Origin of the sequence: Brevibacillus choshinensis (assembly GCF_001420695.1) — a bacterium.
GTDB classification, from domain to species: Bacteria; Bacillota; Bacilli; order Brevibacillales; family Brevibacillaceae; genus Brevibacillus; species Brevibacillus choshinensis.
Genome location: NZ_LJJB01000013.1, coordinates 114118 through 575490 on the forward strand (window position 1 = coordinate 114118; position 461373 = coordinate 575490).

Annotated in this window: 441 protein-coding genes, 5 tRNA genes, 1 other RNA gene, 19 pseudogenes, 5 riboswitches and 1 other annotated feature (1 of these 472 only partly in view); of the genes and pseudogenes, 350 read left to right on the forward strand and 116 right to left on the reverse strand. The window is 47.5% G+C overall.

Annotation, left to right across the window (positions count from 1 at the left end; genetic code table 11):
* Positions 1 to 33 precede the first annotated feature (33 nt).
* Positions 34 to 558 carry a 2,4'-dihydroxyacetophenone dioxygenase family protein gene (locus tag AN963_RS20765; protein ID WP_055746477.1) on the reverse strand — a complete coding sequence of 175 codons (525 nt, stop codon included), beginning with the start codon at positions 556 to 558 and terminating at the stop codon, positions 34 to 36.
* Positions 559 to 762: 204 nt separating this feature from the next.
* On the opposite strand from AN963_RS20765, the gene AN963_RS20770 reads away from it, so the two are divergent.
* From AN963_RS20770 to AN963_RS20790, 5 genes are all read left to right on the forward strand, one after another.
* Positions 763 to 3510 (forward strand): BTAD domain-containing putative transcriptional regulator, encoded by a 2748-nt coding sequence (locus AN963_RS20770; RefSeq protein WP_055746478.1) that lies wholly within the window; start codon positions 763 to 765, stop codon positions 3508 to 3510.
* Between the two features lie 78 nt (positions 3511 to 3588).
* On the forward strand, positions 3589 to 4377 hold the full coding sequence (locus tag AN963_RS20775) for an SDR family NAD(P)-dependent oxidoreductase (RefSeq protein ID WP_055746479.1): 789 nt from the start codon (positions 3589 to 3591) through the stop codon (positions 4375 to 4377).
* Positions 4378 to 4847: 470 nt separating this feature from the next.
* Complete coding sequence (locus tag AN963_RS20780; RefSeq protein WP_055746480.1) at positions 4848 to 5813, forward strand: DUF4268 domain-containing protein; 966 nt, start codon at positions 4848 to 4850, stop codon at positions 5811 to 5813.
* 28 nt (positions 5814 to 5841) lie between these two features.
* The gene (locus tag AN963_RS20785) at positions 5842 to 6126 is read left to right on the forward strand and encodes a hypothetical protein (RefSeq protein ID WP_055746481.1); all 285 of its coding nucleotides are present in this window, start codon (positions 5842 to 5844) and stop codon (positions 6124 to 6126) included.
* A 97-nt stretch (positions 6127 to 6223) separates the two neighbouring features.
* Positions 6224 to 6523 carry a (deoxy)nucleoside triphosphate pyrophosphohydrolase gene (locus tag AN963_RS20790; protein ID WP_152985707.1) on the forward strand — a complete coding sequence of 100 codons (300 nt, stop codon included), beginning with the start codon at positions 6224 to 6226 and terminating at the stop codon, positions 6521 to 6523.
* A gap of 251 nt (positions 6524 to 6774) precedes the next feature.
* On the opposite strand, the gene AN963_RS20795 is transcribed toward AN963_RS20790, so the two are convergent.
* The gene (locus tag AN963_RS20795) at positions 6775 to 7077 is read right to left on the reverse strand and encodes a hypothetical protein (RefSeq protein ID WP_055746482.1); all 303 of its coding nucleotides are present in this window, start codon (positions 7075 to 7077) and stop codon (positions 6775 to 6777) included.
* Between the two features lie 560 nt (positions 7078 to 7637).
* On the opposite strand from AN963_RS20795, the gene AN963_RS20800 reads away from it, so the two are divergent.
* Positions 7638 to 8135: a zinc ribbon domain-containing protein gene (locus AN963_RS20800; protein ID WP_055746483.1), complete on the forward strand. Its 498-nt coding sequence runs from the start codon at positions 7638 to 7640 to the stop codon at positions 8133 to 8135.
* Positions 8136 to 8539: 404 nt separating this feature from the next.
* Here AN963_RS20800 and AN963_RS20810 read toward each other — a convergent pair whose 3' ends face one another.
* Positions 8540 to 9070 carry an ImmA/IrrE family metallo-endopeptidase gene (locus tag AN963_RS20810; RefSeq protein WP_055746485.1) on the reverse strand — a complete coding sequence of 177 codons (531 nt, stop codon included), beginning with the start codon at positions 9068 to 9070 and terminating at the stop codon, positions 8540 to 8542.
* 274 nt (positions 9071 to 9344) lie between these two features.
* The gene (locus AN963_RS32040; protein ID WP_407922559.1) at positions 9345 to 9779 is read right to left on the reverse strand and encodes a helix-turn-helix domain-containing protein; all 435 of its coding nucleotides are present in this window, start codon (positions 9777 to 9779) and stop codon (positions 9345 to 9347) included.
* A gap of 164 nt (positions 9780 to 9943) precedes the next feature.
* Here AN963_RS32040 and AN963_RS20820 point away from each other — a divergent pair, with 164 nt between their 5' ends.
* Together AN963_RS20820 and AN963_RS20825 are read left to right on the forward strand one after the other, a co-directional pair.
* A complete protein-coding gene (locus tag AN963_RS20820; protein WP_055746486.1) occupies positions 9944 to 10159 on the forward strand; it encodes a helix-turn-helix transcriptional regulator in 216 nt (71 codons plus the stop codon).
* 74 nt (positions 10160 to 10233) lie between these two features.
* A complete protein-coding gene (locus tag AN963_RS20825; RefSeq protein ID WP_055746487.1) occupies positions 10234 to 10533 on the forward strand; it encodes a hypothetical protein in 300 nt (99 codons plus the stop codon).
* Positions 10534 to 10699: 166 nt separating this feature from the next.
* Here the strand turns inward: AN963_RS20825 and AN963_RS20830 are convergent, their stop codons facing one another.
* On the reverse strand, positions 10700 to 12175 hold the full coding sequence (locus AN963_RS20830) for a protein adenylyltransferase SelO (protein WP_055746488.1): 1476 nt from the start codon (positions 12173 to 12175) through the stop codon (positions 10700 to 10702).
* A 383-nt stretch (positions 12176 to 12558) separates the two neighbouring features.
* Between AN963_RS20830 and AN963_RS20835 the strand changes: the two genes are divergently transcribed.
* The 13 genes from AN963_RS20835 to AN963_RS20895 all read left to right on the forward strand — a co-directional run bounded on the left by AN963_RS20835 (position 12559) and on the right by AN963_RS20895 (position 27106).
* On the forward strand, positions 12559 to 14028 hold the full coding sequence (locus AN963_RS20835) for a M81 family metallopeptidase (protein WP_055746489.1): 1470 nt from the start codon (positions 12559 to 12561) through the stop codon (positions 14026 to 14028).
* Between the two features lie 76 nt (positions 14029 to 14104).
* Positions 14105 to 14971: a MurR/RpiR family transcriptional regulator gene (locus tag AN963_RS20840; RefSeq protein WP_055747810.1), complete on the forward strand. Its 867-nt coding sequence runs from the start codon at positions 14105 to 14107 to the stop codon at positions 14969 to 14971.
* A 26-nt stretch (positions 14972 to 14997) separates the two neighbouring features.
* Positions 14998 to 16635 (forward strand): ABC transporter substrate-binding protein, encoded by a 1638-nt coding sequence (locus AN963_RS20845; RefSeq protein ID WP_055746490.1) that lies wholly within the window; start codon positions 14998 to 15000, stop codon positions 16633 to 16635.
* 20 nt (positions 16636 to 16655) lie between these two features.
* Positions 16656 to 17576 carry an ABC transporter permease gene (locus AN963_RS20850; protein ID WP_055746491.1) on the forward strand — a complete coding sequence of 307 codons (921 nt, stop codon included), beginning with the start codon at positions 16656 to 16658 and terminating at the stop codon, positions 17574 to 17576.
* A gap of 67 nt (positions 17577 to 17643) precedes the next feature.
* Entirely contained in the window at positions 17644 to 18504 is an 861-nt protein-coding gene (locus AN963_RS20855) for an ABC transporter permease (protein WP_407922566.1), read from the forward strand.
* A 31-nt stretch (positions 18505 to 18535) separates the two neighbouring features.
* Positions 18536 to 19429 carry a serine hydrolase gene (locus AN963_RS20860; protein ID WP_055746492.1) on the forward strand — a complete coding sequence of 298 codons (894 nt, stop codon included), beginning with the start codon at positions 18536 to 18538 and terminating at the stop codon, positions 19427 to 19429.
* 27 nt (positions 19430 to 19456) lie between these two features.
* Positions 19457 to 20443 carry an ABC transporter ATP-binding protein gene (locus AN963_RS20865; protein ID WP_055746493.1) on the forward strand — a complete coding sequence of 329 codons (987 nt, stop codon included), beginning with the start codon at positions 19457 to 19459 and terminating at the stop codon, positions 20441 to 20443.
* A complete protein-coding gene (locus tag AN963_RS20870; protein ID WP_055746494.1) occupies positions 20440 to 21429 on the forward strand; it encodes an ABC transporter ATP-binding protein in 990 nt (329 codons plus the stop codon). The genes AN963_RS20865 and AN963_RS20870 overlap by 4 nt, the downstream gene beginning before the upstream one ends.
* Positions 21430 to 21431: 2 nt before the next feature.
* A complete protein-coding gene (menC, locus tag AN963_RS20875) occupies positions 21432 to 22559 on the forward strand; it encodes an o-succinylbenzoate synthase (protein WP_055746495.1) in 1128 nt (375 codons plus the stop codon).
* A gap of 18 nt (positions 22560 to 22577) precedes the next feature.
* Entirely contained in the window at positions 22578 to 23405 is an 828-nt protein-coding gene (locus AN963_RS20880) for a GNAT family N-acetyltransferase (RefSeq protein ID WP_055746496.1), read from the forward strand.
* A gap of 1 nt (position 23406) precedes the next feature.
* Positions 23407 to 24819 (forward strand): serine hydrolase, encoded by a 1413-nt coding sequence (locus tag AN963_RS20885; RefSeq protein WP_055746497.1) that lies wholly within the window; start codon positions 23407 to 23409, stop codon positions 24817 to 24819.
* 1 nt (position 24820) lies between these two features.
* The gene (locus AN963_RS20890; RefSeq protein WP_055746498.1) at positions 24821 to 26245 is read left to right on the forward strand and encodes a serine hydrolase domain-containing protein; all 1425 of its coding nucleotides are present in this window, start codon (positions 24821 to 24823) and stop codon (positions 26243 to 26245) included.
* 24 nt (positions 26246 to 26269) lie between these two features.
* The gene (locus AN963_RS20895; RefSeq protein ID WP_055746499.1) at positions 26270 to 27106 is read left to right on the forward strand and encodes a M55 family metallopeptidase; all 837 of its coding nucleotides are present in this window, start codon (positions 26270 to 26272) and stop codon (positions 27104 to 27106) included.
* 342 nt (positions 27107 to 27448) lie between these two features.
* On the opposite strand, the gene AN963_RS20900 is transcribed toward AN963_RS20895, so the two are convergent.
* Positions 27449 to 27649, reverse strand: a complete 201-nt coding sequence (locus AN963_RS20900) for a cold-shock protein (protein ID WP_055746500.1) — start codon at positions 27647 to 27649, stop codon at positions 27449 to 27451.
* 347 nt (positions 27650 to 27996) lie between these two features.
* On the opposite strand from AN963_RS20900, the gene AN963_RS20905 reads away from it, so the two are divergent.
* The 4 genes from AN963_RS20905 to AN963_RS20925 all read left to right on the forward strand — a co-directional run bounded on the left by AN963_RS20905 (position 27997) and on the right by AN963_RS20925 (position 32854).
* Positions 27997 to 29331 carry a sensor histidine kinase gene (locus AN963_RS20905; RefSeq protein WP_161827298.1) on the forward strand — a complete coding sequence of 445 codons (1335 nt, stop codon included), beginning with the start codon at positions 27997 to 27999 and terminating at the stop codon, positions 29329 to 29331.
* A 42-nt stretch (positions 29332 to 29373) separates the two neighbouring features.
* Entirely contained in the window at positions 29374 to 30111 is a 738-nt protein-coding gene (locus AN963_RS20910; RefSeq protein WP_055746502.1) for a LytR/AlgR family response regulator transcription factor, read from the forward strand.
* A 617-nt stretch (positions 30112 to 30728) separates the two neighbouring features.
* On the forward strand, positions 30729 to 32078 hold the full coding sequence (locus tag AN963_RS20920) for an APC family permease (RefSeq protein WP_236708045.1): 1350 nt from the start codon (positions 30729 to 30731) through the stop codon (positions 32076 to 32078).
* 17 nt (positions 32079 to 32095) lie between these two features.
* The gene (locus tag AN963_RS20925; RefSeq protein ID WP_055746505.1) at positions 32096 to 32854 is read left to right on the forward strand and encodes an SDR family NAD(P)-dependent oxidoreductase; all 759 of its coding nucleotides are present in this window, start codon (positions 32096 to 32098) and stop codon (positions 32852 to 32854) included.
* 126 nt (positions 32855 to 32980) lie between these two features.
* Here the strand turns inward: AN963_RS20925 and AN963_RS20930 are convergent, their stop codons facing one another.
* Positions 32981 to 34687: a sigma-54 interaction domain-containing protein gene (locus AN963_RS20930; protein WP_083497015.1), complete on the reverse strand. Its 1707-nt coding sequence runs from the start codon at positions 34685 to 34687 to the stop codon at positions 32981 to 32983.
* Between the two features lie 405 nt (positions 34688 to 35092).
* Here AN963_RS20930 and AN963_RS20935 point away from each other — a divergent pair, with 405 nt between their 5' ends.
* From AN963_RS20935 to hutH, 4 genes are all read left to right on the forward strand, one after another.
* Positions 35093 to 36820: a urocanate hydratase gene (locus AN963_RS20935; RefSeq protein ID WP_055746506.1), complete on the forward strand. Its 1728-nt coding sequence runs from the start codon at positions 35093 to 35095 to the stop codon at positions 36818 to 36820.
* An 89-nt stretch (positions 36821 to 36909) separates the two neighbouring features.
* Positions 36910 to 38175: an imidazolonepropionase gene (gene hutI / locus AN963_RS20940; protein WP_055746507.1), complete on the forward strand. Its 1266-nt coding sequence runs from the start codon at positions 36910 to 36912 to the stop codon at positions 38173 to 38175.
* 6 nt (positions 38176 to 38181) lie between these two features.
* Positions 38182 to 39387 (forward strand): branched-chain amino acid ABC transporter substrate-binding protein, encoded by a 1206-nt coding sequence (locus AN963_RS20945; RefSeq protein ID WP_055746508.1) that lies wholly within the window; start codon positions 38182 to 38184, stop codon positions 39385 to 39387.
* 35 nt (positions 39388 to 39422) lie between these two features.
* Positions 39423 to 40934, forward strand: a complete 1512-nt coding sequence (hutH, locus tag AN963_RS20950; protein ID WP_236708046.1) for a histidine ammonia-lyase — start codon at positions 39423 to 39425, stop codon at positions 40932 to 40934.
* A gap of 43 nt (positions 40935 to 40977) precedes the next feature.
* Here hutH and AN963_RS20955 read toward each other — a convergent pair whose 3' ends face one another.
* Entirely contained in the window at positions 40978 to 42852 is a 1875-nt protein-coding gene (locus tag AN963_RS20955) for a helix-turn-helix domain-containing protein (RefSeq protein ID WP_055746509.1), read from the reverse strand.
* Between the two features lie 222 nt (positions 42853 to 43074).
* On the opposite strand from AN963_RS20955, the gene AN963_RS20960 reads away from it, so the two are divergent.
* From AN963_RS20960 to AN963_RS21030, 15 genes and pseudogenes are all read left to right on the forward strand, one after another.
* Positions 43075 to 44658: an ABC transporter substrate-binding protein gene (locus AN963_RS20960; protein WP_055746510.1), complete on the forward strand. Its 1584-nt coding sequence runs from the start codon at positions 43075 to 43077 to the stop codon at positions 44656 to 44658.
* Positions 44659 to 44692: 34 nt separating this feature from the next.
* The gene (locus AN963_RS20965) at positions 44693 to 45610 is read left to right on the forward strand and encodes an ABC transporter permease (protein ID WP_055746511.1); all 918 of its coding nucleotides are present in this window, start codon (positions 44693 to 44695) and stop codon (positions 45608 to 45610) included.
* Between the two features lie 11 nt (positions 45611 to 45621).
* Entirely contained in the window at positions 45622 to 46533 is a 912-nt protein-coding gene (locus AN963_RS20970) for an ABC transporter permease (protein WP_055746512.1), read from the forward strand.
* A 13-nt stretch (positions 46534 to 46546) separates the two neighbouring features.
* Positions 46547 to 47548, forward strand: coding sequence for an ABC transporter ATP-binding protein (locus AN963_RS20975; protein ID WP_055746513.1), 1002 nt, complete (start codon positions 46547 to 46549; stop codon positions 47546 to 47548).
* Positions 47538 to 48506 carry an ABC transporter ATP-binding protein gene (locus tag AN963_RS20980; RefSeq protein WP_055746514.1) on the forward strand — a complete coding sequence of 323 codons (969 nt, stop codon included), beginning with the start codon at positions 47538 to 47540 and terminating at the stop codon, positions 48504 to 48506. Before AN963_RS20975 ends, AN963_RS20980 begins: the two co-directional genes overlap by 11 nt.
* Positions 48507 to 48530: 24 nt before the next feature.
* Positions 48531 to 49712 carry a M24 family metallopeptidase gene (locus AN963_RS20985; protein WP_055746515.1) on the forward strand — a complete coding sequence of 394 codons (1182 nt, stop codon included), beginning with the start codon at positions 48531 to 48533 and terminating at the stop codon, positions 49710 to 49712.
* A gap of 198 nt (positions 49713 to 49910) precedes the next feature.
* Positions 49911 to 52769, forward strand: a complete 2859-nt coding sequence (locus AN963_RS20990) for a PD-(D/E)XK nuclease family protein (protein ID WP_055746516.1) — start codon at positions 49911 to 49913, stop codon at positions 52767 to 52769.
* Positions 52762 to 55977, forward strand: a complete 3216-nt coding sequence (locus tag AN963_RS20995) for a UvrD-helicase domain-containing protein (protein ID WP_055746517.1) — start codon at positions 52762 to 52764, stop codon at positions 55975 to 55977. Before AN963_RS20990 ends, AN963_RS20995 begins: the two co-directional genes overlap by 8 nt.
* Positions 55978 to 56218: 241 nt before the next feature.
* On the forward strand, positions 56219 to 57433 hold the full coding sequence (locus tag AN963_RS21000) for an MFS transporter (protein WP_055746518.1): 1215 nt from the start codon (positions 56219 to 56221) through the stop codon (positions 57431 to 57433).
* 168 nt (positions 57434 to 57601) lie between these two features.
* A pseudogene (locus AN963_RS21005) lies at positions 57602 to 57875 on the forward strand (SDR family NAD(P)-dependent oxidoreductase); the annotation flags it as partial.
* 336 nt (positions 57876 to 58211) lie between these two features.
* On the forward strand, positions 58212 to 58865 hold the full coding sequence (locus AN963_RS21010; RefSeq protein ID WP_055746520.1) for an SMI1/KNR4 family protein: 654 nt from the start codon (positions 58212 to 58214) through the stop codon (positions 58863 to 58865).
* A gap of 411 nt (positions 58866 to 59276) precedes the next feature.
* Positions 59277 to 60239: an NAD(P)-dependent alcohol dehydrogenase gene (locus AN963_RS21015; protein WP_055746521.1), complete on the forward strand. Its 963-nt coding sequence runs from the start codon at positions 59277 to 59279 to the stop codon at positions 60237 to 60239.
* A gap of 360 nt (positions 60240 to 60599) precedes the next feature.
* Positions 60600 to 61748 carry a stalk domain-containing protein gene (locus tag AN963_RS21020; protein ID WP_055746522.1) on the forward strand — a complete coding sequence of 383 codons (1149 nt, stop codon included), beginning with the start codon at positions 60600 to 60602 and terminating at the stop codon, positions 61746 to 61748.
* 51 nt (positions 61749 to 61799) lie between these two features.
* A complete protein-coding gene (locus tag AN963_RS21025) occupies positions 61800 to 62669 on the forward strand; it encodes a hypothetical protein (RefSeq protein WP_055746523.1) in 870 nt (289 codons plus the stop codon).
* A 201-nt stretch (positions 62670 to 62870) separates the two neighbouring features.
* A complete protein-coding gene (locus AN963_RS21030; RefSeq protein WP_055746524.1) occupies positions 62871 to 63101 on the forward strand; it encodes a glycine zipper domain-containing protein in 231 nt (76 codons plus the stop codon).
* A gap of 402 nt (positions 63102 to 63503) precedes the next feature.
* On the opposite strand, the gene AN963_RS21035 is transcribed toward AN963_RS21030, so the two are convergent.
* Complete coding sequence (locus AN963_RS21035) at positions 63504 to 63995, reverse strand: hypothetical protein (protein WP_055746525.1); 492 nt, start codon at positions 63993 to 63995, stop codon at positions 63504 to 63506.
* A gap of 465 nt (positions 63996 to 64460) precedes the next feature.
* Between AN963_RS21035 and AN963_RS21040 the strand changes: the two genes are divergently transcribed.
* Positions 64461 to 65741: an MFS transporter gene (locus AN963_RS21040; protein ID WP_055746526.1), complete on the forward strand. Its 1281-nt coding sequence runs from the start codon at positions 64461 to 64463 to the stop codon at positions 65739 to 65741.
* Positions 65742 to 66014: 273 nt separating this feature from the next.
* Here the strand turns inward: AN963_RS21040 and AN963_RS21045 are convergent, their stop codons facing one another.
* The 4 genes from AN963_RS21045 to AN963_RS21060 all read right to left on the reverse strand — a co-directional run bounded on the left by AN963_RS21045 (position 66015) and on the right by AN963_RS21060 (position 69928).
* Entirely contained in the window at positions 66015 to 67025 is a 1011-nt protein-coding gene (locus AN963_RS21045; RefSeq protein ID WP_055746527.1) for a vWA domain-containing protein, read from the reverse strand.
* 74 nt (positions 67026 to 67099) lie between these two features.
* The gene (locus tag AN963_RS21050) at positions 67100 to 68218 is read right to left on the reverse strand and encodes an AAA family ATPase (protein ID WP_055746528.1); all 1119 of its coding nucleotides are present in this window, start codon (positions 68216 to 68218) and stop codon (positions 67100 to 67102) included.
* Positions 68219 to 68238: 20 nt separating this feature from the next.
* A complete protein-coding gene (locus AN963_RS21055; RefSeq protein ID WP_055746529.1) occupies positions 68239 to 69447 on the reverse strand; it encodes an MFS transporter in 1209 nt (402 codons plus the stop codon).
* A gap of 1 nt (position 69448) precedes the next feature.
* On the reverse strand, positions 69449 to 69928 hold the full coding sequence (locus AN963_RS21060; RefSeq protein WP_055746530.1) for a DUF6530 family protein: 480 nt from the start codon (positions 69926 to 69928) through the stop codon (positions 69449 to 69451).
* 181 nt (positions 69929 to 70109) lie between these two features.
* Here AN963_RS21060 and AN963_RS21065 point away from each other — a divergent pair, with 181 nt between their 5' ends.
* From AN963_RS21065 to AN963_RS32050, 3 genes and pseudogenes are all read left to right on the forward strand, one after another.
* On the forward strand, positions 70110 to 70448 hold the full coding sequence (locus AN963_RS21065) for a GIY-YIG nuclease family protein (protein WP_055746531.1): 339 nt from the start codon (positions 70110 to 70112) through the stop codon (positions 70446 to 70448).
* 6 nt (positions 70449 to 70454) lie between these two features.
* Positions 70455 to 70557, forward strand: a pseudogene (locus AN963_RS32045) (acetyltransferase); the annotation flags it as partial.
* A gap of 560 nt (positions 70558 to 71117) precedes the next feature.
* Complete coding sequence (locus AN963_RS32050) at positions 71118 to 71180, forward strand: hypothetical protein (protein WP_236708119.1); 63 nt, start codon at positions 71118 to 71120, stop codon at positions 71178 to 71180.
* A 215-nt stretch (positions 71181 to 71395) separates the two neighbouring features.
* On the opposite strand, the pseudogene AN963_RS32055 reads toward AN963_RS32050, so the two are convergent.
* Together AN963_RS32055 and AN963_RS32675 are read right to left on the reverse strand one after the other, a co-directional pair.
* Positions 71396 to 71497: pseudogene (locus AN963_RS32055) on the reverse strand (FMN-dependent NADH-azoreductase); the annotation flags it as partial.
* Positions 71497 to 71619 (reverse strand): annotated as a pseudogene (locus AN963_RS32675) (IS110 family transposase); the annotation flags it as partial. The pseudogenes AN963_RS32675 and AN963_RS32055, both read right to left, overlap by 1 nt.
* Before the next feature lie 234 nt (positions 71620 to 71853).
* Between AN963_RS32675 and AN963_RS21070 the strand changes: the two are divergent.
* The 6 genes from AN963_RS21070 to AN963_RS21095 all read left to right on the forward strand — a co-directional run bounded on the left by AN963_RS21070 (position 71854) and on the right by AN963_RS21095 (position 77456).
* The gene (locus AN963_RS21070) at positions 71854 to 73056 is read left to right on the forward strand and encodes a macrolide family glycosyltransferase (protein WP_055746532.1); all 1203 of its coding nucleotides are present in this window, start codon (positions 71854 to 71856) and stop codon (positions 73054 to 73056) included.
* Positions 73057 to 73434: 378 nt separating this feature from the next.
* Positions 73435 to 74385: a heme-dependent oxidative N-demethylase family protein gene (locus tag AN963_RS21075; protein WP_055746533.1), complete on the forward strand. Its 951-nt coding sequence runs from the start codon at positions 73435 to 73437 to the stop codon at positions 74383 to 74385.
* Positions 74382 to 74846, forward strand: a complete 465-nt coding sequence (locus AN963_RS21080; protein ID WP_055746534.1) for a dimethylamine monooxygenase subunit DmmA family protein — start codon at positions 74382 to 74384, stop codon at positions 74844 to 74846. The genes AN963_RS21075 and AN963_RS21080 overlap by 4 nt, the downstream gene beginning before the upstream one ends.
* 24 nt (positions 74847 to 74870) lie before the next feature.
* A complete protein-coding gene (locus tag AN963_RS21085; protein WP_055746535.1) occupies positions 74871 to 75833 on the forward strand; it encodes a PDR/VanB family oxidoreductase in 963 nt (320 codons plus the stop codon).
* A 118-nt stretch (positions 75834 to 75951) separates the two neighbouring features.
* Positions 75952 to 76425, forward strand: a complete 474-nt coding sequence (locus tag AN963_RS21090; RefSeq protein WP_055746536.1) for an SRPBCC family protein — start codon at positions 75952 to 75954, stop codon at positions 76423 to 76425.
* A gap of 302 nt (positions 76426 to 76727) precedes the next feature.
* Positions 76728 to 77456, forward strand: coding sequence for an inositol monophosphatase family protein (locus AN963_RS21095; RefSeq protein WP_055746537.1), 729 nt, complete (start codon positions 76728 to 76730; stop codon positions 77454 to 77456).
* A gap of 113 nt (positions 77457 to 77569) precedes the next feature.
* Here the strand turns inward: AN963_RS21095 and AN963_RS21100 are convergent, their stop codons facing one another.
* From AN963_RS21100 to AN963_RS21110, 3 genes are all read right to left on the reverse strand, one after another.
* Positions 77570 to 77824: a hypothetical protein gene (locus AN963_RS21100; RefSeq protein ID WP_055746538.1), complete on the reverse strand. Its 255-nt coding sequence runs from the start codon at positions 77822 to 77824 to the stop codon at positions 77570 to 77572.
* A gap of 280 nt (positions 77825 to 78104) precedes the next feature.
* Positions 78105 to 79367, reverse strand: a complete 1263-nt coding sequence (locus tag AN963_RS21105) for an MFS transporter (RefSeq protein ID WP_269084405.1) — start codon at positions 79365 to 79367, stop codon at positions 78105 to 78107.
* Between the two features lie 22 nt (positions 79368 to 79389).
* Positions 79390 to 80289 (reverse strand): ArsR/SmtB family transcription factor, encoded by a 900-nt coding sequence (locus AN963_RS21110; protein WP_055746540.1) that lies wholly within the window; start codon positions 80287 to 80289, stop codon positions 79390 to 79392.
* Between the two features lie 363 nt (positions 80290 to 80652).
* Here AN963_RS21110 and AN963_RS21115 point away from each other — a divergent pair, with 363 nt between their 5' ends.
* From AN963_RS21115 to AN963_RS21135, 6 genes and pseudogenes are all read left to right on the forward strand, one after another.
* Positions 80653 to 81372, forward strand: a complete 720-nt coding sequence (locus AN963_RS21115) for a response regulator transcription factor (protein ID WP_055746541.1) — start codon at positions 80653 to 80655, stop codon at positions 81370 to 81372.
* A gap of 14 nt (positions 81373 to 81386) precedes the next feature.
* On the forward strand, positions 81387 to 82490 hold the full coding sequence (locus AN963_RS21120) for a sensor histidine kinase (RefSeq protein WP_055746542.1): 1104 nt from the start codon (positions 81387 to 81389) through the stop codon (positions 82488 to 82490).
* Between the two features lie 118 nt (positions 82491 to 82608).
* On the forward strand, positions 82609 to 83385 hold the full coding sequence (locus AN963_RS21125) for an ABC transporter ATP-binding protein (RefSeq protein WP_055746543.1): 777 nt from the start codon (positions 82609 to 82611) through the stop codon (positions 83383 to 83385).
* Positions 83360 to 84424, forward strand: coding sequence for an FtsX-like permease family protein (locus tag AN963_RS21130; RefSeq protein ID WP_236708047.1), 1065 nt, complete (start codon positions 83360 to 83362; stop codon positions 84422 to 84424). The genes AN963_RS21125 and AN963_RS21130 overlap by 26 nt, the downstream gene beginning before the upstream one ends.
* Positions 84425 to 84439: 15 nt before the next feature.
* Positions 84440 to 84700, forward strand: a pseudogene (locus tag AN963_RS32060) (FtsX-like permease family protein); the annotation flags it as partial.
* A 213-nt stretch (positions 84701 to 84913) separates the two neighbouring features.
* Positions 84914 to 86269: pseudogene (locus tag AN963_RS21135) on the forward strand (serine hydrolase domain-containing protein).
* A 471-nt stretch (positions 86270 to 86740) separates the two neighbouring features.
* On the opposite strand, the gene AN963_RS21140 reads toward AN963_RS21135, so the two are convergent.
* Positions 86741 to 88396 carry a peptide ABC transporter substrate-binding protein gene (locus tag AN963_RS21140; RefSeq protein ID WP_055746544.1) on the reverse strand — a complete coding sequence of 552 codons (1656 nt, stop codon included), beginning with the start codon at positions 88394 to 88396 and terminating at the stop codon, positions 86741 to 86743.
* A 485-nt stretch (positions 88397 to 88881) separates the two neighbouring features.
* Between AN963_RS21140 and AN963_RS21145 the strand changes: the two genes are divergently transcribed.
* From AN963_RS21145 to AN963_RS21155, 3 genes are all read left to right on the forward strand, one after another.
* Positions 88882 to 89739: a MurR/RpiR family transcriptional regulator gene (locus AN963_RS21145; protein ID WP_055746545.1), complete on the forward strand. Its 858-nt coding sequence runs from the start codon at positions 88882 to 88884 to the stop codon at positions 89737 to 89739.
* Positions 89740 to 90062: 323 nt separating this feature from the next.
* Positions 90063 to 90743, forward strand: coding sequence for a M15 family metallopeptidase (locus AN963_RS21150; protein WP_055746546.1), 681 nt, complete (start codon positions 90063 to 90065; stop codon positions 90741 to 90743).
* 41 nt (positions 90744 to 90784) lie between these two features.
* Entirely contained in the window at positions 90785 to 91867 is a 1083-nt protein-coding gene (locus tag AN963_RS21155) for a serine hydrolase domain-containing protein (protein WP_055746547.1), read from the forward strand.
* 1048 nt (positions 91868 to 92915) lie between these two features.
* On the opposite strand, the gene AN963_RS30465 is transcribed toward AN963_RS21155, so the two are convergent.
* The 5 genes and pseudogenes from AN963_RS30465 to AN963_RS21185 form a co-directional block, all read right to left on the reverse strand.
* A complete protein-coding gene (locus tag AN963_RS30465; protein WP_083497019.1) occupies positions 92916 to 92999 on the reverse strand; it encodes a YjcZ family sporulation protein in 84 nt (27 codons plus the stop codon).
* Positions 93000 to 93172: 173 nt separating this feature from the next.
* Positions 93173 to 93583, reverse strand: coding sequence for a GNAT family N-acetyltransferase (locus AN963_RS21170; protein ID WP_055746550.1), 411 nt, complete (start codon positions 93581 to 93583; stop codon positions 93173 to 93175).
* A 213-nt stretch (positions 93584 to 93796) separates the two neighbouring features.
* A complete protein-coding gene (locus AN963_RS32065) occupies positions 93797 to 94090 on the reverse strand; it encodes a GNAT family N-acetyltransferase (protein WP_083497020.1) in 294 nt (97 codons plus the stop codon).
* A gap of 126 nt (positions 94091 to 94216) precedes the next feature.
* A pseudogene (locus AN963_RS32680) lies at positions 94217 to 94535 on the reverse strand (HIT family protein); the annotation flags it as partial.
* Positions 94536 to 94594: 59 nt separating this feature from the next.
* A complete protein-coding gene (locus tag AN963_RS21185) occupies positions 94595 to 94954 on the reverse strand; it encodes a hypothetical protein (RefSeq protein ID WP_055746553.1) in 360 nt (119 codons plus the stop codon).
* Between the two features lie 463 nt (positions 94955 to 95417).
* On the opposite strand from AN963_RS21185, the gene AN963_RS21190 reads away from it, so the two are divergent.
* The 7 genes and pseudogenes from AN963_RS21190 to AN963_RS21225 all read left to right on the forward strand — a co-directional run bounded on the left by AN963_RS21190 (position 95418) and on the right by AN963_RS21225 (position 105287).
* Positions 95418 to 96242 carry a hypothetical protein gene (locus AN963_RS21190; RefSeq protein ID WP_055746554.1) on the forward strand — a complete coding sequence of 275 codons (825 nt, stop codon included), beginning with the start codon at positions 95418 to 95420 and terminating at the stop codon, positions 96240 to 96242.
* 2 nt (positions 96243 to 96244) lie between these two features.
* Entirely contained in the window at positions 96245 to 96925 is a 681-nt protein-coding gene (locus AN963_RS21195; RefSeq protein WP_055746555.1) for a response regulator transcription factor, read from the forward strand.
* A 43-nt stretch (positions 96926 to 96968) separates the two neighbouring features.
* A complete protein-coding gene (locus AN963_RS21200; RefSeq protein ID WP_055747814.1) occupies positions 96969 to 98276 on the forward strand; it encodes a sensor histidine kinase in 1308 nt (435 codons plus the stop codon).
* A gap of 316 nt (positions 98277 to 98592) precedes the next feature.
* Complete coding sequence (locus AN963_RS21205) at positions 98593 to 99840, forward strand: efflux RND transporter periplasmic adaptor subunit (RefSeq protein ID WP_055746556.1); 1248 nt, start codon at positions 98593 to 98595, stop codon at positions 99838 to 99840.
* Positions 99833 to 102937 (forward strand): annotated as a pseudogene (locus tag AN963_RS21215) (efflux RND transporter permease subunit). Before AN963_RS21205 ends, AN963_RS21215 begins: the two are co-directional and overlap by 8 nt.
* Positions 102938 to 103216: 279 nt before the next feature.
* Positions 103217 to 104593 carry a DJ-1/PfpI family protein gene (locus tag AN963_RS21220; protein WP_055746559.1) on the forward strand — a complete coding sequence of 459 codons (1377 nt, stop codon included), beginning with the start codon at positions 103217 to 103219 and terminating at the stop codon, positions 104591 to 104593.
* Between the two features lie 286 nt (positions 104594 to 104879).
* A complete protein-coding gene (locus tag AN963_RS21225; RefSeq protein ID WP_055746560.1) occupies positions 104880 to 105287 on the forward strand; it encodes a ribbon-helix-helix domain-containing protein in 408 nt (135 codons plus the stop codon).
* 409 nt (positions 105288 to 105696) lie between these two features.
* Here AN963_RS21225 and AN963_RS21230 read toward each other — a convergent pair whose 3' ends face one another.
* On the reverse strand, positions 105697 to 106077 hold the full coding sequence (locus tag AN963_RS21230; RefSeq protein ID WP_055746561.1) for a DoxX family protein: 381 nt from the start codon (positions 106075 to 106077) through the stop codon (positions 105697 to 105699).
* A 416-nt stretch (positions 106078 to 106493) separates the two neighbouring features.
* On the opposite strand from AN963_RS21230, the gene AN963_RS21235 reads away from it, so the two are divergent.
* On the forward strand, positions 106494 to 106946 hold the full coding sequence (locus tag AN963_RS21235; protein ID WP_055746562.1) for a hypothetical protein: 453 nt from the start codon (positions 106494 to 106496) through the stop codon (positions 106944 to 106946).
* Positions 106947 to 107238: 292 nt separating this feature from the next.
* On the opposite strand, the gene AN963_RS21240 is transcribed toward AN963_RS21235, so the two are convergent.
* The gene (locus AN963_RS21240) at positions 107239 to 108159 is read right to left on the reverse strand and encodes a VanZ family protein (RefSeq protein WP_236708049.1); all 921 of its coding nucleotides are present in this window, start codon (positions 108157 to 108159) and stop codon (positions 107239 to 107241) included.
* A 173-nt stretch (positions 108160 to 108332) separates the two neighbouring features.
* Entirely contained in the window at positions 108333 to 108863 is a 531-nt protein-coding gene (locus AN963_RS21245; RefSeq protein WP_055746563.1) for a cysteine hydrolase family protein, read from the reverse strand.
* Positions 108864 to 108977: 114 nt separating this feature from the next.
* On the opposite strand from AN963_RS21245, the pseudogene AN963_RS32295 reads away from it, so the two are divergent.
* From AN963_RS32295 to ppsA, 5 genes and pseudogenes are all read left to right on the forward strand, one after another.
* Positions 108978 to 109106: pseudogene (locus AN963_RS32295) on the forward strand (hypothetical protein); the annotation flags it as partial.
* 9 nt (positions 109107 to 109115) lie between these two features.
* Positions 109116 to 109205: pseudogene (locus AN963_RS32080) on the forward strand (SDR family oxidoreductase); the annotation flags it as partial.
* 120 nt (positions 109206 to 109325) lie between these two features.
* Positions 109326 to 110081, forward strand: a complete 756-nt coding sequence (locus AN963_RS21255; protein WP_055746565.1) for a MerR family transcriptional regulator — start codon at positions 109326 to 109328, stop codon at positions 110079 to 110081.
* 133 nt (positions 110082 to 110214) lie between these two features.
* A complete protein-coding gene (locus tag AN963_RS21260; protein ID WP_055746566.1) occupies positions 110215 to 110754 on the forward strand; it encodes a GNAT family N-acetyltransferase in 540 nt (179 codons plus the stop codon).
* Between the two features lie 511 nt (positions 110755 to 111265).
* Positions 111266 to 113866 carry a phosphoenolpyruvate synthase gene (ppsA, locus tag AN963_RS21265; RefSeq protein WP_055746567.1) on the forward strand — a complete coding sequence of 867 codons (2601 nt, stop codon included), beginning with the start codon at positions 111266 to 111268 and terminating at the stop codon, positions 113864 to 113866.
* Positions 113867 to 114149: 283 nt separating this feature from the next.
* Here the strand turns inward: ppsA and AN963_RS21270 are convergent, their stop codons facing one another.
* From AN963_RS21270 to AN963_RS21290, 6 genes are all read right to left on the reverse strand, one after another.
* Entirely contained in the window at positions 114150 to 114698 is a 549-nt protein-coding gene (locus AN963_RS21270; protein WP_055746568.1) for an NADPH-dependent FMN reductase, read from the reverse strand.
* 312 nt (positions 114699 to 115010) lie between these two features.
* Complete coding sequence (locus tag AN963_RS21275; protein ID WP_055746569.1) at positions 115011 to 115520, reverse strand: tetratricopeptide repeat protein; 510 nt, start codon at positions 115518 to 115520, stop codon at positions 115011 to 115013.
* A gap of 121 nt (positions 115521 to 115641) precedes the next feature.
* Positions 115642 to 116349 carry a DNA alkylation repair protein gene (locus AN963_RS21280; protein ID WP_055746570.1) on the reverse strand — a complete coding sequence of 236 codons (708 nt, stop codon included), beginning with the start codon at positions 116347 to 116349 and terminating at the stop codon, positions 115642 to 115644.
* 438 nt (positions 116350 to 116787) lie between these two features.
* Positions 116788 to 117033, reverse strand: coding sequence for an EamA family transporter (locus AN963_RS30480; RefSeq protein ID WP_083497023.1), 246 nt, complete (start codon positions 117031 to 117033; stop codon positions 116788 to 116790).
* A gap of 75 nt (positions 117034 to 117108) precedes the next feature.
* Complete coding sequence (locus tag AN963_RS21285; RefSeq protein ID WP_055746571.1) at positions 117109 to 117912, reverse strand: carbon-nitrogen hydrolase family protein; 804 nt, start codon at positions 117910 to 117912, stop codon at positions 117109 to 117111.
* Between the two features lie 15 nt (positions 117913 to 117927).
* Complete coding sequence (locus AN963_RS21290) at positions 117928 to 119169, reverse strand: sigma-54 interaction domain-containing protein (RefSeq protein ID WP_055746572.1); 1242 nt, start codon at positions 119167 to 119169, stop codon at positions 117928 to 117930.
* Between the two features lie 243 nt (positions 119170 to 119412).
* Here AN963_RS21290 and AN963_RS21295 point away from each other — a divergent pair, with 243 nt between their 5' ends.
* From AN963_RS21295 to AN963_RS21365, 16 genes are all read left to right on the forward strand, one after another.
* A complete protein-coding gene (locus AN963_RS21295) occupies positions 119413 to 119628 on the forward strand; it encodes a DUF3311 domain-containing protein (RefSeq protein WP_055746573.1) in 216 nt (71 codons plus the stop codon).
* Positions 119629 to 121125: a sodium:solute symporter family protein gene (locus AN963_RS21300; protein WP_055746574.1), complete on the forward strand. Its 1497-nt coding sequence runs from the start codon at positions 119629 to 119631 to the stop codon at positions 121123 to 121125.
* 25 nt (positions 121126 to 121150) lie between these two features.
* On the forward strand, positions 121151 to 122278 hold the full coding sequence (locus AN963_RS21305) for a class II histone deacetylase (RefSeq protein WP_055746575.1): 1128 nt from the start codon (positions 121151 to 121153) through the stop codon (positions 122276 to 122278).
* A 270-nt stretch (positions 122279 to 122548) separates the two neighbouring features.
* A complete protein-coding gene (locus AN963_RS21310) occupies positions 122549 to 123091 on the forward strand; it encodes an AAA family ATPase (RefSeq protein ID WP_236708120.1) in 543 nt (180 codons plus the stop codon).
* 185 nt (positions 123092 to 123276) lie between these two features.
* The gene (locus AN963_RS21315) at positions 123277 to 123813 is read left to right on the forward strand and encodes a DUF1572 family protein (RefSeq protein WP_055746577.1); all 537 of its coding nucleotides are present in this window, start codon (positions 123277 to 123279) and stop codon (positions 123811 to 123813) included.
* A gap of 222 nt (positions 123814 to 124035) precedes the next feature.
* The gene (locus AN963_RS21320) at positions 124036 to 125058 is read left to right on the forward strand and encodes a hypothetical protein (protein WP_055746578.1); all 1023 of its coding nucleotides are present in this window, start codon (positions 124036 to 124038) and stop codon (positions 125056 to 125058) included.
* A gap of 54 nt (positions 125059 to 125112) precedes the next feature.
* Complete coding sequence (locus AN963_RS21325) at positions 125113 to 125595, forward strand: MarR family winged helix-turn-helix transcriptional regulator (protein WP_055746579.1); 483 nt, start codon at positions 125113 to 125115, stop codon at positions 125593 to 125595.
* Between the two features lie 52 nt (positions 125596 to 125647).
* The gene (locus tag AN963_RS21330; protein ID WP_055746580.1) at positions 125648 to 126409 is read left to right on the forward strand and encodes an SDR family NAD(P)-dependent oxidoreductase; all 762 of its coding nucleotides are present in this window, start codon (positions 125648 to 125650) and stop codon (positions 126407 to 126409) included.
* Between the two features lie 470 nt (positions 126410 to 126879).
* Positions 126880 to 127005, forward strand: coding sequence for a hypothetical protein (locus AN963_RS32085; protein WP_236708050.1), 126 nt, complete (start codon positions 126880 to 126882; stop codon positions 127003 to 127005).
* The gene (locus AN963_RS21335; protein ID WP_055746581.1) at positions 127002 to 127337 is read left to right on the forward strand and encodes a sunset domain-containing protein; all 336 of its coding nucleotides are present in this window, start codon (positions 127002 to 127004) and stop codon (positions 127335 to 127337) included. The genes AN963_RS32085 and AN963_RS21335 overlap by 4 nt, the downstream gene beginning before the upstream one ends.
* A gap of 679 nt (positions 127338 to 128016) precedes the next feature.
* On the forward strand, positions 128017 to 128277 hold the full coding sequence (locus AN963_RS21340; protein ID WP_055746582.1) for a hypothetical protein: 261 nt from the start codon (positions 128017 to 128019) through the stop codon (positions 128275 to 128277).
* 221 nt (positions 128278 to 128498) lie between these two features.
* Positions 128499 to 129398, forward strand: coding sequence for a LysR family transcriptional regulator (locus AN963_RS21345; protein ID WP_055746583.1), 900 nt, complete (start codon positions 128499 to 128501; stop codon positions 129396 to 129398).
* Complete coding sequence (locus tag AN963_RS21350) at positions 129383 to 130243, forward strand: LysR family transcriptional regulator (protein WP_055746584.1); 861 nt, start codon at positions 129383 to 129385, stop codon at positions 130241 to 130243. The genes AN963_RS21345 and AN963_RS21350 overlap by 16 nt, the downstream gene beginning before the upstream one ends.
* 485 nt (positions 130244 to 130728) lie before the next feature.
* Entirely contained in the window at positions 130729 to 132429 is a 1701-nt protein-coding gene (locus tag AN963_RS21355; protein ID WP_055746585.1) for an extracellular solute-binding protein, read from the forward strand.
* 35 nt (positions 132430 to 132464) lie between these two features.
* A complete protein-coding gene (locus AN963_RS21360) occupies positions 132465 to 134366 on the forward strand; it encodes a sensor histidine kinase (RefSeq protein ID WP_055747816.1) in 1902 nt (633 codons plus the stop codon).
* Positions 134359 to 135921: a response regulator gene (locus AN963_RS21365; protein WP_055746586.1), complete on the forward strand. Its 1563-nt coding sequence runs from the start codon at positions 134359 to 134361 to the stop codon at positions 135919 to 135921. Before AN963_RS21360 ends, AN963_RS21365 begins: the two co-directional genes overlap by 8 nt.
* 218 nt (positions 135922 to 136139) lie before the next feature.
* Here the strand turns inward: AN963_RS21365 and AN963_RS21370 are convergent, their stop codons facing one another.
* From AN963_RS21370 to AN963_RS21380, 3 genes are all read right to left on the reverse strand, one after another.
* The gene (locus AN963_RS21370; protein WP_055746587.1) at positions 136140 to 136979 is read right to left on the reverse strand and encodes an alpha/beta fold hydrolase; all 840 of its coding nucleotides are present in this window, start codon (positions 136977 to 136979) and stop codon (positions 136140 to 136142) included.
* Between the two features lie 104 nt (positions 136980 to 137083).
* The gene (locus AN963_RS21375) at positions 137084 to 137722 is read right to left on the reverse strand and encodes a hydrolase (RefSeq protein ID WP_055746588.1); all 639 of its coding nucleotides are present in this window, start codon (positions 137720 to 137722) and stop codon (positions 137084 to 137086) included.
* A 237-nt stretch (positions 137723 to 137959) separates the two neighbouring features.
* On the reverse strand, positions 137960 to 138424 hold the full coding sequence (locus tag AN963_RS21380; RefSeq protein ID WP_055746589.1) for a Dps family protein: 465 nt from the start codon (positions 138422 to 138424) through the stop codon (positions 137960 to 137962).
* Positions 138425 to 138705: 281 nt separating this feature from the next.
* Here AN963_RS21380 and AN963_RS30485 point away from each other — a divergent pair, with 281 nt between their 5' ends.
* From AN963_RS30485 to AN963_RS21420, 9 genes are all read left to right on the forward strand, one after another.
* Positions 138706 to 138873, forward strand: a complete 168-nt coding sequence (locus AN963_RS30485) for a XapX domain-containing protein (protein ID WP_083497024.1) — start codon at positions 138706 to 138708, stop codon at positions 138871 to 138873.
* Between the two features lie 36 nt (positions 138874 to 138909).
* Positions 138910 to 140745 carry an amidohydrolase gene (locus AN963_RS21385; protein WP_055746590.1) on the forward strand — a complete coding sequence of 612 codons (1836 nt, stop codon included), beginning with the start codon at positions 138910 to 138912 and terminating at the stop codon, positions 140743 to 140745.
* 61 nt (positions 140746 to 140806) lie between these two features.
* Positions 140807 to 141001, forward strand: coding sequence for a CDGSH iron-sulfur domain-containing protein (locus AN963_RS21390; RefSeq protein ID WP_055746591.1), 195 nt, complete (start codon positions 140807 to 140809; stop codon positions 140999 to 141001).
* A 127-nt stretch (positions 141002 to 141128) separates the two neighbouring features.
* The gene (locus AN963_RS21395; protein ID WP_055746592.1) at positions 141129 to 141566 is read left to right on the forward strand and encodes a hypothetical protein; all 438 of its coding nucleotides are present in this window, start codon (positions 141129 to 141131) and stop codon (positions 141564 to 141566) included.
* Complete coding sequence (locus AN963_RS21400; RefSeq protein WP_055746593.1) at positions 141559 to 142764, forward strand: MFS transporter; 1206 nt, start codon at positions 141559 to 141561, stop codon at positions 142762 to 142764. Before AN963_RS21395 ends, AN963_RS21400 begins: the two co-directional genes overlap by 8 nt.
* A 137-nt stretch (positions 142765 to 142901) precedes the next feature.
* Positions 142902 to 143852: a ring-cleaving dioxygenase gene (locus tag AN963_RS21405; protein WP_055746594.1), complete on the forward strand. Its 951-nt coding sequence runs from the start codon at positions 142902 to 142904 to the stop codon at positions 143850 to 143852.
* Positions 143849 to 144514, forward strand: coding sequence for an alpha/beta hydrolase (locus AN963_RS21410; RefSeq protein WP_055746595.1), 666 nt, complete (start codon positions 143849 to 143851; stop codon positions 144512 to 144514). Before AN963_RS21405 ends, AN963_RS21410 begins: the two co-directional genes overlap by 4 nt.
* Positions 144511 to 145629, forward strand: a complete 1119-nt coding sequence (locus AN963_RS21415) for a low temperature requirement protein A (RefSeq protein ID WP_055746596.1) — start codon at positions 144511 to 144513, stop codon at positions 145627 to 145629. The genes AN963_RS21410 and AN963_RS21415 overlap by 4 nt, the downstream gene beginning before the upstream one ends.
* A 25-nt stretch (positions 145630 to 145654) precedes the next feature.
* A complete protein-coding gene (locus AN963_RS21420; protein ID WP_055746597.1) occupies positions 145655 to 146167 on the forward strand; it encodes an N-acetyltransferase in 513 nt (170 codons plus the stop codon).
* 82 nt (positions 146168 to 146249) lie between these two features.
* Here the strand turns inward: AN963_RS21420 and AN963_RS21425 are convergent, their stop codons facing one another.
* The gene (locus AN963_RS21425) at positions 146250 to 147143 is read right to left on the reverse strand and encodes a LysR family transcriptional regulator (protein WP_055746598.1); all 894 of its coding nucleotides are present in this window, start codon (positions 147141 to 147143) and stop codon (positions 146250 to 146252) included.
* A gap of 107 nt (positions 147144 to 147250) precedes the next feature.
* Between AN963_RS21425 and ileS (AN963_RS21430) the strand changes: the two genes are divergently transcribed.
* From ileS (AN963_RS21430) to AN963_RS21460, 8 genes are all read left to right on the forward strand, one after another.
* A complete protein-coding gene (ileS, locus tag AN963_RS21430) occupies positions 147251 to 150331 on the forward strand; it encodes an isoleucine--tRNA ligase (RefSeq protein ID WP_055747817.1) in 3081 nt (1026 codons plus the stop codon).
* A gap of 39 nt (positions 150332 to 150370) precedes the next feature.
* Positions 150371 to 151309 (forward strand): ring-cleaving dioxygenase, encoded by a 939-nt coding sequence (locus AN963_RS21435; protein WP_055746599.1) that lies wholly within the window; start codon positions 150371 to 150373, stop codon positions 151307 to 151309.
* Between the two features lie 109 nt (positions 151310 to 151418).
* Positions 151419 to 152036 carry an NAD(P)H:quinone oxidoreductase gene (gene wrbA / locus AN963_RS21440; RefSeq protein WP_055746600.1) on the forward strand — a complete coding sequence of 206 codons (618 nt, stop codon included), beginning with the start codon at positions 151419 to 151421 and terminating at the stop codon, positions 152034 to 152036.
* Positions 152037 to 152134: 98 nt separating this feature from the next.
* The gene (gene rpiA, locus AN963_RS21445; protein WP_055746601.1) at positions 152135 to 152809 is read left to right on the forward strand and encodes a ribose-5-phosphate isomerase RpiA; all 675 of its coding nucleotides are present in this window, start codon (positions 152135 to 152137) and stop codon (positions 152807 to 152809) included.
* A 539-nt stretch (positions 152810 to 153348) separates the two neighbouring features.
* The gene (locus AN963_RS21450) at positions 153349 to 154146 is read left to right on the forward strand and encodes a fumarylacetoacetate hydrolase family protein (protein ID WP_055746602.1); all 798 of its coding nucleotides are present in this window, start codon (positions 153349 to 153351) and stop codon (positions 154144 to 154146) included.
* 434 nt (positions 154147 to 154580) lie between these two features.
* Positions 154581 to 154787, forward strand: coding sequence for a DUF4926 domain-containing protein (locus tag AN963_RS21455; protein ID WP_055747818.1), 207 nt, complete (start codon positions 154581 to 154583; stop codon positions 154785 to 154787).
* Positions 154784 to 155092: a hypothetical protein gene (locus AN963_RS30950; protein ID WP_152985710.1), complete on the forward strand. Its 309-nt coding sequence runs from the start codon at positions 154784 to 154786 to the stop codon at positions 155090 to 155092. Before AN963_RS21455 ends, AN963_RS30950 begins: the two co-directional genes overlap by 4 nt.
* 192 nt (positions 155093 to 155284) lie before the next feature.
* Positions 155285 to 156055 carry a UPF0489 family protein gene (locus tag AN963_RS21460; RefSeq protein WP_055746603.1) on the forward strand — a complete coding sequence of 257 codons (771 nt, stop codon included), beginning with the start codon at positions 155285 to 155287 and terminating at the stop codon, positions 156053 to 156055.
* A 115-nt stretch (positions 156056 to 156170) separates the two neighbouring features.
* Here AN963_RS21460 and AN963_RS21465 read toward each other — a convergent pair whose 3' ends face one another.
* Positions 156171 to 156668, reverse strand: coding sequence for a DinB family protein (locus AN963_RS21465; protein ID WP_055746604.1), 498 nt, complete (start codon positions 156666 to 156668; stop codon positions 156171 to 156173).
* Between the two features lie 266 nt (positions 156669 to 156934).
* Here AN963_RS21465 and AN963_RS21470 point away from each other — a divergent pair, with 266 nt between their 5' ends.
* Together AN963_RS21470 and AN963_RS21475 are read left to right on the forward strand one after the other, a co-directional pair.
* Positions 156935 to 157138, forward strand: coding sequence for a hypothetical protein (locus tag AN963_RS21470; protein ID WP_055746605.1), 204 nt, complete (start codon positions 156935 to 156937; stop codon positions 157136 to 157138).
* 296 nt (positions 157139 to 157434) lie between these two features.
* Positions 157435 to 157935 (forward strand): hypothetical protein, encoded by a 501-nt coding sequence (locus tag AN963_RS21475; protein ID WP_083497095.1) that lies wholly within the window; start codon positions 157435 to 157437, stop codon positions 157933 to 157935.
* Positions 157936 to 158044: 109 nt separating this feature from the next.
* Here AN963_RS21475 and AN963_RS21480 read toward each other — a convergent pair whose 3' ends face one another.
* Positions 158045 to 158740: a DUF3102 domain-containing protein gene (locus AN963_RS21480; RefSeq protein ID WP_055746607.1), complete on the reverse strand. Its 696-nt coding sequence runs from the start codon at positions 158738 to 158740 to the stop codon at positions 158045 to 158047.
* Positions 158741 to 158886: 146 nt separating this feature from the next.
* Here AN963_RS21480 and AN963_RS31235 point away from each other — a divergent pair, with 146 nt between their 5' ends.
* From AN963_RS31235 to AN963_RS21520, 8 genes and pseudogenes are all read left to right on the forward strand, one after another.
* Positions 158887 to 159033, forward strand: coding sequence for a VOC family protein (locus AN963_RS31235; protein WP_161827299.1), 147 nt, complete (start codon positions 158887 to 158889; stop codon positions 159031 to 159033).
* Positions 159034 to 159059: 26 nt separating this feature from the next.
* Entirely contained in the window at positions 159060 to 159854 is a 795-nt protein-coding gene (locus AN963_RS21485; protein WP_055746608.1) for an alpha/beta fold hydrolase, read from the forward strand.
* A gap of 19 nt (positions 159855 to 159873) precedes the next feature.
* Positions 159874 to 160458 carry a dihydrofolate reductase family protein gene (locus tag AN963_RS21490; RefSeq protein WP_055746609.1) on the forward strand — a complete coding sequence of 195 codons (585 nt, stop codon included), beginning with the start codon at positions 159874 to 159876 and terminating at the stop codon, positions 160456 to 160458.
* The gene (locus AN963_RS21495) at positions 160459 to 160863 is read left to right on the forward strand and encodes a DoxX family protein (protein ID WP_055746610.1); all 405 of its coding nucleotides are present in this window, start codon (positions 160459 to 160461) and stop codon (positions 160861 to 160863) included.
* Positions 160859 to 161101, forward strand: a pseudogene (locus AN963_RS32090) (DinB family protein); the annotation flags it as partial. The gene AN963_RS21495 and the pseudogene AN963_RS32090, both read left to right, overlap by 5 nt.
* A 141-nt stretch (positions 161102 to 161242) precedes the next feature.
* Complete coding sequence (locus AN963_RS21505; protein ID WP_055746612.1) at positions 161243 to 161857, forward strand: class I SAM-dependent methyltransferase; 615 nt, start codon at positions 161243 to 161245, stop codon at positions 161855 to 161857.
* A 364-nt stretch (positions 161858 to 162221) separates the two neighbouring features.
* Positions 162222 to 163154, forward strand: a complete 933-nt coding sequence (locus AN963_RS21510) for a manganese-dependent inorganic pyrophosphatase (RefSeq protein ID WP_055746613.1) — start codon at positions 162222 to 162224, stop codon at positions 163152 to 163154.
* Between the two features lie 652 nt (positions 163155 to 163806).
* Complete coding sequence (locus AN963_RS21520; protein ID WP_055746615.1) at positions 163807 to 164688, forward strand: hypothetical protein; 882 nt, start codon at positions 163807 to 163809, stop codon at positions 164686 to 164688.
* A 185-nt stretch (positions 164689 to 164873) separates the two neighbouring features.
* Here the strand turns inward: AN963_RS21520 and AN963_RS21525 are convergent, their stop codons facing one another.
* Positions 164874 to 165215, reverse strand: a complete 342-nt coding sequence (locus AN963_RS21525; RefSeq protein ID WP_055746616.1) for a nuclear transport factor 2 family protein — start codon at positions 165213 to 165215, stop codon at positions 164874 to 164876.
* A gap of 169 nt (positions 165216 to 165384) precedes the next feature.
* On the opposite strand from AN963_RS21525, the gene AN963_RS30495 reads away from it, so the two are divergent.
* From AN963_RS30495 to AN963_RS21535, 3 genes are all read left to right on the forward strand, one after another.
* Positions 165385 to 165570, forward strand: a complete 186-nt coding sequence (locus tag AN963_RS30495) for a DUF1272 domain-containing protein (protein WP_083497026.1) — start codon at positions 165385 to 165387, stop codon at positions 165568 to 165570.
* A 23-nt stretch (positions 165571 to 165593) separates the two neighbouring features.
* On the forward strand, positions 165594 to 166880 hold the full coding sequence (locus AN963_RS21530; RefSeq protein WP_055746617.1) for an APC family permease: 1287 nt from the start codon (positions 165594 to 165596) through the stop codon (positions 166878 to 166880).
* 178 nt (positions 166881 to 167058) lie between these two features.
* Positions 167059 to 167820: a MerR family transcriptional regulator gene (locus AN963_RS21535; protein WP_055746618.1), complete on the forward strand. Its 762-nt coding sequence runs from the start codon at positions 167059 to 167061 to the stop codon at positions 167818 to 167820.
* A 102-nt stretch (positions 167821 to 167922) separates the two neighbouring features.
* On the opposite strand, the gene AN963_RS31245 is transcribed toward AN963_RS21535, so the two are convergent.
* Together AN963_RS31245 and AN963_RS21540 are read right to left on the reverse strand one after the other, a co-directional pair.
* Positions 167923 to 168081: a hypothetical protein gene (locus AN963_RS31245; RefSeq protein ID WP_161827300.1), complete on the reverse strand. Its 159-nt coding sequence runs from the start codon at positions 168079 to 168081 to the stop codon at positions 167923 to 167925.
* A 19-nt stretch (positions 168082 to 168100) separates the two neighbouring features.
* A complete protein-coding gene (locus AN963_RS21540; protein WP_055746619.1) occupies positions 168101 to 169237 on the reverse strand; it encodes a DUF3626 domain-containing protein in 1137 nt (378 codons plus the stop codon).
* Positions 169238 to 169388: 151 nt separating this feature from the next.
* Between AN963_RS21540 and AN963_RS21545 the strand changes: the two genes are divergently transcribed.
* Positions 169389 to 170144 (forward strand): SDR family oxidoreductase, encoded by a 756-nt coding sequence (locus AN963_RS21545; RefSeq protein WP_055746620.1) that lies wholly within the window; start codon positions 169389 to 169391, stop codon positions 170142 to 170144.
* A 196-nt stretch (positions 170145 to 170340) separates the two neighbouring features.
* On the opposite strand, the gene AN963_RS21550 is transcribed toward AN963_RS21545, so the two are convergent.
* A complete protein-coding gene (locus AN963_RS21550) occupies positions 170341 to 170919 on the reverse strand; it encodes a pyridoxamine 5'-phosphate oxidase family protein (protein ID WP_055746621.1) in 579 nt (192 codons plus the stop codon).
* A 98-nt stretch (positions 170920 to 171017) separates the two neighbouring features.
* Here AN963_RS21550 and AN963_RS32095 point away from each other — a divergent pair, with 98 nt between their 5' ends.
* The 11 genes and pseudogenes from AN963_RS32095 (at position 171018) to thiM (ending at position 180109) form a co-directional block, all read left to right on the forward strand.
* Positions 171018 to 171212 (forward strand): hypothetical protein, encoded by a 195-nt coding sequence (locus AN963_RS32095; RefSeq protein WP_236708052.1) that lies wholly within the window; start codon positions 171018 to 171020, stop codon positions 171210 to 171212.
* A gap of 24 nt (positions 171213 to 171236) precedes the next feature.
* Positions 171237 to 171947: pseudogene (locus AN963_RS32105) on the forward strand (phosphotransferase family protein).
* A 131-nt stretch (positions 171948 to 172078) separates the two neighbouring features.
* Positions 172079 to 173038, forward strand: a complete 960-nt coding sequence (locus tag AN963_RS21560; RefSeq protein ID WP_055746622.1) for an MBL fold metallo-hydrolase — start codon at positions 172079 to 172081, stop codon at positions 173036 to 173038.
* Positions 173039 to 173159: 121 nt separating this feature from the next.
* Positions 173160 to 173319: riboswitch (cobalamin riboswitch) on the forward strand.
* Between the two features lie 163 nt (positions 173320 to 173482).
* Entirely contained in the window at positions 173483 to 174469 is a 987-nt protein-coding gene (locus AN963_RS21565) for an ABC transporter substrate-binding protein (RefSeq protein ID WP_055747819.1), read from the forward strand.
* A gap of 1 nt (position 174470) precedes the next feature.
* Positions 174471 to 175508 (forward strand): FecCD family ABC transporter permease, encoded by a 1038-nt coding sequence (locus AN963_RS21570; RefSeq protein ID WP_055746623.1) that lies wholly within the window; start codon positions 174471 to 174473, stop codon positions 175506 to 175508.
* Positions 175509 to 175512: 4 nt separating this feature from the next.
* The gene (locus AN963_RS21575; RefSeq protein WP_055746624.1) at positions 175513 to 176289 is read left to right on the forward strand and encodes an ABC transporter ATP-binding protein; all 777 of its coding nucleotides are present in this window, start codon (positions 175513 to 175515) and stop codon (positions 176287 to 176289) included.
* 19 nt (positions 176290 to 176308) lie between these two features.
* Complete coding sequence (gene cobU / locus AN963_RS21580; RefSeq protein ID WP_055746625.1) at positions 176309 to 176875, forward strand: bifunctional adenosylcobinamide kinase/adenosylcobinamide-phosphate guanylyltransferase; 567 nt, start codon at positions 176309 to 176311, stop codon at positions 176873 to 176875.
* 279 nt (positions 176876 to 177154) lie between these two features.
* Positions 177155 to 177811: a YitT family protein gene (locus tag AN963_RS21585; RefSeq protein WP_055746626.1), complete on the forward strand. Its 657-nt coding sequence runs from the start codon at positions 177155 to 177157 to the stop codon at positions 177809 to 177811.
* Between the two features lie 190 nt (positions 177812 to 178001).
* Entirely contained in the window at positions 178002 to 178496 is a 495-nt protein-coding gene (locus tag AN963_RS21590; protein WP_055746627.1) for a hypothetical protein, read from the forward strand.
* A gap of 294 nt (positions 178497 to 178790) precedes the next feature.
* A complete protein-coding gene (locus AN963_RS21595) occupies positions 178791 to 179273 on the forward strand; it encodes a hypothetical protein (RefSeq protein ID WP_236708054.1) in 483 nt (160 codons plus the stop codon).
* 26 nt (positions 179274 to 179299) lie between these two features.
* Positions 179300 to 180109 carry a hydroxyethylthiazole kinase gene (gene thiM, locus AN963_RS21600; RefSeq protein ID WP_055746628.1) on the forward strand — a complete coding sequence of 270 codons (810 nt, stop codon included), beginning with the start codon at positions 179300 to 179302 and terminating at the stop codon, positions 180107 to 180109.
* 597 nt (positions 180110 to 180706) lie between these two features.
* On the opposite strand, the pseudogene AN963_RS32110 reads toward thiM, so the two are convergent.
* Positions 180707 to 180802: pseudogene (locus AN963_RS32110) on the reverse strand (phospholipase A2 family protein); the annotation flags it as partial.
* 349 nt (positions 180803 to 181151) lie between these two features.
* On the opposite strand from AN963_RS32110, the gene AN963_RS21610 reads away from it, so the two are divergent.
* The 5 genes from AN963_RS21610 to AN963_RS21630 all read left to right on the forward strand — a co-directional run bounded on the left by AN963_RS21610 (position 181152) and on the right by AN963_RS21630 (position 181733).
* A tRNA-Ser gene (locus AN963_RS21610) sits at positions 181152 to 181244 on the forward strand.
* A gap of 4 nt (positions 181245 to 181248) precedes the next feature.
* A tRNA-Glu gene (locus tag AN963_RS21615) sits at positions 181249 to 181322 on the forward strand.
* An 88-nt stretch (positions 181323 to 181410) separates the two neighbouring features.
* A tRNA-Val gene (locus AN963_RS21620) sits at positions 181411 to 181486 on the forward strand.
* Between the two features lie 71 nt (positions 181487 to 181557).
* Positions 181558 to 181634 (forward strand) — tRNA-Met (locus AN963_RS21625).
* A 23-nt stretch (positions 181635 to 181657) separates the two neighbouring features.
* A tRNA-His gene (locus tag AN963_RS21630) sits at positions 181658 to 181733 on the forward strand.
* A gap of 126 nt (positions 181734 to 181859) precedes the next feature.
* On the opposite strand, the gene AN963_RS21635 is transcribed toward AN963_RS21630, so the two are convergent.
* Complete coding sequence (locus tag AN963_RS21635; protein ID WP_055746630.1) at positions 181860 to 182912, reverse strand: NAD(P)/FAD-dependent oxidoreductase; 1053 nt, start codon at positions 182910 to 182912, stop codon at positions 181860 to 181862.
* Between the two features lie 193 nt (positions 182913 to 183105).
* Here AN963_RS21635 and AN963_RS21640 point away from each other — a divergent pair, with 193 nt between their 5' ends.
* The 4 genes from AN963_RS21640 (at position 183106) to AN963_RS21655 (ending at position 186955) form a co-directional block, all read left to right on the forward strand.
* Positions 183106 to 183897, forward strand: a complete 792-nt coding sequence (locus AN963_RS21640) for an ABC transporter ATP-binding protein (protein ID WP_055746631.1) — start codon at positions 183106 to 183108, stop codon at positions 183895 to 183897.
* A 5-nt stretch (positions 183898 to 183902) separates the two neighbouring features.
* Positions 183903 to 184865 (forward strand): iron-hydroxamate ABC transporter substrate-binding protein, encoded by a 963-nt coding sequence (locus AN963_RS21645; RefSeq protein ID WP_055746632.1) that lies wholly within the window; start codon positions 183903 to 183905, stop codon positions 184863 to 184865.
* Between the two features lie 72 nt (positions 184866 to 184937).
* Positions 184938 to 185948: a FecCD family ABC transporter permease gene (locus AN963_RS21650; RefSeq protein ID WP_055746633.1), complete on the forward strand. Its 1011-nt coding sequence runs from the start codon at positions 184938 to 184940 to the stop codon at positions 185946 to 185948.
* A complete protein-coding gene (locus tag AN963_RS21655) occupies positions 185945 to 186955 on the forward strand; it encodes a FecCD family ABC transporter permease (protein WP_055746634.1) in 1011 nt (336 codons plus the stop codon). Before AN963_RS21650 ends, AN963_RS21655 begins: the two co-directional genes overlap by 4 nt.
* A gap of 137 nt (positions 186956 to 187092) precedes the next feature.
* Here AN963_RS21655 and AN963_RS21660 read toward each other — a convergent pair whose 3' ends face one another.
* Entirely contained in the window at positions 187093 to 188001 is a 909-nt protein-coding gene (locus AN963_RS21660) for an EamA family transporter (protein WP_055746635.1), read from the reverse strand.
* Positions 188002 to 188263: 262 nt separating this feature from the next.
* Between AN963_RS21660 and rarD the strand changes: the two genes are divergently transcribed.
* Positions 188264 to 189172, forward strand: coding sequence for an EamA family transporter RarD (gene rarD, locus AN963_RS21665; RefSeq protein WP_055746636.1), 909 nt, complete (start codon positions 188264 to 188266; stop codon positions 189170 to 189172).
* An 84-nt stretch (positions 189173 to 189256) separates the two neighbouring features.
* Here rarD and pdxK read toward each other — a convergent pair whose 3' ends face one another.
* Both pdxK and AN963_RS31590 read right to left on the reverse strand, forming a co-directional pair.
* A complete protein-coding gene (pdxK, locus tag AN963_RS21670; RefSeq protein ID WP_055746637.1) occupies positions 189257 to 190072 on the reverse strand; it encodes a pyridoxine/pyridoxal/pyridoxamine kinase in 816 nt (271 codons plus the stop codon).
* A gap of 193 nt (positions 190073 to 190265) precedes the next feature.
* Positions 190266 to 190436, reverse strand: coding sequence for a hypothetical protein (locus AN963_RS31590; protein ID WP_169791938.1), 171 nt, complete (start codon positions 190434 to 190436; stop codon positions 190266 to 190268).
* A gap of 331 nt (positions 190437 to 190767) precedes the next feature.
* Between AN963_RS31590 and AN963_RS21675 the strand changes: the two genes are divergently transcribed.
* The 3 genes from AN963_RS21675 to AN963_RS21685 are packed head-to-tail and all read left to right on the forward strand — an operon-like array spanning position 190768 to position 194479.
* Positions 190768 to 191469 (forward strand): ABC transporter ATP-binding protein, encoded by a 702-nt coding sequence (locus AN963_RS21675; RefSeq protein WP_055746638.1) that lies wholly within the window; start codon positions 190768 to 190770, stop codon positions 191467 to 191469.
* Positions 191470 to 191492: 23 nt separating this feature from the next.
* Complete coding sequence (locus tag AN963_RS21680; RefSeq protein ID WP_055746639.1) at positions 191493 to 192944, forward strand: ABC transporter permease; 1452 nt, start codon at positions 191493 to 191495, stop codon at positions 192942 to 192944.
* 20 nt (positions 192945 to 192964) lie between these two features.
* Complete coding sequence (locus AN963_RS21685; protein ID WP_055746640.1) at positions 192965 to 194479, forward strand: efflux RND transporter periplasmic adaptor subunit; 1515 nt, start codon at positions 192965 to 192967, stop codon at positions 194477 to 194479.
* 93 nt (positions 194480 to 194572) lie between these two features.
* On the opposite strand, the gene AN963_RS21690 is transcribed toward AN963_RS21685, so the two are convergent.
* Positions 194573 to 195244 carry a hypothetical protein gene (locus AN963_RS21690; protein WP_055746641.1) on the reverse strand — a complete coding sequence of 224 codons (672 nt, stop codon included), beginning with the start codon at positions 195242 to 195244 and terminating at the stop codon, positions 194573 to 194575.
* A complete protein-coding gene (locus tag AN963_RS21695) occupies positions 195241 to 196035 on the reverse strand; it encodes a methyltransferase domain-containing protein (RefSeq protein WP_055746642.1) in 795 nt (264 codons plus the stop codon). Before AN963_RS21695 ends, AN963_RS21690 begins: the two co-directional genes overlap by 4 nt.
* Before the next feature lie 224 nt (positions 196036 to 196259).
* On the opposite strand from AN963_RS21695, the gene AN963_RS21700 reads away from it, so the two are divergent.
* From AN963_RS21700 to AN963_RS21710, 3 genes are read left to right on the forward strand one after another with little or no spacing between them, the layout of a single operon-like run.
* Positions 196260 to 198317 carry a hypothetical protein gene (locus tag AN963_RS21700; RefSeq protein WP_055747820.1) on the forward strand — a complete coding sequence of 686 codons (2058 nt, stop codon included), beginning with the start codon at positions 196260 to 196262 and terminating at the stop codon, positions 198315 to 198317.
* A 51-nt stretch (positions 198318 to 198368) separates the two neighbouring features.
* On the forward strand, positions 198369 to 198563 hold the full coding sequence (locus AN963_RS21705; RefSeq protein WP_055746643.1) for a hypothetical protein: 195 nt from the start codon (positions 198369 to 198371) through the stop codon (positions 198561 to 198563).
* Between the two features lie 32 nt (positions 198564 to 198595).
* Positions 198596 to 199438 (forward strand): EcsC family protein, encoded by an 843-nt coding sequence (locus AN963_RS21710; RefSeq protein ID WP_055746644.1) that lies wholly within the window; start codon positions 198596 to 198598, stop codon positions 199436 to 199438.
* Here AN963_RS21710 and AN963_RS21715 read toward each other — a convergent pair.
* Positions 199413 to 199961, reverse strand: a complete 549-nt coding sequence (locus AN963_RS21715; RefSeq protein WP_055746645.1) for a GNAT family N-acetyltransferase — start codon at positions 199959 to 199961, stop codon at positions 199413 to 199415. The genes AN963_RS21710 and AN963_RS21715 overlap by 26 nt on opposite strands.
* Positions 199962 to 200045: 84 nt before the next feature.
* A complete protein-coding gene (locus AN963_RS21720; RefSeq protein ID WP_055747821.1) occupies positions 200046 to 200489 on the reverse strand; it encodes a flavodoxin in 444 nt (147 codons plus the stop codon).
* A 153-nt stretch (positions 200490 to 200642) separates the two neighbouring features.
* Positions 200643 to 200829: riboswitch (Lysine riboswitch) on the forward strand.
* Positions 200830 to 200924: 95 nt separating this feature from the next.
* Here AN963_RS21720 and dapD point away from each other — a divergent pair.
* The 6 genes from dapD to AN963_RS30505 all read left to right on the forward strand — a co-directional run bounded on the left by dapD (position 200925) and on the right by AN963_RS30505 (position 206850).
* Positions 200925 to 201635 (forward strand): 2,3,4,5-tetrahydropyridine-2,6-dicarboxylate N-acetyltransferase, encoded by a 711-nt coding sequence (gene dapD, locus AN963_RS21725; protein ID WP_055746646.1) that lies wholly within the window; start codon positions 200925 to 200927, stop codon positions 201633 to 201635.
* A 13-nt stretch (positions 201636 to 201648) separates the two neighbouring features.
* Positions 201649 to 202860 (forward strand): aspartate aminotransferase family protein, encoded by a 1212-nt coding sequence (locus tag AN963_RS21730; protein WP_055746647.1) that lies wholly within the window; start codon positions 201649 to 201651, stop codon positions 202858 to 202860.
* Between the two features lie 3 nt (positions 202861 to 202863).
* Positions 202864 to 203994: an N-acetyldiaminopimelate deacetylase gene (locus AN963_RS21735; RefSeq protein WP_055746648.1), complete on the forward strand. Its 1131-nt coding sequence runs from the start codon at positions 202864 to 202866 to the stop codon at positions 203992 to 203994.
* Between the two features lie 270 nt (positions 203995 to 204264).
* On the forward strand, positions 204265 to 204861 hold the full coding sequence (locus AN963_RS21740) for a hypothetical protein (RefSeq protein WP_055746649.1): 597 nt from the start codon (positions 204265 to 204267) through the stop codon (positions 204859 to 204861).
* A gap of 111 nt (positions 204862 to 204972) precedes the next feature.
* Positions 204973 to 205335 (forward strand): DUF4912 domain-containing protein, encoded by a 363-nt coding sequence (locus AN963_RS21745; protein ID WP_055746650.1) that lies wholly within the window; start codon positions 204973 to 204975, stop codon positions 205333 to 205335.
* Positions 205336 to 205501: 166 nt separating this feature from the next.
* A protein-coding gene (locus AN963_RS30505) for an IS3 family transposase (RefSeq protein WP_152985712.1) occupies positions 205502 to 206850 on the forward strand; the annotation gives its coding sequence in 2 pieces (ribosomal slippage) (positions 205502 to 205946 and positions 205946 to 206850; 1350 coding nt in all).
* 70 nt (positions 206851 to 206920) lie between these two features.
* Here the strand turns inward: AN963_RS30505 and AN963_RS21760 are convergent.
* Complete coding sequence (locus AN963_RS21760) at positions 206921 to 207349, reverse strand: DUF1885 family protein (RefSeq protein WP_055746651.1); 429 nt, start codon at positions 207347 to 207349, stop codon at positions 206921 to 206923.
* Between the two features lie 181 nt (positions 207350 to 207530).
* Between AN963_RS21760 and AN963_RS21765 the strand changes: the two genes are divergently transcribed.
* From AN963_RS21765 to AN963_RS21780, 5 genes are all read left to right on the forward strand, one after another.
* Positions 207531 to 208055: a MarR family winged helix-turn-helix transcriptional regulator gene (locus AN963_RS21765; protein ID WP_055746652.1), complete on the forward strand. Its 525-nt coding sequence runs from the start codon at positions 207531 to 207533 to the stop codon at positions 208053 to 208055.
* A gap of 106 nt (positions 208056 to 208161) precedes the next feature.
* Complete coding sequence (locus tag AN963_RS21770; RefSeq protein ID WP_055746653.1) at positions 208162 to 208461, forward strand: DUF3055 domain-containing protein; 300 nt, start codon at positions 208162 to 208164, stop codon at positions 208459 to 208461.
* 108 nt (positions 208462 to 208569) lie between these two features.
* The gene (locus AN963_RS21775) at positions 208570 to 209373 is read left to right on the forward strand and encodes an alpha/beta hydrolase (protein WP_055746654.1); all 804 of its coding nucleotides are present in this window, start codon (positions 208570 to 208572) and stop codon (positions 209371 to 209373) included.
* Between the two features lie 144 nt (positions 209374 to 209517).
* On the forward strand, positions 209518 to 209643 hold the full coding sequence (locus AN963_RS30510) for a GapA-binding peptide SR1P (RefSeq protein WP_083497027.1): 126 nt from the start codon (positions 209518 to 209520) through the stop codon (positions 209641 to 209643).
* A 108-nt stretch (positions 209644 to 209751) separates the two neighbouring features.
* Entirely contained in the window at positions 209752 to 211902 is a 2151-nt protein-coding gene (locus AN963_RS21780) for a hypothetical protein (RefSeq protein ID WP_055746655.1), read from the forward strand.
* 54 nt (positions 211903 to 211956) lie between these two features.
* On the opposite strand, the gene AN963_RS21785 is transcribed toward AN963_RS21780, so the two are convergent.
* Both AN963_RS21785 and AN963_RS21790 read right to left on the reverse strand, forming a co-directional pair.
* Entirely contained in the window at positions 211957 to 213918 is a 1962-nt protein-coding gene (locus AN963_RS21785) for a dihydroorotate dehydrogenase (protein WP_055746656.1), read from the reverse strand.
* 138 nt (positions 213919 to 214056) lie between these two features.
* Positions 214057 to 215529, reverse strand: coding sequence for an aminotransferase class I/II-fold pyridoxal phosphate-dependent enzyme (locus AN963_RS21790; protein WP_055746657.1), 1473 nt, complete (start codon positions 215527 to 215529; stop codon positions 214057 to 214059).
* Between the two features lie 164 nt (positions 215530 to 215693).
* Between AN963_RS21790 and AN963_RS21795 the strand changes: the two genes are divergently transcribed.
* On the forward strand, positions 215694 to 216659 hold the full coding sequence (locus tag AN963_RS21795) for an NAD(P)H-dependent flavin oxidoreductase (protein WP_055746658.1): 966 nt from the start codon (positions 215694 to 215696) through the stop codon (positions 216657 to 216659).
* A 121-nt stretch (positions 216660 to 216780) separates the two neighbouring features.
* Here AN963_RS21795 and AN963_RS21800 read toward each other — a convergent pair whose 3' ends face one another.
* Positions 216781 to 217416: a YktB family protein gene (locus tag AN963_RS21800; protein WP_055746659.1), complete on the reverse strand. Its 636-nt coding sequence runs from the start codon at positions 217414 to 217416 to the stop codon at positions 216781 to 216783.
* Between the two features lie 226 nt (positions 217417 to 217642).
* Here AN963_RS21800 and AN963_RS21805 point away from each other — a divergent pair, with 226 nt between their 5' ends.
* From AN963_RS21805 to speD, 4 genes are all read left to right on the forward strand, one after another.
* Entirely contained in the window at positions 217643 to 218242 is a 600-nt protein-coding gene (locus AN963_RS21805) for a hypothetical protein (RefSeq protein ID WP_055746660.1), read from the forward strand.
* A gap of 258 nt (positions 218243 to 218500) precedes the next feature.
* On the forward strand, positions 218501 to 219007 hold the full coding sequence (locus AN963_RS21810; protein WP_055746661.1) for a DUF4446 family protein: 507 nt from the start codon (positions 218501 to 218503) through the stop codon (positions 219005 to 219007).
* Positions 219008 to 219355: 348 nt separating this feature from the next.
* Positions 219356 to 219952 (forward strand): hypothetical protein, encoded by a 597-nt coding sequence (locus AN963_RS21815; protein ID WP_055746662.1) that lies wholly within the window; start codon positions 219356 to 219358, stop codon positions 219950 to 219952.
* 244 nt (positions 219953 to 220196) lie between these two features.
* On the forward strand, positions 220197 to 220601 hold the full coding sequence (speD, locus tag AN963_RS21820) for an adenosylmethionine decarboxylase (protein WP_055746663.1): 405 nt from the start codon (positions 220197 to 220199) through the stop codon (positions 220599 to 220601).
* A gap of 72 nt (positions 220602 to 220673) precedes the next feature.
* Here speD and AN963_RS21825 read toward each other — a convergent pair whose 3' ends face one another.
* Positions 220674 to 221288 (reverse strand): YhcN/YlaJ family sporulation lipoprotein, encoded by a 615-nt coding sequence (locus tag AN963_RS21825; protein ID WP_055746664.1) that lies wholly within the window; start codon positions 221286 to 221288, stop codon positions 220674 to 220676.
* 137 nt (positions 221289 to 221425) lie between these two features.
* Here AN963_RS21825 and typA point away from each other — a divergent pair, with 137 nt between their 5' ends.
* Positions 221426 to 223267, forward strand: coding sequence for a translational GTPase TypA (typA, locus tag AN963_RS21830; protein WP_055746665.1), 1842 nt, complete (start codon positions 221426 to 221428; stop codon positions 223265 to 223267).
* A gap of 149 nt (positions 223268 to 223416) precedes the next feature.
* Here the strand turns inward: typA and AN963_RS21835 are convergent, their stop codons facing one another.
* Complete coding sequence (locus AN963_RS21835) at positions 223417 to 223896, reverse strand: glutathione peroxidase (protein ID WP_055746666.1); 480 nt, start codon at positions 223894 to 223896, stop codon at positions 223417 to 223419.
* 269 nt (positions 223897 to 224165) lie between these two features.
* On the opposite strand from AN963_RS21835, the gene AN963_RS21840 reads away from it, so the two are divergent.
* The 3 genes from AN963_RS21840 (at position 224166) to AN963_RS21850 (ending at position 226410) form a co-directional block, all read left to right on the forward strand.
* Positions 224166 to 224492 (forward strand): YlaH-like family protein, encoded by a 327-nt coding sequence (locus tag AN963_RS21840; RefSeq protein ID WP_055746667.1) that lies wholly within the window; start codon positions 224166 to 224168, stop codon positions 224490 to 224492.
* A 10-nt stretch (positions 224493 to 224502) separates the two neighbouring features.
* On the forward strand, positions 224503 to 224775 hold the full coding sequence (locus AN963_RS21845) for a hypothetical protein (protein ID WP_055746668.1): 273 nt from the start codon (positions 224503 to 224505) through the stop codon (positions 224773 to 224775).
* Between the two features lie 186 nt (positions 224776 to 224961).
* Positions 224962 to 226410 carry a hypothetical protein gene (locus AN963_RS21850; protein WP_055746669.1) on the forward strand — a complete coding sequence of 483 codons (1449 nt, stop codon included), beginning with the start codon at positions 224962 to 224964 and terminating at the stop codon, positions 226408 to 226410.
* 5 nt (positions 226411 to 226415) lie between these two features.
* Here the strand turns inward: AN963_RS21850 and AN963_RS21855 are convergent, their stop codons facing one another.
* Positions 226416 to 226745, reverse strand: coding sequence for a DUF5665 domain-containing protein (locus AN963_RS21855; RefSeq protein WP_055746670.1), 330 nt, complete (start codon positions 226743 to 226745; stop codon positions 226416 to 226418).
* Between the two features lie 147 nt (positions 226746 to 226892).
* Here AN963_RS21855 and AN963_RS21860 point away from each other — a divergent pair, with 147 nt between their 5' ends.
* The 3 genes from AN963_RS21860 (at position 226893) to AN963_RS21870 (ending at position 230009) form a co-directional block, all read left to right on the forward strand.
* Complete coding sequence (locus tag AN963_RS21860) at positions 226893 to 227351, forward strand: pyridoxamine 5'-phosphate oxidase family protein (protein ID WP_055746671.1); 459 nt, start codon at positions 226893 to 226895, stop codon at positions 227349 to 227351.
* 86 nt (positions 227352 to 227437) lie between these two features.
* Positions 227438 to 227563, forward strand: a riboswitch (SAM riboswitch).
* A gap of 95 nt (positions 227564 to 227658) precedes the next feature.
* Entirely contained in the window at positions 227659 to 228822 is a 1164-nt protein-coding gene (locus AN963_RS21865) for an aminotransferase class I/II-fold pyridoxal phosphate-dependent enzyme (protein WP_055746672.1), read from the forward strand.
* The gene (locus AN963_RS21870) at positions 228819 to 230009 is read left to right on the forward strand and encodes a trans-sulfuration enzyme family protein (protein WP_055746673.1); all 1191 of its coding nucleotides are present in this window, start codon (positions 228819 to 228821) and stop codon (positions 230007 to 230009) included. Before AN963_RS21865 ends, AN963_RS21870 begins: the two co-directional genes overlap by 4 nt.
* 44 nt (positions 230010 to 230053) lie before the next feature.
* On the opposite strand, the gene AN963_RS21875 is transcribed toward AN963_RS21870, so the two are convergent.
* On the reverse strand, positions 230054 to 230674 hold the full coding sequence (locus tag AN963_RS21875) for a YhcN/YlaJ family sporulation lipoprotein (RefSeq protein ID WP_055746674.1): 621 nt from the start codon (positions 230672 to 230674) through the stop codon (positions 230054 to 230056).
* A gap of 175 nt (positions 230675 to 230849) precedes the next feature.
* Here AN963_RS21875 and AN963_RS21880 point away from each other — a divergent pair, with 175 nt between their 5' ends.
* Positions 230850 to 232184, forward strand: a complete 1335-nt coding sequence (locus AN963_RS21880) for a PhoH family protein (protein WP_055746675.1) — start codon at positions 230850 to 230852, stop codon at positions 232182 to 232184.
* 325 nt (positions 232185 to 232509) lie between these two features.
* Here AN963_RS21880 and AN963_RS21885 read toward each other — a convergent pair whose 3' ends face one another.
* Positions 232510 to 232986 (reverse strand): DinB family protein, encoded by a 477-nt coding sequence (locus tag AN963_RS21885; protein ID WP_055746676.1) that lies wholly within the window; start codon positions 232984 to 232986, stop codon positions 232510 to 232512.
* Between the two features lie 137 nt (positions 232987 to 233123).
* Between AN963_RS21885 and AN963_RS21890 the strand changes: the two genes are divergently transcribed.
* Together AN963_RS21890 and AN963_RS21895 are read left to right on the forward strand one after the other, a co-directional pair.
* Positions 233124 to 233570: a hypothetical protein gene (locus AN963_RS21890; protein WP_055746677.1), complete on the forward strand. Its 447-nt coding sequence runs from the start codon at positions 233124 to 233126 to the stop codon at positions 233568 to 233570.
* A 72-nt stretch (positions 233571 to 233642) separates the two neighbouring features.
* Entirely contained in the window at positions 233643 to 234164 is a 522-nt protein-coding gene (locus AN963_RS21895) for a hypothetical protein (RefSeq protein WP_055746678.1), read from the forward strand.
* Positions 234165 to 234281: 117 nt separating this feature from the next.
* Here the strand turns inward: AN963_RS21895 and AN963_RS21900 are convergent, their stop codons facing one another.
* A complete protein-coding gene (locus AN963_RS21900) occupies positions 234282 to 234776 on the reverse strand; it encodes a hypothetical protein (protein WP_055746679.1) in 495 nt (164 codons plus the stop codon).
* Positions 234777 to 234836: 60 nt separating this feature from the next.
* Between AN963_RS21900 and AN963_RS21905 the strand changes: the two genes are divergently transcribed.
* A complete protein-coding gene (locus tag AN963_RS21905) occupies positions 234837 to 235484 on the forward strand; it encodes an MBL fold metallo-hydrolase (protein ID WP_055746680.1) in 648 nt (215 codons plus the stop codon).
* A 93-nt stretch (positions 235485 to 235577) separates the two neighbouring features.
* Positions 235578 to 236867, forward strand: coding sequence for a CapA family protein (locus tag AN963_RS21910; RefSeq protein WP_055746681.1), 1290 nt, complete (start codon positions 235578 to 235580; stop codon positions 236865 to 236867).
* 11 nt (positions 236868 to 236878) lie between these two features.
* Here AN963_RS21910 and AN963_RS21915 read toward each other — a convergent pair whose 3' ends face one another.
* Positions 236879 to 237952 carry a coiled-coil domain-containing protein gene (locus AN963_RS21915; protein WP_055746682.1) on the reverse strand — a complete coding sequence of 358 codons (1074 nt, stop codon included), beginning with the start codon at positions 237950 to 237952 and terminating at the stop codon, positions 236879 to 236881.
* Positions 237953 to 238080: 128 nt separating this feature from the next.
* Between AN963_RS21915 and AN963_RS21920 the strand changes: the two genes are divergently transcribed.
* On the forward strand, positions 238081 to 239217 hold the full coding sequence (locus AN963_RS21920; RefSeq protein ID WP_055746683.1) for a class I SAM-dependent methyltransferase: 1137 nt from the start codon (positions 238081 to 238083) through the stop codon (positions 239215 to 239217).
* A 54-nt stretch (positions 239218 to 239271) separates the two neighbouring features.
* Here the strand turns inward: AN963_RS21920 and AN963_RS21925 are convergent, their stop codons facing one another.
* Positions 239272 to 239538, reverse strand: a complete 267-nt coding sequence (locus AN963_RS21925) for a DUF2626 family protein (RefSeq protein ID WP_055746684.1) — start codon at positions 239536 to 239538, stop codon at positions 239272 to 239274.
* A gap of 232 nt (positions 239539 to 239770) precedes the next feature.
* Positions 239771 to 240469, reverse strand: coding sequence for a helix-turn-helix transcriptional regulator (locus AN963_RS21930; RefSeq protein ID WP_055746685.1), 699 nt, complete (start codon positions 240467 to 240469; stop codon positions 239771 to 239773).
* Positions 240470 to 240749: 280 nt separating this feature from the next.
* Between AN963_RS21930 and AN963_RS21935 the strand changes: the two genes are divergently transcribed.
* The 3 genes from AN963_RS21935 (at position 240750) to AN963_RS21945 (ending at position 242800) form a co-directional block, all read left to right on the forward strand.
* The gene (locus tag AN963_RS21935; protein WP_055746686.1) at positions 240750 to 241127 is read left to right on the forward strand and encodes a Spx/MgsR family RNA polymerase-binding regulatory protein; all 378 of its coding nucleotides are present in this window, start codon (positions 240750 to 240752) and stop codon (positions 241125 to 241127) included.
* A 125-nt stretch (positions 241128 to 241252) separates the two neighbouring features.
* On the forward strand, positions 241253 to 242011 hold the full coding sequence (locus tag AN963_RS21940) for an enoyl-CoA hydratase/isomerase family protein (RefSeq protein ID WP_055746687.1): 759 nt from the start codon (positions 241253 to 241255) through the stop codon (positions 242009 to 242011).
* 150 nt (positions 242012 to 242161) lie between these two features.
* Entirely contained in the window at positions 242162 to 242800 is a 639-nt protein-coding gene (locus AN963_RS21945) for an RsfA family transcriptional regulator (protein WP_055746688.1), read from the forward strand.
* A 167-nt stretch (positions 242801 to 242967) separates the two neighbouring features.
* On the opposite strand, the gene AN963_RS21950 is transcribed toward AN963_RS21945, so the two are convergent.
* Positions 242968 to 243435: an N-acetyltransferase gene (locus AN963_RS21950; protein WP_055746689.1), complete on the reverse strand. Its 468-nt coding sequence runs from the start codon at positions 243433 to 243435 to the stop codon at positions 242968 to 242970.
* Between the two features lie 274 nt (positions 243436 to 243709).
* Between AN963_RS21950 and AN963_RS21955 the strand changes: the two genes are divergently transcribed.
* The 10 genes from AN963_RS21955 to AN963_RS22000 all read left to right on the forward strand — a co-directional run bounded on the left by AN963_RS21955 (position 243710) and on the right by AN963_RS22000 (position 253715).
* Positions 243710 to 245056, forward strand: coding sequence for an acetyl-CoA carboxylase biotin carboxylase subunit (locus tag AN963_RS21955; protein ID WP_055746690.1), 1347 nt, complete (start codon positions 243710 to 243712; stop codon positions 245054 to 245056).
* A gap of 15 nt (positions 245057 to 245071) precedes the next feature.
* Positions 245072 to 245284, forward strand: coding sequence for a biotin/lipoyl-containing protein (locus tag AN963_RS21960; protein WP_055746691.1), 213 nt, complete (start codon positions 245072 to 245074; stop codon positions 245282 to 245284).
* A gap of 52 nt (positions 245285 to 245336) precedes the next feature.
* On the forward strand, positions 245337 to 246236 hold the full coding sequence (locus AN963_RS21965; protein ID WP_055746692.1) for a hydroxymethylglutaryl-CoA lyase: 900 nt from the start codon (positions 245337 to 245339) through the stop codon (positions 246234 to 246236).
* A gap of 24 nt (positions 246237 to 246260) precedes the next feature.
* Positions 246261 to 247034 (forward strand): enoyl-CoA hydratase-related protein, encoded by a 774-nt coding sequence (locus AN963_RS21970; protein ID WP_055746693.1) that lies wholly within the window; start codon positions 246261 to 246263, stop codon positions 247032 to 247034.
* Positions 247035 to 247048: 14 nt separating this feature from the next.
* The gene (locus tag AN963_RS21975; protein WP_055746694.1) at positions 247049 to 248587 is read left to right on the forward strand and encodes an acyl-CoA carboxylase subunit beta; all 1539 of its coding nucleotides are present in this window, start codon (positions 247049 to 247051) and stop codon (positions 248585 to 248587) included.
* Between the two features lie 172 nt (positions 248588 to 248759).
* Entirely contained in the window at positions 248760 to 249725 is a 966-nt protein-coding gene (locus AN963_RS21980) for a ketopantoate reductase family protein (protein WP_055746695.1), read from the forward strand.
* The gene (locus AN963_RS21985; protein WP_055746696.1) at positions 249722 to 250120 is read left to right on the forward strand and encodes a DUF3397 domain-containing protein; all 399 of its coding nucleotides are present in this window, start codon (positions 249722 to 249724) and stop codon (positions 250118 to 250120) included. The genes AN963_RS21980 and AN963_RS21985 overlap by 4 nt, the downstream gene beginning before the upstream one ends.
* Before the next feature lie 52 nt (positions 250121 to 250172).
* Complete coding sequence (locus AN963_RS21990; RefSeq protein ID WP_055746697.1) at positions 250173 to 250730, forward strand: helix-turn-helix domain-containing protein; 558 nt, start codon at positions 250173 to 250175, stop codon at positions 250728 to 250730.
* Positions 250731 to 250844: 114 nt separating this feature from the next.
* Entirely contained in the window at positions 250845 to 252467 is a 1623-nt protein-coding gene (bshC, locus tag AN963_RS21995) for a bacillithiol biosynthesis cysteine-adding enzyme BshC (RefSeq protein WP_055746698.1), read from the forward strand.
* A 189-nt stretch (positions 252468 to 252656) separates the two neighbouring features.
* Positions 252657 to 253715, forward strand: a complete 1059-nt coding sequence (locus AN963_RS22000) for an S-layer homology domain-containing protein (protein WP_055746699.1) — start codon at positions 252657 to 252659, stop codon at positions 253713 to 253715.
* Between the two features lie 68 nt (positions 253716 to 253783).
* Here AN963_RS22000 and AN963_RS22005 read toward each other — a convergent pair whose 3' ends face one another.
* The 3 genes from AN963_RS22005 to AN963_RS22015 form a co-directional block, all read right to left on the reverse strand.
* Entirely contained in the window at positions 253784 to 254995 is a 1212-nt protein-coding gene (locus AN963_RS22005; protein ID WP_055746700.1) for a CynX/NimT family MFS transporter, read from the reverse strand.
* Positions 254995 to 255693 (reverse strand): FadR/GntR family transcriptional regulator, encoded by a 699-nt coding sequence (locus AN963_RS22010; protein ID WP_055746701.1) that lies wholly within the window; start codon positions 255691 to 255693, stop codon positions 254995 to 254997. The genes AN963_RS22005 and AN963_RS22010 overlap by 1 nt, the downstream gene beginning before the upstream one ends.
* A 155-nt stretch (positions 255694 to 255848) precedes the next feature.
* The gene (locus tag AN963_RS22015) at positions 255849 to 257132 is read right to left on the reverse strand and encodes an APC family permease (RefSeq protein ID WP_055746702.1); all 1284 of its coding nucleotides are present in this window, start codon (positions 257130 to 257132) and stop codon (positions 255849 to 255851) included.
* A 129-nt stretch (positions 257133 to 257261) separates the two neighbouring features.
* Here AN963_RS22015 and AN963_RS22020 point away from each other — a divergent pair, with 129 nt between their 5' ends.
* The 34 genes from AN963_RS22020 to AN963_RS22185 all read left to right on the forward strand — a co-directional run bounded on the left by AN963_RS22020 (position 257262) and on the right by AN963_RS22185 (position 294034).
* Positions 257262 to 258191 (forward strand): LysR family transcriptional regulator, encoded by a 930-nt coding sequence (locus AN963_RS22020; protein ID WP_055746703.1) that lies wholly within the window; start codon positions 257262 to 257264, stop codon positions 258189 to 258191.
* Positions 258192 to 258276: 85 nt separating this feature from the next.
* Entirely contained in the window at positions 258277 to 259536 is a 1260-nt protein-coding gene (locus AN963_RS22025) for an adenosylhomocysteinase (RefSeq protein ID WP_055747823.1), read from the forward strand.
* Between the two features lie 151 nt (positions 259537 to 259687).
* A complete protein-coding gene (mraZ, locus tag AN963_RS22030) occupies positions 259688 to 260119 on the forward strand; it encodes a division/cell wall cluster transcriptional repressor MraZ (protein WP_055746704.1) in 432 nt (143 codons plus the stop codon).
* Between the two features lie 17 nt (positions 260120 to 260136).
* Positions 260137 to 261081 carry a 16S rRNA (cytosine(1402)-N(4))-methyltransferase RsmH gene (gene rsmH / locus AN963_RS22035; protein WP_055746705.1) on the forward strand — a complete coding sequence of 315 codons (945 nt, stop codon included), beginning with the start codon at positions 260137 to 260139 and terminating at the stop codon, positions 261079 to 261081.
* A gap of 35 nt (positions 261082 to 261116) precedes the next feature.
* Entirely contained in the window at positions 261117 to 261539 is a 423-nt protein-coding gene (locus AN963_RS22040; protein ID WP_055746706.1) for a hypothetical protein, read from the forward strand.
* A gap of 159 nt (positions 261540 to 261698) precedes the next feature.
* Entirely contained in the window at positions 261699 to 264134 is a 2436-nt protein-coding gene (locus AN963_RS22045) for a penicillin-binding protein (RefSeq protein ID WP_055746707.1), read from the forward strand.
* A 62-nt stretch (positions 264135 to 264196) separates the two neighbouring features.
* Positions 264197 to 266125 (forward strand): stage V sporulation protein D, encoded by a 1929-nt coding sequence (locus AN963_RS22050; protein WP_055746708.1) that lies wholly within the window; start codon positions 264197 to 264199, stop codon positions 266123 to 266125.
* A 119-nt stretch (positions 266126 to 266244) separates the two neighbouring features.
* On the forward strand, positions 266245 to 267723 hold the full coding sequence (locus AN963_RS22055) for a UDP-N-acetylmuramoyl-L-alanyl-D-glutamate--2,6-diaminopimelate ligase (protein WP_055746709.1): 1479 nt from the start codon (positions 266245 to 266247) through the stop codon (positions 267721 to 267723).
* A gap of 43 nt (positions 267724 to 267766) precedes the next feature.
* Positions 267767 to 268738: a phospho-N-acetylmuramoyl-pentapeptide-transferase gene (gene mraY / locus AN963_RS22060; RefSeq protein ID WP_055746710.1), complete on the forward strand. Its 972-nt coding sequence runs from the start codon at positions 267767 to 267769 to the stop codon at positions 268736 to 268738.
* Positions 268735 to 270084 carry a UDP-N-acetylmuramoyl-L-alanine--D-glutamate ligase gene (gene murD, locus AN963_RS22065; protein WP_055746711.1) on the forward strand — a complete coding sequence of 450 codons (1350 nt, stop codon included), beginning with the start codon at positions 268735 to 268737 and terminating at the stop codon, positions 270082 to 270084. Before mraY ends, murD begins: the two co-directional genes overlap by 4 nt.
* A 79-nt stretch (positions 270085 to 270163) precedes the next feature.
* Complete coding sequence (gene spoVE / locus AN963_RS22070) at positions 270164 to 271258, forward strand: stage V sporulation protein E (RefSeq protein ID WP_055746712.1); 1095 nt, start codon at positions 270164 to 270166, stop codon at positions 271256 to 271258.
* A gap of 14 nt (positions 271259 to 271272) precedes the next feature.
* Positions 271273 to 272376 (forward strand): undecaprenyldiphospho-muramoylpentapeptide beta-N-acetylglucosaminyltransferase, encoded by a 1104-nt coding sequence (murG, locus tag AN963_RS22075; protein ID WP_055746713.1) that lies wholly within the window; start codon positions 271273 to 271275, stop codon positions 272374 to 272376.
* Positions 272377 to 272479: 103 nt separating this feature from the next.
* Positions 272480 to 273385, forward strand: a complete 906-nt coding sequence (gene murB / locus AN963_RS22080; protein WP_055746714.1) for a UDP-N-acetylmuramate dehydrogenase — start codon at positions 272480 to 272482, stop codon at positions 273383 to 273385.
* A 15-nt stretch (positions 273386 to 273400) separates the two neighbouring features.
* A complete protein-coding gene (murA, locus tag AN963_RS22085) occupies positions 273401 to 274657 on the forward strand; it encodes a UDP-N-acetylglucosamine 1-carboxyvinyltransferase (RefSeq protein ID WP_055746715.1) in 1257 nt (418 codons plus the stop codon).
* Positions 274658 to 274799: 142 nt separating this feature from the next.
* Positions 274800 to 275594, forward strand: a complete 795-nt coding sequence (locus AN963_RS22090; RefSeq protein ID WP_055746716.1) for a cell division protein FtsQ/DivIB — start codon at positions 274800 to 274802, stop codon at positions 275592 to 275594.
* 22 nt (positions 275595 to 275616) lie between these two features.
* Complete coding sequence (locus AN963_RS22095) at positions 275617 to 276327, forward strand: DUF881 domain-containing protein (protein WP_055746717.1); 711 nt, start codon at positions 275617 to 275619, stop codon at positions 276325 to 276327.
* Between the two features lie 19 nt (positions 276328 to 276346).
* Entirely contained in the window at positions 276347 to 277093 is a 747-nt protein-coding gene (locus AN963_RS22100) for a DUF881 domain-containing protein (RefSeq protein ID WP_055746718.1), read from the forward strand.
* Position 277094: 1 nt separating this feature from the next.
* Positions 277095 to 277442, forward strand: coding sequence for a small basic family protein (locus AN963_RS22105; RefSeq protein WP_055746719.1), 348 nt, complete (start codon positions 277095 to 277097; stop codon positions 277440 to 277442).
* 139 nt (positions 277443 to 277581) lie between these two features.
* On the forward strand, positions 277582 to 278832 hold the full coding sequence (gene ftsA, locus AN963_RS22110) for a cell division protein FtsA (RefSeq protein WP_055746720.1): 1251 nt from the start codon (positions 277582 to 277584) through the stop codon (positions 278830 to 278832).
* Positions 278833 to 279131: 299 nt separating this feature from the next.
* Positions 279132 to 280280 carry a cell division protein FtsZ gene (gene ftsZ / locus AN963_RS22115; RefSeq protein ID WP_055746721.1) on the forward strand — a complete coding sequence of 383 codons (1149 nt, stop codon included), beginning with the start codon at positions 279132 to 279134 and terminating at the stop codon, positions 280278 to 280280.
* Positions 280281 to 280578: 298 nt separating this feature from the next.
* Positions 280579 to 281541, forward strand: coding sequence for a sigma-E processing peptidase SpoIIGA (gene spoIIGA / locus AN963_RS22120; RefSeq protein WP_055746722.1), 963 nt, complete (start codon positions 280579 to 280581; stop codon positions 281539 to 281541).
* A gap of 2 nt (positions 281542 to 281543) precedes the next feature.
* On the forward strand, positions 281544 to 282266 hold the full coding sequence (sigE, locus tag AN963_RS22125; protein ID WP_055746723.1) for an RNA polymerase sporulation sigma factor SigE: 723 nt from the start codon (positions 281544 to 281546) through the stop codon (positions 282264 to 282266).
* A 147-nt stretch (positions 282267 to 282413) separates the two neighbouring features.
* On the forward strand, positions 282414 to 283193 hold the full coding sequence (gene sigG / locus AN963_RS22130; protein WP_055746724.1) for an RNA polymerase sporulation sigma factor SigG: 780 nt from the start codon (positions 282414 to 282416) through the stop codon (positions 283191 to 283193).
* Positions 283194 to 283340: 147 nt separating this feature from the next.
* The gene (locus tag AN963_RS22135) at positions 283341 to 283625 is read left to right on the forward strand and encodes a YlmC/YmxH family sporulation protein (protein ID WP_055746725.1); all 285 of its coding nucleotides are present in this window, start codon (positions 283341 to 283343) and stop codon (positions 283623 to 283625) included.
* A gap of 100 nt (positions 283626 to 283725) precedes the next feature.
* Positions 283726 to 284574 (forward strand): peptidoglycan editing factor PgeF, encoded by an 849-nt coding sequence (gene pgeF / locus AN963_RS22140; protein ID WP_055746726.1) that lies wholly within the window; start codon positions 283726 to 283728, stop codon positions 284572 to 284574.
* Positions 284571 to 285266 (forward strand): YggS family pyridoxal phosphate-dependent enzyme, encoded by a 696-nt coding sequence (locus AN963_RS22145; protein ID WP_055746727.1) that lies wholly within the window; start codon positions 284571 to 284573, stop codon positions 285264 to 285266. Before pgeF ends, AN963_RS22145 begins: the two co-directional genes overlap by 4 nt.
* Before the next feature lie 53 nt (positions 285267 to 285319).
* Positions 285320 to 285739 (forward strand): cell division protein SepF, encoded by a 420-nt coding sequence (locus tag AN963_RS22150; protein ID WP_055746728.1) that lies wholly within the window; start codon positions 285320 to 285322, stop codon positions 285737 to 285739.
* A 30-nt stretch (positions 285740 to 285769) separates the two neighbouring features.
* The gene (locus AN963_RS22155) at positions 285770 to 286033 is read left to right on the forward strand and encodes a YggT family protein (RefSeq protein ID WP_055746729.1); all 264 of its coding nucleotides are present in this window, start codon (positions 285770 to 285772) and stop codon (positions 286031 to 286033) included.
* A 12-nt stretch (positions 286034 to 286045) separates the two neighbouring features.
* The gene (locus AN963_RS22160) at positions 286046 to 286819 is read left to right on the forward strand and encodes a YlmH family RNA-binding protein (protein ID WP_055746730.1); all 774 of its coding nucleotides are present in this window, start codon (positions 286046 to 286048) and stop codon (positions 286817 to 286819) included.
* A gap of 100 nt (positions 286820 to 286919) precedes the next feature.
* Entirely contained in the window at positions 286920 to 287405 is a 486-nt protein-coding gene (locus AN963_RS22165) for a DivIVA domain-containing protein (protein WP_055746731.1), read from the forward strand.
* A gap of 67 nt (positions 287406 to 287472) precedes the next feature.
* Positions 287473 to 287739 (forward strand) — a binding site (T-box leader).
* A 45-nt stretch (positions 287740 to 287784) separates the two neighbouring features.
* A complete protein-coding gene (gene ileS / locus AN963_RS22170; protein ID WP_055746732.1) occupies positions 287785 to 290568 on the forward strand; it encodes an isoleucine--tRNA ligase in 2784 nt (927 codons plus the stop codon).
* 162 nt (positions 290569 to 290730) lie between these two features.
* On the forward strand, positions 290731 to 291492 hold the full coding sequence (locus AN963_RS22175; RefSeq protein ID WP_236708055.1) for a TraR/DksA C4-type zinc finger protein: 762 nt from the start codon (positions 290731 to 290733) through the stop codon (positions 291490 to 291492).
* Positions 291493 to 291511: 19 nt separating this feature from the next.
* Positions 291512 to 292630: a mandelate racemase/muconate lactonizing enzyme family protein gene (locus AN963_RS22180; RefSeq protein ID WP_055746734.1), complete on the forward strand. Its 1119-nt coding sequence runs from the start codon at positions 291512 to 291514 to the stop codon at positions 292628 to 292630.
* Positions 292631 to 292645: 15 nt separating this feature from the next.
* On the forward strand, positions 292646 to 294034 hold the full coding sequence (locus AN963_RS22185; protein WP_055746735.1) for an MFS transporter: 1389 nt from the start codon (positions 292646 to 292648) through the stop codon (positions 294032 to 294034).
* 77 nt (positions 294035 to 294111) lie between these two features.
* Here the strand turns inward: AN963_RS22185 and AN963_RS22190 are convergent, their stop codons facing one another.
* Both AN963_RS22190 and AN963_RS22195 read right to left on the reverse strand, forming a co-directional pair.
* Positions 294112 to 294588, reverse strand: a complete 477-nt coding sequence (locus AN963_RS22190; RefSeq protein WP_055746736.1) for an NUDIX domain-containing protein — start codon at positions 294586 to 294588, stop codon at positions 294112 to 294114.
* 31 nt (positions 294589 to 294619) lie between these two features.
* Positions 294620 to 295534 carry an NAD(P)/FAD-dependent oxidoreductase gene (locus AN963_RS22195; protein ID WP_055746737.1) on the reverse strand — a complete coding sequence of 305 codons (915 nt, stop codon included), beginning with the start codon at positions 295532 to 295534 and terminating at the stop codon, positions 294620 to 294622.
* Positions 295535 to 295759: 225 nt separating this feature from the next.
* On the opposite strand from AN963_RS22195, the gene AN963_RS22200 reads away from it, so the two are divergent.
* Both AN963_RS22200 and AN963_RS22205 read left to right on the forward strand, forming a co-directional pair.
* Positions 295760 to 297136 carry an LCP family glycopolymer transferase gene (locus tag AN963_RS22200; RefSeq protein WP_055746738.1) on the forward strand — a complete coding sequence of 459 codons (1377 nt, stop codon included), beginning with the start codon at positions 295760 to 295762 and terminating at the stop codon, positions 297134 to 297136.
* 91 nt (positions 297137 to 297227) lie between these two features.
* A complete protein-coding gene (locus tag AN963_RS22205) occupies positions 297228 to 297824 on the forward strand; it encodes an Hsp20/alpha crystallin family protein (RefSeq protein ID WP_055746739.1) in 597 nt (198 codons plus the stop codon).
* Positions 297825 to 297919: 95 nt separating this feature from the next.
* Here AN963_RS22205 and AN963_RS22210 read toward each other — a convergent pair whose 3' ends face one another.
* From AN963_RS22210 to AN963_RS22230, 6 genes are read right to left on the reverse strand one after another with little or no spacing between them, the layout of a single operon-like run.
* Positions 297920 to 298135: a spore germination protein gene (locus AN963_RS22210; RefSeq protein WP_055746740.1), complete on the reverse strand. Its 216-nt coding sequence runs from the start codon at positions 298133 to 298135 to the stop codon at positions 297920 to 297922.
* A gap of 35 nt (positions 298136 to 298170) precedes the next feature.
* Positions 298171 to 298545 carry a spore germination protein GerPE gene (locus AN963_RS22215; protein WP_055746741.1) on the reverse strand — a complete coding sequence of 125 codons (375 nt, stop codon included), beginning with the start codon at positions 298543 to 298545 and terminating at the stop codon, positions 298171 to 298173.
* A gap of 31 nt (positions 298546 to 298576) precedes the next feature.
* The gene (locus AN963_RS30955; RefSeq protein ID WP_152985713.1) at positions 298577 to 298753 is read right to left on the reverse strand and encodes a spore gernimation protein; all 177 of its coding nucleotides are present in this window, start codon (positions 298751 to 298753) and stop codon (positions 298577 to 298579) included.
* Entirely contained in the window at positions 298743 to 299366 is a 624-nt protein-coding gene (gerPC, locus tag AN963_RS22220) for a spore germination protein GerPC (RefSeq protein WP_236708056.1), read from the reverse strand. Before gerPC ends, AN963_RS30955 begins: the two co-directional genes overlap by 11 nt.
* Positions 299367 to 299414: 48 nt before the next feature.
* On the reverse strand, positions 299415 to 299633 hold the full coding sequence (locus AN963_RS22225; protein WP_055746743.1) for a spore germination protein GerPB: 219 nt from the start codon (positions 299631 to 299633) through the stop codon (positions 299415 to 299417).
* A gap of 2 nt (positions 299634 to 299635) precedes the next feature.
* Entirely contained in the window at positions 299636 to 299881 is a 246-nt protein-coding gene (locus AN963_RS22230; RefSeq protein WP_055746744.1) for a spore germination protein, read from the reverse strand.
* A gap of 163 nt (positions 299882 to 300044) precedes the next feature.
* Here AN963_RS22230 and AN963_RS22235 point away from each other — a divergent pair, with 163 nt between their 5' ends.
* On the forward strand, positions 300045 to 300233 hold the full coding sequence (locus AN963_RS22235) for a hypothetical protein (RefSeq protein WP_236708057.1): 189 nt from the start codon (positions 300045 to 300047) through the stop codon (positions 300231 to 300233).
* A gap of 8 nt (positions 300234 to 300241) precedes the next feature.
* On the opposite strand, the gene shc is transcribed toward AN963_RS22235, so the two are convergent.
* Entirely contained in the window at positions 300242 to 302134 is a 1893-nt protein-coding gene (gene shc, locus AN963_RS22240) for a squalene--hopene cyclase (protein WP_201783775.1), read from the reverse strand.
* A gap of 50 nt (positions 302135 to 302184) precedes the next feature.
* Here shc and AN963_RS22245 point away from each other — a divergent pair, with 50 nt between their 5' ends.
* The 6 genes from AN963_RS22245 to AN963_RS22270 all read left to right on the forward strand — a co-directional run bounded on the left by AN963_RS22245 (position 302185) and on the right by AN963_RS22270 (position 308239).
* The gene (locus AN963_RS22245; protein WP_236708058.1) at positions 302185 to 303321 is read left to right on the forward strand and encodes a DUF2515 family protein; all 1137 of its coding nucleotides are present in this window, start codon (positions 302185 to 302187) and stop codon (positions 303319 to 303321) included.
* Between the two features lie 123 nt (positions 303322 to 303444).
* Positions 303445 to 305595, forward strand: coding sequence for a DNA topoisomerase III (locus tag AN963_RS22250; protein ID WP_055746745.1), 2151 nt, complete (start codon positions 303445 to 303447; stop codon positions 305593 to 305595).
* Between the two features lie 150 nt (positions 305596 to 305745).
* Entirely contained in the window at positions 305746 to 306411 is a 666-nt protein-coding gene (locus AN963_RS22255) for a PspA/IM30 family protein (protein WP_055746746.1), read from the forward strand.
* Between the two features lie 93 nt (positions 306412 to 306504).
* Positions 306505 to 306909 (forward strand): DUF350 domain-containing protein, encoded by a 405-nt coding sequence (locus tag AN963_RS22260; protein WP_055746747.1) that lies wholly within the window; start codon positions 306505 to 306507, stop codon positions 306907 to 306909.
* Between the two features lie 25 nt (positions 306910 to 306934).
* On the forward strand, positions 306935 to 307441 hold the full coding sequence (locus AN963_RS22265; protein WP_055746748.1) for a DUF4178 domain-containing protein: 507 nt from the start codon (positions 306935 to 306937) through the stop codon (positions 307439 to 307441).
* Between the two features lie 12 nt (positions 307442 to 307453).
* On the forward strand, positions 307454 to 308239 hold the full coding sequence (locus AN963_RS22270) for a DUF4247 domain-containing protein (RefSeq protein ID WP_055746749.1): 786 nt from the start codon (positions 307454 to 307456) through the stop codon (positions 308237 to 308239).
* Between the two features lie 134 nt (positions 308240 to 308373).
* Here the strand turns inward: AN963_RS22270 and AN963_RS30960 are convergent.
* Positions 308374 to 308448, reverse strand: a pseudogene (locus tag AN963_RS30960) (recombinase family protein); the annotation flags it as partial.
* A gap of 378 nt (positions 308449 to 308826) precedes the next feature.
* Here AN963_RS30960 and AN963_RS22275 point away from each other — a divergent pair.
* Positions 308827 to 309120: a hypothetical protein gene (locus AN963_RS22275; RefSeq protein WP_055746750.1), complete on the forward strand. Its 294-nt coding sequence runs from the start codon at positions 308827 to 308829 to the stop codon at positions 309118 to 309120.
* A gap of 22 nt (positions 309121 to 309142) precedes the next feature.
* On the forward strand, positions 309143 to 310129 hold the full coding sequence (locus tag AN963_RS22280; protein WP_055746751.1) for an LLM class flavin-dependent oxidoreductase: 987 nt from the start codon (positions 309143 to 309145) through the stop codon (positions 310127 to 310129).
* A gap of 163 nt (positions 310130 to 310292) precedes the next feature.
* Here AN963_RS22280 and AN963_RS22285 read toward each other — a convergent pair whose 3' ends face one another.
* Entirely contained in the window at positions 310293 to 311426 is a 1134-nt protein-coding gene (locus tag AN963_RS22285; protein WP_055746752.1) for a serine hydrolase domain-containing protein, read from the reverse strand.
* Positions 311427 to 311618: 192 nt separating this feature from the next.
* Here AN963_RS22285 and AN963_RS22290 point away from each other — a divergent pair, with 192 nt between their 5' ends.
* The 31 genes from AN963_RS22290 (at position 311619) to AN963_RS22440 (ending at position 352186) form a co-directional block, all read left to right on the forward strand.
* Entirely contained in the window at positions 311619 to 312209 is a 591-nt protein-coding gene (locus AN963_RS22290; protein WP_055746753.1) for a TetR/AcrR family transcriptional regulator, read from the forward strand.
* Positions 312210 to 312430: 221 nt separating this feature from the next.
* Entirely contained in the window at positions 312431 to 313756 is a 1326-nt protein-coding gene (locus AN963_RS22295; protein WP_055747827.1) for an MFS transporter, read from the forward strand.
* Positions 313757 to 313784: 28 nt separating this feature from the next.
* Positions 313785 to 314405 carry an FMN-dependent NADH-azoreductase gene (locus AN963_RS22300; protein ID WP_055746754.1) on the forward strand — a complete coding sequence of 207 codons (621 nt, stop codon included), beginning with the start codon at positions 313785 to 313787 and terminating at the stop codon, positions 314403 to 314405.
* Positions 314406 to 314521: 116 nt separating this feature from the next.
* Positions 314522 to 316114, forward strand: coding sequence for a long-chain-fatty-acid--CoA ligase (locus AN963_RS22305; RefSeq protein WP_055746755.1), 1593 nt, complete (start codon positions 314522 to 314524; stop codon positions 316112 to 316114).
* Positions 316115 to 316519: 405 nt separating this feature from the next.
* On the forward strand, positions 316520 to 317164 hold the full coding sequence (locus AN963_RS22310; RefSeq protein ID WP_055746756.1) for a DUF4912 domain-containing protein: 645 nt from the start codon (positions 316520 to 316522) through the stop codon (positions 317162 to 317164).
* 14 nt (positions 317165 to 317178) lie between these two features.
* On the forward strand, positions 317179 to 320028 hold the full coding sequence (locus tag AN963_RS22315; RefSeq protein ID WP_055746757.1) for a 1,4-alpha-glucan branching protein domain-containing protein: 2850 nt from the start codon (positions 317179 to 317181) through the stop codon (positions 320026 to 320028).
* A 28-nt stretch (positions 320029 to 320056) separates the two neighbouring features.
* Complete coding sequence (locus AN963_RS22320; protein WP_055746758.1) at positions 320057 to 322432, forward strand: sugar phosphate nucleotidyltransferase; 2376 nt, start codon at positions 320057 to 320059, stop codon at positions 322430 to 322432.
* 13 nt (positions 322433 to 322445) lie between these two features.
* Positions 322446 to 324407: a glycoside hydrolase family 15 protein gene (locus AN963_RS22325; protein ID WP_055746759.1), complete on the forward strand. Its 1962-nt coding sequence runs from the start codon at positions 322446 to 322448 to the stop codon at positions 324405 to 324407.
* Between the two features lie 17 nt (positions 324408 to 324424).
* Positions 324425 to 325849, forward strand: coding sequence for a phosphoglucomutase/phosphomannomutase family protein (locus tag AN963_RS22330; protein WP_055746760.1), 1425 nt, complete (start codon positions 324425 to 324427; stop codon positions 325847 to 325849).
* 109 nt (positions 325850 to 325958) lie between these two features.
* Positions 325959 to 326600 (forward strand): serine/threonine protein kinase, encoded by a 642-nt coding sequence (locus AN963_RS22335; protein ID WP_055746761.1) that lies wholly within the window; start codon positions 325959 to 325961, stop codon positions 326598 to 326600.
* Between the two features lie 67 nt (positions 326601 to 326667).
* Positions 326668 to 327123, forward strand: coding sequence for a signal peptidase II (gene lspA, locus AN963_RS22340; RefSeq protein ID WP_152985714.1), 456 nt, complete (start codon positions 326668 to 326670; stop codon positions 327121 to 327123).
* Positions 327124 to 327187: 64 nt separating this feature from the next.
* Positions 327188 to 328117, forward strand: coding sequence for an RluA family pseudouridine synthase (locus tag AN963_RS22345; protein ID WP_055746763.1), 930 nt, complete (start codon positions 327188 to 327190; stop codon positions 328115 to 328117).
* Between the two features lie 15 nt (positions 328118 to 328132).
* On the forward strand, positions 328133 to 328537 hold the full coding sequence (locus AN963_RS22350; RefSeq protein WP_055746764.1) for a VOC family protein: 405 nt from the start codon (positions 328133 to 328135) through the stop codon (positions 328535 to 328537).
* A 120-nt stretch (positions 328538 to 328657) separates the two neighbouring features.
* Positions 328658 to 330025 (forward strand): PD40 domain-containing protein, encoded by a 1368-nt coding sequence (locus AN963_RS22355; protein ID WP_055746765.1) that lies wholly within the window; start codon positions 328658 to 328660, stop codon positions 330023 to 330025.
* Between the two features lie 308 nt (positions 330026 to 330333).
* On the forward strand, positions 330334 to 330873 hold the full coding sequence (pyrR, locus tag AN963_RS22360) for a bifunctional pyr operon transcriptional regulator/uracil phosphoribosyltransferase PyrR (RefSeq protein WP_055746766.1): 540 nt from the start codon (positions 330334 to 330336) through the stop codon (positions 330871 to 330873).
* Between the two features lie 175 nt (positions 330874 to 331048).
* The gene (locus AN963_RS22365; RefSeq protein ID WP_055746767.1) at positions 331049 to 332401 is read left to right on the forward strand and encodes a solute carrier family 23 protein; all 1353 of its coding nucleotides are present in this window, start codon (positions 331049 to 331051) and stop codon (positions 332399 to 332401) included.
* Positions 332402 to 332580: 179 nt separating this feature from the next.
* Positions 332581 to 333528, forward strand: a complete 948-nt coding sequence (locus AN963_RS22370; RefSeq protein WP_055746768.1) for an aspartate carbamoyltransferase catalytic subunit — start codon at positions 332581 to 332583, stop codon at positions 333526 to 333528.
* Positions 333495 to 334775 carry a dihydroorotase gene (locus AN963_RS22375; protein ID WP_055746769.1) on the forward strand — a complete coding sequence of 427 codons (1281 nt, stop codon included), beginning with the start codon at positions 333495 to 333497 and terminating at the stop codon, positions 334773 to 334775. The genes AN963_RS22370 and AN963_RS22375 overlap by 34 nt, the downstream gene beginning before the upstream one ends.
* Before the next feature lie 63 nt (positions 334776 to 334838).
* Positions 334839 to 335936 (forward strand): carbamoyl phosphate synthase small subunit, encoded by a 1098-nt coding sequence (locus AN963_RS22380; protein ID WP_055746770.1) that lies wholly within the window; start codon positions 334839 to 334841, stop codon positions 335934 to 335936.
* Positions 335920 to 339132 carry a carbamoyl-phosphate synthase large subunit gene (carB, locus tag AN963_RS22385; protein WP_055746771.1) on the forward strand — a complete coding sequence of 1071 codons (3213 nt, stop codon included), beginning with the start codon at positions 335920 to 335922 and terminating at the stop codon, positions 339130 to 339132. Before AN963_RS22380 ends, carB begins: the two co-directional genes overlap by 17 nt.
* 46 nt (positions 339133 to 339178) lie before the next feature.
* Positions 339179 to 339916 (forward strand): orotidine-5'-phosphate decarboxylase, encoded by a 738-nt coding sequence (pyrF, locus tag AN963_RS22390; RefSeq protein WP_055746772.1) that lies wholly within the window; start codon positions 339179 to 339181, stop codon positions 339914 to 339916.
* A gap of 24 nt (positions 339917 to 339940) precedes the next feature.
* Entirely contained in the window at positions 339941 to 340579 is a 639-nt protein-coding gene (gene pyrE / locus AN963_RS22395) for an orotate phosphoribosyltransferase (protein ID WP_055746773.1), read from the forward strand.
* Between the two features lie 271 nt (positions 340580 to 340850).
* Positions 340851 to 342149: an MFS transporter gene (locus tag AN963_RS22400; RefSeq protein WP_055746774.1), complete on the forward strand. Its 1299-nt coding sequence runs from the start codon at positions 340851 to 340853 to the stop codon at positions 342147 to 342149.
* A gap of 123 nt (positions 342150 to 342272) precedes the next feature.
* Positions 342273 to 343886 carry a PucR family transcriptional regulator gene (locus AN963_RS22405; protein WP_161827301.1) on the forward strand — a complete coding sequence of 538 codons (1614 nt, stop codon included), beginning with the start codon at positions 342273 to 342275 and terminating at the stop codon, positions 343884 to 343886.
* Between the two features lie 104 nt (positions 343887 to 343990).
* Complete coding sequence (locus AN963_RS22410; protein WP_055746776.1) at positions 343991 to 345292, forward strand: Zn-dependent hydrolase; 1302 nt, start codon at positions 343991 to 343993, stop codon at positions 345290 to 345292.
* Positions 345289 to 346074 carry a dihydroorotate dehydrogenase electron transfer subunit gene (locus AN963_RS22415; protein WP_055746777.1) on the forward strand — a complete coding sequence of 262 codons (786 nt, stop codon included), beginning with the start codon at positions 345289 to 345291 and terminating at the stop codon, positions 346072 to 346074. The genes AN963_RS22410 and AN963_RS22415 overlap by 4 nt, the downstream gene beginning before the upstream one ends.
* Positions 346071 to 347009, forward strand: a complete 939-nt coding sequence (locus tag AN963_RS22420) for a dihydroorotate dehydrogenase (protein WP_055746778.1) — start codon at positions 346071 to 346073, stop codon at positions 347007 to 347009. The genes AN963_RS22415 and AN963_RS22420 overlap by 4 nt, the downstream gene beginning before the upstream one ends.
* Positions 347010 to 348431 (forward strand): allantoinase AllB, encoded by a 1422-nt coding sequence (gene allB / locus AN963_RS22425; RefSeq protein WP_055746779.1) that lies wholly within the window; start codon positions 347010 to 347012, stop codon positions 348429 to 348431.
* 27 nt (positions 348432 to 348458) lie between these two features.
* Positions 348459 to 349199, forward strand: a complete 741-nt coding sequence (gene nfsA, locus AN963_RS22430) for an oxygen-insensitive NADPH nitroreductase (protein WP_055746780.1) — start codon at positions 348459 to 348461, stop codon at positions 349197 to 349199.
* Positions 349200 to 349239: 40 nt separating this feature from the next.
* Complete coding sequence (locus tag AN963_RS22435; protein WP_055746781.1) at positions 349240 to 350544, forward strand: CapA family protein; 1305 nt, start codon at positions 349240 to 349242, stop codon at positions 350542 to 350544.
* A gap of 439 nt (positions 350545 to 350983) precedes the next feature.
* Positions 350984 to 352186 (forward strand): AAA family ATPase, encoded by a 1203-nt coding sequence (locus tag AN963_RS22440; RefSeq protein ID WP_055747828.1) that lies wholly within the window; start codon positions 350984 to 350986, stop codon positions 352184 to 352186.
* Between the two features lie 129 nt (positions 352187 to 352315).
* Here AN963_RS22440 and AN963_RS22445 read toward each other — a convergent pair whose 3' ends face one another.
* Both AN963_RS22445 and AN963_RS32305 read right to left on the reverse strand, forming a co-directional pair.
* Entirely contained in the window at positions 352316 to 353518 is a 1203-nt protein-coding gene (locus AN963_RS22445; RefSeq protein WP_055746782.1) for a saccharopine dehydrogenase family protein, read from the reverse strand.
* A gap of 12 nt (positions 353519 to 353530) precedes the next feature.
* The gene (locus AN963_RS32305; RefSeq protein WP_269084406.1) at positions 353531 to 353659 is read right to left on the reverse strand and encodes a hypothetical protein; all 129 of its coding nucleotides are present in this window, start codon (positions 353657 to 353659) and stop codon (positions 353531 to 353533) included.
* Positions 353660 to 353983: 324 nt separating this feature from the next.
* Here AN963_RS32305 and AN963_RS30520 point away from each other — a divergent pair.
* The 8 genes and pseudogenes from AN963_RS30520 to AN963_RS22475 all read left to right on the forward strand — a co-directional run.
* Positions 353984 to 354148 (forward strand): annotated as a pseudogene (locus tag AN963_RS30520) (HxlR family transcriptional regulator); the annotation flags it as partial.
* Between the two features lie 135 nt (positions 354149 to 354283).
* Entirely contained in the window at positions 354284 to 355783 is a 1500-nt protein-coding gene (gene zwf, locus AN963_RS22450; protein WP_055746783.1) for a glucose-6-phosphate dehydrogenase, read from the forward strand.
* Positions 355784 to 355800: 17 nt separating this feature from the next.
* Positions 355801 to 355904: pseudogene (locus AN963_RS30965) on the forward strand (phosphogluconate dehydrogenase (NAD(+)-dependent, decarboxylating)); the annotation flags it as partial.
* A gap of 67 nt (positions 355905 to 355971) precedes the next feature.
* The gene (locus AN963_RS22455) at positions 355972 to 356967 is read left to right on the forward strand and encodes a Gfo/Idh/MocA family protein (RefSeq protein ID WP_055746784.1); all 996 of its coding nucleotides are present in this window, start codon (positions 355972 to 355974) and stop codon (positions 356965 to 356967) included.
* Positions 356952 to 357200 (forward strand): annotated as a pseudogene (locus AN963_RS30525) (glucose-6-phosphate isomerase); the annotation flags it as partial. The gene AN963_RS22455 and the pseudogene AN963_RS30525, both read left to right, overlap by 16 nt.
* A 170-nt stretch (positions 357201 to 357370) precedes the next feature.
* Entirely contained in the window at positions 357371 to 357997 is a 627-nt protein-coding gene (locus AN963_RS22465) for a cyclase family protein (protein WP_055746786.1), read from the forward strand.
* A 220-nt stretch (positions 357998 to 358217) separates the two neighbouring features.
* Positions 358218 to 359501: a sensor histidine kinase gene (locus tag AN963_RS22470; RefSeq protein WP_055747829.1), complete on the forward strand. Its 1284-nt coding sequence runs from the start codon at positions 358218 to 358220 to the stop codon at positions 359499 to 359501.
* A 39-nt stretch (positions 359502 to 359540) separates the two neighbouring features.
* Positions 359541 to 360056 (forward strand): DinB family protein, encoded by a 516-nt coding sequence (locus AN963_RS22475; RefSeq protein ID WP_055746787.1) that lies wholly within the window; start codon positions 359541 to 359543, stop codon positions 360054 to 360056.
* A gap of 63 nt (positions 360057 to 360119) precedes the next feature.
* Here the strand turns inward: AN963_RS22475 and AN963_RS32115 are convergent.
* Positions 360120 to 360290, reverse strand: a pseudogene (locus tag AN963_RS32115) (6-phospho-3-hexuloisomerase); the annotation flags it as partial.
* Between the two features lie 114 nt (positions 360291 to 360404).
* On the opposite strand from AN963_RS32115, the gene AN963_RS22480 reads away from it, so the two are divergent.
* From AN963_RS22480 to AN963_RS22490, 3 genes are all read left to right on the forward strand, one after another.
* A complete protein-coding gene (locus AN963_RS22480) occupies positions 360405 to 360773 on the forward strand; it encodes a hypothetical protein (protein ID WP_055746788.1) in 369 nt (122 codons plus the stop codon).
* Between the two features lie 375 nt (positions 360774 to 361148).
* Entirely contained in the window at positions 361149 to 362036 is an 888-nt protein-coding gene (locus AN963_RS22485; RefSeq protein ID WP_055746789.1) for a YitT family protein, read from the forward strand.
* 584 nt (positions 362037 to 362620) lie between these two features.
* Positions 362621 to 362729, forward strand: a riboswitch (SAM riboswitch).
* 88 nt (positions 362730 to 362817) lie between these two features.
* Positions 362818 to 362927, forward strand: a riboswitch (SAM riboswitch).
* Positions 362928 to 363011: 84 nt separating this feature from the next.
* Entirely contained in the window at positions 363012 to 364277 is a 1266-nt protein-coding gene (locus AN963_RS22490; RefSeq protein WP_055746790.1) for a homoserine dehydrogenase, read from the forward strand.
* Positions 364278 to 364332: 55 nt separating this feature from the next.
* On the opposite strand, the gene AN963_RS22495 is transcribed toward AN963_RS22490, so the two are convergent.
* Positions 364333 to 365457 carry an aminotransferase gene (locus AN963_RS22495; protein ID WP_055746791.1) on the reverse strand — a complete coding sequence of 375 codons (1125 nt, stop codon included), beginning with the start codon at positions 365455 to 365457 and terminating at the stop codon, positions 364333 to 364335.
* Between the two features lie 30 nt (positions 365458 to 365487).
* Positions 365488 to 366543, reverse strand: coding sequence for an ornithine cyclodeaminase family protein (locus AN963_RS22500; RefSeq protein WP_055746792.1), 1056 nt, complete (start codon positions 366541 to 366543; stop codon positions 365488 to 365490).
* 134 nt (positions 366544 to 366677) lie between these two features.
* Here AN963_RS22500 and AN963_RS22505 point away from each other — a divergent pair, with 134 nt between their 5' ends.
* The 4 genes from AN963_RS22505 to AN963_RS22520 all read left to right on the forward strand — a co-directional run bounded on the left by AN963_RS22505 (position 366678) and on the right by AN963_RS22520 (position 371338).
* Entirely contained in the window at positions 366678 to 367562 is an 885-nt protein-coding gene (locus AN963_RS22505) for a LysR family transcriptional regulator (protein WP_055746793.1), read from the forward strand.
* 190 nt (positions 367563 to 367752) lie between these two features.
* Entirely contained in the window at positions 367753 to 369159 is a 1407-nt protein-coding gene (locus tag AN963_RS22510) for a YfcC family protein (protein WP_055746794.1), read from the forward strand.
* A 15-nt stretch (positions 369160 to 369174) separates the two neighbouring features.
* Positions 369175 to 370347, forward strand: a complete 1173-nt coding sequence (locus tag AN963_RS22515) for a M20 metallopeptidase family protein (RefSeq protein WP_055746795.1) — start codon at positions 369175 to 369177, stop codon at positions 370345 to 370347.
* A gap of 25 nt (positions 370348 to 370372) precedes the next feature.
* Complete coding sequence (locus tag AN963_RS22520; RefSeq protein ID WP_083497030.1) at positions 370373 to 371338, forward strand: threonine ammonia-lyase; 966 nt, start codon at positions 370373 to 370375, stop codon at positions 371336 to 371338.
* 70 nt (positions 371339 to 371408) lie between these two features.
* Here the strand turns inward: AN963_RS22520 and AN963_RS32310 are convergent, their stop codons facing one another.
* Together AN963_RS32310 and AN963_RS22525 are read right to left on the reverse strand one after the other, a co-directional pair.
* Complete coding sequence (locus AN963_RS32310; protein WP_269084407.1) at positions 371409 to 371540, reverse strand: hypothetical protein; 132 nt, start codon at positions 371538 to 371540, stop codon at positions 371409 to 371411.
* A 61-nt stretch (positions 371541 to 371601) separates the two neighbouring features.
* Positions 371602 to 372753 carry a CapA family protein gene (locus tag AN963_RS22525; protein ID WP_055746797.1) on the reverse strand — a complete coding sequence of 384 codons (1152 nt, stop codon included), beginning with the start codon at positions 372751 to 372753 and terminating at the stop codon, positions 371602 to 371604.
* A 160-nt stretch (positions 372754 to 372913) separates the two neighbouring features.
* On the opposite strand from AN963_RS22525, the gene AN963_RS22530 reads away from it, so the two are divergent.
* Positions 372914 to 373723, forward strand: a complete 810-nt coding sequence (locus AN963_RS22530) for a VOC family protein (protein ID WP_055746798.1) — start codon at positions 372914 to 372916, stop codon at positions 373721 to 373723.
* 248 nt (positions 373724 to 373971) lie between these two features.
* On the opposite strand, the gene AN963_RS22535 is transcribed toward AN963_RS22530, so the two are convergent.
* A complete protein-coding gene (locus tag AN963_RS22535; RefSeq protein ID WP_055746799.1) occupies positions 373972 to 374451 on the reverse strand; it encodes a CcdC family protein in 480 nt (159 codons plus the stop codon).
* Positions 374452 to 374544: 93 nt separating this feature from the next.
* Positions 374545 to 375744: an MFS transporter gene (locus AN963_RS22540; RefSeq protein WP_055746800.1), complete on the reverse strand. Its 1200-nt coding sequence runs from the start codon at positions 375742 to 375744 to the stop codon at positions 374545 to 374547.
* A gap of 197 nt (positions 375745 to 375941) precedes the next feature.
* On the opposite strand from AN963_RS22540, the gene AN963_RS22545 reads away from it, so the two are divergent.
* Positions 375942 to 376622, forward strand: a complete 681-nt coding sequence (locus AN963_RS22545) for a CPBP family intramembrane glutamic endopeptidase (RefSeq protein WP_055746801.1) — start codon at positions 375942 to 375944, stop codon at positions 376620 to 376622.
* Positions 376623 to 376652: 30 nt separating this feature from the next.
* A complete protein-coding gene (locus tag AN963_RS22550) occupies positions 376653 to 377216 on the forward strand; it encodes an RNA 2'-phosphotransferase (RefSeq protein ID WP_055746802.1) in 564 nt (187 codons plus the stop codon).
* Between the two features lie 3 nt (positions 377217 to 377219).
* On the opposite strand, the gene AN963_RS22555 is transcribed toward AN963_RS22550, so the two are convergent.
* Complete coding sequence (locus AN963_RS22555; RefSeq protein WP_055746803.1) at positions 377220 to 377756, reverse strand: DUF309 domain-containing protein; 537 nt, start codon at positions 377754 to 377756, stop codon at positions 377220 to 377222.
* A gap of 89 nt (positions 377757 to 377845) precedes the next feature.
* Here AN963_RS22555 and AN963_RS22560 point away from each other — a divergent pair, with 89 nt between their 5' ends.
* A complete protein-coding gene (locus AN963_RS22560) occupies positions 377846 to 378097 on the forward strand; it encodes a hypothetical protein (RefSeq protein WP_055746804.1) in 252 nt (83 codons plus the stop codon).
* 161 nt (positions 378098 to 378258) lie between these two features.
* Here the strand turns inward: AN963_RS22560 and AN963_RS30535 are convergent, their stop codons facing one another.
* The gene (locus AN963_RS30535) at positions 378259 to 378429 is read right to left on the reverse strand and encodes a YjzC family protein (RefSeq protein ID WP_083497031.1); all 171 of its coding nucleotides are present in this window, start codon (positions 378427 to 378429) and stop codon (positions 378259 to 378261) included.
* Between the two features lie 139 nt (positions 378430 to 378568).
* Here AN963_RS30535 and AN963_RS22565 point away from each other — a divergent pair, with 139 nt between their 5' ends.
* From AN963_RS22565 to ssrS, 6 genes are all read left to right on the forward strand, one after another.
* Positions 378569 to 379516: a GntR family transcriptional regulator gene (locus tag AN963_RS22565; RefSeq protein WP_055746805.1), complete on the forward strand. Its 948-nt coding sequence runs from the start codon at positions 378569 to 378571 to the stop codon at positions 379514 to 379516.
* A 65-nt stretch (positions 379517 to 379581) separates the two neighbouring features.
* Positions 379582 to 380490, forward strand: coding sequence for a DMT family transporter (locus AN963_RS22570; RefSeq protein ID WP_083497032.1), 909 nt, complete (start codon positions 379582 to 379584; stop codon positions 380488 to 380490).
* Between the two features lie 488 nt (positions 380491 to 380978).
* The gene (locus AN963_RS22575; protein ID WP_236708059.1) at positions 380979 to 381332 is read left to right on the forward strand and encodes a DUF4870 domain-containing protein; all 354 of its coding nucleotides are present in this window, start codon (positions 380979 to 380981) and stop codon (positions 381330 to 381332) included.
* A gap of 145 nt (positions 381333 to 381477) precedes the next feature.
* Positions 381478 to 382614 carry a CaiB/BaiF CoA transferase family protein gene (locus tag AN963_RS22580; protein ID WP_055746807.1) on the forward strand — a complete coding sequence of 379 codons (1137 nt, stop codon included), beginning with the start codon at positions 381478 to 381480 and terminating at the stop codon, positions 382612 to 382614.
* A 19-nt stretch (positions 382615 to 382633) separates the two neighbouring features.
* Entirely contained in the window at positions 382634 to 383407 is a 774-nt protein-coding gene (locus AN963_RS22585) for an enoyl-CoA hydratase/isomerase family protein (RefSeq protein WP_055746808.1), read from the forward strand.
* Between the two features lie 77 nt (positions 383408 to 383484).
* Positions 383485 to 383676: non-coding RNA, 6S RNA (gene ssrS, locus AN963_RS30540), on the forward strand.
* 128 nt (positions 383677 to 383804) lie between these two features.
* On the opposite strand, the gene AN963_RS22590 is transcribed toward ssrS, so the two are convergent.
* The 3 genes from AN963_RS22590 to AN963_RS22600 are packed head-to-tail and all read right to left on the reverse strand — an operon-like array spanning position 383805 to position 386474.
* Positions 383805 to 384317, reverse strand: a complete 513-nt coding sequence (locus AN963_RS22590; RefSeq protein WP_055746809.1) for a hypothetical protein — start codon at positions 384315 to 384317, stop codon at positions 383805 to 383807.
* Between the two features lie 32 nt (positions 384318 to 384349).
* Complete coding sequence (locus AN963_RS22595; RefSeq protein ID WP_055746810.1) at positions 384350 to 384694, reverse strand: DUF2512 family protein; 345 nt, start codon at positions 384692 to 384694, stop codon at positions 384350 to 384352.
* A gap of 49 nt (positions 384695 to 384743) precedes the next feature.
* Positions 384744 to 386474 carry an Rqc2 family fibronectin-binding protein gene (locus AN963_RS22600; protein WP_055746811.1) on the reverse strand — a complete coding sequence of 577 codons (1731 nt, stop codon included), beginning with the start codon at positions 386472 to 386474 and terminating at the stop codon, positions 384744 to 384746.
* 209 nt (positions 386475 to 386683) lie between these two features.
* On the opposite strand from AN963_RS22600, the gene AN963_RS22605 reads away from it, so the two are divergent.
* From AN963_RS22605 to rpe, 14 genes are all read left to right on the forward strand, one after another.
* On the forward strand, positions 386684 to 387571 hold the full coding sequence (locus AN963_RS22605; RefSeq protein WP_055746812.1) for a YicC/YloC family endoribonuclease: 888 nt from the start codon (positions 386684 to 386686) through the stop codon (positions 387569 to 387571).
* A 24-nt stretch (positions 387572 to 387595) separates the two neighbouring features.
* A complete protein-coding gene (gene remA, locus AN963_RS22610) occupies positions 387596 to 387856 on the forward strand; it encodes an extracellular matrix/biofilm regulator RemA (protein WP_015891999.1) in 261 nt (86 codons plus the stop codon).
* 15 nt (positions 387857 to 387871) lie between these two features.
* The gene (gene gmk / locus AN963_RS22615) at positions 387872 to 388492 is read left to right on the forward strand and encodes a guanylate kinase (protein ID WP_055746813.1); all 621 of its coding nucleotides are present in this window, start codon (positions 387872 to 387874) and stop codon (positions 388490 to 388492) included.
* Positions 388493 to 388495: 3 nt separating this feature from the next.
* Positions 388496 to 388702 (forward strand): DNA-directed RNA polymerase subunit omega, encoded by a 207-nt coding sequence (gene rpoZ / locus AN963_RS22620; protein ID WP_055746814.1) that lies wholly within the window; start codon positions 388496 to 388498, stop codon positions 388700 to 388702.
* A 69-nt stretch (positions 388703 to 388771) separates the two neighbouring features.
* A complete protein-coding gene (coaBC, locus tag AN963_RS22625; RefSeq protein WP_055746815.1) occupies positions 388772 to 390016 on the forward strand; it encodes a bifunctional phosphopantothenoylcysteine decarboxylase/phosphopantothenate--cysteine ligase CoaBC in 1245 nt (414 codons plus the stop codon).
* Entirely contained in the window at positions 390013 to 392448 is a 2436-nt protein-coding gene (priA, locus tag AN963_RS22630) for a primosomal protein N' (RefSeq protein ID WP_055746816.1), read from the forward strand. Before coaBC ends, priA begins: the two co-directional genes overlap by 4 nt.
* A gap of 16 nt (positions 392449 to 392464) precedes the next feature.
* Complete coding sequence (gene def / locus AN963_RS22635; RefSeq protein WP_055746817.1) at positions 392465 to 392941, forward strand: peptide deformylase; 477 nt, start codon at positions 392465 to 392467, stop codon at positions 392939 to 392941.
* Positions 392942 to 392947: 6 nt separating this feature from the next.
* Positions 392948 to 393898 (forward strand): methionyl-tRNA formyltransferase, encoded by a 951-nt coding sequence (gene fmt / locus AN963_RS22640; RefSeq protein ID WP_055746818.1) that lies wholly within the window; start codon positions 392948 to 392950, stop codon positions 393896 to 393898.
* Between the two features lie 3 nt (positions 393899 to 393901).
* Positions 393902 to 395248, forward strand: coding sequence for a 16S rRNA (cytosine(967)-C(5))-methyltransferase RsmB (gene rsmB, locus AN963_RS22645; protein WP_055746819.1), 1347 nt, complete (start codon positions 393902 to 393904; stop codon positions 395246 to 395248).
* Positions 395249 to 395445: 197 nt separating this feature from the next.
* Positions 395446 to 396516, forward strand: a complete 1071-nt coding sequence (gene rlmN, locus AN963_RS22650; RefSeq protein WP_055746820.1) for a 23S rRNA (adenine(2503)-C(2))-methyltransferase RlmN — start codon at positions 395446 to 395448, stop codon at positions 396514 to 396516.
* A gap of 4 nt (positions 396517 to 396520) precedes the next feature.
* The gene (locus AN963_RS22655) at positions 396521 to 397276 is read left to right on the forward strand and encodes a Stp1/IreP family PP2C-type Ser/Thr phosphatase (protein ID WP_055746821.1); all 756 of its coding nucleotides are present in this window, start codon (positions 396521 to 396523) and stop codon (positions 397274 to 397276) included.
* A 5-nt stretch (positions 397277 to 397281) separates the two neighbouring features.
* Positions 397282 to 399264 carry a Stk1 family PASTA domain-containing Ser/Thr kinase gene (pknB, locus tag AN963_RS22660; RefSeq protein ID WP_055746822.1) on the forward strand — a complete coding sequence of 661 codons (1983 nt, stop codon included), beginning with the start codon at positions 397282 to 397284 and terminating at the stop codon, positions 399262 to 399264.
* Positions 399265 to 399282: 18 nt separating this feature from the next.
* Positions 399283 to 400173, forward strand: a complete 891-nt coding sequence (gene rsgA / locus AN963_RS22665) for a ribosome small subunit-dependent GTPase A (protein ID WP_055746823.1) — start codon at positions 399283 to 399285, stop codon at positions 400171 to 400173.
* Positions 400167 to 400814, forward strand: coding sequence for a ribulose-phosphate 3-epimerase (rpe, locus tag AN963_RS22670; protein ID WP_055746824.1), 648 nt, complete (start codon positions 400167 to 400169; stop codon positions 400812 to 400814). The genes rsgA and rpe overlap by 7 nt, the downstream gene beginning before the upstream one ends.
* A gap of 97 nt (positions 400815 to 400911) precedes the next feature.
* On the opposite strand, the gene AN963_RS22675 is transcribed toward rpe, so the two are convergent.
* Both AN963_RS22675 and AN963_RS22680 read right to left on the reverse strand, forming a co-directional pair.
* Positions 400912 to 401349: an RDD family protein gene (locus tag AN963_RS22675; RefSeq protein ID WP_055746825.1), complete on the reverse strand. Its 438-nt coding sequence runs from the start codon at positions 401347 to 401349 to the stop codon at positions 400912 to 400914.
* 116 nt (positions 401350 to 401465) lie between these two features.
* Positions 401466 to 402596 carry a M20 family metallopeptidase gene (locus tag AN963_RS22680; RefSeq protein WP_055746826.1) on the reverse strand — a complete coding sequence of 377 codons (1131 nt, stop codon included), beginning with the start codon at positions 402594 to 402596 and terminating at the stop codon, positions 401466 to 401468.
* Positions 402597 to 402937: 341 nt separating this feature from the next.
* Between AN963_RS22680 and AN963_RS22685 the strand changes: the two genes are divergently transcribed.
* The 6 genes from AN963_RS22685 to spoVM all read left to right on the forward strand — a co-directional run bounded on the left by AN963_RS22685 (position 402938) and on the right by spoVM (position 406392).
* The gene (locus tag AN963_RS22685; RefSeq protein ID WP_055746827.1) at positions 402938 to 403765 is read left to right on the forward strand and encodes a transporter substrate-binding domain-containing protein; all 828 of its coding nucleotides are present in this window, start codon (positions 402938 to 402940) and stop codon (positions 403763 to 403765) included.
* Positions 403766 to 403825: 60 nt separating this feature from the next.
* Positions 403826 to 404485, forward strand: a complete 660-nt coding sequence (locus AN963_RS22690) for an amino acid ABC transporter permease (RefSeq protein ID WP_055746828.1) — start codon at positions 403826 to 403828, stop codon at positions 404483 to 404485.
* Positions 404478 to 405200, forward strand: a complete 723-nt coding sequence (locus AN963_RS22695) for an amino acid ABC transporter ATP-binding protein (RefSeq protein WP_055746829.1) — start codon at positions 404478 to 404480, stop codon at positions 405198 to 405200. The genes AN963_RS22690 and AN963_RS22695 overlap by 8 nt, the downstream gene beginning before the upstream one ends.
* A gap of 137 nt (positions 405201 to 405337) precedes the next feature.
* A complete protein-coding gene (gene thiT / locus AN963_RS22700; protein ID WP_055746830.1) occupies positions 405338 to 405898 on the forward strand; it encodes an energy-coupled thiamine transporter ThiT in 561 nt (186 codons plus the stop codon).
* A 213-nt stretch (positions 405899 to 406111) separates the two neighbouring features.
* Positions 406112 to 406288, forward strand: coding sequence for a hypothetical protein (locus AN963_RS31595; RefSeq protein ID WP_169791939.1), 177 nt, complete (start codon positions 406112 to 406114; stop codon positions 406286 to 406288).
* A 20-nt stretch (positions 406289 to 406308) separates the two neighbouring features.
* Positions 406309 to 406392: a stage V sporulation protein SpoVM gene (gene spoVM / locus AN963_RS22705; RefSeq protein ID WP_055746831.1), complete on the forward strand. Its 84-nt coding sequence runs from the start codon at positions 406309 to 406311 to the stop codon at positions 406390 to 406392.
* A gap of 92 nt (positions 406393 to 406484) precedes the next feature.
* On the opposite strand, the gene rpmB is transcribed toward spoVM, so the two are convergent.
* Positions 406485 to 406673, reverse strand: coding sequence for a 50S ribosomal protein L28 (rpmB, locus tag AN963_RS22710; protein WP_005831020.1), 189 nt, complete (start codon positions 406671 to 406673; stop codon positions 406485 to 406487).
* Between the two features lie 353 nt (positions 406674 to 407026).
* Here rpmB and AN963_RS22715 point away from each other — a divergent pair, with 353 nt between their 5' ends.
* The 3 genes from AN963_RS22715 to AN963_RS22725 are packed head-to-tail and all read left to right on the forward strand — an operon-like array spanning position 407027 to position 409982.
* Positions 407027 to 407392, forward strand: a complete 366-nt coding sequence (locus AN963_RS22715) for an Asp23/Gls24 family envelope stress response protein (protein WP_055746832.1) — start codon at positions 407027 to 407029, stop codon at positions 407390 to 407392.
* A gap of 16 nt (positions 407393 to 407408) precedes the next feature.
* Entirely contained in the window at positions 407409 to 409106 is a 1698-nt protein-coding gene (locus AN963_RS22720) for a DAK2 domain-containing protein (RefSeq protein ID WP_055746833.1), read from the forward strand.
* Between the two features lie 21 nt (positions 409107 to 409127).
* The gene (locus AN963_RS22725; protein ID WP_055746834.1) at positions 409128 to 409982 is read left to right on the forward strand and encodes a DegV family protein; all 855 of its coding nucleotides are present in this window, start codon (positions 409128 to 409130) and stop codon (positions 409980 to 409982) included.
* Between the two features lie 55 nt (positions 409983 to 410037).
* Here AN963_RS22725 and AN963_RS22730 read toward each other — a convergent pair whose 3' ends face one another.
* The gene (locus tag AN963_RS22730; protein ID WP_055746835.1) at positions 410038 to 410586 is read right to left on the reverse strand and encodes a GNAT family N-acetyltransferase; all 549 of its coding nucleotides are present in this window, start codon (positions 410584 to 410586) and stop codon (positions 410038 to 410040) included.
* 237 nt (positions 410587 to 410823) lie between these two features.
* Here AN963_RS22730 and sdaAB point away from each other — a divergent pair, with 237 nt between their 5' ends.
* From sdaAB to AN963_RS22750, 4 genes are all read left to right on the forward strand, one after another.
* Positions 410824 to 411489, forward strand: a complete 666-nt coding sequence (gene sdaAB, locus AN963_RS22735) for an L-serine ammonia-lyase, iron-sulfur-dependent subunit beta (RefSeq protein ID WP_055746836.1) — start codon at positions 410824 to 410826, stop codon at positions 411487 to 411489.
* A gap of 57 nt (positions 411490 to 411546) precedes the next feature.
* Positions 411547 to 412431 (forward strand): L-serine ammonia-lyase, iron-sulfur-dependent, subunit alpha, encoded by an 885-nt coding sequence (sdaAA, locus tag AN963_RS22740; protein ID WP_055746837.1) that lies wholly within the window; start codon positions 411547 to 411549, stop codon positions 412429 to 412431.
* On the forward strand, positions 412431 to 414485 hold the full coding sequence (gene recG, locus AN963_RS22745) for an ATP-dependent DNA helicase RecG (protein WP_055746838.1): 2055 nt from the start codon (positions 412431 to 412433) through the stop codon (positions 414483 to 414485). Before sdaAA ends, recG begins: the two co-directional genes overlap by 1 nt.
* 146 nt (positions 414486 to 414631) lie before the next feature.
* Complete coding sequence (locus AN963_RS22750) at positions 414632 to 416206, forward strand: hypothetical protein (protein ID WP_152985717.1); 1575 nt, start codon at positions 414632 to 414634, stop codon at positions 416204 to 416206.
* Here the strand turns inward: AN963_RS22750 and AN963_RS32120 are convergent.
* The 3 genes from AN963_RS32120 to AN963_RS22760 are packed head-to-tail and all read right to left on the reverse strand — an operon-like array spanning position 416203 to position 417082.
* Positions 416203 to 416514, reverse strand: a complete 312-nt coding sequence (locus tag AN963_RS32120; protein WP_330218860.1) for a GNAT family N-acetyltransferase — start codon at positions 416512 to 416514, stop codon at positions 416203 to 416205. The two genes, AN963_RS22750 and AN963_RS32120, sit on opposite strands and share 4 nt — an antisense overlap.
* Positions 416466 to 416690 carry a hypothetical protein gene (locus tag AN963_RS32125; RefSeq protein ID WP_236708060.1) on the reverse strand — a complete coding sequence of 75 codons (225 nt, stop codon included), beginning with the start codon at positions 416688 to 416690 and terminating at the stop codon, positions 416466 to 416468. Before AN963_RS32125 ends, AN963_RS32120 begins: the two co-directional genes overlap by 49 nt.
* Positions 416687 to 417082 (reverse strand): VOC family protein, encoded by a 396-nt coding sequence (locus tag AN963_RS22760; RefSeq protein WP_055746840.1) that lies wholly within the window; start codon positions 417080 to 417082, stop codon positions 416687 to 416689. The genes AN963_RS32125 and AN963_RS22760 overlap by 4 nt, the downstream gene beginning before the upstream one ends.
* A 254-nt stretch (positions 417083 to 417336) precedes the next feature.
* On the opposite strand from AN963_RS22760, the gene dinB reads away from it, so the two are divergent.
* The 11 genes from dinB (at position 417337) to AN963_RS22815 (ending at position 425112) form a co-directional block, all read left to right on the forward strand.
* Entirely contained in the window at positions 417337 to 418578 is a 1242-nt protein-coding gene (gene dinB / locus AN963_RS22765) for a DNA polymerase IV (RefSeq protein WP_055746841.1), read from the forward strand.
* Positions 418575 to 418967, forward strand: a complete 393-nt coding sequence (locus tag AN963_RS22770; RefSeq protein WP_236708061.1) for a hypothetical protein — start codon at positions 418575 to 418577, stop codon at positions 418965 to 418967. The genes dinB and AN963_RS22770 overlap by 4 nt, the downstream gene beginning before the upstream one ends.
* Positions 418964 to 419314 (forward strand): YolD-like family protein, encoded by a 351-nt coding sequence (locus tag AN963_RS22775; RefSeq protein ID WP_055746842.1) that lies wholly within the window; start codon positions 418964 to 418966, stop codon positions 419312 to 419314. Before AN963_RS22770 ends, AN963_RS22775 begins: the two co-directional genes overlap by 4 nt.
* 418 nt (positions 419315 to 419732) lie before the next feature.
* Entirely contained in the window at positions 419733 to 420014 is a 282-nt protein-coding gene (locus AN963_RS22780) for a hypothetical protein (RefSeq protein ID WP_055746843.1), read from the forward strand.
* Between the two features lie 146 nt (positions 420015 to 420160).
* Positions 420161 to 420445 carry a spore coat protein CotJB gene (locus AN963_RS22785; protein ID WP_327977405.1) on the forward strand — a complete coding sequence of 95 codons (285 nt, stop codon included), beginning with the start codon at positions 420161 to 420163 and terminating at the stop codon, positions 420443 to 420445.
* 17 nt (positions 420446 to 420462) lie between these two features.
* Positions 420463 to 421050, forward strand: a complete 588-nt coding sequence (locus tag AN963_RS22790) for a manganese catalase family protein (RefSeq protein ID WP_055746845.1) — start codon at positions 420463 to 420465, stop codon at positions 421048 to 421050.
* On the forward strand, positions 421047 to 421418 hold the full coding sequence (locus AN963_RS22795) for a hypothetical protein (RefSeq protein ID WP_055746846.1): 372 nt from the start codon (positions 421047 to 421049) through the stop codon (positions 421416 to 421418). The genes AN963_RS22790 and AN963_RS22795 overlap by 4 nt, the downstream gene beginning before the upstream one ends.
* A gap of 297 nt (positions 421419 to 421715) precedes the next feature.
* Positions 421716 to 422237, forward strand: coding sequence for a TetR/AcrR family transcriptional regulator (locus AN963_RS22800; RefSeq protein WP_055746847.1), 522 nt, complete (start codon positions 421716 to 421718; stop codon positions 422235 to 422237).
* 122 nt (positions 422238 to 422359) lie between these two features.
* The gene (locus AN963_RS22805) at positions 422360 to 423328 is read left to right on the forward strand and encodes an SDR family NAD(P)-dependent oxidoreductase (protein ID WP_407922560.1); all 969 of its coding nucleotides are present in this window, start codon (positions 422360 to 422362) and stop codon (positions 423326 to 423328) included.
* Between the two features lie 220 nt (positions 423329 to 423548).
* On the forward strand, positions 423549 to 424532 hold the full coding sequence (locus AN963_RS22810) for a phosphotransferase enzyme family protein (RefSeq protein ID WP_055746848.1): 984 nt from the start codon (positions 423549 to 423551) through the stop codon (positions 424530 to 424532).
* Between the two features lie 85 nt (positions 424533 to 424617).
* A complete protein-coding gene (locus tag AN963_RS22815) occupies positions 424618 to 425112 on the forward strand; it encodes a GNAT family N-acetyltransferase (RefSeq protein WP_055746849.1) in 495 nt (164 codons plus the stop codon).
* Positions 425113 to 425229: 117 nt separating this feature from the next.
* Here the strand turns inward: AN963_RS22815 and AN963_RS22820 are convergent, their stop codons facing one another.
* The 3 genes from AN963_RS22820 to AN963_RS22830 form a co-directional block, all read right to left on the reverse strand.
* Complete coding sequence (locus AN963_RS22820) at positions 425230 to 425754, reverse strand: YhcN/YlaJ family sporulation lipoprotein (protein WP_055746850.1); 525 nt, start codon at positions 425752 to 425754, stop codon at positions 425230 to 425232.
* A gap of 828 nt (positions 425755 to 426582) precedes the next feature.
* Positions 426583 to 428082 carry an oligosaccharide flippase family protein gene (locus tag AN963_RS22825; protein ID WP_055746851.1) on the reverse strand — a complete coding sequence of 500 codons (1500 nt, stop codon included), beginning with the start codon at positions 428080 to 428082 and terminating at the stop codon, positions 426583 to 426585.
* 72 nt (positions 428083 to 428154) lie between these two features.
* Positions 428155 to 429261 (reverse strand): amidase domain-containing protein, encoded by a 1107-nt coding sequence (locus tag AN963_RS22830; protein WP_236708063.1) that lies wholly within the window; start codon positions 429259 to 429261, stop codon positions 428155 to 428157.
* 138 nt (positions 429262 to 429399) lie between these two features.
* Here AN963_RS22830 and AN963_RS22835 point away from each other — a divergent pair, with 138 nt between their 5' ends.
* Positions 429400 to 430173: a polysaccharide deacetylase family protein gene (locus AN963_RS22835; RefSeq protein ID WP_055746852.1), complete on the forward strand. Its 774-nt coding sequence runs from the start codon at positions 429400 to 429402 to the stop codon at positions 430171 to 430173.
* A gap of 297 nt (positions 430174 to 430470) precedes the next feature.
* Here AN963_RS22835 and lgt read toward each other — a convergent pair whose 3' ends face one another.
* From lgt to AN963_RS22860, 5 genes are all read right to left on the reverse strand, one after another.
* Complete coding sequence (gene lgt, locus AN963_RS22840; RefSeq protein ID WP_055746853.1) at positions 430471 to 431262, reverse strand: prolipoprotein diacylglyceryl transferase; 792 nt, start codon at positions 431260 to 431262, stop codon at positions 430471 to 430473.
* Between the two features lie 262 nt (positions 431263 to 431524).
* Positions 431525 to 432928 carry an MDR family MFS transporter gene (locus tag AN963_RS22845; RefSeq protein WP_055746854.1) on the reverse strand — a complete coding sequence of 468 codons (1404 nt, stop codon included), beginning with the start codon at positions 432926 to 432928 and terminating at the stop codon, positions 431525 to 431527.
* A gap of 6 nt (positions 432929 to 432934) precedes the next feature.
* Complete coding sequence (locus AN963_RS22850) at positions 432935 to 433378, reverse strand: MarR family winged helix-turn-helix transcriptional regulator (protein WP_055746855.1); 444 nt, start codon at positions 433376 to 433378, stop codon at positions 432935 to 432937.
* A 156-nt stretch (positions 433379 to 433534) separates the two neighbouring features.
* The gene (locus AN963_RS22855) at positions 433535 to 434254 is read right to left on the reverse strand and encodes a 3-ketoacyl-ACP reductase (protein ID WP_055746856.1); all 720 of its coding nucleotides are present in this window, start codon (positions 434252 to 434254) and stop codon (positions 433535 to 433537) included.
* Between the two features lie 82 nt (positions 434255 to 434336).
* Positions 434337 to 436064: a sigma-54 interaction domain-containing protein gene (locus AN963_RS22860; protein WP_055746857.1), complete on the reverse strand. Its 1728-nt coding sequence runs from the start codon at positions 436062 to 436064 to the stop codon at positions 434337 to 434339.
* 397 nt (positions 436065 to 436461) lie between these two features.
* On the opposite strand from AN963_RS22860, the gene AN963_RS22865 reads away from it, so the two are divergent.
* The 11 genes from AN963_RS22865 to AN963_RS22915 all read left to right on the forward strand — a co-directional run bounded on the left by AN963_RS22865 (position 436462) and on the right by AN963_RS22915 (position 447148).
* Positions 436462 to 436983, forward strand: a complete 522-nt coding sequence (locus AN963_RS22865; protein ID WP_055746858.1) for a flavin reductase family protein — start codon at positions 436462 to 436464, stop codon at positions 436981 to 436983.
* A 43-nt stretch (positions 436984 to 437026) separates the two neighbouring features.
* On the forward strand, positions 437027 to 438496 hold the full coding sequence (locus tag AN963_RS22870) for a 4-hydroxyphenylacetate 3-hydroxylase family protein (protein ID WP_055746859.1): 1470 nt from the start codon (positions 437027 to 437029) through the stop codon (positions 438494 to 438496).
* Between the two features lie 118 nt (positions 438497 to 438614).
* Positions 438615 to 439160 carry an FAD synthetase family protein gene (locus tag AN963_RS22875; protein ID WP_055746860.1) on the forward strand — a complete coding sequence of 182 codons (546 nt, stop codon included), beginning with the start codon at positions 438615 to 438617 and terminating at the stop codon, positions 439158 to 439160.
* Positions 439161 to 439219: 59 nt separating this feature from the next.
* Positions 439220 to 440500, forward strand: coding sequence for an imidazolonepropionase (gene hutI / locus AN963_RS22880; RefSeq protein WP_083497034.1), 1281 nt, complete (start codon positions 439220 to 439222; stop codon positions 440498 to 440500).
* Positions 440501 to 440587: 87 nt separating this feature from the next.
* Positions 440588 to 441757, forward strand: coding sequence for a M20/M25/M40 family metallo-hydrolase (locus AN963_RS22885; RefSeq protein ID WP_055746861.1), 1170 nt, complete (start codon positions 440588 to 440590; stop codon positions 441755 to 441757).
* Positions 441758 to 441781: 24 nt separating this feature from the next.
* Positions 441782 to 442927, forward strand: a complete 1146-nt coding sequence (locus AN963_RS22890; protein ID WP_055746862.1) for an ABC transporter substrate-binding protein — start codon at positions 441782 to 441784, stop codon at positions 442925 to 442927.
* A gap of 83 nt (positions 442928 to 443010) precedes the next feature.
* Entirely contained in the window at positions 443011 to 443904 is an 894-nt protein-coding gene (locus tag AN963_RS22895; protein ID WP_236708064.1) for a branched-chain amino acid ABC transporter permease, read from the forward strand.
* A gap of 3 nt (positions 443905 to 443907) precedes the next feature.
* Complete coding sequence (locus AN963_RS22900; protein WP_055746863.1) at positions 443908 to 444858, forward strand: branched-chain amino acid ABC transporter permease; 951 nt, start codon at positions 443908 to 443910, stop codon at positions 444856 to 444858.
* Positions 444851 to 445639 carry an ABC transporter ATP-binding protein gene (locus AN963_RS22905; RefSeq protein ID WP_083497035.1) on the forward strand — a complete coding sequence of 263 codons (789 nt, stop codon included), beginning with the start codon at positions 444851 to 444853 and terminating at the stop codon, positions 445637 to 445639. The genes AN963_RS22900 and AN963_RS22905 overlap by 8 nt, the downstream gene beginning before the upstream one ends.
* Entirely contained in the window at positions 445626 to 446330 is a 705-nt protein-coding gene (locus AN963_RS22910; protein WP_055746865.1) for an ABC transporter ATP-binding protein, read from the forward strand. Before AN963_RS22905 ends, AN963_RS22910 begins: the two co-directional genes overlap by 14 nt.
* A gap of 218 nt (positions 446331 to 446548) precedes the next feature.
* The gene (locus tag AN963_RS22915) at positions 446549 to 447148 is read left to right on the forward strand and encodes a TetR/AcrR family transcriptional regulator (RefSeq protein ID WP_161827302.1); all 600 of its coding nucleotides are present in this window, start codon (positions 446549 to 446551) and stop codon (positions 447146 to 447148) included.
* Between the two features lie 153 nt (positions 447149 to 447301).
* Here the strand turns inward: AN963_RS22915 and AN963_RS22920 are convergent, their stop codons facing one another.
* Positions 447302 to 447727 (reverse strand): NucA/NucB deoxyribonuclease domain-containing protein, encoded by a 426-nt coding sequence (locus tag AN963_RS22920; RefSeq protein ID WP_330218850.1) that lies wholly within the window; start codon positions 447725 to 447727, stop codon positions 447302 to 447304.
* 537 nt (positions 447728 to 448264) lie between these two features.
* Positions 448265 to 449581: an MFS transporter gene (locus tag AN963_RS22930; RefSeq protein ID WP_055746869.1), complete on the reverse strand. Its 1317-nt coding sequence runs from the start codon at positions 449579 to 449581 to the stop codon at positions 448265 to 448267.
* A gap of 200 nt (positions 449582 to 449781) precedes the next feature.
* Here AN963_RS22930 and AN963_RS22935 point away from each other — a divergent pair, with 200 nt between their 5' ends.
* On the forward strand, positions 449782 to 451380 hold the full coding sequence (locus AN963_RS22935) for an amidohydrolase (RefSeq protein ID WP_055746870.1): 1599 nt from the start codon (positions 449782 to 449784) through the stop codon (positions 451378 to 451380).
* Between the two features lie 311 nt (positions 451381 to 451691).
* On the opposite strand, the gene AN963_RS22940 is transcribed toward AN963_RS22935, so the two are convergent.
* Positions 451692 to 452597, reverse strand: coding sequence for a DMT family transporter (locus AN963_RS22940; RefSeq protein WP_055746871.1), 906 nt, complete (start codon positions 452595 to 452597; stop codon positions 451692 to 451694).
* 147 nt (positions 452598 to 452744) lie between these two features.
* On the opposite strand from AN963_RS22940, the gene AN963_RS22945 reads away from it, so the two are divergent.
* Positions 452745 to 453629, forward strand: a complete 885-nt coding sequence (locus tag AN963_RS22945; protein ID WP_055746872.1) for a LysR family transcriptional regulator — start codon at positions 452745 to 452747, stop codon at positions 453627 to 453629.
* Positions 453630 to 453649: 20 nt separating this feature from the next.
* On the opposite strand, the pseudogene AN963_RS22950 reads toward AN963_RS22945, so the two are convergent.
* Together AN963_RS22950 and AN963_RS22955 are read right to left on the reverse strand one after the other, a co-directional pair.
* A pseudogene (locus AN963_RS22950) lies at positions 453650 to 454442 on the reverse strand (SDR family oxidoreductase); the annotation flags it as partial.
* An 82-nt stretch (positions 454443 to 454524) separates the two neighbouring features.
* Positions 454525 to 455280, reverse strand: coding sequence for a YwaF family protein (locus AN963_RS22955; RefSeq protein ID WP_330218852.1), 756 nt, complete (start codon positions 455278 to 455280; stop codon positions 454525 to 454527).
* A 121-nt stretch (positions 455281 to 455401) separates the two neighbouring features.
* Between AN963_RS22955 and AN963_RS32315 the strand changes: the two genes are divergently transcribed.
* Together AN963_RS32315 and AN963_RS22960 are read left to right on the forward strand one after the other, a co-directional pair.
* Positions 455402 to 455527: a hypothetical protein gene (locus tag AN963_RS32315; RefSeq protein ID WP_269084408.1), complete on the forward strand. Its 126-nt coding sequence runs from the start codon at positions 455402 to 455404 to the stop codon at positions 455525 to 455527.
* Positions 455528 to 455831: 304 nt separating this feature from the next.
* Positions 455832 to 457418, forward strand: a complete 1587-nt coding sequence (locus AN963_RS22960; protein ID WP_055746874.1) for a hypothetical protein — start codon at positions 455832 to 455834, stop codon at positions 457416 to 457418.
* 54 nt (positions 457419 to 457472) lie between these two features.
* Here AN963_RS22960 and AN963_RS22965 read toward each other — a convergent pair whose 3' ends face one another.
* Positions 457473 to 457997, reverse strand: coding sequence for a Gmad2 immunoglobulin-like domain-containing protein (locus AN963_RS22965; RefSeq protein ID WP_055746875.1), 525 nt, complete (start codon positions 457995 to 457997; stop codon positions 457473 to 457475).
* A 157-nt stretch (positions 457998 to 458154) separates the two neighbouring features.
* On the opposite strand from AN963_RS22965, the gene aspA reads away from it, so the two are divergent.
* Positions 458155 to 459579 (forward strand): aspartate ammonia-lyase, encoded by a 1425-nt coding sequence (gene aspA / locus AN963_RS22970; protein ID WP_055746876.1) that lies wholly within the window; start codon positions 458155 to 458157, stop codon positions 459577 to 459579.
* 70 nt (positions 459580 to 459649) lie between these two features.
* Here the strand turns inward: aspA and pdaA are convergent, their stop codons facing one another.
* A complete protein-coding gene (gene pdaA / locus AN963_RS22975) occupies positions 459650 to 460399 on the reverse strand; it encodes a delta-lactam-biosynthetic de-N-acetylase (RefSeq protein ID WP_055747836.1) in 750 nt (249 codons plus the stop codon).
* Between the two features lie 308 nt (positions 460400 to 460707).
* Here pdaA and AN963_RS22980 point away from each other — a divergent pair, with 308 nt between their 5' ends.
* A complete protein-coding gene (locus AN963_RS22980; RefSeq protein WP_055746877.1) occupies positions 460708 to 460926 on the forward strand; it encodes a hypothetical protein in 219 nt (72 codons plus the stop codon).
* A gap of 146 nt (positions 460927 to 461072) precedes the next feature.
* Positions 461073 to 461373, forward strand: the 5' portion of a protein-coding gene (locus AN963_RS22985; protein WP_055746878.1) for a DEAD/DEAH box helicase. Its footprint extends 2960 nt past the window's final position; 301 of the gene's 3261 nt are visible here — the first part of the coding sequence; its start codon is at positions 461073 to 461075; its stop codon lies off the right edge, out of view.

Sequence of the window (461373 nt, forward strand, 5' to 3'; positions counted from 1 at the left end):
AGGCCGCAAAGATCGTCACAAGTATTGCTAGAATTAGAGGGAACCGTGGGTATAATCAACCAGGGTCGTAAATTTTACAGCTTCGTTTTCGCGCGCCATAAGATAATGCAGACGGGCATCCGCCATGAGAGCAAGCTGGCCGTCGTCTGTGTAACCGCCGATGGGGCCGTGTGAGATCGCAAGCATCGTTACACCCTCCGGTGAAGTGAAGGGTTCATGGATGGCTCCAGCCGATTCACAGGTATAATAACCGGCATAGCCTTTATCATCACCATCGTCATAATAAAACCCACCTTCGATGATGTACGCTTCGGTATTGTGAAGATGCCAGTGGACGGCTGCTTTCGTGTTTGGATCTACTTTGAGTAACAGGGTAAAATTTCCTGAAACCAGATCGCAGAACAGCAGCTTGAAATAGGTGCCGGGCATGAGCCAATCCGTCCACGGAATCCAGTCGGGATTGACAAAGTCTTTTCTGGTTCCTTTTGGTGTGGTTCCGGGGTTTTTCATCCAGTACAAAGGATGAAACGACGTGGGTTTCAATTGGTTTTCAGACATGCAGATGCTCCCTCCCAAATGTAAAGGTTGTAATCCTTCCCAAAATCGTAATCTAACGATCTTACCTATTTCTTACGGTTCATCACTGTTTTCTTACAGTATCGGGAACGTCTAGATAAGGGTTTTCTTACTGATCTTTCTTATTTGTGGACTGCGTTGTATAATTTTCTGTATTATCAAAAAGTTTTGGGAGGGGAAATCACAATGAAGATTTTCGAGTCCAAGCTGAGTCCCCCAGAGCTGACAAAATGTTTTCCGCGAGAACGACTGTTTCTATTCCTCGACCAACATCTACATAAAACGCTTCTCTCGATTACTTGCGAGGGCGGGTATGGCAAAACAACCCTTATTTCAAGTTATCTAAAGGCTAGGAGCATTTCAGCGGTATGGTACCGTTTGGAAACCTCAGATCGCAATCCTCATACGTTTCTGGCATATCTGACGGCAGGCCTGGGGAAGCATGTGGGCCGAGAGAAGATGCCGGATGCAAATGAAAATAGGACTGCTGCACAGGCGATTGATCAGCTTGTGGCGATGATGGCTGCATGTGAGGAACGCATACTGATCGTTCTTGATGATTATCATTTGTTAAAGGATCAAGAAGAGATCAAGCAGATCATGGTGCATTTGTTTCATTCGTCCCCCCCACTTATCACATTTATCGTCACTGGGCGCATGAAGCCTGACCTCCCTTTGGTCCAGATGAAGCTGCGGCAGCAGCTGGCAGAATTGTCTACGCAAGATATGGCATTCAATTTGGAAGAAACCGAGAGCCTGTTTAGAGAACTTTTTCACTTGGACATTTCGTTGGAAGAAATGCAATTGATATTGCGCAAAACAGAGGGCTGGGCTGCCAGTCTGGTATTGCTATGGGATGTGTTGAAGAATCTGAATGATACACAACGTAAGCACTTCATCACCCACATGGGAATCACAGAAGACATTTACAGCTATTTGGTTACGGAAGTATTGGGACAACAGAACGAAGAACTCCAGGATTTTTTGCTTCATACTAGTTTGCTTGAGGAACTGGAACCAGCTATCATCAATCGCTGGTTGGACATCAGTCATGCGCAAAAAATGGTGGATCACCTGCACACGCATCATTTGTTTATCTACCGGGATCACCGGAGAGCGTATCGCTACCATCAGTTGTTCAAGGTATTTCTCTATCAACGCTTGAAGAGTGAAGTGAGTCAGGCAGAAATAAACCAGAAGCATGTCCAATTGGGAGGCATTTACGAGCAAAACCAGCAGCTTTTGAGAGCTTTTGTCCACTATACATGGGGCAATGAGTATCTGGAGGCAGCGAGGCTGATGAGAATCATGGTGAATCGCTATCGTCCAGAATGGTTCTTGCACGTTGTAGATGGAGCGCTGGAAGCTTTATCACCGGATCATTCTCTGGCAACGACCAGCTTGTTTTTGTTTCGCTGTGTACCCCTCGCTATTATGGAGGAGCTCATCCCCGTTCTAGAAGAGAGTATCAAGCGAAAACAGGAGAAGAACGGCCTGGCAGCCGAGTTGCAGCATCGGTTAGCGAATATCTATTTTTACCGCGGAGATATCAAACGTTCGCAGGCGTTATTTCTCGCTTCAGCGGAGGGGGCCGAACAGGCGCAAGATTTTGCGTTGGTTGCATTGAACCTGTCAATGTTATCGCAGAATTGTCGATTACAAGACAAGCCTGCGGACGCGATTCGCTATGCTCGCCAATCTTTGTCTTACTCTGAGCATCACGGAATACCCCCTCATGTGCTGATGCATGGATTGTGGAATTTGGCGGAGGTCTTGCTGATGCAGAAGGAGCTCGACTCTGCCGAGACCTTCATCCAGGAAACCATCGCGGTATCCGACCTCTGTGATGAGGCATCCAAAGCCTTCCCTTACAGTTCCATGAACAAACTATACCGACTGCGACGCGAGTATGAAAAGGCAATTGAATGGGGGCGAAAAGCTGTCAGCCACGCTTCCCGATTCCGGATCGATACCGATATTGGCTGGGCAAACATGGAGTTGGGGATTACTTATATCCATGCTCAAGAACCAGAGTTGGCAGAAGAATGCTTATGTGAAGCGCAGCGATACTTTCAGAAGTACACCCATTTTTATCGGCTCAGCGAGAGGGTGCTAGCGGAACTGAAAGCCTCCCAGACATATGAGGGTATATCCGTTAAAAGTCGACCATTGGCTTTAGAAGCTAAGCACCTTTGCATCAACATACTGGGGCAGTTCATCATCCAATGTGGTCAGGAGAATATCAATATCACGAGAAAAACAAGTTTATACTTATTCCTGCTTTTGCTGACCAATCGAGGAAGAAGGTTGACGAAGGACTACATCATGGAAGAGCTGTTTCCGGATGATGGCATGGAGACGGCCTTAAACAAGTTTTACGTCTCCTTGTCTATATTACGCAAGAATCTAGAACCTGAGCTGGATAATGGTCGCAATTCAGCGTATGTCAAGCAAGATGGCGACAACTACTTTTTGTCGATGGAAAATATCCGAGTGGATGCAGATGACTTTCTTCAATGGACGTCAGGGAAAGAGTGGAGAGTAACTCCCTTGACGATTGATCAGTTTTTAAAAGCGGAATCCTGTTATCGCGGTGATTATGCTAGAGATTTTCCCTATCAATCCTTTCTTGTAGCAGAGAGAGAAATGCTTCGTTCGTGCTACATGAGGGTGTTGGAGGGGGTAGCTAGCTATTATTGGGATCAAAAGCATATCGAGCGTAGTATACACTACTACGATAAAATTCTGGAGGAAGACCCCTATAGCGAGCATATCTACCAGGAATACGTAGCACGATTGCTGGAAGCAAAGCTCGTTGTCAAAGCGAGACGAGTCTATGCCCGGGGGAAAAGGTATCTGGAGGAGGAACTGGGCATCCCGATGCAATTGGATCTTATTTTGGATGAAAAAGAAAACATCGTAAGGAAAAAATGAATTCCCGTAAGATTTCTGTAAAAAGGATTCAGTACTTTTGGAAGCATTAACAAATGCTGAAAGAAGGGACTGAAGAAGATGGGTTCATTAAACGGACAAATTGCGGTAGTTACAGGCGGAGGTAGCGGCATTGGCAGAGCAATTGCCCATCAGCTGAGCAAGCAGGGAGCGCATGTATGGGTTGCAGACCTGCAAGAAGATAGCGCATCACGAGTCGTATCAGAAATCAAGGAAAACGGAAATCAGGCTACCTCTTATCGTTTGGATGTGTCCGATTCGGAGGAGGTCGCACGTTTTTTTGAAAATGTGGATCAAACATGTGGGCGAGTAGATATTCTCATTAATAACGCAGGAATTGCGGGCAATCCGTCGCTGCTCACGCAGATGGTTGACGAAGAATGGAAGCGGATGTTCAATGTTCATGTGCACGGCTCGTTCTATTGTCTCCGAGAGGCAGCTAAGCTGATGATGAGAAATCGGTATGGTAGAGTAGTCAACATGTCATCCTTGGCCGCAGAGACTTCACTGGCCGGTTTTTCCCACTACGGGGCTGCCAAGTATGCGATCGTCGGTTTGACAGAAGCAGCGGCGAAAGAACTTGCTGGCTATCAGATCACCGTCAATGCAATCAAGCCTGGCGTCATCCGCTCAGCTCTCACCCAGGGAATTTTGGGCATGGCAGAGGATCGGCTCGCCGAAACCACACCGTTAAAACGAATCGGGGAACCTGAGGATATCGCCAAAGTGGTGTCGATGCTGGTACAGCCTGAAACGAGTTTTGTAACTGGTAGCTCTGTCGTGGTGGATGGAGGTTTTCGTCTTATGAATGAGATGGATCGTGTGATGCTTGAGGCGTTGGGAAAGTAAGATGCATTGAAAAGGATGTCCTAATGAGAATGGACCGGAGCCTTTGCTCTGGTTTTTTTCTATTTTCACTGGAAAAGCAAACAAATAAACGGTGATTGCCATCCCTTGATCTGAAGACAAAAGACAATGGCATGCAATTTTGCAGAGAAATACGCTCCTAACAACTGGGAATCGTAGAGTTGAATAAGAAGATTCTCGAGCTTATATCTTTGTTCGACGCCGCAAGTCGTATTCATTGTTTTGAAAACGCTATTGGCAGTAAGCATCTCTATGAATAGATTAAGCGTGGTTACAGAGCTTGCAGCTCATCGCACCAACTGATACAAATCCAAAACATACGTTCCTGACAAGATGTGTCACTCTACTTGTTATCCTGAACACACAGACAAAATTCCCACGACAAAGCAGGTATTACGCAGAAAAGAATCGAAGGGAACCAAACAAGCATAGAAAAAAGAGGAGGGTTACTCTTGAACACCGTTCAATTGGGAAAGATCAAGATCATTGATCCGCGTGAGCTTTGGAGCAACGAGGAACGAGATTTCACGCCGTGGCTGGCTGAAAATATAGAGGCACTTTCTGAGGCAATCGGGTTTCCAATCGAGGTAGAGCAGACGGAGAAGGCTGTAGGGAAATACGAGCTGGATGTAGTAGGAAAGGTCGTAGGGACGGACAAGGTCGTCGTTATCGAAAATCAGCTGGAAAAGAGTGACCACAAGCACTTGGGGCAGTTGGTCACGTATGCAGCGGGCCTGAATGCTTCCGTCATTATATGGGTGACGCCGTATGTGGAAGATGAGCATCGCAGAGCGGTAGAGTGGTTGAACGAAATTACGGACGAGCAGGTGAACTTTTTTCTGGTCAGACCAGAAGCTTTTCGGATCAATGAGTCATTGCCAGCAGTAAAGTTTTACGTCGAAACGGCACCGAGCCATTTTGTTCGCAATCTGCGTGAGGCATACAAACGAGAGGATGCTCCCCGCCATACCTTTCGCAGGATGTTTTGGCAAGAAATGTTCGATTATCTCGCCGCTGACAATCATCCAAATGCAAAGGGCCGTCAAACTTCCGCGGATTCTTGGGTAGGTTTTTCCGTCGGGAAGTCCGGTGTGAGCGTGAATGTCTGTATGGGGCAGGGATCTAAGCTGCGAATTGAGCTTTTGTTAAGTGCTTCAACGAGGGAACAAAATGAAAAAGCTTATGAAATGCTGAAAAGAAAGCAGATTGAGATTGAAAAGATCATGGATGGGGAAACAGTCCTATGGGACGAGATGGGTTCGGCCAAGTCTTGCAGAATTGCCGTGAACTATGCTTATGACAAAGCGCGAGCGGAGGACGATGCCTCCTACAGAAAGGAACTGTTCAAGTGGATTGCCCCCAATCTGTCGCGGCTGCGAAGAGTGGGAGCCGAATATCTAGCGAAAGGCAATGAGTAGGAAAACGAGGGAGGAGAATGAAATCAAGATGCTGACGAAAATCAAAAGAGTTAAGTTTGAACCGGAATACAAGAATCCCAAATATACCGTATATCTAGAATGTCCAAAAGGGAACGAACTGTTTGTCGCATTTGATTATACCTACACTTTAAAGACTTACATGCCGCTAGAAGTGGAATATAACGGAGTTGCCAAAGGAGCAAAATTGGCCTGGTACACGAATGAGGTTGAAAACATGACCGTAGATGCATTCTTGGCGGGTATCGCACAGAAAATAAATAAGAAGTACAATTTCAAAATGGAAACGAAATAATTTTTAGGAGCCCCCAAAGTAGCCGCAGCCATAATCCAAAATACTCAAGGTCAACTTTTAATCGCAAGACGCAAAAAAAGGCAAATCCCAAGAAGGAATGTGGGAATTCCCAGGCGGTAAGATTGAGCAGGGAGAAACGGTAGAAGCTTGCCTGCAAAGAGAACTGCGGGAAGAGATGAACATCTCAATCACGCCGTATGAGCCGTTCGGAGTAAACGATCATTTCTATGGGTCTACTCATAATCGTTTATTCGCACACATGGCAAAGTACATTAGCGGTGAAATATCGCTAGTAGACCACGATGAGTACCGATGGGTCGAGCGTGATCAGCTGCAAGAATATCTGTTTGTTCCGGCTGATATAAAGTTTGTGGAGATGCTACAAAAGGAAGCATAAGTATCTGAAACTTGTTTCTATGAATATGCTTAGACCTCTTGGGTGCAAAAACAGTATATTGAATTGTTTCAAAAGATTGGGGGGCGCGTTATGCGTTCACCATACATATCCATACAATAATTCACTTTGTCACAAACTATATGTGTTTCATCCTACAAGCACTAACCAGTTTATGCGTATTTGCCAGCTTTCTAGCTTTGCTACGATCATCCAAAAGGGAGAGCTTGCGCTCTCCCTTTATGTCATGCTGTTCAAATGTTTTTAAAAATACTTTTTCCCCGTATATCGCGATAGGCATTGAATAATTCTTTAGCTATTTGCACATTCCCCACCACTGTACCCAAGTCCATGTTATTTAGGCTGGGTATCATCTGAAGCAATGAGGGGCGTTTCGGCCTATGCTTCCTTCTCGTCTTCGTCCATTCCTGATGATACAGATCCAATGCCGCTGGATCTTTTCTCAATTGCCGCCTGGTGACATTTTTCAGTTTGAGCCATTCCATAAATTCTGGTGTCATACGATCCTGGCTCCCGTTTGGCTGCTGTCTTCTCAAGGACGTTCCTCCTTTCATTTACTGATAGTAATGAGCAGAGGACACATTGCTCTTCCCCTTTACTTGTCGAAACTAGAATTACTGTATGAAAATCTGACTAGTTTTGCTTGTACGAACGCCTAGTGAGGCGAGGGAGGATGGGCATAACCACGATGAATCAAGGCCTTTCTTTTACGGGGTGCTAAACTCGCAGAGGCGTAAGAAGCAGGGAGAGTTGTACGAGTCTTGGGACAAGCCTTGAAAAATGTTTACTTGTTCCCATACCTACTAAAAGGGTTTGCAAGAAGCTACTCCTACATGTTAGAAAAGCAAGGCATCTCCGCTGGCGAAGCTTTAGAGTGAGCTTGCTGGGAGTACAACGACAAGGGAGCGTCAGATCGACACCTGCACAAGATGGAGTTCTGGCGTTTTTAACGTGTGGAGACAAACGAAAATACACGCAAAGGACAAAGGCCAACAGAAAATGCTGCTTGTATCTCCTCGCCAAACAGAATACATGGTTAAGGATGTGAGTAATGTAGTGTAGATACATCACATCCATGATAAGGAGGAGCAGTTCGATGAGTTTTTTTGACAAGATGAAAAAAGGCGTTACCGATGCTGGCTCTAAAGCGAAAACATTGGTCGAAGTCAATAAATTCCGCCTGAATATTCAATCCCTAGAGGCAGAAATTCAAGAACGATTTAAAAAGATTGGCCAATCTGTTTTCGAATCAAGCTCAGACGAAATCGGTTCGGAACCAACATTGGATCAAAAGGCAAAGGGGAATATCGTACAGTTCTGCCAAGAAATTCGCTCCAGGCAACAGGAAATTGTTGAATTGAACAAGAAAATACTTGAGTTGAATCACCAAAAGAACTGCGACAAGTGTGGCAGACTGAATCAGGCGGAGGTCAAATACTGCTCGGAGTGCGGCCATGAGTTTACACAGGTGGTCACGATTGACGTGGTAGCTGCACAAACCACCACGGAAAGTACAATGATTACGTGCTGGAAATGCCACGAGCCCTTAAGTCAAAATGACCGATTTTGTGGAAAATGCGGAACTTCAAGGTAGTAGTCAAGCGGTGCCGGTGTTCATTATAACAGTCTATCTTGTGTGTTAATTCTAGCCTGCCACAGAATTCAGAGGCGGGTTATTTCTTGTGCAAAAAAAGATAGAACTAGAAACGTACCTTCCTGACAAGATGTGTCATTCTCCCTGGAATCCTAGACAAAGGAAAAGTTCCCGTGCTCCAGCAAGTTTTGCTGGGAAGAAAGTAATAGGAATCAAAAGATGCTGCAAACAGAATGGGAAGTACAGTTTGTCTGGAGGAGCAGTACCTGAGGAACGCGAAATCAAGCAAGTGTATTTCCGGGACTATTTTGGAGGTTTCTACAAATTTCTCGCCCCTTTTGAAGTTTTCTTTGTGCTTAGCCAAACGGAACAGCTTTTTTGTTTCATCTGACCAGTTGCCTTGTTCAGCTTTGTTTTTGACCGGAAATGCTCTTTGCAATTTCCTGATGCACTCGACCATGCGAGATCCTTCGCTGGATTTGCTCCAATCGCTTCTTCGCAAATCGGTGTGTTACTCCGAATTCTCTGGCAAGCAGCTCGATCATTTCATTTTCATGCTCCGGTATTCTGATCTTACGGATCATGAAGAAGGGGATGGCAGCATAGAACTGAAATGCATTTGCCTCCATTTCCTGCAGTTTTCGAAATTCATTCGGAAGGTTGCCCTGATTCCCCATATGTCTGAGAGGATGGCATAGCTCATGGCAGAACACTTCCCAACGATGCTCTGGGGAATAATGTGAATTGATGAAGATATGTGTATATTCTTCATCAAACATGACTTCGTCGCTGACTCCAGGGGCGAATGTCACACCAATTCCTAATAAAGCAGAAATGTTTTCGATGGATAAGTCCGAAGGGGTTCTGATGTTATTCATGATGTAAAATTTCTCGACCCATTCTTCCAGGATGGTTCGTTCGTAATAATGGAGCATCTGGATCCCCCGCTGAGGAGTGCATGGGCTCGTGTTAACGGGCAAGAAAATGAGCCGACTGGCACATTATTTGTTCGGCTCAACGCTAAAACGAGACTACTCAGTATTCGCCATAAGTTTTTCCGTAGTAAGATTCCATTGCGATATTCTTGAATTGAATTATATTCATAAATAGAGCAGGGAACAAATGTTCTTTATGTTGGATGTCTTGTGATGAAAAAAAACAGACACGCTCCTAGGAGTTCGTGCCTGTAAAAGCTGCAAGGTATTCCCATTAGTTATGATTTTTCCTGCCCTGCTCCAATATCCGCGCCTTATGCTTCCTGAATTCCTCTAGTTTCCATTTAACCGTCTCAGGTAATTCCTCGAATAAAAATTGCTTTTCATCTTCGGGTAATGCATCAAAATCATGAAAGGCACGGCTAATACTTGTCGCCAAATTTAGTAAGTCGTCTTTTCTTGTAGTTGGGGTAGGGTTATTCGTTTTTCCATACAGGTAATCTGTAGAGATCGCAAAGAGGTTTGCGATCTTATTGACCGTTTCCATTGGCGGCTGTTTTGTTCCATTTTCATATGCTGTATAGGTAGGGCGTGCAACACCAATTAATTGTGCAACGTATCCCTGAGTCCATTTAGGATCCAGGTTTTTCTTTTTTTCTCTCTCATTTTTCAGTTTTTTAGCAAAATTATTCATATCAAATTCATCCATAAAAAAACCACCGATCCAAGAGAATACCTCAATTATAATGTTACTCTCAGAAACAACAAATAAATGTTACTATAAGTGTAAAAACCCTATTAACATGTTACCTAAAGGAACATATAATAAAGCTAGGTATATAATCCTAATAAGATTGAGGGGGGGGATTACATATGCGCGAATGGCTAAAAGACAGGCGTGAGCGAAAATGTCTTACGCAGGAACAGGCTTCAGAATTGTGCGGGATCTCGCGAAGTTATTACACCCATATCGAAAACGATGTAAAAACACCTACTGTTAAGGTAGCCAAAGTGATTGCTGAGGTCCTTGATTTCGATTGGACGAGCTTTTTTAAAGAAGAAGGTTCCTTAAAGGAACATTTTCCGTGAAATCGTACTTGAATAGACATAGGATAACCAAAACTTTAATTGGAAATTAACAACGGAAAGGAGTGAATGATTGGATGGAAGCAGATGTTTTCGGTCGCCAAGTAGCCAACATGACACAGATGAATGAATGCAGCTACACTAGCGGCACGCAGATTTCTAAAATAGGTCGCAGGGGGAGGGTGGCTGAAATGAAAGAATTCCATGACTGGAATCGGCGGGTGCTAGAAGCCTTAGAGCAGACCTTTACATATGACGCAAAGCTGATGACTTTGTTTGTACAGGAGGGGGAGAGGCAAAATCAACTGTATGCAGAGAGGTTGGCTGAATTTCGAAAAAAAGTCGATGAGGAAAAGATTGAATACTCAAGTATTTGAGGGGCGCATTGCGTTAATCTCTTTACTTAAGAAAAAGACAGGGGAGCTGGGAAAAGAAAAAGGGCGCCTACATTCTCGAGGCGTCCTTTTTGTTATTGTCAGTTGAATACATTCTTCGATGAGCAAAACGTTCATCGGTAAACTTCGGGTTTACCAATCCCCAATATCAAGTCCCACAATAAGTCTGATAACGCCCACAAGATGAATCAGGCAACGCAGCGTACTCCTCCTGCTCTGGCAAATGCGCATACGGCCTCGACAAAGCCCCAAGCAGCCGCTCCAACACACTATAATCGCCTTGGCTTACCGCAGCCTCCAGCGCTTCCTCCACCCGATGATTCCGAGGAATCACCGCCGGATTATTCTCCCGCATCAATTCATGAGAGGTCTCTGCCGTTTCCTGCTGCCTCCCCAATCTCGCCTGCCACTTCTCTTGCCACTCGGCAAACTCCAGAGTACCAAACAAGACCGGCTCCTCGATCTTCTCAAACGTCAATGCCCGAAAAGTATTCGTATAATCCGCTCCAACCTTCTGCATGGCATTAAGCAGCTCAATAACGAGTGCTTCATCCTCAGCCTCTTCGTTAAAAATCCCCAGCTTCGCCCTCATTCCATCAAGCCAATTCCGATGATACAGCTTTGGAAATTCGGCAATCGCTTCCTCGGCCAGTTTGACAGACTGCTCCTGGTCGTCATGCAGCAGAGGCAACAGAGTCTCGGCAAATCTCGCGAGATTCCACGCCGCAATATACGGCTGGTTGCCATAGGCATAGCGGCCTTGAGCGTCGATGGAGCTGAATACCGTCGCGGGGTCATAGGCATCCATGAAGGCGCAAGGACCATAGTCAATGGTTTCTCCACTAATGGCCATGTTGTCGGTGTTCATGACGCCGTGAATGAAGCCGACGAGCTGCCATTTGGCAATGAGCGAGGCTTGGCGCTTGATCACTTCCTGAAGGAACGAAAGATAGCGGTTGTCATCGTCAGCCACATCCGGATAATGCCGTTGCAAGGTGTAATCCGCCAGGGCACGTAGCTCCTCGATCGTGCACCCTTTCGCAGCGTATTGAAAAGTGCCGACGCGAATATGACTGGCAGCCACGCGGGTCAGAATGGCACCTGGTAGCTCGGTCTCGCGATAGATGGATTCACCGGTAGTGACGACCGCCAAGCTGCGCGTGGTCGGGATGCCGAGGGCGTGCATGGCTTCGCTGATGATGTACTCGCGCAACATTGGGCCGAGAGCTGCTCGACCATCTCCTCGACGGGAGTAGGGCGTTCTGCCTGAGCCCTTTAGCTGAATATCTACTCGCTCACCTTGGGGAGTGATCTGCTCACCCAGCAGCAGAGCTCGGCCATCTCCTAGCATGGTAAAATGCCCGAATTGATGGCCGGCGTAGGCTTGGGCGAGGGGCTCGGCGCCTTCTGGAATCCGATTGCCAGCCAGCGAAGCGACGCCTTCCTCGCTTTCTAACGCTTGGATATTTAGACTTAGGGAGGTTGCCAGCGGTCCATTTAATATAGCCAGCTTCGGCGCACGCACAGGCGGTGAGTTTAGCCTGCTAAAAAATGCTTTCGGCAGTCGGGCATAGCTGTTGTCAAAGTTCCATCCCGTTTCTATTACTCCGTTTTTCTCTATCATTGGATCTCCTTTATCTTTTGACCTTATGGTAGGTATGATCGTTCTTTTGCTATGAGACAATCTTTGTTTATTGTTTACTTCTGCCAATTAATTATAACCCTTTACACACACTACGATGACTCCTTTTTATGTACCCGAGCACACTGGATTCTATCACTGCCACCACGATCTGGAGAACAGGTAGAAGAAGTGCAAAAATGACAAAAATCTTTTACCGACAAAAAACCACAATAGTAATTATTTTCAGAATTTGATATTGAGCTTTTCCGAAGCAACGCTTATAATGCAACTAGAGTTACAACTTCATTCATGTATTCGTTTTAAAGTGTAAACTTCAATTGCCGCAATCGTGAAAATTCCATACAAATTGGAGGCTAAGAGAGATGAGAATCGTAATTGCAGAGGTCATGCACGAAACGAACACGTTCTCAAATGTCCCTACAACCCGCGAGTTATTTGAGCTCTGGGAGTGGGCACGGGGCGAGCAAATCTTGACCAATCACAGAGGAGTGCGGGATTTCCTGGGCGGAATGATTGATGGTGCCGAGCAGCGTGGTATTGAAGTGGTAGGTGCATTTTCTGCAAGCGCTTACCCGGCGGGCACGATTACGAAAGAAACCTTCAATTCCCTGCAGGATGAATTGCTCACAGGAATTGCAGCAGCGGGAAAAGTAGATGCGATTTGCTTGTCTCTGCATGGTGCAGGTGTCGCTGAGGGCATTGACGATCTAGAAGGAGCTCTGCTAAAAGCAGTTCGCCAACAAGTCGGTTACGACATTCCACTGATTGTCACCCTCGATCTTCACGGAAACATCACGGACGAGATGATAACGGAGGCAGATATTTTGCTTGGTGTCCATCTCTATCCACACGTCGATTGCTACGAACGCGGTCTGGAAGCAGTCGAGCTGGCGGAAAAGATGGTCAATGGTGAACTTGTACCACGCATGTACCGTGCGACGCTGCCACTGATTGTTCCGACCTCTACGACGAATCTATCTCCAGCAAAAGATATTAACGAAGCGTGCTATAAATGGGAGCGGGAGCCGGGAATGGTAGACTGTGCGTTCTTCCACGGCTTTCCGTACACGGACATTCCAGAACTGGGTGTGACGGTTGTCACGGTGGCAAACAACGATGAAGCGCTGGCAAAGCGAGCGGCAGAGGACATCGCGAACCTGATCTGGGAAAAGCGCGAGGAATTCGAGCCGCAGGTACTAACTCCGCAAGAGGGACTCGAATTAGCCAAAGCGGCAACAGCGTTCCCCGTGGTGCTAAATGAAACATCCGATAATCCGGGTGGCGGTACACCAGGGGATGGTACGTACCTGCTGAGAGCGATGCTGGAGGCAGACTTGCAAGATGCCTGCTTTGGATTTATCTACGATCCAGAGGTAGCTGCACTGGCTCATGAAAAAGGTGTCGGCGCGACGATTGAGGTGCAGCTAGGTGGCAAAACAGACAACCTGCACGGGGAGCCGATTGCACTTACAGCGTATGTCAAATCGTTGACGGATGGCTGCTTCATTACTTCGTCTCCGATGGGGAAAGGGCAGCCAGTCAATCTCGGCAAATCGGTCCGACTCCAAGCAAATGGGGTAGACATTCTCGTCTGCTCGGTCAAGACACAGGTGCTGGATGAGCAGATCTATCTTCTGCACGGTATCGATGTCACGCAATTCAAAATCGTTTCTTTGAAATCCAGCCAGCACTTCCGGGCGAGCTTTGAGCCGATCAGTGCGCAGATCATTACGGTAGATTCGCCAGGGCTGACTACACTGCGGTTCCAGTCGTTTGACTACAAACGCTTGAACAGACCGGTATATCCACTCGATCCTGTCAATCGTTCCTAGCAGGTAGAGGGTAGGTCAGCAAAAGGCAGACGTGTAGGAAAACGGGTGAATCAGCCAGAGGGGGATAAGGAATTTGGTGGAGAGCGTGCACGAGAGAATTCGTAAATCATATGAGCAGTTGACGAACCAGCAAAAATTAGTAGCAAAATATATTCTCGATGAACCGAATCAGGTGGCTCTCCATCCAGCGAAAGTGATAGGTGCTAACAGTGGGACAAGTGAAACAACAGTGATTCGCCTTTGTTACTCTCTGGGTTATTCCGGCTTTAGCGAGCTTCAAAATGAACTTCGTCAAATGCTGTTGTTTCCGGTCATTCGAGAGAGCGTCGTGCAATCCTTCCATGATACGGCCTATGAGTTTAACGATAGCGACGACGTGATTTCCTTTACCATGGAACAGGATGTCTCCTTTATCCAAAAAACATTGAATGGACTCGACCGTCACTTGTTTGATCAAGCCACCCAGAGCATTGTCAAAGCGAAAAAAATCATTATCGTGGGCGGTCGTTCTAGCTTTGCACCTGCCTACTGGCTATCATTCGCGCTAAATATTATCAAAGGTGATACACACCTCTACCGAGGACAGATCGACGATGCCAATCAATTAATCTCAGAAATAACCGAAGACTGGCTCATGATTGCACTCGTCTTTCCCCGTTACTTGCAGGATACGTTGTCTTTTGCCAAGGCGGCCAAAGAAAAGGGGAGCAAGATTTTAGTGATTACGGATCATGAGCTTTGTCCGCTCGGGCCTGTGGCTGACGTCCTGCTCAAGGTAACGACGCCACCTCCCGCCACTTTAAGAGGGATGTCTTCGATTTTTACCTTGTTAAATGCGCTGGTGAGCGGCGTGTCCCAGATCGATCAGGAACGGGTAAAAAATAGGATTCAACGGTACGACAAATCGAGCGAGCAGTTTTATCCGTTCGTCCAAGAAAGCTAGTCAAACATACAAAGGGGGAAATGTTCATGAAGAAGAGGCGTTATACCAGCTTGGCGACGATCGGACTCAGTGTTACCTTGCTGCTTGCTGCTTGCTCATCGGGAACCAGTACTACTGGCACAGGTACTAGCTCCGCAGGCACGAATTCAAATCCAACAACGGCTCCACAGGCAGCAACGAGTGGAGGCACTCTCGTCGTGGCGGCACCAATCGAGCCCGACACGCTGGACCCACAAATAACAACATGGCTGGACAATTCCAATAACCAGCCGTACGATTCCATCTTGAGCCGCGATTTGCAGGGGAAATTGGTACCTCATCTGGCTGAATCCTGGCAGGTCTCCGATGACGGGAAAGTATGGACGCTGGTGATGCGTAAAGACGTCAAGTTCCAATCGGGTGCGCCAATGACAGCAGAATCCGTCAAAGCATCGATCGAGCGGTTCGCTGCTATTTCGCCGGTCAAAGATCTCGCAGGTCCGATTGACAAGATCGAGGCGACGGACGCACAAACGGTGAAGGTGTATTTCAAAGAACCGTTTGCTCCATTCGCCAACATGCTCGTAGGTACCTTCCTCGCTCCTTTTGATCCAGAACGGCTCAAGGAAAAAGGGGAGAAATTCGGAGAGGCACCTCTCGCTACAGGGCCGTTCATGAACCCGGAAGTAAAACGGGGAGCGTCCGTGACGTACGTCAAAAACCCGGATTACAAATGGGCGTTGCCTTTCGCTGATAACCAAGGGGCAGCACACGTCGACAAGCTCGTCTTCCGCTTCCTAAAAGATGATGACACGCGCATCCTCGAATTTAAAAAAGGGACGGTTAACATCTTGCAAGAGGTTCCGAGCACGTATGTAGAAGAACTAAAAGCGATTCCTGGCACCAAAATCGAAACCTCCATGGAACAAGGCATGAAGTATCTTGGCTTTAACAACCAGAAAGAGATCTTCAAGGACGTACGTATCAAGCAAGCAATCGCGATGGCTGTAGATCGGGAGCCAATCGTGCAGTATGCCCTGTCTGGATTTGCCAAACCAATCTATGGCCCACTGCCTCCGACCATCCCTGGCTACAGTGAGAAGATCGAGAACATGGCAAAGGAAATGTACGGCCACAATGTGGACAAAGCGAAGCAGCTTCTGGCTGAGGCAGGCTATACCGACAGCAACGGAGATGGCATCGCGGATAAAGGTGGCAAACCGCTCTCCTTTGAATTGCTCCTGTCCGATGATCCAGCGCTGCAGCGTGTTGCGCAAATCTTGCAAAGTCAGCTGAAAGAGATTGGCGTGGACATCAAAATCGCGGTGACGGATATAGCGACCGTAAAAGATCGTTCAACAAAAGGGAATCACGAGCTCTTCCTGCTGTTTTTCGGGCTGAATGACCCAGATATTCTGTACCTGCTGATGCAGACCAATAATTCGAAGCGCGTCCACTATTCGAATCCAAAAGTAGATGAGCTGCTCGCCAAAGGTCGCACGACGATGAAAGAAGAAGACCGGATGAAAGTCTACGAAGAAGCGGAAGAAATCCTGGTGAAGGATCCACCGTGGGTACCTCTGTACGTGAGCGAGTCCGTAACAGCGACGCGCAATATTGAGGGCTACAAGATGAACCCATTCACTGGTGACATTCCGTTTGCAGACATCAGCATTACGAAATAACGAAAGGGAGGTGGGGCGTTTTGCAACGATACCTGTTTCGAAGAATATTGTCGCTCTTGGGGACGCTACTCGGCGTCACCATCCTCATCTTTCTGTTGGTGCATTTGATTCCAGGGGACCCCGTGCAGTATCTGCTCGGGGATTACCCCACGGATGAGGCGATAGCCGCACTCAATGCACAGCTGGGGCTCGATAAGCCTTGGGTTGTCCAGTATTTCAGCTTTCTCGGGAGGCTTTTGCAAGGCGATCTGGGCACGTCATACATCACGGGTTATACCGTTTGGCAAGAAATTGTGGATCGATTCCCGATCACTTTCCAACTGGCCTTGTACAGCGTGGTGCTTGCGACGGTCATAGGGGTGATCGTCGGCGTCGTCTCCGCGGTGAAGCAGAACACATGGGTCGATCGAGTCGTAGTCTTTTTCTCTTTGATCGGGATTTCGGCGCCAGGCTTTTGGATCGCTCTGTTTCTCATCTGGATCTTTGCCTACCGATTCCCGATCTTTCCGATTTCGGGATACGATGGATTCTTTTCACTCGTCTTGCCGGCTGTCACGCTTGCTTTGGGAGAAGCGGGGATGATTGCCCGGATGACACGCTCCAGCATGCTGGATGTGATCAAACAGGATTACATGCGTACCGCTCAGGCAAAGGGAGCCCCTCATCAGTGGGTCATTCTCAAGCACGGGCTGCAAAATGCGATCATTCCGGTCATTACGCTGATTGGTCTGGAATTTGGGGCACTCTTGGCAGGTGCGGTCGTGGTAGAGACGATCTTTTCCTTGCAGGGCTTGGGCAGTCTGGCGATTGAGGCAATCGGGAAGCGGGATTTACCGACGATTCAAGGGCTTGTCTTCTTTATCGCATTTTTGTTTGCCCTAACCAATCTGATCGTCGATTTGTTGTACAGCTGGTTTGATCCACGGATTAAATACGACTAGGAAGGAGTGAGGAAACGTGAGTGGAAACTTGAGCCAACTAGAAGTGGGACATGAGACGCACCCACCGATTCGAGCAGCGGAATCTCCGGTGACTCCATCACCATCCTACTGGTCGCAGGTGGCCAAACGACTGTTTCGGAACAAGACGGCGATGGCCGGTGCCATCATTTTGGTTCTGTTTACCATCGGCTGTGTCTGTGCGCCGTGGCTAGCGCCTTATCCGATTGATCAGATGAACTTCAAGGACCGCATGATGGAACCCGGTGCCAAGCATTTGCTCGGGACGGACGACTTTGGGCGCGATATTTTTTCTCGCCTTCTGTATGGCGGTAGAATTTCGCTTTTGACAGGCTTGATTACCGTCACCATCGCGTCGGCTATCGGCGTGACGCTGGGGATCATCGCAGGCTACTATCGGCGTCTGGAAATCTACATCATGCAGGTGATGGATATCTTGCTCGCTTTGCCAGCATTGCTGTTGGCTATCGCGATCATCGCCGTGTTGGGGCCAGGCTTGACCAATGCCATGATCGCCATCGTCATCGCTGTGATTCCCTCCTACGTCAGGGTCGTACGTGCTTCTGTCCTCACGATTCGGGAAAAGGAGTACATCGAAGCAGTGCGGGCGTTGGGGATCAAGGATGCTGTGATTTTAGCCAAGCACATTTTGCCCAATATATTATCCCCGATCATCGTCTTGATGACCTTGCAATTCGGTAGCAGTATTCTCGCCGCAGCGGCTCTCAGCTTTCTCGGTCTGGGTGCGCAGCCGCCCATGCCGGAATGGGGTGCCATGGTGTATGTGGGCAAGGCATTTTTGGGGCAGGCTTGGTGGATGTCCATGTTCCCTGGTATGGCAATCATGCTGGTGGTTCTAGGCTTTAACTTGTTGGGCGACGGTTTGCGCGATGCGCTTGATCCAAAATAAATCGGCTGATCATAGCGAAAGGGGCATGTACATGAGTTTGCAGGAAAAGCTGGAGGCAGTACTATCGGAATCTTCCGCGACTTTTGGGGTAGTAGTGAAACACTTGGAGACACAGGAAGAGGCGCAAATCAATAGCAATGACTATTTCCAAATGGCGAGCACGTTCAAGGTGCCGATCCTAGCTACCCTTTTTCGTGATGTAAGCGAAGGAAGGCTAAGTCTGGAGCAACGCATTCGTCTGACGGAAGATGATTTGGTTCCCGGGTCAGGGGTGCTCCAAGAGTTTTTGCCAGGAGCAGAAGTAGCCGTCAAGGATCTGGCGATGTTGATGATTATCGTCAGCGACAATCTTGGGACCGACAAAGTGCTAGAGCTGGTAGGAACGGAACGTGTGGAAGCGTTTATGAAAGAACTGGGGCTTGCCCATATTTCCATTCGAAATAGCTGCTGGGAACTACTTAGTATCGGCGGAGGGTTGGGTGGAGAGAAAAAAGGGCTGGAAGGCTTTCATAAGCTGAAGCAAAAATTCCAGACTTCTGGTATCGACGCGGATAGCGTGATCTTTCAACCGATCCCGGAAAACAACGTCGCTACACCGGCTGACATGGGCAAATTGCTGGAGCTGATCGCTACCGGACAATTGGTGTCGCAGGAAGCCTGCGACAGTATTCTCGACATCATGAAGCGGCAGCAGCTGCGCAACCGTATTCCGTATCTTTTGCCAGACAAGACCATCATTGCCTGCAAATCCGGAACAATCGGCAGCGTTGTGAATGATGTGGGCATCGTCTACCTCCCAGAAGGCAAAGGCGCGTTTACGATCGCTGCCTTTTCGCACGGGAACCATTCGACAAAAGAGGGCGAGCGCATGATTGCTCGGTTGACGCTTACCGCCTATGAACATTTTGCCCACAGCGAGGAGTAATGCGATCGAAGGGAGGGGGGCTAGACGATGAAACAGAACGAGACCGTGTTGGATATCGAACGGCTCTCTCTGAAATTGAAAACAGAGCGAGGAACGTTTACGGCAGTGAATCAAGTCAGCTTTCAGATCGGAGCGGGAGAAACGGTAGCGCTGGTGGGAGAATCAGGCTGCGGCAAAAGCGTGACCTCGCTGTCGATCATGGGACTTATTTCGAAAAAAACGGGGGCGCTCGACGGCAGCATCCGGTTTAAAGAAAAGGTCTTGAATCAGTTGACAGAGCATGAAATGCGTCAGATTCGCGGTCGCGATATCTCCATGATATTCCAGGAGCCGATGACTTCACTGAATCCGGTGCATACGATCGGGAAGCAGATCGATGAGGTGTACCGGCTGCATACGAGCCTCACCAAACAAGAACGGCGTGCCAAGACTATCGACATGCTGCGGAAGGTAGGGATTCCTCGGGCGGAGAGTATCGTCAATGACTTTCCCCATCAGCTCTCGGGTGGGATGAAGCAGCGGGTCATGATTGCGATGGCGATGGCTTGCGAGCCTGACCTACTCATTGCGGATGAGCCGACAACGGCATTGGATGTAACGATTCAGGCCCAGATTCTCGACTTAATGAACGATTTGAAACAGACGGCGCAGACGGCTATTTTGCTGATCACCCATGACTTGGGTGTCGTGGCGGAAATGGCTGACCGCGTGATGGTCATGTACTACGGCGAAATTGTAGAAGAAGCAGATGTGCGGACAATTTTCTCCAATCCCAAGCATCCATACACCGTAGGACTCTTGCAGTCGATCCCGAGTCTGGAGACACAGAGCAACAGGCTGACGCCAATTGACGGGAATGTGCCGATTTTGGGAGAAGTGCAGGAAGGCTGTCCATTTAGCTCTCGCTGCATGCATGCGGTAGAAAAGTGCAGGAAGGAAAAACCACCTGTCATCAGTACGGGGAAGCACTCCGTCCGCTGCTGGGTCTATCAGGATAAGGAGGTGGCGATATGAGCGAAAATCTGCTGGTGGTAGATAACCTCAAAACGTACTTCCCTATGAAAAAGGGGCTATTCGGGCAGACTTCCGGTCATATCAAGGCGGTAGATGGCGTCTCTTTTCAGTTAAAAAAAGGGGAGACGTTGGGAATCGTCGGGGAGAGTGGCTGTGGAAAGTCAACGACAGGCCGCAGTATTTTGCAGTTGGTAAAGCCTAGCGATGGCTCCGTCCGTTTTGATGGGGAAGAGCTGATTTCCATGCCGGAAGCCAAGCTGAGAAATATGCGCAGCCAAATGCAGATCATCTTTCAGGATCCCTACTCATCGCTGAATCCACGATTAACTGTCTCTACCATATTAGCCGAAGCATTGTCTGCGGGTGCTACCCAAACAGACCCACGTCCGATGCGCGAGAGAGTACTAGAGCTGTTGAGTCTGGTTGGCTTGAATCCACAGCATGCAGATCGTTACCCGCATGAATTCAGTGGCGGACAGCGGCAACGCATCGGAATTGCACGTGCTATTGCAGTAAAGCCCAAGCTGATTGTAGCGGATGAACCGGTTTCTGCTCTGGATGTATCTATTCAGGCGCAAATTTTGAATTTATTGGATGAATTGCAGGATGACATGGGATTGACCTACTTGTTCATCTCCCATGATTTAGGAGTGATTCGCCACATTAGTGATCGCATTGCGGTCATGTACTTGGGGCGGATTGTAGAGATCGCGGATAAAAAGAGCCTCTTTGAAAGGCCTCTGCACCCTTATACACAAGCATTGATTTCAGCAGTACCTGTCCCAAATCCCGAAAAAAAGAAGGAACGGATCGTTCTCGGTGGAGATGTCCCTAGCCCGGCGAATCCACCTGTCGGCTGCGCCTTTCACCCTCGCTGCCGGCATGCGATGGACATTTGCAGAACCGTTCGACCAACCGAACTCGAAATGAATCAAGATCATGTCGTGGCCTGCCATTTATACGGGGACGACGAGAGGAGCAAATGACTATGAAAATCGAGAAAGTGGAGATAAAAAGATTGCATCTGCCGCTAAAAGAAGCGTTTGAAGCAAGCATTGGACAGCAGACCAAGAGGGACTTCTTGCTGGTCAGTGTGCACAGTGAAGGGGAAGTAGGCTATGGGGAGAGCGTAGCCATGCCGACACCTTTTTATAATGAAGAAACGACAGAAACGGTTCTCTACATGCTGGAGACGTTCCTGATTCCGATCCTGTTAAACAATCCGATTGAGTCGCCTGAGGACGTGGCCCGTCTCTTTGCCCCGATCCGTCGCAATCAAATGGCGAAAGCGGCTCTGGAGGGCGCAGTCTGGGATCTGTATGCAAAGCAAAAAGGAATCTCACTGGCTCACGCGTTGGGCGGCACTCGCAAAGAAATTGAAGTGGGAGTCAGTGTCGGCATCGAGAAGTCCGTCGAAGAAGTCGTTCATAAGGTAGAAGGCTTTGTCGCGGATGGCTACAAGAAAATCAAGGTGAAGATTAAACCGGGCTTTGATATTGCTCTAATTGAGGGATTGCGTAAGCGCTTTGGAGATTCCTTGCCATTGATGGCGGATGCCAACTCCGCCTATTCCCTCGATCAGCTCGATCTCATCAAAGAACTGGATAACTACAACCTGATCATGATCGAGCAGCCACTTGCCCATGATGATATCGTCGACCACGCTCGACTCCAGCACCAAATGAAGACGCCGATCTGCCTCGATGAGAGCATCCATACGTATGAAGATGCCAGACGAGCGATTGAACTGGGCAGCTGCAAAATTATCAACATCAAAGTAGGCCGTGTCGGTGGACTTACGGAATCCAAGAAGCTTCATGACCTCTGTCTGGCCCATGATGTCCCGGTATGGTGCGGAGGCATGTTTGAGAGCGGTGTAGGTCGGGCACACAACATTGCGATTACCTCTCTCGCCAACTTTACCATTCCGGGCGATACCGCGACATCCAGCCGTTACTGGGAACAGGACATCGTCACGCCAGGGGTCGAATTCGCCAAGCCTGGTATACTCGCAGTCCCAGTAGGTCCAGGGATTGGTTACGAGATTAACTGGGATGTAGTGAAGTCCTTGCAAGTAATGGAAAAAAGCTACGAGCAGACAAACGTGTCGATATGATTCCGAGGTGAATAAAAGATGCGGCCAGAATTGGAATACCGCACGATGACCACTGCCCTTCAGATGGTGGAAATGGAAGACCTGCAACGGAGGATTTGGGGACCGAGTAGCATCTCACCCGTTCCGCAGTTGATGGCCGCGATCCACAACGGTGGGGTCGTTATAGCCGCCTTCCACGATGAGAAGCCGGTCGGATTTTGTTATGGCTTTGCTGGTTTCAAACAGGGCAAGTCGCATTTGTGCTCCCATATGTTGGGGATCTTACCCGAATATCGCGACTGGGGAATAGGCAAGCAGCTCAAGCTCAGCCAGAGAGACTGGGCAATCGAAAATGGATATGACAAAATGACGTGGACGTATGATCCGCTCGAATCACGGAATGCCTACCTGAATCTGTGCAAGCTGGGTGGAACAGTAAGCACCTACCTGGATTCGTACTATGGGGACATGGGCGACGGCATTAATAAAGGCATGCCGACCGATCGGTTTTTACTGGAGTGGGAACTGACATCAGAGCGTGTCGTCCATTGTATAGAAGGTTCCCCCGTTGATAGTGATGATTGGTGTGAGTATCCTTATGTGCTTGATTGGGAGCTGAGGAATGAACAACCGTTCCCAGTAGTGCGGCAGGGGCTAGGGGAATACGAGGGAATCTTGCTCGCGGTACCAGCAGCGATCCAAAAGCTGAAACAAGAGCATCTCGCCACAGCTATGGAGTGGCGTCTTGCTTTGCGCAACCTTTGCAAGGAAGCTTTTTCACAAGGCTATGTAGTAGTCGGCTTGCTGAAGAATGACGAGCCAGTGCATGCGTATGTGCTGGAGCGAAATGTAAAGGGGGAAAAGTGACATGGAACAGTTGAAAGCGTATGCAGAAAAGTTGATGGAAACTGCCAAGCTCCCAGGTACCTTTATCGGGATTGCCAAAGAGGGGGAGCTCGTCTATACGAAAGGCATCGGCTATCGGGATGCTGAGCAACAAGCAGGAGTGACACTGGATACAGTATTTGGCATTGGCTCCATTACGAAGTCGTTTACCTGCGTAGCAATCATGCAGCTGCAGGAAGCAGGGAAGCTATCTGTCGATGATCCGGTGGTCAAGTATTTGCCGGAGTTTCGGACAAAGGATGAGGAGCTGACCAAAAAAATCACCATTGGGCATTTCATGTCGCATACGTCCGGGCTGCCTTCGCTACCATCCCTTTACTATGCGATGCGGCGCAGCATGGAGATCGACCCTGCGTTAAAGGAAACAGGAAGCAAATTTGATCTTACGGCACATGAGCCGATTGATACGTATGAGCAGCTGATGGCTTTTATCGATGAATTAGATGTTGAGTTGCTGGGAGAGCCGGGTACGGAATTCAGCTATAGCAATGATGGTTACGCGTTGCTTGGGGCCATTATCGAGCGTGTCAGCGGGCAAACCTACGAAAGCTTTCTAAAAGAGCATTTGCTCGATCCGGCGAACATGAAACACACCGCGTTTTTTACAGAGGATTTGGGTGATTACGACAACATTACGACCCTCTACACCAGCAAAAAAACCGAGGAAGGAAAAGAAGTATTCGCTGCGCCACTTTGGTGGGATGCGCCGTCGATGCGAGCTGCTGGTTTTTTGAAATCGACCGGTCGCGATATGCTCTCTTACGCCGAAATCTTCCGGACAGGTGGAACAGTCGGAGAGAACCGAATCCTTTCTAAAGAGAGCGTCCAGCAAATGATCGGCAACTATGCTGGACTGGAGCCGTCTCGTCATTATGGGTACGGATTTATGGTCACACCTGAGTTTCGTGGAGGAACATTGATTGAACACGGTGGAGCGCTAAAAGGGATCGCTGCCCAGCTGTGCATTGTGCCTGAGGAGAACATCACCTGCGTCGTCTTGACCAATCTGGACGGTGCCCCTTCGGCAGAACTACTGGCTGCAACCATTAACACAGCGCAGTCACTTCCAGTTGAAGAATCGATCGTCAGTTATTCCGATTATCCTGTTTCGTCCGACGAGCTAGAAGCTTTTACAGGTGTGTATAAATCAGGCGAAGGCGAGCAGGTGCAGGTTTCTTTCGGAGATGGCGGTGGGCTCGTACTAACCATGCAAGGGACGGATTATTCGTTGAGACCGGTTGGCGAAGATAGCTTTGCCTTTGAGATGAGCACAGGTTTGGTAAAATGGATCCGCTTTATCCGTGACGATTCTGGCAGCGTCATCCGAGTTTCCTTCCATTTCCGCCAGCTGATCAAAGAAATCAAGGAGGCGTGACATGAAGACGCATGAGTGGGCACCTTCTTATGAGGCATACGTTCAAAAGCTAATCGATGAGTTTCAAGTACCAGGAGCCATCATTGCTGTGGCAAAAGATGGCGAACTTTTCTACGAGAAGACGTTTGGCCATCGGGATCGGGAAGAGCAGACACCTGTCAATCTCGATACGGTATTTGGGATCGGTTCGATCACGAAGTCGTTTACCTGCTTGGCGATTATGCTGCTTCAGGAGGAAGGGAAGCTCTCGGTGAATGATCCGGTCGTGACTTATTTGCCGGAGTTTCGCACGCCTGATGAAGCCCACACAAAAGCGACCACTATACATCACTTCATGACGCATACACTCGGCCTGCCACCCCTGCCTTCGCTCATTCCGGCTATGCAGCGCAGCTTGGAAGCAGATCCGACAGCAGCTGAGCTATTAAAGCATTTTGAGACATACGGAAATCAACCGATCGATACGTTTGAAGAGCTGATGGCCTATATCGGGGAGCTGAAGTTTGAGCTCCTTGGTCCTCCGGGAACAGAGTTCAGCTACTCGAATGATGCTTTTGGGTTGCTCGGAACGATTGTGGAACGCGTCAGTGGCCAGACTTACGAATCGTATGTCCAGGAACATATTCTACAGCCGCTTGGCATGGGGCGTTCCGTCTTTCATGTAGAGGAATTGGGCGAAGACGACAACATTGCCATGCTGTACACTCCCAAGGTGATGGAGGGTATTCGTAAGGTGTTACGCGCTCCAGTCGCGTGGGATTCTCCATCGATGCGCGCAGCAGGTTTTCTCAAAGCCTCCGCTCGTGACATGCTTCGGTATGCAGAGCTGTATCGTACGGGAGGAAACTCACACGGGGCAACGATCATTTCCGGCGAAAGCGTTGCGCAAATGGTATCCCCTCACGCGAAAATCGACCCGGTCCGCAGCTATGGGTACGGGCTAGGGGTTCTTCCGCTTACGGAGCAACATACGTTGATTCAGCACACGGGAGGAATAAAAGGGGTTACCGCGCAAATGCTCATTGTTCCAGAAGCGGGAATCACGGCCATCCTGTTGACCAACGTGGATGATGCGCCGATTACGGATCTGACCTTGGGTCTACTGAACAGCCTGCTCGGTCGCCCTCTTGATACACAGTATGCGACCTTTGCCGATTGCGAGGTGCCGCTTGCACGCTTGGAGCAAAGCCAAGGCACGTATAAGTCTGGGGAAGGGGACGAGGTGAACATCCGTTTTGATGAAGCAGATGGGCAACTGGTTCTCGTCATGGAGAATACGGAGCTACCTTTGCGACCAATCGGTGAGGATGCTTTTCTGTTCACTCGACGCGGTATCGATACACACGTCCGCTTTGTACGTAATCCAGAGGGAGAGATTAAACGATTCGCCATGGGTTCACGCCAACTGCCAAAAGTAGAAGCATAATCCGGATTCGGGAGGCATGTACGGATGAAAGTGTTTATTTCCTTGGATATGGAAGGGATTTCTGGCATCACGGAGTGGGAGGATACGATCCCAGGTCGACGACATTATGAGGCTGGACGACGGTTGTTGACGCAGGATGTCAATGCGGCGATTGAAGGTGCGCTGGAAGCGGGTGCTACACAGATCATCGTCAATGAGTCGCATGGTCCGATGAACAATCTGATTCTGGAAGAGCTGCATCCGCAGGCAGATGTGATCCGCGGGTTTTTCAAGCCTCTGTGCATGATGCAGGGAATCGACAGCAGCTGCGACGCCGCCTTTTTCATCGGGTATCATGGAAAGGCAGGTACGGGTGATGCCGTGCTCAATCATACGCTGTCCGGCTTAGCTATTCATCGGCTTGTCTTGAATGGAAAAGAGGTGGGCGAGGCAGGACTGAACGCAGCGATCGCGGGTGTCTTTGGCGTGCCTGTCGTGCTGGTAACTGGTGACTCGCAAACCGCACAGGAAGTAGAAGAGGATATTCCAGGAGTTTTTACTGTGGCTGTGAAAACGGGCATTACCGGACTCTCTTCCCAAGCGATTCATCCCGTGCGCGCACGCGAGCTCATCCGCAATCAGGCAAAAGAGGCACTCATCCATCGCAGCAAGGTGCAGCCGCTCGAACCAAAAGCACAGAATACGATTGAAGTGGAGTTTACCAAATCCCAGTTTGCCACGGCAGTCAGCTGGATGCCCGGCGTGGAGCTGATCGAAGGGCGTACGGTTCGCTTTCATTCTCAGGATGTGGTGAGCATGATGCCTGTGCTGCAAGCGATGCTGATGATTACCGGGCAAGTGAATCGGATGGTTACAGGATGATAGAGGAGCATCACAAACCGTTTTAATTTGGAAAACACAAAATAATAGGGATTCCATCCGTACTATGTTATACTGAGTTCACCATTTACTGTTCCTGTTATACAAAAACCCTACTCGTCTGTCTTGAGTAGGGTTTTTCTTTTGTACAGATAAGAATTTATAAGATTTGTATCCAGAATAAGTGCAACATAGCAAGACTTCGAACGAAGTAAGAAAGCGAGACTTGTGCCCTTTGGGTACTAAGACTCCGCCACAGGCTAGGCGGAGCCAAGTTTTCTAATGATTCCCGAGTATAAAAAAAACAGACTCTACGAATAGAGTCTGCTTGTTTGTAGTCTAAAATTAAACTTTTTGAACGTTAGTAGCTTGTGGGCCACGTTGGCCTTTTTCTACGTCAAAAGTTACTTTTTGACCTTCGTCAAGGGATTTGAAACCTTCGCCTTGAATAGCGGAGAAGTGAACGAATACGTCTTCTGCGCCTTCACGTTCGATGAATCCAAAACCTTTTTCTGCGTTAAACCATTTCACTGTACCTTGTTCCATTGTTGTTGCCTCCTAGTGCGCTAACCACACATTTGTTACTATCCTTGCTCTCAGGATTCTCAAGATGAAAAATGGTTTCCCACGTTATCCTCTGCTTCGAACAAAAATAATTCTCTATAACCATAACAGGAAAACGAAAGAATAGCAAATTTTTCGGGTGAAAATGTTTGGGAGGAAGATAATTCCAATGTGCTTGAGCGCGAAAAAGGAAGCGGAAATGCCGTCACACCAGTATAAACGGGCGAAGTGCCTCAAAAAATCCACGAGGAGCTTCTTCACCCGTTTTCATGATAAAATGAGGAAAAATGATCCAGGCTACGACTTTGATGAAAGGTAATGTAAGCTCTATGAAAGAAATTTCTGCTCGTACCAATAAAAATGTCCGAATGATTCTCATCGTGGCGATCATGTTGAGCTTGTGCTTCATGTTTGCCAATATTTTACTTACCTATGACAGTACCATTCGGACCGTAGAGATATCCATTTCCACTCAAAGCATGAAGACAGCCGCCGATATCGCACGGGAAGTGGATGCAGCGAGCTTCGAACGTTTTTTGCAAAAGCCGACGGAAGAGAGTACAGACTATATCGAATTGAATCACTTCCTCAATGATTATCGAAAAAAAATCGGCGCCAAGCATGTGTATATCGTCATCATGGATGCACAGGGGAACAGCCGGGTCATGATTAATGGACTGCCGCCGGGAGACAGTGCCCAGACCTATATTGGGGAGCTCTGTACCCTTACGCAGGACGAGGTTCAGCCCGCTTATCAAGGCGCTACGTTTCATACGGGAATCATTCATGATCCCAAATACGGTGTCTATATGACCGCAGGTGCGCCAGTGGTCAATGCAGCGGGTCAGTTGGTCGGGATTGTTGGGATTGATATCGGTGTAGAGCTTCTGGAGCAAATCGAAAATAACGCGTTGAAAAATAGCATTTTTCACTTTACAGCCAATCTGGTCGTTCTGATTTTGATCGTAGTCAGCTACACGCTGATCCGCAGGTGGTATCAAAGAGAGACACTGCGGGCTGTCGGTGATTCCGAGAAAACCTTTCAACGGGAGTTTCGCTCCATTCTTGCTTCCATTCAATCGATCAGGCACGATTTTGCCAATCACCTGCAAGTGATTTTTGGACTGCTGGAACTAAAAAAGGTGGAGCGCGCCCAAGAGTATCTGCGTGGGCTGCAGGCCGATGTAAAAGCCGTAACGCTCTCAGAGCAGGTGGCCAATCCAGCCATGCTGGTACTGCTGCATTCGAAAGCCGAGAAGGCCCGGACGAATCAAATCGAGATGGATTTTCACATTCCGCCAGAAGAGACTTTTGATGGCGTCCTTTCCTCCGATTTGATCAAAATTCTCTCCAATCTTTTGGATAATGCGATAGAGGCTACGGATGTAGATCAATCCGGAGAAAAAAGAATATCGATTACGATGAGAAAAGTGGGCAATTCCTATCAATTCATGGTTGAAAACACAGGGGCGACACTACAGCCGCTACAATTGAGCAGGCTCACACAGGATGGTTACACCACGAAAGAAACGGAAACGGGAAAAGTGCGGGGGTATGGACTCAGCATCGTCAGAGAAGTTATCCATAAATATGCGGGGGAGATGCACATCACTTCTGCAAAAGGAAAAACATGCTTTTCCATTCTTTTATCGATAGCTAACTAGGGTAGAGAATTGCAGATTATGAAGGAGGAAGTGGGGGGGCACATGCATAAGCAGCAGATCAACGTGTTGATAGCTGAAGATGATGAGCTGCAACAGGAGTTGTTGGAGGGGTACCTAGCCCCCTATGAGCATGTACGGATTGTTGCCAAAGCTAGCACGGGGGATGAGCTGATAGCCCAGGCGACGCTAGCGCCCAACTTAACAGCGATGATCATTGACATCAATCTGGGTGCCGGGCGAGGCGGTCTGGAAAGCTATTCGATTTTGAAAATGAGGGGAGTGAATATCCCTACCATTCTCATTACGGGAATGGCTCCTCATGCTAGTGTCACCTATGATTTGGGAATCGTAGATATTGTGGAGAAGCCATATACGGAAAGACGCTTCAGACAAGCGATGGAAAAACTGCAAAACCATATCAACTACCAGAGTTTTATGGAGTCAGGCGGTCTCTTTGTACCTATTTTTGCGGAGGAGATCTTCCAAAAGACACCCGCCGATATATTGTACATCGAGTCGATCAACCGGACCATCCTGGTGCACACACCAAGTGAAGCTTATGAATCAAAAATACCGATCAAGGTGTACGAGAGCTATTTGCAGGACAGTTATTTTTACCTGACGCATCGATCCTTTCTCGTGAATTTGAAAAAGATTAGCCATATCGAAGGAAGTGCCATCTATTTTCAAGAGGGCAAGGAAGGCAAGCAAGCCCTGATTGCGGAGGAAAAGACACAGGACATCGTCTCTTACTGGAACAATCTGAAGAAATGGATGTAGATTCTGTTGCCTCGGGATTCTTGGCTTCGCTGTGAGGGACTCCGCAAGTCGCTCCGCCTGGAAACATGCTTCTCTTGCAAGCTGATTCAACTCAACGGTCTTTATTTCCAAAAAAGAACACCCTAAAAGCAGGCGGGGTCTTGGCAGTGAGTCTTTAGGACGCACTGTTTTTTTATGGCAGATAAGAATTTATTCGTTGTTTTGTTGGACAAACAAGGCTGGCTGAGGAAAAAGGAGAAAAAGCGAAGCTCTTTGGGGTAACAGCCGAGGCGGAACGGAAAAAAGAAACACGGTCTTAAGCGTCCACCTCTGAGAAACGTCACGAATCGGCTACTTTGGACGCGGTTTCGCTTTTTCCATGGAGCTGTACAGGGATGACCTTCAGCAGGGGACCCAAGAAGCTGGAGCATTTTCTCCTTTTTCCTCTCCTCCACCGCAGCCTCACCGACCATGTGCCAAAGGGCGCGGGAGCACTTCTCGCGTTTTTTTTGTCAAGAACGGCTGGTAAGGACAAAAGGGCTCCCGTTTCGACCGAAAACCTTTCGAAATTTTCTGATAGAGAGCTACTATGAACAAAGTACTATTTCTTATTTCATAGCATTAAGGAGGAGTTCGGCTTGGACGGTATTCAGTACAAACAAGAATTGAGACGAACGCTTACGTTTAAGGATCTAGTCATCTACGGCATGGTCTTCATGGCGCCGCTCGCTCCGATGCAAGTATATGGGGCCGTGGCTCAGCAGAGCTTTGGGATGGTGCCACTGGTCTACTGCATCGGGGTCATTGCCTTGATGTTCACGGCATTCAGCTACAGCCACATGAGCAAGGAATTCCCGTATGCAGGCTCAGTCTATTCGTATGTGAGCCGTGGGATGAATCCACATGTCGGCTTTATCGCAGGATGGCTGATCTTGGCCGATTACATTTTGTGTCCGGCGTTATTGTATGCCTTTGCAGGTGTATGGATGGCGGGGATCTTGCCACAGGTCCCGGCTTTCGTCTGGACGCTCATTTTCGTCGTCTGCAACACGTTGATTAATGTCAGAGGGATCACGATGACAGCCCGTGCCAATCTGATCATGTTCTGGATGCAGATCATCACACTGATTGTATTCTTGGGAATTGCCGTCAAGTTTGTTTTGATTGATGGGCATGGAATGGGTGGCTTTAGTCTGGCGCCACTGTATCAGGCCGACCATGTTGACTTTGGCTTTATTGCGACAGCGACATCCATTGCCGTGCTGGGCTTCCTGGGATTTGATGGCATCAGCACCTTGGCCGAAGAAGCGCGTGACCCGGTGAAAACCGTCGGCAAGGCGACTGTTCTTTCTATTTTGTTTAGCGGCTCGCTGTTTTTAATCCAGGTGTACATGGCAGCGCTGATTCATCCGCAGTATGAGACGCTCAACCCGGACATGGGCTTTTTTGAAATTGCCTTAGAAGCAGGCGGACCTGTGTTCTACACGATTTTGATTTTGATCAATGTCATTGCGGTAGGGATTGCCGTCACACTGAATGTTCAATCGGCCACAGCCCGAGTGCTCTATTCGATGAGCCGGGAAAATCTGCTGCCCTTTGCACAAGTACTGGCCAAAATCCATCCAAAATATCAAACACCAGTTAATGCGACGATCTTTTGCGCTCTGCTCTCTATCGTGGTCACGTTTTGCCTATCGATTGAGACGTTGTACAAGTTCGTTACATTCGGGGCAATCACGGCCTTCATGATGTTGAATGTGACGATTATCGTCTATTTCTACGGGAAGCAGAAAAGGCGTGGAGTGAAGGGGTTCCTGACCTATGCGCTTACCCCGTTCATCGGGCTTCTCATCACAGGGTATGTCTGGTCAGGCTTTGACTGGATGACGTTCACAGTCGGATTTGCGTGGGTACTAATTGGTTTCATCGTCGGCTACGTGAAATCCAATGGCTATCGAAAAGTAGCACCCGTTCTTAAAGACATGTAAAACGAGGAGGAAAAACAATGCGTTTACAAAATAAGATTGCGATCGTAACAGGGGCAGCACGGGGAATAGGAGCTGCGATTGCGCACAGATATGCGGAAGAGGGAGCGCGTGTAGTAGCGACCGACATCAGCACAGTAGGGGAAGAAGTGGTAGCAGAGATCGTCAGCAAAGGCGGTACTGCTGTGTTCTTTCAGGCGGACGTCTCCAAAACGGCTGATGTTCAGGCACTCATTGCTTTTACCAAGGAAACGTATGGGGTTCCATCGGTCCTGTGTAATAACGCTGCGATCAACATCCCCGGCTCGGTGATCGAGCTCGAGGAAGAGGTATGGGATCGTACGATGGAAGTCAATGTGAAGTCGATGTTTCTCACCTCCAAATACTGTTTGCCAGAGATGATCGCAGCAGGAGGAGGCTCGGTTGTAAACATGGCCTCAGCGAACAGCTTTGCTGCAGAGCCGAGACTGTCTGCCTACGTGACCTCCAAAGGAGCCATCCACATGCTGACCAAGCAGATGGCACTAGATTTCGCGGCAGACAATGTGCGTGTAAACTGCATTTGTCCAGGATGGGTAGACACGACATTTAATGATGCCCATGCAGATTTGTTTGGCGGACGTGACAACGTGTTGAAAAGCATTAGTGACTTCCAACCGATTGGGCGCACGATTCAACCAGTCGAAATCGCCAATGTAGCTGTTTTCTTGGCTGCAGATGAGTCATCAGCCATGACAGGTAGTGCTGTCGTAGTAGATGGCGGATTAACTGCCAAATAAGGAGCAGCTCCAAGCGAATAACTGTATTCCCAGATCGTTTTCCCCTCCGGATCAACAAGAAAAAGGACATCTGATTCGATGACCTTGACTTGTTGAACGGAGGGGATTTTTCTATTCTCTCATGTCCTACTGGCGAATCTTTAATTTTTTGATATGGTACTGCAAGCTCTGACGGGTCAGCCCCATACTTTTCGCCGCTTGGGTAATGTTCCAATCTGATGCTTCCAGCTGGCTTCGTATGTACTCGCGTTCGTAGGAGGAAGTAGCGGATTTGATGGCCCGTTTCATCCCAGTTGGTTTTGGTGGTTCGGCATTTTTTTCGTTTACGATCGTTTGACGTAAATAGACGGGAAGGTTGGCGACATCGAGAAGTCGTTGATCATCGCTTGCCCGAATGACGAGGTTCTCTACGACGTGCTGCAGCTCTCGTATGTTACCAGGCCATTTGTAATCGAGCAGGATCTCCTTGAGCGTATCGGTAATGCCGTTAATTTGCTTGTTGGTTGCTTTGCTGAAGCGGTTGAGAAAATGATTGAGCAAAAAGAGGATGTCGTCCTTGCGTTCGCGCAGCGGTGGAATGATCAAGCATGTGCGGGCGATTCGATAATACAAGTCCATGCGAAGCTTGTGTCTGGCGATCAATTCGTGTGGATCCTCATTGGAAGCACTGATCACGACGCAACGGACAGGAGTTACTTTCGCTGCGCCGAGCCTCCTGACCACTCGTTCTTCGAGAACGCGGATCAGCTTGGACTGCAAGGATAGTGGCATGGAGTTGATTTCATCGAGAAAGAGCGTTCCATCCTGAGCATACTCAAACAAGCCTGTCTGATCGGTAGCCCCCGTGAAAGCTCCCTTTATCGAACCGAACAAGGTGCTTTCGAGCAGCGTCTCAGGAATGGCCGCACAATTTACCGCAACGAAGGGGCTCTTGGCTCGTTTGCTGTGATTGTGGATGCTCTGTGCGAACAATTCTTTGCCTGTCCCGGTTTCACCAACGATTAACAAGTCTGTATTGTGAACAGCTACATTTTGCGCCTCGCTGACCAAGTTGGTGAGGACGGTGCTGTTCCCTTTGATGTGATCAAACGTGTAGGTTGTTCCATTGCCATGGTACTCTCGATGTACTTTGTCCGAAGCAATCATCTTTCGCTTCAGCTCGATCGTCTCATAGAGGAGGTCCTTCAGCTTGGTTTCGTTGGTGCTTACTGAAAAAACTGCGATCGTCTGACCATCCTGTACGATGGGATAGGTGCTGTAGGTGACGTATTGGGGAATCCCATGAATGTGGGAGTGAGCTCGATACTGACCGATAATGGGGGCTCCAGTTTGGAATACACGGCGGTGCTCGGACAGCTCAGGACTGTAGTTGTAAGCCTCCCACAAATAATTCCCGACCACTTTTTCCTGCTGCAGTCCTTCCAATTTCTCCTGCGCTTTGTTGTAGACCATGATTCGACCTTCTGAATCGCTCATGATGACCCCTTCATCCAGAGAGTTCACGATGGCTTCCAGGCAGGCTAGTCTGGCGTCCTTATTGGACAATAGGTCCGAGATTTCCTCCATGAGCACGATGAAGTAGGATCGTTCGTCCGTGGTAAAAGGCTTGAAACGAAGCAGGATCTTTCTGTTCGAGTGGGTGGTTATGACGATTTGCTTGTCAGAAAGGGAGCGTTTGTCGGGTGGAAGCAAATCCGTGAAGCGTTCCCCCTCGACGAGGTTGCAAAACTCGTAGGTCTTCCCACCGAACCACAAGATTCGCTTCTCTTCGTCGAGTACCACAACGGCGGGGACTACGTCCAAAAATAAGGTGCCGATTGCTTGGGCAGCCATTCGCTATCACACTCCAAACTCCATATTTTCTCCAGTCTGTCCCGTGCATGAATAAAAAGAGCGAATATTTTCACATTTCTTACGTCTAGTACGATCATAACAGACGTGTACCAAATGCAAAAGCAACAATGTGCAAACGCAAAGATCGTCTGCGCTGAAACATTTTGCGCCTGCGAGCGACGGGCATATCCCGAACACTGCTCTTATCTGAGAGATGGACAGGAGAAGTGGAGAAAAAGCGACTGGCAAGGCTCAGGGAGCCAGTGACCAACCCTAAACGCCCGATCTGTACCGGAATAACCGGTGTGGAGAGGGCGTTATTTTGATTGGCACAAGATTTGCTCTATCTATCAAGCGTAGGCGCGTTAAAGCACGCAAGAACCCACACTCGAGGAGGAAAACGACATGTCGATGAATGAAACTTTGAATTCCCAAAAGCCAGAGATTTTGTATTCCGTCAAAGCAGGGCGCGGATCTACCCTTCGCTGCAAAGGTTGGCGGCAGGAAGCGATTTTGCGCTTGCTCGAGAACAATATGGAAAATGCAGAGAAACCAGAGGAGCTGGTGATTTACGGCGGAATCGGGAAAGCGGCCCGAAACTGGGAGTCGTATCATGCGATTGTACAATCACTGAAAGATTTGGAAGAAGATGAGACGCTTGTCGTCCAGTCAGGGATGCCAGTGGCGGTTTTTAAGACGCATAAGTACGCACCTACAGTGGTCATGGCCACCACCAATATCATGAAGCCTTCCTGGGAGACGTTCTACGATCTCCAAGACAAGAACCTGACGATTTTTGCCCAGTACACAGCGGCACCATGGGAGTACATTGGGACGCAGGGCGTGATCCAAGGCACATTTGAGACCTTGTCCGCCATCGCACGTCTCCATTACGAGGATTCACTCGTCGGTAAAATCTTGCTGACAGCAGGAGCTGGAGGCATGGGAGGCAACCAGACACGTGCCATGGCGATGCACGGTGGCGTGGGGATTGTCTGTGACGCCAATATCGAGATTATTCGTCGACGCATGAATGTGGGGTACATCGATGTTCTTGCCGAGTCACTCGATGAAGCGATTGAGCTCGCTCAAGAGGCAGCGCGTGCAAAAAAATCACAGGGAATAGCGGTAGTCGGTAACTCTGCTGATATTTTTGAAGAAGCGTACGCGAAAGGCTTTATGCCCGATATTTTGACGTCCATGACGCCAGCGCACGATCCCATCTCCTATTTGCCAGCCGGATATACGCCGGAGGAAGCGAATGAATTGCGCCGTCGGGATCGAGACCTCTATCTCGTAAAAGCGCGGGAGACGATGATTCGAGAGCTGCGTGTTACAAACGAGTTCTTTGACAAAGGAGTCCATGCATTTGAATACGGCACCAGCCTGCGAAAAGAGTGTCGTGACGCGGGAATGCCGGAAGAGGAAGCGATGAAAATCCCAGGTTTTGTAGCGGAATACATTCGACCTCTCTTTTGCGAAGGGCGCGGTCCTTTCCGCTGGATCTGCCTCTCTGGGGAAGCATCCGATTTGGCGAAAATTGATGAGATGGTCCTAGAAAAGTTTAAAGATGACTTGCTCGTGACGAGATGGATTAACCTCGCGAAAAAGCACATTCCAATCGAAGGACTTCCAGCACGCATCTGTTACCTCGGCTTTGGGCAACGAAAGGAATTTGCTCTGGAGATCAATGAAATGGTCAAACGAGGAGAGCTTGCAGGACCTGTGGCATTCTCCAGAGACAATTTGGACTCTGGCTCCATCGTCAATCCTACATTCGAGTCGGAGAAAATGCTCGATGGCGGTGACCTGATATCGGATTGGCCCGTGTTGAATGGCCTCCTCAATGCAATCGGCATGTGCGATCTGATTGCGCTCCAAGCCAACTATTCCATGGGAGAAGCTGTCCATACGGGAGTAACGATGATTGCAGATGGTACCGATGAAGCGACGATGAGGCTGTCAGTGTGTATGACCGTTGACTCTGGCATCGGGGTTGTCCGCCACGCACAGGCGGGATACCAAGTGGCAAAAGATGTCGCCAATGGAAAAGGAAACTTGACCAGCGAAGGAATCAAGATTCCATTATGGTGGACACCGAAAGCAACGTTCGGGCCGGAAAAGACAGAATAGTACAACGTTTTGTTCGGTTGTAGCATCATGCTGGGGTGGATGGATAAATCATCCCTCCCCTCCCAGCATCGACGTAAGGGGGGAGAGAGGTGCAACAGGAAAAACCAAAAGCAGATCTTGTCATTGCGAATGCCGGTCAAGTCATCACGTGCAATGGGAAAGGACCCGAAGGACTTGGAATGGCAGACGGCGGATGGATCGCAGTGTCTGGAGAGCATATCGCCGCGGTAGGAAGTCGTGCAGAAGTGGCGGCGGTGGTTGACATGGAGCAATCCTTCACCATCGATGCATCCGGCAAAGTCGTTGTCCCCGGCTTTGTGGATTGCCATACTCACGCTGTGTTTGGTGGTTCCCGTGTAAAAGAGTACGCGGCTCGCATGACAACGGATAGTCCAGAGCGATTAAAACTGATGGGAATCGAGACGGGGATACATGCTTCGGTAGAGATGACGAGAAAAGCCAGCGAGGAAGAGCTGTGCCAATCTGCCAGAGAACGGTTGCTGCGGATGCTGCGATCGGGGACGACTACCGTAGAAATCAAGAGCGGGTACGGTCTCACCACAAAAGACGAGATCAAGATGCTGAATGTCAGTGCGCGCTTGGCGAAGGAATTACCTGTAGACATCGTCAGTACGTTCTTGGGTGCGCACGGCTGGCCAAGGAATCTTTCTAAAGAGATGTACATCAGTGTTCTGATCGAAGAGATGATTCCGTGGGTAAGGGAGCTGGGGCTGGCTCAAGCGTGTGACGTTTGGTGTGATGACGGTCATTTTACGGTGGAGGAGTCTGCCCGCATTCTGGAAGCGGGTATGAACGCTGGTCTGGCTCCGAAGATCCATACGGACGCTTACTCCTACATCGGGGGTTCGGATCTAGCAGCCGATATGGGAATGGCTTCCGCAGATCATCTAAACTATACGCCTGAACGGGTCATGCGCAACCTGGCAGATGCAGGCGTGACAGGGGTTTTGATGCCTGCGCTCGATTTTGCGGTCAAGCACCCTCGCCCGTTCAATGCCAGAGCTTTGATCGATTCTGGCATGACTGTCGCGCTTGCCACAAACCTTTGCCCCGGATGTTGGACAGAGTCGATGCAGCTTGTGATGGTACTCGCATGTCGCTTGTATCAAATGACACCGGCAGAAGCGCTAGTGGCCGCGACGATCGGTGGTGCCAAGGCGTTGCGACTGGATCGTGATCGGGGATCGATCGAATGCGGCAAGCTGGCTGACCTGCAGATCTGGGATGTACCTTCGTATGAGCATGTCATCTATCGTCTCGGTGGAAATGTGGTCGATCAGGTGGTGAAACGCGGAAAAGTGGTTGTCAACTTGATGGATACGAGAGGGAGGTGAACCCGAATGAACATACGCTGGAAGTTTGGAGTGTTGTCTTCCGCATTCGTAGTCGCAGCGGCTATCGGGGGATGTGGATCCCCAGCTACACAAGGTGGTGCGAGCACTTCTGCAGAAGGAACAACATCGGGAGCGGGTGACAAAATTTTGATCGCGACGCAAAGCCCGTTGTCCGGTGCGTCTTCTTCACTCGGTGATGCGATCAAGAGTGGGGCTGAGTACGCCTTGCATTTGAAAAAGGAAGAATTCAAAAAGCTGGGCTTCGACTTGGATCTGTATCCGCAAGACGACCAAGCAGATCCAAAGATTGGGGTATCCAATGCGGAGATGCTGATATCCAACCCGGATGTGCTGGGGGTAATCGGTCACTTGAATTCAGGAGTGGCTATCGCTGCCTCCGTCAAATATGAAGAAGGCAGGCTGGTGATGGTCTCGCCTGCGAACACAGCCGTGAAGCTGACTGAAGAAGGCAAACAAACTGTTCACAGGATCGTGGCGCGCGACGATGCGCAAGGACCAAAAGCGGCGATCTATGCAAAGAAAGCATTAGGTGTGAAACGAGTCTTTATCATTCATGACAAAACAGCATACGGACAGGGCCTGACAGGAGAAGTAAAGGCGCAGTTTGAAAAAGATGGGGTAGAGATCGTGGGGTACGAAGGGATCACGGTGGGGGAAAAGGACTACAACGCGGTCGTCAATCAGGTGATGGCGAAAACGCCTGACATGATTTACTTTGGTGGACATTATCCGGAAGGCGGAATTCTCGTCAAGCAGGCTCGTCAAAAAAATTTCACGGGCATTTTTATGGGCGGGGACGGACTCGATTCCTCGGATATGGTGAAAATTGCGGGACCCGCCGCACAAGATGTCGTCTTTACCTCCATTTCTGGCGATGTGACACAGAGTGAGGAAGGCAAGAAGTGGGCGGAAGAGTACAAGAAGTCGACGAACAAGCCACTCGAGACTCTTTCCGTCTATGGATATGATTCTATGAATTTACTACTGGATGGCTTGAAAAACGCAATCGCAGAGAACGGTGGGAAGAAGCCTACGCGTGAACAGGTGTTGGGAGCCGTACACAAAACAAAAGATTTTACCGGCCAGTTCACAAAAGTAACGTTTGATGAGAAAGGCGATAACCAGAGCGCTGATGTATTTGTTTTTACGTACGACAAAGATAAGTCCGTCTATGTAGGCAAGATCGAATAGTCAGCAGCTTTGCTAGGAAAGGACATGATGAACCTATGGAAATGACACGGCGTGCGGAATTGGTTGAGCTAGACGGGATGACATTGGACCGCGAACAGCTGCGACTTCTCATCGAAAGAAAGGCAACATGCATCATATCCGAGGAAGCATGGATACGGGTAGGCAAAAGCCGCAATCGGATAGAAGATCAGGTCACCCAAGGAAAGATCATCTACGGGGTAAATACCGGATTTGGCAAACTAAGCGACGTTTCCATTCATGCGGATGATGTTGGTCAATTGCAATTGAATTTATTGCGTGCCGATGCTGTCGGAGTAGGAGAACCATTACCCACTGAAGTCGTCCGAGCGATGCTGGTTCTACGTGCGAACGCGCTAGCCAAGGGATATTCCGGCATCCGTACGGAGACGTTGCAGCTGTTGATCGACTGCATTAACCACGGGATCCATCCTATCGTTCCATCCAAAGGATCGCTGGGAGCAAGCGGCGATTTGGCTCCCTTGGCACATCTGGCACTCATCCTGGTTGGAGAAGGTTACGCAGAATATCAGGGGGAGAAAATGCGGGGGGTCGAAGCTCTGGCACGAGCGGGTCTGCAAGCCGTCCAGTTGGGGGCAAAAGAAGGTCTTGCCTTAATCAATGGGACACAGTGTATGACGGGAGTAGGAGTCGTCGCGATAACAGAAGCCGAAAATCTCGGTCGCGCTGCGGATATGGCAGCGTGCCTAACCATGGAAGCACTGCGCGGTATCATCGACGCATTTGATGCAGAGCTACTGGCGACGCGTCCTCATCCAGAGCTGGAGCAGGTGGCGGGACGCATTCGTACATGGTTAGCCGGCAGCCATAGAATTACGCAGCAGGGTGAGCTGCGCGTACAGGACGCGTATTCCATTCGCTGCATTCCGCAGGTGCACGGTGCATCCTGGCAGGCGTGGGGATACGCGGAAAACAAGATTCGCATCGAGATGAATGCTACCACAGACAATCCGATCGTCCTAGAAGACGGACGGGTCTTATCGGGAGGTCAATTTCACGGTCAGCCTATCGCACTTGCCATGGACCTGCTCAAAGTTGCTTCGGCGGAGTGGGCGAATATTTCCGAGCGGCGCATTGAGCGACTGGTTAATCCCCAGTTGAGCGGACTATCCCCCTTTTTGGCACCCAATCCTGGCCTCGAATGCGGCTTGATGGTCGCTCAATATGCGGCTGCCGCGCTCGTTTCGGAAAACAAAGTACTGGCGCATCCGGCTAGCGTAGACTCCATTCCTTCCTCTGCGAATCAGGAAGACCATGTCAGCATGGGGACGATCGCAGCACGTCAAGCGAGAGAAATCATCGGCAACGCTTCACGCGTGATCGCCATCGAAATGATCTGCGCCTCACAGGCTATTTATTTGGAACAGGCGGAAGCAGAGTTGGCCCCACGCACACGGAAGCACTTGGAGTGGGTGCGAGAAGTGATCCCACCGCTTACTACGGATACGGCAATCAATGAACAGATCGAGCTGCTGGCAAAGGCGATATTGGCGGAGCCGATCGTTTAAACCACCGCATAAGCTGACATCCTGCGCATGACAGGTGTCAGCTTTATTTGGCGTGCTCGAGCAGCCTTTCCTCTATCTCGTTCTCCATCAATTGATAGATCTGGATCGCTAGGCTGACGTCGAGAAACTGTTTCTGGTTCGTAAACGAAATCTCTAGTATTTCTTCGATTCGCTTTATCCGATAGATCAGGCTATTCAGGTGTATATTTAGCGAACCTGCTGTTTCTTTCATCTTAAGGCTATGATCGAGATAAGTCGTGAGGGTTTGTAAAAACTCTCTTTTTCTTGATTTTTCATAGCGTAAAAGGGGACCAAGTATTTCAAACACGTAATCCAACAAATCTTCTGTAGCGTTTTGCAGCAGCAAACGTTTGCCGCCTAGCTCTGCATAGCTCAAGTAGGCTTGCTCCATTTTGTAGTTCTTCAGGAAAGTGAGGCATCTCATCGCTTCCTCCGAAGATTTGTAGACATCCTTTAACCCACTCTTGACGCCCCCGATTCCGATCGATGCCTTTAGTCCCCACTTTTTCCCTTGGATGCTTGCCGTGAATTTTTGGCAGTGCTCTTTGAGGGAACGCTGGATGTCCTTCCAGACTAGGTTGCTTGCATAAGAAAGCAATACGACCAAATGATCCTGCTTAGCGACAATCATGCCGAGCGGGTAGGCGTGCAAAAAACAATCCGTAGCGAACTGGATGAGGTTCCTGCGAGCGGCAAGCAAACGGTTGTAAAAGTCAGGAGAATCCCGCAGGTCGTTCTCAAAATTGATCGTCAACACTTGATAGGAGCGATTTGGATCCATCTGCAAATGTCGGGCTTGCTCGATCAGTCGCGTGCTGATATGACCGGTAAAAAGCTGTTCGATAAACTGGCCTTTCAGATTTTGCTCGGTTTCAAAGACGGCTTGTTCTTTGACCAGCTCAAAGGAAATGACGGTGCATACGTGCTCCAATGCGGCCATGTCTACTTCGTCCAAAGGCTCATCCGTGAGCAATGCCAGATAGCCCAAAAAGTTCGGTTTGGCTCCAATCGGGAACATCATGAAGCCATTGGGAGTCTTTCTCGTGCCAAATAGCGGGTACGCCGCCACATGGGTCAGAGTGGACTGGATCACCTGCTGCATGTCATCCAGTTTACCTCCGTTTTGAATGGCTGAAAGTACAGGGGAGGAAGACAGGATTTCGCCCAGTTGATCCATGAGGACGATCGGCTTGTCCATGAGCTGGTGGACATAGCGCAGGATCGCATGCACGCCCTCTCCATGCAGCACTAACTCTGCCAAGCTTTGATGAATTTCCAGGGAGCGATTGAGTAGCTGATTTTGCTGCTTCATTTGCGTGTTCATCGTTTCTAGCAGTTGGACGGAGTTTTCTTTGTCCCGATATAAATTGGCTTTTTCCAAGGCGATGGCAGCTTGATGGGAGATGGCTTCCAGCAGCTGAATATCTTCTGGTTTGAAGGAAGCGTCGGAACGAAAGCAGTCCAGTGTGATGACTCCGATGCACTCGCCATTGGACATGATGGGAGCGCCAGCAGCTGAGTACGGAAAGATAGGGTCTGCTGCGCGCAATCTCTCCTGATTGGGAGTCGACATGGTGCGGGTAGCCTGGTACACACTTTCGCGGTCGGGAAAATGTGTGCATTTTTTTTGGAGAAAGGTAATGCCTGTCATGGACTCACCAGGCTTGAGGCGAACGACAGAGAGCACGTCATTGTTACGCAAAAAGATACTTTTGGCGGTCAGGTAGTCATCCTCAGGGTCATACAGAAATAAATACCCTTCGTCAGCCGCTTCGATGACAGAGAGCGTCTCTTTCATGATGGTATTGAATACAACGTCCAGATCGAGTGTGGAATTAATAGCGTTGGACACTTGAATCAACATCTGCAATTGTCCGTGACTCAGCTCACTTTTCATGGGGCCACCTTTACGGGAAAAGGATGTGAGAAGCAGGTTTAAATGGTAGTTACACCCATCTTCTATTATAAGAGAAAGGAGAGGATCCTCTCTTGTTTTTTGTGTAATCATACAAGTTTTGTAAAAGAAATTCATAGAAACATACGTAGAAAGAAAAGCCCTCTTTGATAAAATTTAATGTATTCAGAAAATTTTGTTATAACTGATTAGAGGGGGATTGAAATGTTACGGAAGAATCATGCACTCCTGTACCTGTTTTTGCTAGTAGCGGTACTGCTAGCAGCTTGCACGCCAGAAACAGCGGGTACGGCTCCGAGTAACCCACCGACTCAAAACCAACCGAGCGGTACAAACGAACCCCCCTCAGCCCCGCCCAAGCAAGATTTGGTCATTGGCTTTGAGGCAGATGCCGCAACCATGCTCGCGAACACCGATGTGAACTACGTGACAGATATCCAGATTCGCAATATCTACGACCCTCTCATTGATCGAGACAAAAATGGTGCGCTCATTCCTGTATTGGCGACCGAATGGAAGAACCTCGATCCGCTCACCTGGGAGTTCAAGCTGCGTCCAGGAGTCAAATTCACCAATGGAGAGCTTTTCAATGCAGAGGCCGTGAAATACAACATTGACTACATTTTGGATGAAAAGAACAACTCGTTCTATCGTTCGAGGTGGAAGGACATCAAAGAAGTGAAGATCATCGATGAAAATACAGTACAGATCATCACCGTTCAGCCGTTCCCGACTCTGTTGTTTCGGATCGCTGACGACCTGCTGATCATGGCACCCAAGCATACCCAAGAGGTGGGACTGGAAAAAGCCGCGACCAATCCAGTAGGGACGGGCGCTTACAAGTTTGAAAAGTGGACAAGAGATGAGTCACTGCAGCTGGTAGCCAATGAAGAGTACTGGCAAGGTGCTCCCGCCATCAAAAAGCTGACGTTTAAAATCATTCCAGAATTCAGCGCTCGTCTGTCTGCCTTCTTGAGTGGAGAAATTCACTTGTTTAAAAACGTTCCTGTAGATTCAGTGGAACGCGTGAAAAGTAGTGATAATGGCAAGATCGAGATGGTTGGTTCGTCGAGGATCAACTACGTGGCGTTGAATACGTTTTACGATGGGCCATTGAAAGACAAACGAGTGCGTCAGGCGATCAACTACGCCATTGATGTGGATGATCTACTGAAGTCGGTATTAAACGGGTACGGAACCAAAATGACAGGTCCGCTGTCCAAAGTGAATGTCGATTATACGGAGACAAAAGATTACGGCTACGATCCAGACAAGGCGATGGCTTTATTAAAAGAAGCGAACATTGATCCGAAAAGCCTGAAGCTGCAGCTGGATACACCAAACGGTCGATACCCCATGGATACGCATGTCGCCCAAGCGATTGCTTCCCAATTGCAAAAGATCGGGATCACGGTCACCGTTCAAGCAAATGAATGGGGCAATCACCTCGCCAAGATCCGCCAGCATGAAATGAAGGACATGTTTATTCTCGGATGGGGCCCTGCTTTCGATGCGCAAGGCACGATTGAGAATCTCTTTACAGAAAAAGCGCCTTACAGCGGTTTCTACGATAAAGACGTGGAAGCGATGATTCAGAAGGCATTACCCGTGTTTGATCCGACAGAACGTAAAAAAGGATTTGACGAGCTGCAGAATCGACTGGTGGAGGAAGCCGCTTGGGTCCCACTCTGGCAGCAGGGCGATCTCTACGCTGTAGATAAAAATCTGGAGTTTACCCCGCGTGCAGATGAAAAGTTCTCTGTATTTGAAATGAAGTGGGCGAAGTAGGAACGCGAAAAGACGACGTAGTCAGGAGGATTGTATGCTGGACTATCTCATCAAACGAACGGTGCAAGTGTTGGTCGTTCTCTTCTTGGCTCTGACGACTGTCTTTTTCATTATCCGACTGTCTGGAGATCCGACTGCTCTCTTTTTGCCACCAGATGCACCCCGTGAACAACTGGAGGAATTTCGCAAAGCACTTGGTTTTGATCGGCCGTTGTTCGTGCAGTATACCGAATTTATTGTGAATGCCGTTCAAGGTGATTTCGGAAACTCCTTGCGTACGAGGGAGGATGCGCTGCAGACGGTACTCAGTCGGATTCCAGCGACTTTCCAGTTGGCATTTACCGCATTGGGGCTTTCCTTGTTGATTGCCCTTCCCATCGGCATCAACTCGGCGTACAAGCGAAATACCCTCTTTGACCAGACGGGAGTGGCATTTACGGTACTGGGTCAAGCCTTACCCAGCTTTTGGCTCGGACTGATCTTGATCTATGTGTTTGCAGTCCAGTTCAAGTGGCTTCCGACAGGGGGAGGAGGTTCCTTCGTTCATCTCATCTTGCCTGCACTGACATTAGCGGCCTACAGTGTCGCGAGGTTTGCCCGGTTTACACGTTCGACGATGCTGGACGTTCTGCGAAAAGACTATATCCGCACAGCAAAGGCGTCAGGGATACCGATGTACAAAATTCTTTCGGTATATGCCTTGAAGAATACGCTGATCCCGATTATTACGCTTGTCGCGCTTGATTTGGGCGTACTACTCGGCGGAGCGGTCATTGTGGAGGTCGTCTTTGCCTGGCCAGGATTGGGGCGGCTCTTGATGCAGTCTTTGCTCAATCGTGATTTTCCTGTGGTCATGGCAGGCGTGTTTTTCATTGCCTTCATCTATTCCGTGATTAACTTTGTAGTGGATGTGCTCTACGCCTACGTCAATCCACAAATTCGATTCAAGTAGGGGGACACCACATGAATCCAACAACGGTAACGGAAACCGGGGTCAATCCGAGCCCTCTTCGAAAAGCTCAAAAAAGGTATGGGAAGTGGGGCTTCTACTTTCGGCAGCTGAAGAAAAGTCCTTCCGGGCTGGCAGGTTTCATCATCATCTTGGTCGTGCTGTTTCTCGGGGTATTCGGTTCGTGGGTAGCGCCTTATGACCCCAATCTCGCGGAGTTCAGTAAAAAGCTGCTTCCACCGATGACGGAGGGGCATTTGCTCGGAACCGATCAGTTGGGGCGGGACATCTTTTCCAGACTGATTCACGGTACGAGCGTATCGCTGATAATTGGATGTTGTGCTGTTGTAGTTGCCGGTTTGGTCGGGACGGCATTAGGAGTGATCGCGGGCTACTTTCGTGGGTGGGTCGATATCATCATCATGCGAATCGTAGATGTCGTGCTCAGCTTTCCGTTTATCCTGCTCGTTCTCGTCATCAATGCGGTGATCGGGACAGGACTGAAGAACATCATTATTTCGTTGGCTGTGGCAGGCTGGGTCGTCTATGCCCGGGTGGTGCGCAGTGAAGTGTTGGCATTGCGGGAGAAAGAATTTATCCTCTCCTGCGTCGCTACAGGCGTCCCGCGATGGGAGATCATTCTCAAGCATATCGTACCGAATTTGTTTACGCCCATTATCGTGCTGTCGTCCCTGCAGATTGCGACGTATATCATCGCAGAAGCTTCGATCAGCTTCCTGGGCTTTGGTGTTCAGCCTCCTCAACCAGCGTGGGGAAACATGCTCAGTGAAGGAAAAGACTATATTTTCAGTGCCTGGTGGTTGATTACGTTTCCCGGGGTCGCGATCGTGATTACCGCTTTAGGTGTCAATTTGTTTGGGGATTGGCTCCGCGATGTGCTCGATCCTGAGCTAAAAGGCAATTGAAGGGGGGACAACCATGCTAGAAAAGGCCCCGGTTCTGGAAGTGAAGCAGTTAAAGACGCATTTCAAGACCGCAAACGGGATTGTGAAGGCTGTAGATGGAGTGGACCTCACGATTTATGAAGGTGAGACGGTCGGCATTGTGGGCGAGTCCGGCTGCGGGAAGAGCGTCACCTCCCTTTCCGTTATGGGTTTGCTCCCGAAGCCAATGGCGTATATCGAGCAGGGGCGCATCCTCTTTTCAGGGCGAGACATTACGCAGTTGTCGGAGCGCGAGATGCGCAAGCTGCGAGGAAATGAAATCTCAATGATTTTCCAAGAGCCAATGACGTCACTCAATCCCGTTTTTACGATCGGTCAACAGCTGAGTGAACCGCTCAAACAACATACACGCCTGAGCAAAAAAGAGATTCGCCAAGCCGTTATCGCCATGCTGCAATCGGTAGGGATACCGAGAGCCGAGCAGATTATGAATGAATATCCACACCAGCTCTCAGGAGGGATGCGGCAGCGGGCCATGATCTCACTCGCGATGCTATGCCAGCCAAAGCTGCTGATTGCCGATGAACCGACTACGGCGCTAGACGTGACGATCCAGGCTCAAATCCTGCAATTGATGAAGGAAATCAAGGCACGAACGAACATGGCGATGATGCTGATCACGCATGATTTGGGAGTAGTCGCTGAGATGTGTGATCGTGTGACCGTCATGTACGCGGGTCAGGTCGTGGAAAGCGCAGATGTTCGCACGATTTTCAATCGTCCGACGCATCCGTACACCCAAGGCTTGCTCGCTTCGTTGCCTACGTCCAACGAGCGTAAGGGAGAGCTGCAATCTATTCCGGGTAGCGTTCCACGTCCAGACGAAGTCCCGGTTGGATGCGCTTTTGCTCCGCGTTGTTCTTATGCGACCGACCGATGCCGAGAAGAGCGTCCCCCTCTCATCGCAATCGAAAATCAGTTGTGCCGCTGCTGGTTTCCCATCAGCAAACCTCAGGAGGTGACACATGCTACCTGAACCTTTACTCGAAATCAAACAGCTGAAAAAGTACTATGACATCAATAAAGGGTGGTTTCAGCCTGCGCAGCAGGTACGTGCAGTCGATGATGTCACTTTCACTGTATATAAAGGCGAGACGTTCGGGCTGGTCGGGGAGAGTGGATGCGGCAAATCGACGACAGGCAGGGCCATTCTCAAGCTGCAGGAGCTGACATCGGGAGAAATCCGATATGCAGGGAGAGACATTTCCAGGCTTCCCTATGCGGAAATGAGAAAGCTGCGGCGGAAAATGCAAATGGTATTTCAAGATCCTTATGCTTCCTTGAATCCGAAAAAAACGATCCTGCAGATTTTGACAGAGCCGCTGCGTGTCCATGGGTTGTTTACTCCTGAAGAACGCGTGCAAAAGGCTATTGAAATCCTGGAGATCGTCGGGCTGTCTGAATACCATCTGCATTCGTATCCGCATGAATTTTCAGGCGGTCAGCGGCAGCGGATCGGGATCGCTCGCGCCGTCATCCTGCAACCCGAACTGATTGTCGCCGATGAGCCGGTTTCCGCCCTGGACGTTTCCATTCAGTCGCAGGTGATCAATCTTCTCCTGCAGTTACAACGCGATTTTGCGTTGACCTATATTTTTATCTCTCATGATCTGGGTGTAGTCCGACATATTACGGATCGCGTCGGAGTGATGTATCTAGGGAAGCTGGTGGAGCAGGCGAAGACGGAGGAGCTCTTTGCCAATCCCAAGCATCCATACACGAGAGCGCTCTTGTCCGCCGTACCGATCAGCCATCCAGATGAAGAAAAAGAGAGAGTGATCTTAATGGGAGACGTTCCCAGTCCGCTCAACCCTCCAGAGGGATGTCATTTCCATCCGCGCTGTCCCGACTGCATGCAAATATGCAAAACCGAGAGACCACCAGTCGTGGAAGCAGGGGATCATGTCGTCGCTTGCCACTTATATGCAACATAAAAACAGATGAAAAGAGGAGATCACATGTTACTCGCGATTCCAAAGCATGAACTCATTGGACGTCAAAAAAAGCTCATCGACAAGCTGCAAGCGAACCAGCTCGATTGCGCCATCATGTTCAGCGTCGTAGATATTTTCTACCTGACAGGCTTTCATTTTCATCCAACCGAAAGACCCATCGGATTTTTCATTGATCCACAGCAAAAATCACATCTGTTTGTTCCAGCCTTGGAGCATGAGCATGCCGAAGAGTTTGCTTGCGTAGACCATGTCCACTCGTATCCTGAGTACCCTGGCCTTCGTCATCCGATGGAGTATTTCAAGGATGCGTTGGTAGAAGCCAATTTCTCGGGGAAACGAGTCGGTTTTGATGCAGATGGATATGGTTCCTCCATGGGGTATCGCGGCCAAAAGGTCAGTCAATTCCTGGAGGCAAAAGATTTTTCCTCTATCTATGGTTGGGTCGAGGAAATGCGGGTGATCAAATCGGCGGCCGAAATTGAATTGATTAAGGAATCGTGCCGTTGGGGCAATCTCGCTCATCGTTTGCTGCAAAAATATTCCAAGCCAGGCTTGAGTGAAATTGAAATTACAACGAGGGCATCCTCTGAAGCCACGATGGCGATGATCGAAACTTTAGGAGCGGAGTATAAGCCTCATGGAAACACTGCTTATGCCCTGTTTCGTGGTCAGATTGGCCCGATGTCAGCTTTCCCTCATGCCGTCACACAAAATCTGGTGCTGAAAACGGGTGATACGCTGGTGACAGGAGCAGCAGGTGAAGTGTGGGGTTACCATAGCGAACTGGAGCGTACGATGTTCGTCCAAGAAGTGAGCGAGGAGCAGGAGAAATATTTCAATTACATGGTGCAAGCCCAAGACATCGCGTTCCAGCACATCAAGCCAGGCAAGCCGATGTCCTATGTGGAGGAAGCTGTTCAAGCCTTCTTCAAGGAAAACGAGATCCAGCACCTGACTTCGCACCATACGGGTCACGCGATTGGTTTGCTAGGTCATGAAGCACCATTCTTTGACCTGGGTGACCACACGATCATGCAGCCAGGAATGGTGATGACGGTAGAACCTGGCATTTACGTCCGCGGTCTCGGTGGATTCCGCCATTCGGATACCGTTGTCGTGACGGAAGACGGCATGGAGATGCTCACCTATTATCCGCGTGATTTGGCTTCTATGATTTGCGTATAGTCCAAGTAAATGTATGAGCACAAGAGGGACGTCGCCTCGTGATCATTGAGATCAGAGGAGATATCCCTCTTTTTTATGCATTCTTCTAAAACAGTTGGAATTGAGGGATATTCATAGGTGATCTTGGCGATCTTTTTAATAGAAAAGGAATCTTATTTTGCTAGAGATCAGCTTCCTACCCATCTGGAGGTGCATGATATGTCCCAATCTATTTTGGAACAACTGAATAGTTTGATCCAAACGAATCCCTTGGAAAAGAAAGTTTTGCTAACTGATCGTTTTGCCGTTGGCAACCAGTGGGTAGAACAGCTGGGGCGAATGAATCAGGGAAGTGTCCTCAATCTGCATGTCCAGACGCCACAGACCTTTATCCTCGAACAGAGCCGTCTCACCCTATTTGAGCAGGGTCTGACGTATACGACCTCGGAGGAAAGCTTTTGGATCATTCATTTTCTGATGCATGAGCTTGCTCGGGTGGAAGGTGCATACCTAACAGCTTCCATGCTCTCTTTTGGCATCGTCCGTTGCTTTCACACTGCCATCGGCGAAATGCGACAGGCAGGGTTAAGGGCTGATCAGCTGGAGCCTGCTGCAAGCTTTGAAAATAAACAAAAGGGAAGCTATGTACAGGCGCTTTTGACCCGTTATGAAAGGTATTTGCAGGAGCACGCATGGGTAGACGATGCAGACTTGCAGCGCTACGTCCACCCCATGCGATTGCCCTCTATGATCATAATCGAAGAGCAGGCTGATCTGACGCCAGCGCAGCTAGCTGCACTTGATATCCTCACACAAAGCAAGCTGTATTTTTTACGAGAGAAAGGCTCTCCACGGATGAGTGTCATAGGCTTGCCCACAGAGAAGGCTTCCTTTTTCCACGCCCTCGGTCCTGTAGCAGAGGTTCGTGAGATGTTCCGCAGGATGGCCGAACAGCGAGTGTCCTATGATGAGGTGGAAATCATCGCTTCAGACTATCGTACTTATGCACCGATCATTCATTCTTTTGCGATGAATGCCTCCATACCATGCACGTTTTCGCAAGGCTTGCCGATGATTTACTCCCGTGTGGGGCGAGCCACAGTTCTTTACCTAGACTGGCTGGAATCAGGATACCCTCTAGATCCCATGTTGCGAGCATGCAAACAAGGGCTATTCTCTATTGCTTCCAAGGGTAAAGATCGGCAGTCGGTGATCCGGATGCTGGAATGCTCCGGGATCGGGTGGGGGAGGGAGAGATATTCTCTTTTGCGCGCGCAACAAAACCAAGGCAATGATGAGCAGGAAAACCGAGTCAGAGAGATGTGCTTTACCTTTTTCGAACGCCTCTTCGCCGTATTGCCTGTAGATCGCGATGCGTGGACTATGCAGGATCTCGTTCGTGGATGGCTGGTGTTTTTGGAGACTGTTCCTGTACGAACGGTCCATGATAGCCAGGTGAAACAACGGCTAAAGCAATGGGAGAAAAGCCTGCGGAATGTAGAGTTGCCTGCGATGAAGGGGGCAGACGTGATCCGATTTGGCAGAGCAGTGGTGGAGGCCATCGTTGTGGGCACAGATGGAACACCTGGTGCCGGAAAGCTGCATGTCAGCTCCTTGCAAGACGGAGGTCAGACCGGGCGTAGCAATACCTACCTGATCGGGATGGATGAGAGTAGCTGGACAGGGGCAGCAAGCCAAGATCTAGTCCTGCTCGATGAAGAGCGCGCGAGAATCAGCCCACTCTTGCGTACAAGCGAGGAAAAAGCTGCACAGCATCTCGGCAAACGGAACAGAAGGCTGGGGATGATTCATGGAGCCTGTACCTACAGCTTTACTTCTTTTCGCATCTCTGACAATCAGTCCTGCAATCCCGCATACGAGCTGTTGCATGTTTTTCGCCAATCGCGAGAACTCCCGGATACGACGATTGAGGAGCTGTTGGAGCAGCTAGGTCGTCCAGTGGGGTACGTTCAATCGAGCAATCCGGTTGTGCTGGATGAGCAGGAGTCGTGGATGAAGCGGTTGATTTCGCATACGGGTCAGATATATCAAGGGAATCAGCAAGTATTGGCTGTCTATGGACATCTGGCAAACGGGGAAAAGGCGGCGAGTGCCAGAGCCGATCTGCTGGTGGGCGAATACGAGGGGGTTTTCTTACCTGACGGAATTCCCGATGCGACAAGCGTCAGCAAGCTAGAGATGTACGCGCGCTGCCCGACTCAATTCTTTTTTCACGAGGTTCTACGGGTGAGGCCAAAAGAAGTCGCTACATTTGATCGCACCAAGTGGTTGAGCCATACACAGAAAGGAACGCTGCTGCATGCCATTTTTCATCGGTATACGGCTCAAACGCAGGAACATGGCGGAGCTCACGATCTGGTCCGTCTCGAAATAATCATGGAGGAAGAGCTCGCACGACTCAGGCAGGAGGTTCCTTCTCCTAGTACCCCGATCATGCAGAAGGAGTGCGATGAAATCCGCCGAGATGTCGAGGTGTTCTGGGCGGGGGAGAAAAAGCGAAAGGCCGTTCCTCGGTATCTGGAATTGGCTGTGCATCAGCAAGAGGAGATGTTTCAGGTAGAAATGAGTGAAGAGTTCATCTTGCCCTTGCAAGCTTATGTCGATCGCGTGGATGAAGTGGAGCCGGGCAAGTACAGAATTGTCGATTACAAGACAGGGGCACCGCGCAAGTTCAAGGAGCAAGAGTACTTTTCCAGAGGCACGCAATTGCAGCATGCGATCTATGCGATTGCAGTGGAGCAGTGGTTGCGAAAAACAGGCGCTGATCCGTCCGCTGAGGTAGTAGAGTCTTCTTATTACTTTCCTACTGACAAAGGTCAAGGACAGGAGGTCGCACGTAAGCAGAATCGTCGAGAAGAGACCGCGGCTCTGGTCTCGCGGTTGACCGAGTCGATTCAGCGAGGGATATTTCCTCCCACACAGGAGGCGAGCATCTGTACATCTTGTCAGTATGAAGCGGCCTGCGGAAAACAGGCGAAAGCCATGAAAAAAAAGCGAGAGGCAGCTATGAACCAGGAGCGGTTATCTCCGTTTTTGGAGGTGGAAGATTATGCTTAATCATGCAGCGATGGAGGATCAAGCAGCAAGGGAACGTATTTTAAATGACTTGGACACGACTTTGCTGGTTGAGGCAGGAGCTGGTTCAGGAAAAACGACGTCTCTCGTAGGACGTATGCTTAATTTGGTGAAGACGGGCAGGGCAGAGATGAAGCAGATCGCCGCGATCACTTTTACGAACAAAGCTGCTTCCGAATTGAGAGGGAGATTTCGCTTCCGCCTGGAAAAAGAGTGGGAGAAAGCTGTCGATGAAATGGAACGACAACGTTTGGAGCGGGCGTTGCAGCAAATGAATCAGTGTATGATCGGTACGATCCATTCATTTTGTGGAAGGCTGCTGCGGGAGCGACCGATAGAAGCGGGGGTAGACCCGAGCTTTAGCGAAATGGAAGAGCGGACAGCCGTCGAATGGCAAAATCGGTGTTGGGATCAGTACATAGAAATGCTGAGTGAAACCGAGCAATATGGAGCACTGGATGAATGGCTTTCTCTGGGTGTCACCGTGGAAGATTTGCGTGTCGTTTATTTACGTGTATCCGAGTATGAGGATGTCACGATTTTTACCCAAAAGGTAGCTGAACCTGAATACGATCTCATTCGTTTGACCGTACCGGACATGCTCGTGGCGGCCAAGAAATATATCCCTACACATACTCCCGAGAAAGGCTGGGATAAACTGCAGGAAGCGATCCATCACGCCAGTCGTTTTCTGGAGCATACCGATCTTGTCGACAGTCGGAATGTCCTCGCGCTGGCCAAAATGTTCGATCGATCTCTCGACGTGGTTCAAAACCGGTGGACGGATCCAACGATGGCAAAAGAGCATCGGGATAGATTCCTTGACTGGAAGCAAACGGTACTACTTCCCTTCCTGACAGCTTGGAGGGAATATTTGCATCCGCAGCTCATCCAATTGGTACTGCCCGTCATTGCCTATAGCAGACAAAAGCGTCTGGAAGCAGGCATGCTGGATTTTCAAGATCTCCTCCTGCGTACAGCTGAGCTATTGCGACGAAATGCAGAGGTTCGTGCGTATTTTGCTCGACGCTACACTCATTTGCTCGTGGATGAGTTTCAGGATACAGATCCGATCCAGGCTGAGATGATGTTGCTGCTGACGGGAGCGGAACCTGATGAACACGATTGGCGTCACCAGGTTCCTCGTCCTGGCTCGTTGTTTATTGTCGGTGATCCGAAGCAATCGATCTATCGCTTTCGACGGGCGGACATTTCCACCTACAACTTCGTAAGGGAACGGGTTGCGGCCCATGGAGATGTGCTGCAACTGACTGATAACTTTCGTTCGGTTCACGCGATTGGAGACTTTGTGAATGAGGCCTTCGTACATCGCTTTCCACCAGCTGGGGAAGCGAGTGACCACCAAGCGCAGTTTGTGAAAATGATGACAGTGCAGGAAAATCCCCCAGAGGAACAGCATCACGGTGTCTTTACTTTAACCATCCCAAAACAAGAGCGGGATAAAAAAGAAGACATCGTGAATAACGATGCAGAACGGATCGCCCAATACATCGCGTGGGCATGCCAAGGGAATATGCTCATCCAGGAAAAAGGCCGAGAATCGCTGACTGTGCGACACGCAGAGCCTGGGGACTTCCTCATCCTGCTCAAGCAGCGTCAGCATATAGGACACTATGCCGAAAAGCTGGAGCGATATGGGGTTCCCTCAGATACGACAGGCAACTGGGCCACCTATGAAGAGCTGAAAGCACTGCTGACGCTGACAACCTGTTTGAATGATTCGAGTGATCAGATTTCCTTACTTGCTGTTCTGCGAGGCATGTTTTTCGGCGTGAGCGACGAAGCACTATATCACTACCGAATGCAGGCCGGAGCCATCCGTGTAAATTCTTTACCATCAGACGCATTCTTTTCGGAAAAGGCCATGCCTGTGTACCATGCTCTTCTGCGAATTCAACGATATCGAGAGTGGGTATCCTCGTTGCCAGCTATCAGTGCATTTACTCGGATCATCGATGACATGGGGCTGCTTCCCTATGCAGCAACCAAAGAAACAGGGGCCATCCGTTCCGGTACACTAGTGAAGCTTTTGGAGATGATCCATCTCAAACCTTCCATTTCAGCTAGCTGGCAAGAGTTGACGTTATTTTTACAGCGGCAAAATGACGACAAAGCCATGGAGAGCTGTAGTTTATTTGCTGGTTCTGGAAAAGCGGTACGCATCATGAATGTCCATAAGGCAAAGGGACTGGAGGCACCGGTGGTGTTCTTGGCAGGCCCATGCGGCCAAAAGGTGCACGACGCTACCGAGCATGTTGATCGTGGGACAGACCCTGCCATTGGGTATTTCACGATCCTTCGCGAAAAGGCACCCTTTCCTGACGAGCTCATCGCGCAACCGGTCGGCTGGGAAGTAATAGCTGATAAGGAAAAGGTCTATCTTCTCGCCGAGGAGGAGCGGTTGCTCTACGTGGCGACCACGCGAGCCAGACAAATGCTGGTCATCAGTCAATATCCTTCCAAGCCGACGATAGACCCGTGGAATATGCTCCAGGATCACTTGCAGTACCAACCGGAATTGGAAGTGCCTGTTCGGGAGCTGGACATGCCACTTCAAATGAGAGAAGCCCTCGATAATTCGCTCCATTTGTGGGATACGTGGCGAAAGGAAGCATCTTTGCCCACTTTTGCACGAAGTAGCGTGACGGAAAAGGCAAAGGGGAATTTCGCAGGGGAGCTTCCTCGTCCTAAAGAGGGGAGAGGCTTGGCATTTGGTTCTGTCGTTCATCGGGTCTTGGAAGCACTCGGGAATGGCTTGGCATCAGAAAGACAGGATGCGTTTCTCCGAATGGTAGCCGAAGAAGAAGGGCTCGACCTGAAATGGCACGAAGAGGCGAGTAAGGCTGTCAAACGAGTAATCAACAGTCAGCTATGGGCACGAAGTCTTCAGGCAAGACAGTCTTTCCATGAGTTTTCCCTATTCGCCTCACGAGAAAATACACGATTGAAGGGCGTTATTGACTTTTTGTTCGAGGAGGAAGATGGCTGGGTAATCGTTGACTTTAAGAACGATTTGTACGCGCCGGAGCATGAACAAGCTTTCATCGAGTTCTATCGGCCACAAGTCATGACGTATGCCGAGGAATGGGAACGGCTGGGGTATCGGGTGAAGGAAGCAGGCTTGTACTTTGTTTCTCAGGATCGATATGTAGTGACGAAGAGAGCGTGAGTAGCGAAGTTCATTTATAGGCGGATTGATATTTTGTCTAGTCATTCATTTTGATGAGCTTTCCCAGAGAAACCTGTCGGATACGTGCAGGTTTTTTGGGTTGTCTCGTTTATGCGAAGCAGGAAAACGAATGGATAATCCAAAAACACATTGACTATTAATAGATGAAAATATAAAGTGTCTATAAATAAACAATTAATTTGGTTGTTTGTTTATAATACGTGGAGAGGGGCACGTTCTTTTGTTGCAAAATCGCTACGTCCGCACGATCATCCTGTCCCGTGCATTTTTACAGCTCGGGATCTGGATACGAAATTTTGCCATTCTTTTGTATGTGACGGATCTGACTCACAATGATCCCTTGTACGTGTCGCTCATCTCGGTTGTCGAGTATGCGCCCATATTTCTGTTCGCCATTATCGGGGGGACATTCGCTGATCGATGGAAGCCGAGGCGCACGATGATCAACTGTGACCTGTTGTCGGGTCTTTCGCTGTTTGCTGTACTGATCGCTCTCGTGTACGGCTCCTGGCACGCGTTGTTAGTGTCTACTTTGTTTTCTGCGATCATGTCCCAGTTTTCGCAGCCATCTGCCATGAAGTTGTTCAAGCAGCACGTACCGCCCGAGCAGCTCCAGAGCGTCATGGCGATGTTCCAGTCGATGATGGCAGTCTTCATGGTCATCGGCCCGGTAATTGGTACGTACATCTATCAGCAGTACGGGATCGAGGTTTCCATTGCGTTAACAGGTTTCTTGTTTTTTACATCCGCACTCGTTTTGATGCTGCTCCCACGGGATGCTCAAGCGGAAGAAGGCTCGACAAAGAAACCAAATTTCAAGCAGGAGCTAGTGGAAGGTCTTCGGTACGTCTGGGATAACCGCGTGCTGAGGACGTTGGGGGGAACCTTTGCGGTAGCTGGCATGGCTGTAGGTCTCATCCAACCCCTGATCATCTTTGTGGCCATTGAGAACTTGGCGATGGGAAAAGAGTTTATGCGTTGGCTGCTCATGGCCAATGGAGCGGCGATGCTGGTTGGCGGAGCGATCATCATGAGCGCCGCGAAAAAAGTGAAGCCCCAGACCTTGCTCGCAGTGGGACTACTGGTGAGCACGGTATGTACGATTGGAATTGGATGGTCACACTCCATCTGGATTACGCTAATTCTGGAGGCGCTCAGCGGTTTGTTCTATCCATGCATTCATGTAGGGATCAATACGATGATTATGCAAAATACGGAGGTCGACTTTGTTGGGCGGGTCGGAGGAGCTCTTTCACCTGTGTTTATGGGGATGATGGTCGTAGGGATGTCGACGTCAGGACTTGTGAAAGATGGTCTTTCGTTGGCGGCAGTCTTTTCAGGAAGTGGTCTACTGTTTTTGGTGGGGGCGCTGCTGTTGCTTCCATTGATGCAAAAAAGCAAAGAAGCAAAGGTGGGGCAGGTCACCAGTAAATAGATGTTTTCGCATCAGGCGTTGGCTGTTATCCGAGAGCTATCCCTTGACTTGGAAAACGTGAATGTAAACGGTGGCGAATGGCTACGATGCTTGAGCTGTTATAAACGGTAACGAAGGAAAAGAGCTCTCTTCACGGGTAGAGAGCTCTTACTGTTTATCCCTATTTTTTTTCGGTTGTCCGGTAAGCTGCTAACGCAGGAAGAATTGGCGTCCGCCCTCGGTCACGTATTGAGTAAGGAAGTACCTGTGCAGCAAGTCGACGATGCCGCTGATAAAGAATGCTGGGGTGCCAGACTTCGTTATCCCTATTCTTGTAGGAATCCAGCAAGGCATTCGGGAAGGCAACCTGGAGATCGAGAACAGCGATTTCGAAAAGCTTCTTGGACGGCCAGTAACACCGATTGAAAAGGCTCTAAGTCAACTAGTAAGTGAGATCTCCTAAACGACGGAATCAAGATTACAAACACAAAAAGAGACTGCCGGCATTTAAACGGCAGTCTTTGTTTTACTATCGAGCAGCATGCAACATGATTGATTTCCATTTTTATGTATAATGAATAAAACCAAATACTAAGGATGAGAAAGGGAATGAAGCATAAATATCCTATGGAGAACCTTTGATTTATCCCAATGGGGGACTCAGCTTATTCCTATCAAATTCATCTTTTGCGAAAGAGGAACCTTTATTTATTATAAGGTTAATCTGCATTCAAATCGATGAGGCAACGTCACTGGAGTTGCAAAAATAACCACTTTTTCACATTGAGGAGGTCCATTATTGAATTTTTACGAATGGAAGCAACGTATCGAAATCATTGCTCATCGAATAAGAGAAATTGGCGGAGATGTTCAAGAAATACGGATGGAAGAGCCTGCTTCAGAAGAGCAAGTTGCAGAAATTGAAAGAACGTTAGGATTTCCTTTGCCTACGAGTTTTAAAAAGACACTAGTAGAATTCTCTTCAAGTTTCAGTTTTCGATGGTTTGTGCCGGATGACTTCGAGCTTCCTGGAAAATTCAGAGGAATATTTGGCGGCACTCCGCATTGGGGACTGAATCTGATCCAGGAATTTGACGGGGAAAGAAAAGGGTGGGCGGAGAATGTCTTCACGAATAGGGAAGATGAATACGACGCTGTTTGGCACAATAAATTAGCCTTTCTTGCGGTTGGAAATGGCGATTATATAGCGTTTGATTTGAATGGAAATGATGACCCTCCCGTAGTTTATCTGAGTCACGATGATGGAGAAGGTCATGGCTATATCATTGGGGAGAATTTCCGTGATTTTATGGATAAATGGTCGAGAATAGCTTTTGTTGGCGCTGAAGACTGGCAATGGATTCCCTTTACAATGAATATAAACAGTGGCATTGTTCCTGATGGAGAAGCAGCTAATGAATTCAGATCCATCATGAAACTAGATCGATTGTAGAAAAACGAGTGAAATCATTTAAACCGTTTTTCAGTATGTAATTCTTTACGAATCCGACTACCACGGGAACGATCAGCCATTTTCATAATCTGTGGTGCAGCTTAGCTGCATGGATGGCTAACGGGTTCAATATCGTAATAACAACAGAGGCTGCCAACACTGAAATGGCAGTCTTTGCTGTACAAATCGACAGGATAGTTCGAAATGAAAACTGCTTACAAAAATGAGGTGAAAGCTATCGTACGGGGAAATGATGCATGGATCCGTTCTACACGAGCCGGCAACAACCTATTAGTAGCTGTTCTCCTCGGCAGACCACCCATGCACTCGCATCAGAAATAAAGCAGAACTTAAATCGAATTACACCGTATAAAATGGGAAGATAGCAAAAGTTGAATGGAGGAGGAAGGGATGAAAGCGATCGTATATGAGCGTTACGGACCTCCAAATGTACTGCAGCTGCGGGAGGTCGCCAAGCCGGTACCGAAGGACGACGAGATATTGATTAAAGTCTATGCTGCAACCGCTGCAGCAGGGGATTGGCGCTTACGCAAGGCAGATCCTTTCCTGGTGCGGCTGTTCAACGGTCTGCGGAGACCGAAGCGAATCAAGATTCTCGGATTCGAATTGGCGGGCGTGGTCGAATCAACGGGCAGCGGCGTTACTCAGTTCAAGCCGGGGGATGCCGTCTATGCCGCCTGCGGAATGGACTTCGGCGCGTATGCCGAATACAAATGCATGCCTGAGAACGGCTGCGTTGCGCTCAAGCCAACGAACATGACGTTCGAGGAGGCGGCAGCAGTTCCGGTCGGTGCCTATACTGCCTTGCAATTTCTCCGGAAGGGCAATATCCAGAACAGTAGGCGCGTGCTCGTCTACGGCGCCTCCGGCAGCGTCGGGACGAATGCGGTGCAGCTCGCCAAGCATTTCGGTGCGGAGGTAACCGGAGTATGCAGCACGTCTAATGTGGAATTGGTGAGATCGCTGGGAGCCGACCGAGTCATCGATTATACGAAAGAAAAGTTTGAAAATGACGGTCCGGCCTACGATATCATTTTCGATACGGTCGGAAAGAGTCCGTTCAAGGCTTGCGTCGAGCGTCTGACACCAACCGGCTTCTACCTGAGAGCGGTACATATGAGCCCACTGCCGGTAGTTCGTGGGCTATGGGTCAAATTAACGAGCGGCAAGAACGTGATCGGCGGAACATCGAAGGAAAACGCGGAAGACTTGATGTATCTGAAGGGGCTGATCGAGGCAGGCAAGCTGCGCTCGGTCATCGACCGCAGTTATCCGCTGGAGCAAGCGTCGGAGGCCCACTACTATGTAGAGCAGGGCCATAAGATAGGCAACGTGGTGTTAATTGTTCGATAAGGTAATAGGTTGGAATAATCGTGCGTTCAACTACCAGGTTCGAAAGTATAATAAAACGGGTGCTGCGGCACCCGTTTTTTGTTTTGTTTAACTACGGGCACGATCGTACAATGACAACAGGCTGCCGATATGATCGGCCACCTGTTTAGCTAACAACAGCCCCTTTCCATACGCAGATAGAGCCAACTCTGCCAGTATTCGCCGGCATTCAGCAAATTGTGTGCAACAAATCATCCCCGAACTCACGTTTATATAAGTGTATGGAACAGTTTGCCAAACGGGTAGAAGCCTTTTTTGGACAAGACTACCCTACGCCTACGAATGTCGATACGTTGATTAGTAATGAGGAGGAGGAGTGAGATGCGAAAGATCATTTCTGGGTTGCTGGTTGGAGCGATGGTTTCTTCAGCCGGGGTAGTATCTGCCGCACAACCTATTACACTGGTGATGAACGGTCAAGTGGGGAAAATAGATGCTTCTCCACAAATCATAAAAGGGAGGGCGTTCGTTCCCGTTCGCGCAGTGGCCGAGGAATTGGGGGCTACCGTGAAATGGGATGCTGCCAATCGAGCTGTTCACGTGATCACAGGAGAACAGAAAAAGGATGTTTCCTTAGAAATGAGCAAGAATGAATCATCAGCGCAAGCAATGAGACTCGTCATCAACGGGAAAGAGGTAAAATCCGGGGTTTCACCCAAAATGATAAAGGACAAAGCATGGGTACCTGCTAGGGATTTGGCTGAAGGATTGGGGAGTGGGGTTCAGTGGAATACATCCCAACAATCGGTATGGATTACAAACAAGATCGTCAATCCTTCGGCCAAGGACTTCAACGGACAAGCCATGATTACGTTCTCTTATGATGACGGATTGGATACCTTTTATGATTTTGCTTTGCCGTTGCACGAAAAATACGGAATTCCAGCAACCGACAATATCATTGCCGGAAGGATTAAAGACGGTGCTCGGACGATGTATCTTGATGCCGATCAAATTAGAGATATGTACGATCGCGGGGTCGAAATCGGTTCTCACAGTTTTTCTCATGCGGACGGGTTAACGACTCTTTCGGATGAAGATTTGGACTTTGAATTGAGAGAAAGTAAAGCGGTGTTGGAACAGATTGTCCCAAAGGTTCAAACGATCGGGATCCCGTTTTCTATGTATGACAAGCGAGTAAAAGCTTCAGTGAAAAAATACTATAAAGCAGCGAGAAATTTTGAACACCTGCAGAACGACGTTCCATCTGCAGACAAACTATGGCTGCATACAGCAATTGCCGTAACCAATGAGACGACTTTCGATCAAATTAAACTGCGAATTGATGAGGCTGTAAAAAACAAGCAATGGTGCATCATCATGTTGCACGGTATCGACCCGGATAACAGAGACCTGTATGAAATTAAGCCAGCGTTGCTGGAGAAGGTTCTCGCCTATGTTGCGAGTTTGGGGAGAGATAAAATATTGCCGGTCAACACGATAGATGGAGTGTCACTTGCCGTGAAGTAGATGGTATTGACTAGATCCGAGTAACAGACCAAGCAAATGGAGGGTGAGACGATGAAAGTTCTACGAGCGGTTTCACTAACATTAGGACTGACTTTTGGAGTTTTTAGTATGGTTCATGCGGAAGCCAGCGGAATCGATCCCCAGTTCACCAACTCGAGATTGCCTGGGGGAGGAATCGAGGTGCCTCACAACCAGAGATTCCAACTTTCTACGGATCAACAATGGATCTACTCTCAAGGGCATTTGTCTGATCTGATTCGCTTGCAGTGGACGGCAGATCGGGCAAAACCTGCCATCTCCTGGGCGGATGAAACAGGTCAGGATAAGACAGCCATTGTCTCGCATGCGAAGGCAAATGATCCGGAACAGCAGGATCATAACCATTTATCTATCGAAACGACCATGTCTCCAACAGGAAAATATCCAAATCAGCTTTTCACCAGATTTGAGGTTCCATACGACCAGGATATAGCGGAGATCCGAACTCACTCGGCGAATTTGAATGTGGTGGACGGGCTCATGAGAATAGCCGGTTCGGTTGGCGTTAACCGCGATGTACAGCTTGCGAAAACCGCAAATGGAAATGTAACGACCCCGCGATGGACGGTAAGAGCGGATGGTACGACTGAATCTGGAGCGAACGCCGGTTCAAACTTCCGCATTATCCGTTACTCCGATTCGGGGGAAGAAATGGACACACCGTTCTCTATTAATCGCAGCAATGGCAATGTCGGTATTGACAACACAGATGCCACAGCTAAACTCGACGTGAATGGTGATCGTATTCGAATCAGGAAATCTGCCACCCCAGCATCTTCATCAGCTCCGGGGAATGTCGGAGAGATCGTGTGGGACAGCGAGTATCTTTATATTTGCATTGCACCGAACAAATGGAAAAGAACAGAGCTAACCTCGTGGTAAAAGGCAATAAACACGGAACAACAGTCTTTGAACTATCATCCGGCAGCCTCGTTAAGCTGTTAGGCAGATGTCATAATCCACTCCCTTCGACTTTAGAAACCTGCTAAATAAAGGAGGTTTGGTTAGAAATGCCCCAAGTCGGGCAAAATACCTTCCGGGAATGTGAATGTAAGCAGAGCACTTCCTGAGGGGGTGAGTTGGATGGCTGAAGGCAAAGATCGTTTTCAAAAGGATGCCGAAGATGTGGATAACAATAATGCATCAGAAGCAGTAGGTACGACAGGTGGTGCAATCGCAGGTGCTGCCGCAGGTTCCGTTTTTGGGCCTCTAGGTACCGTTGCAGGTGCTGTTGTTGGTGGTGTGGTAGGGAATAAAGCTGGTGACGTTGTTGATAATTCTGTCGACGAAGTTGACCAAAACCGGGAAGAATAAAAGGTCGTTTTGCATGAGTATTTAGAAAGAAGTTTTATACAGGACATACTGTTCAAAAGGACATCGAGAGCTTAAAGCTATGCGATTTCCTTTTTCTTTTTTTCATTTTTTATTGGGAAGGAGCTATTTGTTTTAACTATCAACTTCTGAAATCAGACTGGATTCAAGCTTGTTTATGCTGGGGTTGGTGGATTTCTTATATGGGTTAGATTATTAAACTAACTTGGTTCGATAGCTTACCAAGTCATCAGAGGCAGATGGAGATGATCCCGTAGTCTTCGTAAGCTATTGGGCAGGTTAGTTGGGGATGAAATTTTCTGATTCCAGCACAAAAAACTCGCCCAAAATGCAGGAGTTTTTTTATGCCTAATATGATGGCAAAAAGGCAAATTAGAATAACCTCTAACACAAAACTATGATTCTATATGGCATGGTTTGGGCGGGGATACTTTTTGTGGCAGGTCCATAGATAACAATTAGATCTCGGTTCACGGGGGTTCTAGAAAAGGGTTGCCCATTTGTTAACACCATTTGGGTATATGGAGAAATATTTAATTGTAATTGCCCGTCACTACTCACCATCTGACTATTAAAATAATCTACTTTTACGTTCTGAAATGAGCTATATTTTACCATGACAAGTGCTTGATATTGTGGAGGGTAAATAAAAGGAACAGGCGCATTCCCATCATAATATCCAGTTACGCGATCGCCTATTGCCACCATTACATGGTCTACAAAGTAAGTTGTAGGTGATACTACGAAATTAACTAATGCTCCTAAACCGTTTTCTACAGATATTAATTTATAACAGCCTTCCCCTTCACCATTTTGCCCTGTAATAAAATCACTTATCATTGTAACGATCCCCTGAAAAGAATAGAAATTAATCATACATATACCTCCATTGCTTAAAGGCAGGTAGTGGCCCATTGTTATTGGAGATAGTCCACAAGATATAGCCCCTTACTTCTAAACTAATTTATGTGAAATTACTGAGATAGGTGAATATCATCATTTGTCTTTGCTTGGACCTTTTTCCTCCTATTCCGATATTGTAAATTTCTAACCTATTGTTAATGTTTATCAAACACAACATTGACTCTTGTTCAACTAGCGGGTTCGCTAGTTCAATAACAATGTGGAAAGGCAGTCGAATTAACCGGCTGCCCTTTTCTATGCTAACGGGTAGGATAATGGAAGAATTTGCAGCCGGCATAGGCCTTCATAACAAAATGAATCATCAATCATTCAACATTTGCGATTATGAAAACGCAAGATCTTGAAACGTATATTCCCCTATACTAAAAAAGCAAATTTGAATGGCAATTAGTTGTGACGAAGAATGGGGGAATGAGCATGAGTAACAAGGTGGAAGGATTGTTAACTAACACAGATTTTCGCAGGCTCTGGATTGGGCAAACTGCATCACAGTTTGGAAGTCAGGTTGCATTATTAGGAATGCCATTAGTGGCAGCTCTCTATTTAGGGGCCAGTCCCATGCAAATGGGGTTGCTTGGTTTTGCCGAGTATGCGCCATTTATCATTTTCGGTTTGCTCGCTGGTGTATGGATAGACAGATTTCCCCGGCGACCCATTCTTGTCGCCGCTAACTTTTTCAGGGGTGCATTACTGCTCATTGTGCCGCTGACAGCCTTAATTGGATTCCTGAATATGACAGTGCTGTATTTGGTAGCCTTCATAGTGGGTATCTGTACTGTCTTTTTTGATGTTGCCTATACATCCTTTTTGCCTTCCATTGTGAGCAAGGAGCAGCTTGTTGATGGGAATAGCAAACTAGAGACAAGTAAATCTACCGCACAAATTGCTGGGCCGGGTTTATCAGGTGGATTGGAACAGCTAATCACCGCTCCTTTTGCAATATTGTTCACGTCGGTATCCTTTTTTGTATCCGCTGTGTACATAGCCCGGATTCGCAAGTTGGAGACAGTCGTGACAGATGCGAAAAAACCAAAAAACATGTGGCTGGAAATTAAAGAAGGGCTGCATACGGTTTACACAAAACCGTTGCTGTGGGGAGTGGTGCGCTGCTCAACAATCTTTAACCTTTCCTGGAATGTTATTTTTAGTGTTTATGTTCTATATGCATCGCAAGAACTCAAAATCAGTGCGAGCATTCTTGGCATCATTTATGGAACGCTTGGAGTAGGGTACCTATTTGGCTCTCTGCTTGCCCAAAGGGCTGTACGTCGTTTTGGAGTAGGCCCAACAATTGTAGGTTCCGCTACGATCGCAGCAAGTGGCGGTTTGCTTGCTCCATTAGCAGTAGGATCAGAATTAGGTATTGCGTTGATTATGATGCTCGGACAGCTTCTTTTCGGAATGGGTGTCTCAATGTGGAGCATTAGTACCATCAGTTTACGTCAAGTAATTGTACCCGATGCCCTGCAAGGTCGCGTAAATGCTACAGTTCGATTTATCTCGTGGGGTTCTTATCCGCTGGGTTCGTTAATTGGAGGGATGATAGGGGGGGCAATGGGTTTACGGTTCGCTTTATTTGCGGGTGGCATTGGATTGTTAGCTTCGGCTTGTACATTATTGTTCACCCCATTTTTACAACTACGTGTGAAATCATTTCATGAATTAACATTGGATAAAGATGTGTCTATAAAGAGCTAAGGAGTGCCTTAAGAAGTATTAAACTAACGGGATTCGATAGCACAATAAAAGCAGCGGCTGTTTAAGACTTTATTTTCAAGTCCTAGTCCAGCCGCTGTTTCTTTTTTTCAATCAGTCTAATACTCATTTTTGTAGAGCTGCCTATTTTCCGTTTCATAATCCCCATGAGATCAAGTATTATAGTCTAAAACTTTGCTATCTCAAGACAGCTTGTAATCCTAAAGAAGCTTCCTGGGATTATTCTTGTCCATGGCTAATGAATATTCATGGAAATTACAAATACCGAGCGATTATCCGAACTAACTTTGCAGGGAACTCATGTAAATTTGTAATATCCAAAAATCTTTCATTCCCATAGATTTCACTAATCACATCCTTGTCCTGACCTATTGCAGCTGCAAGAAATGTAATTCCTTTCCGTTCATATTCCTGTATTGTCTGTTGCATATCTTTAACAGCATAACTTCCGGTATAGTCATCCATTGCTTTAGGTTGTCCGTCACTTATGCTAATCAACAGTTTTGTCTTTTGGGGGGAAACGGCTAACCGTTCCGCCATAATTCTAAGAGCCATTCCATCGCGATTATTACTTCTGGCACGAATCTTCATTAACCTGAAGCGATCATTGGCATCCATTTTATCAGAGTCGGCATATGCAAAGATGGACATTTGCTCCATCTTGGAAACATCTGCAGTATCGCCGTAGATCAATATGGGAATATTACAAAGTTGACAATATTCGTATACTGCGATTACTGCTCGTTTTGCTGCTTCTAATCTCCCGTAAGCTGACATAGATGCGGATTCATCAACCCTTATACCAACCACAAGAGAAGGGTATTCAGTTGGAGGACGTTTCTTGGCAAAATACTTGTAATCCCTATATGCAACACTGTCTGCTTGAAATTTACTGCCATAGTAACGATTCCTCGCAAAGTCGGAAGACACCTCATGTTCCAAGTACGGAAGTGTCTTTCTGGCAATCTCTTGCACGATTGGCATAAGTCCCTGACTTAGACGGACATATTCGTGTTGGTTTTCCAGATCGTAGTCTGGACGGTGAACAATGAGCTTTACTTTTTTATGAATTGAATCGGAAATAATCTCTCTTGCGTCTTGATTCAGCTTTTTACGGAAATCGCGTTCCTTTTGTTTCGCTTCCTCTGACACTGATTCAGGATTTGCCTGATGATATTTGGGGGCCCCAAAACCTGAACTTTCCATTTGGGTAGAATCATCAGAGACACGGGAAGAGCTTTTGTCACTATCGGCAGATTTTTTCAATGCGATTCCCTTTTCCTCAACATTGTTATCTTTGTCAAAACCAGTGTCGTCAATATCTCCCCATGTCCTGATCTCTATGGCATCGTCAGATTTTCGTTTTTTTTTAGTTCAATCTGTGCTTCTTCTAAGCTGGCAATCAATCCATGATTGTTAAGTGCTTCTTCCAAAAGTTTAATTTCTTCCGAATCAGTTGTTATCTTGTAGATGACCTTATGATAAAGGGATTCTTTTGCGGAAGCTCCTCCAGCAATCGCATCTGCCCAGTAGAAAAATGAACGCATTCCAGCCACGCCCTTGATCGCATTGGCCCGGGCTGTTTTGTCCAAAATCATAATGATATCCGCTAAAATACCCAACACCTTTTCATCTTGAAAACCGGTTTTGGCCATCACACGTTCTATCATGATTTCTTTGGTCGGCAGGTCCATCTTTTCCGTATGCTGAACCCTGTCGCGCAGCGCTTCGTTTAACGGTCTGGTTCCCGCATAACTGCGGTTTGTTGTGATAACCGCTATGAAGTCTGGGTGCCTGCGTATGATCTCGGTTGGAAGATTGATGCTGCCATCCAGCTCCAAGGCAGAGTTTAATGCCATTAACACCGCAGCATCACGAATAACGTTTGGTTCTTGGATTTCCAGAAGATAACCTTTTTGATAGGCTCTGACGATCTCCGAAGGGTAAAATCGGTACTCAACCGCTTCTCCATCGGTGTTCTCCGCTGCAAGCTTCAGTATTTGCTTCATCTTTAAGGCAGCCTGTTCCTGTGTAATCCCTAGTGCGTCCATCAAAATTTCAGTTATGCTTTGAAAACCATCGCTTTCATATAGTGCTTTCCATACGGTTTGCTCCGCAGGCTCCATTTTCTCTAAACGTTCAGAAGAAATCACCGGCAAAATAGCGCCAATAATATCCGATTTATCCATATCAGCAAAACAAGTCACTTTTGTATACGGCAGACCGAAATTAGCCGATAATGCTTTTGCTAGTTGTGTTTTACCAGAACCGGCGTCACCTTCCAACAAAATATTGGCGATTTTCATTTCCCCGCGATTCCAGTTGCGCTTTATTTCTTTACTAATGCGCCGTTCTTCTTCGCTGACCTTATGAGTTAATGGTTTTTTCCAAATAAGCATTTTTTCTGCATCAGTCAGCTGTCTTCCAGGTGACAAATAATATTCTCTATGTTCAGTCATCACATTTCTCCTCCAATCCCTCATAATGCTGTGCGTTTCTCATCTTTGCTCCTTTTCTGAACCATAAGAGGGAACAGCAAAGACGCACCGATAATAATCAAAACTCCGCTCACCGCATATACCGCAACCAGGGAAAACGTATCCTTCAGATAGCCGGATATAAACATGCCAATCACCATCATCCCCATAAAAACAGGCATGATCGCTCCAGATACCCGGCCAATAAATGCCCCTTCTGTGTTACGTACAATAAGCGTCTGGATTCCGCTTTGAATACAAGGGAAAAAGAAACCGCTGATCACCAACAGAATAATTGTCAGCCAAATCATTGTAGAAGCGCCTATTCCAATCGTACAAACGGCAGTGACAAGCAAGCCTAACAAGAGCAACAGCTGTGGCCTCACCTTTTTGGACATCCCTATTATGACAGCTCCTCCTGCCAACATGGCTGCCCCATTGGTCATAACCAACCACTGCAGAAATTGTTTGTCCTGTCCCAAATTCTCGATGACAAGGAAGATTTGAAGCGGCTGAGTCAGTCCTGACGCCAATCCGACAGCTGAGAAAGTCAAGCATAGTGTTCGTAAAGATTGATTGGACCCGATATAGCGCAGACCAGCCTTCAACTCCTTTATGAAGCCGCCTGCATCGCCAGACTTCGGTTCCTCAGCGTCACGGGGAAGCGTCGCTAATACAAGGGAAGAACATAAGAACAGAACGGCCGTCAGAATCAGGGAGGCATTAATTCCAAACTGTATGAAAATAAACGTGCCGATGACCGGACCTAAAACCATAAAGACAGCAACAAGAGTTTGGGACATTGCCATCACGCCCTGCAGTTGTTCAACTGGCACATGCCGCTTGTACAGTTTCATGGCCGAAGGCTGAGAAAATTGAGACAGGCTGGCGGAAATAAATGTTCCGATGAGAAGTGCAATCCATCCACCGTTCGTGAGTGCAAGCAGTACAGCCCCAACGGACAAGGCGGACAGCAGATCGCTCCAAACCATTGTCCGCTTCGGCCGCCATCGGTCGGCAAAGGTCCCGCCAATAAGGCCGAAAAGAAAGATCGGAGCGAATTCCACAACCGAAATCAGAGATACATAAACCGGATTATTATTCGTCAATTCGCTAACAAAAAGAAGGACGGCATAATTCCGGATCCAAATCCCCAACTGCAACAGCACTCGGGAGAGGATAATCGTTCGAACATAACGATTAGAAAACATTTCAATACCCCATATCCTTTAAAATTTTAGATAACATGCGCAGACGTTCGCTGATCATCTCATCGTCGTCGCTCAGAGCTTGGCTGAACAGCTTAATATCTTCATTAATTCTCTCATTGTCCGTACATATCGCTACGGTCATTGCATCCCCTTGCAGGGCAACCCGGTCGATGATGGGCTCATGCGGGTCATAAAAATGCTCATATCTGTATGCTTCGCGAAAATGTACCAAAGACCGACAAATCAGAATGGACATATCAAGAACGCGATGGAGAGGCAGTTCCTCCGATTGACTTGACCAGTTTTCTCCCGTGTATCTCCATACTTTGGCAGAAAGATTGGTCTTTCCTCTGTCGTTCGACTGGGTCAATCCCAGAGAAAGACCTTTCGCATCTGTGTTCCTGGCTAATCGGCCGTCAATCCGATCATAGTTTTCCGACACGACTACAGGTTTGTGTTTTAAGGTAGTAGGTATTTTCATTTTCTTTCCTTCTTTCCATTTTCGAAATTACTGCATAGTTTATCTTGGATTTCATCGTTAGGCAATGTTTTTTTATAAAATTTACAAACGTATATGATTTATGTTTATTATTATATAAACAAATTACCGTTTTGTTTGTTGTGAAATTCTCGGTTGTTTTAGCTCCTGAAAGGCGCGTCTGATGTTTATGTGGCACTGTTGCGATATAAGATCAATAACGGCCTTTTGGATCAAAAACACCGAAAACCAAAAAGTCTGGATCAGCAGCACCCGCAATCTCAAAACGATTAACGGAAAGCTGTCCAGTCTCAGAATGGGTTCGCATATAAACAAGCAGCTTCAACGGGAATGGAATGAGTGTGGAGATGAGGCATTCGTCACCGAAGTGTTGGAGGTTTTGAAAAAGAAGGAAGACGGATACTTTGATGAAAAGGATGCGCTGGAGAAAATGGAACAAAAATGGCTCGACCAGCTCCAGCCGTACGGAGAGCGTGGATATAACCGGGAAAAAAAGAAATAACAATATAATGAGCAAAATGATGGAGCGTACGCATTTTACAAAAGGCTTGGATTTGTACAGGTTGGCAGGTCGACCATTTCCTCTTCTTCACTTGGAGTTAAAAAGTTAAGCTAACGGGTTCGTTAGTTAAATAACAATGAGAAAAGGCAGCGGATTAATAATGAACTGCACCTCCAACTGTTAGGTGTGTCTAACTATTGGGGTGCAGTTCACAACCGGCTGCCTTTTCTACGCTAACTTGGCAGTATAATTTAACCATTTATCGAAATAAATCAGTATGGAAAGGTTGTTATTTCTTTGATCCGGGGTGACAACATGAATGAACTATATAAGTTGAAGTAAAGAAAGTGGTAGCGAAAGTCAAGAAGAAGTGATTGCTCGCTTTTGCTTTTTTATTATAACGTGAGAACTACAACCATCCCAAAATCTCTTAACTGAAAATTTAGATATGTATAATCTGAAATATATTCAGTTTGCAAAAACAACAAAGAGGAGTAATTAACAAATGAAAATGATGCTAGTTTCATTCTTAATACTTTGTACACTTCTACTTGTTCCAACAATTGCCTCTGCTGAAGTGACCAACGGTAATGTCGGATATGGAGTAACCACCCCCGGGCGACTCTTCGCCACGATAGACGCGGTGTTGGGGCCATCATTGCCATCGTGATGGGGCTGACCAGCATGGTCCTCGCTGGGCTAACTCTGGTCCGCTCCCGCCGCGCCAGCTGACCCGACCATAATGCCCTGTGTTGTGGTTCCTGTCCTTCCTGGGCGTGATAACACTAATGCTACCAGCAACATCGAATGCATTAAACTAACGGGTTCGATAGTCGAAGAAAGGCAGTAGCAGTCTAAGACTTTATTTTTGAGTCCGTAGCTGCTGCTGCCTTTATCATACCGACCACCTAAAACAAGTTTTGTAAAACTTGATCAGTTTTCTCTTATTAGAACGTACTTGCTACTTTAACAGCTTTTTCAAGACCTGCTGCAATCATTTCTTCTGATTTATCTCGGAATTGGTTGTGACCTTCAATTAATACTGTCTCATAAGAAAAATAGTTTTGGTAGAGAATGTTTGTATCTCCTTTCCTTCAGGCGTCATAATGCTTGCCGTGATGGAATCATTGTGAACATCCAGACCACATGCGCGTTCTATGATTATATCCATTGAAAGATCCTTTCTATGGCTCTTTATCGGAGGCTGGTGCACCAACCAAAGTAGGATTAATCTACCATGAGTGCTTCCCAAAAGGGAGCGACAATCTGTGGTGCAGCGCTGGTTTTGCGCTGCATGGATGGCTATGATAAACTTAATTCCATTATTTGAGTTGAGCGATGGTTTGGGACAGTGCCCATTACTCTTACACAATTTAGAGAATAATATACCTAAGGAGTGGTAGATATGGCACGTGTTTTATTTATTAATGGTGGATCAGAAGGACATATCAATCCAACAATTGGAGTGGTACAAGAGCTTATCTCGCGTGGAGAAGAGGTAGTGTACTTTACGATAGAAGCTTTTCGAGAGCGTATGGAGAAGACGGGAGCTACTGTACGAACATTTGACGGTCAAAAATTTATAGAAGCGTTTATCTCAGGTGGAAGAAGTTATTTACTGCAGAGAGTCAACGGTCTTTTACATACGGCAGATATCGTGATACCTAGCGTTCTTGAACAGATCAAAGGAGAGCATTTTGATTACATCATCCACGATTCCATGTTTGGTTGCGGACGGATACTGGCGCAGATCCTGAAGCTTCCCTCAATTAATTCTTGTACTTCTTTTGCGCAGACAAAAGCATCATTCGATGAAGAGTTGGATCAGCTTACTAAAAAAATTCCTACAGAAATAGTGAAACCAACACAAGATGAATTTCAAGCGCTGACGAAAAGAGTGAAGGAAAAATATGGTGTGGAGATTGATTCTCCATATGAAGTTTTTTGTAATCCTGCACCACTTACCATCGTTTATACAACTAGGGAGTTTCAACCTTTTGGAGAAGCATTCGACCAAACTTACAAATTTGTAGGTCCATCCATCTCTTCACGATTGACGGAGGAAAACTTCGACCTTACTGCAATCAAGGGAAAAAGCCCCATTTACATATCGCTGGGTACTGTCGTAAACCAATCGATTGATTTCTATAAGCTTTGTTTTAAGGCATTTGGGAGCACGGATCATACCGTTGTCATGTCTATTGGAAATAAAGTTCAAATTACTGATTTGGGGGAAATTCCTCAAAACTTCGTTGTAAAAAGTTATGTTCCACAAATTGATGTACTAAAATATGCGAAATTATTTATTACACATGGTGGAATGAACAGTACCAATGAAGGTCTCTATTTCGGAGTTCCACTCGTTGTAATCCCACAAAGTGCGGATCAGCCAATCATTGCCGGGCAAGTTGCCAATATCGGAGCAGGCATTGCATTACAAATGCAATGCTTGACTGCAGATCAACTACGTGAAACCGTAGATCATGTGTTAAACCACCCAACTTTCCATAAAGCTGTTGCAAATATTAGGGAATCCTTTCAACGATCAGGTGGGTATCACCAAGCTGTTGATGAGATTTTCGAATTTAAAAGTCAATATCATATCTAAATATAAATATTTCTTAGCTGCATTGGATGAGGCTGCCGTTACAATCGGCAGCTTCGTTTCGTTCATGTAGACAGGTTCGAGTTACGGAGTAACATTTCACCATTCTTACCGAACCTGTTGTCACCACCGCCCAGCTTTTCGTACTTAGGCAGGAGCCAGAACCTTTGACACCACATCTGGTCGAATTTTCGCGAACGATGGGCAGCGTGCAAACCCGTGAAGCTTTTTTCCTCCGTTTACGATACATTAGAATTGCAGTAATCCCGTTTACCAGTATATGGACGAATAACGTGTTACCTAAAGGGACCAACCCGTTTCAGTTATTACTGTTTTTTTGTATAGTATAAGTAAGTTAAAAATTCAGAAAAGGGTGAATATATGAAATCGAGTAGTGATGTACTATCTTTTCCTTATCCCTTTAATGAAAGTAATGTCTACAGGTACTCTAACAACGCAATTCCATTACATCTACAGAATTCCATAGAGCTGACATATCAATATTTAGATGAAATTAGTCTGAAAAGAGATCTGCTTACAAACCATCCGGAACGATGTTATCAATCATCACCTCATTCGATGGATGCACAATGGGAAATTGTTGATCTCATTATTCATAATCTTGTTTTTTATTATCCAGATAAGTTTGAATTAGAAAAGAAAGATGAACAGTGGATCTTTTCAAATGTCCAGACAAAAGAAAAAATTGCCTTTACATTTGGTGACAGAACAACTCTTGAGGTAGAGCCTTTAGATTTTATTGGGCGTCATGTTCAAGAAGATTTAATCTTAATGATGCAGCGGGATGGTAACCTATTTTTAGATGCTGGACAGCTATGCTTTCCAGCGAATTGGTCCTTGTATTTTGACCTAGGTATGACTTTTAAAGAAATACATTCACCAATTCCGGGCTTTCAGTCTGGGTCCCTGGATGATAGAATTCTGCAATTTCTTATGAGAATGGAGGCAGGTAAGCCATGGGGAAGAAAAAATTGGTCACTCATGGCTGGCAGTAGGTTAGATACCTCGCTTGAAACATTTTCTGAATGGGGTCAGGCACGGAAGCAAGTGACAAAGGAAAATGTAGGAGAACTCGTGCATTTTAGGGTAGAAGTTCAAAAGCTATTTCGCCTGCCAAAAAGCAATGGTATTTTATTTACGATTCATTCACACATACTGCCTTTAGAAAGGTTCATTCAACATACCCCTTGGTTGGAGCAATTTTATGCGGTTCTTCACGAACTCCCTGACTTTATTTCAGAGTACAAAGGTATTTCTCTATATCGAAAACAGGTACTTGAATATCTAGAAGAGGAAATGAAAAAGAGATGATGAGTCCAGCGCAAAAGGAGCCGTTATTTATAAGGGGGAAAAGGAAATATTTATTTTGTACCGATTCAAAAGGTGCAGAGTCTCTATACAATCTCGTTCAGCAAGCTATGGAAGATAATGCCCCATTTGATTTCCATGTCATAGAGAATGAATCTGATTCCTTCCTCAATCTTTGGTTCAGTCAGCAAAAAATGGGAACATATTTATACTTGTCTGGGAAGTGGGAAATAGTAAATCGATTAAAAAATCTAGCTTTGAAGGCAGGGTTCTCTGAATATGAGATGCAAATAAAAGTCCTGGGGAAAATAAGAAAGAAGTTAATTTGTTGTAAATGCCATGGGGTCAATGATGTCGATGATGAATCGCATATTTCTTGTATGCATTGTGGACTAAAACTAGAAGTTTCCAACCATTATTCACGTCGTTTGGAAGCCTATCTTGGGTATTCATCAATATTATAATTTTAATACTGGAGGAAAAATAGCTTGCATCGAAATTCAAAATTAGAAGTACGTGTAAGAAATATTATAGAAGAGACTTCCACTATTAAAAGATTCACCTTACAAGCAATTGATTACTCTATGCTTCCTCCCTTTAGTGGTGGTTCACATATTACAACCTTTTTACCACATCATTCAGGTAATTTGGAAAGACATTATTCTATTTTCAACATAACTTCTGAGATGGGACTGTTTGAAATAGCTGTCCGTTTAGCAGAAGACTCAACTGGTGGCTCTCGTTATTGGCATCAAAATGTTCATGTTGGTGATATTTTATCAGTTAGCTACCCAAAGAATTACTTTCCATTAAGTTTTCAAGCGAAACATCATGTGTTTTATGCAGCAGGAATTGGTATTACGCCCTTTTTGTCCATGATGTCAGAGCTAGTTGATAAGAAAAGGTCATTTGAGCTTCATTATGCAGCAAAATCAAAAGAGCAGTGTGCTTTTTATGATTACTTAAGGAAGGAATTCCCGGATCAATGTCACTTTTATTTTTCAAATGGCGAAGGCACAAATCGTTTATTGCCAACTCAACTTTTGAATCATCGAATAGGTACACATGTTTATTTTTGTGGTCCCGAGAACATGATTCAAGATTTTAAAATAGCAGCTCAAACATTTGGATATCCTTCCTTCAATATTCATTTGGAACGATTTGCACCTCCACCAAAGAAGGAACAGCATGCGTTTCAAGTCAATCTTAAAAGGAGTGACACACAGCTGGAGGTTCCAGCGAATTCTTCACTACTAGACGTACTTCTTCAAAATGGAATCAAGATCCCTTACTCCTGCCGTGTAGGAGGTTGTGGGACTTGCGAAATAAAGGTAGAAGAGGGACAGATTGTTCACTTCGACTCGTTTCTATCAGAAGAACAGCAATGCTCCAAACAAGCAATGCTTTGTTGCGTTTCGCGTGGGAAGGGAAGATTGGTGCTTGATTTATAATTGATAGGATGACTGTAAAACTTACCCCTTATATAAATATGGAAAGGCACGCAAGGGAAGCTACTTAGTGATATAGGTTTCAACAAGTCAAAGTCAAATTCATTTTGGAGGGATGGACATGAACCAAAACAACGCAGCAAACAAAAACGCAACGCAAGTAGGTGAACGCGAGATTGTGATCACCCGCGTATTTGATGCTCCACGCGATCTTGTGTTTGATGCTTGGACGAAAGAGGAGCACCTGTCGAAGTGGTGGGGACCTCGAGGTTTTACGTCGACTTTTCAGAAGTTTGATATGAAACCTGGCGGTACATGGCAGTTTATCATGCACGGTCCTGATGGCGTTGATTATCCCAATACCAACGTCTTTGTCGAGATCGTTAAGCCCGAGCGAATCGTCATCAAACATGCTGTGTTTCCTCATTTTCTGGCGACAGCAATCTTTGAGGATCTGGATGGTAAGACCAAACTCACTTATAGCACAGTTTTTGAAGAAAATACCGCTGTATTCGATAAGGTGAAAACATATGCCGTCCCAGGTGCCGAACAGACCATGGATCGTCTTGAGGAGCATCTGGCAAGTATATCTTAAAAGTAAGAGGCCAGCCTCGTATTGATGCCCCCGGTAACAGCTCGCTATTTATTTCGCGTGGATGAAATCGTATCGTTTTAAGGCTTCCGTAAAACCTGGCAAAACGCTTAGCGTCACAGAACACATTCCTAAAGGCTGCCAAAACTGTTGGCAGCCTTGCTGTGCTAACGGGCAGATTAACGTAATAACTTCGACTTTTCACTCGGATAGGAAAATCTCCCACTGTTCCTAAACATGATAGTATGGAAGCAAGGAATAAACAATAAGGGAGGGTATTAACAAATGAAAGATCATGCACTCGAATGGGCGACCTTCGCGGACAAGGTTGTTCGCATAGCTGGAAAAAAATTATCGAATTACGGAGAGAGTCTCGCATAGAGGTAACATATAAGAACGCAGGAGAACTTGTAACCTCAGCAGACTTTGTCTCTGATCAGATTATTCGTGAAGCAATTGCTAGTGCTTACCCTAAATATGGTATTCTCTCTGAAGAAACGACCGATGGAGTTTGGGCTAAAAATATCTTTGAAGGTCCTCTTTGGATTATTGATCCGTTGGACGGTACGGTAAACTATGCACGTAATCTTCCCCATTTTGCTATCTCCGTGGCCATTGCCGTAGATGGCGTTGTTTGGGCAGGGGCTGTGCATGCTCCAGATTTGGGAGTAACCTATGTAGGTATTCGAGGAGGGGGTGCTCGTTGTAATGATGAACAGCTTCATATTCATCGTTTTGAAACCTTATCGGAAGCTGTAATCGGAACCGGATTCCCCCATGATAAAGAAAAAGTGCACCCAGCGCTTGCAAGAGTGAATCTCTTAACCACCCATTGTAGAGACATCCGCCGTTTGGCTGCTCCGACCCTAGATATCTGTTATGTAGCATCCGGTCGTCTGGACGCGCATACAGAGAGGTTAGCTCCGTGGGACGTCGCAGCAGCAGTCTCATCGCCCGTGAAGCTGGAGCAAATACTGGCCACGTTGGAGCGGTTCCTACGGATATTCCACTTGAATTATGCGGAGAAGAAATAGTTTGTGCTAATCCTGGTATATTTGAAGAGCTTCTCTCTTTACTACGTTCAAGAAATTGACCGATACTGACAGCAAGACATTCAAACGTTGGAATTGAACAGTTGATAAAATTCTCACCATTTTATCCCAGTAGTCGAAAACCAGCATAAACCTCGGTAGAATTCTTCGTCATTAACTGAACCAAGGCTGTATAAATAACAGTTTTGAAATCCCAGTTCCGCCAATGTTCCTTCTTTAACATCATCATAAATAAAAGGGTAAAGAAAAAATCTTAATACTAACTTGCTGTGCTGTCTATCTACAATTATTCTTGGTTGCGGAGCATTTGGTTCAGCTCCCCAGTCCTTATTTACTTGTATGAATTGCAACTGACATTCCCCTGAATATTGTAATTAGGACACTTTTAATATAATGAATGAAGTATCATTGCTCACTGGAGTTGCATATACCACCCTTGGATAAATGTAAAAGAAGAGTTTGTATGTCATTTAATAAGTGGCTTCTGAATTCTGTGGAGAAAAGATACACGCGCGTAATTGAACTAACGGGATGAAACAAACAGCACAAAAAGAGGCAACTTTTAGTAAAACGGCAGCCTCTATTCAACTAACGGACAGTTTGTCACAAGATCTTCATTCGTCTGGATTTTTAAGTGGAAACGGTATGTTTGCTTTTTGTCCCTCTTTTCCTCGAAGCCACCTCTGAGATCTCTCCATCCAATTCCTTAAGTAAAGGAATGAAGCAGCCGCTCAAGCCTGCTGCTAACGGTAACAATCCCGCTAGAGAAAACATGAATGGCACTCCTAGTACTTGGGCGACTGCTCCTCCTAGAAATCCGCCCAATGGTGCAAGAGATCCCCCAACGAGATATCGTACCGCCATCACTCGGCCGCGCATCCCATCGGAGACCAACCCCCCGAACAAGGCAGTGCTGAACGAGCTGAAAAAAGGGCCAGCCATCCCAAGCAATACTGATACGACTAGAGCTGTCTGAAAGTTGGAGCTGGAACCCAGAACGACGTATAGCAGGCCGATGCAGATTAAACTCCCCAGCATTGGGATTCTCCTTTTTTTTACATCTCCGATCAGCGATAAAATGAACAACGCCACCAAAGTTCCGACTGATACGGATGTCCCAAGTAAGCCCATCCCGCTTGCATCTTTTTGAAGCGTATCCTGCACGAAAGGTACCATCATCGTCCAAACTGCCATGGAACACATATTGGATATCGCGACGAGAATCATGATGACAAGCATAGGTGGATACTGTTTAAAGAACGATAATCCTTCTACGATCTCGCTCACATAACTGCTATCTCTTACGACTACCTGCTCACGCTTGTGACTCTTTAGGGGCAAAAAGCAGATGAAAGCCGCAGAGAGAAGATAACAGACAGCATTTATGGCCAATGTGTAGTCTACCCCGATAATCGCGATCATTGACCCTGCCAATATTGGACCTACAAGAGAGGCACCACTTCTGAATCCGTCAAGAATCGCGTAGCTTTTCACGAGACGATTCTTGTCAGTAAGCATCGGTACAATCGCCAATGCAGCCGGGTCAAAAAGCGCATTGCATAATCCAGTGATGATGGCAGCTACGTACAGATGCCACAATTGCAGTGCATCGAAGAAAGCACACGACACCGGAACGGCGATGGCTGTAAAACGGATAACATTAAGACCAATCAACAGTCGTCCCTTGTCGATTCGATCTATTAACGGAGCCCCCACAAGCCGTCCTGCAACTTCGGGGATTCCCCTGCATAGGGCAAGAGTCCCCATAGACAGCTTCGAACCAGTCAGCAGATAGACCATCCATTCAAGAGCAAGCAATCCGAAGGTATCTCCTAAGCTGCAGATCGTTAACGCTGTGGTCATGATGAAGAAGCCCTTTTTGTTCAACGACACTCTCTATTCACGACCTTCCCACTTACAATTCAACCAGATAGTGAGTTAATTGCGAGTTTAGATCCTTTAAAGCTTCACGCCGCACGCTATACTCGACAAGGTTGCCTGTCATACTGACCCGCACTAGACCCGCTGCACGCAAGAGCATGAGATGGTAGTGGACTGTCCCTTTAGATAATCCGCAAAAACGGACAATATCGCTAAAGGTTTGGGGCGTTTTCGCAATAAATCGAAGGATATGCAATCGATTCTCATCCGAAAGGCCACGGGTAAAGCGCAACAGAGAAGGAGATGGTTCGTCTGTCCCGACCGGTAGTGCATCAACTGGATATTTGGTGAAGCTGAGCCGTTCATAGTGTGAGGACGTGTTCGCAGGTCGAAAATGGTACTGTGGAATCAGGATGATTTTCTCCAGTTTGTCGTTGGGATTCAGCCGGAATCCGTTAGTGGCTTTTTCCATCAACTCTATGGGAGTCATCAGTGGTATCAACGATCGCATGGTCTCGGCGTTTTGGTGGAGTCCTGTCAGGATCGCAGGGTCCACCTGGGAAAAATACTGCTCGTTCCATTCACTTAGCATCCAAACTAACTTGTCACGCTTCGAGATTAGGTCAGCCGGTACCTGATCGCTCCAACGGGAAAACAAGTCAAACAAATCACCAGACGAGAGTCCCGACAGCCAAGTGAGAAATCCTTCCGGTGTTCGTTCTCCGGGACAAGCCCACACCAGTAGGCTCAGATCACATACCTCTGGGTCATTGGCGATCTCTTTAAGAAAATTCTCAGGTAAACGATTCTTTACCGATTTTACCCAAGACGCCCCGAGCTCCAGCACTTTGTGGCTGCTTTTGTGGGTAAAAGCATAAAAGCTGGATGCTAGCTCGTGTGCCGGAGCAAAATCGATTTCCAAAGTGAGGGCCATTGTTTCGCACATCCTTTTGTTTGAAAAATATAGAACTACAAATTACTTTAATAATATTCGAACGAAATTGTGGTGTCAATTTCCACAAGATATTTTCCAATTTCGTGAGTTCATATGGAGGCAGCCGAAAACAACCGGCTGCCTTTTCTACGATAACGTGCAGTTTCATTTTGTGGAAAAAGATAAAGCATAAACATATCTAATAAACTGAGTTCTTTCGAATCTTACTGAGGCGGTCTGTATGTTTCATTGTCGTATTTTACAAAAAAATTTAATGATTTCAGTTTTTTAGCTCGCTGATACTTGTTATGTTAGTATCTGTTTGGAACAAGTTTTGCGTAGCAAAATTGTTAGGAGGATAGCATGTACCGTATTTTTATTGTAGAAGACGACGTGAAAATAGGCACGATCCTGAAAAAGAATATGGAGAAATACGGATTTGAGGCTGTATGCGTTTCACAATTTCGCGATATGATGCCGGAGTTGGAAGTGTATGAGCCTCATTTGATTCTGCTAGATATTAATCTTCCGTATTTTGACGGCTATTATTGGTGCAGGCAAATCCGTACGCGTTGGAATATGCCAATCATCTTCTTATCTGCCCGAGATGGTGAGATGGATCAGGTAATGGCAATTGAAAACGGTGGGGATGATTACATAACAAAGCCGATTCAATTGGATCTTTTGATGGCGAAGATAAAAAGTTTGATCAGGAGAGTTTATGGCGAGTACGCCGCTATGACGGGACCTGTTTCTACCGTTCGGGGCATGCATGAAGGTAGGCTAGATGCACAAGGCTTACTGCTGCATCTCGGCCGCAATGAGATGGAATGGCTGGGGCAAAAAGTTGAGCTAACTAAAAATGAGCGGTTGTTGGCTGAATCCTTAATGCAACATGCTGGACAGATCGTCTCACGCGAGCTACTCCTGGAGGCTCTTTGGGATGATGTACAGTTCGTCGATGATAACACGTTAACTGTCAATGTGACGAGGCTACGGAAGAAACTGGAGTTGCTTGGGTTGCCAAAAGCGATTGAGACGGTTCGTGGCCAAGGGTATAAGCTGTATCTCGATGAGGAGTGAGGAGAATCAGGTCCATGAATAGAAGGTCGGCGGCTTTATATTTGCGTGATCGGATTACGTTTGTGATTGTTTATGTGCTGATGATCGGATTTGGCGTCGGGATTATGCTTCTGGAAGAAAAGCGATATTCAGGCGTGGTAGATTTGGGCAACAAATATTATTTTGTCGTGCTCAGCTTGTTCTTTGTCTTGCTCTGGCTGGCTGTTGACTATACTCGGCAGAGGGATTATTACAAGCAACTAAGACATGCGACTGAATGCACTGGTGAATTGCAGGCAGCAGCGATTGTACAATCCGTGGTTACGTGTGAGCAACGACTTGTTTCGCAGTTATTGGCGGCGCAGCAAAGTGCTTATTTACATGAACTTGGCAAGTATCGTCGTCAGCAGGAGTTACATAATCATTTTGTCTTGCAGTGGGTGCATCATATGAAGACACCTGTGTCAGTTATCGATTTGCTTGCGCAGGAAGCATTACAGCAGATACCTTCAACGGTAGAGGATCAGAAGCAATTGGTTCTCAGTATGCAGGAAGAAGCTGACCGGATGGCGAGAGGTCTGGAAATGATGCTGTACACAGCTAGGCTCGACAAGTTCGAAATCGATCTTCATCTAAAAAAGACATCGCTTCGAGAAATGATTCGAACCATTATCAATGCGCATAAGCGACTATTTATCCGCCATTCCCTCTTTCCACGGATAGAGGGCGACGCATGGGTAGAAACGGATGAGAAATGGATGACTTTTGTAGTCAATCAATTCGTTAGCAATGCGATTAAATACAGGAAGAACAAACCTGGCGCAAAGAAAATCGTTTTTCAGCTTGAAGAGAGAGCTGGCGGAGGAAGCAAGCTGAGCGTGACGGATGAAGGAATCGGAATAGCACCACACGATCTGTCACGTATATTCGATCCCTTCTTCACAGGGGAAAACGGAAGAGCAGCAGGAGAGTCGACGGGAATGGGCCTGTATTTGGCCAAACAGGTGTGCGGTAGGCTTGGCCACCGATTGACGGTCAAGTCGGATTTGGGCGTCGGAACAACGTTTACAGTCATTTTTGAACCCCAAGGCATACATGTTTTTGGTAATACAGCAAGTGGAGACAAACATACCAAGTGACAAAATTGTAAGGTTGGACATGCGAAATTGAAAGGGAAATCGATGGGTTCTACATCTCTCTCACTCTATACTAACCTTATGAAGCACAGATAGACCGAATAAGAGGAGAACCGGGGACATGAGTGTACTTAAAGCAGAAGGGCTCGGAAAAATATACAGCTCGAAAGGAAACGTCGTTTATCAGGCACTAGAAGGTATCGATTTGCAGGTAGAGGCTGGCGAATTTGTCGGTGTCATGGGGCCGTCGGGAAGTGGGAAGACGACGTTGCTCAATCTTCTGGCAACCATTGACCGTCCAACATCTGGACTGCTTGAAATTAATGGTGTTGACCCCAGTAAGCTGAGTGATAAAAAGCTCTCGCTGTTCAGGCGGAGAGAGCTCGGCTTTATCTTTCAGGATTTCAACCTGCTCGATACACTTTCGATCAAGGATAACATTATTTTGCCACTTGTACTGGAAGGTATTTCTCCCACACATATCCGGGAGAGACTGATTCCGATCTCCGAAAGACTTGAGATTGCTCATGTATTGGGGAAGCGTACGTATGAAGTGTCTGGTGGACAGAAACAACGCGCAGCCATAGCCCGGGCCATTATTCACCAGCCGTCATTGATACTTGCCGATGAATTGACTGGAAATCTGGATTCGAAGGCAGCAAAAGACGTGATGGAATCTTTGAAGGAAATAAACGAGCAAATAAAGGCTACTGTACTTATGGTGACGCACGACCCATTTTCGGCGAGTTATTGCCAGCGCATTGTGTTCATAAAAGACGGCAGGCTTTTTTCTGAAATACGACGAAGCACAAACAGGCAAGCGTTTTTCCAACAAATATTGGATGCGCTGAGCGTACTGGGAGGGAACTTTGATGACGTTCCGTTCGCTCGCGCTTAAAAATATACGAGGAAAATGGAGGGCGTACAGCGCTTTTTTTATGAGCAGTGTGTTTTCCGTCATGATCTTCTATCTATACGCTGCTTTCCTTGCACATCCCGATGTGGCAAGCGGCAAGATTCTAGCAGCGGATAAAGTAAGACAGGGCATCGTGTTCTGCGAATACATCATCGCTATCTTTTCGCTTCTTTTCGTATTCTACTCCAACTCTGCGTTTATGAAGACTAGAAAGCAAGAGTTTGGCTTGTTCTCTTTGTTCGGAATGACCCGTATGCAACTTCGCTGGCTAGTCCTCTACGAAAATGCAGCTATCGCCGTTTTGGCGATTGGCACCGGCCTCGGCCTGGGCATCTTGTTCAGCAAACTGTTCTTTTTGACCCTTGCTGTTTTGCTAGGAATGAAAGATACGATTTCTTTCACCATTCCGATCAAAGCAGTGTGGCTAACGGCTGGATGTTTCTTCTTGTTGTTCACGCTCATTTCGCTGTGGACTGTAATACGGATCGGTCGTACAGAAATCGTTGATTTACTCAAGTCTCTGCGGGAGCCAAAAGGGCACCTCGTTTGGTCGCCATGGCTCGCTCTTTTGTCGCTCTTTTGCCTGGGAGCTGCCTATAGCATGGCGCTCAGGCTAGACGAAACACATTTCGATCTGATGGTGTTCCTTATCTTGCTTACGGTGATCGCCGGTACCTATCTTTTCTTCACACAGTTTAGCATATACTTACTGGGAGTTATTCAGAGAAGGCAAAGCGTCTACTATAATCGAACGAACATGATTTTGTTGGCCCAGCTCAGTTATAAGATCAAGGACAACGCGCGAATGCTGTTCATCGTATCGATTTTGAGCGCGTTGATTCTAACGGTATCAGGGTCATTTTACATTTTAGGCGTAGCTGCGCACTATCAAGACTTTCATACCCAACACCGTGATGTCCAGGAAATGATCTCGCTTGCCATATTTATCGGTCTGTTTATCAGCTTCCTGTTCTTTATCGCATCTGGTAGTATGATATACTTCAAGCTATTTACGGAATAGCAAGAGGACAAGGCTCAATTTAAGGCGCTGACTCGGATCGGCATGACCCAAGATGAAATCCGGAAAATTGTCACAGCGCAAGTAGGGATTATTTTCTTTGTCCCTTGTATGGTAGGAATCGTCCACGCGCTGGTCGCGTTGAAGGCGTTGGATAAATTGCTCATGCTATCGAATTGGTCCTATTCGTTCGTTGTCATAGGGATTTACATCGCCATGCAGACCATTTACTTTTTTGTCGCTTGCGGCAGTTACATGAGAAGCGTGCTGCGTTCGTAAACCGAATGACTTCGGCTTCTCTAAGTAATTTATTTCTGAATAATCAATCTACTTTTGAAAAACTCGAATTGAGGAGACTTTACGATGAAAACAGGAATTTTACGTGCCATCATTATGGCTTTCATAATAATGGTAGGTACAGTTTTTTCACCCTTGGCTACTAAAGCCGAGCTGAAAGAAAACAATGTCGAAACGGCAAAAATCGATAAGTACATGGAGTCGGTCATGAAAAGACTTCACATCCCGGGTGCTGCTGTGGGAATTGTCAAAGGCGACCAGATGATTTACGTGAAGGGCTACGGTATTTCAGGTCCTGACAAGACGCCTGTCACACCGCAAACATCATTTGTCATAGGATCAACCAGTTAATCGTTTACGGCGCTGGCCGTCATGCAGCTGGTGGAGGAAGGAAAAATTGATCTCAATGCTCCGATACAGCGCTATTTACCGTGGTTTGAAGTAGCTAACAAAGAAGCCTCCATGAAAATTTTGGTCAAAGACTTGCTCTATCAGACCAGCGGATTTTCGACGCATGACGGCGTAGTTGGAATTGTAAAAGGCAACATGTCCATCGAGGAATATATCCGAAGCCTAAAGAGCACGTCTCTTGCCGATCCTGTCGGCTTCAGGTTTCAATATTCAAATGTAAACTACAATATTCTTGGTGCTATCATTCAAACCGTTTCAGGGGAGCCGTTTCCCCAATATATGAGTAACCACATCTTTAAGCCCTTAAATATGAACCACAGTTACGCCTCAACCGACGAGGCAGAACAGCAAAGCAAAGCAACCGGGTATCAACCCGTTTTTGGATTCATGGTCCCGACACAACAGTTAAATCATCAGGCCACCGTTGCTTCTGGCTATTTGCTATCCAGTGCAGAGGATATGTCAAAGTATGTAATTGCCCAAATGAATGGGGGGGCTTTCAATAACAAGTCCATTTTATCCGAAAAGGGTATCGAGCAATTGCATCGGCCTTCTGCATCGATGGGGAATGGTGCCTCTTATGCCATGGGCTGGACTGTAAAAAATGATGTGATTTTTCATGATGGGAAAACCGAAAATACGTATTCGTTTATGGTCATGAACGGTGATTATGGAATCGTTCTGCTTACAAACGCCCAGGATTCCCTCGTGTCTTACGATAGCGTGATTATGGGAATTCACGGGATTCTCATGGGTGAAGAGCCTACGCTGGACGACATACCGGATTTCAACCAGACGTACCTGATAGTGAATTTGGCAGTTTTAGTGGTCCTTGCAATAGTGGCCCGGTCCATATACTCCGTGTTTACATGGAGAACAAATTGTAAAGCCAAGCCTTTCGGTATTTCTCTACATTTATTGTTCATCTTGTTTTTTCATCTGTTGATTCCTTTGACGATTTTATTCTATCTCCCTAAGGTATTAATCGCACCGTGGTCAGCCATTATGCTGTTTTTACCTGGTTTGGGTCACTTTCTTATTTGCATTTCCATACTCTTACTTTTTATAGGTGTAATAAAAACATTTCTTATTATTCGTAGTGCAAGATTTATGAAGCATACCCGAAAACAGGATGGGTGATTAGACAAAGGATATACATGAAATGAAACCATAGATGAGGTCTGAAAAACTATTTATGTGAGACATATTAGATAATCGAAAGGAACGATATCTAGTGAATGACAATAGAAATTTATCGTTTACTCATATCGTAATTATTTCTTGTTCTGTTGGTTTTATATTACTATGCTGTATTGCTCTATTCGTTCAAACATTTCTCATGTAAAAGAAAGGTGAAGGGCTTCGCATGATGACAATTGTGGATCTAGAAGGGTCAAATACGTATATGTACACATTCAGAAAATGCTCTCACGGTGTACCTCTGGGCATGGCCGACAAAACCGACTTTAGGTCGCCAGCAGACAGTGGTTTGATCTGGAGCTACGTTTCTTTGCGGAAGTATTGATGCGAAAAAAGCTATCCATAGAAAAACGGGCAACACCTTTCCTGGAGGGTGTTGTCCGCTTTTATTTTGGTTATTTGCGGGTCAGTTTATTTCTCTATATACGCATATTTAAAGTAAGAACCGCCTAATGGGAAAATGACAAAGTCTTTCACTTTATCGTTCTTTACATACGCATTCCCACGGAAGTGCAGAGGAGCAAGCGGCATTTCTTCCATTAAAATTGTTTCGGCGTCAAACATCAGCTTTTTGCGTTTTTCTGGATCGGTTTCGTAGTAGCTTTTGTTCAAAAGATCGCGATATTCTTTATTGTCGAAGCGAACCACGTTGTTGCCGCCTTCCTTGTCTTTGTACATCTCGAGGAAGTTGATCGGGTCATTAAAGTCAGCTCCCCACAGCCAAATGCCGAAGTCGAATTTTCCGCTCTGGACGTCAGAGTTAAATACTTTCCATTCAGATGTGCGGATGTCGATGTTGATGCCCAGTGTCTTTTTCCATTCGTCTTGCAGCGCTTGTGCAATCTTTTTGTCTGTTTCTCCGGTGTCGTAGTAATAGGTGACTTTGGGGAACTCTTTTAATCCCAACTCTTGCATCCCTTCGGCGAGCAGCTGCTTCGCTTTTTCTAGGTCTTCCTTAAAATATCCATCTGGATTTAGCCCCATAGAAGTCGGAACCCACCCGTATGCGGCAGGGACTCCTGTTTGCAGGATGTTATCAATCAGCAATTTGCGATCGATAGAATAGGCGAAAGCCTGGCGAATCTTCTTATTGGTAAACGGCGGCTTCTGTGTATTAAAGATGACTGCTTTGGTCCCAGGGTTATCGGCAACGACCAGCTTGCCTTCTTCCTTGATTTGTCCAATCGCATCAGGTGATAAGCCAAATGACGGGTATCCGCCCCAATCCAAGTCTCCATTTTCAAACATGGACAGCGCCGTATTGTTATCTTCAATCACGACAATTTCGATGCGGTCCAGCTTGACATTGGTTTTATCCCAATACGTCAGGCTTTTGCTGAAGGCGAGCTTAGCCTTATGTTCCCAGGTGTCGATCACAAACGGACCATTTCCGACGATGGAGGAAGCTTCACCAGCCCACTTTGGATTGCTCTCGATCGATTTCTTATGGAGGGGAAAATAGGTAGTGAAGGAAGTCAGCTCACGGAAAAAGGGCGTTGGCGAGCGCAGGGTGAAATCAAGCGTATAGTCGTCTGTTGCTTTGACGGCGACATCTTCTGCCTTTCCTGTTCCGTTGAAGAATTCCTCGCCGCCTTTGATATAGAAGAGCTGATAGGCATACCCGGAAGCCGTTTTAGGATCGAGGTTTCGTTTGATCGCGTATTCAAAATCATGAGCGGTAACAGGGTCGCCATTGCTCCACTTGGCATCTTTACGGAGCGTAAAGTGAAACTGGGTAAAGTCTGGAGAGTTGGTGTAGCTTTCCGCCACGGCATTGATCATTTGGCCTTGCCGATCAACAGCGGTTAACCCTTCAAAGGCGAGATTGATCATATCCATAGAAGAGGCGTCAGTTGCAATGCCTGGGTCCATGGTCGGCGGTTCACCGGTGACACTCCAATGTAGGACCATCGGTTCCGTTGAGGCAGTTTCGGCAGGCTTTGCAGGTTGTGTAGTGGTTTGTGTCCCGGAAGCAGGCTGTGCGTTCTCTGGTGGATTCGTACTGCATCCTGTTACAAGACTAAAGAGTAATGCCGCTCCAGATAAACCTAGTAGCCATTTTTTCATATAGACCCTCCTGATATTTTTTAAAAATTTCAAAAAAGTAAAAATATGTTGTTTACAGGTTAAATCAGGAAATATTGGGTGTCATCCACCAATGTGTATATATCTTCGCCGGATAGAATGGGATTTCGAACGGGCTAACTCATACAACTTGTCTATTTGCAATCAATGAAACAGGCGCGAATGGCTCACCACCCAAATAAAAACAAGTGAAGCCAATGATGAAGTTGGCTTCACTTGTTTTTATTTTGCGCTCGGAAATAGATTTGTAGAGATAATAATGATTTAAACCGATCAATGAAGTATTAGACTGGCATTCAACTGACCAGGCATTGGCGGAAATATTGCCGACAGTGTATATCAATAGTAATTGCGGAAAAACTGTGCTTGTTTCGTAGTAACAGCTTACAAAGTTCCACTTGAAAAGAAGTAGAAAATTCGTTATTATCAGAAAAAGAAGTATTTAATTCTATAAAACGGGGATGAATATGTTAACGAAGACATTTCTAGACTTAATCAGGGAAAAATTCCCCAATCTCTCTCCTGGACAAAAAAAAGTTGCAGAATTTTTAGTTGCTTCCTTGGAACAAAGCTCGCTTTATACCATTTCTCAGATTGGACGTGAAGTTGGTGTTAGTGAAACAACAGTCATACGTCTTGCTTATGCGTTAGGTTTAAATAGCTTTTCTGAGATGCAAAAGATGATTAGACAAGAGTGGCTCAGCCAAAAACAATCCACTACTAATTCTCATTCAATGTCTGAAAAAGAAGAAGTTACAGTTACCAACTTTTTTTCTCATTCCATCGAACAAGAAAAAAAAATATTGGATAGCCTACGTAATCAAATAAGAGAAGAGGATATATGGAGAACAGCAGAACTGTTAATTCGTGCAGACCGAATTTTCATAGGTGGATTTCGGGAAACGTATACGGCTGCTTACTGGCTATCCTATAAATTGAATCAGCTTCGGGATAATATCTACGTGTCTTCCCCAACAGGATATATTCCCGAGACATTATGCAATTTTAGCGAAAAATCAGTTGTGCTCTTGATGTCACTTCCACGCTACTCTAAAGAAGCTCTTATCTTGGCTGACCAAGCAAGAAAAGAAAGGGCAACTTTAATAGCCATAACGGATAGGCATTTATCACCAATCGGCCAACTTGCATCTATTACATTGACTACGGGTGAAAATACAGAGATCTTCTCAGATCATGTCTTACCTCTCCTTAGTATATCTCAGTTAATCGTGATGGGAATGCATCAAAGAGATCCAAAAAACATTAGAGAAAGGCAAGAAAAAATGGAACAAATTTACAACCATACAGGGATATTTATAGAGTGAAATGGAGATGAATCGCATGATTTAAGCTGACCAGGTTTTACAGCGGAGAAATGAGATTTTTAAAACAAATGAAGAACGAAACTCATTGGCGGAACCAAGTTGGAAAGAGACGGAAAACTCAAACTATATTGCAAGTTTTCTTCAAGAAAAAGGGCTTTATGTAAAGGCTTAAAAATCACACGGAGTACTTGCCGAAATACCAGGGCAAACCGCGCAGAGGTAGTAGCCTTACGAGCTGATATGGATGCATTGCTTCAGGATCAGCCAGTAACCGAAAGCCAGGTCCTGTTACTGAACGACAACATCTAAGGAGGGTAACGAGCATGGATAATAAGGCCTATTATGAATTGCTGGAAAGCAAATTCCCTACGTACAAAGAATTTACCGTCATTCCGGTTCGCGACAACGGCGAACCACTGGTGCCGATTGGAGCGGAATTCTCCGGAAAAGTCTATATTCTGGAAGATTACAAACAATTCACCGGCGAGCAAATCTTCGTACGTTCCCAGGTACTGAAAATGCTTGTGCAAGCGCAAAAAGAGCTGAAGGCACTCCGGCCGGACTACGATTTGGAGATTCTCTGCGGGTATCGCCATCCCGAAATTCAGGAAAGAATCCATAGCGAGCACAAAAATTGGCTGAAAGAACATGGGCCGCACCTGGAGGGCGACGAGCTGACCGAGGCAGCGCATCGCTTCGCTGCCGCTCCCGACGTCGCCGGACATCCGACAGGCGGTGCGGTGGACGTGCAGATCGTCGGTCCGGATGGTGCGCCCATCGACATGGGACCTGCCTTTGAGCCGAGCAAGGACGTGTATGTGTTTTCTCCGTTTGTCGAGAGAGCAGTGTGGAAAAACCGGCAATTATTGCGGAATTGCATGGTCAAGGCCGGGTTTGCTCCGTTTGACGGCGAGTGGTGGCATTTTGCCTACGGGGACCGGGAATGGGCGAGCTATTACGGCAAGCCAGAGGCGATTTACCAACAAATTCGCTTTCAACTGTAAGATTCATGATCCAATAATGATTCCAAAAGGAGTGAAGCAGAGTGGCACAACCTGGCAATTCAAACGTAAGTAGTCAGCTCGAAGAATTTTTTGCGACGCTTGCGAACAAACAGAAATTCAATGGAAACATTCTGGTTCTTGAGCAAGGAGAGGCTATTTTTACAGGCTCTTATGGTTTTGCTGATCTTGAGAGATCGCTTCCGCTGACTCATGATACTGTGTTTGAACTGGCATCTGTCTCCAAGGCTTTCACAGCTATGGGTATCATGCTGTTGCAAGAGCAAGGGAAAATCGAATACGAGGACAAAGTGGACAGTATTCTACCAGATTTCCCATACCGCGATATTACCGTGAGAAATCTGCTCTCGCACACATCCGGTCTACCGGATTACATGGATCTGTTTGCACAGTATTGGGACAGGACAAAAATTGCCACCAACGCCGATGTTCTGGAGCAGCTCGGCGTTCATCAGCCAGCCGTGCTGTTTCAGCCGAACGAGAAATTCGAATACAGCAATACCGGATATGTGCTGCTCGGCTCGATCATCGAGAAGGTATCAGGTATGAGCTTTTCCGAGTTTTTGAAAATGTATATCTTCACCCCCCTGGAAATGGAGAATACCAGAGTGTTCAACAGGAGATTTTCTCAGGAGGTAATTGAAAATTACGCATACGGCTACGTCTATTCCGATGAACTGGGAAGACACAGCTTACCTGATCATGTAAAGGAATATGATTTGGTTATTTATCTGGATGGCATTCAAGGGGATGGTGTCGTGAACTCGACACTCGAAGACCTGCGCAAATGGGACAGGGCTTTATACACTGAAAAGTTGGTAAGTAGCAAAACTATTCAGGCTGCCTTTACTCCAGTTACGTTGGCTGATAATAGTACTTATCATTACGGTTATGGCTGGCTAATTCGTAATGACCCATGGACTGGAAAAGTTGTCTATCACGGCGGCGGTTGGCCAGGGTATAAAAACTGGTTAGGTCGCTATATCGATGTGGACAAAACGATTATTTATCTTACAAATGTGGAGCAGGACCGAGAATTTACTCTAGCAGTTTTAGAGGCAGCGGAAAATATTTTATTTCGGCGGCCTTATCGGATACCCGAATAAAGCATGGAATATAGTTTTTACAACGTCCAATCAAAAAATTATGTATATATTTTTGGATTTGCCTTGAGCTAGGCACGCAGGGCAAATCCTATTTCTTATTTCGAGCAAATATCCGATCTACGGAAAGGGGCGTTTTCCAATTCCTTTTTATTTCTCGTATAGGGTATAAACATGTATCGACAAAATATTTTGTAAATAATTTCAGGTCCAGATATAATTATCAAAACATCTTGCGTGTTGAGAAAAAAGAACTACCCGCAGACGGGATGTGCCGATTTGATCCTGATAAATGTTGTTTTTACCGAGATACCCAAATTGGGGAGTGGATCGAAAAACAGACCTGCAGAAACGACCGCCTTCACGATTTTTTCGAAGGGGTGCGTTTGGTCAGGCAGGAAACGTCCCTCACGTATTTGATATTCGTTCAACTGCGGTGACATTTGTCTTGTCCATGCAGGCAGCGCTTACGTTCTTGCATGTAGAAGAACATTTCCATGGATATGGCGACACTGAGACGATCGTGTGCTTGATGTCTTCGGTAACGGGAAATGGTGGTTTGCTAGGAGCCATATTTATGAAAAAATGCTTGCGTACATCCGGATGATCCCTCTTTTTCTCCTTAGTTTGGCGCTGGATGGTTTTCTCGTCATCATATTCGCAGTCAGCAAAGACCTTTTTGCGGTGTTTGCCATCTGGATTTTTTTCGGTGTTGTCGGTACGGTCAACAGCGTTGTCACAGAAACGGTCGTCCAAAAAACGGTGGCCCAGGATATGAGAGGCATGGGTTGCTTTCTATGCTGATTCATAATGGAACAGCAGCAGTCGGTAACTCTACCAAGAATCCAATTGAACTAACGGGCTATATAGCTTAACAAAAACATCAGAGTCTGCTGGAGATGACCCGGCAGACTCGTTATGCTATTGGGCAGGATTATGGGGAAACGAACGTATTTAACAAAAGCTCAATTATGTTAATAGGTGGTACCAAGTACATTTCTGTATTAAAAAAGGGCAGCTTAAAAAGCCGCCCGTAAAAAAATGGAAAATATTAGCAATCACAACTACAAGCAACAATTACTAAAAGGACGAAGAGTACCAAGGTTAAAGCAAAGTTATCTTCAAAAAAACCCATCGATATCACCCCTGATATGAGATTGAGGAAAAACCTCAAAAATAAGTTATGCAATTTAACGAACGATGTAAGGGCGTTATGGTGCAAAGTAAGAAATTGGGTTTATACAATGCTCAAAGAGATAAATCGGCAAAAATTAAAACTCCTCCGAACTTGGAGGAGCTTGCAACTAACTAGATTGGCGCTACTCGAAACATTCCTGTTAAAACAGGGTACTGCTTAAAGTTGTATTTCTCATACAGTTTCTTACCTTCGTTAGAAGAAAAGAGACCTATGAAAGCTTTATCGGGAGCATTCTCTTTTAGATAGGACATAAGATTGTCCATAATCATTGTACCTATCTCCATTTTTTGATACTGAGGAAGTACAACGATATCTTGAAGATAAAAATAAATGTACCCATCGCCGATTATTCGGCCCATACCAATTATTCTACCTTCAAAAAGAACGACAACTGAATACAAAGAATTTTTTAGGGAATTTTGAATCACTTTAAAATTCATCATATTTTCCCAACCAACTGAAACACATAATTGATGATATTCTTCAAGAGTAGGGTTTCGTTCTACTATCTCAAATGACATATAATCCCTCGCTTTTTAAATTTCTATATCCGAGGATTTAACTTCATTTGAGACACCCCCTTAAATTATGTTAGTGAAATATTACCATTTTTTGTTGTAGATAAACAAGTTAATATGCGCCTTTTGGGAAGTGTAATTAACACAATGTGTAGACAGCTAAACAGAACTTGAAAATCAAATCCCGATCATTAGATCTGCTCTTAAGTTAACCAATCAACTAAAAACAACACCTTCGTTTGTGGAAACAAAGCTAGTGTAAATTTCTTGGGTACCCATGTTTTTAAATTCTTCAATAACCAATAGCAAAGCTGCTTTTCCGTAACCTTTTCCTTGGTGTCTGTAATCAAGCATCAATCTGGTAATAAAGTAAAAACTATTTTTCATTTCAAAGCCGTACACGGTGAAACCAACTAATTGATCATCTGCGTAAATTGCTTTGGGAATCCATTCAGGTTCAACTTTTGCTTGAGCAAGGGAGAGAGCATTGGAGGTGACATGCTCTTTTATTCACTCCAAATTTTTCAATAAAATCCATTTGATTTGTATAAATTACAATTCCTACTTTTCGCAATACTTAGTGAGGGAAATGGGGGAGCAAATTGTCTATCATTGCGTTGCTTAACAAAACGGTAATTATGATGAGAGGTTTGGACGCATGTTTTCTGTACTTTTTAGCCAATGCCTAATACCTTTTCCCGCAAAAGGTTCGTTGTTGTAACGAGGAATGACGTGCAAATGTGCGTGAAATATATGTTGGCCTCCAACCTCAGTTCCATCCTATGTTGTATACCTGTGGACTGAATTGTTCATCTAAGTAATTTTTAACGTCAAGAAGTAGTGAATGAGTATCGTTCCATTCTTCCCTTGTTAGGTCAAATAATGTCTCTCTATGCTCTTTAGGGACAATGACTCCAGAACCAATTAACACTTCTTGAGGGAGTTGAAGAAACATATTAAGTTTCCACCTCTTCTTTTACAAATAAACCCAGAATGGCCGGTCCTAGTGTTGAATTACCAACCGGATTTAACTAAAGTCACAATGACATAGCCTATCCCAATTATAGATGAGATAGATGTCATCACAATCGATACTTTTTGTCTAAAGCCATCCTTAATTAACTGATAAACCGACCAGAGTACAGTTGCAAGGGTTAATACAATCATCACTCGCTGGAATGGTAGCATTGCTTCAGGCCCCATACTCATTAACTCGCTAGCAGTTCCTCCGAGCATGATAAAAACAAGGCCATGTAGCCAATGTTGGGTAGCCAAAAAAGTAATCATAATAGGTAAAAAGGTTGAAATCTTTTTTCCAGAGGCTTTCTTTGATGCTTCTTGTTCAGTTTTTCCCTTTGCACAGCAAAATTTCATAATTATTTCCTCCTCAACACTTTTGATATTAACTTTCCTAAGCCACAATAATCCAGAAATGTGAATTCAATATGAACGTAATATGAACTGCTGCATAGCAAACAGATATAGTATTTGAATAGACTTCGATATTCCTAGGCGTACCTTTGGTTTTAGAACACAAAGCGTCTGATGAGTATGCAATCCCCTTAGGAAAGGAAAGGGGATTAATAAAAATGATGTTGTTATGAGTATGTAACGGCGGATGTTCATTTTTTACACCGTACAGTAAAAGAACCAGATTCGACCGAAAACAACACTAAAGGACAAAGAAGAATGCACGTGAAAAAAGTATTCTAATAGCAGCCACAACTGACGCAAATGCCACCTGTAGGTGGTTTTTTTGTTCATATTGAGTTCACACAGGTGATCTAAAGTGTCAATATGCCAGTTATTAGGAACTTTCACAGGAGGGGTTATTAGAATGTACAAATGGGCATTAGGGGCAATTCTGTATGTGGCGGTGGTCATAGGCGGATTTACGGTCTACGATAAGGTTACTGTCGATGATAAACAGGCTCTAACTAATCATAGCAATGAAAAGCATGGCGTTCAGAATGAAGGCAGCCATGCACATGGAACAGATTCGCATGAAGAAGGTATCAGCGATGTCAATACGTTTGTTCAAGCGGATAAAGATGAAATCAAGGTTTATTTGAAAGACAAGGCGGGAAATCCAGTTAATGAACTAGAAGTAAATCATGAGAAACTTGTTCATTTTATTGTAGTGGATGAACATTTGCAGAAGTATTACCACTTGCACCCGGAACAGACAGGAAAGGGTCAGTTTAAAATCAAAAACACCTTGCCTGAAGGTTTTTATAAGGCATTTATTGATAGTAAGCCAAAAAATCTGGCTTACCATGTAACACCTGTCCCGTTTATAGTCGGCCATCCAACCGTATCAGATCAGAACCTAGGGATTAAACCGGACAACTCGTTTACTCAACAGATCGATGGAGAAACCGTAACACTAAAGATGAGTAGCTTTGAGATCAATCAACCAGTCACTTTAACGTTTGATTTAGACAAAACCAACTTAACTCCATATCTGGGTGCCTTGGGCCATGTTGTGATAGTAGACGAAAGTGCGCAGCAGTATCTGCATGTTCATCCAGCCCAACAGGAGGAACCAGTATTTGAAACACAGTTTGAGCAGCCAGGTATCTATAAAATATGGGCTGAGTTCAAGCAGAATGGAAAAGTAAGGGCATTTCCTTTTGTAGTACAAATCAAGGGAGAGAAATAAAATTGCCAAAGATATTAGTGGTAGATGATGAGGCTCATATCCGAGAGTTGGTCCGTTTGTACCTGGAGGATGAAGGCTTTGAGATAGTGGAGAAATCGAATGGAGAAGATGCGTTGGAATACGCGGAGAATCATATCGTTGATCTTGTAATTCTCGACATTATGATGCCGAGAATGGATGGTTGGGCATTATGCGAGAACCTCCGTGAATTCGGTGAGATGCCAATATTGATGATCACCGCGAAAGGGGAGTCTACTGACCGAATAAAAGGATTTAAACTTGGCACGGACGATTATTTGGTGAAACCCTTTGACCCAGTGGAGCTGGTTCTTCGGGTAAAGGCTTTGCTAAAGCGGTACCGTATCTCTACAGCCAGTCAGATTCAGCTAGGCACTATTACATTAGACCGTAAGCGTTATCAGATTATCTACAGCAATGGTCAAACCATGACACTTCCCATGAAAGAATTCGAGGTACTGTACAAACTGGGCAGTAATCCCGGACAGTTATTTACAAGGGACAATCTAATTGAACACATCTGGGGCATCGACTATGAAGGTGATGATCGGACAGTGGATGTTCACATTAAGAGGCTTCGGGATAGGTTCACTGACCTCGAGTCTGATTTTCGCATCGTGACTATTCGGGGGCTTGGTTATCGTCTGGAGGTGTATCAGGATTAAATCGCTGTATACCCGCGTCGTATTTGTCTTTATCTGCATTGTGATGTTGAGCTTGTTTTCAGCGTTTATGGTCAGTACCTGGATGTTTGAAGGGCGGAGTCATAATTTTATAGCAGAAAAATTAGTTACAGACGGTAAAAACATCATCCAAGCATATCAGAGAGCACCTTCTGCTGAGTTGGGATCGTTTGTGCAAAGTTTCTCTGGTCTTTCTATTTACACGATCCAACTATACAATAAAACAGGTGCGCCCCTACTTGAAGAAAATGAGCACATGCATGTGGAACAGAGTAATATTAAGCAGGTGCTTGGTGGCAACATTGCACGCACTGTCGATGCAGAAACACACGGTCTTCCAATCGTGGGGGTTCCTTTTTCGGTGAAAGGTGATCCCTACGCTTTGTTTCTCACATTGGATAAGAATACGGTGGAGCAAGAGCAAGAAAATATGCCTTGGATTCATGCATTATATATTCTTGTTCTGTTTATTGGTAGCTTTCTGATTTTGATTGCCGCCCGTTATGTGGTAAATCCGATCATGCAGTTAACGGAAGCGACGAAGAGGATGGCAAAAGGGAACTTCGATTCTGCGAGCCTTCCTATGAATCGTAGGGATGAAATTGGTCAATTAAGCGTGAGTTTTCATGATATGGCAAAAGAGCTTGCGAAACTGGATCAGATGCGTAAAGACTTTGTTTCGAGTGTCTCTCATGAGATTCAATCACCGTTAACTTCAATTTCAGGATTTACGAAAGCTTTAAAGCAGAAGAAAATGAGTGAAGAGAGCCGTCTACGTTATTTGACGATTATCGAGGAGGAGAGCGAGAGGTTATCTCGCTTAGGGCAAAATTTACTTCAGCTCTCTTATTTACAGCAGGAGCAGCTTCCATTAAAGGTTACTACATACCGATTGGATGAGCAGCTGCGGAGGGGTGTCATCACTTTAGAGCCTCTATGGACCAAAAAAGAAATCAACGTGGTTGTTGATCTTGAGGCAATAACCGTTCATGCGGACAAAGATCAACTGGATCAGGTGTGGATTAACTTGCTGAACAACGCTATCAAATTCACTGCGCCTCACGGTACGATACGCATCCAATCGATAGGGAAAGCGCATCAAAATATCGTATCGATAACAGACAGTGGAATGGGGATCCCTGAAGAAGAACTTGTCAATATTTTCAAACCGTTTCATAAAGTGGACAAAGCCCGTAGTAGTTCTGTAAAGGGAAATGGGCTTGGTTTATCTATCGTCAAACAAATCATAGATATGCATAACGGAGAAATTCATGTGTCTAGTAGTCTTGGTAGCGGAACAATTTTTACGGTCACAATACCGAGTGAGACCTAGCATACCCAAACAACAATTTTACTCTGAGAAAATACCGCCACCCGTGGGCGGTATTTTTTAATATATTTATGTCAGTTCATTTTGAGTTCATAAAGCTGGTTTATCGTATCCCCAGGGAATGTTAACATGAAAATTTTTCTAGGGAGTTGTGTAGTGTAGTGGAAGAAAATAATCTGAGGTGTTTACATGATCTTACAGTATGAGGTACATCGGTGGAATGTAAAAGCACCATATATCATCCATCAATGAGATTTTTGAATGTTAAGACATGTAAATATACCATTTTTAAGCAAGAAAAATGTAGGAGGAAGAGAAAGTGAAAATTAGAAAGTCGTCTATTTTACTAGTACTCAGTTTAGGTTTGTTATTAAGCGGTTGTACTTCCCCTAGAGAAGAATCTGTAACTGAACAGAAAAAGGAAAAGATTGTTGCAGGTGTAACAATCAGCAAAAATAACCAAGCCATCGTCGAATGGAAATCCGGAGAAATAAAACCGCGCGAACGTGTGGAGCCCTCTTTCGGCGTTTCTGGCAAAATTACTACGATCAATGTACATGAAGGGCAATATGTGAAAAAAGGAACGCTCTTAGCAACTATTGACGCAGGGGTTTATGCTACTGCTAGTCAAGCAGCGAATACAGCGATTGGCGAAGCTATAGCTCGCAGGGAACGGTTATTAAAAGGGGCTGACGATGAATCACGTAAACAACAAAAAATACGCATACAATCAGCTGAACGAAATCTAACCGAAGCTCAAACAAATCTAAACAAAATGAATCGGTTGTACGCGGCCGATGCGATTTCAAAAGATACCCTAACGAGTGCCGAGAATGCCCTAAAAACCGCCGAAGAAGCGTTTCGTACTGAACAATTAACATGGGATAAATTAGTCAAGGCACCTGAACAAGAAGCTTTAGCAGGCATCGACTCGAATATTGCCCAGGCACGTAATAGTTCCGCTCAAGCTTCTAACGGTTTAACTGGAACTAAGATTATCGCCCCTTTTGATGGCACTATATCGGACGTATGGGGTGTCGAGGGTGACCAAGCGGTAGCAGGCTCGCGAGTACTCGAACTCGTTGATTTAGGGGAACTCAAGGTAACCGTTGCTGTTGAAACGGGCATTCGCAAGACTCTATCAGCTGGAGCAAAAGTAATCGTAAAAGATGAAGATGGAAAAGAGCGTGAAGGACGCATTCATTTTATCTCTCCAATGCCGAACCAATCAACAGGGAAATATGAAGTAGAAGTTCGCATATCAAATGGAACTGCTACAAGTGCAACAGCATGGCTAGGAGGACGTGTAGCAAAAGTAGGTTTACCTCGACACACCGAAGGAGGTTACCTGATCGGAATTGAGAGCGTTGGAATTGGTGAAGGTGGCAACTGGGTTTTGGTCATCAAAGACGGAAAGCTTGAGCAACGTAAAGTTACCACAGGAGAAACCTTTGGCGACGTTATTGAAGTTACGAAAGGTTTAAGAGAAGGGGAACGTGTAGTGAAATCAGGGGTCTCCTTCTTACTCCCCGGTGAAAAAGTCAGAGAGGTAAATGCAAATGAATAAAATAATAGAAGGTTTATTAAAGCGAAAGCTGATTATTTTCCTACTAACTTTCTTTATCATTGCGGCAGGATTAGGGTCGGTAATTTCCTTTAACAGGGAACTCCTGCCGAAGTATGATAAATCTATTGTCAAGGTGAGGGGTTACGGTGGAGGATTACCCCCTGAGGAGATTGAAGAAAGGGTTACAAAGCCGATTGAAAAAGAACTGGCAGGAATGAATGCAATTAAGGAATTCTCCTCAGAAACGGGTACAGGACAGGTACAGATCACAATCGTTGCTTATTCGGGTAAAGGAAATGAAGCGAAGGACGAGGTTACAGGTATTGTAAACCGATTACGAGCGGGTTTCCCTAAGGATATGGAGGATGTAACCGTTGAAGTGGCGGGTAACGAAGATAGTGAATTCTTGATGGCAGTTGCCCTCTCAGGAAACGAGCTAAGCACCCTGTATAATTTAGCGAATACTGCAATTAAAGATCGACTAGAAGGTGTTGAAGGGGTCAAAAAGATAGATATCAATAAATCTAATCTATCGAATAAAATTCAAATTACCTTGGACGCTAATAAGCTAGAGGTCTATGGACTAACCCCTGCAAGTGTAAGTGAACGCCTAAAAAACTTAAATCGAAACGGAGCTTTAGGAACCTTAACGAATGATAGTTTTAAGACAGTCATCGAAGTTGATAGTTCACTTCATTCCGTTCAGTCCCTGAAGAACGCTTTGATTGAAACCAAGGTAGGTACCGTTGCACTTGGAGAGTTAGGAACAATTGAGGATTTATGAGGAAAAGGTGACGAAAACACCTCGATTTTCCGATATAACGGGAAACCTTTCATTAACGTGATGATAAAGAAAACGGAAGGAACCGACGTCATTGACGCTGTTCATAGATTGGAAACGGAAATTGAAAAGATCAACGAAGAGGCAGAGGGAAAGTACAAGTTAACCGTTCGGGTTGAAGCAGCATCTTTTGTAGAACATGCGGTTAACAATTTAAGTCGGGATGTGATGATTGGGGGAGCCTTGGCGATCGCGATTATGTTCCTATTTTTACGGAATTGGCGAGTAACATTAGTGATCTCGACAACCTTACCGCTTTCCGTCCTGATTACGTTTATTGGTATGCGTATGTTAGGTTACAGTATAAACATGGTTACTTTGATTTCCCTATCCCTTTCCGTCGGGTTAATTGTCGATGCAGCGATTGTCGTACTAGAAAGCATCTACGATTTCCGCGAAAAGGGAATGGATTTAATTGAGTCGATTAAGCGAGGAACGAAGGAAGTACTTAAATCAGTATTGACCTCTCAGTTAACCATTATTATTGTGTTCCTTCCGTTGATTTTCGGCAATTTAGGAGGGGAAGAATTACAACCTGTTATGGCAACAATTGCTTTTGTCGTAACAACCTCCATCATTGCTTCTACCGTTGCAGCTTTAGTATTCGTACCCGTTTTCTCGGAGAGATTCTTACGTAAAGATAAGAAGGTAAACTTAGAAGGAAAAGAGCCCTGGGTCGTTACTTTTTTTGCCAAGATTTTAGCGGTTGCGCTGAGACATCGTTGGAAAACGGTTCTCGTGGCAATAGGATTGTTCGCGGTAACGATTGTCCTATCGGGAATGGTTAAAATGACTTCGATCAATGGTATCGATGAAACCCGAGTTTATGCTCAGGTATTCATGCAAAAGGGCTCTTCGCGTGACTTTAGTGACCGAGCATCACAAACAATTGAAGAAGGTTTAAAAAAGGTAACAGATGTCAAAGAGGTTTTTGCAGAGGTTTACAAAGATCGAATGGTCTATAATATTAGATTGCTGAAAAAGAGTGAGCAAATAAGACCGCAGGAAGAGGTCGTCAAGGATATTGAGGCAACTTTAAAAAGTGGACTTGGAGTCGATCGCGTAACTGTAGGTTTTGGACAAGGGGAAGTAACGCCAGTAGAAATTCAAATTCGCGGTACGGATATGAAAGTTTTACGTGATCTTGAAGAACAAACGGCAAAAGCCCTCATGTCCATCGACGGGGTTAAGAATCCTCGTAGTGACTTCGGACATTCCTCAGAGAAGTTAACCTTAAAACCTAACATGGAAACTTTGGCGGATTATGGAGTTAGTGAAGATTGGCTAAAGCGTGAACTTGGAGGTTACTTAGCAGAATCAGTGATAACCAAGATGGATATTGAAGGTATTGAACTTGACGTAACTGCACGCTCAAATAGAAACGACTTAAAACACCCTGAACAACTAAAGAATATTGTCATTGAAACTCCTAAGGGTCAAAAAATAGCATTAGATGCTTTGGTTGACTGGAGCTACAGTAAGAGTTTAGATACGATTAGTCGTAAAGATGGAGAAAGGGTTGTTACCGTGCGAGCAGAGTTATTAGGTACGGATATAGGTACGGTAGCAAAAGCGTGGTTGAAGAAGAGACAGGATATCGCGATACCAAACGGTTATCAAATTAAAACCGCGGGAGACCTTCAAAAGGGCAGCGAAAACATGTCAACAGCGGCTATCATTTTTATCGGTGCTTTAGGCCTAATATACGTGGTGATGGTTGCTCAGTTTAATAGTATTAAACATCCGTTTATTATTCTTCTGACCATTCCCATGGCGCTTGTAGGTGTTGTTGTTGGACTTGTGATAACAGGAAGGGCATTGCATGAGTTAGGGATGGTTGGAATAATAATGTTGATCGGAATTGTCGTTTCCAATGCGATACTCTTAATTGACAGGATCAATCTTTTGAGAGAACGAGAACACTTGCCGTTACATCAAGCCATTATCGAAGGTACCCGTAATCGTATCCGACCAGTATTAATGACAAAGCTAACGGCGATTTTAGGCATGACTCCTTTAGCCTTAGCCTATTCGGAAGGATCAGTCTTGGAAGCCCCGTTAGCTACTGTGGTGGTGTTCGGATTAATTTTCCATACGGTGATTACCTTGGTATTAGTGCCCGTTCTGTACTCTCTGTTTGAAACGAGTATGAGTCCGTGGACTCGTTGGTACACTTGGCTTACACTTAAGAGATCAGGAAAGAAAAAAGGTGCAGTGCGAAAGATGGTAGCGGAAGATCCCATTTTGTCCGAATAAATAAGTATCTGAGGATGAGAATTGAAAGGATGCATCTTCCAAGGGGGGTACGAAACCCCTACTTTCTCTCTGAAGGGGTTATTTTGTTTATTACGTGAACCAAAAGGCTGGAGTAAAAGTTTGATCTTGAACGAATGAAATACCAGCCAACTAATATCGCCCCGCGTGGGCGGTATTTTTTTTTACAATACATGTCAGTTCATATTGAGTTCATAATGCTGGTTTATCTTAACTCAAGGGAATGTTAGCGTAAAAATTTCGTTCAGAGGAGAATAAAAGATGAAGATAGTATTACGTATCGTTGTCTATGTAATGACGTTCGTTATCCTTTTCGGAGGGGTCGGTGCGTTTGGGTATATTCGCTCCAATCAGGGATATTGGATCCCCACTCGGCAAACACCGATGCCTGATTTTCAAGACGTGAGAGTCCCTGAACACCATCCGGAAAAACCTACAGTAGCGGTTATGTTATCCAATCCGACGACAGAAGTATTTGATTTTATGGTTCCGTATGAAATGTTCGCCATGACTAGGGCTTATAACGTCTATGCAGTTGCCCCGGACAAAAATGTGAAGACACTCTCGGGTGGTTTGGATCTGATGCCGCACTATTCTTTTGATGAACTGGACCGCTTATTAGGAAAAAGTCCCGACCTTATTGTGATACCGGCCATGCCTAGGGTTGACGAAGCAAAGTATAAACCTGTTCGGGAATGGATACAAAAACATGCTGATACGAAGTTGTTAAGCATTTGCGCTGGAGGGGTGAATCTCGCCGATACAGGTTTATTAAAAGGGAAAGAAGCAACCACGGACTGGAAAAGTTTTGATTATCATGAAATCAATAAATATCCTGAAACAAAATGGAGAAGGGATCTGCGTTATGTTGCAGACGGGAACATCGTCTCTTCAGCAGCGCTCACTTCAGGAATCGATGCTGTCCTCTATGTGATCTCACAGCAATTAGGCGAACCTACAGCGGAGAAAATAGCGAAAGAGATGAATTACCCTTCTTATCATTTCGTAAAAAATCCGAAGGTAGACCCTTATTATCTTGATCACACCGAAGTGATTTTTGCGTTCAACCAAGCATTCCAATGGAACAAAAAAAGCGCAGGGGTGTTGTTGTATAACGGCATGGATGACGGAGCACTTACGACGATTTTTGATACCTATGCTGCTTCTGGAACAACAAAGGTGCACACTATCTCAGACGCCAAGCAGCCTATCGTCACGAAGTATCATCTTAACCTAGTCACCCGATATCAAATGTCGAATGCGCCGAAGCTAGATCGAATGTTTGTTCCGGGAGTGAAGGCGGAGACTTTAGCTGCGGAAGATATCAAGCAGTGGTACGAAAAGGGTAACAACGTGGTGCCTGAGTTCATTCACAGTGGCACCGCGGAAAGATTTATCTTTGATGCTCCGCTTGAAGATTTAGCCAAGCAGGAGGACGTCCTAACCGCTCAATATGGTGCCAAGCGATTGGAATACCGTGCCACCAATCTAAACTTCGAAGGCAAACCGTTTTCCTATGAAGCTTTCGGTATACCAGCTTTGCTTACTTTAGCAGCATTACTTACAGCTTTTTATATTGATAGACGATTCATTCGAAAAGTGAAGAGAGATAGTCAGCCATCAACAGGGAAAATCTAAAATGTTGAGTTGGGGTCCAATCAAATTATCTGAGTCATAGCATAGTTAACAGGTCTCATTGATCTAGGCTATAAGATGATGACGAGGGAAAATAAAATGGGTGCTGCGGCATCCGTTTTTGTTTGTTATACGGACGAGCAGCTTAACACGATAAGCTCAGTATGAATTCAAAGGGTATAAAGGGAAAATTAAATAATTGTGTTAATGATGATAACGCTATGTGTTGACGATGTAAACACAACGATATATGATTAACTTATTCGGATTGTCAGGAGGTATTAGGTAGATGGATGCTAATTTGCACATACGCTTGCCAAAAGAACTAAAAGAACAATTTCAACAGGTCGCGAAGGATAACAATAAAGATAGCTCATCTTTAGTGAGAGACTGGATTTCGAGTTATGTAGCTGAACATCAAAAATCAGATGAAGATTTAGCAGCTGATTTGTATCTAGCAGGATACCAACTTCAACAAGCGTTTGGGGGGAGAGAAAAGGTGAGCAAGGAGTTTGCACAGCGATTGCAAGAGCACTCCTTAACGAATCAAAAGGAATTCACAGATCTAATAATATCAACCTACTTGGATCTTAACTTGACAATTCCTTCCATTGTTTCGAAAACGACCAAAGGTTTCGCTTTTTCGCAAATGTTTTTGTTGGGTTTATTAGGAGATAGGCCAAAAGGAAAAATCTAGGTTATAATGATTCGTTCATTATAGATAAAAGAATGGGATTCGAAAGTTCATTCCGAAAGGGCTGCCACTTGGCAGCCCTTTGTTCAGCTAACGGGTAGTTGTCCAAACAATCCATATCACTGATTATCGGGCAAATTACCTACCCGACCTTCGACAAAAGCTACAGTGGAATCCTTCAAAAACTGGGGTTTATAGATGAGAAAACACACTGATCAATGTTCACTTTCTAAACTCAAAACAAAATAGAAAACGGTAATTTTCCATGACCTCGAGAAAAGAAAGGATATATAAAGAGAATATCAAGACATTCTCTTTTACTAGGTAAGGGATAGTGGAACTCTAGCTTGAATAAGCCGGAGAAAAAAAGTGGGCTATTCGTTAGCAGTTCTTTTGGCTGGATCGTCAAGATCTACATCGAATATGCGCCAGGTCCGATCAGAGCAAGACCAATAGCTACTGCAACGATTACAAAAGGATATTCAATACCGCCTTTATCCGCCCAATAACCATTGGGCAAGTGAACTTTCATAGCTCCTAACATTGCGATAACGATCATCGCTGAACCCAAGGTGAAAAATAACCCTGTAGTGAATAGTAGACCACCGACAAACTCAAGTATCCCAGCTAATGCAGCCATAAAGGCACCGGGTTTGATTCCGACAGATTCCATCCAACCCCCAGTCCCCTTTATTCCATACCCACCAAACCAACCAAATAATTTTTGGCTCCCATGGCCGACAAAGCTTAACCCTAAAACGAGACGAATAATCAATATTCCAAGATCCTCCATAAACTTGCCAACGCCTTTCCTAAGGACATATGAGTCTTGATCAATATCATTTCTTTATTAGATACTGTCCCATAATAAGAGGAGTTTATGTATGTGAGCTTTCAGCGAGTGGAAGGATTTTTATGTTGATAAAGAGCCTGAAGGAACTGCTTTTTTAGCTTCTTTTCTTTTGTGGTCACCGTAGCAGTTTGCAGGCGCTGTTCTAGGTCAGCTAACGGGCAGTTTCACGCATGAATAAAATTATCCCAAGCACAATAAATCGGTTCTTGAATATGATTGTTATATGAAAAAGTCAGTGTGTACATTTGTTGGATTTGTTTTGTCCTAAAGGGTGAAACTTTCGAAATTGTCGTTTACAGTCTCACCTCACACCGATATATACGAGCAATTACTATGTTAGGTGGGAGGAAGAATACATGGATTCCTTTCAAAATGAACATATGCTATCACAAAATTCATCAAATAATGCAGCAAAGAAACAATCAAGTAATCAATCAAAAAATAATGCAGTAAAGAAACAATCAACTAAAAATTCATCAAGTAACGCAAAAAAGAAACAATCAAACAATAAATCATCAGGTAATGCAAAAGAGAAACAGTCAACAAATAGTTCATCCAATTTACATTGCCTGAACGGGAATAATTTAGAACTCATTGTGGCTGTTCTGCTTTTAACTGGTAAGTTACGAGTAGATGCTGTTCAATTGTTTAGACAAGCTACGATGATTGTCAGCTTAACGGGAAAGTACATTACACTAGGCGACTTGAGCAATAATAATGTAGATAACATGCTGAAATTGCTGAACGATAATGGAAATATGACCGTAGATGAGATGATTCAGGGACTTAAAAATAAAATGGATAGTTGATGAGTTTATTTAGCATAGAAAAGGGTGAACTCATAATGATAAATTTTGATGGAGAAGGTTTCTCTGAAATCATATTAATCATTATTTTAGTTGCATTACTATTATTTGGTTCCAAAGATATAGTCGGTCTTTCAGCTCAACCAACAAAACCTTAGAAACCTACACCGACTTATTTTGCGTATGCTAGCCGAATAAAGGCAGTAGTAGTCTAGGACTTTATTTTCACGTCCGAGCCTACCACTGCCTTTTTATTTGAGAGTAGTCACATACAGAATGATCGGGTGGTTATTCTTCACTCCCACCAATGCTTCCTTTCACTGAGTCCAGCGTCCCACAACTCAGCATTCCCGGAAACGGTAATCGTAATTTCGTTTATCTGGTCAAAAGGCATTTCAAACGTATCTGCATCTTGCATATAGAGTTCACTAAACTGAGCGATCAGTTGTCCATCTGCGATAACAGTAACTTCCCCTTTCCTTTCACCATTGTCGGGAATGCCATAATGAGAGTAGAACTTTACGTTTTTTTTGTTCCCCAGGATATAGGTGTATGTTTTGCTCTTTTCACCTTGGCTGCTATACACGTTCATTTTGGGCTCTATTTTCTTGCCTTTTACAGTGAAGCTCGATAGATTTGTAGTCCTCGGTAATCTTCCATTTCTTTCTTTCCAACCATGTAAGGCTTGTATCGGTCCTTCTCTTTTCTCTAGAGCATAATGAACCGTTTCGGATACCACCATGATGCCTATGAGAAGGACACCAATAGAAAGTGCCGAAGCCAGGAGCTTCTTATAAGAAATTTTGGAAGCAAAGCCAACTTTATAGGCGACAAATCCAATCGCTGCACCCAAGGTGTTGGATATGACATCATCCACATCAAAGGAGCCGAGATGGGTGAGGGCTTGTAGTGTTTCCAGAACGAGAATTGCCGATATAAAGAACGTGATGAATTTCACAAAACGAATACGATACAACAAGGGAAAGAGGGTGCCAAAAGGGATAAAAGCGGCAATGTTTCCAAAATCGTATAACCATGAAAATGAGAATTCAGGAAATAAAAGTGGAACAGCCTCGGGAACAAGCATAAATACGTATCCATATACATCGGTTGCATGTTCTACTCTGTTAAAAGCAAAGAACATAAAATACAAAATCAAGCTGATATAGAAAAGGGTCCCTGCAAATAGGGGTTTCCGAATTTTCATTTCCATCATCTAAACGTCTCCTCGTTTACGTGTGGGTACGTACTCCCACTTGCATAGAATCTCTTTTAGAATGACGGAAGCGGATCACAATTGGTAACGCACCATTTCTCGCACTGGAAGGAAGCTGCTGTCTCTCCAGGAAGTAAAAAGTACCCTTGCAAACGACAAGGGTACTGTACGAATCAAACAAAAAGGGTATCAGAACTCGTTACCGCAATCTGGTTATTTGCAGTACCAAAGCCGTTCAGTACCGAATTATGGTGAGCAATGATTTGTTCCGCTTTTAACACATGACTATCGAGTGTTGAATGGCAATCCTCAACGAGTGTGACATCGTACCCTAATGAAATGGCTCGTCTGCTGGTTGTGTCGATACAGTATTCGGTTTGTAAGCCAACGATGACAAGGTGATAGATTTCTCTGGACTCAAGTTCATCTCGTAGGGGTGTATCAAAAAAAGAGTCACATGCGAATTTTTGGATTACAGGTTCATGTTCCTTTGGGGTAATAGCGTGGTGGATTTGCCAGGTTGGCGTCCCAATTTCAAACTCGCCTTCGCTCTCACAATGCTGGATGTAGAAGACTGGGATCTGTAAATCACGGGTTCGGGTAATCAACTTCTCAATCCGTTCAACTAATGCATGACCCTCAAAAGCATGCTCGATCAGGAATTCTTGAACATCTACAATAAGGAGTGCAGTATTTTTACTCAATGGACAACCACCCTTCCGAGATATGTACCCTCAAAAACAGTATAAGAGGACGAGGTTGTACTGAACAGATAGAAAAACGAATGTTTTCAAATTTTTCTAGTAAATGGAACTCGTGTGCTGCGCGAAAAAACCTCCGCAGGACGCGGAGTCGGACAAGGTATAGCACTGGCAATGGCAAAAGAAGGCGCGAATGTCGCCGTTGTCGATATGAATGCAGAAAACGCAGAATCCACAGCGCAACAGCTACGTTGTCGTACAGCTGTCTTCTTGGCTTCTCAAGATTCTGATTACATCACCGGCCAAACCATTATGGTCGATGGCGGCGGGGTCATGCTACGCTAGTTGACGAGCAGGTGCAACTATTACCATAATAAGAATAGTAACGATAAGGCTGTTGGCATCAGGCTGACAGCTTTTTTCGTACCTGTCTTGCTGGAAATTCGAAAAAGGTGTGGATTTCAATTGGAGAACAAGACATACGCCATCAGTGAAATAGCAGGGATGCTTCAAATCACCAAGCGAACGTTGCGGTTTTATGACCAAATCGGCTTGCTGACGCCTTCGCTGTTTTCTTCCGGAGGGCATCGGTTGTACACGAGTGACGATATTGAAAAGCTGTACAAGATCCGCTTGCTCAAAGGGCTGGGGCTGAATCTGAAACAAGTAAAGCTAATCTTTGAAGAGTCCAAGCTGGAGTGGGAGGATCTTTTACGCCAGCAATTGTCCGAAATCGACAAGCAGTTAAAAAAGTACAAGCTCATGCAAGAGATAGTACTCATCGTCCAGCGCTCGATCAAGCTGGAAGGGAAAATGGACTGGGAAAACTTGTTCCGCTATTTGTACTTGCTCTACGAGGATAAAACGGTTGCCCAGCAGCATACTTTACATCATTTTATTACGGAAGATGAGCTCCATTTTTTACGTACTCAACTCCCTCAAATGAAAGAAGATGACCCCCGAACCAATGAGCTGATCGAGCTGTTTTCAGAAATGAAAGCGGACGATGAGCGAGATCCGGCTTCAGCCAAAGCCCAAGTCTGGGCAGAAAAAATCGTAATCGCATCCGACCACATTTTTAAAGGCAGGGAAGAGCTGCGTGAAAAGGTATGGCGCATTCAAAGAGATGCTCCAGAGCTCGCTTTTCAATATCCGATCGACCCTGAGTTGATTGATTTTATCGAAAAGGCATTAACCATTTATCGCGAAAAAAACAAATAATGAAAACATGAAGGTAGCCCATGGAATGGATCCGTGGGTTTTTCGTTTTCCATTTAAAGGAGGTGAGTGGAAGTGCTTTCGCTAGGAAATGCTATCCGTAAATGGGGATATTCCGCATAGGAGTGGAAGCAGCATGCAATGGTACGAACGTCTAAACGATTACTTTCCCGAGCACGAGATGAAGGATATCGGTCAGTTTCATGCTTTGATTGAGGATAAAGATGTTTATCACAAAGAAGAAACAGAGGATTATCTTTTGCTGTATGCTGAATTTCCCACCTTTCTCTTCATCGATTATTTGCTCATCCACCCGGATACGAGAGGAAAAGGTGTAGGGACACAAGTATTGACTCAGCTAAAGAAAAAAGGAAAAACCATCTTGCTGGAAGTAGAACCTGTCGATCGAGAGGACGAAGATACCGTGAAAAGGGCCAATTTTTACCTGAAAAATGGATTCGTAAAAGCTGATCGGATTCAATACCGCAGAGAAGATCACCAAGGGGAAACGTATGAGATGAAGGTCTACTACTGGAGCCCTGAAAAGGATGAGCCACAAGAGAGAATCCTGGATAAAATGGCCAAAGCTTGCGAGGAAATTCATAATTTTCGATCCCACCGCTTTTATGGTAGGGAAGTCGCGAATCCGGATGAAGTGTTGACGCTGAAGCAATGAATGATGCAGGCGAATAGCCATGGAGGAGATGCGTTATCCCATTGGTCCGTTCAAACGGCAGGATTCGTATGATGAGGAGACAAGGGCAGGTTGTCCATCATTTGGCGGACGCAAATATCATTTAGACTGATTAATAAAGTATTAGACTAAATAATAAAGTTGTAGACTGGTGGCCACGTTAAACTAACGGGCAGCATTAGTTCAATAAGAACCCAACGCAACTTCAGGATTTCCTTATGCTGCATAGAACCGCAAGTTGACTATGCAGTAACGGAGTCGGCTTGAACTAGGTTTTTTGATGTGACAAATGGTAGTGGAAAATCAAAAAAGAACCTGGGCAGTTTTGCCAGGTTCTTTTATATTGCACATAAACAGACACGATGATATAATCAGATCACGACTGTTTCGATTTATATGGTCAAAATTATCGCATCTTACACTTTAAATGTACCATGCCGGCAAACCCTTGTCAAATGTTTTTTCTTAATTTAATGGTTAGGAGAGATGTTGAATGAGTTCTTTAGTTCTCGGTTTTCAGGAAATGGAAAAAACGCAGTTGTTGGTCGTGGGCGGAAAAGGGTTACATTTAGGGGAATTATCAAAAATTCAAGGAATACAAGTACCAGAAGGATTTTGTGTTACAACAGTGGGATATCAAAGAGCCATCGAACAAATCGAAACGTATCATGCTTTGTTGGATCGACTAACCATGCTAAAAGTAGAAGATCGAGATCAAATAGGTGAAATCAGCAGGAAGATTAGACAAATCATTATGGAAGTAGAAATTCCTTCCGATGTTGTGAAAGCAGTTACTCACTATCTCTCCCAGTTTGGAGAGGAACATGCTTATGCAGTGCGTTCTAGTGCGACTGCTGAAGATTTACCACATGCCTCCTTTGCTGGTCAACAAGACACCTATTTAAATATCGTCGGCGTCGATTCCATCTTGCAGCATATCAGCAAATGTTGGGCTTCCCTGTTTACGGATCGCGCGGTAATCTACCGTATGCAAAATGGATTTGACCACAGTCAAGTTTATTTATCCGTTATCGTTCAAAGGATGGTTTTCCCACAGGTTTCAGGGATTTTATTTACCGCTGATCCAATTACATCTAACCGGAAGTTGCTATCCATCGATGCCAGTTTTGGACTTGGAGAAGCACTGGTCTCTGGCTTGGTATCTGCTGATTGTTATAAAGTACAGGAGGGGCAAATCGTCGATAAGAGGATAGCAACCAAAAAATTGGCTATCTATGGACGAAAAGAAGGCGGAACAGAGACAAAGCAGATCGATCCTGATCAGCAAAAGACGCAAACACTTACTGAACAACAAATTTTACAATTAGCAAGCATCGGAAGACAGATCGAAGCTTATTTTGGTTGCCCACAAGATATCGAATGGTGCTTGGCTGATGATACTTTTTATATTGTCCAGAGTCGTCCAATCACGACTTTATATCCCATCCCTGAAGCGAATGATCAAGAAAATCACGTCTATGTATCTGTTGGCCATCAACAAATGATGACCGACCCCATGAAACCATTGGGATTGTCTTTTTTCCTGTTAACGACTCCTGCACCCATGCGTAAAGCTGGTGGAAGGTTGTTTGTTGATGTTACACATCAACTGGCTTCACCTGTCAGTAGAAACATTTTATTAAATGCTATGGGACAACACGATCCGCTCATGAAAGACGCACTTATGAACATCATTGGGCGTGGAGATTATATAAAGTCGTTACCAAATGATAATAAAGCACCGAGTCCCACTAGAGGCAATACAGATATGCTGGCACAAATCGAAAACAATCCATCAATCGTTTCTGATTTGATTAAGCGTAGTCAAACATCGATTGAAGAGTTAAAACAAAACATCCAAACGAAAACAGGAATAGATTTATTTGATTTTATTCTAGAAGATATTCAGGAGTTAAAGAAGATTTTATTTGACCCACAAAGTTCAGCTGTATTTATGGCTGCTATGGATGCTTCATCATGGATCAATGAAAAAATGAACAAGTGGTTGGGTGAAAAAAACGCAGCAGATACGCTTTCTCAATCTGTACCAAACAATATTACTTCGGAAATGGGTCTGGCGCTAATGGAAGTCGCAGATGTGATTCGTCCTTATCCAGAAGTAATTTCTTATTTACAGCATGTAAAAGATGATAACTTTTTGGATGAACTGGTTACGTTTGAAGGCGGACAGGAAACGCAAGACGCTATCTATGCTTATCTCCATAAATACGGAATGCGGTGTGCCGGAGAAATCGATATTACGAGAACTCGTTGGAGCGAAAAACCAATTACACTTGTTCCACTGATAATAGGTAACATCAAAAACTTTGAGCCGAATGCTGGCAATTGGAAATTTGAGCAAGGGCGACAGGAAGCTTTGGAAAAAGAACAAGAGTTATTAGATCGATTGAAGCAATTACCGGATGGTGAACAACAAGCTAAAGAAACAAAACGAATGATCGACCTAATCCGGAATTTCATCGGCTATCGTGAATATCCAAAATACGGCATGGTTCATCGCTACTTCGTTTATAAGCAGGCTTTACTGAAAGAAGCCGAACAACTCGTGCAAGCTAGCATTATTCATGAAAGAGAAGATATCTACTATCTGACTTTTGAAGAACTTCACGAAGTCGTACGCACAAACGAATTTGATTATCAGATCATCAGCAAACGAAAAGACGATTACAAATTTTTTGAAAAACTAACTCCCCCACGTGTAATCACGTCTGATGGTGAAATCATTGCAGGTGAGTACAAACGAGAAAATCTGCCAGCCAAAGCGATTGTAGGTCTACCTGTTTCTTCCGGAGTTATAGAGGGCCGAGCACGTGTCATCTTAAACATGGAAGATGCTGATCTAGAAGATGGAGATATATTAGTCACCTCCTTTACTGACCCTGGATGGACACCATTGTTTGTATCCATAAAAGGTCTAGTCACCGAAGTTGGTGGACTGATGACCCATGGAGCAGTTATCGCGCGTGAATATGGCTTACCAGCAGTTGTCGGAGTGGAGAATGCCACCAAGCTGATAAAAGACGGGCAACGAATTCGCGTGCATGGAACAGAAGGGTATATCGAAATATTGTGATGGCTGAATACGTCAAGTAAGAGCCTCTGTCATCATGGACGGCATTAAATACAATCTGACATGGATAAAAGTGCGGTTACCCTGTTCATTCTTTTATCTACTTTGAGCAGAGATAAGGACACTTAGTGGAATGATAAGGAGAAGAGAGACTAGTTAGCAATTGCAATGTATACGCAAGATGGAAAAGCCTCCTATCTCGCTGTTTTACCCCATATCTTTCCGTTCCCATAAAAAATAGCCCCACCTATTACTCGTGGGGCTAACCTATCCCAATTAGGTACAATTATCTCAACGTTTTCAGTGCACCGCTCCAAGCAATCAATTGATCCAGCATGGCATGGACGTTTGTCTGGTGAAGATCAGATGGCTTGAATACCGAAAAGTTCTCGAAATCGGTAAATAAAGATAAGGTAGGATGAGTTCGGACGTCCGCGACTAACAGCTCACCCAGAATCCCCCGCAGATGTTCAGCCGCTCTTGCTCCGCCTGTAGACCCGTAGCTCACAATTCCGGCAGCTTTGTTATTCCAAGGATCACGCGCCGAGTCCAAGGCGTTTTTCAAAGCTCCTGTAATGCTGTGATTATATTCCTGCACAATAAATACGAATCCGTCCAGGCTTTCAATTTTCGCTTGCCACGCTGCAAGTCCCGACTCTTGCCCAGTTCCTTCGCCAAAGAAAGGCAATTTGTATGCTGAAATATCAACCACTTCATACTCGGCATCCCCGCGTCCATCAGCCGTTTGCTTGACCCATTCCCCAACTTGCGGGCTGACGCGCCCCTGACGAGTACTTCCCAGAATAATACCTATGTTCAGCTTTTCGTTAGCCATCTCTATACCTCCAGAAATAAAGTTATTAACTCACTTAATGTTACTTTCGCTTTGGCACTTTTAGAATGACTCCTTAAAAATTCTTTATCCTCAGAATGTATATATGCGCATGCTAATTCCTGTTAATTCCAACGGACTGTATCATGGTAATGTGGAGCATTGAATGAATGGTACGTGGAAGCGAAACAGGCGACGGATGAACGAAATAAAAACCCGAGCGATTACAGGAGCAATCGATCGGGCTTTTGGTTTACTAGCAATGCCGCCGACTCCACATGTGCGGAAGGTGACAGGGAGTACAAAAGGAGTGAATCAATTCGAAGTTTCATCCAGATGGGTAGCGTAGTACATGAGACCTCGTTTAAAATACTGAAGTTTCTCGTCAGTCGTTGTCTCCATCAAATTGGTCAAAACGATTTCCATCGCTTCCTTATAACTCTGCGTGTTGTACAGAGAAATTGCATGCAAGACCTGGATCGCCCGGTTATCAGGAAACTCTTTCACGCCTCGGCGCAGTGTTTCCTCCGCCTGCTGATAGTATCCTAAATATCGATACGTGCTGCCCAGGCCGAGCAAGCATCTCTCAAGGTCCGGTCCGGATAGTCCTAATTCGAGGGCACGTACATAATACGGTATGGCCTGTGATCCCAATCCAGAATTGTCATGGGCCACTCCCGTCTGAAAGATAATCTCCGCGTCATCAGGGAAAGCAGCAGCCAATTCTAAAAGGAGCGATCTGGCTTCCTTCAGGATGGCTTCGTCTTGCTTGGCCCGTCCCTCTTCTCGCAGCTGAATCGCTTCTGCCAAACGATCTCTCATCATCGATTTTTGCTCTCCCTTTGTACCGTTTTTTTCTCACCAGTAATGCCACACTCTCCACATGCGCCGTATAGACAGTGAAATCAGGCTCAAAGAGAGGGAGTTATTCGCAAATACCAATAGTTTAACACCTTACATGTTTGCGTTTGAAACCAAGCTGGTTTTTATCTACTGCCTTTTGAATGTTTTCAAAAGCGAGCAGAAAACTGCTTTTTCCCTTGTTTTGTTTGACTTCTACTGGACCTACTGCCTTTGCGGTCTCGACAGCCTTATCATGGAGCGGCAAATAGGATACCCCCACAGTGTAAATAAAATTATTCATCGCGTATTTAGCTCGTTGGGGAGATTCGTGAATCGTATTTTTTACCATTTCAAGCATAGTGGCAATTTTACTTTCTGAAAATTCACCGTCCTGGCGATTACCCAAAAGCCAGCAGTAACAACTCCAGCCCGCTGACATTCTCAACTCTTCGTCGCTTGCGATCCATCTATCGGCAACCTCTTGAGCAATATCTGTTTCTGCCAAGGTTACGGCAACCACATAATCGGACAGCATATAAAAATAAGCTGCATCCATCCAACGTTCAAAATCCGCCTCAGTCATTGCTTTTGGGTCTGCAATTATGCCGGCAAAGTACATGGCGTCATAGTTCCCTGTGGCGTAAAGCTGCTCAGCCAAAGGTTGATTTATTTTATTTTTCTTTGCGATAGGCTTCATCTCGCCAGTAGCCACCCCAAAAAGCGGTTCGTGCGCACCATTAGATACGTACATTTTCTTTGATCTTTCCTTGCCCAGAGCTTCAAGCTCCTGCATAACCGTTTCTACATTCATTGTTTCATACTCCCTTCTTTTTTGGAGATTTTACCCTTAAGATGAGAGCCATCGAATCGGTAGCGGAAATACGTGATAATGATTTCTCACTGCTATATATACCTTATTGAATATCGTATCATAGCTGGAGGAATCCACAAAGCTAAAGAGCAGCCTCACTACAAGGCTGCTCTAAAAATGCTATTTCACTAGCAACGCCACCGACTCCACATGTGTGGGTTGCGTAAAATGGACAAAACTGATGTGGCAGTATTCGCTAAGTTGTGATTAGACTGAAGAAGGTTATTGAGTTAACGGGCAGTTATTCGTAATAAGTGTGGCATTGGAATACTATCATCAGGACAATCTCATATATAAAATTTAGACCGGGACTCCTTTTAGAAGGTGTTCCGGCCTTTTTAACGATTATATTCAATGTTACGCATCAAACGATCTGCCCTAACGAGATGTTAGAAGCGTAGCAAATCCCCACGCCATTCCAGTCCCAATTGCATACCAGAACCCTTTTTGAAATTGCAGTTCAAATGATCCTTGTGTTATAGCTACGCCAATGAATCCGATGAGCACTCCTGTCCATTGAAGTATACGGTAACGGGTTCTGAAAAAAAGGGAACTGAAAATAATAAACCAGATCGGGTTAGTTGAGGATAAAATTGAAGAACTCCCGGATGTGATGGTCTGCATGCTTAAAAAATTCCCGCCATCACCAGTTGTTATGGCAGGACTGCTTTTTTACTGATTTTTCCTGCTGCAATCGTCTTAATACCCATCGATCTTTGCATAGAGTCGTGGCTGACGATTATCCAGATACTTCATCAAGGTCCGTTCCCGCTCCCGGTTTACTTCCGCTAGATCAATCGTTTCAATACGAATCTCCTCGTTGTTTCCACCCTTGTAAAGATGCTCGCCATTGGGGGTAATAATGGAGCTTACACCGAAGAAGAGATTGTTTTTTTCCAGACCGACCTTGTTTGCGACGGCGATAAAAATCTGGTTTTCCATCGCCCTGACACGCAGCATCAGCTCGTGATAGGTCTGATAGGGAACATGATGGGCATGCAGCCCCATAACGATCTGTGCGCCTTGCAAAGCATACAGGCGGGTGAGCTCGGGAAATCCGGTGTCGAAGGTCATTTTCAGCGCGAAATTGCCAAAGTCGGTGCGGAACACGGGAAATTCTTCACCGGGCGAATAGATGCCAACCTCCTTGTCAAACAGATGCACCTTACGATAGACACCGTTCAAATGGCCGTCCTTGTCGATAAAAGCAGCGGAGTTGTAATACTTGTTGCCCGCAAGTTCGGGAAAGCCGAAAATAACACCGATCCCCAAGCGGGACGCCTCTTCCTGAATCACGCGAATATGCGGTCCGTCCTTTGGCTCTGCCAATGCGGGGACTTGGTCATAAATATAGGATCCGGTCAAATACATTTCCGGAAACAGCAAATAATCAACGCCTTTTTCCTTGCAATCTCTCATGATGGTTAACGCGCGATGGGTATTGGACTTTTTGTCATACTGCTTGGTTCTGATCTGGGCGATGGCGATTGTGACGAGAGACATGACTTCACCTTCTTATTAGGAGCGGTATTCTTTAATTTTTTTGGAGATGGTCGACTGGTCAACCTCAAGCGCTTCTGCTACCTTGTACATGTTTTGAAACGTATCGTACGCCTTGAGGATCAATTCCTTTTCAAACAGCTTCTTCGCTTCCTTCAAGGGAAGGAAGTCCGATTTGTTCATCATGTCCAAGATGCTGCTTCCCGTAGAGTGCTGAAAGGAGGCAGGCAGATGGCTGGTTTGAATGACTGGGTCCGCTACCGTCACGACCAGCCGCTCTACGATGTTTTCCAGCTCGCGAACATTGCCGGGCCACTCGTAGCTTTCGAAAGCAATCTCGACATCGCGATGGAATTGTTTTTGGACACGGTGCTTGCGGGTGTATTTTTTCAGGAAATAGGCCGTTAATTCGCGAATATCCTCAGGTCGTTTATTCAACGGTGGTATTTCAAGCGGAACGACATTGAGACGATAGTACAAATCTTCACGAAACAGCTTCTTTCCCACCAGCTCAAACAGGTCGGCGTTGGTTGCCGCAATCACGCGGACGTTGATTGGGATCGATTGTGTAGCGCCTAACCGCCGAATCGAATTCTCCTGCAATACCTCGAGTAGCTTTACTTGCAGATTGAATGGTAGCTCGCTGATCTCATCGAGAAATATCGTGCCTCCCTCAGCTGCCTCAAACAGTCCTTCCTTTCCGCCCTTTTGACCACCGGTAAAGCTTCCATGCATATAGCCAAACAGCTCCGCTTCCATCAAGGCAGCTGGAATGGCACCGCAATTGACCGAGATAAAGCAGCTGTTGGCGCGTTCGCTGTTCTTGTGGATAAGCTTGGCAATTGCGCTTTTCCCAACGCCTGATTTCCCCAGAAGCAGGACCGTGGAGTCAACGTAAGAGACCTTGCGGATGATGTCGATAACGTGCTTCATCTCTTCCGATACGGCAATAAAATGATTTTCGTCTGTCACTTGTTCCGACACGGTGATTGCGTCGCGAGGTCCGTCCTTGGCAAAGGTGACAAGCATCGTGGGGGCAGTCCGGATCAGCATGAAGGTAAACGGCGGACAAATGAATTCGGACATCAGCTCAAAGCTGGGTTCATTGATTTGCTGTCTGACCAATTCGCGCACAAAGGTGATTTGCGGCAGGTCGAGCACGGTTTGCAATTCACTCATTTGCGCATCGTTGAAAATCTCCTCGGCACCATGCGGAATTTCGTTCACCCACCAGATTCGATGAATTGGAGTGAGGTGCAATTGGCGGCTCCTCCTTTCATTTGACCCAAAAGATGAAAATAATCATCAAACCTGATCTTTTTCATGTTTTGTTTTATCAAGAAAACAAGTGTTTTTGGCAAAGTGATGGAGGATTTGATGAGAAATATCATCTTTTCCACAGAGTATAACGTAAGAATGCCCGTATTTATAGTGTTTTCTGAATTGGCATATTATTTGCTTATTTTAAACCTTGTCAGAAACAACAAAAAAGGGGGATGAGCTATGAGCAGAGGGGCAGTGACGATAACCTTTTTTATCATTTGCTGGTTGCTCTTGAGCACGCTTGTTGTGCCGCCGATCTTTCGATTGTTTAACCGGATCGAACCATGGGTGTTAGGAATGCCATTTGTCCAGTTTTGGATGCTGTTTGTCATCTTGGTGATCTCGATCCTTTTGATCGTGTGGTACAAAGTTGAGGAGAAAAGGGGGGAGCTGTAGATGAACGCTGTCATTGCCAGCAGTATTATTGCGGGCTTTATTTTGTTGAATGCAATCATTATTCGGATATTCCACAAGAGACAGGATTCAATGGAGGATTATGCAGTAGGTGGCCGCTCCTTTCCATGGTACCTGAGTCTGTTCGGCTTTATTGGTTCGTGGTATGTCGGTTCTATGTACACAGGCTGGTTTGGCGATTCTGCCAACATTGGCTTATTCGCTCAATACGTTGCGGTTTACTCGTTGGGGACGATGATTACGATGTTCATCCTCGTTCGACCGGTATGGGTATGGGGGAAGCTGCACAATTTGCAGACCAATGCGGATTTGGTGGCATTGCGCTACAACAGCAAGAAGTTCGGCCTATTTATTGCGATTACGACCTTTTTGTTCTGGAGTCCGTGGCTCATCGTCGAAATCAAGACGATTGGCTACCTGTTCAGTGCCGCAACCTATGGCGCTGTTCCGTTTAACGTTGGGATGATCGTGGTCAGCCTGTTTGTCATCGTCTATTCCTGGCTTGGAGGAGCGCGAGCAACAGTCATCGGCGATCTGGTGCAAGGCTTGTTTTTTACCTTCGTCGGCAGTGCCACGATGATTTTTCTGATCAATAAGGCGTATGGCGGCATTGGAGAGATGTTCACTGCGCTGGCGGAAAAGGCGCCACAACTGCTGGTGATTAACGAGCAGGTGGGCTATGGCGGGTGGAGCTCTGCGATCATTGCCGGATCCATCGGTGGCATGATGATGCCGGGGATGTTTATCCGCCTGTATATGACGAAAGGGGTGAAGGAGTCAAAGAAGGCGGTTCTGTTTGTGCCGCTGATCGGTTCGGCCTTTACGATTCTTGCGCTTTGGCTGGGGATGGGCGGCAGATTGTTAAACGGCTTTCCGCAGGATGCCCAGTCGGGTGCTTTCTGGATTGCCGATCAATATGGCGGTCCGGTGGCGGTTGGACTGATGGGGATTTTCGCACTCGCTGCCAGCATGTCGACGATCAGTGCCGCAACGATGACGGCTGCTGTGATGATCGGCCGCAATTTCCTTGGATTGTTCAAGATTTCCGAGGGAAACATTTTCAAATTTTCTCGCTGGCTGACTCTGGGGGTCGGGATTCTCGCGACATTGGTAGCGACGATGGAGATTTCCCGTCTCGTTCCGCTGATCCTGTTTGTATATGACTGTATCGCGCAGGTATCGGTACCGATTCTTCTCGGGCTGTACTGGCGACGGGCCAATGTGTACGGGGCCTTCGTCGGAACGTCAGTAGGGATGGCAACGGTTATTTTCCGCGACTTGCTTCCTTGGTTGACCGCATGGGCTGGCGACTGGTCAGCAGGCATGGTGGGCTTGTTCTACAACCTGATCCTGTTCGCTGTGATTTCATTGGCAACGAAAAAGCAGAGCCACGTTGACCAGCTGTTCGACGAGTTGGCATCCTATCGTGATGATGCAGTTGAAGAAGTACAAGTAGAGGCTTTGAACCTGGCGAAATAATCTTACGTAATGGAGGAAAAGGAAAATGGAAACGAAAACGAAAACAGCTTTTCTCTACGATGAACGATATTTTTGGCATGATACTGGATCTAGTGTTCTGTTCTTTCCGCCTGGCGAGTTCCTGCAACCGGATGGAACGGCAGAGAGTCCGGAGAGCAAGCGCCGGGTAAAAAATCTGCTGGAGATGAGCAGCTATATCAAGCATCTTGAGATTATGCACCCTCGTGCCGCGACGAAGGAAGAAGTAGGAGCATTCCACACGACTGCTTATATAGAACGGATCAAAACGATGAGTGACAATGGCGGAGGGGATGCGGGCGGCTATACTCCGTTTGGCAGAGGGTCCTACGAGATCGCTATGCTGTCAGCAGGGGGGGCAATCACAGCGGTTGATGCCGTGATGCGTGGAGAGGTGACAAATGCGTATGTACTGACCCGTCCGCCAGGGCATCACGCTGAGGCGGATTCCGGGGCAGGGTACTGCATCTTTAACAACGTGGCGGTTGCTTCTCACTATGCCCGCAAACAGTATGGTATCACCCGGATTATGATTCTGGACTGGGACGTCCATCACGGAAACGGTACGGAGGATGCGTTCTACAGCGATCCGAATACGCTGTTTATCTCGCTGCATCAGGAGAACAACTTCCCGAATGATCGTGGCTACGCAGAGCACATCGGTGAAGGGGCAGGAAAAGGCTACACCGTAAATGTTCCCCTGCCCGTAGGTACATCGAATGCCGGATATCTCTATGCGTTTGATCGGGTGGTCCTGCCGATTGCCGAGCAGTTCAAGCCAGAGCTGATTTTGATTTCTGCTGGTCAGGATCCCAACTGCTACGACCCGCTAGCGCGCATGATGGTAACGGCCGATTGCTTCGGCGAGATGATGAAGCGGATTAAACAGTTGGCGGAGCGCCATTGTGACGGACGCGTGGTTGCTTGCCATGAAGGCGGCTATAGCACAGCGTATGTGCCATTCTGCACACTTCGCGTCATTGAAGCACTTCGTGGGATCGAGAGCGGTATAGAAGATCCGTTTTGGGCGATCACCCTGAAAAATATGCCGAGAATCAACCAGCTGTTGCCTCATCAGGAGGAGCAGATTGAGCAGGTGGCAAAAGTGCAGTCAGCTTATTGGAAGCTGACATAGAGAAGCGAGAAAAAGAAGCAAAACAATAAGGCTGTCGGGTAAACCGGCAGTCTTTTACTTTTTTCACTAGAATTATCATTTCACTGGCTGTTACATAACGAGGCTGCCTTAATCAGCAGCTTTTATTAAGCTAACTGGCAGGTTAGTTCAATCGATTCGCGAATGTTTAAAGTATTGCGGTGCTCGGAAATTCGCTAATACAACATTAGGGGAATCAGTAAAGTCTTATTCAAAATACATAATAATACTGGGAGTGATCACGTGATTATCATGATAAATGGGGCTTTTGGTTCTGGTAAGACTTCCACAGCCCAAATGCTACAACCATTAGTTACGAATAGCATGATATTTGATCCTGAAGAAATTGGACTTATGATTAGAAAGATAATACCTGAGGAAGTAAGGCACATCCATGAACAAACTGATGATTTCCAGGATATTGAACTTTGGAAAATCTTGACCGTAAAGGTGGCAGGAGAGGTAAAAAAGAAGTATCAAAAACACTTAATTGTGCCCATGACCTTATATAAAGAGGAAAACTTCAATTACATTTACAATGGACTTAAAGAATTAGATGAAGAACTCTATCATTTTTGTTTAATAGCTTCAGAGGACACCATTTATAACAGATTAGTCAAGCGTGGTGACACAGTAGGAGGATGGTCATTCCAACGGACAGCTAAATGTGTCGAAGCTTTTAGGAAGGATATTTATCAAGAGCATTTAATTACGGATCACTTAAAGACAACTGAAATTATAGATATTATTTTAAAGAGAATAAACAACAATTATAAATGCAATTCGACGAAGTGACTGACTCCACATAGCATCGGGCATTCGACAAAGTTCATTACACTAACGGGATTCGATACCTTAACAAAATCATCAGAGGCTGCTGGAGATGATCCAGCAGCCTCATTAAGCTATTGGGCAGGATAGTTTGGAGTCCTAAACCATGTTAGAATGTCGGTGACATTAAATTGTAGAGGAGTAAAGCTATGCTGGAGCTAGTAAAGAACGTGCTCGAAGACATGGATAAACAGCTTACTCGTATTATGAAGAGCTTGGATCACCTCGATGATGATTTGATTTGGAAAAAGCTGAAGGTTTCGACAAACAGTATCGGAAATCTTTGCTTACATTTAGCAGGAAATGAATATCAAAATTTCGTAAGTGCAATCGGTAACAAACCGTTCATAAGGGAACGCTCTCGACGAGAATTTGACCCCGAAGGGAGTATTACTAGAGATGAATTGAAGATTCTTCTATTGAAAACACGATCCGAATCGACAAGTACATTATCGATCCTATCTGAGAAGGATTTAAATAGAGAAGTCATAATCCGGTATACTCTAGAGGATTGGAATAAGATGCATCGAGTTAACGCGTCGGAAGGCGAAACTTATGATGTAAGAGTCATTAGAATTCTGCTTATTCAGGTTGCTACTCACTATGGTTATCATGCGGGACAAATTGTACTGCTCTCCAAATTACTGAAAGATATTAAAGAAAACATAACCGGTCAGTACCATTAATCATTGAACTATCGGGTTCGATAGTTGCATAACAGTAAGAACAAGAGCTGCCTTCCGAGGCAGCTTCTTTTGTTAACCTAACGGGCAGTTTAATTTAGTGCATCAAGCAACAACTTAATTGACTATCCACTTTTATTTGCATATACTTAGGTTACCTATTTAATTAGTAACCTAAGTATTAGGTTGTCTATGTATTTTAAAAACGAAAGGAAGTAGTCCATTATGCGCATGCGTGGATTGACCTATGACACGGGTTTTTTAAGTGAAGGAACCAGCACATACCCTGATTTCGATGCGGCGAGAGTGTACAGGGAGATGGAAATTATACGGCGCGACCTGCATTGCACTGCCGTACGCGTGACAGGCGGCGAGCCTAATCGCTTAGAGATCGCCGCGCAAGCGGCAGCGGCAGCGGGCCTCGAGGTGTGGTTCTCGCCGTTCACGAACGAACTCGACCAAGAGGAACTGCTTGCCTTGCTTGCGGACTGTGCCTCGCGGGCTGAACGCCTCCGGGTTGCGGGGGCGGAGGTGATCATGGTCACGGGTGCCGAACTGATGCTCTTTACCCGCGGCTTCTTGCCCGGCGAGACTCTGCAGGATCGCCTCGCGGCTTTGTCCGAACCGACAGTTAGCCGTGCGGCGTTCACGAAACTGCCGGCTCTGCTCAACGGCTTCCTAACACGTGCTGTAAACGTCGTGCGAGCCCGGTTCGGGGGTCGTGTTACGTACGCGGCCCTGCCTACCGAACCTGTGAACTGGGAACCTTTCGACTTCATCGCTGTCGACGCCTACAACTCTGCTGAGATTGCGGATCTCTATGCGGATTCAATCAAGAAGCTGGCCAGCTCAAATAAGCCTCTGGTAATCTCCGAGTTCGGATGCACGACCTTCAAGGGCGCATTCAATTTGGGCGCAAGAGGAATGTTCATCGTCGAGTGGGACGGTGCGCGTGCCGTTCGACTGACAGGCAGCTACGAGCGTGATGAGTCCGAACAGAGCCAATACTTCAACGATAGCATCAACGTATTTGAAGAAGCTGGAGTCGACACAGCATTCTGGTGTACCTTTGCTTGCCACAACCTGTCGTACGACGAAGACCCCAATCACGATTTTGATCGAGCGTCTTACGGAATCGTGCGGGTGTTGAAAGATAGCCATGGTACGACTTACCCCGACATGCCTTGGGAGCCTAAGGAAGTATTTTACACCATAGCAGCGCGACATGCAGCCGTAATGGAGTCTTAGCACAATTGCGTCATTGCATCTGGAACCGATATACGTATTTGAGGAGTGAATGGATTGTCGGATGAGCAGAAGAAAATCGCAAAGCAATTAATGGAATCGTACTTCCAATCGCAAGTTAGTGGAAATATGATGCAGAATCGCACGGTATACAATCAAAAGCCAGGCGAGATAATGGTTCTCTATTTCATCAGCATGAATGTCAAGGATGTCGGTCCGGGATTGATGGTTTCGGAAATAAGCGGAAAACTGAACGTCACTTCACCAACGGTAACGCAGCATATCAACAGTCTGGAAGCACAGGAACTTGTCGAGCGTCATGCCGATCCTGCCGATCGGAGAGTTGTCAGGATCCAGCTTTCGGATAAAGGTAAAAAGTATATACAACGCATTAATGAGGCCCGCCTTAATATGTTTGTTGATCTCGTTAACCATCTAGGGGAGGAAGAAAGCCTGCTCTTTGCAGAGATGATGAGAAAAGCTTCGGATTATATGCTCAAACAACAGGAATTTTATATCCGGAGTTTCTTTGTAGATTAGTTTAATGAAGGATTCTAAACAAAGCGATTGATTAAAATTAGGAGGGATTTATATGAAATATACGGTTATTACGGGGGCCAGCTCAGGAATTGGGTATGAAACGGCTCTTGCTTTTGCGGCTCGTGGAAAAAACTTAATTATAGCAGCTCGCAGAACGGAGGAATTGGAAAAGTTAAAATCAAAAGTGGCTAACATTAACCCGGACCTGGATGTTGTCATTCGAACTGTTGACTTATCTGTTACTGCAAATGTTTATGAATTCTACGAAAGTCTTCAGGATTATCAGATCGAGACCTGGATCAACAATGCTGGGTCTGGAAGCTTTGCTTCTGTTGGGGAACAAAATTTAAACAAAGTTACGACAATGCTTCACTTGAATATTGAAGCCTTAACAGTTCTGTCGTCTCTTTATGTACGTGATTATGCAGATGTTGAAGGAACGCAAATAATCAATATTTCTTCAGGAGGAGGGTACCAAATTGTTGGCAATTCTGTGGCCTACTGCGCCACAAAGTTCTATGTAAGTGCCTTTACAGAAGGTTTCGCACAAGAATTGAAAGAAAAAGGAGCTTCTATACAAGTAAAAGTCTTGGCTCCTGCTGCAACTGAAACTGAATTTATTAAAAGTGCTCTGGATTTAGATGAGTTTAATTATGAAGGATTAGTTCCAAAATTTCATACTGCAAAAGAAATGGCTGGATTTATGTTAGATCTTTACGATGGCGATAAAGTTGTTGGAATTGTGAATGTAAAAACATATGACTTCGAATTAAGAGATCCGATTTATCCGTATGTGGCGAGGACAAGAATCTAGCTTTTGAAAATCCTAGCTTTGCTGTACCTGTTCTTTTACCCAGTCTAGCTCGATATTCTCGGATTCATCTTCGATCCATTCGTTTTGTTTTAACGATATATGTTCTTGTCTTTGGTCCAGGACAAGAACAATACGTGGGCAGCTGCGGACGCCGCGCGCTCTGGGCAGCGCCAAACAACCGGCGTATCTTAACAGTCATAATTTTCGGTATTTCCTGACCGCAGTGAAGCAATCATTTCTATTGAACTAACGGGTTCGATAGCGGAACAAACAAAAATAAAGACTGCCGGCGTAGAAATCTGCGGCCTTTGTTGGTTCGCCAACATGCGAGGAGGGAATAGGTTTTGGAACCAAACAATATAATAGAGTCGAAGGATTTTCTATCAAGAGAAGGTGACAGAGGGAATCAGTTTTAGGAAGCGCTGGTATACCGACCAAAATACTCACACAGCGGCCTGATGCACCTGAAGATGGTGGTTGCTGATCGAAAGATTGCGACGACGGGTTCTTTCAATTATTCTCAAGGGGCAAGTACCGTAAATGATGAAGTGCTCAATGGTAGTGAGGGATGCGTCGGTAGCAAAATCCTTTTATGAGCCAGTTCGAAAGAATGTGGAACGACACAAAGAACTTTCAATCCGTAAACTATACGATCGCTCAACCAGCTCCCGCTACGCCAGCTCAAGCACCGGTTAAACCAGCCAGCCCGACACCAGCCAAAGAACGGTCAAAGGTATGTGAAAAACCGACAATAAAAGGGAACAAAAATTCAAGGATATACCATATCCATGGCGGACAATCTTACGACAAAACTACAGCAAATATTGAATGGTTCTGCTCTGAAGCAGATGCTCAAAAGCCAATAATGCCTGATCGTTGTGTTCCTGAAAATGAAGGTATACACACAAAAAAACCGCTCTTATTCTGAGCGGTTTTTTATTTTTCTTGCTAGGACAAGGGGAAGCCGAACCTCGCTTCAATGGGTGAAGGCTACGGAAACGGCTAAGTACTTGGAGCAGCAGTGAAGAATCCTCCGGCGTAAGGGGATCGGCATGGAAAGAAAGGATGATGTGAACTGGGGAGACCCTCCCCTGCACGGAAAAAAATTTTTTATACCCGTAAACAAAGTGATCTATAAGTCCAAAAGATGAAATGATTACTAGCAGGAAGGGAGTCCGAGAGGCTCATTGTACTGAGGAACTGCAGGACAACACAACCTGCAGGGGAGAAGGGGCCATACTGGTGATCCAGCTCCGCGAATCGAGAAGTGGGCTCTTCATATTTTCAGACCACACACAGTGTTCCCAACGCACCAACCCTAAAATCTAGTAACCTTCACCTGAAATCTAGCGGATATATTACATGACAGGTTCCTCATATAATGTTTACAAAGTCCAGCAATTACCACGATCACGCTCATCACCACCAGCGGGTGAACATCAGTACGGGAAGCACCAAGAAAAGTACCGGCCAGCAAGGCGAATATAGGTGTCTTGGTAATCGCCATGTTAAAGAAACCGAAGGACAAAACAAACTAGCAAATGCATAAGTGCGTCGGTGCTTTCCCACCTTTATTTTTTTGCTGAATTGCGAACGGGGGGACTTCTATGCCAAGACCGAGGATCAAGCTCCACAATGCGAAGGACATATCGGCGACGATCAGCTCAAACCACGACTACGACAACCTTCTGGCGGCGTATCGTCTACAGGACGAAAAAGTAAAGCGGCTATACGCTGAATTTTGTAGGCTGAAAAAGCGGCTGGAAGTGAAAAACCATAAGAGAGGATTAGTCAATGAAAGCTACAATATACGGCATCGAGATCGAAGGCACGCCAATGGAAATCGCGGAATTGAAAATCCATTCTAGGCGCCTCCTTGGTGGGTAATATCGGAAAAGACAACGACGACGGATTCGACGGGTAAATAGCCTTGAAGCACCGGTATCAGTCCGATCGCACCGTCGCCCTCCCTCCATCACTCCCTTCGTACCGCTCGCTCGGTTCGGACAAACAATTAATGAATGAACTGGTGGAAGTTTGTGTTTGAACTTCCCTTTCCTAATTTGGATTAACTAAGGGGGGATACACTGTGGAATTGCGCCAGCTTGAATATTTTATTCAAATTTGCAAATCAGGAAGTTTCACCAAAGCTAAAGAAGAATTAGGTGTGACTCAGCCTACACTAAGTCAGCAAATGCGGGTTTTGGAAGATGAGTATAATATTCAATTGTTCGATCGGGGAAGTAGGGGAGTTGAAGTAACGGAAGCGGGAAAAATTCTCTTGAATAAGGGCAACGCTATTATGAATCTTCTTGAGGAGGCGCGAAATGAAATAAATGGCCGAAACAATAAATCTAGAGAAACAATTTCTATTGGATGTTGTCCTGCTGAACTTGAATATCTTGCTCCTTACTTTATGAGATTTCACCAAAAGTACCCGAATATTTTATTGAAAATTATCGATGCAGAGGATGCTGAGAATAAAGTTTTGGAACAAAAGGTAGACATTGGAATCACTACATATCCGGTTTCTGATGCTTCGGTCATTTCGACTTATTTGTATAGACAAGAAATGGCGCTGTTGATTCACTCAGGACATCCTTTGGCCGATAAAACTTCGATTCCTTTTCGATCTTTGAAGCAAATGAATTCGATCATGTTCCGAGAGCAAAACAAATCATTAATAGATATGTATTGTTTCTCTTGTGGCTTTACCTTGAAGTCGATAATAGAAACGTCCTCCACTTCAGTATTGATTCATTGGGTTCGTCATGGACTTGGAGCAGCTCTTATACCAACATCTTTGCTCGAAAGTCTATGGGACGATTCTTTGCGTATTGTCAAATTAGAAGGCCATGTTCCTTATTGGGAAATATCTCTTGTATATCTTAATTCCGTTGCTATGAGGTCCACTGCACGCATATTCATTCAAGAGATGAATTCGTATGTAAGAGAGTTTGAGGTGAATCTTTCATGTTCAGGCAATTAGAATGTTTCATTCAAATTTGCAAAGAAGGAAGCTTTACTAAGGCTGCAGAAGTTTTAATGACTTCTCAACCTACTTTAAGTCAACAGATCCGTTCTCTAGAGGTAGAAGTTGGAACCCCTTTGTTTGAGAGAGTTGGTAGAGGGGTAAAGATTACAGCTGACGGGGAAATACTTTACGAAAAAGCTCTTTCCGTGATGAGGCTCATTGAAGAATCGAAGAAAGAAACTTACGAGTTACGCAATGCTCGGGCAAATAAACTTTCGATAGGCATTTCGCCCACGGATTTTTTATGTTTAGTACCCCGTTTTTTGAAATTCCATGAACAGTATCCTGACATTACATTAAAATTTGCCAGTGCAGAAAATACATCACAGCAATTATTGAATAGTAATATCGATATTGGCATTACCGACAATTATAATCCAAATAAAGAAATTCATATGATGCACCTATATAAAGAAGAACAAGCATTGGTCGTTTATGCGGATCATCCATGGGCAGATCGAACCTTTGTTTCTTTTCAAGAGCTAGAAAATTTAGAATCTCCCTTATTTGTTGGGGATATTAGTTTAATCGAGCATCTTCATACATTCAGCGCTAAAATCGCCAAATCCTTGCAATCAAAGTTTGAGTCAACTTCCACGGCAATTCTTCTTTCTATGGTACTACATAAGATGGGGGTAGCTATTTTACCTACTTCTTTAATTGAAAACTTTTCTGGTCAGCAATTGAAAATGATTCGTCTCGTAGGTCCAACGCCTCTTCGTGAGATCAAGCTTATTTTTAAAAAGTATCATTACAATAATCCTTCTGTTCAGAAATGTATCGATTTTTTTCTAGAATAATCAAAAAAGTTGGCAGGCTACGGCCATCGCAAATACGGCAAAAAGATAGCTTTCCTGCAGGTCTTTTTCCTTAGAAAGGGGCGGCAGGGAAGATAGATGGATGCCAGCGTGCTGGATATATAGATATTAGCTATACAATGTATAGAGAGGAAGAAATTGTTTTCCAATTTATTTTGCTCTATCAGGAACTATTATTACCACATACATCGTACCGGTAGGCGCACTTGATATTTGGAAAGAGCGTCTTATAACGCTGGAGATTATGAATTATAACTAGAACATCATAGCTAACGAAAGCGAGCCAAGACGAAGGAATATTTCCTTGTCATGCTCGCTTATTCTCGTTGTCAGCATAGGAAATATGGCCTGCATATAATGTGAGTGGGGGCTCTTTCCTTCTGCTTGCAGTAACTTTTATACTAGAGAGATATATTACAATAATAGGATATTAATTTTACCACTGTACAGACAAAGGAGAATTATGAATGGATAGAATGTGTAAATCAGCAATGCTGTTACTAGCTCTGATGATGTGTTGGACGTTAGCGGCTTGTTCCGGGAACACTAACATGTCGAGCAATGGCACTGCTGAGGAGCGTGCGGACTCGAAAGCTAATCTTATGGAGGCAAATGCATCTCGAATAAAGCCTTCTTCGGATGAGCCTGCTTGGAAGCTGGACACGACACCGATCACGTTTGACTGGTATATCAACTTCGATTGGTTCACCGGCAAGTGGGGAGGAAACGTCGTTTCCGATTATATAACGAAGAAGACGGGCGTCAGTTTGAACTTTATCGTGCCTACTGGGGACGCCGGCGAGAAGCTCAACACGTTGATGTCAGCAAGGTCGCTCCCTGACTTCATCACGTTAGGCTGGTACGAGGATGCCGTGCAGAAGATGATTAATGGAGATATGGTGCTTCCATTGAATGAGCTAGCGGATCAGTATGATCCTTATTTCTTTAAAGTCGCAGACCCCACGAAGCTTAGCTGGTTTACACAGGCTGACGGCAATGTGTATAGCTACCCGAATGCATCTTCATCCCCTGCGGATTATCGAAAATATGGTCAGCTTTTTACGTCTAATCAGACCTTTGTTGTTCGGAAAGACATATATGAAGCACTTGGGAAGCCGGATATGAGCACGCCGGAAGGGTTTCTCGGTGCGCTGAAGGCTGCGAAGGAGAAGTTTCCGGAAGTGGACGGTCAGCCGCTCATTCCGATCGGCCTGCATGAATTTACGGAAACCGGCAACTATTCGTTGGAATCATATCTTCAAGACTTCCTAGCCATTCCGCAGCAGAAAAACGGCAAACTGTACGACCGTCGAAGCGATCCAACCTATCTGAAATGGCTAAAGGTGTTCCGCCAAGCGAATGAGGATGGGCTGATGCCGACAGATGTCTTTCTTGATGAAAAACGATGGGAGAAGGATGAAAAAATATCGCAAGGGCGCTATTTTGCCATGTTGTATCAGTGGTCTGATTTTTCAGAGATTAACCAAAAGTTGTATCAGAAGGACCCGAATAAGGTGTATATCGCGATAGATGGTCCGGCGAATGATGCGCATGATGCGCCAACACTTGCAGGAAATGGCGTCTCCGGTTGGACGGTGACGCTCATTTCGAAGAATGTCAAGGATAAGAAGCGGGCAATTGCCTTCCTCAGCTATTTGCTCAGCGAAGAGGGAAACAAGGATCTGTTCTTAGGAGAGAAGGGCGTTACCTACGATACGATAGACGGCAAAGATCAGTTCCGGCCGGAGGTCATGCACCTGCTCAACACCGACCGTCAAGCGTTCGAAAGAAAATATGGCGGTGATTATATGTACTGGATGCTAATGGATACGAACATGAATCTAGCATGGATGACGGGGATGGGTGCTGAGCCTTCCAAACAAATTACGGATTGGACGAGGGGCAAGACGATCAGCATGAGCGAGTTCGAAAATCTAGATCCGGACCCGACGACGAAGGAAGGTATTGCGTTTGAAAAAAACACGCGGCTCTGGGCCGAGACGCTGCCGAAGCTGTTGATGTCCAAGTCAGATGCTGAATTCGATCAACTGTACACCAAATTCATGAAGAGCACTACCGAGGATCCCGAGTATGAATTCATCCTAGATAGCCGCCAAGCAGCCTATGAACGAAATGTACAGAAGCTGAAGTCGTCGTTCAATCAATAGTTCTATAGAGGAAGCAGCAGGATGTGAAACAGGAGATGCGATTCACGGCAATCCGATGGTTATTAGGGATACGTGCATTTACGTTTAAACTTTCGCTTCAAGTCAAACTGATCCTGTCATTTGTGTTCGTTATCTTCATTCCGGTTGTTCTATTCTCCTGGTATACGCTCAATGAAGAGTACGCCAGTGCAATGAAAGAATTGACGGAGACCAACGAGAATGTGCTGGAAGTAGAGAAGATAAACATTGATAATAACATAGAACTGATGAGATGGACCGGTCAGCTTGCGTTATCCAATCGGGAAATGAACAATTATCTGCAAATTGAACAGTTTCAGGATACAGCATATGTTCTTCATATTAAGAAAGATGTGGTCAACAGCTTTCAATATTTTCTGTTCAACAATCCACGAATTGCGAATGTCCGGTTGTTCACGGACAACATTTATGTGAATGAGATTTGGCCCGTCATCCTACAGGAATCACGTATTCAGGACAAGCCTTGGCATGATGAGGTGATGAAGCAGAGCGGTGTGCCTTGGTGGGAGATACAGGAGAACGTCGCCCTCACCGGTGCGCCATCCGAACCATCGCAGAATGAGCCCTTCATGACGTACTTGCAGGAATTCAAATATGCGGACAACGTAACACATAACGGGATTCTAGAGATATCGATGAAGTTGTCGAATTTCTTCTCTCAAACGTTCGATAGCGTGCAGGACATGAACTCTCAGCTGATCGTAGTAGCAAGGGGCGGACGGGTATTCAGCTTGAAGGAGTCACCTGTGTTCGAACAGCACAGCGCGGAGCAGTTGATAAACAGCGTGAAGCTGACGAGCAATACAGATATCGAGACGGTACGGTTCAAGGTTAATGGGCAGTCCTACTTGGCTTTTCAGAGCTACATTCCGTCGATCGACGTACATCTGATCAATATGGTTAGTCTTGCGGAGACGATGGAAGGCATTAACCATTCAAGAGTTCGTTATATTGTACTCATTTTGTTACTAGTGGCATTTCTCGTACTGCTATCTTACTCGATGCAGGCGATGATTTTGCGCAGGCTTAAGGCGTTAAGAGAATCGATGCAACAGGTAAGAAGCGGTAACTTCAACGTTGAGATGCCGCCGATTACCGGTACCGATGAGGTAGGAGAGCTGGCCTTTCATTACCGTATGCTCATTCTGAAGATTAACGAGCTCATTCAAGAGCAAGCAGCTAGACATGCTGCAGGCAAAGAAGCCGAGCTTCGGGCGCTGAAGAACCAGATCGATTCCCACTTCCTCTTTAATACGCTGGAGAACGTCAAGATGCTGGCAGAGATTGAAGGGCAGTACCTTATATCGGACATAATGACCTCGCTAGGCGGTATGATGCGATATTCGATGGAATGGAAGCGGGATTACGTGATGCTAAGCGATGAGATTCAGCAGGTCCAGCATTATGTAGCCGTCATGAACATCCGTTATGATGGAAGACTTGATCTCCGATTGTTGATTGCACCGGAATGCATCAAGCAGGAATCGCTCAAAATGTCACTGCAGCCCGCAGTAGAGAATTCAATCAAGCACGGGATGAGCCGCATGCATTCCAGCGATGGAAAGCTTGTCATTACGATCTCTGCCGTCCGGCGTGATCAAGCTTGTGTCATAGAGATCACTGACAGCGGCTGCGGCATACCGGAAGAGAAGCTAGACTTAGTGAATCGAATGCTACGAATGGAAGAGTCCGCTTACCAGGAGGTCCGGCAATTATTCGTTCGTAAGGATAACCAGGAAAGCAATGGAATCGGTCTGCGTAATGTAGACCAACGCTTAGTGATGAGCTATGGGGCGGAATATGGGATTCAGATCGAGAGTCAGGAAGGAAGCTATACACGCATAATCATGACTTTGCCGTATCGGGTCATGGGAGGGAGAATGGACATCTATGATTAGCTTGCTTATCGTCGACGATGAGAAGATCATTCGGAGGGGCTTGCAATCGATAATTGAGAGGCAGTTTCCTAATCTGTTCAACTACCGATTTGCCGAGAATGGACAAGAGGCGCTGGAGCTGCTTCGCCAGGAGCCTGCGGATATTATGTTCACAGATATCCGAATGCCAATTATGGATGGGATCGAACTGCTCGAGCAGCTGCAAGACCATCCGGTTAAACCCGAGGTAGTATTGCTGTCTGGCTATAATGACTTCGAATATGCGCAGAAAGGAATCCGCTGTGCGGCGAAAGATTATCTCATAAAGCCTGTGATACGGGAGGAGTTGTTTGCCGTCCTGGAGCGATTAATGCGGGACATAAGGATGAGAGAAGAGCGAGCAGACAAGGCGGGCGAAGATGCCAGCCTTTTTGCTGCCGAGCTAGTTACTATGTATTTGACCCAGAAGGATGTGGGTGATGGGATAACACAGAACAAAGTGAAGCAGGCCGGCTTAAGCTGGTTGAATGCAGGATACACGCTGGGCTTGCTTACGCGACGCGGTGGAGGATCACAGGCTAGCAGTACGGATGCTGCTTCTTTCAGGAATCAAATCGCTGAGCTGTTACAAGGGCATATGGATTGGATGCTCACGCGTGATGGAAAAGGCGGAACGATTATGATCGCACGCGATCCGGTTATGTTCTACCAGTTGGCGGAACGGTGGAGGTTGAGTGTATATGAGTCGCAGCTGCGAATTGCGATTAGCGATTCTGTTCAAGGGATAGAGCAGATAAGGTGGGCATACAGCCAAGCGAAGCAAACCTTGAAATATGGTATTCTGCTTCCAGAACTCGACGTGCTGGACTACACCATTATAAGTGAACGCGATGAGCGGCATGTCGTTCCAGTTGAGTTGATTCAACGAATATTGAATCTCGTTGGAATGGGACGCGGGGATGAAATCAAACAGCTTCTCGATCAAATCCTCGATGTTCGCATTATTAGCAGCTGTGAGATCGGCTATCTGGAACGTATTAGCCAGCTACTCAATGAGGAGCTGTTCGACAAGTTGTTCCGCATCTACGGGTATAAGGTACTCTGTCTATTAAGTACGTACGCCTATGTTGGTCACATAGGGAACTTCGATCGATTTGAAGATTATTACATAGCCATCGAGCAGCTTCTCGATAGTCTGGATCGTTTCATCCAAGATCGGAGAGAGCAAGCGCCGACGGAACAAAATACGATGCACAAAGTTCTCACCTACTTGCAGACGCATTATGCCGAAGCTTTGAACATGGCGGTCGTGTCCAACCATTTCTCACTCAATTACTCGTATTTCAGCCATGCTTTCCAAGAATATAGCGGTGAGAGTTTCTCGAACTATCTTCGCCGGTTAAGGTTGGACAAGGCGAAGGAACTGCTGGTGCACTCCGATTTGAAGGTGTACGAAATCAGTGAACAGGTTGGATTCGAAAATGTGAAGCATTTTACTAGAATATTCAAGGATACCGAAGGCATCACAGCGCTGGAATTCCGAAGCCAGCGAAGACTGTTTGAAACCCAGGTATGAGCAAAGATTGCACTGAACTTACTGCTGCCAACTTAAATGCAGGTGTGTACGTGATGGCCGACTCGGACTCATCCATACCTAGATTAAAACAAAAATGACCCACAAGAGGGTCATTTTTTTTCAAAGTGTCCTTCTTATGGGGCACAGTTCACACCTTTTCATCAATTCTATAGGTACTAGTTAATTTTTAGTAACTGATGATTCCCGAGACTGTTCATTCATTTGGTATTAAGGAAGTGAATCAAAGCGGTATTGAATTCTTCTGGGTGAGTCGCGTTCAAACCATGTGGTCCACCTTCAATTACGACGAGTTGACTGCCTGCAACAGCTTCGTGGGACAGTTGACCACTTACCTCAAGCGGCACGATCGCATCAGAATCGCCATGGATAACAAGCAATGGGATATTGAATTTCGCCAAATCGCCACGGAAATCCGTCCGGCCGAAGGCATCAACGCAATCCAGCGTCCCCTTTGGCGAAGCATAAGAAGCAATATCAAGGTTGTATGCACGGAAGGACTCGCTCACCAGGTCAGTTCTATCCCCAGCTTTAAAGAAGTTGTGACTGAAGCCGTCAAGGAAGGCGATACGGTCTTTTTTCAAACCCTCTTGGAAGCCCTGAACGGTAGCTTCATCCAGACCGCCTTCTGGATGCTCGGCAGATTTATAAAAGAACGGCGGAACCGCAGCAGCCAACACTGCTTTTTTGACACGGCTTGATCCGTATGTGCCAACATAACGGGCAACCTCTCCGCCACCCATCGAAAATCCGACCAGTGTTACGTCGTTAAGGTCTAGATGTATAATTAGCTTATGGAGATCCATCGCAAACGTATCATAGTCGTAACCGTTCCACGGTTGGGAGGATTGTCCGAATCCGCGGCGGTCATAGGTAATCACGCGGTAACCTGCTTCGATAAGCGCTGGAACTTGACTCTCCCAGGAGCGCCCGCTCAGTGGCCAGCCATGGATTAAAATCACAGGTTTGCCTGCGCCAAGATCCTCAAAGTACAATTCAATGGGTTGTCCGTTTTCTGTTCCGACTTTTAATTTAGCCATCCTTTTCACTTCCTATAGAAATGGTTTTAGTATAGTACACTCACTTTAGGCATATTCCACAAGCTAAGACAGTCATAATCAAACTGTTTTTGGGATGAATAGGTTTATCCCCCGTGGCCGCCAAACATCGTTTGGGCATAAACAACACCCGCACCATAAGCCCCGCTGTGTTCCATAACGATCGACATAACTGCGTCATATGTTTCTTCGCGTGCCCAATCGCGTTGGTACTCAAGCAGAACAGCCTGCCAAGTAACGGGGATTGCTCCTGCTTGTATCATGCGTTGAATGGACATGTTATGCGCTTCCGTAGTACTCCCACCAGAAGCATCCGTTACAATGTATACTTCATATCCGTCTTTGATGGCAGCAATTACAGGGAAAGCAAGACAAACTTCCGTCCAAAGTGCTGCCATGATTAGCTTTTTACGGCCTGTTTTCTTCACAGCTTCTACGAAATTTTCGTCTTCCCAAGAATTCATTGTTGTACGGTCAATCGGTTTATGATCTGGAAATACCTCTTGAATATGCGGATGAATCGGGCCTGAGAATGTTTCCGCAGCTACGGTCGTAAGAATGATGGGTGCATTGAAAACTTTGGCTGTCTTGGCCAATCCAACCGTATTGTTAATGATGGTTTGGCGGTCAGCACTTTGAACACCAAAGAGCATTTGAGGCTGGTGATCTACAAGAATAATTGCAGAGTTATCAGCCGTAAGTAAATCTCTCTTCCCGTTAAACATACTAATATCCCAACCTTTTCCATATATGATTACAACAGGGATTCCCGCTGCATGTACTCAGTCTATTGAAATGCAACTGTGCAAACAATCTTCAGTTTTCTATATATTTCATAGGAGAAAACTATAAATATCAAAAGACCTATAAAGCAAGTGAGAAGAATCCGTACAAATAATTCCGTTTATCCATCAAAAAAGGGCTGAGAGTGTTTCTCTCAACCCTTTTCACTATTTCATATCTTAACGGTTGTTGAAAGCTTTAAGCATCCATATATTTTTCTCAACCGTGCTGTGGATCGCAAGTAGCATGTCGGCTGTTGTTTCATCATTCGCTTTCCCAGCCTTCTCCATCCCTACCTTCAGCTCCTCGACAACAATGTTGAAATCCTCAATCAAAGCATCGATCATCTGCTCGGCACTCTCATCGCCCTTGGCCTCCTTAATGCTGGAGATCTCCAGGTAGCGCTTCATGGTTGCTTCTGGTTTGCCTCCTAGAACGAGCACACGCTCGGCAAGATCATCGATGTAGAGTGCCGCTGCTTCATAGAACTCTTGGAATTTTGTGTGCAGTGTGAAGAACTGAGAGCCTTTCACATACCAGTGAAAGTTGTGCAGCTTTACATACAGCACGCTCCAGTTTGAAACTTGTTTGTTCAAAATCTCCTGAATCTCTTGAATCGTTTTAGTTTCCGCGGTAGTTTTCATGTAGGAACACTCCATTATATAAAAGTGACATTACCTCATTTACGACAGCATTTCGTCGCATGTATTTATAGTATGTAAACCAAATACTTCAATCAATTCTGTTTTCTTTATAGAAGATATAGATAGATCCTATGGTTTGAAAGTCTATCAAAACATAGGCTCTCCTTATAGTTTATATAGATATATCCATATTGATAGATACTTTATGACGCTACTATAATCAGGGCGAAAGGGCGAAAGAACCTTTTAGTCCAGAGTCTTCCGAGAGAGGAGGCACATTTATGTGGTCTATATTATTAGCGCTAGGTACCGGGATTGTGATTGGAGTTGTTTTTCAATCCCTGCGTATACCGTCCCCGGCCCCTCCAATGTTAGGGTTGATAGGGCTCATTGGCATGTTTCTAGGACAACGGCTTATCCCGTGGATTAAATTGCTGCTGAATCATTAATCATCTTTATAACTCAATTTAGGAGGGGATAAAGGGATGTCGATTGAGACTAACATGATAGAGGCTGACCTATTGATTTTCAACGCTAACATTGTGACGATGGACGAATCTAACCCCATGGCAACGGCAGTAGCGATTAAGGGAGACCGTTTTTTAGCCGTAGGCAGTGATTCCGACATTATGCAGTATAAAGGACCTGTAACTGAAGTCGTGGATGGAAATAAACGCATTCTGATTCCAGGATTAAATGATTCCCATATTCATCTCATACGCGGTGGATTGAACTATAACCTCGAACTTCGTTGGGATGGAGTGCCATCGATTGCCGACGCCTTGCGTATGTTAAAAAATCAAGTGGACCGCACGCCTGCACCGCATTGGGTTCGGGTTGTAGGCGGATGGACAGAGTTTCAATTTAAGGAGCGCCGGATGCCGACATTGGATGAAATCAATCTGATTGCTCCGGAGACTCCGGTATTCATTCTTAATTTATACCGGCAAGCCTTTTTGAACAAAGCAGCCTTGCGGGTAGTTGGGTATACGAAGGATACTCCTAATCCGCCGGGCGGAGAAATTCAGCGGGATAGCAAAGGCAATCCGACTGGAATGCTAATTGCACGACCGAATGCAACGATATTGTATGCCACTCTTGCAAAGGGACCAAAGCTTTCCTATGAAGATCAGTTGAATTCCACACGGCTGTTTATGCGGGAATTAAATCGCTTTGGAATTACGAGTGTAATTGATGCTGGCGGCGGTTTTCAGAACTACCCCGATGATTATCAAGTTTATGAGGAACTGGATAAACGTGGGGAGATTACCGTCCGTACGGCATACAATCTTTTTACCCAACACCCAAATCATGAACTGGACGATTTTCAATCATGGACAGCCACTTCGCAGCCTTATACAGGCAGCCCTTACTATCGTCACAACGGCGCGGGTGAAATGCTGGTTTACAGTGCGGCTGATTTCGAAGACTTCGTTGAGCCCCGTCCGGAATTGCCTGCTGTGTTGGAGAATGATTTATTCGGGGTAACCAGACATCTGGTGCAACAACGATGGCCTTTCCGGCTCCACGCAACGTATGGTGAGTCGATCTCACGCTTCCTCGACGTGTTTGAACGTGTAAATAAAGAAGTTCCATTTAAAGATTTACGCTGGATTTTAGACCATGCTGAAACGATTCGTGAGAAGGATTTGGAACGTGTCGTCGCTTTAGGTGGTTCGATTGCCGTTCAAAACCGGATGGCTTTTCAAGGAGAATATTTCGTCGATAGGTACGGAGCAGAAGCAGCGGAAAACTCACCTCCCATTACAAAGATGCTTACGGCAGGATTGAGAGTAGGTGTAGGTACAGACGCTACAAGGGTAGCCAGTTATAACCCGTGGGTTGCCCTCTATTGGCTGGTTACTGGAAAAACGCTTGGTGGGCTTAGCTTGTACCCTGCTTCTAATCGGTTGGACCGCCATCAAGCGCTTCGTATGTATACATCCGGTAATGCTTGGTTCTCGAGGGAGGAGGACGTAAAGGGAAAAATTAAAGCAGGCCAATATGCGGACCTGTCGATCTTGTCTGATAACTTCTTCCAAGTTCCGGAAGAAGAAATTAAGAGAATCGAATCGGTGTTTACGGTCGTAGGCGGAAAGATTGTTTATGGATCACTTGAATTTCAAAGACTATCACCCCCGGCTCCTAAAGCCAGTCCGGACTGGGCACCACACAATTACTTTGGTGGGTACTATAAGGACTCAAATCATGGAGGCGGTGGTGGCGCCGCGTTACATATGCCCCATAGCCATCATAGTCATCATAAATGCAATCATCATCACGGCAACGGTTTTTGCGACTTGGATTGCTTCGTGTTCTGATGGAACTTCAGAGGGGTTGCACAAAAGTAAAATAGATTCGAATTAGAAAGGGAATGAGCGAATGTCCAATGTAACGATTAAAGTGATGGACAACGGTCCGTTGCGTGTAACGGGTAATGTAGAATTGGTGGATGCAGAAGGGAACCGCTTTGAGACAAAAGAATCTTTCATTCTTTGTCGTTGCGGATTATCAAACCAAAAGCCATTCTGTGACTTGACACACAAAGGTAAATTCGAAAGCACTACTCGGGCTTAATGAATCTAAAAGGTATCGAGGCGGGGTCATTATTGACCCCGTATACTTGCAAGAGTGCTTTACTGAAGTCAGGCGGTCGCTAACAGCTTCTTGACTTCATCCTAATTATTAACAGGAGGGCATTTTAATGGGTTTACGCTTTTTGAAAATGGCAGTTATATATATTCTAGTTGGCATTAGTATTGGCATTTACATGGGTACAACACTGAATTTTGCATTAACTAGCGTGCATGCTCATGCGAATCTTTTTGGGTGGGCAACAATGGCTCTTTGCGGGTTTACATATTTACTTTTTCCAAAAGCATCAAAATCTCGACTGGCAAAATGGCACTTCTGGTTACATGGCCTCGGCTTACCCGTAATGCTTATTACGCTAACCTTAATGGTCCACGGCTATGCACCGGATTGGATTACCATGTTAAAGCGTATTGGTGAAGCTGTGGCTGGAACCGGTATCTTGATATTTGCTATCAATGTCTTTTCTAACGTAAAGGCGTCTGACATTCAAAATAAGCGTAATCATGATGTTTCCATGAAAAAAGCAGGGGGGGAACATTTTGGGTAACGAACAATTTATTAGATCGTCAAATATCGCATTCATTACCGGAATCCTTTTCTGGTGTACTTTAGTTGTAGTATCGTGTGTGTATTTAACTATTCCATTAATAGCAGTGTTTGTAGATGTATTCAAAGTGTCGTCTTCGCAAGCTGCTTGGAGTAGCAGTGCCTTCTCGTTTGCTTTTGCAGGTGGGGGTCTACTGTTTGGAGTTTTATCAGATCGATTTGGACGAAAAAAAATGATGCTATCGGGGTTATTATTGCTTACGGTAATAACACCACTAATAGGTAATGTCGACAGTTTTTCTTGGCTTGTTGCTCTTCGGGCCTTGCAAGGTTTAGCGGCATCGATGTTCCCACCGTCTGTTTTGGCTTATGCGATGGAAATGTTTCCGGTTGAAAGGAGAGCAACCATTATCGGGTTCATTAGTACGGCTTTTTTAATGGCCACCATCGTTGGACAAATATATAGCAGCTTTGTTGTTTTGAAGTTAGTAAATTGGTCCTATGTATTCTACCTACTTTCCGCAGTATATGGAATATCTTCTATCTTGCTTACCTTTTTTATACCAAACGACAAAATACAGCAAACAACTGGCAGCTTTGTTACTTCTTTTTTGCGGGTAGGCGATATTTTCAAACGAAAAGGATTACCTCTGTGCTACATCGTTTCCGCTTCACTCTTTATTTCGCTTGTCGGATTTTTCGCGACTCTTGGAAGTTACTTAAGCAGCCCGATCTTCGGGTTAAGTCATCAAGATATTCTATGGGTTCGTGCGATTGGTATTTTGGGCATGGCAGTTTCTCCGTTTGCCGGAAGATTGGTTACAAAAATTGGTGTCAAGAACGTATTATGGTGTGGATTAATCTTAGCTGGAAGCGGCTTAGGATTGTTAGGTTTGAGTCTTAACATCATTTATTTAATATCGATGAGTGTTGTATTTGTACTGGGAATAGCTATGGCTCTTCCATCATTAATCTCACTAATCGGTCACATGGCTGGGGAAATCCGAGCGATTGCGGTTTCGTTTCATATGTTTATGGTGTTCATAGGCGCTTCTCTTGGGTCGATCATTTCCATTTATCTGATAGATGTCAGGGGCTATTTATTCACTTTTGAAATCTTGGCAGGATTATTGTTCTTAAGCATGATTGTGCCCTTTTTTATTCAATTGGAAGAACAACACGCACTTGGGAAAAACTAAATAAACTAAATCATGATATTCATAACTAAATATATATGACCCTTATGATTTATATTCATTTTAGTTATTCATAAGTATAGTGTATTATGGGCCTATGAAATCGTGATAGAGACACGTGGGAAAAGGAGTGAACTCATATGACATTAGAAACTGCAGGGATCCATCATATTACAGCATTTTCACGTAATCCGCAGGAGAACGTCAATTTTTATGCAGGCATACTCGGTCTTAGGCTCGTTAAGAAAACCATCAACTTTGACGCTCCAGAGGTTTACCACCTTTATTTCGGTGATAAATCAGGAAGTCCTGGCTCTATAATGACTTTTTTTCCTTGGCCTAACTCTCGGCGGGGAGAAATTGGTGGGGGGCAAGTCGGTATAATTACGTTTGTCGTGCCGCACGGCTCACTTGACTTCTGGGAAGAACGACTCAACAGCTTTGACATTACCCCAATTAAAGCAACCAGGTTTCAAGAAACTTATCTTCAGTTTAGGGATAACGATGGGCTTCATCTTGAACTTGTTGAGCGCGAAGAAGGAATAAGCAACAGTTGGTCATTTGGCGGAATTCCTGCGGACAAAACGATTAAAGGATTCGGCGGTGCCGTTCTGCTCAGCGTAAACGCAGAGAAGACGATGCATGTGCTCGAAAATGTCATGGGTCTGAAAAAAGTAGGAGAAGACGCCGGATATTCACGTTTTCAAGCTTCCGGAGATATCGGGAATCTGATCGATATTCCTCTTGATAATCAGAAGTGGGGGCATGGAGGAGCTGGTACGGTTCATCACATTGCCTGGCGTGCGAAAGACTTCCTGGAGCATGAGCAATGGCATCAAAAAGTAACTGAGAGAGGTTATAAACCAACTCATATTATAGATCGGCAGTACTTCAATGCGATTTATTTCCGGGAGGACGGCGGCATCTTATTTGAAATTGCAACTGATCCTCCAGGTTTCGCACGCGATGAAGCTCCCGATTCTTTAGGTGAAAAATTGATGCTCCCGGAGTGGTACGAATCCGAACGCGATAAAATTGAAGCTAACTTGGCCTCAATTGAAGTGAGAGTGCTTGAAGGGGACAAGAAATGAGACACATCTTTGAAAAGGGCAGCGATTTACACGCGCCCACACTTGTCCTTTTTCACGGGACGGGCGGGACGGAGCAAGATTTGTTGCCACTGGCAACGCTCGTTTCCCCAAAATCGTCCATTCTCTCCTTAAGGGGAAATGTGCTGGAAAACGGAATGCCACGTTTCTTTAAACGAATCTCGGAAGGCGTGTTTGACGAAGAGGATTTAGTATTCCGCACCAAAGAAGTGAATGAATTCTTGAACCAGTCCGCCAAGGAATACGGGTTTGATCGCGATAATTTGGTTGCCATCGGCTATTCGAACGGAGCGAATATCATTGCGAGCCTTCTTTTCCATTATCAAAATGTGTTCAGAGGGGCCATCCTTCATCATCCGATGATTCCATTGCGCGGTATCCAATTGCCGGACTTGTCTGATGTACCTATTTTTATCGGTGCCGGGAAAAATGATCCGATTTGTTCCCCACGTGAGACAGAGGAGCTCCAAAGCTTGCTGCGTGATTCGGGAGCTGTTGTAAGAGTTCATTGGGAAAACAACGGTCACCAATTAATCTATAACGAAGCGAAAGCAGCTGCGATATGGTTTAGGGAAAAATTTCAAAATCAGTCTGATCATGAAAAGAGGGCGGACAGTATAACGAGTGATGATACTTTTATATGAGAGCAATTAAAGGCAGTGCTGAGGTTGTAGCCGAGAAAAAAGTAACTTGGTTGGAACTTTTTTATGATTTGCTTTTTGTAGCGGCAGTGTCAAAAGCTAACCATGTCTTGTTACATTCTAGCTATGGGACCATTTCCGTTGAATATTTAATCAAATTTGTTTTAATATTCATTCCAATCTGGTGGAGTTGGGTGGGACAAACGCTCTTTAATAATCGCTTTGGCCAGGATATTGGTACTCATCGGATTTTCATGATCTTTCAACTGTTTTTTGTTCTTATTATGACAGCAAGCCTATCCGTCAATTTTGATCGATACTATATTCCCTTCTTTGTAGGCTATATTGGTTCGAGAGCACTGACAGCCATTCAATATCTTACGGTACACAAATCAAATCGAACACATCAGCGAATGACCGCAAAATATTTGGGGACTTACTTTTGGATAGGGATAGTCATATCTACCTCCTCGCTTTTCTTTGACTCATGGATCCGTTATGCGATTCTGTATGCTGGAATAGCTGTAGACATCATGCTGCCATTATTCAGCCGGCGGTACCTGATCATTACACCCACACATACCCATCACTTATTGGAGCGATTTGGATTATTTACACTTATTCTTATTGGTGAGTCGGTTATTAGTATCCTTACGGTCTTACAGTCTAGTAGCTGGACCTGGACATCTATTTTGTTCGCCTTATTTACATTTGTATTGGTGATTGCAATGTGGTGGCAGTATTTTAATAATCTGGAAAGGAAAGTGAGTAAGGAGATACAAACAGCCGGCCAAACGATTATTTATGGTCATTTATTCATTTATGTATCCATGGGTTTTATAGCTGCTTCGATCCAATTACTATTTCAGCAGCAACTACATTATCCACTTATGTTGGGTTTTATTTTCGGGTCGGTTCTGCTTTATTTTATTTCAACATCATTTGTTTTCCACCGATACAGACAGAAACATACAAGGTTGAGAGCCTGCTCTTTGGCGGTATTATTAGGACTGCTCGGATGTTTATATGCGTTGGACAACATTTTTTACGTACCTAATTATGTTGTAATTGGAGAAATGATGATGTTCTTTATCATTTATGCGAAAGTAACGACTTGAGGATTATATGGGAGAGTGAAAGATATTGAGTGATGATTTTAAGCAATATGTAGGGAAAGATCTCGACGTTATATTTCACCCAGGAAGATGCGTTCATTCGGCAAAATGTGTTAGTGGGTTACCCGGAGTATTCAATATTAAAAAGAAACCATGGGTTCATGTCGATGGAGAAACGGCTGATAAAATAGCATCTCAAATTAATAATTGTCCAAGTGGTGCGTTGGAATATGTATGGAAATCAAACCTTTTGAATGGGGGAAAACAAATGTTCGAAATTAAAGAAGGTACGAACGGTTTTTATGTTGGAGAAGAGGATCATAAAGAAGCTGAAATTCATTACGTTCAAAATGGAAATCATATTATTATAGTAGATCACACGATCGTTTCCGATAGTCTAAAAGGTCAAGGTGTAGGACAGGCGTTAGTGAAGAGATTAGTCGAATTTGCTCGGACGAAAGAAATCAAGATTATGCCATTATGTCCTTTTGCCAAAAGTCAATTTGACCGCCATAAAGATTATGCTGATGTACTGTTGTAATAAAATATAGGTTCAAATGATTCTAGGAACTATGTAAAAAAGTCGCGCAGCACTGTGCTGTTTCGCGACTTTTTTACAGAGGTCATTTGAATCTAGCAAAGAATTGCGGAAATAATTGCAGTGCTGTTTCAATAAATAATTTTACAGAAATCCCACTATCCTCAAACGACAAAACGGACATATGAATATTACGATACACTGGGGGATCAAGTTTGCGTATAAGGACGTTTTCAGGTAAATGTAACAGGGTTAATTCGGGCATGATTGCGATACCGAGCCCCTCATGAACCAAATTAATTCCTGTCATATAGTTATTGATTTCGTATCTCACTTTCGGTTTCCCGCGGGATTTTTCAAACCAATCTATAACTGGAGTTTCAAATCCTGATTTGCAAAAAATCAAAGGCTGATCCAAGAGATCTGTTGCTTGAATCATATTCTTTGTAGTAAAAGGATGTTCCTTGTTTAGCACAGCATACATTTCTTCTTGGTGTAGTGGAAAGGTGTTGAATTCCTTATCTGGTGGACTAGCAATGATAAATCCGATATCAATACGTTGGGTATCGATCCACCCTTTCACTTCGGTTACAGTTCCTTCTAAAATGGTAAATTCGATATTAGGATATTTTTTAGTTATGTGGCTGATAATTTTAGGGACGAAATAAGAGGAGGCCTCAGGAAATGCGCCTATTCTGACTAGCCCTTTTTCAAGTCCCAATTCATGAGCAATTTCCTGATCAACCTTTTCATAATCGGATAAAATTGCTCTGAAAATACGTATGATGCGTTCGCCTATAGGTGTAAGCTTGACTCCATGACGACGATTTCGAATCAAAAGAGTCACCCCAAGTTCTGTCTCAAGACCGTTGACTGCTTTACTTACAGCTGGCTGAGTCATATTCAATTCTTTTCCAGCTTGTGTGAAACTCTTTGTATCAGCAATTTTAACCATTAATTGCAATAATGATTTATTCATAAATCTATTATTCCTCCAATAAGCATTGGCGAGCTGATTCTTTGGGGAGCCGCAATTTTATCTGGGCTTTACCCAATCTTAATATATACGGAGGAAGGATGAAAGACATGAGAAAAGTGGATGTGAAAGAAAAAGCCAAAGTTCGAGAGTTGCGTGTCTTGAATCAGTGGAGACAAGAGAATACATTTAGAAAATCAATTGATAATCGGGCGGGCAAACCGAACTTTGTGTTTTATGAAGGGCCTCCTACAGCCAATGGACTGCCTCATATCGGTCATGTTCTCGGTCGCGTGATTAAAGATTTTATCGGCCGCTATAAAACAATGTCAGGATTCAGAGTCATCCGAAAAGCCGGATGGGACACGCATGGCCTTCCAGTAGAGCTTGGCGTAGAAAAGCAGCTTGGCATCTCGGGAAAACAGGAGATTGAAAATTACGGAGTCGCCAAATTTGTGGAAGAGTGCAAAAATAGTGTGTTCGAATATGAAAAGCAGTGGCGAGAACTTACAGAAGGCATAGCCTATTGGACTGACATGGAGGACCCCTATGTCACTCTGACTAACGATTATATCGAATCCGTCTGGCACATCTTGTCTGTCATACATAAAAAAGGTCTTTTGTATAAAGGACACCGCGTGAGTCCATATTGTCCTGACTGCCAAACGACACTAAGCTCTCACGAAGTGGCGCAAGGCTATGACAACGTCAAAGATTTGAGTGCAACGGTGAAATTCAGAAGCAAAACTGGGAAGGATATCTTTCTTGCTTGGACAACAACGCCATGGACCCTCCCGTCTAATGTGGCTTTAGCGATCAACAAAGATATCGAATACGCGCGGGTAAAACTGAACGATGAGGTATACGTAGTTGCTAAAAATCTTGTAGAGAAAGTAATGAAAGAGAACTATGAAGTATTGTCTACGCACAAAGGATCAGAATTCATAGGGACAGCTTATGAGCCGCCGTTTGGTTTTTTTCATGTAAATAAAGGTCATATCGTCGTAGATGCTGACTATGTCAGCGATACAAGTGGTACTGGTATCGTTCATACGGCACCCGCGCACGGGGAAGACGATTATCGCACATGCATTCAGCACGGATTGGATTTCGTTAACGTAGTAAATCTGGCTGGACGATACACAGATCAAATCAGCGACTACGCCGGACGCTTCGTCAAAGATTGTGACGTCGATATCGTAAAAGACTTGTCGTTCCGTAATCTTCTGTTCTCTAAAGAACGTTATGAGCACAGCTATCCTTTTTGCTGGCGCTGTAAATCTCCTCTTCTTTACTATGCTATTGAAAGCTGGTTCATCAAAACGACCGCGATAAAAGAACAGCTTATTGAAAACAACAGGAAAATTGATTGGTACCCTTCCCATTTACGAGAAGGACGTTTCGGTAAATTCCTGGAAGATCTCGTCGATTGGAATATCAGCCGAAATCGGTACTGGGGAACTCCTCTGAACATCTGGCTTTGCCAGGATTGCGGGACCGAGTATGCTCCAGACAGCCTGAAAAACCTGCGCGAGAAGTCAGTCGAGGTCGTGAATGAAGACCTGGAGTTGCATAAACCTTTCGTAGATGATGTCAAATTGCGTTGCTCATGCGGTGGAACCATGAAAAGAACACCAGAAGTCATCGATGTTTGGTTTGATAGCGGATCGATGCCATTTGCCCAATACCACCATCCCTTTGGTGATGAGAAACTGTTCCAGGAGCAGTATCCTGCTGACATAATTTCCGAGGGTATCGACCAAACAAGAGGCTGGTTCTTTAGCTTGCTGGCGGTATCCACACTGTATAACGGAAAATTACCATACAAAGCGGTCATTTCAACTGGGCACGTTCTTGATGAAAACGGACAAAAGATGTCTAAAAGTAAAGGGAATGGCATCGATCCATGGGAAGTCATAGAAGAATTTGGGACTGATGCGTTCCGGTGGGCCCTGCTTTCTGACAGTGCGCCGTGGAGCAACAAGCATTTTTCTAAAAGAATGGTAGCCGAAGCGAAGTCTAAAGTGATCGATACGATTCATAACACGCATGCTTTCTATTCGCTATATGCAACGATCGATCAATACAGGCCAGAGGACTACCCTCAGAAAGCGTTTGAGAACGAGTTAGATCGCTGGCTGATTTCGAGGCTGAACTCCACCCAGCAAAACGTAGTAAAAGGACTTGAAACATACGACTTTCTAAATCCGGCAAAGCACATAGAAGCGTTTATCGACGAATTTAGTAATTGGTACATCCGCCGCTCCCGTAACCGTTTTTGGAGCAGTGGGATTACTGAGGACAAGGTCTCCGCCTACCAAACACTACACAAGGTGTTATTGACGGTGGCCCGCATGATTGCGCCGTATGTACCACTCATTGCAGATGACATCTATAGAAATCTTGGCGGCGAAGAAAGCGTGCACCTAACAGATTATCCACAGGTGAATACGGCAGTTATCGATGAAACTCTCGAAAGCGAAATGGAAACCGCCCGTCAAATCGTTGAGCTAGCTCGGAACATCAGAAACGAAAGCGGAATCAAGACACGCCAGCCTCTGTCCGAACTTATCGTCTCCATAGACCGCCCGTTCAACATGAGTAGGTTCGCGAACATCATCAAAGATGAGATAAACGTAAAAGAAATCCGAGTAGAGCAAAGTGACAGCAGCTTTATTACCTACCACTTTAAACTTAATTTAAAAGTTGCCGGTAAAAAATACGGGAAACTCGTTGGAACGATTCAAGATCGTTTGAAGCAACTATCCATCACCGAAGCCAAACAAGTTATGGACAGGGGTTTCCTGGATGTCATTCTTTCAGACGAAGCTGTCCGTATTACGCTTGATGAACTGCTTGTAGAAAAGCATGGTAAGCAGGGCTTCGCTACTGCTTCGGGTTACCAAATCAATGTTGCTTTGGAAACGACGATAACAGAGGAACTAGAACAGGAAGGGATGGTTCGTGAAGTCATCCGTGTGATTCAAGATTACCGTAAGAAAATGGATTTCCCTATTGAAAAACGAGTGATACTTACTCTTGATGTCGATGACCAGATGAAAGTAGCGTTGGAACGTTTTGATCATGTATTGCAGGAAAACGTAATAGTGTCGGAGGTCAAATTTGTTAAAAAAATTGGCATGGAGACGGTTTCGATTGGGGACAAAAGCTTCGGGTTACTGATTGAATAACAAAAATGAGCAAAGCAATTGGACAAAGGAGTGTACAAAATGAATATGAAAACGATGGGTATTCACCATATTACTGCAATTGTAGGACATCCACAGGAAAATGTGGATTTTTATGCAGGAGTATTAGGTTTGCGCTTAGTAAAACAAACGGTTAATTTTGATGATCCAGGAACATATCATTTGTATTTTGGAAATGAAAGTGGAAAACCGGGTACCATTATCACATTTTTCCCATGGCCAGGTGCTCACCAAGGAGTAATCGGCGGCGGTCAAGTGGGAGTAACTTCATACGTTGTCCCGAAAGGTGCTATGGACTTTTGGGAAAAAAGACTGGAGAAATTTCAAATCCCTTTTGTAAAAATGGAACGGTTTGGAGAGCAGTATCTACAATTTGACGATCCCCACGGCCTGCATTTAGAAATAGTTGGGAGAGAAGAAGGGGAAGCTAACACCTGGAATTTTGGTGAAATCACTTCCGCGTTCGCAATAAAAGGATTTGGCGGAGCCACCCTTTTATCTTTACATCCGGAAAAAACAGGAGAACTATTGGAAAAAGTGATGGGCCTACAGATGATTGGCACAGAAGGCGATTTCATCCGGTTTCGTTCCACAGCTGATATCGGAAATGTGATTGATCTAAAATTATCACCTATGGCTAGAGGAGCTATGGGCGTTGGAACAGTACATCACATTGCTTGGCGGGCTTTACATGACCAAGATCAATTGGTTTGGAAAAAGCATGTTGAAGCACATGGTTATGGTGTTACCCCTGTACAAGATCGAAACTATTTTAATGCGATTTACTTTAGAGAGCACGGCGAAATTCTTTTTGAGATCGCAACAGATCCGCCAGGCTTCGCTCACGACGAGTCACATGAGACCATGGGAGAAAATCTGATGTTACCTGAACAATATGAATCGCATCGAGAACAAATTGAACGTGTGTTGTTGCCATTTCAAGTAAGAGAATTAGACTAACTTACCAAGAGGACTGATTTATTGATTATGTCGAATCAGGTTTACCACTTGAACGAAATGGATAGCGTAGAGTGTGTTATATAACGAACCATTTAAGGAGGTTTTTTGCATGAGTGTCAAACTTGCTATTGTGTATTACAGCTCCACCGGAACTAACTATCAATTAGCTCAATGGGCTGCGGAAGGGGCAAAGGAAGCCGGCGCGGAAGTGAAAATCTTTAAGGTTCAAGAATTGGCAACTCAAGAAGTGATTGATAGAAATCCGGCTTGGAAAGCCCATGTGGAAGCCACCAAAGATATTCCGGTTATTACACCGGATGACATCGTTGAGGCTGATGCCATTATTTTTAGTACACCTACACGTTTCGGAAACATTGCCGCCCAAATGAAACAATTTTTGGATACCACAGGTGGAATCTGGTTCCATGGAAAAACGGTTAATAAAGTGGTAAGTGCAATGACTTCCGCTCAAAACGCTCACGGTGGTCAAGAAGCGACTATCCTTAACTTATACACCTCCATGTATCACTGGGGGGCAATAGTAGTTGCTCCAGGATATACTGATGCTTCCTTGTTCGCTGCCGGAGGGAATCCATATGGTACAAGTGTATCTGTCGATCAAAACAATCAAATTGTTGGAGATAAGGAAGCTTATCAAAATGCCGTTGAACATCAAGCCAAGCGTGTGGTTACGGTAGCTGAATGGGTTAAAAAAGGAATGCAATAAAAAATTATCTCTATACATTGTTGGAAAACCACAGTTTTTACTGTGGTTTTCCTTTAAATTGTTTGGCTCTAACGATAATTTTTTGGTGGAGGACTCGTATGAATTTAAAAAAATTAGCAGGCGAGAAAGCAGTGGAATATATTAGAGATGGAATGACAATTGGGCTAGGTACCGGATCTACCGTTTATTGGACAATACGTAAATTGGGTGAATTAGTAAAACAGAGGGAAATACAAATTCGTGCCATCCCTACTTCCCAACAAACAAGTTATTTAGCTAGTGAATTAGGTATTCCACTAGAAACTTTTGCACAATCAACAGAATTAGATTTGACAATTGATGGTGCTGATGAGTTTAATTCATCATTGGATCTGATTAAAGGGGGAGGGGGAGCACTCGTACGCGAGAAGTTAGTCGCAGCTGCTTCTAATCGTCTAATTATAGTGGCAGATGAATCTAAGGCTGTCGAGGAAATCGGAAAATTCCCACTACCTATTGAAGTCGTTCCCTTTGCATGGGAAGTTACAGCCAAACGGATTGAGGGGTTAAACTGCGTCCCAACATTACGTAGGGTGAATGGTTGCCCATACGTTTCTGACAATGGTAACTATATTTTGGACTGTTCTTTTGGATATATTGAAAATCCAGCTAAACTTGATCGAACAATTAAACTTTTACCCGGTGTTGTTGATACAGGTCTTTTTATATCCATGGCCGACACTGTGATCATTGGAACCTCAAATGGGCTAAAAGTATTGTCTAAGAAAAATTGAGGTTGAAACAGAAATGTGGCGTTGTATTTTATTCATTCTATGTAGGAATTGATATAGGATGCAAATTTCATGTAGTTGCTTGTATATCTTATGAAGAGCTCCAATATCCTAAGGGTTCATGGAAGAAAAAGAAGACAATGAAACTATTGCAGATAGTGATGGAATAATGGAATAGCAGGTTGCTTAGAATTCTTAAGGGAAGTGGCAGATCGTAACGGAATTTCTCCGAAGGACTTTTTTATCCTGTTAGAACCTACTGGGGGAATTACGGCTACATCATCATGAAGGCATTAATAGATATAGGGTACACACTATACCAAGTCAAGAACAAGGAAGTAAAGGATTTTAGGGAAAGTTCCTTGGGTATTATGGAGAAGTCAGATGAAATAGATGCATGTTTTGACTGGCCTATTGTACGGAAGGTTTGATAAGTCTAATACTTAATTTTCTAAGGTAAGATTGGCTGAATCGGTTGAAAGCATGCACCAATCCATGTTGTTGAAATGCTAATATTTAATCTTTAGTTGGAGGGTATAGGAATGCTGGTACTACAAAAAACACAAACGATAGTTCGTTATCAGAATAATAACGGTGAAATATACTATGGAATTGTTGATGGTGACGAAATTTTACAATTGTCTAATGATTTTACTGAAATTGTAAGCAATGAACTGAAATTTGATGGCGTAATAGTTGCTTTTGGCAATGTGAAAATTTTAGAGCCTGTTGTACCCACAAAAGTAGTTAACTTCGGCTGGACATACGCTGGACATGCAAAAGAGACTGGGGGACAAGCCAATCTCAAGGAACCGTTTTTGCTCTTAAAACCACCTTCTTCTTTGATTCCAGATGGGGCGGATATCATTCTTCCTTCAAGTGAATTAACCAAGCAGGTGGAAATGGAGGGGGAAGTAGCACTCATTATTGGGAAACGGGGTAAAAATATAAAAGAAGAGGACGCATTAGATTATGTTTTTGGTTGTACTATATTTAATGATGTGACTGCTAGAGATCTTACAAAAACCGATCCCCAGTTCACACGCGGTAAAGGTTTTGATACATTTGGTCCAATTGGTCCGTGGATTGTGACCGGTATAGATCCATCGAATTTACGAATTGTTACAACTTTGAACGGTAAAGTTGTACAAGATGGTAATACGAATCAGATGTCACTTTCAATTCCTTTTCTTATTAGTTGGATTTCGCAGGTTATGACACTGGAGCCAGGTGATGTTTTGGCTACTGGTTCACCTTCTGGTAGTTGTCCAATGAAGTCAGGAGATGTTGTGACCGTGGAAGTAAAGAATATCGGGAAACTATGCAATTATGTAAAATAGTAATAGAAAAATTATGGACCACTGAGAACTGGAAGAACGCAGCTATCAAAGGCGGTGGCGAATGAATGCAATTGTTCCATAAAAATATAGTTGTAGACTGTAAAATAAAATATTTGGCCGCAAATTAAAGTAATAGACTGAGAAATAAAGTGTTAGACTGGCGGTCAGCTATTCAACTAGCTGGAGATTAGTTTAAGATCAAGTGCGGGGAACCGTACTATAAGTAACGGCTGTTCTGTGAAAATAAAGTTCTAGATTGAAAAATAAAGTATTAGAATGAGGAAGAGTTAACGGGGTTCGATGGTTGCATAACAGTAAGAACAAGAGCTGCCTTCTGAGGCAGCTTCTTTTGTTAACCTAACGGGCAGTTTTCCTCAATAAATTATGTTAAAATATGGATAAAAATAATCGAGCAAAACGTGATGGGATTTCTCGTGAAATTTAGTTTATATGATGTGGTGAGATTGCTAAAAGATTTCTCCGAAGAAGGTGTATTTAAGGGAGAGGTTGCAACTGTTGTAGAAGTTTATACAAACCCAATGGAAGGTTACGAATTAGAGTTTGTGGGTGACGGTGGAATTACAAAGGCATTGTTTGCTGTAAGACCAGGCGACATTGAACTTGCGGGTGAGAGCCATTGAGTATTAGAGTGGATAACGAGAAGTTTGATATTAGTGGAGTCCATAATAAATTTGCTGACTATGTGGTTGTTGTCTGTTCTTGTTGTACTGAACAATATTTACATGATGACGAGCATTTAAGGCTCTACTATGATCCTCATGATCATACAAAATGGTTCATAACTCATATCGGAATAAATGATCAAACTAAGCATTACCCAATTCCTTGTAAAGGTTGCGGTAAAATAGATTGGGATTTCACCGATTTAAAAGAGCGAGACAAAGCTGAAACAGGACCTTGGAGGAATTATATTCGAGGTTGGTGACTACGCTAACGGGTTCGATAGCATAACAAAAGTATCAGATGTGCAGAGATAACATAGATATAGACTGATTAATTAAGAATTAGACTGGACAATAAAGTTCTAGACTGGGGCCATTTGTCCGAGCAAGGGCAGTTCCTGGTGGAAAAGACGGGGTATACAAAAATATAAGAGAGCTCAGCGGAGGTTATCAGAGTGGAGTGGTTTCACAATTTTGATTGGAAAGTCGTTTTTCCAGAGCGGCAAATGTACATCATGCGGCAGCATAATTGGGCGTTTGCGGCATGGGAGATTGAACGGTTGAAAGGGAATCTGCGCCAGCAATCATTGCTTGTGCATGTAGACGCCCATTTGGATGATACACCGGACGGAGTGTTTGTCCCTGGCTTGTTAGAGGCAAAAAGTGTAGAGCAGATCATGGCGGTAGCACAAGGGCATGATTATGCGAGCGGACAGGCCTGTCCACCAGATTGCATGCAAATCGACAATTTTATATGGGCCAGTGTAGCACGAGATACGATCGGAGAAACCATATTTGTCTCTCATCAAGATGACGAGGTACTGTCGCTCGAGATGCTCCGTTATGATGCGATCCATAAACGAAACGAGAATTGTCAGAACATCATCACCAAACTGCCGGCAGGATGTACGTACACGCATCAGCGGTTTCGGGATGTGCTTTCATTTCTCAGCGATGTTGACCAGAAGAAATGGGACACGCAGCAGACCAAGATTCTAGATATTGATCTCGATTATTTCAACCTGTCTGAGGATGTGACGCCCAGGCTGCAACCGATCGAGGAGATTCGTGCTTCCTTGCATACGCTACGGAACCTTTGCCAGTGGGATGTGATTACCATTGCCCTTTCTCCGGAGTATTGCGGCGGAGAAGAGGAGGCTGCATTTTTACTTGGTGCTTTTATGGAGGCGTTCGAGATAGACATCGCCTGTGGGCAGAGATGGTAGAGCATGGTTCTAGGAAAAAACCTCCCGCTCTCACGTATTCTGTGAGAACGGGAGGTTTGCGCTTCTTCAGGAGAAACAACGTTCGGTCCGCTTCCTCTTTGGACTAACTTTTCTGTTAGCACAGTGCTTTTAGATCTTTAATTTGCTCTATATGTCGTTGCTCGTGTAAATGCAATAGTTCAACCCATTGATCTAATGGTAAGTTACCAAAAACAGGATGCTTTACTGCTATTGCCCTCAAAACCGACTTGTCATCTATCTTACTAAGAACATACATTAATTTATTTCTTGAATCGTTTAATAATTGAATGATTTGCAGAACTTGAAAAGGTTCGGAACTTGGTTCTGAAATCTTAGGCGCTTGAATCTTATTGGACCTATCTGACACAAACTGAATCGGTATGTGTTCTGTGTCGGTTGGTTTCTTTTGATCAAGCCCAAATACAATTGCTTTTGCGAACAAAGTTTCCGTAATAAACAAATGATGACAAACCTGAGCTATACTCCATTTTTCCATCTCAAATCTTCGATTGAATTCATCAAAACTTAGAAAAGAAAACTCATTTAACAACTGCTCTCTGGTTTTAATTAAATACTCTTCAAATTTATCCATACAATTCTCCTTTCGGTTCCAAGTATCCATTTGTTATAACTATGTTCTATCACTTGGTGCTATGCATTTACAAGAGCAAATAAAGTGCGGAAAACGCCAAGGAATCCATTAAGAGGAACATACAAGTGCCTTGGGAAGTTGAGGATTTAACACAAAGAGAAATTAAGTAAAGCAGAGAGCTACGTTTATTATTCAACAATCGGGTTCGATAGCTTAACAGTATGTTGAATCTTAAAGATTCTTCTATAATTAGGGAATGATCTTTAATGGATGAATTAGACTTTTTAGAAATACCATGGGAAGCTATAACAGGAGATAGGGCAAATGTATTTAAGATAGAATTAATTCGTGAATTATCGGATTCCCATATACTTTTCGGAAAAACAGCTACTGCTCTGGCAAATCGTATAGATAATGATGATGTGATTTTTTGGATCAATGAATTAAATAATATGCTGTTGTCCACTTAACATGGTCCGAAAGCAATTCATTAGATTACCCTAAAACCGAATTGTTTTCGCTTGATGATCTGAGATATCACTGCAAAAGGATATCGGAACTCTATTAAATTTACGGGTTCGATAATTCAAAAATCCAAACATAAAGGAAGCCTTAACGATCGGATACCTTTTCTAGGAAAACGGGCAGTTTATCTCGGAGCATAAACACAATGGATCGATAGTGCAGGATCATAAGCCTTAATAAGCTATTGTGCAGGATAACGAAGAGTGGATACCAGGTGTGTAAGTATAGTAGTTTGGCTGGTATGAAAGAGGTGACTGTGTTGGAAAGTGAACATAAACAATACACAGAGAAGGTGTTAAACCATATATTTGTTGGCAGCCAATTAGATGGTGTTAAATTTGGTCTAGGTCCGGGAGCGTTTTTAATACGTTTTGAGCATTACACAAATCATTCTCCAGACCAACTATGGTTAAACATTGAATCAAGATGGGCTGTGTTCCCTAAAGAAACCCGAGTTTTTCCTAAATCCGAAGCAGAGATGATAGATTTCTCCGAAGAAGAAGCGTATCAATCAGTATTTTTGTTACGTAGGGAGAAAGTAACTTCCGTTAGATTAGGTAGCCTATATCCACATCTACATATTGGATTCGAATCAGGAAAAACACTTTTTGTAAATGGATACCATGATAAGTATGAATGTTGGCAAGCTGGAGATGGGCCTGGATACACTGGTCAAGAATGGCTTATAGTAGCGACTCCTGGAGGAGACATCTCTACGTGGGCACCAGATTCGTTTAACTAACGGGTTCGATAGTTCAATGAGGCAATCTATAACTTTATAATCCAGTTTAGATCCATGGATAGCTTCATTCTGACGTATAGTCTAAAACTAATTTTCAAATACCTAGTGACTAAGAAGACCGGGACTCCTTGTACCATAAGGGTTTCCGGTCTAAAAGTTTATTATCACTGAACACCTGCTCACCATTATCAGTCTCTTTTACTTCTTCTAATGCAGTAAGGAGTTCTTGGAATCCACTAACCAGTTTCTCAAAGCAGTAGGAGAGCTTAACCACTGGTTTATTGTTTTGACTCATACTTGTTCCCTCAAACTCCTCCAATTCACGTTGGATTTCGTCAGGAACCTTTTCGACTACTCCTGGTACATCGAATGGTTTTTCATTCAGTTGCTTTTCAAGGTCCTTGATTTTGCTTCTGGCCTCATCGTTAATTCCAGACTCTTGCGCCTGCTCAAGCTGAGCGTTCAGCCGTTTTTTTATTGCATCGTGTTCTACCTCTTTCTGTTCTAGTTCAGCGTACCGCGCGTGTAGCTTCTCTCTTTCGATGCGCTCTTTCTCTGCTTTTTCTTCGCTATTCCGCAGTTGCTCTTCCAATTTCTCTTTCTCTTTGATCGCTTGCTGCATTTCCTTTATAGCCTTTTGCAAATCACGTGTGGACATATTCTCCACGTCATTCTCTTTTACAAACACTTCCGGTTCACTAACAGGGACACCGAGCAAAGCTACGGCTTGGGTATAGTTTATGCTGACAAGCAAAAAGGGACGGGCAGTAGAGTGTGGTAGCAGGAAGTTGCTTTCCTCTTCCATCCTTACATTAATTCCTTCGAACCTCCGAATACCATCGGACGTTTTGATTAATATCAACATAATTTTTTGGAAGGATGTCTTGATCCTTACGTAACGTAATGCTGTAAAGTGAGGATACTGGAAAAAGCTAGCAACTAAGAAGGGGGATGATCAGCGCCCGACTGGCCGCCGCACTGGACCATGTCCGCTCCAAGGGAGCCATCGTAGCCAACGGGATTGAGTCCAGACAAGGCGTTCAATGCTTCACGTTTCAGGACCCGGATGGCAACGGACTGATGGTTGTTCAGAAGTAAAATCAAATCATGAGGAGGTAATAAAAATGAGAAAAGTAATTTCGAAAGACGGCACCACCATTGCGTTCGATAAAACCGGGAATGGACCGGCGATCGTCCTGATATGCGCTGCATTTCAAACTCGTTCGGATCCGATGATGCCGCAGCTTGCTTCGCTTCTGTCGCCCCACTTTACCGTATTTAACTACGACCGCCGGGGGCGTGGGGACAGCGGCGATACTGCGACGTACGCGGTTGAGCGCGAAGTCGAAGATATCGAAGCTCTCATCAACGAAGCCGGCGGATCGGCATCCGTATTCGGCATGTCTTCCGGTGCAGTCCTCGCCCTCGAAGCGGCTCGCAAGCTTGCTATCGAGAGTCTGGCATTGTACGAGCCGCCGTTCGTCGTTGACAGCACTCGCCCTCCGCTGCCGGAGAATTACTTGCCGCAGCTCAAAGAACTGATATCGTCGGGCCACCGAGGCGACGCGGTCGAGTACTTCTTAACGAAGGCAGCCGACGTTCCTGCCGATTTCGTTGCCTCGATGCGAAGCGCGCCATTCTGGCCGGCGATGGAAGACGTAGCGCACACGTTGGTCTATGACGGCACAATCATGGGTGACACCATGTCGGGCAACCCTTTGCCAGCCGAGCGGTGGTCTTCCGTCTCGATCCCGACGCTCGTGATGGGAGGAGGGAAAAGTCCCGAGTACCAGCAAAATGCGGTGAAAGCGCTCGTGAACGTTCTCCCTAATGCAAAGCGCCGCATCCTGGAAGGTCAGGATCATAACGTGGCTCCAGATCTCCTCGCTCCCGTTTTGACTGATTTTTTCTCCATGTAAATTAAAGGAGACTATAGCAATGAGAAAAATCATTTTACTCATGCACGTATCGCTTGATGGCTTCGTAACAGGACCCAACGGTGAAATGGATTGGATTATCCATACAGAGGAAGAACAGAACTATGTCACCGACTTGCTAAACACCGTAGACACCGTTTTATTTGGACGTGTGACTAATCAAATGATGGAAAGCTTCTGGCCGACTGTACCCGCGCATCCCGTCTGGTCAAAATCGAAGTACCATGCCGAACATGCTGTCTGGATTGAGAAAACAGAGAAAATTGTATTCTCCAAGACTTTGGACAAAGTGGAATGGAGCAATTCCAGACTGGTAAAAGAACATATTACGGAAGAAGTTGCGAAAATGAAACAGCAGCCCGGCAAGAACATTGTGATGATGGCCAGCTCTGGCCTTGCGCAAACGTTTATGCAGCTCGGCTTGATTGATGAATATCGAATTAATGTTAATCCTATTGTTGTTGGCGGCGGAAGACCGCTCTTTAAAAATATCAAGGACAGAATCGATCTTAAACTTGCGGAAGCCAAAACGTTTAGTTCCGGAGTCGTCGGACTTGTCTACGGAATAAGACGAGGTGAGGTGTAGATGGGAAAATTGTGGAAATATGCAGGCTGGGTAGGACTCGCTCTGATAGCGCTGATCTTTATTCAAGCGGCGGTCCTTAAACTAATGGGTGTGCAAGCAATGGTGGAAGTCTTCAACAAGCTAGGGTATCCTGCATGGTTTCGTATTGCAATTGGGATCCTGGAAATTGTCGGAGCGATTGCGCTGCTCATTCGGTCTTCTTCGCGTTACGGTTCGATATTATTGGCGTTGATTATGATCGGTGCAACGATATCATCGCTTGCTAAAGGGACGGCTGGCGATGTGATCGTTCCAGTTATTATGCTTTTTCTACTTGTATGGATCGCAGTAGTCAGGGGACCTGTCAATCGCCATATAGCGGAACAACTGCCAGCGAGCAAGGTTACAGTTCACCGGGACGAATAAACTGGGATATGAACGGTTGGACCGCGAGCAGCATCTGCTCCTGTTCTAAATGCTGCGGGCCAGTATGCTGCCGCTTCTGGAAAATCTGACTCCCGAGCAGCTTAAGCGGGTCGGGGAATATTCCGATGGAGCGCGGTACACGTTCAAAGAGCTGCTGGAATTGCGTGTCCAGCATGTCCGTTACCACCTCGCCCAGATCGAGCGGGTAAGGCAGGCATATCGAGAGGATAGGGTATAACACTATATGCTAGTTGTGATTCAACTAACGGGTTCGAAAGTTCCATTATACAAATCATGCTTGCTCAATTACCGCAACCGCCAACAGAACATCTGCTTGAGTTATTCAAGGTCTGATCGTCGCTTATTGGAGGAGGGTACTATGGACAAAGAGAAACTCATCCGTAAATTCGATAATCAATCCAAAATTTACGAAATGAGAAGGAAGAAGCAGTCAGAACGGAAATGGCGGGAAAAATTGATCGGGAGTGCAAAGGGGAAGGTTCTTGAGGTAGCTGTTGGTGCCGGAGCGAATTTTTACTTTTACCCCAAAAATGTGGATGTGACTGCTGTCGATTTCAGCGGTGCTATGTTATCCAAGGCAAAAGAGTCCGCCACGGCTAGCAATGTTCGGGCCACATTCATTCAATCCGATATTGAATCTATTTCGTTTCCTGAAAACTCATTTGATACCATTGTCTCGACATTATCCTTTTGCGGTTACGAATATCCTGTTAGAGTGTTGGAATCTTTTAACAGGTGGTGCAAGCCGGACGGTCAAATTTTGTTAATGGAGCATGGTCTCAGTTCAAACCGATTGATTGGCAGCACCCAAAAGATCATCGAGCCGATATTCCAACGCGTTGTCGGTTGTCATCTGGATCGTAATATGATCAATATTTTTCAGCATTCCCCGATTCATATACATCATATGGAGCGCTACAAGTTTAATACCGTTCATTTGGTGTGGGCGTCGCCAAACAAAGGAGAGGGCTGAAGTTTTTTGAATCGAAAATCAACGTTAGATCAACTTCTCTAGTCTAAAACTATATTATCCCTTAAAAGCTGGACGCGGCCCTTTCGTTTTTTGCGTGGTACAATCTTCACCATATTGCGCATATTACGAAGCTTCGCGAGCGCAGAACTGGTAGTAGGGGGTCAGAGAGAGCGTGACGGTTCAATCGTTGCTCCCCACCCTCAGATTCGTAAAATGGCAAGGAGATAGCAGTCTGAACAATTTATCTGTTCAGGCTGCTATTCTTATTTTCAATCAAGGCGTTTGAACCTATAATGTTACTTGGGAATATCCTAAACCCTGTGGTATAATTTTGTCGCCAAAACAAGTCTAAGGAGTATGGATCATGGAAAAAAAACTCATTTTCGGTCATAAAAATCCTGACACGGATTCCATTTGTTCTGCACTGATCTACGCGGATCTGAAAACCAAACTGGGAGCGAATGTAGAGCCAGTTCGCCTCGGTGTAGTCAGCAGCGAAACCCAATTCGTACTGGACTACTTCAAGGTAGCAGCACCTCGCCAGGTGGATACCGTAGCGAATGAAGTAAACGAAGTCATTTTGGTCGACCACAACGAGCGCCAACAAAGCGCGAATGACATCGAGCAAGTGCAAGTGGTAGAAGTCATTGACCACCACCGCATTGCAAACTTTGAGACCAGCAACCCACTCTACTTCCGTGCAGAGCCGGTTGGCTGCACCACGACCATCCTGAAAAAGCTGTACAAAGAAAACGGCGTAGAGATTCCAAAAGAAATCGCGGGTTTGATGCTGTCCGCTATCATTTCCGACACCCTGTTGTTGAAATCTCCGACTTGCACCGAGCAAGATGTAGCGGCAGCCCATGAGCTCGCTGAGATCGCTGGAGTAAACCTAGAGCAATACGGTCTGGAAATGCTGAAAGCGGGCGCAGATCTGAGCGACAAATCCATTGCGCAGCTGCTGTCCTTGGATGCGAAAGAATTCCAAATGGGCAACGCAAAAGTAGAAATCGCTCAAGTAAACGCAGTAGATGTAAACGATGTGTTGGGTCGCCAAGCTGAGCTGGAAGCTGCGATTTCTGCCATCGTTGCCGACAAAGGACTGGATCTGTTCCTGTTTGCGGTAACAGACATCTTGAACAACGATTCGGTGGCGGTAGCGATCGGAAAAGCAACCAACGCAGTTGAGAAAGCGTACAATGTGACGCTGGTTGATAACAAGGCTGTCCTCAAAGGCGTTGTTTCCCGCAAAAAACAAATCGTACCTGTATTGACGGACACGTTCGCGAGCCTGTAAGGGAAGGTCAAATATAAGAAAACTGCCGGTGCAGAAGTTGCCGGCAGTTTTTTTGTCTCGCGAAACACCTTATTGTAATACTTCCAGTGTATTCCCGAAGGGGACTTACAAAAAGGTAATGATCTCTCACACACAATAACCGACTAACAAATGCGGTGTTCGGCCTCCGATTCACCTGTAAGGGCATTTATTTTCATCGTGCCACCCTCGCAGTTACTATCTCGTGTCCAGATGATTTCGTAGTAACCATCAGCTCGTTTCACCGATATTATTTTGATAGGGAAGTAGGGGGCGTCATACTCGTCTTTGACGATCTGAATAGCTTGATCTTCCGTCATGATGGGGCCATCACTACAACCCGAACAAACGAGGAATGTCAAGATCATAAAGGTAAGTAGCAAAGAACTGAAACCGGACTTCAAATAACATCCCCCCAAGCATTTCCTTGTATGACGATATAAGGGAATGGATGTTTCACACTCTTCACATTTTCATTCGGACACGAATGCATCCCACACTGCTTTGCGCGGGTATCATCTACTCACTCCTTCCTTACACTTATGAAAAACAGCAAAAGCGCCGATATGAAATAAAGGGTAAGGATATTACTATGTTTGAGGGCCAAGCCTCAAAAACATCTGGAGGACGCAAAGTGAAAGTTGCATCACGTGCTGTTGCATACGTATGTCTGTTATCATTGTTCTTTGTTTTGACAGGATTCGCTTCTCCGTCAGAGAATCGAAAAGCGACATGGCTGTGGCATACGGAATTGATCGCTTCTGAGCCGAATGAGATTCTCTCGTTTAGCAAGGAGCAGGGAGTAAACCTGATCTATCTGCAGGTCGACATTTCCAAAAAGCCAGCCTACTATCAGTCGTTTATTCGAGACGCTCATCGTGCTGGGGTAGATGTACATGCGTTGAGCGGAAGTCCGAAGTGGGCATTGAGAGAAAATCAGGGGAAGATTCTGGCGCTGACGAACTGGCTACTGGCTTACAATCAGCGTGTGTCTGACGAGGAAAAATTCACGGGGCTGCACCTCGATATCGAGCCATATTTGCTACCGGAATGGAAAACCGACCAGGAATCGGTCATTCAACAGTGGATGGAAAATGTGGAGACGTATGTTGACCTTGCCCGTCAGGACGCTGGGCTTGAAATCGGTTGTGACATTCCCTTCTGGTTGGACAAATATTACTTGCCGGAAGCTCCCAATATGACTCTCAGCCAGTCGCTCATCGCTCAACACGATCAAGTGGCGATCATGTCTTATCGAGATCGTGCAGAAGGGCCAAACAGCATTTCTGCGCTTGTCCCGCAAGAACTAGGCTGGGCTGACGACCTTGGGAAAAAAATCATGCTCGGCGTAGAAACCAAGGAAAGCAACGAAGGCAATTTTGTCTCTTTTTATGAAGAAGGGGCGCAACAGTTGAATCAAGAGCTATCCAAGCTTCCTGTATTGCTGGCGGACCATCCGTCTTTCGGTGGGATTGCGGTACATTCGTATGAGCATTGGAAAGTATTAATAGACTAGTCAGCTGAAAGAATGGGCGAAGATGGCTGTGAAGGGACAGAGCGGAGAGATCTCCGCTCTATTTTTTTGAGATGGTTGAATCTTGTTCCCACGCAAACCCGTTTCGGACAGCCTGCTAAGTACATCGATGTCAGGAATCTGACTGCCAACCAATGCGGTAAAAACAAGGTGTGAGGGAATCCATTCTACTCTTTTTCCAAAAAAGTAACCTTGCTAATGAGGTTTTCTTTTACTTCATAGATGGCGACAGCTTGAAAGGGTTCTCGATTGTCTCTGCCGCTCACTTCCTCCAAATCGATGACAAAGTTGCCGTATGTCATTCGGTTTTTGATCTCGGCACGGTTGTTCGGATTAGCTTGGAACATTTTCGCGTAGCGCGCTCTCAGTTCATCTGCACCACTGACTAGAACATTCCCGCTCGGATGCTCCACAATCTGCACGTCAGATGTATAGGTGGAAACAAAGCCCTCGACATCCTGCTTGTTATAGTAATCCAACTGAAGCTGTACAATTTTTTCGGGTGTCATCGTTCTTCCTCCTCTAGGTTGATTCACTACACATGTTAGCAGAAGATTAGAAAAATACGCAATGAGGATGGAAAGTAACTGACCTTATAGAAAATGGAAAAACTGCCCCTTTTAGAAGGGCAGTTTTTTATTATGATGAGAGTACGCAATGAAATAGGGGGAATCATCGGTGGCATTGGAAATGAGAGCAAGCTGTGAACTTTGTGAAAAGCAGATCGAAATGGATCAGGAGGCTTATATCTGTAGCTACGAGTGCACATTTTGTCCGACTTGTACGGCGGGACAAAACGGCATTTGCCCGAATTGTGGTGGAGAGCTGGTTAAACGACCAAAGAGAATAAAAATCAATCGGTAATCCGATAAAAAGGAGGGCTACCCATGGCTCAAGCTTCCACGAAATCTGCCTTTCAAGAAACGTTATCGTTACCCCAAATTGTGGCCCTCTACATTGGGGCGGTAGTTGGGTCAGGGATTCTGCTCATTCCCGGTCTGACGGCAGAGTTGGCTGGACCTGCATCCATTTTGGCGTGGATGGTGATGTCCATTTTAGTTGTCCCTATGGCGATCACAATGGGGCTATTATCTGCGAGGCATCCTCATTCGGGAGGAGTATCGCATTTTGTACGCCTTGCTTTCGGGGATCGCTTTGGCAATGCAGTTGGTTGGTTTTTTCTTTTGGCGGTCCCGATCGGCGGTCCGATTTTGGCAGTAACCGGCGCGAAATACTTGGCCATCCTGATGAATTGGGGGGATGTCCAGATCTATAGCGTAGCGGCACTGATCTTTTTCATCGTACTGGTTATGAATGTGTTTGGTTTGCAACTGGCAGGGAAAGTACAGACGATCGTCGTTTCACTCATCATCGCGATCCTAGTACTCGCGATCTGTACAGCCATTCCGCACTACGACGCGGCTAACTTTACACCATTTATGCCAAACGGATGGTATAGCGTCATGCAGACTGCGGTTTTGCTATTTTGGTGCTTTATTGGATGGGAAGCTGTTACGCATCTTTCACAGGAGTTTGTCAATCCACAGAGGAATGCGATTCGCGGCGTTTTGTGGAGTGCGGGGGTCGTAGCACTGCTCTACTTTGGAGTTGCCTTTTTGACCGTGGGCACTCATAGCTATGGAAACCAGATGTCCGCTGCATCCTTGAGCGTAATGGTACAGCTCAGTTTGGGACCTATCGGCGGCTGGATCGTCGCAGTAACAGCTCTGTTTATTTGCATTGCTTCTGCCAATGCCTATGTGAGTGCCGCCTCTCGTATCGCGTATGCCTTGTCACAAGAAGGGGTCGCTCCAAAATGGTTTGGGATTTTGCATCCGAAGTACCGTACCCCTATCGGAGGACTCGCGTTCATCATGGTTGCGTTCATCGTGGTGTTGTACGTTCTTGCCAGCGGGATGATTTCCTTTTCTCAACTGATTCAATTGCCAAATGCGACTTTCTTTGCCACTTACATCGGGGGTTGCTTTGCTGGAATTCGCCTGTTGCGCGATTCGCGATTGGGCAAACTATGCGCCTGGATTTCGTTGGTCGTTTCGTTAGGGTTATATCCCTTCCTAGGTTGGTCGGGACTATATCCAGTCGCTATCCTGATCATTGTAAATGTCTGGGAAAGACGAAAGCGGCGCATCGACTTGAAGGTGCCGACAACCTAAACATGAAAAGGTAAGACTCATTCCCGTCGCTGGGTATGAGTCTTTTTCTGTCTGACGAACACTACAGGTAGAAGAGGACGATCTTTTTTTTACAATTATCCAGCATTTTTTTTAGAGAAATGCCATTGACATTGACGGTCCGTAAATGTGTACGATGAATTCGTCGGGAGGGATGACCATGGAATATACGGTGCAAAAACTGGGGCTCCTGGCGGGTGTCAGCACTCGGACGCTCCGATACTACGATGAAATTGGTATTCTCAAGCCGGCGAGAATCAATTCGTCTGGGTATCGCATCTACGGACAGCCAGAGGTGGATCGCTTGCAGCAAATCCTTTTTTACCGAGAGCTGGGTGTAAGCTTGGAGGAAATCAACGAGATCATCACGTCACCGACCTTTGACGCTGACCAGGCATTACGGGAGCATCGGATAAAGCTCCTGGAAAAACGAGAACAATTAGATGCGCTGATCGCAAATGTCGATCGGACGCTAGCCCAGAGAGAGGGGACGGGAACGGTGAGTGACCAACAAAAATTCGAAGGCTTCAAGCAAAAGCTGATAGACGATAATGAAAAGCAGTATGGTGAAGAAATTCGAGCCAAGTACGGAGATGAACCAATCAACAAGTCGAATCAGAAGATTAAAGGAATGACCGAGGAAGAGCATGCGCATCTTGAGCAGTTGGCTGCTACCATCCATGAAGCGTTGGCAAATGCATTTGAGACGGGAGATCCTGCAGGCGAGCTAGCCCAGAGCGCGGTTGCACTTCATCGGCAGTGGCTTAGCTTTTACTGGGACGAATATAGCAAGGAAGCTCATATGGGGCTTGCTCAAATGTACATGGACGATCCGCGTTTCACCGCATACTACGACAAGGATCAGCCGGGAGTTGCTGCGTTTTTAAGGGATGCTGTCGCGGTTTATGTAGGGAAGGATTGATAAAAAAGAAAGGCTGCTATCAAGATGAACTTACCCCTGTCAAGTGGACAGCACGAAAACAAGCCTCATTACGCTACAGCCTTAGTTCGGTATTGTACCGGGCTAAGGCTGTTTATGACATTCGAGGATCTTCTCCTTTAGATTTGCATCTTCCAACGTCTTCGCAGATGGGTTTCGTTTTTCGCTTGCCCCCTTTGCAGGTTCCCACAACTTTTTTAAGTATTCGTTCTCCGCACGCAGCGGTATTAACTCTTCTTCCATACGATCTTTCCTATACGTTTTATGGATCTTGTCGCCCATATCTGACGAGCACATGCCAGATCTGCTTCAGATGCTGCCATGTCACGTCTGGCACGTCCCAATCTTTCCAGTTGCCCGGTTGGTGGTAAAAGTCAGCTGCGGCTCTCCCGATTGTAGCGGCATCGAGCACACCAGCGGTCAAACCGAATCGTTGATTGATTCTCATGGCAAGTGGTGGCATAGTGGGCCCGCGAAAGTCTTCGGGTACGTCCTGTACGGCGATACGAAATCCCGGATGCCAGATTTGCTTGATACCGTACCTGTCACATAACTGCAGGAGCTGCGCACCTGTAAGCGTATTTTGATAGGAAGGATCAGCAATTAGTGCCTCGACATCCGTGGACAAATCAATGTCTCCATGCACTTGTGCTTCCACATAGTCGTCCAACGCACGACCGACTCGGCGACTCGTAGACGCAGATTCAAATGGCTGGAGCCCCATAAGCTGATTGACTACTGCTGGTATATTCATATTCGGTGAGCCGAGAGCCTCTCCGTTCGTTTCGACGCCTTGAAGGAGCGCAGCGAGGACACTATCGAAGCATTCTCCTGTTCCGATATACTCCGGTCCAGTATGACTGTCTCCGAAAGTGAAGGTACAACGACGCAACAAATGAGGGCGCAGTTGAAAATAGCAAGAACCAAAACGCGGAGAAGCGCCATCCGCATAATCCATAAGATTGAGAGCACCGTATTTGGGGCGTTCCTTTTCCAGTACGTTGGAAGCTTGATACGCCCCACCGAACAATTTTTCCTCCCAGCAATCACGATCTCCACCAGGAAAGGCTGTTCGGCTTCCATTTGTAACGCCGGTCACAAACTGGCTCTGATAAATACCGCTAGAAAGAAGACCTTCTATGACGGTGATGCCTGTGGGAAGGATGCGGTCCGGATGAAAGTTGAGAGTGACGCGAGCATGTTGGTTGATCCTTGCGAGTAAATCCTCAACGGTCGCAAAGGTCACGCCGGCATTTAGAAGGATAGTCTCTGCTATTTTGCGCATGCGATTTTGCGAGAGTCTCGCATTCGAGTGAACATGGTTCAGTGCTTGAGCCTGTGCGGTGGTTAAAGCAGTCTGTGAAAGGGGAGAGCGGGGCTGATCGACGGTTTCATCCATGGAGAATCCTCCTCGTTATACATAGGAAAAGTTCTATCCATTGTAAAACAACGCTACTTGTGTGAAAATCATTTTTTGGAAAAACAGGAAAAGAACAATTGTTGCGCTAAATAGACTAGTAGTAATCTCAGGACGAACAAGGAGTGAAACCATGACCAGACTCAAAGGAGATATCGCGGTCATAACCGGTGTTAGTCATAAAAAAGGCATAGGAGCAGCGATTGCCCGTTCATTTGCACAAGAGGGAGCGGATATTTTTTTTACTCATTGGCAGGCTGAAGCAGATTGGGCGAGCAGCTTCCAAAAGGAAATAAGGGAATATGGAGTTCGCTGTGAGGACATGGAAATTGATTTGTCTGATCCGGCAGCTCCGCTACAAGTGCTCGATGGTGCTACGGAACGAGTAGGTGCACCAACTATCCTGGTAAACAACGCCGCTTACTCCACTCGGGATGGTTTCGAGCTCTTGGATGCCCAAACATTGGACGCTCACTACACAGTTAATGTGAGAGCGACTTGTTTACTGAGTGTGGAATTCTCTCGTCGCTTGCAACAATCCAACCAGAAGAAAGGAAGAATTATCAACCTCACCTCTGGCCAGGGCCAAGGACCAATGCTCGGTGAACTGGCATACGTGGCGAGCAAAGGGGCCATTTCAGCTTTTACCCTCACTCTGTCTGCGGAGGTAGCACCACTGGGAATCACTGTGAATGCGATCAACCCAGGCCCTACCGATACCGGCTGGATGTCGCCCGAGCTCGAAAAGTCGCTGAAGTCCCAATTTTTATTGGGGCGAATGGGACAGCCAGAAGACGCTGCGCGCTTGGCGGTTTTTTTGGCAAGCGACGAAGGTCAGTGGATTACGGGACAAGTCATCAACTCAGAGGGCGGCTTTTTACGTAGGTAGGTCTTTAGTGAAAAGTGTATAAGGGAGAAGGGGATAGAGAACGTGGAACGAAAAGTAGTGGGACAGACTGCCACGGCGGACTTCCAAATTGGGGTGAGGAGAACGCTGCAGATTCTGGGAAAGGGCTCTAGAAAAAATAAAAGAAAGGCATGCGTGATTGGCGCATGCCCGTTTTTGTCTCGTATGGTTCGCTACATTAGTCAATAGCGTCAGCGCTCTCAGAAAATCGCCGCCCAATCGGGGTCATTCGTCCATCCATGCTTTCGCTGTTTTTCTCCCGATGATAGGCGAGAAGTCCATCGTCGCATTTGACCTCGGCCCACTTTTTAAGTGTATCGCGCTCGCCGGTATAGGAAAAGAAGGGAACGGAAAAGCCGCAGGAAGTCTTAACCGCATGCAAGGTGACAGCAATGATCTGACGTGCACCCAGAATAAGCTCAAAATGACGCACCATTTGCTCCCATTCGGGCGTTTCGGGTAAGATAACACGGCCCTTCCCGTACAATCGTAAAATCATGGGTGGCCCTTCAAATGCCGTAAACATAATGGTGATGCGCCCATTTTCGTCCAGATGAGCGCTTGTTTCATTGCCGCTACCTGTCAGATCTAGGTAGGCAACCTCCGTAGGGGACAAGATTCGCAGTACATCATGTCCCTTTGGCGACAAATTGACGTGACCCTCTTCATCTAAAGGAGCAGATCCTACGAAAAAAATTCGTTGCTTTTGAATGAAGGCTTCGTGCTCAGGTAATATCTCTGAAAAAAGTTTCCCCATTTCAAACACTCCTGTTCATCAAACGCGTATGAACCGTTAGATTCGAGCTGCCTTTGTTTAATCCCTTTTCAGATAAAAAACAGAAAGGATGAAATCTGATGAATGACCTCTTTGACAAAAAACTTCCGGAGCGCGTCCTGCACTGGGTAGTAGATACTCTAGATCCAACAGCGGAGGTGCTATCCGTACAGCGATTGTACGGAGGAATCTCCTCCATTATTCACAGGATATCCTTTCAGGTCAAAGGTGGTGAACGGGAGGTTGTACTGCGTCAGTTTGACAATCGAGAGTAGCTGCACGAAGAACCAGATCTGGCCATACACGAGGCAGAAAGTCTTCGTTTCGCAGCTGGGACTGGCCTGCCGACTCCACAGCTCATTGCAAGTGACGATGATGGGGAGCAGTGCGGTGTGCCTGCCGTATTAATGACCAGACTGGAAGGTACCGTCGTTTTGAACCCGCAGGATAAACAAGGCTGATTGAACGGCTTGGCACAAGCTCTCGTGCTGATCCATGAAAGGAAAGCAGACGACTTTCCTTGGTCATACTTTTCCTACAATGACATTCATACGCTGCAAACTCCGGAATGGGTGAAACACCCTCAGGTCTGGAAAACAGTGATTGAATACGTCAAACAGCCATTTCCCCCATTCAAGGAGTGCTTCATACATAGAGACTACCATCCGACCAATGTATTGTGGACCGATCACACTGTGAGTGGGGTGGTTGACTGGGTAAATGCATGTCGTGGACCAGCCGGGATCGATATTGGCCACTGTCGGGTGAATCTCGCGCAGTTGTTTGACGTAGCAACAGCCGATGCCTTTTTATCTGCTTACCAGAGCTATGCTGGCCAATCGTTTCGCTACGATCCGTATTGGGATGTCTTGTCCTTGACCGACATCCTTTTTGGAAAGCCTCAGGTCTATGCTGGATGGACGGCATTGGGCATTACCGGTTTGACAGACGATCTGATCGCTGAACGATTGGAAGAGTACGCCACCAGCTTGGCCAATCGCATTTCCTGAAGATCAAGACTAGTCCGGTGAAGTGATCTTTGTCATTTGTATAGGCTCCCAACCTGTCTCACTTGTGGTAAAGTGGAAATATTCAAGCAATCGGACAAGGCAGGACCTATCTATAAGGAGGCATGACAGGCATGCAGCACGTAGAACCACTCCACTTGGGAAAACGCATTCATCTGATCGACGGTTTTGACATGGGATGGCCAGAGCGCACAGGCACTTATGTCATCGAAGAACAGGAATTGACCTTGATTGAAACGGGACCGAGTCCTTCCGTTTCATATATTAGAGAGGGATTAGCCAAGCTGGGCTATTCAACAGATCAAGTCAAATACATCATCGTGACTCACATTCATTTGGATCACGCAGGCGGTGCAGGCTTGTTTTTACGCGAATGTCCCAATGCTACGATCGTCGTACACCCAAAGGGAGTGCGTCATCTCGTCGAGCCGAGCCGCCTCATCGATGGCGCACGAGCGGTTTATGGGGAACAGTTTGAATCGCTGTTCGATCCGATTGTATCGGTTCCAGAGGATCGATTGATCACAAAAGCGGACGGTGAGACGCTCCAAATTGGATCGGATTGCGTTCTGGAGTTCTTGGATTCTCCCGGACACGCCAAGCATCATTTCAGTATTTACGACCCTGTCAGCAACGGCATGTTCACAGGAGATACTGCAGGCGTGCACTACCCGCAGTTGAACAGGGACGGAATTCATCTTGTCCTGCCATCTACTTCTCCTAATCAGTTTGATCCTGATGAGATGCTCGGCTCTATCCACCGATACAGAGAACGAAAGCTAGATCGCATTTACTTCGGTCATTTCGGAATGACAGAACGGGTAGAGGACGTATACAACCAAATTACTGAATGGCTTCCCGTATTCGTGCGAGAAGGAGAAGATGTTCTGACCCAAGGGCTTTCCCATGAGGCTCTGGCCAAAAGACTTTTGCAGCGAGTGACCGATAGCTTGAGGGCGCTCGGTGTTGCGGATGATCATGAAGCGTACGAGGTCATCAAGCTCGACCTATCTGTGTGTTCCATGGGAATTGTCGATTACTTGCAAAAGAAATATCGCGTAACAAAGCAGTAGAAGTGCAAGAAGAATCAGAGGTACGCAGGCGTGCAATACACGCTGGGCGGGCATTGGTTCTTCTTTTTTTACCGGAGGAATGCTATCATGATGGAGGAGTAAGAGCAGATGGACAATTCCATAACGGTATTTGCGAACAGGTGCCTTCGTACCCCCAGATGGGTCGAGGTGAAAAGGGAAGTCGGTGCAAGTCCGGCGCGGTCCCGCCACTGTAAAACAGGTGTACCACTATGAATGGTACGCCCGTAAGCCAGGAGACCTGCCTGTTTGCTTGTGTGCTGTGTTCCTTCGCGGAAAGGATCGGCCGGATCGATTGTCTAGGGCAAATGGGCTTCATGTTCGTACGCCATTTGGGACCTGAAAACCGACCCTTCGCTTCTGTAGTGGGAGCGAAGGGTTTTTGTATTGGCGTACAATAAAAGAAAGGAAGAAGTACTGATGAAAATGAAACGATTTTGGAAGCTAGCCATACCTGTATTGGCAACCTTGAGCCTGATTGGTTGTGGCAATAATCAACCCGCGCAACCTGCACAACCCGGTGCGCAGCAAGAAGTCGCCAAAGACAATTTGGCACAGGCTTCATCAAAAGAGACGACGTATCCGTTAACGGTCACGGATGCTACTGGAAAAGAAGTAACCTTCCCGAAAGCTCCTACACGGATTGTCTCCACCTCGCCAGCTGAGACAGAGATTTTGTTTGCTTTGGGCTTAGATCAACAAATCGTCGGAGTGTCCGACTATGATGACTATCCAGAAGCGGCAAAGTCAAAACCCAAAGTCGGAGGAGTCGTAAAGCCAAATGAAGAGGCGATCCTGTCCCAGAGCCCTGATCTGGTGATCGGTGGCATTTCCATGGAGAAGCCTGTGGCAGATAAGTTGAAAACGTTAGGTATGCCTGTCTATGTGACACAGCCCAAGAAATTGGACGATATTATGGCGAACATTTTGGTGATGGGGACGATTACGAATAGACAAGAGCAAGCAGAACAAATGGTTGCGCAAATGAAAGAAGATATTGCACGAGTGACGGAGGCCGTGAAAAACGTAAAGCCGGAAGAGAAGAAAAAAGTATATCTCGAATTTTCTCCGGGCTGGACAGTCGGCAAGGGTGAATTCATGGACGAACTGATCACCTTGGCAGGAGCGACGAACATTGCATCCGAAACCGAAGGCTGGAACCCGATCAGTGAGGAGAAAATTGTCAAGGATGATCCAGATGTCATTCTTTATGCCAAAGGAATCACAGATGACAAAACCGGTAAGCAGCTAGAAGATATCATTAAAAATCGCAGCGGGTGGGACAAGATGAAAGCGATTCGCGACCAGCAAATCTATGGGATGGATCAAAATATATTGTCTCGTCCCGGTCCACGAATTACGCAAGGGCTGATCGACGTAGCCAAAGCCATTTATCCCGATCTGGTGAAATAGGATGAAAGGAAGACTGATTATCTGGGTAGGAGTGGGTATGCTCCTGTTGCTCGCTTCAGTCATCATCAGCATTTCCCTAGGGGCAGCTAATCTGCCGCTTTCACAGGTATGGTTGATCTTGCTGCATCAGTTTCCAGGTTTTTCGGGAATCGTTCCGGTGAGTTGGCCGGAGTCAGCAGAGCAGATCGTCATGAAGGTGCGTTTTCCGCGCGTTGTTCTAGCTATTTTGGTAGGGGCGTGTCTTTCCCTTGCTGGAGCAGGATTTCAGGGGGTATTGCGCAATTCCTTGGCAGATCCGTACACCATGGGGGTTGCCTCTGGATCGGCTGTGGGAGCTGCCTTCCTGATCTTGTTTGGTTTACATATCTCCTTTCTTGGTGAATGGAGCACCCCAGTCGTGGCGTTCCTCACCGGATTTCTCAGCTTGTGGATTGTCATGCGGCTGGCAAACACGCAGGGCAAGCTGCAGACGGAGACACTGCTTCTATCTGGGGTAGTCGTTCAGGCTTTTCTCGGCTCCTTGGTATCCTTCATGGTGTCCTTATCCGATCAGACGGTCAACGAGATCGTTTTCTGGCTGATGGGAAGCCTGTCTTTTCGAGGGTGGGACTTTTCCTATGTCCTATTTCCGTACTTGATCGTCGGATTGATCATTTTGATTGCGTACTCACGTGCACTCAATTTGTTTGCTTTGGGAGAGAGACAGGCTGCCCATTTGGGTGTGCATGTGGATCGGACCAAGCTGATTGTATTGATCGTCTCCACTCTCCTGACGGCAGCCTCCGTATCCATTTCAGGTATTATCGGCTTTGTTGGTCTGGTCGTACCCCATTTGGTTCGGATGATGGTGGGGCCAGACTACCGCATTCTTTTACCCATGGCGACGATTTTTGGCGGGATTTATGTACTGTGGGCTGACACATTAGCGAGAATGCTGTTCGTTCCGACAGAAATTCCGTTGGGTGTTGTGACAGCGTTTCTGGGCGCTCCGTTTTTTGCCTACTTATTGAAAAAGAACAAACGCACCGGGGGGAGGTAATCAGGTGATCGAGGTCAAAGCTTTGAAAAAGTCTTATCATTCGATATCGGTCCTGCGAGATGTGACGTTTTCTGTTGCGCGAGGAGAGTTCTTTGGCATCATTGGTCCAAATGGAAGCGGCAAATCGACTCTGCTAAAAATGATCTCAGGTGTGATTCCACCCGATAGCGGAGACATCTTATTAGGCGAAAAGTCCATTCGCTCCTATTCCCGTAAGGATCTAGCCCGCCAATTGGCGGTTCTGGAGCAGGAGGCGCTGCCCCCGGTTGGTTTTCGTGTACGCGAGGTTTTGGAGATGGGACGATTCCCTTATCAAAACTGGTTAGGGGAAGAAACAGAGGACCCTACAGCTCTGATAGATGAGATTATCCGAATGCTAGGTCTGGTCGAACTGGAAGAACGGACATTGGACCAATTGAGCGGGGGAGAAAAGCAACGAGTCGCCCTGGGGAAATCTCTCGTACAAAAGCCCAAACTCCTCCTCCTGGATGAACCGACGACCTATTTGGATATCGGTTATCAAATCCAACTGATGGATATTGTGCGGAGCTGGCAAAAGCACACACAGGTCACGGTCGTTGCGGTGTTGCATGATTTAAATTTGGCTTCTCTCTACTGCGATCGTATTTTAATGCTACATAAAGGAAACCAGGTGCGTGTAGGCGATCCCCGTGAAATACTGCAAAGCAGCCTGATTGAGCAAGTGTACGGGACTAGGCCGATCGTGATGGAGCACCCGATTCATCAACTGCCTCAAATCTTCCTGCAATCTGGCTCATAGTCCAAAGGAGGGCTCGCAAATGGTTGTGCTGATCACGGGAGGTGCCAAAAGCGGCAAGAGTACATTTGCTGAAAAGTACGCTGCCAAGCTCGGTACCAAAGGCATCTATATCGCGACATCACCTGTATTCGATGAAGAGCTACAGGAAAGGGTAAGACTTCACCAGCAACGAAGGGAAATGTCTGCTATCGGATGGGAAACAATTGAAGAATCGTACGAGCTGAATGCCGTCCTGCGAGATCTGGCTGGGAACAAAGAGCTGTGGGAGACGGGAACCGTCGTGCTAGTCGATTGCTTGATTTTGTGGCTATCGAATTGGCTGCTGCGTTACGAACAGGACCGTGCCGAGGAACGAATCGATGAGCAACTGACTCTCCTGGAGCAAACGCTCTGTAACTTCCCAGGGACATTGCTCTTGGTCTCAAATGAGGTCGGTTATGGCATCGTACCTGATTATCCGCTCGGGCGGAATTTTCGAGATCTGGCAGGCATTATGAATCAGAGGATGGCAGCTGTGAGCGACCGTGTTTTCCTCGTCACAGCAGGGATTCCGATTGAATTAAAAAGCCGTGAATTCACGATATAGAATGCGAATCGGGAGGGATACCGGTTCGCGTTTGTGTCTTTTTTATGATATAATGAAAGAAAAGCAATGGAAGGGATCAGGATACCATGCGTCCCTATAGGACGATCTGGAAACGTTTTGACCTCTCCTACATCTAGCTTCGTAGTAGTCGCTCGTCGCTAAGACGACCAACCTACTACGGAAGCGAGGTCTTTTGTATGAGTAGCGACTTATACTTACGAATTTCCTCCTTAGTCGGTAGGCCGTCTGTGCCAAAACCGACAAAAATGCGAGGAATTCATGATGAGGAGAGCGCTGCAAGTAACCCGACGTTACAGTTTGATTTTGTTTGGAGCGAGTTTGTTAGCTTTCACTTATTTTCACATTAATTTTCAGAACCACTTATCAGAGGGTGGGTTCGTCGGCCTGGGGCTATTGGCAAAATACGCTTTTGACCTGTCACCAGCGATGATGATGCTACTGCTTGATATTCCACTGTTTTTAGTGGCGTGGATTGTGAGAGGACGTCAGTTCATCTGGGATACGATTTTCGCATCTCTTTCGTTTACCGTTTTTTATGATCTGTTTGAACGATTCTCACCGATTGTGATCGACTTGAGTGGCATGATGCCAGTCGCGTCCATCGTGTCAGGTGCATTGACCGGATTGGGTACGGGATTGGTTTTGCGGTATGGCGCCGCAACAGGGGGAGACGATATTTTGTCTCTTCTGCTCAGTAAGTACACCGGGCTGTCGATCGGTACCATATTTCTTTTACTTGATGCTTTGGTACTTACCCTTTCGTTCTGGTATGTACCTGTAAAAGAAATGATCTTTACCATTTTGGCCGTCATCATCTCCAGTCGGGTCATTACGTGGACAGTCGAATCGGGAGCAACGGTCGAGGTAAACGAAGAGGGTCATGGACATGGCAACGTATCCATGACACACAGATAACGTGAAGAGTAATGTTGGAGAACATGCAAATAGAAAACGAACGCGAAAGACCTTGCCGGATACAACTGGGTAAGGTCTTTTTTGTACAAATATTGGTACCGTAGAATCGGCTTGCCATGCAGATAATACCTAACAAGCCCAACCATGAGGCCATATTCTTGGTCGATACAGGTGACGGAAAGGAACTGCTATGAGCGAAAATTTCTTTGGTCATTACAAGGAATTTGTGGTCGTCCCCAAGGAAGAAAAAGAGCAAGGGATGGAAGAAGTGTTCGTCCCGGAGGACTATGCGAGTCACTATATCCTCACGTTTTCTTTGTATGATTCCTGTATTTCGAGCTGGAAAGAAGCGGACAAGTTTCATGTGAATGCAGAAAACAGCTTGAAAAAGGTGGTGGCGGAGCTCAACGCAAAAAAGAAAAGCCTAGTTCGTTTGGAATTGCTAGAAATAGATGATGAAATAACTTATTTCGTTTTGGCCCTCTCCTGGAAAGAAGGAAATAATAATGAACAAAACATGCGAGACAGGATCCAAGTTTTTTTAGAAAAGGATTTTTCAACAGACTTGCTAATTGGAGAAACGTGGTACCAGTTGATCGGAGCCAAAGGAAAGTTTGAGCGTCGACTATTTACCTATACGATGGAGAAATACGAGCCTCGCTCTGCTGATTCGCACGAGAACTAGGCACATCATCCTGATTATTTTATTAAAAACATAGGGAATTTGATGCAGGTAGACTCCATAGTGAGGGCGAATCAGGCAATAGAAGGAGAAAAGAAAGCCTGAAAAGCTCGTCTCCTTGTAAAAATAGGTCCGAATGTAACATAAATCCCATCGCAGGAACATCCGATACCAGAATAGAGACGAAAAAGGGAGACAGGGGAACATATGCCTACATACTATTACTTCATATGCCAAAAATGTCGAACCCGGGGGGGAGTATTCGGCGAACAGGCTTGGGGGTGGGGGAGCTTTGATATGATCGAGTCTTTCAAATTCCTTGCCCATCATATTCATACTTGCGGGGAGGACTCCATCCGAGTCATTTCCGAAGAGGTAGACGATTATGTCGATCAATTACATACGGAATACAATGAATTTTTAGAGGAAACAAAACATCTATTTCCACACTCCAATGACTGGGCGTTTCTGGATAGATGGAAGGAGCTTTCGGTAGACGAGCTCAAGGAGAAATGGGTAGAAGAAAACAAAATCGAATACGACGATGAGCGGACGAAGCTAACTGGAATCCTGGAACAATACGAAATCATTCAGGAGGGAACGAGGCATCCGTATTTTCATGGTCACGTAGTCGAGACAGACGGTCGGAAATCCGCGGTCATGGGAAGTGCGCGACAATTGCCTCCTGTGAACAGATCCTATATCATCATAGGGGTGAAGCGGGATCATCCAGAGCTGGGAGAAGTTTTGGAAATACATAAAATGATACCCGAGTCCTAAAGCAGCTGGAGAAAGGGGCATTTTTTATGAATATGGAGAGAGTCGGTCAACTACTAGAGAAGGTTCGTGAAGCAAATCCGTTAATACATAACATCACCAACGTAGTCGTTACCAATTTTACGGCAAACGGGCTTCTGGCACTGGGAGCATCACCTGTAATGGCGTATGCCAAACAAGAAGTGGCGGACATGGCAGGAATTGCAGGTGCGCTCGTATTGAACATGGGAACGCTGGACGAACAGGTAGTAGAGGCCATGCTGATCGCAGGGAAATCTGCAAATGATCACGGAGTCCCCGTCCTGTTTGATCCGGTTGGAGCGGGTGCCACTCCTTATCGTACGAAGACCGCTCAGACAATGGTGCAGGAAGTAAAAACAGCGATTGTAAGAGGGAATGCTGCGGAGATCTCCCATGTAATAGGAGAGTCTTGGGAGATCAAGGGGGTCGACGCAGGAGAAGGAAAAGGGGACGTCGTCGCACTGGCGAAGATGGCAGCGAAGAAGCTGGGGACGATCGTAGCGATCACGGGAAAGGTGGACGTCATCACAGATGGAGAACGTACCTACTTGATTCGCAACGGTCATCCGATTCTGACCAAAGTAACGGGTACTGGCTGCTTGCTCACATCCGTCATGGGAGCTTTTGCAGCGGTAGACGATGATGTACTCTTCGCTGGTGCTGCTGCTCTGGTGTGCTATGGTGTTGCCGCCGAGCAAGCAGCACAAAAGACTGCAGAGGAAGGCCCGGGTAGCTTTCAGTTTCAGTTTTTGAACGAGCTGGCCATCGCAACACCTGATGATGTTCGTAGAAAAGGCGTACTTGAAGTAATGGAATAGGAAAGTCTCAATCGAGAAACAAAAAAAATCCCCCTATGGTGGGGAGAAAATGATCGTGAATGGGACTATGCTAGATATGTTAGGGCGTAGCTGTAGCTTCTCAGTGTATATGACAGCAGCTTCTTCTGGTGCTCGGAAAGCGCAAGGAATATGAATTCTACCTGATCATTTTCAAACGGAAGTAAATAGAACTGAGAAATTCCATGACATATGATTTCTCTCTTTAACGCCAATGCCATACTGGCGTTCGTACGTATTTGCAATTCCACGGTGTGTACCCTCCTTGGACATAGACTAGAGTACCAAATTTATACTGGGAAATGTATACAATTTGTGGCGGTATCATGTCCAAGTTGTTACCAATTTTTGTATGAAAATTTACTAAAAAAACTATTCTGTCAATAGGCTCTATTTGTTGTCCGGAATGCATTTACTGCGTGAGAAATAGGAGGAGATCATGGCGGAAACCCGTCCTTTATCGGTTAAAGGATCGTGCTTTCGGCTTGAAAGGCATCTCAGTAATTCACGATCGCAGCTGCAGGAAAAATAGCCTCGTTTTTCATAGCAGAGATCGTGCCGTTTACAGCATCGGTCAATGTCGTCAATGGGTGCTCCCGGACCGGAGCAACCTGGCCCACACCAGTTTCCATACAGACATGGAAATTGTCTTGCTCGTCGTTTACTTTTGCCCACTCGTCATCACCACACCATTTAGATTTACTTCTAGATTATTGGCATGGGGGCAGGAATGCTTTAGGTAGCATGCCCTTATTTTACTTAAATTCATGTGAGAAATAGGGCAAGTGCGCCTGAATATGGGAAGGATGACGATCCTGCAGGTAGCAAATGTGTGTGCGAAGCAAGAGGGCTCGGAGACCGCTAAGCAGAGGTTGCCGAGCCTTTCGTTTGCTTGTTACAATAGGGAAGGAAACACTTCGTTGTTACTAGATTTCAACAGTAAAAAACTTTTGAAACTGTACTTGAAAACATAGGCGAGGTATGGTAGATTATTTCTTGCCGAGTCTATCGGCTAATGACAGATGGATGGATGTCCGAGCGGCCGAAGGAGCACGATTGGAAATCGTGTAGGCGGGGTCGACCCGTCTCGTGGGTTCAAATCCCACTCCATCCGCCATCCTGGCCCGTTGGTGAAGCGGTTTAACACAGCAGCCTTTCACGCTGTCATACAGGGGTTCGAATCCCCTACGGGTCACCTAAAAACACCCCACAAAGTGAAGCGAACACTTCGTAGTAACGCCGAGTACTTTGCGGGGACCCCAACAACTGGTTTGGGGGACAGTGGAGGCTTAGCTCAGCTGGGAGAGCATCTGCCTTACAAGCAGAGGGTCGGCGGTTCGATCCCGTCAGCCTCCACCATATCCTTTATGCGGAGCTACGTCCGCTCCATGAAGATTTACGGTCTTTCATAAGTCATTTGATAGATTTTTGGCGGTGTAGCTCAGCTGGTTAGAGCGTTCGGTTCATACCCGAAAGGTCGGGGGTTCGATTCCCTCCGCCGCTACCAAAAGTAATTAAATTACCTTTATGGCGGTCGTGGCGAAGGGGTTAACGCACCGGATTGTGGCTCCGGCACTCGTGGGTTCAAGTCCCATCGATCGCCCCATAAACAAATAACTGGTGAGTGTCCGTTGGAGAGAAAATGACGGCGCTTTTTTAATTCCATAGAAATAACCCAGCTAGAATGCCTGATCAGGCTTCTCGGCTGGGTTATTTTATTTGTTCCGGTAGACTATTTTTGCAGCATTTGCTTGATCAATTCGCGATTCCTCTGCTTGAAAATCTCGTTGTGCGAGGAGACCATGCCGTGGGAATTCGCGTCTGGTGAAATGTATTGCTTCGCCTTGTTGACAGCATTGGCAGCATCCTGAAAAGCGCCAGCGATCAAGTGCAGCTTGCCGTCGTATTTGACGATATCACCGGCAGCGTACAGGCCAGGAATCGATGACTCACCGCTTGCGGTCGCATCCACGTAAAAATCCTCGGCTAATGTAATTTCCAGCTCGCTATTTTTCAAAAGGCTGGAATCCCGCTCGTATCCGTGGTTGATGATCACATCATCGATCACTAAGGTAGTGACTTCACCTGTTTCATGATTCGTCAATTCCACAAGCTCGACGACCTCGCGATTAGCAGATGCGACTAGGCGTGTAATCGTGGTCTGGAAAAAGCAACTAGCCGAGCTGTTCAAAAGCTGGGTGACTTGCGCTTCATGAGCAGACAACGATTCCTTCCGGTAGGTGAGATAAACCTTCTTGGCAATGGGCTCCAATTCATTTGCCCAATCGATGGCAGAGTTCCCACCTCCGGAGATCACGACGGTCTTGTCCTGAAAATAGTTAATGGACTTCACGGTGTAGTGCAGATTGGATACTTCAAACTTCTCGGCACCTTCCAAATCTAGTTTTTGCGGGGTGAGAATTCCGCCTCCGACCGCTACAATGACTGTTTTGGAATAGTGAAGGTTGCCAGACTTAGCTCGCAAAACAAAAATCCCATCTTCGTTCCGTGAAATCGATACCACTTTTTCGTTCAAGAAGACTTCTGGATGAAAGGTCAATCCTTGAGCGACCACCTGCTCGATGAGCTTGGCTCCGGTAATCGGCGTTTGCCCTCCGACGTCCCAGATCATTTTCTCTGGATATACGTGAATTTTCCCGCCTAATCGAGGTTGAAATTCAATCAGCTTCGTTTTCATCTCGCGAAGCCCGCTATAAAAACTAGAGTAAAGACCTGCTGGGCCTCCTCCAATGATGGTCACATCAAACAATTCATGTTGTTCCATGTCACTTCACTCCTGAACAAGTATACGTAACTGATTCTCATTCTCAACAAATTATAATGTCTTTCCTTTCCAAAGGCAACCTCAATCAGCTATTGACAGAAAAAAAGGACACCCGTATAGTAAATGTGAAATTGATAATCATTATCACAATTTGGCGCTCTGTGTTTTTCATTTTGTAATGGGAGGGTACATAATGGTTCGCTTGTATACAGAAGAACTAAACATTGGTTATGGTGAACGACTAATTGTAAAAGCGCTCAGCGTAAAAATACCCGATAAAAAAATTACGGCTATCATTGGTTCGAACGGTTGCGGGAAGTCCACCTTGCTTAAAGCGATGACCCGAATTATCTCCCATCAATCGGGGGCTGTCATTCTGGATGGCGAGAGCATTTCCAAAGAAAATACGAAGATACTCGCGAGAAAAATGGCGATCCTTCCGCAAACTCCGGAGAGTGCGAGCGGATTAACCGTTGGCGAGCTCGTATCGTATGGCCGATTTCCCTACCAGAGTGGTTTGGGACGACTGAACAAGAAAGATTATGAAGCCATCGACTGGGCACTCGAAGTGACTGGGACAAAAGATTTCAAATACCGTCCAGTAGATGCTTTGTCAGGTGGTCAACGCCAGCGCGTCTGGATTGCTATGGCTCTTGCGCAAGAAACGGAGATCATTTTCCTGGACGAACCGACTACGTACCTGGATTTGGCCCACCAGCTGGAAGTACTGGAACTTTTGCAAAAGCTGAATGTCGAGCAAGATCGCACTATCTTGATGGTGCTGCACGATTTGAACCAGGCAGCGCGATTCGCCGACTTCATGATTGCTTTAAAAGATGGGCAAGTGGTCAAAGCGGGAGACTGTGAAGAGGTCATGAAGCCGGAAGTGCTAAAAAAAGTATTTCAGATCGACGCAGAAATCGGGCGCGATCCCCGAACCAACAAACCGATGTGCATAACATACAATCTGGCTAAAGGAGAATAAACATCATGAGAAAAATGTGGTTGCCATTTATTCTAGTCTTCGTACTTTTCCTCAGCGCGTGCGGGAGTCAGCCTTCAGAGGGCACGAACAACTCCAACTCAACTGCTGCTCCTAAAACAGAAGACAAGGCACCAGCGCAGGAGGGGAAAACAGGTACCATCACCTATCAGGCTGAATCAGGTCCGATTGAAGTGCCTGCTGACCCGAAACGGGTAGTCGTTTTGTCGTCTTATGCGGGCAACGTCATGGCGCTGCATGTGAATCTGGTAGGGGTTGACTCTTGGGCGAAGAAGAATCCACGATTTCAAGATGCATTGAAAGATGTAGCAGAGGTTTCAGAAGAAAATATTGAAAAAATTATCGAGCTGGACCCTGATCTCATCCTTGGGTTGTCTGATGCGAAGAACCTCGACAAGCTGAAGCAAATCGCGCCTACCGTTACCTTTACATACGGAAAGCTGGACTATCTGACGCAACAGATTGAGATCGGCAAGGTGTTAAACAAAGAGAAGGAAGCCCAAGTTTGGGTGGATGACTTTAAAAAGCGCGCTCAAGCGGCTGGAAAAGAGATTCATGCGAAAATCGGAGATAACGCGACGGTATCCGTTATTGAGAACTTTGATAAGCAGCTCTATGTATATGGTGACAACTGGGGACGAGGAACAGAGATTCTCTATCAGGAAATGAAGCTGAAAATGCCTGAAAAAGTAAAAGAAACAGCGCTGAAAGAAGGCTATTACGCATTGTCGCTGGAGGTTATGCCTCAATTTGCGGGTGATTACGTAATCTTGAGCAAGAACAAGGATACGGATAATTCTTTCCAAGAGACGGATACGTACAAAAATATTCCAGCAGTCAAAAATAATCACGTATTTGAAGCGAATTTGAATGAGTTTTACTTTAATGATCCACTTACACTCGAGTTTCAGTTGGAGTTCTTCATCGAACACTTCCTCGGAAAAAAATAAGGGGTGCTGAAGGAATTCTTTCTAGAGAGAATTCCTTCTCCTTTACTCTAGAACAGAAAAGTGAGAAGACGTATGACAAACGATAAAAAGCGTTTTGTTCTATTTGGTCCTAAGCTGGTAATTTCATTCCTAGTCTTTTTGGCGATGTTTGCCATTGCCATGGTGTTGGGAGCTGCGAATACCACGTTATTGGATGTGTGGCTGGCACTCACTACCCAAACAGTCGGTGAAAAAATGTCTGTCCTTCGTGAAATTCGATTGCCTCGTGAAGTAGCTGCGATATTTGTGGGAGCGGCACTGTCGGTTGCAGGGGCGATCATGCAAGGGATGACGAGAAATCCTCTCGCCGATCCCGGATTGCTCGGACTCACGGCAGGTGCAAATGCCGCTCTGGCCGTGACGATTGCCTTGATTCCATCCGCTAATTACTTGGATATTATGGTGGCTTGCTTTATCGGTTCAGCTGTAGGAGCCGTGCTGGTCTTTGGAATGGGTTCCTTGAAAAAAGGAGGTTTTTCACCACTTCGCTTGGTGCTGGCTGGTTCAGCGGTTTCTGCGTTTTTATACGCGATTGCAGAAGGAGTAGCTCTTAGCTTTAAAATATCAAAAGATGTCTCTATGTGGACAGCTGGTGGTGTGATTGGAACGTCATGGAGCCAGCTGCAAATCATTATTCCGTTCATCACGGTAGGGATCATCCTTGCCCTGTTTTTGTCCAGACAGCTGACCATTCTCAGTCTGAGTGAAGAAGTAGCTGTAGGGCTTGGGCAAAAGACGATGCTCGTTAAAACGGTGCTGTTCGTCGTCATGATTTTGCTTGCAGGGGCAGCAGTCGCGCTCGTCGGGAACATGGCCTTTATTGGCCTCATGATCCCCCATTTAGTTCGTCCGATGGTCGGAACGGACTACCGTTATATCATTCCGATGTCAGCTGTGACGGGCGCTACGTTCATGCTTTTGGCAGATACGCTGGGTCGAACCATCCATGCTCCCTATGAGACTCCGGTAGCAGCACTTGTGGCAATGCTGGGATTGCCTTTCTTCCTGTTGATCGTTCGCAAAAGGGGGAAATCATTCCTATGATTCATCCAGACATCATCAAAAAACAGCGAGTAATGCTCTGGGGATTGCTAGCTTTCACGCTGGCAGTCATCGTGATTGGGATGGGAATGGGTTACTCTTCTTTGTCTTATAACCGATTGATTCCCACATTGATAGGACAAGGGACGTTTAAGGAAGAGTTTGTCTTATTCGAGGTTCGTTTACCAAGATTGATTATTACGTGGCTAGCAGGAATGGCATTGGCGCTGTCTGGGGCAATCCTCCAAGGAGTCACGAGAAATGATCTGGCGGAACCTGGAGTGATCGGTATCAACTCAGGAGCCGGGGTAGCAATTGCACTGTTCTTTTTGTATTACCCGATCGATGCCGGGTCCTTTGCTTACCTGCTGCCGCTTGTAGCGTTTGCAGGAGCCACTCTTACGGCAGTGTGCATTTATTTCTTCTCTTACAGTAGAAGCACGGGTCTTCAGCCGGTAAAGGTGGTCCTGATTGGGGTCGGCTTTTCCATGGCGCTCTCAGGGGTGATGATCGTACTCATATCATCTGCCGAGCGTGCAAAAGTTGACTTTATTGCCAAATGGCTCGCGGGAAACATTTGGGGTGCCGATTGGCCGTTTATCTGGGCCATTCTGCCATGGCTACTTATCCTCATTCCATTTGCGCTCTACAAAGCCAGTCGATTGAACTTGTTGTCGTTAAATGAGCCTGTTGCGATTGGTGTAGGTCTCGCAGTTGAAAAGGAACGCTTTGTCTTGTTACTGGCCGCGGTAGCCTTGGCCGCTGCAGCTGTTTCGGTGACAGGAGGGATCGCGTTCATCGGGCTGTTGGCACCGCATCTGGCCAAAGCGCTGGTGGGTCCACGCCATCAGTTAAGTGTCCCGGTGGCTATCGTTCTCGGGGGTGGGCTATTACTCGTTGCTGATACCATTGGACGCAATCTCGCAGACCCGGATGGAATTCCAGCAGGGATTATGGTTGCCTTGATTGGAGCCCCCTATTTTTTGTATCTGTTGTGGAAGAAATCGTGAAGCTGCAAAAGAGCAGGAGCTACAGCATCCTGCTCTTTTTATTCCGATTGTCGTCAAACAGTGATGGAACCATGGGGCAAGAAGAGCTAAAAAGGCGTGCAGGAACACTTCGTTCCACACGCCTTTTCTGTCGGCCATTATGCGCTTTTCTTGTGTACGGATTGAGAGGGCATAAACAGCTGCTTCCACTTGATTTGCGGGACACCGATCGCTGCCAGAATCATCAGGACGCCGCCCCATTGCGACCATGTAACCGTCTCATGCAGGACAAAGCTGGATAAAAGAACGACTGCTGGCAGCTCTGCCGCACTGAGAATGGTGGCGAGTCCATTCCCGATTCGAGGGACACCTACGGACAAGCAAAAAATGGGAATGACTGAGCCGAAGAGCGCCACGAGCAGGCCAAATGGTAGCAATCCTTCCCACAAACGACCATTGATTAGAAAGGTTGGTGGGTACACAATCGAGATCATGATCGCCGCCAAGCTAATGGAGATCGCACTTCGTAAGTAGGGATTCATATCCGCAAGAATACGTCCGCTAAAAAAGATGACGAAGGCAAACGTTGCTCCAGACAAAAGGCCGCAAGCCAAGCCTGTCAAGCTAATCGTTTGAAGTCCTGACTCTCCTAGACCGCTCGCAAGGACTGTTCCTAATCCCAGCATGACGATGGATACCCACTTTGCAGGGGATGGCCATGTTCGCTGGGCAATGGACTCCAACAAGACACCGATCCAGGTGAACTGAAAGAAGAAGACAATCGCCAACGACGCAGACATTTGACTGACAGCTTGGTGGTAGAAGAAGCTAGACGATGCCATCATTAGGCTGACTGGTACCAATATCAGCACGTATTTCAGACGGAATCTCTGTTTGGAGAAGAAGAGAGCCATAATGGACATGATCAGTCCGCCGAAAATCAATTGACTACTGCTCATTTCATAGGGAGTAAATCCATATTGGAATGATTGCTTCATAAATAAAGAGAGGACGCCGTAGCTGCAAGCTCCCACTACTACCAATAGCACTGACTTCCAGTATGTCATAGGTGAAATTCCTTTCCTAAATAGTGAACTTTGACGAATAATGCCTATTGTACTATAGGTGAAAACTTGCTACAATGAAATTTTGTGTTTCGCTTTATTGGACTGCTATGGTAGTAGAATGCCTTGCTACTCTGCTACTTTGTTACCATAGTAGTGAGCTAAAATGTGCGGTTGTCGTATACTTGCTGATAATACATAGCGAACCCGTGACAATTCCGTTACACTACTACCATAAGACGGGGAAATGTTGGAGGCAAAAGAGATGAAACAAGGGGTCCTGTACGGGATTATCGCGTATTTTGCTTGGGGTTTGCTTCCTGTCTATTGGAAGCTTTTTCAAAGCATGGGAGCGTGGGAAATTCTTGCGCATCGTATCGTGTGGTCACTTATTTTTGTCCTTATCATGATTGTCATTACCAAGCGTTGGCGCAAATTGTGGGAGGCTGCTCCCGGACTAAAAATGAAAGGGGCTTTATTGCTCTGCTCGCTGCTGATCAGTGCGAACTGGCTGCTCTACATTTGGGCCGTGAATAGCAACCAGGTGATGGAGACGAGTCTCGGTTACTACATGAACCCATTGATCAGCGTTCTTTTGGGTGTCGTGTTTTTGAAGGAAAAGCTCCGTTTGGGGCAGTGGGTCGCTTTAGGGATGGCAGCCCTCGGCGTTCTCTATATCACCTTAATGTATGGGCAGATGCCATGGGTCGCCTTGTCGCTTGCTATGACTTTTGCTTTTTACGGATTAGCTAAAAAGGTAGTCAACCTCGAAGCGATGATCGGATTGGCATGGGAGACCATCTTTGTGGCTCCAATTGCGTTGATCTATCTGATCATGCTGCAGGTGAATGGTACGGGGACCGCTATAGAGTTGGAGGGCTGGAAACTCGCGATGCTGGCACTGGCAGGTGTGGGGACGGCCATGCCGCTTTATTGGTTCGCGCAGGCGACAAAGCGTTTGCCACTGTCTACGCTCGGATTCATTCAATATTTGTCACCGACGATTCAATTATTGAGCGCCGTCTTCTTGTTCGGTGAAAAGTTTACGACGACGCATTTGGTCAGCTTCTCCCTCATCTGGGGAGCGTTGCTGGTATTTACGATTAGTTCGATGAGAAAGAAAACTGGATCTGTTCAAATGAATCCTGAGGTAGCCATCAAAAAACAAGCGTAATTTCCCAAAAGAAAACTCCTGACGAGACGAGGCGAAATGCCGGTCCCATCAGGAGTTTTTTTAAACTGTGGTAGTCAACTGATCTTAGGCTTGTTTGGAACGGCGGTAAGCACCGTGATTGGTTGGCCCTACGTATTGATTGAGGGCAAACGAGTGACGGATCGCTTCGGTAATGAAATCTTTTGCTACCGCAACAGCATCACGAACAGAGTTTCCTTTTGCCAGCTCCGCACAGATCGCAGCAGAGTAGGTGCAGCCTGCGCCGTGAGTATATGTCGTGTCAAAGCGTTCTGATTCCAGTACTTCCACAGATTGGCCGTCGAAGTAAACGTCAACGGCGTGGCCATGCTGCAGCTTGCTTCCGCCTTTCACCACTACATAAGCCGTTCCGAAATCGTGAATGCGTTTTGCCGCTTCTTTCATATCGTCAACGCTCTTCAGCGCACCCAATCCGCTCAAAATACCTGCTTCGAACAGGTTAGGTGTCGCTACTGTTGCACGTGGCAACAGGACTTCGCGCAGGCTGATCGCGATTTCCGGATGGAGAGCTTCGTCTGCGCCCTTGCAAATCATTACAGGGTCAACCACGACGTTTTTCAGTTGGAATTGCTCAATTTTACGAGCAGCCAATTCAACCAGCTCAGTTGTTCCGAGCATGCCTGTTTTTGTCGCGTCTACACCAATGCCGGTAAGTACAGTTTCCAGTTGTTTTTCCAGGACGGCTACATCAATCGGAAATACATCGTGGAACCAGCCGTTGTGTGGATCTTGAGCCACGATTACGGTGAGGGCGGTCATACCGAAGACGCCGAGCTCCTGGAAGGTTTTGAGGTCAGCCTGGAGGCCAGCACCGCCGCTTGTATCTGAACCGGCGATCGTGAGTGCTTTGCGAATGGTCATGTTCATTATCTCCCTTTGTTGTCGTGTAGGAATGTACAACACCCGATAGGATGCGTCTTTCACGTACTGTACTGCACTGTCATGCACTACCTCTATTGAAAAGGAAAAATACGGCGGTGTCAATAATATCCCCGTAAATACAAAAAAACCGCTCTCCGGATCGCGGAGGAGCGGTTGTCAGCAGCTGGATTTATTAGAGGGAAGCAGCGTGATGAAAGGAGAAGTGAATGGACGTAGACATGGACTTGGAGCGCTTGGATGCGAGCTGCTTGGCTTGCTTTGCGGCTTCAAACATGCTGGGTGCCTTGATGATCTCAACCCATTTTTTTGTGGCGGTTTCGAATAAAAAACGATAGATTGTCATCTTTAATCTGCCCTCTCGTGTGTTCTTCAACGTGTAAGAATTTATAAGCTCAACGCTTATAAATTCTGGAGCGCATGAAAACATTCCTCTTAAACGCGGTCGCTCTTCCTTGAATAAGACTTCGGTAAAGGTTTTCTTACACTGTTATTGTATCAATGATTCATACGAAGAAGGTTATCGGTTTGTTACATTATTTTGAAGAACATGTTGCATCTGTGTGAACGTTAAAAATGTTCCCAGTGACCTGTTACGTTTTTCCATCAACTACGTCTTTAGAATGAGGAGTACCCAAAATTTCCATTTTGACCAAGTGATGAGGTGCGTAGTAGAGATGGTAAATGCAACAGGAGAGCTGACGGTGACGCAGGTCAACCACAGTTACGGTACTGGAAAGATAAAGGTGCCCGTACTGTTTGACATTAATCTGCACATTAATCAGGGAGAGTTTGTTGCTCTGTGCGGGTCATCAGGGTCTGGTAAATCGACATTGTTGAACTTATTGGCAGGATTAACCAAGCCGGACGAAGGTAGCGTGATGGTCAGCGGTGAAGAAATTTCGCGTTACAGCGAAAATGAGTTGTGTTTGTTTCGCCGTAAGAGTATGGGCTTTATTTTTCAGTCCTACAATTTGCTACCCAATTTGACGGCCTTGGAAAACGTAGAGCTTCCATTAATTTTTGCTGGCGAGAGTGTTCGCAAGCGACGGGCGAGAGCGACAGAAATTCTCGAGCGTGTGGGTCTTACGGGTCGGCTCGATCACAAACCAAACGAGCTGAGCGGAGGACAACAGCAACGCGTCAGTATTGCGCGCGCCTTGGTCAACCAACCAGGCATCATTTTGGCGGATGAGCCGACGGGCAATCTGGACAGTAAGACAGAGCAAGAGATCCTGAACCTCATGCGGCAAATGAACAAGGAAAACGGAACTACGTTCATCATCGTTACCCATGAGCAAGAGGTAGCCGAACAATCGGACCGGGTCATTTATTTACAGGACGGAAGAGTCGTACAAAAAAGGACAAGACCAGCGTAGCAGAGGGTATGAGGTGAACGTTTGTGAAAGTAATGGATTCTTTTCGCATTGTCTGGCGAAACTTGTGGCGCATGAAACTGCGTACAGCACTCACTTCGGTCGGGGTCATGATTGGAACGGCTGCGATTGTTGCGATGATCGCATTGAGTCTCGGTTTGAAGGAAAATGCGGTGAAAAGCTTGGAGAACTTCGGGAATCTCACGGAGATGGATGTGGAACCGATGTACTACATTCCCGAAGAAGACCGCGTCATTCCGGACGATGAACGGAAAAAGCTGAACATGGAGGCAGTCCAGGAACTGAAGAAAATCCCGGGAATCGCGGCTGTCATGCCGGTCAAGCGCCTCCAGGAGCAGGCTAAATTAAAGGTAGGACGCAGGGAAGGGTACGTGGAGCTAATCGGGGTCGATGTCAACGAATCTGCTGACTATCGCAAAAATGATGTGGACAAAGGGAGCTATTTATCTGGTTCTCCGCAAGAGGTCGTCATCGCCTACGATGTGCCGCGCCAGATGCGCGACGTGGAGAAAGAAAAGAGGGAGGCGCGACGAAGTAACGTCGAAGCCAGGAATAAAGTGCCTGCCTCCATGCCGCCGCCAGACATGGGAGGAGGGGGACCGGCTCCCATAAGCCTCGTGGATAAGGCTGCCACGATTGTTTTGACTCGGGAGTATCGTGTTGACGACGAACCGAAGTACGAGAAAAAGGAATTGCGTGTACGGGTTGTCGGTCAATTGCAGAAATCGGAAAACCAGCGCTATTCCACGGCAGTGTATGTACCAATCAGTGTGGTGAAGGAGCTAAACGAGTGGGTCAACCGGAGCAGAGGGGATGATTCCTCGGACGGCTCTGTGCGACGTACACGCGAACAGGCAAAGCAGGACCACTTTGAATTCGACCAAATGACAGTCAAAGTTGAGTCGCGTGAAAAAGTGGAAAGTGTGGTCAAAGCTTTAAAAGAAAAAGGCTATGAAGTCTGGTCTCCTGCACGTGAGCTGGAGACGATCAACAAGTTCTTCTTTGTCATTCAAATCGTACTCGGCGGGATTGCGGCGATTTCCCTTCTGGTTGCGACGATCGGGATCGTCAATACGATGATCATGTCCATTTTGGAGCGGACAAAGGAAATCGGCATTATGAAAGTAATCGGAGCTACGGTGTTCAATATTCGCTGGCTATTTTTAATGGAATCTGGCTTTATTGGGCTCATCGGTGGATTAACCGGGCTCGGCATGGCCTGGGGTGCAGTCGAACTCGTGAACTATTTCGGTTCGGCAGGCGGACTCATGGACAGCTTGAATATGGGATATGGCAGGGGAGGAGAAGGTGAGGCTGCAGCAAAGCTTGCGGTCATCCCTGGTTGGCTAGCCCTGTTTGCCATCGGATTCTCCTTTGTTATTGGTTTATTGGCAGGTATTTTCCCTGCAATTCGAGCTTCGCGCTTGAGTGCCCTGCAGGCGATCCGATCTGAATAAGGAAATGTGAGGAACGAGACATGAATAAGAAAAAATGGATCATTCTAGCGGCAGTTGTGGTCGTTTTGGGAGGAGGCGGATATTACGGCTATACTTCCTGGAAAGCAAAGGACGTTGCAGCCGAAGAACAACCTCCGGAGCAGCCATCGTTTCCAACGGCAACTGTCGATGTGGGCGAAGTAAAAAAGACGATCTTTTCATCCGGTTCCGTCGAGGCAAAAGCTCGGGAAGAAGTAAAGCCCGAAATCAGCGGAAAGGTAGAGCGTCTGCTGGTGAAGGAAGGACAGTCGGTGAAAAAGGGGGACGTCTTGTTTACGGTTGACAGCACTGACGCCCAACTGGAAATGCAGAAACAGGAATTAAGCATTCTGCGTGCCAAAAAAGAACTGGATGAGCTAAAGAATAAGAAGGATTGGATCCTGTCAGATAAAATCGGGAAAATCAAGGAAGTAATGGTCAAGGAGGGTGATACAGTTACGCCTGATTCCGTCGTAGCAAAGCTGACCAATACGGACTATTTGAAAATCACAGGTAAGTTTAGCGCCTATGAAGCAGAGCAATTTCGCGTCGGACAAAAAGTAAAGATTTTTATTACGGCGTCCCTCTACTACGTCGATGGTACGATCACGAAGATCGACTTGATAGGACAAAAGGAAAAAGGGGTCGGGGGTGTTCACAACGTCGAGGTGCTCGTGAAGAAGCCAGGTGCTCTCTACGTTGGGGATATGGGGGTAGTCCAGTTCACGGATGCCAAGGGTGTGCTGTACGCGAGTCAGATGGCAACGCCTTTCGAGCTCCCGGATGAAATGGAAATTCTGGCCGGTACCCATGGGAAGATCGGAAAAGTCGAAATCGAGAAAGATGACGAGATCAAAACACGGCAGCAATTGTTCAAAATGGATATGACGGCATCCGATCTGGAGCTGCGGGAAAAAGAGCTGGCTCTCAAAGAATCGTTGCTAACAATGGAACAAAAGAAAAGAGAAATCTCGAAAAAGCAAGTGGAGGCACCCATTAACGGTGTGATCACGAAGCTAAATGTAAAAGAGGGGGAGACACCTTCCTCGGGTGAGCCTGCAGTCGTGATTATGGACGCCACGTCGGTCTACTTTATGGCAGCTGTAGACGAAATCGATATTCCTGCGATCAAGATGGGGCAAAGTGTGGATGTGTATGTGACTGCTTTTGGTAACCGACCATTTAAAGGAAAGGTCATTGAGATTCCAAAAGAGGGTACAAAAGAAGACAAGGCGGTTCGTTTTGCCGTGAAGGTGGAACTGAGTGAAACATCGGAAATGAAGCACGGCATGACAGGCGACTGCGATATTTACGTGGAGCAAAAGGACAATGTGAAGCGACTCCCGTTGAATGCCGTAGAAGTCATGGAGGAAGGCAAAGGTACAGTAATGATAAAAGCCCAGGGTACCGGCGAACCGACGCCAAAGGAAGTGGAGATTGGCGTAGAAGGCACAGAGTTTATTGAAATTAAAGGCGGTTTAGAAGAAGGCGCAGAAGTACTGATGACCAACGCCTAGTTCTGGCCAATCATAGACAAATGAAAAACATCCCCGGTTTGCATGAGTGATGACACACATGAGAGCCGGGGATTCTTTTTTGCAGGCAACCTATTATTTTTGTGAAAGTTGAAGCGTTTGGACCATGCGTTCCGTCAGACTTTGCAGAGGATGGATAATGGGAATGCCGCTCTCTCGGGTGAAATGGTGGGCGACAGGCACCATAGACAGTTGGGCTACCGCCAAAGAAACGGAGAGATGATTGTCGCAGAGGGTCTGCAAGGCATCCCATATGGCATCATGATAGGCCTGTTGTTTATTTGCCATGATGAAATCAAACGCTCCATCAGCCAAGTGAATTTCGATCTGGGGCGCCAATCCACGGGCAGATGCATGCTTCCACAATCGATTCATCGTTGGGGTCACCGTAGCAGGATTGGAGAACAGCAAGGCTTGTGGGCCTGTACATTTCGTCACTTCGTCAAAAAAAGGTCCATCGATGGTAAAGACAGGTATATTCATAGAAGCTTCATCTTCGGCGGTCAAGCTGGCAGCATACTGTGTGCAGGTGATGACGATTGCATCAGGCAAACAAGCTTGCATCCAAGATAGTTGGCTTCTCAGTTTTTCATGCGCCTGCTCCTGTATAGGCGGGCGCGTCCCACCATTTTGCATCAGCAGGCCTGGATCTACAAAATGTACCAGCTCTACAGTCCAGGGTGAAAACGCATCATCCAGCAGGGGGATGTTCGAGTGATGGCCGTGCAAGCAAGCGATCCGTGTCATATGTGTCTCCCTGCATTTGTTGCTGGTTCTTCTTTTTGGGCGATGACACGGATTCGTTTGTAGTCGACGAACCACTGGCCATCTCGAAATAGTGTAGGGCGCGCAATTTCACTGACAGCTGCGCAGATCTCATCAATTTCCCGTTCGGATAATCCGCTGAAAAAGGGACTGCAAAACGAGTTCAGCCAATGTCGAAGGCCATCATCCCCGTCAGGCATAAGAGTAGGGCGATCGATATGAGAAGACAGCACGACCCGAAAGCCTTGGCGTTCCAACAAGGACGCATATTCTCCGATGCTCGGAAAGTACCAAGGGTTTCTCTCGTCCGCAGATATGCCTATCCGCCCAAGAGCGACACGCAGAGCGGCAACGACTTGTTCACAGTTGCCTTTTCCTCCAAATTCTGCAACAAAACGACCTCCTGGAGCGAGAGCGAGCCATACAGACTCTGCCACTTTTTCCGGTCGCTGCATCCAGTGCAGGGCTGCATTCGAGAAAATCGCATCGAACTGCTCATCCGAACGAAATGTATGAGCATCCGCAATCGCGAAAGATAAATGAGGATATTTGCTACGAGCCGCTTCGATCATATCCGGCGAAAAATCAAAGCCCATGACATGAGCACCATTTTCAGCTAGCTTGGCGGTGAGATCGCCAGTGCCGCAACCTAGATCCAATATGCGTTCGCCTGAAACAGGCTGTAGCCAGTCGATCAATCCTCTGCCATAATGGGAGACAAAGTTCATTTTTTCATCATAGTGGCTCGCGTCCCACTGTTTCGTTTGACTCATGTCAATCCCTCCTTATCCTTGTTTTACCAGCTTGGCAGCTATTCGTCAAATCTATATAAATTATAAAATGTATAGTTTATTCCTATAAGCAAATGAATTCGGTAGCGTGAATGGGTGAGAGGCGAGGGAACATTTTCCTGTCAAGAAATAAAAAGGAGAAGACGCTAAATTTGTCGAATTAGGAACAAGTGAACGATGAAGAAGAGAAAGTGAGAGGACATCAAGTGAAAAAATGGGTTGTATCAGCGCTTTTAGTGTGTCTGGCTACTGGCAGCCTTCTGTCAGGTCTAACTGTTTCGCCAGCCATGGGGGCGACTACAACGATGAAGCGGAATAGTCAGGTGTCACAGCCCGTACAGAAACCGGTTCACGACATGATTGTATTTAATGATTACCAAGTGGCCGGCTTGACATCTGGAGGCTGGAACTGGGTGAAAAATGACGAGTTTATTCTCCCGCCAGATACTCCGCTAGATGTTGACCTCACGCAAACCACATACGGGAGCGGCACGAACGTGAATCGCCACAAGGTCCTCCTCGATGGGGTAGAGCTGACAGCCTTGCAGGGCGAAAAGCAGGCGACACAAGCTGCATTGAAATGGCAGGTGCCGCGGTTCAGCATCCCTTCCTCTCAACTGTCTGCGGGATTACATACGCTGACTTTCGTTGTGACAGATGCGAAAGGCCAAAATAGTACGGTTCATGTACGGTTTCAGGTAGAAGCACAAAATTATCCGTACATATATGAGGGTGAAAAGGCCGTCGGGGAGTCGATTCCATCCGGAGGCACCAGCGCGATTTTTGGTGTGTTTGGCTCGAAGACCTTTTCCAGTAAGGTACCTGGTACATGGAAGCTGACGAACAAAGCGACAAACACGGAAATGAGATCCGTGTCTGGAACTGTCTTTTCGTCGGGATCTTTAAAAACGGGTCAATACGACCTGATGTTTTCTCCGGATGACGGCAGCTTGTCGCCCTGGATGGTCACGATACAAGTAGGGTTAGCGGAGATCTATATGGGAACAAATTCCACAGGTCAAAAGCTTTCCCAAAATCAAGTTATTACTGCTACGAAAGCACCGAGCACGGTACAGCTCTATTCTCCTTTTCCAGGACGATGGTGGGTAAATGGTACCGGTCAGACGCTGACAGATTCGCAGAGCATCGAAGTGGCCATTCCTGAAATACTAGCGGGTATGACGATTAGCGTGACATTCGAACCGGATCAGACACCGGACTCGACGACAGCGTGGATGGACACGTCTTCCACCATTCAGATTCAAGTACCTGGTACCCCGGAGGCGTGCGGACCTGCTACCGCAACCGCGACCATGGATGTCATGATGCAAAGCAATGAGAAGTCTTCGATGATGGTCGAGCGACGCAATCTTTACTCCTCCGATGTAACGGTAAAGCTGTATCAAAATCCGATCCATCTCATATGGCTGACCACAGCGGCTGATCATATCGAGTTTGGTAGCGAAGCGGATGACGATGAGGGACCAGGTGTGTGGGCAGTTGATAACGTCGTAGTGGATGCTTCGAAGCTCAATTGGGATCATACAGCACTGGAGCTGTCCAGCTACAAACCAGGACGCTACAAAGTCAACTACTATAGCAAGCGCGAGCCCCGTCAGTCGTGGTGTGGCTATGTTCAGGTGATTGAGGACATACCACCGGTGTCTTCCTCACCCGTCTGTGATCGGGGTGATGTGGGGACAGTCCCTTATCCGACTCCCCTGCGTTTTGTGACCAAAAAGGGCAAGGAGTATCGGGATGGTGATCGGATCGTAGTAGACTCCAAAAGCGATCTGGATGATCTGAAAGAGCTTGTTCTCATGTCTACTCACGTGGAAAACAAGGGTACAAAACGCATCATTTTGGATAAAACAGTCAAAAAGAATCGTCAATACGTTCACGTTCCAGATCTAGTCTGGGAAGATGGTAAAACGCTGCTTGGATCTGAGCAACAGTACGGTGGCGGAACGATTGAATCTAGCAATGAAGTGAAAATCAGCTACAATGATGAAGTTCTCATGACGATCAAGCAAAAACATCCTGACGAGGATGAAGACTTTTCAGAGGAAAACGGTGTCCAATCCTTGAATGCGAAGCAATTCATTGATTTTCAGGATGGCAAGCCGGGAGTGTACAGGATTAAAGTGACAAGTGTTATGGGCTATCGTACGTGCGAAGTGCTGTACGGTTCGAGATCCTATACCAAAAATACGGACATGAAAGAAAAGCAACAAACCATGACCCTGACGATTGAAGTACAATAAAAAACGAGATGAACCCTCTGCCCTGGCAGGGGGTTTTTTCGAGCAGGAGGTATGAACGTGACAGATGAGCAAATGGCCATACTCGAGAAGTTCGGCTTTCGAATAGAAGGGGAGCAAGTGAAACATTTCAAAATGGGAATCGTAAGAGAAAAAGAGGAGTTTGCACGTATTTCCTCTCGGGAAGAATTGCAGGAATATGTAAAGCAACTTCTCCGCAATCAATGTCTATGGAAACGCCAGAACTAACGATACGATTCATCCCTCAAAGGAGGCAACTGATGGCAATAGAGACAAAGGAGTCCTTGCTTCATAGATTACAGGAAGTGGAGGCATGGGAAAAGGAACAGAATGATTTGTGGTTTTGGGAAAAACTCGGACGACTCCCTTTTGTTTTACTGGATCGTATCACGCCCAAATTCGTTAGAGAGAAGCTAGGAACTGCGGTCGATGAAATGGCAGCATTTTTGGAGACGGGCGGGACTTATCTGGTGCAAGACGAAGCGGTGTATAGTAGGCTTCGTACCAGAATGGGACCGAATCAAGCCTTGGGAGCCCAAGAGGTATCCAGTGTACCCCTGACGATCATGAATGATGTGGCGAGTGAGATGAGAGAATCGAGAGCCACCTTTGCGACGGTGCAGGGAGCAACCACGGGAATCGGTGGAATATTTACATTGGCGCTGGATATTCCATTACTGTTAGGAACCTCGCTAAAAGTCCTGCAGGAGATGGCGCTCTGCTATGGCTATCGTCCTGAAGAAAAAAGAGAGCGTCTGTTTGTGGTGAAGTGCTTGCAATTTGCGTCGTCTGATATCGTGGGGAAGAAAGCGATCCTAGAGGAACTCGCACAGTTTGACAACCCGGCATCGCAAAAGGACGTCATGGCTCAATTGCAGGGCTGGCGCGAAGTAGTCGTGACCTATACGGAAAACTTCGGTTGGAAAAAGCTGTTTCAGATGGTTCCCATTGCAGGGATCCTGTTCGGAGCCTATTTAAATCGCTCCACCGTGCAGGATGTCGCCGAAGCGGGAATGATGCTGTACCGCAAACGGCGTATCCTAGAACGGCTTCGACAGTCAAAAGAGCAGAGTGATGCTATTTCGTCCACTCCTCAACAGTGATGGCGTACATGTTGTGGTCTTCCCACGCCCCGTTTATTTGCAAGTAACGCAGGGAACACCCCTCATAACGAAAGCCGTTCTTTTCAAGCACACGGATGGAACCGAGATTATGAGGCATGACACCGGCCTGAACCCGATGGAGCTGTGCTTCGGTGAAAGCGAATTGCAACGCAAGCTTTACCGCTTTCGTCGTGTATCCTTTTCCGTTGAATGCCTGGTCGAGAAAGTATCCTAAGGTAGCATTCTGCCAAGCGCCTCGAGCCACATTAGACAAAGCGATTCTCCCGATCATCTGGTCGTTCTCCTGCAAGAAGACACCGAATGCAAAGGCAGCCTGATTCGTGAAATCTTGCTTGGCCAGAGTAATTTGCTCCTGCTGACCTACAAGGGTGAGGTGCGAGGCGGGGCGAATCGGTTCAAAAAGTTGAAAAAATTCTTGATTACGCAGCCTCAGCTCTAATAGCTCAGCTGCGTCTTCCGTTTGTAGAGGGCGCAAATAAATGCTGTCCGTATGTAGTATCATCGCCTAATCCTCCTAGAAATAATAAAGTGGGATAGACAGTTTATCATATGCGCCCTTTAGTGAGAAGCTTATGAATTCTCTTTTTTAGCCAACCAGTTTGACAAAGGACACACCAAATGCTTTGCATGACTCCACTTCTTTTGCATTTGGCTCAAGCTCGATTTTCAAGCCCTCCAATGGCGTATCTGCTCCGCGTTCCCGGGACTTTGCCAGCAAGATGTCAACAGCGGCTCCCACATGCTCATAGGCTGAGTCGCATGAGCCAAAAGCAGCTACTTTCTTTCCTGCGAGGCTGATCGCATCCATCTCGTCGTAAAAGTCCATGCACTCATCGGGCAGTTCACCATCTCCCCACGTATAGGCTCCCAGCAAGATGGCGTCGTACGATTCCAGCTCTTGTGCTGTGGCGTCCATCATTTCTTTTACTTCGAGCGTAGCTCCTGTAGATCGGATGCCTTCCGCGATTGCTTCTGCTATTTCTAGCGTGTTTCCTGTCATGCTTGCGTAAACCATCAAAATGCTGCTCATTTTTTCGATGTCCCCCATTCGGATATTGAAAATCATTCTCAGATAACAACTTAATGAAAATGATTCTCTTTGTCAATGAGGTTATTTCTTTTCAAGAAAGCTGTTGCCACACGAAGTTGATTTTGGTAGAGTTAAATGAAATTATTATAAGAAAGTCTAAATAGAGGTGCGCCGAGGATGAGTACATCTTTTCGAAATCTGCTGGGGGGCAGGAAAAGGGGGAAAGGCTAAAGCGCCGAAGCCGGTTGCCATCCCCTGAATGGTAGAGGTTGGGGTGCTCATGAACAATGATCGTCCTGTCACGAGAAATGCCAGTTTCTTGTGGAGCGCTATTTACGATTTGCTGCCGAGTTATCGAAAGCAATGAGTTAGCGCATGCACTCATTGCTTTTTTTAGTACCACCGAATGCTTTTGACTAAAAGGAGGATTTACCTGTGAACATGATGGATGCCAATGAAATTATCTCGTTTATTCAAAAAAGCGAAAAGAAAACACCAGTGAAGCTATACGTGAAAGGCAATTTGGAAGGCATTGATTTTGGTGCGAGCGCCAAAGCATTCATTAACGGCAATACAGGCGTTGTGTTTGGCGAATGGAAAGAAATCGAACCGGTCTTGGCGCAACATGCAGACAAAATTGAAGACTACGTTGTTGAAAGCGATCGTCGCAATTCGGCTATTCCACTCTTGGACACAAAGGGAATTCAAGCGCGTATTGAGCCAGGCGCAATTATCCGTGACCAAGTAACGATCGGTAACAACGCTGTGATCATGATGGGCGCGTCCATTAACATCGGAGCGGTAATTGGCGAAGGCACCATGATCGATATGAACGTGGTAGTGGGCGGCCGTGGAACGATCGGGAAAAACTGCCATATCGGTGCAGGCTCCGTCATCGCCGGTGTAATCGAACCACCATCTGCACAACCAGTTGTCGTAGAAGATGACGTATTGATCGGTGCCAATGCTGTTATTTTGGAAGGCATCCGCGTAGGGAAAGGTGCCGTTGTAGCTGCAGGCGCTATTGTGATCGAGGATGTACCTCCATACACAGTAGTAGCGGGTACTCCAGCACGCGTTATCAAACAAATTGACGAAAAAACTCGTTCCAAGACGGAAATCAAGCAGGAGCTACGTCAACTCTAAGGGGTGTAGGAACATGGACTGGCGTTCGCTTGATGAACAATACATCGTCTCCACGTACAAACGATTGCCGATTGCTATCGCCAGAGGAGAAGGCAACTACTTGTACGACACCAATGGCAAAGGGTACCTAGATTTGTTTACCGGTCTCGCAGTGAATGTACTGGGACATTCACATCCACGTATCCTGAAGGCGCTACATGAGCAAGGCGAGCAGTTTTTGCACATCTCAAATGTGTTTCTCAATCAGCCCGCTATCCGTCTGGCGCAGCGCTTGATAGAGCAGACCATTGCGGGAAAAGTCTTTTTCACCAATTCCGGAGCTGAGGCGACAGAAGCGGCGATCAAGCTGATCCACAAATGGACAAAGGCAGAAGGAGCGGGTCGAGACGGGATTGTGGTCCTGCGCAACAGCTTTCACGGCAGGACGCTTGGAGCTGTTCGTCTGACGAGACAAGCACATGTGTACCAGGACTTTCCGCAGCCTGATTTCCCTGTCTATGAGCTCGATGCAGAAGACACCGAGGGGCTGCGAGCACTTTGTCAGGAAGCCAAGCCAGCCGCTGTGCTGATGGAACCTGTGCTTGGTTCAGGTGGAGTGGTACCGCTCTCGGAATCATTCCTACGTGACGTACAAGCCATTTGCCAAGAAGAGGGCATGCTCTTTGCCATGGACGAAATACAGACGGGAATGGGACGCACCGGAAGGCTGTTCGCTTACCAGCATGCAGGTGTGACGCCTGATCTGATTCTGTTTGCAAAAGGGGTAGGTGGAGGTTTGCCACTAGGCGGGGTGATTGCCGGAACGCAACTGATGAACCAGTTTAAACCAGGTGATCACGGGACGACTTTTGCCCCATCTCCACTGTCAGCAGCACTGGGAAACGCGGTGCTGGATGAGCTACTGGATCCGAGCTTTGTCGCAAGTGTGGACGAAGTGATCGAGTACCTCTGGTCTGGGCTGGAGGCATTGCGGAGTCGCCTTCCTCAGCAATTGCAAGCCTTGCGAGGAAAGGGTATGATGGTCGGTATCCCGCTGAGTGTCACGCCTGAGGAAGCGAGTCGTTTGCAAAGCGATTTGCTTGCGGAAGGTATTCTCGTGGACGTGACGCAGAAGACGATCGTTCGACTCTTGCCGCCACTGACGCTCACAAAAGACGACGTGGATCGCTTCCTCGAAGTGTTCACTCGTCAATTGACAGCTGCCAGCTCGGCAAAGGAGGCGTAACCCATGAGCGTTTCATCGTTTGTGCAGATTCGTCGCGATCTTCATCAAATACCGGAGCCGGGCTTTCAAGAAGTGAAGACGCAACAGTACTTGCTTCGTTATCTGAAGGGGCTTCCTCAAGACCGTGTTCAGATCCAACCGTGGCGCACGGGCATTCTTGTACGCATCCCTGGCTCCAATCCAAAGCGCACCATCGCCTGGCGCACGGATATGGATGGACTCCCGATTTCAGAGGAGACTTCCTATCCTTTCCGTTCCTTGCATGAGGGCTTTATGCATGCGTGCGGACACGACATGCACATGGCTATCGCGCTTGGACTTTTGACGCACTTTGTGGAGCAACCAATTGCAGACAATCTCCTGTTTCTTTTTCAACCGGCCGAAGAAGGACCTGGTGGGGCTTTGCCGATGATGCAGAGCGAAGAGTTTGCAGCTTGGCAACCGGATTGCATCTTCGCGTTGCATATTGCACCGGAGTATCCTGTAGGAACCATCGCTACAAAACCGGGCATTCTTTTTGCCAATACTTCGGAATTGTTTGTGGATCTAGTGGGAAAAGGTGGGCATGCAGCTTTTCCGCATAAATCGAATGATATGGTCGTTGCCATGAGCCACTTGGTGACTCAACTGCAATCCATCGTCTCTCGAAACATCGATCCACTGGATTCTGCAGTCATCACAGTGGGCAAGATCGAAGGCGGGACCAAGCAAAACATCATCGCGGAGAGAGCGCGTCTTGAAGGTACGATTCGCACCTTCTCTATGGAATCGATGTCACGTGTGAAGAGCCGCATTGAAGCCTTGGTAAAAGGAGTGGAAGCCGGCTTTGAATGTTCGGCGACCATCGACTACGGCTGTGGGTATTGCCAAGTCTACAACGAAGAAGCCCTGACAGAAGAGTTCATGGAATGGGTAGCGAAGGAATGTAAGGACGTTACCCTCATTCATTGCAAGGAAGCGATGACGGGAGAAGATTTTGGCTATTTCCTGCGTGAGATTCCAGGTTTCTTGTTTTGGCTCGGAGTCAACACGCCATATGGGTTACATCATTCGAAAATCGAACCGAATGAAGAGGCTATCGAGGTAGCCATTGGGGTCGTATCTCGCTACTTCACGAAGTTGTCGCAACTTTGATTGGCTGGGTTTCACGTTATAGGAGCAGCGCATTACAGGCTGCTCCTTTTGTTATGCCTGTTATCCCTCACGTCAAGGGTACTTCGTGCTTATTAACAGCACCTGTGAATAAGTCTATCTTCCTGATTGTTGTGGGTTGTGGATATTGTGGATATTGTTGAAAAAAGTTGGCTGGAGACCACAACTATTTGCTTGTTTAGGCGTATAAACTAGTAAGAACAAAATCGGAATAACAAGCGCTGCCGCGCACACATACAGGAGGATTAAGACATGAAAAAAGCATGGTTGTCGGCCTTGTTGGCGTTAACTGTCGTGGCTGGGGTAGGGAGTACTGCCTTGGGTGAAGGAGCGATGCGGGTATTCTTAGGTGGTGAACGGATCGTAAACAGTATGGGATCGTCCAACGCGAATTCGGTGGAGGATCTGGTGAACAAGATGGGTGGTTTTGTAGACTTTGATCAAAACTCCGGAAAATTGGAAATTATTAAGCCGAATGTGAATATTCTGGTCTTAGAAGGCATTCAACAAACGCGAAATAAGACGGTTGTGTTTAGCAACCCGATTAAAGGATACAGTGACAAAAATGTGCCTCGTACCTTTAATGTGTTTGTTGAAGTCGATGAAGCGCCTGTAGCGAAAGACCTGAGAATGCAGCTCGTATTGATTTCACCGGAAGGGAAAGAAGTCGATAAAGGGAAGGAATGGAAATACTCCACCCAAAACGCGAACAGCTTTTACTTCTCGGAGCCATTTGTATCAACTAAGCTAGAAAGTTATGGAACTTACAAGATTCAGGCACGCATGAAATCCGAGCAATTCAAGTCTTATGTGGTAGTAGGCGAGAACAACTTTACAGTTGGACGATAAAATTATAGCTTGTTTGCGTTTCCACGTGGCTTGTTCACATGGTATAATAGGTGGAAAAGTCGATATACATGGTAAAAGCGAGTACATGAAAGAAAGGAACGATGGGAGCGAATGGAGACAAATCCCCCGCGATCATCCACAGACGTAGAAGGCCCGAGTATACGCATCGCCTGGAAGGATGATCATTCTATCCAGGCAGAGTGGAACATGACAAAGGAGTTCGAGCAGGAAGTGGAGAAGAAATTTTCTATCCCTTTTGCAGAACTACCGTTTGTCCTACGCCTTTTCGATGTGACTGACCGCAAAGAGATCCGCGATGATGGCACAGACCTTTACACTGATTTTGATATCAACCACCGTTCGTCCGAGTGGATTCTTTACGGAGTTACGCAAGGATTGGAATATTGTGTCGATTTGGGCATTCGGATGGTGGATGGAAGGTTCTTCTCGCTATCGAGATCTCAAATGATTTGATCAACGTGCTCATGTATAAGAGAGACCCTCTGATTAGAGGGTCTTTTGTTGTTTTTCAAGGCATTTGCCTCTGCTTATCGGAAAGCAAAAAACAAAGAAAAACAGCCGAGAATGTGAAATGCACCCCAATTGTTAGACACACCTAACAATTGGAGGTGCATTATATATGGCCAAATTTTCTCCAGAAGATAAATTATCCGCGGTTTTTCGTTGGAGAGACGGCAAAGAAACTCATGCTTCCATTGCTGCGTCTATTGGTGCAACCAAAGCTATGATTGGAGTTTGGGTGATGCAATACGAGCAAAATGGCGCGGAAGCGTTTAGAAAGTCCTATACAAGCTACACAGCTCCGTTTAAACTGGACGTACTCAATTATATGAATACCCACGGGACGTCTCCGAATGCAACTGCCGCCATTTTTCAAATTCCCTCTCCCGCTTTAATCCGAAAATGGAGGATTCAATTTCATTCATGCGGAATAGACGCCCTTATTCCAAAGAAAAAGGGGCGTCCAACGATGAAAAAGGGAAACAAGAATGTAACACCTGTTGAAGGATCAGTCGAGGCATTACAGCAAGAAGTAGAGCGTTTACGTATGGAGAATGCTTATTTAAAAAAGTTGAATGCCTTAGTTCAAAGCAAGGAAAAATTACAAACCAAGACAAAGCGCAAGTAGTGTTTGAACTAAGGACTGAATTCCCCATTAAAGCGCTACTCCAATTGGCGGGAATACCACGGAGTTCCTATTATTACTTCGTTCGTACGATAAGTCGCCCAGACAAACATGCTGAAATGAAGACGTTGATTCAGGCTATTTTCCATGAACATAAAGGCCGCTATGGATACCGTCGGATTAAGGACGAGCTCAGAAATCTTGGGCACCAGGTGAATCATAAAAAAGTACAGCGATTGATGAAAGAGTTGGGCTTAAAAAGTATTGTTCGTATGAAGAAGTATCGTTCCTATAAAGGGAATGTTGGTAAGATCGCTCCAAATGTTTTGGATCGTAACTTCCGAGCAGAAAAACCCAATGAAAAGTGGGTAACGGATATTACGGAATTTAAGCTATTTGGTGAAAAGCTTTATTTATCACCAATGCTCGATTTGTTTAACGGAGAGATCATTGCCTATACAATCGACTCAAGACCAAGATATTCTCTTGTTTCAAAGATGCTGGAAGAAGCCTTTAAACGATTAACCGAACAAGACCACCTCTTGATCCATACGGATCAAGGATGGCATTACCAGATGAGTAAGTACCAGCACGCCTTAAAAGAAAAGAACGTCACCCAGAGTATGTCGAGAAAAGGAAATTGTTATGATAATGCCGTAATGGAGAACTTTTTTGGTATCCTCAAATCGGAATTTTTATATACACAAGAATTTGAGAGTATTGAACATTTTAAGCAAGAGTTAGCAAACTACATCGACTATTATAACTTCAAACGAATTAAGACAAAATTAAAAGGCTTGAGTCCGGTACAATACCGAACTCAAACCTTACATGTCGCTTAATTACATTACATGTCTAACTTTTAGGGGTCACTTCAAATGTCGGCTGTTTTGTTTTCGAACATGTTTATCGTTATGGCTTACGAGGCTGAAAATACTGAATTCGCTTGTTAAACAAGTGCAGCTCCGCCTTGTAATCACGGGCCAAGTAGCGACAGTACTCATTCGCTTTGTTTTTATCACCATGTGTGGCCGATTCGGGCAAAGAAATCTGAATGTAGTGCTTTTCTTGTCCATTCGCATCGGTGGAGCCGACACCTACCACAATGGCCTTATACATATTGGGGTCTTTTCCTTTAAGCAGAAACCAGGAGCCCTTGCCTTCCTCACGTTCCTCCAATGTGTACGGAAAAGCGGCCTCTGCATACGACCAGCCGAGCTGTTGACCCGTTTTGGTAGTCATATCGATATATCGAGTAAACTTTGCCTTCACGTCTTCAATGTCTGCATGTGTGGCGGTAGAGCCATCTACGAAATAAATGTAGGCTGATTGAAGTTTCACGATTGCACTCACTCCTAGTACCGAGAATATCTGCGTTTAGTGTAGCATTGCTTCCACTCTTTGACAATGCATCAATTCCTAGGCAAAAATAATTGCGTGTCTTTTCTGAAAAGTGTAAAATATAGATACTATTTATATAGTGGATAAAAGAAGATCAGAATCACATGGAGGAATAGATCCTATGCAGGAGGTCTCAATAAGAAACGTTTTCGAAGCGCTAAACACAATGCGCGCCATCGATGTGGTGAATAAAGAGGATTGGGAGAGAGCAGCGAAGGAAGCCGAACTGGATTCCTCCGTTCAATTAAACATTCTCTGGATTATTTACTGCTACGAAGGTGTGCGGGTCACACAAATTGCCGACTGGACCTTCTGGCACCCCTCATCAATCGTGATTCATATCAAGAAGTTGATGGAAAAAGGGATGGTAACCATCGAAAAGTCGGAGTTGGATGGGCGTGTCGTACATGTATATCCAACGGAAAAAGGTAAAGAAGTGATTGAAGCGAGCCGTCGAAGTGTACCATCTATTTTTCGATTGACGTATGCATTGGAGAAAATGGAGGAACGCTACAGTACAGCGGTGGTAGAATTATTTTTTGAATGCCTGTCCTTTGTCGCGCAATCTTTGCACGGTGCTGAGAAAGTTCGGTGGATTCAGGAAGGCGAAGACCGAATTCCTAATTCTAGGCATTTAATCAGTTAAGTCCCAGCAGTAGCAAAAAAGTGGGTTTTCGCGTATACTAGTAAATACTCCGAATATTTACGTAACAACTAATCGGAGTCATACTTCAGATGAGGAGGGATTGCTGATGGAGCACTACGACCACTTATACGAGGAGTCGGAGAACGCCAATGTACGTTTTCTGGGATTTGTATCGGAGGGAACTCGCCACGACTTTGGGATTGTCTTTACGCACAAGTTTTACGGAAAACCATTGGTGATCTGTATGCAAACGGGGCAATCTACCCTTCTCAGTTCAGAGGATGCCGTGAGTCCGGGATATCTACAAAAGATCTTCCGGCTGGATTCTGAAAGCGAAGCGGAAGCCCTCGCCCAATTCTTTCAAGACTATTTGCCTACTATCCCATTTGAAGAAAATCAGTACTAGCAGGCGAGCAGAAGATTTTCTTCTGCTCGTTTTTCATGTACGATCGGATATGCCAAAAGATAATAGAAAAGCTTTGCGCAGTCGGACGAGCAAAATGGAGGAGTGCAAATGAATAGGCATCAGTGGCTTGCAGCTGATCCAAAAGGTACTATCGTGCTTGTCCATGGTACCGGAGAGCACTATGGTCGATACGAGCACGTGGCAGCATTCCTGAATGCACGAGGCTGGAGCGTGTTCACAGGTGATTTGCCAGGCTGGGGACGGTCTCCTGGGAGGAAGGGGCATATCGACTCGTTTCAGCAATATGTGGAAGCTGTAGATGAGTGGAGGCGTGCAGCACGAGAAGCTTCAGGAGGAAAGCAGCCTCTATACATACTCGGGCACAGTTTGGGTGGGTTGGTTGCCACTCGATATGTTCAGTGTCACGAGCGGAGCGAGGAGGAGCTGGCGGGACTCATTTTGACTTCGCCTTGTCTTGCCTTGAAATTGGCGGTTCCACCATGGAAAGTGAAGCTTGCCGGATGGTTGGACAGCATTTGGCCGACATTGACGATGCCAAATGGCATTACACCGGATATGGTGTCACGGGATGAGCAGGTCCAAGCAGCCTATCAGAGTGACCCGCTCAATTATGCAAAAGTAAGTGTAAGATGGTTTCAGGAATTGCACCGGGCAATGGATTTAGCCTGGAAAGAGCGCGACCGTATCTCGGTCCCCGTCCTTGTTTTACAGGCAGGAGATGATTCGCTGATTGACGCAGAAGCCATCGAGCGGTTCGCTGCGGGGATACGTTCGGACGCAGAGTTTCATCGGTTGCAAGGATTGCGCCATGAAGTACTGAATGAACCGGAGAAAGAACAAGTGATGTTTCAGGTAGAAACGTGGATGAATCGACAAGATCAGCAAATGTGACATACTAATTGATCGAAAATGAGTTAAATTACCGTATTGACTCCTAATGGTGTGGCATATTAAGATGTATATAACATCACATTGACGTTGATATGACCATCATTCACACTGCGATTGGCAATGTGAAAACGGAGGGGAATATATATGGGAACGATTGTCTGCCAGACTTGCGGGACGATTATTGAACATTTTGAATCTAATCAGGTGAAAACGCTTTATGCGGTTTGTAGCTGTGATTGCCAGCTGAGCGAAAAACAAGAAAGAGAATAGTTTACCTATGACAGGCCTTTTGCGCAAGGCCTGTTTTTTTTGACAACCTTTCCATCATGGGGGATAATAGGGAAGAGTGAAAATCGTTGCAAGAGGAGGAATTGTTTCATGAAGCTTACACCCAAGCAGGGTTGGCTGGCCGCAGCAATATTGGTCACCTCTCTGTGGAGCGGGACACCGGCATTTGCCAAAGGCATTGGCGACGAAATCAAACTTGATGTGAGCCAACCTGAGATTGCCAAAACCGGTTTCGACATTTCTGCGGACTATGCCGTGTGGATGGTAGAGGGAGACAAAACCATCACTCTTTACGACCTGGATAACAATTCGGAAGTGAAGATCGGGAGCAAAAGTTCCACAAAGACAAGCCCTCGCGTAGACGGTGATTACGTCGTGTGGATGGATTCACGTGACGGCGGATCAGACGTGTACATGTACGATATCTCTAAGAAAAAAGAAACTCTCCTGACAAGTGGTTCTGCGAAAGTGTCCCACTTGGAAATTGCCGGAAAGAATGTAGTGTGGGACGACAAGAGCCAAGGTGGTTCTGACATCTTCCTGTACAATATTACCTCTGGTGATGTTGAACAAATTAGTTCAAGTGGCAAGGCAAGCAATCCAACTGCTGGAGATACATACATTGCGTGGCAAGATGAGCGCAGCGGCAATGCAGACATTTACTACTATGACCTAAAAGCAGAAACTGAAAAAGCTGCTGTGACTACCCATGGTGATCAAGTAAACCCTTCGATTTACGGTGATCAGATCATTTTTGAAGATCAAAGCGATGAGTATAGCCAAATCAGCTTGTACACCATCGGCAAATCTAGAGCCGCCAAAAAGCTGACTGACGATTCTAGCGATAAGCAATCTCCACATATTTACAAAAGTACCTATATATTCATTGATAACGGCGATCTGTCATATGGTGATGTGAACAAGACAGGGAGCAAAGAAATCAAGAGCTTCGTCTATGATAAGCTGGCTCCTCGTGTATACGGGGACTACGTGTTGTATGCAAAAACAGACAGCGACAAGAAGCTGCGTCTGAATCTGTATGATGTAGATGAAAAGGAATCTGTGCCGATCGGATCGATTGCAGGTGAGCCAAGCCAGCCAGCTGCTAGTGACCGTTATATTGTCTATATTTCAGAAGGTAACAAGAGCGATTCCGTGATCTTGTACGATATTGAAAATGGCACGAATAAGGCCATTACTAAGACGGACGCGGATCCGTCTCGTCCACTGGTCAGCAATCGTTACGTCGTCTGGTATGATCTCTCGAAAGATGCACTCTTCTCCTACGACATCAAAAAAGGTGTTACGAAGCAAGTGACAGATGAAGACGATGACCAAGCGCCGGCTGAAAAGCTGTATGAATTAGATGGGGACAATTTGCTGTGGGTGAATGTAGATAGAAAGTCGGAACTGGTCGTCACCGATCTGTCGACTAACAAATCTACAGATATTGCTTCCTTGAAGAAAGACCCACTCAGCATCGATATTTATGAGAATTACGTTTCTTGGGTCCTTGAGCAAAGCTCAAACAAAGCGAGTGTTTTCCTGTATGATATGGATGAAGAGGACGAAACAGAAATCCGTAAAAATGTTCAAGTAAAACAAGCAAAGCTCGGAGAAAATTTTGTGGTGTGGAGTGAATATACAGATTCAACTAAACCGAGCTGGGATTTGTATTCTTACGACATCAAACGAGGTAAGGCTAGTTCTTTACTGCGCTATAGTGATCGTGATCAGATCAATCCACAAACATCCCGTGAGATGGTGTTCTTCGAAGATAATCGTCTCTCCCCAAACAAGAAGGATTTCTACTTCGAGTTGTATGATGTCGAGGATGGCACCTACAGCGATTACGCTTGGGATGATGACGCAGATGTAGAAGAGGCAACGATTGGTGGCAATCGCCTTGTTTGGATTGACAATCGAGAAGATACTCCATACGTGTATACGCTCGCATTTGCTCAACCCAAAGATGATGATGACGACAATGAGCCTAATCCGGATCCAGACCCAGAGCCAGGCGATTATAAGGAATACAATTTTATGGAATTGGTAATGGACAAGAGCTTATCAAAAGTAATGTTAGATGCGGGCTTTGAAAATTTTTACTATGTATTTTTTGTTAATACTGATAAAGAAGTTAAAATATCAATTAGCGATGTGCTGGAGGATTCTAGCCAACTGATTAAATACTTTAATCAAGTTATGTTAGAAGACGTGGTTGTTCGCGTTTATAAGTAATTTTGTATGAAGCAGGCAGGTAGTGGGACTTCTCACTTGCTACCTGCTTCTTTTTTAATGACGAGCAGTCAAATACGGACGAGACAACACTAGCCCAAGCAGAAAGAGAACAATGGCCACAAATGCAGGCAGTAAATGAATAAAATCCACATAGCCGACGGTAAAATGAACACCAATACCAGCTGCGAAGCCAGGAACGCCGGCGAGGAGTAACGTCCACCAGAGCCAGCTTTCTCCTTTTCTGAATCCCCATAGACTTAGGAGTAATACAGCAATCCCGTCTGAGACAAGGGCTCCACCGAATCCAGCGCGGTCGTGGGCGATGAGGGGGATTAACCGCTCATTGTAAGCTTGGAGTACTTCGGGAGCGGCACAGAGAAAAATCAGATCAGACGGAACGAAAACGCCTGTCACGCCGATGAGAGAAATCATGATACCAGCTGCAGTCAGACCAAAGCCGACGATGACAAACAAGAGCTGTCCCCACAGCGCTTGCCTCCAGTCCCGATCGTTCCGAAGCTGTGCTGGAAGAATGGGAAGATGAATATGGCAAGAGGCACGTAGCGCCAGTAAAAAAGTAGGAAGCAAAAGGATAGCCAGAATAGCGTGTAAATAATCAAAATAACCATAGCCTAAAAACAAAAAGAAACTGGAGAACCCGATTGATCCGGAAATGAGGAGGATCTTCCTAGCAGTGTGTTGTCCGTATCTGAGACCAAATCGAGATAGTTGGTAATAGATGACACCGATCGAGATCATCGTCCCTGCTAGGCTGATTCGATCGTGTGACATAAAAGGAAGCAGTCGATCATTGAGTACCATGAGTTCAGTAACACTCATACCGAGGAACCGCTCGTCGTAAGGGAGCACGACTCTTGTTGCGGCTATGAGCCAAGCTAAGATCCCACCGATCATCATCCCTACACCCAGGATCATTCCCCAAATCCACGCAGGGAATAACAGCTTTTTCGGGTGCTCAAGCTCTAGTCCAGGTGAATCTGCATGAGCTTCCGAGGATGATTGCAAGATCGCTTCGTTGATTCGCTTCGGCAGCCCTGGACCGGAGTAGACAAGGCCGCTATGTAGCTGGACGAGATCAGCACCGGCAGATAGCATGTGCAAAGCGTCTGCAGGTTCGTGTATCCCTCCAGAGCCGATTATGAACGACGCTGGCCAGTGCTCTCTCAACCATTGGACAAATCGTCTACTCTCTTCGTGGGTAGGTGGTCCCGTGAGCCATGTCCGTGAAGCATGATTTTGTAGGATTCGATCGTTGCAGATGCCACCAGCCACCAGGACACCTTCGTACCCTTCTTCCCAAGCAGGCTGAAAAAGCTTCATTGCTTCCGGCTTTCTACAATCCGGAGAAAGAAGAAGGAAGAGGGGACGGTCAGTTGCAGCACGTATCTCCTGTAGGTGCAACCGCCACTCTGTTTCGCTCCATGATAGGGAAGAAAACCATCGTGTATCGATCGAAAAAAAGGAACAGGTATCGGTTAGACTGTTCGCGAGGGATAGAATCTCGTCAGTTGCTTCTCTCCAGGTAACATCAGGTCGACAGGCAAGTCTTGCCCCGATGGGAACAGCGAGTGTGCCCATTGACCGTAATTGTTTCAATAGGCTGTGTATCCCTGGATTTGCCAATTCCTCCATTTCTGGATAGACAATGGTTTGGTCCTGTGTATTTCTCGTCAGCTCTTTGCGTGACAGTATGGGATCGATGGTAACGGGGCCAAGTTCGATGAACCCTACCCCAAAGCGGGAGAGTGCCTTGATAGCAGTCGCATGTGGATCCAGACCCGCACCTAATCCGACAGAGGTAGGAAAAGTAATGCCGGCCACAGAACGGGACAGTTCGTGAGGAGGTTTCATATGGCCCATCAACTCGATGATAAAGGGTCCACCCGGGTATTTTGCAAGCGTACCAATAGCGCTTAATGTTATATCCCTGGCTCGTTCAGGAGACAGGAGAAAGAGTAGGGGACGGAATAAGGTTTGATACGACCAATCTGGCACGGAAACTTCACCCCTAACCTTGATTTTCATGTCTATTTTATCAAAAAGTTCGGACGTCCTACTACGAAGCTATGAATAAAAAAAGCTGCTGCCTTCAGAGAGGCAACAGCTTTCTTGCATGTTACATGTACTCGATTCTTAGCCGGAAATCGCTGTCTGACGCTTCACGACCTTGATAGTTTTGAGCGTCTCATCTTCAGGTCCTTGAACAGGCAGGCCGACGCGAATGTTTTCTTGGATATAAGCAAGATTTTCTTCCGTAATAACTTCACCTGGCAGGAAGATCGGAATACCTGGTGGATAGACCATGATAAATTCCGTGATAACTCTTCCTGCAGCTTCGGCGAATGGAATCGTCTCCGTCTCCGCGTAGAACGCATTGCGAGGGGTGGTCGAAAGCATTGGGATGTTCGGCAATGAAATCGTTGGTTTTTCTTCAGCCTGTACATGAGCAAACTCGACAGACAAGTCGCGCAGAGCGTTCACCAATACTTGAATGGTTTCGTCCGAATCGCCTGCCGTAACAAAGCAGAGGACGTTGTACAAGTCGCTCATTTCCACTTCGATGTTGTACTTATCACGCAGCCAGTTTTCTACTTCCCAGCCAGTGATTCCTAAGTCACGAACATGAATCAGAAGCTTGGTAGGGTCCATGGCAAAGGTAGCAGGTTTTCCGAGAATTTCCCGTCCTACACAGTAAATGCGTGGAATATCATTAATCATGTTTCTTGCTTTTTCAGCCAGCTTCATGGCTTGCTCGGTCAGCAAATGTCCGTTGAGAGCCAGGTGCTGGCGCGCCATGTCGAGCGAGGCCAAAAAAATGTAGGAAGTAGAAGTCGTCGTCAGCATACTCATGACGGTTTTCACACGATCTACATCGACAAGACCTTCGCGCACATTTAAAATGGAGGTTTGTGTCAGGGAGCCACCCAGCTTGTGGACGCTAGTAGCGGCCATGTCCGCGCCTGCTTGCATCGCGGAAATAGGGAGCTCTTCGTGGAAATGGATATGCACGCCATGCGCTTCGTCCACTAATACAGGGATTTCATAATTATGCGCTGTCCGCACGATCTCGCGCAAATCACCAGCAATCCCGAAATAAGTTGGATTAATCACGAGCAGGGCAGCTGCGTCAGGGTGGGCTTCCAGTGCTTTTTGCACGGCTTTCACTGTAATCCCGTGAGATATGCCAAGCCGCTCGTCCATCGACGGATGAATGAAGATCGGGACGGCTCCTGCAAAAATAATCGCAGACATGACAGATTTATGCACGTTCCGTGGAACGATAATCTTGTCGCCAGGACTGCAGGTTGCCATGATCATAGCCATGATCGCACCGCTCGTCCCTTGCACAGAAAAAAATGTATGGTCAGCGCCGAACGCCTCGGCTGCTAAATCCTGCGCTTCTTTGATCATTGCTTTTGGGTGATGCAAGTCATCCAGTGGCGCAATGTTGATGAGGTCTATCGAGAGAGCATTCTCCCCGATGAACTCGCGAAATGCCGGATGCATGCCCATACCCTTTTTATGGCCCGGAATGTGAAATTGAATCGGGTTCCGGTTGGCGTGCTCCAACAACCCGCTGAACAAAGGAGTTTTCATTTGTCTCACTACGATCGCCTCACTTTACAGATAAAGAATTAAAGGGGTAAAAACAAACAAATTGAGTATAGCAAAATAGGGGGGGAAAGCAAGCGAATTTTTATTCATAATCTCAGCGAGCAGCAGGAGTTTTGGCCATAACCCGAGAAGTTTTTTTAAAATGGGGTGATGAGATGAAAACGAGAGTAACAGAATTACTACAGATCAACTATCCGGTCGTTCAAGGTGGATTGGCCTATTTAGCATACGCGGATCTGGCTGCATCAGTGTCAAATGCAGGAGGATTGGGTCAAATTACAGCAATGTCGCTACCATCAGCTGAAGCGCTGCGCGAAGAAATTCGCAAAGTACGTTTGTTAACTGATCGTCCGTTCGGTGTAAACTTTGCGATTGGTCAATACAATCAATCGTACGAACCGTATGTGGATATTGCTATTGAAGAAGGCGTCAAAGTCATTTCGGTTACAGGCGGCAATCCTGAACCACTCATTCGCAAGCTGGACGGACATGACATCAAAAAACTGGTGTTGGTGGCATCCGTGCGACAGGCACAGAAGGCAGAATCCATCGGAGCAGACGCAGTCATGGCGGTTGGTCAAGAGGGCGGCGGACATCTGGGAAGGGACGATATCGGCACATTCGTTTTGATTCCTCGAGTCGTGGATTCTGTGAAGATACCTGTCTTGGCCAGCGGTGGTATAGGCGATGGTCGAGGAATCCTCGCAGCGTTAGCACTTGGAGCAGACGGGGTAGAAATGGGTACACGTTTCATTGCCACCCAAGAATGTGTTCATGCTCATGCCGCTTACAAGGAAGCCCTTCTCAAAGGAACAGAGCACGATACGGCTGTGATCAAGAGAACTCTGGGGGCACCTGCCCGCGTCGTTCGCACGCCAGGCTCCGATCAGATTTTGGCGATGGAAAAAGAAGGCGCAGGATACGAACAATTAAAGTCATGGATTAGTGGCCAAAACAACCGCACCTTTATTTATGAGGGAAACGAACAACAAGGTTTTGGTTGGGCAGGGCAAGTGATTGGCTTGATTCAGGATGTTCCTTTTGTTCAGGAATTGTTTGAACGGATGTTTAAAGATATAGATGCTGCGCTGGAACGCCTTCAAGGCTTCAAGGGGTCGTAGTTACACTTGTCTATTGTTCCCTTGTCGGTCGTAAAAAACAAAAGAACAGGCATACGCTTTTCGAGAGAAAGCGGACCTGTTCTTTTGCATATATAACTTAACAAACATATCAGGAGGCGGTTTATGCACCAGTACGACTGAGATTGTACAGCTTGGTCAATACAGAAAAAGTCTGCTCCAGCCGTGAGAGCAATGCATCTTTATCAGTAAGTACGGGATCGTGACGATCAATGGTGATCCCGCAGAGTAGTTCCGCTTTTTTGACCCCTCCGAGCCTGTCCACCAGCTTTTGGACACCCTCTTTTCCAAGTACTTCCTGCGGTGTGCTTTGGGGTTGTGTATGATCGGGAGACCAATGGTATTCATCCGGAACCAACGAAAGAACCTCATCCAGATGTTCACCCAATGCATGACTGATTTCGCCTTTTGCCGGGGCTTCGTAAATCACTGCATACCAGACAAAAAGATGAGTACCCCACAGACCGATTTGAAAGTGCGGGTGTTTTTTGTATCCACGCTTGTCAGCAGCCCATGCTACCCATGTATCAACGGGGGGATTCACCGTTCTTCGAGCGTGCTTTGCCACATGAAAAAACATCTCAGATCCAGTAGCGACGGAAAGGGCAGGGGCAAAATGCTGACCGAGCGCCTCTAATTTAGGCCGAATGACACCCTTGATCGCTTCCATGCGCTGATCGAGGCCATCAATGTTAAAAACATCAAAATCTTCTTGCTGAAAACCTGTAAACGTCGACATGCAACGAACACCTCTTTATCAAAACATCATCGCGCGCCACTGTAAGAAAAGGGCGAACGTCCCTGTCAAGGGAGCTTGGAATCCTCCATATGATATCATACCACGTAGGAAAAAAATACATGCCGGGATATGAATAGCAAAACCGTCGCCTGAATAATATGATATACCACTCACTCCCTTACAACGCAAATGTTGTCTGAGTATTCTGTTAATGGGAGGGGCCTTGATGAGTCTCGGCATTGAGTTGGAGTATTTCAATCTGGCTGTCTGGTTTGATCGTAAGACGTTACACGCGATGGTGCAGGCCCTTGTGGAAGAAGGGGTGAGCGTCACGTGGAAAGAATCTCCCGAGCAGTTTCACCTCCTCGTGAACACCACAGACGGAAAATCTGACTGGAAAATGCAGCGGTTGAATGGTTCTTACAAGCTGCAGTTAGCAGGTATTCCCGTTTCAGATTCACGGGTGGCCAATGTTCTATACCACTTTGTGGAGAAAGCAAATGGGCATGCCATCATCAGAATTCAGTTAGAAGACCGTGTTCTGATGAAACACATCCGGTACGGTGAAGCCGTCAGAATAGTGGAAATAAAAGGAGCTGAGAAAAAAGTGATCTACGAAAAATCTTGCAATGTGACGATGGATCAGGTGATTGCCGCACTGAAACGACGTGATTCTGAAGAACGCATTCCTGTACTGCGCCTGGAGCTGGATTATGAGCTTGCCACTTTGTACGATGCGTTGAAAGCAGAAGACAAAGGACAGGTGAAACAATCCAAGGAACGCTTGAAACAGCTCCGCCGGGAAATGCTGCTCTTGGAAGCGTAAGGTAGACTGGAGGATAATCAACGGACGATGAGCTCGACACATAGGAATAGGGAATAAAAAAGCGGCATCTCGACAAACGAGGGTGTCGCTTTTTTTGGCTCCATTTTGTACTCCCTCCGCCTTCCATGGGTCTAGGCAGGGAGAAACGTGTTAGCAATTCGTGAATTTCGGCAGACTATGTTTGAATGACTGGCGATCCGGCGTTACAATAGAAAAGGATTTTGGCACCCTATGCACCAGAAAGGAAGAAAACGTTTCATGGAACCATTCCTATCACAAGTCCCAAATGCAGGGATCCTGCTCCTGGCCGTCATCGCTCTGAATGTCGTGTTGTTGGTTGTATGTATAATGCAATCCGTACGAGTGAGTCGGATGCGTAAATCAATCAACAGGCTCATGACCGGAGTAGGCGGAGCGAATCTCGAGGAAGGGATGCATCGGCTGCTGGATCATGTAGACGAAGTGAAAAAGATGAACAGTGATCAGCAATTCGTGATCAATCGGCTGTCACAGAGAATTGCTTCGCAGTGTGGGAACGTGGCTGTCATCCGGTACAATGCTTTTGGAGATGTTGGGAGCGATCTCAGTTTCTCGATCGCGATCCTCGATGAAGCTCAAAATGGCGTTGTGATTACAAGTATTTTTGGACGTGAAGAATCGCGTGTGTACGCAAAACCATTGGAGGGGGGCAGCTCGTCGTACTCGTTATCTGACGAAGAACAAGCTGTCATAAAAAAAGCAATGAATCCACCAGTGGGAGCGTAAACCTTTTCGTATTTCTCAGAAATGGTAAGCATATGTATGAATCAGAGAGTTCTTTTCGTTTCTCAGCGGCTGAACGCAAATAATCAGCTTTTTTGCGAAAATTCATCACCTTTTTAGTCAAGACTTTTCAAACCGCCTGTTGTATAATAAGAGAAGTCAAGGATGGTTTTTTTTCGTAAATACAAAAAGTAGGTGATCCGCCTTCATTACCCAAATCGATTTTCGATTCGCGGGGCAAGGCCAGGTTCTACAGCGTTCCTTCGTTGACACTTAGCGTAACTCCTTATATTCGGATGATTGTTCGGTCGAACTATGGCCCATGCAAACCAAAAGAATTGAGGAGATATTATGGCACAGCGTTTAGCGACTAACTACGCCAAGGCCTATTTTACGGTGAATGAAGAAGAGCTGAACCAATTCGTCTCGCTCTTCACCAATGAACACATTTCAGTCGATGTCAAAGTTTGTGACAATGGCGACCGGGACGTTATTCTGACAGATAACAGCGGGGAAATTCAACTGAGTTTCGCGCGATCTGGCAATCGTTTTTCGTGCGACAGTTCGTATCTCATCCGGGATCGACAGTTGGCGAATGTTATGAGAAAAGCGATGAAAACGTTTCGTGGCTATGGAATTGTCCATCGGATTTATGATGGCTTTACAGTCGTATACCATTACGACCAAGGCTCAGTCGTGAGTATTCATGAACTGTCCGGTGACGAGGAAATGTCCATCTTTGAAAATACCTCGCCGAGCGTGGCCAATGAGTTGGAGTCTTTGTTCCAACAAGATGGCAGCGAGCGAGAGATTGAGTCCCTATATCAAGAGACGGACCGATGGCTGGATCTGCGAAATTGGGCAAGAAGTAATGCCCCGGAAAAGCTTACAGCGATTGATAGCCGATTAGCCGACTTGTCGAAACGTCTGTTTGAACTGGAAGTTTAATAATTGAATAATAACCAAGAAATGGGTGCGCATGCGCTCATTTTTTTATTTCCTGTATTTTTCCCAAAAAAGGTATTGTCAAATTAGGCAGAAGCATGGTATTGTTGTTTTCGTTGGAAACAGGATTAGGAACCAGGATTCACTTTAAAGGGTGGATAACAAGAGGGAAACCGCCCCCGTTAGTGAATGACGCAGGTCCTAGCGATGTTTAACATTACACTTGCTAGGAAGGGGGAACCGAAAGATGGAATACTCGACTTTCGGAAGACACGTTGCTGTTGACACATGGGGAGTTCAGTTTGACTTGTTGAACGACGCAGAATTTTTGAAAAAAGAAATGATTGAAGCTGCTGAGGCATGCGGTGCTACGGTACTAAGCGTGCAAGCTAAGCAGTTTTCTCCTCAAGGTGCTACCGTTCTGGTTCTTCTCTCGGAAAGCCACCTGTCCATTCATACGTATCCTGAGCGTGGATTCGCGGCTTTGGATTGCTACACGTGCGGTGAGACGGTTGATCCGCAAGTTGCTATCGATTACTTGGTATCCGTGCTGAAGCCGGAGAAAACCTACGCGAAGAAACTCGTTCGCGGTACAGGTGAACTGCAAGTAGTTGAGCCTGAAATGAAAGCGGCTGAATTGGTAAGCAAGTAACAAATGTAAGTATTCAAGAGGTGCGGATTGAAGTCCGCACCTCTTTTACGTGAGAGTGTTGGAAATGGTTAGCTATCTGTGAAAGGGAGCTGTTACCGTACGGCCCAAGTCTTTGAGCAAGATACCAAAGTCATTTACGGTATTGCTCACATTGTGGGCAACGTTGCTTGGAACATTATGCACATTGTTCGTACGATTTTGTGCTTCATTATAGATCGCATCGTTAATGCCGCGAATACGCGTAAACATGGCAGGTTCAGAAGTCACGCGAATGTTCATACTGGGAGAGACAGCTCTTGCTGCGGAGTGAACCTGTTGTTCGATGACTTTTGCTTGTTCAGGAGCCAAGTTTTGGCGAATGCGAATACCAATAACAGCATCTTGTCCGTTTACGACAACCGTAGCTCGCTCGACCCCAGGAACATCATCCGCGACTCGGGTGAGTTGTTCGGCGATGTTTTGGTTAAAGCCATTCGTGGTGTAGCCGTTGCGGTAATGAAAAGCATTCGTTCCCTGCGTGTAGGCTTTGTGATCGTGAGCGATGCTGCTCCGCGTTTCAGCAGGCTTTTGGTTCGCGATGTTTTGTGTGTGAGGAGCATTTTTCTGTCCAGCACTAGAGCTTGCACAACCAGTCAAAGACGACAGAGCGAGAAGGCCTGCGATAGCGAATGACCATTTTTTATTCATGGGGAGCCCACCTCCATTCCTTAGTATGACGAAAAGAACGTACCCTACTCAGGAAGGGATTTCCGTAAAAAACTCCCCATTGTGCCGAGTTTCACGAACTGCTAATATGGAAGGTATGCATAACAGAGGAGGTTCACATGAAGCGTCTTGACATACGCAACATCGCCATTATTGCCCACGTTGACCATGGTAAAACGACATTGGTTGACAAACTTTTGATTCAATCGGGCACATTCCGTAGTAACCAGCAGGTAGAGGAGAGAATGATGGACTCCAATGACCTGGAGCGGGAGCGCGGAATTACGATCCTGGCAAAAACAACGTCCGTCAAATACAATGAGTTTACGATCAACATTTTGGATACCCCTGGCCACGCCGACTTCGGTGGTGAGGTTGAACGGATCATGAGCATGGTAGACGGTGTTCTTTTGATCGTGGACGCATTCGAGGGCTGTATGCCTCAAACGCGCTTTGTTTTGAAAAAAGCGCTGGAAGCAAAAGTAACTCCGATTGTCGTCGTGAACAAAGTAGACCGCGACAATGCTCGTCCTCAGGAAGTGATCAATGAAGTCTACGACCTGTTCATTGACTTGGATGCAACAGAAGATCAGTTGGACTTCCCTATCGTATACGCTTCTGGTTTGCAAGGAATCGCCGGTATGGAACCAGACAAGCTCGAAGGGGACCTGCGTCCGCTGTTTGATACAATCATCGAGCACATGCCTGCACCAGATGCAGACGAAAACGCTCCATTGCAAATGCAAGTGACCATGCTCGATTATAACGACTTCTTGGGTCGTATCGGGATTGGACGCATTTACCGTGGTACGATGAACGTGAACGACATGGTATCCGTGACGACACGCGAAGGCGTATTGAAAAAAATGCGCATCCAAAAGCTGTTCGGTTTCTCTGGTTTGCAACGTGTGGAGCAAAAAACAGCGAAAGCGGGAGATATCGTCGCGATTGCCGGTTTGGATGACATCAACGTTGGGGAGACTGTCTGCGATGTCGATCGTCCAGATCCATTGCCTTTCCTGAAAATTGATGAGCCAACTCTGCAAATGACGTTCCTCGTGAACAACAGCCCGTTTGCTGGTCGCGAAGGTAAGCATGTAACTTCCCGTAAGCTGCGTGATCGTTTGATGTCTGAGTTGGAGACAGATGTATCTCTTCGTGTTGATGAAACGGATTCTCCAGATGCTTTCGTTGTATCTGGACGCGGTGAATTGCATCTGTCCATTCTGGTGGAAAACATGCGTCGTGAAGGCTTTGAGCTGGGTGTTTCCAAACCAGAAGTTATCGTTCGTATGATTGACGGTCAAAAAATGGAGCCGGCTGAGATGTTGGTGATTGACGTACCAGAAGAGTACACAGGTCCCGTAATGGAGACGCTTGGCCAACGTAAGGCTGAGATGGTTAACATGGTTAACAACGGATTTGGACAGGTTCGTCTGGAATTCATCATTCCATCCCGTGGATTGATTGGCTACCGTACCGAGTTCATGACCATTACCCGTGGTTATGGAATCCTGAACCATTCCTTTGATAGCTATCGTCCTCTGGTCCAAGGTCCAGTAGGCGGGCGTCACGCAGGGGTACTGATTTCTCATGAAACAGGTACTGCTACCACCTATGGCCTGATGTCCGTAGAAGACCGTGGTATCATGTTCATCCAAGCGGGTACCGAAGTATATGAAGGTATGATTGTTGGCGAACATAACCGCGACAATGACCTGACTGTAAACGTATGTAAAGAAAAGCATGCGACCAACGTTCGTTCCGCAACGAAAGACGAGACGGTTAAAATGAAGACCCCTCGCATCTTGACGCTGGAAGAGGCACTGGAGTATTTGAACGATGATGAGCTGTGCGAAGTAACTCCTCAATCTGTTCGCCTCCGTAAAAAGTACCTGAACAAATCGGATCGCGAGCGTTATGAAAAACAAAGACGTTGGGAAGCACAACCACAAGCATAAACAACGAAAAGAGTCGTTCCTCTGCAAAGATGGAACGGCTTTTTTGTTATGTCGCAAAACCATTTTTTTGTGCAACACCGTAAATGTTTTTCTTTTCAGGTTAGTAAAAAACCCCCGCAGTCATGTGCGAGGGATTGGAACAAATGAGATTAGGCTTTCAGAAGAGATTCGATGTCGGTGGTCAATTCTTCGGGTTGGACACGTGCCCCAATTCGCTTGGCGACTTGTCCTTGTTTGTTGACCAGAAACTTGGCAAAGTTCCATTCGATTTCTTCGCCGTTACCTTCTGGGGCTTGAGATTTCAAATATTGATACAAGGGGTGCGCAGTAGGACCGTTAACATCCACCTTTGCAAAGAGCGGGAAGGTAACGCCATAATTCAGATCGCAGAATTGAGCAATTTCTTCTTCACTCCCAGGTTCTTGACCCGCAAACTGGTTGCACGGAAATCCTAATACAACCAACCCTTGATCCTGGTAACGCTCATACAGTTCCTGCAAGCCTTTATACTGAGGTGTCAGCCCGCATTTGCTGGCAGTATTGACGATCAAGAGTACGTGACCTTTGTAAGCGGCAAGAGTTTGTTCTTCACCCGAAATCGTTTTTACAGAAATGTCGTAGACACTCATCGTTCTCCCACCTTTTTCTAATTTCATGCTTTCATCATAGCACGGAGGTCCGTATACAAGCTAGCAAACGGAGTGCAAGAGGTTGACAGAATATCAAGTTTTGACAGGAAATACGCCACCTGATAAAGTTAAATGGATAGATTTTGGTACAAGAGTGAACCAACAGCAGGCAGGTAAAAAGAAAATGAAATACGCCGGGGAGAGCGTTCACCTCCACGGCTTGCACGTGATACCAAGAAGTCGCGTGCGAAACAGGAGGAATTATCATCATGGATTGGATTCAATTAGCTTCAACCTATGTTCCCGCCAACCCGGACCAATTGTCTGCTTTTGACAGCTTCCGGATGTGGGCCGATCACAATCGAGCGTGGATTTTATTCGTTCAACTGGTTTTGGTCTACTATCTTGGTTTTGCTACCCGTATTCGCATGCCTATTCTCAAGACGATTTTATTGTACATACTGTTGTTTGCTGGAGCGTTGATTTTTGCCATTCTGGATGTTCAGCTACCTGTAAAGAGTGCCATGTTGGTCGCGATTTCGATTCTTGTCATCGTGAAGCTGAGAATAAAACCAGAGCAGACCCAAAGAAAGTGAGGGTTCCCTAGTGAAGCGTGAAGACGCCCTCTTTAACTGGATACAGATTCAAGTGGTAGCAGATGCACGACCCCACGATCATTCCGCACAGGAGACAGCGTCATTTTTTTCAGAACTTTTACGAGAAGACCACCAAATGAGTGGACTCGGTTATCGTCAGGAAGGTCCTTGGTATATTGCCTACGGTCAAGTATCCGGAGAGGAATGGCATGGTCGATATGGTGCCGAAGCAGTAGAGTCGTTACTGCAAGCCATCGAAAGTGAACCAAAATATAATGGATAAAGAAAAAGGCTCATCCATCTCCCGATTTCCTTCGGGCTACTGGATGAGTTTTTTCTATGACTTGCGAATTTTCTAGGTAAAAAGACGTGGTTTTTTCTCTGTATGCAACCTATCCGCAAGAAATGTCGTCAGTAACTGTGCCCTAGTCAACAGGGGATGATTGGCAATGAAGAAGGGGGAACTAGTATGAAAAAAATATGGACGAAAAAGCCTGTACTAGCCGTAGTGGCTGCAGCAAGTATTATTGGAGGACTTACACCGATTTTCGCAAATGCCAGTTCATTTGGATCACCGAGTGCAACGAAAGTGGTCATGAACGAGGAAGGCAAGCAAGTCACCCGCTATAATTTGAAAGAGTTGGCCAAAAATGATCCAGAAACATTGAACATGCTGCTCAAGACACAAGCAGATCATCTGTACATCATCGTGGATGAGATTAAGCTAAACACGAAATTGCAATCATATATGGAAGAGAACAAGGAAGAGTGGGAACGGATCTACAACCAATACTACAGTGACATCTGGCTGGAAGTCCGATTCACGGATGAAAACGAAGAAATTGTGAGTGTGAGCGCTCAAACGAAAAGCAAAAAGGTGTACATTAAAGGAATTGTAACCGAGGACGTTACGAAAATCGTCGTGAAGAAGCCAAATGGGGATAATATCGAAGTGATTCCTACGAGTGAGCATTCCTTTACAGTGAGCTTTGGGTCTTTGGATGTAGCAACTGATCAATATGTAACGGTGAATGCTTATGCAGGCAGCACGTTAGTGGACAGCGAGAAAGTGAAAGTCATTCCGCAAGCCGAAGAAGAAGCCGACATGATTATACATAACTTGGCTGTTCTTGATGCGAAAAAAGGTGAACTGAAAGTCAAAGGCATCGTCAAGCTGGATGTAGACAAAGTGACAGTGTCGTACAACGGTGTAAAAGGCGAGGCAAAAGTGAAAAAGCTGTGGGATGGTGTAGGGAGCTTCAGCATCACACTGAAAGACGTCAAGGTAACGACAGGTAAGGCAACGATCGAGGTATATGAGGACGGACAAAAACAGGACTCTGACTCAATCGAGGTAGAAGTTATTAACACACCTGCGAAAGAAGAGGCGAAAACGTACGCCATTTCGGGTACAGCGGCATTTGATCCGAAAACAAAAAGCATTCAGCTGAAAGGAAACGTTGTCGGCTGGACCAAGAATGGCAATGTAAAGCTGATCGTAACCACTCTGGATGGCAAAAAGCAAGAAGTGAAGCCAAATGACAAAGGGGAATATACCCTGAAGCTGTCATTGAAAAAAGGCTCTATTAAACAACCAGTTATTCGTCTCGAGCTGTATGTAGGTGACAAGCTGGTGAAACAGTCTGACATTGATACGCCTATTACCAAGATCATCGAAGAGATCGACCACAAGAATAACGATGACAAAGACGGCGATAAAGACAAAAAGGATAAAGACAAAAAAGATAAAGAAAAGCATGAGCCAAAAGGCAATGCTTATGGCTATTGGAAAAAACAGGGGGAGTGGAATCAACACGGCCACGATGATGACCGTGATGATGACCACGATCACGACGATCACGACGATCACGATGATCACGATGATCACAATGATCACGACGATCACGACGACAAGTAAGGTCGTTACGGTTGCTTGTACGCCTGGACGTAATTTACGAGATCTTTTATGTAGTCTCCGATGATCGGAATCGATAAAAATTGAGTCAAGAGCGAACCAAGCAACGCTAATACGATAGCTGTACCAATCGTCAAACCCAGACCCCGGGCAAGACCTGCGAGGAAATTAATCCAGAGCAGCTTGCGCGGGGCAGTGTAATTTTGAAGAATATCTGCTAAGCGAATATCTTCAAGGAACATGGCGATCTTGTCCATACGTTCATTAAGTTTGCGGACTTCCTGGATGTCTTTCATCAATTGCTCCATCTGTGTAAGCAAACGGTCAGTGGGCGACATCGACAAACCTCCTCTTCGGGATCAAGTTTATCTCTATTACCCAGTGTAGGGAAAAAAGAAAAGAGAAGCAAGGAACCAGAAACGTTTGCCTATCCCTTTACCGGGGGGTACAATATACGTACAAAACGTACTCAAGGAGGCATCGGAATGGCAGAAACCGTTTCCCAATCGCTGTCTGAAGAATTGTTTGGGCTTTTGCAGAAAGAGCGTTTTGTTACCCTGGGGACGATTGATCACGAATCTGGTTCCCCTTCATTAAGTTCCTTGTCATGGACGTATGCGTCTTCGGTCGATTCGATCCGTTTTGCAGTGGACAATCGGTCGCGGATCTTGACGAATATTGCAAAGGAACCGCAGGTCGTTTTGCATCTGATTGGAGCAGGTTCGTCTTTCGCGATCAACGGACGTGCTACATTAAAAACGGAGCGGCTGGAAGGGGTTCCCTTGAAGCTTGCGATGGTAGAAATTACCATTGAGGCTGTGAGAGATATCATGTTCTACGGATCTCGCATTTCTGTAGAGCCGCAATACGAAAAGACTTACGATAAGAATGCAGCAGCCAAGCTGGACAATCAAGTGATGGAAGCCTTGAGAAACACTAATTAGGACAGCTATATGCCAGGTGGAAAATCTTGTTGACAAGTAAGCGATCCATCCGTTAGTATTAGGATCAATCAAATTGAATAGCAATCTTCTTATCCAGAGAGGCGGAGGGACTGGCCCGATGATGCCCGGCAACCAATCACCTGTACGAGTTAATGTACAGGGAGATAATGGTGCTAATTCCTGCAGAGTTATCAAACTCTGAAAGATGAGAAGGTCTTGCTTACGGCGACGTAATCAAAGCCTTCTTTCAGAGGAAAGGGGGCTTTTTTTCATGCCCCTCGCACACTATTGGAGGGAGAGAAATCACATGCATTTGGAGACGAAACTCGTTCAGGCAGGCGTAGGGAAAGACGAAAAGACGGGGGCGGTCAATTTTCCCGTATACTACTCAACAGCCTATCGCCATCCTACTTTGGGAGAAAGCACAGGATTTGATTACGCGCGTACAGCGAATCCCACACGTTCGATTTTAGAGGACACGATCGCGAACGCGGAATCGGGTGACGGAGGATTTGCCTGTGCATCTGGCATGGCTGCAATTCATACCGTCATGGGCTTGTTTTCCCAAGGAGATCATTTGATCGTCTCCCTAGACTTGTACGGAGGAACATATCGACTTTTCGAGCAAGTGCTGTCCCGGTATGGACTCACATTCAGCTATGTCGATTTGCGTGATCTGGAATCGTTGGAGAAGGCCGTGAAACCACAGACAAAAGCCGTTTTCGTGGAGACTCCGACCAATCCGCTCATCCAGATTACAGATATACAGGAAGTCGCGCAGCTGGCAAAGCGACATGGGCTGCTGACGATTGTAGACAATACGTTCATGACCCCTTATTGTCAACGCCCACTAGAGTTGGGAGCGGATATTGTCTTGCACAGTGCGACGAAGTATTTGGGCGGACATAATGACGTGCTTGCCGGTCTGATCGTGGCAAAAGGGCAAGAGTTATCGGAAAAAATCGGGTTTTTGCATAATTCAATCGGTGCGGTATTGGGTCCGCAAGACAGCTGGCTGCTCTTGCGCGGGATGAAAACATTAGCGCTACGCATGGAACGTCATCAGACGAATGCGTTTGCCGTCGCAAACAAACTACGTGAACATCCGGCAGTGACAGAAGTCTTTTATCCTGGGTTGCCAGAGCACCCTGGTCATGATATCCAACAAAAGCAATCCAGCGGGTTTAGCGGTATGGTTTCCTTCCGTGTCCGTTCGGCCGATCAAGTAAAGCCTTTCCTGAAAAACTTGCGCATTGTTTCGTTTGCTGAAAGCTTGGGTGGTGTTGAGTCGTTGTGTACATACCCGGCGACGCAGACGCACGCAGATATCCCGATTGAAATTCGGGAGTATGTGGGGGTATGTGACCGATTGCTCCGACTCTCCGTAGGCATTGAGCATCCGGATGACCTGATTGCCGATTTGTGCGAGGCATTGGATGCAAGTCTGGCTGTAGGAGGGAGCGTACGATGAATTTTGCGACTAGAGTGCTGCATGGTACATCGTGCTTTGATCCGGTCACTGGCGCGTCGTCGGTACCCATTTATCAGGCTTCCACCTTTCATCAGGCAGATCTGGATCGTCCAGGTACGTTTGATTACGCCAGATCAGGCAATCCCACTCGCCAAGCCTTGGAGGACGCCATCGCAGGTCTGGAGGGTGGCGAACGAGGTTTTGCTTTTGCTTCGGGCATGGCTGCGATTTCCAGCGTGTTTATGCTGTTTTCTGCTGGCGACCATGTGATCGTAGCGGAAGATGTGTACGGAGGGACGTTCCGCTTTTTGACCAAAGTGTTGTCGCGGATGGGGATCACCGTGACGTTTGTAGACGCTACTCAGACGGAAGAAGTGAGAGCAGCAATCAAGTCCACCACCAAAGGGATTTATCTGGAGACGCCATCCAATCCTACTCTTAAGGTCACGGATCTCGCTGCTGTTTGTCGGATTGGAAAAGAGCATGATTTGCTGGTTATCGTGGACAATACGTTTTTGACACCGTACTACCAGCGTCCTTTGGAGTTGGGTGCCGATATCGTGATCCATAGTGCAACAAAGTTTATTGGTGGACACAGTGACGTAGTGGCGGGGTTGGCGGTTACGCGAGACGCAGCATTAGGAGAGCAGCTCTACTTTATTCAAAACGGGATGGGAGCCATCCTGGGAGTGCAAGACTGCTGGCTGGTAATGCGTGGCCTGAAGACACTAAAGGCAAGGTTGGACGTAAGCACAAGGACAGCAGATAAAATCGCCCACTGGCTGGATGCGCACCCTGCTGTCAGCCGTGTCTATTACACTGGTTTGGCTGATCACCCTGGACACGTCACCCAGGAAGCGCAAGCGAGTGGCCATGGTGCGGTCATTTCCTTTGATGTGGGGAGTCGGGAACGAGCCAAAGCGCTGTTTGACCGAGTACAGCTGCCGATCGTCGCAGTAAGCCTCGGAGCTGTTGAAACGATCCTCTCCTATCCAGCAACGATGTCACATGCGTCTATGCCGGCATCTGAAAGAGAAGTGCGCGGGATTACGGACGGTCTGATTCGTCTATCGGCAGGGTTGGAAGATGTCGATGATTTGATTCAAGACTTGCAACAGGCATTGGACGCTTTGCCACCACTTGAGGTAGCGTTCCAACAAACAAAAGAGGCATTCTCCCGGGTGTAGTTCCTGGGCGAATGCCTTTTTCTTTATTTTACGACTGTCCCTTGTTATGGTGCACCAGTCCGGTTGACGTTGATCTTCTCATTTCCACGTGGAACAGAGCCGTTGCTCTTATTGATTCGCTGCTCATTTTCACGAGATGGGGTTTCTTCCTTCTGGCGTACATCGCGTGGCAATTGCGGAATGATCCGTCCCACGATATCCGCTAGTTCTTGAGCAAATCCGGAAACCGGGTGGCCTCTGCGAATATCAGCAGTCATCTCTCTTAGACGCTGCACAATATCAGCGTCAGCAGTAACGACGGCAGTTGCCCCCTGTGGGTCTTCCTTTAATGCTTCGGCAACTGTGTATTTGATGACTCCCACTTCAGGGCGATCCAGAGTGGCATCGACGTCAATACCTACCACCGCGTATTTGCCGATCACGACGGCAGTCGCTCCATTTACCTTTTTCACGCGAGTCGCCAATTGGACGAGACGATCCGCTGTCGCTTGTGAAGATTGATTATAGGTAGGCTGGGGAGCAGTTTGCTGAACACTTTGCGTATGAGGGGCTTGTTGATTGGGCTGTGGCGCAGCCTGATTGGCCGGCGGTTTATTACCTGACATGCATGCAGTGAGCAATAAGCAAATACCGAGGTATCCGATAGCTGTCCGTTTCACAGGCATTCTCCCTTTCCCAGCAGTTACGAGTATTTTGTCCTGCGAGCTTGTTTTCATTCTGGGAAAGGTCCGTCTATCTGTGTCTAGCTCAACATAGACTGTAGTACATCACGTCGCCGCACCAGAGCATCCTTCCAAAAAATGCATAGGGTATATAAGAAGGGTAATAGGAGGCGAGATTTTGAAGAAAATCTACGTACTGGACACCAACGTACTCCTGCAAGATCCACGGGCGATGTTTTCCTTCGCCGACAACGAAATTGTCATACCCGCAGTGGTGTTGGAAGAAATTGATTCCAAAAAGCGGTACATGGATGAAATTGGTCGCAATGCTCGGTACGTATCGCGACTATTTGACAGCTTCCGAGAGCTGGGGCATTTGCATACCGGAATCACGTTGGAAACGGGTGGTTTGTTCCGGGTGGAGCTGAATCATTCTTCGCTGCATCAATTGCAGAAGCAATTTACGGAAATGACAAATGACAACCGAATTTTGGCTGTCGCCCTCAACTTGCAAGAAGAAGAAAATTTGTCACAGCAGCCTCGACCAGTCATTCTGGTCAGTAAAGATGCCCTGATGCGTGTGAAAGCAGATGCGCTGAATCTGACAGCCGAAGACTTTCTTTCAGATCGCGTGGTTGGTGAATACTCCAGCATATACACGGGCTATCAAAAAATGATGGTCGCCTCTGAAATCATCAAGTCGTACTACGCGACTCGGAAGCTGCACTTGGCCTCCTGTTTTCCTAAGTACCGATTTTACCCTCATCAGTTTCTGGTGTTAAAAGATGAGATCAATCCGTCGATATCTGCGATCGGAAAGGTAGATCCCGATGGAAAAACATTAGAGATGCTCATATCGGATGATGACCCGATGTGGGGGATACGGGCTCGGAACGTTCAGCAACGGATGGCGACAGAATTATTGCTTCGCGACGATATCCCGCTGGTCACCATGACTGGCAAAGCCGGAACGGGAAAAACCCTGCTGGCACTTGCAGCAGGACTTTTACAAATTGAAGATCAACAGAAATACAAAAAGTTATTGGTGGCGAGACCTATTGTTCCATTAGGAAAAGACATCGGCTATTTGCCCGGCGAAAAGGAAGAAAAGCTGAGGCCGTGGATGCAGCCGATTTACGATAATCTGGAATATTTGTTCAACACAAAACGGCCTGGAGATTTGGACAAAATATTGGCCGGCATGGGGAGCTTGCAGGTGGAGGCCTTGACGTATATTCGTGGACGTTCCATTCCCGGTCAATTTATCATCATCGATGAAGCACAGAATCTCACCAAGCACGAAGTAAAAACGATCTTGACCCGCGTCGGGGACGGATCAAAAATCGTACTCATGGGTGATCCGGAGCAAATTGACCATCCCTATTTGGACGAGAGCAATAACGGTTTGACGTATGTAGTGGAGCTGTTCAAGGATCAAAAGCTAGCGGGGCATATCAAATTGGAAAAAGGGGAGCGAAGTGTGCTCGCGCAGCTTGCGGCAGATATTTTATAAAGCAGTGTATATCGTGGGGAGTAGCGGAACATAATAATGTTTGTCGAGCCCGATGATTCATGGTAAGACGGCGCAAAGCCTTGCAGGAGGCGAAGATCCGTGGATAATCATGATCAAGCAGTCGGCGAAAGTCGGATTGGTGGAACCCAGATTCTTTAGGTAAAGCAAACTCTATCATGGAGGTTGAAGTGCCAAAGAGAATAATCGGTAAAACCCCATAAGCAAATTGGGCTCGACAACGACCGCTTCCTTCTTGGAAGCGGTTTTCACGTTGCATAAGAAAAAGCCCGGTGCAGAACCCGGGCCTTTCTCTTTATTTATGGCATTACTTTGCAGCAGAGATGGTTTTGTTCAATGTAGCAAATGCATTCATATGCATGCCTTCATGGAACAAAGAAAAAGCGAACAGTTCGCCAAAGGTGTTCATGGTCCCTTTTTTTCCGAGTTGGAACGGCTGAGGGAGTTTTTCGTCAAAACGATCACCAAACGTTTCTTTGATGCGAGCTTTTTGCTCTTCCAATTGTGCAGCGAGCGTGGCCAGCGAAGGAACGTCCCCTTCCCAGTTTGCAGGATTGGTTCCCGCAGCAAACAGGGCTAGGTAGTTTGCTGGCAAGTGAGGACAGCTTGGGCCGTACATAAAGAAGTCCTGCGTGACCAGAATGTGACCCAGATTCCAACGGATGTTATTGTTTAAACCTGCGGGGATGATGTCTGCTACCTCTTCAGATGTGCTGTTCAATGCGCCAAGTGTGAGGCTGCGTACCAGGTCGTACGAATCCAAGATGTAAGAACTGTTTGACATAGAAATGACCCCTTTCTGGAAAACGGTGGTATGAGTCCATGTTACCTTAAAAATGGGCAAAGGAAAACGGTCTCAGTGATGTTTATTTTGCAAGTTGTCCGCATTCCTCCATACAAATAGGTAAAGGGGGGAATCGTATGGTCAATTTGGATTCATCTATTGCTTTTCTTATTTATGTCACAGCGGTTTCCAGTGCAGCAGCGGGCGTGACAGAGGCGTGCAAATCCGTGATACCGTTTCTGTCCACTGACTATGAACCGAAGGAAGATTGCTGGGAGGATCATAACCAAGCGGCTAGACTCAATCATTACAAACGTTTTTTTAACCTGCTGATTTCAGTAGTTGCCGCAGGGGTTATTTTTGGAGTGATGGGCTTGGACCCCGCGCTCATCCTCACAGGGGCGGAAGTTGTTTACGTAGAGCACTCCTGGGAGCTGGGGACATGGCTATGGGGGATTGTTGCCGTCTTTGGCTCTCCGTTTTTTGCTTCCGTACTAAAAATCGTAGAAGGGTTCAAGCAAACGGTTAACAACAACCAGCCTCCGAACCGCCCGCGCAGAAAAGTGACAGGACCTCGGGAATAGGCTGCTGCTTGCTCCTTGCCAGCGGGTACGGTAAGATAGCGATGTACAAACCGGCTGGAAAAGGTGGGCGCCATGAATCACACAAGATATTTCCGAATTGTTGCTATTTTTTTGCTGACGGTCATCGTGCTGCAGGCTTGCTCTTCGAATGGTTTTGATGCTGAGAATAAAAAAGAGTACGGCATCAACGGCGTTTATGTAGGACAAAACATCAAGGAAGCGATCGACATCCTTGGGCCAACCAAGGCAGATTTCATGGACATGGTCTCCAGGCAGTCTTACACCGTGGATCAGATGTCCGCCGGTGCGGGTGAAGCGGTTATGGGAATGCTACTTCTTGACCGGACACAGCTCATTCTCAAAGTCAAGGCTGGGAAGCTGCAATCCATCATGTTGGGTGGAGTCGCACAGGAAGATGCCCAGAAGTTTAAAACAATGCGAGGGTTGTCTATGTACGACTCGGCAGAACAACTGAAGAAGCTGTACGGTGAAGGAACAGGGGACAAAGAGATTACATACCAAGGCAGCCACTCTAAGGCGAGCTTTGGCATTGTAGACAATAAAGTAGCCTGGATGCGTTTTGACAGTATGTAAAGCATAAAAACAAAAAAGGAAGTGAGTTCGATGGGTGAACGCACTTCCTTTTTTGTATTTTCGTAAAGATTAATCTCGATGAAGCAATAAGAGTGAAATTTCTAAAGTGGAGTAATGTTATTCGCTGCGATAAATCCACTGTAACGAAAGCTGGTAGGCACGTGCGATGCCTTCTGCGAGGTCTGTAAGTGCGCTGTCGATAATGAAAACAGGTGAAGCTTCAGGGATGAGACCGAGCAAATGTTCACGCAGCTGTTCCTGGGCTGCCCAGCGATCCTTTTCATTTCCTGTAGAATCTGAAAAAGTGAACAATGCGACACGGTCTGCGTACAAATAATGATGACTGTTTTGACTGATGAACCCTACGTCATCGAGTGCCTCGATCTGAGTGGTAGCGGGAAGCAGCAGGAGTGTAAACACATCGCCAAGCATATTCGGCTTGGTCAGCACTGCTTTGAGCTTGTCACGTTCCTCCTCGCCCTCTACAATGAAAAGCAGTTTGTCACGGTCAAAGACATTGACATGATCTCCAATTTTATGTATGACTTGAGCATAGAAGCCTGGCAATTTGCCATCGGGCACTTGAATTTCTACGCCGTACATATGGCGCATATCTTTCACCTCGCATCTTTGCGTTCTGTACCATCGTACCAAAAAATCAAGGAGGTTCCTATGAGCGACCAACAACTCTCCATTCAATCGTTTCCACTTGGAGGTTTTCAAACCAATGCCTATGTGTTGACGAATACTGCCACAGGCGAAACGATTGTCATTGATCCAGGCATGCAACCAGAAGTCCTGCTACAGGCGATTCAAAACAAAAAGGTGGTAGCCATTCTTTTGACACATGCACACCTGGACCATATTGGTGGATTGAACGATGTACGGGCATTGACCAAGGCACCTGTGTACATACATCCACTCGAACAAGAATGGCTGGCTAATCCGGATCTGAACGGTTCCAGTCGTTGGAATCTCCCCCAACCCATTGTATGTGAACGGGCCGAGTACGAACTGGCGGATGGACAAACACTGGAGATCGCAGGATTTTCGATTCAGGTACTGCATACCCCAGGACATTCACCAGGTAGCTGTTCGTTTGTGATTGGCAGACACTGCTTTGGCGGGGATGTTCTGTTCGCTCAGAGCATCGGACGTACAGATTTACCCGGCGGTGACTATGAGACGCTGATGATTAGTATTCAAGATAAATTGTTCGAACTCGAAGATGATACGATTGTCTACCCAGGACATGGCCCGAAAACGACGATTGACTCGGAGAAGACCTATAACCCATTCGTGACGGGGTTGTTACGGTAGGATGATTTTGACGGGTTTCTGACCCGATATTTGGAGGATTTTAGGTAAAGGCGGCGAATTGGGAAGGGTCACAAGGAAAAAGGAGAAGGAATCATGAAAGAAAAATGGTGTCGTTGGGTCGTGATCCTTGCCATTGGCTGCATGAGTATCACGGGGTGTGTCCCGCCTGCCGCCAATCAAGAAAACCCCTCCACCGCTCCTGCCGATACGGCGTCCCCGCCCATTCCTGCCACGCCTACTGAAGAAAAGCCAGAGCAGACATCGGAAGCGAAAACCAATGAGGAATCCCCTGTCCCTGAACAAACGACGTCGCGCTTTCCAGAGCAGCGCCTCTCACTCATGGCGGTTGGGGATATTATGATGCACCAAGAGCAGTTGGATGCGGCGTGGAATTCAGCAACGAAGAAGTATGATTTTCACCCGTTCTTTACGAATGTAGTGCCTCTGTTCCAAGAGGCTGATTGGGTGATCGGCAATTTAGAGACGACGATGAGTGGCAGTGCTACCGGTTACTCGGGATATCCCATGTTCAATTCTCCAGCAGAGCTCGGTCATACGCTAAAGGATGTCGGTTTTACAGCCGTCTCCACAGCGAACAATCATTCTCTGGATCGGAAAGAGACAGGTATCTTGCAAACGATCAAACATCTCGACGAGGCAGGATTGCTGCATACAGGGACTTTTACCAGTCCAGAAGAGCGTGATGAGCCACTTCTACTGAGAAAGGACGGATTTACGCTCGCGTTGCTGTCGTATACGTACGGCACGAACGGGATCCCTATTCCTGAAGGCAAACCGTACATGATCAATCTGATTGATCCGGAGTTAATCAAAAAGGACGTCGCCCGTGCGCGTGAAAAGGGGGCAGATCTGGTAGCGGTAGCCTTGCACTTCGGTGTGGAATACCAGCGACTGCCAAACGAAGCGCAAAAGAAGACAGCAGAGCAGTGCATTCAGTTCGGAGCAGACCTGATTCTGGGGGCTCACCCTCACGTGGTCCAGCCGTATGAATGGAAAACAGTCACTATGGAGGATGGAAGAGAGCATAAAGGCTTGATTACCTACTCGTTGGGGAATTTCATTTCAGCGCAACGATGGGATTACAAAGACGTCGGGGCAATCCTCAAGCTGACGCTGCATAAAGGGGAGTCAGGTGTGGCCAGTATCGAGAGTGCAGAGATGATTCCTACCTACGTACACTTCTTTCGCAAATCAGGCAAACGAAATTATGTGATTTATCCGGTTCCTCAAACCTTGGCCAAGCTACAAAAGGGCGAAAAGTATCCGACTCTTACCAAAGACGCGATTGCCTACATGAAGCGTCTGGAAAATGAAATGCCTGTTCATGTAAACACGGTTGTTTCCACGAAAAAAGCCAGCTGAAAGAGCTGGCCTTATTTCTTTCCAAACCCGAATGGCATATTTAATCGCAGATGAAGCTTGAGTTCCTTGTTTTGCATCGTGATGCCTTCTACCTGAATGTTTGGGGAAATGAGTTCGGGATAGAAGCCGAGATCGTACATTTTCTCCATTTCCTCTACCGTTGATTGCGGTAAAGCGAACCCGTCGAAATACAGCTCAGCAATGTGAAACTTGAGTTGGACGGGGGATACGAGTTCGTATGTGCCGACGAGTCGTAGCTGCATGTGATCGTAAGTACCTTCGACAATCAGTTTATTGTCTTCAAAGGAAAAATGAGACTGCTTGAACAATTCGTCTTTGTTCATGAGAAACTGATTAAATTCGTCCTGCTTGATCGTCAGTGTGTGAGAAAAAAGACCGTCCGACTGAATGCGATCGGGCGTAGCCAGCTCAGGAACTTGCACCATTACATCAGCAAGCAAACCGAAAAACGTCTGGAATGCAGGCAGCCCTCGTTTTTGCCAATCCGCAATGAGATGGTCCATGAGAGCTTCGACGGTAGTGGGGTCGTCCAGCTTTTGTACGTTTTTCTCTTTTTCCTCTTGAATGGCAAGCATTTCAGCTAACTGCGCTTCGTACTTCTTGCGCAAATCTTTTAGCTGGACGAGGCGATTATGTTCGTCTTGTTGCATGGCTACCAGTTTGGTCCGTTCCGTTTGATAGGATTCTAAACGCTGCATATCTCGATCGTACAAGATCTGAATAAAATCAAACATTAAGAGGAACTCATTAAAATTTTCTGCATTTAGCAGCAGTGTCAGAAGATTGGCTCGCTCTCCGGTATAGTATGCTCTCGCCACTTCTCCTGCATGACGATGCATGGCTTCGATGACCAGCTTTTGACGTTTCAGATCAAGCTCGAGTTGAGCGATATCCCCTTGTGTCCGTGTTTCCTCTGCCTTGATCAGGGTGAGAGTACGTTCCAATTCTTTTTGAGTAAAATGCTGCTGCAAGATCAGCTGCTCCAAAGAAACGGGCTTCTCTTCCTCGGCGAATACCGTCAGCGGACATACAAGAAGGAACAGGATGAGCAGGAATTTGCGCATGATTTCACCTTTTGTTTCGTGATGGGAAGCGGTGTACCAGCTGTCGCACCTTTTCTCTCCACATTGTATGACTTCTTTTCGTATTATAGCCTTATACGGATGAATTTGGATAGCAGGAGAAGAGCCCAATGAATCTATACACAGTGATTTGCGAGGAAATAGACAATCGATCGGAAAAGGCAATTCCCTTTTCGAGGTATATGGAGCTAGCGTTGTACCATCCCGACTACGGGTACTACATGTCAGACAAGACCAAAGTAGGAAAAGCGGGAGACTTTTTCACGAGTGCTTCCGTACATCCCGTGTTCGGAGAAACGCTAGCGGACGTGGTGGAGGAGATGTGGCGGGCAGGGGAGATAGAGGCTCCCGTTCTGGTGGAAATCGGAGGGGGGACAGGCACTCTTTGCAAAAACATGCTAGACCGTTTGCAGGAGGATGCACCTGAGCTGTACCAATCCATGACCGTGATGCTCATCGAATCGAGTCCGTATCATCGAAAACTCCAGCAAGACGCGATTCACTCCCATAATGTCAAAAAGGTATGGTATGCCTCCTTAGAGGAAGCTGCTCGACATGAGCAAATCGAAGGAGTCATCTTGTCAAATGAATGGCTGGACGCTTTTCCTGTCGATCTGGTGGAAAGAACAGCGTCAGGTTGGCAAGAGGTGTGGGTGACGGCAGGAGAGGCTGGTTTTCGAGAGGAGAAGGGAGCAGTTACACCGGAGCTTTCAGATTATCTGTCCATGCGTAATTGGAAAGTACCGAGCGGAATGCGCTTGGAAGTGAACATGGGATTGGAACGGGCGGCAACAGACGTTTCTCAGCTTTTAAAAAGAGGCTACGTCTTGACGATTGACTACGGAGACTTGGAAGAGGAGCTGTACCATCCCAGCCGTAAAAACGGAACACTGATGTGCTACTACCGACATCAAGCACATGACGATCCATTCGCGCATCCAGGGGAGGAAGATATAACTGCACACGTCAACTTTACAGCGTGGAGGGAGTTTGGGGAACAAGTGGGACTGAGTGTGGTAGCCTACATGCGGCAGGACAAGTTCCTGATGCGTAGTGGCCTATTGCAAAAGGCAGTGGCTCACATGGATCGAGACCCCTTTACCAGTGTGGCAATGAAACGAAATCGAGCCATCCAGCAGCTGATGGATCCAGCAGGTCTCGGTGGGCGATTCAGGGTCATGATACAGACAAAAGGGATCGACAAACTCAGTGATCTTCGTTGTCTTGATTCTTCTTTTCGGTTGTAAGGTAATTGAATGGTAAATATAAAAAAGATGCTCGTAGATGAGCATCTTTTTTCATTACAGCATCATTTGCAGCATTGCATGTTCTCCGCCGCCTACTGGCATGATGAAGAAAGTGTAGTACGTGAATCCTACGAAAGACAAGAACATAAAGCCAAAGAAGATGTTCAGGTACACTCTTTCTGTCAAAGCCATGTAGCTCAGCGCTACGAAGAATGCGGTCAGACCGAAGAAAATGAGCGCCATTGGGTACAAACCACCCCAGAAAGACATCAGCGCAATTACGATAGTCCAAAAACCAAGAACGCGATACATACGATCCATCTGTGTCCCCCCTTTTTGCATAGATCGGTAAGATTTACAAGATTCCTTCCCCATTATATAGGACGGGCGAAGGCGTGTAAACGGGAAGGTATGACGGTTTTTTGGCAGATAGGAAAATACAGGGTGTCATTTTTACTTTCAAAAAGTTTAGGTTTGCTGACACGATAAAGGATGGAAGTGTAAGGAAAACTAAGGCTTTAGCTATTGTTGGCGATAAGCCTAGTTTTTCTAATCAATATTGTATCACTGTATAATTACACGATTTACATCCATCAATCATGGATTCATCCTCACGTAATTCAATGTTCCCCAAGTACGTTTCAAATATCCCCATCAAAAGTGCGTTGTGCATCTGGCATATGGAGCTGGGAAATTTCTTGGCGGTATCCGAAAACGTGCAATTGTTTACACGAAAACGAAGAGCCCCATTTGCGATTGTTTCAATATCCGGTTTTAAGCCTTGCGCCACAACCAATCGCTGTATGTGGCCAAGTTTTTCTTCCATAGTAGCAGTTGCAAGTTTTAAGCCACTTTTAGCTACCGCCCGTTTTGCCATCTCTGTGCCAATGCGATATCCCATTTTGACGAGTGCAGCTTCACCTGCTTCACCGAGTGAGAGCAAGGTTTCGATAGCAATGTCAGCCAGTAACTGATAGTCACGAGGCGGGAATTGCAGGCTTACCACTTGGTCGGACAGCGAGTACAATCGGCTGGGACGTCCTCCTTTACCGCTTTTGTCCGACACGGCAGAGAGTAAATGGACGTCCTCCAACTTCGTTAAGTGCAACCGCGCCACGTTAGGATGAATGGAAAATTGGTCGGCTACGTCCTGAACAGTAATCGGGTCTTTGCTGTAAGCGACATATTGGTATATGGAAAAACGGGTGGGGTCAGCTAAAGCACTGGTTAACCTTTGAGCATCGCAATCCATGCTGTTACCCCCTTCATAAGCAAATCACCATAAGTGTATCCGATTTTAGGCGGATTGTTAAGGTTATAGTGTGCAAGAGTCGCACATACACTCGTTTTTCGCCTAGTTTTTAGATTAACTACTATTGACATAGTGTTAATAACGCATTTATAATCCGAAGTAAGGAAGGTTTTTTTATTAGCTTACTTTTTGCAAGCGATCGTATCCATTAATTGGTACGGTAGTGGCAAAAACTGTAATAAAGGCAAGAAAACGCATAGATGAGATGGAGGGGTAACCGATGGCAGTTGCTGAGCGTACACTTACAAATAAATTAACGTTTTTCACGTATCCGAGCTGCACATCCTGTCGCAAAGCCAAGGCTTGGCTGGCAGAGAATGGTGTCAACTACGAAGAGCGTCACTTGTTTAAAAATCCACCAACAGCTGAAGAGCTACTCGATATTATCAAAATGACATCTAATGGGCTGGATGAGATTCTGTCGACCAGAAGTCAACGTTTCAAAAACCTCGATGTGGACATTAATGATATGTCTGTGAGTGAGCTTTTGGAAATGTTGAGTGAAGAACCTCAGTTGTTGAAACGTCCGATTTTGACCGATGGTGAAAATTTGATTGTGGGCTTTAACTCTTCTGCAATGAAAAATTTGCTGTCGTAAACTCAATCTACACATAAGAAAGGGGAGGCATTTTGCCGCCCCTTTTTTTGTTTCGCCGTAGGATTTTGTGCATGAAGGCGGTAAAATAGAAGCAATGGAAGGTCAGAAAAGGATGGGAACCGAAAATGGAAACGATACAAATCGTCAAACGGGATGGTGTGGCGACCATTACGTTACATCGGCCAGAGGTACATAATGCGATCAGTATGGAATTGGTGGACGAGCTGACTGGCGTACTCCAAGAGTGTCAGACAGATGAGCACGTCAAAGTATTGATCATCACCGGTACGGGAAAAAGCTTTGCTTCCGGAGGGGATTTGAATCAGTTCATCGCAGCTCGTGGACATGAGCAGGCATATCCGCTGTTGAATAAAGTTGCGGGACTGCTGTCTGACATCGACCATTTTCCAAAGCCAGTCATCGCGATGATTAATGGAGCAGCTGTTGGTGGGGGATGCGAATTTGCGGGCGCGTGTCATTTCCGATTCGCCAGTGATCGTGCGCTCTTCGGATTTGTGCAAATCGGGATGCACATTACGACAGGATGGGGTGGCGGCAGTCGATTATTGGACAAGCTACCAGAATCCAAGGCCCTTGCGCTGTTGCTGACAGGCGAGAGGATGAGTGCTCACGAAGCAAAGGCGTACGGTTTCGTGGAAGAAGTATATCCAGCGGACCAGCTACAAGAAGAAGTGGAGCGATTTGCTCGAAAGATTGCTGCCCAGCCACTGGTTGGCATCGAAGCGTACATGCGTATCTTGCAGTGGAAGCGAGAAGGGGTCAGCCAAGCAGAAAGAATTCGGCGTGAAGTTGATCAATGCGCAGGAATATGGGGGAGCGACGCGCATGTAGCCGTCGTTCAAAAGTTTTTGAGCAAGCGCTAAGAGGTAGGCGTCGATAGGGAGTGTTTCTTCCGTTTAAACATTTATTTGCTTGGACATACTTTTTCTAGTAGAAAGCGATTCTACAAGAGTAGGGAAAAGCATAGGATGAACTACACATCATCCTTTTTAAAGGTAACGGGAGGGACTCATATGGTAGCTTCCAGACAAGACGCATGGACCGAAGATGACGATCTGGTGTTGGCGGAAGTCACCTTGCGCCACATTCGCGAAGGCGGCACCCAATTAGCCGCATTTGAAGAAGTGGGTCAAAGGTTGGGAAGGACAGCTGCTGCTTGCGGCTTCCGTTGGAATAGCTGCGTCCGCAAAAGATACGATGCCGCCATCTCCATTGCGAAAAGCCAAAGACAGCAGTTAAAGAAAATGGGAAGAATCACAGCGCCGCCAGTTGTAGCAGAGGTGGATAATGTCATCGCCCCTCCAAAACGACAAACGCCAAGTCCAGTTGAGCAAATCAAACACGATGAAGACGAAGAGCAACAAATCGAATCCGTTATTCGCATGTTGGTGAACCAGAAAGAGTTGTCTCGTCGTGTCAAGCAGCTGGAACGAGAATTAGAAGGAAAAGAATTAGAAATAAAAGAATTGACAGAAGCCAACGAACGGGCACGGAAAGAGCTCGATCAGGTGAGTGGAGTAAATGAGGATTACCGTGCGCTTGTACAGATCATGGAGCGTGCTCGCAAGCTTGCCTTTTTACAAGAAGAAGACTCGAACAAGGCCATTTTCAAAATGGATGAGAATGGCAATCTGGAACGAGTAGAAAAGTAAAGCAATAAACAGACATTAGAAAACTTGGCTCCTCCAAGCCTTTGGCGGAGCCTTAGTACCCAAAGGGTACAAGTCTCGTATACTGGATAAGAAACTTACAAGTTCTTATCTGTATAAAAAAGAAGCGGCAGGTAACCGCTTCTTTTTGTTTTTCATATGAAGTAGAGCTAGTCTTGCAGATCAACGTTTTCAGGCAACCATACGTAAGGATTTTCCCCACGGTCACGCATAGGATTGTACTTTACTGGTGTAAAATTCATTTTCAACCAGAATTGATCAGCTCGGCAGCGGGAATTTGTTTTGATTGGTGCTCCAAAGCTTTTCGCATGGTTAACCAGAGCTGTACCGTAATTTTTGTCGCGGTAATCTGGCAGGACTTCGAGCTTCCACAGCTCGTAGTAATCCTGTGCAGGTTGGAAATAGCGGTCGTATTTCCCGTCGATTTTGTAGAGGCTCATGCGTGCTACCAAAAGGTCGTTGTCGTAAATGCCATAGAAGGGAGACTCCGAATCGTTTTCCACGATGTTCGCCTCCAGGTCTTCCTTCATCGAAAGTTCCTCCAGGCCAAATTCGCGAAACTGCTGGAATTCTTCCAGTGTCTTATAATTGATTTGTAAACGTTTTACTTCAAACATTGGTCAGCCACTCCTCTCACAGCTCTTTACCTTCAGCCACAATGGCCTTTCTCTCTATTATACACCAAATGATCGCAAACCGAAGAATTTTTCTTTGACTGAGTAAGGGATTATCAGGAAATGAATTCGCTTCCTTGGAAATTTTTAAGATTTCGTTCTAGATATATGTCCACTCTCATGGCAAAATAGAAGGTAGCGTCACATAAACAATTCGGAATCCTTGTTGGAAACGCTTTCAAGTGGATTCGGATTGGTGAAAGAGGGGAGCGTTGCCATGCGTAAGGTATTAATTGCGAACCGCGGTGAAATAGCCAGGCGTATTATCCGCACGTGCAAGTCGGAAGGTGTAGCGACGGTTGCTGTTTATTCGGATGCCGATCGTGATCTGCCGTTCGTCAGAGAAGCAGATGAAGCCGTTCATATAGGCCCACCTCCAGTACCCCACAGCTATTTAAATGTGGAAGCGATCATCGGTGCAGCGAAAAGCACAGGAGCAGATGCAATCCACCCAGGCTACGGCTTGCTCTCGGAAAACGAGGCCTTTGCCCGTCGGGTACAAGACGAAGGGATCGTCTTTATCGGACCGAGCCCAGAAGTAATCGGACAGATGGGTGACAAGCTGACCGCCCGTAAAATCATGCAAAAAGCAGGTGTACCGGTCGTTCCGGGGTGCGAAGACCCTGTGGAGACGGTAGACGAAGCAGCGCAGGTAGCAGCAACCATCGGGTATCCAGTTATGCTAAAGGCTAGCGCTGGTGGCGGAGGAATCGGAATGCAAATATGTCGAGACGAAGAAAGTCTGCGACAGGCATATCAATCCTTGCGTGGTCGTGCAAAAGCCTACTTTGGAAATGATGCGATGTACGTGGAAAAATATGTGGAGCGTCCACACCACATCGAAGTGCAAATCGCAGGTGATCAGCACGGAAATGTGTTGCACTTGTTAGAAAGAGAATGCTCGATCCAGCGTCGTCATCAAAAAGTGCTGGAGGAAAGCCCTTCTCCATTTTTAGATCCTGCTACAAGAGAGCTGCTTTGCCAATCAGCTGTCCAGGCTGCCCAGGCTGTAGGATACACAGGTGTAGGGACTGTGGAATTCATCGTAGACGATTCCAAGAACTTTTACTTTTTAGAAATGAACACTCGTCTGCAGGTGGAACATCCGGTTACGGAAGAAATGACCGGGTTGGATCTAGTCTCCATGCAATTAGCGATAGCGAATGGCGAATCACTGGCGATCGGGCAGGAAGATGTGAAAGTACTGCGACATGCTATTGAATTGCGTGTGTACGCCGAAGATCCTGTGACCTTCCTTCCGTCTCCAGGGACAATCACCCTCTATCAGCCGCCAGCAATGGAACATGTCCGAATTGATGACGGTGTCCAAAACGGTACGCAGGTGACGCCGTTTTACGATCCTATGATTGCAAAAGTGATCATCTCGGGCACGACGAGGGAAGAAGCGGTGGAACGTGCGCGTGAGGCCATGCAGAACTTTCAGATTACCGGAATTAAAACAAACATTCCGTTTTTACTGGAAGTACTGTCGGACGAACGATTCTGTGAAGGGGTTTATACGACCTGGTTTGTACAGGAACGAGCCGCGAAATCGAACAACTAAAGGGAGCGATACGAAATGAAACAAATAGCAGCGAATATGGCAGGTACCGTAATCAACGTACTCGTACAACTGGGTGATGAAGTGAGCGAAGGACAAGATATACTCGTCCTGGAATCGATGAAAATGGAAGTGCCCATTCAATCAGAGGTTGTCGGCAAAGTAATAGAAATCAAGGCTAATATCGGAGATTTTGTAAACGATGGAGATGTTCTCGTCGTAGTGGAGTAACTTTTATAATGATTCTAAACTGAGCGGCCGCTAGGTGAAGGGGGCGTACAGGTTGAAGGTACAAATTGTAGAGGTTGGCCCACGAGACGGACTGCAAAATGAAAAGGAAATGGTCTCGACAGCGGCAAAAATCCAGTTGATTGATCGACTTGTAGCTTCGGGATTAAAACGGGTTGAGGCGAGTTCGTTCGTCAATCCAAAGTGGATTCCTCAGTTGGCAGATGCCACAGAAGTTCTGCAAGGCATCACATGGAGCAGTGATGTTACCTTTAGTGCTCTCGTACCTAATGTGCGCGGGTTGGAACGAGCACGTGCCAGCGGGTTGACTGAGATTGCACTCTTCATGTCAGCATCTGAGACGCACAATTTGAAAAATATTAATAAGACCATGGAAGACACGTTCCCGATCCTCCGAGAAGTGGCACGTGAGGCACTTACTCTGGGAATGCGTGTGCGAGGGTATGTCTCGACCGTATTCGGGTGCCCGTACGAGGGAGCAGTTCCCATTGACAACAGTCGTCGGGTGACGAATGAGCTACTCGACATGGGTGTCTTTGAAGTATCGCTAGGGGATACGATCGGGGTGGCTACACCAAAGCAGGTACGGGAAGTGATCGAGGAGATTGTGAAAGACGTTACGACCGAGCGCTTGGCCGGGCATTTTCACGACACACGAGGAACGGGCTTGGCGAATGTCGCAGCTGCCCTGGACGTAGGACTGCGGACGTTTGACAGCTCGATTGGCGGTCTCGGTGGTTGTCCGTACGCACCAGGTGCAGCAGGTAATATCTCTACAGAAGATCTGGTATACATGCTAAACGGGATGGACTACGAAACTGGAGTGGATCTCGAGCGGCTACTTGAGGCGGGCGCCTTTATTCAGCAGGAGCTGGGACGAGAGCTGTCCTCCAAGGTGCTGAAGGCTCACCTTGCTGCTACGTGCGTTGAATAATCAATCACTGCAGGAGGATGGATCATGACCGTTACATTACGGAAAGAAGGACTGATTGGGGTCCTTACGCTAGAGCGACCCGAGGTTTTCAATTGCCTCAATCTGGAGACGCTCGTGACTCTGCGAAGCTTGGTTGCGGACATCGCGCTCGATCGAGATATTCGCGCCGTGATTGTGACAGGCTCGGGTGACAAGGCTTTTTGCTCAGGAGCGGATCTCAAAGAACGGAGGTCGATGCCTCAGCAACAAGTCGAGGTCTATATCCGTACGATCCGAGAGGCTTTTACCGAGCTGGAAAAACTGCCGAAGCCGGTCATTGCTGCTATCAATGGCTTGGCATTGGGTGGGGGCACCGAGCTCGCGCTGGCTTGCGACTTGCGCATCATGAGCGAAACAGCTCAGATGGGCTTGACGGAGACATCCCTGGGGATCATTCCAGGGGCAGGAGGGACGCAGCGACTTCCACGCTTGGTGGGAAAAGGGATCGCCAAGGAACTGATTTTCAGCGCCCGCCGCGTTCATCCTGCTGAAGCTTTGGCGATTGGGCTGGTCAATCGAGTCGTTCCTGCCGAGCAGCTGATGTCAACTGCGTTCGCGCTTGCGGGGGAGATCGCAGCCAATGCACCAATCGCGCTGGCTCAGGCCAAATTCGCGATTGATTGCGGGCTTGAGGTAGATCTAGCTTCTGGCTTACAGCTAGAGAGCAACGCCTATCAGCTGTTGATTCCCACGAAAGACCGCTTGGAAGGTCTGGAAGCTTTTCAACAAAAACGAAAACCAGTATATCGCGGAGAGTGACAAGGGGGACGGCTATGAGTAAACATATGGAAGAAACGCTGCGTGAAAAAATCGCCCAGGTGGAAATAGGGGGCGACGCCAAATACCATGAGAAATTGAAGGAGCAGAATAAGCTGTTCGTCCGGGATCGACTCAAGCAGCTGTTCGACGGCGAATTCATGGTCGAGGATGGCTTGTTCGCCAACGTGATGGCAGGCGATTTGCCAGCTGACGGCGTCGTGACAGCAATCGGGAAAATACAGGGGCAGACGGTTTGCGTGATGGCGAACGATTCGACGGTAAAAGCAGGCTCCTGGGGTTCGCGTACGGTAGAAAAGATCATTCGCATCCAAGAAACCGCAGAAAAAATGCGCGTGCCGCTATTGTACCTGGTCGATTCAGCGGGGGCTCGCATTACCGATCAGCTGGAGATGTTCCCTGGGCGTCGCGGCGCGGGACGAATCTTTTACAACCAAGTCAAGCTATCCGGAAAAATCCCACAGATCTGCATTCTCTTTGGTCCATCTGCAGCAGGTGGTGCATACATTCCAGCGTTTTGCGATATCGTCATCATGGTAGAAAAAAACGCAAGCATGTATTTGGGCTCGCCGCGCATGGCGGAAATGGTAATCGGGGAAAAGGTGTCCCTGGAGGAATTGGGTGGCGCACGCATGCATTGCTCTGTGAGTGGATGCGGAGATGTGCTCGCTGCCAATGAAGAGGAAGCGATCCAGTCTGCTCGTCGTTACCTTAGCTTCTTCCCGGCGAACTACACGGGTGAACCGCCTGTTGTGGAAGCCAAGGCTCCGATCGCAAATGCCAAAGACATATCTACTCTTGTACCGGAAAATCAGAATGCTGCATTCAATATGCACGATCTGATTACCTCATTGGTGGACGAAGGCTCTTTTTACGAAATCAAAAAGCTTTTTGCGCAGGAATTGATCACCGGATTGGCGCGATTGGACGGCAAACCAGTAGGGATTATTGCCAACCAACCACGCGTAAAAGGTGGGGTACTGTTCGTAGACTCTGCAGACAAAGCGGCTCGATTCATTACCTTGTGCGACGCTTATCAGATTCCGCTCTTATTCCTGGCCGACGTACCAGGCTTTATGATTGGTACAGCGGTAGAGAGAGCAGGAATCATCCGCCACGGTGCGAAAATGATATCAGCGATGGCAGAGGCTACCGTTCCCAAAATATCTGTGATCGTCCGCAAAGCGTATGGAGCTGGCCTCTACGCGATGGCGAGCTCAGCATTTGAACCGGATGCTTGCTTGGCACTGCCTGGAGCGCAAATCGCTGTGATGGGTCCAGAAGCTGCAGTCAATGCAGTGTATAGCAACAAAATTCAAGCGATTGAAGACCCGCAGGAACGCCAGGATTTTATCATGGCAAAGCGTAAGGAATACCAGGAAGACATCGATCTCTATCTGCTGGCGTCCAACCTGATCGTGGATGCCATTATTCCACCAAGCGATCTGCGTCAGGAGCTGATCCAGCGGTACGATGTGTATAAAGGGAAGCGACAACAATTTTCGGACCGGAAGCATCCCGTATACCCTGTCTGATTGCACACATGGACTGACCTCCCCCTCAGTGGGAGGCAGTTTTTTTTGTTCAACGAGCGGACATTGCCAAAAAATTTTTCGACAATTCCGATCTTTTTTGCCCCAATCAATTGAACAATCTCCTAAACTCTGTTATTCTTTAAAATAAGTATTGATTAATGTAGGTGAACAAATGCAAGTAGAAAAGGACACTTTGCAAATCGTTGTGGTTGGCGGCGGCTCTGTCGGGTTGCTGTATGCGGCTAGACTCGCTCGAAGTGGACAGGCGGTTACGGTTGTTACGCGTAGTTCACTCCAATCAAATCAGCTGATGCAAAATGGGCTGAGCTATCAGCGACTTGATGGAGAAAAGTCAGTCGTATCGATTTTTGCTCAGTCGATTGAATATGGGTTACCTCATGCTGATGTGTACTTGCTGAGCGTCAAACAGACTGATTTGCCTGAGTTATTGCCTATGCTTCAAAAGCTGCCTGCGAGCGCACGTATTGTCGCTCTGCAAAACGGTATGGGACATCAGGAGCTACTGGCGCAAATTCTGCCGGAACGACAATGCTTTTTTGCGATCAATACAGAGGGCGCAAGAAGATTGTCGGCTACAGAAGTGATGCATACCGGTAGTGGCTTATTACGGATTGGTCCTTGGGAGAGTGGAATCGAGATGGATCCTCTCATTCAGTCATTCGTGGCTGTCCTGGTGGGGTCCGGCGTGAACGCTCGGCTCGAAGAATCAATCAAGCCTTATGCTTGGCGCAAACTCATGGCCAACGCTCTGATCAATCCTTTAACGGCGCTGTTTGACATCCCCAATGGTGCGCTCCTCGAGAATCCGCAAACGTTGCAGCTTATGCGTGAGCTCTATTTAGAAGCTTCTGCAGTTGCGTCTGTGAATGGACAAGAAATGAAGGAGTCGGATTGGCAGGAAATTGTCAACATATGCCGAAATACTTCCCGAAATCTTTCCTCCATGTTGCAAGATGTGAGGCGGCAAAAGCGGACGGAAGTGGAAGCAATCAACGGCTACCTCGTCAAAAGAGGAAAAGCAGCCGGGATTCCCACTCCTATGCATGAGGTGTTGCTCCGCTTGATTCTTCTCAAAACAGACATGGGAATAGGGAAGGAGGGGGGCGACAGTAAATGACCATGTTGGCGAATGTCTGGTCCTATTTTTGGGGTACGCTGACGGTTGTGCCATTTCTTGGTTTTCCGCTTGCTTTTCTGATTGTGTATGGATGGAAGCGGGACAAACGGTTGGCAGGCCGCTGGGCGGTGAATATCACGAATTTTTTGTTGATTCGTTCTGTCGTTGCCGCTTACGGTGTCATCTGGCCACAGGCTTTATCAGCGTGGTGGTGGGTGGTTTGCTTCTTCCTTGTAACGATCGCTTTACTCGGATGGGTACAAGTAAAGTTCAAAGGAAAGCTTTCCCTGAAAAAGGTTGGATTTTCTGCATGGAGATTGTCGTTTCTCTGGTTTGGAATTGTCTACATAGTGCTATTTACGACCGGTATAGTCAAGACGATGGGTGTCGTATAGAGCGCTGTTGATACATATCGTATTTATTCCGATAAGAAAGAAGGTTGGAACTATGCGACTTCCCATCGAGACCATCGGACACAAGATTCGAATGATTCGGAAAGAGCGAGGCTTTACCCTGGAGATTATGGCTAGTAAAACAGGGTTGAGCAAAGGGCTACTCAGCCAAGTCGAGCGAGGTATTTCACAGCCGTCTCTGGACTCCCTGTGGAAAATTACCAAAGCTCTGGAGTCACCCATCATTCATTTTTTTGAAGACATTGATCAGAAACAGGTGCATGTGACTCGCTTGCAAAAACGTCGTCAATTGGTCTTTCCTGAATCGACAGGCACGTATTCGTTGCTCTCGATGGGTGGAAGCGCAAAGCTTGGCATGTTGGAGGTACGTCTGGGGCCAGGTGAAATGGTGGTGGACAAGTTTGTTCAGTCCGAAGGGGAAGAATGCTTTACCGTTATCGCTGGAAGTGTGACTGCTCGTTTTAACGATGAAGAGCACTTGCTGGAGTTGGGTGATAGCATTTCTTTTGACAGCAGCAAGAATCACTCGGTCGAAAACACCGGGGAGGAAGAAGCTGTCCTTATCTGGACCGTTACCCCCCCGCAATTTTAGGTATTTCTCGTCCTTACACTTTGACAACCCATAAATGTGGGTTGTCTTGTTTTTTGTAAGAGGGTAGCGTGGTATAATTTGCAGTGACCATGGCCCTAAGAAAGGTGAGCGTGCATGAATGTTGAATGTCTGACACTTCCGTTGGCTAATCGGCTGGCACAAGAATACCAACAAGGGAATGACTCCGCGCTACAGTTTTTTGCTTACAATCCTCATGAGATGCAAGCGTACAAGGAACGTTTGGAGTGGCTTCGCAGTCGTACCATACCCCACCGGGAACAGTTGGCGGAAGGCTTATATACCTACAATAAGAAAATCGGAAACAAACAGGAGGCGCTGAGTCAAATCGAGTTGCTCAGACGTCCGGATACGTACGTCGTGATCGGCGGCCAGCAGGCAGGAGTTTTGACCGGTCCTCTGTATACGATCCATAAAGCCATTCATTTGATCCAAACGGCAAAAAAGCTATCACAGGAGCTTGACCAAACGGTCGTACCTGTCTTCTGGATTGCCGGGGAAGACCATGACATCGATGAGATCGACCACGTCTATTGGTTGGCTGACAGAGAGACCCGTCTGCACAAGGAACGGATGAACCTCAATAAAAAAGGACGCGTATCTGCCAGCAGTCTCCCCTTGGATGAGGAGGCATGTGAGCAGTTTCTCGCTCAATTTTTCAACGGGCAGATTGAGACGGAAGAAACGGCGTCCATTCGTGAGCTAGTAGAAACGACAGCGGCTGCATCGGAGAACGTTGCGGAGTGGTTCGCTCGACTGATGGCACAGTTATTTGGCAAGCACGGACTCATTTTGGTGGAATCTTCTCTGCCATTTGTAAGGGAGCTGGAAAGTCCGGTCTTCCAACAAGTAATTGAGAAAAATGAGCAAGTCGCTGATCTATTACTGAAGGCAGCAGATCGAATCGCCACGGCAGACTATCCGCTACAGCTTCAAGTAGAGGAGCATCAGGCCAACCTCTTTTTGTACGAAGGAACAGACCGACTGCTGTTGGAGAGACACGGAGACCGCTTCGTGAACCGGAGAGCGTCCTACAGTCGTGAGGATTTGTTGAAGCTCGCAGCTGAGCATCCAGAGCGCTTCAGTGCCAATGTAGTGACACGCGGATTGATGCAGGAGCATCTCTTCCCGTCCCTTGCGTTTATCGGGGGACCTGGTGAAGTCGCCTATTGGGCGTACTACCGGGAAATCTTTGAGTTATTTGACATGCGAATGCCGATCGTGCTGACTCGTATGTCCATCACCTTGATGGAAGGGGCAAAGCAGAGGCTGCTAGAAGGGTTTGGCCTTTCTGTGGAAGACGTCTTGACTCGCTTTGGGCAGTGGAAAGAGGAGTGGACGCTGCAGCAGGAGCCACATCCGCTACACGAGCAATTTACCAAGGCGCGTGAGTCCATTCAATCGACTTATCTTCCTCTGGTCGAAGAAGTAGTTCGTCTGGACGGAGGTTTGCGTAATCTCGCGGAGAAAAATGCTGAGATATTGCTTGCCCAGGTAGCTTTTCTCGAGGATCGACTCGTGCGATCATTGCAGCAACAGGACGATGTGGCATACACGCGTTTACAGCGAATCGAGGCCTTTTTATTGCCAGAGGGTGGCTTGCAGGAAAGAAAACTGTCCTTCCTGCCTTTTGCCAACAAGTATGGCTTGGGCCTTGTGGATCGTCTTGTGGAAGCACCTTTTACCCATGATGGTACTCATCAAATCTTTTACGTTTGACAGGAAAAGCGAAATCTATGTCGAAAGCCAAATGGTCGGGTTGTGAACGATCGTTTGGCTTTTTTGCGTGTTATCCCCGAAATAGCAGGACTGCTGGTAATCATTTCACCTGGATTTGACGAAACATTTCCGACAAAATTTGCGTCATACCAGTAAGGTAAGTGCTTCTGTAGAAAGGTGGTCACTTAGATGCAGGACTATATGCGACAATTGGGAAAAAAATCTGCAGTTATGGCGCTCGTACTGTCTTTTGTCTTATTGGGCGTAGCCACCAGCAGTATAGGCGTTCAGCAGGCAGATGCACGAGAAGAGGGAGTATCGACTACGGTTTCGTTTACAGACACAACTGGTCATTGGGCATCAAAGGAGATTATGGCTGCGGCAAAAAGCGGCTTGATTCAAGGCTTTCCGGATGGAAGCTTTCAGCCGGAGCAAACAGTCACACAAGAGCAATTTCTTTCCTTGATCGAACGCGTCATTCCATCATTTGCGGGTCATGAACCCGATGCCTTTATGCGAGAAACGTATCTGTCTCACGCAGCGGGACGTTGGTCTGAAAAAACGTATACACATTTGGCTGCAGCAGGGATCATGCCGACGGGGAAACCGACAGATTCTTTGAATCGTCTGGAGGCTACACGTATCCTGCTAGCTGCGCTGGGGCATCAGTCTGAGGGAGAAAAATACCGAGGAACGAAATCTCACTTTTTCTCTGATCTTTCTACGGATAATGAATCCCAAGTCATGATAGCCTATCCCGCTTACAAAATGGGGATTATGGCAGGGTTTCCGGATGGTACATTCCGACCTGATGAAAAAATCAGCCGAGCACAGGCTGTCGTCCTATTGAATCGTCTAGACCATCAAATAGAGGAGCTCTACCCCGGGATGGTCACAGACAATGAAAAAAAAGCGATGACCGAAGCGGTTTCTACATTCGTCGGGAATGTGATGGATAAGGAAAAAATCCGTCGCTACGATGATCTGGTTGCTTACGTAAAGAAAAATAAGCTGCAAGTGACAGAGTCGTTTTTGCGTGAGCATTTTTCGTTCATGCAGTATGAAGTGTATGATTACATTCGCTTCCCGCGTTTCAACGAGTTAATGTATTATGCGAAAATAGGGATGGGCAAATACCGTATGACCGTTCAATACTACTCGGGAGAACTGGGAGGAAGCGTCGACAAAACGTTCTACCTGTCGTCTGCAGATGGCAAAACGTTTCGATTGATCGGAAAAGACGAATAGAAGCAAAAGAAAGAGGCGAGCCGCATAGGCACGCCTTTTTTGTTGGACAGCAGAGGAAAGGGAGCAAATCAAATGGTTCGGTTACGTCCAGCTCCGATACCTGAAAAAATGAGCAATACGCTCACGATCATCAGCGTCCACAATGGGTACGTCCACGAGTGTGTGAGATCAAACAGAAAACCGATGAACATCGGACCAACGGCAGCGAGCAGGTATCCTACTGACTGTGCCATCCCCGACAATTTCGCAGCTTCGCGGACATGAGAAGCACGGATCACGATAAACGTGAGAGCGAGACTAATACTTGCACCTTGCGCAATCCCCAGCAAGATCAGGCTGATAAACAACAGAACGAGGTTTCCTCCTACGAGCAGTCCGGAAAATCCGAGCAGGGAGATGATCCCGATGAAGACGGTCATTAGTCGTTGATCGGTCAAGCGACCTGCGAGCACGGGAGCTAGGAAGCTGGCAGGCAGGCTGATTACTTGGACGAGAGAAAGTAGCCATCCCGCGGTGCTCAGACTGATGCCGTGCTCCTGTAAAATTGCAGGGAGCCAAGAGATGGTGCAGTAAAAAATAAAGGATTGCAAACCCATGAACAAAGTAACGTGCCACGCAAGCATGGAGCTCCACACTTTGTTTGTCGCCGGCTCTGATGCTGCGGTCGTGGTGGAATTTCCTTTTGTACGTAGTTGAGGAATCCAGCATACGAGGGCGATGACGACCATGATCGTCCAAAAAGCGAGTGAGCCCTTCCATCCCAGATGAGCCCCTTGCGTTAACGGAATGCTTACTCCCGACGCAAGAGCTGCGCAGGTCGACATAGCGGTCGTATACACGCTAGTCATTAGTCCGGCTTTTTGGGGAAAGCGTTGCTTGACCAAGCCGGGTAGCAACACGTTGAAGATTGCAATACCGGCCCCGATGAGTGCCGTACCCGCAAATAAGGTGAAAATCATTCCTGTCGAACGGAGTGGGATTCCGATCAGCAAGATCAAGAGCCCAGCAAATAAGGTGCGTTCAACTCCAAAGCGGTGACCGATGGAAGGGACCATAGGAGAAAACAGGGCAAATGCTAGCAGTGGCACAGTTGTCAGCATTCCCGACATCCCATTGGAAAGCCCGAGATCTGCACGTATGTCTCCGACCAAAGGCCCGACTGAGGTCAAAGGTGAGCGCATAGCAAACGTAATCAGAATGATCCCTGCAATGATCAGAAAGGGATGAGGTACACTCGGCTTTGCTTTCGTTTCTGTTGAGGCGAGGGCTTGTTGTGTCATCAATGTGTACCTCCTTCCTGAATCACTATAGACAGGGCAGATTTGCTTGCCTCAATCAGATTGCACACGGCTTTTTCTGCCGCATCCTGATCTTGGTCCGCAATGGCTTCGACCAGCTCTGCATGTGTTTTGAACTGTGTTTCCATGAGGCCAGAAATATCTAATGTACTATTTACCGAGTACAAAATCGATTCCGTCATGTACTTATACAGATCGATCATGACGTTGTTTTTGGTGGCTTCCACGATGGCCTTGTGAAACGCAAGATCTGCTTGCGTGTAAGCATTGGGATCTTGAAATAGCTGATAGGCTTGCTCCAGCTTTTCTCGAATATTTGCCAAATCTTGAGTCGTACGGCGCTGTGCCGCTAGTCGAGCTATCTCACGCTCGAGCCCATACCGCACTTCTAAAATTTCAAACACGGCGGACCGTTGCAGTCTTCGGTGCATGGCAGCTCCAAATTCACTGGAGGAGCGGACATACGTGCCATCTCCTTGGCGTGCTTCCAACATCCCTGTATGAATCAATGCCTGTACGGCTTCTCGTAGTGTGTTGCGGCTAACGCCAAGCTGCTCGACGAGATCTGGCTCGGGTGGTATGCGTTCGCCCACCTTCCAGTCTCCCGCTTCAATACGTTGTGCCAACTGCTCGACGACTTGTTTAACTAGGGAAGAGCGTACTGTTTTTTGTAGATTCATTTCCAATACCTCCAAACATCCGATGATTGGGACTGAGTGCATCTTAGCAGATGTCCTGCAAACATGACAAGAAGCAAACTGTCGAGAAAAAGTTAGGTCAAAAAGCAAAGAGCAGGTCACCCCCTTTTGCGAAAGGGATATGACCTGCTCATTCGTTAAGCTGCTTTGGTAGTGGCGATTTTCTTACGGCGTTCCCACATGAGTGATATTCCGACAATTACGACTGGGTAGAGGGCGGACCATCCGAGAAAAGGGTATAGCCCGACAGTGAAAATAAGTGAGGTCCAGGAAGCGATACGTCCAACTTTGCTGTCACGTAACAGACGGACACCGGCCAGACATCCACCGATGTAAGTGGCGATAAAGGAAGCATTTGGAATCTCAATGAGTTTGGCCAGATCGACCCATCCGAAATACAAGACACTGAGAACTACAACAAAACAAAGTGCCAAAAAGAGAAGACCTCCGACAGGTGTTCGATATTTTGCGTGCAAGACTCCAAACCAACGTGGCGCGACGTTTTCCTGAGCAAGCGAGTAAGCGATTCGAGATGCGGCGCCGACGTATGCATTGGCTGCTGCAATACAGATAAACAGGGCGGTCACAGCGACAATCCATCCGCCTATTGGGCCGAGCGATAGCTGAATCATGACACTCAGGGAAGCGGCTGAAATTCCGCTGCCGTAGCTGTGTGTAGCCACCGTCATGAACGCTACAGAAAAGTAGAGGAGAGCGACGATCCCTGCACTCCACATAACTCCGCGTACGGCGTTTTTAGCAGGGTCTACAAACTCTTCGGACAGATGAGTGACGGCTTCCCAACCGATAAAGCACCAAAATAACAATCCGGCTGTTTGAATGACACTGAGCCAGCCACTTGGGACGAAAGGGACAAAGTTTGCGGTAGATGCATGCGGCAAGGCAGCGACAACCGCCAAAATCAAAATCGTGATAATCAAGGAAACGACAATCGTTTGCACACGTGCCGCTACCTGCATACCCAATACGTTCATGGACAGGACAGCGATCAGGATGAGGGCAGCGGTCGCATACGTCTGTGTTTCTCCCCACTTCATCAGAACAGCGAGGTAGTTCGCCCCGGTTACGCTCAAGATCGGAGCACCCATAGGCACGGATAATAGGAAAAACCAGCCCACCATGTTGCCAAACCGATCGCCGTACGCGGTTCGAACGAATGTCGATACACCTCCTGCGCTGGGAAAGCGAGCGGATAGGAGTCCCATGGTAATGGCCATCGGAACGACGAGAATTGACATCAGAAGCCAGGCAAGAATAGAAGCAGGTCCAGCCTTTTCAGCAGCCAAACCAGGAATGAGCAGAACCCCTGAGCCGATCACAGCACCTACGTACAAGGAGACGATTTGCGGTAAGCCCAAGGTTTTGTGAAGACCGGGCGACTGTGCAGTTAGTTTCCCCATGAAAAAATCCCTCTCTTTACTCGATCAAATGATTTTGTAGAAGTAGTGTAGCATAGACTTTACTATCGGAGTTATCTATAATATCAGATAAAGAAAATCGGATTTTTCGATGGGAAGGGGACCGAGAGGATGGATACTCGCTATCTTCAAACATTCCGAGAAGTAGCCAAGTGTCAGAGCTTTACACGGGCAGCAGAAGTGCTGGGCTATGCGCAATCCAGCGTGACGACGCAAATTCAAAATCTGGAGACGGAGTTTGGCGTCACTCTTTTTGAGAGATGGGGAAGAAAAATCAGGCTTACACATGCTGGGGAGGCGCTCCTCGGATACAGTGACCAAGTCTTGGCTATTCTGGATGAGGCCAAAGGAAATCTGTCCGAACAGGCACAAATGGCAGGCACGCTAAGCATTGGAACGGTAGAATCCTTGGCTGCTTTTTATTTGCCGCCCTTTTTGCAAAAGTTTCGCAAAGAACAGCCGCGCATGCGGATGCAGCTTCACCCGGGTATTTGTCATGATCTGCGTCAAGGTGTAAAGGAGGGCAAGTACGACTTTGCGTTTGTACTCGACTGGATGCAAGACCATCCTGAACTCACAAACATGAATCTTGGGGAAGAAAAGCTGGTGGTCGTCGCAGCTCCCGATCATCCTTTGACGAAAAAGGAGCGAGTCGAGGCCAAGGATTTTTCAGGCGAGAGCTGGATTTTCACCGAAGCTGGTTGCAGCTACCGATCGATCATGGAGGCTGTCTTGCGAGATGCGGAGGCGACGATCGACATGACGTTAGAGTTTGGTAGCCTCGAAGCGATCAAACAATGTGTCGCCTATGGTCTTGGGATCGCTCTTGTCCCATTCATCGCTGTGGCCGAAGAGGCCAAGAACGGAACGCTGGCCATCTTGCCTTTTTCCCATCCCGAAGTACGTGTCTATCGTCAGCTGATTTATCATAAGAAGAAGTGGATGTCGCAAGCACTGCTGTACTTTTTGGAGTTGCTGACGATTGAAAATCAAAAGAATAATCATGAATTTCCGACTAAAAATGTAGAGAATATGGGTTGAAAAGGAAAAACAGATGATGGCTGTACTTGCGTATGATATGATTAAGACTAAGTTGTTTTTTGAGATGAAGGAGGTCCATCCGTACATGAACATGGTTTCTGAAAGCATCGTAAAAGATATGGCGTTGGCACACAACGGCCATCTGAAAATTGACTGGGTAAAAGAGCATATGCCCGTTTTGAACCGCATCCGTGAGCGCTTTGAAAAAGAGCAGCCGTTTGCAGGTCTGAAAGTGGCCATTTCCCTTCACCTGGAAGCAAAGACAGCTTATCTGGCGAAAGTCGTGCAAGCGGGCGGCGCTGAAGTAACCATTACAGGCTCCAATCCACTGTCTACGCAAGATGATGTTTGCGCAGCACTCGTGGAAGATGGTATCCGAGTATTTGCCAAGTACAATCCGGATCCAGTGGAGTACAAGGAACACCTGATTAAAACATTGGAAACGCGTCCTGACCTGATCATTGACGACGGTGGCGACCTGGTAACGATCCTCCACAGCGAGCGTCGCGACCTACTCTCCCAAGTGCGCGGTGGTGCGGAAGAAACCACAACAGGTATTCTTCGCTTGAAAGCTTTGGAAAAAGAAGGCAAGCTGGAATTCCCGATGGTTGCTGTAAACGATGCGTTCTGCAAATACTTGTTTGACAACCGTTATGGTACGGGTCAATCTGTATGGGATGGTATCAATCGCACAACGAACCTGGTAGTAGCAGGAAAAACGGTTGTCGTAGTTGGATACGGCTGGTGCGGTAAAGGTGTGGCGATGCGTGCGAAAGGTCTGGGCGCGAAAGTGATCGTAACCGAGATCGACGCGATCAAAGCAGTAGAAGCGTACATGGATGGATTTGAAGTCATGCCAATGAGCGAAGCGGCAAAACGCGGCGACTACTTTGTTACCGTAACAGGAAACCGCGACGTCATTCGCAAAGAACACTTCGAAGTGATGAAAGATGGTGCAATTCTCTCCAACGCAGGTCACTTTGATGTCGAAGTGAACAAAGTGGAGCTGGAAGCATTGTCGACATCCCGCCGCATCGTGCGCAAAGACATCGAAGAATTTGTCATGGAAGATGGTCGAAAAGTGTATCTCCTGGCAGAAGGACGTTTGGTAAACCTGGCTGCTGGTGACGGTCACCCGGCTGAAATCATGGATATGACATTCGCATTGCAAGCTGTGTCTCTGGCTTATGTGAATGAACAATACAAAGCAATCGGGAAGCAAGTACTGAATGTACCATATGAGCTGGATGCGATGGTAGCACAGTACAAGCTGGAAGCTCTGGGACTCGGTATCGACAAATTGACCGACGAACAAAAAGCATACCTGGACAGCTGGGTCGAATAGACCGCGAAAACCGTCCTTTCCCGGCAAAAAAATAAACGAAAAAATCCTGCATACAAATGCAGGATTTTTTTTTATAATAACAAGTAGGCATCAAAGTGGGGAAAAGTGGGGGAAAGTGGAGCCACTCAGTAGGAAAGTGGGGGACTAGGGCGTGTTCATGGGGGAATACCAGCATAGCATCGACGAAAAAGGCCGCCTTACGATACCAGCCAAGTTCCGCGAAGGGCTAGGTACTACCTTTGTGATTACCCGCGGTTTGGACCAATGTTTGTTTGCTTACCCTATGGAAGAATGGAAGCAACTCGAGGAACGACTCAAAACACTTCCCTTTACAAAAGCAGATGCGCGTGCTTTTACACGATTCTTCTTTTCTGGTGCGACCGAATGTGAGTGGGACAAGCAGGGAAGGGTAAACATACCACAGAACCTGCGTGATCATGCTGGCATGCAAAAAGAATGCGTCGTCATCGGGGTGTCTAATCGCGTAGAGGTATGGAGCAAGGAGCGCTGGGAGGATTACTTTGCCCAGTCAGAAGGCTCTTTCGGTGATATTGCCGAGAAGCTGGTTGATTTTCAATTGTAGCAGCTAGAAGAACGGGAGTGACGATCTTGTCGTTTCATCATGTAACCGTATTACGGGACGAAGCTGTCGCCGGACTGAACATTCGGCCAGGCGGTATTTACGTGGATTGTACGTTGGGTGGAGCGGGGCACAGCAGCCTGATTGCTTCCCAACTGACGGAAGGCGGACGACTGATAGCTATCGATCAGGACGATTGGGCACTCGACAATGCCCGCGAGCGCTTGTCTTCTGTAATGGATAGAGTCACGCTGGTGAAAAGCAATTTTCGACATATCAAGGATATAGTGAGCGACTTGGGATTGGATGGAGTCGACGGAATCCTGTTTGATTTGGGTGTCTCTTCGCCACAACTCGATGAAGGAGAGCGTGGATTTAGCTATAATGCTGACGCACCGCTGGACATGCGAATGGACCAGCAGGCTTCGCTATCCGCTTACGATATTATCAACGAGTGGGACGAAGAAGAGATCGCCAAGATCATCTGGGAATACGGGGAAGAGAAATTTTCCCGGCGAATTGCCCGGCAAATCGTTCAATATCGTGCCAAGCAGCCTGTCCAAACCACAGGCGAGCTGGTGGAGTTAATCAAGGAAGGGATTCCTGCTGCTGCAAGACGCACGGGTCCACATCCGGCAAAGCGCACCTTTCAGGCAATTAGAATTGCTGTGAATGATGAGCTGAGCGCTTTCAAGGAAGCTGTTGCTGATGCCATCAATGTCCTTCGTCCGGAGGGTAGAGTCAGTGTCATCACTTTCCATTCATTAGAGGATCGTATTTGCAAGCAAGTTTACCAGGAGTTCGCGAAAGGATGCACTTGTCCGCCTTCGTTTCCGATCTGCGCGTGTGGGAATGAGGCAACGGTAAAAATCATTACCCGCAAGCCGATATTACCTTCAGCAGAAGAACTAGAAGCCAACCCGCGTGCGCGCTCCGCGAAACTCCGTGTAGCGGAAAAGCGATAAGCGGCAAACAGCGTCGGGAAAAGGAGAGAAAAGCGATGAGCTATTACTACCGCGGTAATCTTGCTGTGGAGTTGGAAAAAAAGTCGCGAACCGTAACTAAAACGAAACGAACCATTCGGATTAAACCGACGATACCGACGGGAGAGAAGCTGCTGTATTTACTCTTTATCTCCTTGACGGTCATTGGTCTGGGCCTGGTAGGGGTGCGTTACTCACAAATTTCTCAATACAACTACGACATTCAGAGCACGAAAAAAGAGAACCGCCTACTGGCGGAAAAGAATGCAGCCGTGAAGTTGCAAATTGAACAAATGAGCAACCGCGATCGCATTCAGAGTGAAGCGGAGCGACAAGGTATGGTATTTAATCCGGATGCGGTGCATGTGCTCGGTCAGTCCAAGTCGCAGGGTCAAGTACAAGCGAGCTCCCTTCCTCCTACACAATCAAAGCAACCATAACCATAATGTTACTTGCGTCAATCGCAGTAACATTTTTTCTTACGGCAAGGTCGTTCATCCATAGTGGTTCATCGGGAGGGATACTTTATCCGATGATAGGTAGAGAAGTGGAGTCGCTGAGCATTGGCGACGATCATAGTCGTGATGGAGTGAGGTAAAGTGGAAGCGAAACGACGCGTGAACTGGCGAATCCTCATTTTCGCCCTGTGTATCATCATGGTCTTCTCTGGATTGAGCTTTCGAGTCTGGTGGATCCAGACCGTAGAGGCTGCGAAGATCATGGATTATGCGAGTGGTCAATGGGACTGGGCCAAGACACTCAAACCAAAGCGTGGGGCCATTATGGACCGCAATGGGGAAATCCTCGCCTACGAAGGTAAGGCGTATACCGTGAATGCACGATTAAAGCCGCAAAATGACAAGGATCAGGATTTTGTCAAAGATCCGTATTATACGGCGACGACACTAGCTAAAATATTAAATGCCCCAGTCGACCAGCTGCTGAAGCCATTGACCAAGCCAGATTCCAAGGTCGTACTTCTCGGTCGCTATGGTAACAAGATTACCGAAGAACAAAAGAAGCTGATCCAGAATGCCCAATTTCCGAAGCTTCCGAGTGGGGAGCAGGTAGAGAATAATCAATTGCCTGGGATCTACCTGACGGAAACGACACGGCGCTTTTACCCTAACAATAGCTTCGCGGCCCATGTTCTCGGTTATCTCGATTTCGATGAACAGCCAAGAATGGGAATAGAGCTGCAATTGGACAAGGAGCTGCGAGGCGAAAAGGGTGAGATGGAGGTCATGACAGACGGGGCGGGCTACCAACTGCCAGATGGCGAGAGAAAGTACAAGCCGGCAAAGGATGGCGATAACGTCTATCTGACCATTGACCGCCAAATCCAGGATTATGTGGAGCAAGCACTCGACAAGGCGGAACGCGACTTCAAGCCAAAAGGTCTGACCGTAGTGGTGTCTGATCCGCAGACGGGTGAGATCTTGGCGATGGGCAACCGCTCTCAGTTCAATCCCAACACCTATTACAACGGGATCACGAACTATACGAATCATGCCGTCACCACGATGTTCGAGCCGGGTTCGACGTTCAAAATCATTACGCTCGCAGCTGCAATCGAAGAGGGCTTGTTTAATCCGAACGATACGTACAATTCCGGTACATACACGATCAAAGGGCAAATTCCCATTCGAGACCATAATAATGGACAAGGCTGGGGCCGTATCAGTTACTTGGAAGGCGTACAGCGCTCCAGTAACGTAATCTTCGTAATTCTCGGTTACGAAAAATTAAAGCTAGAAAAGCTAAAGTCTTACTTCTCAAAGTTTGGAATTGGTGCTTTGACGGGGATCGAGCTTCCTTACGAGAAAAAAGGAAACCTGATCAACCTCGAAAAACCGCAATCACCGCGTGACTGGGCCGTAACCACATTCGGACAAGGTGTGACGGTTACTGCTATCCAGCAGATCGCCGCGGTAGGCGCCATCGCAAACGGTGGTGAACTACTGAAGCCGCATATTGTAAAAGAATTGCGTGATCCCCATTCTGGTGCTGTTGTACAGCGTTCGGAACGTGAAGTAGTCCGTCGTGTCGTGAGCGAAGCAACAGCCAAGAAGACGCGCGACATTCTGGAAACGGTCGTAGAAGCAGATGCAGGTACAGGGAAAGCCTATCAGATCGACGGATATCATGTAGCGGGGAAAACGGGTACCGCACAAAAATACGACCCGAATACGGGTAAGATCATGGAAGGTCATTACATCGCTTCCTTTATCGGTTTCGCACCAAAAGACAACCCGCGACTCCTCGTATACGTAGTCGTGGATGATCCCTCTACGGACGCTTGGTATGGAACCTGGGGAAGAATGATTATCGCTCCGATTTTCAAATCCATCATGGAGCGCAGCCTGCAGTATTTACAGCAGCAGCCAGATCTTCAAGCAGCTCAATCGAAAGCATCCAAAAAAGGGAAAACAGAAATGGCAGCGGTGGCACAGCAGCCCGTTCAGGAAGTTACGTTGGCGAAGTTTGTGGGAATGTCCAATACAGCAGCGCAGCTTCGGGCGAAGCAAGACAAGCTGACTGTATCTGTTATCGGGACAGGAACCAAAATTGTGGAGCAGTATCCGGCTCCTTATGAAAAGGTTGCGTCGGGAAGTCAGGTCGTCCTGGTCACTGACCGAGTCAAAGGATCCAAGATGCCGGACTTCACAGGGAAGTCTCTGCGTGATGTGATGGAGTTCAGCTCACTAGTGAATATTCCGGTGAAAGCGACAGGCTCCGGCTTCGTTGCCTCACAGAGCATCCCAGCGGGGACAGTCCTGACAGGCACTGAAAAGCTGCAAGTTACTTTGCGCTCTGAATCGGAGCCTCCAGCACCACCTGCTGGACAGACAGGCGTTCCAGACGGTTCCGGGGGTGCTACGACACCGCCAGCTACAACTACTCCACCTGCTGGAGAGGGCACAGGAGCGGCGACGGGAGCAGCAGGAGCTACAAACACTCCTTCCACTCCGACTGGACCCCCCAATAACAGAGTGGGTCAGACAGGTCAAACAGGCACGAGTACAAGTCCATAGTTCTAAGTCGTCCCCCCGACGAATAGGGTAAAAGAGACAACCTATTCGAGGGGGGACTCGCTTTGCGGGTATCCAATGCTACCGTACGCCGTCGTATTTTTGTGACACTGATTATTGGTATTGTGATGTATTGTGCGCTCATCACCCGTCTAGGGTACGTACAATTGATAGAAGGACCCAAGCTGGCGCAGATGGCTGACAATTTGCTGGATCGGGAAATCAAATTCAAGCCAAATCGGGGGAGAATTCTCGATCGGGAAGGAAACGAACTTGTCACCAATGTTAGCGTCCCCACCATAGTAGCAGTGCCGGCGCAGTTGAAAGATTCACGTGAGACAGCCAGACAGCTAGCTGTCATTTTAGAGCAGCCCGAAGAAGCGGTCTTTAAAGCGATTACGAAAAAAGGGATGAGCAACGACCAAATCCCGGGTGGCAAAAAGATTTCAGTCGAAAAGGCAAAGAAAATTCAAGAGCTGAATCTTCCAGGCATATACTTGGCGGGGGATACGAAGCGTTTTTATCCAAACGGTACGATGGCTGCCCACATCCTTGGCTTTACCGGAATCGATAACCAGGGACTGACGGGGCTGGAGCGGATCTATGATCCATTCTTGAAAGGGACGGAAGGGCATATTTCCTTCCCGTCGGACGCAAAGGGCCGTGTCATGCCAGGCGGCTCTGAAGAATATGTAGCGCCGATGAATGGGATGGACATGTATCTGACGCTAGACAGCGCCATTCAGTCGTTCATCGAGCGTGAATTGGACCAGGCGGTCGTTGCTTATCAGCCAGATGACGTCCTCGCTATCGCCATGAACCCGAAAACAGGTGAAATATTGGGGATGGGCAGCAGACCTACCTTTCAACCGGATCTGTACAGAGACTACCCGTCGGAAGTGTACAACCGCAACCTTCCGATCTGGAAGACATACGAGCCAGGTTCCACATTCAAGATCGTTACACTGGCAGCGGCGCTCAATGAAGGTGTCATCAACCTAAATGAAGGCTTCTATGATCCAGGCTACATTACCGTCGCAGGGAAACGCCTACGCTGCTGGAAGCGCCAAGGGCACGGTCAGGAAACGATGCTGGAAGTCGTAGAGAATTCCTGCAACCCTGGATTTGTAACGATGGGACAGAGGCTGCAAAAAGAAAGACTGTTTGACTACATCAAGAAATTCGGTTTTGGGCAAAAAACCGGCGTAGACTTGATCGGGGAAGAAAACGGTCTGTTGTTTAACCTTAATCGGGTAGGACCCGTCGAACTGGGAACGACGTCGTTTGGCCAAGGGGTATCCGTCACGCCTATCCAGCAAATGGCGGCGGTCTCAGCGACGATCAACGGCGGCAAGCTAATGAAGCCCTACGTAGCAAAGGAATGGCGAGACAGCGTGACCCATGATGTGGTGGGCAGGACGTTGCCGACGGAGGTCCGACAAGTCATTACACCGGAGACATCCGCAAAAGTAAGGTACGCGCTGGAGAGTGTCGTCGCGCAAGGAACAGGAAACAAGGCGTACATTGAAGGATACAGGGTAGGCGGAAAGACAGGTACGGCGCAAAAGGTAAAAAACGGACGTTACATGGATGGGGAGTACATCGTATCCTTCATCGGTTTTGCACCGGCAGATGATCCGCAAATCGTCGTATACTTCGCAGTTGACAATCCCAAGGCTCTTGCATTCGGAGGATTGATTGCAGCGCCTAGCGTCAAAAGTATTATTGAATCTTCCTTGCAGCATCTGGGTGTTCCCAAGCGCAAAGATGGGATCTCCAAAGAAATCAACAAAGCATTGGGGGAGAAAAGTCCGATTGAAGTTCCAAACATGGTCGGCCAAACCATGAAAGATGTCGTGACCACCTATGAGACTTTACCACTAGTTGTTTCAGGGAAAGGAAAGTACGTCATCCAGCAGTCTCCGGCACCCGGTGTGAAAATTGATGACGGCGGAAAAATTCGTATCTACCTTGGTGACAAATTGACCAATTAGCTATAAAATGAGATTTCGAAGGCGGAGGGAGTAGGCTTTTCTACGAGCGCTCTACCTCCGCCTTTGTACAAATCACCAAATATTTGTCTATACTAGTTGGAGAATGGGGTGCCAGTTTCATGTTTCTACGGGATCTGCTCATGCCTCTGTTGCCGGTAACGATTACAGGGGATGACAGCATGGAGATTACAGGTCTGACAGCAGACTCGCGCCAGGTGAAGCCCGGCTATTTGTTTGTTTGTCTGACTGGATATACCGTGGATGGACATTCGTATGCGGCCCAAGCGGTTCAAAAAGGAGCCGTAGCCGTACTATCCGAAAAAGATTTGGACGTGCCAGCGACTATTGTCAGAGTGCCGGATACCCGGAGGGCAATGGCCATGCTGGCTGACCGTTTTTACGGCTCTCCCACGCGTGAACTAAAGCTGATCGGTGTGACAGGGACCAATGGCAAGACGACCACCACACATTTGATCGACAAGATTTTACGAGACCAACAAAAGCAGACCGGACTGATCGGCACGATTCATATGCGGATCGGTGAAGTGACAGAAGACGTCAAAAATACGACGCCAGATGCGCTGGAGCTGCAACATAGCTTTCGCCGGATGCGTGATGTCGAAACGGAGTACGCCATCATCGAGGTATCTTCCCACGCGCTGGAAATGGGGCGCGTACGAGGCTGCAACGTTCACACCGCAGTTTTCACCAATTTGACGCAGGATCACTTGGACTATCACAAGACGATGGATAACTATCGCTATGCCAAATCCCTGCTGTTTTCCCAATTGGGGAATAGCTATGACCCCGATCGGCTGAAAACGGCCGTTTTGAATGCAGACGATGAGGCTTCCGAGCTATACGCCACAGTGACGCCCGCCCGTGTCATAACGTATGGGATTGATCGAGCGGCAGATGTACATGCGACAGACATTGAAATCACGAGCAAAGGAACCTCCTTTACCGTTCAGACCCATGTCGGGAACTTACGGATGAACCTCAAGCTGATGGGCAAGTTCAATGTGTACAATGCTCTAGCTGCGACTGCAGTTGCGCTGGCGGAAGGCATTTCTCTAGAAACAATAAAAAACAGCCTGGAGGAAGTCGCGGGCGTAAATGGACGTTTTGAATCGGTGGATGCAGGGCAGCCGTTTGCCGTCCTCGTCGACTATTCGCATACGCCAGACAGTCTGGAAAACGCGTTGATGACGATAAAGGAATTCGCGAAGCAGCGTATTTTTTGCATCGTAGGCTGTGGGGGTGACCGTGATCGGACCAAACGCCCGATTATGGCTCAGATTGCAACGAAATATGCGGATCGGACCGTCTTAACGTCTGATAACCCTCGATCTGAGGAGCCGCAGGCCATCATTGATGACATGCTTGCCGGGCTAAGTGGAGTAGAGCAAGAGCGCTTCACAGCCGTTACTGACCGCCGAGAAGCTATTAAATTCGCGGTTTCCCAAGCGCAGCCTGGCGATGTGATTCTGATCGCAGGTAAAGGTCACGAAACGTATCAAATCATCAAAGATCAAGTACTGCCGTTTGACGACCGTGAAGTTGCGCGGGAAGCGATCGCCACGTACAACCAACAATAGAGACAGATGCGATAAAGTAGCATCGGAGAAAGGAGGTTCGGGCATGTTCGCTGACAACGTACTCATCGTCACGATCGTCGCCGCGTTTCTCATTGCCGTACTCATTGGTCCACTGTTTATCCCGGTTCTTCGCCGCCTCAAATTTGGGCAGGCGATTCGGGAAGAGGGTCCAGATTCTCATCAAAAGAAGGCTGGTACCCCTACAATGGGTGGAACCATCATCCTTTTGGCACTCATTTTTACCGTGTTAAAGTTTGCCAATGCAAAAATGGAGATTTACTTCCTCTTACTGGTGACGCTTGGATACGGACTGATTGGATTTTTGGATGACTTTATTAAAATCAAAAAGAAACGAAATCTGGGATTGACTGCCAAACAAAAGTTTGCGGGTCAAATCTTGCTGGCTGTAGGAGCGTATATTTTGCTGATCCTCATGGGTCATGATACGTCCCTGCATTTGCCAGGTACTCCGTGGAAGCTGGAGCTCGGTTACTTCTACTTCCCGTTTCTATTGTTCCTACTCGTGGGAACTACCAACGCTGTCAATCTTACTGATGGGCTCGACGGTCTCTTGGCAGGTACAGGAGCCATCGCATTTGGAGCGTACGCCATCATCGCTTGGTTTGGTCAAGACTATGACACCGCGATTTTCAGTGCGGCAGTCGTCGGTGCTGTACTCGGCTTTCTCGTCTTCAATGCACACCCTGCGCGGGTTTTCATGGGTGATACAGGTTCTCTGGGATTGGGAGGAGCATTGGCGGGAATCGCGATCATGACGAAGACAGAGCTTTTGCTCGCCATTATCGGTGGAGTCTTTGTGGTCGAGACAATCTCTGTCATCTTGCAGGTGGTTTCGTTTAAAACTAGAGGAAAGCGCATCTTCCGGATGAGTCCGCTTCACCACCACTTTGAATTGACAGGATGGTCGGAGTGGCGCGTGGTAGTGACGTTTTGGCTCGTAGGGATGTTCTTTGCTGGACTGGGTGTATACCTCGAGGTGGTGACAATCCGATGAATCGCTATCATGATCAACACGTTGTTGTTATAGGAATGGCTAAAAGCGGTGTGGCAGTGGCAAAACTGCTCCACCGCTTTGGTGCGAATGTCGTCGTGAATGATAAAAAGCCGCGGGAAGAGGCAACTGGCGCTGAGGAGTTAGAGGCACTGGGGATTCCCGTTATATGTGGCTATCACCCGGATGATTTGATTCATTCCGGTGTGTCATTGGTCGTCAAAAACCCTGGGATTCCTTATGAGGCTCCACCAGTGGCAAAAGCGGTAGAGCTCGGGATTCCGGTCGTGACAGAGGTCGAGCTTGCCTATCAGATTGCAAAGGCACCGATCATCGGTATCACCGGTTCAAACGGAAAGACGACGACAACGACTTTGGTCGGACTTATCCTGAAAGAAGCTGGGATCCGGGCAATGGTAGGCGGAAATATCGGTACCGTTTTGTGTGGATTGGCTGAGGTAGCCGAACCAGATCAATGGCTGGTCGCTGAGTTGAGCAGCTTTCAATTGATGGGGACGAGAGAGTTCCGCCCGCATATCGGGGTGTTGCTAAACCTGTATCCGGCGCATCTGGATTACCACCATACTATGGATGAATACCTCGCTGCGAAATGCAAACTGTTTGCCAATCAAAAAGCAGACGATGCGGCGGTTTTGCCTTTTGATCAACCGGAAGTACGGGAGAAATGCAGCCAGCTTTCGGCCCGTACCTATTACTTCAGCAAGACTCAGGCAGTGCCTCGAGGAGCGTATGTGGAAGAAGGCATGATCGTGTTTGTGGACGGTGAGGGCAATCGGGATGAAATCATCGCTGTCAAAGACATTACCGTTCCACACGTGGACAATGCTTTGGCTGCTGTCATCGTGACCAGGCTGGCGGGTGCGGACAAGCAATCCATTGCACAAGTTCTAACCACCTTTCCAGGAGTCGAGCATCGAATGGAGTTTGTCGCGCAAAAAAATGGGGTAAAGTACTTTAACGATTCCAAGGCAACCAATCCAGAAGCGGCATCCAGAGCACTGCAGGCGTGCAAGGAACCAATCGTATGGATCTGCGGGGGGTTGGACAGGGGAATCGATTTTCGGGAGCTGGTACCCATTATTCAGGGGCGCGTAAAGGCGGTTGTTGCCCTCGGAGAGACGGCACCTATTTTGCTCGAACGAGCGCGAGAAGCAGGGATTAATGAAGGCATCCGTGTCGATACTGTGGAGAAAGCCGTTCTTGCTGCTTCTCAATTAGCCGACTCGGGTGATGTGGTTTTGCTCAGCCCGGCGTGTGCGAGCTGGGACATGTTTCCTTCATTTGAGGTACGGGGCAGCATGTTTAAGGACGGCGTGCATAGACTGTAAACAAGCCTAGCATAACGTCCCCGTACAAAACTGGAATCCACCTGCGAACGGGACGCGTGAGAAAGGATGACCTGGCACTATGAGCAAGGTTCGCTCAGCTCCCGACTTCGTGATTATTTTTGCAACACTTTTTTTATTAGGAATTGGCATCGTGATGGTGTATAGTGCAAGTGCCATTGTTGCGCAAAAGGCACCCTTCAATGACCCGTATTTCTTTGCCAAGCGGCAGTTGATCTTTGCTTTGCTCGGCATCACAGCGATGTACGTAACGATGAATATCGACTATTGGGTCTGGAAGCAGTGGGCCAAGCCGGGGTTCTATGCAAGCATAGGATTGCTGATCCTCGTACTGATTGTAGGGATTGAGGTCAATGGCTCCAAGAGCTGGCTTGGTTTTGGTGCGTTTGGGATTCAACCCGGAGAGTTTGCCAAGCTAGGAGTTGTAGCTTTCTTGGCGAGATGGCTCGCTGACAATCAAAAGCAGATCGTATTGTTCCGAAAAGGTCTCATTCCAGCACTGGCCATTCCGATGGCATGTTTTGGTTTGATTATGCTGCAGCCGGATTTAGGGACAGGTACGGTTTTAACAGGTACCGCGATCGTGATGATCTTTGCGGCTGGTGCGAGAATCAGTCATTTCGCTGCTTTAGGGATGGTCGGGGTGGCTGGTTTCATCGGATTGATCTTGTCTGCACCCTACCGGATCAAACGCATCACATCGTTCCTTGATCCGTGGTCTGATCCATTGAATACGGGATATCAAATTATCCAGTCGCTCTACGCGATCGGGCCGGGCGGGCTTTTGGGACTTGGGCTTGGACAGAGTCGACAAAAGCACTTGTACTTACCCGAGCCGTACAATGACTTCATCTTCTCCATCGTGGCCGAAGAATTGGGCTTTATAGGCGGAACGCTCATTTTGCTTTTGTTCCTCTTGCTTTTATGGAGAGGAATGCGGACGGCGATTACGGCACCAGATTTATTCGGAAGCTTGCTGGCACTTGGAATCATCGGCATGATTGCCATCCAGGTAATCATCAATATTGGCGTGGTCACAGGGATGTTTCCCGTGACGGGAATTACATTACCATTTTTAAGCTACGGGGGTTCATCTCTTACGTTGATGCTGACAGGCGTGGGAGTCCTGTTGAACATTTCCCGTTTTTCTAGATAAGGATGTGAATGGATATGCGCGTCGTCCTAACAGGCGGTGGCACAGGTGGTCATATTTATCCGGCGCTTGCGGTGGCGAGGGAAGTTTCTCGCCAACATCCGCAGGCTGCCTTTTTGTATATCGGCAGTAAACATGGATTAGAAGCAGGGCTCGTTCCACGGGCTGATATTCCTTTTCAATCTGTCGAAATCAGTGGGTTGAAAAGAAAGCTCAGTCTGGATAATGTAAAAACAATCTGGAAGTTTATTCGTGCCGTGTCGGATTCCAAGCGCATGCTTCGTGAGTTCAAACCGGATGTTGTGATCGGGACGGGTGGGTACGTTTGTGGCCCAGTCGTGTACGCCGCAGCCAAGCTAGGGATTCCCACGCTCGTTCACGAACAGAACGTGGTACCGGGGCTGACGAATAAGTTTCTGTCGCGATACGCAAGCAAGGTTGCCGTTTCGTTTGCCGAGTCGCTCGCCTTTTTCCCTTCAGCTAAAACGGTACTGACGGGAAATCCACGCGCGACAGAGGTCATGCACGGAAACGCAGAGGCTGGACGCCGCTTTTTGGGTGTGGACCCAAGTAAGAAAATCGTCCTGATTTTCGGGGGCAGTCGTGGTGCACGGGCAATCAATGAGGCCGTGCTGTCCATGGTCGATCACATGTCCACGCTCACCGATACTCATTTTGTCTATGTGACGGGGGACGTACATTACGAGAAAATATCCGCTTCCTTGCGGGAAATGGAAAATGTCCCCGGCAACCTTTCCGTCCTTTCATTCGTCCACAATATGCCGGATGTTTTGGCTGCTACGCATGTGCTTGTCGGACGTGCGGGAGCTTCAACACTCGCTGAAGTAACGGCGCTGGGCGTTCCATCTATCCTGATTCCGTCACCGTACGTGACCAACAACCATCAGGAGAAAAATGCACGCGGACTGGAGCGGGCAGGTGCCGCACAGGTGATAGTCGAGCGTGAGCTGAGCGGGGATAGCCTGCTGCAATCGTTGACAGAGCTCTTACAAGATCAAGCGCGTTGGGAGCAAATGCGCAAAAGCTCCCTGTCACTAGGGATGCCACAAGCAGCTACAGATATCGTTGCACAACTGAGTGCACTGGTTCGTAAAAAATGATCAGATGGGCGATTGTCACGCCGATCTGGGCGGTCGCATAGTATGGAGCAAACACGTGATAAGAACTAGGTCCGACCTAGCATGTGTATCAGGAGGTTCACAGATGAAACAAATCGCAGATGAGTTGAGGCAAGCGGGTATCGAAAAAGTGTGGACCAATGAACCTCTCGCCAATCATACGACTTGGCGGATCGGGGGTCCTGCTGACTTGTTAATCCAGCCCAAGGATAAAGATTCCTTGCAGGCAGCCTTGCAAATTATCCATCGTCATGAAATTCCTTGGAGTGTAATCGGGCGCGGTTCCAACCTTCTGGTGAGGGACGGAGGGATACGCGGAGCCGTGCTCAAGGTGGCTGAGGGTTTGAGTCACTGCGAGTTCAGGGGCGAAGAGGTGTGTGTGGGTGCCGGATATTCCATGATCCGCCTGGCGATGGAAACGGGCAAGATGGGTTTGACAGGGATGGAGTTCGCGGGAGGTATTCCTGGTACGGTAGGCGGTGCCGTCTACATGAATGCAGGTGCGCACGGATCTGATCTTTCACGTATTCTTATTGATGCCGAGATCCTCTTTGAAAATGGTGAAAGGAAAGTGTTGACGAACGAGGAAATGAGCTTCAGTTATCGGACTTCACTCTTGCAAAAGAGAAAGGGCATCGTGATAGAGGCGCGGTTCCTATTGCGCACGGGTGATCGCAAGGAAATTGCGGCAACGCTCGCGGCAAACAAGGAACGGCGACGTCTGACGCAGCCTTTGCAAATGCCGTGTGCCGGTAGCGTGTTTCGTAATCCACCAGGTGATCACGCAGGCCGCTTGATTGAAGCGGCTGGGCTGAAGGGCTATCAAATCGGTGGAGCTCAAGTTTCGGAAAAACACTCAAATTTCATTGTCAATTGCGGAGGAGCCACGGCTACCGACGTCCTCACCTTGATTAACTACGTGCGGAGTACGATCCAGAGTCAATTTGGGATTGATATGCATCCGGAAGTCCTGGTGGTGGGCGAGGGGTAACACGGAGGTGAAAGTTTGGAGACTTTTGCGATCGAAGGCGGAAGACCTCTGTCCGGTTCGCTTCGGATCCAAGGAGCTAAGAACGCTGCTCTTCCCATACTTGCTGCCGCAGTATTGGCGGAAGGGCAATTCTATATCTATGATGTCCCCCATCTGAAAGATATCAAGGTGATGTTGGAAATCTTGGACTCTCTTGGGGCGAAAACGAAATACGAGGACGGTTGCGTTGATCTGGACACATCGTCTGTCTCCGTTCCGCTGGTACCAGATAATTTGATGAGTCAGATGCGATCTTCCATTTTTCTGGCTGGCCCACTATTGGCGAGATTGGGTGAAGTCACGATATCGAGGCCAGGTGGCTGTGACATCGGGGAGCGCAGAATTGATTTGCATTTATCTGGGCTGACAGCGTTGGGAGCCAAAATGGAAGAGTCGGAAGGCTACATTACATTTCGTGCCAAGCAATTGCGCGGAACCAATATCTTTCTATCCTTCCCCAGTGTGGGTGCGACGGAAAACATTATGATGGCAGCCGTATTGGCAAAAGGGACGACTCGCATCTGCAATGCTGCGAGAGAACCGGAAATCATTGATTTGCAAAACTTCCTGAACGCGATGGGAGCTCGTATCCGGGGTGCTGGTACGGACACGATTGAAATCACGGGTGTTCCCAAATTGCGTTCTGTCAGCTACCGAATCATTCCGGACAGGATTGTCACCGGAACCTTCCTATTAGCAGTAGGGGTGGCGCAAGGGCATGTGGAATTGACCAATACCTTGCCAGAACATCTCACTGCATTGATTGAAGTGGCTCGTAGCTGTGGTGTTGAAATCAAGACCCGCCATGATATAATGGAAATCAAAAGTACATCGCGTCCACGCGCCTACGACCGGATCATCACTTCGCCATTTCCGGGATTTCCGACTGATTTACAGGCGCAGTTGATGGTGTTTTTGTCTCAGGCTAGGGGAACGAGCGTTATCAAGGAGACTATTTTTGAGGGAAGATTCAAACATGTGAATGAATTGGCGCGAATGGGCGCCTCCATATACGTGGATTTAGGATCAGCCATCATTCGCGGTGTCAGCAAATTGACGGCGACGAATGTGGAAGCGACAGATCTTAGAGCAGGAGCAGCTCTGGTACTCGCTGGCCTTGCTGCAGAAGGAACGACGACAGTAAACCAGATCCATCATATCGACAGGGGATATGAGCGGCTCGAGCAGCAATTACGTCAGCTGGGAGCTAACATATCGCGGGCGTCGATATAACTGGGGAGAGCTAAGCGGCATAGTGCTATGCCGCTTTCCCTGTTTTGTATCATTACATATATTCCAATCCAATCCATTTATTTCTATTATTCATTATTATTTTGCGGGCGACAGCCTAGCATGGATGAGGAAGGATAGGGTCATGGCGGTATACGAGGAACGCATTCCGCAAGTCAAGCAACAACGCCCACGTCGACGGGGAAACCGCAAATTGGTCTTTCTGCTCGTGCTGTTTTTTTTAATCGTACTCATTATCGTATTCATTCGCTCTCCATACAGCAAAGTGCAAGAAATACAGGTGTTTGGTAACGACATCTATCCGGCGGAACAGATTATCAATCAATCTGGCTTGAAGAAGGATATGCAGTTTCTAAATGTATGGGAGGGCAGTGTCCAAAAAAATCTGGTTCCGCTAGAGGGCATCAAAGAGGTAACGATTAGCCGATCGTTCCCGGGTGTCATCCAGCTGCACGTGGAGGAACTGAGAAGGGTCGCTTTCTGGAACGGTCAGGACGGCACGCGCTACCCGCTGTTAGAAAACGGTTTTGTGCTCAAACAGATCAATTTCGCTGATCGTGTGGTGGACAGGCCCCTAATCAGCTCCTGGGCATCGCCTGAGCTGCTCCCGAATTTGGCCAAATCGTTGTCAAAGCTCTCACCTGCAGTTCTTGGAGAAATATCGGACATTACACTGACACCGACCGTTTATGATAAGCAAAGAGTTACCCTGTTCATGCGTGATGGCAACGAAGTGCGCAGTGTTGTCTACAAGCTGGACAAGATGTTGAACTGGTACCCGGCGATTGTAAAGGAGCTGCCAAAAGGCTCAAAAGGAGTGCTATCCCTGTTTGAACAGCCTTGGTTTGTACCATATGGGGCTGCAGGTGAAGCTGTTCCACTCCAGCAGACAGAGGATCAATCCCAAAAGCCGCAGTAATAAATAAAGGGGAAAGCAGACCATGAGTCGACGTCGCAAATTTCATCTGTATTTAACTGTCGTGACGTTTTGTACCGGATTTCTGGTCGCAACATCGATTGAGACCACGAAACTGACACGCAAAGAGCGTTTCAACGACCAGTTATTCCAACAAGAAACCCAGCTCAATGACCGGATTCTGTCAGAAAAAGAGCAGAACAGACATCTGGAAAATCAACTGATTGATCTACAGCGCCAGGTGGGTAAAGTAGAAGAGGCGATGGCCGAACGTAAATCGGAAGCAGCTGACGCACTGAGCCAACTCGAAGCGGCACGTATGCTGGCCGGTGTAGTCGCGGTTGAGGGGCCTGGGATCATCATTACGATGCAAGACAGCCAGAATGCTGCAAGCAACGCCGACATCGCCAATTACATCGTCCATGAGCAGGATGTTCGACTGGTTGTGAATGAACTGCGAGCAGCAGGTGCAGAAGCGATCAGTATTAACGGTCAGCGGCTGGTCAGCAATTCTTCAATCCGCTGTGTGGGGCCGACAATCATTGTGAATGGGATTAAGTCAGCGGCACCGTTTGTCGTGACTGCGATCGGAGACCCCATGACGATGGAGAGCGCCTTGAACCTTCCGGGCGGCGTTTTACACTCTTTGCAAGACTTTGTTCAGATCGATGTAGCCAAAAAGGACCATGTTCAGTTACCTGCATTTGTGGGTGACGCCAAAACAAAACACTCCTAGTTGAAGGATGCGTTTACCTATGTTGCAAAAAAGCCGTAAAATCACATTTATTCTTGCCATTATTAGTGCTATCATAGGTGTGATGTTGACAGTCCAGTTGCGAAGCAGTTTGCACCCCGTACACAAGGAATCTCGCAGTATTGCTGAGCTGCGGACGACTCTGCAAAAGGAACTGGAGAAACATAAGAACTTGTTGGCGGATATATCTAAGTACAATCAGTTGTACTACCAGTACGAAACCTCACTGAGCGAAGATGAGAGTATTTCGGTCATGAAAGAGGAGCTGGCCCGCAACCGCAGGATGGCTGGGATGGTCACGGTGGAGGGAGAAGGTGTCGTGCTCGAAGTAGTCGACGCAAAAATTCCTGATGAACACATCCTGGACGAAAATATGACGGCACCTGTCGTCGGTGATTATACGATCGACGATGAAGATTTACGGTGGTTAGTCAACATCTTGTTTGCGAATGGTGCGCAAGCCGTATCGATCAATGGTCATAGGCTGATTTCCACAACTGCGATCCGCAATGTGGGAGATACCATCCAGATCGATACCCGAACGATCCAGCCTCCTTACGAGTTAAAAGCATTAGGGGAACCAGACGTCTTGCTGTCCGCTTTAAAGCTTGAAGGAGTGGAAGAAAACTTTCAACTTGCGAATAAAAAGGTGCTAGCGGAAAAAAAGGACAAGCTCATGATTTCTGCCAATAACGAAACACGTGCTATCCAATATATGAAACCTGTAAAAGAAAAAGGAGATTCGTAACATGTGGCTCCCGCTTTTCGGACTGATTGTCGGTCTCGCTGTCGGCTTCTTGCTGGATTGGCGTGTGCCCCAGGAATATAGCAGCTATCTTTCCATTGCCTTGTTGGCCGGTTTGGATACAATCTTTGGTGGGATTCGTTCGTTTCTAGAGCGTACTTTTAATGTTCGGATTTTCCTGTCCGGATTCTTCTTCAATACGCTCTTCGCGGCCGGTCTTGCTTTTATTGGCGGATTTTTGGGGATCGATCTCTACCTGGCAGCCATCGTCGCGTTCGGCGTGCGCTTGTTCAATAATCTGGCAGTCATTAGGAGGATTGTTCTATCTCGCTGGATTAACCAGCAAGACTAGAATAAAAAATGGGAAGATGGTCATATTTTTACAAAAAATAAAGATGAAAAAAAGGGAATGGTTGTCCTGTGTGGAATAATTTATGCAGGTGTTCTCACATTTGCAAAATAAAAGTCGTAGCAAGGGAGGTGTCACAGGTTTGGTAAGCAACGAACTCATCGTCAGCCTAGATATTGGAACATCCAAAGTACGCGTAATGATCGGCGAAATCAACAACGGTTCCATCAACATCATCGGCGTCGGCCAATCGCACTCAGAAGGCATTAAAAAGGGCGTGATTGTCGACATCGACCAAACCGTGCATGCCATCCGGGAAGCGGTTGACCATGCAGAGCGCATGGTTGGCGTTTCGATCGAAGAAGTGTATGTCGGTATCACTGGGAATCATATTGAGCTGCATGAAACACAAGGGGTTGTCGCTGTATCCAGCGAAGACCGTGAGATACGAGAAGAAGACATCCAACGCGTTATTCAAGCAGCAAAGGTTGTTGCCATCCCACCGGACAGGGAAATCATTGAGGTCGTTCCAAAGGAGTATATTGTCGATGGGCAAGGTAGTATAAAAGACCCGCGTGGAATGATCGGTGTCCGATTGGAAATGGAAGGAACCATTGTGACCGGTTTGAAAACGGTTGTACATAACATTGTTCGTTGCGCCCAAAGGACGAATCTGCGAGTTGCTGGAATTTTCTTGCAACCGCTTGCGGCCAGTACCGTCGCTCTTTCCAAGGATGACAAAAACATGGGTGTCGTTTTAGTCGACATCGGTGCGGGTTCTACCACGATCGGTGTATTTGAACAGGGGAAACTGGCAGCTACCACCGTAATCGGCATCGGTGGCGACCACATTACCAGCGATATTTCGCTTGGGTTGCGCACACATACAGATGTGGCGGATCGGGTAAAGACGAAAAATGGCTGTGCTTTGATCGACGAAGCGTCAGAAGACGTGAAGTTCAAGGTAAACCGAATTGGTAGCGATGTTGAAAAGCAGTTTACGCAAGTGGATTTGGCCAATATTATTGAGCCGCGCGCTGCGGAAATATTCCAGCTAGTGGAAGATGCAGTCTACAAATTGGGCTTCCGTGATGAAATTGCGGGAGGCTATGTTCTAACAGGTGGTACGGTAGCTATGCCTGGCATGTTAGAGTTGGCCAAGGAAGAGCTGGATGCGCCAGTACGAATCGCTATTCCGGATTATATTGGAGTCAGGGATCCTGCCTACACCACTGGGGTAGGTTTGATTCAATATGCCTTGCAGTTGATGGAGCGCCGCAGTATACGCGTTACCCCCTCATTCAAAGGCACTCAGAAGCAAACCGTGTCAAAGCCGAAAGATGGCTCCGGTTTGATGGAAAAAGTGAAAAACTGGTTCAGTGAGTTTATTTAACGTGTAGGGATTTTTAAGCGAGATCGCTTGAAAATTCCGTAGCGCATGGCGGAGTGCCTCAGCGTCTGCTACTGGCATTACTTGGTAAAACTTTCCGTTGAACGCGGTCGCTCATCATTGAGCGTGCCTCGATTGAGGTTTTCTTAACGGCTGCTGCTGTTTTACATGACGATGGCGAATAATGGAATGTTTCGTTTTCTGCAAAAGGTGGAAAGAATCAACGAAATGTTACTTTGTTTGACTGGAGGCTTTAAGCAGACACGGAGCTTTCTTATGTTGAATTGGGGAGGACTAGCACTATGCTGGAATTTGATATGGATTTGGGATCCTTTGCGCGAATTAAGGTAATTGGATGCGGGGGCGGCGGTAGCAACGCCGTAAACCGTATGATCGCAGGTGGCGTGAAAGGGGTAGAATTTATTACTCTGAACACAGATGCACAAGCGCTCCAATTGTCTAGCGCGGACATCAAGCTGCAAATTGGTGAAAAATTGACTCGTGGTCTTGGTGCAGGAGCCAATCCGGAAATTGGGAAAAAGGCTGCTGAAGAGAGCCGCGATCTGATTGAAAACGCGCTGCGTGGAGCAGACATGGTATTCGTAACAGCAGGTATGGGCGGAGGTACGGGTACTGGAGCAGCGCCAGTTGTAGCTGAAATCGCTAAGGAATTGGGCGCACTGACAGTAGGGGTAGTCACTCGTCCATTTTCATTCGAAGGACGCAAACGTTCCCAGCACGGTGAAGCGGGTATTGCTGGCTTGAAAGAAAAAGTCGACACATTGATCGTCATTCCGAATGATCGATTGCTGGAAATCGTCGATAAAAATACACCGATGCTAGAAGCATTCCGTGAAGCAGATAATATCTTGCGCCAAGGGGTTCAAGGGATTTCCGACCTGATCGCCGTACCAGGTCTGATCAACCTTGACTTCGCTGACGTAAAAACGATCATGACCGAACGTGGCTCCGCTTTGATGGGGATCGGTATTGGCAGTGGGGAAAACAGGGCAGCAGAAGCAGCTCGCCGTGCCATTTCCAGCCCACTATTGGAAACCTCAATCGATGGTGCACGTGGTGTTCTGTTGAACATTACAGGCGGTACGAATCTGAGCCTGTACGAAGTGAACGAAGCAGCTGACATCGTGTCCTCTGCAGCGGATCCTGATGTGAATATGATTTTCGGTGCAGTGATCAACGAGGATTTGAAAAACGAGCTGCTTGTAACGGTGATTGCGACTGGTTTTGAACAATCACAAAGAACGGAGGCACCACGCCGTCCACAACAACAGCAAGTAAATCCATCTAGCAACAGACCTACGCCGGTATCAAATACGAACTCCAGTCGTGCCAAAGAAGAGGAAGACGACAAGTCCTTCTTCTCGATGAGCAATCTGGATAATCTGGATATTCCAGCGTTCCTGCGCAACCGTCGCCGCAATAAAAAGTAGAATCTGTCAAAACAAGCAAAGGCCTTGTTCCTCTTAGGGAACAAGGTCTTTTTTTCGTTTTCATTCTGTACTGAGTGAAAAATAGTAGAGTCAAAACGGAAAAAAACTTCTACAAAAAATCCAAAAATACACCGTCAAGAATTGACAGATTTTACATACACATTGATATATACTGCATTTACTAGCAACTGCAAGTCTAATGAAAAAGGCGAAAATGAGCACGGCAACTCCCACGTGTCTACAGTTAGCTAGGTTATTTTGGCCGGCGTGCAGGGAAGAGTCGGGAGGTGAAAAGCAGATGGTTGTGTATCTTGATATCATTCTACTCTTGAACATGGCTATTGATACCTTGTTGCTCTGGTTTACCGCTTATTTTCGAAAAGAACGCGTGATTTGGTGGAGAATGCTGCTCGCATCCTTGTTTGGCTCCACGTATTTGGCCTTTTTCTTTTTCCCTGCGTTTTCTTCGATGTATCAGTGGTCGATCAAGCTGCTCTTTTCCATCCTCATGCTATGGATCGCCTTTGGGAACAGAAGACTGCTGACTTTCACCCAGAACTTGATCATTTTCTACTTCGTCGCTTTTGTTTTTGGCGGAGGTGTCTTTGGCCTCCAGTACTTCCTTGCCCCGCAAAATGAAATCGTCAATGGACTGGTTGTGACGCACAACGACGGATTCGGAGTCGGTTTTAAGCCGACGCTGCTCATTCTCATCGCCGGGTTCACTATGGTGTACTTCCTGGGTAGAAAAAGCTACCGTGCCATTCAAGAGCCGCGTAAATTGGATGCCTTTCTCGTTGATGTTGCCGTGACACTGGCGGGAGAGAAGGTAATCTGTCGAGGGCTCGTGGATACAGGAAATCAGCTTCATGAACCGATCACGCGCATCCCTGTCATGATCATGGAAAGTCGCATGTTGGCACATCTGCTACCGCCGCCGCTTCTCCGACAAACCGATGAAAACGGTGGAGTGTGGGAGAAGCTGGACGGATACTGGGGAGAGCTTCCCATAGAGTGGCAGTCTCGAGTCAGGCTGATTCCTTACAGAAGTGTTTCACGCGGAATGGACTTTTTGCTGGCAGTTAAACCGGACCATGTCATCGTCTTGCAAGGCAGTACCCGATATGAGACCCACAAGGTGCTGATCGGCCTCAACCCTATTCCGTTGGCCGCAGACGGGCAATATCAGGCCATCGTGCATCCAGCAATGATGGAGACCTATTCTCAAGAATCGACCTTTATTCTCGAACAGGAGGGCTAATCATGTACGTAAAACTTCGCCTACAACTCCAATTGACCTGGTACCGTTTCCTGCTATGGATTGGTGCACGCGCTGAAGAAGTCTATTACATTGGCGGGAGTGAAGCCTTACCTCCACCACTGACCAGGGAAGAGGAGGAGGTCCTGCTTGGACGTCTGCCTTCTGGGGACCCTGCCGTTCGTGGGATGCTGATCGAGCGCAATTTGCGCTTGGTCGTCTACATCGCTCGCAAGTTCGAGAATACGGGAATCAACATTGAGGATTTGGTCAGCATCGGCACCATCGGTTTGATCAAGGCCGTCAATACCTTTGATCCTGATAAGAACATCAAGCTAGCGACTTACGCTTCGCGTTGTATCGAAAACGAGATTTTGATGTACTTGCGCCGCAACAACAAAATCCGTTCGGAGGTGTCATTTGACGAACCGCTCAATATTGACTGGGACGGCAACGAGCTGTTGCTCTCGGATGTGTTGGGTACAGAGAATGACACGATTTATAAAAATATCGAGGACCAGGTAGACCGTAAGCTTTTGAAAAAAGCGCTGGATAAATTGTCGGAGCGGGAACGCATCATTATGGAGCTGCGCTTTGGTCTGGCGGGTGAAGAAGAGAAGACGCAAAAGGATGTCGCCGATCTCTTGGGCATCTCCCAGTCGTACATTTCCCGTTTGGAAAAGCGAATTATAAAACGGTTACGAAAAGAATTCAACAAGATGGTCTAACGCATATTTTCCCAGTCGAGGGGGATACTGTTCCTAAACCGAATCAGATGGTGGCTTTTGCCACTTTCTTGTCGGCTACGCGTCAGTACGCGGCCTTTCAAGACAACCGGGTTAGGGACTTTTTTCTTGCTTCGAGGAGGGAAAGACGTGACGCGCAATAAGGTAGAGATATGCGGGGTAGATACCTCCAAGCTTCCTGTGCTGACCAACAAAGAAATGAGAGAGCTGTTCGAGCGTTTGCAGAGCGGCGAACTGGCAGCCCGTGAAAAGCTGGTCAACGGAAATCTGCGATTGGTCCTGAGCGTCATCCAGCGCTTCAACAATCGTGGAGAGTTCGTGGACGATCTGTTTCAAGTAGGCTGCATCGGATTGATGAAGGCGATTGATAACTTTGATCTCGGCCAAAATGTGAAGTTTTCCACCTATGCGGTTCCGATGATCATCGGTGAGATTCGTCGCTATCTGCGTGACAACAATCCCATTCGCGTATCCAGATCCTTGCGAGATATTGCTTACAAGGCCTTGCAGGTACGTGACAATCTGACTAACAAGCATTCGCGCGAACCCACCATTACAGAGATCTCTCAAGAATTAAACGTGGCAAAGGAAGATGTCGTGTTCGCTCTTGATGCGATTCAGGATCCCGTTTCTTTGTTCGAGCCGATCTATCAAGACGGCGGAGACCCGATCTACGTCATGGATCAAATCAGCGACGAAAAAAACAAGGACGTGACATGGGTAGAAGAGATCGCCTTGCGTGAAGGCATGCAGCGTCTGGGTGACAGGGAAAAAATGATTTTGTCGATGCGCTTCTACGAAGGGAAAACCCAGATGGAAGTCGCAGAGGAAATCGGTATTTCACAAGCTCAGGTTTCACGACTAGAAAAAGCGGCAATTGCCCATATGCAAAAACACGTGCAATCGTAATGCAAATCTAACATAGGAAGACCCGAGGGCATTGTCCGCTCGGGTTTTTTTGTATGAAGATCACCTTAGACGTTTTTTGAACAGAAAGGACATATTCATTTCTCCACTCATATACTACAAGTAACGGAGAAAAGTAGGTGAGGGAGAATGGTGAAAATCTCTGACTTCCAGACCAAAGAAGTAGTGAACATTTTGGACGGGAAGCGGCTCGGTCAAATTTCCGATTTGGAAATTGATTTGCGCCACGGACGGGTAGAGGCCATTGTCGTACCGGGACCGGGAAAGTTTCTGGGCTTTTTTTCATCTGGGAACGATTTTGTGATTCCTTGGCGCAATATTGTAAAGATCGGAAAAGATGTCGTGCTTGTGCGAATGGAAGAAGCGCTCCGGGTAGATTCGAGAACCTCCGGTGGAGAGGATTACAGAGAGTAGGGAAAGAAAGGCGGGGATCCGCCTTTTTTTCGCTTGGCGGAGCCAAGTTTTCTAATCTTTTCGGCTATGGTATGATAAGCCATAAGAGGAAGGTGACAACATGAGAGAGCCGTTTGTCATGGCAGAGGAGAAGCCATTTTTACATCTGCAGGAATGGGAAGATCGTTTTCCCGGTTTAGTAGCAGGGTTTACGATTCGCACGGGAGGGGTAAGTGTAGTACCGTACGGGTCTTTTAATATGGGGTTGCACGTTGGCGATGACGCTGCACATGTCGTAGCCAATCGAAAGGCGCTCGCAGAGCAGCTGCAGATTCCTTTCGAGGCGTGGACATGTGCAGATCAGGTACATGGAAATCAGGTGTGCCAGGTGGTGGCAGCAGGAGCAGGCAGAGAGAGTCTGGAGAATGTCATTCGAGCAACGGATGGACTGTTCACAGAAAAAGCAGAAGTTCTTTTGGCTTCTTTCTACGCGGATTGTGTTCCGCTATTTTTCCTTGATCCTGTATCAGGGGCTATAGGGCTCGCCCACGCAGGGTGGAAGGGCACAGTCGGACGTATTGCCGAGGAAATGGTGATAGCACTGGAGAGTCAGTACCAGGTGAAAAGGGAGAACTTGCTCGTCGCGATCGGCCCTTCCATTGGTGGTTGTTGCTACGAGGTAGATGAGCGAATCATGGCCCAAGTACGTGTCAGTGCAAAAAAGTGGGAAGGCTCTGTAACGCCATCCGAGAATGGACGGTACATGCTCGACCTGCGCAAACTGAATACCGAAATCTTGCTTGAGGCAGGCATATCCCCAGCGAATATTGCCACGACGGACTGGTGTACAAGCTGCCGTACAGATATATTCTTTTCCCACCGAAAAGAAGCAGGTGCTACGGGAACCACTGGGCGTATGGCTTCGTTTATCGGATGGAAAAACAGGAAGGGAGAAGGTAGTGCGTCATGAGTATGGACATGGAACTGTTAAAGGAACGGATGCAGGCGATTGAGGAAAGAATACAGGCAGCGTGTGACCGATCTAATCGTAAGCGCGAGGACGTGAAAATCATTGCGGTGACGAAATATGTTGATGCTGAGGCAATCCGCGATTTATTGGACGCCGGAATTGAGCACATCGGGGAAAATCGCGTGCAGGATGGCTTGCCGAAGTACGAGCAATACGGGGATCGAGGCACCTGGCATTTTATCGGCCACTTGCAGACCAACAAGGCGAAAGAAGTCGTAGGACGTTTTCCGTACATTCATTCATTGGATCGTTTGTCCCTCGCGGAAGCGCTGAACAAACGCGGGGAAACGTTGAATCAAGTCGTATCTTGTTTTTTACAGCTGAATATTTCGGGAGAAGAGACAAAATTTGGGCTTAGTCCCAATGATGTATTGGCTTTTTTGCAGGAAACCAGTAATATGAAACATATAAAGATCGTTGGATTAATGACGATGGCGCCTGTTGTCGAAAACGAGGAAGAGGCACGTCCAGTATTCAAGGGTCTCTATGAGTGGAAAGAACGCATCAATGAATGGGCATTTCCTCATGCACATGTAGAGGAACTATCCATGGGTATGTCAAGTGATTTTGAAGTGGCGATAGAAGAAGGAGCAACATATATCAGACTGGGGTCCGTATTGGTCAAGCCTTGATACGAAAACCAGCCTAGCTGGCTGCACAGCGATGTGAGAGAGGAGGAGAAAGTATGGGTGTTATGAACAAATTGATGGGGTTTTTGGGATTGGAAAACGAAGAGTACATCGAAGAGACAGTGGAAGAGGATCACGACGATCATGAGTCCTCCAATAAACGACAAATGACGAACAGGGCGAATAACGTGGTTCCTTTCCAAGCACGGGAAAAGGAGGGTATTCGTTTGATCCTCTGTGAACCCCGTCACTACAGTGATGCGCAAGACATTGCGGATAACCTTCGTCATCGCAGACCGGTTGTGGTGAATCTGCATCGAGTGGAGAAGGATCAGGCGAAACGGATCATCGACTTTTTAAGTGGGACGGTTTATGCACTGAACGGCGATATTCAGAAAGTCGGAGACACCATCTTTGTTTGCACGCCTGACCACGTGGACATTCAAGGTACGATTTCCAGTGTGATGGAAGAGTAACGAATCAACGACGAAAAAAAGGGTGAGGGAATGGGTTACCTGCTAACGGTGCTAGATTTTTTGTTTACGGTTTATCAATACATGATTATTGCTTACATACTGATGTCTTGGGTTCCGCAAATGCGCGAGACCGGGATTGGCCAACTGCTAGAGCGTTTGGTTGAGCCGTATTTGGCTCCATTTCGACGTTTCATTCCGACCCTCGGTTTTATCGACATTTCACCGATTGTCGCATTGATCGTTTTGCGCTTGGCTTATAGTGGGTTGCTCTCCATCCTGTATAAACTTCTCTAGGCGAGTGAGTATATGAGTATCTTTGATCATTTTGGAAAAGATGAACGTCCCTTTGTCGAACGGGCGCTGGAAATGCTGACGCTGGTAGAGCGGAAGCAGGCCATGCGCCTTACTGATTTTCTGGATCCGAGGCAAGTCATGATTTTTCAAAGTCTGGCTTCCCAGGTGCAGGATGTGTCCGTATCGGTCCACGGTGGTTATGACGGGGCAGAGCGCGTGCGAGTCATCCTGCATCCAGATTATATGACAGTAGAGCAGGATGACTATCGACTGGCTTTGCTGCATGTTCAGGCGGATCAACGTTTCCACGTACTAGAGCACCGCGATGTCATGGGAGCCGTTCTAAACGTGGGAATGAAGCGGGAAAAGTTCGGGGACATGCTGACAGATACCGATGGCTGCTATGCAATTGTGGCGGAGGAAGTAGCGGACTTTGTTTGTGCACAGGTGACGCAGATCCATCGGACATCCGTCCAGTTTGAGCGCAAAGCGTGGGAGGAATTTTCCCCGCCTGCCCCGCGATTTACCGAGAAAACGATCACTGTGCCGTCTCCGCGCCTCGATGCCATCATCGGTGAGGTTCACAATATGTCACGCGCCAAAGCATTGGTCCCCATCCGTGGTGGAAAAGTAAAAGTGAACTGGAAAGTCGTTGAAGACCCATCTCAATCGTTACAGGCAGGAGATATGGTCTCGATGGCAGGATTTGGGCGCTTTAAAGTGCTGGAAGTAGCGGGACCCACTCGCAGTGGCAGGATTCGCATGATTGTGGGACTGGTTACATAAGATGTAGGAGAGCACAAAAATTTGCAAAATACGGCAGGAACTACAGCTAATCCTGTCGAAACTATATGACAATGATTATCGGGAAAAGTGGGGGGTTCATGTGCCTTTAACGCCGTTGGATATACACAATAAAGAATTTAGTACTGGCTTTCGCGGATACAACATTGACGAAGTAAATGAATTTCTGGATCAGGTCATTAAAGATTTTGAACTCCTGATAAAAGAAAAAAAGGAAATGGAAGAGCGCATTGCCATCCTCAATGAGCGTGTGGATCATTATAAGAGCTTGGAAGAAAACTTGAGTAAATCGATCTTGGTTGCGCAAGAGACTGCAGAAGATGTCAAATCAAACGCGCGCAAAGAAGCGCAGCTGATCTTGAAAGAAGCAGAGAAAAATGCAGACAGAATCGTCAACGAAGCATTGGCCAAGTCCCGTAAGATCGCAATCGAAATTGAGGAATTGAAAAAACGCGCTTCGGTGTACCGCATGCGTTTCCGGACGCTGTTGGAAGCCCAGCTGGAAATGCTGGAAAACGGTGCATGGGACGATATCGAGCAAGCTGATTCGGCTGTAGCTGTTGAATAAAACATTGACGTTCTGTTGATGATGGTACTATAATGAAAAACAACTTTGTCATAAAAACAAATACATCCAATAGACGATGATCGGGACGAGTATGTGAGCAAGCACTGCCAAGCGAGTCGGGGATAGGTGAGAGCCCGGCGAGTAGCATTCACAGAAAATCACCCGGGAGTTCAATAGCCGAAATCTTATCGTGTACGAACACGGTGAGGGAGTAAGTGAGCGAGTCATTCCCGTTACGAATGAGACAAGTGGAACGAAAAGTGACTTATGGCTATCGTGCATAAGCGTTCGTTCAATCTGGGTGGTACCACGGGAGCCTTCTCTCGTCCCTTTCTAGGGATGAGTGAAGGCTTATATTTATTTAGGAGTGAATGTAGCCATGGATTACAGCAAAACTTTATCGCTGCCAAAAACGGATTTTCCGATGCGCGGCAACTTGCCAAACCGGGAGCCTCAAATGCAGTCTTCCTGGGAAGAGATGGATATTTACAAACTCGTTCTGGAACGTACAGAAGGTCGTCCTTCCTTTGTTTTGCATGATGGTCCTCCCTATGCAAACGGGGATATCCATATTGGACATGCGCTGAATAAAATTCTCAAGGACTTTATCGTTCGCTATAAATCGATGGCTGGCTTCTATGCCCCGTACATTCCAGGTTGGGATACACACGGACTTCCGATTGAACAAGCGATTGTCAACGCGCAAGGATTGGATCGACGCAGTATTGAAGTCAATGATTTCCGCAAGCGTTGCGAAGAGTATGCATGGTCTTACATCGACAAGCAGCGTGACCAATTTAAACGCCTGGGGATCCGTGGCGATTGGGAAAACCCGTACGTAACGCTTTTGCCTGAATACGAAGCGAATCAAATCCGCGTGTTTGGAGAAATGGCGAAAAAAGGATACATCTATAAAGGTCTTCGCTGTGTGTACTGGTCACCATCTTCTGAGACTGCCTTGGCTGACGCGGAAATCGAGTACAAAGACAAACGTTCTCCTTCCATCTATGTGAGCTTCCAAGTGGTAGATGGGAAAGGCCAATTGGATAACGAGACAGGTGTAGTCATCTGGACAACCACACCTTGGACGATTCCTGCCAACCTGGCGATTACCCTGCATCCTGAATTGGAATACAGTGTTGTGAAAGTAGACGGTCGTAAATTCCTCGTGGCGAGCGGTTTGGTGGAAGCAGCCAGCAAGGAAATCGGCTGGGAAGGCGTAGAGGTACTCTCTACTCACAAAGGTCAAGACCTTGAGGGAGTCGTAACGCAACACCCGATCTACGACCGTACATCCCCGATCATCTTGGGCGAGCACGTGACTATCGACGCTGGTACCGGTTGCGTTCATACTGCACCTGGTCACGGGGAAGACGACTTTAACGTTGGACAAAAATACAATCTGGGCGTACTGTGCCCAGTCGACCATGAAGGAAAAATGACGAGTGAAGCTCCAGGCTTTGAAGGCCTCTTCTATGAAGACGCGAACAAAGTCGTTACGGAAAAGCTGAAAGAAAATGACGCGCTGCTCAAACTCAGCTTCTTCACTCACTCTTATCCGCACGACTGGCGAACCAAAAAACCAGTTATCTATCGTGCGACAGAGCAATGGTTTGCGTCCATCGACGGATTCCGTGAGCAAATGCTGGAAGCCATCAAACAAGTGAAATGGATTCCACATTGGGGCGAAACTCGTCTCGCGAACATGATTGCAGATCGTGGTGACTGGTGCATTTCCCGTCAACGCGTATGGGGTGTTCCTATCCCAATCTTCTATTGCAAATCGTGTAACGAACCGATCATCAACGATACGACAATCAACCATATTGCGGACTTGTTCCGTAAAGAAGGTTCTTCTGTCTGGTTTGCTCGCGAAGCAAATGAGCTCGTGCCAGAGGGCCTGTCTTGCACCAAATGTGATTGCAAAGATTTCCGTAAAGAGACAGATATCATGGACGTATGGTTCGATTCCGGTTCCAGCCATGTAGCAGTGCTGAAAGAACGCGGCATCAGCTGGCCAGCTGACCTGTACCTGGAAGGCTCCGACCAATATCGCGGTTGGTTTAACTCTTCGCTGTCTACCAGCGTAGCGGTGTTTGGTACCGCTCCTTATAAAGGAGTCCTGAGCCACGGCTTTACACTGGATGGCGAAGGCCGCAAAATGTCCAAGTCGCTGGGGAACACCATTGTTCCACAAGAGGTCATTAACAATCTGGGAGCAGACATTTTGCGCCTGTGGGTAGCTTCTGTGGACTATCAAGCTGACCAAAGGATCTCAGATGCCATCCTTAGCCAGATCGCTGAAGTGTACCGAAAAATCCGCAATACGTTCCGTTTCCTGCTGGGGAATCTGGACGGATTTGATCCGTCGAAAGACCGTGTAGCGTACGAAGAGCTCGGTGAGCTGGATCGTTATGTACTCGCGAAAGCAGCGAAAATGGTAAAACGTGTTCGCAAGGCGTATGACGAATACCAATTCCATACCGTTTTCCATTCCGTTCGCAATTTCTGCGTGATCGATCTGTCTGCGTTCTATCTGGATATTTGTAAAGACCGCCTGTATGTGGAAGCACCTGATAGTCTCAAACGTCGGGCTGCCCAAACGGTCATGTACGATTGCCTTCTGAATCTGGTGAAGCTGGTAGCACCACTGCTGCCACATACATCAGACGAAGTATGGGGCTTCATCCCAGGTGTGGATGCGAAGAGCGTTCAACTGACCGACATGCCAGAAGCCAACGAACAGCATTTGAGCATCTCGGAAGAAGAAGAGAGCAAGTGGGATGCATTCCTCGCGGTTCGCGATGAAGTTCTGAAAGCGATGGAAGAAGCTCGTCGTAACAAAGTATTCGGCAACTCCGTAGACGCGAAGCTGGCGCTCTATCCTCAAACAGAGGAGGTCGCGAAAACGTTGGCAGCTATGGACGATCTGGCTGATCTGTTCATCGTGGCAGATGTGGAGCTGCATGCGCTAGGTACGGTAGCACCGGCTGAAGCAACACAGCTGGAAGGCATCGCGGCAGTCGTATCCGCTGCCAATGGTGTTAAATGCGAACGTTGCCGCGTCGTGAAGCTCGATGTAGGATCTCACCCATCCTTGCCGACCATATGCGGTCGTTGTGCCGATATTGTGGAAAAACATTACGCACACGTAGCTGAATAAATCATAAGATATCAAGACCTGCCATTTTCGAAAAGGGAATGGCAGGTTTTTTCTGTTTTCATCGTGCAAAGGAAACACATGGGGACAGTGTTAATCGGTTATTTCAGCACGCGCCAAGACATACTACCTCGTGAGGAAACCAAACGAAGGGTGGTGTCTGGCGTGGACCAAGACAAACTGGCACTTTTTCGAGTGAAGTTGCTGGAGCAAAAAAAAGAATTGGAAGATCGCGTGCAGGACCATTACGGCATGAGAGAACCGATGACGACTTCTTTGCAGGAGTTTGCCATGTACGATAACCATCCCGCCGATATAGGCAGTGAATTGTTCGAGCGGGAAAAAGATTTGGCTTTGGATAGCCTGGATAGAGAGACGCTGAAAGAAATCGATCAGGCACTGACACGCATGGATGAAGGAACGTACGGTACGTGTACGGTATGTGGAGAAGCAATTCCAGTGGAGCGGCTAGAGGCTTTGCCACAGACCCAAACCTGCAAGGAGCATGCACCTGCACCGTCGATCAACGATTCGCGTCCGATTGAGGAAGAGTTTATGATGCCTCCGTTTGGTCGCACATCCCTAGATGAAAAAGAGGGGCAAAATGGATTTGACGGGGAAGATGCATGGCAAATTGTCGAAGCCTGGGGTTCATCCAGCACACCATTTTCCTATGTAGACAACGACAAAACCGACTACAAGGAAATGTATATCGAAAGTGATGAGCCAGATGGTTTTGTAGAGTCTGTGGAAGAAATCGGGTATACCGATATCGAAGGGTATAGTGGCCAGGATAGTGTCCATTTTATGCGAAGCGGGACCTACGAGGAATACATGCGTAAAGGCGAAGGGAAAGGTAATTACTTGAATTACGATGATTATGAAGACGAAAGAGCAGAGCGGGAAGGGCGAAATGATTTGATGTAGCCGGGGGAGATCAGCAAGCATGCAAATCGAACGTGTGGAAACGTATCCGATGCTCTATAGGCTTTCAAAAGCTTATGGGGACGCGAATGGTTACAAGCGTTACCGTACGTCCTACTTGATCCGCTTGATCACAAGCTCAGGCATCGACGGGTGGGGGGAGATCATCGATTGGCTTCCTACGCTGGATCGAGGCTTTCAGGATCGGATCACCCCCTATCTGCTCGGAAAGCAGGCGACTGACAGACTGAATCTCGTGGACGTGATCAGTAAATGGCATCAGCGATCAGCTGCGGGAGTCAGCATGGCGTTGACTGAAATCATCGCTAAACATGCAGGATTGTCCGTATGTGATCTTTGGGGGGGCAAATTCCACCAGCAGATCCCTGTATATGCCTCCTTTCAGTCTTACTGGGAGCAGGAGGACTGGATGGAGCGCTCGATTCGACTGGTCAGTGAACAGATCAGTGACGGGCACAAGCAGATTAAAGTAAAGATCGGTGGTCGAGCGATTGCCGAAGACCAGAAGCACATCGATCAGCTCATGAAGACAATACCGTCAGATGTTCTGGTGGCCGTAGATGCGAATCAGAGCTACGATTTATCCCATGCACGATTTTGGGAACGAATCTTTATTCGTTATCCCAACTGGATGTGGCTGGAGGAGCCGATGCCGCTCGATCGTCCACAAGAGTACGTGAAGCTGAGATCCGCTATCCAGGTACCAATTGCAGGGGGAGAGAATCTGGTTCGCTGTGCTCAATTTTTACCGCTGTATCAGTCGGGTGCGCTTGATATTGCACAGCCTGATTTGCTGCATACGGACGGCATTGACGCTTACCGAACTCATCTGCAAGTCGCACGACAGTTTGGCTATCGGGTTTCTCCTCATTCATTTGATGGAAGCCTGGCGAGACTGTATACCTTGTTCGCGCAGGCTTGCTTACCTGCATGGTCAAAAATGGACACAGACCCCATCGAGCCAGTCGAATGGGACGCGATGGAGAACCCCTTTTCCCATTTGTTTCTTTTACAACCCGTGAACGGAAAGGTATCGATTCCAAATGGAGTGGGAATCGGCATCGAACCGAATTGGGAGTTGATTAATGCGATGCGCTGGGATGGCAGCGTATACGTATAAAAGAAGGAGTCGCGTATGGCACAAAATGCGAAAAATCTCATTGGCTTGACCGGGATACCACTCGTCATGGTACTGGGCAATTCCATGCTGATTCCTGTTTTGCCGACTATGAAAGCCAAAATGCATCTCACGTCCTTGCAGACTAGTTTGCTCATCACCGCCTTTTCCATCGCAGCAGGCATTGTGATTCCGTTTGCAGGGTATTTATCAGACAGGTTTGGCCGCAAGATTGTCATTATCCTTTCTCTCGTCGTATATGGACTGGGAGGGCTTGTAGCTGGTCTAGCTGCCTTGTGGTGGGACAAACCGTATTCCATCATCATGATAGGGCGTGTGCTGCAAGGGATAGGGGCTGCTGGAACTGCACCAATCGCCATGGCTTTGGCAGGGGATTTGTTCAAGGGAGCTTCGGAGAGCAAGGCACTCGGTCTTATGGAGACTTCAAATGGCTTGGGAAAAGTACTGAGTCCCATTTTCGGCTCCCTGCTTGCTTTGATATCCTGGTACATGGTGTTTCTGGCATTTCCAATCATTTGCGGAGTTGTACTTGTACTGTTTTTGTTTTTGACGAAAGAAAAAAAGCAGGAAAAGCAGCCTTTGCCCATCAAACAGTATTTGCATTCCATCGGACAAGTGTTCAAGCAGCACGGGAAATGGCTCATACCTGCCTTTTTTATTGGGAGTATCTGTCTGTTCACGCTGTTCGGAGTGCTGTTTTACCTGTCTGATTTACTGGAAGAAAAATATAAGATCGATGGTGTCATAAAAGGCGGCTTCCTGGCGATTCCACTGCTCGTCATGAGCATCGCGGCTTACGTGACCGGCTTGATCATTAAGAAAAAGCTGGGACTCATGCGTTGGTTTGTCATCGTAGGCATGTTTATGCTCTGTGCCTCTTATGTACTGGCCAGCTTTGTCAAGGGAGCGTATGCGCTTATCGGCATATTGGTTATTGGCAGTATGGGGACGGGGTTGATCTTGCCCTGTTTGAATAGCATGATTGTCGGAGCGGTACAGAAGGCGGAGCGAGGGATGATTACGTCGCTGTACAGTGGTGTACGTTTTATCGGAGTGGCGGTAGGTCCACCGATCTTTACATGGTTACTTGGCATCTCTCGCACAGTCATGTTTAGTTCAATTGCGGGTCTGTCACTTGTGTTTGGAGTCGTTGCGATCTTTTTTCTGAAGCCAAAACAAGCACAGCAGCAGACACAGGCAGCGGGTGCACAGAGTCCAAAAGATCAAGAGACAAAAGCCTGGCGACAGGTCTCAGAAATACTGGGGATAGAGCCTCAATCAACGGAGGAGAAAAGAAAAGAAGATGCGGTGGAGAAGTTCGGGTTTGATCCTAATGAGTTGATCAAACAGGTGTTGTCCGGAAAAAAGGAAAAGGAAAAAAACTAACAGGCATTCCCCAGTCAGTCTCGTTCCTACGAAATCGTAGAGGGACGGGCCGATATGGGAAATGCCTGTTTGTCGCTTTAATCCGGTTGAGCGAATCGATGTCCGGAAGCGTGAGCAAGTGCCAGTGGGTAGACATCATCGTAGAGCAACCTGCTAAACTGTGGATCTCCTTTTACCTCCGTAGGAATGGTGTCAAAAAGAATGGTCTGGGCTACATCGGTTCCAGAAGGAATCTCGGTGTAATGCAAGACGCGAGCCACGTAAATATCTTTTATCATGTAGTTGTCGATGGTGTATTGACCGATACGCTCGATCCCTTCCAGTACGGCTCCCGTTTCTTCGTACACTTCACGGACAGCGGCAGCCAGACTACTTTCGCCTGGCTCAATTTTTCCACCGGGTAATTCAATCCCACGCGTGCGATGGCGTGTGAATAATAATTTGCCTTGCCAAAAAGGAAAGATTAGGACATGGCGAGCCTCGTTTTGACGATAATCGCTGGGATCAAACGTCAGTTCAACAGGCAAGCCAAAATCATCTCGAAAAGCATGCATGACTGGCTCTCCTTTACGTGCGCCTAAAGGCTCATGGGTGTTGAATCTGGAGCGAAATATGTTTGACGGCTTTCATTGCTTGCCCAACAGCCAGCGACAAGCTTGCGTAAGATGCGCCATTGCTCACGTCACCGAGGGCGTAGATCCATTCGGGAGAGGTTCGCTGGAAATCATCCGTTTGCAGGTATCCGTCTCCAAAGGTCGCCAAAGATGGAAAGGAATCGCTGTTACCGTGGACGCCAATCCGCGGCAGAATCCAATCCACCACGATTTCATAGGGCTGTCCGGAACCGACGGAGCGTAGCTTTAGGGCAATTTTTTCATCTCGAACTTCATATGTATCGATTTGTGTCTCCCAGAAAACTCGCAGATTAGGTAGTTCATCCAGTCGTGTAGTCCACTGGGTACGAGCACGCAGATGATGACTTCGAATAAGGAGATCAACACGGTTTGCGAATTTGCTGAGATTAGCAGCGCTTTCCAACGCGCGATCACCACCGCCGATGACAGCGATATCCTGACCAGTAATTAAAGGCGCTTGAGCCGTGGTAGAAAACTCGGTTGACAAGACACGCGAGCAGCCTTCCAACGCAGGAATGACGTTTGCACTCACTCCGGTTGCGACGATGACAAAATCGGCCTGATAGCTGTTTTTGGTTGTGGTAACGATATGTGTGAGAGGATCGATGGAAATGACGGCTTCTTCTAAACGCGGATGGAGCGTTTGGATAGCGGGATGCAGCTTCAAATCCTCTAGCAAGTCATATCCATGGGGATAGACGCGAGGAGGAAAATCCACGATTTCATTGCGGATATGCAACAATTGTCCACCTATATGATCCGCTTTTTCTACGAGCAGACAGGATAATCCTAATCGTTGGCACCAAATAGCCGCGGACAGCCCCCCGATGCCGCCACCTGTGATCAGCACCTGTACGTGTTCCACTCTCAGTCCCCCCGATTCCCATAACCTCCATAGAGGTTTTCTTAATTTTAGACTACCTGTTTCGCTTCCAGAGTGCAAGAACGTTCAGTGGATTCGCTTTGCCTAACGATCGCCAGTATTCTACAAATCGTCGGGAGAATGTGGTAAAATGGGACATGATTTTCCAGAATGTTAAGAGAATAGTAAGGTGATGCGGAAATTCGACGAAAAAAGGAGTTGACCAACGTGCCCGCAAAAATGGAAAAACCTCAAGCTCCTTCGAACCAGGCGAGCAAAAAGAAGCGGCGTGGACGGCGAAGCAAAAAAATGTATGTGCTCCTGGCCAGTTGCCTTTTTCTCTGTTTACTGGCAGTCGGAGTTGGATTTGCACTCAGTGAAGTGGATGAAACGTTGGATATCGTTACAGATGATCCGTACAAGCTCCCCGATCAGCCGAAAGTAGAACAGCCTTATGAACAAAAGAAATCTCTTTCTTTCGTGATCGTGGGATTGGATACGCGAAAAAATATTGGAATGTTGAATACGGATGTTCTGGTCGTGGCCGTAGCGAATCCGGTGACGCAAAAGCTGACGATGGTGTCTTTACCTAGGGATACTCGCGTACAGATTCCAGGGTACCCCGGCTATCACAAAATTAACGAAGTCTTTGCTCTGGGAGAAGATATCAAGAAAAGAGCGGAGAGCAAGGGGCAGCCTGTGACGGAAAACGGGATGACTTTGTTGAAAAAAACGCTTGAGCACATGCTAGGTGTATCAGTAGGGCACTACGTCCAACTGGATTTTGAGGGCTTTACCGCAGTCATCGACAAGCTGGGTGGCGTGAAGGTAGATGTGGACAAAGATTTGGTCTACGAATTGCCGCAAGAAGGTGTGTACCGTAATTTGAAAAAAGGGTCACAAGTACTGAATGGTGAGCAAGCGCTGGGATTTGTTCGCCATCGGTTGGACAAGCGTGGTTCTGCCTATAATTCCAGTGACTTTGACCGGAACAGACGTCAGCAACAAGTGATCAAGGCAGTAGCAGATAAGGTAACGTCTGTTGACGGCATCGGCAGTTTGACCGCAGTTTTAGAAACGGTAGGCAAGCACATTCGGACCGACTTGTCCAAGGAACAGATCAAGGGATTAGCCATGGATTTTGGTACGATTTCGTCAGGAAATATGATTTCCCTCGATAATGGAGCCGTTTGGAGTTCTCCGTATTCGCTTTGGCCAAGAGAGAAGATGGAAGCCGTTCGTACGAGTCTTCAGACTGAGCTGGGCGTGACAGAGGTGATTGCCAATGCGGACCTCAGTGACGCGGCGATCGCTGAAGTGGCGAAGGCAGAGATCAAAACGCAGCCAAAGCCGGCAACGAAACCGCAAACGACAACGCCACAGTCGACCAAGGAACAACCGAAGAATACGAATCCTTCGAAAGGGACGACTACTCCAAGCCCTCCGAAGCAATCAGAAACAACGACCGATCCAGCTCAAACTGATCCAGCGAATGGGCAAGCGGGCCAGGAAGAGCAGCCGTATTCCCCGGATATGCCTCCTCCTGACATCTTGGCTCCATCTGCACCGGTTGAAAGTGTCGACAGTGGACAAAACGGAGTGTAGCACCTCTGCTAGGCTTTCGTACATATACTGCAGGAGAAAACATCGCTTCATTGGATTCCTGACCTGAATAAAGGAAAGGAGTGGCGTGTACGTGAAAAACCTGCAGGAGACAATGAAACAACTTCAGAAGACTTCCGAGAGCCTTTCGAAATTAAGCCTGGATCAGGAGCATCCATGGAAGGCGTTGAGCCAAATGAACCAGATCCTAGACACGAATTTCTGGGATCATCTGGTGAATTTGACGGGTCACTCTGCAGCGCAGGCAACGAGTCAAGCGAGTGAGGTCGTCCCAGCCGTTTCAAAATCAAAGAAAAAACAGAAAGAAAAAGCACCGATCATCATGCACAAAAGCGACATCGATCAGTTTCCTGTGACAGACATTTTCCAGACAGAGCATTTGATAATTGTCTGCTGTGAGTTGCCAGGCTTTGCGCGTGAGAGTCTGGAGGTCACGCTGACGGAGCAGCGGACGCTAGAGTTGAAAGGGACGATCAAAAAGCACGAGCATTCCCGTTCCTGTATTCAGGAAGAACGATCTTCCGGGACGTTCTACAGACAGATCGAGCTCCCTGTAGCCGTCAGCACAAAAGGCATGAAGGCCCAATATCAAGATGGATTACTCGAGCTGTATATACCGAGGGATGGAACGCCGCGTGAGAGGAAGACCACCTTTCGGGCAAATTTGTAGAGGAGGATGAATCCCTCCTCTTTTTTTTGGCTGCGCACAAGTGCATGTCCATTTTAAAAACAAAGGCAGTGCTAATGTGGCCCATTAACACTGCATCAAACATTACCGACAAGTGGTTGATCCACGACACTAGGATCAAGGGTGTTTGTGGAGCTGGCACCGTTGATCGTATTTACGAGGTTCCCTGTATTACCGCCACCTGAGCCGGTAAACGTTTTGGACGCGCTTTTTGGAGATATGTTTAGTGTGTCTCCAAAATTGACGGTTCCCGAGTTGCTGTTGATATTGACTGCTCCTATGACTGAAGGCAACGATATCTCCTCCCTTCACATTCGCCACCATCGGCCTAGCGTTGGTCACGGACTAGGTGCCGAATATTTTTGACGCGGGTTTCCAATTGCACGCATTCGCTCGAACCGATGTGAATGACAGATGAAGCAGCAGAAAAGGATACGTTCACTTTGTCTACCCGGATCGAGGGGGTTTCATGAAACGTAAGGAGGCAGATGGGTTCCTGATCGACAGGGAGAGGAAGTGGTTCCCAAAAGGCAGTGTAATCCTCGAACTGAAATTCATTTTCGTAAAAGATTGCCTTATCCCGTTGGACGGCCAGGATGTAGGCAATCGCTTTTATTTCCTCTGAATCCCCGATCTCGATAACCGATGAAGCATCCGTGGAAATATTCGTGAAGGTATGAACGTGACTGGTTCTGCAGTACATGATCGAACGACTCCTTCCTTTACGGGGTGGGTTAGGGTGTCCGTGCAGGTTGCTCCACACCGACGATGAATGACTCGGGAGGTGTCTCAAATATGGACCCGAGAATGACCGATTTGCAGTCACCTATAAACAAGGAGGCTGCTGCGGAAAGGTTGACAATGTTGATGGAGCCTACATGTACATCACCGTTAATGACTTTATAGATCATATCCGTTCTCATTCACCCCACGCGGCAAATTTTTAATGAAGGTTTCGCAAGTTCGGTCGATGTCTCTCTTTACTTTTTGGATCGTACTTTGGCACAAGGCATCGAAATGTTCGGGTTCCCAACCCTCGCTCTCCGCTTGCTTTAAATAGTAATGAATGCGCGGATCAATCTGTTTTTTGATGTCGTCCATGATAAACGCACGGTAGTTGTCGTCCAGAGGGCATCCTACTTCTTCCTCGATACGTTCGAGAGCACCATACGCGTCATGATTGAGATAATCATAAATTTCTTTTTGAACGCGACCAAAGGCAGGAGAGTCAGTCCTGTCTGGGGCGGGTTTATTATCCGTCGATTGGTTAATTGAATATTCGCCCATACCAGCATCGGCCCCTTTGGGATTTAACCCGATATTCAAGGTTCCTTCGAGCCGCTCGACTTTTAACAAATCAAATTTATATTCATTTTTGATCACAGGGGGGACCTGTTTTTCCTTCAGTTCTTCGATGTCTTTATTCAGCTTCTCAATCAGCTTTTTCAGGGCTTCCATGTTCTTGTTTTGCGCATGCAAATACTCATGCAGCTGTTGAAAGTAGTGCATCAATTCGGGACTCATGTACATACCTATCATCCTTACTTATCATCTGGCAAAAAGACAAGGTGTTCAGCGTGGTTCAACCAACGGGACGAGAGGGACGAACTGCTCGGTCCTGCCCGGCTGCAGTCCTGCTTCTGGTGCTGGTTCAGTAAATCCACCCGTGTTGTACAAATTGGATAATGGCTTGATCATGCCGGCACTCCCAATTTGACAGACCGACGAGTTGGTGAGTCCATCAATTTTGAGGTTGTGGATGACAATATTTTGATGGATAAAGAAGTTCATGATCAATCCCGTCCCTTGGTAAATGGCTCGCGCATTTGTTCGACGAATACAGGCAAATCATCGTTGTTGATTTCATTTACGTAGACGACGCTACGTGGAACTTTCACATTTAAAGTGGTGCCTGAATTAAAGGATCCCCCACCAGCAAAGGTCTTGGTGTAGCTCACTGGCGAGATCTTACGGACATCCCCGACGTTGAAGACACCGCTGACACTGTTGACATTGATTACTCCGACGATGGCTGGCATGGTATCTACACCCCTCTGGAGAAATCCTTTTTGTATTGTATGTGAGTGATCAGTGGGTGTTCATATCTGTTTTTGCGACCTCTTGATGGGCACAGGCATAGGATGAAACATCAGCCAAGGGCTGTAAGGCATACGTAGACTCTAATAAAGGGGAAAAGAAGCGATGGAACTGAAAATGACCGTGAATAATCAAAAAATGGAGATCGGAAAAATCGAAAGTGACGGCGTTGCCAAATCATCCATCATATTGATCGGAGATGCAGAGGAAATTGTTTGCTCCACTGTATTCGATACTACAGCTGATTCCCTCATCATTAGCAAGCAGGTACCCATCAGGACTACACGCCGCTAAGGACGATTTCACCCATATTTATTCTGATAATGGCTGATTGCCAGTAGCGGCCAAATCCAGCGGTAGCTATGGTAAGCAAAATAAATCCCACCAGGACGACCGCCACCAGTAGGATAGGTGGTCGTCCAATCCTGCATTTGTCCGGACTGGAGAAGGTACTGGACACCTCGCTCGACAGATGGAGGAGGCTCGGGAAAGACAGCCACGAGTGCATCAACTGCCCATGCGGTTTGGGAGGGAGTACTGGCGCCAAGAAGGACATACGCTTGCTTCTCATCACTTTTGCAAGACTCCCCCCAACCACCATCGGCATTTTGTTGTCTCATGAGCCAATTTACCGCTTTCTGGACACTCGGATCGTCAGTGGGTACGCCGGTTGCCATCATACCGGTGAGGGCTGCCCACGTGCCATAAAGGTATGCGATGCCCCATCTTCCGTACCAGGAGCCATCTGCACGTTGTTGACTCCGGAGCCAATGCGTTGCCTTTTGGACATGCGGGTCCGTCTGTCGCATTCCTGCATAATTGCCGAGAAACTCTAAGGTTCGCCCTGTCAAATCGGCGGAGGACGGGTCTGTGCTTACGGTATCAGAGCCTTCGATGGGCAACTGACGGATGATAGGGGAATCCGTATTTTTTTCAAAGGCAGGCCAACCGCCATCGTCATTTTGCATGGACAAGAGCCAATCCATGCCTCGTTTCCATGCGCTTGCGGTGGTTGGGTCTGTTTTGGATTTGACGTGAATGGCTCGCAAGGCAGCAGTCGTATCATCGATATCAGGATTCATCGTGTTTTGATCAGAAAATCCCCATCCGCCAGGTTTCGCTCGCGGATTGCGTATCTTCCAATCGCCATAGAGGGTCTGCTGTTTGCCAAGTAAATAGCGGGTCGAGTTTTGAAGAGTGGGATGGGACGAATCCATGCCCGATAGTTGCAAGGCGTACGTGATTAATGCTGTATCCCAGACGGCTGACGTAGCGAGCTGGAGATGAAGTCCATCCTCTGTCGGGTATACCGCCGATTTCAGACCCTGCATGGCATGGGCAATATGGGGATGCTGGGGGGAATAGCCCTGAGCCAGCAGAGCGAAGATCATAAAAAAAGTGGAAGTGGAGTAGGTATACAGCGTTCCATCTGGTTCAATTCGATCCAGCATGTACGTTTCTAATCGACGTAAGGCTACTTCACGCAGCTGTAGAGGGAGAAACGGCAGAGAACGGACGTAGTCGTGAATCGATGCGAGGAAGCCCTGCGCATCTTTGGAGAATTGTTCGATTTGCTTGTGGGGATATACACCCGGAGAAATCGATGTACCCACGTACAAATCTGACAAGTCTGGGGTAGCGGGATTGTGATAGACATATTTGCGGTCGGCAAAGATCATCATCGGTGCCAGATGGACTCGCGCATAGCCAACAAAATCATAAAAGCTGAGAGGAAAGAATGCTGGGAGCAGGGACAGCTCGACAGGAACGATAAAATGATGTGGCCATGGGTACTGACCTGTCAAGGCAGTCGATATCTTGGTCAACATGTTCGCTGCTGTCAGCCCTCCATTATGCCGGATAAAGTTCCGGGCTGCATCCATGCGAGGATCTGTTTTTTTTAGGTAGCCAGATAGCAGCAGGGCGTAGTAGGAATCGATTGTAGCTGAGAGATTGCCGTCTGGCTCGTCATGATACAGCTTCCATGCACCGTTTGACTGCTGCTTGCTCGCAATCCGATTTGCCAGCCCAAGCATCAATTCCTCATCATGAATCCCTAACGTACGCAATAGGATGATCATGTGAGTGTCCGTCAAGGTACCGCTTTCCAGACAAAAACGCCAGGATCCGTCCTTTGCCTGTAATTGTTGCAGGGACGTTTGCATGCGTCGAATCTCGTTGCTTACATCACGCAACTCATTCACCTCCAGATGCTAGGGGACGATATGAGAGAGGAGGGGCTGTTTTGGGATTGTCATGGATGATCGATCCGCCTCTTCAGTCCCTTGCCAAAGAAATCAAGCAGGTCATAGCCAGAGAAAAGGATGTATCCAAAGCGACTTCGCTATCTTCGGGCGAGCGAGAACTCGTGGAGCACATCTGGGAACAGACAAACCTGCGAAATGGTGACAACGTAGAAAGAACCCGTGCGTATATGGAATATTACCAGAAGCATACCGATATTCACTGGGCGCTGTTGGCTCATCTGGTTTCCAGAAACGCGGGCTGGAGCATGACGGATTTGCGAGGAGAGCTACTCCCTCGCTTACTTACTCCTCAAGTACAAAAAGACTATTTCCTGTTTCTTGAGCGGGGCAACTGGCTGATATTTCGAGACGCCTACCCTCAATTACTACTGTATGAAGAAAGTGCGCGTCAGCAGACCAACCTTTTTCACCTCCTTCCTCATTTTCAGGTGTCCGTGTTTACGCAAGCGATCTGGAACCAGTTTTGGAAAGCGGGGGATCGTGAGCTTCTGGCGGTCGGACTGATCATCAACGAGCAGCAGCATCTGGAAGAGCAGGTCATGAAGGATGAAATCTATCAAAAATCGGTGCTCGGCACTCTGCCCTTTACGTTTCAGGAGTTGCTCTCGCTCAACCAGATTTTGTTTCCTTGTGAGGGGGACGTGCAACCGCTGCGACTGGTCGGAGAGAACGTCTCCCATTTTGCTTCGCTTACAGAGCGAATTTCTTTGGGAAAACGATTGTACGCTCTATTATTTCGTGATTTGTCCATTCTCGAGAGTGTTCTGGGTTGGGTATCACGACAACCGCATACCGGCTCGCGAAAAGATTTTTGGCCGCATCTTTTTCATGACGTAAAAGAAAGCGTCCCAGGCAAGCCGTATCAAAAAAGAGTGGAGGGCTGTCAGCTCAAGCCCGGCGCGAAGAGGATTTATTCCCCGGAATTGCAGCATGCATGGAAGCGGGTCGAGCAGGCTTTGCCAATAGAGCGTGACTGGTATCGAGATCGAAGTGTCCTGTCATTCCTGCGGATTCGGGAAATGAGTGCGCCTTCTCATATGGGAGAAGTTTACTGTCGCACGCTGGAAAAAATCGAGCTTGCTGTCATCGCACGCGGAAAAATCTTTGGGACTTGAGAACCATTAGGAAATGATTTCCTCTTCTTTCGGCTAAGGATGTAGTAAAATAGGGAAGGGAACGAATGTTTTGTTTCCCCATAATCGCAGAAATACTCGCAACAGATAGGGAGTAGAAAGTGGATGAAAGTCGTCATTGCAGAAAAACCGGACCAGGCGATGAAGTTGGCCAGTCCGTTTCCACATAGAAAACAGCAGGGCTATCTCGAAGTGCATCCTAATCGTTTGTTTCCCAAAGGTGCCTTCTTCACCTGGGCAGTCGGCCACGTTTGTGAGCTGGTCCCCCCTGAAGCGTATAATCCCGCATGGAAGAAATGGTCGATCCAGACGCTGCCGCTCATTCCGGAAACGTTTCGCCATCAGGTGATGCGCTCCAAAGCCAAGCAGTTCGGGATCATCAAGCAATTGCTAAAGCGCTCGGACGTGAAAGGCATCATTCATGCAGGCGATGCGGGGCGTGAGGGGGAGTTGATCGTTCGAACAATCGTAGAGCAAAGCGGTGTCCACAAACCGATGAAACGTCTCTGGATCTCGTCTTTGACGGAGAAATCTGTGACCGCAGGCTTTGAGTCTATGCTTGATGAGACCGAGACCCGCAATCTTTACTTTGAAGCGTACAGTCGCTCCTGTGCCGATTGGCTCATCGGGATGAATGCCTCACGCGTGTACACGATTTTGCTAAAACAAAAAGGGATTAGCGACGTGTTTTCAGCGGGACGAGTGCAGACCCCTACATTGGCACTCGTGGTGAAGCGGGAAAAGGAAATCGCGGCGTTCAAGCCGGAGCCGTTTTGGGAAGTAAAGGCTACCTTCGAGGTGGACAAGAAGCGTTACGATGGTGTCTGGCATAATGATGGGGAATCGCGTATCAACGATCCAGCATTGGCGGAGCGAATCGCCGCATTTTGCAAAGACAAGCCGGCACAAGTACAAGAGGTCGAAACGGAGCGCAAAGAGTTTTTGCCGCCGTATTTGTTCAACCTCTCATCCCTGCAGGCGACGGCAAACAAGCTGTTTAAGTACTCGCCTCAAAAGACTTTAGAGATCGCGCAAAAGCTATATGTAAAGGGAATCTTGTCCTACCCGCGCTCGGATTCATCCTTTGTCACAGCAGAAGAAGCCAAGACCTTTCCAGAGATTTTGGCCAAACTGTCCAAGCAGCCTGACTACCAGTCGAGCTTTCCGACTCCGAAAGCTTCGATCGCGCAGGATCGCCGGTACGTCAACCAGAAAAAGGTAACGGATCACTACGCGATTATTCCCACGGAGCAGGTACCCAACCTCTCTCGACTACCCGATGACGAGCGGAAAATCTACGATCTCGTCGCTCGACGTCTCATCGCGGCTCATCACGAAAGTGCCTTGTTTGACTACACGACACTCACGACTCTGGTCGATGGACGCGCTGTTTTTGTCAGCAAAGGAAAAGTACAGATTCGGGCTGGTTGGCGAGAAGTGCTGTTTGATGAAGAAAAGGAAGACAAAGAGTCCATTCTGCCACCGCTGGCAAAAGGCGATACAGGAAAAGTGCGCAAGGTGGAGGCAAAGGAAAGCAAAACACAGCCGCCCAAGCGTTATACCGAAGGCCAGTTAATCACGCTGATGAAGACCGCCGGCAAGCATTTGGATAATCAGGAGCTGGAGAAAGTCCTGATGAAGACAGAGGGCCTCGGCACCGAAGCGACTCGAGCGGGAATCATCAATATGTTAAAAGAGCGTAAGTACATCGAGGTACGCAAAAACCAAGTCTTTGCTACGCAAAAAGGAACACTCCTGATCGATGTGATCGGGGACAAGATTTTGGCGTCACCGGAGATGACTGCGCGCTGGGAGCAGAGACTGGGTCAGATCGGCCAAGGTGAAGCATCTGCACAGGCTTTTATGGAGCAGGTCCGTAAGCTGTCCCACAAAATCGTCGAGGATGCGGTGGAACAGTCCCGCGAGTGGAAGCTGGAAAGCTACGATGTGTCATCTATACCTAAGCAGACATCCAAGTTTTCGCTTGGAACCAAAGTAGCCATCTGCAAGGCATGTGGCGGCGATCTGGTCGACAAGGGAGAGTTTTATGGCTGTGCCAATTACAAGACAGGCCAGTGCAATGTGACGGTATCCAAAACGATCATGGGCAAGAAAATTTCAGCGGCGATGGTCAAAAAAGTGATGGAGACCGGAAAGAGCAATTTAATCAAAGGATTCCAAAAGGGCAAAGACAAATTCGATGCCTATCTTCTCTGGGATGAGCAGGAGAAAAAGGCAAAGGTGCACCGTGAATGACAAGCAATGGTCAAGTTACCAATGGTTTTTAAAAAATCACCGTCATAACTTTGAAACTTACTTGATTAACTAACGTAGATACATGTATAGAGAGGTTCGGCTCATGAAAACAGCCGTTCATCTACCTAACGTACTCAAGGAGGAAATTCCATGTCCATCTTTAAAAGACTGCGTGATTTGACGATGTCCAATCTGTATGCCCTCATCGAAAAGGCAGAAGATCCAATTAAAATGACCGACCAATACCTGCGTGATATGCAAGAGGACCTGGAAGAAGCGGAAAAAGCGGTCGCTGCTCAGATCGCACTGGAAAAGAAATTCAAAGTCCTGTATGAAGAGCAGGAAGCATTGGTGAAAAAGCGGGAAGAACAGGCTCACGTAGCTGCTCAAGCGAAAAATATCGATCTTGCACGTCGCGCTTTGGAAGAAAAGAAAGCAGCCGAGCAAAAAATGAACGAATACAAAGACGCTTACGAGAAAAACAAAGCGGCTGCAGACGGCTTGCGAGATAAGCTGGCCGAGATGAAAAAACAGGTGACTGAGCTGAAAAACAAACGCGAGACTTTGGTTGCCCGCGTAAATGCAGCCAAAGCTCAAAAAACGATCAATCAGGCGATGGCAGGTTTCGATTCCAACTCGGCGATGTCAGGCTTGAAACGCATGGAAGACAAAGCGCTCCAGATGGAGGCAGAAGCAGAGGCCAGCGGCGAAGTCTACAAAAAGGAAAAATCGTTGGATGAAGAAATTTCCAAGCTGAACAAAGATCAGCAGGTCGAGGACGAACTCGCTGCGTTGATGAAAAAATATGAGGGGTAAACCGCTAAAAGCGGTTCCCCTTTTTTTCTCCACCGTGAGTTCGTGTGGAGTACGAATTATCGATACGGATTGTTATTTAGGGGGAATTAGACGGTGACATGGGTAGAAGTATTAGCCATGCTGGTATGGGCCGGTGCAGGGGCGCTATTGCTGTTTGTACTGATGTGGATAGACTCCTTGTTTACGAAATACAAGGATATGACCGAAATGAAAAACGGCAATTTGGCGGTCACGACCCGTTTTGTGATGAAGCTTTTCGCGCAAGGATACATCCTTTCTCAATCGATTCTGAACGCCAATGACTTGTGGACGGCCTTGCTGGCATCCGTGGTATCATTCATCATTTTGTTCCTTCTGGAAAGAATCGTGGAAATCGTGTTTCGTGTCGGAGCTGGATTCGATCTGGAGGAAGGGGTCAAACAAGGAAAAGTCGCACATGCACTGTTGGCAGGGTCCTTCCATATCGTTGGTGCCCTGATCCTGGCTGCATGCCTGTAGATTCAGGCAGGAGGGGAGTACGACCATGAGTTTGTTCAAACGGATTCAAAATATATTTGCCAAGCCTGAACCCCCTGTTCAGGAAAAAAGCATCCTGACGGTAGGACCCGGAGATGTCGTCGAGGTGTCGCTCGTGACTTATCAGGTGACGGGAAAGGCGGTCAATCACAGTCGACACGCTACGATGCTCACGCTCCAGGATGGGAGAACCATGCGTTACTTCTATATCGAAGAACGGGAGCAGACGGTTTATCACCTGTACAGTGCCATTGATGGCCGCCTGGAATCGGTGGATGAAGTACCGAGTACCATTGAAATGGAAGACATCACTTACCATTTGGAGGAACAGTACACGGGAAAGGTCAATGTGATGGGGAAAACGCCTTTCCAGGCATCCGGTGAGCAATATATCTGGCATTATCAATCGGATCAGCGACAGTTGCTGCGAATTGAATGGCAGGATGGCCGGTTTATGCTGTACGAGGGAGAGACCGTTCTTCCGGCGGACGTGCAGGTCTTACGCGGGACGTAAGGAGGATGTGGAATGCCACACCAATGGTTCAAATCAATTAAGCTGTTGCTGGTTCCCGCCTTGTTCCTGCTGACCTTGGCTGGATGCGGCAGTCCGTCGGTAGGGGAAACGTATCCGTTAGAGTCGGTCTCTTCCAAGGATAAGGGCCAAACCTCTCGGATCTATCGTGCAGAAAACAAGACGGTACCAGTAGTAGCAAAAGAGCTCGCGGATCAAAACCAGCCGGATGAGATTTCCAAAGAAGACGCGGAGCACATGTTTCTCGTCTATCCAAATGAGATCTATCACATCCAGCAAGATACCGCTAAGCCTACAGATACACTCATCGAGGTAGATACCAAAGAATACGTGCGCAATAACTACGATTCCTCGTTCTTGCAAGGCTATATCCTGGCTAGCGTACTCGACGATTTGTTCGATGGACACAAAAAAGGCAGCTATCGCGGCTACTCGAACAAGGATATCTACAAGCCAACAGGAACGTACCATGTACCTTCCGCTGATGAGAAGAAAGTTGCTCCGCCCATTACGACAGCGGGAAAAGGAAGCATTATCAAACGAGGAAGCACTTCGAAAAACACGGATTCCTCAGTAGGCTCCGACGGTAATATCCTCAAAAAGCAGGTGGAGCCGTCCAAGAACAGTTCCGGAAAAATCATCCGAAATTCCAGCAGTAATTCATCCAGTTCTAGTGGCTCAGTCACACCGAAGCGCTCCTCGATCTTTTCTTCACCGAAGAGCAACTCACCCCCTCGCACGAAGACGGGTGGATATGGCCGAATTACGAAGCGGAGATAATACGTATGAGAAAAGACACGACAAAGGAGAACGAGCCTTTGACGTGTCTTTTCTTTTTGTAAATCGGAATGCAAAAAAAATTGAGGAGCCATTTTCTTTTATCAATAGAACTAAAAAAGTATGGTGATACCAACATAGCTATTGAGAGCATCTATCTGCATATCTAAATTTTGATCTTCTGTACTTACACGAGCATATCCGAATATCACTTTTATCCCCCCAAGTGGAAAAATAATTACAACAATAGTACCGTAAAGGGTCATTACTGAAAATATATAACCTTTGTATTTGGGTATGGGTTTTGGGACTGAAGAACATTGTATTTTGAATCGTTTTTAACTACGAGTCACAAAGCCCCAAAAATGTTCCGTTAATAGAACTGATTTGTTGAACTAAGGATGTAGAGTAGTTTAATAAAAGTTGAGAAGTATATTACAACCAACAAAATAAGATTCGTATATCGCAAAATTATATATTCTGTTAAGGAGCTAAAAAAATAATATCGAAAACATACGTTATATTGTTATAATGGTACATGGGTACAAAGATAACAAGCTGATGACTCTGAGAAAAGAGGATGAGGAAATATGGAACAACATAAGGATCAAACTAGTGGAGAAGATCAAAAAATTAAAGTAGAGCGCGTGCAAACTGGCATTAGGATGGAGAAAAGAATGGTAAAAGTTTTGAAAGCGATGGCAGAATATCATGATATTTCACTAGGCGATCTTCTTGAAATAATTGTTCTTCGTGCTTTTGAAAATCAACCTGTGTTTAGTCAGGAGAGTCTTGAAAAGATTAAAACTATAAAAGAAGTTTACGGCATGAATTATGGTTTAGAAATAAGTCATCGGTGGATTGATTCAGAAAAAGATAAATAAAATGCCTTGGAGTTGAGATTAAATGAAATTTAGTACATTAACGATATTTGACCATTACCCAAATCAATCATCCCGAACACCCAGACAATTCTACAACGAGGTATTGGAACAAGCCGTTCGGGCTGAAGAAATGAATTTTGATGGGGTATGGTTTACAGAGCATCATTTTTCAGATTTTGGTATTAGTCCCTCTCCAGCTGTTATTCTCGCTGCGGTATCTCAAAGGACAGATAGAATTCGTCTTGGCGTGGGTGTCTCAGTACTTCCATTACACAATCCTTTGCGCATTGCTGAGGATTATGCAGTTGTCGATCTTTTATCGAATGGGAGGTTAGATTTAGGGTTAGGTAGTGGATATGATCATAGGGAATTTGATGGCTATAATATTTCATTGGAGGATAAAGCTCTACGATTTAACGAGTCTCTAGAAGTGTTACGTAAAGCGTGGTCAGGTAAGCCATTTTCTCATCAAGGGAACTTTTTTCAATACAAAGAAATTAAGATTAACGTCCAGCCAATCCAAGCCCCATTTCCCCCTCATTGGATTGCGGCCTTTAGTGAAATTGGTGCTACACATGTTGCCAGTATGGGAAGCAATTTCATGGGGCTTGGATTTAGCAAATCACGAGATGAATTAGCAAAACTGATTGAAACATACAAAAATGTATATCAGAAATCAGGACACGGTAATCCAGATCAATTAGAGATTCCCGTTGCCTTCCATGTTCATGTTGGTGAAACATTTGCAGAAGCTGAATCAAATGCAAAAGTGCCTTATCAATTATTTATGAATACCCCGCATGGGAAAGATATCTCATATGAAGTCCTTAAACAGAATTTTAATCCGGTAATTGGAAGTCCTGATGAAGTTATTAAACAAATTCAGTCCTACCGTGAAATAGGTGTTACGAACTGTATGGCAGTAATGAATTTTGGTGGATTAGAACATCATAAAGTTCTTTCATCCTTAGACTTATTTGGTAAGTATGTAATTCCTGCTTGTACGTGAAAAATTGATAGGACGAAGTACACTTCAAAAAAGGGGTTAATAGCTGAATAAATGAGAAAAGCCGATTTTTCCTTAGCGTACAGGAAATCGGCTTTTTCTTTGTAAAAAATCGCATAGCGTACAAAATTTCCGAATTGTTGGCGGTACCCCTCCTATTGTCCATTTATTGAAGATGCAGCAGTTCTCTGACCTTATTTGCAAACCATGTATCTGTTGCCTGAGCATCGCGCGCATTCGTCATGCGATTGGTAAGGATGGCAAAGGAGAATTCATTCACGGGATCAGCAAAACCGATCATTCCCCCGATGCCGGTATATCCAAAAGCATGTGGCTTCCCTCCCATTGCATCTGCGTTATCAGCGTTTCCGAGAACATAGCCGAGGGAAAGGCTAGTTTTTGCCTGCATGATTTCATCCCGTTGATCCACTTGCAAATGGGTTGCCTCTTGTAGGTGAGTTGGATTCAGGATTCGCATGCCATCAACCCCATCGCCGAACAGAGAGGCATACATACGAGCAAGCGCATTTGCTGTCAGAATGCCATTGACCGCAGGAATAACTGCTTGATGAAACATTGGTTCATTCCATTCGGGATTACGGATGGGCACGACACGCAAAGGCAGTACCTTTTTCATCAGATGATCATCCGGTAGTAGGGCAATAGGCAGTTCCTTTCCGCTTATTTTGGCAATTCGGGATTCTGCTTCCGGGGGAGCTCCAAAGTAAAGCTCGTTTTCGATCCCTAAAGGTTTGCAGATTTCCTCTTGGACGATGCGAGCGAAAGGACGGCCATCTGCGCGGGCTGCCGTCTCCCCCAAGATCCATCCAAATGTGAGACCGTGATAACCCGATTTGCTACCCGGTTCCCAAATGGGGGTCAATTGTTCGATCTCGCGAATCATAGAGTTCCAGTCGCATATCAAAGCCATGTCGGTATGTTCGGGCATGAGCGGGATACCTGCCGTATGACAGAGCACATGATGGATCGTAATGCTGTCTTTGCCATTTGCCGCAAATTCTGGCCAGTATTGGGCCACCTTGTCGTCGTAGGAAAGCTTGCCTTGCTGGACGAGCAGATGAATGACCGTCGCCGTAACTCCTTTTGTGCAGGACTGAGCGATAAAGAGCGTGTCCTCTGAAACTGGCGTTTTGGAAAAGGGATCGGCCGTACCCGAACAAGCGTTGATTACCTGCACACCGCGCAAGTAAGCAGCTACTTGTAGTCCACAGCCATCACGGCTCGCAGACCACTCATCCAGCCATTGTTGGATTTGGGCTTGTGGGGATTCAGTTGACATGATCTTCGCCTCCTTGATTCCTTCATCATAAAGATGCTCGGATGCAATTGGAAAGGGAAAAAACGAGTCTCACTCAATTCATCCATAGGGTAGACAAGCCTTAGAAATTGGGAATTGACAGGAGGAAGTATCTGGAATAAGATGAGTGTCAGTAAGTACTGACAGTCCAATGGGAAAGGAGGGAAGTAAGTGATGAGCAGCAACGACAAGATAAGCAGTAGTGACAGGCTCCTGCTAGCCGCGATCGATCTCGTCGCCGAGAGAGGATACAACGGGGTGACGACTCAGGAAATTGCTACAGCGGCCGGATTGAGTGAGAAGACGCTATTCCGTCATTTCGGTAGCAAGCAAAACCTGCTCGCGTCAGCATTTGACCGGTTTCACTATACAGAAGAAATGAAACAGCTGTTTAGCGAAAAGCTGGTCTGGGAGCTTCATGCAGACTTGCTCCTAATCAGTCGAATGTACCACGACATCATGAACCGGAACCGGAAAATGATTATGATCAGTATTAAAGAAGACAGGAACCTGCCAGGCTTTCGTACAAGGACACAGAAGCACCCTCAGCAATTGATGGAGATCTTAACAAATTATTTCACCGTCATGTCTGAGAAAGGAAAGCTGCTCCCAACGAATCCAAAACTGCAAGCATTCACGTTTCTGATGCTGAATTTCGGGATTTTTATGAACAACCTGGAAGCGGAGGGAAACTTCCCGGACATTACACTGAATGAAGTTGTGGAAGAGAGCGTAGGTATTTTTGCTAGGGCGTTAACTCCCTAGTTTTTTTACTAACAGTATGTCAGTCAGTACTGACATACCATGTCCGCCGATTCATACATTTCAGTGTATGTATAGATGTAGAAGAATATATTTTTGTTTATGAAAAATCGATTGTAGAATTCATTTTACAAGACGTTTTCACAGTCTTAGGAGGGTGGTCGAAAGTGGCTACGACAAGTGTAGGTACCCAGCCAAATGGACAAAAACTTATTCTCGTCTTGATGTTTACCATGACGGTCTCTTCGATGAGTGCCATGATGTTCAATTTAGCTCTCCCTTCCATCCGTGAGCAATTTGACCTGACGTTGGCACAAACCAGTTGGGTATCATCTCTCTACATGGTTATCTACGCAATCGGGACCGTCATTTACGGGAAGCTGGCAGACAGTGTCAGACTCAAATCGCTGGTGACCTTCGGCTTATTTTTGTTTGCAGCGGGCTCGCTTGTTGGCTTATTTTCGCAAACGTTCTGGATGGTGCTCGTAGGGAGAAGCTTGCAGGCAATGGGGGCAGCCGCTATTCCTGCTACAGCTGGGCTAATTCCCGTCCGTTACATGTCGCCTGATCGAAGAGGCTCTGCAATCGGGACGGTCATGGTCGGCCTAGCATTGGGCGGTGTACTCGGACCTGTTATATCTGCCTTCATTCTCAACTTCGCTCATTGGCGCTGGTTGTTTAGCATCCCACTGTTCGTGTTGATCCTGTTGCCTTTCTACCGAACCTATCTGGGAGATGAACCGAGCACCCCGGCGAAAGTGGATTGGATGGGGGGAGGCCTGCTGAGTGCAACAGTTGTTTTGCTCGTCCTCAGTCTGACCAGCCATAGTCTATGGATGTTTGCAGTGGGCATTTGCATTTTGGGAGTGTTTATCAAATGGATCGGTAACGTCGATGATCCGTTTATCCAGCCTCGGCTTTTTCGTAACAAGAGTTATACGTTCGGAATCTTGATCATGCTGCTGATTAGCGGAAGCGTCGTATCTCTCAGCTTTCTCAGTCCTTTGCTGTTAACCCATGTGCAGCAGCTCTCACCAGGCTGGGTCGGTCTAGTGATGGTGCCAGCTGCTATGACTCAGGCATTATTCGGGAGGAAGGCCGGAAAGCTTGTGGACCGACGAGGAAGTGCATACATCTTCACGATCGCTTCCGGCTTGCTTTTAATTAGTTTCGTATTGCTTTCTACCTTCATTGGGACATCACCCTTGTTCATTTCCGCCTTTTTGATCTTTGGGAACGTTGGCCAGATGTGCTTGGCCATTGCGATGTCCAATACGATTTCAGCGATTTTGCCAAAGGAGCAGGTCGGGATCGGCATCGGAATCTTGCAGATGACCAATTTCATCATGTTCGCCGTGGCATCAGCCGTGTACAGCAGTCTGTTGGATCTAGGGACGGTCAAGAAACTCAATCTGGCTAATGGGTATGGAGACGGGATCATGTACAGCAACATCTTTTTCGTCCTCGCGATTTTACAGGCAGCCCTATTGATCTTTTACCACGTCCAGTTTGTGAAAATGAGTGGGGCTAGTGTGCAGGCAAACCAGTAAGGCAAAACACATTCAGGAGGGTAAGAAAATGACAACAACTTTATTTGTAAAAGCAAATAATCGACCCGTGGAGCAATCGGTAAGTGTAAAGCTGTATGAGGCATTCTTAAACAGTTATCGGGTGCACCATCCGAATGATCAGGTGATTGAGCTGGATTTGTACACTGAGCCCATGCCTTATCTGGGAAATGCGATGATCAGTGGAAATTACAAGGCTTCTCAAGGGTTACCGCTAACGGAACAGGAGAAATTTGAGCATGCGATCGTCAATCGGCACTTGAAACAGTTTGTAGACGCAGACAAAGTGGTGATCGCCTTTCCGTTCTGGAATTTGACAGTTCCTAGCATCTTGCATACGTATCTCGACTATCTCCATCGGCCAGGAGTGACGTTTCGATATAGTGCAGAAGGAGCAAAAGGTCTGCTCCCCACGAAAAAAGTGGCACTGCTGAACGCTCGGGGTGGGATCTATGAGAAAGGGAATTCAGCTGAAATGGCCATTCGTTTTGTCCGCAACCATCTGCAGTTTTTCGGGATAACCGATATTACAGAAGTAGTGGTAGAAGGTCACCACCAATATCGGGAGCAGAGTGAAAGGATCATTGCCGAAGGGCTGCAGAAAGCCAAACAGACTGCCATGTCTTTTTAAGCAAGGGTATGTGTGGGAAGAAGGGTATTTATCTGTTAATTCAGAAAAGTGAATTGACTGCACCTTAGCAACTTGCTAGTCTATGGGTAAAGTACCAGATGAAGGGAACGATAGCTATGCATGTTGCTTTGCGGATGGATGATACCTTACGTCGTGCCGCCTTGCTCTATCCGGATGTAGAATCGGTCATCGAAGGGGAGCGCCGCTGGACGTATCGCGAGTTTCAAGAGGAAGTGCATCAATTGGCCCATGCAATGACGCGTCTGGGCGTAGAGAAAGGGGATCGCGTAGCCGTCCTTTCTCCGAATACCACTGCGATGCTGCAGTTATTTTACGCCTGCTTTCAATTGGGGGCGGTGGTCGTACCATTGAACACGAGGCTTTTGCCGCACGACTATTTATATATCATCGAGCACGCAGAAGCAAAGCTGTTTTTTGCTGATGATGAGCTCATCCACTTAGTAGAGTCTATTGTGCAGTCGCTTACGACGGTTTCCCGCTTTGTCTCGATGCCAGTGAACGGAGTGGCAAGCGAGCGGGAAGGCTGGGACTCTTATTCGAATTTACTGGCGAACGAGAGCACAGAGCCGTGCATCACCGAGATCGAAGAAACGGATCTGGCCACGATCTTGTATACAAGTGGGACGACGGGTAAACCCAAAGGAGTCATGCATTCGCACCGGACGTTGTATTTCAACATGCAAAACACGATGTTTCATTTACGTGCTACAGATAGCGACGTCTTGTTGCATACCTTGCCGATCTTTCATGTGAATGGCTGGGGGACCCCGTTTTCCTTTACCGCAGTGGGTGCCAAGCACGTCATGCTGCGCAAGATTGATCCACTGCTGATTCATTCTCTGATCAAAAATGAAGGGGTGACGGTAGCCTGCATGGCGCCGACTGTCCTGAACTTGCTCATCAACGAGCCGCGTTTTCACGAGGAGAAAACAACGGCGCCGGTACGAATCGTGATTGCAGGCTCGGCACCGCCAACCGCTTTTGTTCGGGCGGTGGAGCAACAATTGGGGTGGGAGTTCTTGCAGGTCTATGGGATGACAGAATGCGCGCCACTGATTACGGTATCTCCTATCAAACACCATCTGATGAATGAGACGGAGGAAACACGATTCCGGATGAAAGCAAAGGCGGGCATCCCCATGCACAATGTAGAGATCCGCGTCGTCGACGATGAGGAAAACGAGGTGCCAAAAGACGGCAAGAGCATCGGGGAGGTCGTCGCTCGCGGCAACATGGTCATGGAAGGATACTGGAAGCAGCCGGAAGCGACCGCTGCCGCCATCGTGAACGGCTGGTATCATACAGGCGATATGGCGACGATCGATGTGGAAGGGTATATCGACATCGTGGACCGCAAAAAGGACATCATTATCAGCGGTGGCGAAAATATTTCCTCCATTGAGGTCGAAGGCTTGCTGTATGAGCATCCCGGAATATTGGAGGCTGCGGTAATCTCTGTTCCACATGAGAAGTGGGGAGAAGTGCCGCATGCCATCGTTGTCCCTCGTCCAGGAACAGCATTGGATCAAGTTGAGCTGGAGAACTTTTGCCGGGGGAAAATGGCTGCATTCAAATGCCCGAAAGGATTTACTATCGTGAGAGAGCTGCCAAAGACGGCCTCCGGAAAGATTCGCAAAGTTGAGCTGCGTCAGCCATTTTGGGAAGAAAAAGGCAAGCTGGTGAACTAAGTCGAGAGCAGGTAAGCGAATAGAGAATAAACGAGAAGTCGATGCCCATCTGAAAATGGCATCGGCTTTTTGGTGTGATCGAAAAATAGACAGCGCTTGCATTCATCCTCTTTTTGAAAATCGGTAACGCATATTTCATAAAGGAATGAATGTCGGTCATGACCCGTTTGTAAGATAAAAATAGACGGTTGTTCGACTTGTGAAAGCGATTTCCATTCGTACGACCTCGAGTTTTGTTTTTCAGTGACGAAAACATGATCGTTTATCGACAAAAGAAGAAGGGATGTGCATCCAGCATTCGACAGTCTTTGTTCTAGGCATTGGCTATGATGTCATTGTGTTAATCCAAAAATGAATTACCAGCACCGAATGGCTGGATAATTGGGCGGAAAGGAGCGTTCAACGATGCTGGAAAAAATACTTGAGCTTCGGTCGCAATCGAAGTCCATTGCACAAATTGCAAAAGAATGCGGGTTAACTGTCGGGCAGGTCAAGTACCAGCTGCAAAAGGACAAAGCCAAGCTGGCAGAAGACCGTGATCGCAGCTCCACGCCAAATCAAGCCCAGCGAGGACAGGAAAGAGAATGGCGGCTGCCGGCGTTCTACGGAAGGGATCTCGTCAAGGTAATGGCTCAAGGCCCTTCTGTTCTGTTCGTATACTGGGAGATTACGTGGCCGCGCATGAGGATGGTTGCCTCCTATATGCAAGCGGATTACCGCCACATTCAAAAATGTCTACGTATCTATGATGTGACTGATCGAATCTTTGATGGTCATAATGCCCATAGCGTCCAGGATGTGCTCGTGCAGGAAGACGCTCCGTCCTGGTATGTTCGAGATGTACGGCCTGGCCGCACGTATTTGGTCGATTTTGGATTGTATGAGCAAGGTCGTTATTGTCCGATTCTTCGTTCAGAACCGGTGGAAACACCGCGAAATACAAATGCCAGTTGGGGGGAGCCGCTGGTTGAGCCAGCGAAAGATTCGACGTCCCCTACGTGGTTTGAGAACTTTTCCTCGTATTCCCTCTACATGAAATCAAAAAAATAAGTGAGGTGTCAACGGTGCATAACGGTTATCTCTCCCTCGTGTTGCATGCCCATTTGCCTTATGTACGGCACGGGGATCGGGACGATTGCCTAGAAGAGCGCTGGGTATACGAAGCCATGCTGGAATCCTATCTTCCATTGCTTATGGTCTTCGACAGGCTTCTTTCGGACGGCATCGCATTTCGCATGACCCTTGCTGTTTCCCCTACGTTATTATCCATGCTGGAAGATGAACTCATTTTATCCCGTTTTCAAACACACCTCGCCAAGACTGTAGAACTGGCAGGAAAAGAAGTAAAACGAACGATGCATGAGCCGCGTGAGCATCGCGTCGCCAAGATGTATCTCGAACGCTTCCGGGACATCACATCCTACTGCCGCAAGCTCGATTTTCAGCTCATTTCTGCCCTCAAGCAGGTGCAGGAGAGTGGATGCGTGGAGCTGATTACATGCGCCGCGACTCATTCGTTTCTACCTTTCGTGGAAACGGAGGAGGCTATACGCGCACAGCTGCAGGTCGGTATCGATACGCACGAGCGCATTCTCGGTCGACGTCCTCAGGGTATTTGGCTGCCCGAGTGTGGGTATACCCCGGGCCTGGATCGTTTGCTGAAGGAAGCGGGCATTCGTTACTTTTTCGTCGACACCCATACCATTCGGCATGCGACTCCCACTCCGATGCGCGGGTTGTATGCGCCGTTACATACCCCTCATGATGTAGCAGCATTTGCCCGGGATGATCAGGCTTCCCGACAAGTATGGAGCTCATTTGATGGATATCCAGGCGATTATGACTATCGCGAATATTATCGGGATATCGGCTTTGATCGAGAAATGGATTATATTGCTCCTTATATTCATCCAGAGGGTATTCGCGTCAATACGGGGTTGAAGTATTACCGTATCACAGGCAAGGAAGGGCAAAAGGACTATTACGTACCTGAATGGGCGAGGGAAAAGGCAGCTTCGCATGCAGGACACTTCCTGCACCACCGGGAGAAGCAGATCGAAGAGGCTTCTGGATGGCTGGATCGTAAGCCGCTCGTGGTTGCGACCTATGACGCGGAGCTCTTTGGACACTGGTGGTATGAAGGTCCGCAGTTTCTCGAATTTTTGTTACGTAAAACCGTTTGTGATTCCAAACAAATGGAATTGATCACCCCTTCTGAATACTTGGAGCAATATCCGGACCAGGACCGTGCTCGTCTGCCGATGTCCACATGGGGACGAAATGGCTATGGCGAAGTCTGGCTCAACGAGCGAAATGGCTGGATGTACCGTCATTTGCACCAGGCGGAGCGCGAAATGGTGGCAGCTGTCCATCAATGCGAGATCGCAAAAGGGCAAGAGGAAAGCAAGGATAGGTGGGTCAGCCGTTGCTTGAAGCAAGCGGCACGTGAGCTGATGCTGGCGCAGAGCAGTGACTGGGCCTTTATCCTCGACGGTCAGACGGTCGTGGAATATGCCGTCCGGAGGTTTCATGACCATTTGGTTCGTTTCCGTGAACTTCTGGGAATGGCGAAGAGTGGGCAATTACACGATGCAAGATTGGCAGAAATGGAGGCGTCATACCCTCTCTTTCCCACCATGGATGAGTCGTACTATTTGCCATTTCGTTCGCATAAAGTGAACGTATCGCATCAAATGGTAGCGGCGAGCAAGTCTGAGCCATCAGAGCGAAAAGTGCTGATGCTCAGCTGGGAATTTCCCCCGCATGTCGTAGGTGGTCTGGGGCGGGCTGTGTATGATTTGGCTCGGCAGCTCGTTCGACAAGGGATGGAAGTACACGTCCTCACAGGGGCAGCAGATTCAGGAGCGAGACAGGAGATGATCGATGGGATCCATGTCCATCGGTTGAACAGCTATGCCCGGACAGATCAAGGCGACTTTTTACAATGGGTATTTCAACTGAACCTTGCAATGGTTGATGCAGCTGAGCAATTGCGAAGGGACGGTCTTACGGTCGATGTCCTACATGCACATGATTGGTTGGTTGGATGGGCCGCTATGGAGCTTAAGGAACGTATGTCCACTCCGCTAATCACCACGATACACGCTTTGGAGCACGGGCGGAATCAAGGGATCCATACACCGTTACAGCAGCGGATTCACGAATGTGAACGTGCGCTGACGGCCACCTCCGATCACGTAATCGTGTGCAGTCATTATATGGGTGAGGAAGTTAGGAGGCTTTTTGGAGTACCTCATGAAAAAATCAGTGTGATCTTTAATGGTGTCGAAATGCCTGAGGAAGCGGGGAGCCAACGTGTGGATCTTCGTCAGGAGCTGGCCTTGGGAAGTGGTCCGATCCTCTTTTTCGTAGGAAGGCTGGTACGAGAAAAAGGCGTGCATTTATTGCTTGAGGCAGTGTCCCGTCTAAGCGGGGCGTTTCCCGATGTGAGATTGGTTGTGGCGGGAAAGGGTCCGCATGCAGATGAGCTAAAAGACTTGGCAGGGCGTATGTGGATCTCGGATAAAGTGCGGTTCCTCGGCTTTGTCGATGATAAGCGCAGAAATGAATTGTTCCGCTTGGCGGATGTGGCCGTGTTTCCAAGTCTGTATGAGCCGTTCGGGATTGTTGCCCTGGAGGCGATGGCATACGGAACCCCACTACTAGTCGCGGATACCGGAGGGCTGAGAGAAATCGTTAGGCACGGAAAAAATGGAGCAATGATGTATACCGGAGATGTGGAATCGTTAGTGAATCAATTGCGCTGGCTGCTGGAAAATCCAGAGATCCGGCATCAGCTGGCACAGCAGGCGCAAGAAGACGTAAGACACCGTTACGATTGGGCCAAACTGGCCGTGCAGACGGCTGATCAGTATCGACTTTTGAATACCGCTACAATGTGGGCTGCCACATAAAAGAGCAACCAAGAAGGAGGAAGTATAGATGAAGGCAGTGATCATGGCTGGCGGTAAAGGAACCCGTCTGCGCCCCTTGACATCCCACACTCCAAAACCGATGGTGCCGCTGTTAAATCGGCCTTGCATGGAGTACACAATCGATCTGTTAAAAAAGCATGGTATTACGGAAATTGCCGTAACCCTGCAGTATTTGCCGGAAGCCATTCGCAATGAATTTGGTGATGGCTCGCGATATGGGGTGTCACTGGTCTACTTTGATGAGACGACTCCCCTCGGAACGGCAGGCAGTGTAAAAAACTGCGCTGATTTTCTCGACGAGCGCTTTATCGTCATCAGCGGCGACACGTTGACAGACATTGATCTATCAGCGGCCATTCGCTTTCACGAAGAAAGGAAAGCACTCGCTACGCTGATTTTGACACAAGTCGAGACGCCTTTGGAATTCGGGGTAGTGATGACCGACGAAAACGGACTTATTAATCGCTTTTTGGAAAAGCCGACCTGGGCAGAGGTGTTCAGTGACACCGTTAACACGGGGATGTACGTATGTGAGCCAGAGGTGCTCTCTTATATAGAAAGTGATCGGGAAGTAGATTTCAGCAAGGAAGTGTTTCCTTTCTTCCTACGCGAAGGCAAACCGATGTACGGGTATAAAGCCGAGGGGTATTGGTCCGATATTGGATCGCTGGAAGTCTATCGCCAAGCCCAATTTGATTTGCTGGACGGCAAAGTTCAATTGGAGATCAAAGCGCAAGAAATCGCTCCCCGTATCTTCTTGGAGAGTCATGTGCGGATTGATTCTTCCGTGAGGCTGGAAGGGCCCGTTTACATCGGGGAAAATGTACATTTGCAGGCTGGTGTCGGTATAGGTGCCTATTCGGTTCTCGGTACGAATACGGTTGTATCCTCGGGTACGAAGCTCTCTCAGGCGATCATTTGGGAGAACACGATGGTGGGGAAAAAGACGGAAATTACAGGGACCACGCTTTGCCGCAATGTGCGCATTGGTGAGTCCGTGATGCTGGGGGAAGGGGCCGTCATCGGTGACAATTGTCGACTATCGTCCAAGTCGATAGTGAAAGCTGGCGTCAAAATATGGCCAGACAAAGAGATCGGGGAGAGTGCTACCGTAACGACTTCCCTCATTTACGGAACGAAGCAGTCGAAAAATTTGTTTGGCACTCATGGGATCAAAGGCATCGGCAATGTGGAAATTACGCCGGAATTCGTCACTAGACTCGCTGCTTCCTATGCATATTTACTACAAGCAGGCAGTCGGATTGCACTCTCGGCATGCTCGCATCCGTTTGCCCAGCTGCTCAAGCACAGCATCATGACGAGTCTCTGCTCGTCCGGGATTAATACGGTCGACTTTGGCATCGGCAATTCGCCACTGATGCGATATGGTGTGCGCGGCTTGCAGTGCGTAGGAGGCATCCATATTTATATGGCAGAGCCGGTGGAGGAAAAAGAGATCGTCATTCAGTTTGTCGATCATGATGGTTTGCCAGTATCGCGGGATATGGAGCGGAAAATTGAAAATGCGTATTGGCAGGAGACCTATGTGCGTACGTTGCACCACTTGGGAGAACTTCATGTGGAGCACCAAGTGCAAGAGGCGTATTTGCGTGCGTTAGCAGACCGAGTCGATGTGGCGAGCATTCAACGCCAGCGCTTCCAATTGCTAGTGGAGTGCGAGCCGCGGTTCATGCCGACATTTTTGGAGCCCCTCTTTCATTCCCTGGGAGTGACTGTACATTATGGTGCAATCCAGGAAGGTGTCAGCAAGCACGGCGCGGACCTCGGAGTTCGACTGGACAAAAATGGCGAGCAACTGGCACTATTCTCAGACCATGGAGAGAAATTGTCAGCTGAGCAGCTTATCGCCCTCCAACTATTGGCTTGCAGCGGCATCCACAGCAAAATCGGGCTTCCGGTCAGTGCCCCTATGGAGCTGGAGCATCTCGCGCAGCTGTTGCAGCTGGAAGTAGTCCGGACGAAGGTAGCCCCACGAGCGATGATGGAAGTAGCCGCAGAAGAACGTTTCCATCCGATGTTTGATGCTGTCTATAGTCTGCTGCGGATTCTTTCCTATCTGTCGAGAGAAGAAAAGCCGCTGAGTGTTCTGCTCGAGCTTTTGCCCGCCTGCCATATGGAGAAAAAGATCGTGTTTTGCCCGTGGGCATCCAAAGGAAAAGTGATGCGAAAAATGATGGAAGAAAACAAAGGGAAACTGCTAGAGCTGGTAGACGGGATCAAGGTGTATGACGCCAATGGCTGGGTACTGATCTTGCCAGATACGGAAGATTCACACGTGAAAGTCATTTCCCAAGGAGCTACAGCAGAGACGGCAGTAACGCTCGCCTCTTCGTATGCGAAACGCATAGCGGAATATCAATAAAGGACGTGAAAGCATGCCGAGACCGCTCGTGGTCGGAAACGGAAGACTGCTGATCAATTTTGACGACAGGCTTCACATGCGCGATCTCTATTATCCATATGTGGGGCAACTCAATCATGTAGGTGGACACTTCAGCAAGCTGGGCGTGTGGGTACAGGGGCGATATTCCTGGCTGGATGAGGACGGGTGGAAGCGTACACTCGGTTATAGCAAGGAATCTCTCGTGACAGACGTCCATGCTCAGCATGAAGGCTTGGGCCTCTCTGTGCGGATATCAGACGGTGTGCATCAGCGAGATCCGATTTATTTGAAGAAAATTCGGGTGCGTAACCTTACCAGTGAAGCGCGAGAAGTCCGGTTGTTTTTTAACCACGATCTGAGCATCAATGAAACAGAAGTGGGAGATACCGCCGTCTACGATCCGATGCTGCGTACGGTGTACCACTATAAACGCAATGTGTACATCATGGTCAACGGCAAGACGCCAGAGGGTGGCATCGATCAGTACAGTGTCGGCATCAAGCGATTCAACTATGCCGAAGGGACCTGGCGAGATGCGGAGGATGGCATTCTTTCAGGGAATCCAATCGCGCAGGGGTCTGTTGATAGCACGATCTCTTTTCGTTTAATGCTCGAACCACAAGGGGAAAAGTCCCTTGATTACTGGATGTGTATAGGCGATTCCTATGATGCCGTCAAAGGATTGAATCAATACGTTCTGGAAAGTGACCCGGAACGATTGCTGAACCGCGTCGGAGTATACTGGCAACGCTGGGTGAACAAGGAAGAACGGGATTTTGCTGATTTGCCTGCGGAGGTCATTGAACTTTACAAGACCAGCTTGCTGCTAGTGCGGACCCAGATTGACCACAATGGGGCGATTTTGGCCGCCAACGATTCTGACATCCTCCAGTTCAATCGCGATCATTATAGCTACATGTGGCCACGAGATGGAGCTTTGATCGCCTGCGCGATGGCTAAGGCTGGCTACACAGGTACAGTCGCTCCCTTTTTCCGTTTCTGTGCCGATGCACTAAACGAAGAAGGGTATCTGCTGCACAAGTACAATCCGGATGGTTCCGTGGGCTCTAGCTGGCATCCGTACGTGGTTGATGGTGAAGTTCAGCTTCCTATTCAAGAGGATGAAACAGCGCTCGTGCTCCACGCTTTGTGGGAGCAGTACAAGAGCGGAAAGCAGCTCGAGGATTGCCAGGCGTTGTACCCGACTCTCGTTCGTCCAGCTGCACGCTTTTTACTCCAATATGTAGACCCCGTCTATCAGCTTCCTAAGCCGAGCTATGACTTGTGGGAGGAGCGCAGAGGAATCTTCACCTTTACCAGTGCGACTGTTTTTGCTGGTCTGAAGGCAGCGGCTCGTTTCGCTCAGTTGTTCGGGGACGATCGTCGCTACAAGCGCTATGACGAAGGTGCTGAGCGTATCCGGGAAGCAATGCTTGCCCATCTATACGATCCGGAAATCGGCAGGTTTTTACGCGGGATCTACATCCGTCAAGATGGTCGTGTGGAAAAGGATTTTACGGTGGAAAGCAGTTTGTTCTCTGTTTTTGCCATGGGCGTTCTCCCTGTGGAAGATCCTCGTGTGACGAGCACGATGGAAGCCGTGAAGCGTAGTTTGCGCGTGGAGACCGAGGTTGGAGGCTTTGCGCGTTACCAGGGAGACTATTATTTCAAGAAATCGCACGACACAGCTAAGGTACCGGGCAATCCGTGGATCATTTGCACGTTGTGGGTCGCGGATTGGGAGATTGCCAAGGCGCGTTCGCTGGAGGAGCTGCAGGAGCCGAAAAGCAGGCTGTCCTGGGTCGTTCGCCATTCGCTGCAAAGCGGGGTGCTGTCCGAACAGCTCGATCCGTACACGGGTGCTCCCGTATCTGTCGCACCACTTACATGGTCGCATGCTACGTATGTCGCGACTGTATTGCGTTATTTGGAGAAAGTGAACGAGCTACGGTAAAGAGAGGGGAGAAGAAGATGGGAGCGATCCGTTTCGGCACGGATGGTTGGCGCGCTATTGTGGCTGACGAATTTACAATGGAAAACGTGCGGGTTGTCGCACAGGCGATTGCTTGCTATACGATAGAAATGGGGCAGCAGGAGCAAGCGATCCTAGTCGGTCATGACACCCGCTTTTTGGGGCGGCGATTCGCCGAGGAAGTCGTCCGTGTGTTCACAGCGAATCAAATCCGTACCTACCTTGTAAATGAAGCGGCGCCAACCCCTGCCGTAGCCTTTGGCGTCAAACATTTTGCCGCAAGCGGTGCCGTCATGATCACGGCCAGCCACAATCCGCCCGAATACAACGGGATGAAGTACATTCCACATTACGCAGGCCCCGCTACACCTACGATTACGAAACGGCTAGAAGAATGGATTGCAAGAATTCAGCAGTCAGGAGAAGTGCGGACGATGTCGCTAGCAGAGGCGACAGCTCGCAAAATGCTCCAGGTAATCGTACTGCGTCCCCACTACGAAGCTCATTTACGAAGACTCGTCAACATGGAGGCGCTGCGTCATTCTTCTCTCGAGGTCGTAGTGGACGCGATGCACGGAGCGGGCTTGGGATACGTGAGCAGACTGCTGACAGAAGCAGGAGTTAAAAACGTCGGCATTCGAGAGACACCGGATGCAGCGTTTGGGGGTGGGTTGCCTGAGCCGAATGACAAGCACCTGACTCTATTAAAGAATGAAGTAATCAGCCGTGGCGCTTCACTCGGGCTAGCAAATGACGGGGATGCTGATCGCTTCGGTGTCGTAGACCGCCTCGGTCAGTACATTCCTCCCAATGACGTTCTGGTGCTCCTGACCTATCACCTCATCAAAAACCGCAAGCTAACAGGAAGAATCGTCCGCACCGTGGCCACGACGCATCTGTTGGATCGGATGGCCGATGAGTATGGACTGGAATTGGTAGAGACGCCAGTAGGCTTTAAATACATCGGGGAGCACATGCTGGAAGGGAACGTCTTGATTGGGGGCGAGGAGAGTGGGGGCGCGAGTATTCTCGGTCACATACCGGAAAAGGATGGCGTCCTGATCAACTTGCTGCTGGCCGAAATGTGTGCGGTCGAAGAGAAGGGGATTGACGAGATTTTGCGGGATGTGTACGATCTGTTTGGCGAGTTGTTCCATACACGTCTGGATATTCAGCTTCCGGAAAAGGATCGATGGATGAACGAGATGCTAACATACCCTCCAGCGAACATTGGACCTTTCCAAGTTCGGGAGGTCAATCGAGTAGACGGGATCAAGCTCATACTAGACGGCGGGCAGTGGGTGTTGATTCGTCCATCCGGTACGGAGCCGCTCATTCGCATTTATTGTGAAGCGACCAGTGCAACCGCCCTAGAAAAGCTGAAAGACTCCATCCGCGATTGGTTTTTAGAGGTTAATGTGTAAGAAATGGAGAAGAACCCGCTGAATTTGCGTGGTTCTTTCTTTTTTTTAAAATTGCCTTTTGCTAGAATCAAAAGAGTAGAAGTCGCTGACGAAGAAGAGATGAGGTCCTATGCGTATTGATCAACACGTACTGCAAAGTTTTTTACAAGAGGTCAAGGTCGAAAGCCAATCACCTGATGATCCTGTCGTCGTCTTGCATACACCATACCCGTGGGAATTAGTCGGAACGGGCAATTATGCCGCCGTTTTTGCCCATCCTGACTATCCGAGCCTCGTGATCAAGCTGTACGCGCCAGGTCGCCCAGGCTGGGAACAAGAAGTAGAGGTGTATCACAAACTGGGAGAGACCCGTTCCTTTCCGATCTGCTATCATTCAGAGGAAGGCTACCTGGTGCTCAAACGGATCAATGGCATCTCTTTGTTTGACTGTATCCGTTTTGGGATTCCGATCTTACCTCAAGTCATAGAGGACGTAGAGGAAGCACTCTCGGAGGCCAGGAGGAAAGGGCTGTTTCCCCATGATGTTCACGGGAAAAACGTGCTGATGGATCAAGGACGGGGATATTTGATTGATGTCTCGGATTATTACAAAAATATTCCAGACAGCAAATGGAAGGATTTACGTAAGGCGTATTACCGCATTTACCTCCCATTCTTGAAGGATCGAGGGTGGAAAATCCCGCTTTGGGTGCTGGATGCCGTACGTAAAGGCTACCGATGGTATAAAAAGGGAAGGCGCTTGTTCAAGTAATACCACTGTGGTAAAATGTACATTTGACATTGTGTCGCTAGGCTGATCGAGTCAGACGAAGGAGGACATCCCATTGTATTATCTCATTGCTGCAGTCATTATCGCGCTTGATCAGTGGACCAAGCAGCTGGTTGTCAAACATATGGAACGAGGAGAATCGATTCCTCTCATTGCAGACGTTTTTCATCTTACGTCCCATCGGAATATGGGAGCTGCATTTGGTATTTTGCAAAATCAACGTTGGTTATTTATCGTCATCACGCTTGCGGTTGTGATCGGGATCGTCTATTCCCTCATTCGGATCGGAAAGAAACAACCACGCGTGTCGCTGGCTCTGTCGCTCGTATTGGGTGGAGCAGTCGGTAATTTCATCGACCGTGTGGCAACAGGTCAGGTCGTAGATTTCCTCGACTTTACGCTGATCAATTTTCCGATTTTCAACGTGGCTGACATGGCCATTACGATTGGTGTTGCGATTTTGCTGTTAGACGTATTGCTCGAAGGAAGAAAGAACTCTCGGTAATGGAAACCACCATTTTCGATGATACTAGCGTTAGTTTTAACAGTAATTTGATGAGGAGACTTACATGAACGACACGCAATTATTTGAACGTTACGATTGGGCGGCAGATTCAACGGACAACAGCGAACGGATCGACAAATATATTACTCAGCAAAATGAGGATTGGTCCCGCTCGCAGGTACAGGCGTGGATCAAGGAAGGTCGCGTCACAGTCAATGGAGAAGCCGTAAAAAACAACTACAAGCTGCAAGAGGACGACGAAATCACCTTGCGAGTCCCACCACCAAAGGAAATGGCGATCAAGCCAGAGGCCATGTCTTTGGACATCGTGTATGAAGACTCGGATGTCGTGGTCGTCAACAAACCCCGTGGTCTGGTGGTGCACCCTGCGCCTGGACATTACAGTGGGACACTGGTAAATGGACTTCTCGCGCACTGCAAGGATTTGTCTGGTATCAACGGTGTATTGCGTCCGGGGATCGTGCATCGCATTGACAAAGATACGTCCGGCATCTTGATGGTCGCCAAAAATGACAAGGCTCATATGGGTCTTGCGGAACAGCTAAAGGAGCATACCGTCAATCGTACGTACGTAGCGATTGTGCACGGCGTGATTCCACACGAAATGGGTACCATCGATGCTCCCATTGGACGCGATCCTAAGAATCGTCAGCAAATGGCTGTCGTATTTGAGAACAGCAAGCCGGCCGTTACGCATTTTATCGTACTGGAGAGGTTCAAAGAGTATACGATGGTTGAGCTCAAGCTGGAAACGGGACGGACGCATCAGATTCGCGTTCACATGAAATACATCGGGTACCCGTTGGCGGGCGACCCTAAATACGGTATGAAGAATACACTGGAGCTGGATGGTCAAGCGTTGCATGCCAAGACACTGGGCTTCACGCATCCGAGGACGGGCGAGCACCTGGAATTCGAAGCCCCACTGCCCGGGGATCTGACAGACATCATTTCATTCCTCAAACAAGCGTAAGGACGGGGTGTTCGGATGTTGAAAAAACTGGCGCATGTGACGCTGTATGTGCGTGACTGCGAAGAAGCGCTGTGTTTTTATACGGAAAAGCTCGGCTTTGAAAAACGCATGGACTCTCGAATGGACAATGGTTCCCGTTGGCTCACCATTGGGTTGCCTGATCAGGAGCTGGAAATCGTTTTGCACGATCCAACTCACTGGCACAGTGAAGAGGTAGCGGAGCAGATGCTGGCCCAAGTGGGGAAAAACCCCATGTGGGTGTGGGAGACTGACGACTTCTATGCCACCTACGAAACCTTTCGTCAAAAAGGCGTGACCTTTCTAGGTGAGCCACGTGACGTCATGTACGGGACCGAGGCTGTTTTTACAGACCTTTATGGAAATCAATATTTGTTGCTGCAGGCCGTATCCTTCGCGTAGCTACATAAACGACGGGGGATTGGAAAACGCTAGGGAAGATTGATTACTATCATCCTTGGCGTTTTTTCTTTTGCCTGATGAAGATGGGGAATCTGTTAAGTCGAGGAGGAGGAGGTTCGTATGCGCAAAAGATGGAAAGCGTGGGCGAGTATCGCCAGCATCGTTAGCGTGCTTGCGGCAGGGGGAGGACAAGTGTATGCGAAGGAACAGTCCGAACAGCCTTTACGAGTAAGTCAGGAAGCCGTTCCTGCGAAGATTGCCTTTACTCGCCAAGATCATCTATGGCTGTTGGATGCCCGGATACCAGGTGCCAAGCCGAAGCAAGTCGAGAAGGATGGCTTGGATCAAATTGTCGGGTGGTCAAAGGACGGGGAATGGCTGTTGTTCTTGAAATATAAAGGGAGCGATACCTATTCGGCACCAGGCTACTTGTGGGCAGTCAAGACAGACGGAAGCGGGGCTTTCCAGATCGATGATCGACCTGTCATGGACCAGCCAAAATGGTCTCCTGTGGACAAAAAAATTGCGTATTTCGTCCAGACAGGGAGTGCAGAAGATCCCAAGCCTTTCTTCGTGATCAAGGAAATCAAGGACAATCAGGCGGTTGAGGTGCATGCAACAAAGGAAGTCGACTTTGTAGATTTTTCCTGGATGCCGGATGGGAAGCAGCTTCTGGTATCGACATCTGCTGCAAAGGATAGCGCCATGAATTTGGTTCTTCGAGAGTTGACGGGGAAAACAGTCGCCACCTATCCCATTGCTGCACCACCAAATGTAGAGGAAGGTATCTACGCTTGGGCAGCGAGAGCGATGTCCATCTCCCCGGATGGTGCTCACGTCGGCTATTATTTGCAGTACAACTCTGCTTCCTTGTCAGCGGATGGTGTTCCCATAGAGCTATTTGATTTGAGTCAGCCCAACAAGAAACCGGTAGAGCTGGGGACGGGGCTGATACATCCGCAATGGCTCCGCTGGTCGCCGGATGGCAGACAGCTCGCCTTTATCGATGGGACCGATCGGATGGCGACTTACAACAAGCATTTGAATCTGGCTGATCCCAGCGGCAAGGTCGTCTCCGATAGCCCAAAGGACAGCGTGGACACGATGCCTACATGGACGACGGCAGCCCCGTATTCCCTGTTCTTCACTCGGGGAAAGGGAACGGAATATCACTATGATCCGCAAAAAGTGATGGTCCCCAGTCAGCGGATCTGGCAGCAGGAAGCTGGAGAGCCAGCCAAACAGGTTACTCATGGTACGATGCTTACAGCCGATTATTTTCCGTATCCATCGCCTGACGGAAAGCAGCTTTTCTTTGTGCGGGTCGACCAAGCACAGAAAGGTTCCCTGTACTTGTCGGTGCAAGGAAAAGAAACGGAAATACTACGCGATGTGACTGGCGATATCGGCTACTATGCCAACTATCTTCCGCAATGGATCAACGTGTATTGGGAGAGCAAACCAACCGCAGCGAGCTTGTCGAAATAAGGTCTTGATCTGATCGCTCACATTCGAGTTTTTTAGTATAAATAAACTTTTGGATGGAGTTAAATAAAATTATTAATAAAAATTGTCCCGTATTGCGTTGACAGTTTCCTCGATTCGTGACATAATCCTACTTGACGAATGGAACCTTTAAATCCAGTCCAGTGAGGCTGGCAAGGGCACGGAATTGACACGGCAGCAAGATGGGCAAGCTTCATGCTCCCTTCTGTTGTCATGTCCAGTGGCTTCTTGTCTCCTGACAAGAAGCCTTTTTTCTTGAGTCCACAGTTCCCGTCGAGGGGGGTAATCAGATGATTAGCAAAAGTGTCATCATGGACGAAGCGGCAATCCGCCGCGCACTCACACGGATCGCTCACGAAATCATTGAGCGAAACAAAGGGGTGGAAGATTGCATCATCGTCGGAATCAAGACGAGAGGGATTTACCTCGCACAGCGTTTGGTGGAACGGATCGAAATGATCGAGAATGTAAAGGTGCCAGTCGGTGAGCTGGACATTACGTTCTATCGGGATGATCTGCAGCACAAGTCAGAAGACGCCGTTTTGCAAGGTTCACAGTTGCCAGATCAAATTACAGGTAAAACGGTCATTCTGGTAGACGACGTACTCTACACCGGACGTACAGTACGAGCGGCTCTCGATGCTCTGATTGACAACGGACGACCACACATGATTCAGCTGGCTGTACTTGTAGACCGCGGACATCGTGAGCTTCCGATTCGCCCTGACTTTGTCGGCAAAAACGTTCCGACCGCTCGGACCGAGATTGTCGATGTGCAACTGGCTGAAGTAGACATGATGGACATTGTATCCATCAGACAGCTTCTGTAACACAACTAAATGAAACCTCTTTAACAGCGATCCCGTGAGGTCGGCAAGAGGCCATATCTTCCCATGTGAATGGAGAAGTTAGCCTCTTTGTGCCCGCACAAAGAGGTTTTTCTATTGCAGAATAAGTTGTGAGAGAGACAGGGAAGAAAAAGAAACACAGGGGGAACCTATAGACATGAGCCAGAAAAATTATATCGATGTGCACGAAACGCCAGAACTGAAAAAATTATTGCCACTTTCCATCCAGCACTTATTCGCCATGTTTGGCTCAACGGTTCTCGTACCGATTCTGACTGGACTGGATCCAGCCACTGCACTGTTTACGAGTGGGATCGGCACGCTGCTCTTCCTGTGGATTACCAAAGGAAGAATTCCTAACTATCTGGGTTCCTCCTTTGCCTTTATCGGACCGATCATTGCGGTCACAGCGTCTTACGGAGTAGGGACGGCTTTGCTCGGATGTTTCCTCTCTGGTCTGGTGTACATGATCGTAGCAGCTATCGTGAAGAAGGCCGGTGTGAAATGGATTGATAAAGTACTGCCGCCAGTCGTCATCGCGTCAGTCATCGTCGTCATCGGTTTGAGCCTCGCAGGTGTAGCCGTCGATATGGCAACGAAGGTAACCGTAGATGGACAGTCGCAAATGTCTTTGACCTCCATCGAAATTTCATTAGTCACCATGGTAGTCACCGTCTTGGCAGCCGTACTCTTGCGTGGATTCTTGGGTCTCATCCCGATCTTGATCGGTATTATCGTAGGGTATGTATACACGCTTCTGCGTCACCCTGACTTGATCGACTTTCAAAAAGTAGCAGAAGCACCTTGGGTAGTAGGCATCGGAGACATGTTTGCCACACACTTCAAGTTTGGTGAGGTTGTCACCGCGATGGGAAATCCATCAGCATGGATTGCTGCACTGGTTATCGCACCAGTTGCTTTTGTCACACTGGCAGAGCATTTGGGTCATCTACTGGTAACAAGTAAAGTAATGGACCGCGACCTGATGAAAGACCCGGGTCTACACCGCAGCCTGCTCGGTGACGGTATTGCAACATCGCTCGCGGCAATCATCGGTGGTCCTCCAGCGACAACGTACGGTGAAAACATCGGCGTACTCGCGATCACACGAGTGTTCAGTAAAGTCGTCATCGGCTTGGCGGCTGTAATGGCCATCCTGTTCGCCTTCATCGGTAAAATCAGCACGCTCTTAATGAGTATTCCTACCCCGGTTTTGGGCGGTGTGTCCATCATTCTGTTCGGGATCATCGCAGCACAAGGGTTGCGGATGTACGTAGAGAATAAAGTGGATTTCGCCAACAAGCGCAACATGGTAATCGCTGCAGCCATTCTCGTAACCGGTATCGGCGGATACAAAATTAGCTTTGCAGGAACAGGCATTCCTTTCCTGAATGACCTAACCATCGACAATATCGCATTTGCTACCTTCCTCGGAATTATCCTGCACGTGGTTTTGCCAGGCAAGGAATCCGCGATGGGCGAAGTGCAAGACGAACAACCACAAAACTAAGAAAGACGTTCCCGATTCCTTTAAATCCAGTCCTGAGAGGCTGGCAAGGCATAGAACGCTGTTTCCCCTGCTCAAAAAGGGAGAAGACTTCAGCAGCTTCTTGTCTCGCCAGCCACAACGGCCGCGCGAAGGCAAGAAGCTTTTTCTTTAGAGACATCAGATAAACGGAGGGATTCACAATGAACAACACGGGTCACCTGATTGGCTTGAAAGATATGACAAAAGAGCAGATTGTACGGTTGTTGGACCGAGCAGCCTACTGGGCAAATCGCCCAGGAGAGCAGGCGGAAGTCCTTCGAGGACGGTTTGTAGCCAACTTGTTCTTTGAGGCCAGCACTCGGACGCGCTTTTCCTTTGAAGTAGCCCAAAAGCGCCTAGGGGCACACGTGTTGAACTTCATTCCTGAAACCTCCTCAGCTGTGAAGGGCGAGACGGTCCATGACACGATCCGCACGCTAGAAGCAATGGGTGTGGAAGCGGCCGTCATCCGAACAAAAAAAGAAGGACTGCTGCAAGAGCTGGCGGGAAGTGTGGGTCTGCAACTGATCAACGCAGGTGATGGAACAAATGAGCATCCAACTCAATGCTTGCTCGATCTGCTGACGATGAAGCAACAGTTTGGACGACTGGATGGACTCACAGTCGCGATCATCGGCGACCTGCGGCACAGCCGGGTACTTGGCTCGCATCTGCATGCGATGCCCAAGCTGGGAGTGAACCTGCTTCTCTCCGGACCGACGAGCATGATGCCACAGCCTGCGCAAATCCCGAATGGAGTCAAAATCGTTGGGATGGATGAAGCCATCCAGACTGCGGATGTGGTCATGATGCTGCGTGTACAACTGGAGCGCCACTCAGAGTCGCTGTACATTTCCAAGGAAGAATATCATCAGGCACACGGATTGACACTGGAGAGAGCAAAAGCCATGAAACCAAATGCGGTCATCATGCATCCAGCTCCAGTCAACCGAGGAGTAGAAATTCATACGGATCTGGTTGAATCTGCAACCTCCTTGATCCAAAAACAAGTAACGAATGGAGTAGCAGCAAGAATGGCGGTACTAGAAACTCTGCTGAAAGGGAGCGATTTGAAATGGGAACCATCCTTGGTAACGGCAAACTATTAAATCATACGGGAGACTTGATCCCAGTCGAAGTATTGGTAGAAGAGGGGCGTATCGTGGCGATGGGAGAGTCTATCCAGCGCGACGGTCACGACTGGGTAGATTGCAAAGGCGGACTGATCAGTGCTGGTCTCATCGATGTACACGTACATTTGCGCGAGCCAGGCTTTGAACATAAAGAAACGATCGAAACAGGAGCGAAGGCAGCAGCACGCGGTGGCTTTACAACCATCTGCTGCATGCCAAACACTCGCCCATCCATCGACAGTGTCGAGACAGTAACTTACATTTTGGACAAAGCACGTGAAGCCGGAATGGCGCGCGTGATTCCCTACGGTGCGATTACAGTAAGACAGCTGGGTAAAGAACTGACTAACTTCGCAGGATTGAAAGAGGCAGGCATCTTCGCACTGACAGACGATGGTGTGGGAGTGCAGTCCACAGCCATGATGAAAAAAGCGATGCAGGCAGCGCAAGAGCTGGGCATCTCCATCGTAGCGCACTGCGAGGATGACGATTTATTGATTCCGGGAGCGGCCTTGCACGATGGTGAAGTAGCAAAACGCCACGGACTTCCTGGCATCCCGTCAGAGTCCGAATCCATCCATGTTGGACGTGATATCTTGCTGGCTGAGCAGACAGGTGTTCACTACCACGTCTGCCACATCAGTGCGAAGGAATCCGTAAGGCTGGTACGCGACGGAAAACGGGCAGGAATCAATGTTACTTGCGAGGTTACTCCTCACCATTTGCTCCTGTGTGACGAAGATATTCCAGAAAACCTGGATACGAACTGGAAAATGAATCCACCACTGCGCTCTCGTGAAGATCGTGCCGCACTGATCGCGGGTCTCAAGGATGGAACAATCGATATGATTGCGACGGACCACGCACCACACACGGCAGAAGAAAAAGCAAACGGCATCAACCGAGCTCCATTCGGAATCGTTGGCTCAGAAACAGCGTTCCCACTGCTCTATACTCACTTTGTGCAAACGGGTGAGCTGACGCTAAAAGAACTGGTCGAGCTGTTGACCATCAAACCAGCAGCGGCATTCGGACTGCCATACGGTCGCCTGGAAGTCGGCGCGGTAGCTGATCTGACTATCATTGATCTGGAGACAGAGCGGACAATTGACCCAACCACCTTTGCCAGCAAAGGAACGAATACACCATTTACTGGATGGGCATGCAAAGGATGGCCGATCCTAACCTTGGTAGATGGCAAGATTGTACATCAAGACGTGTAAGAGCTCGACCTGAGAAAAGGGTCATGAATGGTATCGTGCGCGGACAATGAAGGAGGAACATAGATGCGAGCAAGACTGATCTTGGAAGACGGAACAGAGTTTATCGGAACGGCGTTTGGTGCAACGAAAGAGACGTTCGGCGAAGTGGTGTTTAATACCGGACTGACTGGTTATCAAGAGGTGCTGTCTGACCCTTCCTATTGCGGCCAGATCGTAACCATGACATACCCATTGATCGGGAATTACGGTATCAACCGCGACGATTTTGAGGCAGTCCGTCCATACATCCACGGCTTCGTAGTACGTGAACACTGCGACATGCCAAGCAACTGGCGCAATACCAACACGCTAGATGAGCTACTGAAAACGTACGACATCCCTGGAATCAGCGGCGTGGATACGCGGATGCTGACGAGAAAGATCCGCTACCACGGCACGATGAAAGGCATGATCACCACCAATGAAGCGCCACTCGCAGAGCTGGTGGCAGCGCTCCAATCTACCTCTCTGATGACCGATCAAGTATCACGTGTCTCCACGAAGAGCGTATTCAGCTGCCCTGGAAATGGACATCGTGTAGTACTGGTCGATTTCGGCTCCAAGCACGGCATTTTGCGCGAGCTGACCAAGCGTCAATGCGACGTAGTGGTTGTTCCGTACAATGTGACTGCAGAAGAGATTCGTCGGATCCAACCGGACGGCATCCTGTTGTCCAACGGCCCTGGGGATCCAAAAGACGTACCAGAAGCAATCGATATGATCAAAGGCATCCTGGGAGAGTATCCAGTCTTCGGAATTTGCCTGGGTCATCAACTGTTCGCGCTGGCTTCTGGAGCGGACACTATGAAGATGAAATTCGGCCATCGCGGCGGCAATCACCCTGTGAAAGAGCTGCCGACTGGGCGCACTTATATCACTTCGCAAAACCACAGCTATGCGGTAAAAGAAGAATCACTCAACGGAACGGAACTGGAAATTACCCATATCGCCTTGAACGACGGTACGGTAGAGGGTCTACGCAACGTCGCGAAGAAGGCATTCTCTGTGCAATATCACCCGGAAGCGGCTCCTGGACCGTACGACTCCGGATACTTGTTCGACCAATTCCTAGATATGCTCGAAACCGCCAAGGAGGAGAAAAACTATGCCAAAACAAGATAACTTGAAAAAAATCCTCGTGATTGGTTCCGGTCCTATCGTGATCGGGCAAGCTGCAGAATTTGACTATGCAGGTACACAAGCTTGCGAAGCATTGAAAGAAGAAGGCATGGAAGTAGTCCTGATCAACTCCAACCCGGCGACAATCATGACAGACACAAACATGGCGGACAAAGTGTACATCGAGCCAATTACGCCCGAATTCGTTGCCCGCGTTATTCGTCAGGAAAAACCAGACGGCCTGCTGCCGACGCTCGGTGGACAAACGGGACTGAACATGGCAGTTGCCTTGGCAGAGTTAGGCGTGCTGGAACAAGAAAACGTAAAGCTGCTCGGAACCAAGCTTGCGTCGATCAAGCAAGCAGAAGACCGTGAGCTGTTCCGATCCTTGATGAACGAGCTGGGCGAGCCCGTACCGGAATCTGTCATTGTCAGCACAGTAGGAGAAGCGGTTGATTTCGCCAATGAAATCGGCTACCCGATCATTGTTCGCCCTGCCTACACGTTGGGTGGTACAGGCGGCGGGATTTGTGACGACGAAGAAACGCTCCGCGAGATTGTGGCGAGTGGTTTGAAATATTCCCCGATTACCCAGTGCCTGATCGAGAAGAGTATCGCGGGCATGAAAGAAATCGAATATGAAGTGATGCGCGATGCCAACGACAACTGCATCGTCGTATGTAACATGGAAAACATCGACCCGGTTGGCGTGCATACAGGTGACTCGATCGTAGTGGCACCAAGCCAAACGCTTTCGGATCGCGAATACCAAATGCTTCGCTCCTCTGCACTGAACATCATCCGTGCGCTGGGCATCGAGGGTGGTTGCAACGTGCAGTACGCACTCGACCCTTATAGCTTCCAATACTACGTGATTGAAGTAAACCCGCGTGTGAGCCGTTCCTCTGCGCTTGCTTCCAAAGCGACGGGCTACCCAATCGCAAAAATGGCGGCGAAAATCGCAATCGGCTACACGCTGGATGAATTGAAAAACCCGGTAACCGGTCAAACCTACGCTTGCTTCGAACCAACCCTCGACTATGTAGTGAGCAAAATTCCGCGCTGGCCATTTGACAAGTTCCAGTCTGCGAATCGCAAGCTGGGCACGCAAATGAAGGCAACGGGTGAAGTCATGGCGATCGGTCGTACCTTTGAAGAGTCGATCATGAAAGCGATCCGTTCCCTGGAGATCGGAAGCTACCATATGGAGATCAAAGGAGCTTCCGAAATTGGTGTGGATGAGTTGAAAGCACGCCTGGTGGCAGCAGATGACGAGCGATTGTTCCTCTTGGCAGAAGCGCTGCGACGCGGTTGGACCATCGACGAGCTGCATGAGCTGACCAAAATCGACCTGTTCTTCCTACACAAATTCCACAAGATGGTTGCTTTTGAAGCGGAACTGGCAAAAGGCTTGACGACGGAAAAACTGTATGAAGCCAAACGCATGGGCTTTACGGACAGAAAAATTGCTGATCTCTCCGGGCAAACAGAGGAAGCGGTTCGCGAACAGCGCAAACAGCACGGATTCGTTCCTGTCTATAAAATGGTAGACACCTGCGCAGCTGAATTCGAGGCGCAGACGCCGTACTACTACTCCAGCTATGAAACAGAAGATGAGCGCATCGAAACGGGCAAAAAGCGTGTAGTTGTACTCGGCTCTGGTCCAATCCGCATCGGTCAAGGGATCGAATTTGACTACGCGACCGTTCATGCAGTCTGGGCGCTGAAAGAAGCCGGTTACGAAGCGATCATTGTCAACAACAACCCGGAAACAGTCTCGACGGACTTTAACACCTCGGACCGTCTGTACTTCGAACCACTGTACATCGAAGACGTGATGAACATTCTGGATGCCGAAAAACCGGAAGGCGTCATCGTGCAGTTCGGTGGACAAACCGCAATCAATCTGGCGGACAAACTGTCGGCACGTGGAATAAAAATCCTCGGAACCAGCTTGGAAAACATTGATGCGGCAGAGAATCGTGAGAAGTTCGAAGCCTTGCTACGCGAACTGAACATCGCTCAGCCTCCTGGAAAAACGGTAACATCTGTAGACCAAGCGGTTGTGGCAGCAGAAGGACTGGGCTTCCCGGTGCTAGTGCGCCCTTCCTACGTACTCGGTGGACGTGCGATGGAGATTGTCTACAACGAGCCGGAGCTCTTGGAGTACATGGAGAAGGCAGTCAAAGTAAATCCTGATCATCCTGTTCTCGTAGACCGCTACATGGTAGGGGTCGAGGCAGAGGTGGATGCGATCTGCGATGGAGAAAACGTCCTGATTCCAGGAATCATGGAGCATATCGAACGCGCAGGGGTTCACTCCGGCGACTCGATCGCGGTATATCCGCCGCAATCTCTCACGCAAGCGATCAAAGACGAACTGATCGAAATGACGACGAAGCTGGCGCTCGCCCTGCAAATCAAAGGTCTGCTGAACATCCAGTTTGTCATCTATAAAGACCGTCCGTACGTGATCGAGGTCAATCCGCGTTCTTCCCGGACGGTGCCGTTCCTCTCCAAAGTGACGGGCATTCCGATGGCAAACATCGCGACCAAAGCGATTCTCGGACACTCGATCGTTGACCAAGGATTCACTCCGGGTTATCACCCAGAAGAAAAAATGGTTTCTGTCAAAGTACCAGTGTTCTCCTTTGCCAAGCTGCGTCGAGTAGACATCACGCTCGGACCGGAAATGAAATCGACTGGTGAAGTCATGGGACGCGAGAGCACACTGGCAAAAGCCTTGTACAAAGGGCTGGTCGCTGCTGGTATGAATATCCCGACCAAGGGTGCGCTTCTCGTAACTGTAGCAGACAAAGACAAGGAAGAAGCGCTGGGGATCGTCAAACGCTTCCGCCACTTGGGCTTCAAGCTACTGGCTACATCCGGCACCGCTGATTATCTGGAGCAAGCAGGCTTGCCAGTGACCCGTGTAAACAAGCTGTCGGAAGGGACGCCAAACCTTTTGGACATGATCCACAAAGGCGAAGCGAACATCGTGCTCAATACCCTGACAAAAGGCAAAACACCGCAGCGTGACGGCTTCCGCATCCGCCGTGAAGCAGTGGAAAACGGCGCAGTATGCCTGACTTCACTGGATACTGCATCGGCTCTGCTGCATGTGCTGGAGACCATCACATTCTCCACGGAAGCGATGCCAGCGCAACGCTCTGGAGCGAAAGTGGCTGTGACGGTATAGAATTTCATCGAAAAAAAGAGATCGGGATAGAAAAGAGGAGAGTAGTGTGCAACCACAATCCATTGATGTTAGAGAGCGCATGATCGTTGCGCTCGACTTTTCCACACTGGAAGAAATCAAGCAGTGCCTGGCACCGCTGGAAGGTCGGATCCGTTATGTAAAGGTCGGGATGGAGCTTTCCTACGCGGAAGGGCCGGCAATCGTTCACTATTTGAAGGAGAGAGGCCTGAAGGTATTTCTTGACCTGAAGGTACACGATATCCCGAATACGGCCAGAGGTGCGATGAAGAGTCTGGCTCGATTGGGAGCGGATATGGTGAACGTTCACGCTGCAGGTGGGGTAGCCATGATGGAAGCAGCGCGAGAAGGATTGGAGCAGGGGACAGCGGCAGGCTCTCCCCGCCCGATTCTGATCGGAGTCACCATGCTCACTTCTACAAGCTTGCAGACGATGAACGAACAGATCGCCATTCCAGGTACGGTAGAAGACGTGGTCGTACACTACGCGAAAATGACGAAGCAGGCGGGACTGGATGGAGTGGTTGCTTCTCCGCTTGAAGTCCCGATGATCAAGAAAGCGGTAGGAGAATCTTTCCTGACAGTCACGCCAGGCATTCGTCCTCTAGGCTCGGATAAAGGGGACCAAACGCGTATCACCACACCAGAGCAGGCATTCCAGCTGGGAAGCGATTATCTCGTGATCGGACGCGCCATTACTGCGGCGAAAGATCCAGCTGCTACCTGGGAAAATATCGTTTCTGCTGTGGAAGCCGATCGTCGGTAATATACGAATCTGGAGGGAATGGAAATGATGACGATGACAACTGCCAAAGAAATTGCTGCAAGCTTGCTTGAGATTGGTGCTGTTCACCTGAGACCAGAGCAGCCATTTACATGGACTTCGGGTATTAAGTCGCCGATCTATTGCGACAACCGGATTACGATGTCTCATCCACAAGTGCGCCGCCAGATCGCTCGCTCCTTTGCTGAGACAATCAAGGCTCAATATCCAGATGTTCAAGTCGTAGCAGGAACGGCGACGGCGGGAATTCCGCACGCGGCGTGGGTAGCAGAAGTGCTGGATTTGCCAATGATCTATGTTCGTGACAAGGCAAAAGGGCATGGCCGCCAAAATCAGATCGAAGGCTCGCTGACTGCCGGACAAAAAGTAGTCGTTATCGAAGATCTGATCTCTACAGGAGGAAGCTCGCTCAAAGCCGCTCAAGCCGTGCAGGCGGAAGGCGGAGAAGTACTAGGCGTTGTAGCCATCTTTAGCTACCAGTTCCCGGATGCGGAAGCTCTCTTTGCAGAAGCAGGCATTCCGTGCACGACTCTTTCGCAATATACCGCTCTTCTTGAAGCAGCCGCCGAACAAGGTGTCATTTCGGCTGATCAGGAGAAATTTTTGAGCGAATGGCGCAAAGCTCCTCGGACATTCTTTGAATAAGAGTGGTTCGTAGTAAAAATAGGAGGAGTGAACGTAGCTGATTGCGTTCTCTCCTCCTATATTATGTAAGAAAACCTTACATGAATTTTTTGTCATCTGCCCAAAGATTGGACGGGTTAAAGGCTCTCTTATGCGGTCTTTGTCGGTAGAAACAAATCAAGAATATCATAATAGTCTGTAAGGACAAAGGTATTCACCCAACATTCACATAAATCTATCGTTATGGAATAATTCAAATTTTCCTACTAAATGATCAAGGGGGAATGCTTTCGTGCAACAAACAGTGGCGCCACATGGAAAAGTAGAAGAGAGCAAATCAACACAGATCAAGACACTCATAGGCTCGATTCTGGGGTACGCGGCAGACGGATTGGACATGCTGCTCCTGTCGTTCGTGCTTGTCTTTATCATCAAAGAGTTTGGACTGTCTCCCGCTGAAGCAGGGAATCTGACGCTGGTTACGACCATCGGAACATTAGTCGGGTCTTATCTGTTTGGGTTTTTGGCCGATATGTATGGACGCATCAAGATTTTTACACTGACAATTTTGCTTTATTCAGTAGGTACTGCACTTATCTATTTTGCGAGTGATTATTCTCATCTGGCGATTTTGCGTTTTATCGTCGGTCTTGGCGTGGGCGGAGAGTTCGGGATCGGGATGGCCGTCGTGACAGAGACCTGGTCGAAACGCAAGCGGGCTAAAGCGACTTCCGGTGTAGCACTCGGGTGGCAGTTGGGTGTACTAGGTGCTTCTGTACTCGCAGCCTTGGTCGTTCCGACAATGGGCTGGCGCACTGTTTTCCTATTCGGTTTGCTCCCTGCGCTGCTGGCAGCGTACGTCCGTTTTGGCTTGAAAGAGCCGGAGATTTGGAAAAGTAAAAATGAATACAAAAAGCATTTGCAAGAGAAACAAAGACAAGGGACTCTGACTGAGGACGAACATAAAGCATTAAAACAGATGACCGGTTTCCCTCTGCGCAAGCTGTTCGCGACGAAAAAGCTGACGATCGCGACCATTGGTCTGACGATCATGTCCTTTATTCAGAACTTCGGATATTACGGGATTTTCTCCTGGATGCCTACTGTTCTCTCGGAAAAGTACGGATATAGCCTGGCAAAAGCAAGCGGCTGGATGCTGATCTCGACGGTCGGGATGCTGATCGGGATCATGGTATTCGGAATTTTGGCGGACCGAATTGGGCGCAAAAAGACGTTCTCGATTTACTACATCGGCGGTACGATTGCGTGTATCCTGTACTTCTTTGTTTTCACCGATCAAACGGTGCTTCTCTGGGGAAGCGCGATGCTCGGGTTCTTTGTAAATGGCATGATGGGTGGATTTGGTGCCGTGCTGGCGGAAAACTATCCATCAGAAGCGCGTTCTACCGCTGAAAACTTCATTTTTGGTACAGGGCGTGGACTTGCTGGATTTGGTCCAGCCATCATCGGGATGCTCAGTGTAGGTGGAAACATTATGGGAGCCATGTCTTTGATCTTCCTCGTCTACCCGATTGGACTATTGGTCATGCTGGCGATGGTGCCGGAAACAAAAGATGTAGAATTGGAATAGCGAAAATGGCAAAGACTGCGGAGTTCATCCGCGGTCTTTTTTGCTCAAAACAAGGTGGGCAGCTCATTCGCGAACCTGTACAATGACGATAATACACACAACATGAGAAAGCGGGGGAGGACATTGCCTATTTCTGTTCGACAGCTTATGCGAGTAGGCGGATTGAGAGATTGCCGGGTCGTGGCGGGGCATAAAGGACTGGAACGGCTGGTCAGGTATGTCACCATCATGGAGGTACCTGACATTGTCAAATGGCTGAAAGGGGACGAGTTGATCCTCTCCAGCCTGTTTCCGATCAAGGACGATGACGAGGCACAAAAACAGTTGATACGCCAATTGCATGAACGAGGAACGGCGGCGTTGGCAATCAAGCCTCATCGGTTCATCGATGAGATTCCCCAGTCCTTGCTCGATGAAGCGGATGCGTTTGATTTTCCAGTCATCGAAATCCCGGAAGAAATCAGTTATTTGGAGATTCTTCCACCTGTGAGCCATGCGATATTCGACCGGAAAGTGGTCTTGCAGGAGGACTTGGAGCAAGCGAATAAAGTTCTGAACGAGATTTCACTGAATGAACAAGGCATGGAGTCTTTGATCCAGACATTAGGGATGTTAACGAAAAATACGATCACGGTAGAAAGCATGCTCTCCTACATGGAAGTGCCCTCATTGCCATTCGCGTGTGAACCACTCTCTACAGAGCAGATTCACGAGCTGGCGATCATCAAGCGTCCGATTCAATTGACCAGGCCGTGTGAACGAGGAGAGATCGAATGTATAGTTGCTCCCATTCTTCTCGACGGAAAGGTGTTCGGTAACATCACTTGTTGGGCGTTTGAAATGGATCATCTCGAGATGGATTTGGCGATATTGGAGAAGGCTTCCACGCTCTTGGCACTAGAATTTCTTCGATTGAAAGTTCGTTTTGATACCGAGCAGCAGTACAAGAATGAGTTTTTGCGGGACGTATTTGTCAATGAGCATCTCAATCTGGAGGATGTGCGGGAGAGAGGGCTTCCGTACGGGTTTTCCTTGGACGAGCCTTACCTGTGCTTGGTGGTTCAGACAGAGGGGGAGGAAAAACGAGTCAACCCACTGGATTTGGCAGATCGAACGGAGCAGCTACTGCGATTATCATCCCCTCAGGTCATTACAGGGTTCTTTCGGCAAGCAGTCGTTTGCTTATTGCCCGCAAAGAATAGCGATGCGGTTGAAGATATCAAGCGGCGAGCCGAGACGCTAGCCGAGAAGCTGAAAAAGCAGATGGCTTTGACGGGGGGCTTGCGTATCGGTATCGGCCGTAATCATGGGGCAGGTATGAGTGGGCTTCGTGAAAGTTTTCGGGAAGCACAGCAATCGATCCTGTTGGGCAGTGTCATGCACAAGCGGAGGACGGTTATCCATTACAACGATTTGGGTATTTATCGATTGCTTGCACAATGTAAGGATACGGCTGAGCGGAACAGCTTTTTCGAGGAAACAGTTGGGAAGCTGTTCGCCCACGACCAAAGCAGTGACTTGCAGCTGGTCAAAACGCTTCGTCTTTATTTTCAACATGACGAAAAGCTGACAGAGACATCAGCGGCACTATTTTTACATGTAAACACGCTGAAGTATCGCTTGAGGCGAATTGAAAAGCTGACGGGCTACAGCTTGCAGAAGTCAGAGGGGAAAATGATGCTTCATATCGGGCTGAAACTGGCTGATCTGATGGGTGATGATTATCGTTATCGATAATGCATTGCTCTTTTTTTTGTCCAGTTAGACAAAGGTTTTCTACTCATGATCCAAGAATCCTCATACTACATCTTTAGTGAATGTTAGGAAGTGTGGGGGTTGCGATGAATCTGGAGCGATTGGAACAGACATGGCGTGAATTAAATCAAATTGGCTACTCGGACAAAGGAGTCATGAGGCTCGCCTATACGCCCCAAGAACGTCAGGCAGTCCGTCGCTTGGCTGCGATGTGTGAGGCGAGAGGTATGAGTGTCCGCATGGATGCCAGCGGAAATCTCATTGCGAGAAGGGAAGGGCAACAGCCCCATCTGCCAGCGGTAGCTAGCGGCTCCCATCTGGATGCGGTGTTTGAGGGCGGCTCTTACGATGGCATCATCGGAGTTGTGGCTGCTTTCGAAGCGATCTGCTCACTGGATGACCAAGGGATTGTGACCAAGCACCCGATTGAGATCATCTGCTTTGCATGTGAGGAATCATCCCGCTTTGGAGTTTCGACGGTGGGTAGTAAAGCGATGATCGGTGAGTTAGACATAGACGGAGTTGCAGGTCTTACGGACCGTGACGGCAAGACTTTTCGAGATGCGTTGTCGGAATGTTCATTGAATGGCTGGCCTTTGACAGAAGCCGCTCGTGCTGCCGACGATCTGAAGGTGTTTTTGGAAATGCACATCGAACAGGGACCCGTTTTGGAAAACGCCGACATCCAGGTGGGGATTGTCCATGGAATTGCGGCACCGACGCGACTGCAAGTACGCATTCAGGGAAAAGCATCCCACACAGGCACGACCCCGATGGATCAGCGTCAGGATGCATTTTTAGCAGCAGCAGAAATCGGTTTGATCCTAGAAGCAGCGGCACTCGCGGAGAAAGAGCACGGGACGGTCGGCACAGTTGGGGTTTGTGTCGTCAAGCCGGGAGCTATGAATGTCGTGCCGGACACAGCTGAGCTGAAAATTGATATTCGCGGGACCCATGTATCGTCCAAGACGACTGTCCTAAACAAGCTGTATGCAGGCTTTCGACAGGTGGAAGCAAAACGTGGGGTAAAGGTCGAATGGACGATGCTGAGTGCCGAGCAACCCGTTCTTTTGAGTGAAGAGGTGACTCAATCACTGGAGGAGAGCTGTCAGGCTTTGGGGGTTTCGTACCTGAAAATGGCGAGTGGTGCAGGTCATGATGCGATGAATATGGCACGTCGATGGCCGACGGGGCTAATCTTTGTCCCATCCAGAGACGGTGTCAGTCACCATCGCGAAGAGTACACATCTTGGGAGCAAATCGGTGTTGGAGCGTCCCTGTTGGAAGCAGAAATCAAGAAATGGGCAGTCGTCCTGGAGGCCGATGGACGTCCAAAATACGAAGACAACGAGAGAACCCAGCCGGAACAAATGGGGGAGAGTGCATGAAGTCGATTTACATGAAAATTTGCACGAACCAGCAGGTGAGCGAACGCTACTGGCACATGACCGTCGATGCGAGTGAGCTAGATTTAGAAGTATTGCCGGGACAGTTTTTTCAGTTGCGCTGCGGACATGATCTGAATCCGTTTTTACGGCGTCCATTCAGCATTTATCGGATTAACAGACGAGAGGGAACGCTGGAGTTTTTGTATCTGGTCAAAGGGGCAGGGACGCAGCGACTAACGCAGATGCAGGCAGGGGAGCACGTCGATGTATTTGGACCATTGGGCACCCCATTTGTGCTTCAGGACGGCTGGAAAACGATCTTGCTGCTCGCCAGAGGGGTAGGAATAGCGACTTTGGCAGCGCTGGCTCAGGATGCTGCGGAAAAAGGTGTACAGGCAGTGGCGATCCTCAGTGCTCGCTCCCGTAATGATTTGTTGGCTGCGGAGACGTTGCAAGGATTTGGGGCAAAGGTCTTTCATGTCACGGATGAGGAACAGACAAGTGATGTTGCAGCGGTGCGAGCCTTGGTAAATACTCTTTTGCAGGAAAATCAGATCGATGCTGCCTTTACATGCGGTTCCAAGCGTCTATCTCAACTATTGCAGGATTTTACCACTGAGCACGGTATCCCTGCTCAAATTGCCCTTGAGGAGCATATGGGCTGCGCGATGGGAGTCTGCTTTGCATGTGTCTGCGATGTACGAGAAGGAGAGATATTGAAGACCGTTCGGGTATGCAAGGAAGGTCCTGTGTTCCCGTTAGAAAAGGTGGTGCTGGGATGACGAGTGAGCTAGATCTATGCGTAAAAATCGGTAGTCTTACACTCCCCAATCCCATCATGCCGGCCTCGGGAGCTTTCGGGGAAGACATGGCAGACATCATCGATTTCAATCTGCTCGGTGCCGTCGTTCCCAAAAGCATTACCAAGCATCCGCGAAAAGGCAACGCTACGCCCCGTGTATGCGAGACACCTGCCGGAATGATCAACTCGATCGGGATTCAAAGCAAAGGCATCCACTACTACATGGAGAACGTCATCCCGTACTATGGTCGTTACCAGACTCCTTTGATATCCAGCATTTCCGCAGATTCGATCGAAGAGTTCGTCGAAATGGCCGGGATCATTGCGGGAACGGATGGCGTAGCAGCGCTCGAGCTGAATATTTCTTGCCCGAATCTAAAGGGAAATGGAGCTGCGTTCGGAATGGATGCCCAGCTGACACGGGAGCTGATCAGAGAGGTTCGGCAAGTGACTGACAAACCGCTGATCGCCAAGCTGACGCCCAATGTAACCAGCATCCAGGAGATCGCTTTGGCAGCGGAAGAGGGGGGAGCGGATGGCCTGAACGTGGCCAATACCATGCTAGCAATGGCCATCGACGTCCATACCCGAAAACCGCGGATCGGAAATGTCCTCGGAGGTTTATCTGGTCCTGCCGTCAAGCCGATCATTGTGCGCATGATTTATCAGGTCCACCAAGTCAGTTCATTACCCATCATCGGGTGTGGAGGCGTGATGAATGGAGAAGATGCGATTGAGATGATTCTGGCGGGAGCGAGCGCCGTGCAGGTGGGGACGGCGAGCTTTGTACAACCAACGGCGATGCTGGACATTTTGGAGGAAATCAAGCAGTACATGCTTCAGTATGAGATTACAGACATCAAATCGCTCGTAGGGCAGGTTGTTACGGGAAAGCACAACACGGAGGGATGCTAAATGACATGGGATCACGTAATTCGCAATGGGCAAATTGTTACACCGCATGAGTTTTATGAAGCGGATATTTACATTCAAGATGGAAAAATCGCTGCGATCTCCAAAGATCCATTGCCAGGTGAGGCACGGGAGGAAACGGATGCGGCTGGTTGTCATATTCTCCCTGGTTTAATGGACGTGCACGTTCACTCACGGGACCCCGGAGCGACTTACAAGGAGGATTTTGCTCACTCCAGCATGGCAGCTGCAGCAGGGGGCATCACTTCTATTTTTGAAATGCCGAACACCAATCCTCCGATCAACAACGTGGAAAACTTGCAAAAACAGGTACAAAACTTGCAGCAAAAAGCTCACGTCGACTACGGCATCTGGGCGATCTGTCTGGGAAATCTTAATTTGGCTGAATTGTCTTCCCTACATGAAGCAGGTGTGATCGGCTTCAAGTTTTTCTGGGGCTATGCCGTACATCGTCAGACGTTCCAGCTCATGTACAACTACAAGGACGGGGAAGAAAATGTCATTCCTCCGTTTAAAGACGGCGAAGTGCTCGATATGTTCCGAGAGGTGGCAAAAACGGGTCAAGTATTTGCCATCCACGCCGAGAGCAATGATCTGATCCAGCATTTGACCAAAAAAGTGGAGGAAAGTGGACGAAGAGATTACGAGGCTCTGCTCGAAGGACGGCCAAATCTGGCGGAGATTGTGACTGTGCAGACAGGAATTGCCTTTGCGAAAGAAACGGGAGCTCGACTGCATATTTTGCACGTCAGTACGGGGGAGGCTGTAGACCTGATCCAGCAAGCGCAGGCGGAAGGCTATCCGATTACGGCCGAGACGTGCCCGCACTACCTTTTCCTGAGCAATGAAGACTTCGCTACAGTCGGTCCTGCGATGAAGGTGTACCCGCCAGTGAAGTATAAAAAAGACCAGGAACGCCTGTGGAAAGGCATCTCAGAAGGCGTCATCTCGATCGTATGCTCGGATCATGCACCGCATACCGAGCAGGAGAAGGATGGCGATCTCTGGTCGATTCCGGCTGGGATGTGCGGGGTGGAAACATTGGCACCTCTCCTGTTGAATGCGGTCACCCAAAACAGGCTCACCCTTCAACAGGTGGCTGCCGTCCTGTCGGAGAATCCTGCAAAGCAATTCGGGATCTTCCCGCAAAAAGGCTCTCTGCAAGTCGGTACAGACGCTGATTTGACTATCGTGGATATGAAACGTCCTTTTGTCATCAAGAGGGAGAACTTGCATAGCAAGAGCAAAGTAACCGCCTATGACGGTTGGACAGGTGTGGGCAGTCCGATTGCAACAATCGTCCGTGGTCAGACGGTGATGAAGAATGGTCAGATTGTTAGCGGTCCTATCGGTCAATGGATCAAGCCTGTCAAAAATGAGGGAAGAACAGGGCATGCTGAGTAAGAACAACTACGATGAAGGAGGCACGACATGCCAACAGAAGTCACCCAATTAATCCAGTCTCATCGCTCGATTCGCAAGTATAAGGATCAGCCCATCTCTGAGGAGCTGCTTCAGGAAATAGTAAGCTGCGCACAGTGGGCACCATCCTCGCACAACGTGCAAGCGTACAGCGTAATCATCGTACGTTCGAGTGAAACGAAGGAAAAATTGTCTGCCCTGTGCGGCAACCAGAAATGGGTCGTGGACTGCCCGGTGTTTCTCGTCTTTTGTGCGGATTACTACCGTCTGAAGCAAGCATGCGAGATGCATAGACAGACACTGGCGGCCGATGAAATAGAAAGCTTGCTGGTAGGGGCAGTGGATACGGCATTAGCTGCTGAAAACGTCTTGCTCGCCGCACGCTCCCATGGGCTGGGAGGCGTCATGATCGGAGGCATTCGCAACAATCCTCGGGACGTAGCGGACGTTCTGGGTCTTCCCGCACTGACCATCCCGATCATGGGCATGTGCCTCGGTTACCCTGCACAGGATGTCCAACAGAAACCTCGCTTGCCACAACGGGCAGTCATCCATCATGAGCGCTATCAGACTGAGATTATACCGGAAGCGTTGGAAGAGTATGAACGGACCTCTTCTGAATACTACAGCGAGCGAAGTAATGGACAGCGCACAGAAGGGTGGACCAAGCAAATGGCGGATTACGTCAACAAACCACGAAGAGCACATGTCACGCAATTTATCAAAGACCAAGGGATGCGTTTAACTTAGAAAGATCTAACGAGGAGAAGAAGAGCAGGAGGGGCCGCGGATGGGGAACAAGATGACGTTCGTCGCGACTGGTGACAGCTTTATTACCCGACGTTTGCCAAGCGCATCGTCAGAATCATTTCGCTCGCTAACCAAGCTGATTGGACAAGCAGAATTTCGCTTTACGAATTTGGAAGTGACGACACATCGTCAAGAAGGATTTCCATTTGCTTTTAGTGGAGGCACATGGGCGATGGCGAAGCCAGAAGTATTGGCGGATTTACAGGCATACGGCTTTAACATTACAGCGTGGGCCAATAATCACACGATGGATTACGCCTACGGTGGGCTGGAAGCGACGCGAAAATACCTGGATCAATACGGTATCGCCCATGCCGGGGTCGGGTCGAATCTCGCCGAGGCTAGTCAACCTGTCTATCTGGATTGTCCGTCGGGTCGTGTCGCACTAATAGCGGCTACTTCCACCTTTCATGAATCGTGGATAGCAGGAGAACAGAGACCGGATATGCCGGGGCGACCCGGAGTGAATCCATTACGATATGATACCACTTACTACTTGCCACAGGATGATTTCGCCCATCTGGATCGAATCAGCCAGACGATCCCGATTAACGCCACCTTTAATCTGGATGTCAAAGAAGGCTTCGCAGTCCCAGGAGATGGTACGACTATTCGCTTTGGAACTCATCGCTTTGCCGTGGGAACGGAAGCTACCTGCACGACCACACCAATCGAGGCAGATAAAAGGCGGATACTTCGTTCGATTGCGGAGGCGCGACGCCAGGCGGATTATGTGATCGTGAGTATCCATTCTCACGAGATGGAAGGTGAGAACAAGGCAAGGGCAGCCTCTTTTTTTGAGTCAATGGCGCGCGCTTGCATCGATGGAGGCGCAGACGCTGTCATTGGCCATGGACCTCATATTCTAAGAGGAATCGAGATCTACCGCAATCGTCCGATCTTCTATAGCTTGGGTAATTTTATCTTCCAGAATGAGACCGTTAGCCGTTTGCCAGCAGACTTTTATGAGAAATACAGCCTGGGGCACGAATCGACCGTCGCGGACGCGTTTGATACCCGTACGGACCATAACCAAAAAGGGCTGGGGGTCAATCCGTATGTGTGGGAATCGGTCATACCGTATTGGAGAATGGAAGAGGGGCAGCTGAGGGAACTGTTCCTTTACCCTATAGAGTTGGGCTTTGGCACCCCCCGTTACCAGAGAGGGTGGCCAAGTCTTTCGCAGCAACCCAAGATTATCGAGCATTTACAGCGATTAAGTGCACCATATGGAACGAGAATCGAATTGGATGGATTTATCGGTCGGGTACAGATTGAAGAATAAAAGAAGAAGAGAAAGCGGTGCTGGCCGCTTCTTTTTTTCGGCAACGATGAAAAGCTCATGTGGAAAAACGCTTCTTCTCGTACAGGGAATGAAGCGTTTTTCTATTACGATTCGATGGAGGGGCATTCATTCAACACCACTCACGCTTTCGAAACTGCTATTCTTCTCCATTTTCTGGATAATCTGTTATTCGTATTGAGCGGTTCCACTGTAATTCTCTTCCTAATCGAATCATTTCCATATTCTTCTTGTTACTCGAATGATTTATAATGAAAGGGTTGATGGAAAAAAGCTGAAAGACAACGATCAATCAATGGCATATCAGATGAAACCAATGAATTTGTGCAGCGATTCTCGCATTCCAGATTTATGGGTACAACTGATTCTAGCCATCCCTATACAAATGATCATGCAAACTGGATTGCAGAGGATGAAGCACATGACGAAGATAGAGATCTTGAAAACCATGGTTCACACCGATCAAAAAAATGCGTCAGCGTGGTTTCTACTGGGTCTAGAATATTCGGAGCTAGGAGATAGAGGAGAAGCATTGCTAGCTTTTACACAAGCACTCGCGTATGGGGACGAGGAACTGAAGAACAACATCGTGGGTGAGCTAAACAAACTTAGCCAAGTGAAACCGCTTCGAAATGGAGGGAGTGTACACGAGGCCGGAACGTTCCAAACCAGAGATATTCATACTCCTGTCACCTTACGCGTTATTGAGGGAGGCAAACACCTCAGAAAGAATAAGGGAGAGGTGCGAATATCCACGCTTGATAAAAACGTCAGCTTTGCCGAGGTAGGAGGTCTCCAAGATGTAAAAGAGGCGGTACGGATGAAAATTGTCCAACCGTTTCTGGCAACCGGGTTATGTAAGCCTATTCGTCAAAAGCCAGGCAGTGGGGTTTTACTATATGGACCTCCGGGCTGCGGCAAAACATTCTTCGCGAAAGCGACTGCTGGAGAATGCAACGCAACCTTATTGCACGTGAAAGCAACTGACATATTGGATTCACGTGTGGGGGCTAGCGAGCAAAACATTCGCACCTTGTTTCGTACCGCTCGTACGCAAAAACCGGCCATCTTGTTCTTCGACGAGCTAGATGCCCTCGGTTATGCTCGTGAGAAGAATTCTTCTGCATGGAAGAGGGGAATAAACGATTTTTTCTTTATGGAATTGGAAGGAGAAGCCTCACGAGCGGACAAGCTTTTGATCATGGGTGCGACCAATATGCCATGGGATGTAGATCCTGGCTTTCATCGCCCTGGTTGCTTTGATCAGCTGATTTTTGTCGGTCCTCCAGATGCGGAGGCACGTGAAATTATCTTTCGGCTCAAGCTGGAAGGGAGACCCTCTGAGCCGATTGACTTTGCCCAATTGGCAGGATGGACGGATCTCTATTCTGGGGCTGATATCGAGTACGTCGTCGAATTGGCGACTGAGCAGGTTTTGCACGACTTCCTAACCACAGGAGTGGAGCGTCCGATCATGATGAGTGACCTTCGCGAATCGATTGCGGCGACACGTCCAACGACGATAGAGTGGCTCCGTACGGCGAAAAATTATGTCAAATACGCGAATGACGAAGGTCTCTACGATGGAGTCGAACACTTCCTGGCAAAGCATAAGCGAATCTGACTACCACAATGGATCAAATATGGACGCTCTATTTCTTGTTCTATTTAATCGAATGGACGTGCTATACAAACTAAAAAACCGTTCGTGCACAAGAGTCGTGCGAACGGTTTTTGTATGTTAACTTACGTTCTACGTGATCTGCAGGAGAGGAGAGGTCTTCTCGATGACATCCCAGACCATGCCTCGTACTTTCAGTTTATCGAGAAATGGGATCGGGTCAATCAGTTCGGGTGGTATGCAGCCTGTCGTCGTCAGTAACCCCTCCGCAATCATGTCCACAGCAACAACTGGAGGGATGCCGGTTTGCCAGATCGTTGCCTGGAATTCCGTTTTGTAGAAAACCTCGTCATGATTGGCGATCGTGTAGACGTAAACTTCTTTTCGCTTGTTATCCTTTTTTCCTTTGACGAGAGCGCCAACGCTGGAATACCCGTGGATTTTGCCCGCCAGATCTGCTGGCTTGGGCATCGAAGTCACCACGACATCTCGTGGGGCCACCCTCACGCCTTTGACTTCAATTTCCTCGTCACTATCTAGGCCCAAATAACGAAGGACCTGCAAGGTATTCACAAAATCAGGATGCAGGGCGTACTTGAAATCAACATATTTGCAGCCCTTGGCACGGCCGATGGTCTCACCGAGTGTGGTGGCTTCTTCGTGCTCCACATGATAGCAGTCGAGCCAGCCGATGGGCTCAGGAAATTCAAATTCTTCCTTGTTGGCAAAAGGAGTCGGTAGATACTGCTCACCCTTAGCCGCTGTCCAATAGTTCGGTTTGGCCAGACATTCCTGGATGGCAGTCTGCGGACTAAAGTAGGAGCAAAAGCCGTCATAGTCCACGACAGAATTATCTCCATCCCGAATGAGAATGGCGTCCACTTCATCCAATTGATCCACGGCGTACCGAGCAGCGATATTGGAAAAGCCGGGATCGCAACCCAACCCCATGATGCCGAGAATACCTGCAGCACGAAACTGATCATTCCAAGCCAATTGCTTCCGCAGCCACTGCGGTCCAGAGGAAGCGGTGTCGATATAATGCGTTCGGGTATTCAGGCATGCCTTCATGACGTCAAAATTATTTTCCGGTAATCCAATATGGAGTAAAAGGTCAATATCGTCCAAAATGGCTTGCACACTGGAAACATCGCGGGCATCCACCCGTTTTACTTCGATCTCCACATCGGTTTCGCGACGCAGCTCAACGGCCAGTTCTTCGGCAGGCCCGATGGAAATATCCGCCAGAACCAGTTTTTTCACATATGACGTTTTAATGAGTTCGCACGCACTTACTTGTCCTACACCGCCAACACCCAATATTGCGACTCGCATAGAGTCCTCCTCCTAATTTGGATTGCACGTTCTTCGCATTCGAAAGAGCCATTTTTGCAAAAACAAATCAATGGTCGCAGGGTAAACCTGTACTTCTGCGACATTGTCGATCGGCTCCCGGGGACGCAGCCTTAATCGCATTCCAAACTCCTCCTTATGGTCAGTTGCAAACGGGGTGATTTGAGTGGCTAAAAAGCTCCACTCGTACATGTATATGAGACACCTCGGAAGTCCCATGCGCCGAGTTGGTGAAAAGGTCTGCTTTTTCGGGAGGGGGAATGGAGGAAGTAACTATCTAACGAAAAGGTAACGATCTAAATGAAAAGTACGTACTTCCCGCTCGTGCTGTTATGCTACATAATGACGCTATCCCCCGTGATGATAAGTTGTTGAAAAACAACTCAATTAAAAGAAATCTACGATGGAGAATGGAGAGGAGACAAGCATGATTCATGCGGATCCGATTTAGGTAAGGAAGGGACGAAACGGTTTGGCGAGCTGATAGCGCTCATCCCAGACAGTACGCAAAAAATATTGGTGAATCGTCTGATGCCCATTCTGGATTCGATGTATCAGTGGGGGAGAAACTATATGGATACCGTCCTGAATCAAGAAGAGACAGGATCTTAATCGTGAAAGATTTACCTTATTCACACTAAGTTTGATCAAAGTGAGTACTTGATTACGTGCATGTTTTCTCTAATAATAACGATGTGAACATGAATAGACATCTCAGAAAAAATGAGGAAGGGGGCGGGATCGCACATGGAATCGATGACCTTTGTGTTGTTTGGTGCTACAGGAGATTTGGCAAAGCGTAAAATTTACCCTGCCTTGTACAATTTATATCTCGACAAAAAAATGCCTTCCACGTTTTCCATCATTGGAGTGGGCAGAAGAGACTGGTCAGACGAAGAGTTTCAAGCAAGTATTGTGAAATCAGTGCGTACATTTTCTCGCCGTACCCAAGTAGAGTCACAGCAGATGGACGAGTTTGTCGAAGCATTTCGCTATTGCGCAGTCGATGTGACGAATCCGCAAGCCTTCATTCCTTTGCTGGAACGTGTGAAGGAACGTGAAGCTGCCTTGCAAATACCTGAAAATCGGATGTTTTACTTGTCAGTGGCGCCCGAATTTTTCGAGGTGATCAGTTCGAATATAAAGACGAGCGGACTCGGCACGACGAACGGCTGGAAGCGACTGATTATCGAAAAACCGTTTGGGAATGATCTGAAATCAGCCCAACTACTAAATGAAAAACTCAGTGCTGCATTTGAGGAAGAAGAAATATACCGGATCGATCACTATTTGGGCAAACCGATGGTGCAAAATCTGGAGGCACTGGAATTTGCCAATCCCGTTTTCCAGGCACTTTGGAACAACCAGTATATCGCTAATGTGCAAATCACGGCAGGTGAAACCGTCGGGGTAGAAGAGAGGGCAGGCTATTACGATCATGCAGGAGCGATTCGCGATATGGTGCAAAATCATATGCTGCAAATGCTGATGATGACGGCCATGCACGTGCCAAAACGGATTACGGCCAATGATATTCGAGCACAGAAGCGCCAGGTGATGGAAGCCGTACGACCTTTGCAAAAGGAAGAAGTAAGCCAGCATGTGGTCCGTGGCCAGTACGGGGCAGGAGAAATGTTGGACAAGCACGTAGTCGGTTACCGTGCAGAGCCAGGGGTTCAACCTCAATCGATGACGGATACGTTTGTAGCGGCTCGTGTCTGGATTGATGATCCGTACTGGAAGGGCGTCCCGTTCTATATTCGTACAGGCAAGCGAATGAAGGAAAAATCGACGAAAATCGTAATTGAGTTCAAAAATCCGTTGGAACAGCTGTACCATCATCAACAAGAGAAACCAGCACCCAATTTACTCATTATCAGCGTGAATCCAGATGAGGGCATCGCCCTGCAGGTGAATAGTAAGAATCCATCCAATAGCGGTAAGATTGAGCCCGTCACCGTTGACTTTTCGGCGGGGACTAAAGACGTACCAGAAGCATATGAGCTGTTGCTGTTCGATGCGTTGAGAGGAGATTCCACGTACTTCGCTCACTGGACAGAAGTAGAGCTTTCATGGATGTGGGTCGAGCCAATTTTAGAGGCTTTTAGGGAAAATCTTGTGCCTTTGCACACGTATCCGGCAGGTTCGAACGGCCCCGACGCATCGGAGGAATTGTTGCGAGCAGATGGTTTTCAATGGTGGCTGGACAAAGCGCCAGAACGCGAACCGATCCCGAGTCATTCATAAAGACACAAGAAGGAACGGCTTGCTACTTGGTGGGAGGAGACCCCGAAGCTTGGGCAGTGGTCGAGCCGATTTTTCGCGACACAGTGGTAACACAGCGGTAGCAAATGGTTATTTGTATGCGCTCCGAAATGAATTTGGGGGAAATGCAGTGGAAAAGGCAGAAAAAAACGAGAGGAGAGCGATCCGCGATGCGATTTGGCATAATTGGAACGAATTGGATTACGGAAGAGTTCATTCGTTCAGGAAAAGAAGTAGAAGGGTTTTCTTTGACAGCTGTTTATTCACGCACCGAAGAACGCGCCAGATCTTTCGCGCAGACGCATGAGGCACCTTATGTTTTTACGGACGTCGAGACGATGGCAAAAAGCAAGGTACTTGATGCCGTGTATATCGCCAGTCCAAATTCTTTTCATGCCAAGCAAGCGATCCAATGCATGGAGCATGGGCTGCACGTACTGTGTGAAAAGCCGGTAGGGTCCAATGCTGCGGAGGCAAAAGCCATGATACAAGCAGCGAAGGAAAACGGTGTGCTTCTCATGGAAGCTGTGAAATCAACGCTGGCACCTAATTTCCAGGCGATTCAGGATAACATTCACAAGCTGGGGAAAATTCGGCGGTATTTTGCAGGGAACTGCCAATATTCTTCTCGCTATGATGCGTATAAAGAAGGAACAGTCCTCAATGCGTTTGACCCTGTTTTTTCAAACGGCGCCATGATGGATATCGGTATTTATTGTTTGTACCCGTTGGTGGTCTTGTTCGGGAAGCCTTCCGCGGTCAAGGCGGAGGCGATCATGCTCGATTCAGGCGTCGACGGAGAAGGAAGTATCCTGATGAAGTACGAGGACAAAGAAGCTGTAGTGATCTACTCAAAAATTACGGACTCGTATTTGCCAGCAGAAATTCAGGGCGAGAACGCTACGATGGTCATTGATAAAATCAATCATTTGAAAAAGATAGAAATACGGTACCGGGATGGACGAGTAGAAGATGTAACGAGACCACAGACTCCCAACCTGATGCATTACGAAATCAGGGAATTTATGGAATTGGTGAAGCAGGGGGCGCGGGAATCAGCCACGAACACCCATGTGAATTCGTTGATCACGCTGGAGATCATGGATGAGGCGAGAAAACAGATCGGACTCGTTTATCCTGCAGACCGATTAGGTGCCGACTCGTAGCCTTGTCCCATTCGTTTCATAATCAGGTGGAAGGGTATACGAAGGTAAACATTGCCGGTCAAAATATGAGCTCCACCTATCTGAACCATCTGCTCGAGGTGCTGGAGGGAAAAGATATTTCCGTCAACGTCATTTCGAAATCCGGAACGACGACGGAACCGGCCATTGCTTTCCGAATCTTCAGGGAATACACAGAGAAAAAGTATGGCAAAGAGGGAGCGAGAGAGCGCATAAATCAAAAAGCTTTTCAAGGAACCTTGCTCGCACACGTCGATGGAGGAGTACCCAACCTCATTATCGAAATGGATGAGATGAATGAATATACGTTTGGGGAGCTGGAGGTCATCCTACCTCCATGAATCTTTTGGTCGGATCATACATCGAGTAGAGGAGGCGAAATGCGATGAAAATGTACGATGTAACCGGTGCTGTTTTTGAAGGAATGACGGTGTACAAAAACAAACCGGAGAAACAACCCAAGATCAAGCCTGTCACGAATGGCTATGTCACAGAGTCACGGATTGAACTGGACGTTCATACGGGTACGCATGTGGATGCCCCACTTCACATGGTGACAGATGGGGAAACGTTTGAAACGATTGCTTTGGACAAGCTGGTGGGGAATTGCAAAGTCCTCGACCTCACGCATGTGGAGGACCGAATCACCCGAGGGGACCTAGAGTCATTTGATATTGCACCTAATGATTTTCTGTTGTTCAAAACGAAAAATTCGTGGGATGAGGCGTTTTCTTTTGAATTCGTGTATTTGGCAAAGGACGGGGCCGAATACTTGGCGAGCATGGGTGTGCGTGGCGTGGGAACAGACGCCCTGGGGATTGAGCGCAGTCAGGAAGGGCACCCCACGCACAAAGCATTATTTGCCGGCCAGGTCATTATTATCGAGGGGTTGCGCTTGAAGGATGTACCCCAAGGGGAATTCTTCTTGGTGGCTGCTCCCTTAAAGCTGATCGGGACAGACGCTGCACCTGCCAGAGTCCTGCTGTTTGATGGGGTCACAATCTCGGAATAGCTCTCACCACGAGAATTGACGAATCCAGTAATACGGGCCAGTTGATCAGACACTTTTACCAATTAGGCAAAGGTGTTTTTTGATCCTGCAAAAATATGCACGAAGGCTGCTTTTCCATTTTGAAGGATTCCTAAAAAAAGTATCGAATGAAAAACGTATCCATATCATTCCATTTAGAAACATAGTTAGCCAAAATGAAGACGAAGAGGCGATCCTGGTAATGATTATCAAGCACGTGATGCTGCAGCTCTTCTTCGCTCTTTTGCCATTCATCCTTTTTAACGTCTACTATCGAGATAAACTTCGAAATTACAGCAAAAAATTTATCATCATCACGAGCTCGCTATCGCTGTTTTTGGCTATGACGTTCTCTTGCAATCTGGGACCCGGTTATTATTTTGATGTTCGCCATATCATCATGTATTTTGGAGTGATTTTTGGCGGTTTGCAGACAGGCTGTTTTCTCCTGATCGAGTTTTTCGTGTATCGATTGTACAAAGGGGGAGACGGCATATGGGTAGGTTCCAGCATTTTTCTGTGCACGTTTTTCTTGTCTTTATTTTTTAATCAGATTTATAAAAGTACACACCGGACAACGCTCGTCACGTGTTTGGCAGGGGGCGTTTTATCCATTCATCCTACTCTTATTCTGTATCTGAACCATCCCGAGAAGGTCACTAATAACCTCTTCGAACATTTGATTGTCTTTCCTCTACAGTATTTGATCGGGATATGGCTGTTGACGACGTTGTTTCACAAGGCTGTTTCCGACAAAGCCCTGTTTATCAACTACTCTGAAAATGAAAAGTTTGAAGCGATCAGTCACGTCGCTGCTTCTCTTGCTCATGAGGTACGCAATCCGCTCACCGCGGTAAAGGGATTTCTGCAGTTGATACGGTATAGCACTTTGGAGCAAGGAAAAATAGAGCAGTACATCGACATCAGCCTCATGGAAATTGATCGAACCGAGTCGGTGTTATCTGAATATCTCTCCATCGCTAAGCCGCCTAGCAAGCAAATGGGCAAAACAAACCTTTCGCACCAAGTGCAGGTCATCATCGATGTCATGTCGTCTTATGCGATCATGAGCAACGTAGAGATTGAGCTGGAGCACAAGCCTGTTGTACCCGTATGGATCATCGCGAATGGGGATGAAGTCAAACAGGTACTCGTGAATTTTATGAAGAATGCAATTGAAGCCTGTGTGGAAGTGCCACATGCTAAGGTGTCTCTCAGTTTGAATCTAGTGGACCGAAACGTATTACTGATCATCAAAGATAATGGAATTGGTATGAGTGCTGACCAGATTAGTCGACTGGGCTCAATTTATTACTCTACGAAGTCAAGCGGCACGGGTCTCGGGTTGACCTACTCGTTTCAAGTGATTCGCGCCATGGGCGGTTCAGTCGCCGTTCAAAGTGAGCCAAGAGCAGGGACGCGTTTTACGATTTCGATCCCGCTTCTTGAGTACGCACAGGAGACACCTGCCACTCGAATTAGCTGAAGAATTCGAATGGCCATAAATCATTAGGGGGAAAATGAGATGCCAAACCGTCCAACGAAAGACGAATACAGTGCGTACTACGGGACCTATATTGATCTGGTTCCAGAAGGGGATCTGCTGCAATCGTTATCTCTGCACATGGAGGAAACCACCAAGAAGTTTTCGGCCCTTACGGAAGAGCAAGAAGCTCATCGCTACGCCCCCGGTAAATGGTCGGTGAAGGAAGTGCTTGGACATATCATCGATACGGAGAGAATCATGTCCTATCGCTTGCTGAGATTTGCGAGAGGTGACGAGACTCCTTTATCCGGCTATGAAGATGAAGCCTATGTGACGGAGGGTTCTTTTGACTCTCGCCGACTGTCTGATCTGGTGGAAGAGTACAAGGCGGTGCGAGGAGCCACTCTTGCCTTGATCAAGGGGGTGCCAACGGATGCTTGGACTCGAAAGGGAATGGCTAACAACAGCGAATGTTCGGCTAGGGCATTGGCGTATATCATTGCGGGTCATGAGCTCCATCATGGCAAGATTCTAATGGAAAGATATCACGTATAGCAAAAAAACTCCGCCTCGTCAAAGGCGGAGTTTTTCTCATGTAGGACTCGTAGCACAAAGGGTCTATGCTAAATTGGCGTGTATGCCATACATCGTGTCTGAATCCATGCCGCGCATTTCCATCAATCGTAAAATGACGGCATCGTAGAATACGATGAGTGTCTGCGCAAAGAGGGAGCCCATAGGCTGGATTGATAGGTAATCACCGCTAGCCTTGTCCTTTGGGGAGTCTGGCTGAAAATAAAGATTTAGACTAACATAGAGTCATGAAACTACGGGTAGGATAGCGGATCATGTAACTTTCATTTTTGAAAACCGTATTAATTTATTGGTAAAGGAGGTCGGTTCATGTCCAGAGAGATACAGTTTCTAGAGAGCATGATGGTTTTAAAACTAAAGGGTTCAACTGGATTCTTTGCACTTAAATTTAATCTAAAAATTCCTTACCAGAACATTCAAAGCGTTTATGTTGATTATTTCGATGCTCCACAATGGATGTTAAGAATGCCTGGCACATCTTTCCCTCCTAACGTTTATGAAGGTAGTTTTAAATACGCTGATGAATGGTACTTCCTGTCGTACGAGAAAAGAGAGCCTTTGGTAATTATTAATTTAGATGGGCACGAGAAATACAAGTACGTTATTTTTCAAGTGGATGGCCCATCAAGTGTTGCAGCAGATATTCGAAAACACATGAGAGAACATTTGTTACGATAACAGGTATCGTTAGTGAAATAGACGATAACAGAGGCTGCCTATGGACTGATATGCTCCGCTTTGAGTAGACAGGTTAAATTAAAATAAACCGCTGCTCGTTGGGGAGCCTATCAATGATCTAGAAGCCTCTTTTGTTTGGACAGGAGAGTTTTGTAATTAAAATTCAGGCTATTGATGTATCATCTGAAAAGCTACAGGAGGATAGTTTGTTCGAAGAAAATACAGAAATAGACCATGATCGATTTAGACTGCGAAAATATGTTGTAGACTCTCGCGGACGAGCTCATCTAATAGGCAGGTAAAATATCGCTAACCTATTGATGTGTTAATATAGGTATAGGATAGTGATACATAAAAAACAGGAGGAACAAATGAATGAATACATCTGAAGAAAAAAAGAAAATTAATCATAAAAGATTAACAATAAGAAATATTGTCAAAAGGGGTATATTTATTACGATTGGTGCCATTATTATGGCTTACGGGTTAGAAGGTGTATTAATCCCAAACAATATCATTGACGGTGGAGTAACAGGCTTATCCATGATATTAAGTCATGTAACGGCTATCAACCTTAGTTTGTTTTTAGTAATTTTAAACTTACCTTTCTTTTTCTTAGGATATAAGCAAATAGGAAAAACCTTTGCAATTAGTATGTTATATGGAATCGTAGCTCTTTCTGTAGCCACTTCCTTCATGCATCATATACAACCGATTGTAGAAAATGAACTGCTAGCAGTTGTTTTCGGGGGCTTAATATTAGGAGTAGGAGTAGGCTTAACCATTAGAAATGGTGGAGTCTTAGATGGAACGGAAACATTAGCGATTTTAGTGGAGAAGAGGTTACCGTTTTCTGTTGGTGAAATCATCATGTTTGTTAACGTGATTATATTCTCCATCGCGGCATTTGTGTTCTCTTTAGAAAATGCTTTATTTTCGATGCTTACTTATTACGTTGCCTTTAGAACTATTGACATTGTAGTAAAAGGATTGGATGATATGAAATCAGTGTATATCATAAGTGATAATACCACTGAGATTGCGGATGCGATTACCGAGCGATTAGGTCGAGGGGTAACTTATTTGCACGGTGAAGGTTCTTATAGTGGCGAAGATAAACGAGTTATTTTATGTGTTTTTACAAGGTTAGAGGAAACAAAACTGAAAGATATTATTAGAGAATTAGACCCGCAAGCATTTACGATTGCTACGGATGTATCTTCCGTTCATGGTGGTCGATTTAAGAAAAAAGACATTCATTAATACGATCTTTGCAAATGGGTATGAAATAAATCATTAATAATACAGGGTTTTAATGTCTAAAAATACTCGCAGCAAGTTTATGGTTCAAATTCAGGTGAGAAAATAGTTTAAGTGACATGGGTGTCTTTTTCTTATCTTTTTGAGACATACGAGGCTTAAATCAAACAAAATGAGCATATCAACAAAAAATGCAGCTCGTCCCTCGTTAGAGGGCGGGCTGCATTTTGTCTAGTAGCCTTATCATTCGTTTTACAGTTTATCATACGCGCTTGGCTTCAGCGGCTTTTCAGAAATGCAGGGGATCATCCAACAGTAATTCTTGCAAGGCACCAATTCCGTACAGCCCGAAAATCTTCTCGAGGACTCATTTTCCTCAGGTAAAGAGAATCTGTTCAAAAGGGCATGGGAGAACGAAAAAATAAATGAAACGCTGATAAGAGGACAGGAGATATTCAGTACAAAAAGGGAGGTCATCCCATGGAGGCAACTGGGGTAGAAGAAATCCCTTTCCCTGTAAATAAAGTGAATTTTGTGTTGACGGATGCGTTGGAATTTCTTAGAATAAACCTCAATAGCATACAAGGTTCTTATCCAGAGAGGTGGAGGGTCTGGCCCTATGAAGCCCGGCAACCGTCATGAGTCATGTGACAAGGTGCCAATTCCTGCGAGACAGTGCGTCTCGATAGATAAGAAGCGGGTCACTCGTATACGTCTTTACGAACCTTCTTCTTGTCGAAGAAGGTTTTTTTGTTCGCTAGACTAGAGAATTTCATATTGTTTTTTCTTATCCAGAGAGGTGGAGGGACTGGCCCGATGAAGCCCGGCAACCGTCACGAAGTAGGTGACAAGGTGCCAATTCCTGCAGGATGTTTGCGTCCTGCAAGATAAGAAGAGGGAGCGCGCGATGCCAACCAACCTTCTTCTTATCGAAGAAGGTTTTTTGCTGTTCGACATACTATCGATGGGGTGAAAAAGATGAGTGTTGGAGTCGTAAAAGTAGGGTTGTTGGGTTTGGGAACAGTGGGGGGCGGAGTGATCAAAACGATCCGTTCGCAACAGGAAAAGTTGTCGTCCCGTCTAGGAAAACGAATCGAGATCGTCAAAGCGCTCGTGCGTGACTCGGAAAAGGAAAGGGCCGTTCATCTCGATCGATCTGTGCTGACAACAGATTTTGAAGACGTGTTGAAAAGCGATGTAGATATCGTAGTCGAGGTCATGGGGGGTGTCGATCCTACTTATGATTACGTGCGTGCACTGATCGAAAAGGGCTGTCATGTGGTCACAGCGAACAAGGAGTTGCTGGCGAAAAGAGGTACGGAGCTCGTGGATTTGGCCAACCAACACCAAGTCCATTTGGCATACGAAGCGAGTGTGGCAGGGGGGATTCCGATCCTCAGTGTCCTGCGCCAGTTTCTTAGAACCAATGACATCAGCGGCATTCGAGGAATTCTCAATGGTACGACCAACTTCATTTTGACGAAAATGGAGACGGAGCAGCTCTCGTATCAGGAGGTCCTAAAGCAGGCTCAGGAGCTGGGGTATGCGGAAGCAGATCCTCGTTCGGACGTGGAAGGCTTTGATGCGATGTACAAATTGTATATTCTTGCACAGCTGGTATACGGAGAATGCTTGCCGCTGGCTGAAGTAAACAGGAAAGGCATTGCAGATCTGACGGCAGGCCAGATTCGGATCGCCAGTGAGCTGGGTTATCGGATCAAGCTGATTGCTCAGGCGAATCAGTCTGAGGAAGGAATTCGCCTCTCGGTTGAGCCAACGATGCTACCCACGGGTCATCCATTGGCACAAATTCATGATGCTTTCAACGCCGTACAACTGTCTGGCAACATTGTCGGTGATCTGTTGTTTACGGGCAGAGGAGCTGGCGAATTGCCGACCGCGAGTGCTGTAGTGGAGGATCTGGCCTATTTGCTGACGCAGCCATTTACGCCGCATCCGACGTGGAAGGAAAGCGACGTCTTGCGTGTTACGGAGCAACTGGCGACAGCGCAATCCTTGTGTTATCTGGAAGGATCAGCTCCAGCAGCTACCCCTGATCGCGTTCTACACTTTTTGCGACTGGCCGGAGTGGAGGTACATAAGCTCAAAGTACAGTTTGATCTGGGAGGAGTCTTGCGGGCAGGGCTGATTACAACGGGCTTACGAGATGAGCATGAAGAGCTGTTGAGGTCGGATTTTGGCTTGCAGGTGCGGTGTTTTCCATTACTCGGAACGGCTGAATAAAGCGAGGACGCATGAAAAAGGCTGCGGAGGAAAATCTCCACAGCCTTGTCCTATTTTATCGAAGAGAATGGATGTATTCGGATACTTTTTGCAGGCCCTGGCGCAGCATCTCCGTTTCACACGCGTAGCCAATTCGTACCCAGCCATCCATATCGAAACAAATGCCGGGTGTCAGGAAGGCACCGGTTTCTTTCAGCAGTCCTTCACAAAAGGCGACAGAAGAAACGGGTAGATCATATTTCAACATCGCAGTCGTTCCTGCACGTGGTTTCACATACGTGACAGCAGGCTCCTGAGCTACCCATTCATCCAGAATAACCAAGTTGTCCTTGATGATTTTGCGATTGCGTTTCAAGATCAGGTCGTAGTTTTTCATGGCATGAACAGCCAAAATATCATCCAGCATGCCGACGCTGATCGTGGTATAGTCCCGATGCTTGATGCATTCTTCAATCACTTCCTGTGGAGCAGCGATCCAGCCGAGACGAAGTCCAGCCAACGAGAGTGCTTTTGACATACTCGACGTACTAATTCCTTTTTCGTACAGATCGGCAACGGAAGGGACGATCAGATCATCATCCTGCAAAAGATTGCGATACACCTCGTCACACAGCAGATAAGCGCCGCAGGAGCGGGCGATTTCCACGATCTGCTCCAAGACATCCCGTTCCATGATCGCGCCGGATGGATTGTTTGGATTGTTGATGCAGATTAGCTTTGTATTCTCTCGCACAAGGGAGCGTAGCTCATCGAGATCAGGCAAGTAACCATTTTCTGGCTTCAAATGCAGCAAATCAACAGAAGCGCCAAAAGATTTGGGTACTTCATAAATTTGCTGATAGGTCGGATGGACGGAGATGACGTGATCGCCAGGCTTCACAAGGGAGTAAAAAACCAGGAAGTTGGCTGCGATTCCACCATTCATAACGAGCACTTGATGTGGATCAATCGATTCGTACATCTCGGCGACCATTGAACGGAACTCTGGAGAGCCTTCGATATGGCCGTACGTCAGTTTTTTCGCATACAGCGATTGGAAGAAGTCAGCTGGATTCGTACCGTCGATGGAAATGAGCTCTTCGATCGTCAAAGAGTCTACGCATGTTTCCGCGATATTGTAGGTCGCGCTCATCTCATACTTGTTCATCCAGTCTTCTACTGCAAACAACTTGATATCCACAATGATTCCTCCTTTAACTAAACGCTTTGATTAAAGCTGAGCGATAGTGCCTACGCCTTTTTCTTCCGCTTTCTTGAGGATGTAATCGGCTGTGATCAGATCCTGCAAAGCAATTCCCGTGCTGTCATAGATGGTAATGTCTTGATCGGACAGGCGACCCGGTGTTTGGCCGAGAATCACACTGCCGATTTCTGCGACGATGTCTTCTTTGGAGATCAGTCCTTTTTGGACCGCTACCTTGGTTTCTCCGACGTTGATAGCTTGCGTCACGTCATCTACGAAGACACGAGCGGTTGTAAACAGATTCTCATCGATTTCTTGTTTTCCTGCCATATCCGCGCCAATGCAGGAGAAATGCGTACCGGGCTTGACCCATTCTTTCATGATGATCGGTTTGTGGGAAGGAGTGGCCGTGATAATGATGTCCGCTTCTTCAGTAGCTTGACGAATGTCGTCCGTCGCCACGTATTCAATCTCGATACGATCGAGCAATGTTCGATATAGCTCCTGGTCGTCTTGATAAGGAGCAAGAAACATATCCTGCAGCTTTTCTTTTGCCGTCGCACAAAACGTTGCGGCCTTTTCATAGGAATTTGCATTGTAAACGGTCACTTTTTTAATGTGCTTCATGGTGATGAGTGTGGCCATGATTTCGTACGCAGCCAAATGACCGCAGCCTACCAAGAGGAGATTCTCCGATTCAGGTCTAGCGAAATATTTCGCCCCGATTCCACCAGCAGCACCTGTGCGCATGAGCGTCACGGGCTCACCACTCATCATCCCTTTGGGAACACCCGTATCGCTGTCGAGAACCATGACAAAACCGACAAGTGCGGGCAAGTCTTTCGCTGGATTCTCACCAAACCAGGAAACGAGCTTTAGCCCAAATATGTTAGCTCCCGTCAAATGACCGGATTTGATATCCATATCTGCCTTGCCTGGAGCAAACTCGTGGAACACCATAGGAAACAAAGAAGCTTCTTTCTGTTCTTTTAACGTGTAAGCACGTTCTACCAGTTCAATCACATGCTTCATGTCTAGTAATTGCTTGACGCTAACCTGGTCGATTACCCTAAATGGAAACATGTAAATCCCCCTCTCCACATCTGGTGTGAATGATATGGCTTTGACTTTAGCATAGAATAAAATAATAATGAAATTAGCGTATTCTATAGTAACCATTGAATTCTTAGAAACCTTTTGTGCTTGGGGGGAGCAGGATGGAGCTTCGCACGTTAAAAACATTTCAGGTCGTGGCAGACCAACTCAATTTAACCAAAGCTGCCGAACTGCTCGGTTATACACAGCCAACGATCACGCTGCAAATACAGACATTGGAGAAAGAGATCGGGCATCCATTGATTAATCGGGTAGGGAAGAAAACGTTTCTCACGCCCGCAGGTAAAATGATGAAGGAGCATGTCGACAAGCTGTTTGCGGTTGTCTCACAAATGGACAAAGCGATCAAGCTGCTGGACGGGCCTTATGGTACTTTGGTAGTCGCAGCTCCGGAGTACTACTGGACGCACTATCTGTCTCAGCTGATTCGCTCGTACGTTCATCATCATCCGCAGGTCAAGCTGAAGCTGGTTTCCTGCAACAGTGCCGATGCGGTCAACATGATTACGTGCAATGAAGCAGACATTGGCATCATTGCGGGACAAAGCGGCAAACAGGAAATAGAGAGCACACTGCTGGAAAAAGAAGAACTGCTGGTGGTCACATCGAGAGAAATTTTTGAAAAACACGATCGGGACTACATTATGGAGAATTATCCATTTATTTATAAAGAGAGCTACAATCTCGACGGTTTGCACAGTCAATCGATCACGGAACTAAACTATCATCCTGCTGCTGCCATCGAGAGCAGCAGTGAAGAAGCGATCAAAATCGCAGCCTTGAATCATACAGGTGTAGCATTAATCAGCGCCAATTTGATCAAAGAAGAATTGGAGTCCGGCGAGCTTGTCCGGTTGCATCAACTCGAACAACGATTGGATACCCAGCTCATCTTTTTAAAAGACCGCTCGGATGAGATGACGATTCGTTCCTTTGCGGAGCTGGTCATCCAAGGTTGGCCAGAGGCAGGAGTCCGTCAGATTTAGCATCATAGAAGCAAGATAGGTGAGGCAGATCCTCTACGGAGGCAATCTGCCTTTTTTATTTTCTCAAAAGTAGAAGACGAAGAATTAAAAGGGTCAATGGTTACCATTGGCATTCCCTATTAGATGAGTCCGTCAGAGTATGCTACCATTTAGAGACAAAATATTTTGAAAAAGGGGGTTTGAACCGTTTATGTCGCTACCTAACGTTTCCGTAAACACACCGCTGAACAAGAAACCGAGGGAAATCAACGTTTTTGTATTGCTCCTTTTGGTGTTGATCGTCGCTTCGATTGCCACATACGTTCTTCCGGCTGGAGAGTATACCCGGACAGAGGTGAATGGGCGAAATGTCGTCGTACCAGACACCTACAAAGGGATTGAATCTTCTCCGGTTAGCTTGATGGGTATCATTGGTTCCGTCCACACAGGGATGGTAGAAGCGTCGTCTATTATTTTCTTTGTCCTTATTATCGGTGGTACGTTTGGTATTTTAACTGCAACAGGTACGATAGAAGCACTCATTTCTACTCTTTCACGAAAGCTAGCGAATCAGGAAAAATGGCTGATACCGATCATGATGCTGTTTTTTGCAATGGGCGGCGCTTTGATGGGGATGGCCGAAGAGACATTGGCCTACATCGGAATCATGATTCCACTCGCGATTGCTCTCGGTTTTGACGTCATCACAGGGACCGCGATTGTACTTGTGGGGGCATCGATTGGATTTACGACTGCGGTCATGAACCCTTTTACAGTAGGGATTGCTCAGAGCATTGCTGAGCTGCCACCGTTTTCGGGTATGGGATATCGCATTCTCTTGTTTGTGATTATGTACGCGGTGTCTGTGTATTTCGTCTACCGGTATGCGATGAAAGTAAAGCGTGATCGGGGCTACGGATTTTTTGCGGACGGAAAATACGATACAGTGGGTTCAAAAGAGTTGAAGCTCGAGACGAAACACAAGATTGTGCTCGGTTGTTTCCTTCTTAACTTTGTGATACTGGCTTACGGAGTCGTCAAATTTGAATGGTTTATCACGGAAATCGCTGGATTATTTACGATTCTGGGCATCATCATTGCCTTTGTGGGGCGGCTCCCTGCCGGTGATGCAGTCGGCGCTTTCATGAAAGGGGCAGCAGGACTGATTTCGGGTGCACTCATCATCGGAGTGGCTCGTGCTATCGTCGTGATTTTGACAGATGGACATGTCATCGATACGATTTTGTTCCATGCATCCTCGGCCATTCACCACTTGCCACCAGCTCTTAGTGTTGTGGGAATGTATTTGCTGCAAGCCATTATCCACTTGATTGTGCCTTCTGGCAGCGGGCAAGCAGCATTAACCATGCCGATTATGGCGCCACTCGCTGATTTGGTGGGAGTGACGCGTCAGACAGCCGTTCTCAGCTTTTCCATGGCAGACGGAATCGGAAATATCATTTTTCCGACTTCCGGGTACTTCATGGCAGGCTTGGCTATCGCCGGAATCCCATGGGTGCGCTGGGCAAAATGGATATTGCCTCTCATTTTGACGCAGTACGCGATCGGACTGGTAGCGGTGGTCGTGGCGCAGCTCATTGGATACGGACCTTTCTAAAGGGGGGATCGGGTCATGCAAGCGTTGACATTGGTTTCCAAAGAATTAGGCGAATGGGCCGTGCGACATCGTCGCCATTTGCATCAATATCCGGAATTGTCTGGCGAAGAGCATCAGACGCATGCGTATATCAAGCGTCAGCTAGAAGAGATGGGAATGGACATTTTAGCATTTGAAGCGCCGAGTGTCGTAGGGTTTCTGAGAGGAACGACAGGGGAAAACACGATCGCCCTGCGTGCGGACATCGACGCTCTGCCTGTTTTGGAAGAAGGAGATAAACCTTATCAATCCAAAATTCCCGGCATTTCTCATGCATGTGGCCACGATGGGCACACCGCTGTCTTACTTGCGGCGGCAAAATGGCTGTCAGAGCATCGCGACGAAGTGAAGCCGAACGTCCTTTTCCTTTTCCAATCTTCGGAGGAACGTGATCCGAGCGGTGCATCTGCTCTCATCCAACAGGGTGTACTCGATCAAGTCGATGCGATTTTTGGCATTCATCTCTGGCAGCCCTTGGAAAAAGGACAAATCGGTGTCTGCCATGGCTCGATGATGGCGGCTTGCGATGAATTTACGATTACCATCGAGGGAAAAGGTGGCCATGGTGCCATGCCACAGGAAACCATCGACCCCATCTACATCGCCAGTCAGATCGTCGGTGGAATCCAGTCCGTCGTCAGTCGCTCGCTCAATCCGCTGCAGCCTGCGGTAGTAACTGTCGGAAAGGTCGAGGGTGGCAGTACGTACAATATCATTCCCAACGAAGCCTTGATGCTAGGCACTACTCGTAGTCTGACAGAGGAGACGCGACAACGAATTCACACTCACATGCAGAGAATTGTAGAGGGTGTCTCTGCGAGCTACGGGGCTACGGGTCGCATGGAGTACAGGTGGGGTCCGCCACCACTGGTGAATGACAAGGTTCAGAGTCGCTATGTCGAACAGGTGGTAAAGGATTCGTTTGGAGAGTCAGTCTACGCGGTTGACCTCGCGCCTACGATGGCTGCGGAAGATTTCGCCTATTATTTAGAGCGCTGTCCCGGTGCATTTATTTTCGTCGGAATGGGCGGCGAGGCAAGTGCATACCCTCACCATCACCCCCAATTTGATATTGATGAAGATTCCATTCCGATCGCCATTGAACTGTTTGTCCAGCTTGTCCTGCGATATGCCCGTCAAGCTGGTTGAAAAAAAGCTCCAGGAGGTACAGAAGATGTTGAATGTTTCTATGTTACACGTACTGCAAGCCAAAAAGCGCATCGAACACGAAATCGTACAAACACCTTTGATCATGTCGAACAGCTTGTCACAGCACGTCGGTACTGAAGTGTGGCTCAAGCTGGAGAATTTGCAAAAAACGGGGTCCTTTAAGCTGCGGGGGGCTCTGAACAAAATTTCTTCCTTGTCAGAGACGGAGCTGAGACACGGAGTCATAACTGCTTCAGCAGGAAATCACGCGCAGGGTGTGGCTTATGCGGCGTCCCTCACTGGTGTATCTGCGCTCATCGTCGTGCCAAAGACGGCACCAGAGACGAAGCGCGCAGGTATCCAACGATATGGCGCGGAGCTGGTCATTTACGGCGACAATTATGATGAAGCAGAGGCTCACGCGTTTCGATTGGCGGAAGAAACGGGACGGACATTTGTTCATGCTTTTGAAGATAACGAGATCATTGCTGGTCAAGGAACTGTTGCACTCGAAGCGCTACTGGAACAGCCTGATTTCGACGCAATCGTTGTTCCAGCAGGGGGTGGTGGACTCATTTGCGGAATTGCAGTAGCCGCCAAAGCTCTCAACCCAGCTATCGAAGTGATCGGTATCCAGACTCACGCTTCACCGCCATGGTACTATTCGTTCAAGGAGCGTAGGCTAGCTGATGTGACTTATAGCGATTCACTCGCTGACGGCTTGCATGGAGGCATCTCCCAAGGGAATCTGGATCTTGCCTTACGCATCGTCGACCAGTTTGTACTCGTCGAAGAAGAACAGGTAGCCCACGCGATGTACTGGATGGCCAAGGAGCATCACTATATGGTGGAAGGCTCCGGTGCTGTAGGGATCGCTGCGCTTTTACATGGTCACTTGCCCCAGCTGAAAGGGAAAAAAGTGCTGAATATCGTCAGCGGTAGTAACGTGGATGCCACCAAGCTAGGGATAATCATCAGTAGCTACACGTAGCAACCGCATAAAAAAGAACGTGTGCCGAAAATCAGGTACACGTTCTTTTTATGGATGGTGTATTTGTATCTTATTTCTTGTCCGGATCTGGATTTCCATTTTGTTGGTTATTGGGAAAAACGGCCTTTTCCCACTTTGTCAGGAAGTATCCTGAGAGTACAAATATCCCGATCGCCACCACTGTAATGATCAATCCACTCATGACACTCTCTCCTTCCGTTGACATCCTTTGTTAATGAATACGAAGCACAGCGATGAAAGTTTCATTCTACACGACCATTCGGGTGAATGTTCACTTGCTGGGAAATGGATTGGATTCGTTCGATCAAAAGAGCTCCGTCCGATTCATTCATGGGCACGGCCTGTCCTAGTTCAGCGTGATAAGGGACCATCGTTAGCTCACAATTCCCTTTTTTGGTACAGGTGGCTTGGAGAACCATGCTTTCCCACGTCTTTGGCTCGACTGCGCGAGTGAAGATGAAGTTTCCGAGACTGTACGCAATCCATTTATTCTTATACTTTTCAAAACCTTGCAGGACGTGCGGGTGTCCGCCTACAATCAGATCCACACCAGCATCAATAAAAGTGTGTGCGAGCATCGTCTGATGATCGACAGGGAAATCCACTTTTTCTTTGCCCCAGTGTGCAATGACCACGACAAGATCAGCTTCTGAGCGAGCTTTTTGGATCGCTTGAACAGCAAGAGTGTGGTCGTAGGTCGCAGCGAGTCCCGGTTTATTTTTGCCTGCGTACCAGCTGTATTCGGGAATGACACGGCTAAAGCCGAAGATGGCCATTCGGATGCCGTTTTTTTCAACGTAGATGGGTGCATATGCTCTGGCTTCATCCCGACCAGCTCCGACATACTCTACCTGGTGATTCTCAAGCGCCTGTAGCGTGTCCAATAATCCGTCTACTCCTTGATCCATTGTATGGTTGTTAGCCAGATTTACTGCATCTATGCCAGCTTCCTTCATCGCGGGTACGGCATGGGGAGAGGACTTGTACACAAAGGCTTTGTTGTCAGCAGGTGTCCCTCTCTCTGTGATCGGCGTTTCCAGGTTGGCGATGGTGTAATCATCGGTCTGAAAAAGCGATCGGACGTGCATGAACGGATAGTCGTAACCTTTTTCAAGCACCATTTTTTCTACATTACCTGACATCATGACGTCGCCAACAAAGCTCAAGGAAATGGTGGGTTCTATAGCTGGCTCTGTCCCCGTACCTTCTGTGAGAGGGGCGGTGTCGGGGAGGGAGGGATTTCCCTCTGCATTATTAGATAAACGGTCGACCAGCACATACATCCCGGCTGCAACGATGGCGATAAGACTAAAGAGGATGGTACGCTGCCCGATGCGTTTCCATTTGTTTTTCGCTCTGTGGCGTCTTGATCTCGTTTGATTGGTACGGCTCATGGTTCCCCCTTACGAAAAAAGACAGCATTTTTCCAAACATTCGTCCATTATACCATGCTCTACCGTTTCTTTCCTTTTCATGGCAGAAGAAGTACAATGGACAAAATGTCTTCGTAAATCTATCGCCTGCAGGTCAGGTGATGAAAAGAGGTGGGGGCAGTTGAGCTTGTCTTTGGACCATATCGTTCATTTTTTGCATCGCACTCCGGTGGAAGCGACGGAACAATTTAGACAAAAAGGTTATCATGCTGTAGCGGGCGGCAGACATACGATGTGGGGCACTTGGAATAGCCTGAGCTACTTTGGGCTCTCCTATGTAGAGTTTTTGGCGGTCGAGCAGACAGAACTCGCGAAACAGTCAGAAAACCCGCTCATTCATCAGCTCGTGGAGGAACAAAGTAGTGGCGAGGGCTTGGGCCAGATCGCCTTGCGTACGCAACAGATGGATCAGTGGGCAACAGAGCTGCGTGAAAAAGGCTTGCACGTGACGGGTCCCGTTGCTGGAAGCCGGACGCGTGAAGATGGTACAGTCATTCGCTGGAGAATGCTCTTTTTGGAAGATCCAAGTGGGGGGCAGATGCCTCCGTTTCTCATCGAGTGGCAAGAATCTGATGATGAGCGTGTGAAAGACCTGACAAATCGGGGAATGATCGCGGACCATCCGAATGGTGCTGATGGCATCCAAGCAGTCGGATATGCAGTAGCAGAACTGGAAGAAGCAGCCAAGCAATGGGAGCGCTGGTTTGGCTGGGAGAGTAGTGATCTTTTTATCGATGAACAAATGGGTGCACGTTGTCGGTCATTTAAGGTGCCTGGCGGTGACATCGTCCTCTGCCAACCGATTGGAGAAGGAATAGCTCAGGAAGCGTTGAGAACGAGAGGGGAACGGCCGTTTTTCGTGCGAGTGAGCGGCAGAAATGAAAAGGGCGCGGATACCGTCTTTGGTGGTCTATATCTAAGCGGGTTGTAATACTCGGACAAAGAGAATCATCCGAACTACATCGGTTTTCACATGAAAGCAGAATCTCCTTATGGGGAGTTCTGCTTTTTTTGTTTGCAATTATTTTCGCGCTGTATTTCAAGATTGGACAAGATTTGGCGTTCTGGTATGCTGGCGGGAACAGTCATTGCCCGTGTCAAAGACTAAATGAAAAAAGCAAGGGTCTCTCCAGGTGATCGGAGTCCCTCGCTTTTTTAAAAATGAAGATGGTATTCGCCTTAGGTCCCAAATGTTTTCTTGGTTAGCTGACGGTACATGTACAGCATCGCGATTCGCCAAGGAACCAGCATACCGAAAGCGAGAAGGAAGAACAACCCTCCTGTTTGGATCGGTGTAAACGAATCGTTGATGAGTACTTTCATGATCAGGCGAATGACCAAGAGTCCCATTAAGATGATGAAAAAGGCTTTGGAGCGCTTCAGGTACACATCCTGACCGACAATTTCAAATCGGGAAGTCAGGATCAGCGGGATGGAAAACACGATTCCGACGAGAAACGCAGTAAAATCGTACATCGGAGGTGTTGCTGCTTCCGGCAAGAAGAACATCGCAAAGCCGGTTGCCATGAAAAACGGTGGTAAAATGATGCTCTTGGCGGACACGGGTTTTTTCTGCCGGCGCATCCGTACGAAGATCACCAGTGTAGCCATGATGAGAGGTACTAGTATGCCTAGCGCCGTTGATGACAGTATTTGCATGGAAGAATCCCTCCAATAGTTTTACGCTCAATACACATATCATACACTATTGTCGGAATGTAGGTAAAGGCTCTGGCATCGTTTCCCGATTTTTTAGGCAGCCGCTTCATCATTGGCGCGGACGTCTAGCTTGTGCTTTTTGCTGTACAAGTAGGTGAAGATCCCAAACAGCATGGTGAGTGTGCCGATGCAGAGCAAGTAACCGGTTACCCCCAAAAGATCCAGACAGACGCCAGTGACACCGAGAGCAATCAGGAAAAAGCTGCGGTCCAGCATGCTTTTAAACGAAAAGAATCGTCCTTGTTGATGCTCAGGAAGTCGCTTTTGAAAAATGGTGGCAGTCACAGGGAAAAAGAAAGCTACGACAAAGCCAAAAACGGCAAAGGAAGCAAGAACCATCCATTTATCGGCGGCAAAAGACATGCCGTATTGCGAAATGCCAAAAAATACGAGCATAATGGTCGAGGAAGCCACCAGGTTTCTACCACCTATCCAACGCTTCGCCAGCAGTCCTCCGACTAAGATGCTCAATCCTTCCGCCATGTAGATCCAGCCCATGAGCTGAGGTTCATTTTGAATTTCGCTAAAGTTTAAAATCATCAAGTTGACGCCGCCGAGAAAGAGTGTAACGAGCCCGTTATTAATTAAGCCGACAAAGAGGGCGGGGTCTTTTCTGGAAATGGTCAACACTTCACGAAATTCCACTTTTTCCTTCATTCTGCGTGTAGTAATTTGCGGAATGCGTAAAAACAATGTGACGAAAGCCAGGACTGCATAAGCGACGATCGAACAAACATAGAGCATAGACAGTTCCATCGAGACAACCAATACTCCCCCAATGGCTGTTCCACCAATGCGGGATAGCGTAGAAATATTCAGGTACACACTGTTGGCCTTCAATAATTCGTCTTTTGACAAGATGGCAGGCAGAGATGCTTGCACGGTAGGGAAGTAAAAAGCAGCGGAGCACTGCATCACGATGAGAGAGACGATCATCCATGGAATGGAATCGTTCGCGAGTGCTGGAAACATGAAGACGGGACTAAGGCAGCGGATTAGGCTGGCAAGCATCATGATCTTTCCTTTGTCGTACATGTCGATGATCACGCCAGCTTTGGGGGAGAGGAGAATGCTGACCACGAGTCCGCTCATCAGGATGAGAGCTTTGACTGTATCGGAAGGGATCAAGCTCTGCATGAACTGTAGATTGGCAATGATGGAAATCCACATACCCGCGCCTGCGACTACCTCACCCGTCATTAACAGAAGAAAAGTTCGGTTGCGCCACAACATAAATGCCACTCCATATCAAATTTTTTTTGCTGAATAGGTAACCCACAGTATAGCATTTACGGAATCATTTGTATATTTATAGAGATTGTGGGTATGCTGACTGGTTATAAAGGGCAACCTAAACCAACTATAGACGACAGGTTACGATCAACCCGACCGATGTTTTTTTTTCACGGGGCAAAAGGGAGCTTGTCCTCATGACGTATAAACGCTCGTTGCTTTTGTTGATCGGATACGGATTTGGCGCCACTTTGTCGGTTTTTTACGGCTTAGTGGAAAAACAAAGTCTGTTTGTTACCTTTGTTTGTTTCCATGTTGTCGTGTGTCTCTGTATTCCTCTGCTCCACGGGTGGTGGGAAGGCACTCTTCGCCAAAGCTGGTTACTCGCGTGGGGGAAGATAGAGCGCAGAGGGACAATTTTTGGATTCATGTTTGGGATCCTTATTTTTGCCGGGGCGATCACAGGTTTTTGGTTGCTGTTGCAAACCGATGGAAGGGCAGATACGATTCGCCGGATACTGGAGTCGTGGGATCTCAACCGTCGCTGGATCTGGTGGTTTTCTCTTTACCTTGTCGTGCTCAATTCCTTACTGGAAGAGCTGTTCTGGCGTGGGTTTGTCCTACAACGCTTCAAGTCGGCCATCTCCAGGCCAGTTGCAGTCATTTTGACGAGCTTCTTTTATTCGTTGTACCATCTCGTTGTGTCAACGGTTCTATTTGGTTTGAAATGGGGGGTCTTGATCACCTTGCTTGTGTTCCTTGTTGGGATCGTGTGGGGATGGATGAAGGGGAAATTTCCCTCTGTTTATCCTACCTGGTTCAGCCATATGCTGGCGGATCTGGGGCTTGTGGTGCCCATCCTTTGGTGGATATTTTAAGTAGGATACGAGAGGAGGGAGTAAGTGACTATGCTAGCGAGCCATGAACAAGTCCGTTTACGCAAGCGATTGCTCAGCATCTTGAGGCAAAACAGCGAGCAGATCCAGCTCTATTACGATACATACGGTTACACGCCGGTGGAGCCCTTGCTTGCCTATTTGCGGACGTTAAAAGGCTGTGAGACGATCACGCGATCAGATCTATGGGAGATCGTGGAAAATGATCCAGGCCACTTTTTTGAATGGGACGAAGGGGCGCTAATTCGGACGACACATGGATTCATGCCTGTGAAGACAAAAGGGAGGCTGGCGGAAGTCGCACCTCCTGAGGTCTTGTATTACGGAACCCATCGCAAGCTGATTCGTCAGGTCATGGCAGGTGGCTTGCTGCCGATAGCCAGTGAGTACATTCAACTAGCTCTCGCCGTAGATGCAATTGGGATACCGCATGACACGTTATCACTGGTAGTGGTCCAAGCTCAGGAGGCCTATTCAGCCGGGGTGCGCTTTTATAAGGTCTGTTCTCCGTACTCGCTGACAGATCCCTTTTTCTTTTCTGGAGTGATTTCTCCAGAGTATCTAGAGTTGATTTGACCTTTACTTCTCGGAGGCTTTTCTACGTTGCTCGCGCAGGTCGATCTGGCGTTGCCGTTCGGCAAATACGTCAGTGCGATCGCGCAATGTATGTTTGTTCATCAAGTAATGATCATTCAAATCACTTTCGCGGCTGACAGGTGCATTCCGCAATGCACAAGCATGTTCATAAGCTCTTTGTAGGGCTTCCTCACGAATAGGCAGGCACAGACTACGGTAGGCGATGCCCGTACTGATTTCCTCCAAACGCTTTGTGAGCAAAAGATGTAAGGCAGCACTGTCAAGGCCAAGCTGCTGTACGTCCTCACGGTGCTGCTCGAGGAGTCGGATCGCACTCGTAAGCATTTTGATGGCTCCGTTTTGATTTCCTCGGCGCTGATGGTAAAGGGCTACGGCAATCTGGATAAGTCCGACCCAGACGGCTTTGCGTTGTTCAGGAGGAGAGCTCTTCCAATATTCCTCCAGGATTTCATGGCATTCAAAATAGTCACGCTCAACGTGAAATTGAACCAAATAATCTAGATATGGTTGGGGGTACATGAAGAAACCACCTCGCTCCTTGGTTTTCAACTGAAAGGTTATATACTATTATATAGGAAAGAGAGTAGAAAACGAGGTGCGAACATTTCATGACTACGGAAGAATTGATGGCGGTCTTGGAAAAAAAGAAGATGACTGACATTATAGAGCTGATTGAGGACGCCCAAACAGGCGATCTGGAAGAATTGGAACTGGTGGAAAGCCTAGGGCTACTGATGGATCAGGAGCTCAACCGGGAAGTCATCCAACTGTTGGAAAGTCTCGGCGTCGCGATCGTTTACGTAAGTGGAGATGAGGACGAGGACGAGGATGAGGCCGACGAAGAGGATGACGATCAGTAAATGAAATGAGGGAACCAACCACTTCTGATGGAAGGGTTGGTTCTTTTTGTTCTACAGATAGGAATTTATAAGATTCCTATCCAGTACAAGTGCAACTTAGCGAGAAGGCAAGACTTGTACTAAGCTTCACCAAAAAGCTTGATGTACCCAAGTTTTCCAGGTTACTTTTGAGTCCATACCCGATTCTTGTTTCGGGTCGCTGGAAATTTCTCGCCACGTTCCAATTCAATGATCATTGGGTTTTGGACACTGGCTCCTGATTCACCGATTTCCATGTAGACAGCGTTTTTAGGTGATTTTTCACCTTCACGAAAACGACTGTGTTCTCCCACGAGGTCACCTTCTTTCGAGCGAGGGATGTGATTTCAAGCTTAGTATTTCCGCAGTGAGTGCCATCATCCTATCGCATCTATTGACGTTACATTCGGAATTCATATACGATTATTTCAGTAGCTAAGGAGAGGTGAATTCATGATAAAACTGATTCTCCAAAAGGATTCCAATGTTTCTTACCACGAACAGCTGTACCAACAAATTGCTGCCCTGATTCGCAGCGGAGAGCTGCCCCCGAATGAACAGCTCCCGACCGTCCGGGAACTGGCTGCGCAACTAAAGATTAATTATAATACCGTGCGCAGCGTGTACCTGCGACTCCAGCAGGAAGGCATGGTCGATTCTCGACAGGGGCGAGGAACGATTGTAAGCAACGTGGTAAATGATCCGCTGCTGACCCGGAATCCGGCTCATTTGGCTTTACTGGCGAAAGAGACCTTGCACAAAGTAAAAGCAATGGGGTATTCCATGGATGAGTTTACCCGAGTACTCTCTTCGGTCATGCAAGAAATTAATCAGTTTCCCGTCCTGTTTCTCAGGTTTACGGAGTTGGAGCTGGCAGAGTATTTGCGTCTCGTGCAATACCATTTGCCGAGTGCAATGGTGGAAGGGCGCACCTTTGAGGATTTTATCGGACGACTGGAGCAGGATGTAAGCTTCCTGCAGGAGTACAAGGCGATCGTGACGCACCCGTCGGTCAATTTGCGAATGATGAAACAGACATTTCCGAGAGAGGCGCCGCCGCTCGTCAGTCTCGATTTTATTCCTGATCCGACGACTGTTATTCCGGCGATGGAAGCGTATCCGCGCCATACCAAGGTCGGTCTGATTTGCGCAACGATTCGCGGTGCTGCAGGGATGATTAACGATTTGTACAATGCGGGCATCACACACTTGGATCTGCGTACTATCGAAGCGAACCATCCTGACGTGTTTGAACTCATAGCGAATTGCGATGTTGTGTATATTTCGAAGCCAGGGTATATGACTCGACCTCACTTGCTGACCTTACCCAAAGTAAAGGAATATCAGGAAATTCCCGATCACCACGGCATCAATGAATTGCGCAAGATTGTCACTCAGTAATATTTGTCCTCATTTTTTTATCCATCTTTTTTGTAGTTAACCGGTTGTTGAGGAGAACGGTCACTGTGAATCGAGCATATGTGATGTTGATTGGGTCTGTCTTTTTGTGGGGACTGACTGTTGTGCCCTTGAAATGGACGCTGGAAACCATTCAGCCTTTTACTTTGATGTTTTTACGATTATTACTTGCTAGCCTATTTCTGCTTCCTTTTGCCTGGATACGTAGACGTAGATCGCCAGAAAGGTTAGCACCGATCCCCTGGATGCGCATCGCGATGCTTTCCTTTACGGGAGTAGCCGGTTATTTTTGGCTTAATACATACGGAATATCTTTGACAAGTGGCGTAAATGCCAGCATCATTTCCGCCACGTTACCTTTGTTTACCCTGTTGTTAGCTACTTTTTATTTAAAAGAGCAAATCATGCTGACACAATGGATGGGACTTACGCTCGGGATTGGCGGGGTTCTCCTGATTACGATTCAACCACAAGCGACTGGGCAGCATTCGCTGTGGGGCGATTTTCTCGTCCTAGCCTCCCAGCTCATCTGGTCGGTATATGTGGTGCAGCTGAAGCGTCCGAGAGGGGAAGAGAAGATTTCCAGTGAGATGTTTACTGCGCTGTCCTTCTTTCTCGGCAGTCTGATGCTTTTGCCATTTGCTGCATGGGAGATGTGGCAACATGGTTTGCCGACTGTATCTAGGAAATCTTTGCTCAGCTTTCTGTTTCTGGTCTGCTGTTGCACGATGCTGGCGTATCTGCTGTGGAACAAGGCTCTAGAGACCATCGCTGCAGCAAAAGCCGGCACTTATTTGAACGCGATCCCTTTGTTTAATGTCCTGACAGCGATCCTCTTGCTGAACGAACGTATGAGCTGGCGGACGGTATTGGGCGGCATTTTCGTCCTCGCTGGCGTCGTCTGGGCGGAGAGGCGAAAACACCCGCGCTCTCAAGTCTCAATGAAGATGGACTAGAGTCATATCGAAGGGAACCGAGACAGGACAATAGCTGATTTTGTAAACGCATTAGACAAATGTCCATGCCAATGCCTCATCACCTACATACCTTGTTGATGTACCGATTAAGAGGGGGTGAGGTTAATGGGTTGCGGATGCAGACGGTCTCGTTGTAGATGTCATGTAAAGAAATGTTGCACGAAGAAATACTACAAAAAACACTGCTACTATAAGCCTGTTTACAAAACGGAGTGCAGTCACGGTGGCTATGGTCACGGAGGCTATGGTCACGGTGGTGGCTGTGGTATGGAAGGTCACGGTGGTTACGGTCATGGTTCCTCTTCCGGTTATGGTCACGGAGGCAAGTACTAATTCATAACGAAAAGCGCCTTCGGGGCGCTTTTTCGTTTTACTTTCGGAAAAGCATGGAGTAGCAAAGTTTTCTATTTTCGCAACTTTGCGCGTATTCTGTCGTACACTAGAAATATCCATAAATAGGAGGAGTCATGATGAATCATCTGTATGGAAAAGAAGAGCGGATGTGGGCCATGATTGTCCACCTGTCTGCCCTGATCGGATTCATTATTCCGTTGGGGAACGTACTGGGGCCTCTGATCATTTGGTTGATCAAGAAGGAAACGAGCCCGTTCGTCGACACCCATGGCAAGGAAGCATTGAACTTCAGCATTACGGTTACGATTTACGCTGCCATTTCTTATCTGCTTGTCATTGTTTTCGTTGGAGCGTTGCTGTTGATCGCGTTGTTCTTGTTCTGGGCTGTGTTCCTGATCATGGCTGCAGTCAAGGCCAATGAAGGAAATGAATTCCGTTATCCGCTTACGTTTCGTTTAATCAAATGAGCAAATACGTACTCGGGAGCTGTTCCAGATAGGGACGGCTCTTTTTCGTCTTATCATTTTGAATTTTCGTACAAAAATAAAAAGGAGGGAATGTCTTCGATCTCGAAATGAAAGAGGTGTATATGGGTGGAAGGGGTGTCCAGGTATGCTGACAGGGGTTACGGTTGTCGATTTTTCGCGCCATCTTCCCGGACCAATCTGTACCATGAGGTTGGCTGATTTAGGGGCTGAAGTCATGGAGATCACTTCGTTTCCCGTCAGTGATCACGGAAAGCCAATTCATACCGCCAGCCGGGAAGCTAGGGAGACGGGAGCGTTTTACCTGCGTTCACATCGCAATCATAAAAGTATTTCGCTGAATTTGCGTACGGATGAGGGCAAGGCGCTCGCGTTTGCTCTAGCCAGGCAGGCTGATGTAGTGGTTGAGAGCTTTCGGCCCGGTGTGCTACGCCATTTAGGATTGGATTACGACAGCCTTTGGGAAGTCCATCCATCCGTCATTTATTGCTCGGTCACGGGTTATGGACAGAGTGGAGAGATGTATCAGCTCGGGGGAAATGACCTGAACATTCAAGCTGTTAGCGGTTTTTTGTCAGCGGTGCGCGATACCGAAGGAAAGCCTGTCATCACAGACCTCCCGTTGGCTGATTACGCTGTAGGCTTATACGCCTGTGAGCAAGTGTGTGCGGCCCTCGTCCAACGTTTTCGTACGGGTCGTGGTGCTTACCTGGACATCGCCTCAGGGGATCTCTTGTCATCGTGGATGGGGTTGCACGCAATCTTGAGCACCAAAGACCACAGCTTGGCACGCAAAGGGTTGCTCTCGTATCAAGTGTACGAAACCGCCGATGGCCAATATGTGGCACTCGCGGCGCTAGAGGAAAAGTTTTGGCACAATTTCTGTCGGGCAGTGGGACGCCAAGACTGGGAAATGCTTTATCAGGCTACCGTCGACGAGCAGGCCGAAGTGTACGAGGATTTAAAAACCCTTTTTTTATCCCGGACCCAATCGGAGTGGAGTGAGCTGGGCATGGAAGTGGATTGCTGCCTCACTGCTGTAGAAGAAAAGGAAAATTGGGCGGAAAGTCTGTATGTGACAAGTCGAGAGATCGCTTACACCCTTCCATACCTGGAGAGAAAGGAAGCTTCGTCGCCCGGGCACCCATCACCCGCATGGTACACGGACCACACTCATGAATTACTGAAAAAGAAATTACATCTGACCGAAGCTGAGCTAGGTCGTCTGCAAAAGCACGGTGTCATTCCAGCCATCCCATCCTAGAGAGGAGATTTACCTACCTATGGAGCAAGCACAAAAACCGCCCGTATGGACGGAATGCGTCGATGGGGTATGGACCATCACGTTGAATCGCCCGCAAGTCCTCAACGCAATGACGATCGAAATGTTTTATTTACTCAGAGACGCGATCGAGCAAGGGGCGAGAGAGGAACAGGCAGACGTCGTGCTGCTGAGAGGAGCAGGGGGCAATTTTTGCTCGGGAGCCGACTTAAGTGTTCTCGGGGCCATGAGTGAGAAGGCGCAGGCAGATGAGGCACTGACAGTGATCAACGAGTTTTTAACCCGGCTGCATCACATGCCGAAGCCTGTCATTGCCATGGTAGAGGGTGCAGCTGTAGGAGCTGGGCTGAATTTGGCCTTGCACGCTGATTTCGTCATCGCCACGCATCATGCCGTCATTCAAGAGCCATTTGTACATATCGGTCTTACTACTGATTTTGGCGGGACGTATCTGCTGCCTCGATTGGTCGGGATCGCTCAGGCAAAACGCTTGGCATTGCTCGGTGAAAAGCTATCTGGGACAGAGGCGGAGCGAATTGGGCTGATCTATAAAGCAGTGGATGCTGAAGTGCTAACTGAAGAGGTGGAGAAGCTGATAGCATCTGTACGCCGTGTGCCCAAACAAGCATTTGCTGTGACCAAGGACGGCCTGACTCACGCGCAAGGCATGGATCTGGAACAGTCGCTGGCATGGGAGAAGGTACAGCAACCTGCCCTGATTTCTCATCCGGATTTTCTGGCGTTGATTCAGGCAAAACGGAAAAAGAATCAGTAAAGCTCTACGCTGTTTTCCTTGCTTAGGGAAGATTATCCGTTGAGTGATAAAGGAATCTGTGGTAGAGTAGACGTATCAAGATCCTGCGATGTACGTAAGGCCGTAAATGTTTCTAACCTTATACGTGTTTTTCGGGAGACGGAATCTCGCGATGGAAGTCAGGCCCACCTCCTTTTAGGATGCATGGGAAGGCAGAAGTCCAGAAGGGTCACCCACCTGTGTGAGCGCAGGTTATAGAAACATGAGGTCAACGGCAGAGCGGGGACTTGTTCTGCAAATGAATCTAGCTCTCGGGCAAAAAATAGAATGCAAAACAAAAAACCACTTGGAACATGATGTTCTAGGTGGTTTTTTGTCGTGCAGGAAGTCAATTGAGGCAGCCCAATCATCGATAACGCTAATGGGTAGCTTTATTTTGCTTGCTGGAGCCTTGGCCTTGTTCTTGGCCACTTCCTCCATGGCGTTGACGCTGTCCTTGTCCCTGATCTTGACCGTTTTGTTGATCGCCTTGGTTCACGATCGTCAAGGTCTGCTGCAAGGATTGGGAGTCCTGCGCGTCCTGCAAGATTTGATACATCTGCAAGAAGTTTGCTTTTTGTCCTTCGGGGATTCCTTTGATTCTTACCGTCATTTCTTGCGGTCCATTTTGTTGCTGTTGTTGTCCGCCACCACCGCCACCACCGTTACCTTCCTGACTGCTCGGTTGCTCGTCTAGGAAGCTCAGGAACATGGAATCGCTGTCTTGGCTATCCTGATTTTGATTTTGCTGGCCGTGGCCGCCTCCCTGAGATTGCTGTCCCTGCCCTTGTCCTTGCCCCTGTTGCCCACCTTGCTGTCCGCCGCCTTGTTGTTGATCGAACAAGACGCTGAATTCATTTAAGTCGGTCTGGATGATGCCGATGACGTTCATCCCGATCCCCCTTCCAAGAGTATACTGAGGCCTCAGCCCGGATGCTTAGAATGATGGACGCCGCGATGCTGTAAGTACGAATGGTAAAAGTACTCCGCAACGGCTATAACGAACGACGTGAGTAATATGCCCGATAGCTGATAGGGTTGGGCAAAAACGTAGCTGCTTATCCAAAATAAGGCGAAAACCATGATGAAGTCAGCAGTTGTTGCAAACGTATTGTTCGTTCGAGGCAGGATGATGGCATCACCGACAGCATAACTGATTAAACTGACTACGATGCTGGTCAAGACTGCGAACGTCAGTGACGTTCCCGACCACCAAAGCCCTGGAATACCAATGATTCCGTTTACCAAGAGCTTGATCAAGATGTTCAAAGAACGAACACCTCCTTTCATGCTCTTAGTATGAACTTACCTCCCTTCGCTATGCGCCCTGGGAGGCGTTCGTTTTTAACTGACGGATCAGTGTGGCATCAGGTGTGACGTACAGGGTGCGCTGTTGTTCGTAGATCACGTAGCCAGGTTTGGCACCGCTCGGTTTTTTTACGTTCTTAATGAGGGTGAAGTCTACAGGCACTTGGCTTCCTTGCTGGGCACGGCTGAAGTATGCCGCCAGATTCGCTGCTTCCGCTAACGTTTGCTCGGAGAAATCACGAGCGCGTATGACGACGTGAGAGCCAGGAATGTCCTTGGTATGCAACCAGGTCTCAAAAGGAGCAGCCAGCTTGTTCGTCAAGTATTCATTTTGCTTGTTGTTTTTCCCTACCAAAATATCCGTGCCGTCAGAGGATTTGTAAGCCTCCAATTCAGGGCGGGCATCTTTTTTCTTGCGAGGCCCGCGTTTTTTGCGATCGCGGACGTAGCCTTGCTCTACCAGTTCTTCACGAATTTCTTCGGCATCCTTTAATGTCGCATGGGCTAATTGGACGAGTAATCCATCCAGGTACAGGATTTCTGTCTTTGCCTGTTCGATTTGCTCGCCTACGACCTGCATACTATTTTTCGCTTTGTTATAACGCTTATAGTACGTCTGCAGATTCTCAGAGGGAGTCTTGAGCGGATCGAGCGGAATGGTGATAGTCCCTCCGGCTTCATCGTACCAATTCACGGTGACGAGCTCTTTGTCGCCTCTCTTCATTTGATGCATATTTGCTGTGATGAGCTCCCCGTAGAGACGGAAGAGGTCCGCGTCCTTGGCATCCTGCAGCGTAGCTTCCAGCTTTTCGATTTTTTTCTCGTTCTTGTTTCTTTCCCCTGTGACAAAGCGAATCAGGTCATGTGCACGCTGTTTTACGGTGTCGCGCAGAGCCTTTCCTTCGTAGAACGTCTGCAGACACAGCTGAACGGAGGGAAAAGGTGTCGATGAAGCGGCGTCCGTGAGATGGGTCAGCTCGACAACATGAAAATTTGCCTTGTCGTTGGCTTCTACGATGACCGGAGAGTACTGATGTTGCTGGATGTCGCTCATGATCCCGGAGAATGCCTTCCAGAGCGTCTCGCGGTTCACGAGACCTGCACGATAGACGATCTCTTTTGCGAGTAGCGGGCTAATCCCGGTAAAGGCATCCACGATTTGCTTGTCCAATCTTCCGCTGTTCCAATCGATGGTAGAAAGAAAAGGTTGATCAGTAACGGTCAGCGGGTCCTGTTTATCCTGGCTTGGAGGAGAGACGTAGCTCTTCCCAGGCATGACTTGGCGGTGTTGGCTGATCGCCATCGTGACATGCAACGCACTATCGAGGATGGTTCCTGACTCTGGCTCGATGAGTATGATATTGCTGTGCTTGCCCATGATTTCCATGATGATGCGTCTGGAAACGGTATCTCCCAGTTCATCACGGGTACGAACGTCGATGTGAATAATACGTTCCATGCCAACTTGCTGGATCGACTCAATCGTTCCACCCTCACAATGTTTGCGCAAAAGCATGCAAAACATCGGGGCTTCCAGCGGATTGGTAAACTCCTCCGTCGTGGTGTGAATCCGCGGATAGGTCGGATTGGCAGAGAGGAGTAACTTGGCGTTTTCTCCTTGTGTCCGCACTTGCATGACGATATCCGTATGATGGGGCTGATGAATCTTGGAAATGCGTCCGCCCACTAGTTTATGTAACTCCCGTACGACAGCACGGGTAACTACGCCGTCAAAAGCCACAATTGCTCACCTCAATCAAAGAAAAATACAAAAAGATAGGCGTGCTTACAGATTAGCTGCCAGTCACAGTGTAGCATAAAGGCAACCAAGGAGGAACTTTGGAGTCTTGTCCGGCTTCGGTTGACACTGCCAACTCAACTCGGTTGACACTGCCAAGAGTTGTCTCCTATAATTAATTAATTGATTTTACGTCTGTGGAAGTGAAAACGATGGTTCGAAGTATGACAGGGTATGGACGAAAAGACGACATAAGAGGCTCTTTACGGTTGACGGTGGAGCTTCGTGCTGTCAATCACCGGTTTCAAGAGATACTGGTGCGGTTGCCCAAGAATTGGAGCATGCTTGAGGATCAAATCCGCAAGCAAGTCGCGATGTATGTACGACGCGGGCGTGTGGATGTGACGATTTCCTTGGAAGGAAGCGCAACGATCTCATCCAACGTAGCCATTGATTGGAGTATAGCCGAACAATTCCTGCAGCTGTCGCGCGAGATGGACCAGCGCTTTTCACTGGAGACGCCATTGACCGCTAAGGATTTGTTGCTTTTCCCTGGCGTGATACATACCAACGAAACAGAGGAAGTAGATCGTGAGGAAGTAGCAACATGGCTGCTTGACGTGGTCAATACTGCGGCGGAAGATCTGCTTTCCATGAAAATGGTCGAGGGTGAAGGGCTCCAAGCTGATTTGATCCATCGGCTGCTTTCGGTCCAAACTTGGCTGGAGGAAGTCCGTCTCTTGGCACCTTCTGGCACACAGGAGTATCACAATCGACTTCATCAACGTCTGAGCGAATGGGCAGCGCAAGCCCCGTTCGAATTGGATCAGCAGCGATTGGTGCAAGAAGTCGTTTTCTTTGCAGAGAAAAGTGACATCAGTGAAGAAATCACGCGGCTTACGAGTCACTGCCACCAGTTCAGCCAACAGCTTGAAAAAGAAGAAGCGGTAGGGCGCAAGCTGGATTTTCTGTTGCAGGAAATGAACCGAGAGGCTAACACGATCGCTTCGAAGGCCAATCATTTGCGCATCCAGCATCTGGCGGTCGAGATCAAGACCGAGCTGGAAAAGATGAGAGAGCAAGTGCAGAATGTTGAGTAGGATGAAAGGATGGGCTGGGCCGTCATGGCAATCAAGCTAATCAATATTGGATTTGGGAACATTGTAAATGCAAACCGCATTATTTCTATCGTAAGTCCAGAGTCTGCTCCGATCAAACGGATCATTCAGGAAGCGCGTGACCGCAATATGCTCGTCGACGCTACCTATGGCAGAAGGACACGTGCGGTCATTATTACAGACAGCGATCACGTGATTTTGTCGGCAGTCCAACCGGAGACGGTAGCACAGCGACTGACGACCAAAGATGACGAATCGGACGAATAAAGTAGGAGTGGAATCATGACCATGGTTGATCGCGGTCTCCTTTTGATTCTCTCTGGACCTGCGGGAGTAGGGAAAGGGACGGTGTGCAAAGCGCTTCGGGAACGAATGCCTGAGATCATTTACTCCGTTTCTGCTACCACTCGTGCTCCGCGCCCAGGAGAAGTAGATGGAGTTAATTACTTTTTTAAATCCAAAGAAGAGTTTCATCAGATGATCGAGCAAGACGATCTGCTGGAATGGGCGGAATACGTAGGGAATTTTTATGGGACCCCAAGGCAGTTTGTGGATGAAATGCTTTCTGCGGGAAAAGATGTTATTCTGGAGATTGAAGTTCAGGGCGCTCTTCAGGTGAAAGAACGCTTTCCTCAGGGAACGTTTTTGTTCCTGGCTCCCCCTGATCTGAATGAACTAGAGAACCGGATTATCGGGCGAGGTACCGAGACAGAAGAAGTCATTCGCAAACGGATGGAAGTTGCCCGTGCGGAAATCGAGCTGATGGATCACTACGATTATGTTGTCGTCAACGACGTCATCGAATCGGCATGTGATCGAATTCAGGCGATCATAACGGCTGAGCATCTGAAAAAAGAGCGTCAGGTTCACAAGTATCGCAAATGGTTAAAGGAGGTCGAATAATTCATGTTGTACCCATCCATTGATGAGTTGACCGAAAAGGCAGAAAGCAAATACATCCTCGTAACGGTGGCGTCCAAACGGGCACGTCAGCTTCGAGAAAACAGCGAGCTGCAAGTAGTAAGACCGAAATCCAAAAAGTTTGTAGGGCAGGCTCTCGAAGAATTTATCTCCGACGAGCTGGTTCACGAATTTCTGGACGGACGCAAATAAGGATGACACCATTAAAAACAACCTCATGCAGGTTGTTTTTTTCGGATAGGGAAGAGAGGAGAGAAGCGGATGCATTCGCTCGCAGGAAAACGAATCGTGTTAGGCGTTTCAGGAGGTATCGCAGCTTATAAGGCTGCGGCGCTCACGAGCAAGCTGACGCAGGCTGGTGCCATCGTAAACGTTGTAATGACAGACAACGCGCTCCAGTTTGTGCAGCCAGCGACATTTCAAGCTCTGTCTCATCAACCGGTACATACCAATACGTTTCAGGAGCCAGATCCTCATGTCATCAGCCACATTGATTTGGCGGACAAGGCTGATCTGGTGCTTGTCGCGCCTGCTACGGCAAACATCATTGGGAAAATGGCAAACGGAATCGCCGACGATATGCTGACGACGACGTTACTCGCGACGAAAGCGCCCGTCATGGTGGCTCCTGCGATGAATGTCAACATGTACGACCATCCAGCAGTTAGAGCGAATATGGAAAGGCTGGCGGAGTACGGTTATCGCTTTGTGGAGCCTGGCGTCGGGCTACTGGCATGTGGCTGGATTGGTAAAGGCCGACTGGCGGAACCAGAAGAAATCGTGGAGGCGGTTGCTTCATTTTTTGCCGAACAGCAAGCGGCAAAGTCACGCACGCAAGATTTGCAAGGGAAACGTGTGCTTGTTACAGCGGGACCGACTCGCGAAAAAATCGACCCGGTTCGCTATATCACCAACCATGCATCGGGAAAGATGGGCTACGCCATCGCGGAAGCGGCGAGAGATCGTGGGGCCAAAGTCGTACTTGTGAGCGGACCTACTGCTTTGGCTCGTCCGACTGGCATTCAATTTTTGGCAGTCGAGTCGGTACAGGAAATGTTTGACGCTGTGATGGAGCACTTGCCTGACAGCGATATTGTAGTGAAGTCTGCGGCGGTATCCGACTACCGTCCGAAAACGGTGCAAGAACATAAAATGAAAAAAGGCGATGGACCGCTGATTCTGGAATTGGATAAGGCGCCGGATATTCTGAGGACGATCGGGGAGAGAAAAACAAAACAGTTTGTGGTCGGTTTTGCTGCTGAGACGCAGGACGTGCTCCAGCATGCACAATCCAAGCTGGAGAGAAAAAATCTCGACATGATCGTGGCAAATAACGTGCTGACAGAAGGCGCGGGCATGGGTAGTGACACCAACATCGTCACGCTGCTCACACGGGCCGGAGAACAAGTGGAGTTGGATAAATTGAGTAAGCGTGATGTTGCCGATAAGCTGTTTGATGCGGTACTACTGCAGCTGTCCAAGCGCCCGCTGTGCGAGCTGTCATGATTGCTCAAATTATCGTGGACGTGCCGGTGAATCGGACGAACCGGCCATTCGATTACCGGGTTCCTGCGTGGCTCACTCCTTTGATTCAGGTCGGAAGCCGCGTGGTGGTTCCATTTGGTCCACGAAAATTGCAAGGGTACGTAGTCGGCATTTCGGAAAATGAGGCCGACTTCGTCGATAACAATCGCTTAAAAGATGTCGAACAGGTAGTAGACGATACCCCGCCACTGACGCGGGAACTGCTCGACATGAGCGAGTGGATGTCGAAGCAGTATTTGTGCCCTTGGGTGACAGCTGTACAGGCTATGCTGCCAGCGGTACTAAAGGGCAAATCAGAAAAATGGTTGACAGCTACCGATGAGCTGGAGGAAGAGACATGTGGCCAATCAGGTTTGCTGTGGGAGCTATTTCGCAAGCGGCACCTTCCTCTAGCGGAGGTGGAAAAACAGTTTCCTGAGGAGTTTTTGCTGATTCCGGGCTGGATTCGCAGTGGGCTTTTGGAGACGGAATACCAGGTGAAGGACCGCATTACGCGCAAGCAGCAATCGTTTGTGCGTTGCTTGCTCACTACGGAACAGATTGCGGAGGCACTCGCTTCGCTACCGGCTCGTGCGGAACAAATGCGTCGTGTGCTTGAACTGTTTTCCCAGCATGAAGGCCAATCCTTTTCCATTCAAATGCTCCGCGACGATTGGGGAATCACTCGCTCCCCGCTAAAAAGTCTAGAGGCAAAAGGCTGGCTTGCGATTGAACAAGTGGAGGTTTATCGCGATCCATACGCGAATAGACGTTTTTCGGAGAAGGCGAAGCCAGCGTTCACGCCGATGCAAAACCAGGTGCTTGCTCCGATTTTACGATCCATTCAGGATCAGAGCTACGCCTCTTATTTGCTGCATGGAGTGACGGGAAGTGGCAAGACGGAAGTGTATCTGGAAGCGATCGAGCAGACGCTGGCAAAAGGCCAGGAGGCTATCTTTCTCGTTCCAGAGATTTCGTTGACTCCCCAGATGGTCGAACGTTTTAAAGCGCGCTTTGGGGCAGACGTAGCCGTTTTGCACAGTGCCCTGTCCCAGGGAGAAAAGTACGACGAATGGCGGAAGATTATCCGTAAGCAAGTGAAGGTAGTCGTCGGGGCTCGCTCTGCTATCTTTGCTCCGTTTCAAAATGTCGGGCTTATCGTCATTGATGAAGAGCATGAGAGTTCCTATAAACAGGAAGAAACCCCTCGCTATCATGCACGGGAAGTAGCGCTTTGGCGCGCCAAAAATAACAATGCTGTACTCCTGATGGGGAGTGCGACGCCTGCCTTGGAGACTTACGCCTTGGCTACGCGAGGTCGCTATACCTTGCTGGAAATGCCGGAGCGGGTAGGGAACCGCCCAATGCCAAGCGTACACGTCGTCGATATGCGCGAAGAACTGCAAGCGGAGAACCGATCGATGTTTAGCCGTAAGCTGCATGAAATGATCGCCGACCGACTAGCCAAGCAGGAACAGATGGTGATCTTTCTCAACCGCAGAGGCTTCTCTACGTTTGTAATGTGTCGTTCTTGTGGGTATACCATGCGTTGCATTCATTGTGATATTTCGCTTACGTACCACAAGACGAATCATACCGCTCGTTGTCATTACTGCGGTTACACCATCGCCCAGCCTGCTCACTGTCCCGAGTGTCAAAGCGAGCACATCCGCTTCTTTGGAACGGGTACGCAAAAGGTAGAGGCGGAGCTGGCCAAGCTGTTCCCGGGAATTCGTGTGATTCGCATGGACGTGGATACTACGTCACGCAAGGGCTCCCATGAAGAGCTGCTGAACAAATTTCGGACGGGTCAGGGGGATGTCCTGCTGGGAACACAGATGATTGCAAAGGGGCTCGACTTTCCACGTGTGACGCTCGCGGGGATTATCGCCGCTGATATCTCTCTGCATTTACCTGATTTTCGCGCTGCCGAAAAAACGTTCCAGCTGCTGACACAAGTAGGTGGTCGAGCAGGCAGACACGAGCTCGAAGGAGATGTCGTCATCCAGACGTACACCCCTGAGCACTACAGTATCCAGCATGCGACACGCCATGATTACCCCGCTTTTTATCAGGATGAGATGCTGCAGCGTAGACGAACGGGGTATCCACCCTATTTTCGCCTGGTGTTGATTACGTTCAGTCACGAAGATGTTCCTGTGGTCATCCGGGGAGCACACACCATGGCGGATTACTTGCGCCAGCATTTGGCCGAGACGACGATTTTGCTAGGCCCAGTCGCATCGCCTATTGCTAGAGTGAAGGATAGATTTCGTTTTCAGATCATGCTAAAATATCGGGATGAACCGCAACTGTCTGCCTTGCTCGCACAAGCGACAGCTGCGTTTGAAGAATGGAACAAACAGCAGAAAGTACTCATGACGATAGACGTTGATCCGTACGTACTGCTTTAAGGAGGATAATAATCAAATGGCAATTCGCACAATCGTAAAACATCCAGATCCGATCCTGCGTGATAAGGCGATGGTGGTCACCAAATTTAATTCCAACTTGCATAAGTTGCTGGACGATATGGCTGACACCATGTACGATGCTGACGGGGTAGGTCTCGCAGCACCACAAGTCGGCATTTCCAAACGAGTAATCGTGATGGATTGCGGCGATGGACTGATTGAGATCGTCAATCCGGAGATCGTTGACTTCAAAGGTGAACAATTTGACTATCCAGAAGGATGCCTGAGCATTCCCGGCCTGCGAGGCGACGTACGTCGTCACCAATGGATCAAACTGCGCGGACAGGATCGCCTTGGCAATGAAATCGAGCTGGAGGCAGATGACTTACTCTCCCGTTGCTCCCAACATGAAATCGATCACCTGAATGGCGTTCTGTTCATCGACGTAGCAGACAAGGTGTATCAAGTGAGCCCGGATGAGGAAGGGGAATAAACTATTTTGAAAAATGCACGCGTTTTATTCATGGGTACTCCTGACTTCGCCGTTTCCAGCTTAGAAGCGCTGCTGAATGAAGGGTACAATGTGGTCGGTGTAGTTACCCAACCTGATCGCCCTGTAGGACGCAAGCAAGTCATGACGCCGCCGCCCGTCAAGGAGGCGGCTTTGCGTCATGGTCTCTTGGTCCTGCAACCAGAGAAAATTAAGGCGGAAGCAGCATTGGACGAAGTGATCGCCCTCGCGCCAGATCTGATTGTGACGGCTGCTTACGGACAAATATTGCCCAAGCGTCTACTCGATGTACCGCGCTTTGGGTGCATCAACGTCCACGCTTCACTTTTGCCGAAATACCGCGGTGGCGCTCCCATTCACAAGTCGATCGTGGAAGGCGAAAAGGAGTCGGGCGTGACCATTATGTACATGGTGGAGGCACTCGACGCAGGGGACATGCTCACAAAAGTAGTCGTTCCTATCGAAGAGCGGGACACGGTAGGGAGCTTGCATGACAAGCTGGCGGCCGCAGGGTCTTCCCTTTTAATCGATACTGTTCCACGTTTGCTGGCAGGTGAGCTCGAGGCAGAGGTACAGGATCACGCTGCGGCGACGTTCGCTCCGAACATCAAACGTACGGATGAGCGGATCGACTGGACACGTACCGCTGAACAAATCTACAACCAGGTGCGCGGTCTCAATCCATGGCCAGTCGCCTTTACTACTCATGGTGGAAAAGTGTGGAAGATCTGGTGGGTAGAAAAACAGTCCTCTGATAGCAATGGTCAGGAAGCTGGCACGATTATCGCTCGTGAAGAGGATGGTCTGGTAGTGGCTTGTGGCAGTGGTGCGGTCAAAATCACCGAACTGCAGCCTGAAGGGAAAAAACGCATGAGCGCTCTCGACTTTTTGCGTGGAGCGGGCAACAGCATTGAAATCGGCACAAAGGTAGGAGAATAGCCCGTGGCAAAAAAAGGTGCTCGCGATATCGCCCTAGATGTATTGAATCGGGTCGAAGAACACAAGTCATATAGTAATCTGGAGCTCAGGAACGTCCTGGATCGCTCAGAAATAAGTGCCGCAGATGCCGGTCTGGTGACGGAGCTCGTGTACGGTACGATTCAGCGTAGACTCACGCTGGATTTTGTTTTGTCCCAATTTGTAGGCGGAAAAAAGGTACAGACCTGGGTGCGCAACCTTTTGCTCCTCAGCTTGTACCAGATTCGTTTCCTGGATCGGATTCCCGAGCGTGCTGCTGTTCATGAAGCGGTAGAAATCGCCAAGCGGCGCGGGCATCAAGGAATCGCTTCTATGGTAAATGGCGTACTGCGCAACGTTTTGCGCCAGCCTGACGTGTGGGAACGACTGCCAAAGGGTGATGCTGCGGGGCAAATTGCCGTTACGCATTCTCATCCGGAATGGCTCGTTCGCCAATGGGTCAAGCTTTACGGAGAAGATGAGACCAAGGCCATTTGTGAAGCGAACAATCGAGCGCCGCATACGTCCATCCGTGTAAACCCGATGAAAATCACAAAGGACGAGCTCGTTACCAATCTACGTGAAGAAGGTATTGATGCGCAGGCTTCTGTCTTAAGTGACCAAGGGATCCTTTTGGATGGGGGTCATGCAGCGGGTACGCGCTGGTTTAAGGAAGGGTACTACACGTTGCAGGATGAAAGTTCTATGCTCGTTGCTTCTGCGGTGGCGCCTGAGCCAGGAATGCGCGTCTTGGATGCTTGCGCAGCACCTGGAGGAAAGACGACGCACTTGGCAGAAAAGATGGACAATCGCGGGGCGATCATCGCCAACGATGTGCATCCACACAAACGTGATCTGATCGTTAGCGCGTCTAAACGTCTGGGAATATCCATTATTGAGCCGATCATCGGGGATGCGCTGGATCTCCCGGAAAAAGGATTGGGGACATTTGATCGGGTCTTGCTGGATGCTCCGTGTACGGGCTTTGGTGTGATCCGTCGCAAACCTGATCTAAAGTGGAACAAGACCCCGGAAGACGTTCGCTCCATCGCACAATTGCAATATCAGCTTCTGGTTAGTCTTTCCGAGCTGGTGGCTCCTGGAGGTACGCTGGTTTACAGCACATGTACCATTGAGCCTATGGAAAACCAGGATATTGTCCGTCGTTTTGTAGACAAGCATCCGGATTTTGTTCTGGACGCTACGTTGCGGGACGATTTACCTGAGGTCGTCAGAGATATGGTGGACGAGTCGGGTGCTTACGTGCAAATTTTACCGCATCATTTTGATAGTGACGGCTTCTTTATTGCCCGTTTACGTCGAAAAGGCTAAGGAAAAAGGGGTGGCGCGCCTTTCTTGATGGTGCCACTCCTTTCCTTTGTTTGCGCCCGTTCGGATTTGTTTACACTAGGAAAAGTGACGCATTTCTAGACTGGATGCCAAAACCGTTTGAAGCGAGGCGCATTGCGAGGTACAATGATAGAATGACTGAAAGTTGTTAGCGATGAATTGAGGATGTGAAGACAGCAATGCCAATGACAACATTTACGAGCGCCAAGCCGCTCATTTACAGTTTGACCCAAGACGAAATGAAACAATGGCTCGTAGAAGCAGGAGATAAAGCATTTCGTGCACAACAGGTTTTTGACTGGCTATACGTGAAGCGTGTGACTTCTTTTGACGAGATGAGCAACCTGTCCAAAGAACTGCGTCAAAAGCTGGCAGACACGTTTCGGATGGATCCACTAAAGGAAATTACACATCAGGAATCCCAAGATGGAACGATCAAGTTCTTGTTCCAACTGGTGGATGGACACGCCATCGAAACGGTCATCATGCGTCATAGCTACGGGAACAGTATTTGCGTGACGACACAGGTAGGCTGCCGCATCGGTTGTACCTTTTGTGCATCCACGCTTGGCGGGCTGAAGCGTAACCTAGATGCAGGCGAGATCGTATCCCAAGTATTGATGGCACAACGCAAGCTAGATGCAGAGGGAGAACGCGTAAGCCATGTGGTCGTGATGGGGATTGGCGAACCATTTGAGAACTTCGAGAGCTTGATGGCTTTTCTGAATGTCATCAACGACAATCGTGGTCTGAACATTGGTGCTCGTCATATTACAGTCTCTACCAGTGGGATCGTACCAAAGATTTACGAGTTCGCAGAAAGAGGCGGCCAAGTCAACCTGGCTATTTCCTTGCATGCTCCTAATACAGAGCTGAGATCTCAGTTGATGCCGATTAACCGCGGCTTCCCGCTCGCTCAACTGATGGAAGCGTGCCGTCATTACATCAATAAAACGGGACGTCGGATCAGCTTTGAATACGGACTGTTCGGTGGCAAGAACGATCAGCCGCACCATGCTGAAGAGCTGGCAGAGCTGATCGGGGATATGCTCTGTCACGTCAACCTGATTCCGGTGAACTACGTACCGGAACGGGACTATGTCCGCACGCCACGGGATGAGATTTTCCAATTCAAACGCATTTTGGATGACAAAGGAATCAATGTGACCATCAGACGGGAGCAAGGCAGTGATATCGCAGCTGCATGCGGTCAGCTGAGGGCACAACACGCTAAAGAAACCGTGGGGTGATACCATGGAAATTGCAATGAAATCCCATGTGGGCCACGTCCGTTCCGTGAATGAAGACTACTATGCCTGTGAGGCAGATGTGAACGGACGCGCCCTCGCTGTTTTGGCTGACGGCATGGGCGGGCATGAGGCAGGAGAAATTGCCAGCCGCCTCGCTGTTGAGCGAATAGTAAAAGAACTGCGTCACATCGATGGTGAGCTGGAAGGGGAGGACGTACGTGAACAGCTGATGAATGCGGTCCTCCTCGCCAACAAGGAAGTGTACGAGTACGCTTTGGAACACCCGGAATGCAGTGGGATGGGGACGACAACGATCGCTGCCTTGTTTAGGCCGAGTGCTGTTATGACGGCGCACATTGGAGATAGCCGTCTGTACAAATTCGGGGCTGATGGTCTAGTGATGAAGACGGAAGACCATTCCTTGGTGAACGAGCTGGTCAAAAGCGGGCAAATTACGCCCGAAGAAGCGGCTGTGCATCCGCATCGCAATGTCATCATGCGTTCATTGGGGACGGAACCGGATGTACTCATCGACCTGGACCAGTTTGATTGGGAACCGGGCGATGTCGTTTTGATCTGTTCCGATGGGTTGAGTGATAAAGTTCCTCCTTCTGTTATGGAAGAGTGGCTACAGAAAAAGACATCTCTGCAGGAGAAGGTAGACGGCCTGGTGCAAGAGGCACTGGCCGCTGGTGGGCAGGACAATATTACGCTGGTTGCTGTCCGTAACATGCCCGACTCCAGTGAGAAAGAGGGGTGAGAGAGATGGAAGGTCAACGGCTTGGAGGGCGGTACCAACTGGAAGCCCGCGTCGGCGGGGGTGGTATGGCTATCGTATACAAAGCCAAGGATTTGATTTTGAATCGTCCAGTTGCGGTGAAAGTTTTGCGTTCACAATTCGGAACGGACGAAGACTTCGTAAACCGGTTCAGACGGGAAGCGCAGGCGGTTGCAAGCCTGTCTCACCCCAATGTGGTCGGGGTTTACGATGTCGGACAAGAAGGCGATACCCATTACATGGTGATGGAATACATAGAAGGCTACACGCTGAAAGAAGTTATTATTCAGCGAGGAGCTCTGCCTGTGGAAGAAGCGGTGAGGATCGCTGAACAAATTTGCGATGCGCTCGACCACGCCCATCAAAATCAGATCATTCACAGAGATATTAAGCCGCACAACATCATGATTGGGAAAAATGGACGAGTGAAAGTGACAGACTTCGGGATTGCCCGTGCAGTGACTTCTACAACCATTACCCATACAAATGCCATGCTGGGCTCGGTTCATTATTTTTCTCCCGAACAGGCAAGAGGCGGTATCACAGGGGAAAAGTCAGATATTTACTCGCTGGGGATCGTGCTGTATGAGATGGTGACAGGAGAGTTGCCGTTTTCGGGTGATTCGCCAATTTCCGTAGCTCTCAAGCACTTGCAGGAACCTCTGCCGGAGCCTCGTCAAGTAAACCCGGCTATCCCGCAAAGCGTGGAAAATGTCATTCTCAAAGCCTTGGTGAAGGATCCTTTCCTGCGCTATTCGTCTGCGCGTGAAATGCTTGAAGATTTGGAGACATGCCTTTTTCCAGAGCGCTTGAACGAGGAAAAGCTCACCTTCCCTGAGGATGAAGAGATGACTCGCGTGGTGCCGATCATTACGCAGGACATGCTCGACAACCATGGAAATGGCCGGACTGGCGGCGGAACGAGAAGTCGCTACGAGCAGCAACGTGATGACGACGAAGAGCAGAAGCCGCAGAAAAAATGGTGGATGAAAACCTTGTTTTGGGCTGCTGGTATCGGTCTGTTTCTCGTGCTGGCGTTCTTCGGATTCAACTTCTTGTTGAATGTCTTCCCATCGGTGCCAGAGGTCCAGGTTCCTTATGTAGAAGGAACAGAAGTAACCTTGGCACAGAAAAAGATCGAGGATGCCAATCTGGTCGCGAATATCGTCGAGGAAGCCAATGACACGATCGAAAAAGGCATGGTCATTAGGCAAGATCCGGCACCGCCCATGCGTTTAAAGGAAAAGGCTATCGTGACGCTCTATGTGAGTAAAGGGCAGCAGCCGGTACCTATGCCAAATCTTGTCTCCTTGTCCCGTACGGTTGCTGAGCAAACATTGAAGCAACTGGGCTTCAAAACGGAAAATATCACCTTTGAAGAAGTCGAGGATGACAAGGCGGAAGCAGGCGAGGTCATTGGCCAATCGCCAGAAGCAACCACGAACGTATTCCCGACGAAAGACAGTGTGCGCGTGACGGTAAGTAAAGGCAAAGCTTATGTAAAGATGCCTGACGTTACCGGAAAAACCATGGAGCAAGCACGGGTAGAGCTGTTTAAGCTCGGACTTGCTATCGGGGAGATCAAAGAAGAACCGAGCTTTAAGTACGATAAAGCGGGAGTCGTACTCTCGACGCATCCTTACGAAGTAGGCATGAACGTCCAAAAAGGGGTCGCGATCCCACTTACCGTGAGTAACGGTCAGTATCCTCAGGATGCGAAGCTCGCCAATGCACCTGTGTATGTAGAAGTCGTTCCAGGAGAGACTGCGGAGATCAAAATCGAAGTAAGTGATTCTCGTGGAGATACACAGGTCTTTAAAGAGACGATTACCGAGAGCAAAGAGTACGATGTCCCGGTAGTCTTGTCACCGCAAAAAGATGCCGTCATCAAGGTGTTTAAGAAGGATCCTACGAAAAATGAGTATGTGGAATACCAGACCATTCCGATTTCGTACAGCAGCTTGCCATAAGTATATGGAGGGACATGAATGCCAGAAGGACGGATTGTGAAAGCTTTGAGCGGGTTCTACTACGTCGCCGATGAAGGACGTATTTTCAGTTGTCGTGCGCGTGGGCTTTTCAAGAAAAAGGGAGCAAAGGTGAATCCGCTCGTAGGCGACTGGGTAGTCTACGATGCGATCAACGAAGAAGAAGGGTATGTCATGGAGGTGGGTGAGAGGACCAGCGAGCTGGTTCGTCCGCCCATTTCCAATGTGGATCAGGCGGTACTCGTCTTTTCGATGTACAAGCCGGCGTTTAGTGCACTTCTGCTGGACAAGTTTTTGGTGCATACCGAGAAGGCAGGAATCGACTCGGTCATCATCCTGTCAAAAGCCGATCAGGTGTCTGAAGAAGAGGTTGCGGCCGTCGTTCAAAAATACGAAGCGATTGGGTACACTGTCATCCCGACATCCACAAAGCAGCAACGGGGTTTGCAGGAGGTTCGCGACATTTTGCACGATCGGATCTCTGTCTTCGCTGGACAGTCTGGCGTTGGGAAATCATCCCTGATCAATGCGTTATTCCCGGGGGTCAGCTTGCAGACAGGCGATGTCAGCGAAAAGCTGGGGCGTGGGAAGCATACGACTCGTCACGTGGAGCTCATTGCTTTGGATGGTGGGGGATATGTAGCGGATACGCCAGGCTTCAGTTCCCTGGAATTCATGGATTTGACGGAGCTGGATCTGGCTGAAGCGTTCCGGGACTTCTCGGACCGCGCTCCCGATTGCAAGTTCCGAGGTTGTTTGCATGTCACAGAACCGTCATGCGCTGTTCAGGATGCAGTCGAATCAGGGGAACTGAGCAAAGAGCGGTATGAAAACTACTTGCAATTCCGAGAAGAGCTGAAAGAATATCAACGGAGGAATAAACCATGGTAAAAATCGCACCTTCGATCCTATCAGCAGATTTTGCTAGATTGGGAGAAGAGATACAGGATGTCGAACGGGGAGGAGCAGACTGGATTCACGTTGATGTCATGGATGGACATTTTGTTCCAAACATCACGATTGGGCCGTTGATCGTGGATGCGATTCGCCCAGTGACTAAATTGCCGCTCGACGTACATCTGATGATCGAGGAACCGGACCGTTACATTCCCCAGTTCGCGAAGAGTGGAGCGGACTGGATCACCGTTCATCAGGAAGCGTGCCGCCATTTGCACCGCACCCTCCATTTGATCAAGGAACAAGGTGTTAAGGCAGGTGTCGTCTTGAATCCAGCTACGTCTTTGGCGACGATCGAGCATGTCCTCTCCGATCTGGATATGGTGCTCCTGATGACTGTTAACCCTGGTTTTGGTGGACAGAAATTTATTCACAACGTGGTACCGAAGATCAAGGAGCTGCGTCGCATGCTAAACGAACGCGGCCTGGGGCATGTAGAGATCGAGATCGATGGCGGAGTGAATACGGAAACTGCACGTTTGTGTGAGGAAGCCGGTGCGACAGTCCTGGTTGCAGGAAATGCTGTGTTCAACCAAAAAGACCGCGCTCAGGCGATTGCTGCCATTCGCGGGTAGTCGTGATTCTTTAAAGACTTTCATAAAGCCAATAAAGCCATCCCTTGACCGCATCAGGGATGGCTTTTGTATGTTTTCTATGTGCCGCACAGACCGATTACAGCCCCGTTTTTGGTGGATCAGAAGTGACATACGTACCTGCAATCAAATCGTGAATCGCCCGCTTATCTTTCCGGACACCAACCATGATTGCACTGATGATCGCACCGAGGCCGAGTGTGACGGTATAAATAAGCCAGATACCAATTACAGCTCGCAGTAGCATGGTACCAAATCCCACTTGTTCGCCATCCAGCTTTACGATCCGTACCCCCATAATCCTTTTCCCGATGGTGAATCCATACCAGAATACAGGCAATAAGATGCTGTAGAGGATTGACACCAGATTCGTAAACAGGTTTCCCTTCGTATCACCCGTTATGGAATAAGAGATAAGGGCAAGAGGTATACCGATAATCAATCCATCCAGCAAGCTCGCTCCTAAGCGACGCCAAAAGCCAACTGCATTGCTCGGTAACGGTTTTTCGTTCTCCATCATCTTTTGCTCCTTCCCTTTCGATAGGGAATGTATATGACTTACTGGCCGAAAGTAGAGCAAAAGAAAACTCCGCCACGAGATGGGCGGAGTGTTGTCCAATCGAATATCAAAAATTACAAGCTGCTGAATAGACGTAGCAGCACCGCGATGCGGCCCGGGATAGCATCGATGACGACATGCTCATGGGAGGCGTGTGCCCCGTCGCCTACAGGCCCTAGTCCATCGAGGGTAGGAGTCCCTTCGTCTGCGGCGAAATTCCCATCGCTGGTCCCGCCGACCCCACGTTCCGTCAAAGTAAATCCTTCTAGCTGTGCCTGAGCCTGAGCTTGTAAAAATAGCTCTTCTGTCCCACTGGTTCTCTCCATAGGGGGCTTCGTGATTCCGCCTTCCACGGTCAATTGCGCACCATGTAGAACAGGCGAGAGCTGATTCATGAGGGTGGTGATTCTCTCAGCTTCTTCACTTGTACTGATGCGGACATCGATGTCCGCTTCGACATAGTCAGGAATGACGTTGGAGACGCTTCCCCCACGGATCGTGCCGACAGAGAGCGTCGTGCCTGCATCATAATCGGTAAAGGATTGAATGGCAATCACGTGGTGGGCAATCTCTTCGATGGCATTTACTCCCAGGGCATGATCATTTCCAGCATGGGCGGCACGACCCGTGACCTTTAATACAAACTCTCCACCGCCTTTACGGCTCGTTTTCAGCGATCCGTCTCCAGCGGCAGGCTCGATCACAAGCGCACACTTACTTCGTCTCGCTTCCTCGCGAATCCATTTCTCCGACGATACGCTGCCAATTTCCTCATCGGTATTCCAGAAAAAGACGAGCTTACTTTTTAGCGGAATGTTTTCTTCGACGATTGTCTTCAGCGCGAAATAGCAGAAGATAATGCCCGCCTTCATATCGTACGTTCCCGGTCCAAATACCCGCCCATCCTCGATTTTCCAGGGCTCGCGTACGAGTGTGCCCAGCTCCTTCACGGTGTCAAAGTGACCGAGCACCATGATCTGTTCATCGCCTTCTCCGTATTCCACCCGCAATTGATTTCCGTATGTAGACTGAGGAATGATATCGACTTTACACCCGAGTGAGCGGAAGCGATCTGCGATAAATACGCCCAGGTGATCTACGGCTTGCTTATCGTGAGTGGGAGTTTCCATTTCTACGTATGTGCGCAGCTCTGCGAGAATATCGGGGAGCTTTTGCTGGTAATGGACAGTCCAATTGGTAGCCATCATTTTTCCTCCTCCATGATGATTTCATATGCACTATAATTCTTTAGCTGCATTTTCGCCAGAGAAAAGTACAATTTCACAGACGGAAACGATAAAAATGGGACATACTACAAAAGAACTAAGGGAGAGAGAGGGGAAATCTCTCGTATTTGATTTGTGAATAAAATTCTGTATATTGGGTATTTAAATTATGAGTAAAAAAAGATTGAAATTGTTCATTAATTGATTAAAATAATCATTATCCTGTATAAATATAAGTTGTCGAGTAATATAAATCCTCTCGATCTTGGCGCCTATATTTTCTACCTGATTCTAACGACAATTCTAACGGGGGTACCACGATGAAAAAACAAATGTCGATCTTTTCCATTGCACTCACTTCCCTTTTGGCTGCTACTATGATGGCAGGCTGCGGTACTGGCAATCAATCCGGCGCGGGTCAGACTCCTGCTCAACCACAAGCAGGACAACAGCAACCAAGCGGTGAGAAAAAGACCCTGACCATGGCTACATCGGCCGACTACAAGCCATATGAATACCACGATCTGACGAGCGGCAAGGATGAAATTGTTGGCTTTGATGTGGATCTCGCGAAGTACATTGGAAAAGAGCTCGGATACGAAGTACAAGTCAATGATATGAACTTTGATGGATTGGTGCCTGCGCTGCAAACCAATCGTGCGGACTTCGTAATGGCTGGGATGACACCGACTCCCGAGCGCCAAAAGAACGTGGATTTCTCCGAGATCTACTACGATGCGAAAAATACGATTGTCTCCAAAAAAGAGAGCAACCTGACAAAGCCAGACCAGCTGGCTGGTAAAAAAGTAGCGGTACAACTCGGTTCCATTCAAGAATCCGCTGCCAAAGAGCTGGCAAAAACAGCTACTGGTCTGCAAATCACCTCATTGAATAAAACCGGAGAAATCATTGAAGAAGTGAAGACTGGACGCGTGGATGCTGCTATCCTCGAAGATACGGTTGCAAAAGGCTTTGTAGAGAGCAACCCAGGTCTGCAATACACCACGATCGAAAGCGAAGAGAAAAACGGATCTGCGATCGCTTTCCCGAAAGGCTCGACACACGTAACCGAATTTAACCAAGTCATCAAAAAGATGCAGGAAAATGGCGAGATGGACAAGCTGATCAAAAAATGGTTTGGTCAATAATCGTCAGGCTCGTTTGATTGCACGACATTCTATGATTGGTAGCAAGGGGTGGGAAAGGGCATGAATTTGGATTTTGCACAGATTGTGCCCTATATCCCTTTTATTTTACAGGGGATAAAGGTCACATTACTCGTCACATTGCTTTCCGTAGTTTTAGGATTTATTTGGGGTTCCGTACTGGCACTCATTAAAATTTCCAAATTCGGTCCGCTCAATTGGCTGGCTATTGCCTACACATCTGTATTTCGCGGTACGCCTTTGATCTTGCAGCTGACATTTGTCTACTTCGCTACGCCACAGCTGACGGGGTATAACATCTCTCAGCTGGAAGCAGCCGTATTGACGTTTACGCTAAACTCTGGTGCGTACATATCCGAGACGATCCGGGGTGGAATTCTCGCGGTAGACAAAGGACAGTGGGAGGCGGCAAAAGCTCTTGGTGTTCCCTATCGCCGTATGATGATGGACATTATTTTGCCGCAGGGGATCAAAAACATTTTGCCTGCACTGGTGAATGAAACGATCGCGCTCTTGAAAGAATCCGCTCTCGTTTCTACGATCGGTCTCGCTGACATTCTGCAAAACGCCAATGTAGTGAAAGGGGCGATCTTCCGGTATTTTGAGCCGTATATCATTGCCGGTGTCCTTTACTATGTCATGGTCATGCTCTTGACCTGGGTGGCGCGCGTGCTGGAACGGAGGATGAGACGCAGTGATTAAGATCAATAACATTACCAAGTCGTTTGGTCAGCTCGAAGTGTTAAAAGGAATGACGACCGAGATAAGAAAAGGGGAAGTCGTAGCGATCATCGGACCGTCTGGCTCAGGGAAGTCGACCCTTTTGCGCTGCATGAATTTGTTGGAGATCCCAACGACTGGTTCGATTATCATCGATGGACAAGATATTACGGCACCGAAAGCGGACGTATTGAAAATCCGCCAAAAGATCGGGATGGTCTTTCAGCACTTTCATCTCTTTCCGCATATGACGGTTTTAAACAATTTGACGTATGCACCGATCAAGGTCAAAGGGATGTCCAAGGCACAGGCAGAGACAAAAGCGAAAGAGCTGCTGAATCGAGTCGGCTTGTCTGACAAGGCGGATGTATATCCATCTCGCCTGTCCGGGGGTCAAAAGCAGCGTGTTGCTATCGCACGTTCCCTCGTCATGGAACCCGAAATCATGCTGTTCGACGAGCCTACCTCGGCTCTTGACCCGGAGATGGTCAAGGAAGTACTGGAGGTCATGAAGGGCCTGGCTCATACAGGAATGACCATGGCGATCGTGACGCATGAAATGAGGTTTGCTGAGGAGGTCTCTGATCGCATCCTGTTTATTGATCACGGCCAAATCATCGAAGAGACACCGCCCAAGGAGTTCTTTCAAAATCCGCAGAGCGAAAGGGCCAAGCAATTCTTGGAAAAAGTTCGATAGGCAAAAGGAGTCGCGGCCGCTCGTAGTGGTCGTGACTTTTCTTTTTGACTGTACTCGGGAGATGGTCTAGAATCAGTAACAGCCGTGCAGGTTTTGCCTTTATTTTCATGTTATTTCTGGTAGAAGGAGTGAGTGTTTTGGATCGATTACGACTGTTGACATGGTTGGAAATGGCGATGATGGCGGCTCTGGCGCTCGTTTTCAGTCAGATCAAGGTATTTGATATGCCGCAGGGTGGATCTGTATCGTTGGTCATGGTGCCTATCGCGCTGATCGCGGTTCGTCGAGGCATGTTTTCGGGGATCGTCACGGGTCTGGTAGTGGGGGTCTTGCAGCTTTTGTTTGGTAGCACGGTTGTGCATCCGTTGCAATTATTGCTGGATTATCCTCTTGCTTTCGCGGCATTGGGCCTGGTTGGGCTGGTTCGCTTGTCTGGCTTTGAATCGAAGTCTAGCCGCATCATGGTATTGTGGAGCGGGCTGTTACTCGGAGTCCTGGGTAGGTTCGTCTGCCATTTTATCTCGGGAATCGTCTGGTTTGGTCAGTATGCTCCAGAGGGGACGCCTGTCGCCTTGTATTCCTTCGTGTACAACATTACGTACCTGCTTCCAGAGATGATCATTGCGGGAGCGGTTCTCACGGTCGTGCTCACCAGTGCGTCTTCGCTGTTATTTCCGACTCGAGACCGATTGGCATAACTGGACACGCATATTGCTGAGAATTTGTGCATACTGTATTCAGGCAGCAATTGTGTTGCCTGATTTTTTTGTACTTTTCATAGCGCTCATACGGGCTCATGCTGCCAGTGGTGCGTTTATACTTTTTCGTATGGCAGGATACATGTTTATCCGACAGCAGAATATGATGTAATATGCACGTTTGGGAGAACACCTGAAGGAGGTGCGGTATGAATGGGATTGCGCTCCTATCGCCTGCGACAGGGGGGCGCCTTGCGACGTGTTCTCGGGGTTGCGTTGGCTGTCGGAGGTATTACCATCTTCCTGTACATGGCACCTCCGTGGGTTTGGTATAGCCTGTTATCGTTGGCACTCATGGGGGCTGGCTGGCTTTTGTATCATGTGAAGTAATTTCGGTGAGGAGGGGTAGCATGCGGTTTTACACCATCAAGTTGCCGAAGTTCCTAGGTGGCATGGTTCGCGGCATCATAGAGGCATTCAACAAGAAAAAATGACGGCGTCGCCTCGGCCTCCTGAGGGAAAGAGTGGAACGTCGGAAATGCAAAAAAGCACCTCGAGGGTGCTTTTTTTCGCGTTGTAGAGAAGACTACACGCGAGTTACGAGTCCGGATTTCAGTGCTCGGGTACTTACATAAACGCGCTTTGGTTTACCATTTACAAGAATGCGCACTTTTTGTACGTTAACACCCCAAGTGCGGCGAGTTGCGCGCATGGAGTGGGAGCGAGCGTTTCCTGCTTTAGCAGATTTACCAGTTACAAAGCAACGACGTGCCATTACGATCCACCTCCTTGTTGCATCTAACGGAATTCCCTATAAAGGGAACACAAATACTCAACCATAGTAGCACACGAGTGCTGTCAATTGCAATACTTGACATGAGGAAAAGCCCTGTCTTCCTTCTTTCCTTTCTGAACGTATAAGAATTTATAAGCGTAGACACTTATGAATTCTGGAGCGCATAATAACTTTCCACGAAATTGCGCTCGCTCATCCTTGTGAATGCCTCGATAATGGTTTTCTTATTCGACAAAACGCTTCATTTCTTCAATTTGTTAGTGTAGAATTATATGAAGCATGTTTACGCTTACCAAAGCGATCAAGCTGTTGAAAAGAGGAGGAGTCCTTGCATGACAGTTGAAATGAGTACATCTCTGGGGAAAATAGATGTTACAGAAGAAGTGATCGCTCGGATTGCGGGAGGCGCCGCTATGGAAGTCTTCGGCCTTGTGGGAATGTCTCCTAGAAAAGCGCTAAAGGATGGAATTGCCGAGCTGCTGGGACGAGATAACCTGAGTAAAGGGGTTGTCGTTCACAATCAGAACAGCGAAGTAACATTGGACATGCATATCGTCGTCAGCTATGGCGTTAAAATTTCCGAGGTTGCGGGTAATGTACAGCGTCGCGTTCGTTATACCTTGGAGCAAACCGTTGGAATCGATGTCACTGCCGTGAATATTTTCGTGCAGGGAGTACGTACAGACAGGGATACATAATAAGGAGGAACATCAGTTGGTACATACGCGTCTTGATGGCGTGCTTTTTAGCCGGATGGTTTACCTTGGGGCAAACCTTTTGTCTGAAAACGTCAAAGTGGTGGATGGATTGAACGTCTTTCCCGTACCCGATGGAGATACTGGGACAAACATGAATTTGACGCTTACATCAGGTGTGGAGGAATTGAAACGCAAGGAATCTCCTCGCATCACAGAAGCGGCTTCCGCATTGGCCAAAGGCTTGTTGATGGGAGCGCGCGGCAACTCTGGAGTCATTTTATCCCAATTGTTCCGGGGCTTTAGTAAAGCAGTAAACGGGAAAGAGCTCATAAACTCTCGCCAGTTTGCCGAGGCATTAAAATCCGGGGTGGATTCAGCCTATCAAGCTGTCATGAAACCGGTCGAGGGGACGATTCTCACAGTCGCCCGAGAGGCAGCCGATCTGGCTGTCCGTGCAGCTCGCACGACGGACGATATTGTAGTCGTCATGGAAAAAACGTATGAACAGGCGCAGGCGACTCTGCTGCGCACGCCTGAGATGCTGCCAGTCCTCAAAGAGGTAGGCGTCGTCGATTCAGGTGGACAAGGACTGTTGTTTATTTACGAAGGATTTTTGCGCGCGCTGCGCGGCGAAGCACTGGAGGACATCCAGCAAAAGCCGAAGGTAGAGCTGAAAGAGGCTGACCTGGACAAGTTGGTTCACGAGCAGCATGCGCAAATCCATATGAGAACGGAAGACATTACCTTTGGTTACTGCACGGAGTTTATGGTCCATATCGCCCATAGCACCGAGCCTAACAAAAAGCCATTCTCAGAGGGGCTTTTCCGCAGTCAATTAGACCAAATGGGTGACTCCTTGCTGGTTGTATCCGATGATGAAGTCGTAAAGGTACACATTCACGCGGAGCATCCCGGCAACGTGCTGCAATACGCACAGCAATTCGGAAGCCTTCATCGCCTAAAAATTGAAAACATGCGCGAACAGCATGCCAATATTCTCAAAGCAGAAGAGAGTAAGGTGCAACATGCTGTAGCTGTTGCTCCACAGGCTGAAGCGCTTTCTTACGGTTTGATTGCGGTTGCCGCTGGGGAGGGGATCGCCAAGATTTTGCGCAGTATGGGTGTGCACGTAGTCGTCGAAGGCGGACAAACGATGAATCCGAGTACGGAGGATTTCTTGAACGCCATCAAGGGACTGCATGCCAACGAGATCATCATCCTGCCGAATAACAGCAATATCGTCATGGCTGCCGGGCAGGCAGCGGAGTTGTCTGAGGGTTCCGTTTCAGTCATTCCGAGCAAGAGTATTCCTCAAGGCTTGGCGGCATTGGTCGCTTTCAATGGAGCGGCAGAGATCGAAGCCAACACGACTGCGATGAAGAAAGCCATTGCTTCCGTAAAGACAGGAATGGTTACGAACGCCGTTCGCGATACGCGCATGGGCGATGTAGAGATCAAAGAGGGCGACTATATCGGGATTGCTGAAAAGGAAATAGTCACAGCTGGTCCAGACTTGATGGCAAGTGCAGTGACACTCCTCTTGGAATTGGTGGACGAGGATGCAGAGATCGTCACCATGTTCTTGGGAGAAGGGGCGACACAAGAACAGGCAGAAGCTCTAGAGGCGGCATTGGCAGACGCATATCCGGATGTGGAAGTCGAAATCCAGGATGGCGGTCAGCCTCTATATCCGTTCATCTTTTCTGTTGAGTAATTGTGAGAGGAGCGCTCGTGTATGCCAATCGTGATTCTTACCGACAGTGCATCAGATATTGATGCGTCTGTGCGGCAATCTTTGGGAATCGTGGCTGTACCGCTGAAGGTTATGTTCGGATCGGAAACCTATCAAGACGGAGTCACGATTTCCTCCACCGCTTTTTTTGAAAAGCTGAAGCAATCGAGTGTGTTGCCGACTACCTCGCAGCCTTCTCCATTGGAGTTTGCGGAAGCTTACAAGGCGATTTACGAACAGTATGGAAAAGATGTGCAGATTATCGCCATCATGCTGTCTGCTGCATTGTCCGGTACTTACCAATCCGCGATGATCGCCAAGTCTATGCTGGAAGAGAGCATCGACATCACTGTTATCGATTCGCGTAAAGCATCCTACGTGCATGGGATGATCTGTGTGGATGCGGCAAAGGCTGCTCAAGAAGGCAAGAGCAAGCAGCAGATCCTCGATATGATTGACCGCTATCTGGATGAAGTGCAAGTCTACTTTATCGTTGATACGCTGGAGTTCTTGCAAAAAGGCGGACGGATCGGGCGTGCGGCAGCGGTGATTGGCTCTTTGCTAAACATCAAACCGATTTTGACGTTGGATCCAGCTGGTTATGTCACCGCCTTTGACAAGGTGAGGGGTACTAAAAAAGCGATTAATCGCGTACTGGAATTATTCCAGGAGTACTCACAGGGAAAGCCAGTGAAGGTAGGGGTTTTACATAGTTCCGTACCGGATCAGGCTGCGGAAATATTGGAACGGATCAAACAAGAGTTTCAAGTAGCTGACGCTCATTTAGAAGAGGTCGGACCGGTAATTGGCACCCACACCGGACCAGGTTTGATCGGGATTCTGATGATGAAGGGCTAATAGAAAAAAGACACTTGCCAGAGTTCGTTGGTAAGTGTCTTTTTTTCGTGCTTGCTTATAATTCATGAAATCTGCCCATCACCATAGTGTGATAGTAGTTACCGTCAGAAAGAACCTTATCGTTCTTTAACACACCCTCGATCTCAAAGCCAAGCTTTTGATAGAGCTTCACGGCCTTATCGTTTGTTTCTAAAACATTCAACGTGATTTTTTTAATGCCAGTGGAGTCAGCCCAAGAAATAGATTCTTTTAAAAGTTTTTTCCCAATCCCATATCCCCAAAAGTCTTGTAAGACGCATACGCCAAATTCAACTTTATGAGCGAATCTTTTTAAATGATTTCCTTCGCAACGGGAAAACCCGACGATCCGATCATCTACGACAGCCACTAAAAACAAGTTCCGTGGATTCTCCGTGTCTGTTTTGATGATCTGTTCGAATCCAGGTGAATCGATGAACGCCTCTCCTTGCTCTCTGTCCAGATTTTCCGTCTCTCCATCGATCTGTAGTCGTACATCAGACAACGCTGGTGCATCTTTCTCGACGGCGGATCGAATGGTATATGCCCGTCCATTCACATTATATTCTTGATTGGTAATGATCATGTGATTCCTCATTTCCGTTTCATTGAATGGTAAAAACTAGGGAGAAGTGTCGTACTATTATAATTTTCTATTCTTCTTTGTTCAACCAGTTATTTTCAAGAAATAGGATCTAGACTGTGTTTTCGTATTCATTCTAACTATCTGCCTAGAAGTGAAACCTATAGCGCTTTCAGAAGCGGTAGGATACAATGAGAGTGAATCTTGTTGAACCCCTTGCGATAACAGGAGGAGAACCGGTTGAAGTACAAAAGCGTATTTGATATTATCGGTCCAATCATGGTTGGACCGTCAAGTTCCCATACAGCAGGTGCAGCACGCATCGGCAGGGTGGCGCGCAAGCTGTTTGGAAAACAGCCAAAGCGAGCGGAGATCACCTTTTACGGATCGTTCGCTAAGACGTACAAGGGTCATGGCTCTGACGTCGCGACAGTCGCTGGTATTCTCGATTTTGACACGTCTGACTTGCGCTTGAAGAATTCACTTGTCATTGCCGAAAAGGCAGGGATGGAAGTGAGTTTGACTACATCCGAAATTTTGACAGAGCACCCCAATACGGCACGAATCAAGCTGTCCGATGACCAAGCGACGATCGAAGTGGTCGGCGTTTCCATCGGTGGGGGCAAGATCGAAGTCTTGGAAGTGAACGGCTTTACCTTGCAGTTGGGCTTTGATAGTCCGACCATGCTGGTGTTGCATGAGGATCGCTTCGGGATGATCGCCGCTGTGGCTAAGGTATTAACTCAGCATCGGATCAACGTGGGGCTCATGGAGGTTTCTCGTCACGATCGAGGCTCTCGCGCCCTGATGGCAATTGAGACAGATGCACCCGTTTCTGTGGAAGTGTTGGAAGAAATCCGGCAGATTCCTTATGTATTTGACGTTTCCCTGCTTTCGTTGAACTAGCGGAATACGAAATGTGCTCAAACGAAAATAGCGGGAGTAGAGGAGTGAATCAACGAGATGTTTCGCAATGTAGCTGAACTGGTTGAATTGGCGGAATCACAAGGCAAGAAAATCTCACAAGTGATGATCGAAGCCGAGATGGAAGTGTCCCAGCGCAGTCGGGAAGCCATCATGGAGGAAATGTACGCGAATCTGGACGTAATGGAAAAAGCCGTTCGCCGAGGCCTGACAGAGGATATCCGCTCTCATAGCGGATTGACGGGCGGAGACGCGAAAAAGCTGCAGGAATATATGAAGAACAAGCCCTTTTTATCGGGACCGACGCTGTTGAATGCCGTCTCGATGTCTGTGGCAGTGAATGAAGTCAATGCAGCGATGGGGACAATCGTGGCGACACCGACGGCAGGAGCTTGTGGGATCGTTCCTGGTACGTTGTTTGCCGTGTCTGACAAGCTGCAGCCTTCCCGCGAGGACATGGTCAACTACCTGTTCGCCGCAGGGGCGATTGGCTATTGTATCGCCAACAACGCGTTTATTTCCGGTGCGGCAGGAGGCTGTCAGGCTGAAGTCGGTTCGGCGACAGCGATGGCAGCGGCAGCGATCGTGGAAATGGCCGGAGGAACGCCCGAGGAATCGGCACAAGCGGTAGCGATCGCTTTGAAAAACATGCTCGGTCTGGTCTGTGACCCCGTAGCCGGACTGGTGGAGGTGCCTTGTGTCAAGCGAAACGCAATGGGAGCAGCTATTGCAACCGTAGCGGCTGACATGGCATTGGCGGGAATCAAGAGTGTCATCCCGACAGACGAAGTCATCGAAGCGATGTATCGGATCGGATGCGCGATGCCGACGACACTCAAAGAGACGGCCCAGGGCGGACTGGCCGCGACTCAGACAGGGCGCCAAATCGAAGCCAAGATCTTCGGCGTACGATTGGACAAGTAATGACGACGGCTTATCAAGCTCCCGTCTCCCAGCTGCACGGGGTAGGGGAAGAACGGGCGAAAGCTTTTGCCGGCTTGGGGATCCACAATGTAGGAGATCTCCTGGAATACTTCCCGACCCGGTATGAAGACTACCGCGTGCGTGATTTGACAGAAGTGAAAGACGGAGAGAGGGTCACGCTGGCAGGAACGGTTTACGGCGAACCCTCTGTTCGTTTTTATGGAAAAGGCAAATCGCGCATTTCCGTCAAGGTAGTCATGGACCGGGTGGTGGTCACCGCGGTATGGTTCAACCAGACGTTCGTGAAAACCAGACTGTCGCCAGGCAAGGAAATTCTCATTACAGGTAAATGGGACAAGCACAAGCTACAAGTCACGGTCAACGAAATGACGGAGGTCGATTCAGAGCGGGCTGCCAAACGAGGTGAGCTGGCTCCTGTCTATCCGCTAGGTGGGGATGTCACCCACAATCTGCTCCGCAAAACGATTCAGCTGGCCTTGCGTCAGTACAGTCAGGATATACCGGAAATCTTGCCCCCTGACATTGTGGAGCGTTACCGGCTGATGCCGCGTATTGAAGCATTCCACTCTATTCACTTTCCGGAAAATGCGGAAGTGGGGAGACAAGCGCGCCGAAGGATCATGTTCGAAGAGCTGTTCCTGTTCCAGCTGAAAATGCAAACGTTGCGCCGCGTGAACCGGCAGCAGACAGAAGGAATGGCCTTGTCCATCCCCATGGAGGAGGTCCGCCAGTTTGTTGCTTCTTTGCCGTTTCCGCTCACGGATGCGCAAAAACGGGTCGTGAAGGAAATTTTAGATGATATGCGTTCGCCGAATGCGATGAATCGTCTGCTGCAGGGAGACGTAGGTTCAGGGAAAACGGTTGTGGCGGCCATCGCACTGATTGCTGCTGTGAAGGCGGGATTCCAGGGAGCACTGATGGTGCCGACCGAAATCTTGGCGGAGCAGCATGTCCAGTCACTGACAAGTCTGTTGTCCCCGTACGGCATCGAGGTTGCTCTGCTGTCGGGATCGCTCACGGCCAAACGGAGGCGCGAAGTCATCGGGTCACTGCAGATGGGTCTCATCGATGTCATCGTCGGTACACATGCCTTGATTCAGGAGGATGTGTTTTTTTCACGACTGGGGCTGGTCATCACGGACGAGCAGCATCGGTTTGGTGTCGAGCAGCGGCGGATTTTGCGAAATAAAGGCCTGGCTCCTGACGTGTTGTTCATGACGGCGACACCGATTCCGAGGACGCTAGCGATCACGGCGTTCGGCGATATGGATGTCTCTACGATCGACCAGATGCCAGCAGGACGCAAGCCGATTGAGACGACGTGGAAAAAGCACGATCAGTTTCCCGCTGTTCTGGAGCAGATGCGCGATGAGCTGCGTAAAGGACGACAGGCGTACGTCATTTGTCCGCTGATTGAAGAGTCGGAAAAGCTGGACGTACAAAACGCGATTGACGTGCATGCTCAGCTCACGCACGTTTTTCCCGAGTTTGGCGTTGGCCTGATGCACGGTCGCTTGCCTGCCAAGGAAAAGGATGCGGTGATGCAGGCCTTTCTCGCAGGGGAACATGCCGTGCTCGTTTCCACTACGGTCGTTGAGGTCGGGGTAAACGTCCCGAATGCCACCTACATGGTCATCTATGACGCAGAGCGCTTTGGTCTTGCTCAGCTGCACCAATTGCGTGGACGCGTGGGCCGTGGCTCTGAACAGTCCTACTGCGTGCTGATTGCGGATCCCAAGTCGGAAATCGGGAAAGAACGGATGCGCGTCATGTGCGAGACGACGGATGGCTTTGAGCTGTCCCAGCGCGATCTGGAATTGCGTGGACCCGGAGATTTCTTCGGCACCAAGCAGAGCGGTATTCCTGAGTTTAAAGTCGCGGATCTCTTGAGCGACTACAAGGCGCTGGAGGTGGCTCGACAGGAAACTGCCAAGCTCGTGGCGGACAGTGTTTTTTGGCGAGATCCTCAGTACCATTGGTTGCGGGAGTATTTAAAGCGCGAGGGTGTGCTGGACGGCATCGTGTTTGACTAAATGAACGTTGAAATAGACGTGGCAGAGCCTTCTCTGGGATCAACAGAGGGGGCTCTTTTTTGTATAAATAGAAACGAACATCGTATGAGCAACGTCATTTACAATATTAGGAAAATTTAAAGATGAGAAAAAGGGGCGGTTTTTTCATGCGTTTGTTTCGCTTTGTTCCCTTGGGTCTTTTGCTTTTTGTAGCGGTACTGTCCTTTACGGGATGTAGCATGGGAAGTAGTCCGATCAGGAGTGGATCACCTAGCACTGTGGAACCTGCTTCTCCTCCTGCTCCCGAGCCTTCTCCCGTTACTACTGAACCTGCTCCGTCTCCTACGCCATCTCCGGCCTCCGTGGAGTGGCGTCGCGAGGAGATCCCGTACAACTATGATGCGATGAAAGAAGACGTGCGAATTCAGCTAGATGAAGAACCTCAGCTTCATTCCCCCATGCGCACCACTGTGGGGACCGCTCCGCAGGCGTACACATTCTTTTTCCGTGAACCTATGGACCGTTCCAGTGTAGAGGCGGCGATTCGCCTGCATGCTAAGGAAAAGCCTGCCGTGCACTACGTAGAGCCTGTCTTTTCATTTCATTGGGTCAACGACAGGCAGCTGCACGTACTGGCGACCTTGACAACCCTGCCAGAGGTCGATCGGGCAGGACCTGAGTACGTATTGGATGCGGCAGGCTCCAAGACTCTCAAAGGAAAGGAGATCGGAGAGGAGCTCGCGTTTTATGCCCTTGTCCTGGTTCCGAGTCAGATCTGGCAGATTTCCCTGGACGGAGCTCCGAAAGAAAAGCTGACGGCCTTTACCGCTCCTTACTTCGTTTCGAATGTATTGGATAACGAACACAGATTTTTGCTCGCATACCGCTATCGACGATATTGTGAATGCGATGCTCGCTATATTCCTCTGTATGCCGTCTATGATTTGAACAAAAAGGAGCTGATCCGTTATCCGATTGAGCTCACTGTGAACTATCGGGGAAAAGGGGCTTTTGTGGCGGATCGACGTGGTTTTTTCTATGCCAAGCCGGAAAAAGGTGTGCAAGTCCCTGAGAGCGAGTGGACGGTTCCCGTCGATGTGAAGGGCTTCGTGCATGGAGCCAGCTTTAGCCATGATCGACGATACGTATTGATGGCAGTGGGAGCTGCTGAGCAGCAGAAGAATCTGGATCTCGTCATCTCGGATCTGGAAACCGGAAGCGAGCGACGCATGCCGGGTGTGGTGAAAGGGACGATCCCGACGAGTGAGTCTGACGGTGTGATCTTGCCCGTGATATTTGACGACGATGGGCGTTACGCGACTTTTATGATGCGGGAAAACGCGGATAGTCTCAATGAAATTCGTCAGCGCTACGACTGGAAAGCAGAAAAGGTGATCAGCTGGAATCCGCCTGTTGCCCAGGATTCGTGGTCGGGCTATTATCAGTCGGATGACGGGAAGTATCAAATGTACTTTAATGGCGGACTGTACCAAGGAACCAATCCGATCAGGGAATTTGAACGCTGGGGGATTTGGATACCTGGGACCCATCTGTTGGCCTACGCCAAGTGGGAAGAAGGAAAGGAAGGCAAACCATCCACGGAATCGCTGATTATTTTTGACGCTGACCAGCGCCAGGAGCGTGTGATTCTGGAAGGGTTGCCTCATGGATTCGGGGTATTTGGGGCGAGTCAGGACGGCAAATGGTTATTCGTGCAAAGTGAGCAAGATTTGGCGAATTAGCTGCTCGCATACTCTCTACGGAGCATCGACAGGACGATCACTGATCCGTATACGTCGCCTGTTTTCAGGCATTCCCGCAAGGTACTTTCGACACGGAAGCCTTCTGACAGGTACAGCTGGAGGGCGCGCTCGTTCGTCTCTTTGACATCCAGCCAGAGGCGGTTGGCTTTTCGTTCTGAGAATGCCCCGTGCTTGACTTGGTGCAAGACTGCCCGACCGTAGCCTTTGCCCTTGACGGCTACTGTAATTCGCATCAGTTCTATGGAATCATGTGATTGGGCCAGCCCTGCGAGGATGACATATCCGATGGGTTGGCCTGTTTCTGTTGTTCAACGATGAGGTGACGGATGTCGGTGGCGGTCAATGGTTCCTGATGGCGTTCTGGCTGCCAGGGGAGCAGATATGGGCTGTTTTCTGGCGCGTGCTCGAGCTCCATTACAAATGAGATATCCGTTTCTTTTGTTGGACGCAACGTGATCGTCATGAGTGTTCTCCTTTTTTCTCAGTACCCGCTGTTAGCATTTGCATACCCATCAGCAGGTTGTGGTCGGGGTCACGAAAGGTGAACCAGTGCCCATTTTCGATTGCGCTCACCAGTTCCACGCCATTTTCTTGAAAATAGCGGTAAGCGGCCTCAATATCCTGTGTGTTGAAATGAAACAGCGGGGCATCACTAGGGGACTTCTCAGAGAAAATTTTGCTGTCCAGAATGAGCGTGAGGCCATTTTGCATCGGGATGCAGTACAGATGCCCGAACAAGATGTCCTGGTTAGCGGGAATGCCGAGGAGTCGGCAATACCAGTCGCGGGCTGCCTCTATGTGCTGAACAGGTACGAATACAGCGCCGATCGCGGAGAACAGTGGAGAAGTTGTCATAGCATTCACCTGGTTCATAGCTCGCCAGCTTTTTGTACTGGATTCGCCCAGGCGTTTTGAATCCCTGCTGGGACCAAGAAAAATTTACCAGAACATTTTTGTAGGGAAGGGGTATAAAAGCGAACGTTTGTTTGCTATACTAAGAACAAAAGGAATTGCGAACACTTGTTCTGAAGATGAGGATTTATAAGATTCTAAGGCTCCGCCAAAGGCTTGGCGTAACCAAGTTTTCTAATGATTAAGGGGATGGCAATATGGCCAATGCGAACAAACGGATCGTTTTTTTGGTCGATATGCAGAGCTTTTATGCCAGCATCGAGAAAGCGGCCAATCCGCAGCTGAGAAACCAACCGATCGTCGTAGCGGGGGATCCGGAAAGGCGCAGCGGGGTGGTGCTGGCGGCGTGCCCGATTGCCAAATCGTATGGCGTGGTCACGGCAGAAGCCTTATGGCAGGCGCAGCAAAAGTGCCGCAACCTCGTGGTAGTTCGCCCGCGGATGGAAATGTACATCCGCATCTCGATGCAGATTACCCAAATTTTTGAGGCGTTTACGGATAAGGTAGAGCCGTATTCGATTGACGAACAGTTTCTCGATGTGACGGGCAGCGTGCACCTGTTTGGCGATGCGTTGCAGATGGCTGCGCAAATACGGCGGCGTGTCTGGCTGGAGACCGGGATTAACTGCCGGGTTGGAATTGGAGAAAATAAGGTATTGGCCAAAATGGCTTGTGACAACTTCGCCAAGAAGCGGGAAGAGGGCGTCTTTTGGCTCAAGCGAGAGGAGTTGGCCGACACGCTCTGGAAGCTGCCGATTGAAAAGCTGTTTGGGGTAGGCTCGCGGATGAAGCGTCATTTTCATCGCATGGGGGTCTATCAGATCCGGCAGCTGGCGGAGCTGGCACCGACCGTGCTTACCCGCCGCTTCGGAGTGAATGGCGAGGTGCTGTGGCGTACAGCCCAGGGGCTGGATGATTCGCCCGTTTCATTGAATACGTACGATACGCAAAAAGGGATCGGCCATCATATGACACTGCCACGGGATTACCATACGGGCGCTGAAATCAAGGTCGTGCTGTTGGAGCTGTGTGAAGAGGTGTGCCGTCGAGCGCGGAGCAAGGAACTGATGGGCTCTGTGCTGTCTGTCGGCTGTCGTGGAGCTGATTTCGATGTGATGACAGGGTTTGGCCGACAGATGAAGCTGGAGGAGCAGACCAACGATGCGATGACGCTGTATGAAGCAGCCGCTTGCCTCTTTGACCGACACTGGCAAGAGACCCCCGTGCGCAGTATTGGCGTCACGCTAGGCCAGCTGGTGCCAGACAATGTCCTGCAGCTCAATCTGTTTACCGATAATCACAAACGTCGCTCGCTCGCCCATGCGATGGATGACATCCGTACCCGTTACGGTCAGGACGCGATCCTGCGAGCAGCTTCTCTGCTGGGAGCAGGTCAGGCGAAAGAGCGCGCCCGTAAGATCGGGGGGCATTACAAGTGACCGAACAACAGGTGTGGTCAGCAGAAGGGGAACAGGAGATGATGCGCCTGTATATTCTGTTTGGCATCTTGTTTCGCGCCGCCATGGTGGATTTGGGAGAGGTGCGGGTGGTGCGACTGAAGCTGTCCTATCAGGCTGTTTTTGATTGGCTATTCCTGGAGATCTCCCGTTGGGCAGAGCGGCAGCATCACCAGCTGCGGCGTCTATTGCACCAGCAAGGATGTGTGGTGGTCAGCTACCGAAGACAGGGGCATGTCTACGTCGTGCATTATCGGCAGCGCGGGTATTTACGCGAGGCGATCTATTCGATCGAGATCTTGCGGGCCGAATGCCAGGAGCTCGTCGGTCAATGGATTGCACAATATCAGCGAGGAGAGAAGACACCATGAGGGAGACGCGTGTGTCTAAAAAGGATAATCTGTTTGCTTCTAGCCGATTCGTTTTGCCCGAGCACCGGGAATTGTACGCACGGATCAAGGAAGAGGAGCGCCGCTATCTACCGCCGCAGCTGGATCAGGAACAGCTGGGAGAGATGAGTGAGCGGGTATGGCAAGCGTTCCAGACGGGGAGTGGCCTGACTGTAACCTACTACGACGGACAGCAGCCACGTCGTTTGTCCGCTCACGTCGTTCATATTGATCAGGAAAAGCGACGGATCAAGCTGCGTGCTGGCACTGATATCCATTGGATTTCGTTTGCGCGGTTACTGCAGGTGGAGCTGGCAGCCGGTTTTTGAACGTATAGGAATTTATAAGTGTAAACGCTTATGGATTCCGGAGCGTATGGCAAAGTGCCTCAGCGTCCGCATCTGGCATCACTACGGTAAAACTTTCCACTAAAACGCGGTCGCTCCTCCTAGAGCAGGCCACGATAGAGGTTTTCATAGCAGCCTTCCAGTAATTGCTTCAAAATCATTCAAGAAATCGACAAACTTGGGCCATTTGCAAAAAGGCAAGCGGCAAAAAACCGAGTCTGAATGAACAAATGGCGTGCGTGGTGACGAGGCGTGATTCCTGAAACGAAAACCGGTCGAAAACAACCGTTTTTCGCGATTTTTTGGCCGACATGGATTTTGCAAGAACGGGAGGTTTCCCTGTATTGTTAGGATATCTTTTAAAGCAGATATCTAAGGGATAGGGCAAAGGGGACTGGAAATGTTAGCACAAGAAATGGGTGTCATGTTCACCAAGCACGCGGATCAGATTACTTCCAAGCGTTGGGGTGAATTTATTCAACAATTGGAGGAAAAAGGACTGTACGTGCTCATCGAGACCGATACGATTGGAAGAGTGATGAGTCCTTTGGGCGGTTTGATGCCAATGCCGTGTAAAAGTGAGACGCTCCATATTCTAACCGCCGCTGAGCTGGAACAACGTGGTTTGCCGATCGGTCACCACATTGTTACCAAGAGCAAAGAAAAAGTAGCGAACCAGTAATAGTAAATCGAATAATCAGAGCAGCCTTTCCTACTCGGAAAGGTTTTTTGTTTGCCCAAGAAAGAGGGACCGTCAAATGCCTATGTGCATACGGTGATAGAAGGAGAACGTGTCTGTTTGCTCGTCCCAGGGAGTACGTGAGACGCATGGCAAACAGGCAACAGGAGGAGACAACAGCTATGACATACGGCAATACGCTGAGAAGATTGCAGGAAGTCCAGTTTGCACTCGTGGAGCTGCAGTTGTATTTGGACATGAATCCGGACGACCAGCGTGCCGTGAAGCAGTACAAAGAATTGTCCGAGCAGCTGAGGCAATTGAAACAAGCGTACGAAAAGGAGCGCGGACCGCTGATGCACTACGGCAACTCCTCGTCCCAAGACCGCTGGGTATGGCACAAGACACCGTGGCCATGGGAAATTGAGTATTGAGGAAGGGTGACAGGTGTATGTGGATCTATGAGAAAACATTAGAGATTCCCGTACGGGTGAGCAAACCGGATCTGCAAATGGCGAAATTCCTCATTACACAATATGGCGGGCCGGACGGGGAACTATCTGCTGCACTGCGTTATTTAAATCAGCGCTACACGATGCCAAACAAGAGGATCAAAGCGCTTTTGACAGACATCGGCACAGAAGAGCTGGGTCACATGGAGGTAATTGCTACACTTGTTTACAAGCTACTCAAAGACGCAACTCCTATACAGATGCGGGAAGCAGGGCTGGGGGCGCATTACGCCGACCACGACAAAGCTCTGTTCTACACGGACGCCAATGGTGTACCGTGGACAGCCGCCTACATTCAGACCAAGGGAGATCCGATTGCTGACCTGGCCGACAACATTGCTGCAGAGGAGAAAGCAAGGGCGACCTATCAATGGTTGATCAATCTCACAGATGACCCAGATGTGAGTCAGGTGCTGAAATATTTGCGTGGGCGAGAAATTGTTCACTCTCAACGCTTCCGTGAAGCTCTTTTTATGCTGGAAGAAGAAAATCGTGCAAACAAAGCAAAGAAGGAGGACGACTTGTGAACAGACGTCGGCCATTCAGCTATGATCCGCGATTTAGTTTTCCGTGGGGGCCGTTCTATCCACCAGGTCATGTCCCACAAAAAAAGAGCAGGGATGCCGTTGTCAAAGGACTGCGTCCAACGAACCGAAGTACGACAAGCCATCATCCGATTGCCCCGATAAACCCGTTTCCACCCGATCCTTACATCAACCAGTTAAAACTATCCGAGGCGCTACAGACAGGAACGTTATTTCAATGGCTGCATACTCCGTATGGGAATGAGCAAGGAGATGCTACCAAGGAAGTAAGCAAAGACTCGACGGAAAAGGAAACGAATGAAGCAGAGGACAGCCCGTCTAAAAAACCGGCACCGGGGTCCACGCCCTGAAAGGAGCACGTGGCATGGCAGGTTCATTCAAGCATTGGATTTCAAGAAGAAGTAGGGCGTTTTGACGCTGTGCTTCTTTTTGATGGTTGGAAAGATTCGTCTTGCGGTTGAATGCGACATTTCCCTACCTAGGTGGAAAACTTCAAGTGAAAGCCCAAATGAGACTTCAGGAAGTAATGCCCGTCCCCGCATTGGTGGAGACGGGTTTCGTTTTCTAACATTTACAATGCCTGTAGATATGCGCTACACTCAAAAGGAATTGATGAATCACTAACAAGAAAAAAAGGAGAGAACGACATGCCAAAAAAAGAGGCGACCTCAGTGAATCGCAAAGCGGAAATCGTTTCTGCGGCGATCGAAGTATTTGCGGAAAGCGGGTATTACCGAGCTACAACGGCGCATGTAGCAGAGCGCGCAAAAATATCGCAGCCGTATATTTTTCGGTTTTTTGCAACCAAGGAAGCGCTGTTGCTAGCAGCACTGGAAGTGTCCTGGACGAGAATCATCGATTCATTCCGGGGGGTTGTAACCTCCTCTTCTCCTGAACAGCTTGAATCTGATTTAATTGAGGCCTATGAGAAAATCTTGGAGTCTCACCGGAATGAGACCCTTCTCCAAATGCAGGCTCAGACCATTCAGGAAGAATCAATCCGAGAAGCCATGAGAGACGGATTCGGGGAAGTCCGCCATATCGTGCTTGAAGCGTTTCAGAAAGCAGGTATCCCAAACGCAGAAGAGAGAACGTTACTCTTTTTGGCAAGAGGGATGTTGTGCAATATCTCGATGGCATTGAACATGCCGGAACTGATGGAGGTGTAGGGTGGCGAAACAAGCCATCAAAATTAGTTATTGACTAATCACTAACAATATTTTATTCTCAAGTTAATTAGTGATTGATCAATCACGAATCATTTCAAAACAATCGAATGGAGCTGGTATCATTGAAACGAGCAATCGTAGTAGGAGCAACAGGTGGGACGGGAGCTGCTATCACGGCGGAATTGATCAAGCGGGGGATTCATACCATTGCCTTCGGCCGATCTCCTCAGAAGCTAGAGCAGCTGGCAGGAGAGTTGGGCAGTCCATCACATCTCACACTTGCTGTAGGTGATGCCTTCAAGCCGCAAGACATCGTGACAGCAGCGGATGATGCGGATGTTCTCTTTCATTGTGCGAACGTACCCTACAACGAAATGGCAGACAGACTGCTCCCCTTGGGTGAATCGGTCATGGAGGCAGCCAAGCAGAAGAATTTGAAGGTCGTTGCCATAGACGGCATTTATCCGTATGGAAGAAGGCAAATGGAAAAGGTGACCGAGGAGCATCCGAAGCAACCGCACACGAAGAAAGGAAAAGTCCGACTGGCATTCGAGCAGATGCTGTTTAGCAGCCGATGGAACAACGTGCAGACAATGATTGCTCGCTTGCCGGATTATTACGGACCGACAGCCAATCAAGGTTCGTATTTGGGATCGACACTGGGAGCGATCGCGGAAGGAAAACCCGCGTTTTTCATCGGTAACATGGTCATCCCTCGCGAGTATGTGTACTTGCCGGATGCAGCCATGATGGTGGTAGAGCTTGCAAGCAGAGAGCATGCTTATGGACAAAACTGGAATATTCCAGGTGCAGGGACGATCGCGGGCAGAGATATTGTTCGAATCGCTCGTAAAGCAAGTGGAAAAACGAAAACAGTCATCCCGCTTGGAAAGGTCGGACTTTCATTGCTCGGACTGTTTGTTCCGGTGATGAAGGAAGTTGTAGAGATGCTGTATCTGACTGAGGAGCCTTTACTTTTGAGTACGGAGAAATACAAGAGGGAGATTGGAGCCATTCCAGCTACATCATTTGAGGATGGGATATCGGCTACTATCCTCGCATTACAGAAACAACAAAAGAGGAAATCTTAATAAGTCGTAGTTAGTGATTAATCAATAACAAAAACGAAATACGTGATGTTGGAAATGTGTAAAATCATGGTATTCTGTAAAGGTGACAAGGCCACAATAAAAGCTCTGGGAAGGAGTGAGCAATTTGAACGCAAGTGATGTCAAATATGCAAACCTGATGAGAGGGCTTGCCTCATAGCTGGTAGAGACCTCTCGGCAGGTGGCGGGAGGAAATTGGGAAATGATGAATGTAGTCAGCATGGTAAAGGCGCTGGAATCACCAACCATCGCCCAGAGTTTCATGGCGTTATGGGAGCATGATGAAGGCTCGGTCCAATTTTGGCGGGCAAGCTCCAACTTCGTCTACGTGTGGAAAAGAGGTTATGACCGGTATTTTTTACGATTTTCCAATGCACGGGATCGCTCTCTGGAGCAAATTCAAGCTGAGATCCATTTCATGAAGTATTTGGGTGAACAAGGCTATCCTGTCGTCAGCCCGCTTCCTTCGAAAAACGGAAAGCTGATAGAAACCGTACAGGACCGCTCCGAATCTTATTTGGGCGTTGTATTTAGCCAGGCAGAGGGGATTTCACTCGATTGGGAAACGATGACGGACCAGCAGTGGGAGCAATGGGGGAGTTCGTTAGGTTCCTTGCATCAGCTGTCGAAAGGGTATCCAGCTTCACATGCGAAGCGTAACAGCTGGAAAGAAATCGGGGGATTCATGGAAGCTATCCTGGAGCGCCACCCTCTGGAGGTCGAGGCAAGAGTAGAACTGGCCCAGGTGAATGCATGGTTGCATTCGATGAGTAGCTCAAGTAATCAATACGGCCTCGTTCACTATGATTTTCAACTGGACAATGTGTTTTGGAATGAAGCGGATGCGACCTTTTCCGTCATTGACTTTGACGACTCCATGTATCACTGGTTTGCGATGGATCTCGTGAATGCTTTGGCAGACGTGAGAGAAGGGCAGGGCGATGAGGAAAAAATGGCTCTTTTCTTGAAAGGGTATCGATCCGTAAACGAAATAGATGAGGAGCAAATACAGCTGATGCCGAAGTTCGCAAGATTCGGGCAGCTCTATCAATTTACCAAACTATTGCAAGCGTTGGGAACAGAGACCGAGATTCAAATAGCCCCAGACTGGTACCATCGCTTGAGACAAAAACTCCAAGAGATTCTTACAGTAAGGCGAGAAGCCTTTCGCCGACCGTGGGAATAAAAGATGAGACGATCGGGCGTCATACGTGGCGCCTTTTCTATTTCATCACACTATGTAGAAGACATGGAAAAGGAATGACGAAGCGATGCCCAGGAAAAAAGAGATCATCATCAGATCTTATAGCGAAAAAGACGAAGGCGACATTCGCCAATACTGTTTACCTGAAGAACAGGCGATCTATACATCTTTACCAACAGACATCATCAAGACGGTTCAAGAAGATCTCCATAACCAGCCGTATGTCATCTATGCAGACGATCAATTGGTCGGTTGTTTTGTGCTGTACACGGCTCCATCAGGTAATGTGTACACGAGCAGTGAGTATGCCCTTATTTTTAAGTCATTTTCAATCGATGCCAGGCATCAAAAGAAAGGGTATGCCTACGAGACGCTGCGTTCACTGGGTGAAATCGCAAAGCAATCGTTTCCAGATAAAAATGAAATTCTTTTAACCGTCCACCACACCAACATCCCTGCCATAAATTTGTATCTGAAAGCGGGATTTGTAGATAAAGGGTTGAGATATGCGGGTACACATGGAGAAGAATTCATCATGCACCTGGAATGGAAAAAGGGGTGAGTACATGTCGGTCCCTTTGGCTTGTTTTTCGTAATTTTGTATGTACAGGTAGAAAATGCATCTAACCCGTCTCCTAATAAGGTGACGGGTTATTTTTAGCTTATAACTCTTGCAGATTCATCGGAAAGGTGCTGTGACAGTTCTACCGATGTCCCGAATGAGAACAGAAATATCTGCCCCCACATCTCTTACAGGGTGACCAGTTTGGGGGCTTGAATAGTTTTGTGAATAAATAGATTGAATTCGTCCGTGTAATTTTGCATCTGAAGTGACATGGACGTTTAAATTCGGTTCTGCCGATTTAACCGCATCGTGTACCTTCTTCTCTGTTTGCTTCATGTCTGATCCTTTTTTTACATCAATCCCCACTACTGCATCCTGTTTATTGACCACGGCAGTCGCTTTTGTGACACCATCAATTTTCTTTGTAACATGAACAATGTGATCAGCTACTTGTACATCATGGTGGGTAGACTGATTTGGGATGCCTTCATGCTGCTGTCCTGGAGTCATTTTTATATGGTTTGTAGGCGGAGCCACTTGTTTAACTCCACTTCTACCATACCCGCATCCAGAAAGAAGCGAAATCGCAGCGGTAACTGCAATCACCTTTGTCATGAGTCTATTTTGTATTTTTATCATAACTACACCTCCTACCCATAAGATGCGTTGTTATGAATAAAATAACTCAATGTGAACGGGGGTTAATATTTGGAAAAGATGACGCAGGGCATGGGGGGCAAGAAACAAAAATAAACGTGGGGGAGTTGTTCTTTATCAAAGTTATATAAAGGAAAAGCTGCAAGTGTCCAACCGTTATTGTGGAGATGGGGTTACAGGATGTGGCATAATATCATGATTATTTTATATAGTCGCATCAGCAAACACATCAATCCCAAGGAAATGTACCTTGGGAAATACCTTTAAGGGATTGGATGCACAATAGTATCAAAAGGCATATGCACATCAAAAATTGAGCGCAAGGAGAATCGCTATATTCTTTCTGATTGGTTTTGTGTTTTTTGAAGAAGACAAGGGGCTACATTGGGGGGAATTACTATATTATCTATTGTTTTAACATTAATTGGTTTATTCATCTTGCTTGTGTTAATCGGATACCTGTTATGGAGAAGTATTCGAAAATAGGAAATGCGTTCTATCTTTTTGCAAGAAAATGGGAAGTACGTATAAGTACTTCCCAACAACCTGAATCAAATTATGAAATGACACGTTTCGCAAACAAGTAATGCTCGAACCAATAATTTTGTTCGCGTTTATCATTCTTTATATCGCTGACAGTTACTCCAATTCCCTTCGCATAGGTATGGAGTACTTTTCCGTTCCCGATATAAATGTCAACGTGCCTAACTTTATTGAGGCCAATTCCACCCTGAAGGCACTTCCTGATTGGATTACTCCAGTATCCTACCAATCTTGGAGGAGAGAATTACCACAAAAATATTACCAGAGTTACGATTTTCTCTGGATGTATGTAAGATGACCATAAATATAGAGAGGAAATAAGATGAAAAACGTCAATCCCATGATCGCATCTTGTATGAAAGTAGACCCAATTGGAATGATGTGGGAGTAGAGGAGCGAAATCGCAAAATGTATACAACTAAGAAAAGAGATACAAACGACAATTTCTCTAACAATAGATAATCCTATTTTTTGCGGGTGTATGGCTCGAATCAGGGAAGTAAGATTAAACGTCAAGGATGTTATCTCAAAACATAGAATCCCCAGGATAATACCTGCAATACTATATCCCGGAATTCCTATGACAAAGAAATTGATCAAACTTGAAAAAATCGTGGCGAGAATAAGACCCTTTAACGGTTGCCCCTTCACATTCATTGTCCAGAGAATGGTAGTAGAAAGTTCTCTTAGACTTGCAAACAGTGGTGCCAAAGAAAGGTACTGGATAGGTTGTGCAAGTGATTCGTTCCCAATTACAAGAGTCGATATTGGATGGGAGTAGGCAACTAAAAAAAAGGAAGAGGACAATCCCCACAGTAAAGTCGTATTAAAGGCTACTTTAATCTTTTTGATAAATCCTGAAATATTTAAAGTCTCCCATGCTATGGTTAGCCTTGGTAACATAATGTGACTGATGGATCCTGTAATAAGTGTGGGTACAAAAACAACAGTAGCTACGATACCAAAGAATTTTCCATAAATCTCGGTTGCTTCTTGTACCGAATAACCAGCCAAAAAAAGCCGATTCGGTACGAGTATGGAATCGATAAAGTCGGAGGCTGGAAGAATGATTCGAGCCCCCATTATCGAGATACAAGACATGATGAATACGGGTATAGAAGTTGGCAGTGAATGATGATTCATCTGGACGGTTGGAAATGGGAGAAGCAAAGGAGCCAATAAAAATAAAAACGCGATGAAGGCTCCTAGTACAGCACCAAATAGTGCCCCTCCTACGGCTTCAGTAAGCCCTTTTTGCATCAGAAGACCAGTTAAAAAAACCATGGCTACTACACGGACGACTTGCTCAATCAGTTCTGACAAAGCTATATACGCGTAACGTTGTAAACCTTGCAGGAAACCCCTCATCAGGCTCAAAATGGGTACTAGTAAAATGGCTGGCGCCAGAAATTGAATGGGTCTAACAAGTCCCTTTTCTCCAAAAAGCTCCGCTACAAAAGGGGCGCAATAATAGGATAACAAACCCATACTGCTTCCGAGGATAGCAAGCAGGTACAATGAGAAGTGAAAAAGTTGTTTGCCTCTTTGAATGTCTTTTGCAGTTGCTAACGAGACGGCTGAAGCAAATCCTCCGGTTATAATAGTAATTAACAGACCGTAGTAAGCATAAGCCATTTGATAAAGTCCGATTCCTTCCGAACCCACTAAACGAAATAATGTAATTCGCCCCAAAGCACCGATCAGCTTCACAATGCTTAGGATACCAGACCGCAGAAAAAAGTCCTTCAGGAGTGGAGGTAGGTACACTTTCAACGCCCTCTTTACTTGGCTATTTCAACCATTTTATGAAAGAGGGCGGACAACTATGTAGGATCTCTTCTATTCTCCGATGCGGAACAAGAGAAACTTCGTATTTTTGTCCCAGCCTAAATCCCAGGGCACATGATATCGATCAGCAGTATGGGAATTTACCAGAATGTAGCCTTTGGAATCCTGTGCAGTTACAACAGAAAAATGGTCAATATCTCCCTTCATTTCATAGCCAATCACGTCTCCAGGCTTTAATTCAGCAAGCGCAGTGTTAGGAAATTTTTTCGTAGGCTTCGCTACCTGATCATAGGTGCCTCGAGCAATTAATGTGCCATAACCGCTACGGATTAAAAAGTTTTTGAGTGAATCAGTACGGACCCATGCTGTATTGCCACCTTGGTTGTATTTATATTTCCATTCAGGGCGCATGGGGAGACCTCCTCCCTCTTCTTGGTCTCCTAAAACTTGAGAGGTAAAATTGGTGCAATCTCCTCCCTGAAAAGAATAATCCATGTACTTTTGATTATATCGCTGATTGCTCCCCGTCTTGTTGGCGAGACCCGCATATTTATCCGCGTATTGAACTGCTTTTTCACGATTGTATTTCATTCTCCATTTCTGATTCGGAGCACTTCCTACCATTTCCATATCCGTTGATTGGAGAGATTTTGACGAGGGGATGAGTCCCGGGTTTTCGTCTAGTGGATCAAGGTACCATTCTTTTAGAACATGCCATTTTCCGTTATTCTTCTTGAGAGTTAAAACGTGTCTCGTGCCGACCCCCATCGTATGCTGTTCCTGACCCTGGTATTGGTATGTGAGTTGAAGGGATTGCATTACGGAAACCCGAGCTGTATCGCCCGTGTTCTTTATTCTGGTGATACGGATAACACCGGAGGAATTCACAAATTTTACTTTTCGCGCATGAGCCCATTTGTTCATGTAAATGGTTCTATTCTTTTCGTGCTCGAATGCAAGCTTGCTTAGTTTTTCTGTAGGTAAATAGAACGGCTGTACATTTTGATATTGTTTATCTACAAGCAGTTGAATACGTGCAGCAAATAACCGATGGAGGAAAGATTGTATGTCATCATTCTGATCGTCTAGAGCGAATGCTTGCATAGAGATCAGTAAGAACAAGTACGAAATGAATAAAATCTGGAAGAACCCCTTCACTTTCACTTGTTGTCCCTCCTACGGATGTTTGTGATTTTAATCCAGATATTTTCCCCTATTCGTATCCGCCCATAACTTATAATATTCAAGGCACCTTCACGCCATAATATGGTTAAGTCACAATGGAGGGCAAGCAGGATGAAAATGAAAATGATCGTTATCTCGCTTTGCACGGCGATTCTCGTCGTGGGAAGCGTACCCGTGATTGCCCGTGAAGAACGGAATCGACATTATTTCGAGGTTAGAGGAGAAGTTGTATGGGAGGTGCCTTCCAAAGAAAGTGTGATCGCTTTGACATTTGATGACGGTCCGGACCCCATATACACCCCGATGATCATGGACCTTTTAAACCAGTACAATGCTAAGGCAACCTTCTTTGCGGTTGGATCACGACTGGCAAAACATCCCGGGATCGGCAAAACGATTGTGGAACATGGCCACGAAATTGCAAACCATACATTTCATCATCCTAACTTCAAATCGATTTCGAAAGAAAAAATTGAAACTGAAATCAGACTTACTGAAGAGACCATCCTGAAGGCTACCGGAAAGCATCCTACACTATTTCGATCACCGGCTGGCATCTATAATGAAACGATTGTAAACACGGTAAAGAAGTGCGGTTATTTGATGATCATGTGGTCATGGCACCAGGATACTCGGGATTGGAGTAATCCAGGCGTGAACAAGATTGTAAATAAGGTGCTCCGGAATGCACGAAAAGGAGACATCGTCCTGTTTCACGATTATAGGGGAAATCAGACTGTGAAAGCCTTGCAAGTCATTTTGCCAGAATTGAAGAAACGGGGATACAGGTTTGTAACGGTATCAGAACTAGTACAGCTTCAGAAAATAAATCCTGTCAACAAACATCCAGCAAGCTTATATTTTCCGTTCCAATGTCATTTATAGATGGGATGTTTTGTTAGCTGGAATGTGATTAAGACAATTGCATGAAACGTCATCATCGGAAGGCACATATCCAAACGGATTTCTCAACATGGTTTTAATTGGAAGGAACGCACAAAAAGACGTGACGATGATGTAATCGTCACGTCTTTTTTGTTTATGACAAACTCTCTATCTAACGTCGTTCTCCTCCACAAGGGCCCAACACCTTGCTGTAACAAAAGCCCATCAATTACCAACCACCACTCATCACTTCCTGCGATTCGGGCATACAATCGGCCGGCATTTGCTCCATCATCTTCAAGAGGCGCTTTCTTTCCATTGTGGCGAGCGAAAATGCAAATAGACTCCAGCGATCAAGGAGAGAATGATCACAGTGACGGAGGTCCACTGAGCTGCCGTCCAATGAAACAGGTACCGGGGGGAGTCACCACGCAACAGCTCTAACAGGAAGCGTCCCAAGTTGTAGAGGATGTTGTAGGCGAGAAATAAATACCCGCGTTTGAGTTGTTTGCGCATGAGGATGAGGAGCAACGCAAAGATGATGATATCCATTTGCCCTTCCCATACTTCAGCAGGCCACAACGGTTGATCGCCGAAAGTAGCGCGAGCGTTCGTTCCTTCCGGGTACAAAATGCCGAAATTGCTTCCGGTCGGGTCTCCAAAGGCATCCCCGTTCATCAGGTTGGCATCTCGCCCAATGCTTTGCCCCAATATTAATCCAGGCGCACATAAATCAGCCAATTCCCAGAATGAGAGATTATGCTTACGGACGTACCAGATCCCAACCAGAATGGCCCCGACGATTCCCCCCTGAATGGACAGCCCACCGTGCCAAATCGCGATGATTTCCCCAGGATGCTTGGAGTAAAAATCCCAATCGAAGAAAAAGACGGCCCAAAAACGCGACCCGATGATAGCTCCAACCATCATGGGGACAAGCAGGTTCATGAGGTGATTGCCTAGCTCCTCTTTCTTTTGCAGCTTTGCTAAAGTGAGAGTCACGCCTACGCCCAGAGCGATCGCCAGTACAAAGATAAGGCTGTACGACCGTATAGGAAAAGAACCAATGTGTGCGAGATATTGATGCAAGGAAATCCCTTCTTTCTCTAAAAAGGTAGAGCTAACTTGTTCTCCATTCTTTTACGATTCGCGTAGTGGCACCGCTAATGATGGATAGTTACCTATATAACCATAACAGACTGTGCCCGTTTTCAACAGCTAGAAATAACCAGACATAGGGGGATCTGATCGGGCTACTCTGGTAAAAAAGTTTCGCTTAGTAAAAGGTAGCACAAAAGGAGAACGGCCCTTTCGCGGGTAGGAGCGAAAGAGCCGGTTTTTTTGTATGGCATCAATGAGAGCCTTGAGCAGGTTGTGGTTTTTTCTTGGGGATCCAGAAAGTGATGACCAAGCAAACGAGCGCTAAGGCAGTCACCAAGACAAAGTTTTGATGAATACCAGCAGCGAGTACGGCTGGTGGCACTTGAGCCCCTGCCTCCGAATGACTTGCGATCTGCTGGTTTAACATCGTTCCCATGACAGCGACACCAAATGTCTGTCCCAGCGTCCGTAAAAAGGTGTTGGACGAGGTAGCGACTCCGCGCAAGTTCCAGTCGACGGCAGATTGGACGACGATCGTAAATATGGTGATAGATAGACCAAAGCCAAGCCCCATAACGAAGACAATGCCCAGAATGACCCAAGGTGGAGTCGATATCGTGATGAAGGTCAGGCAAAAGGTTCCGATTACAAGAAAGAGAATGCCGAGAAACGAAATGGGTTTGGCGCCATAGCGAACGAGCAAGCGGCCACCAACCGTGGAACCGATCGGCCACCCGATAGACATCGGCATCAGGATCAAGCCCGAATAGATCGCGCCTTTTTCCAAGACGCCCTGGATCCACAAGGGGAGGTAAGCGGTGATGCCGATCAGGATAGCACTCGCCAGCAAAGAGATCAGATTCGGAAGCGATACTTCGCGAATACGAAACAGCTGGATCGGAATCATCGGCTCTGGGTGGCGTTTCTGAATCGCAAAAAACACGACTAAAAACACAACGGTCACAATCAAAAGCGTGAGTATCGGAGCTGAATTCCAAGCGTATTCATTGCCTCCAGACAGCAGCGCATAGAGTAGAGCAGTAGTACCGATGGTGAAGGTAATCGCTCCACCGTAATCGATTTTCCGTTTTCTTTTTTCCAGATTCTCATGCAGGTTTTTCGTAATCAACCAGATGGAGAGCAGTCCAAAAGGAATATTGATATAAAAGATCCAGTGCCAGCTTACATAATCTACGAAGAATCCTCCGACCAAGGGACCAAAGATTCCTGCGACCCCCCAGATGGAAGCAAAAAGACCTTGCACACGAGCACGTTCCTCAAACGTAAAAATGTCACCGATGATCGTAAAGGTAATCGGGACGACGGCACCCGCCCCAATTCCTTGAATCGCGCGGAAAAGAATCAATTGCTCCATGCTTTGTGAGAGACCGCATAGCATGGATCCTACCAAGAAAAGGGAGCACCCCACTAAAAATACTTTTTTCCGCCCGAACAGGTCAGCGATCTTTCCGAAAATAGGAGTGGTCACAGCGGATGTCAACAAGTAGACGGCGTACACCCAGCTGATGAGCTCCAAGCCTCCGAGTTTATTGACGATTGTCGGCATGGCTGTACTCACGATCGTTACTTCAATCGCGGAAAGAAAGGTAGCGATCAAGAGCGCAATCGTGATTTTTTTCTGATAAGCAGTCATTTTTTTCTACTCCCTCCCATCTACTTGCACCCGCAAGGAACGAGAAAGCCGTTCCAGCATCTCGTCCATCATTTCAAGCTCATCCTCACGAAAGTCTTGAAAGGTCACTTCATTGCTCTGGTGGGTTCGCGGCTGCATCATTTCTAACGTTTCTTTCCCTTTCTCCGTTATGCGAACCCGCGTCAGCCGCTTGTCTGTCGGATCGCTCCAGGTTGTGACCCAACCGCCTTTTCCCATGCGTTCGATGAGTCCCGTCATATTTTGTTTGGTGACGAGGGTCTCTTCACTTAGCTTGCTTAGCGTGATGCCTTCATTGCGAGAAATTATACCGAGCAACTGCCACTGTTGAACGCTAGATAATCCCGTTCCTTCCACCAACTTTAGGCCCATTCGGTTGATCAGGGCAGACAGGCGCAGCACGCTTAGGATAATGCTTACTTTTCCATCCACGATAGGTAATCTCCTTTGGAAATGGTCAACATATGGACTATCTTAACGGGGTGTCGGTAATTCGTCAATATGTTGACTAATAGGCGAAAAGCAGTTTTTACATGCAGAAATACGAGCAAGGCGTGCTACCTGTTGCGGGTGAGCACGCCTGTCTTGTTATTGTGGATTGGTCGTCCAGATACCTGCTGTCTTGACAAATACCCGCTCCGGTAATTGTAGTGTGGCGAGAGCCAGCTCAGCGACGTCCTCCGGCTGTAGCATACGATGTTCTTCGCCGATCTTCAAACCAGCATTGGCAGCTAATTCGGTATTCACGGTACTAGGGGTGAGGGCGGTTACCCGGATGTTATTTTTCCGCACCTCTTGCAGGACGGACTCAGTAAAGCCGAGTACAGCAAATTTAGAAGCACAATACGCCGAGCCGGTTGCAAAACCGCGTTCTCCAGCAGTCGAAGCGATATTTAGGATCGAACCACTGTTTCGGTCGATCATATCCGGTAAAGCCACATAGGTCATGTGATAGGTTCCATACAAATTCACCTGAATGATGCGGTCCCACTCTTCCGGGGGCATCTGGGTGACCGTACCAAAGCTTGCGATCCCCGCATTGTTTATCAAAATATCCAGCGGTCCAAGATCTTGCTTGATGTGATTGTACGCGGCGAGAGCCTCATCTCGTTTGGATACATCGGCAGGAGCGTAGCTCGTTTTCGTCTGGAATTGTGTAGAAATCGTCGAAGCGAGCTGCTCCAAATCAGCGACCGAGCGGGAGACGAGACCAACACGCACCCCTTCCTTGGCGAGAGCCAGCGCGAGGGCTCGTCCGATTCCTTTTCCAGCCCCTGTAATCAGCGCATTTTTCCCTTTCAGATCCATTGGCTATTCTCCGTTCCTTGTGGTTTACGGACTGGGTCCATTCCGTAGATAAGGTATCCAGATGAAAAGAATGCCATTCAGGTCATTGATCTCCTTCTCCGTGGTTTTTGATGCCGAGCTTGCGAATGTGATATTGCAGATTTTGACGGGTCGTTCCGAGAATTTTGGCAGCCTTGGTCACACTCCAGTTGACGCTCTCCAACGTTTGCTGAATCAGACGTTTTTGCGCTGGATTGATCGCGGATTTGATAGGACGTGTGCTTTTGGTCTTTTGATAGATCTCTTGATTCTCAAGGCTTTGGAAAAAATCTTTTAAATACATAGGGAGGTGCTCTGTATCTAGGAGGACATCGTCCGAATCCGCGTTAATGACGAGATTGTCGATAACATGGGCAAGCTCACGTATATTTCCGGGCCAACGGTAATGAAGCAAAATTTGCTGCAATTCCCGGGTCAGGCTCTTGATTTGTTTGTTCAGCTTTCTGCTGGAGGTGAGGATGAAATAATCGATGAGAACTTCTAGATCTTCTACGCGATCACGCAAGGGCGGTATCAATAGACTCGTGCGGGCAATTCGGTAATAGAGGTCGGAACGCAGCTTTTGGTTTTCGATCAATTTTTTCGGATCTTCGTTGGAGGCACTGATGATTTTGCAGTGAATCGGTGTGACGGAATTGGTACCGAGTCTCCTGATTTCCCGTTCCTCGAGGACGCGAATGAGCTTGGATTGCAGCATGAGAGGCATGGAATTGATCTCATCCAAAAAGAGGGTGCCGTCCTGTGCATGCTCGAATAGCCCCATTTGATTGGTCGCGCCAGTGAATGCACCTTTGACCGTGCCGAACAAGGTACTCTCGAGTAAGTTTTCCGGAATGGCGGCACAGTTGATCGCAACGAATGGGCTGCTCGCCCGTTTACTGTAATTGTGAATGCTCTGCGCAAATAATTCTTTCCCAGTCCCGGTTTCCCCGACAATCAGCACATCCGTCTGGTGAGTGGCGATATTTTGCGCTTCCCGAATGATCTTTTTGAGGGCAGGACTCTTTCCTTTGATATTGTCAAAGGTGTATGTCGTTCCGTTATGCAGCACCCTCTTCTCAAAGGTGCTCGGGATGATGATATTTCGTTTGACTTCGATCGTTTCATCCAACAGATGCTTTAGGTGAAAGTCGTTGATGCTAATGGAAAAGACGGCGAGAGCCTGATTGTCTTTGATTATCGGATACGAGCTGTATTTCACAGGCTGAGTGATGTTTGCGATACAAGAATGCACACCGTATCGGCTGATGATCGGCTTGCGCGTTTGCAGGACACGTTGGTGCTCGGAAAGCTTTGGATCGTAGTACTTGTAGGCATCCCACAAATACTTGCCGACCATCTCCTCTTGCTTCATTCCCTCCAGTTTTTCCTGCGCCTTATTGTACAAAAGTACCTTTCCTTCCGAATCACTCAGCACAATTCCCTCGTTCATGGATTGGAGAATTTCCTCATAGCAAACGAGTTTGAGCTGCTGCTGCCGGGCGACATCCGTAGCGCAATTGAGCAAAAGGATTTGGAGGTTTTGCTCGTTTTGCGCAAACAGATGTCTTTGCAGCAAATATTCTTTGCTGTCTTTTCCCTGGATGGAAAGGGACGGTTTTGCTTTCTTTGCTGTCGGAAGAGACAACGCTGAGAAGACGTTTTCCCCTGTTCGCAACGGGAAAAGTTCAGCCACAGATTCATCAAACCAGAGTGCATCGTCACTGTCATCGGCAATGATTACGTGTTCGGCGAAGCTCTTTAACAACTGACCCAGCGCTGTTGCAATCATCTCATACCTCCTGATGTGCTGAGAATGTTTGGGGCGTTAAGGGTGCAAATAGTTTTTACTATTTTAAATAATGGCAAAATGAATGTACACGAGATTTTCATGAATTGCAAATGGGGATGGGACACTTCTGCAAAAAATCAGGACGGAAAATAAAAAGAAGGGGAGCAACACAAAGGGACATAGAATCCCTTGATATGACAAAGATCTTCTGGCGCGATTCCCCTCGCATTTGATCGAAAACAGCAAGCGAAAAAAATAAAAAAATAAGCATTTGGCACGGTCCTTGCTACTTACGTTTTGCGACTCACAAAGAGAGAGGTGCCAGGGATAGGAGGAGGTTACTTTACACCACGAATGACAAGAGCAGACAGCATGGACTTGAAAGGGGAAAAGACAAATGGGTACAAACCGTACCGAGATGAATCCGAGCAGTGAGCAGTTGGTGGACCGGGACACATTCCGGAACATCGTCGGTCATTTTACGAGTGGGGTTACCATCATTACAACGAGGCAGGATGAAACCAATTGGGGCATTACCGCGAGCGCATTTTCATCCGTTTCCCTCGATCCACCGATGGTACTGGTGTGTGTGAACCAAAATACCGGCACGTGCCACGCGATCTCCAAGGCGAAGAAATTTGGAGTCAATATTCTACAGGAAAAACAAGGGGATCTGGCACGCAAGTTCGCACAACCCCAGACCGATAAGTTTCAGGGAACCGACATTGAATACGGAGAGCTAGGGGTCCCGTTGATCCAAGACGTACTTGCACATTTTGAATGTCGCGTCGTGGAAAATGTAACGGGAGGAACACATAGCGTCTTTCTAGCGGAAGTCCAGAGTGCGGTGGCTTATGAGAAGGCGCCATTGACCTACTACCGTGGAAAGTTCGGACGATTCGACGAAGCTGGCAAATAACAAAGATTCAACAGACCGGGTGTAAAAATGAGGAGGATGCACGATGGCATTGATGACAGGCAAGCAATATAAAGAGTCTTTGAATGATGGACGCGAGGTTTACATCAACGGGGAACGAGTAAAAAACATAGCAGAGCATCCAGCTTTTCATCCGATCATCGAGACGAAAGCGCGTATGTACGACATGAACCATGAAGCGCGTTATGCGGACGTTTGCACGACAAAGCTGGAAGACGGCGAAACCATCTGCCGTGCTTATAAGCTGCCAAAAGCCAAAGAGGATCTGACAGCCATCCGCACCTATGTGGATACGGTGCTGGATGACTTGGGTGGCGTCGTGTACCGGGTAGGCGATGAGACAATCGGTGAAATGTGGTCCCTGTACGACGCACAAGACCGGCTGAACGAAATCGATCCGACGTATGCCGAGAATATCAAAAACCACGTAGACCGAATCGCTCGCCTGGACTTGTTCCACGTATCGGCCAACACAGATCCAAAAGGGGATCGAAGCAAGCTATTCGAAGGAAAAGCAGCAGGAACCTTGTTGCATGTGGTAGAGGAAAATGACAAAGGAATCGTCGTTCGCGGAGCCAAGTTTGAGACTGCTGCCGCCTACGCACACCAGGCGTTTGTAAAGCCAACCATTTCAAACTGGACAGATCAAAGCATGACGCCGTATGCATGTGGCTTCATTGCTGACATGGGTGCGCCCGGTCTCAAGCATATCTGCCGGACCCCGCTCTCAACTGGCAAAAACCCCGTGGATTACCCGCTGTCGACTCGCTTTGATGAGATTGATACGTTGCTCGTTTTCGATGACGTCTTGATTCCTTGGGAAAACGTTTTGTTCCACGGCAATCTGGAGTCTGCTCAATACATTCGAAAAACCGTTCACCGCTACTCGGCCTTTAATTATGTCTTGCGTCTGCAACGTCGAGCAGATTTCTTACTCGGTACTGCGCTGTTGAACGTGGAGCAAACGGGACTGACGAAGATTCCGGCCGTCCAAGAAAAAATCTCCCAGCTCATTTGCTACAGGGAAACAATCAATGCCCATTTGACTGCAGCTGTCGCGAATGCACAAAAAAGCGCAGGTGGACTAATGATGCCGAACCAGTCGCTGTTGTATACAGGCCGCCTCTATGCGTTGACCAACTTCCCGAAAATGGCCCATCTGTGCCGGGAGCTCGTTGGCGGTCAGCTCGCAGTCACCCCAGATTCCGCGACCATCGCTGATCCGCAAATTAAAGAATACATCGATCAATACTACACGCTAGATGGCGGTTGGACCCCAGAGAAGCGCACGAAATTGCTCTACTTCGCACGCGATCTTCTGAATTCCGCATATGGAGGGCATCAGATTACGTTTGAACTGTTTGCGCAAGCGCCACCTTTTGCACAATACATGGCCGCATTTAACCATTTTGATCTGAACCCGGTACGCGACATGGTCACGAAAGCCGCCCATCTCGAAACGGACGCAAAAGCCGAATTGGCCATGCAAAAATAGACCAGACAAAAAGGAAGGAGCAAGGGCTGATTTCACCGGTTAGAAAAAGTATGGGGAGATAATAGGATGCGGTTATGGATGACGTATCCGCTACGGTAGGAACAAAGGAGTGGTCTACATGCGAGTGCACACTGCCGGGACGTGCAAGCTTTCTGCATCAGTCATGACGATAGGCGCATTGGATGGGGTACATCGAGGGCATCAAGCGCTGATCTGCCAAGCACGAAAACGCGCATTGGTGTTGGGAGTACCTTTGGTTGTGTATACATTTGATCCGCCGCCGAGGGTCTTTTTTCAACAGGCGATGCAGCTGACCACGATCGAAGAAAAGCTTCACAGGCTAGAGCACCTGTCAGTCGATCATGTCGTCGTGGCTGGGTTTGATGCCGAGTATTCTACGCGAGAAGGAAGCTCGTTTCTTAGGGAGCTGCGAGACTTGCATCCGTTGGAAATTTGGGTAGGACACGACTTCCGGTTTGGGAGCAATAGAGGGGGAGACATCAGCACCTTGCGAGAGTCGTTTCCGGTCAACGTGCTAGACTCTATTCTTTGCTCTTCTGGAGAGATTATCTCATCGAGCCGCATCCGCGCTCTCCTCATGCAAGATCGACACCTTCAAGCGGAACAGCTGTTAGGTTGGCAGACCGTACAAGCGAAAGGATAAGGCCTGTTTGTAATCAGTGTGTTGGCTGGATGAGCAAATGGCTAAGGAGTGGATGATAAGTGCTCGAACAACAAAAACAAAAAGCAGATCTGATCATCGCAAATGCTTCCCAGGTCGTAACGTGCCAGGGGGATCAAGCGAATTCGGTCGGACTCATCACAGATGGTTGGGTGGCAATAGCTGGGGAGAAGATCATTGCTGTAGGAGACCGTGAGAACGTCCTCGCGCAGGTCGATTCAAGCAAAGCTCTTGTCATCGATGCGACCCAGAAAGTAGTGGCGCCCGGTTTTGTCGACAGTCATACGCATGCCGTATTTGGTGGATCGCGAGTGAGAGAGTACGCAGCAAAAATGACAGTGAGTGACCCAGATAAATTAAAGCAGATGGGCATCCAGACAGGCGTGCAGGTATCCGTCGACATGACCAGGCAGTCCAGCTTGGAGGAACTGTTTGAATCTGCGCAGGGACGACTGAATCGAATGCTGCAGGCAGGCACGACGACGGTGGAAATCAAGACTGGATATGGCTTCAACACCATTGATGAGCTGCGAATGCTCGATGTGAATGCGCTCCTTCACCAGGAGCTCGAGATGGATGTAATTAGTACGTTTTTGGGGGCGCATGGTTGGCCGAAAGACATGTCAAAAGACACATACATGGATATCGTCATCGAAGAAATGATTCCACTGGTCAGCGAACGCAAGCTGGCAACATTCTGCGATGTCTGGTGCGAGGACAGCCACTTTGATGCAAAAGAATCCGCGCGTATTTTGGAAGCGGGCCTAAAGGCTGGTTTGCTCCCGAAAATTCATACGGATGCCTACTCTTATATTTACGGTTCAGATCTCGCAGCAGATATGAAAGTGATCTCAGCAGACCACTTGAATTACACGCCTCCTGCAATGATGCGCAAGCTGGCCGAGGCGGGAGTCCCCGGTGTGATCATGCCTGCTCTGGATTTTGCGGTCAAGCACAAAAAGCCGTTTGATGCCCGAGCGATGATTGATTCAGGGATGACAGTAGCGCTGGCCACCGACCTGTGTCCGGCCTGCTGGACGGAATCCATGCAGTTTGTCATGATGCTCGCTTGCCGTCTGTATGCCATGTCACCGGCCGAGTCGATCCGTGCTGCCACGATCGGAAGTGCGAAGGCACTTGGCTTGGCACATGACCGCGGCTCCATCGAAATAGGCAAACTGGCTGATCTGCAAATCTGGGATACGCCTACCTACGAGAATGTCATCTACTGGTTAGGGAGCAACGTCGTCGAGCAAGTCATCAAGCGTGGAAAAGTGGTGGTAAACCAGACCAGGACGCCTGCCCAGCTCGCTTGGCATTAAGAAAACGAAAAACCACCATCGCGCAAGAACTCATAAGCATTCGTACTTATCAGTTCTTACACGTTTAAAAAAGAGAGGACGGGTACTATGACAATCCAAAAGGTTTCACTCGTAAATGAAGAACGATTGCTGCGTGACTTTCTGGAGCTAGCCAAGCTAAATGGTCCGAGTGGAAAGGAACAGCGCATCGCGGATTACCTCGTGCCGCGTTTGGAGGCAATGGGTTTTTCCATCCGATTCGATGAAGCGCACAGGCAATTTGATGGGGAATGTGGGAATCTGGTCGCCTACTGGGAAGGGACAGACCCGTCCGTCCGACCCATGTTTTTCTCTACACACATGGACACCGTGCTTCCAACAGAAGGATTAAAGCCGGAAATTCGAGACGGCATCATCTATTCGGATGGTACGACCATTCTCGGAGCAGACGATCGTGCGGCACTCGCTGCTTATCTGGAAGCGGTCCAATCCATCCAGGAAGCTGGCATGCCATGTGGTCCAATCGAGTTGATCCTGACGGTAAACGAACAAAGAGGGCTGACCGGTTCACGGCATATGGATTATTCGCTGATCCAAAGCAAGGAAGGCTATGTATTCGATAGCAGCGGCGATGTCGGACAAATTATTCTGCAAGGTCCTTTCAGCAGCAAAATCTACGTAGAGCTGAACGGAAAGTCTTCCCACATCGGATTGAATCCGGAAGAAGGGATCAACGCTTTCCTCATTGCTGCAGATGTGTTGAAACAGCTCCCGCTCGGGAAAATCAGTGAGGATACGCTCGCCAATATCGGAATGATTCAGGGTGGAGAGTTGTCATCGATTATCCCCGGTCAGGTAGAGCTGATTGGTGAAGTCCGTAGCTTTACAGAACAAGGCTTGGTTGATCAATTAAATGCCATGAAGGAAACAGCAGAGAGAGTAGCGCAAGAACACGGTGGAACAGCGAATGTTCGATTTGAGAAAAAATATTTGGGCTTTCATGTCGGGCAGGAGACGACGTTGGGGCAAAATGCCGTTCAAGCGGCTGAGGATATCCAGGTAGATTACTATCTGACACGGACGTTGGGCGGAGCAGACACGAATGTGTTGAATGAGAATGGATTGACCTGCATTACGCTCGGGAACGGATTTCGGAACATTCACACTTTCCACGAGCACATCAGTGTACAGAATCTGATCAATACAGGGATTTACACAGTCAGCCTGATCCGCAGCTGGTACCAAACTCACCGAAATCCGGGGGCTGCATCTAACTAACAAGCAGAAAAAGGGGGCGTTCAGATGAAAAAAGGGAAAATGCTCGCGGCAGGCTTCTTAGGACTGGCATTACTGATGACGGGTTGTGGAAAACAATCCGGGGATACCGCTAGCGATGGCGGGGGAGAAACGATCAAAATCGGCTGGTATGGACCACTTACAGGGTACGCGGCTACAGATGGAACGAACAGTCTGAATGGCGCACAGCTCGCGATCGACAAATTCAACGCAGCTGGCGGCATGGACGGTAAGAAACTCAAGCTGGTAGCTGAAGATGATCAAGGCAAGCCAGAGGAAGCGATGAAAGCTGTGCAAAAGCTGATCAATAAAGATCAGGTAACAGCCATCATCGATGGGGCATACAGCGGCTCTTCGAAAACAGTGGCAGCCAAAGTGCAAGAAGCCAAGGTTCCCATGGTCGTTTCAATCGCCACCCACCCAGACGTAACAAAAGGTGGAAAGTACATCAATCGGGTCATCTACACGGGACCAGTCCAAGGGGAAGCCATGGCTGAATATGCCGTCAATGACCTGAAAATGAAAAATATCGCCGTCCTATATGTAGAAGCAGACTACGGCACGTCGATCTTTGGAGCATTCAAGAGCAAGCTGGAAGAGCTGCAAGGCAAAGTCGTTTACGAGAGCGCGTTCAAATTTGGCGACAAGGACTACAGCTCCCTTTTGACCTCCGTGAAGATGACCAAGCCCGATGCTCTATACATTGTCGGTTATTACAATGAGGCGGCTGCGATTGCCAATCAGGTCAAGGAAGTGGGGCTATCAGTACCGCTTATCGGTGTCGATGGATTGGACACCCCCAAATATCCAGAACTGGCAACTGCCAACGCCGAAGGAACCATTCTGACCACTTCATTCTATTTGAAAGACACTCGCCAGGTCGTGCAGGATTTCGTAGCGGATTGGACGGGAGCTCGCAAGGATGAACCGGGAATGGTCGCTTCGCAAAGCTATGATGCGGCACTGGTCATTATCGATGCGCTGAAAAAAGTTGGGGCGGATCGTGAGAGGCTGGCAGACGCTATCAGCCAGACCAAGGATCTGGAGGGGACATCAGGCAAGATCTCCTTTGCCCAGGACCATGAAGTCGTCAAACCCGTGATTTTTGTAAAAGTCAAAGATGGGAAATTTGACTTTGTGACCGCGAAATAAAAGGGACGGATAGCCGCGAGGAGGATGAGAGATGTGCGATGGTGCGCTTGTCTTTTCTCCTCGCATCATCTTGGGGAAAAGGTGTGATCACTACTATGCTTGCCCAGCAATTACTCAATGGCATTGCACTCGGGTTTATTTACATTTTGATAGCGGTTGGGTTGACAATGATTTACGGGATCCTCAAGCTACTTCATTTTGCACATGGCGTGATCTATATGGTAGGTGCATTTGCTGCGATGATCGGAATTATGTACCTGCACATGCATTTCCTCGTGGCTTTGTTGTTTGCCATGGTGATATCGGCCTTGGCAGGGATGGCCATCGAACGGTTTGCCTATCGTCCACTCAGGGGATCACATCCCATCACGACGTTGATTAGCGGGATTGGGATTTCGATCTTTTTAGAAAATCTGTTTCAAATCTTGTTTACGTCTGACACGAGACCTTTTCCACAAGCGGGGATAGACGTGACAGTAGTGCAGATCACAGAAACGATTTCGTTGCCCAATACCAAGCTGTTTATTATCATTGCGGGAATTTTGGCTCTCGGCCTTTTGTACGCGTTTCTTCGATTCACTAAACTGGGTGTGGCCATTCAAGCAGCGGCCCAGGATATTCGTGCAGCATCGCTCATGGGGGTCAACGTCAATCGGGTCATCTCTGCCACATTTATGCTCGGCTCAGCGCTGGCTTCCGTTGGGGGCGTATTAGTCGCACTCACCTACAACTCGATTTTCCCGACGATGGGTACGATCCCAGGCTTAAAAGCATTTTGTGTAGTGGTACTCGGAGGATTGGGCTCGATACCGGGAACCGTAGTAGGTGGCTTGATTTTGGGTATCGTGGAAGCGTTAAGTGACGGATTTTTGTCAGGGATGGTCATTGACAAGGACGCCATTTCTTTTGTCATCTTGATCGCCATTCTCATGGTAAGACCTTCCGGATTGTTTGGGAAAAACATCGAGAAAGTGTAGGGGATGCATGTGGATGGAATCTTGAATCCGTATTACGTAGACATCGTGGTTTTTTTGTTTATCTATATTTTACTGGGATTGGGGTTAAACCTGATTACGGGATACGCCGGCCAAGTATCGCTGGGACATGCAGCCTTTTACGGAATTGGGGCCTATGCATCTGCGATCTTGAGCGTCAAAGGTGGATTAAATGTCTGGTTATCCATCCTTCTCGCGATCGTGATTACGTTTGTGATTAGCGCATTGTTAGGCTTACCGAGCTTGCGTATACGGGAAGACTTCCTGGCCATTACGACATTAGGGCTTGGTTTAATCGCGCAGTCATTTTTTAAAAACGCCGAAATTACAGGAGGGGCATACGGCATCGGCTCGATCCCAGCTCCCTCGCTCTTTGGCGTGGAGTTGAAGAATGTCGGGTACCTTCTCCTCGTTGTGATCATCATGTTAATCGGAATCTACGGGGTCAAGAAGATGGTCGCCTCGCGGATTGGGCGGGCATGGATGGTCATTCGGGAAGACGAGACAGTGGCACAGGCGATGGGGATTAACACTACTTACTACAAAGTACTCGTGTTTGCCATCGGTGGAGCCTACGCAGGGACGGGTGGAGCATTATTTGCCCACAAAGTTTCCTTTGTGAGCGCTGATTCGTTTGGTACCACGATTTCATTGACGCTACTCAGCATGATTGTTTTGGGCGGGCTCGGAAGTATTCGCGGGACCCTTTTCGGGGTTAGCTTCCTTTATCTGATTCCGGAGATCTTTCGTATGTTCGAATTCGATTTTATCGACATGAAAAACCTGGATGTTTACAAGATGATGATTTACGGTCTGCTCATGATTTTTGTGATGCGGTATCGTCCAAAAGGGATATTTGGAAATCTCGGAAAAAAGGTCAATTTGTTTCCCTCCAGTCAAGCATCTTTGAAAAAGGAAGGTGAGAGGGTTGCTTAGTGTGCAAAACGTGACGAAGCGATTCGGAGGACTGACAGCGGTCCAAGGGGTCAGTCTTGAAGTAAACAAGGGAGAAATTGTCGGGCTGATTGGCCCCAATGGAGCGGGGAAATCTACCTTTTTCAATATATTAACCGGAATCTACAAGCCGAATGAAGGCGCCATTGTCTTTGAAGGTACCGCGATTCATACGCAAAAGCCGTTTCGCATTGCCAAGCTGGGGATTTCCCGCACGTTTCAAAACATTCGATTGTTAAAGGAAGAGAGCGTACTCGAAAACGTCAAGGTCGGCATGTTCGGTCAGACTCGATCCGGGTTATGGTCCGCATTGTTAGGGCTCGAGCTAGCGAAAAAGGAAGAGTCCATGGTTACCGAGAAAAGCATGCACATCTTAGAGCTGGTAGGCTTAAAAGGATTCGAGGGGGAATCAGCAGGAAGTCTGTCCTACGGGAATCAACGCAGAGTAGAGATCGCCCGTGCCCTCGTCTCCACTCCCAAGCTACTGCTCTTAGACGAGCCAATAGCGGGAATGAATGCGCATGAAATCGAGGAGATGGGGCAGCTCATTCGCGATATTCGCAACAAGAACGGAACGACCGTCATCCTGATCGAGCATAATGTCGGGATGGTCGTGGGTCTATGCGACCGCGTAGCTGTCCTGGATCATGGGGAGAAGATCGCAGATGATAAACCGGATGCCATCATCGCCAATCCGGCCGTGATCGAAGCGTACATCGGAAAAGAAGAGAGTGCGGAGGTGAGTCAGGTTGCTGCACATTGAAGATTTGAGCGTTTCATACGGAAGCATTCACGCGGTTCGCAAGCTGAGCCTTCACGTGGAAGAGGGAGAAGTCGTGACATTGATTGGCTCAAATGGTGCTGGAAAAACAACGACGGTCAATGCCATCTGCGGCACGATCCCTTCGAAAGGAACGATTCGTTACCGAGGCAAAAATATGAGCGGGATACCTACTCACCAGATTGTACGAGAAGGCATCGTCATGGTACCCGAGGGACGGCGAGTCTTTCCCAAATTGACTGTTGCTCAAAACCTCATGATGGGCGCCTATACGAGAAAAGCCGCGCAGCATGAAATTCAACGAGATATGGAAACGATTTATCAGCTTTTTCCGCGATTGCTGGAGCGTAAAAACCAGCTAGCAGGTACGATGAGTGGTGGCGAGCAGCAAATGCTGGCAATCGGACGAGCAATCATGTCTCAACCACAGCTGCTGATATTGGATGAGCCATCGATGGGATTGGCACCGATTGTAGTAAAAGACATCTTCGACACCATTCAAAAAATCAAGCAGCAAGGCATCACAATCCTGCTCATCGAGCAAAATGCGACGAAGGCATTATCCGTGGCAGATCGAGGGTATGTACTGGAAAATGGGGAAATCAGCTTTCACGATTCAGCAGAAAATTTGCGTTCACAGGATCGAATTAAAAAAGCTTACCTTGGTCACTAAAATGGCGTCAGAACGAGCTCTTCTCTTGGGAGAAGGGCTTATTAAATAGTCTTAGCAACACATTTGAATACCCTGAATATTTCTTTTTCAGTAGCGCATGGGTAATTATTCCTTTATACTGAAACACTGGAGAAACTAGCAGTAGAGAACGGGACACTCCAAATGACAAGTAGACTTCAGTTCCATGTGGATTGAGTTGGAAAGCGAGTGATCGATCAGTGGACACAGTGGGTAGACAAGAACGGAAGAGACTGGCGACACGCCAAAATATATATGACACCGCCATCCGCCTATTTCGTGTAAAGGGGTACCATGCGACAACTGTGGAAGAAATCGCGACAGAAGCAGACGTCGCTAAGGCTACGTTTTTTAAGCATTTTCCCAAAAAATATGAACTGATTGAGGAAATCATCAAGCAGCGCAGAGACAAGGTCAGAGCCGCAGCTACGGATGAGCAGGTCAAGAAGCTTTCGACCAAAACGCAGATCAACCATATGATGAAAATTCTTTGTCAAACGATTGAAAGTGATCGGGCATTGGCGGTCATTGCTTTAAATGAATTTATTTGCTCAGGGGACTTGTTCAAGGAGGAAGCACCCTCCATCGAAATTTTTTACCAGACGCTGGAGCGGGGAAAAGAATGTGGTGAGCTTCGTGCAGATGTACCAACTCGTGTCGTGGCACGAGTGCTGTGGTCCTATTACTTGGAATCGTACATTGCGTGGGCGAGAAATGAACAAGGGCAATCACTCGAAGCGATGCTGCTAGAGGGAGTAGAAGTCGTGTTTCGCGGCATTGAGGCGGGAAAACATGCGTGAGCTTCCACCGCGGTAGACTTTCCGAAACGTATAAAAACCTTCCGCCTAAGCGCGGTCTCTCATCCTCGAATTGCCCTCGATAGAGGTTTTTTTATTTCCCGCCAGGCACTAGCCTAGGCGGGTTTTTGGTTCGTGAGCAGATCATATGGAAGGTCACTTGATAACGATTTTAACCCTTGTCCCATCTGGATAATCATCTACCTGATTAGCGACCCATGATCCGGCGCCACGATTATCAGAAGGGGATATATAAGCGATATCCGCACCTTTTCCGCCCTCCTTGCACATAGCCATTGGCCATTCATCGCGATCGTAGCGAGGTTTTGTCGGCACGCCCTTGAGCGATTGCTCGCGGTTTTCGTCTGCCCCTTTGCGGTCAATCGTACACACAGCGGACTGTCCTTTGGAGATAGCGGAGCGGATATGTTCGGCAGTCTCCGGGTATTTGCTGCTCGGAAATTCAAGTACGTAATCTGCTTCTGTGTTGCTTGTTTGCGTTTGCGTAGTACGTTGCTCAAAAAAGTAAGAGCCGATCGCAAACAAAAGAGCGACGATGAATAGGATGATTTTTTTCTGCACAGCTGTTCTCCTTGGGTCACATTTTCTGAATGGGTTCATTTCTTAGCTAATTATACCAATAGATAAGCCAGTTGCATCCAGCAAAGTGCCCAATTGAGAATCATCTATTATATTCCAATTCTGCCTTTAAATGAGGAGCTACTCATGTTAGAATGCTTTCAGACAGCTCTTGGATCGAAGGGCGTAGAGGAGGAGTATAGGAGTGAAGCCATGTCCATCCTGCGGAACGGATATCGTTATAAACGAAGGATATCCATTATGGTGTGATAGGTGCGACTGGAATTTAGCAATTCCAGCAAAGATACATCGAAGCACTTCTTGGGAACGAATGGAAGTGAAAATGCGTCATTCATATGGCCAGTCCTTGTTCAAAGAGCTCCAGGAACAACAGGGGCTTTTAACGAAGAAGGGAATGAGAAATCACCATGCACGCCCAAGAAAAAATGGAGCATCGCATGATTGACAACTATCGTGCTCAGCTATCTTAATTTTTGACCCATAGAAAAACTCCCTTCCTGGACGAAGAAAGGGAGTTTTTTAGTTTTCCTCTTTCGGGTGAGAAGCCTCAACTCGCGAAAACAATCTCTTCATACAAAACCACGCGATCAATGGCCCCGTGCCAATCAAGAGGATCAACCAGTTCAAGGTAATAGGTGTCGTATTAAAAGAAGTTACCACGAGAAAAACGAGAATCCCCAGCAGTCGTCCTGCATCCAACCCAAATTCACGCAGGACCACATATTCGACCCGATTTCGTGCGCTTTCTTCATTGGTACCGATCAGATCAAACACGGTAGAAATCATCGGAACGGAGAAAAGCGGATAGGATAGGCCGACTGCTGCGCCGAAAATGAGCAGGGTAACATAGCTGACCTGCCAAAAAAAGAGCGAGACGACTCCGCTCATAACCAACGCCCCACAAAGCATTCCCCACTTGCGATAGCTCGGCTTGAACCATTTGCCCACCACATAATAACTGCCGAGACCGACTGCGGATGTGATAAGCCAGTAATTGCCCAAGGTCATTTCGCTCTTCGTGGCGATATAGACCATAAGACCGATGATAAACCCGAAAACCCCTTCTCGTAGCCCTTGCCCCGCCAAAGCACCGAAAGCCCAACGCCAATTCGTGTCCTTCCGCAAACTATGGAAGGCAAACGTCCAGGAATAGCTGCCCTCGGACTGTCGTTTTTTTAGAAAAAAACTGATCACGACACCTAAGACAAACAAGACGAGAGAGATTGTAAAGATAAGCGTGTACCCTCTCGCATCTGACAAGTGTGAAATGAGGTAACCGGATATCCACGGAGCAATCATGCCACCACCGGATGCGAGTAATCCAGCCCAGCCATTAAACAGATCCCGGTTGTCTGGTCCCGTAATTTCAAAGTATACGACATTAAAGGCGAGCCAGAAAAAGCCTGCGGCCATCCCTTGCACGAGTCCGATCAGTGCAGCATAAGAAACGACTTTGGTACCCAGAACGAGCACAAGCAGGTAAAAGAGGGCAGATATCGCCATACCCAAGCGCAGTGCGTTCATCTTGTTGAAGCGTTTTACCCAGACGCCAGCCAACCAAAAAGTGAGCGCACCAGCGAGATGGGTAGAGAAGGTATACCAAGCAATGGGAGCGAACTGACTTTTTACCTTCCAGAGGTAGACGTTAACAAATGTGCCCGATAAGGCTCCTGCTGTAATGAAGAGGACGTTGACGAATAGCAAGAGCTTGGCTTGGGTGTCCAACTGACCATGTCCACGATTTCGATCTTCTCTGTCCTGATGAGTCAGGTCCTGACCCGATTGACGTAGTATTTGGCGAATGGCGGGGAAGCCGGACTTCGTCTTTGGGTGCATGTGTCTGCCCCTTCCATGAAAAGTTTTGATAGGACCTTCGTACATAACGTGCCCGATTGGGAGAGGGAATAGACGGTAAACCAGAATTTCCCTGTGTGCCATTTGTTGCAAAAAACAAAAAACTTTTGTTTCAGGAAGGAAAAAGGCACTCATTACCCAAATAAGGAACGAGGAGTAAAGCTATAAAAAGGGGTAGTGAAATGAACACCACAATTTTTACTAACGGACGTATCTATACGGGAGATCCTCAGCATTTGTTCGTACAAGCCATGGTCGTCAAAGATGGACTCGTCCACGATCTGGGAACAGATGCTGACATGACCCTGCAATGGGGCAAAAGCGATACCCGGATCATCGATCTCCAAGGCTGCACGGCAACACCAGGGCTGATTGACAGTCATCTTCATCTGGGCTGGCTGGGCCTGACCTTTCTCCAATTGGATTTGACCAAGGCAACCTCCAAAGACGAAATGCTGTATTTGATTAAACAAAAGGCTGAACAGACTCCGCCAAATGAATGGATCCAAGGCTTCGGCTGGGACGAGAACCTGTTTGTAGGAGGAGGAGGGATTCCTACCTTGGAGGAGCTGGATCTCGTTGCTCCTCATTGCCCGATCCTCTTGTCCCGTATTTGCGGTCATGCGAATCTCGTGAATAGCAAGGCGTTGGAGCTAAGCAACTACCACCCGGATATGGCAGTGCCAGCAGGCGGAGTGATTGTGCACGATCCTGTAACGGGAAAGCCTACAGGCATGCTGCTCGAAACGGCGTCCAACCTAATCACGCCGAACATCCCCAAACCAAGCTATGATTCGTTAAAACAAGCCTTGCGGGGCTCTGTTCGTTACGCGATGGAGCATGGTTTGACAGGGGCACATACGGAAGACTGCCGGGATTTGCATGGACTTGCGCAAACGTATCGACTCTACGATGAACTGATTAATGGAGAAGAGCTGGCGTTGCGCTGCAATCTGCTCGTGTATTACCCAAACATGCACGAGCTTCGTGACTTAGGGATGCATGCAGGCTATGGGAACAGTCATGTGAATATTGGCGCAGTCAAAATTTTTGCGGATGGAGCTCTGGGTCGTCGTACTGCTTATCTGGGGGCACCTTACGCAGATGATCCAACGACGTGCGGCTATCCTGTGCATGAGCAGGAGGCGTTGACAGAGCTGGTCCGTCAGGCACGCGAGCTGCATATGCCGATAGCGGTCCATACGATCGGAGACAAAGCACTGGAGATGGTTCTTGACAGTCTGGATCAGTTTGCTCCAGTCGCCTATCGCGATCGACTGATTCATACCCAAATCTTGCGACCGGATTTGCTCGACCGCTTGGCGGTCCCCCATCGCATCGCAGATATCCAACCACGCTTTTTGGCAGGCGATTTTCCTTGGGTCATGGATCGCGTAGGAGAGGAGCGCATCCAGCATTCTTACATCTGGAAGACGATGATGGAGCGAGGCATTATTTGTGCGGCTGGATCGGATACTCCAGTCGAACCGATCGATCCGTTGCTTGGCATTCACGCAGCCGTCACCCGAAAAGCCCCAGGTGATACACATGGTGGATACCTCCCTCATGAAAAGCTGACGATGCAAGAGGCCATTCACCTGTTCACACTCGGAAGTGCTACTGTCACCAATGAAGACCATGTAAAAGGCACCTTATCGCGCGGAAAATTTGCCGACATGACCGTCTACTCGCACGATCTGTTCTCAATCGACCCGGATGAGCTGTTGTCGACCAAGGTCGTGATGACGGTAATTGGTGGTCATGTGCGCTATTCTAGATAGTCGAATCATGATGTTTGGCATGACTTTATGTGAGATCCACCTTTTCGAGTAGATAGAGCCCAATCAAGGAATAAACAATTTCAGCGGAAGGCAGAATCGCGACGAGATATCGATTCTGTCTTCCGCATTTTCATCTAGAGCACACAGGTCTGTTTCCTTCTTGTTTGTGCTCTTCTTCTATTACCAATAGGTAGCCATGCGTCCCATCCAAGCGAATCAGCTGTCCGTCCTTGATCGATTGAGTGGCCCCAACACCACGTCCGCAGGGGCAGTTGGTCGGCGAGAGCTCCATATCTAAGAAGAAAGCTCTCTCACAGAGGGAGATTTCGTTCGGGAAGCGGAGTGACCTTCTGCTCTCCACGAATCCACCGCCGAAGATCAATCTCGGCGATCAATACGCTCAACAAGACAAGGGCTGCGCCGATATAACCACGAACAGTGAGTGTTTCTCCGTTCAGCATAAAGGCGAAGAGAGCGGCAAAAACCGGCTCCAGCGAAAAGATCAAGCCAGTGTGGGTAGGAGTCGTATGCTGTTGGGCTACTGTTTGCACGACGAAACCAATGGCGCTGCACAGGATGCTGAGCACGAGTACAGCGAGCCAGGCTTTTGGCGTGTGTGGGAGTCTGGGTGCTTCTGTGAAAATTGAAAAAATGAGTCCGAAAAGGGCGGCAAACCCGAGCTGATAGACGCCGAGCTGGATCGCATCTGACTGTGGAGCTAATTTTCCCGTTACGATAATGTGTGTGGCATAAAACAAAGCTGTTCCGATGCACAAGGCATCACCTTGACTTATTTGAAAGTGATCGGTCAATGTCAAAAGACCAATGCCGATGAGGGCGAGTCCTGCACCAAAAAAGACGCGTGTCTCCGGTTTGTTTTTGAGCAAAATGGAAAGCAAAGGAACGAAAATAACCGTAAGACTGACCAGGAAGCCTGCCTGAGAAGCCGTCGTCGTCTTCACTCCCTCCGTAACGGTAGCAAAGACACCGAACAGAATGGCCCCCAAAATCAAGGCATGTAAAAGCGTTTTGCGATTGATCCGAATGATGCGCTTATGAAAGAACAAGGCAGCGATGATAAATGCGATTCCGAACCGAATGCCAATGAGATTGAACGTCTCGAGATCAGTCAGACCCATTTGCATGAACAGATAGGATGATCCCCAAAAAAGGGTAACGAGCAGCATGGCAAGGTCAGCTTTTACTTGAGGCTTCATGAAGAAACGTCCCCCTAGAACCGGGCAGCAGCTTTGTCTGTACCGGGTATTGTGTCGTTTAAAGTATAAGGGTATCTTATAAATAAGAAAAATGAATGTTTGTTATTTTTTGCATGAAAAGTTTTTGTGTAATGGGGAGTGGTTTTCGTGAGCCTCAGTAAGTTTGAAGTGTTCGTCACCGTGATAGAGTCTGGCAGTCTGACGAGAGCGGGTGAAGTGCTCGGCCTGACCCAAGCGGCGATCAGCCACGCGATAGCCAGCTTGGAGAGAGAATACGGATTTTCGATTTTGACGAGAGGACGGTCGGGGGTCAGTCTGACGAGCAATGGGGAGCGTGTACTCAAATACATGAGAGAGATGCTACGCTGGAACGAGCAAATGCTACAGGAGGTCTCGGCAATCAACGGGATTGAAGTGGGAACGGTGCGAATCGGGACGTTTACGAGTGTTTCAACGCAATGGCTCCCTGGTATTCTCAAACAGTTTCAAGATCAGTTCCCCGCAATTGAGATCAAGCTGCTGGAAGGCTACTACGATGATATCGAAAGCTGGATTGTGTCTGGCTCAGTAGATATGGGATTCGTCTCTTTGCCAGCGACTGAGACCTTGGAAACCGTGCCGTTACACCAGGACCGCATGCTTGTGATCGTGACGGATGACCATCCACTGTGCGAAAAAGAATCCGTGCATCTCAGTGACTTGCAGCAGGAAATCTTCATTATGCCAAAGACCGGCTGCGACAATGACATTCAACGAATCTTCCGAAATGCTCGATTTACTCCGCGAGTAAAGTACGAAGTGGGAGACGACCACGCCATTATCGCCATGGTGCAAAGTGGACTTGGAATCAGTATTCTACCGGAAATGATACTATTTCGCTTGCCCCCGAACATTCGCACGATTCCATTATCAGGGGAACATTACAGATCATTAGGCATTGCTGTTCCTTCCATGAAGCAGATGTCACCAGCGTCACAGCGGTTTTTCCATTGTGTAACAGAGTGGGTACAGAAGAGCACCTCGCTACAGTAAGTAGGTGAGGTGCTCATATTTTACGTCTCTGTCATCGTTCCTCCGTTTACATGAAGCACCTGACCGGTCACATAGCCTGAATCATCGGATGCTAAATACACATAGGTCGGAGCTAATTCGAAAGGCTGTCCGGCGCGTCGCATTGGCGTGTCTGTTCCCAGTGTGGTGATGTATTCAGCGGTATAGCTGGATACTTGCAGTGGAGTCCAGACAGGTCCGGGTGCGACAGCGTTGACTCTGACTCCCGTACTGACTAACTGCAGAGACAAGGAACGCGTAAAGGAAACGATCGCTCCTTTGGTAGCAGAATAATCGACGAGCAACGAATGTCCCGCATAGGCGTTCACAGATGTTGTACTAATGATGGAGCTTCCTGGTTTTAAATAAGGCAGCGCCTCCTGGGTAAGAAAAAAATGAGGATAAATATTAGTTCGAAATGTATCCTCTAGCTGTTGCCGACTAATGGATTGAATTTTGAGGAAACTGGACACCTTGATTCATCACGAGCACGTCAATTTTTCCGAAAGAAGCAACTGTTCTTTGAACGACCTCACGACACCATGCCTCATCGCGCAAATCACCAGGCATCAGTAAGCAACGACTTCCGTAGCCTTCTACTACCTGTCTTGTTTCTTCTGCATCGATGTGCTCGTCGAGATACGCGATGGCCACGTCTGCCCCTTCCTTTGCAAAAGCAACGGCCACAGCCCGACTAATCCCGCTATCTCCTCCCGTAATAATAGCGACCTTGTCTTTCAACTTGCCGCTGCCCAAATAGTCAGGATTGTCGTAAATAGGACGCTCGGATACAAGACAATCCCTCCATCAATCAGTCGATATCGCCATGATATTCGCCCAGTTCTAGAGAGGTTACGGGCCAGGAATACACTGTAGGTTAAGCATCGATTGAATGCCTGCGAGCAGTGCTGCGCTTTCCGACTCTGAAAGGCAAGTAGAGCAGCGTAAACAGAAGGAGTGCAACAACCTCCAGCGAGAGGATGTACCAGGGATACGGTCCCAAATAATCCATTAAGCTAGGTTGTTCAGGCTTGTGAGAGACAAACAAATAATTTCCACCTGTCCAGCGATTGACTAGGAGGGCAATTACCAACAAGACATTGAGTGCGGCCATCGCTTTCCAGACGGAGGAAATGGTAGGTCGATATCCTTTGACCCATGTCATGTATAGACAAGCGAGTACGATTCCTTCATGAGCCACAAAAAAATGAAAGAAGCGAAAATGCGGAAATGGATAAAACAGCTCCGGGGTGAGAAGCGCAATTCCAGCCCCGGCAAGGCCAGCAAAAAACGTCAGTTCGAAAAGTCGATAGCTACTGGTAACCAGCATGATGATGGACAAGAGAAGCGTGATGCTACAGAGCTGTAAGGGCAATGCTTCGCGCAGTGACCACGTGTTTGTCCCGATATGCCACAAGTGGTAGGCGATTTCTGATGTTGCGAGAACACCAGCGAGTAGGAATCGCGACACCGTGTCCACGTATGGTGGCTGAAGTCTATGACGGTAAACATAGAGGAGCGTGAGAATCAGGGCGCAAAGGAGCAAACTGCACACATGACTGATCGAAAACATTCGAAAGGGTTCAGTTGTAATCATGTAAGTGAAGTAAGGTGAGGTCATCATATCCTCCATTTGGAAGTTGAGCGTTTATTAAAAGAATTCACGAAATTTTAACACAAAACTACTAGCTACATATAGTTCGTGGGCTATAATGAAAATAGACCAATGTACATCATTGAGAGGAGATATAGTCTTGAACTTGGTATTAACGGAAAAACAATGCAAATCTTGCCAGGCTCGTTTGACGGAGTACGAAATTGAGAACAATGGTGCTCTTTGCATGGAATGCTTCAAGGAAGATCAAGCCGAAAAGAAGTAACAACATGAGTAAGGACATGAAACAGTCCCACACCATATATGCATAAGATTTCCAAAGTTACCCTCTTCGCATGCGGAGAGGGTTTCGACTTTTCTGATAATTTTTGTTTGTTGACACGATATATCAATTGACCAAATTATACCATGTGTTCCAGCCCACATCCTGCTAGGACCTCATATTTCACATTTCTTTAAAGAAAAAGACAGAAAGGATTGAATTTCTCCTCTTGCTTTACTAAAGTAAAATTATAGTCATTTACCAAAGTAACGCTTTACCATAGCGAAATAAGGGGACAAGAAAACGTATGAAACGGATCGTGATCATCGGGAGTAGTGGGGGAAATTTGTATAATTTAGGGGGAAAAGACCCGCAAAAGCTGCTGGGTGAAATACGCACCCAAGCGGAGTCGGCAGGTTTCGAAATAGCCGCCATTCAATTTGTAGCAGCTCAAGGCTCCATGGATTCGGCGGGAAAGGAGACGAGTTCAGCCGTTTATTCATGGGATGAAGCAGCGGGTGCACCAGTCATCTCCTTTACAGGTACATTGGAGGAATGTAATCAACACGTACGTAGCACAGATGAACAATGGGCGGACGAGCTGCGAAATGGACGGGTGGACGGCCTGATCAGCATGAGTGCCGATCCGAATCGGGCAAACGAACAGATCATCAAGGCAGCAGTCGAGAAAAAAATCCCGATCGTGGGGACAGGCGGTACTTCGATGGCTCTCATCAGCGCTAAAGGAGCTCATGTCATTTTGACTTCGGGCACGACTGGGACCACCAACAGGACGCGTGCAATCAGCTTCGTAACCGCTTTTGCCAAGCACTGGGGTATTTCTTATCGACCGATGATCGGAGATACCAAATTAGCTGGGGCGGTCTCAGACAGTCCGTGGAAACGAATCAATATACGGGGAATTATGATGTCGTCGCTTCCAGGCTTCATTGCACTCGCATTGGTTTTGGCGCTAAGCAAAATTCCAGGGCTGGATATGCTCAGTGGCGTCTTCGATGTTTTGATCAAAGCTTTACCAGTCGTCATTGCAGCGATTGCGGCGAAACAAGTTTCGGACATGGAGGAAGTATCTGTTGTTGCAGGTGTATTGGCAGGTGTTCTGTCGATGGACGGTGGTATTATCGGAGGGATGATTGGCGGGATCGGAGCGGGTCTGCTCGTCAACGTGCTGTTTCGTAAATGTATCGAGTGGAAATTTCCTACCACTACCGTCAATATTATCGCGGGTGGTGTGTCCGGACTTGTAGCAGGATTACTCGTTTATTATTTGTTGGCACCCATTGCGCTGCAGGCAGGGGAGTGGGTTAAAGTACTGATAGAAGGGGCGGTATCTTACAGCCCGATTTTGGCAGGACTTATCGCAGGCTTGCTCATTTGGCCGGCAATCATTGGAGGAGTCTACCATGCAGCGATTCTCCCGATTGTCCTTTTGGAAATGGAGAAAACCGGAAACAGCTTCCTGGGAGCAGTCGACATGGTCGGATTAGTCATGGTGTCAGCAGGGATTACCCTGGCGAACATCATTTCGCCGCGGGACAAGAGTGAAGCAACGGTTGCCACACCTGGTTTTCTCATCAATATGGGCTTTGGAACGTTCGTAGAAGCCGCGTATCCGTTTATGTTCTCCAACAAGATGGTCTTTGCAGGAGCGATCGTGTCGTCAGGAATCGCTGGGATGATGGTAGGCGTGTTCGATGTGCGTGGTACAGCCTACGTTCCATCCGTCATGGCCCCATTGCTCTCAAACAACATGCTAGGGTTTATTGTGGCGATGGCCAGCGGGTTGATCTGCTCGTTGATCATTACCCTGATAGCGAATCAGATTGCCAAGAAGAAAAACGTTCGGCCAACAGAAGAAAACGTGAGCGCATAATCAATCCCCCTGGCACCACTCAGTAACGAGTGAGTCAGGGGGTTCTTTTATTCTTTACTTCTCAGGAAGAGGGATAATCAGCTCCATCCGTCTGCTTCCGTCTTTCATACTCGTTTCAAACAGGATGAGTGACAAGGTCGTGTTGGGTTCAGCCTTTTTCACCTTGATCGTGTGGGTAAAATCTCCCCAGGCAGGGGCACCGGCAGATGTTTGAATGAAGCCTTGTGTAAGCTCGTTGTGACCATCCTCGACGACGTAGCTCACGGTTCCTTCGAATACCTGTGCCTTCCCTTTCACTTCAAAGGTATCCGTTCCAGTTTTTTTGACCGTCACATCTTTAAAAATATCATTGGAGTAAGTGCCCGGTGTTTCCGTTGCTGGCTTCTGCTCTGGTGATGTGGAAGGATTCTCAGGCTGTGACGAAGTCGGCGGTTGTTCCGGTGTAGTAGCTGGTGGCTGTGAAGGAACGCTCGCTGGCGGCTTTTCGGGTTCGGCAGGTGTAGATGGAGTTCTCTGTCCTGCACTTGTGCAACCTTGTAGCAAAAAGACAGTCAATAAGAGTATCCAAACCTTTTTCATGAAATCCCTCTTTTCTGTCGAGTTTATCGTGAGACTTCTCACATACTAAGACGTGAAATCAGGCGATAGTGTTCCAAGGGCGTTCACAACGACTTTTCTATGTTAGAATGGAGAGGTAGCATTATCCACTAATCGCAGAAAGCTGGTCGAATAAGAAATGGCAGAACAAACGTATCGAATTGAGAAGGATTTTCTCGGTGAGAAAGAAATTCCAGTACATGCCTATTACGGTGTTCAAACTATGCGCGCGACGGAAAACTTTCCGATTACCGGTTACCGTCTTCACTCTTCCCTGATCATCGCGATGGCTATGGTAAAAAAAGCAGCGGCGATTGCCAACATGGAAGTATCCAGACTCAATCCACGACTGGGCAACGCTATTGTCTCCGCTGCACAGGAAATCATCGATGGAAAATGGCATGATCAGTTCATTGTTGACCCGATTCAAGGCGGAGCGGGTACATCCATTAACATGAACGCCAACGAAGTGATTGCAAACCGCGGGTTGGAACTATTGGAAGAGAAAAAGGGAGATTACTTCCATCTCAGCCCCAATACCCATGTCAATATGTCTCAGTCTACGAACGATGCTTTTCCGACAGCCATCCATATCGCTACCTTGGATCTGTTAGAAAAACTGTTGGTTACCATGGATAGTATGCACGATGTCTTTGGCCAAAAAGCACGTGAGTTTGACGATGTGATTAAAATGGGTCGGACCCACCTACAGGATGCGGTTCCGATTCGTCTGGGACAAGAATTCGAAGCTTATCGCCGCGTGTTGGAGCGTGATATCAAGCGCATCAAGCAGTCCCGTCAGCACTTGTACGAAGTGAACATGGGAGCGACAGCAGTCGGTACAGGATTGAATGCCGATCCTCGCTACATCACGATGGTTGTAAAGCAACTGGCAGACATCACAGGCTTCCCTCTGACCGGGGCGGAGCACCTCGTAGATGCAACGCAAAATACCGACGCCTACACGGAAGTTTCCGCTGCTTTGAAAGTTTGCATGATGAACATGTCCAAAATGGCAAATGACCTTCGTCTGATGGCATCTGGACCACGCGCCGGACTCGGGGAGATCTCCTTGCCTGCACGCCAACCTGGTTCCTCAATCATGCCAGGTAAAGTCAATCCGGTGATGGCAGAAGTTCTTAACCAGGTTGCGTTCCAAGTAATCGGAAATGACCATACGATTTGTCTGGCATCCGAGGCAGGGCAGCTGGAGCTGAACGTAATGGAGCCTGTGCTGGTCTTTAACTTATTGCAATCGATCAGCATCATGGACAATGCATTCCGCGTCTTCACTCAGCATTGCTTGGCAGGTATCGAGGCAAACCGTGAACGAATGAAAGAATATGTAGAGAAGAGCGTTGGTGTCATCACGGCCGTCAACCCACATCTGGGGTATGAAACGGCTGCACGGATTGCTCGTGAAGCGATTTTGACAGGAAAGTCCGTACGTGAATTGTGCCTGCAGCACAATGTGTTGACAGAAGAGGAACTGGATCTGATCCTCGATCCGTTCGAAATGACTCATCCCGGCATTGCTGGTGCGTCTTTACTCGACAAAGCGTAAGACCCCAAAAAAAGAACAAAAACTCCCGCGACCCGCGATAGCGATGGTTCTCGGGAGTTTTTTTGTGAACTCATCGAGGAGGGAGCTGATCTAGGGTTTTGAATTCATACCCTTGCTTCCGAGCTTCGTCGATGATTGCGCCGAGAGCATCAGCGTTGTCCTTGGAGACGGAATGCAGCAAAATGACCGCCCCCGGATGCATTTGTGCCATGACGCTGTCGTAGGCGTATTTCCAGCCACGCTGTACTTTGGTATCCCAGTCACGGTATGCGACCGACCAGAAGACGTTTGTGTAGCCCAATTCCTTGGAAACGGCCAGCGTACGATCACTAAAAATACCACGAGGTGGGCGTAAATAGCGCATTTCCTTTTGTCCAGCCACTTGGGCCACGGAATCCTTCACTTTCGTCAGCTCTTCCTTGACTTTGGCGTTCGGAATCGTGGTCATGTCAGGGTGACTCCAAGAGTGGTTTCCAATCAGATGACCTTCTGCAGCCATTCTTTTCAGTAGCTCGGGCTGGTCCTTCACATAATGGCCCGTAACAAAGAAAATGGCAGGCACTTTTCGCGTGAGAAGTGTATCAAGAATCGAGGCCGTAAAGCCGTTTTCATAGCCATTGTCAAAGGTTAAGTACAGTTCTTTTTTTGACGTATCCCCTAAAAAAACCGCTCCATGTCGATCCACAATGCTTTTAAAGCCTTCTTCGTTTATCGAGGGGAGTTGTCCGTTTTTGCTTTTTTTGAATCCAAAGTGATAGGGATGATCGGAAACGGCGAGAGCGGAGTGAATCGGCGAAATCAATAGCAACAAGAGGCACATAACAATGAGGTGCCAGGTGGATGCTGATTGCTTTTGCGTTGGCAGCTTTGCATTCAGCTTGTCCATCATTTAACTTCACGTCCTTTCCATAAGCTAACGGAGTCGTCCATGAAAGTTTGTCCAGTCCCCTTCCATTTATGTAACGAGGAAGGGGACCATTTTGGCATAAGAAGATGGGTGAAAAAAGGGAGGGAAGGAGGGACAACTGCTCATACAACCAGGAGATACCCGTCATATCATATCTAAGTCAACGGTGATATCGCTGACGATTCAAATGTGAAATCATCCAGTACCAGGAGGTGTAAGTCATGGGGCTGAATTGGTTGAGGTATTTTGAAGATGAAGCTGGAGATGACGATGGCATCGAGGAAGTAGAGGTCAAAATCGAATACAGAGACGGAACGAAAAAGAAATGGACTTTCGTAGGGGATAATGACCCCATTTATGAAGACGGCGAAGATGAAGAAGACGACGAAGACGAAGACGGCTCGGAAGACGAAGACGGCTCGGAAGACGAAGACCAGTAAGCATGGAAGGTATTTGGTGGATAGAAAAGAGGTGCGTCAAGAGGCGCATCTTTTTTCTTTTGCCTTTCAAAGTGGGCAATCTGTTATCATGAAAGCAACAGAACATAAAGGACACTGTTCCCATTTGGAAGGAAAGGATTACTTAGATGAGCGTTCAATTGACCCACAGGCTAATACAGCAGCGATGTGGCAAAATCTCCTATGAAAAAGGAAAAGCCTACAATCGGGCGGGGAAAGTGACATTCACGGACTACAATCCATACATTCCGAGTTATCAAGCACAGGTCAAGGGAATCATCAGTGATCAGGTAACAGTGGAATGGGATGAGGATGGAATGGAAACCACCTGTACTTGTCCATCACTTCAATCCTACGATCAGGACTGCCAGCATGTTGCTGCCGTTCTCATAGCGATTCTCGAGCTTGAGTTGGATGGCAGATCTCCCG

Coding starts and splice junctions, on each gene's coding strand:
- AN963_RS20930 (WP_083497015.1), bottom strand. CDS start 34,687: ATGGCTGCCCAAGCAATCGGCACCTTATTTTTGGACGTAGTCCCCGCC.
- AN963_RS22875 (WP_055746860.1), top strand. CDS start 438,615: ATGCGAGTGCACACTGCCGGGACGTGCAAGCTTTCTGCATCAGTCATG.
- AN963_RS21920 (WP_055746683.1), top strand. CDS start 238,081: ATGAATCTATACACAGTGATTTGCGAGGAAATAGACAATCGATCGGAA.
- AN963_RS20955 (WP_055746509.1), bottom strand. CDS start 42,852: ATGAAAAGTGAGCTGAGTCACGGACAATTGCAGATGTTGATTCAAGTG.
- carB (WP_055746771.1), top strand. CDS start 335,920: ATGCCAAAACAAGATAACTTGAAAAAAATCCTCGTGATTGGTTCCGGT.
- AN963_RS21395 (WP_055746592.1), top strand. CDS start 141,129: ATGGGTTTACGCTTTTTGAAAATGGCAGTTATATATATTCTAGTTGGC.
- AN963_RS22605 (WP_055746812.1), top strand. CDS start 386,684: ATGGTTCGAAGTATGACAGGGTATGGACGAAAAGACGACATAAGAGGC.
- AN963_RS21710 (WP_055746644.1), top strand. CDS start 198,596: ATGGCAATAGAGACAAAGGAGTCCTTGCTTCATAGATTACAGGAAGTG.
- AN963_RS20945 (WP_055746508.1), top strand. CDS start 38,182: ATGAACATACGCTGGAAGTTTGGAGTGTTGTCTTCCGCATTCGTAGTC.
- AN963_RS22940 (WP_055746871.1), bottom strand. CDS start 452,597: ATGAAGCCTCAAGTAAAAGCTGACCTTGCCATGCTGCTCGTTACCCTT.
- AN963_RS21055 (WP_055746529.1), bottom strand. CDS start 69,447: ATGTTTTCTAATCGTTATGTTCGAACGATTATCCTCTCCCGAGTGCTG.
- AN963_RS22350 (WP_055746764.1), top strand. CDS start 328,133: ATGTTGAAAAAACTGGCGCATGTGACGCTGTATGTGCGTGACTGCGAA.
- AN963_RS21485 (WP_055746608.1), top strand. CDS start 159,060: ATGAGAAAAGTAATTTCGAAAGACGGCACCACCATTGCGTTCGATAAA.
- AN963_RS22020 (WP_055746703.1), top strand. CDS start 257,262: ATGGATACTCGCTATCTTCAAACATTCCGAGAAGTAGCCAAGTGTCAG.
- ppsA (WP_055746567.1), top strand. CDS start 111,266: ATGAGTTCTTTAGTTCTCGGTTTTCAGGAAATGGAAAAAACGCAGTTG.
- gerPC (WP_236708056.1), bottom strand. CDS start 299,366: ATGAGTCCCGAATTGATGCACTACTTTCAACAGCTGCATGAGTATTTG.
- AN963_RS22375 (WP_055746769.1), top strand. CDS start 333,495: ATGGGAACCATCCTTGGTAACGGCAAACTATTAAATCATACGGGAGAC.
- AN963_RS22010 (WP_055746701.1), bottom strand. CDS start 255,693: ATGAATCTACAAAAAACAGTACGCTCTTCCCTAGTTAAACAAGTCGTC.
- AN963_RS31590 (WP_169791938.1), bottom strand. CDS start 190,436: ATGACAATCTATCGTTTTTTATTCGAAACCGCCACAAAAAAATGGGTT.
- pdxK (WP_055746637.1), bottom strand. CDS start 190,072: ATGACCATTCGCAAAGCACTCACGATCGCCGGTTCAGATACAAGCGGC.
- AN963_RS21335 (WP_055746581.1), top strand. CDS start 127,002: ATGAGCCAGTTCGAAAGAATGTGGAACGACACAAAGAACTTTCAATCC.
- remA (WP_015891999.1), top strand. CDS start 387,596: ATGGCAATCAAGCTAATCAATATTGGATTTGGGAACATTGTAAATGCA.
- AN963_RS21270 (WP_055746568.1), bottom strand. CDS start 114,698: ATGGCTAACGAAAAGCTGAACATAGGTATTATTCTGGGAAGTACTCGT.
- AN963_RS22290 (WP_055746753.1), top strand. CDS start 311,619: ATGAGCAGCAACGACAAGATAAGCAGTAGTGACAGGCTCCTGCTAGCC.
- AN963_RS21170 (WP_055746550.1), bottom strand. CDS start 93,583: ATGTCATTTGAGATAGTAGAACGAAACCCTACTCTTGAAGAATATCAT.
- pyrR (WP_055746766.1), top strand. CDS start 330,334: ATGATTAGCAAAAGTGTCATCATGGACGAAGCGGCAATCCGCCGCGCA.
- AN963_RS21315 (WP_055746577.1), top strand. CDS start 123,277: ATGCTGGAGCTAGTAAAGAACGTGCTCGAAGACATGGATAAACAGCTT.
- AN963_RS22885 (WP_055746861.1), top strand. CDS start 440,588: ATGACAATCCAAAAGGTTTCACTCGTAAATGAAGAACGATTGCTGCGT.
- AN963_RS21355 (WP_055746585.1), top strand. CDS start 130,729: ATGGATAGAATGTGTAAATCAGCAATGCTGTTACTAGCTCTGATGATG.
- AN963_RS22150 (WP_055746728.1), top strand. CDS start 285,320: ATGGGTGTTATGAACAAATTGATGGGGTTTTTGGGATTGGAAAACGAA.
- AN963_RS22310 (WP_055746756.1), top strand. CDS start 316,520: ATGCTGGAAAAAATACTTGAGCTTCGGTCGCAATCGAAGTCCATTGCA.
- AN963_RS20765 (WP_055746477.1), bottom strand. CDS start 558: ATGTCTGAAAACCAATTGAAACCCACGTCGTTTCATCCTTTGTACTGG.
- AN963_RS21190 (WP_055746554.1), top strand. CDS start 95,418: ATGTACAAATGGGCATTAGGGGCAATTCTGTATGTGGCGGTGGTCATA.
- AN963_RS22870 (WP_055746859.1), top strand. CDS start 437,027: ATGGCATTGATGACAGGCAAGCAATATAAAGAGTCTTTGAATGATGGA.
- AN963_RS22815 (WP_055746849.1), top strand. CDS start 424,618: ATGCCCAGGAAAAAAGAGATCATCATCAGATCTTATAGCGAAAAAGAC.
- AN963_RS21240 (WP_236708049.1), bottom strand. CDS start 108,159: ATGATGGAAATGAAAATTCGGAAACCCCTATTTGCAGGGACCCTTTTC.
- murG (WP_055746713.1), top strand. CDS start 271,273: ATGCGCGTCGTCCTAACAGGCGGTGGCACAGGTGGTCATATTTATCCG.
- AN963_RS21775 (WP_055746654.1), top strand. CDS start 208,570: ATGAATAGGCATCAGTGGCTTGCAGCTGATCCAAAAGGTACTATCGTG.
- AN963_RS21110 (WP_055746540.1), bottom strand. CDS start 80,289: ATGGCCCTCACTTTGGAAATCGATTTTGCTCCGGCACACGAGCTAGCA.
- AN963_RS22690 (WP_055746828.1), top strand. CDS start 403,826: ATGAATTTGGATTTTGCACAGATTGTGCCCTATATCCCTTTTATTTTA.
- AN963_RS20880 (WP_055746496.1), top strand. CDS start 22,578: ATGCGGCCAGAATTGGAATACCGCACGATGACCACTGCCCTTCAGATG.
- AN963_RS21200 (WP_055747814.1), top strand. CDS start 96,969: ATGTTGAGCTTGTTTTCAGCGTTTATGGTCAGTACCTGGATGTTTGAA.
- AN963_RS22505 (WP_055746793.1), top strand. CDS start 366,678: ATGGAGCTTCGCACGTTAAAAACATTTCAGGTCGTGGCAGACCAACTC.
- AN963_RS21655 (WP_055746634.1), top strand. CDS start 185,945: ATGATTCATCCAGACATCATCAAAAAACAGCGAGTAATGCTCTGGGGA.
- AN963_RS21260 (WP_055746566.1), top strand. CDS start 110,215: ATGCAATGGTACGAACGTCTAAACGATTACTTTCCCGAGCACGAGATG.
- AN963_RS20995 (WP_055746517.1), top strand. CDS start 52,762: ATGCTTAATCATGCAGCGATGGAGGATCAAGCAGCAAGGGAACGTATT.
- AN963_RS21220 (WP_055746559.1), top strand. CDS start 103,217: ATGAAGATAGTATTACGTATCGTTGTCTATGTAATGACGTTCGTTATC.
- AN963_RS21470 (WP_055746605.1), top strand. CDS start 156,935: ATGGATGAATTAGACTTTTTAGAAATACCATGGGAAGCTATAACAGGA.
- AN963_RS22105 (WP_055746719.1), top strand. CDS start 277,095: ATGTGGCTCCCGCTTTTCGGACTGATTGTCGGTCTCGCTGTCGGCTTC.
- AN963_RS22380 (WP_055746770.1), top strand. CDS start 334,839: ATGCGAGCAAGACTGATCTTGGAAGACGGAACAGAGTTTATCGGAACG.
- AN963_RS21415 (WP_055746596.1), top strand. CDS start 144,511: ATGAGAGCAATTAAAGGCAGTGCTGAGGTTGTAGCCGAGAAAAAAGTA.
- AN963_RS21330 (WP_055746580.1), top strand. CDS start 125,648: ATGAAATATACGGTTATTACGGGGGCCAGCTCAGGAATTGGGTATGAA.
- AN963_RS21015 (WP_055746521.1), top strand. CDS start 59,277: ATGAAAGCGATCGTATATGAGCGTTACGGACCTCCAAATGTACTGCAG.
- AN963_RS20975 (WP_055746513.1), top strand. CDS start 46,547: ATGCTAGAAAAGGCCCCGGTTCTGGAAGTGAAGCAGTTAAAGACGCAT.
- menC (WP_055746495.1), top strand. CDS start 21,432: ATGAAAATCGAGAAAGTGGAGATAAAAAGATTGCATCTGCCGCTAAAA.
- AN963_RS20895 (WP_055746499.1), top strand. CDS start 26,270: ATGAAAGTGTTTATTTCCTTGGATATGGAAGGGATTTCTGGCATCACG.
- AN963_RS20830 (WP_055746488.1), bottom strand. CDS start 12,175: ATGATAGAGAAAAACGGAGTAATAGAAACGGGATGGAACTTTGACAAC.
- AN963_RS22090 (WP_055746716.1), top strand. CDS start 274,800: ATGGCGGTATACGAGGAACGCATTCCGCAAGTCAAGCAACAACGCCCA.
- AN963_RS20900 (WP_055746500.1), bottom strand. CDS start 27,649: ATGGAACAAGGTACAGTGAAATGGTTTAACGCAGAAAAAGGTTTTGGA.
- AN963_RS20810 (WP_055746485.1), bottom strand. CDS start 9,070: ATGCTCCATTATTACGAACGAACCATCCTGGAAGAATGGGTCGAGAAA.
- AN963_RS21800 (WP_055746659.1), bottom strand. CDS start 217,416: ATGTCGACGTTTACAGGTTTTCAGCAAGAAGATTTTGATGTTTTTAAC.
- AN963_RS21280 (WP_055746570.1), bottom strand. CDS start 116,349: ATGAATGTAGAAACGGTTATGCAGGAGCTTGAAGCTCTGGGCAAGGAA.
- AN963_RS21805 (WP_055746660.1), top strand. CDS start 217,643: ATGAGTCTCGGCATTGAGTTGGAGTATTTCAATCTGGCTGTCTGGTTT.
- AN963_RS21050 (WP_055746528.1), bottom strand. CDS start 68,218: ATGACTGAACATAGAGAATATTATTTGTCACCTGGAAGACAGCTGACT.
- AN963_RS21850 (WP_055746669.1), top strand. CDS start 224,962: ATGAAAAAAATATGGACGAAAAAGCCTGTACTAGCCGTAGTGGCTGCA.
- AN963_RS21375 (WP_055746588.1), bottom strand. CDS start 137,722: ATGTTTAACGGGAAGAGAGATTTACTTACGGCTGATAACTCTGCAATT.
- AN963_RS22930 (WP_055746869.1), bottom strand. CDS start 449,581: ATGCACCCAAAGACGAAGTCCGGCTTCCCCGCCATTCGCCAAATACTA.
- AN963_RS32085 (WP_236708050.1), top strand. CDS start 126,880: ATGGTGGTTGCTGATCGAAAGATTGCGACGACGGGTTCTTTCAATTAT.
- AN963_RS22675 (WP_055746825.1), bottom strand. CDS start 401,349: ATGGAGAACGAAAAACCGTTACCGAGCAATGCAGTTGGCTTTTGGCGT.
- AN963_RS21925 (WP_055746684.1), bottom strand. CDS start 239,538: ATGGATCGTATGTATCGCGTTCTTGGTTTTTGGACTATCGTAATTGCG.
- sigE (WP_055746723.1), top strand. CDS start 281,544: ATGTACGTAAAACTTCGCCTACAACTCCAATTGACCTGGTACCGTTTC.
- AN963_RS21990 (WP_055746697.1), top strand. CDS start 250,173: ATGCGACTTCCCATCGAGACCATCGGACACAAGATTCGAATGATTCGG.
- AN963_RS32310 (WP_269084407.1), bottom strand. CDS start 371,540: ATGAGTGGATTGATCATTACAGTGGTGGCGATCGGGATATTTGTACTC.
- AN963_RS21065 (WP_055746531.1), top strand. CDS start 70,110: ATGTTTATGTGGCACTGTTGCGATATAAGATCAATAACGGCCTTTTGG.
- AN963_RS21320 (WP_055746578.1), top strand. CDS start 124,036: ATGCGCATGCGTGGATTGACCTATGACACGGGTTTTTTAAGTGAAGGA.
- AN963_RS21930 (WP_055746685.1), bottom strand. CDS start 240,469: ATGGATTGCGATGCTCAAAGGTTAACCAGTGCTTTAGCTGACCCCACC.
- AN963_RS21895 (WP_055746678.1), top strand. CDS start 233,643: ATGAATCACACAAGATATTTCCGAATTGTTGCTATTTTTTTGCTGACG.
- AN963_RS21865 (WP_055746672.1), top strand. CDS start 227,659: ATGCATTTGGAGACGAAACTCGTTCAGGCAGGCGTAGGGAAAGACGAA.
- AN963_RS21140 (WP_055746544.1), bottom strand. CDS start 88,396: ATGAAAAAATGGCTACTAGGTTTATCTGGAGCGGCATTACTCTTTAGT.
- AN963_RS21310 (WP_236708120.1), top strand. CDS start 122,549: ATGATAAATGGGGCTTTTGGTTCTGGTAAGACTTCCACAGCCCAAATG.
- AN963_RS22535 (WP_055746799.1), bottom strand. CDS start 374,451: ATGCAAATACTGTCATCAACGGCGCTAGGCATACTAGTACCTCTCATC.
- AN963_RS21940 (WP_055746687.1), top strand. CDS start 241,253: ATGGAAACGATACAAATCGTCAAACGGGATGGTGTGGCGACCATTACG.
- AN963_RS22230 (WP_055746744.1), bottom strand. CDS start 299,881: ATGCCAGCCATCGTCGGAGTAATCAATGTCAACAGTGTCAGCGGTGTC.
- AN963_RS22980 (WP_055746877.1), top strand. CDS start 460,708: ATGGGGCTGAATTGGTTGAGGTATTTTGAAGATGAAGCTGGAGATGAC.
- AN963_RS21410 (WP_055746595.1), top strand. CDS start 143,849: ATGAGACACATCTTTGAAAAGGGCAGCGATTTACACGCGCCCACACTT.
- AN963_RS20865 (WP_055746493.1), top strand. CDS start 19,457: ATGAAACAGAACGAGACCGTGTTGGATATCGAACGGCTCTCTCTGAAA.
- rpiA (WP_055746601.1), top strand. CDS start 152,135: ATGAATTTAAAAAAATTAGCAGGCGAGAAAGCAGTGGAATATATTAGA.
- AN963_RS22180 (WP_055746734.1), top strand. CDS start 291,512: ATGCAAATCGAACGTGTGGAAACGTATCCGATGCTCTATAGGCTTTCA.
- AN963_RS22325 (WP_055746759.1), top strand. CDS start 322,446: ATGCCGAGACCGCTCGTGGTCGGAAACGGAAGACTGCTGATCAATTTT.
- AN963_RS20860 (WP_055746492.1), top strand. CDS start 18,536: ATGAGTTTGCAGGAAAAGCTGGAGGCAGTACTATCGGAATCTTCCGCG.
- AN963_RS20790 (WP_152985707.1), top strand. CDS start 6,224: ATGTGGGAATTCCCAGGCGGTAAGATTGAGCAGGGAGAAACGGTAGAA.
- AN963_RS22190 (WP_055746736.1), bottom strand. CDS start 294,588: ATGCATGCTTTTCGAGATGATTTTGGCTTGCCTGTTGAACTGACGTTT.
- rpe (WP_055746824.1), top strand. CDS start 400,167: ATGGTAAAAATCGCACCTTCGATCCTATCAGCAGATTTTGCTAGATTG.
- AN963_RS22680 (WP_055746826.1), bottom strand. CDS start 402,596: ATGGCTACCAATTGGACTGTCCATTACCAGCAAAAGCTCCCCGATATT.
- AN963_RS21585 (WP_055746626.1), top strand. CDS start 177,155: ATGATGAGGAGAGCGCTGCAAGTAACCCGACGTTACAGTTTGATTTTG.
- AN963_RS21890 (WP_055746677.1), top strand. CDS start 233,124: ATGGTCAATTTGGATTCATCTATTGCTTTTCTTATTTATGTCACAGCG.
- AN963_RS32095 (WP_236708052.1), top strand. CDS start 171,018: ATGAATGACCTCTTTGACAAAAAACTTCCGGAGCGCGTCCTGCACTGG.
- AN963_RS21300 (WP_055746574.1), top strand. CDS start 119,629: ATGAACGCTGTCATTGCCAGCAGTATTATTGCGGGCTTTATTTTGTTG.
- AN963_RS21765 (WP_055746652.1), top strand. CDS start 207,531: ATGCAGGAGGTCTCAATAAGAAACGTTTTCGAAGCGCTAAACACAATG.
- AN963_RS20835 (WP_055746489.1), top strand. CDS start 12,559: ATGAGAATCGTAATTGCAGAGGTCATGCACGAAACGAACACGTTCTCA.
- AN963_RS22345 (WP_055746763.1), top strand. CDS start 327,188: ATGAACGACACGCAATTATTTGAACGTTACGATTGGGCGGCAGATTCA.
- AN963_RS22820 (WP_055746850.1), bottom strand. CDS start 425,754: ATGATAAAAATACAAAATAGACTCATGACAAAGGTGATTGCAGTTACC.
- AN963_RS21305 (WP_055746575.1), top strand. CDS start 121,151: ATGGAAACGAAAACGAAAACAGCTTTTCTCTACGATGAACGATATTTT.
- AN963_RS22285 (WP_055746752.1), bottom strand. CDS start 311,426: ATGTCAACTGAATCCCCACAAGCCCAAATCCAACAATGGCTGGATGAG.
- AN963_RS21915 (WP_055746682.1), bottom strand. CDS start 237,952: ATGCGCAAATTCCTGCTCATCCTGTTCCTTCTTGTATGTCCGCTGACG.
- AN963_RS22785 (WP_327977405.1), top strand. CDS start 420,161: ATGGCAAACAGGCAACAGGAGGAGACAACAGCTATGACATACGGCAAT.
- AN963_RS21860 (WP_055746671.1), top strand. CDS start 226,893: ATGGCAGAAACCGTTTCCCAATCGCTGTCTGAAGAATTGTTTGGGCTT.
- coaBC (WP_055746815.1), top strand. CDS start 388,772: ATGCATTCGCTCGCAGGAAAACGAATCGTGTTAGGCGTTTCAGGAGGT.
- AN963_RS22320 (WP_055746758.1), top strand. CDS start 320,057: ATGAAGGCAGTGATCATGGCTGGCGGTAAAGGAACCCGTCTGCGCCCC.
- AN963_RS22965 (WP_055746875.1), bottom strand. CDS start 457,997: ATGAAAAAGGTTTGGATACTCTTATTGACTGTCTTTTTGCTACAAGGT.
- AN963_RS21465 (WP_055746604.1), bottom strand. CDS start 156,668: ATGGATAAATTTGAAGAGTATTTAATTAAAACCAGAGAGCAGTTGTTA.
- AN963_RS21145 (WP_055746545.1), top strand. CDS start 88,882: ATGTTAACGAAGACATTTCTAGACTTAATCAGGGAAAAATTCCCCAAT.
- AN963_RS21365 (WP_055746586.1), top strand. CDS start 134,359: ATGATTAGCTTGCTTATCGTCGACGATGAGAAGATCATTCGGAGGGGC.
- AN963_RS22860 (WP_055746857.1), bottom strand. CDS start 436,064: ATGATTGCAACAGCGCTGGGTCAGTTGTTAAAGAGCTTCGCCGAACAC.
- rarD (WP_055746636.1), top strand. CDS start 188,264: ATGAAACAAGGGGTCCTGTACGGGATTATCGCGTATTTTGCTTGGGGT.
- AN963_RS22490 (WP_055746790.1), top strand. CDS start 363,012: ATGAGTGTTGGAGTCGTAAAAGTAGGGTTGTTGGGTTTGGGAACAGTG.
- AN963_RS21570 (WP_055746623.1), top strand. CDS start 174,471: ATGAAAGGAAGACTGATTATCTGGGTAGGAGTGGGTATGCTCCTGTTG.
- AN963_RS21640 (WP_055746631.1), top strand. CDS start 183,106: ATGGTTCGCTTGTATACAGAAGAACTAAACATTGGTTATGGTGAACGA.
- AN963_RS21435 (WP_055746599.1), top strand. CDS start 150,371: ATGAATATGAAAACGATGGGTATTCACCATATTACTGCAATTGTAGGA.
- nfsA (WP_055746780.1), top strand. CDS start 348,459: ATGCCAACAGAAGTCACCCAATTAATCCAGTCTCATCGCTCGATTCGC.
- AN963_RS21150 (WP_055746546.1), top strand. CDS start 90,063: ATGGATAATAAGGCCTATTATGAATTGCTGGAAAGCAAATTCCCTACG.
- AN963_RS21855 (WP_055746670.1), bottom strand. CDS start 226,745: ATGTCGCCCACTGACCGTTTGCTTACACAGATGGAGCAATTGATGAAA.
- recG (WP_055746838.1), top strand. CDS start 412,431: ATGACGACGGCTTATCAAGCTCCCGTCTCCCAGCTGCACGGGGTAGGG.
- AN963_RS22000 (WP_055746699.1), top strand. CDS start 252,657: ATGCAGGACTATATGCGACAATTGGGAAAAAAATCTGCAGTTATGGCG.
- AN963_RS21080 (WP_055746534.1), top strand. CDS start 74,382: ATGATGAGTCCAGCGCAAAAGGAGCCGTTATTTATAAGGGGGAAAAGG.
- AN963_RS21130 (WP_236708047.1), top strand. CDS start 83,360: ATGACGTTCCGTTCGCTCGCGCTTAAAAATATACGAGGAAAATGGAGG.
- AN963_RS21730 (WP_055746647.1), top strand. CDS start 201,649: ATGGACTGGCGTTCGCTTGATGAACAATACATCGTCTCCACGTACAAA.
- AN963_RS21810 (WP_055746661.1), top strand. CDS start 218,501: ATGGAACCATTCCTATCACAAGTCCCAAATGCAGGGATCCTGCTCCTG.
- AN963_RS20845 (WP_055746490.1), top strand. CDS start 14,998: ATGAAGAAGAGGCGTTATACCAGCTTGGCGACGATCGGACTCAGTGTT.
- AN963_RS31245 (WP_161827300.1), bottom strand. CDS start 168,081: ATGGAAGAAGAGTTAATACCGCTGCGTGCGGAGAACGAATACTTAAAA.
- AN963_RS22445 (WP_055746782.1), bottom strand. CDS start 353,518: ATGCGAGTCGCAATATTGGGTGTTGGCGGTGTAGGACAAGTAAGTGCG.
- ileS (WP_055747817.1), top strand. CDS start 147,251: ATGAGAAAAGTGGATGTGAAAGAAAAAGCCAAAGTTCGAGAGTTGCGT.
- AN963_RS21980 (WP_055746695.1), top strand. CDS start 248,760: ATGCAAGTAGAAAAGGACACTTTGCAAATCGTTGTGGTTGGCGGCGGC.
- AN963_RS21565 (WP_055747819.1), top strand. CDS start 173,483: ATGAAACGATTTTGGAAGCTAGCCATACCTGTATTGGCAACCTTGAGC.
- AN963_RS22255 (WP_055746746.1), top strand. CDS start 305,746: ATGTCCATCTTTAAAAGACTGCGTGATTTGACGATGTCCAATCTGTAT.
- spoVE (WP_055746712.1), top strand. CDS start 270,164: ATGAGCAAGGTTCGCTCAGCTCCCGACTTCGTGATTATTTTTGCAACA.
- AN963_RS31595 (WP_169791939.1), top strand. CDS start 406,112: ATGGGATTGCGCTCCTATCGCCTGCGACAGGGGGGCGCCTTGCGACGT.
- AN963_RS22355 (WP_055746765.1), top strand. CDS start 328,658: ATGCGCAAAAGATGGAAAGCGTGGGCGAGTATCGCCAGCATCGTTAGC.
- AN963_RS22215 (WP_055746741.1), bottom strand. CDS start 298,545: ATGTACTGCAGAACCAGTCACGTTCATACCTTCACGAATATTTCCACG.
- AN963_RS22555 (WP_055746803.1), bottom strand. CDS start 377,756: ATGTACCCCCAACCATATCTAGATTATTTGGTTCAATTTCACGTTGAG.
- AN963_RS21735 (WP_055746648.1), top strand. CDS start 202,864: ATGAGCGTTTCATCGTTTGTGCAGATTCGTCGCGATCTTCATCAAATA.
- AN963_RS22900 (WP_055746863.1), top strand. CDS start 443,908: ATGCATGTGGATGGAATCTTGAATCCGTATTACGTAGACATCGTGGTT.
- AN963_RS21370 (WP_055746587.1), bottom strand. CDS start 136,979: ATGGCTAAATTAAAAGTCGGAACAGAAAACGGACAACCCATTGAATTG.
- AN963_RS22790 (WP_055746845.1), top strand. CDS start 420,463: ATGTGGATCTATGAGAAAACATTAGAGATTCCCGTACGGGTGAGCAAA.
- AN963_RS21905 (WP_055746680.1), top strand. CDS start 234,837: ATGAGCGACCAACAACTCTCCATTCAATCGTTTCCACTTGGAGGTTTT.
- AN963_RS22780 (WP_055746843.1), top strand. CDS start 419,733: ATGTTAGCACAAGAAATGGGTGTCATGTTCACCAAGCACGCGGATCAG.
- AN963_RS21870 (WP_055746673.1), top strand. CDS start 228,819: ATGAATTTTGCGACTAGAGTGCTGCATGGTACATCGTGCTTTGATCCG.
- AN963_RS21235 (WP_055746562.1), top strand. CDS start 106,494: ATGGATTCCTTTCAAAATGAACATATGCTATCACAAAATTCATCAAAT.
- AN963_RS20775 (WP_055746479.1), top strand. CDS start 3,589: ATGGGTTCATTAAACGGACAAATTGCGGTAGTTACAGGCGGAGGTAGC.
- AN963_RS22100 (WP_055746718.1), top strand. CDS start 276,347: ATGTTGCAAAAAAGCCGTAAAATCACATTTATTCTTGCCATTATTAGT.
- allB (WP_055746779.1), top strand. CDS start 347,010: ATGACATGGGATCACGTAATTCGCAATGGGCAAATTGTTACACCGCAT.
- AN963_RS22295 (WP_055747827.1), top strand. CDS start 312,431: ATGTTTACCATGACGGTCTCTTCGATGAGTGCCATGATGTTCAATTTA.
- AN963_RS22865 (WP_055746858.1), top strand. CDS start 436,462: ATGGGTACAAACCGTACCGAGATGAATCCGAGCAGTGAGCAGTTGGTG.
- AN963_RS30955 (WP_152985713.1), bottom strand. CDS start 298,753: ATGATCTATAAAGTCATTAACGGTGATGTACATGTAGGCTCCATCAAC.
- AN963_RS21475 (WP_083497095.1), top strand. CDS start 157,435: ATGAAAGAGGTGACTGTGTTGGAAAGTGAACATAAACAATACACAGAG.
- AN963_RS22560 (WP_055746804.1), top strand. CDS start 377,846: ATGACTACGGAAGAATTGATGGCGGTCTTGGAAAAAAAGAAGATGACT.
- AN963_RS21350 (WP_055746584.1), top strand. CDS start 129,383: ATGTTCAGGCAATTAGAATGTTTCATTCAAATTTGCAAAGAAGGAAGC.
- AN963_RS30510 (WP_083497027.1), top strand. CDS start 209,518: ATGGGAACGATTGTCTGCCAGACTTGCGGGACGATTATTGAACATTTT.
- AN963_RS21020 (WP_055746522.1), top strand. CDS start 60,600: ATGCGAAAGATCATTTCTGGGTTGCTGGTTGGAGCGATGGTTTCTTCA.
- pdaA (WP_055747836.1), bottom strand. CDS start 460,399: ATGTGCCTCTTGTTGCTATTGATTTCGCCGATTCACTCCGCTCTCGCC.
- AN963_RS22235 (WP_236708057.1), top strand. CDS start 300,045: ATGGAACTGAAAATGACCGTGAATAATCAAAAAATGGAGATCGGAAAA.
- AN963_RS21685 (WP_055746640.1), top strand. CDS start 192,965: ATGAATAAGAAAAAATGGATCATTCTAGCGGCAGTTGTGGTCGTTTTG.
- AN963_RS22725 (WP_055746834.1), top strand. CDS start 409,128: ATGCCAATCGTGATTCTTACCGACAGTGCATCAGATATTGATGCGTCT.
- AN963_RS22185 (WP_055746735.1), top strand. CDS start 292,646: ATGGCACAAAATGCGAAAAATCTCATTGGCTTGACCGGGATACCACTC.
- AN963_RS20985 (WP_055746515.1), top strand. CDS start 48,531: ATGTTACTCGCGATTCCAAAGCATGAACTCATTGGACGTCAAAAAAAG.
- AN963_RS22550 (WP_055746802.1), top strand. CDS start 376,653: ATGCTAGCGAGCCATGAACAAGTCCGTTTACGCAAGCGATTGCTCAGC.
- AN963_RS21490 (WP_055746609.1), top strand. CDS start 159,874: ATGAGAAAAATCATTTTACTCATGCACGTATCGCTTGATGGCTTCGTA.
- rpoZ (WP_055746814.1), top strand. CDS start 388,496: ATGTTGTACCCATCCATTGATGAGTTGACCGAAAAGGCAGAAAGCAAA.
- AN963_RS21545 (WP_055746620.1), top strand. CDS start 169,389: ATGACCAGACTCAAAGGAGATATCGCGGTCATAACCGGTGTTAGTCAT.
- AN963_RS22855 (WP_055746856.1), bottom strand. CDS start 434,254: ATGGATCTGAAAGGGAAAAATGCGCTGATTACAGGGGCTGGAAAAGGA.
- AN963_RS22730 (WP_055746835.1), bottom strand. CDS start 410,586: ATGATCATTACCAATCAAGAATATAATGTGAATGGACGGGCATATACC.
- rpmB (WP_005831020.1), bottom strand. CDS start 406,673: ATGGCACGTCGTTGCTTTGTAACTGGTAAATCTGCTAAAGCAGGAAAC.
- bshC (WP_055746698.1), top strand. CDS start 250,845: ATGAATGTTGAATGTCTGACACTTCCGTTGGCTAATCGGCTGGCACAA.
- hutH (WP_236708046.1), top strand. CDS start 39,423: ATGGAAATGACACGGCGTGCGGAATTGGTTGAGCTAGACGGGATGACA.
- AN963_RS22955 (WP_330218852.1), bottom strand. CDS start 455,280: ATGGAGGATATGATGACCTCACCTTACTTCACTTACATGATTACAACT.
- AN963_RS22835 (WP_055746852.1), top strand. CDS start 429,400: ATGAAAATGAAAATGATCGTTATCTCGCTTTGCACGGCGATTCTCGTC.
- AN963_RS20935 (WP_055746506.1), top strand. CDS start 35,093: ATGTCGATGAATGAAACTTTGAATTCCCAAAAGCCAGAGATTTTGTAT.
- AN963_RS22500 (WP_055746792.1), bottom strand. CDS start 366,543: ATGTTTCCATTTAGGGTAATCGACCAGGTTAGCGTCAAGCAATTACTA.
- sdaAA (WP_055746837.1), top strand. CDS start 411,547: ATGTTTCGCAATGTAGCTGAACTGGTTGAATTGGCGGAATCACAAGGC.
- AN963_RS21450 (WP_055746602.1), top strand. CDS start 153,349: ATGCTGGTACTACAAAAAACACAAACGATAGTTCGTTATCAGAATAAT.
- AN963_RS22685 (WP_055746827.1), top strand. CDS start 402,938: ATGAAAAAACAAATGTCGATCTTTTCCATTGCACTCACTTCCCTTTTG.
- AN963_RS21650 (WP_055746633.1), top strand. CDS start 184,938: ATGACAAACGATAAAAAGCGTTTTGTTCTATTTGGTCCTAAGCTGGTA.
- AN963_RS21815 (WP_055746662.1), top strand. CDS start 219,356: ATGGCACAGCGTTTAGCGACTAACTACGCCAAGGCCTATTTTACGGTG.
- AN963_RS22040 (WP_055746706.1), top strand. CDS start 261,117: ATGAGCTATTACTACCGCGGTAATCTTGCTGTGGAGTTGGAAAAAAAG.
- AN963_RS20925 (WP_055746505.1), top strand. CDS start 32,096: ATGCGTTTACAAAATAAGATTGCGATCGTAACAGGGGCAGCACGGGGA.
- AN963_RS21740 (WP_055746649.1), top strand. CDS start 204,265: ATGAAAAAAGCATGGTTGTCGGCCTTGTTGGCGTTAACTGTCGTGGCT.
- AN963_RS22475 (WP_055746787.1), top strand. CDS start 359,541: ATGCCAAACCGTCCAACGAAAGACGAATACAGTGCGTACTACGGGACC.
- AN963_RS22750 (WP_152985717.1), top strand. CDS start 414,632: ATGCGTTTGTTTCGCTTTGTTCCCTTGGGTCTTTTGCTTTTTGTAGCG.
- AN963_RS22330 (WP_055746760.1), top strand. CDS start 324,425: ATGGGAGCGATCCGTTTCGGCACGGATGGTTGGCGCGCTATTGTGGCT.
- AN963_RS21635 (WP_055746630.1), bottom strand. CDS start 182,912: ATGGAACAACATGAATTGTTTGATGTGACCATCATTGGAGGAGGCCCA.
- AN963_RS21950 (WP_055746689.1), bottom strand. CDS start 243,435: ATGTTTGAAGTAAAACGTTTACAAATCAATTATAAGACACTGGAAGAA.
- murB (WP_055746714.1), top strand. CDS start 272,480: ATGAAACAAATCGCAGATGAGTTGAGGCAAGCGGGTATCGAAAAAGTG.
- AN963_RS21690 (WP_055746641.1), bottom strand. CDS start 195,244: ATGACACGGATCGCTTGCTTGCACGGCCATCACTCGAACATCCCCCTG.
- AN963_RS22305 (WP_055746755.1), top strand. CDS start 314,522: ATGCATGTTGCTTTGCGGATGGATGATACCTTACGTCGTGCCGCCTTG.
- AN963_RS21230 (WP_055746561.1), bottom strand. CDS start 106,077: ATGGAGGATCTTGGAATATTGATTATTCGTCTCGTTTTAGGGTTAAGC.
- AN963_RS22585 (WP_055746808.1), top strand. CDS start 382,634: ATGGAGCAAGCACAAAAACCGCCCGTATGGACGGAATGCGTCGATGGG.
- AN963_RS22520 (WP_083497030.1), top strand. CDS start 370,373: ATGTTGAATGTTTCTATGTTACACGTACTGCAAGCCAAAAAGCGCATC.
- AN963_RS21840 (WP_055746667.1), top strand. CDS start 224,166: ATGGATTGGATTCAATTAGCTTCAACCTATGTTCCCGCCAACCCGGAC.
- AN963_RS21115 (WP_055746541.1), top strand. CDS start 80,653: ATGTACCGTATTTTTATTGTAGAAGACGACGTGAAAATAGGCACGATC.
- AN963_RS21285 (WP_055746571.1), bottom strand. CDS start 117,912: ATGTCTCTCGTCACAATCGCCATCGCCCAGATCAGAACCAAGCAGTAT.
- AN963_RS22470 (WP_055747829.1), top strand. CDS start 358,218: ATGATTATCAAGCACGTGATGCTGCAGCTCTTCTTCGCTCTTTTGCCA.
- AN963_RS22410 (WP_055746776.1), top strand. CDS start 343,991: ATGAATCTGGAGCGATTGGAACAGACATGGCGTGAATTAAATCAAATT.
- AN963_RS21060 (WP_055746530.1), bottom strand. CDS start 69,928: ATGAAAATACCTACTACCTTAAAACACAAACCTGTAGTCGTGTCGGAA.
- AN963_RS22510 (WP_055746794.1), top strand. CDS start 367,753: ATGTCGCTACCTAACGTTTCCGTAAACACACCGCTGAACAAGAAACCG.
- AN963_RS21070 (WP_055746532.1), top strand. CDS start 71,854: ATGGCACGTGTTTTATTTATTAATGGTGGATCAGAAGGACATATCAAT.
- AN963_RS30485 (WP_083497024.1), top strand. CDS start 138,706: ATGTGGTCTATATTATTAGCGCTAGGTACCGGGATTGTGATTGGAGTT.
- spoIIGA (WP_055746722.1), top strand. CDS start 280,579: ATGGTTGTGTATCTTGATATCATTCTACTCTTGAACATGGCTATTGAT.
- AN963_RS21715 (WP_055746645.1), bottom strand. CDS start 199,961: ATGATACTACATACGGACAGCATTTATTTGCGCCCTCTACAAACGGAA.
- AN963_RS20770 (WP_055746478.1), top strand. CDS start 763: ATGAAGATTTTCGAGTCCAAGCTGAGTCCCCCAGAGCTGACAAAATGT.
- zwf (WP_055746783.1), top strand. CDS start 354,284: ATGGAATCGATGACCTTTGTGTTGTTTGGTGCTACAGGAGATTTGGCA.
- AN963_RS22265 (WP_055746748.1), top strand. CDS start 306,935: ATGAGTTTGTTCAAACGGATTCAAAATATATTTGCCAAGCCTGAACCC.
- AN963_RS22655 (WP_055746821.1), top strand. CDS start 396,521: ATGGAAATTGCAATGAAATCCCATGTGGGCCACGTCCGTTCCGTGAAT.
- AN963_RS21910 (WP_055746681.1), top strand. CDS start 235,578: ATGAAAGAAAAATGGTGTCGTTGGGTCGTGATCCTTGCCATTGGCTGC.
- AN963_RS22465 (WP_055746786.1), top strand. CDS start 357,371: ATGAAAATGTACGATGTAACCGGTGCTGTTTTTGAAGGAATGACGGTG.
- AN963_RS21535 (WP_055746618.1), top strand. CDS start 167,059: ATGGAATATACGGTGCAAAAACTGGGGCTCCTGGCGGGTGTCAGCACT.
- AN963_RS21385 (WP_055746590.1), top strand. CDS start 138,910: ATGTCGATTGAGACTAACATGATAGAGGCTGACCTATTGATTTTCAAC.
- AN963_RS21945 (WP_055746688.1), top strand. CDS start 242,162: ATGGTAGCTTCCAGACAAGACGCATGGACCGAAGATGACGATCTGGTG.
- AN963_RS21480 (WP_055746607.1), bottom strand. CDS start 158,740: ATGGAAGAGGAAAGCAACTTCCTGCTACCACACTCTACTGCCCGTCCC.
- AN963_RS21550 (WP_055746621.1), bottom strand. CDS start 170,919: ATGGGGAAACTTTTTTCAGAGATATTACCTGAGCACGAAGCCTTCATT.
- thiM (WP_055746628.1), top strand. CDS start 179,300: ATGAATATGGAGAGAGTCGGTCAACTACTAGAGAAGGTTCGTGAAGCA.
- AN963_RS21645 (WP_055746632.1), top strand. CDS start 183,903: ATGAGAAAAATGTGGTTGCCATTTATTCTAGTCTTCGTACTTTTCCTC.
- AN963_RS21075 (WP_055746533.1), top strand. CDS start 73,435: ATGAAATCGAGTAGTGATGTACTATCTTTTCCTTATCCCTTTAATGAA.
- AN963_RS22370 (WP_055746768.1), top strand. CDS start 332,581: ATGAACAACACGGGTCACCTGATTGGCTTGAAAGATATGACAAAAGAG.
- AN963_RS22005 (WP_055746700.1), bottom strand. CDS start 254,995: ATGACACAACAAGCCCTCGCCTCAACAGAAACGAAAGCAAAGCCGAGT.
- AN963_RS20800 (WP_055746483.1), top strand. CDS start 7,638: ATGAGTTTTTTTGACAAGATGAAAAAAGGCGTTACCGATGCTGGCTCT.
- AN963_RS21505 (WP_055746612.1), top strand. CDS start 161,243: ATGGACAAAGAGAAACTCATCCGTAAATTCGATAATCAATCCAAAATT.
- AN963_RS22365 (WP_055746767.1), top strand. CDS start 331,049: ATGAGCCAGAAAAATTATATCGATGTGCACGAAACGCCAGAACTGAAA.
- AN963_RS22135 (WP_055746725.1), top strand. CDS start 283,341: ATGGTGAAAATCTCTGACTTCCAGACCAAAGAAGTAGTGAACATTTTG.
- AN963_RS21770 (WP_055746653.1), top strand. CDS start 208,162: ATGGAGCACTACGACCACTTATACGAGGAGTCGGAGAACGCCAATGTA.
- AN963_RS21340 (WP_055746582.1), top strand. CDS start 128,017: ATGCCAAGACCGAGGATCAAGCTCCACAATGCGAAGGACATATCGGCG.
- AN963_RS21495 (WP_055746610.1), top strand. CDS start 160,459: ATGGGAAAATTGTGGAAATATGCAGGCTGGGTAGGACTCGCTCTGATA.
- AN963_RS21040 (WP_055746526.1), top strand. CDS start 64,461: ATGAGTAACAAGGTGGAAGGATTGTTAACTAACACAGATTTTCGCAGG.
- mraY (WP_055746710.1), top strand. CDS start 267,767: ATGTTCGCTGACAACGTACTCATCGTCACGATCGTCGCCGCGTTTCTC.
- dinB (WP_055746841.1), top strand. CDS start 417,337: ATGGCCAATGCGAACAAACGGATCGTTTTTTTGGTCGATATGCAGAGC.
- AN963_RS20965 (WP_055746511.1), top strand. CDS start 44,693: ATGCTGGACTATCTCATCAAACGAACGGTGCAAGTGTTGGTCGTTCTC.
- AN963_RS22155 (WP_055746729.1), top strand. CDS start 285,770: ATGGGTTACCTGCTAACGGTGCTAGATTTTTTGTTTACGGTTTATCAA.
- AN963_RS22300 (WP_055746754.1), top strand. CDS start 313,785: ATGACAACAACTTTATTTGTAAAAGCAAATAATCGACCCGTGGAGCAA.
- ileS (WP_055746732.1), top strand. CDS start 287,785: ATGGATTACAGCAAAACTTTATCGCTGCCAAAAACGGATTTTCCGATG.
- rlmN (WP_055746820.1), top strand. CDS start 395,446: ATGCCAATGACAACATTTACGAGCGCCAAGCCGCTCATTTACAGTTTG.
- AN963_RS22715 (WP_055746832.1), top strand. CDS start 407,027: ATGACAGTTGAAATGAGTACATCTCTGGGGAAAATAGATGTTACAGAA.
- AN963_RS22225 (WP_055746743.1), bottom strand. CDS start 299,633: ATGAACTTCTTTATCCATCAAAATATTGTCATCCACAACCTCAAAATT.
- AN963_RS30465 (WP_083497019.1), bottom strand. CDS start 92,999: ATGGGTTTTTTTGAAGATAACTTTGCTTTAACCTTGGTACTCTTCGTC.
- gmk (WP_055746813.1), top strand. CDS start 387,872: ATGACCATGGTTGATCGCGGTCTCCTTTTGATTCTCTCTGGACCTGCG.
- AN963_RS21275 (WP_055746569.1), bottom strand. CDS start 115,520: ATGATGAGAGATCGTTTGGCAGAAGCGATTCAGCTGCGAGAAGAGGGA.
- spoVM (WP_055746831.1), top strand. CDS start 406,309: ATGCGGTTTTACACCATCAAGTTGCCGAAGTTCCTAGGTGGCATGGTT.
- AN963_RS21675 (WP_055746638.1), top strand. CDS start 190,768: ATGGTAAATGCAACAGGAGAGCTGACGGTGACGCAGGTCAACCACAGT.
- pgeF (WP_055746726.1), top strand. CDS start 283,726: ATGAGAGAGCCGTTTGTCATGGCAGAGGAGAAGCCATTTTTACATCTG.
- def (WP_055746817.1), top strand. CDS start 392,465: ATGGCAATTCGCACAATCGTAAAACATCCAGATCCGATCCTGCGTGAT.
- AN963_RS21970 (WP_055746693.1), top strand. CDS start 246,261: ATGACCGTTACATTACGGAAAGAAGGACTGATTGGGGTCCTTACGCTA.
- AN963_RS22145 (WP_055746727.1), top strand. CDS start 284,571: ATGAGTATGGACATGGAACTGTTAAAGGAACGGATGCAGGCGATTGAG.
- AN963_RS21835 (WP_055746666.1), bottom strand. CDS start 223,896: ATGAGTGTCTACGACATTTCTGTAAAAACGATTTCGGGTGAAGAACAA.
- ftsZ (WP_055746721.1), top strand. CDS start 279,132: ATGCTGGAATTTGATATGGATTTGGGATCCTTTGCGCGAATTAAGGTA.
- AN963_RS32125 (WP_236708060.1), bottom strand. CDS start 416,690: ATGACGATCACGTTGCGTCCAACAAAAGAAACGGATATCTCATTTGTA.
- AN963_RS20970 (WP_055746512.1), top strand. CDS start 45,622: ATGAATCCAACAACGGTAACGGAAACCGGGGTCAATCCGAGCCCTCTT.
- AN963_RS22485 (WP_055746789.1), top strand. CDS start 361,149: ATGAATACATCTGAAGAAAAAAAGAAAATTAATCATAAAAGATTAACA.
- AN963_RS20785 (WP_055746481.1), top strand. CDS start 5,842: ATGCTGACGAAAATCAAAAGAGTTAAGTTTGAACCGGAATACAAGAAT.
- AN963_RS21745 (WP_055746650.1), top strand. CDS start 204,973: ATGGAGACAAATCCCCCGCGATCATCCACAGACGTAGAAGGCCCGAGT.
- AN963_RS30480 (WP_083497023.1), bottom strand. CDS start 117,033: ATGCAGACCATCACATCCGGGAGTTCTTCAATTTTATCCTCAACTAAC.
- AN963_RS22280 (WP_055746751.1), top strand. CDS start 309,143: ATGAAATTTAGTACATTAACGATATTTGACCATTACCCAAATCAATCA.
- AN963_RS20820 (WP_055746486.1), top strand. CDS start 9,944: ATGCGCGAATGGCTAAAAGACAGGCGTGAGCGAAAATGTCTTACGCAG.
- AN963_RS21425 (WP_055746598.1), bottom strand. CDS start 147,143: ATGAATAAATCATTATTGCAATTAATGGTTAAAATTGCTGATACAAAG.
- AN963_RS20890 (WP_055746498.1), top strand. CDS start 24,821: ATGAAGACGCATGAGTGGGCACCTTCTTATGAGGCATACGTTCAAAAG.
- AN963_RS22160 (WP_055746730.1), top strand. CDS start 286,046: ATGAGTATCTTTGATCATTTTGGAAAAGATGAACGTCCCTTTGTCGAA.
- AN963_RS21885 (WP_055746676.1), bottom strand. CDS start 232,986: ATGTCAAACAGTTCTTACATCTTGGATTCGTACGACCTGGTACGCAGC.
- AN963_RS22525 (WP_055746797.1), bottom strand. CDS start 372,753: ATGAGCCGTACCAATCAAACGAGATCAAGACGCCACAGAGCGAAAAAC.
- AN963_RS21030 (WP_055746524.1), top strand. CDS start 62,871: ATGGCTGAAGGCAAAGATCGTTTTCAAAAGGATGCCGAAGATGTGGAT.
- AN963_RS21360 (WP_055747816.1), top strand. CDS start 132,465: ATGCGATTCACGGCAATCCGATGGTTATTAGGGATACGTGCATTTACG.
- AN963_RS21985 (WP_055746696.1), top strand. CDS start 249,722: ATGACCATGTTGGCGAATGTCTGGTCCTATTTTTGGGGTACGCTGACG.
- AN963_RS22270 (WP_055746749.1), top strand. CDS start 307,454: ATGCCACACCAATGGTTCAAATCAATTAAGCTGTTGCTGGTTCCCGCC.
- AN963_RS22935 (WP_055746870.1), top strand. CDS start 449,782: ATGAACACCACAATTTTTACTAACGGACGTATCTATACGGGAGATCCT.
- AN963_RS22575 (WP_236708059.1), top strand. CDS start 380,979: ATGATGAATCATCTGTATGGAAAAGAAGAGCGGATGTGGGCCATGATT.
- AN963_RS22055 (WP_055746709.1), top strand. CDS start 266,245: ATGTTTCTACGGGATCTGCTCATGCCTCTGTTGCCGGTAACGATTACA.
- AN963_RS22545 (WP_055746801.1), top strand. CDS start 375,942: ATGACGTATAAACGCTCGTTGCTTTTGTTGATCGGATACGGATTTGGC.
- AN963_RS21695 (WP_055746642.1), bottom strand. CDS start 196,035: ATGAGTCAAACGAAACAGTGGGACGCGAGCCACTATGATGAAAAAATG.
- speD (WP_055746663.1), top strand. CDS start 220,197: ATGGAATACTCGACTTTCGGAAGACACGTTGCTGTTGACACATGGGGA.
- AN963_RS22275 (WP_055746750.1), top strand. CDS start 308,827: ATGGAACAACATAAGGATCAAACTAGTGGAGAAGATCAAAAAATTAAA.
- AN963_RS21185 (WP_055746553.1), bottom strand. CDS start 94,954: ATGAAATTTTGCTGTGCAAAGGGAAAAACTGAACAAGAAGCATCAAAG.
- AN963_RS21510 (WP_055746613.1), top strand. CDS start 162,222: ATGGAAAAAAAACTCATTTTCGGTCATAAAAATCCTGACACGGATTCC.
- AN963_RS20990 (WP_055746516.1), top strand. CDS start 49,911: ATGTCCCAATCTATTTTGGAACAACTGAATAGTTTGATCCAAACGAAT.
- AN963_RS20960 (WP_055746510.1), top strand. CDS start 43,075: ATGTTACGGAAGAATCATGCACTCCTGTACCTGTTTTTGCTAGTAGCG.
- AN963_RS22760 (WP_055746840.1), bottom strand. CDS start 417,082: ATGACAACTTCTCCACTGTTCTCCGCGATCGGCGCTGTATTCGTACCT.
- AN963_RS22250 (WP_055746745.1), top strand. CDS start 303,445: ATGAAAGTCGTCATTGCAGAAAAACCGGACCAGGCGATGAAGTTGGCC.
- AN963_RS22960 (WP_055746874.1), top strand. CDS start 455,832: ATGAAACGGATCGTGATCATCGGGAGTAGTGGGGGAAATTTGTATAAT.
- AN963_RS21875 (WP_055746674.1), bottom strand. CDS start 230,674: ATGCCTGTGAAACGGACAGCTATCGGATACCTCGGTATTTGCTTATTG.
- AN963_RS32040 (WP_407922559.1), bottom strand. CDS start 9,779: ATGGATGAATTTGATATGAATAATTTTGCTAAAAAACTGAAAAATGAG.
- AN963_RS21955 (WP_055746690.1), top strand. CDS start 243,710: ATGCGTAAGGTATTAATTGCGAACCGCGGTGAAATAGCCAGGCGTATT.
- AN963_RS22335 (WP_055746761.1), top strand. CDS start 325,959: ATGCGTATTGATCAACACGTACTGCAAAGTTTTTTACAAGAGGTCAAG.
- aspA (WP_055746876.1), top strand. CDS start 458,155: ATGGCAGAACAAACGTATCGAATTGAGAAGGATTTTCTCGGTGAGAAA.
- AN963_RS22565 (WP_055746805.1), top strand. CDS start 378,569: ATGATAAAACTGATTCTCCAAAAGGATTCCAATGTTTCTTACCACGAA.
- AN963_RS22415 (WP_055746777.1), top strand. CDS start 345,289: ATGAAGTCGATTTACATGAAAATTTGCACGAACCAGCAGGTGAGCGAA.
- AN963_RS21390 (WP_055746591.1), top strand. CDS start 140,807: ATGTCCAATGTAACGATTAAAGTGATGGACAACGGTCCGTTGCGTGTA.
- AN963_RS21405 (WP_055746594.1), top strand. CDS start 142,902: ATGACATTAGAAACTGCAGGGATCCATCATATTACAGCATTTTCACGT.
- wrbA (WP_055746600.1), top strand. CDS start 151,419: ATGAGTGTCAAACTTGCTATTGTGTATTACAGCTCCACCGGAACTAAC.
- AN963_RS21795 (WP_055746658.1), top strand. CDS start 215,694: ATGAAAACGAGAGTAACAGAATTACTACAGATCAACTATCCGGTCGTT.
- AN963_RS20905 (WP_161827298.1), top strand. CDS start 27,997: ATGAAAGAAATTTCTGCTCGTACCAATAAAAATGTCCGAATGATTCTC.
- AN963_RS21225 (WP_055746560.1), top strand. CDS start 104,880: ATGGATGCTAATTTGCACATACGCTTGCCAAAAGAACTAAAAGAACAA.
- AN963_RS31235 (WP_161827299.1), top strand. CDS start 158,887: ATGATCAGCGCCCGACTGGCCGCCGCACTGGACCATGTCCGCTCCAAG.
- AN963_RS20825 (WP_055746487.1), top strand. CDS start 10,234: ATGGAAGCAGATGTTTTCGGTCGCCAAGTAGCCAACATGACACAGATG.
- AN963_RS22540 (WP_055746800.1), bottom strand. CDS start 375,744: ATGTTGTGGCGCAACCGAACTTTTCTTCTGTTAATGACGGGTGAGGTA.
- cobU (WP_055746625.1), top strand. CDS start 176,309: ATGGTTGTGCTGATCACGGGAGGTGCCAAAAGCGGCAAGAGTACATTT.
- AN963_RS21525 (WP_055746616.1), bottom strand. CDS start 165,215: ATGACACCCGAAAAAATTGTACAGCTTCAGTTGGATTACTATAACAAG.
- AN963_RS20910 (WP_055746502.1), top strand. CDS start 29,374: ATGCATAAGCAGCAGATCAACGTGTTGATAGCTGAAGATGATGAGCTG.
- AN963_RS21035 (WP_055746525.1), bottom strand. CDS start 63,995: ATGATTAATTTCTATTCTTTTCAGGGGATCGTTACAATGATAAGTGAT.
- AN963_RS21540 (WP_055746619.1), bottom strand. CDS start 169,237: ATGGATGAAACCGTCGATCAGCCCCGCTCTCCCCTTTCACAGACTGCT.
- AN963_RS20885 (WP_055746497.1), top strand. CDS start 23,407: ATGGAACAGTTGAAAGCGTATGCAGAAAAGTTGATGGAAACTGCCAAG.
- AN963_RS21900 (WP_055746679.1), bottom strand. CDS start 234,776: ATGCGCCATATGTACGGCGTAGAAATTCAAGTGCCCGATGGCAAATTG.
- AN963_RS22435 (WP_055746781.1), top strand. CDS start 349,240: ATGGGGAACAAGATGACGTTCGTCGCGACTGGTGACAGCTTTATTACC.
- AN963_RS21380 (WP_055746589.1), bottom strand. CDS start 138,424: ATGAAAACTACCGCGGAAACTAAAACGATTCAAGAGATTCAGGAGATT.
- murD (WP_055746711.1), top strand. CDS start 268,735: ATGAATCGCTATCATGATCAACACGTTGTTGTTATAGGAATGGCTAAA.
- AN963_RS21295 (WP_055746573.1), top strand. CDS start 119,413: ATGAGCAGAGGGGCAGTGACGATAACCTTTTTTATCATTTGCTGGTTG.
- AN963_RS22015 (WP_055746702.1), bottom strand. CDS start 257,132: ATGGGGAAACTAACTGCACAGTCGCCCGGTCTTCACAAAACCTTGGGC.
- AN963_RS22420 (WP_055746778.1), top strand. CDS start 346,071: ATGACGAGTGAGCTAGATCTATGCGTAAAAATCGGTAGTCTTACACTC.
- AN963_RS22480 (WP_055746788.1), top strand. CDS start 360,405: ATGTCCAGAGAGATACAGTTTCTAGAGAGCATGATGGTTTTAAAACTA.
- AN963_RS22845 (WP_055746854.1), bottom strand. CDS start 432,928: ATGACTGCTTATCAGAAAAAAATCACGATTGCGCTCTTGATCGCTACC.
- AN963_RS22590 (WP_055746809.1), bottom strand. CDS start 384,317: ATGAACGTCATCGGCATCATCCAGACCGACTTAAATGAATTCAGCGTC.
- AN963_RS32305 (WP_269084406.1), bottom strand. CDS start 353,659: ATGCGATTAAGGCTGCGTCCCCGGGAGCCGATCGACAATGTCGCAGAA.
- AN963_RS22095 (WP_055746717.1), top strand. CDS start 275,617: ATGAGTCGACGTCGCAAATTTCATCTGTATTTAACTGTCGTGACGTTT.
- AN963_RS21595 (WP_236708054.1), top strand. CDS start 178,791: ATGATCGAGTCTTTCAAATTCCTTGCCCATCATATTCATACTTGCGGG.
- AN963_RS22800 (WP_055746847.1), top strand. CDS start 421,716: ATGCCAAAAAAAGAGGCGACCTCAGTGAATCGCAAAGCGGAAATCGTT.
- AN963_RS21125 (WP_055746543.1), top strand. CDS start 82,609: ATGAGTGTACTTAAAGCAGAAGGGCTCGGAAAAATATACAGCTCGAAA.
- AN963_RS21090 (WP_055746536.1), top strand. CDS start 75,952: ATGAACCAAAACAACGCAGCAAACAAAAACGCAACGCAAGTAGGTGAA.
- AN963_RS22580 (WP_055746807.1), top strand. CDS start 381,478: ATGCTGACAGGGGTTACGGTTGTCGATTTTTCGCGCCATCTTCCCGGA.
- AN963_RS20980 (WP_055746514.1), top strand. CDS start 47,538: ATGCTACCTGAACCTTTACTCGAAATCAAACAGCTGAAAAAGTACTAT.
- pknB (WP_055746822.1), top strand. CDS start 397,282: ATGGAAGGTCAACGGCTTGGAGGGCGGTACCAACTGGAAGCCCGCGTC.
- AN963_RS20870 (WP_055746494.1), top strand. CDS start 20,440: ATGAGCGAAAATCTGCTGGTGGTAGATAACCTCAAAACGTACTTCCCT.
- rsgA (WP_055746823.1), top strand. CDS start 399,283: ATGCCAGAAGGACGGATTGTGAAAGCTTTGAGCGGGTTCTACTACGTC.
- AN963_RS22775 (WP_055746842.1), top strand. CDS start 418,964: ATGAGGGAGACGCGTGTGTCTAAAAAGGATAATCTGTTTGCTTCTAGC.
- AN963_RS22810 (WP_055746848.1), top strand. CDS start 423,549: ATGATGAATGTAGTCAGCATGGTAAAGGCGCTGGAATCACCAACCATC.
- AN963_RS21705 (WP_055746643.1), top strand. CDS start 198,369: ATGAACGTGACAGATGAGCAAATGGCCATACTCGAGAAGTTCGGCTTT.
- AN963_RS22890 (WP_055746862.1), top strand. CDS start 441,782: ATGAAAAAAGGGAAAATGCTCGCGGCAGGCTTCTTAGGACTGGCATTA.
- AN963_RS21560 (WP_055746622.1), top strand. CDS start 172,079: ATGCAGCACGTAGAACCACTCCACTTGGGAAAACGCATTCATCTGATC.
- AN963_RS21530 (WP_055746617.1), top strand. CDS start 165,594: ATGGCTCAAGCTTCCACGAAATCTGCCTTTCAAGAAACGTTATCGTTA.
- AN963_RS22515 (WP_055746795.1), top strand. CDS start 369,175: ATGCAAGCGTTGACATTGGTTTCCAAAGAATTAGGCGAATGGGCCGTG.
- AN963_RS21025 (WP_055746523.1), top strand. CDS start 61,800: ATGAAAGTTCTACGAGCGGTTTCACTAACATTAGGACTGACTTTTGGA.
- AN963_RS21660 (WP_055746635.1), bottom strand. CDS start 188,001: ATGACATACTGGAAGTCAGTGCTATTGGTAGTAGTGGGAGCTTGCAGC.
- AN963_RS21825 (WP_055746664.1), bottom strand. CDS start 221,288: ATGAATAAAAAATGGTCATTCGCTATCGCAGGCCTTCTCGCTCTGTCG.
- AN963_RS21935 (WP_055746686.1), top strand. CDS start 240,750: ATGGCAGTTGCTGAGCGTACACTTACAAATAAATTAACGTTTTTCACG.
- AN963_RS21720 (WP_055747821.1), bottom strand. CDS start 200,489: ATGAGCAGCATTTTGATGGTTTACGCAAGCATGACAGGAAACACGCTA.
- AN963_RS21590 (WP_055746627.1), top strand. CDS start 178,002: ATGAGCGAAAATTTCTTTGGTCATTACAAGGAATTTGTGGTCGTCCCC.
- priA (WP_055746816.1), top strand. CDS start 390,013: ATGATTGCTCAAATTATCGTGGACGTGCCGGTGAATCGGACGAACCGG.
- typA (WP_055746665.1), top strand. CDS start 221,426: ATGAAGCGTCTTGACATACGCAACATCGCCATTATTGCCCACGTTGAC.
- AN963_RS22455 (WP_055746784.1), top strand. CDS start 355,972: ATGCGATTTGGCATAATTGGAACGAATTGGATTACGGAAGAGTTCATT.
- AN963_RS21120 (WP_055746542.1), top strand. CDS start 81,387: ATGAATAGAAGGTCGGCGGCTTTATATTTGCGTGATCGGATTACGTTT.
- pyrE (WP_055746773.1), top strand. CDS start 339,941: ATGATGACGATGACAACTGCCAAAGAAATTGCTGCAAGCTTGCTTGAG.
- AN963_RS21960 (WP_055746691.1), top strand. CDS start 245,072: ATGAAACAAATAGCAGCGAATATGGCAGGTACCGTAATCAACGTACTC.
- AN963_RS22025 (WP_055747823.1), top strand. CDS start 258,277: ATGAACATGGTTTCTGAAAGCATCGTAAAAGATATGGCGTTGGCACAC.
- AN963_RS22440 (WP_055747828.1), top strand. CDS start 350,984: ATGACGAAGATAGAGATCTTGAAAACCATGGTTCACACCGATCAAAAA.
- AN963_RS21780 (WP_055746655.1), top strand. CDS start 209,752: ATGAAGCTTACACCCAAGCAGGGTTGGCTGGCCGCAGCAATATTGGTC.
- AN963_RS21095 (WP_055746537.1), top strand. CDS start 76,728: ATGGGCGACCTTCGCGGACAAGGTTGTTCGCATAGCTGGAAAAAAATT.
- AN963_RS21975 (WP_055746694.1), top strand. CDS start 247,049: ATGAGTAAACATATGGAAGAAACGCTGCGTGAAAAAATCGCCCAGGTG.